General features: G+C 32.7%; 411 protein-coding genes, 8 tRNA genes and 1 other RNA gene (2 of these 420 only partly in view). 194 read left to right on the top strand and 226 right to left on the bottom strand.

What is annotated here, in order from left to right; genetic code table 11:
- On the bottom strand, positions 1–913 hold the 5' portion of the coding sequence (locus tag ABD011_RS06355) for an amidase family protein (RefSeq protein ID WP_343796707.1). It extends 743 nt beyond the left edge of the window; the window shows 913 of its 1,656 coding nt (coding positions 1–913); its start codon is at positions 911–913; its stop codon lies off the left edge, out of view.
- A 140-nt stretch (positions 914–1,053) separates the two neighbouring features.
- Here ABD011_RS06355 and ABD011_RS06350 point away from each other — a divergent pair, with 140 nt between their 5' ends.
- Positions 1,054–3,237: a T9SS type B sorting domain-containing protein gene (locus ABD011_RS06350; protein ID WP_343796706.1), complete on the top strand. Its 2,184-nt coding sequence runs from the start codon at positions 1,054–1,056 to the stop codon at positions 3,235–3,237.
- Between the two features lie 11 nt (positions 3,238–3,248).
- On the opposite strand, the gene ftsY is transcribed toward ABD011_RS06350, so the two are convergent.
- From ftsY to ABD011_RS06305, 9 genes are all read right to left on the bottom strand, one after another.
- Positions 3,249–4,202 carry a signal recognition particle-docking protein FtsY gene (gene ftsY, locus ABD011_RS06345; RefSeq protein ID WP_129759010.1) on the bottom strand — a complete coding sequence of 318 codons (954 nt, stop codon included), beginning with the start codon at positions 4,200–4,202 and terminating at the stop codon, positions 3,249–3,251.
- A gap of 139 nt (positions 4,203–4,341) precedes the next feature.
- On the bottom strand, positions 4,342–4,494 hold the full coding sequence (locus ABD011_RS06340) for a DUF4295 domain-containing protein (RefSeq protein WP_129759011.1): 153 nt from the start codon (positions 4,492–4,494) through the stop codon (positions 4,342–4,344).
- A gap of 7 nt (positions 4,495–4,501) precedes the next feature.
- The gene (rpmG, locus tag ABD011_RS06335; protein ID WP_091426518.1) at positions 4,502–4,684 is read right to left on the bottom strand and encodes a 50S ribosomal protein L33; all 183 of its coding nucleotides are present in this window, start codon (positions 4,682–4,684) and stop codon (positions 4,502–4,504) included.
- 27 nt (positions 4,685–4,711) lie between these two features.
- Entirely contained in the window at positions 4,712–4,948 is a 237-nt protein-coding gene (rpmB, locus tag ABD011_RS06330; protein WP_129759012.1) for a 50S ribosomal protein L28, read from the bottom strand.
- Positions 4,949–5,037: 89 nt separating this feature from the next.
- Positions 5,038–6,276, bottom strand: a complete 1,239-nt coding sequence (locus ABD011_RS06325) for a competence/damage-inducible protein A (protein ID WP_343796699.1) — start codon at positions 6,274–6,276, stop codon at positions 5,038–5,040.
- Positions 6,276–6,617: an Hpt domain-containing protein gene (locus ABD011_RS06320; RefSeq protein ID WP_131505737.1), complete on the bottom strand. Its 342-nt coding sequence runs from the start codon at positions 6,615–6,617 to the stop codon at positions 6,276–6,278. The genes ABD011_RS06325 and ABD011_RS06320 overlap by 1 nt, the downstream gene beginning before the upstream one ends.
- A complete protein-coding gene (locus ABD011_RS06315) occupies positions 6,618–7,229 on the bottom strand; it encodes a fumarylacetoacetate hydrolase family protein (protein ID WP_129759015.1) in 612 nt (203 codons plus the stop codon).
- 44 nt (positions 7,230–7,273) lie between these two features.
- Positions 7,274–8,176 (bottom strand): carboxypeptidase-like regulatory domain-containing protein, encoded by a 903-nt coding sequence (locus tag ABD011_RS06310; RefSeq protein ID WP_343796696.1) that lies wholly within the window; start codon positions 8,174–8,176, stop codon positions 7,274–7,276.
- A 35-nt stretch (positions 8,177–8,211) separates the two neighbouring features.
- Positions 8,212–8,988, bottom strand: a complete 777-nt coding sequence (locus ABD011_RS06305) for an exonuclease domain-containing protein (RefSeq protein ID WP_343796695.1) — start codon at positions 8,986–8,988, stop codon at positions 8,212–8,214.
- A 132-nt stretch (positions 8,989–9,120) separates the two neighbouring features.
- Between ABD011_RS06305 and ABD011_RS06300 the strand changes: the two genes are divergently transcribed.
- Positions 9,121–10,431: a cryptochrome/photolyase family protein gene (locus ABD011_RS06300; RefSeq protein ID WP_425545552.1), complete on the top strand. Its 1,311-nt coding sequence runs from the start codon at positions 9,121–9,123 to the stop codon at positions 10,429–10,431.
- Between the two features lie 55 nt (positions 10,432–10,486).
- Here ABD011_RS06300 and ABD011_RS06295 read toward each other — a convergent pair whose 3' ends face one another.
- From ABD011_RS06295 to ABD011_RS06280, 4 genes are all read right to left on the bottom strand, one after another.
- Positions 10,487–11,809 carry a dihydrolipoamide acetyltransferase family protein gene (locus ABD011_RS06295; RefSeq protein WP_343796693.1) on the bottom strand — a complete coding sequence of 441 codons (1,323 nt, stop codon included), beginning with the start codon at positions 11,807–11,809 and terminating at the stop codon, positions 10,487–10,489.
- A gap of 57 nt (positions 11,810–11,866) precedes the next feature.
- Entirely contained in the window at positions 11,867–12,997 is a 1,131-nt protein-coding gene (locus ABD011_RS06290) for a glycosyltransferase family 2 protein (protein WP_343796690.1), read from the bottom strand.
- 7 nt (positions 12,998–13,004) lie between these two features.
- On the bottom strand, positions 13,005–13,622 hold the full coding sequence (recR, locus tag ABD011_RS06285) for a recombination mediator RecR (protein WP_343796689.1): 618 nt from the start codon (positions 13,620–13,622) through the stop codon (positions 13,005–13,007).
- Between the two features lie 94 nt (positions 13,623–13,716).
- Positions 13,717–16,239: a T9SS type A sorting domain-containing protein gene (locus ABD011_RS06280; protein WP_343796688.1), complete on the bottom strand. Its 2,523-nt coding sequence runs from the start codon at positions 16,237–16,239 to the stop codon at positions 13,717–13,719.
- A gap of 83 nt (positions 16,240–16,322) precedes the next feature.
- Between ABD011_RS06280 and ABD011_RS06275 the strand changes: the two genes are divergently transcribed.
- Positions 16,323–17,771 carry a sodium:solute symporter gene (locus tag ABD011_RS06275; RefSeq protein ID WP_343796686.1) on the top strand — a complete coding sequence of 483 codons (1,449 nt, stop codon included), beginning with the start codon at positions 16,323–16,325 and terminating at the stop codon, positions 17,769–17,771.
- Here the strand turns inward: ABD011_RS06275 and ABD011_RS06270 are convergent.
- Complete coding sequence (locus ABD011_RS06270; RefSeq protein WP_343796684.1) at positions 17,742–18,104, bottom strand: CoA-binding protein; 363 nt, start codon at positions 18,102–18,104, stop codon at positions 17,742–17,744. The two genes, ABD011_RS06275 and ABD011_RS06270, sit on opposite strands and share 30 nt — an antisense overlap.
- 105 nt (positions 18,105–18,209) lie before the next feature.
- On the opposite strand from ABD011_RS06270, the gene ABD011_RS06265 reads away from it, so the two are divergent.
- Positions 18,210–20,591 (top strand): TonB-dependent receptor, encoded by a 2,382-nt coding sequence (locus ABD011_RS06265; protein WP_343796682.1) that lies wholly within the window; start codon positions 18,210–18,212, stop codon positions 20,589–20,591.
- A gap of 670 nt (positions 20,592–21,261) precedes the next feature.
- On the opposite strand, the gene ABD011_RS06260 is transcribed toward ABD011_RS06265, so the two are convergent.
- On the bottom strand, positions 21,262–22,272 hold the full coding sequence (locus tag ABD011_RS06260) for a 3-oxoacyl-ACP synthase III family protein (protein WP_129759025.1): 1,011 nt from the start codon (positions 22,270–22,272) through the stop codon (positions 21,262–21,264).
- 179 nt (positions 22,273–22,451) lie between these two features.
- Between ABD011_RS06260 and htpG the strand changes: the two genes are divergently transcribed.
- From htpG to ABD011_RS06230, 6 genes are all read left to right on the top strand, one after another.
- The gene (gene htpG / locus ABD011_RS06255) at positions 22,452–24,338 is read left to right on the top strand and encodes a molecular chaperone HtpG (protein WP_343796679.1); all 1,887 of its coding nucleotides are present in this window, start codon (positions 22,452–22,454) and stop codon (positions 24,336–24,338) included.
- Positions 24,339–24,530: 192 nt separating this feature from the next.
- Complete coding sequence (locus ABD011_RS06250; protein WP_343796677.1) at positions 24,531–25,208, top strand: carboxypeptidase-like regulatory domain-containing protein; 678 nt, start codon at positions 24,531–24,533, stop codon at positions 25,206–25,208.
- An 8-nt stretch (positions 25,209–25,216) separates the two neighbouring features.
- On the top strand, positions 25,217–26,218 hold the full coding sequence (locus ABD011_RS06245; RefSeq protein WP_343796675.1) for a transglutaminase domain-containing protein: 1,002 nt from the start codon (positions 25,217–25,219) through the stop codon (positions 26,216–26,218).
- 69 nt (positions 26,219–26,287) lie between these two features.
- Positions 26,288–27,952, top strand: coding sequence for a serine hydrolase (locus tag ABD011_RS06240; RefSeq protein ID WP_343796673.1), 1,665 nt, complete (start codon positions 26,288–26,290; stop codon positions 27,950–27,952).
- 69 nt (positions 27,953–28,021) lie between these two features.
- The gene (locus ABD011_RS06235; protein WP_131505750.1) at positions 28,022–28,936 is read left to right on the top strand and encodes a bestrophin family protein; all 915 of its coding nucleotides are present in this window, start codon (positions 28,022–28,024) and stop codon (positions 28,934–28,936) included.
- 2 nt (positions 28,937–28,938) lie between these two features.
- Positions 28,939–29,415 carry a nucleoside deaminase gene (locus ABD011_RS06230; protein ID WP_343796671.1) on the top strand — a complete coding sequence of 159 codons (477 nt, stop codon included), beginning with the start codon at positions 28,939–28,941 and terminating at the stop codon, positions 29,413–29,415.
- On the opposite strand, the gene ABD011_RS06225 is transcribed toward ABD011_RS06230, so the two are convergent.
- Positions 29,412–29,828, bottom strand: coding sequence for a hypothetical protein (locus ABD011_RS06225; RefSeq protein ID WP_343796669.1), 417 nt, complete (start codon positions 29,826–29,828; stop codon positions 29,412–29,414). The two genes, ABD011_RS06230 and ABD011_RS06225, sit on opposite strands and share 4 nt — an antisense overlap.
- The gene (locus ABD011_RS06220; protein WP_343796667.1) at positions 29,809–30,474 is read right to left on the bottom strand and encodes an RNA polymerase sigma factor; all 666 of its coding nucleotides are present in this window, start codon (positions 30,472–30,474) and stop codon (positions 29,809–29,811) included. Before ABD011_RS06220 ends, ABD011_RS06225 begins: the two co-directional genes overlap by 20 nt.
- A 63-nt stretch (positions 30,475–30,537) precedes the next feature.
- Between ABD011_RS06220 and ABD011_RS06215 the strand changes: the two genes are divergently transcribed.
- The 7 genes from ABD011_RS06215 to ABD011_RS06185 all read left to right on the top strand — a co-directional run bounded on the left by ABD011_RS06215 (position 30,538) and on the right by ABD011_RS06185 (position 35,752).
- Entirely contained in the window at positions 30,538–30,885 is a 348-nt protein-coding gene (locus tag ABD011_RS06215) for a DUF6249 domain-containing protein (RefSeq protein ID WP_131505753.1), read from the top strand.
- Between the two features lie 116 nt (positions 30,886–31,001).
- Positions 31,002–32,795, top strand: coding sequence for a DUF885 domain-containing protein (locus tag ABD011_RS06210; RefSeq protein ID WP_343796664.1), 1,794 nt, complete (start codon positions 31,002–31,004; stop codon positions 32,793–32,795).
- Between the two features lies 1 nt (position 32,796).
- The gene (locus ABD011_RS06205) at positions 32,797–33,783 is read left to right on the top strand and encodes a peptidase associated/transthyretin-like domain-containing protein (RefSeq protein ID WP_343796662.1); all 987 of its coding nucleotides are present in this window, start codon (positions 32,797–32,799) and stop codon (positions 33,781–33,783) included.
- Positions 33,776–34,129 (top strand): DoxX family protein, encoded by a 354-nt coding sequence (locus tag ABD011_RS06200; RefSeq protein ID WP_343796660.1) that lies wholly within the window; start codon positions 33,776–33,778, stop codon positions 34,127–34,129. Before ABD011_RS06205 ends, ABD011_RS06200 begins: the two co-directional genes overlap by 8 nt.
- A 70-nt stretch (positions 34,130–34,199) precedes the next feature.
- Positions 34,200–34,538 (top strand): hypothetical protein, encoded by a 339-nt coding sequence (locus ABD011_RS06195; protein ID WP_343796658.1) that lies wholly within the window; start codon positions 34,200–34,202, stop codon positions 34,536–34,538.
- 81 nt (positions 34,539–34,619) lie between these two features.
- Positions 34,620–35,147, top strand: coding sequence for an OmpA family protein (locus ABD011_RS06190; RefSeq protein WP_335974327.1), 528 nt, complete (start codon positions 34,620–34,622; stop codon positions 35,145–35,147).
- 56 nt (positions 35,148–35,203) lie between these two features.
- Entirely contained in the window at positions 35,204–35,752 is a 549-nt protein-coding gene (locus ABD011_RS06185; RefSeq protein WP_343796655.1) for a DUF7010 family protein, read from the top strand.
- Positions 35,753–35,764: 12 nt separating this feature from the next.
- On the opposite strand, the gene ABD011_RS06180 is transcribed toward ABD011_RS06185, so the two are convergent.
- Positions 35,765–36,445: a M15 family metallopeptidase gene (locus ABD011_RS06180; RefSeq protein WP_343796653.1), complete on the bottom strand. Its 681-nt coding sequence runs from the start codon at positions 36,443–36,445 to the stop codon at positions 35,765–35,767.
- A gap of 33 nt (positions 36,446–36,478) precedes the next feature.
- Between ABD011_RS06180 and ABD011_RS06175 the strand changes: the two genes are divergently transcribed.
- The 8 genes from ABD011_RS06175 (at position 36,479) to ABD011_RS06140 (ending at position 42,472) form a co-directional block, all read left to right on the top strand.
- Complete coding sequence (locus ABD011_RS06175) at positions 36,479–37,078, top strand: alpha-ketoglutarate-dependent dioxygenase AlkB family protein (RefSeq protein ID WP_343796651.1); 600 nt, start codon at positions 36,479–36,481, stop codon at positions 37,076–37,078.
- A 374-nt stretch (positions 37,079–37,452) separates the two neighbouring features.
- Entirely contained in the window at positions 37,453–38,379 is a 927-nt protein-coding gene (locus ABD011_RS06170; protein ID WP_343796649.1) for an alpha/beta hydrolase, read from the top strand.
- Between the two features lie 243 nt (positions 38,380–38,622).
- Complete coding sequence (locus tag ABD011_RS06165) at positions 38,623–39,483, top strand: SPFH domain-containing protein (RefSeq protein ID WP_131505761.1); 861 nt, start codon at positions 38,623–38,625, stop codon at positions 39,481–39,483.
- A gap of 4 nt (positions 39,484–39,487) precedes the next feature.
- A complete protein-coding gene (locus tag ABD011_RS06160; protein ID WP_129759039.1) occupies positions 39,488–39,655 on the top strand; it encodes a DUF4177 domain-containing protein in 168 nt (55 codons plus the stop codon).
- Complete coding sequence (locus ABD011_RS06155; RefSeq protein ID WP_343796646.1) at positions 39,655–40,164, top strand: hypothetical protein; 510 nt, start codon at positions 39,655–39,657, stop codon at positions 40,162–40,164. The genes ABD011_RS06160 and ABD011_RS06155 overlap by 1 nt, the downstream gene beginning before the upstream one ends.
- On the top strand, positions 40,157–40,336 hold the full coding sequence (locus ABD011_RS06150; protein WP_129759040.1) for a type II toxin-antitoxin system antitoxin: 180 nt from the start codon (positions 40,157–40,159) through the stop codon (positions 40,334–40,336). The genes ABD011_RS06155 and ABD011_RS06150 overlap by 8 nt, the downstream gene beginning before the upstream one ends.
- 58 nt (positions 40,337–40,394) lie before the next feature.
- Positions 40,395–41,726, top strand: coding sequence for a DUF819 family protein (locus tag ABD011_RS06145; protein ID WP_343796644.1), 1,332 nt, complete (start codon positions 40,395–40,397; stop codon positions 41,724–41,726).
- A 23-nt stretch (positions 41,727–41,749) separates the two neighbouring features.
- The gene (locus ABD011_RS06140) at positions 41,750–42,472 is read left to right on the top strand and encodes a DUF4369 domain-containing protein (protein ID WP_129759042.1); all 723 of its coding nucleotides are present in this window, start codon (positions 41,750–41,752) and stop codon (positions 42,470–42,472) included.
- 147 nt (positions 42,473–42,619) lie between these two features.
- Here ABD011_RS06140 and ABD011_RS06135 read toward each other — a convergent pair.
- The 5 genes from ABD011_RS06135 to idi form a co-directional block, all read right to left on the bottom strand.
- A tRNA-Thr gene (locus ABD011_RS06135) sits at positions 42,620–42,693 on the bottom strand.
- 56 nt (positions 42,694–42,749) lie between these two features.
- Positions 42,750–43,019 carry a hypothetical protein gene (locus ABD011_RS06130; protein WP_129759043.1) on the bottom strand — a complete coding sequence of 90 codons (270 nt, stop codon included), beginning with the start codon at positions 43,017–43,019 and terminating at the stop codon, positions 42,750–42,752.
- Positions 43,020–43,045: 26 nt separating this feature from the next.
- A complete protein-coding gene (locus ABD011_RS06125) occupies positions 43,046–44,017 on the bottom strand; it encodes a type I phosphomannose isomerase catalytic subunit (protein ID WP_129759044.1) in 972 nt (323 codons plus the stop codon).
- Between the two features lie 3 nt (positions 44,018–44,020).
- A complete protein-coding gene (locus ABD011_RS06120) occupies positions 44,021–44,431 on the bottom strand; it encodes a 6-pyruvoyl trahydropterin synthase family protein (RefSeq protein WP_131505764.1) in 411 nt (136 codons plus the stop codon).
- Positions 44,428–44,952 (bottom strand): isopentenyl-diphosphate Delta-isomerase, encoded by a 525-nt coding sequence (idi, locus tag ABD011_RS06115; protein WP_134198794.1) that lies wholly within the window; start codon positions 44,950–44,952, stop codon positions 44,428–44,430. Before idi ends, ABD011_RS06120 begins: the two co-directional genes overlap by 4 nt.
- A gap of 111 nt (positions 44,953–45,063) precedes the next feature.
- Here idi and ABD011_RS06110 point away from each other — a divergent pair, with 111 nt between their 5' ends.
- Entirely contained in the window at positions 45,064–46,650 is a 1,587-nt protein-coding gene (locus ABD011_RS06110; RefSeq protein ID WP_262731967.1) for a peptide chain release factor 3, read from the top strand.
- Positions 46,651–46,792: 142 nt separating this feature from the next.
- On the top strand, positions 46,793–47,020 hold the full coding sequence (locus ABD011_RS06105; protein WP_129759048.1) for a (4Fe-4S)-binding protein: 228 nt from the start codon (positions 46,793–46,795) through the stop codon (positions 47,018–47,020).
- Between the two features lie 41 nt (positions 47,021–47,061).
- On the opposite strand, the gene ABD011_RS06100 is transcribed toward ABD011_RS06105, so the two are convergent.
- The 26 genes from ABD011_RS06100 to ABD011_RS05975 form a co-directional block, all read right to left on the bottom strand.
- Positions 47,062–47,379: a DUF3467 domain-containing protein gene (locus ABD011_RS06100; RefSeq protein WP_131505768.1), complete on the bottom strand. Its 318-nt coding sequence runs from the start codon at positions 47,377–47,379 to the stop codon at positions 47,062–47,064.
- A gap of 200 nt (positions 47,380–47,579) precedes the next feature.
- Positions 47,580–51,881, bottom strand: coding sequence for a DNA-directed RNA polymerase subunit beta' (gene rpoC / locus ABD011_RS06095; protein WP_129759050.1), 4,302 nt, complete (start codon positions 51,879–51,881; stop codon positions 47,580–47,582).
- A gap of 72 nt (positions 51,882–51,953) precedes the next feature.
- A complete protein-coding gene (gene rpoB / locus ABD011_RS06090) occupies positions 51,954–55,766 on the bottom strand; it encodes a DNA-directed RNA polymerase subunit beta (protein ID WP_343796637.1) in 3,813 nt (1,270 codons plus the stop codon).
- A 124-nt stretch (positions 55,767–55,890) separates the two neighbouring features.
- Positions 55,891–56,268, bottom strand: a complete 378-nt coding sequence (rplL, locus tag ABD011_RS06085) for a 50S ribosomal protein L7/L12 (protein ID WP_129759052.1) — start codon at positions 56,266–56,268, stop codon at positions 55,891–55,893.
- A gap of 63 nt (positions 56,269–56,331) precedes the next feature.
- Positions 56,332–56,853 (bottom strand): 50S ribosomal protein L10, encoded by a 522-nt coding sequence (rplJ, locus tag ABD011_RS06080; RefSeq protein ID WP_129759053.1) that lies wholly within the window; start codon positions 56,851–56,853, stop codon positions 56,332–56,334.
- A gap of 18 nt (positions 56,854–56,871) precedes the next feature.
- The gene (gene rplA / locus ABD011_RS06075; RefSeq protein ID WP_129759054.1) at positions 56,872–57,561 is read right to left on the bottom strand and encodes a 50S ribosomal protein L1; all 690 of its coding nucleotides are present in this window, start codon (positions 57,559–57,561) and stop codon (positions 56,872–56,874) included.
- 12 nt (positions 57,562–57,573) lie between these two features.
- Entirely contained in the window at positions 57,574–58,014 is a 441-nt protein-coding gene (gene rplK / locus ABD011_RS06070; protein ID WP_129759055.1) for a 50S ribosomal protein L11, read from the bottom strand.
- Between the two features lie 70 nt (positions 58,015–58,084).
- A complete protein-coding gene (nusG, locus tag ABD011_RS06065) occupies positions 58,085–58,642 on the bottom strand; it encodes a transcription termination/antitermination protein NusG (protein ID WP_129759056.1) in 558 nt (185 codons plus the stop codon).
- Between the two features lie 10 nt (positions 58,643–58,652).
- A complete protein-coding gene (gene secE, locus ABD011_RS06060; RefSeq protein WP_129759057.1) occupies positions 58,653–58,847 on the bottom strand; it encodes a preprotein translocase subunit SecE in 195 nt (64 codons plus the stop codon).
- Positions 58,848–58,863: 16 nt separating this feature from the next.
- Positions 58,864–58,936: transfer RNA gene (locus tag ABD011_RS06055), tRNA-Trp, on the bottom strand.
- A gap of 64 nt (positions 58,937–59,000) precedes the next feature.
- Positions 59,001–60,188, bottom strand: a complete 1,188-nt coding sequence (gene tuf, locus ABD011_RS06050; RefSeq protein ID WP_129759058.1) for an elongation factor Tu — start codon at positions 60,186–60,188, stop codon at positions 59,001–59,003.
- A 60-nt stretch (positions 60,189–60,248) separates the two neighbouring features.
- Positions 60,249–60,320: transfer RNA gene (locus ABD011_RS06045), tRNA-Thr, on the bottom strand.
- Positions 60,321–60,329: 9 nt separating this feature from the next.
- Positions 60,330–60,402: transfer RNA gene (locus ABD011_RS06040), tRNA-Gly, on the bottom strand.
- Between the two features lie 31 nt (positions 60,403–60,433).
- A tRNA-Tyr gene (locus ABD011_RS06035) sits at positions 60,434–60,516 on the bottom strand.
- 34 nt (positions 60,517–60,550) lie between these two features.
- Positions 60,551–60,624 (bottom strand) — tRNA-Thr (locus tag ABD011_RS06030).
- A 101-nt stretch (positions 60,625–60,725) separates the two neighbouring features.
- Complete coding sequence (gene hpf, locus ABD011_RS06025) at positions 60,726–61,028, bottom strand: ribosome hibernation-promoting factor, HPF/YfiA family (RefSeq protein WP_129759059.1); 303 nt, start codon at positions 61,026–61,028, stop codon at positions 60,726–60,728.
- Between the two features lie 39 nt (positions 61,029–61,067).
- Entirely contained in the window at positions 61,068–61,958 is an 891-nt protein-coding gene (locus ABD011_RS06020; RefSeq protein WP_343796631.1) for a tyrosine-type recombinase/integrase, read from the bottom strand.
- 99 nt (positions 61,959–62,057) lie between these two features.
- On the bottom strand, positions 62,058–62,252 hold the full coding sequence (gene rpsU / locus ABD011_RS06015) for a 30S ribosomal protein S21 (RefSeq protein WP_129759061.1): 195 nt from the start codon (positions 62,250–62,252) through the stop codon (positions 62,058–62,060).
- 107 nt (positions 62,253–62,359) lie between these two features.
- Positions 62,360–63,787: a carboxypeptidase-like regulatory domain-containing protein gene (locus ABD011_RS06010; protein WP_343796629.1), complete on the bottom strand. Its 1,428-nt coding sequence runs from the start codon at positions 63,785–63,787 to the stop codon at positions 62,360–62,362.
- Positions 63,788–63,799: 12 nt separating this feature from the next.
- Positions 63,800–64,966, bottom strand: coding sequence for an acyl-CoA dehydrogenase family protein (locus ABD011_RS06005; RefSeq protein WP_131505772.1), 1,167 nt, complete (start codon positions 64,964–64,966; stop codon positions 63,800–63,802).
- Between the two features lie 18 nt (positions 64,967–64,984).
- A complete protein-coding gene (locus ABD011_RS06000) occupies positions 64,985–65,863 on the bottom strand; it encodes a ComEA family DNA-binding protein (protein WP_343796626.1) in 879 nt (292 codons plus the stop codon).
- A 9-nt stretch (positions 65,864–65,872) separates the two neighbouring features.
- Entirely contained in the window at positions 65,873–67,543 is a 1,671-nt protein-coding gene (locus tag ABD011_RS05995) for an alanine/glycine:cation symporter family protein (protein ID WP_131505774.1), read from the bottom strand.
- 109 nt (positions 67,544–67,652) lie between these two features.
- Positions 67,653–68,672 (bottom strand): potassium channel family protein, encoded by a 1,020-nt coding sequence (locus ABD011_RS05990; protein ID WP_343796623.1) that lies wholly within the window; start codon positions 68,670–68,672, stop codon positions 67,653–67,655.
- A gap of 6 nt (positions 68,673–68,678) precedes the next feature.
- Positions 68,679–68,906 carry a PspC domain-containing protein gene (locus ABD011_RS05985; RefSeq protein WP_129759067.1) on the bottom strand — a complete coding sequence of 76 codons (228 nt, stop codon included), beginning with the start codon at positions 68,904–68,906 and terminating at the stop codon, positions 68,679–68,681.
- 17 nt (positions 68,907–68,923) lie between these two features.
- Positions 68,924–70,195 (bottom strand): DUF2851 family protein, encoded by a 1,272-nt coding sequence (locus ABD011_RS05980; protein WP_343796621.1) that lies wholly within the window; start codon positions 70,193–70,195, stop codon positions 68,924–68,926.
- Between the two features lie 52 nt (positions 70,196–70,247).
- Complete coding sequence (locus tag ABD011_RS05975; protein ID WP_131505776.1) at positions 70,248–71,228, bottom strand: PLP-dependent cysteine synthase family protein; 981 nt, start codon at positions 71,226–71,228, stop codon at positions 70,248–70,250.
- A gap of 221 nt (positions 71,229–71,449) precedes the next feature.
- On the opposite strand from ABD011_RS05975, the gene ABD011_RS05970 reads away from it, so the two are divergent.
- Entirely contained in the window at positions 71,450–71,668 is a 219-nt protein-coding gene (locus tag ABD011_RS05970; protein ID WP_131505777.1) for a hypothetical protein, read from the top strand.
- A gap of 50 nt (positions 71,669–71,718) precedes the next feature.
- On the opposite strand, the gene ABD011_RS05965 is transcribed toward ABD011_RS05970, so the two are convergent.
- The gene (locus tag ABD011_RS05965; RefSeq protein ID WP_129759072.1) at positions 71,719–72,957 is read right to left on the bottom strand and encodes an ABC transporter permease; all 1,239 of its coding nucleotides are present in this window, start codon (positions 72,955–72,957) and stop codon (positions 71,719–71,721) included.
- A 9-nt stretch (positions 72,958–72,966) separates the two neighbouring features.
- Here ABD011_RS05965 and ABD011_RS05960 point away from each other — a divergent pair, with 9 nt between their 5' ends.
- The gene (locus tag ABD011_RS05960; RefSeq protein ID WP_343796617.1) at positions 72,967–74,214 is read left to right on the top strand and encodes an exo-beta-N-acetylmuramidase NamZ family protein; all 1,248 of its coding nucleotides are present in this window, start codon (positions 72,967–72,969) and stop codon (positions 74,212–74,214) included.
- Here the strand turns inward: ABD011_RS05960 and ABD011_RS05955 are convergent.
- The 5 genes from ABD011_RS05955 to ABD011_RS05935 form a co-directional block, all read right to left on the bottom strand.
- Entirely contained in the window at positions 74,211–74,615 is a 405-nt protein-coding gene (locus tag ABD011_RS05955) for a hypothetical protein (protein ID WP_262731977.1), read from the bottom strand. The two genes, ABD011_RS05960 and ABD011_RS05955, sit on opposite strands and share 4 nt — an antisense overlap.
- Positions 74,616–74,789: 174 nt before the next feature.
- The gene (locus tag ABD011_RS05950; protein ID WP_343796614.1) at positions 74,790–75,617 is read right to left on the bottom strand and encodes a glycerophosphodiester phosphodiesterase; all 828 of its coding nucleotides are present in this window, start codon (positions 75,615–75,617) and stop codon (positions 74,790–74,792) included.
- Positions 75,618–75,651: 34 nt separating this feature from the next.
- Positions 75,652–76,497, bottom strand: a complete 846-nt coding sequence (locus ABD011_RS05945) for a sterol desaturase family protein (protein ID WP_131505781.1) — start codon at positions 76,495–76,497, stop codon at positions 75,652–75,654.
- A 17-nt stretch (positions 76,498–76,514) separates the two neighbouring features.
- Positions 76,515–77,342 carry a thioredoxin family protein gene (locus ABD011_RS05940; RefSeq protein WP_335974283.1) on the bottom strand — a complete coding sequence of 276 codons (828 nt, stop codon included), beginning with the start codon at positions 77,340–77,342 and terminating at the stop codon, positions 76,515–76,517.
- Between the two features lie 67 nt (positions 77,343–77,409).
- Positions 77,410–77,904 (bottom strand): YkgJ family cysteine cluster protein, encoded by a 495-nt coding sequence (locus ABD011_RS05935; RefSeq protein WP_131505782.1) that lies wholly within the window; start codon positions 77,902–77,904, stop codon positions 77,410–77,412.
- 100 nt (positions 77,905–78,004) lie between these two features.
- Between ABD011_RS05935 and ABD011_RS05930 the strand changes: the two genes are divergently transcribed.
- Positions 78,005–78,700 (top strand): class I SAM-dependent methyltransferase, encoded by a 696-nt coding sequence (locus ABD011_RS05930; RefSeq protein ID WP_343796609.1) that lies wholly within the window; start codon positions 78,005–78,007, stop codon positions 78,698–78,700.
- Positions 78,701–78,712: 12 nt separating this feature from the next.
- Here ABD011_RS05930 and ABD011_RS05925 read toward each other — a convergent pair whose 3' ends face one another.
- From ABD011_RS05925 to ABD011_RS05900, 6 genes are all read right to left on the bottom strand, one after another.
- Entirely contained in the window at positions 78,713–79,225 is a 513-nt protein-coding gene (locus ABD011_RS05925; RefSeq protein WP_343796598.1) for a DUF695 domain-containing protein, read from the bottom strand.
- A 3-nt stretch (positions 79,226–79,228) separates the two neighbouring features.
- The gene (locus ABD011_RS05920) at positions 79,229–79,612 is read right to left on the bottom strand and encodes a hypothetical protein (protein ID WP_343796596.1); all 384 of its coding nucleotides are present in this window, start codon (positions 79,610–79,612) and stop codon (positions 79,229–79,231) included.
- Between the two features lie 268 nt (positions 79,613–79,880).
- On the bottom strand, positions 79,881–80,480 hold the full coding sequence (locus tag ABD011_RS05915) for a hypothetical protein (RefSeq protein ID WP_343796594.1): 600 nt from the start codon (positions 80,478–80,480) through the stop codon (positions 79,881–79,883).
- A gap of 49 nt (positions 80,481–80,529) precedes the next feature.
- Positions 80,530–82,146 carry an amidohydrolase gene (locus tag ABD011_RS05910; RefSeq protein WP_343796592.1) on the bottom strand — a complete coding sequence of 539 codons (1,617 nt, stop codon included), beginning with the start codon at positions 82,144–82,146 and terminating at the stop codon, positions 80,530–80,532.
- Positions 82,147–82,225: 79 nt separating this feature from the next.
- Complete coding sequence (locus ABD011_RS05905; protein ID WP_343796589.1) at positions 82,226–83,956, bottom strand: TonB-dependent receptor; 1,731 nt, start codon at positions 83,954–83,956, stop codon at positions 82,226–82,228.
- A 32-nt stretch (positions 83,957–83,988) separates the two neighbouring features.
- Positions 83,989–87,009 (bottom strand): tetratricopeptide repeat protein, encoded by a 3,021-nt coding sequence (locus ABD011_RS05900; protein WP_343796587.1) that lies wholly within the window; start codon positions 87,007–87,009, stop codon positions 83,989–83,991.
- 185 nt (positions 87,010–87,194) lie between these two features.
- Between ABD011_RS05900 and ABD011_RS05895 the strand changes: the two genes are divergently transcribed.
- Together ABD011_RS05895 and ABD011_RS05890 are read left to right on the top strand one after the other, a co-directional pair.
- Positions 87,195–87,878 carry a cell division ATP-binding protein FtsE gene (locus ABD011_RS05895; protein ID WP_129759087.1) on the top strand — a complete coding sequence of 228 codons (684 nt, stop codon included), beginning with the start codon at positions 87,195–87,197 and terminating at the stop codon, positions 87,876–87,878.
- A 43-nt stretch (positions 87,879–87,921) separates the two neighbouring features.
- Positions 87,922–88,608 (top strand): class I SAM-dependent methyltransferase, encoded by a 687-nt coding sequence (locus ABD011_RS05890; protein WP_343796584.1) that lies wholly within the window; start codon positions 87,922–87,924, stop codon positions 88,606–88,608.
- Here the strand turns inward: ABD011_RS05890 and ABD011_RS05885 are convergent.
- Positions 88,605–90,200: a right-handed parallel beta-helix repeat-containing protein gene (locus tag ABD011_RS05885; RefSeq protein ID WP_343796582.1), complete on the bottom strand. Its 1,596-nt coding sequence runs from the start codon at positions 90,198–90,200 to the stop codon at positions 88,605–88,607. The genes ABD011_RS05890 and ABD011_RS05885 overlap by 4 nt on opposite strands.
- 79 nt (positions 90,201–90,279) lie before the next feature.
- On the opposite strand from ABD011_RS05885, the gene ABD011_RS05880 reads away from it, so the two are divergent.
- Together ABD011_RS05880 and ABD011_RS05875 are read left to right on the top strand one after the other, a co-directional pair.
- A complete protein-coding gene (locus tag ABD011_RS05880) occupies positions 90,280–91,170 on the top strand; it encodes a glycosyltransferase family 2 protein (RefSeq protein ID WP_343796580.1) in 891 nt (296 codons plus the stop codon).
- On the top strand, positions 91,167–92,105 hold the full coding sequence (locus ABD011_RS05875) for a glycosyltransferase family 2 protein (RefSeq protein WP_343796578.1): 939 nt from the start codon (positions 91,167–91,169) through the stop codon (positions 92,103–92,105). Before ABD011_RS05880 ends, ABD011_RS05875 begins: the two co-directional genes overlap by 4 nt.
- Here the strand turns inward: ABD011_RS05875 and ABD011_RS05870 are convergent.
- Together ABD011_RS05870 and ABD011_RS05865 are read right to left on the bottom strand one after the other, a co-directional pair.
- A complete protein-coding gene (locus ABD011_RS05870; protein ID WP_129759092.1) occupies positions 92,088–92,483 on the bottom strand; it encodes a sugar 3,4-ketoisomerase in 396 nt (131 codons plus the stop codon). The two genes, ABD011_RS05875 and ABD011_RS05870, sit on opposite strands and share 18 nt — an antisense overlap.
- On the bottom strand, positions 92,473–93,300 hold the full coding sequence (locus ABD011_RS05865; RefSeq protein WP_343796576.1) for a glycosyltransferase family A protein: 828 nt from the start codon (positions 93,298–93,300) through the stop codon (positions 92,473–92,475). The genes ABD011_RS05870 and ABD011_RS05865 overlap by 11 nt, the downstream gene beginning before the upstream one ends.
- Positions 93,301–93,366: 66 nt before the next feature.
- Between ABD011_RS05865 and ABD011_RS05860 the strand changes: the two genes are divergently transcribed.
- Positions 93,367–94,503, top strand: coding sequence for a glycosyltransferase (locus tag ABD011_RS05860; RefSeq protein ID WP_343796574.1), 1,137 nt, complete (start codon positions 93,367–93,369; stop codon positions 94,501–94,503).
- Here the strand turns inward: ABD011_RS05860 and ABD011_RS05855 are convergent.
- The 5 genes from ABD011_RS05855 to ABD011_RS05835 all read right to left on the bottom strand — a co-directional run bounded on the left by ABD011_RS05855 (position 94,500) and on the right by ABD011_RS05835 (position 99,992).
- On the bottom strand, positions 94,500–95,159 hold the full coding sequence (locus ABD011_RS05855; protein ID WP_343796572.1) for an acyltransferase: 660 nt from the start codon (positions 95,157–95,159) through the stop codon (positions 94,500–94,502). The two genes, ABD011_RS05860 and ABD011_RS05855, sit on opposite strands and share 4 nt — an antisense overlap.
- A gap of 104 nt (positions 95,160–95,263) precedes the next feature.
- Positions 95,264–96,736, bottom strand: coding sequence for an oligosaccharide flippase family protein (locus ABD011_RS05850; protein ID WP_343796570.1), 1,473 nt, complete (start codon positions 96,734–96,736; stop codon positions 95,264–95,266).
- Between the two features lie 9 nt (positions 96,737–96,745).
- On the bottom strand, positions 96,746–98,050 hold the full coding sequence (locus ABD011_RS05845; RefSeq protein WP_131505800.1) for an O-antigen translocase: 1,305 nt from the start codon (positions 98,048–98,050) through the stop codon (positions 96,746–96,748).
- Positions 98,051–99,151: a DegT/DnrJ/EryC1/StrS family aminotransferase gene (locus ABD011_RS05840; protein WP_343796568.1), complete on the bottom strand. Its 1,101-nt coding sequence runs from the start codon at positions 99,149–99,151 to the stop codon at positions 98,051–98,053. It abuts the gene before it with no gap.
- On the bottom strand, positions 99,144–99,992 hold the full coding sequence (locus tag ABD011_RS05835) for a FemAB family protein (RefSeq protein WP_343796565.1): 849 nt from the start codon (positions 99,990–99,992) through the stop codon (positions 99,144–99,146). Before ABD011_RS05835 ends, ABD011_RS05840 begins: the two co-directional genes overlap by 8 nt.
- 224 nt (positions 99,993–100,216) lie before the next feature.
- Between ABD011_RS05835 and ABD011_RS05830 the strand changes: the two genes are divergently transcribed.
- On the top strand, positions 100,217–101,515 hold the full coding sequence (locus tag ABD011_RS05830; protein ID WP_343796563.1) for a hypothetical protein: 1,299 nt from the start codon (positions 100,217–100,219) through the stop codon (positions 101,513–101,515).
- Positions 101,499–102,674, top strand: a complete 1,176-nt coding sequence (locus ABD011_RS05825; protein ID WP_131505803.1) for a glycosyltransferase family 2 protein — start codon at positions 101,499–101,501, stop codon at positions 102,672–102,674. Before ABD011_RS05830 ends, ABD011_RS05825 begins: the two co-directional genes overlap by 17 nt.
- On the opposite strand, the gene ABD011_RS05820 is transcribed toward ABD011_RS05825, so the two are convergent.
- Both ABD011_RS05820 and typA read right to left on the bottom strand, forming a co-directional pair.
- Complete coding sequence (locus tag ABD011_RS05820; RefSeq protein WP_343796560.1) at positions 102,666–103,220, bottom strand: class I SAM-dependent methyltransferase; 555 nt, start codon at positions 103,218–103,220, stop codon at positions 102,666–102,668. The two genes, ABD011_RS05825 and ABD011_RS05820, sit on opposite strands and share 9 nt — an antisense overlap.
- Positions 103,221–103,345: 125 nt before the next feature.
- Positions 103,346–105,145: a translational GTPase TypA gene (gene typA, locus ABD011_RS05815; RefSeq protein ID WP_208325353.1), complete on the bottom strand. Its 1,800-nt coding sequence runs from the start codon at positions 105,143–105,145 to the stop codon at positions 103,346–103,348.
- 333 nt (positions 105,146–105,478) lie between these two features.
- Between typA and ABD011_RS05810 the strand changes: the two genes are divergently transcribed.
- The 3 genes from ABD011_RS05810 to ABD011_RS05800 are packed head-to-tail and all read left to right on the top strand — an operon-like array spanning position 105,479 to position 107,167.
- Positions 105,479–105,838 (top strand): hypothetical protein, encoded by a 360-nt coding sequence (locus ABD011_RS05810; protein ID WP_129759105.1) that lies wholly within the window; start codon positions 105,479–105,481, stop codon positions 105,836–105,838.
- Positions 105,839–105,878: 40 nt separating this feature from the next.
- Positions 105,879–106,697 carry a 3-deoxy-8-phosphooctulonate synthase gene (kdsA, locus tag ABD011_RS05805; protein WP_343796555.1) on the top strand — a complete coding sequence of 273 codons (819 nt, stop codon included), beginning with the start codon at positions 105,879–105,881 and terminating at the stop codon, positions 106,695–106,697.
- Positions 106,698–106,699: 2 nt separating this feature from the next.
- Positions 106,700–107,167, top strand: a complete 468-nt coding sequence (locus ABD011_RS05800; protein ID WP_343796553.1) for a GNAT family N-acetyltransferase — start codon at positions 106,700–106,702, stop codon at positions 107,165–107,167.
- Here the strand turns inward: ABD011_RS05800 and ABD011_RS05795 are convergent, their stop codons facing one another.
- Positions 107,168–107,527, bottom strand: a complete 360-nt coding sequence (locus ABD011_RS05795; protein ID WP_343796551.1) for a DUF1801 domain-containing protein — start codon at positions 107,525–107,527, stop codon at positions 107,168–107,170.
- 89 nt (positions 107,528–107,616) lie between these two features.
- Between ABD011_RS05795 and ABD011_RS05790 the strand changes: the two genes are divergently transcribed.
- The 6 genes from ABD011_RS05790 (at position 107,617) to ABD011_RS05765 (ending at position 111,639) form a co-directional block, all read left to right on the top strand.
- Positions 107,617–108,225 carry a hypothetical protein gene (locus ABD011_RS05790; RefSeq protein ID WP_131505809.1) on the top strand — a complete coding sequence of 203 codons (609 nt, stop codon included), beginning with the start codon at positions 107,617–107,619 and terminating at the stop codon, positions 108,223–108,225.
- 265 nt (positions 108,226–108,490) lie between these two features.
- The gene (locus ABD011_RS05785) at positions 108,491–108,784 is read left to right on the top strand and encodes a winged helix-turn-helix domain-containing protein (RefSeq protein WP_129759110.1); all 294 of its coding nucleotides are present in this window, start codon (positions 108,491–108,493) and stop codon (positions 108,782–108,784) included.
- A 54-nt stretch (positions 108,785–108,838) separates the two neighbouring features.
- Positions 108,839–110,212 (top strand): cell envelope integrity protein CreD, encoded by a 1,374-nt coding sequence (creD, locus tag ABD011_RS05780; protein WP_343796548.1) that lies wholly within the window; start codon positions 108,839–108,841, stop codon positions 110,210–110,212.
- Positions 110,213–110,294: 82 nt separating this feature from the next.
- A complete protein-coding gene (locus ABD011_RS05775; protein WP_262732008.1) occupies positions 110,295–110,606 on the top strand; it encodes a hypothetical protein in 312 nt (103 codons plus the stop codon).
- Complete coding sequence (locus ABD011_RS05770) at positions 110,603–110,980, top strand: ribosomal maturation YjgA family protein (protein WP_343796544.1); 378 nt, start codon at positions 110,603–110,605, stop codon at positions 110,978–110,980. Before ABD011_RS05775 ends, ABD011_RS05770 begins: the two co-directional genes overlap by 4 nt.
- Positions 110,977–111,639 carry a DUF1361 domain-containing protein gene (locus ABD011_RS05765; protein ID WP_343796542.1) on the top strand — a complete coding sequence of 221 codons (663 nt, stop codon included), beginning with the start codon at positions 110,977–110,979 and terminating at the stop codon, positions 111,637–111,639. Before ABD011_RS05770 ends, ABD011_RS05765 begins: the two co-directional genes overlap by 4 nt.
- Here ABD011_RS05765 and ABD011_RS05760 read toward each other — a convergent pair whose 3' ends face one another.
- On the bottom strand, positions 111,640–112,845 hold the full coding sequence (locus ABD011_RS05760) for an NAD(P)-dependent oxidoreductase (protein ID WP_343796539.1): 1,206 nt from the start codon (positions 112,843–112,845) through the stop codon (positions 111,640–111,642). It abuts the gene before it with no gap.
- 139 nt (positions 112,846–112,984) lie between these two features.
- Here ABD011_RS05760 and ssrA point away from each other — a divergent pair.
- Positions 112,985–113,380: a transfer-messenger RNA gene (gene ssrA / locus ABD011_RS05755) on the top strand.
- Positions 113,381–113,507: 127 nt separating this feature from the next.
- Positions 113,508–114,347: an SDR family oxidoreductase gene (locus ABD011_RS05750; RefSeq protein ID WP_343796537.1), complete on the top strand. Its 840-nt coding sequence runs from the start codon at positions 113,508–113,510 to the stop codon at positions 114,345–114,347.
- Positions 114,348–114,376: 29 nt separating this feature from the next.
- On the opposite strand, the gene ABD011_RS05745 is transcribed toward ABD011_RS05750, so the two are convergent.
- Genes ABD011_RS05745 through ABD011_RS05715 form a run of 7 tightly spaced genes read right to left on the bottom strand, consistent with a single transcriptional unit; the run spans position 114,377 to position 121,792 of the window.
- Positions 114,377–115,222 carry a DMT family transporter gene (locus tag ABD011_RS05745; RefSeq protein WP_343796535.1) on the bottom strand — a complete coding sequence of 282 codons (846 nt, stop codon included), beginning with the start codon at positions 115,220–115,222 and terminating at the stop codon, positions 114,377–114,379.
- Positions 115,223–115,231: 9 nt separating this feature from the next.
- Positions 115,232–116,152 (bottom strand): alpha/beta hydrolase, encoded by a 921-nt coding sequence (locus ABD011_RS05740; RefSeq protein WP_343796533.1) that lies wholly within the window; start codon positions 116,150–116,152, stop codon positions 115,232–115,234.
- A gap of 7 nt (positions 116,153–116,159) precedes the next feature.
- Entirely contained in the window at positions 116,160–117,512 is a 1,353-nt protein-coding gene (locus ABD011_RS05735; protein WP_343796531.1) for a glycoside hydrolase family 28 protein, read from the bottom strand.
- Positions 117,513–117,515: 3 nt separating this feature from the next.
- Complete coding sequence (locus ABD011_RS05730; protein WP_343796529.1) at positions 117,516–118,292, bottom strand: rhamnogalacturonan acetylesterase; 777 nt, start codon at positions 118,290–118,292, stop codon at positions 117,516–117,518.
- A complete protein-coding gene (pelA, locus tag ABD011_RS05725) occupies positions 118,279–120,279 on the bottom strand; it encodes a pectate lyase (RefSeq protein ID WP_343796527.1) in 2,001 nt (666 codons plus the stop codon). The genes ABD011_RS05730 and pelA overlap by 14 nt, the downstream gene beginning before the upstream one ends.
- A 44-nt stretch (positions 120,280–120,323) precedes the next feature.
- Entirely contained in the window at positions 120,324–121,367 is a 1,044-nt protein-coding gene (locus ABD011_RS05720) for a Gfo/Idh/MocA family oxidoreductase (protein ID WP_343796524.1), read from the bottom strand.
- Entirely contained in the window at positions 121,364–121,792 is a 429-nt protein-coding gene (locus ABD011_RS05715; protein ID WP_343796522.1) for a cupin domain-containing protein, read from the bottom strand. Before ABD011_RS05715 ends, ABD011_RS05720 begins: the two co-directional genes overlap by 4 nt.
- Before the next feature lie 607 nt (positions 121,793–122,399).
- Here ABD011_RS05715 and ABD011_RS05710 point away from each other — a divergent pair.
- From ABD011_RS05710 to ABD011_RS05665, 10 genes are all read left to right on the top strand, one after another.
- Complete coding sequence (locus ABD011_RS05710) at positions 122,400–125,570, top strand: SusC/RagA family TonB-linked outer membrane protein (protein ID WP_343796520.1); 3,171 nt, start codon at positions 122,400–122,402, stop codon at positions 125,568–125,570.
- A gap of 19 nt (positions 125,571–125,589) precedes the next feature.
- Positions 125,590–127,380 carry a RagB/SusD family nutrient uptake outer membrane protein gene (locus ABD011_RS05705; protein WP_343796518.1) on the top strand — a complete coding sequence of 597 codons (1,791 nt, stop codon included), beginning with the start codon at positions 125,590–125,592 and terminating at the stop codon, positions 127,378–127,380.
- 31 nt (positions 127,381–127,411) lie between these two features.
- The gene (locus tag ABD011_RS05700) at positions 127,412–128,965 is read left to right on the top strand and encodes a DUF5123 domain-containing protein (RefSeq protein WP_343796516.1); all 1,554 of its coding nucleotides are present in this window, start codon (positions 127,412–127,414) and stop codon (positions 128,963–128,965) included.
- 105 nt (positions 128,966–129,070) lie between these two features.
- Positions 129,071–130,387, top strand: a complete 1,317-nt coding sequence (locus ABD011_RS05695; protein WP_343796514.1) for a pectate lyase family protein — start codon at positions 129,071–129,073, stop codon at positions 130,385–130,387.
- A gap of 10 nt (positions 130,388–130,397) precedes the next feature.
- Positions 130,398–131,834: a glycoside hydrolase family 28 protein gene (locus tag ABD011_RS05690; protein WP_425545549.1), complete on the top strand. Its 1,437-nt coding sequence runs from the start codon at positions 130,398–130,400 to the stop codon at positions 131,832–131,834.
- A 10-nt stretch (positions 131,835–131,844) separates the two neighbouring features.
- Positions 131,845–132,855, top strand: coding sequence for a DUF4861 family protein (locus ABD011_RS05685; RefSeq protein WP_343796510.1), 1,011 nt, complete (start codon positions 131,845–131,847; stop codon positions 132,853–132,855).
- Between the two features lie 11 nt (positions 132,856–132,866).
- On the top strand, positions 132,867–134,111 hold the full coding sequence (locus ABD011_RS05680; RefSeq protein WP_343796508.1) for a glycoside hydrolase family 88/105 protein: 1,245 nt from the start codon (positions 132,867–132,869) through the stop codon (positions 134,109–134,111).
- Positions 134,112–134,116: 5 nt separating this feature from the next.
- Positions 134,117–135,733: a glycoside hydrolase family 43 protein gene (locus tag ABD011_RS05675; protein WP_343796506.1), complete on the top strand. Its 1,617-nt coding sequence runs from the start codon at positions 134,117–134,119 to the stop codon at positions 135,731–135,733.
- A 47-nt stretch (positions 135,734–135,780) separates the two neighbouring features.
- A complete protein-coding gene (locus ABD011_RS05670) occupies positions 135,781–136,689 on the top strand; it encodes an alpha/beta hydrolase (protein ID WP_343796504.1) in 909 nt (302 codons plus the stop codon).
- Positions 136,690–136,750: 61 nt separating this feature from the next.
- Positions 136,751–137,773: a LacI family DNA-binding transcriptional regulator gene (locus ABD011_RS05665; RefSeq protein ID WP_343796502.1), complete on the top strand. Its 1,023-nt coding sequence runs from the start codon at positions 136,751–136,753 to the stop codon at positions 137,771–137,773.
- A gap of 7 nt (positions 137,774–137,780) precedes the next feature.
- On the opposite strand, the gene ABD011_RS05660 is transcribed toward ABD011_RS05665, so the two are convergent.
- The 16 genes from ABD011_RS05660 to ABD011_RS05585 all read right to left on the bottom strand — a co-directional run bounded on the left by ABD011_RS05660 (position 137,781) and on the right by ABD011_RS05585 (position 153,223).
- A complete protein-coding gene (locus ABD011_RS05660) occupies positions 137,781–139,394 on the bottom strand; it encodes a UxaA family hydrolase (protein WP_343796500.1) in 1,614 nt (537 codons plus the stop codon).
- A gap of 20 nt (positions 139,395–139,414) precedes the next feature.
- Entirely contained in the window at positions 139,415–140,878 is a 1,464-nt protein-coding gene (locus ABD011_RS05655; RefSeq protein ID WP_343796498.1) for a tagaturonate reductase, read from the bottom strand.
- An 11-nt stretch (positions 140,879–140,889) separates the two neighbouring features.
- On the bottom strand, positions 140,890–142,185 hold the full coding sequence (locus ABD011_RS05650) for a TRAP transporter large permease (RefSeq protein WP_131505833.1): 1,296 nt from the start codon (positions 142,183–142,185) through the stop codon (positions 140,890–140,892).
- 2 nt (positions 142,186–142,187) lie between these two features.
- Positions 142,188–142,649 carry a TRAP transporter small permease gene (locus tag ABD011_RS05645; RefSeq protein WP_131505834.1) on the bottom strand — a complete coding sequence of 154 codons (462 nt, stop codon included), beginning with the start codon at positions 142,647–142,649 and terminating at the stop codon, positions 142,188–142,190.
- 1 nt (position 142,650) lies between these two features.
- Positions 142,651–143,631 (bottom strand): TRAP transporter substrate-binding protein, encoded by a 981-nt coding sequence (locus ABD011_RS05640; RefSeq protein ID WP_343796494.1) that lies wholly within the window; start codon positions 143,629–143,631, stop codon positions 142,651–142,653.
- 2 nt (positions 143,632–143,633) lie between these two features.
- On the bottom strand, positions 143,634–144,305 hold the full coding sequence (locus tag ABD011_RS05635; protein WP_131505836.1) for a bifunctional 4-hydroxy-2-oxoglutarate aldolase/2-dehydro-3-deoxy-phosphogluconate aldolase: 672 nt from the start codon (positions 144,303–144,305) through the stop codon (positions 143,634–143,636).
- 2 nt (positions 144,306–144,307) lie between these two features.
- Entirely contained in the window at positions 144,308–144,811 is a 504-nt protein-coding gene (locus ABD011_RS05630) for a LacI family DNA-binding transcriptional regulator (RefSeq protein WP_343796492.1), read from the bottom strand.
- A gap of 3 nt (positions 144,812–144,814) precedes the next feature.
- Positions 144,815–145,837: a PfkB family carbohydrate kinase gene (locus ABD011_RS05625; protein ID WP_343796490.1), complete on the bottom strand. Its 1,023-nt coding sequence runs from the start codon at positions 145,835–145,837 to the stop codon at positions 144,815–144,817.
- Between the two features lie 3 nt (positions 145,838–145,840).
- Entirely contained in the window at positions 145,841–147,241 is a 1,401-nt protein-coding gene (uxaC, locus tag ABD011_RS05620) for a glucuronate isomerase (RefSeq protein WP_343796488.1), read from the bottom strand.
- Positions 147,242–147,252: 11 nt separating this feature from the next.
- Positions 147,253–148,008 (bottom strand): SDR family NAD(P)-dependent oxidoreductase, encoded by a 756-nt coding sequence (locus ABD011_RS05615; RefSeq protein WP_343796486.1) that lies wholly within the window; start codon positions 148,006–148,008, stop codon positions 147,253–147,255.
- 10 nt (positions 148,009–148,018) lie between these two features.
- Complete coding sequence (kduI, locus tag ABD011_RS05610) at positions 148,019–148,858, bottom strand: 5-dehydro-4-deoxy-D-glucuronate isomerase (protein ID WP_343796484.1); 840 nt, start codon at positions 148,856–148,858, stop codon at positions 148,019–148,021.
- Positions 148,859–149,030: 172 nt separating this feature from the next.
- Positions 149,031–151,049 carry a protein-disulfide reductase DsbD family protein gene (locus ABD011_RS05605; protein ID WP_343796482.1) on the bottom strand — a complete coding sequence of 673 codons (2,019 nt, stop codon included), beginning with the start codon at positions 151,047–151,049 and terminating at the stop codon, positions 149,031–149,033.
- A 195-nt stretch (positions 151,050–151,244) separates the two neighbouring features.
- Positions 151,245–151,643: a rhodanese-like domain-containing protein gene (locus ABD011_RS05600; protein WP_343796480.1), complete on the bottom strand. Its 399-nt coding sequence runs from the start codon at positions 151,641–151,643 to the stop codon at positions 151,245–151,247.
- Between the two features lie 18 nt (positions 151,644–151,661).
- Positions 151,662–151,970 carry a rhodanese-like domain-containing protein gene (locus tag ABD011_RS05595; protein ID WP_134198752.1) on the bottom strand — a complete coding sequence of 103 codons (309 nt, stop codon included), beginning with the start codon at positions 151,968–151,970 and terminating at the stop codon, positions 151,662–151,664.
- A gap of 108 nt (positions 151,971–152,078) precedes the next feature.
- Positions 152,079–152,690, bottom strand: coding sequence for a thioredoxin family protein (locus ABD011_RS05590; RefSeq protein WP_131505844.1), 612 nt, complete (start codon positions 152,688–152,690; stop codon positions 152,079–152,081).
- 11 nt (positions 152,691–152,701) lie between these two features.
- Entirely contained in the window at positions 152,702–153,223 is a 522-nt protein-coding gene (locus ABD011_RS05585; RefSeq protein ID WP_343796476.1) for a TlpA family protein disulfide reductase, read from the bottom strand.
- Positions 153,224–153,515: 292 nt separating this feature from the next.
- Between ABD011_RS05585 and ABD011_RS05580 the strand changes: the two genes are divergently transcribed.
- The 21 genes from ABD011_RS05580 (at position 153,516) to ABD011_RS05480 (ending at position 169,585) form a co-directional block, all read left to right on the top strand.
- Positions 153,516–154,919: an anthranilate synthase component I family protein gene (locus tag ABD011_RS05580; protein WP_131505846.1), complete on the top strand. Its 1,404-nt coding sequence runs from the start codon at positions 153,516–153,518 to the stop codon at positions 154,917–154,919.
- A gap of 2 nt (positions 154,920–154,921) precedes the next feature.
- Positions 154,922–155,488 carry an anthranilate synthase component II gene (locus ABD011_RS05575; RefSeq protein WP_343796474.1) on the top strand — a complete coding sequence of 189 codons (567 nt, stop codon included), beginning with the start codon at positions 154,922–154,924 and terminating at the stop codon, positions 155,486–155,488.
- Between the two features lie 91 nt (positions 155,489–155,579).
- Positions 155,580–156,572: an anthranilate phosphoribosyltransferase gene (trpD, locus tag ABD011_RS05570; RefSeq protein WP_343796472.1), complete on the top strand. Its 993-nt coding sequence runs from the start codon at positions 155,580–155,582 to the stop codon at positions 156,570–156,572.
- Positions 156,572–157,357: an indole-3-glycerol phosphate synthase TrpC gene (trpC, locus tag ABD011_RS05565; protein ID WP_343796470.1), complete on the top strand. Its 786-nt coding sequence runs from the start codon at positions 156,572–156,574 to the stop codon at positions 157,355–157,357. Before trpD ends, trpC begins: the two co-directional genes overlap by 1 nt.
- The gene (locus ABD011_RS05560; protein ID WP_343796468.1) at positions 157,354–158,004 is read left to right on the top strand and encodes a phosphoribosylanthranilate isomerase; all 651 of its coding nucleotides are present in this window, start codon (positions 157,354–157,356) and stop codon (positions 158,002–158,004) included. The genes trpC and ABD011_RS05560 overlap by 4 nt, the downstream gene beginning before the upstream one ends.
- Before the next feature lie 32 nt (positions 158,005–158,036).
- Positions 158,037–159,218: a tryptophan synthase subunit beta gene (trpB, locus tag ABD011_RS05555; protein ID WP_343796466.1), complete on the top strand. Its 1,182-nt coding sequence runs from the start codon at positions 158,037–158,039 to the stop codon at positions 159,216–159,218.
- Between the two features lie 2 nt (positions 159,219–159,220).
- Entirely contained in the window at positions 159,221–159,985 is a 765-nt protein-coding gene (trpA, locus tag ABD011_RS05550) for a tryptophan synthase subunit alpha (RefSeq protein ID WP_343796464.1), read from the top strand.
- A gap of 75 nt (positions 159,986–160,060) precedes the next feature.
- Positions 160,061–160,204: a hypothetical protein gene (locus tag ABD011_RS05545; protein WP_165353649.1), complete on the top strand. Its 144-nt coding sequence runs from the start codon at positions 160,061–160,063 to the stop codon at positions 160,202–160,204.
- A 91-nt stretch (positions 160,205–160,295) separates the two neighbouring features.
- Positions 160,296–160,751: a tRNA (cytidine(34)-2'-O)-methyltransferase gene (locus tag ABD011_RS05540; RefSeq protein ID WP_343796460.1), complete on the top strand. Its 456-nt coding sequence runs from the start codon at positions 160,296–160,298 to the stop codon at positions 160,749–160,751.
- 193 nt (positions 160,752–160,944) lie between these two features.
- Positions 160,945–161,319: a hypothetical protein gene (locus tag ABD011_RS05535; protein ID WP_343796458.1), complete on the top strand. Its 375-nt coding sequence runs from the start codon at positions 160,945–160,947 to the stop codon at positions 161,317–161,319.
- A gap of 4 nt (positions 161,320–161,323) precedes the next feature.
- Positions 161,324–161,686 (top strand): hypothetical protein, encoded by a 363-nt coding sequence (locus ABD011_RS05530; RefSeq protein WP_343796456.1) that lies wholly within the window; start codon positions 161,324–161,326, stop codon positions 161,684–161,686.
- Between the two features lie 240 nt (positions 161,687–161,926).
- Entirely contained in the window at positions 161,927–163,183 is a 1,257-nt protein-coding gene (locus ABD011_RS05525) for an alpha/beta hydrolase-fold protein (RefSeq protein ID WP_343796454.1), read from the top strand.
- 220 nt (positions 163,184–163,403) lie between these two features.
- The gene (locus ABD011_RS05520; RefSeq protein ID WP_343796452.1) at positions 163,404–163,961 is read left to right on the top strand and encodes a hypothetical protein; all 558 of its coding nucleotides are present in this window, start codon (positions 163,404–163,406) and stop codon (positions 163,959–163,961) included.
- A 172-nt stretch (positions 163,962–164,133) separates the two neighbouring features.
- Positions 164,134–164,571, top strand: a complete 438-nt coding sequence (locus tag ABD011_RS05515) for a hypothetical protein (RefSeq protein WP_129759146.1) — start codon at positions 164,134–164,136, stop codon at positions 164,569–164,571.
- Between the two features lie 40 nt (positions 164,572–164,611).
- Positions 164,612–165,001 (top strand): VOC family protein, encoded by a 390-nt coding sequence (locus ABD011_RS05510; protein ID WP_131505854.1) that lies wholly within the window; start codon positions 164,612–164,614, stop codon positions 164,999–165,001.
- Between the two features lie 207 nt (positions 165,002–165,208).
- Positions 165,209–167,038 (top strand): hypothetical protein, encoded by a 1,830-nt coding sequence (locus ABD011_RS05505; RefSeq protein WP_343796449.1) that lies wholly within the window; start codon positions 165,209–165,211, stop codon positions 167,036–167,038.
- A gap of 147 nt (positions 167,039–167,185) precedes the next feature.
- Positions 167,186–167,656 carry a hypothetical protein gene (locus tag ABD011_RS05500; RefSeq protein WP_343796447.1) on the top strand — a complete coding sequence of 157 codons (471 nt, stop codon included), beginning with the start codon at positions 167,186–167,188 and terminating at the stop codon, positions 167,654–167,656.
- A gap of 129 nt (positions 167,657–167,785) precedes the next feature.
- Entirely contained in the window at positions 167,786–168,265 is a 480-nt protein-coding gene (locus ABD011_RS05495) for a hypothetical protein (protein WP_343796444.1), read from the top strand.
- Positions 168,266–168,397: 132 nt separating this feature from the next.
- Positions 168,398–168,649 carry a hypothetical protein gene (locus tag ABD011_RS05490; RefSeq protein ID WP_343796442.1) on the top strand — a complete coding sequence of 84 codons (252 nt, stop codon included), beginning with the start codon at positions 168,398–168,400 and terminating at the stop codon, positions 168,647–168,649.
- A 71-nt stretch (positions 168,650–168,720) separates the two neighbouring features.
- A complete protein-coding gene (locus tag ABD011_RS05485; RefSeq protein WP_343796439.1) occupies positions 168,721–169,137 on the top strand; it encodes a c-type cytochrome in 417 nt (138 codons plus the stop codon).
- 10 nt (positions 169,138–169,147) lie between these two features.
- On the top strand, positions 169,148–169,585 hold the full coding sequence (locus ABD011_RS05480; RefSeq protein WP_343796437.1) for a c-type cytochrome: 438 nt from the start codon (positions 169,148–169,150) through the stop codon (positions 169,583–169,585).
- Between the two features lie 28 nt (positions 169,586–169,613).
- Here ABD011_RS05480 and ABD011_RS05475 read toward each other — a convergent pair whose 3' ends face one another.
- The gene (locus ABD011_RS05475) at positions 169,614–170,294 is read right to left on the bottom strand and encodes a uracil-DNA glycosylase family protein (protein WP_343796435.1); all 681 of its coding nucleotides are present in this window, start codon (positions 170,292–170,294) and stop codon (positions 169,614–169,616) included.
- Positions 170,295–170,978, bottom strand: a complete 684-nt coding sequence (locus ABD011_RS05470; RefSeq protein ID WP_343796433.1) for a hypothetical protein — start codon at positions 170,976–170,978, stop codon at positions 170,295–170,297.
- 119 nt (positions 170,979–171,097) lie between these two features.
- On the opposite strand from ABD011_RS05470, the gene ABD011_RS05465 reads away from it, so the two are divergent.
- Positions 171,098–171,229: a 30S ribosomal protein THX gene (locus tag ABD011_RS05465; protein WP_129759151.1), complete on the top strand. Its 132-nt coding sequence runs from the start codon at positions 171,098–171,100 to the stop codon at positions 171,227–171,229.
- On the opposite strand, the gene yaaA is transcribed toward ABD011_RS05465, so the two are convergent.
- The 3 genes from yaaA to ABD011_RS05450 all read right to left on the bottom strand — a co-directional run bounded on the left by yaaA (position 171,230) and on the right by ABD011_RS05450 (position 173,715).
- Positions 171,230–171,988, bottom strand: a complete 759-nt coding sequence (yaaA, locus tag ABD011_RS05460; RefSeq protein WP_343796431.1) for a peroxide stress protein YaaA — start codon at positions 171,986–171,988, stop codon at positions 171,230–171,232.
- Positions 171,989–172,117: 129 nt separating this feature from the next.
- Complete coding sequence (locus ABD011_RS05455) at positions 172,118–173,155, bottom strand: RluA family pseudouridine synthase (protein WP_343796429.1); 1,038 nt, start codon at positions 173,153–173,155, stop codon at positions 172,118–172,120.
- A gap of 2 nt (positions 173,156–173,157) precedes the next feature.
- Positions 173,158–173,715 carry a PASTA domain-containing protein gene (locus ABD011_RS05450; RefSeq protein WP_129759155.1) on the bottom strand — a complete coding sequence of 186 codons (558 nt, stop codon included), beginning with the start codon at positions 173,713–173,715 and terminating at the stop codon, positions 173,158–173,160.
- 163 nt (positions 173,716–173,878) lie between these two features.
- Between ABD011_RS05450 and ABD011_RS05445 the strand changes: the two genes are divergently transcribed.
- Positions 173,879–174,853 carry a D-alanine--D-alanine ligase gene (locus ABD011_RS05445; protein WP_343796426.1) on the top strand — a complete coding sequence of 325 codons (975 nt, stop codon included), beginning with the start codon at positions 173,879–173,881 and terminating at the stop codon, positions 174,851–174,853.
- Between the two features lie 18 nt (positions 174,854–174,871).
- Complete coding sequence (gene coaD / locus ABD011_RS05440) at positions 174,872–175,327, top strand: pantetheine-phosphate adenylyltransferase (protein WP_129759157.1); 456 nt, start codon at positions 174,872–174,874, stop codon at positions 175,325–175,327.
- Here the strand turns inward: coaD and ABD011_RS05435 are convergent.
- The 7 genes from ABD011_RS05435 to alaS all read right to left on the bottom strand — a co-directional run bounded on the left by ABD011_RS05435 (position 175,320) and on the right by alaS (position 186,224).
- Positions 175,320–175,970 (bottom strand): response regulator, encoded by a 651-nt coding sequence (locus tag ABD011_RS05435; protein ID WP_134198732.1) that lies wholly within the window; start codon positions 175,968–175,970, stop codon positions 175,320–175,322. The two genes, coaD and ABD011_RS05435, sit on opposite strands and share 8 nt — an antisense overlap.
- A gap of 64 nt (positions 175,971–176,034) precedes the next feature.
- Entirely contained in the window at positions 176,035–177,909 is a 1,875-nt protein-coding gene (locus tag ABD011_RS05430) for a tetratricopeptide repeat-containing sensor histidine kinase (protein ID WP_343796422.1), read from the bottom strand.
- Between the two features lie 38 nt (positions 177,910–177,947).
- Entirely contained in the window at positions 177,948–179,891 is a 1,944-nt protein-coding gene (locus ABD011_RS05425; protein WP_343796420.1) for a tetratricopeptide repeat-containing sensor histidine kinase, read from the bottom strand.
- A gap of 203 nt (positions 179,892–180,094) precedes the next feature.
- Entirely contained in the window at positions 180,095–182,005 is a 1,911-nt protein-coding gene (locus tag ABD011_RS05420; RefSeq protein ID WP_343796418.1) for an outer membrane protein assembly factor BamB family protein, read from the bottom strand.
- An 11-nt stretch (positions 182,006–182,016) separates the two neighbouring features.
- On the bottom strand, positions 182,017–182,550 hold the full coding sequence (locus ABD011_RS05415; protein ID WP_131505868.1) for a DUF6252 domain-containing protein: 534 nt from the start codon (positions 182,548–182,550) through the stop codon (positions 182,017–182,019).
- Positions 182,551–182,629: 79 nt separating this feature from the next.
- Positions 182,630–183,580 (bottom strand): GSCFA domain-containing protein, encoded by a 951-nt coding sequence (locus tag ABD011_RS05410; RefSeq protein ID WP_343796416.1) that lies wholly within the window; start codon positions 183,578–183,580, stop codon positions 182,630–182,632.
- 31 nt (positions 183,581–183,611) lie between these two features.
- Positions 183,612–186,224: an alanine--tRNA ligase gene (alaS, locus tag ABD011_RS05405; protein ID WP_343796414.1), complete on the bottom strand. Its 2,613-nt coding sequence runs from the start codon at positions 186,222–186,224 to the stop codon at positions 183,612–183,614.
- A gap of 129 nt (positions 186,225–186,353) precedes the next feature.
- Here alaS and ABD011_RS05400 point away from each other — a divergent pair, with 129 nt between their 5' ends.
- The 6 genes from ABD011_RS05400 to ABD011_RS05375 are packed head-to-tail and all read left to right on the top strand — an operon-like array spanning position 186,354 to position 190,047.
- Positions 186,354–187,325 (top strand): M23 family metallopeptidase, encoded by a 972-nt coding sequence (locus tag ABD011_RS05400; RefSeq protein ID WP_129759165.1) that lies wholly within the window; start codon positions 186,354–186,356, stop codon positions 187,323–187,325.
- 4 nt (positions 187,326–187,329) lie between these two features.
- Positions 187,330–187,659 carry a MerR family transcriptional regulator gene (locus tag ABD011_RS05395; RefSeq protein WP_131505871.1) on the top strand — a complete coding sequence of 110 codons (330 nt, stop codon included), beginning with the start codon at positions 187,330–187,332 and terminating at the stop codon, positions 187,657–187,659.
- Positions 187,660–187,671: 12 nt separating this feature from the next.
- A complete protein-coding gene (locus ABD011_RS05390; RefSeq protein WP_343796411.1) occupies positions 187,672–188,274 on the top strand; it encodes a LemA family protein in 603 nt (200 codons plus the stop codon).
- Positions 188,274–188,711 carry a TPM domain-containing protein gene (locus tag ABD011_RS05385; protein ID WP_134198726.1) on the top strand — a complete coding sequence of 146 codons (438 nt, stop codon included), beginning with the start codon at positions 188,274–188,276 and terminating at the stop codon, positions 188,709–188,711. Before ABD011_RS05390 ends, ABD011_RS05385 begins: the two co-directional genes overlap by 1 nt.
- A complete protein-coding gene (locus tag ABD011_RS05380) occupies positions 188,711–189,544 on the top strand; it encodes a TPM domain-containing protein (RefSeq protein ID WP_343796409.1) in 834 nt (277 codons plus the stop codon). Before ABD011_RS05385 ends, ABD011_RS05380 begins: the two co-directional genes overlap by 1 nt.
- A 2-nt stretch (positions 189,545–189,546) precedes the next feature.
- Positions 189,547–190,047, top strand: coding sequence for a TPM domain-containing protein (locus ABD011_RS05375; RefSeq protein ID WP_343796407.1), 501 nt, complete (start codon positions 189,547–189,549; stop codon positions 190,045–190,047).
- An 11-nt stretch (positions 190,048–190,058) separates the two neighbouring features.
- On the opposite strand, the gene der is transcribed toward ABD011_RS05375, so the two are convergent.
- The 3 genes from der to ABD011_RS05360 form a co-directional block, all read right to left on the bottom strand.
- Positions 190,059–191,363, bottom strand: coding sequence for a ribosome biogenesis GTPase Der (gene der / locus ABD011_RS05370; protein ID WP_131505876.1), 1,305 nt, complete (start codon positions 191,361–191,363; stop codon positions 190,059–190,061).
- A 66-nt stretch (positions 191,364–191,429) separates the two neighbouring features.
- On the bottom strand, positions 191,430–192,311 hold the full coding sequence (gene era / locus ABD011_RS05365) for a GTPase Era (protein ID WP_343796790.1): 882 nt from the start codon (positions 192,309–192,311) through the stop codon (positions 191,430–191,432).
- Positions 192,312–192,405: 94 nt separating this feature from the next.
- Positions 192,406–194,058, bottom strand: coding sequence for a solute:sodium symporter family transporter (locus ABD011_RS05360; RefSeq protein WP_343796405.1), 1,653 nt, complete (start codon positions 194,056–194,058; stop codon positions 192,406–192,408).
- A 345-nt stretch (positions 194,059–194,403) separates the two neighbouring features.
- Between ABD011_RS05360 and ABD011_RS05355 the strand changes: the two genes are divergently transcribed.
- From ABD011_RS05355 to ABD011_RS05340, 4 genes are all read left to right on the top strand, one after another.
- Positions 194,404–195,705 (top strand): tyrosine-type recombinase/integrase, encoded by a 1,302-nt coding sequence (locus tag ABD011_RS05355; RefSeq protein WP_343796403.1) that lies wholly within the window; start codon positions 194,404–194,406, stop codon positions 195,703–195,705.
- A gap of 161 nt (positions 195,706–195,866) precedes the next feature.
- The gene (locus tag ABD011_RS05350; RefSeq protein ID WP_343796401.1) at positions 195,867–196,157 is read left to right on the top strand and encodes a helix-turn-helix transcriptional regulator; all 291 of its coding nucleotides are present in this window, start codon (positions 195,867–195,869) and stop codon (positions 196,155–196,157) included.
- Positions 196,158–196,453: 296 nt separating this feature from the next.
- A complete protein-coding gene (locus tag ABD011_RS05345; protein ID WP_343796399.1) occupies positions 196,454–196,954 on the top strand; it encodes a hypothetical protein in 501 nt (166 codons plus the stop codon).
- Positions 196,955–197,173: 219 nt separating this feature from the next.
- Positions 197,174–197,602: a hypothetical protein gene (locus ABD011_RS05340; RefSeq protein ID WP_343796397.1), complete on the top strand. Its 429-nt coding sequence runs from the start codon at positions 197,174–197,176 to the stop codon at positions 197,600–197,602.
- A 539-nt stretch (positions 197,603–198,141) separates the two neighbouring features.
- Here the strand turns inward: ABD011_RS05340 and ABD011_RS05335 are convergent.
- Together ABD011_RS05335 and ABD011_RS05330 are read right to left on the bottom strand one after the other, a co-directional pair.
- On the bottom strand, positions 198,142–198,621 hold the full coding sequence (locus ABD011_RS05335; protein ID WP_343796395.1) for a hypothetical protein: 480 nt from the start codon (positions 198,619–198,621) through the stop codon (positions 198,142–198,144).
- 15 nt (positions 198,622–198,636) lie between these two features.
- Entirely contained in the window at positions 198,637–199,572 is a 936-nt protein-coding gene (locus ABD011_RS05330; protein WP_343796393.1) for a hypothetical protein, read from the bottom strand.
- Between the two features lie 508 nt (positions 199,573–200,080).
- Between ABD011_RS05330 and ABD011_RS05325 the strand changes: the two genes are divergently transcribed.
- From ABD011_RS05325 to ABD011_RS05295, 7 genes are all read left to right on the top strand, one after another.
- Complete coding sequence (locus tag ABD011_RS05325) at positions 200,081–201,208, top strand: putative phage abortive infection protein (RefSeq protein WP_343796391.1); 1,128 nt, start codon at positions 200,081–200,083, stop codon at positions 201,206–201,208.
- A 3-nt stretch (positions 201,209–201,211) separates the two neighbouring features.
- Entirely contained in the window at positions 201,212–203,755 is a 2,544-nt protein-coding gene (locus ABD011_RS05320) for a sacsin N-terminal ATP-binding-like domain-containing protein (protein ID WP_343796389.1), read from the top strand.
- 2 nt (positions 203,756–203,757) lie between these two features.
- Positions 203,758–204,834, top strand: coding sequence for an AlbA family DNA-binding domain-containing protein (locus ABD011_RS05315; RefSeq protein WP_343796386.1), 1,077 nt, complete (start codon positions 203,758–203,760; stop codon positions 204,832–204,834).
- Between the two features lie 112 nt (positions 204,835–204,946).
- On the top strand, positions 204,947–206,005 hold the full coding sequence (locus ABD011_RS05310) for a helix-turn-helix domain-containing protein (protein ID WP_343796384.1): 1,059 nt from the start codon (positions 204,947–204,949) through the stop codon (positions 206,003–206,005).
- A 37-nt stretch (positions 206,006–206,042) separates the two neighbouring features.
- A complete protein-coding gene (locus ABD011_RS05305) occupies positions 206,043–206,417 on the top strand; it encodes a hypothetical protein (protein WP_343796382.1) in 375 nt (124 codons plus the stop codon).
- Between the two features lie 514 nt (positions 206,418–206,931).
- The gene (locus ABD011_RS05300) at positions 206,932–207,060 is read left to right on the top strand and encodes a hypothetical protein (RefSeq protein WP_343796380.1); all 129 of its coding nucleotides are present in this window, start codon (positions 206,932–206,934) and stop codon (positions 207,058–207,060) included.
- Between the two features lie 145 nt (positions 207,061–207,205).
- Positions 207,206–208,465, top strand: a complete 1,260-nt coding sequence (locus ABD011_RS05295) for a hypothetical protein (protein WP_343796378.1) — start codon at positions 207,206–207,208, stop codon at positions 208,463–208,465.
- A gap of 249 nt (positions 208,466–208,714) precedes the next feature.
- Here ABD011_RS05295 and ABD011_RS05290 read toward each other — a convergent pair whose 3' ends face one another.
- The 27 genes from ABD011_RS05290 to ABD011_RS05160 all read right to left on the bottom strand — a co-directional run bounded on the left by ABD011_RS05290 (position 208,715) and on the right by ABD011_RS05160 (position 258,797).
- Complete coding sequence (locus ABD011_RS05290; protein ID WP_343796375.1) at positions 208,715–209,353, bottom strand: 4'-phosphopantetheinyl transferase family protein; 639 nt, start codon at positions 209,351–209,353, stop codon at positions 208,715–208,717.
- 144 nt (positions 209,354–209,497) lie between these two features.
- Positions 209,498–210,208: a thioesterase II family protein gene (locus ABD011_RS05285; protein ID WP_343796373.1), complete on the bottom strand. Its 711-nt coding sequence runs from the start codon at positions 210,206–210,208 to the stop codon at positions 209,498–209,500.
- A gap of 9 nt (positions 210,209–210,217) precedes the next feature.
- Positions 210,218–210,787, bottom strand: a complete 570-nt coding sequence (locus tag ABD011_RS05280) for a hypothetical protein (RefSeq protein WP_343796371.1) — start codon at positions 210,785–210,787, stop codon at positions 210,218–210,220.
- Positions 210,788–210,808: 21 nt separating this feature from the next.
- Entirely contained in the window at positions 210,809–211,090 is a 282-nt protein-coding gene (locus ABD011_RS05275) for a hypothetical protein (RefSeq protein ID WP_343796369.1), read from the bottom strand.
- 146 nt (positions 211,091–211,236) lie between these two features.
- A complete protein-coding gene (locus ABD011_RS05270; RefSeq protein WP_343796367.1) occupies positions 211,237–212,487 on the bottom strand; it encodes an efflux RND transporter periplasmic adaptor subunit in 1,251 nt (416 codons plus the stop codon).
- Between the two features lie 16 nt (positions 212,488–212,503).
- Positions 212,504–213,850, bottom strand: coding sequence for a TolC family protein (locus ABD011_RS05265; protein ID WP_343796365.1), 1,347 nt, complete (start codon positions 213,848–213,850; stop codon positions 212,504–212,506).
- Positions 213,851–214,095: 245 nt separating this feature from the next.
- On the bottom strand, positions 214,096–215,607 hold the full coding sequence (locus ABD011_RS05260; protein WP_343796363.1) for a trehalose-6-phosphate synthase: 1,512 nt from the start codon (positions 215,605–215,607) through the stop codon (positions 214,096–214,098).
- Between the two features lie 66 nt (positions 215,608–215,673).
- The gene (locus ABD011_RS05255) at positions 215,674–216,441 is read right to left on the bottom strand and encodes a histidine phosphatase family protein (RefSeq protein ID WP_343796361.1); all 768 of its coding nucleotides are present in this window, start codon (positions 216,439–216,441) and stop codon (positions 215,674–215,676) included.
- 772 nt (positions 216,442–217,213) lie between these two features.
- A complete protein-coding gene (locus ABD011_RS05250) occupies positions 217,214–218,929 on the bottom strand; it encodes an ATP-binding cassette domain-containing protein (RefSeq protein ID WP_343796359.1) in 1,716 nt (571 codons plus the stop codon).
- Between the two features lie 132 nt (positions 218,930–219,061).
- Positions 219,062–219,739 (bottom strand): ABC transporter ATP-binding protein, encoded by a 678-nt coding sequence (locus ABD011_RS05245; RefSeq protein ID WP_343796357.1) that lies wholly within the window; start codon positions 219,737–219,739, stop codon positions 219,062–219,064.
- 11 nt (positions 219,740–219,750) lie between these two features.
- Complete coding sequence (locus tag ABD011_RS05240) at positions 219,751–221,442, bottom strand: carbamoyltransferase N-terminal domain-containing protein (RefSeq protein ID WP_343796355.1); 1,692 nt, start codon at positions 221,440–221,442, stop codon at positions 219,751–219,753.
- Between the two features lie 88 nt (positions 221,443–221,530).
- Positions 221,531–223,972: an ABC transporter permease gene (locus ABD011_RS05235; RefSeq protein WP_343796353.1), complete on the bottom strand. Its 2,442-nt coding sequence runs from the start codon at positions 223,970–223,972 to the stop codon at positions 221,531–221,533.
- A 77-nt stretch (positions 223,973–224,049) separates the two neighbouring features.
- Positions 224,050–224,769 carry a glycosyltransferase family protein gene (locus ABD011_RS05230; protein WP_343796351.1) on the bottom strand — a complete coding sequence of 240 codons (720 nt, stop codon included), beginning with the start codon at positions 224,767–224,769 and terminating at the stop codon, positions 224,050–224,052.
- A 1-nt stretch (position 224,770) separates the two neighbouring features.
- On the bottom strand, positions 224,771–225,160 hold the full coding sequence (locus ABD011_RS05225; protein WP_343796349.1) for an HAD family hydrolase: 390 nt from the start codon (positions 225,158–225,160) through the stop codon (positions 224,771–224,773).
- Positions 225,153–226,859 (bottom strand): hypothetical protein, encoded by a 1,707-nt coding sequence (locus ABD011_RS05220; RefSeq protein WP_343796347.1) that lies wholly within the window; start codon positions 226,857–226,859, stop codon positions 225,153–225,155. Before ABD011_RS05220 ends, ABD011_RS05225 begins: the two co-directional genes overlap by 8 nt.
- Before the next feature lie 284 nt (positions 226,860–227,143).
- Positions 227,144–234,865 carry an amino acid adenylation domain-containing protein gene (locus tag ABD011_RS05215; protein WP_343796345.1) on the bottom strand — a complete coding sequence of 2,574 codons (7,722 nt, stop codon included), beginning with the start codon at positions 234,863–234,865 and terminating at the stop codon, positions 227,144–227,146.
- Positions 234,866–235,166: 301 nt separating this feature from the next.
- A complete protein-coding gene (locus ABD011_RS05210; RefSeq protein ID WP_343796343.1) occupies positions 235,167–241,856 on the bottom strand; it encodes an amino acid adenylation domain-containing protein in 6,690 nt (2,229 codons plus the stop codon).
- Positions 241,853–249,127: an amino acid adenylation domain-containing protein gene (locus ABD011_RS05205; protein WP_343796341.1), complete on the bottom strand. Its 7,275-nt coding sequence runs from the start codon at positions 249,125–249,127 to the stop codon at positions 241,853–241,855. The genes ABD011_RS05210 and ABD011_RS05205 overlap by 4 nt, the downstream gene beginning before the upstream one ends.
- Before the next feature lie 318 nt (positions 249,128–249,445).
- The gene (locus tag ABD011_RS05200; RefSeq protein ID WP_343796339.1) at positions 249,446–250,645 is read right to left on the bottom strand and encodes a glycosyltransferase; all 1,200 of its coding nucleotides are present in this window, start codon (positions 250,643–250,645) and stop codon (positions 249,446–249,448) included.
- A 180-nt stretch (positions 250,646–250,825) separates the two neighbouring features.
- Positions 250,826–251,617, bottom strand: a complete 792-nt coding sequence (locus tag ABD011_RS05195) for a Stf0 family sulfotransferase (protein ID WP_343796337.1) — start codon at positions 251,615–251,617, stop codon at positions 250,826–250,828.
- 103 nt (positions 251,618–251,720) lie between these two features.
- Positions 251,721–251,972: an acyl carrier protein gene (locus tag ABD011_RS05190; protein WP_343796335.1), complete on the bottom strand. Its 252-nt coding sequence runs from the start codon at positions 251,970–251,972 to the stop codon at positions 251,721–251,723.
- Positions 251,973–252,014: 42 nt separating this feature from the next.
- A complete protein-coding gene (gene hemW, locus ABD011_RS05185; RefSeq protein ID WP_343796333.1) occupies positions 252,015–253,319 on the bottom strand; it encodes a radical SAM family heme chaperone HemW in 1,305 nt (434 codons plus the stop codon).
- Positions 253,320–253,329: 10 nt separating this feature from the next.
- The gene (locus ABD011_RS05180; protein WP_343796331.1) at positions 253,330–254,769 is read right to left on the bottom strand and encodes an AMP-binding protein; all 1,440 of its coding nucleotides are present in this window, start codon (positions 254,767–254,769) and stop codon (positions 253,330–253,332) included.
- 101 nt (positions 254,770–254,870) lie between these two features.
- Positions 254,871–256,472, bottom strand: a complete 1,602-nt coding sequence (locus ABD011_RS05175) for a condensation domain-containing protein (RefSeq protein ID WP_343796329.1) — start codon at positions 256,470–256,472, stop codon at positions 254,871–254,873.
- 137 nt (positions 256,473–256,609) lie between these two features.
- Positions 256,610–257,518: a DUF6734 family protein gene (locus ABD011_RS05170; protein WP_343796327.1), complete on the bottom strand. Its 909-nt coding sequence runs from the start codon at positions 257,516–257,518 to the stop codon at positions 256,610–256,612.
- 164 nt (positions 257,519–257,682) lie between these two features.
- Positions 257,683–258,174 carry a chorismate pyruvate-lyase family protein gene (locus ABD011_RS05165; RefSeq protein ID WP_343796325.1) on the bottom strand — a complete coding sequence of 164 codons (492 nt, stop codon included), beginning with the start codon at positions 258,172–258,174 and terminating at the stop codon, positions 257,683–257,685.
- Positions 258,175–258,284: 110 nt separating this feature from the next.
- The gene (locus tag ABD011_RS05160) at positions 258,285–258,797 is read right to left on the bottom strand and encodes a UpxY family transcription antiterminator (protein WP_343796323.1); all 513 of its coding nucleotides are present in this window, start codon (positions 258,795–258,797) and stop codon (positions 258,285–258,287) included.
- Between the two features lie 1,311 nt (positions 258,798–260,108).
- On the opposite strand from ABD011_RS05160, the gene ABD011_RS05155 reads away from it, so the two are divergent.
- The 4 genes from ABD011_RS05155 to ABD011_RS05140 are packed head-to-tail and all read left to right on the top strand — an operon-like array spanning position 260,109 to position 263,951.
- The gene (locus ABD011_RS05155; protein WP_343796321.1) at positions 260,109–261,023 is read left to right on the top strand and encodes a nucleotidyltransferase; all 915 of its coding nucleotides are present in this window, start codon (positions 260,109–260,111) and stop codon (positions 261,021–261,023) included.
- A 9-nt stretch (positions 261,024–261,032) separates the two neighbouring features.
- Positions 261,033–262,673: a ThiF family adenylyltransferase gene (locus ABD011_RS05150; protein ID WP_343796319.1), complete on the top strand. Its 1,641-nt coding sequence runs from the start codon at positions 261,033–261,035 to the stop codon at positions 262,671–262,673.
- The gene (locus ABD011_RS05145) at positions 262,670–263,134 is read left to right on the top strand and encodes a Mov34/MPN/PAD-1 family protein (RefSeq protein ID WP_343796317.1); all 465 of its coding nucleotides are present in this window, start codon (positions 262,670–262,672) and stop codon (positions 263,132–263,134) included. Before ABD011_RS05150 ends, ABD011_RS05145 begins: the two co-directional genes overlap by 4 nt.
- The gene (locus ABD011_RS05140) at positions 263,127–263,951 is read left to right on the top strand and encodes a DUF6602 domain-containing protein (RefSeq protein ID WP_343796315.1); all 825 of its coding nucleotides are present in this window, start codon (positions 263,127–263,129) and stop codon (positions 263,949–263,951) included. Before ABD011_RS05145 ends, ABD011_RS05140 begins: the two co-directional genes overlap by 8 nt.
- 40 nt (positions 263,952–263,991) lie before the next feature.
- Here ABD011_RS05140 and ABD011_RS05135 read toward each other — a convergent pair whose 3' ends face one another.
- Entirely contained in the window at positions 263,992–264,213 is a 222-nt protein-coding gene (locus ABD011_RS05135; protein ID WP_343796313.1) for a hypothetical protein, read from the bottom strand.
- Positions 264,206–264,577, bottom strand: a complete 372-nt coding sequence (locus ABD011_RS05130; RefSeq protein WP_343796311.1) for a hypothetical protein — start codon at positions 264,575–264,577, stop codon at positions 264,206–264,208. Before ABD011_RS05130 ends, ABD011_RS05135 begins: the two co-directional genes overlap by 8 nt.
- A 78-nt stretch (positions 264,578–264,655) precedes the next feature.
- On the opposite strand from ABD011_RS05130, the gene ABD011_RS05125 reads away from it, so the two are divergent.
- From ABD011_RS05125 to ABD011_RS15755, 3 genes are all read left to right on the top strand, one after another.
- Positions 264,656–265,516, top strand: a complete 861-nt coding sequence (locus ABD011_RS05125; RefSeq protein ID WP_343796309.1) for a hypothetical protein — start codon at positions 264,656–264,658, stop codon at positions 265,514–265,516.
- A gap of 65 nt (positions 265,517–265,581) precedes the next feature.
- Positions 265,582–265,749: a hypothetical protein gene (locus tag ABD011_RS05120; RefSeq protein ID WP_343796307.1), complete on the top strand. Its 168-nt coding sequence runs from the start codon at positions 265,582–265,584 to the stop codon at positions 265,747–265,749.
- Positions 265,750–265,755: 6 nt separating this feature from the next.
- Positions 265,756–267,396: a recombinase family protein gene (locus ABD011_RS15755; RefSeq protein WP_425545551.1), complete on the top strand. Its 1,641-nt coding sequence runs from the start codon at positions 265,756–265,758 to the stop codon at positions 267,394–267,396.
- Here ABD011_RS15755 and ABD011_RS05115 read toward each other — a convergent pair.
- From ABD011_RS05115 to ABD011_RS05085, 7 genes are all read right to left on the bottom strand, one after another.
- Positions 267,356–267,428 (bottom strand) — tRNA-Met (locus ABD011_RS05115). The genes ABD011_RS15755 and ABD011_RS05115 overlap by 41 nt on opposite strands.
- Positions 267,429–267,541: 113 nt before the next feature.
- Positions 267,542–268,447 (bottom strand): leucine-rich repeat domain-containing protein, encoded by a 906-nt coding sequence (locus tag ABD011_RS05110; protein WP_134198710.1) that lies wholly within the window; start codon positions 268,445–268,447, stop codon positions 267,542–267,544.
- A 143-nt stretch (positions 268,448–268,590) separates the two neighbouring features.
- Complete coding sequence (locus tag ABD011_RS05105; protein ID WP_129759174.1) at positions 268,591–268,773, bottom strand: CPXCG motif-containing cysteine-rich protein; 183 nt, start codon at positions 268,771–268,773, stop codon at positions 268,591–268,593.
- 9 nt (positions 268,774–268,782) lie between these two features.
- Positions 268,783–270,099 (bottom strand): TolC family protein, encoded by a 1,317-nt coding sequence (locus tag ABD011_RS05100; RefSeq protein WP_343796302.1) that lies wholly within the window; start codon positions 270,097–270,099, stop codon positions 268,783–268,785.
- Positions 270,089–273,283 carry an efflux RND transporter permease subunit gene (locus tag ABD011_RS05095; protein WP_343796300.1) on the bottom strand — a complete coding sequence of 1,065 codons (3,195 nt, stop codon included), beginning with the start codon at positions 273,281–273,283 and terminating at the stop codon, positions 270,089–270,091. Before ABD011_RS05095 ends, ABD011_RS05100 begins: the two co-directional genes overlap by 11 nt.
- 2 nt (positions 273,284–273,285) lie before the next feature.
- A complete protein-coding gene (locus ABD011_RS05090) occupies positions 273,286–274,419 on the bottom strand; it encodes an efflux RND transporter periplasmic adaptor subunit (protein ID WP_343796298.1) in 1,134 nt (377 codons plus the stop codon).
- Between the two features lie 84 nt (positions 274,420–274,503).
- Positions 274,504–276,417 (bottom strand): ABC-F family ATP-binding cassette domain-containing protein, encoded by a 1,914-nt coding sequence (locus ABD011_RS05085; RefSeq protein WP_343796296.1) that lies wholly within the window; start codon positions 276,415–276,417, stop codon positions 274,504–274,506.
- 81 nt (positions 276,418–276,498) lie between these two features.
- Between ABD011_RS05085 and ABD011_RS05080 the strand changes: the two genes are divergently transcribed.
- Positions 276,499–276,882, top strand: a complete 384-nt coding sequence (locus tag ABD011_RS05080; RefSeq protein ID WP_129759179.1) for a DUF983 domain-containing protein — start codon at positions 276,499–276,501, stop codon at positions 276,880–276,882.
- A gap of 30 nt (positions 276,883–276,912) precedes the next feature.
- Here the strand turns inward: ABD011_RS05080 and ABD011_RS05075 are convergent, their stop codons facing one another.
- The 10 genes from ABD011_RS05075 to ABD011_RS05030 all read right to left on the bottom strand — a co-directional run bounded on the left by ABD011_RS05075 (position 276,913) and on the right by ABD011_RS05030 (position 289,162).
- A complete protein-coding gene (locus tag ABD011_RS05075; protein WP_343796292.1) occupies positions 276,913–277,953 on the bottom strand; it encodes an NAD(P)/FAD-dependent oxidoreductase in 1,041 nt (346 codons plus the stop codon).
- Positions 277,954–278,053: 100 nt separating this feature from the next.
- Complete coding sequence (porN, locus tag ABD011_RS05070; protein WP_131505886.1) at positions 278,054–278,953, bottom strand: type IX secretion system ring subunit PorN/GldN; 900 nt, start codon at positions 278,951–278,953, stop codon at positions 278,054–278,056.
- A 53-nt stretch (positions 278,954–279,006) separates the two neighbouring features.
- On the bottom strand, positions 279,007–280,548 hold the full coding sequence (gene porM / locus ABD011_RS05065) for a type IX secretion system motor protein PorM/GldM (RefSeq protein WP_343796290.1): 1,542 nt from the start codon (positions 280,546–280,548) through the stop codon (positions 279,007–279,009).
- Between the two features lie 58 nt (positions 280,549–280,606).
- A complete protein-coding gene (gene porL / locus ABD011_RS05060) occupies positions 280,607–281,257 on the bottom strand; it encodes a type IX secretion system motor protein PorL/GldL (RefSeq protein WP_129759183.1) in 651 nt (216 codons plus the stop codon).
- A gap of 78 nt (positions 281,258–281,335) precedes the next feature.
- Positions 281,336–282,697 (bottom strand): T9SS ring complex lipoprotein PorK/GldK, encoded by a 1,362-nt coding sequence (porK, locus tag ABD011_RS05055; RefSeq protein WP_165353652.1) that lies wholly within the window; start codon positions 282,695–282,697, stop codon positions 281,336–281,338.
- Positions 282,698–282,909: 212 nt separating this feature from the next.
- A complete protein-coding gene (locus ABD011_RS05050; RefSeq protein ID WP_343796287.1) occupies positions 282,910–284,076 on the bottom strand; it encodes a formimidoylglutamase in 1,167 nt (388 codons plus the stop codon).
- A gap of 3 nt (positions 284,077–284,079) precedes the next feature.
- Positions 284,080–286,569: a type I DNA topoisomerase gene (topA, locus tag ABD011_RS05045; protein WP_131505888.1), complete on the bottom strand. Its 2,490-nt coding sequence runs from the start codon at positions 286,567–286,569 to the stop codon at positions 284,080–284,082.
- A 116-nt stretch (positions 286,570–286,685) separates the two neighbouring features.
- Positions 286,686–287,093 (bottom strand): hypothetical protein, encoded by a 408-nt coding sequence (locus ABD011_RS05040; protein ID WP_343796284.1) that lies wholly within the window; start codon positions 287,091–287,093, stop codon positions 286,686–286,688.
- A 31-nt stretch (positions 287,094–287,124) separates the two neighbouring features.
- Entirely contained in the window at positions 287,125–288,342 is a 1,218-nt protein-coding gene (locus ABD011_RS05035) for an LVIVD repeat-containing protein (RefSeq protein WP_262732056.1), read from the bottom strand.
- 58 nt (positions 288,343–288,400) lie between these two features.
- The gene (locus tag ABD011_RS05030; RefSeq protein WP_343796279.1) at positions 288,401–289,162 is read right to left on the bottom strand and encodes a hypothetical protein; all 762 of its coding nucleotides are present in this window, start codon (positions 289,160–289,162) and stop codon (positions 288,401–288,403) included.
- A 144-nt stretch (positions 289,163–289,306) separates the two neighbouring features.
- On the opposite strand from ABD011_RS05030, the gene miaB reads away from it, so the two are divergent.
- The 10 genes from miaB (at position 289,307) to ABD011_RS04980 (ending at position 301,933) form a co-directional block, all read left to right on the top strand.
- Positions 289,307–290,755 carry a tRNA (N6-isopentenyl adenosine(37)-C2)-methylthiotransferase MiaB gene (gene miaB / locus ABD011_RS05025; protein ID WP_343796277.1) on the top strand — a complete coding sequence of 483 codons (1,449 nt, stop codon included), beginning with the start codon at positions 289,307–289,309 and terminating at the stop codon, positions 290,753–290,755.
- 78 nt (positions 290,756–290,833) lie between these two features.
- Positions 290,834–292,105: a sigma-54 interaction domain-containing protein gene (locus ABD011_RS05020; protein WP_343796275.1), complete on the top strand. Its 1,272-nt coding sequence runs from the start codon at positions 290,834–290,836 to the stop codon at positions 292,103–292,105.
- Entirely contained in the window at positions 292,106–292,612 is a 507-nt protein-coding gene (locus tag ABD011_RS05015) for an LptE family protein (RefSeq protein WP_335973963.1), read from the top strand.
- 7 nt (positions 292,613–292,619) lie between these two features.
- Positions 292,620–293,570, top strand: a complete 951-nt coding sequence (locus ABD011_RS05010; protein WP_343796273.1) for a hypothetical protein — start codon at positions 292,620–292,622, stop codon at positions 293,568–293,570.
- A gap of 3 nt (positions 293,571–293,573) precedes the next feature.
- A complete protein-coding gene (gene secG / locus ABD011_RS05005; RefSeq protein WP_134198695.1) occupies positions 293,574–293,930 on the top strand; it encodes a preprotein translocase subunit SecG in 357 nt (118 codons plus the stop codon).
- Positions 293,931–294,081: 151 nt separating this feature from the next.
- Positions 294,082–294,357, top strand: coding sequence for a co-chaperone GroES (gene groES, locus ABD011_RS05000; protein WP_129759194.1), 276 nt, complete (start codon positions 294,082–294,084; stop codon positions 294,355–294,357).
- Positions 294,358–294,380: 23 nt separating this feature from the next.
- Positions 294,381–296,012, top strand: coding sequence for a chaperonin GroEL (gene groL / locus ABD011_RS04995; protein WP_131505895.1), 1,632 nt, complete (start codon positions 294,381–294,383; stop codon positions 296,010–296,012).
- 112 nt (positions 296,013–296,124) lie between these two features.
- Positions 296,125–298,572, top strand: a complete 2,448-nt coding sequence (locus ABD011_RS04990) for a hypothetical protein (protein WP_343796270.1) — start codon at positions 296,125–296,127, stop codon at positions 298,570–298,572.
- Positions 298,573–298,586: 14 nt separating this feature from the next.
- The gene (locus ABD011_RS04985) at positions 298,587–301,001 is read left to right on the top strand and encodes a hypothetical protein (protein ID WP_343796268.1); all 2,415 of its coding nucleotides are present in this window, start codon (positions 298,587–298,589) and stop codon (positions 300,999–301,001) included.
- A gap of 293 nt (positions 301,002–301,294) precedes the next feature.
- The gene (locus ABD011_RS04980) at positions 301,295–301,933 is read left to right on the top strand and encodes a DUF6090 family protein (protein WP_343796266.1); all 639 of its coding nucleotides are present in this window, start codon (positions 301,295–301,297) and stop codon (positions 301,931–301,933) included.
- Between the two features lie 65 nt (positions 301,934–301,998).
- Here the strand turns inward: ABD011_RS04980 and ABD011_RS04975 are convergent, their stop codons facing one another.
- The 6 genes from ABD011_RS04975 to xrtF form a co-directional block, all read right to left on the bottom strand.
- Complete coding sequence (locus ABD011_RS04975) at positions 301,999–302,379, bottom strand: heavy-metal-associated domain-containing protein (RefSeq protein WP_343796264.1); 381 nt, start codon at positions 302,377–302,379, stop codon at positions 301,999–302,001.
- Between the two features lie 20 nt (positions 302,380–302,399).
- Positions 302,400–304,640, bottom strand: a complete 2,241-nt coding sequence (locus ABD011_RS04970; protein ID WP_343796262.1) for a TonB-dependent receptor — start codon at positions 304,638–304,640, stop codon at positions 302,400–302,402.
- 14 nt (positions 304,641–304,654) lie between these two features.
- Positions 304,655–305,383 (bottom strand): heavy metal translocating P-type ATPase, encoded by a 729-nt coding sequence (locus tag ABD011_RS04965; protein ID WP_343796260.1) that lies wholly within the window; start codon positions 305,381–305,383, stop codon positions 304,655–304,657.
- A gap of 67 nt (positions 305,384–305,450) precedes the next feature.
- Entirely contained in the window at positions 305,451–305,864 is a 414-nt protein-coding gene (locus ABD011_RS04960) for an HYC_CC_PP family protein (RefSeq protein WP_343796258.1), read from the bottom strand.
- Between the two features lie 59 nt (positions 305,865–305,923).
- Positions 305,924–306,352 (bottom strand): exosortase F system-associated membrane protein, encoded by a 429-nt coding sequence (locus tag ABD011_RS04955; protein WP_343796256.1) that lies wholly within the window; start codon positions 306,350–306,352, stop codon positions 305,924–305,926.
- On the bottom strand, positions 306,345–306,896 hold the full coding sequence (xrtF, locus tag ABD011_RS04950) for an exosortase family protein XrtF (protein ID WP_343796254.1): 552 nt from the start codon (positions 306,894–306,896) through the stop codon (positions 306,345–306,347). Before xrtF ends, ABD011_RS04955 begins: the two co-directional genes overlap by 8 nt.
- A 92-nt stretch (positions 306,897–306,988) precedes the next feature.
- Here xrtF and ABD011_RS04945 point away from each other — a divergent pair, with 92 nt between their 5' ends.
- The gene (locus tag ABD011_RS04945; RefSeq protein WP_343796252.1) at positions 306,989–307,444 is read left to right on the top strand and encodes a GAF domain-containing protein; all 456 of its coding nucleotides are present in this window, start codon (positions 306,989–306,991) and stop codon (positions 307,442–307,444) included.
- Between the two features lie 228 nt (positions 307,445–307,672).
- Here ABD011_RS04945 and ABD011_RS04940 read toward each other — a convergent pair whose 3' ends face one another.
- On the bottom strand, positions 307,673–308,926 hold the full coding sequence (locus tag ABD011_RS04940; RefSeq protein ID WP_335973945.1) for an ABC transporter permease: 1,254 nt from the start codon (positions 308,924–308,926) through the stop codon (positions 307,673–307,675).
- A gap of 216 nt (positions 308,927–309,142) precedes the next feature.
- Between ABD011_RS04940 and purH the strand changes: the two genes are divergently transcribed.
- From purH to rodA, 6 genes are all read left to right on the top strand, one after another.
- Positions 309,143–310,675, top strand: a complete 1,533-nt coding sequence (purH, locus tag ABD011_RS04935; protein ID WP_134198686.1) for a bifunctional phosphoribosylaminoimidazolecarboxamide formyltransferase/IMP cyclohydrolase — start codon at positions 309,143–309,145, stop codon at positions 310,673–310,675.
- A 139-nt stretch (positions 310,676–310,814) separates the two neighbouring features.
- Positions 310,815–311,843, top strand: coding sequence for a rod shape-determining protein (locus tag ABD011_RS04930; RefSeq protein WP_129759209.1), 1,029 nt, complete (start codon positions 310,815–310,817; stop codon positions 311,841–311,843).
- A 10-nt stretch (positions 311,844–311,853) separates the two neighbouring features.
- The gene (gene mreC, locus ABD011_RS04925; protein ID WP_343796248.1) at positions 311,854–312,678 is read left to right on the top strand and encodes a rod shape-determining protein MreC; all 825 of its coding nucleotides are present in this window, start codon (positions 311,854–311,856) and stop codon (positions 312,676–312,678) included.
- Complete coding sequence (gene mreD, locus ABD011_RS04920) at positions 312,671–313,177, top strand: rod shape-determining protein MreD (RefSeq protein ID WP_129759211.1); 507 nt, start codon at positions 312,671–312,673, stop codon at positions 313,175–313,177. The genes mreC and mreD overlap by 8 nt, the downstream gene beginning before the upstream one ends.
- Positions 313,174–315,108: a penicillin-binding protein 2 gene (gene mrdA, locus ABD011_RS04915; protein ID WP_134198685.1), complete on the top strand. Its 1,935-nt coding sequence runs from the start codon at positions 313,174–313,176 to the stop codon at positions 315,106–315,108. Before mreD ends, mrdA begins: the two co-directional genes overlap by 4 nt.
- Positions 315,109–315,117: 9 nt before the next feature.
- Positions 315,118–316,395 (top strand): rod shape-determining protein RodA, encoded by a 1,278-nt coding sequence (gene rodA, locus ABD011_RS04910; RefSeq protein ID WP_343796244.1) that lies wholly within the window; start codon positions 315,118–315,120, stop codon positions 316,393–316,395.
- 81 nt (positions 316,396–316,476) lie between these two features.
- On the opposite strand, the gene ABD011_RS04905 is transcribed toward rodA, so the two are convergent.
- Positions 316,477–319,110, bottom strand: a complete 2,634-nt coding sequence (locus ABD011_RS04905; RefSeq protein ID WP_343796242.1) for a valine--tRNA ligase — start codon at positions 319,108–319,110, stop codon at positions 316,477–316,479.
- A 184-nt stretch (positions 319,111–319,294) separates the two neighbouring features.
- On the opposite strand from ABD011_RS04905, the gene ABD011_RS04900 reads away from it, so the two are divergent.
- On the top strand, positions 319,295–319,720 hold the full coding sequence (locus ABD011_RS04900) for a DUF1573 domain-containing protein (RefSeq protein WP_129759215.1): 426 nt from the start codon (positions 319,295–319,297) through the stop codon (positions 319,718–319,720).
- A 48-nt stretch (positions 319,721–319,768) separates the two neighbouring features.
- Here the strand turns inward: ABD011_RS04900 and ABD011_RS04895 are convergent, their stop codons facing one another.
- A complete protein-coding gene (locus tag ABD011_RS04895; protein WP_343796239.1) occupies positions 319,769–321,100 on the bottom strand; it encodes an aspartyl protease family protein in 1,332 nt (443 codons plus the stop codon).
- Positions 321,101–321,216: 116 nt separating this feature from the next.
- Between ABD011_RS04895 and ABD011_RS04890 the strand changes: the two genes are divergently transcribed.
- The 4 genes from ABD011_RS04890 (at position 321,217) to ABD011_RS04875 (ending at position 325,001) form a co-directional block, all read left to right on the top strand.
- Entirely contained in the window at positions 321,217–322,407 is a 1,191-nt protein-coding gene (locus ABD011_RS04890) for a pyridoxal phosphate-dependent aminotransferase (RefSeq protein ID WP_343796237.1), read from the top strand.
- A complete protein-coding gene (murB, locus tag ABD011_RS04885) occupies positions 322,408–323,421 on the top strand; it encodes a UDP-N-acetylmuramate dehydrogenase (protein ID WP_343796788.1) in 1,014 nt (337 codons plus the stop codon).
- A 237-nt stretch (positions 323,422–323,658) separates the two neighbouring features.
- Positions 323,659–324,189 carry an RNA polymerase sigma factor gene (locus ABD011_RS04880; RefSeq protein ID WP_129759218.1) on the top strand — a complete coding sequence of 177 codons (531 nt, stop codon included), beginning with the start codon at positions 323,659–323,661 and terminating at the stop codon, positions 324,187–324,189.
- Between the two features lie 11 nt (positions 324,190–324,200).
- A complete protein-coding gene (locus tag ABD011_RS04875) occupies positions 324,201–325,001 on the top strand; it encodes an anti-sigma factor domain-containing protein (protein ID WP_343796235.1) in 801 nt (266 codons plus the stop codon).
- Positions 325,002–325,074: 73 nt separating this feature from the next.
- Here the strand turns inward: ABD011_RS04875 and aqpZ are convergent, their stop codons facing one another.
- Positions 325,075–325,761, bottom strand: a complete 687-nt coding sequence (gene aqpZ / locus ABD011_RS04870) for an aquaporin Z (protein WP_343796233.1) — start codon at positions 325,759–325,761, stop codon at positions 325,075–325,077.
- Between the two features lie 166 nt (positions 325,762–325,927).
- On the opposite strand from aqpZ, the gene ABD011_RS04865 reads away from it, so the two are divergent.
- The 7 genes from ABD011_RS04865 to ABD011_RS04835 are packed head-to-tail and all read left to right on the top strand — an operon-like array spanning position 325,928 to position 333,206.
- Positions 325,928–326,131 carry a membrane or secreted protein gene (locus tag ABD011_RS04865; protein WP_131505914.1) on the top strand — a complete coding sequence of 68 codons (204 nt, stop codon included), beginning with the start codon at positions 325,928–325,930 and terminating at the stop codon, positions 326,129–326,131.
- A gap of 6 nt (positions 326,132–326,137) precedes the next feature.
- Positions 326,138–327,250, top strand: a complete 1,113-nt coding sequence (locus tag ABD011_RS04860; RefSeq protein WP_343796231.1) for a glycosyltransferase — start codon at positions 326,138–326,140, stop codon at positions 327,248–327,250.
- Complete coding sequence (locus tag ABD011_RS04855) at positions 327,241–327,789, top strand: RNA polymerase sigma factor (protein ID WP_131505915.1); 549 nt, start codon at positions 327,241–327,243, stop codon at positions 327,787–327,789. Before ABD011_RS04860 ends, ABD011_RS04855 begins: the two co-directional genes overlap by 10 nt.
- A complete protein-coding gene (locus tag ABD011_RS04850) occupies positions 327,789–329,003 on the top strand; it encodes an Nramp family divalent metal transporter (RefSeq protein ID WP_343796228.1) in 1,215 nt (404 codons plus the stop codon). The genes ABD011_RS04855 and ABD011_RS04850 overlap by 1 nt, the downstream gene beginning before the upstream one ends.
- 50 nt (positions 329,004–329,053) lie before the next feature.
- Entirely contained in the window at positions 329,054–329,932 is an 879-nt protein-coding gene (gene lipA, locus ABD011_RS04845; RefSeq protein ID WP_129759223.1) for a lipoyl synthase, read from the top strand.
- A 1-nt stretch (position 329,933) separates the two neighbouring features.
- Positions 329,934–330,932: a type I glyceraldehyde-3-phosphate dehydrogenase gene (gene gap / locus ABD011_RS04840; RefSeq protein ID WP_343796226.1), complete on the top strand. Its 999-nt coding sequence runs from the start codon at positions 329,934–329,936 to the stop codon at positions 330,930–330,932.
- A 48-nt stretch (positions 330,933–330,980) separates the two neighbouring features.
- A complete protein-coding gene (locus tag ABD011_RS04835; protein WP_131505918.1) occupies positions 330,981–333,206 on the top strand; it encodes an ATP-binding response regulator in 2,226 nt (741 codons plus the stop codon).
- Here the strand turns inward: ABD011_RS04835 and lpxK are convergent.
- Entirely contained in the window at positions 333,203–334,213 is a 1,011-nt protein-coding gene (gene lpxK, locus ABD011_RS04830; RefSeq protein ID WP_343796223.1) for a tetraacyldisaccharide 4'-kinase, read from the bottom strand. The genes ABD011_RS04835 and lpxK overlap by 4 nt on opposite strands.
- Positions 334,214–334,262: 49 nt before the next feature.
- On the opposite strand from lpxK, the gene ABD011_RS04825 reads away from it, so the two are divergent.
- The 3 genes from ABD011_RS04825 (at position 334,263) to msrA (ending at position 336,942) form a co-directional block, all read left to right on the top strand.
- The gene (locus ABD011_RS04825; RefSeq protein ID WP_343796221.1) at positions 334,263–335,357 is read left to right on the top strand and encodes a Nif3-like dinuclear metal center hexameric protein; all 1,095 of its coding nucleotides are present in this window, start codon (positions 334,263–334,265) and stop codon (positions 335,355–335,357) included.
- Between the two features lie 2 nt (positions 335,358–335,359).
- Positions 335,360–336,139 (top strand): zinc ribbon domain-containing protein, encoded by a 780-nt coding sequence (locus tag ABD011_RS04820; protein ID WP_129759228.1) that lies wholly within the window; start codon positions 335,360–335,362, stop codon positions 336,137–336,139.
- A gap of 122 nt (positions 336,140–336,261) precedes the next feature.
- Positions 336,262–336,942 (top strand): peptide-methionine (S)-S-oxide reductase MsrA, encoded by a 681-nt coding sequence (gene msrA, locus ABD011_RS04815; RefSeq protein ID WP_343796218.1) that lies wholly within the window; start codon positions 336,262–336,264, stop codon positions 336,940–336,942.
- Here the strand turns inward: msrA and ABD011_RS04810 are convergent.
- Together ABD011_RS04810 and ABD011_RS04805 are read right to left on the bottom strand one after the other, a co-directional pair.
- The gene (locus tag ABD011_RS04810) at positions 336,939–337,739 is read right to left on the bottom strand and encodes a class I SAM-dependent methyltransferase (protein ID WP_343796216.1); all 801 of its coding nucleotides are present in this window, start codon (positions 337,737–337,739) and stop codon (positions 336,939–336,941) included. The genes msrA and ABD011_RS04810 overlap by 4 nt on opposite strands.
- Before the next feature lie 103 nt (positions 337,740–337,842).
- A complete protein-coding gene (locus tag ABD011_RS04805; protein ID WP_343796214.1) occupies positions 337,843–339,231 on the bottom strand; it encodes a sensor histidine kinase in 1,389 nt (462 codons plus the stop codon).
- A gap of 138 nt (positions 339,232–339,369) precedes the next feature.
- Between ABD011_RS04805 and kynU the strand changes: the two genes are divergently transcribed.
- From kynU to ABD011_RS04755, 10 genes are all read left to right on the top strand, one after another.
- The gene (gene kynU / locus ABD011_RS04800; RefSeq protein WP_343796211.1) at positions 339,370–340,638 is read left to right on the top strand and encodes a kynureninase; all 1,269 of its coding nucleotides are present in this window, start codon (positions 339,370–339,372) and stop codon (positions 340,636–340,638) included.
- Positions 340,639–340,711: 73 nt separating this feature from the next.
- Positions 340,712–342,109 (top strand): FAD-dependent oxidoreductase, encoded by a 1,398-nt coding sequence (locus tag ABD011_RS04795; protein ID WP_343796209.1) that lies wholly within the window; start codon positions 340,712–340,714, stop codon positions 342,107–342,109.
- 76 nt (positions 342,110–342,185) lie between these two features.
- Positions 342,186–342,614, top strand: coding sequence for a RidA family protein (locus ABD011_RS04790; protein ID WP_343796206.1), 429 nt, complete (start codon positions 342,186–342,188; stop codon positions 342,612–342,614).
- Positions 342,615–342,693: 79 nt separating this feature from the next.
- Complete coding sequence (locus ABD011_RS04785) at positions 342,694–344,133, top strand: aldehyde dehydrogenase (RefSeq protein WP_343796204.1); 1,440 nt, start codon at positions 342,694–342,696, stop codon at positions 344,131–344,133.
- A 75-nt stretch (positions 344,134–344,208) separates the two neighbouring features.
- Positions 344,209–344,991 carry an SDR family oxidoreductase gene (locus ABD011_RS04780; RefSeq protein WP_343796202.1) on the top strand — a complete coding sequence of 261 codons (783 nt, stop codon included), beginning with the start codon at positions 344,209–344,211 and terminating at the stop codon, positions 344,989–344,991.
- 24 nt (positions 344,992–345,015) lie between these two features.
- On the top strand, positions 345,016–345,552 hold the full coding sequence (locus ABD011_RS04775; RefSeq protein ID WP_134198666.1) for a 3-hydroxyanthranilate 3,4-dioxygenase: 537 nt from the start codon (positions 345,016–345,018) through the stop codon (positions 345,550–345,552).
- Positions 345,553–345,555: 3 nt separating this feature from the next.
- A complete protein-coding gene (locus tag ABD011_RS04770; RefSeq protein WP_343796199.1) occupies positions 345,556–346,638 on the top strand; it encodes an amidohydrolase family protein in 1,083 nt (360 codons plus the stop codon).
- Between the two features lie 80 nt (positions 346,639–346,718).
- Complete coding sequence (locus ABD011_RS04765; RefSeq protein ID WP_343796197.1) at positions 346,719–347,366, top strand: O-methyltransferase; 648 nt, start codon at positions 346,719–346,721, stop codon at positions 347,364–347,366.
- 5 nt (positions 347,367–347,371) lie between these two features.
- A complete protein-coding gene (locus ABD011_RS04760; protein ID WP_343796195.1) occupies positions 347,372–348,151 on the top strand; it encodes a HipA family kinase in 780 nt (259 codons plus the stop codon).
- Positions 348,141–348,524 (top strand): DUF3037 domain-containing protein, encoded by a 384-nt coding sequence (locus ABD011_RS04755; RefSeq protein ID WP_129759244.1) that lies wholly within the window; start codon positions 348,141–348,143, stop codon positions 348,522–348,524. Before ABD011_RS04760 ends, ABD011_RS04755 begins: the two co-directional genes overlap by 11 nt.
- Positions 348,525–348,587: 63 nt before the next feature.
- On the opposite strand, the gene ABD011_RS04750 is transcribed toward ABD011_RS04755, so the two are convergent.
- From ABD011_RS04750 to ABD011_RS04735, 4 genes are all read right to left on the bottom strand, one after another.
- Positions 348,588–350,093 carry a S8 family peptidase gene (locus ABD011_RS04750; RefSeq protein WP_131505936.1) on the bottom strand — a complete coding sequence of 502 codons (1,506 nt, stop codon included), beginning with the start codon at positions 350,091–350,093 and terminating at the stop codon, positions 348,588–348,590.
- A 117-nt stretch (positions 350,094–350,210) separates the two neighbouring features.
- A complete protein-coding gene (locus tag ABD011_RS04745; protein WP_129759246.1) occupies positions 350,211–350,498 on the bottom strand; it encodes a twin-arginine translocase TatA/TatE family subunit in 288 nt (95 codons plus the stop codon).
- 52 nt (positions 350,499–350,550) lie between these two features.
- Positions 350,551–351,423: a carboxypeptidase-like regulatory domain-containing protein gene (locus ABD011_RS04740; protein ID WP_343796192.1), complete on the bottom strand. Its 873-nt coding sequence runs from the start codon at positions 351,421–351,423 to the stop codon at positions 350,551–350,553.
- Positions 351,401–352,216, bottom strand: a complete 816-nt coding sequence (locus ABD011_RS04735; RefSeq protein WP_335973873.1) for a carboxypeptidase-like regulatory domain-containing protein — start codon at positions 352,214–352,216, stop codon at positions 351,401–351,403. The genes ABD011_RS04740 and ABD011_RS04735 overlap by 23 nt, the downstream gene beginning before the upstream one ends.
- A 150-nt stretch (positions 352,217–352,366) precedes the next feature.
- Between ABD011_RS04735 and pepE the strand changes: the two genes are divergently transcribed.
- Positions 352,367–353,074 carry a dipeptidase PepE gene (gene pepE, locus ABD011_RS04730; protein ID WP_343796189.1) on the top strand — a complete coding sequence of 236 codons (708 nt, stop codon included), beginning with the start codon at positions 352,367–352,369 and terminating at the stop codon, positions 353,072–353,074.
- Positions 353,075–353,104: 30 nt separating this feature from the next.
- Here pepE and ABD011_RS04725 read toward each other — a convergent pair.
- Together ABD011_RS04725 and ABD011_RS04720 are read right to left on the bottom strand one after the other, a co-directional pair.
- Positions 353,105–353,177 (bottom strand) — tRNA-Gly (locus ABD011_RS04725).
- A 49-nt stretch (positions 353,178–353,226) separates the two neighbouring features.
- The gene (locus ABD011_RS04720) at positions 353,227–353,652 is read right to left on the bottom strand and encodes a GNAT family N-acetyltransferase (RefSeq protein ID WP_343796187.1); all 426 of its coding nucleotides are present in this window, start codon (positions 353,650–353,652) and stop codon (positions 353,227–353,229) included.
- A gap of 57 nt (positions 353,653–353,709) precedes the next feature.
- Here ABD011_RS04720 and ABD011_RS04715 point away from each other — a divergent pair, with 57 nt between their 5' ends.
- Together ABD011_RS04715 and ABD011_RS04710 are read left to right on the top strand one after the other, a co-directional pair.
- Entirely contained in the window at positions 353,710–354,165 is a 456-nt protein-coding gene (locus ABD011_RS04715; RefSeq protein WP_343796185.1) for a GNAT family N-acetyltransferase, read from the top strand.
- 96 nt (positions 354,166–354,261) lie between these two features.
- Positions 354,262–355,032, top strand: coding sequence for a M48 family metalloprotease (locus ABD011_RS04710; protein WP_129759252.1), 771 nt, complete (start codon positions 354,262–354,264; stop codon positions 355,030–355,032).
- Between the two features lie 51 nt (positions 355,033–355,083).
- Here ABD011_RS04710 and ABD011_RS04705 read toward each other — a convergent pair whose 3' ends face one another.
- Complete coding sequence (locus tag ABD011_RS04705; protein ID WP_131505942.1) at positions 355,084–355,479, bottom strand: ankyrin repeat domain-containing protein; 396 nt, start codon at positions 355,477–355,479, stop codon at positions 355,084–355,086.
- Between the two features lie 261 nt (positions 355,480–355,740).
- Between ABD011_RS04705 and gpmI the strand changes: the two genes are divergently transcribed.
- From gpmI to ABD011_RS04675, 6 genes are read left to right on the top strand one after another with little or no spacing between them, the layout of a single operon-like run.
- Positions 355,741–357,258 carry a 2,3-bisphosphoglycerate-independent phosphoglycerate mutase gene (gpmI, locus tag ABD011_RS04700; protein WP_343796184.1) on the top strand — a complete coding sequence of 506 codons (1,518 nt, stop codon included), beginning with the start codon at positions 355,741–355,743 and terminating at the stop codon, positions 357,256–357,258.
- A gap of 51 nt (positions 357,259–357,309) precedes the next feature.
- Positions 357,310–357,723, top strand: a complete 414-nt coding sequence (locus ABD011_RS04695) for a BT0820 family HAD-type phosphatase (RefSeq protein ID WP_131505944.1) — start codon at positions 357,310–357,312, stop codon at positions 357,721–357,723.
- A 1-nt stretch (position 357,724) separates the two neighbouring features.
- On the top strand, positions 357,725–358,543 hold the full coding sequence (gene map, locus ABD011_RS04690; RefSeq protein ID WP_343796183.1) for a type I methionyl aminopeptidase: 819 nt from the start codon (positions 357,725–357,727) through the stop codon (positions 358,541–358,543).
- 9 nt (positions 358,544–358,552) lie between these two features.
- Positions 358,553–359,335 (top strand): DUF3050 domain-containing protein, encoded by a 783-nt coding sequence (locus ABD011_RS04685; RefSeq protein ID WP_343796181.1) that lies wholly within the window; start codon positions 358,553–358,555, stop codon positions 359,333–359,335.
- A gap of 5 nt (positions 359,336–359,340) precedes the next feature.
- Positions 359,341–360,108 carry a class I SAM-dependent methyltransferase gene (locus tag ABD011_RS04680; protein ID WP_343796179.1) on the top strand — a complete coding sequence of 256 codons (768 nt, stop codon included), beginning with the start codon at positions 359,341–359,343 and terminating at the stop codon, positions 360,106–360,108.
- 6 nt (positions 360,109–360,114) lie between these two features.
- Complete coding sequence (locus ABD011_RS04675) at positions 360,115–360,483, top strand: DUF423 domain-containing protein (protein WP_343796177.1); 369 nt, start codon at positions 360,115–360,117, stop codon at positions 360,481–360,483.
- Positions 360,484–360,539: 56 nt separating this feature from the next.
- Here ABD011_RS04675 and ABD011_RS04670 read toward each other — a convergent pair whose 3' ends face one another.
- The 3 genes from ABD011_RS04670 to ABD011_RS04660 are packed head-to-tail and all read right to left on the bottom strand — an operon-like array spanning position 360,540 to position 362,784.
- The gene (locus ABD011_RS04670; protein WP_343796175.1) at positions 360,540–361,517 is read right to left on the bottom strand and encodes an FAD:protein FMN transferase; all 978 of its coding nucleotides are present in this window, start codon (positions 361,515–361,517) and stop codon (positions 360,540–360,542) included.
- A complete protein-coding gene (locus tag ABD011_RS04665; RefSeq protein WP_131505950.1) occupies positions 361,517–361,894 on the bottom strand; it encodes a Na(+)-translocating NADH-quinone reductase subunit F in 378 nt (125 codons plus the stop codon). The genes ABD011_RS04670 and ABD011_RS04665 overlap by 1 nt, the downstream gene beginning before the upstream one ends.
- 20 nt (positions 361,895–361,914) lie before the next feature.
- A complete protein-coding gene (locus ABD011_RS04660) occupies positions 361,915–362,784 on the bottom strand; it encodes a DUF4846 domain-containing protein (RefSeq protein ID WP_343796173.1) in 870 nt (289 codons plus the stop codon).
- 67 nt (positions 362,785–362,851) lie between these two features.
- On the opposite strand from ABD011_RS04660, the gene ABD011_RS04655 reads away from it, so the two are divergent.
- Positions 362,852–363,226, top strand: coding sequence for a cupin domain-containing protein (locus tag ABD011_RS04655; protein WP_343796171.1), 375 nt, complete (start codon positions 362,852–362,854; stop codon positions 363,224–363,226).
- A 48-nt stretch (positions 363,227–363,274) separates the two neighbouring features.
- Here the strand turns inward: ABD011_RS04655 and nqrF are convergent, their stop codons facing one another.
- The 6 genes from nqrF to ABD011_RS04625 are packed head-to-tail and all read right to left on the bottom strand — an operon-like array spanning position 363,275 to position 369,324.
- Positions 363,275–364,582: an NADH:ubiquinone reductase (Na(+)-transporting) subunit F gene (gene nqrF / locus ABD011_RS04650; RefSeq protein WP_131505953.1), complete on the bottom strand. Its 1,308-nt coding sequence runs from the start codon at positions 364,580–364,582 to the stop codon at positions 363,275–363,277.
- Between the two features lies 1 nt (position 364,583).
- Positions 364,584–365,300: an NADH:ubiquinone reductase (Na(+)-transporting) subunit E gene (gene nqrE / locus ABD011_RS04645; RefSeq protein WP_262732113.1), complete on the bottom strand. Its 717-nt coding sequence runs from the start codon at positions 365,298–365,300 to the stop codon at positions 364,584–364,586.
- 51 nt (positions 365,301–365,351) lie between these two features.
- A complete protein-coding gene (locus ABD011_RS04640; protein WP_129759267.1) occupies positions 365,352–365,996 on the bottom strand; it encodes an NADH:ubiquinone reductase (Na(+)-transporting) subunit D in 645 nt (214 codons plus the stop codon).
- Between the two features lie 4 nt (positions 365,997–366,000).
- Positions 366,001–366,744: a Na(+)-translocating NADH-quinone reductase subunit C gene (locus ABD011_RS04635; RefSeq protein ID WP_129759268.1), complete on the bottom strand. Its 744-nt coding sequence runs from the start codon at positions 366,742–366,744 to the stop codon at positions 366,001–366,003.
- A 1-nt stretch (position 366,745) separates the two neighbouring features.
- Positions 366,746–367,969: an NADH:ubiquinone reductase (Na(+)-transporting) subunit B gene (locus tag ABD011_RS04630; RefSeq protein ID WP_343796167.1), complete on the bottom strand. Its 1,224-nt coding sequence runs from the start codon at positions 367,967–367,969 to the stop codon at positions 366,746–366,748.
- Positions 367,969–369,324, bottom strand: coding sequence for a Na(+)-translocating NADH-quinone reductase subunit A (locus ABD011_RS04625; RefSeq protein WP_129759270.1), 1,356 nt, complete (start codon positions 369,322–369,324; stop codon positions 367,969–367,971). Before ABD011_RS04625 ends, ABD011_RS04630 begins: the two co-directional genes overlap by 1 nt.
- Before the next feature lie 169 nt (positions 369,325–369,493).
- Here ABD011_RS04625 and ABD011_RS04620 point away from each other — a divergent pair, with 169 nt between their 5' ends.
- Positions 369,494–370,744, top strand: a complete 1,251-nt coding sequence (locus tag ABD011_RS04620; protein WP_129759271.1) for a type IX secretion system plug protein — start codon at positions 369,494–369,496, stop codon at positions 370,742–370,744.
- On the opposite strand, the gene ABD011_RS04615 is transcribed toward ABD011_RS04620, so the two are convergent.
- Positions 370,741–371,289 carry a cysteine dioxygenase gene (locus ABD011_RS04615; protein ID WP_343796164.1) on the bottom strand — a complete coding sequence of 183 codons (549 nt, stop codon included), beginning with the start codon at positions 371,287–371,289 and terminating at the stop codon, positions 370,741–370,743. The genes ABD011_RS04620 and ABD011_RS04615 overlap by 4 nt on opposite strands.
- A gap of 68 nt (positions 371,290–371,357) precedes the next feature.
- On the opposite strand from ABD011_RS04615, the gene ABD011_RS04610 reads away from it, so the two are divergent.
- Positions 371,358–372,722: a pyridoxal phosphate-dependent decarboxylase family protein gene (locus tag ABD011_RS04610; protein ID WP_343796162.1), complete on the top strand. Its 1,365-nt coding sequence runs from the start codon at positions 371,358–371,360 to the stop codon at positions 372,720–372,722.
- Positions 372,723–372,833: 111 nt separating this feature from the next.
- Positions 372,834–373,220: a Co2+/Mg2+ efflux protein ApaG gene (gene apaG, locus ABD011_RS04605; RefSeq protein WP_129759274.1), complete on the top strand. Its 387-nt coding sequence runs from the start codon at positions 372,834–372,836 to the stop codon at positions 373,218–373,220.
- On the opposite strand, the gene ABD011_RS04600 is transcribed toward apaG, so the two are convergent.
- Entirely contained in the window at positions 373,213–374,214 is a 1,002-nt protein-coding gene (locus ABD011_RS04600) for a DUF6695 family protein (RefSeq protein ID WP_343796160.1), read from the bottom strand. The genes apaG and ABD011_RS04600 overlap by 8 nt on opposite strands.
- Positions 374,215–374,388: 174 nt before the next feature.
- Between ABD011_RS04600 and pruA the strand changes: the two genes are divergently transcribed.
- Complete coding sequence (gene pruA, locus ABD011_RS04595) at positions 374,389–376,014, top strand: L-glutamate gamma-semialdehyde dehydrogenase (protein WP_343796157.1); 1,626 nt, start codon at positions 374,389–374,391, stop codon at positions 376,012–376,014.
- A gap of 143 nt (positions 376,015–376,157) precedes the next feature.
- Positions 376,158–377,951 carry a T9SS type A sorting domain-containing protein gene (locus ABD011_RS04590; protein WP_343796155.1) on the top strand — a complete coding sequence of 598 codons (1,794 nt, stop codon included), beginning with the start codon at positions 376,158–376,160 and terminating at the stop codon, positions 377,949–377,951.
- A gap of 52 nt (positions 377,952–378,003) precedes the next feature.
- On the opposite strand, the gene rsmG is transcribed toward ABD011_RS04590, so the two are convergent.
- Entirely contained in the window at positions 378,004–378,633 is a 630-nt protein-coding gene (gene rsmG / locus ABD011_RS04585; protein ID WP_131505960.1) for a 16S rRNA (guanine(527)-N(7))-methyltransferase RsmG, read from the bottom strand.
- A 143-nt stretch (positions 378,634–378,776) separates the two neighbouring features.
- On the opposite strand from rsmG, the gene ABD011_RS04580 reads away from it, so the two are divergent.
- Positions 378,777–379,883 carry a fatty acid desaturase family protein gene (locus ABD011_RS04580; RefSeq protein WP_129759279.1) on the top strand — a complete coding sequence of 369 codons (1,107 nt, stop codon included), beginning with the start codon at positions 378,777–378,779 and terminating at the stop codon, positions 379,881–379,883.
- A gap of 13 nt (positions 379,884–379,896) precedes the next feature.
- Complete coding sequence (locus tag ABD011_RS04575) at positions 379,897–381,084, top strand: pyridoxal phosphate-dependent aminotransferase (protein ID WP_262732123.1); 1,188 nt, start codon at positions 379,897–379,899, stop codon at positions 381,082–381,084.
- Between the two features lie 56 nt (positions 381,085–381,140).
- On the opposite strand, the gene ABD011_RS04570 is transcribed toward ABD011_RS04575, so the two are convergent.
- From ABD011_RS04570 to trkA, 4 genes are all read right to left on the bottom strand, one after another.
- A complete protein-coding gene (locus tag ABD011_RS04570; protein WP_134198637.1) occupies positions 381,141–381,404 on the bottom strand; it encodes a hypothetical protein in 264 nt (87 codons plus the stop codon).
- A gap of 139 nt (positions 381,405–381,543) precedes the next feature.
- A complete protein-coding gene (locus ABD011_RS04565) occupies positions 381,544–381,786 on the bottom strand; it encodes a hypothetical protein (RefSeq protein ID WP_262732124.1) in 243 nt (80 codons plus the stop codon).
- A 151-nt stretch (positions 381,787–381,937) separates the two neighbouring features.
- On the bottom strand, positions 381,938–383,431 hold the full coding sequence (locus ABD011_RS04560) for a TrkH family potassium uptake protein (protein WP_343796150.1): 1,494 nt from the start codon (positions 383,429–383,431) through the stop codon (positions 381,938–381,940).
- A gap of 20 nt (positions 383,432–383,451) precedes the next feature.
- Positions 383,452–384,801, bottom strand: coding sequence for a Trk system potassium transporter TrkA (gene trkA / locus ABD011_RS04555; RefSeq protein WP_131505964.1), 1,350 nt, complete (start codon positions 384,799–384,801; stop codon positions 383,452–383,454).
- A 177-nt stretch (positions 384,802–384,978) separates the two neighbouring features.
- Between trkA and ubiE the strand changes: the two genes are divergently transcribed.
- Positions 384,979–385,710 (top strand): bifunctional demethylmenaquinone methyltransferase/2-methoxy-6-polyprenyl-1,4-benzoquinol methylase UbiE, encoded by a 732-nt coding sequence (ubiE, locus tag ABD011_RS04550; protein ID WP_131505965.1) that lies wholly within the window; start codon positions 384,979–384,981, stop codon positions 385,708–385,710.
- A gap of 1 nt (position 385,711) precedes the next feature.
- Positions 385,712–386,425: a type IX secretion/gliding motility protein PorT/SprT gene (gene porT, locus ABD011_RS04545; RefSeq protein ID WP_131505966.1), complete on the top strand. Its 714-nt coding sequence runs from the start codon at positions 385,712–385,714 to the stop codon at positions 386,423–386,425.
- 1 nt (position 386,426) lies between these two features.
- On the opposite strand, the gene ABD011_RS04540 is transcribed toward porT, so the two are convergent.
- Complete coding sequence (locus ABD011_RS04540) at positions 386,427–387,146, bottom strand: TrmH family RNA methyltransferase (protein ID WP_343796146.1); 720 nt, start codon at positions 387,144–387,146, stop codon at positions 386,427–386,429.
- Positions 387,147–387,277: 131 nt separating this feature from the next.
- On the opposite strand from ABD011_RS04540, the gene tamL reads away from it, so the two are divergent.
- The 5 genes from tamL to ABD011_RS04515 all read left to right on the top strand — a co-directional run bounded on the left by tamL (position 387,278) and on the right by ABD011_RS04515 (position 394,778).
- Entirely contained in the window at positions 387,278–389,827 is a 2,550-nt protein-coding gene (gene tamL, locus ABD011_RS04535; RefSeq protein ID WP_486323396.1) for a translocation and assembly module lipoprotein TamL, read from the top strand.
- 127 nt (positions 389,828–389,954) lie between these two features.
- Complete coding sequence (gene fbaA, locus ABD011_RS04530) at positions 389,955–391,022, top strand: class II fructose-bisphosphate aldolase (RefSeq protein WP_131505969.1); 1,068 nt, start codon at positions 389,955–389,957, stop codon at positions 391,020–391,022.
- A gap of 39 nt (positions 391,023–391,061) precedes the next feature.
- The gene (gene accD, locus ABD011_RS04525) at positions 391,062–391,919 is read left to right on the top strand and encodes an acetyl-CoA carboxylase, carboxyltransferase subunit beta (RefSeq protein ID WP_129759289.1); all 858 of its coding nucleotides are present in this window, start codon (positions 391,062–391,064) and stop codon (positions 391,917–391,919) included.
- A 124-nt stretch (positions 391,920–392,043) separates the two neighbouring features.
- Entirely contained in the window at positions 392,044–392,313 is a 270-nt protein-coding gene (gene rpsO / locus ABD011_RS04520; RefSeq protein WP_129759290.1) for a 30S ribosomal protein S15, read from the top strand.
- Between the two features lie 212 nt (positions 392,314–392,525).
- Positions 392,526–394,778 carry a polyribonucleotide nucleotidyltransferase gene (locus ABD011_RS04515; protein WP_129759291.1) on the top strand — a complete coding sequence of 751 codons (2,253 nt, stop codon included), beginning with the start codon at positions 392,526–392,528 and terminating at the stop codon, positions 394,776–394,778.
- A gap of 59 nt (positions 394,779–394,837) precedes the next feature.
- On the opposite strand, the gene ABD011_RS04510 is transcribed toward ABD011_RS04515, so the two are convergent.
- Positions 394,838–395,545 carry an LA_2272 family surface repeat-containing protein gene (locus ABD011_RS04510; protein ID WP_343796140.1) on the bottom strand — a complete coding sequence of 236 codons (708 nt, stop codon included), beginning with the start codon at positions 395,543–395,545 and terminating at the stop codon, positions 394,838–394,840.
- A gap of 117 nt (positions 395,546–395,662) precedes the next feature.
- Between ABD011_RS04510 and ABD011_RS04505 the strand changes: the two genes are divergently transcribed.
- The 10 genes from ABD011_RS04505 (at position 395,663) to rpe (ending at position 404,717) form a co-directional block, all read left to right on the top strand.
- Positions 395,663–396,631 carry a hypothetical protein gene (locus tag ABD011_RS04505; RefSeq protein WP_343796137.1) on the top strand — a complete coding sequence of 323 codons (969 nt, stop codon included), beginning with the start codon at positions 395,663–395,665 and terminating at the stop codon, positions 396,629–396,631.
- Between the two features lie 114 nt (positions 396,632–396,745).
- On the top strand, positions 396,746–397,462 hold the full coding sequence (locus tag ABD011_RS04500; protein ID WP_343796135.1) for a hypothetical protein: 717 nt from the start codon (positions 396,746–396,748) through the stop codon (positions 397,460–397,462).
- Positions 397,463–397,507: 45 nt separating this feature from the next.
- Complete coding sequence (locus tag ABD011_RS04495) at positions 397,508–398,065, top strand: RNA polymerase sigma factor (protein ID WP_343796133.1); 558 nt, start codon at positions 397,508–397,510, stop codon at positions 398,063–398,065.
- Positions 398,055–399,275 carry an outer membrane beta-barrel protein gene (locus ABD011_RS04490; protein WP_343796131.1) on the top strand — a complete coding sequence of 407 codons (1,221 nt, stop codon included), beginning with the start codon at positions 398,055–398,057 and terminating at the stop codon, positions 399,273–399,275. The genes ABD011_RS04495 and ABD011_RS04490 overlap by 11 nt, the downstream gene beginning before the upstream one ends.
- A gap of 379 nt (positions 399,276–399,654) precedes the next feature.
- Entirely contained in the window at positions 399,655–400,461 is an 807-nt protein-coding gene (gene proC / locus ABD011_RS04485) for a pyrroline-5-carboxylate reductase (protein WP_343796129.1), read from the top strand.
- Position 400,462: 1 nt separating this feature from the next.
- Complete coding sequence (gene proB, locus ABD011_RS04480) at positions 400,463–401,242, top strand: glutamate 5-kinase (protein WP_129759295.1); 780 nt, start codon at positions 400,463–400,465, stop codon at positions 401,240–401,242.
- A 12-nt stretch (positions 401,243–401,254) separates the two neighbouring features.
- Positions 401,255–402,454, top strand: coding sequence for a glutamate-5-semialdehyde dehydrogenase (locus tag ABD011_RS04475; protein ID WP_343796127.1), 1,200 nt, complete (start codon positions 401,255–401,257; stop codon positions 402,452–402,454).
- Positions 402,455–402,535: 81 nt separating this feature from the next.
- A complete protein-coding gene (locus ABD011_RS04470; RefSeq protein ID WP_129759297.1) occupies positions 402,536–402,910 on the top strand; it encodes a hypothetical protein in 375 nt (124 codons plus the stop codon).
- An 83-nt stretch (positions 402,911–402,993) separates the two neighbouring features.
- A complete protein-coding gene (locus ABD011_RS04465; RefSeq protein ID WP_053976055.1) occupies positions 402,994–403,857 on the top strand; it encodes a sigma-70 family RNA polymerase sigma factor in 864 nt (287 codons plus the stop codon).
- A gap of 197 nt (positions 403,858–404,054) precedes the next feature.
- On the top strand, positions 404,055–404,717 hold the full coding sequence (gene rpe, locus ABD011_RS04460; RefSeq protein ID WP_129759298.1) for a ribulose-phosphate 3-epimerase: 663 nt from the start codon (positions 404,055–404,057) through the stop codon (positions 404,715–404,717).
- On the opposite strand, the gene ABD011_RS04455 is transcribed toward rpe, so the two are convergent.
- On the bottom strand, positions 404,718–405,569 hold the full coding sequence (locus ABD011_RS04455; RefSeq protein ID WP_343796119.1) for a zinc-dependent peptidase: 852 nt from the start codon (positions 405,567–405,569) through the stop codon (positions 404,718–404,720).
- Between the two features lie 207 nt (positions 405,570–405,776).
- Between ABD011_RS04455 and ABD011_RS04450 the strand changes: the two genes are divergently transcribed.
- The 4 genes from ABD011_RS04450 (at position 405,777) to ABD011_RS04435 (ending at position 412,065) form a co-directional block, all read left to right on the top strand.
- The gene (locus ABD011_RS04450; RefSeq protein WP_262732134.1) at positions 405,777–406,004 is read left to right on the top strand and encodes a hypothetical protein; all 228 of its coding nucleotides are present in this window, start codon (positions 405,777–405,779) and stop codon (positions 406,002–406,004) included.
- 48 nt (positions 406,005–406,052) lie between these two features.
- Complete coding sequence (locus tag ABD011_RS04445) at positions 406,053–408,116, top strand: glycosyltransferase family 9 protein (RefSeq protein ID WP_343796117.1); 2,064 nt, start codon at positions 406,053–406,055, stop codon at positions 408,114–408,116.
- Between the two features lie 95 nt (positions 408,117–408,211).
- Positions 408,212–410,995 carry a sugar-binding domain-containing protein gene (locus ABD011_RS04440; RefSeq protein ID WP_343796115.1) on the top strand — a complete coding sequence of 928 codons (2,784 nt, stop codon included), beginning with the start codon at positions 408,212–408,214 and terminating at the stop codon, positions 410,993–410,995.
- Between the two features lie 74 nt (positions 410,996–411,069).
- Positions 411,070–412,065, top strand: a complete 996-nt coding sequence (locus ABD011_RS04435) for a glycoside hydrolase family 5 protein (RefSeq protein WP_343796113.1) — start codon at positions 411,070–411,072, stop codon at positions 412,063–412,065.
- Here the strand turns inward: ABD011_RS04435 and ABD011_RS04430 are convergent.
- The 6 genes from ABD011_RS04430 to ABD011_RS04405 all read right to left on the bottom strand — a co-directional run bounded on the left by ABD011_RS04430 (position 412,062) and on the right by ABD011_RS04405 (position 422,873).
- Complete coding sequence (locus ABD011_RS04430) at positions 412,062–413,273, bottom strand: glycoside hydrolase family 27 protein (protein WP_343796111.1); 1,212 nt, start codon at positions 413,271–413,273, stop codon at positions 412,062–412,064. The genes ABD011_RS04435 and ABD011_RS04430 overlap by 4 nt on opposite strands.
- 96 nt (positions 413,274–413,369) lie before the next feature.
- A complete protein-coding gene (locus ABD011_RS04425) occupies positions 413,370–415,838 on the bottom strand; it encodes a glycan-binding surface protein (RefSeq protein ID WP_343796109.1) in 2,469 nt (822 codons plus the stop codon).
- 28 nt (positions 415,839–415,866) lie between these two features.
- Complete coding sequence (locus tag ABD011_RS04420; protein WP_129759306.1) at positions 415,867–416,952, bottom strand: hypothetical protein; 1,086 nt, start codon at positions 416,950–416,952, stop codon at positions 415,867–415,869.
- Between the two features lie 8 nt (positions 416,953–416,960).
- Entirely contained in the window at positions 416,961–418,496 is a 1,536-nt protein-coding gene (locus ABD011_RS04415) for a RagB/SusD family nutrient uptake outer membrane protein (protein ID WP_343796107.1), read from the bottom strand.
- 56 nt (positions 418,497–418,552) lie between these two features.
- Entirely contained in the window at positions 418,553–421,708 is a 3,156-nt protein-coding gene (locus ABD011_RS04410; RefSeq protein WP_343796105.1) for a SusC/RagA family TonB-linked outer membrane protein, read from the bottom strand.
- 286 nt (positions 421,709–421,994) lie between these two features.
- Positions 421,995–422,873, bottom strand: coding sequence for an AraC family transcriptional regulator (locus ABD011_RS04405; protein ID WP_129759309.1), 879 nt, complete (start codon positions 422,871–422,873; stop codon positions 421,995–421,997).
- A gap of 203 nt (positions 422,874–423,076) precedes the next feature.
- On the opposite strand from ABD011_RS04405, the gene ABD011_RS04400 reads away from it, so the two are divergent.
- Genes ABD011_RS04400 through ABD011_RS04370 form a run of 7 tightly spaced genes read left to right on the top strand, consistent with a single transcriptional unit; the run spans position 423,077 to position 433,471 of the window.
- Positions 423,077–424,183 (top strand): glycoside hydrolase family 26 protein, encoded by a 1,107-nt coding sequence (locus ABD011_RS04400; protein ID WP_343796102.1) that lies wholly within the window; start codon positions 423,077–423,079, stop codon positions 424,181–424,183.
- Positions 424,184–424,186: 3 nt separating this feature from the next.
- Positions 424,187–426,025: a sodium:solute symporter family protein gene (locus ABD011_RS04395; RefSeq protein WP_343796100.1), complete on the top strand. Its 1,839-nt coding sequence runs from the start codon at positions 424,187–424,189 to the stop codon at positions 426,023–426,025.
- A 2-nt stretch (positions 426,026–426,027) separates the two neighbouring features.
- The gene (locus ABD011_RS04390) at positions 426,028–427,215 is read left to right on the top strand and encodes a glycoside hydrolase family 130 protein (protein ID WP_343796098.1); all 1,188 of its coding nucleotides are present in this window, start codon (positions 426,028–426,030) and stop codon (positions 427,213–427,215) included.
- A gap of 3 nt (positions 427,216–427,218) precedes the next feature.
- Positions 427,219–428,400, top strand: coding sequence for an AGE family epimerase/isomerase (locus ABD011_RS04385; RefSeq protein WP_343796096.1), 1,182 nt, complete (start codon positions 427,219–427,221; stop codon positions 428,398–428,400).
- A gap of 11 nt (positions 428,401–428,411) precedes the next feature.
- Positions 428,412–429,950 (top strand): glycosyl hydrolase, encoded by a 1,539-nt coding sequence (locus ABD011_RS04380; protein ID WP_343796094.1) that lies wholly within the window; start codon positions 428,412–428,414, stop codon positions 429,948–429,950.
- A gap of 2 nt (positions 429,951–429,952) precedes the next feature.
- Positions 429,953–431,305 carry a glycoside hydrolase 5 family protein gene (locus ABD011_RS04375; RefSeq protein ID WP_343796092.1) on the top strand — a complete coding sequence of 451 codons (1,353 nt, stop codon included), beginning with the start codon at positions 429,953–429,955 and terminating at the stop codon, positions 431,303–431,305.
- A 6-nt stretch (positions 431,306–431,311) separates the two neighbouring features.
- Positions 431,312–433,471, top strand: a complete 2,160-nt coding sequence (locus ABD011_RS04370; protein WP_343796090.1) for a glycoside hydrolase family 9 protein — start codon at positions 431,312–431,314, stop codon at positions 433,469–433,471.
- Positions 433,472–433,578: 107 nt separating this feature from the next.
- Here the strand turns inward: ABD011_RS04370 and bglX are convergent, their stop codons facing one another.
- From bglX to ABD011_RS04265, 21 genes are all read right to left on the bottom strand, one after another.
- Positions 433,579–435,864, bottom strand: coding sequence for a beta-glucosidase BglX (gene bglX, locus ABD011_RS04365; RefSeq protein WP_343796088.1), 2,286 nt, complete (start codon positions 435,862–435,864; stop codon positions 433,579–433,581).
- A gap of 5 nt (positions 435,865–435,869) precedes the next feature.
- Complete coding sequence (locus tag ABD011_RS04360) at positions 435,870–437,255, bottom strand: sialate O-acetylesterase (RefSeq protein ID WP_343796086.1); 1,386 nt, start codon at positions 437,253–437,255, stop codon at positions 435,870–435,872.
- Between the two features lie 12 nt (positions 437,256–437,267).
- Positions 437,268–438,329, bottom strand: coding sequence for an SGNH/GDSL hydrolase family protein (locus tag ABD011_RS04355; protein ID WP_343796084.1), 1,062 nt, complete (start codon positions 438,327–438,329; stop codon positions 437,268–437,270).
- Positions 438,330–438,578: 249 nt separating this feature from the next.
- Entirely contained in the window at positions 438,579–439,100 is a 522-nt protein-coding gene (locus ABD011_RS04350) for a LacI family DNA-binding transcriptional regulator (protein ID WP_131505996.1), read from the bottom strand.
- A 6-nt stretch (positions 439,101–439,106) separates the two neighbouring features.
- Positions 439,107–439,775, bottom strand: coding sequence for a bifunctional 4-hydroxy-2-oxoglutarate aldolase/2-dehydro-3-deoxy-phosphogluconate aldolase (locus ABD011_RS04345; RefSeq protein ID WP_131505997.1), 669 nt, complete (start codon positions 439,773–439,775; stop codon positions 439,107–439,109).
- 9 nt (positions 439,776–439,784) lie between these two features.
- Positions 439,785–440,807 carry a sugar kinase gene (locus tag ABD011_RS04340; protein ID WP_131505998.1) on the bottom strand — a complete coding sequence of 341 codons (1,023 nt, stop codon included), beginning with the start codon at positions 440,805–440,807 and terminating at the stop codon, positions 439,785–439,787.
- A gap of 93 nt (positions 440,808–440,900) precedes the next feature.
- Positions 440,901–441,665 (bottom strand): SDR family NAD(P)-dependent oxidoreductase, encoded by a 765-nt coding sequence (locus tag ABD011_RS04335; RefSeq protein WP_343796079.1) that lies wholly within the window; start codon positions 441,663–441,665, stop codon positions 440,901–440,903.
- Positions 441,666–441,712: 47 nt separating this feature from the next.
- Complete coding sequence (locus ABD011_RS04330) at positions 441,713–442,984, bottom strand: MFS transporter (RefSeq protein WP_335973756.1); 1,272 nt, start codon at positions 442,982–442,984, stop codon at positions 441,713–441,715.
- Positions 442,985–443,175: 191 nt separating this feature from the next.
- The gene (locus tag ABD011_RS04325) at positions 443,176–443,877 is read right to left on the bottom strand and encodes a FadR/GntR family transcriptional regulator (protein WP_131506001.1); all 702 of its coding nucleotides are present in this window, start codon (positions 443,875–443,877) and stop codon (positions 443,176–443,178) included.
- Positions 443,878–444,009: 132 nt separating this feature from the next.
- Positions 444,010–444,924: a polysaccharide lyase family 7 protein gene (locus ABD011_RS04320; RefSeq protein ID WP_425545548.1), complete on the bottom strand. Its 915-nt coding sequence runs from the start codon at positions 444,922–444,924 to the stop codon at positions 444,010–444,012.
- 13 nt (positions 444,925–444,937) lie between these two features.
- The gene (locus ABD011_RS04315; protein WP_131506002.1) at positions 444,938–445,798 is read right to left on the bottom strand and encodes a PKD domain-containing protein; all 861 of its coding nucleotides are present in this window, start codon (positions 445,796–445,798) and stop codon (positions 444,938–444,940) included.
- A gap of 18 nt (positions 445,799–445,816) precedes the next feature.
- Positions 445,817–447,265 (bottom strand): RagB/SusD family nutrient uptake outer membrane protein, encoded by a 1,449-nt coding sequence (locus ABD011_RS04310; protein ID WP_343796075.1) that lies wholly within the window; start codon positions 447,263–447,265, stop codon positions 445,817–445,819.
- A gap of 16 nt (positions 447,266–447,281) precedes the next feature.
- Positions 447,282–450,362, bottom strand: a complete 3,081-nt coding sequence (locus ABD011_RS04305) for a SusC/RagA family TonB-linked outer membrane protein (RefSeq protein WP_335973749.1) — start codon at positions 450,360–450,362, stop codon at positions 447,282–447,284.
- A gap of 424 nt (positions 450,363–450,786) precedes the next feature.
- A complete protein-coding gene (locus ABD011_RS04300; protein WP_343796072.1) occupies positions 450,787–451,164 on the bottom strand; it encodes a cupin domain-containing protein in 378 nt (125 codons plus the stop codon).
- A 25-nt stretch (positions 451,165–451,189) separates the two neighbouring features.
- Positions 451,190–453,469, bottom strand: a complete 2,280-nt coding sequence (locus ABD011_RS04295) for an alginate lyase family protein (RefSeq protein WP_343796070.1) — start codon at positions 453,467–453,469, stop codon at positions 451,190–451,192.
- A gap of 28 nt (positions 453,470–453,497) precedes the next feature.
- Complete coding sequence (locus ABD011_RS04290) at positions 453,498–454,265, bottom strand: SDR family NAD(P)-dependent oxidoreductase (protein ID WP_131506006.1); 768 nt, start codon at positions 454,263–454,265, stop codon at positions 453,498–453,500.
- A gap of 18 nt (positions 454,266–454,283) precedes the next feature.
- Positions 454,284–455,390 (bottom strand): polysaccharide lyase family 7 protein, encoded by a 1,107-nt coding sequence (locus ABD011_RS04285; RefSeq protein WP_343796068.1) that lies wholly within the window; start codon positions 455,388–455,390, stop codon positions 454,284–454,286.
- Between the two features lie 17 nt (positions 455,391–455,407).
- Positions 455,408–456,682, bottom strand: a complete 1,275-nt coding sequence (locus tag ABD011_RS04280; RefSeq protein ID WP_343796066.1) for an Nramp family divalent metal transporter — start codon at positions 456,680–456,682, stop codon at positions 455,408–455,410.
- A gap of 24 nt (positions 456,683–456,706) precedes the next feature.
- Positions 456,707–458,599, bottom strand: coding sequence for an NADP-dependent phosphogluconate dehydrogenase (gene gndA, locus ABD011_RS04275; RefSeq protein ID WP_343796064.1), 1,893 nt, complete (start codon positions 458,597–458,599; stop codon positions 456,707–456,709).
- A 6-nt stretch (positions 458,600–458,605) separates the two neighbouring features.
- Positions 458,606–459,631 carry a polysaccharide lyase family 7 protein gene (locus tag ABD011_RS04270; RefSeq protein WP_343796062.1) on the bottom strand — a complete coding sequence of 342 codons (1,026 nt, stop codon included), beginning with the start codon at positions 459,629–459,631 and terminating at the stop codon, positions 458,606–458,608.
- 19 nt (positions 459,632–459,650) lie between these two features.
- A protein-coding gene (locus tag ABD011_RS04265) for a chondroitinase-B domain-containing protein (RefSeq protein ID WP_343796059.1) crosses the window boundary here: on the bottom strand, positions 459,651–461,373 show its 3' portion. It continues 599 nt past the right edge of the window; 1,723 of the gene's 2,322 nt are visible here — the last part of the coding sequence; its start codon lies beyond the right edge, outside the window — the gene reads right to left on this strand; its stop codon occupies positions 459,651–459,653.

Genomic DNA, 461,373 nt, shown 5'->3' with positions numbered 1-461,373 from the left:
TTGGTCCTGGAGTATCCAATGTTGAAGAAATTGGAACAATACCACTACGACTCAATAAACCAATAGTCGGTTTTAAGCCTACAATAGAGTTTTGACTTGAAGGTGATAAAATTGATCCTGAAGTTTCACTACCAACTGCAGCTACACAAAAATTAGCTGCTACAGCTACTCCACTTCCTGAGCTTGAACCTCCAGTGTCAATAATTTTTCGTCCATAAGGGTTTAAGGTTTGACCTCCAATAGCACTATAACCACTTGGACAATCACCACAGAAAAAATAAGCCCATTCACTAAGGTTAGCCTTCCCTAAAATAAGCGCACCTTCATGCTTTAATTGCGAAACAATAAAAGCATCTTCAGTAGTATTGTTTTGAAGTGCAACTGCTCCTGCTGTAGTAGGCATTCCTGATGCATTAATATTGTCTTTTAAAAGAATTGGCATACCATAAACTGTGAAATTAAATTGCTCTGTAATGTCCATGTTTTTTAGTTGCTCGTCTTTAGCTTTAGCCTCAGCAATTACATTAGGATTTAATGCTATTACTGAGTTGAGAGATAATTTGTTTTCTCTATCAAATGCTCTAATGCGATATAAATAAAACTTAGTTAAAAGCTCATAAGTTAACTTTCCTTCTTGCACATTATTATGCAATGTTGGAATATCCTGTTCAAGAACAAAAGGTTTTAGACTATTGTAAGTAGCTTCAGTAAAATCTTCTAACTCTGTATTGAAAACCTCCCAAAGTTCAGTAGTGTTAATGTGTTTTGAATCTAAGACCTTAAATTCTCTAAACTCTTTTGTGGAAATGTCACTAATATCAGTTGATGGCTTTTTATCTGTTTCAACATTAGACTTTGACTCTTTACACGATAAAATCATACAAAGCGCAATAAGGGAAAGTATTATTCTCATGACTTCTATTTTTTAATAAAAATACAAAAACACTTTAATCTTAAATTATCTTAAAAAAATAAATGATTGCACAAGTTTTTATTCTAACTATCATCTAAAAGTTATATCACATAATTTAATCTGTTAATTACTATTATATTTTGTTTAAAAACTATTTATTTTCAATTTTAATTGTTCTCTCTGTAAATCAGCTTATCAATGCTCAATTATGTGAAGGCAACCTTGGAGATCCTGTTGTTTCAATTGATTTTGGTTCTGGTCAAGGACGAGGAGATGCCTTAGGAAATTCGGTTACTGCGTTTACTTATGTTGCTTCTGGAGAGCTCGACGAAGGAGAGTATACTATACACAATACAACAAGTGGATTAAAGGGTAATGCATGGCATGTGACTACAGATCATACAGGTAACACAAATGGTTATATGATGATTATTAATAGTGCTGTTTTGGCTAGCGAAGGTGTTTTTTACACTAAAACAGTTAGCGGACTTTGCGCTGATACTACTTATGAATTCTCTGCTTGGTTAATGAATATTATGAATCCGTCTATTGGCACAGATCAATACCATCCAGATGTCACCTTTAGAATTAGTGATACTTCTGGTAATGTTTTAGGAACTTACAACACAGGAGATATCGCTCAATCTTCTTCAGGCGTATGGATTCAATATGGATTTTTCTTTACATTAGAAGCAGATACCGAAGTTGTTATTACAATATTAAACTCAGCTCCAAGCGCACATCCTGGTAATGATATTGCATTGGACGACATAAGCTTTAGACCTTGTGGGCCTGATATCATTACCTCTATTGACGGAAGCTTAAGTAACTCATTAAGTGTATGTCAGGATGAAATTGTAAGTTATAACTTAGAAGCTAATGTTTCTTCTGGTTACGATAACCCACAATATCAATGGCAGTTCTCTAATGACTTTGGTATTAATTGGACTGATATTAGTGGAGAAACTTATACTAACTATACATATACAGACACAAGCACACCTGGCATTTTTTTGTATAGATTAACAGCTGCTAATGGCTCCAATATTAATACAGAAAATTGCCGAATTGTATCTGATGAATTTTATATAGAAATTATAGAAACACCTGAGGCTCTTAATGGTGAAACAGAACAAGTTTTTTGCATAACTCAAAATGCAACTATTAATGATATTGAAGTGAGTGATTCTGCAATATGGTACAGCGAAGCATCAGGAGGAAATCCTTTACCTGAAACAACTTTGCTAATAAATGGCTCAACATACTATGCCAGTAAATTATCATATACTGGATGCGAGAGTGATGAACGCTTTTCTGTTACAATAGAAATTGTATTCCCAACATTAATGCTTAATAATGTTACTGATATTGTATGCGATACAAATAATGACAATATTGAAGAAATAGACTTGACACTATATGAGTCTGAAATTACTAATTGTAACGATTGTATTTTTAGCTACTTTCTTACGCATTCCGATGCCGAAAACTTTGATGAAGATGGATACATAGCAAATCCTGATATTTATGAATATACTTTAGATCAACATATAATTTACGTAAGAGTAGATTCTTCTGACAATTGCTATCAAATTGCTGAAATCTCCTTAGAATTTGGAGAAACACCCATTATACCAATTGAAGATATCTTAAGCATTTGTGAAAACGAAGCATATATCACTATAAATGCTGGAGAAGGGTTTAACAGCTATTTATGGTCTAATGGAGAAACAACTCAATCTATTTCTTTAACCTATGACGACATTGGCAGTTATTGGGTAACAGTAGAAAAAGACTATGGCTCATACATCTGTAATTCTACAAAAGAATTTGAAGTATTGCCATCTAACGCTGCAATTATAACCTCTATTGAAATACAAGATTGGACAAGTAATAACAACACAATAACTGTTATTCTATCTGATACCAGCATTGGTGATTATGAGTACTCTTTAGACAATATCAATTTCCAAGACAATAATGTGTTTACGAACTTAACTCCAGGTGAATATATTGTTTATGTAAGGGATAAGTATGGTTGTGGACTCACTATGGAAGAAGCATATATAATAAACTATCCAAAGTTTTTTACACCAAATAATGATGGCATAAATGATTATTGGTACATAAATAATTATTACATAGAACCATCAATGACCATAAAAATTTTTGACAGATACGGAAAATTTTTAAAACACCTAAACGCGACGTCTCGTTGGGATGGTACATACAATGGCAAATTAATGCCAACTAATGACTATTGGTTTGTCGTTACAAGAGAGAATGGTAAAACATATAAAGGACATTTTACTTTAAAAAGATAAAAAGTCTATAATTATTTAAAGAACGAATCGACAAACTCATATTTATTAAATACTTGTAAGTCTTCAATACCTTCTCCTACTCCAATATATTTTACTGGGATTTGAAATTGGTCAGAAATACCAATTACCACACCACCTTTAGCTGTACCATCTAACTTAGTTACTGCCAATGATGTTACTTCGGTTGCTGCTGTAAATTGTTTAGCTTGCTCAAAAGCATTTTGACCTGTAGAACCATCTAAAACCAAAAGCACATCGTGTGGTGCATCACCAACTACTTTTTGCATTACACGTTTTACTTTAGTCAGCTCATTCATTAAATTGACTTTATTATGCAAACGTCCTGCAGTATCAATAATGATAACATCAGCATTTTGGTTAACACCAGACTGCAATGCATCAAAAGCTACAGAAGCAGGATCACTTCCCATGTCTTGTCTTACCATAGGCACATCTACACGATCTGCCCAAACCTGAAGTTGATCAATTGCAGCAGCTCTAAAGGTGTCAGCAGCACCAAGTACTACTTTTAATCCTTGCTTTTTAAACTGATAGGCTAACTTACCAATGGTTGTTGTTTTACCAACACCATTAACTCCTACTACCATTAACACATAAGGTTTTTTATCGCTTGGTATTACAAAATCAGTTTCTTCACCTGAGTTGGTTTCACTTAGCAAACCAGCAATTTCCTCGCGAAGAATTTTATTTAACTCATCAGTACCTAAGTATTTATCTTTAGCTACACGAGCTTCAATACGTTCAATAACCTTAAGTGTGGTATTAACACCAACATCACTTGATACTAAAACCTCTTCTAGATTATCTAAAACTTCATCATCAACTTTAGATTTTCCGGCAACTGCTTTACTTAGCTTACCAAAAAAACTAGTGTTGGATTTTTCGAGACCTTTGTTTAAGGTTTCTTTTTTTTCAGAAGAAAATATTTTTTTAAAAAAACTCATGACCTAAAATTTGTAATGTCTATGCAAAAATCTAGCCTAAAATAAATACTGCTATTCTGTCATAATAGGCTGTCAAATATAGACATAAAAAAACTGCTTTCAAATGAAAGCAGTTATAGAATTAAATATGATTATTTAATTATTTTGTCTTTAAAAAATCATCAACAAATTCTGGTGCCATAACTGACTCAACGAACATATAAGCTCCAGTTTTTGGTGATTTTACCATCTTTATGGCTTTAGTTAATCTTTTAGATCCTGTTTGTAACGATGCTACTGCTTTCTTTGCCATGATTCAATTATTTTATCTCTTTATGAATAGTCATACGCTTAAGGATAGGATTAAATTTTTTAATCTCCATTCTATCTGGCGTATTCTTTTTGTTCTTAGTTGTAATGTAACGAGAAGTTCCTGGTTGTCCAGACTCTTTGTGCTCAGTACATTCTAATATCACTTGTATTCTATTACCTTTCTTTGCCATTGTAACGTATCTTTATGCGTTATGCTTTTATTTTAAAAATCCTTTAGCTTTAGCTTCTTTTAATGCTGCTGTGATACCAATTTTATTGATAGTTTTTAACGCAGATGTAGAAACTCTTAAAGTTACCCATTTATCTTCTTCAGGAATATAAAAACGCTTTTTGATTAAATTCGCATCAAATTTACGTTTAGTTTTATTCATAGCGTGAGAAACATTGTTTCCAACCATCGCTTTCTTTCCAGTAAGTTCACAAACTCTTGACATTCTTTCTAACTTTAAATGTTGTTATTTTAAAACAGGCTGCAAATTTAGTAAATCTTTATAATATCAACAAACTAATATCGTTACTTTTTTTAAATTTCTTTTTGAATCATTTCAAAAGCTTTGTTTACCGCCTTTTTTATGACTTTTGTTCTATGGTTTCCAAAGTTAAATTCTTGAGAATATACTTTGTCTTTTGTAGCTATTGCAATAAATACTGTTCCAACTTCTGCATCAGCATCTCCTTTTGATGGTCCTGCATTTCCTGTTGTAGCAATAGCATAATCGGTATTAAACAATTGTAAAACTGAAGTTGCCATAGCTTCAGCAACCTGTGCACTAACCACAGAGTACTTCTTAATTAAAGCTTCATCAATCTTTAATACATTTATTTTAGCTTCAGTAGCATAACTTACCACGCTTCCTTTAAAATATTGTGATGCTCCTGCATTTGCAGTAAACGATTCTGCAATTTTTCCTCCTGTACAACTTTCAGCAGTTGCAATGGTTTTATTTAATTTTACTAAATGCTTACCTATAATTTCTTCTAGCAAGCCTTCATCTTCAAAGCCAACAAAAATATCTTCTATTTGTGGTAATAACTTATTAATTTCTTCTTGTATAGTGGTTTCCACCAACTCTTTATTTTGATGTTTGGCAGACAATCTTAAACGTACTCGACCTAAACTAGGTAAATAAGCCAGTTTTAAAAATTGAGGTAAGTTATCTTCCCATTCTTCAATTCTTTCTGCAAGAGTACTTTCTCCCAACCCATTAGTTAAAACCGTTTTGTGCTTTATATAAGGAAATTGAAACTGCTCTCTCAGTCTTGGCATCACTTCGTCTTTAATTAATGCCTTCATTTCAAAAGGCACACCAGGAAGCGAAACAAATACTTTTCCGTTTTTTTCCAACCACATTCCTGGAGCGCTACCATACTTATTCATTAGCACTTTAGATTTGGTAGGCACTAAGGCTTGGTCAATATTAACCTGAGATAGTGGTTTTTTTATATAATGCTCCCAAAGAAACTCGATATTTTTTCTAACTGAAAGGTCTTCGACCAATTCGTCATCAAAATATTCAGCAATAGTTTTTTTTGTAATATCGTCTTTGGTTGGTCCTAAACCACCAGTAATAATAATGATGTCTGCATTTTCTTCAGCTTCGGCTAAAGATTTTAAAATGTGTGCTCTATCATCTTGAACCGAAGTAATTTGATAGACAGACACTCCTATTTTATTTAATTGTTCAGCAATAAACGCTGAATTGGTATCAATAACCTGACCGATGAGAATCTCATCACCAATAGTAATTATTTCTGCTTGCATTATAAGTTGAAGTCCGTTTTTAACTCGGCAGTTGCATTTTCAACAGCGTTTAAAACAAGCTCTAGTTCTTTTGAAATATCGTCTCCAGTTTTTTCAAACTTTCCCCAATCTTGCACAGTTATTAAATCTTGTAAAACACCAAGTTCAAAAAGATCTACTGTTGGTTTCATTTTATGAGCTGCTTGGTAAGTAGTATAATAGTCATTATCTGCTACAGCGTTCTTTAAACGCTCAGCATCTTCTGGTACTTCTTCGAGAAAAGCTTCGGCTAATGACTTTACAAAATCTTCGTCACCACCTGCTAATTCTCTTACTCTAAATAGTTTATAATGTTGTTCCATTTATTTAACAGTTATTGAAAACATTTGTTTGTTTTCCAAAAATCCATCAAGCTTATCGTTTGCAATTACCTTGCCAACACCTGATGGAGTTCCCGTAAAGATAATATCTCCAATCTTTAAAGTAAAATATTTTGACACATATTCGATAATTTCATCAATTTTCCACAGCATCAGGTTTGTGTTGCCTTTTTGTACTACTTCGCCATTTTTTTCTAAAGTGAAGGACAAATTATTAACATCTTTAAACTGCTGTTTATCAACCCAATTACCTACTACTGCTGCTCCATCAAAGGCTTTGGCTTTCTCCCAAGGTAATCCTTTGGCTTTTAATTGCGCTTGTAAATCGCGAGCAGTAAAGTCTATTCCCAAACCTATTTGGTCATAATATTTATGTGCAAATTTTTTATCAATATACTTACCAACTTTATTAATTTTTACCAAAACTTCTACTTCATGATGCACATCGTTGGAAAAATCTGGAATAAAAAAAGGCTGTTTCTTTAAAAGAATTGCTGTATCAGGTTTTAAAAACACAACAGGATCTGTTGGTTTTTCATTTTCTAGTTCTTTTATATGGTCGGTATAATTTCGACCTATGCAAATGAGTTTCATAACATCTACCAAACCCTCTCTACAAGAGAAGGGATTTTTATTAATTAGTTTGACAAAGTTAATGTTATAGCTGGAACAGTTTTTAAATCACTTTGAAATTTATTTGAAGAATGGACTTTCCACTCTCCAGAAATATATGCTGCCATTTTGTATTTGCCTTCTTCTGCACAAATACCAGAAATTATAGGATTATGCCTTATACGTTTTTCCTTTTTTTTATTGTTTTTACCAAAATGAAATGTAACCTCCTCTTCATTAAAAGGTATGTATAACCATTCAAAAGCCACATATAATCCTTCTCTTGGAAAAATTATAGCGTAATCAGAAACATCTATATCTACAGTTTTTTGCTTCTTTTTTAAGGTAACCATTACATTTTCTTTTAGTAAATCTTTCTGCGGAAGACCATCATTTCCTATAGTGTACAAACGAAGTCTAAACTTTGCTTTATTGTTTTTAAAATTTCCAAAATGAAATCTAACAGACTTTAAGTACTCAGTATTTTCATAATGCTCTTCAAAAGGAAAATATAAGGCTAATATCCAAGGGCTTCTAAAAGATGAACTAAAGCCTTGGCACAAATCGTCTTCAGTAATTTTATTAATTTCTAAAGTTTTTTCTTCAAACTTTTTTGAAATTACAACTTCGTCTAGCTGCTCGTTTAAAGGCTGTAAAACTAGCTTTGAAACCTTTAAAAATGAAGATACTAAAAGTGTAGTGTCTTTATAACCCAACGATGACAACTTAACATTTTTACGCAAGTTATTATTCTCTATGGTAAGTGTATAATTTCCTTCTTCATCGCTTGAAGTTCCTATTTCAGACTCAAGAACACTTATATTAACATAAGGAATTGGTAAATTCGTATCACTATCAACTACTACTCCTTTTGCTAATTGCTCTTGAGATAAAACAAAAAATGGAAAAAGAAATATTAAAAACTTCATCTTATAAAAATGGGATTTCTGTCTTTCCTTAAAAGTTAGCTCAACTTATTATTAAACGCTCTTAACTTAATAGCTGTAAGCACCTTTTTGGTATACAAAGGAAAATCGGCATTTAACAACCAACCAAAATAACCTGGTTCATCATTAAGAACAGCCTCAACAGTTTTACCTTTATGTTTTCCAAAAGAAAAGCATTCTTCTCCTTTTTTATTGTAAGCAATAAAACCTGCAAAATCTGCAAACTTTTTACGAGAACTAAACTCTGCTAAAAACTTTGTATCGTTTTCTAAGTCGTCATATTTTGCAACTTGAGCTTTTAAAACTTCGTATGTAGCTAAAGTATCAGCTTCGGCACTATGCGCATCCTCTAAATTTTTATCACAGTAAAACTTATATGCAGCACTTAAAGTACGTTGTTCCATTTTATGAAAAATAGTTTGCACATCAATGGCAACCCTTCCTTTCATATCAAAATCAACATCAGCACGAAGCATTTCTTCAGCTAATAATGGAATATCAAACCTATTGGAGTTAAAACCTCCTAAATCGGCATCTTTAATAAGGTTATGTACTTCTTTAGAAATTTCTTTAAACGTTGGTGCATTGGCTACATCAGCATCTGAAATTCCATGAACTTTAGTAACTTCTGGCGGAATTGGAATTGTTGGATTGACACGCTTGGTGTAGGTTTCCTCTTTACCATCAGGATATACTTTAAGAATAGAAATTTCAACAATCCTATCGCTAGAAATATTTATTCCAGTAGTTTCTAAGTCAAAAAAACAGATAGGTTTTGTAAGATTAAGCTGCATGTTATTAATTTTTAGGCAAAGATAATGAGATAAAACAAACCTTGAGTACGGTATTTGATTTTATCAAATAATTAACCGAAATTCGTTTTAATACTCAACAAACAGTTTTGAAACGATATTTTATGATTCAAAATTGCATTTAACACATTAATTATCAAAGAAAAAGTTACACTATTTTGGTTTAGAAGAGATTTACGCTTTGAAGACAATCATGCCTTATGGAAAGCTCAACAAAGCGAATATCCTGTACTTCCTGTTTTTATTTTTGACACCAATATTATTGAAGAATTGGATGAAGCTGACTCTAGAGTTACATTTATTCATAATTTACTTACCCAACTATCCAACAGCTTAAAATCGCACTCAAAAAGTTTGTATTGCAAAGTTGGAGATCCAATTAAAGTATGGGAAGAGATTGTAAATACGTTTGATGTACAAACCGTTTTTGCTAATGAAGATTACGAACCTTATGCTATTACTAGAGATAAGAACGTTAAACAATTGCTAGCAAAACATGATGTTAACTTTACCTTATTAAAAGACCAGGTTATTTTTGAAAAAAATGAAGTATTAAAAGCCGACAATACACCTTACACTGTTTACACACCTTACAAAAACAAGTGGCTTGAAAATTTTAATACTAAACATTTAAATTCTTACGCTTCAAACTCTGAAACTAATTTTTTAGATTCTGATTTTAAACTACCATCGCTATCTGAATTAGGTTTTAAACGTTCTTCTATTACAGTTAAAGACTACGATTTAGAATCTCTAGAAGATTATAAAAAAGTAAGAGATTTTCCAGCTTTAGACCAAACGAGCCATTTATCACCTCATTTAAGATTTGGCACTATTAGTATTAGAAAGGTTATTAAAAAAACATTAAAACATCAAGCCTTTTTAAACGAACTCATATGGCGTGAATTTTTCATGCAAATTCTTTTTCACTTTCCTAAAGTTGTGGACTCAAACTTTAAAAGCAAGTATGATAACATAAAATGGAGAAACAATACTGAAGAATTTGAAAAGTGGAAAAAAGGACAAACAGGTTACCCAATGGTTGATGCTGGCATGAGAGAATTGAACGCTACAGGCTACATGCACAATCGAGTTAGAATGGTTGTTGCCGGTTTTTTATGTAAACATTTATTAATTGACTGGAAATGGGGAGAAGCCTATTTTGCTGAAAAGCTATTAGATTATGAACTGTCTTCAAACAATGGCAATTGGCAATGGGCTGCAGGAACTGGTTGTGATGCTGCTCCATACTTTAGAGTATTTAATCCCACAACACAAATAAAGAAATTTGACCCTAAATTAACTTATATCAATTCGTGGATTCCAGAACTAAACTCTTTAGAATATCCTCCACCAATGGTAGAACATAAAGACGCTAGAGAACGTGCTATTGAAACCTACAAAGTAGGACTAAATAACACTTAAGACATAAAAAAAGCACAATCTAGGATTGTGCTTTTTTTATATGATTTATAGAATTTTAAATTTCTCTGTTAGAATCCCAAGCTTCAAGATAATCTTTTACAGCCTTAACAAATTGTCCTCCTAACGCTCCATTTACAACTCTATGGTCATAAGAGTGCGATAGGAACATTTTATAACGAATTCCAATAAAATCACCTTCAGGAGTTTCAACAACTGCAGGTACTTTTCGGATAGCTCCTAGTGCTAAAATACCTACTTGAGGTTGATTAATTATTGGTGTTCCCATAATACTACCAAAGGTTCCTACATTAGTTACAGTATAGGTTCCTCCTTGTATATCGTCTGGTTTTAATTTATTATCTCTTGCTCTAGTTGCTAAGTCATTTACTTTTTTGGTCATACCAACCAAGTTAAGTTGGTCTGCATCTTTTATAACTGGCACAATAAGGTTTCCATCTGGTAATGCAGCTGCCATACCTAAATTGATATGTTTTTTCTTAATGATGCTATCGCCTTGAACTGAAATATTCATCATAGGAAAATCTCTTAATGCTTTAGCCACAGCTTCCATAAAAATTGGTGTAAAGGTTAGATTTTCACCTTCTCTCTTTAGGAAAGCATCTTTCACCTTTTTTCTCCAGTTCCATATTTTAGTAACATCAGCTTCAATAAAACTTTGCACGTGAGCAGAAGTTTGTACTGACTCCACCATATGATGTGCAATTAATTTGCCCATTCTAGTCATTTCAATAATCTCATCGTCTCCACTACTTACTACTGGAGCAGCTTTTGGTTGTGCAACTCCATTGTTTTGCGTTGGAGCTACTTTAGCTACTTCTTGAACAGGTTTAGGTTGTGAGTCTCTATTTTCAATATAAGATAACATATCACTTTTGGTGACACGTCCTTCTTTTCCTGTACCAGGAATAGCATCTAATTCTGCTTGACTAATACCTTCTTGTTTTGCCATATTTTTTACTAATGGCGAATAAAAACGGTCTCCAGAAGATACTACAGGAGCTACAGTTTCTTTAGCAACCTCAACGGTTTTTGCAACTTCAGCAACTGCTACTTGTTCAGCTGCCTCTTCTTTAACAGGCTCAGTAGTTACAGCAGGAGCCTCAGCTGAAACTTCTCCTTCAGTTTCAATAATAGCAATAGTTTGACCAACTTGCACAACATCATCAGCATTGAAAAGTTTTTCTACTAAAACACCATCTACTTCACTTGGAACTTCACTATCCACTTTATCTGTAGCAATTTCAAGAACAGCCTCATCAGCCTCAATAGTATCACCAACTTCTTTTAACCAAGATGTTATTGTTGCTTCTGCTACGCTTTCTCCCATCTTAGGGAGTTTTAATTCAAATTTTGCCATATTAATAATGAAAAAGTGTTTTTGGGTTTTTCGTTTGCAAAATTAATAAAAAAACATCTAATCTATTGTTGTTTCTTCAATTAATCTTTTTTTAAAATGGATAACCTCACCTCTGTTTTTAGAGCTATTGCTTCCGATGATAAAATTAGCATTTTTTGGTAAAATCTTAAAAAATGCCTTATTATTAATTTCAGGATTTGAAATATGCTCAATTATAGATTTATAGGTTACAAATTCAGCATCAAAAATTATTTCGGTATACTCTTCAACCGTATCAATTGATATCACCTGTGTAATAGGTTTGTTTAAAGCTTCTTTTAAACCTCTAGGAATATCTTTAGAAACTAATGTATAACTATCTATTCTGTTCTTAGCAACTATAGGTTCAGATCGCATTAAATAAGCACCTCTAATTCCTAACCAAACCAATGAATTGAATATAAAATTGCTTTTAAAATGCTTTTTGTAAAAAATTTGCATTGCACCATAAAAACGCTTGGCATAGTTAAGGTCTTTTAATGTGCTCTCACCTTTATAATGAATAATAGTAGTGTTACCATTATAATAGTTGTCATAACCAGCTTTTAGGACTTTGTATGATAAATCCACATCTTCTCCATACATAAAATAGTCCTCATCAAACCCACCTACTTCTTTATACACCTCTTTTTTCAATATCATAAAAGCACCAACAAAAATAGGAACTTCACCTATCGCTTCTTCTCCAATTTGTGTTGCATAATACGATTGAGGTTTACCAAGCAGCTTTTTAAGCGCTACATTGGGTTTTGGGATGTTTCGCTTGCTTTCTGGTAAAAAGTGACCTGTACCATCTACTAACCTGCAACCTAAAACACCTAAGTTTTCAATGCCATTAGCAAACTCTAAAAGTATCTTAAATGTGTCTTCAGCAACAATCGTATCTGGATTTAAAATACATAAGTACTCTCCTTTGGCTTGTGATACACCAATATTATTTCCTTTGGAAAATCCTGAATTTTCTTTATTCTCTATTAAAACAACATCAGGAAAATGCGTTTTTACCATATCACAACTTCTATCACTAGAGTTGTTATCTACTACAATTATTTCAGCTTCAATACCATCAATAGCTTTTTGAACACTTTTTAAACAGGATTCTAAAAAGTATTGCACATTATAGTTTAATATGACAACTGATAATTTCAATATAACTTTACGATTTTAAAGAGGTTTCAAAAGGAATTCTGTTAATGATACTTCTACCTAAGGTGATTTCGTCAGTATATTCTAACTCATTACCTACCGAAATACCTCTAGCAATAGTAGATGTAGTGATATTAAACTCCTGTATTTGCTTATAAATATAGAAATTAGTGGTATCGCCTTCCATAGTTGAACCTAAGGCAAAAATAAGCTCTTTGATTTTTCCTTCTCTAGCTTTTTGAACCAATGGTTCAATGTTTAAATCGTTAGGACCAACACCATCCATAGGAGAAATTTTGCCTCCAAGCACATGATACAATCCTTTAAAAGAACTTGTGTTTTCAATTGCCATTACATCCCTAATATCTTCAACTACACAAATAACATCTTCTACTCTATTAGGGTTTGAGCAAATTTCGCACAAATCGGTATCGCTAATATTATTACAGTTTTTACAAAACTTAATATCATTACGCATAGTGCTTAATGCTTCGGCTAACTGTAATGTATTTTCTTTTGGCTGTCCCAATAAATGCAGTACTAAACGTAACGCAGTACGCTTACCAACACCTGGTAATTGAGACATTTCATCAACAGCTTTTTCTAATAATTTTGAAGAAAATTCCATACAAGCAAAGGTACTACAATTTATGAGTTTATTACTTACAAAAAACCCAATACTCTTTTTACAGTATTGGGTTTTTATAATGTTTTATAAAGCTTTATTCTATAATAAGCTTTTTAGTTACCACTCCATTTAAGGTGTTTACTTTAACAAAATAAAGACCAGAAGCGTATTGAGCAACATCTATTGTGTAAGTATCTAAAAGATTTTCATCCTTAGCATAGTACATTAATTTACCAATAGAGTTATAGATTCTTATTGACACGTCATCTCCTTTATCCCAACTTAGATTAATTTGAGTTTTTGCTGGGTTAGGGTACATATTTAACGATTGTAAATCAAACTCACTAACACTTAAGCTAGCATCATACAAATTAGATCTCCACACACCTCTACCGTAAGTAGCTGCATAAATTTTGTTTTCAACTGTATTTATTTCAAGCTCGCTAATAATTACATTAGGTAAGTTATTGCTAAATGGCTGCCAGCTATTTCCTGTAGTATTATCAATATAATATACACCATAGTTCATCCCTAAGTATAAACCATCCTCACCATTGTCATGCCAGGTTAAAGCCTGAGCGCTAAAGTTAGGTAAATCAAATCCATAAGGTGTCCAAGTTATTCCTCCATTTGAAGACACATATACTTTTTGAGTAGATGTTGTAGCTATTGCTACTTTATTTGGATCTGTTGGATGAATTGCTATCGAATTTACAGAACCCGAAAACCCAGAGAGCTGCGACCAACTATTAACAATACCTACAAAAGTATTTTTATATAAGTTTCCATTTATTGACAAGTACATGTAGCTACTATTTGAAGGCGCTACTTTTAAATTGTCTATGTTGGCACCAAAATTTTGCGACACTGAAGTCCAACTTGTACCTCCATTAGTAGACATATAAACCTCGTCAAAAGCAATATAAATAGTATTTTGAACAAGTGGATCTTGCTCAAAAGGCACAACCCAATTGTAAAAGTTTTGACCTCCTTTTCCGTCAGGCTTAACTAAATTAGATATGTTTGATCCTCCATTAATAGTTTTGTATGTAGTACCATATTGAGAAGTACCATACATTATATTGCTATTATTCTTATCAACAAACGACTCCATTCCATCTGCGCCTAACCAATCAATCCAATCTCCATTAGCCAAATACGCTGATGTTCCATTATCTTGAGACCCTCCACTAATAATTACAGGATCAGACTGCGTAATACCAAACTTATAAAACTGCTTGATACTCATTCCAGCAGATAAATCAGTATAAAAATTTGCTGTTAATGCTGAAGAAGGGTTATTAGCAACATAAATACCTCCATCAGTTCCTGCATATAACTTATCACCTACAAACTCCAAAATATCTACATCAGCATGACAATACCCAATCCCCTGTGCTGCAGCATTCTGTGGAACCCATTGAGAAGAAATATTGAATGAAACACCTCCATCTAAAGATCGCCACGTATTAATACCAGCAATATGCACTTCATTTACATCTGCTGGATTAACTGTTATATCCATATCTCTAGGTGCTTGACCAGCACCAACATCGCTTGGATCTTCAGGGTCAGAGCTATATCCAAAATAATTTTTACCATCGTGGTCTAACTCACTAAAAGTAACAGCACTATCTGTCGATTTGTACAAGCTTCCGAATGCACTTCCACTGGCTTCAATAACATATACTGTTGAAGGACTATTAGCTGAAACACCTATCATCTTAGGTCCATTTGAAAATACACCTGTAATTTCAGAAAAGTTAGTTCCTCCATCTGTTGACACAAATACACCTTGCCCTGAAGCATAAATGGTATTAGAATCTCCTGGTTTAAACTCAACATCATAACCATTTGTTGCAGACTCGTTTATTAATGTCCAGTTAGCTCCAGCATTTGAAGATTTAAAAATACCTCCACTTTGCACACTGCAATACATTTTGTTAGAATTTGCAGGATCAATAATGATTTTATTTACACTTCCATTTCCAGTATCAGACCAGAAATTCCATGTAGCTCCTGCATCAGTAGACTTAAATATATTTCCGCTTGTGGTTCCCCAATAATATGTTGATGAATCATTAGGATCTATTGCTAATGCATATACATATAAATTCGACATATTGTCTGTTAATACCTCCCAAGTAGCGCCTCCATCAAGAGTTTTCCATACACCTCCAGAGTTTGCTCCTGCAATAATATGACTAGAGTTTGAAGCATCTACAGCAATAGATGTTACTCTTCCTACTCCTGGATTCCATCCACTTGTTTGGTTCCAATTTGTTGGTCCTAATTGCTCCCAAGTACCAACAGTAGTTCTTGCTAATCCTGAATTTTGATTAATATAATTATTGTAGTTTTCAAGTTCTTCAAAATAAAACTCAGGCGTTTTAAGCATTCCGTTTTCATCCATATTTCTCAAGGCTTGGTATTCCCATCTTTTGTAAGGTTTGTAACCTTTGCCTTGTCCAGTTCCTTCAATTGCAAAATAAGCTTCAGCCTCAGCTATGATTTCTTCTACAGTGTAGGTACCTGCATCCATCATTCTTTTATATTCTTGAGACCAAGATGTCATCATGAATAATGAGAAAACTAAAGAAATGTAAATTTTTTTCATTTTAATTTAGTTAATATTGTGTTTTATTAAATTTTTCAAAAATAGTATTTTAAAAACAATAGTATTGTTAATATTTCATTTTTATGTCTCCTAGTTCAATAGCGCTACTTATCATTGGTTACTTTGTCGTATTAATTTTAATTTCTTACTTCACAAGTAAAGAAGATTCTAACGAAGCGTTCTTTAAAGCCAATAAATCTGCTCCTTGGTACCTTGTTGCTTTTGGAATGATTGGAGCTTCGCTTTCGGGAGTTACTTTTATTTCGGTTCCTGGAGCTGTAGAGAGTAAGCAGTTTGGATATTTACAAGTTGTTTTTGGGTATTTGTTTGGCTACCTAGTAATTGCCTATGTACTACTACCTATTTACTACAGGCTAAACCTAACTTCAATTTACACCTATTTAAGAGATAGATTTGGAAACACGAGTTATAAAACTGGTTCTGTTGCTTTTTTAATTTCAAGAACTGTTGGTGCTGCATTTCGTTTATTTTTAGTGGCAAAAGTGCTACAACTACTAATTTTTAATCAGTTTGAAATTCCTTTTTTTATAACGGTTATCATCACTATTGCGCTTATTTGGCTCTATACTTTTAAAGGCGGAATTAAAACCATCATATTTACTGATACGCTTCAAACACTTTTTATGTTGGTTTCAGTAATTGTTACTATTGTGTTTTTAGCATCTGCACTAGACTTAAATAATGTTTCTGATATTTATAGCAATGTAAAGGAAAGTTCAATGAGTAAAGTATTCTTTTTTGAAGATGCAAATGATGCTCAATATTTCGTTAAAAGCTTTTTGGCAGGTATGTTCATAACTATTACCATGACTGGACTTGACCAAGATATGATGCAAAAAAACCTAACCTGTAAAAACCTAAAAGAAGCTCAAAAAAACATGGTAAGCTTTAGTGTGGTTTTAATTTTTGTAAACATTCTCTTTTTAGTACTAGGTCTTTTACTTACCCAATATGCACAACAAAATGGTATTACTGCAAACAAAGACGACCTTTTTCCAACCATAGCTATGCTACCTGAAATAGGAGTCATAACTTCAGCATTTTTTATTCTTGGTTTAATCGCTGCTGCTTACTCTAGTGCAGACTCAGCGCTTACTTCACTAACGACTTCGTTTTGCATTGATATTATTGAGCTAGACAAAAAGCCAAAAGAACAACAAAAGAAAATTAGAAAAACAGTACATATTTTCACAAGTATAGTTTTAGTACTTGTAATTATACTTTTTGATTTAATTTTTAAAGATGTTTCTGTTATCTGGGAATTATTTAAAGCTGCTGGTTACACTTATGGACCATTACTTGGGTTGTTTGCTTTTGGTATTCTAACCAAATCTCAAATAAAAGACAAATATGTATGGATTATTGCTATAATTGCTCCTATTGTATCTTATCTTTTAAACGCCTATTCCGAAACTTTATTCAACGGTTATCAAATTGGCTTTGAAATCCTTATTATAAATGGGTTACTAACCTATTTAGGATTAATATTGATTCGTAGACAAAAGCACTAAAGTACAAGACGCTTCATGAGGAATATTGTTTTTATCTAATAATTTATAAAACTCATCGTTTTCTGTTCCTGGGTTAAAAATAACTCGCTCAGGTTTAAGCCCAATAATATAATCATAATATTCTTTTTGAACCGTTGGGTTAAGATAAAGTGTAACAGTATTTAAATCTTTATAAGGTAATAATTCAGTATCAATTTCAACTCCTGAAATCGTCCCGCTTTTGCTTCCATAAGCTACTACTTCATGTTTATTATTCACTAATCGTTCTACAGCATAGTTTGAATATCTATTAGGCTTAATAGAGGCTCCAAATACTAAGGTTTTTTTGCTCATATGTTAAAATGTTGTTAAGTAGTGTTAAAAAGAGTAACACAAAATTCATAAAGGCGTCTATCAAATACAATCGTAAAAAAACAAAACTAATCAATCAATCAAAAAATGAAAAAGTTATTATTGCTTTGTCTATTTGCTTTTACCCTATCTCTAAGTGCAAATGCTACATTAGCTAACACTGAAAAAGATGGAACCGTGACCGGAAAAGTATTAGACGTAAACCTCAACCAACCCTTACCTTACGTAAACATTATTATTAAAAATGCTGCTGGTACAACTATTACCGGTGGGATTACTGATGATCAAGGTAATTTTGAAATTAAAAACATACCTGAAGGTAAAAGTTTTTTAAGCGCTCAATACATTGGTTACAAAACAGTAACCAAAGAAATAATTGTCAATAAAGGCAGTTACAGAATTGACCTTGGTAATATTATGCTTGAAGAAGATATTGCAAGCCTTGACGAAGTAACTGTTGTAGCAGAAGTATCTTCAATTCAACAAAAAGTTGACAGAAAAGTCATTACCATTGGTAAAGACCTTACTACCACTGGAGCGACTGCTTCAGAAATCATGAACAATCTTCCTGCAGTAAGTGTTGACAGCCAAAACGGAAACATTAGTTTGCGTGGTAATGAAAATGTACGTGTACTTGTAGACGGTAAACCAACCAATGTACCTGCAGCTCAATTATTAAAACAAATTCCTTCTACATCAATTAAAAGTGTTGAGTTAATTACAAACCCATCAGCTAAATACAATCCTGAAGGAATGAGTGGTATTATCAACATCATTCTTCATAAAAACACAAACATTGGTTTTAATGGTAATGTAAACATAGGTTTCGCTAAAGAAATCAGTCCTAACTTCAACAGTTCAATTGATATGAACTACAGAAATGGAAAGCTTAACTTTTACGGAAACTACGGTAACAATATTGGGAAAAGTACTAACTACGGAATGATAGAGCGATTTGACAACAATACTGAGCAATTGTTCGATTTTGGTAACAACAACAAATCACACCTTTATAAAATTGGAGTAGATTACTATATTAACGATCGCAATACACTTTCATTTTACACCAATCAAAACATATATGATGGAAAAGGTAATGGAACTACTGATGTGTTATATTTAAATAATGATTTTCCTGATTTCCGTCAGGTGTTCAATAACTCAAATGAAAATAACACTTCAACCTACAATGGAGCTTATAAACACGACTTCAAAAAAGAAGGTCATAATATAAGTTTAGAAGCTGACTATAGTACGTTTGACAGTGATGAGTTTGCTAACTTCGCGTTTAATGACAACACTGGTTATATTGATGTTGTTGATAACAAAAGAGACAATACTGTTATAAATTTAGACTATGTTAATCCTTTATCTGAAAAGGCTAAACTAGAAATTGGTGCAGAATACAGATCTAATAACTCTGATAATATTTACGATACTACAAATGCTAATTTATTCGATTCTAATTATGAATACAATAGAAGCATATATTCGTTTTACACCACTTATGGTAAAACGTTCGAAAAATGGTCTTACCAAGTTGGAGCGCGTTTAGAGCAGTATGAAGTTGAAGCTAACTTTGCTCAAGACACTCAAGACAATGCCAAATTTACTGATGAGCAATTCAGTATTTACCCATCGGTATTTGCGACCTATAATCTTTCAGAAAAAAACACATTACAATTTAGTTATAGTAGACGTGTTGATCGTCCTGGTTTAGGACAAATCAACCCAATTAGAGAATGGAGTACACCTCGAGTAACTTCAATTGGTAATCCTGAATTAAGACAACAGTTCACCAATTCATTTGAAATCAACTACACTAAAATCATAAAAGGTGGTAGCATAACTGCTGGTACATTTTACAGAAATATTGAAGATGAAATTAACAGAGCTGTTTATATAGATCCAGAAGATCCAACAGGAGAAAGCGTAATATTAACTTACGATAACTTTGACAACAATTCAGCTTATGGTGTTGAAGCCTCTACAAACTACAGACCAACAAAATGGTGGAGTTTAAATGCAAGTGCTGAGTTTTATTACAGAACTGTAAGAGGTGTTGTAGAACAAGAAAACGTTGATGTAGACAACTCTACTTTTAACTTTAGAATGAATAACAACTTTAAAGTTACTAAAAGTTTGAATTTATCTCTTTTCGGAATGTATAGAGGGCAAGAAAAAGGGCTTCAAAACACAAGAAAACCAATGACATTAGTTAACACAGGTTTACGCTACACGTTCCTTGAGGACAAGGCAACTTTTAGTTTTAGCTACAGTGATATTTTCAACTCAATGAAATTTGCTTTTGATGGTACAAGACCTTTTCCTACTGAAGGCGAATTTAACTGGGAAAGTAACCAATGGCGCATAGGATTATCTTACCGATTTGGTGGTGGAAAATACAGAGCGTTAAGCAGAAAACAAAGAGATGATAATGAAACCCAAGGAAGTGGTGGTTTCATGTAAAAATATTTGATAGCCAGCGTAATAGTTGATGGTTAGTGTTAATGCTTGGTTATTGAATAAGAAAACCCGGAACATTTTTGTTTCGGGTTTTTACTTTTTATAAAGTTAATAAAATGTTATTCTTCATTATTTATGAAGGATAAATCACCAAAAAGTCATTTTTTTGCAGTCATAATGTAATCGACAAGTTTAAGTTAATTTGAATTAGCCTTCATAAATTATAAAAAGCTTGAAAACAACACATTATACACAAAAGCTCAAAGTGAAAACTTTGGGCTTTTTTTCTTTAAAAATTTATTAAAAACTGTAATACATACGCAATTAACTCGTCTATTATATAACTAGCTACTTTCTTAAAGAATTTAGATTAATTTGAATTAGCCTTCATCAATCAAAATTCAAAAAATAGTAGTAAGTGTTAAACTTAAAACCCAAGGTTATTGCTTTGGGTTTTTTAATTTTTGTTAATTGATAGTTAAAAGTGTTAACGAATGAAATAAATTTTAATTTTCTACGTCTAAGATGTAGTGATAAGTTTTAAAGTTAATCAATTAAAATATCACTGTTTTATAGTTTAGTGTTAGTAAGTTGGTTAATAGCGAAAAAACCCGAAACGTTTTAAAGTTTCGGGTTTTTTTATGGTTATAACTTTTACTTTTTTATTGAGCCTTTACCACTTTATAATAGCGCTTCCCCAAGTAAATCCACTTCCAAAGGCAGCAAGAACCACAGTATCGCCTTCTTTTATTTTTCCTTGTTCCCAAGCTTCAGTTAAAGCAATAGGAATAGAAGCTGCTGTTGTGTTTCCGTATTTTTGAATATTATTAAAAACCTGGTCGTCTTCCAATTGAAACTTCTTTTGAATAAACTGCGCAATACGTAAGTTGGCTTGATGCGGAATTAACATATCAATGTCATTTACCTGCAACTTGTTTTTCATTAAGCCTTCCATAATTACTTCACTAAAACGAACTACGGCATTTTTAAATACAAACTGTCCGTTCATGTAAGGATAGTAGCTCTCATCATCAGGATTATTATCTGCTATAATATCATTTACCCAGCGTTTTCCCATTCCTGGAGCTATCAAGCTTAACTCTTCGGCATGTTCTCCTTGAGAATGCAAGTGCGTTGATAAAATACCTTTACTATTATCTTCTTCACGTGTTAAAACTGCTGCTCCTGCTCCATCTCCAAAAATTACCGAAACACCTCTTCCTCGAGTAGTTTTATCTAATCCGTGAGAATGTAATTCACTACCAATAACAAGCACGTTTTTATACATTCCTGTTTTTATGAAATTATCAGCAACCGATAACCCATAAACAAAACCAGAACATTGATTACGTACATCTAATGCGCCAACTGTTTTTATGTCTAATTCTTTTTGAACGGTAACTCCTGGTCCAGGAAAGTAATAATCTGGACTTAAAGTTGCAAAAATGATAAAATCAATGTCATCTTTATCAATTCCTGCGCGTTCTATAGCAACTTTAGCTGCTTTTACACCCATTGCAGATGTGGTATCACCACTTCCTGGTTTTACCCAACGACGCTCTTTAATTCCAGTTCGCTCTTGAATCCATTCATCACTGGTATCCATTAACTTGGTTAAATCATCATTGGTAACCACATTATCAGGCACATAATAGCCTAAACCTATTATTTTTGAATTATACATATCATAAAAATTAGCTCTGCAATTTAAATATTTCCCAATAAAACCCCTTTAAAAAAGGCATTCTATCGTTATGCGCGCATAGCATTTTCATATAGTGTCACTTTGTCACTTTTTCGTGCTTGGTATTTTTTTTGTCTTTGGAATGAACATAATTACAAATACAATAAAACACATATATTATGGCAAAAGGAAACATTAATGTATCGGTAGAAAACATCTTCCCGCTCATTAAAAAATTCTTATACAGTGACCACGAAATCTTTTTACGTGAGTTAATTAGTAATGCAACTGATGCAACTTTAAAGCTAAAGCACTTAACCAGTATTGGTGAAGCTAGCGTTGAATACGGCAATCCGCAAATTGAAGTAAAAGTTGATAAAGACGGTAAAAAACTTCACATTATTGACCAAGGATTAGGTATGACTGCTGACGAAGTTGAAAAATATATCAACCAAGTTGCTTTTTCTGGTGCCGAAGAATTTCTTGACAAGTACAAAGATTCTGCAAAAGATTCAGGAATTATAGGACATTTTGGTCTTGGGTTTTATTCAGCATTTATGGTTGCTGAAAAAGTAGAAATCATTACAAAATCTTACAAAGATGAACCAGCTGCACATTGGACTTGCGATGGTTCACCAGAATTTACACTAGAAGCTCACGATAAAACCGAAAGAGGTACTGAAATTATTCTTCATATTGCTGAAGATTCTACCGAGTTTTTAGAAGACAACCGCATAAGCGAATTACTTACAAAGTATAACAAGTTTATGCCTGTGCCAATTAAATTTGGAACAAAAACAGAGACCTTACCAAAACCTGAAGATGCAAAAGAAGATGATCCTGCACCAACAAAAGAGGTTGACAATATTATAAACAATCCAAATCCTGCTTGGACAAAGCAACCAACAGATTTAGAAGACAATGATTACAAGAGCTTCTACCGTGAGTTGTACCCAATGCAATTTGAGGAACCTTTATTTCACATTCATTTAAATGTTGACTATCCGTTTAATTTAACTGGGATTTTATATTTCCCAAAAATGACTAACGACCTCAACATCCAAAAAGATAAAATTCAACTGTATCAAAACCAAGTGTTTGTAACAGATAACGTAGAAGGTATTGTTCCAGAATTCTTAACCATGCTTCGTGGTGTTATTGATTCTCCTGATATTCCGTTAAACGTTTCTCGTAGTTACTTACAAGCCGATGGTGCTGTAAAGAAAATTTCATCTTACATTACACGTAAGGTAGCTGATAAATTAAAATCGTTATTCAATAACAACCGTGAAGATTTTGAAGCAAAATGGGACGACATTAAAATTGTGATTGAATACGGAATGCTTTCTGAAGAAAAATTCTTTGAAAAAGCTGATGCCTTTGCATTGTACCCAACCGTAGATGGTAAACACTACACGTATGACGAACTTTACAATGCTATAAAAGCAAAACAAACTGATAAAGACGACAAACTTGTTATTCTTTATGCATCAAACAAAGATGCACAACACAGCTACATTGAAGCTGCAAAAGCAAAAGGTTACGAAGTGTTATTTTTAGATTCTCCTATTGTTTCTCACTTAATGCAAAAATTAGAAACGACAAAAGAGAATATTTCGTTTGCACGTGTTGATGCTGATCATGTAGACAACTTAATTAAGAAAGATGACAACAAGATTTCAAAATTAAGTGATGATGAAAAGAAAACGCTAGACGAACTTCTTAAAGAAGTAATTCCTGCTGAAAAATTCACAGTGCAATTAGAACCTATGGATAGCGATGCTGCTCCATTTATGATTACACAACCAGAATTTATGCGTCGTATGAAGGAGATGCAACAAACTGGTGGTGGCGGTATGTTTGGTATGGGCAACATGCCAGACATGTACAACTTGGTTGTAAACACAAATCATGAATTAGTTGGTGAAATTTTAAACACCAAAACCAAGAAAAAACAAGAGCGTTTAATAAACCAAAGTTTAGATTTAGCACGTTTAAGTCAAGGGTTACTTAAAGGTGAAGAACTTACAAACTTTATTAAGCGTAGCTACGACATGATAAAGTAAACAATTTATCAAGCTGAAGTTCATTCAGTAGTTCTTATACTAAAAAAACCACTTCCTAACACGAAGTGGTTTTTTTTCATCCTAAACAAAAAGTGATGTTCCCTCACTAAAACATATCTTTTACCAATTCCTCATTTTACAACATCTTAGTCTTTGCTAGGTTTGACAGGTATAACATTAACACTTTGTATTATGAAAAACCCATTCAACTTAAGTATTAAATCACCTTGTCAAGAAAACTTTCAAAAATTTACGCCAACTGCAAAAGGTGGTTTTTGTGGTTCATGCGAAAAAGAGGTTGTTGATTTCACTAAAATGACTTCAAATGAAATTATTGCATTTTTTAAGGCAAAAGAAACTCAAAATGTATGTGGCAGATTTAACAACAATCAGTTAAAAACCTACTCACCTACTCCAAAACGAAAAAAATTAAGCTTTATAAGCGCTTTTGGTTTAGCATGTTTGTCATTATTCTCATTTGGAACTGCTCAAGCACAAAACACATCAAAAACGTCTGACAGTTCAGATAAAAACAATTCAAAAGTGCTTCAAGAATCTCAAGAAAGTAATATAACCGTTGAAGGCACAGTTACTGATGGCGAGTTGCCACTTCCTGGAGTAAACATTGTGTTGCAAGGTACCACAGTTGGAACTTCTAGCGACTTTGATGGCAACTTCACTTTTCCGCAGAAACTAAAAAAAGGAGATATTTTGGTTTTTAGCTATTTAGGAATGAAATCTCAAAAATTGGTTATTAATGATAAAAATTCTGCTTCTAGTGTAGCATTACAAGTTATGATGGAAGGTGACACTTGTATCATTATGGGAAAAGTAGCAACAAAAGAAGTTTACAAGTCTAAAAGGAATTAAACTACAACATGAGAAAAACACTCGTTATAATAACCTTTAGTATTGTAAGCTTTTCAGTAGCGCAAGTATCGGATTTTAACACTGTCGATTTTACACGTGCAGATAATATTGTGAAATTAAATGAAGGAGAAGATCTTGACAACCTTCCTGTACTTGCGCATAAGCTTACCGCTAATCTTAAAACTGATGTTGAAAAATTTAGGGCTATTTACCTTTGGGTATGCCAAAATATTACAGCAGATCCTGGTCAAGACAATAAGGTTTTTAAACATAAAAGAAAGCTAGCACATGACTCTGTAGCTTATTTAAAATGGAATAATGAGTTTAAGGTTAAAGCCTTTAAAAAACTACTTAAACGCAAAAAAACCATGTGTACAGGTTATGCTTATTTAGTAAAAGAACTTTGCTTTTTAGCTGACATTGAATGCGTGATTGTTGATGGTTACGGAAGATCAGTTTCTGCCAATGTTGAAGCTTTAGACTTTGCTAACCATTCTTGGAATGCCGTAAAACTAAATAATAAATGGTACTTGTGCGATGCCACTTGGTCTAGCGGATTTACTTTAAACACGAGTTTTATTAAAGATTATAATGATGGCTATTTTTTAACAGACCCTATTCTTTTTGCCAAAAATCATTTTCCGTTGGATAAAAAATGGTTTTTAAATGATTCGTTAGCAAATACCAAATTTACACCTCAAGCTATCGTGTATGGTGAAACGTTTGAGCACAAAATTATTCCTACGTATCCAAAAACACTTAATGTGACCACTAAAAAAGACGAAGCATTACATTTTAGTTTTAAGACATTAGTATCCAATCCTCAAAACCGAGTAGAGCTTGTGCAATTTGTTGGCTCAAAGGAACACTCATTTAAAATCGAAGACTTACAAAAAACCAATACTAGCATTTCATTCAACAATACCTTTAAACACAAAGGTTATCATGATGTGCATATAAAAGTTAATAATGATATTGTTGCAACATACACAGTAAAGGTTATTAAGTAAAACTGTAACTAAAAAACTATTTGGTCGTCTTATAATAAACTGTAAATTATCACTTTAAAAAACCGACCAATGATTTCACAACGTTTCGCCTTAGCAATATGTTTTTTAGTTAGCATGTTGCTTCCTGTACCACATTTATTTTCTCAAGAGAATATTGAACCTAAAATTGATGTCTTAGCATCTGAGGCATACAAAACTGATGAACCTGGAGTTTCAATTTTAGTCACCAAAAATGGTAAAGTCATTTATCAAAAAGCTTTTGGTAAGGCAAGTCTTGAATTAGATGTGCCAATGACGCCAAATCATGTTTTTGAAATTGGTTCAATTACCAAACAGTTTACAGCAATTGCTATTTTAATGCTACAAGAGCAAGGTAAACTAAAGGTTAATGACAACATTACTAAATACATACCTGATTACCCAACTAAAGGCAAAACAATAACCATTCATAATTTATTAAACCATACTAGTGGCATTAAAAGTTATACAAACATTCCTAGTTTTAGGCAATTTGCAGCTAAAGACATGAGTCCTAAAGAACTTATAGATGTTTTTAAGGATGAGCCTATGGATTTTAATCCTGGAGAGCAATACAGCTATAACAATTCAGGATATATTCTTTTAGGATACATCATCGAAGTTGTTTCAGGAATGACTTACGAAGACTTTGTTGAAAAGAATATTTTTGAAAAAATAGGTATGACAAATTCCTATTACGGAAGTAAAAAAGAGTTAATTAAAAACAGAGCTTTAGGATATCAAGAAGGTGAAAATGGTTATGAAAACGCAGATTATCTAAGTATGACATTACCTTATGCTGCTGGATCATTAATGTCTACAACCAATGATTTACTTAAATGGCAAAATGCCCTAAACAATTATACATTTATTACTAAAGATAGTTATGAAACAGCCATTCATGGTTCTACACTCAACAATGGCGAGCATATTCCTTATGGTTATGGCTTAGGTGAAAACACTATTAGTGGTTCTCCAAGCATTCAACATGGAGGAGGAATTTTTGGATATACCACTATGGGTATTTACTTACCTGAAGAAGATATTTTCGTTTCTGCATTAAGCAACTGCAACTGTAAAAATGTAACCGATTTAGCGACTAGAATTGCAGCTATTGCCATTGGAAAACCTATACCATCAAAAGCTGATGCAATTACCTTGTCTGAAAATGAATTAAACACTTGGGTTGGTGCTTATGAATTTGATGGTAACATCATAAGACACATTACTGTTGAAAACGGAAAGATTTATAGTTTACGAGAAGGCAGTGTTAAACTTGAAATTTTCCCGTTATCAAAAACACATTTCTTTTTTGAATCTGGTACAACTGCTTACAAGTTTTCCAAAGATGATAATGGTAAGAAACAAGTTATTATGATTAATGGTAACAACGAAACTTTAGGTCATGAAACTGATAAAGCTCCACCAGCCGAAAAAGAAAGCATCACTGTTTCACAAGACATCCTAAATACGTACGTTGGTAAATATGAATTACAACCAGAATTTATAATAACCATAACAACCAATAACGAAGGACAATTATTTGCAGAGGCAACAGGTCAACCAAAGTTTGAAGTTTTTGCTGAAGCTAAAGATCGCTTCTTCCTAAAAGTTGTTGCTGCTAGTATTAGTTTTAATGTTGATGATAAAGGAGTAGTTACAGGTTTAACATTGCATCAAAATGGTGCAAATATGCCAGCTAAAAAAGTGGAGTAATTAAGCGTTGTCTTTCATTTTGGCATTTTATAAAAAAGCACGACCTTCGTCCGGTAGAAAAAACTACTTATGCTTATTTCAAAAACTGTAAGAATTACTAGAATTATTTCTGGTACTTGGAAGCACTTTGTGTTTAATATTATCATTTGTGTTGCCACTTATTTAGTGTACCATTTTTTATTTCATGATCGTATTGAAGTACCTATGCTTTTACCTAGCATTTTAGGTACAGCACTTTCATTTTTTATTGGTTTTAAAAACAATCAGGCTTATGATAGATGGTGGGAAGCCAGAAAAATTTGGGGTGAATTGGTAAACGATTCTAGAACTTGGACAAGAAACATTTTAAGCTACGTAAACCCTAACGAATCCATCAACGGAAACGAGTTAAACAAAATAAAGCGACAAGCTGTTCATAATCATATTGCATTTGTATATGCACTTAAAAAAGGACTTCGCTCATCTGCTGACATGGAATATCGCAACTATCTTACCAGTAAAGATGTTGAAGCAGTAGAGTTGGAAAGTAATGTACCCAATGCTATTTTAAACCTTCAAACCAACCTATTAGAATCTCTTTATAAAAATGGTCTGGTAGATGGTTTTAAATTTATGCAACTTAACCAAACACTTACTAAGTTTTGTGACGAAATGGGAAAATCTGAACGTATTTCAAACACAGTATTTCCTACAAGCTATAACTATTACACAAAACTTTTCATTTGGATTTTTATAGTTTGTGCTACTCTTGTTGCGGCTTCAAGTATTGGACCTTGGTCAATTGTTTTAGGAATATCAATTGGATATGTATTCTTAACTACTTATAAAATTGGATATTCACTCCTAAACCCTTTTGAAGACATTACTTCAGGAATTCCTTTAAATCAAATTTCAAGAACTATAGAAATCAATTTACTACAGGCTTTAGGAGAAAAAGACATACCAGAACCTGTACAAGCTGTTGATAACGAATACATAATGTAACTATGACAGAACAAGATAAACTTTTTATGAAACGTGCCATTGCTATGGCAGATAAAGGCATGAGCTCAAACGCAGGAGGTCCTTTTGGTTGTGTTATTGTAAAAGACGGAACCATCATTGCCGAAGGTCATAACTGTGTTACGTCAACCAACGACCCAACAGCACATGCCGAAGTTGTTGCCATTCGTAAAGCTTGTGAAGCTCTAGGCAGTTTTCAATTAGACGATTGTATTGTTTACACCTCTTGCGAACCTTGTCCTATGTGTTTAGGTGCCATTTATTGGGCTAGACCTAAAAAAGTATATTATGCTTGTAACAAAGTAGATGCTGCTAATATAGGTTTTGACGACCAATTTATATACGAAGAAATTGACAAACCTATAACAGTTAGAAGTATTCCTTTTGAGCAAATGCTACAAGACGAAGGTGTTACCGTTTTTAATAAATGGGCTGGTAAAGGTGATAAAACCGAATACTAAACGCTTAGTCGTTTATCAAAATAGTTTTTCAACCAAGATATTTGAACACATAGCATAATTGCAAACAGTAACATGGCGTAAACAAAAATATTTGAAAACTGTAAGTTAGAAAACAGTTTTGTAAGCGCATTGTCAAAAACTAACGAGAAGTCAATATTAGTTAACCATTCGCTAGTAGTTGTAGTATTGTTTTGAAAGAGCAAATACGCAACAAACGATAGAAACCCAATAGATATAACAACCCAAACAGGTTTTGAAATCAAAGGTTTATATCTTGTCGCTTTTGAATACTGAATAGCCTCTACTTGCGACATTACAGCATCTGTAAAATCAAATGAAGGCGACTCTAGTTTTGTATCTTTTAAAACCTTGTCAGTAAACGCTTCAACATATTTATTTTCGTTCTCTTTCATAAGATTCAATTAATTCGGGTTCTAATTTCTGTTTTAAAATTGTCATTAGTTTTTTTCTACTTCTAAACAATTTTACTTTTACATTATTTACTGTTAAACCAACTACTTTCGAAATATCTTCGATAGATTGTTCTTCAAAGTAATACAATGTCAATAAAAACGCATCATCATTTGGCAACATTTGTATACACTCTTGTATGGTTTGCCTTCGTTCTGCTTCAACTAAGTTTTCAAAAGCATTATCAATGGTTTTTACCTCATGCTCAGTAAACTCATTAATAGCAACAATATTATATTGTACTTTTTGCTTTTTCAACCTATCTAAGCAATTGTTGTAAGCAACTCTATAAATCCAAGTAGACAGCTTTGAGTCTCCTTTAAATTTATGTAAGGACTTAAATACTTTTATAAAAGTATCTTGAGAAACCTCTTCGGCCTCTTCCCTATGCTTTAACATTCGCAACGCCAACGTAAATACCAAGTCCTTGTACTGATTTACCAAAACAGCAAAAGCTTTGGTATCTCCAGCAAGTATTTGATTGATGATGTGTTGGTCGTTGTTGGTTGTCATTTTTGCATTGGACGACAAATCCGAACCAAAGGTTACAGTATAAATTGAAAAATATTTTGGAAAAGTTGTAACCATAATTCAATTCATATCGTCATAAGCTATGAACACTTAAAAATAATCAATTAAAAACAAACCGTTATGGGATCAGAATTTGTAATTATGCCGTTAATGATTGCGGCCGTTTTTGGAATCTTTTATCTTTATTTTTCAACAAGAAACAAAGAGCGTTTAGCGCTTATTGAAAAAGGAGCAGATGCAAGCATTTTTGTAAAAGGAAGACAACAAGCAGCACCAATTTGGAAAGTTTTAATTTTAAACTTAGCCTTATTATTAATGGGCATTGGTCTTGGTTCTTTTATTGCTTTACTTTTAGAAACCTACACAAGCATTAATGATGGAGGTATTTATCCTGCTTGTATTTTTACAATGGCTGGTTTAGGGCTTTTTGCAGGGTTTAATATGACTAAAAAATTAGACAAAGAATAAAACATTAAAATTACCAACCAAAAACTTAAAACTACTGTTCAATATTGAGCAGTAGTTTTTTTTATGATTGAATATTAGATTATGTATCTTTAAGGTTTAATTCAAAAATTCAATCAATGAAAAAAATTCTAGCACTTAGCTGTTTAATTCTAAGTTTTATTGCCTGTAAAGAGGATACTAAAAGTAACCAAACCAATAAAGACGTTGATATTGTAAACAATGAAGCTTTTGATAAAGTTTTAAAACTTTATCATGAAGATGGACTTAAACTTTACCCTTTAAATGCAACCTCAGCTGGTGACAATAGATATAATGATAAGCTACCAAATACCTTATCAAATCAGTTTGAATCTGATGAAAAAGCCTATTACAGTAATTACAAATCTCAAGTTAGTGCTTTTAATAATGATAGTTTATCTGAGAGTCAGCGATTAAGTAAAGCCATTTTAATTTGGGAATGTGACACCAATTTAGAGCGTTTTGAATTTAATGAAGATTTAATGCCTATCAATCAGTTTTGGGCACAACACCTAATTATTGGTCAGTTGGCTAGCGGTTCATCTTCGCAACCATTTAAAACAGTTGAAGATTATAACAACTGGTTAAGTCGTTTAGACGGTTACTTACAATGGATGAATTCTGCTGAAGAAAAAATGAAAGAAGGTGTTAAAGCAGGTTATGTGTTGCCAAAATCTTTAATCAAAAAGGTATTACCTCAACTTGAGGCTTCAACCACAACCAATCTTGATGAGCATTTATTTTACGCTCCTGTAAAGAATTTACCTGATACGTTTTCTGATGACGATAAGTCTAAAATAACCGAAGCTTACAAAGACATGGTTTTAAACAAAGTTGTGCCTGCCTATAAAAAACTTCACGCTTACATGAGTACAGATTACTTAGCGGCTGGTAAAACTGAAAGTGGCATTTCTGCTACACCTAATGGTAATGAGTATTATCAGCATTTAATAAAACGCTACACTACTACAAACATGACTGCTGATGAAATCCACCAACTAGGTCTTAGTGAGGTAAAGCGTATACTTTCTGAAATGGAAAAAGTAAAGGAACAAGTAGGTTTTGAAGGTGATATTATTGCATTTTTTGACTATGTAAGAACCAATAAAGAGCTTATGCCTTACAAAACTGCTGAAGAAGTTATTGCGCACTTCAACAGAATACATGAGACTATGCAACCTCAATTGGATAAACTCTTTAATGTAAAACCAAGAACACCTTTTGAAGTAAGACGCACTGAAGCTTTCAGGGAAGCATCAGCAAGTGCTGAGTACAACCCAGGATCGTTAGATGGTACTCGACCAGGTATTTTTTATGTTCCTGTGCCAAATGCCGAAAATTATAATAACTTCTCTGACGAGTCTTTATTTTTACACGAAGCTATTCCAGGGCATCATTATCAAATTTCATTACAGCAAGAAAACAAAGAATTACCAGACTTTAGAAAAACATTGTATTACAGTGCTTATGGAGAAGGTTGGGCTTTATATACTGAATCATTAGGAAAAGAACTTGGATTATACACAAATCCTTATCAATATTTTGGAATGTTAAGTGCTGAAATGCACAGAGCCATTAGACTGGTTGTTGATACAGGAATTCATACCAAAGGATGGACAAGAGAGCAAGCCATAAAATATTCATTAAAAAATGAAGCTGAAACTGAAGCAAGTATCACTGCCGAAATTGAGCGTTATATGGCTATTCCTGGTCAAGCTTTATCTTATAAAATTGGTCAGTTAAAAATTAAAGAATTACGTGCTAAAGCTGAAAAAGAACTTGGTGATGCTTTTAATATTGCTGAGTTTCATAATCAAATTTTAGAATCAGGAAACATGCCTTTAGCATTGTTAGAAGACAAAATAAACGCTTGGATAGCCAATAAAAAATAAGGTGTTTAAAACACAGCAACTCATACTATATTTAGGTATTCTTTATTCTGGTTTTGCAGTATCGCAAACCAGAATAAAGGATGCACAAAGCAAAATACCTGTTGCATATGCAACCGTATCTTTTGGCAATGGACATGGTATTTTTGCCGATGATGAAGGTATGTTTGTTTTTAGTAAAAAATTATATCCAGATGTTGACTCGCTGTTTATTTCGGCATTAGGTTACAAAGATGTTTCAATTGCAGCAAGCAACCTCTCGGAGACTATTAATTTAGAACCATACATTGACCAATTGGATGAAGTAGTCATTAATGTAACCATCAACAGAAAGTTTAAGGAAGAAACGCTTAAACCGTATTTGGATGACGATTATTACAAGTGCTGGTTACCAACAATAGAATCGGAAATTGCTGTGTTTTTTAACAATACCGATTCGCAACTCAAACAAATAAGCACTGTTCATTTTCCTATTACTTTAGAGTCTAAAGATTGGAAAAAACGCAAACGTTCCAATTCCAACAAACGTGAATTCTCAACACTTTTTAAAGTAAAGTTTTACAAGAACAATAATGGTTTTCCTGGAGAGGTTCTAACTTATGACAACATTGTTTTTGTAGCTACAGAAAAACATGGTGATGCATACGAACTGGATGTTTCCAAACACAATTTGTTCATTCCTAAAAATGGTTTTTTTGTTTCTATACAGGTTTTAGGTTACACTGATAAAACAGGAAAATTACTTCCTAATAAAAAATACAAGGAAATAAAAACAGCAAGAGGCATTGTAAAAATCCCAACTAATTTTAGACCACTTTTCCCATTTACTGATGAAATTGAAGCACACAACACCTATATAAAACGTGTGTTTTTAGATAATAATAAGTGGGTACAATTCAAAAAAGGAAGTGGTATTGAATCTAGTTTATTAAAGTCAGACCTTACCAATTATGGTGTAGGACTCACTTATAAAGTATTTAAAGATGAATAACCCTTGGCACCTACACCTTATGGCTGCAATTTATGTTTTTGCAGGCATTATGCATTTTATAAAACCTAAAATGTATATGCGTATTATGCCTAGATATTTACCAAACCATAAATTACTGGTGCTTTTAAGTGGTATTGCAGAAATTGCTCTAGGTATTGCCTTATGTATTCCTGTTTTAAAAACTAGTGCTATATATGGTATTATAGCAATGTTAGTAGTGTTTTTACTAGTACATTTTTATATGTTATCTGGTGAAAAAGCAAGTGCTGGCATCCCGAAATGGATTTTAATACTACGTATTCCTTTACAATTTGTATTAATGTATTGGGCTTGGTCATATTTGTAATTGATTATTACTATTTTAGAGTTGTAGTATACTACTTAGTACTATCTACCAGAAAAATTGAATGCAAAAAATGATTGATTTAAAAAAACTTTCAATTTATTATAAATACAATGGAAATCCTACCAATCCTAAACTTTATAATGAGCGGACCGAAAAGTGGCTAAATAAAGAAATCTCTTCGGATGAGTTTATGACCATAGATAAAATAGACCAAAATTTTGTATGTATAAAGAGTGGTGGCTTTTCTGCGAAAATGGTGGAAGAAATGGAGTTGGAATTATCGCAACTAAAGAAACTTGTTTCGGACGAAGCATATGAATATTTACGTCTTGGTAAAAAGCCAAAAAAATTGGAAAAGCCAAAATCATCTTGGATAAATAGGTTAGTAGATAAAATAGTTAATAAATAGAAACCTGTAATGTAATCTACTGACTAAAAAATAACCTAAACCACTAAAACTGACAACTACACAAAACCTTAGTACGTAATTATGAAAAATGGCTTGTATTTTGTTATTTCACTTCTATTACTTACTTCTTGCGGAGCAATAAAATACAATTGTGCAGATTTAGAATCTATAGAAAAAATACCAACTGAAACTCTTATTAAAACTTCTGACTCAATTTCTAAACTGTGGAATCTCGCCTGGAAAGAAAAAGAAGAAATGGAAAAGATTGGGTTAACAGTTGATTACAGTTTTGTGAATCCTGTCTACTTTGAGCAAAACTGTAATTCGACAACTGAATTAAAAGAAGCTTATCATATTATTAGTACAATGATTAAATATCGTATGATTAAAGTGCGAATAGTTGGAAATTCCGATTCTGTTGAGATTGAAAACAAACCAAAATTATCGCTCGAACGTGCTGAATTTATAAAAGCAATTTTTATGAAAAATGGAGTTGAAAAAAATCGAATAGAAATACTCGATGCTAAATTTGATAGACCCAATGGTCCAAAACTAAAAAATGGGAATAAAGAAAATAGACGTGTAGATTTTGAAATTATTGCAGATTAAAAATAAAACTCATCTTGATAGCTTTTAAAAATAAAACGACCTACTAAACTAAAAAAATGGAACCAACCAAAAGAACACTTGAAGCGCAACGTACTGAATTTAAAAACGGTAAGTTTATAGCAACTCCACTTGCAGGATTGATAGCTTGGTTACTAGTTGGAATTTCAGGTCTTACATTATCAGCGCAAACCACTGTTTGGGTATTATTTATTGCAACAGGTAGCATTGTATATTTAGGCATATTTATTTCAAAGTTTACAGGTGAAAACTTTCTGGATAAACAAAAACAGAAAAATGAGTTTGATAAACTGTTCTTTTTTACTGTTGCTCAAGCAGTGTTAGTTTATGCTATTGCTATTCCCTTTTTTCTTATTGATTATACTTCTTTACCACTTACTGTTGGTATTTTAACAGGATTAATGTGGCTTCCTTTTTCATGGATTATCAATCATTGGGTTGGTGTTTTTCATTCGACAACAAGAACTGTTGTAGTTTTAGCATTATGGTATTTATTACCAGAACATAGGTTTGTTGCTATTCCTTTTGCAATTGTAATAATCTATATTATTACGCTAATAATTTTAAAAAACAGGAAGAGAGCATGAAGCCATTAACCGCTACTCCACCTCAAAATCGAAATAAGTATCAGGAAATGGCTCCCAACGCAGTGTAAAGTGCCACCATTCTTTTGAGTAATTTCTAAAATTATGTTTTAGCATAACCTGTTGTAGCAGCTGTCGGTTGGCTTTCTGTTCTTCGGTTATACCTTCATAACTCACCCAAGACTGTTGTCCAAAAAAATCAAATGGACTTCCCATATCCAATGGCTCATTGGTATTACCATCAATAATAGTTAAATCAACAGTGCTTCCTCTACTATGACCTGATCGTGTGGCAATATATTCTTCTCTAAACAAAAAGCGTTTTTCAACTTCAGGATAAAACTCTTGCTTGTTTATAGTATCATTTAAGTCTTTTGCCCAACGCATAAAATGGTTTACTGCGCGTTGTGGCCTATAACCGTCATATACTCTCAAACAAAGGTTTTGCTGTTGTAATTCATCTTGTACTTTTTTCAAAGCTTCGGCAGACTGCTTGGTTAAAATAAGTGTATTGGCTTTGTAACCTACTATGGTATCTCCAACAAAATTATGCGTACTATAGTAACGAAGTTCAACATCAATATCTGGTATAATTGTTTTTACATACACAAAACCTTCAGGCAAATTGGTAGTATCTTGTTCGGTAAAACCAAAAGATATGAGCAATAGAAGGCAAATGATAATTTTGTTTTTCATAATGTATAAGCTAATTTAGAAAAAATTTAGGCTATGACTTTGTTTTTAAACGAAAAAACAACCTTTCAGCTTCCAAATGCTGAACTTATTTATATTCCTAATTTTTATAACAACTCTCAAGCCGACCAGTATTTTAGCAGACTAAGAAAAACCATATCATGGCAGCAAGATGATATTAAGGTTTTTGGCAAAACCTACAAACAACCAAGGCTAACAGCATTGTATGCCAACAATAACAAACCCTATGCTTACTCTAACATAACAATGACTCCTCTACCTTTTACTGATGAGTTAAAACGGATTAAAACTGATGTAGAGAAAACTGCTGAACATCAATTTACATCTGTACTTTTAAACTTATACCGAAATGGTAACGACAGTAATGGTTGGCATGCTGATAATGAAAAAGAATTAGGTAAAAACCCAGTAATTGCTTCATTGAGTTTTGGAGCTCCAAGAGCTTTTCATTTTAAACACAGACAGCTAAAAGACGAAAAACACAAGCTTATTTTAGAACATGGTAGTTTGCTAATAATGAAAGGAGAAATGCAACACTATTGGCTACACCAAATTCCGAAGACCAAAAAAATTATTGGAGAACGCATCAACTTAACATTTAGAACTATAGTATAGCTATAAAAAGAAAAAACCGAGATCCCTCAATCTCGGTTTTCCTAATTTGCTTTTTATTACGGTTGTAGATTTAGGGTCTCTAAGCCAACAACATAATGCAAATATTAATTAATTAATCCATTGAACTAAAAACTAAATTTTAGTACACTTCAAATGTAGAATTATATTTTAAAAAATCTGTTTAAATACATATTAAATCGATGAAATGCATTAAATTTTAACATTTAACGATAAAATAATACGTTTTACCGATAAAATACACTTTAAAAACTTCTGTTTAAGTTCTAATATTTTAAATAATTTGTCGTTATACAATCAAACAAATATTGATTTTCTATACTTTTGAAACAGACTTGACAAGATTGGAAAACACAATGAAACACTATATAAATTTTGCAATTGTATTGCTTTTGTTTTCATCAAAAGGATTTTCACAAAATTTTACTGCAAGAGAGATTGCAGTAAATACTCTTATTGAAGGGACTTTACTAGTTCCAAACGCTGTTGAGCAACCTGCATTGGCGATTATTATAGCAGGATCTGGACCTGTTGACCGAAATGGTAATCAAAACTTTGCAAGAAATAACAGTCTTAAAAAACTTGCTGAAGGCTTAACCAATAATGGTATTGCAACCTTTAGGTATGACAAGCGTACTATAAAATTGATAGCAACAGGAAAGTTGGATAACACTATAATGTTTGACGATTTTATAACTGATGCCATTGAGGTAGTAAACTATTTTAAATCTCAAAACACCTATTCAAAAATTTATATAATTGGTCATAGTCAAGGCAGTTTAATAGGAATGATTGCTGCAGAAAAAGATGTTGATGGGTTTATTTCCATAGCTGGAGCGAGTCAAACCATCGATAAAGTCATCATTAAACAAGTAGAGCAAACTGCTCCAGCTTATTTAGAAGACACCAAGAAAATATTTTCGGTATTGCAAGAAGGTAAAACAACCAGCAACTATCCTCCTGTTTTGTCTTCTTTTTTGGGTAAAGACATACAACCATTTATGATAAACTGGATGCAATACAATCCGCAAGACATTTTAAAATCCCTACAAATACCTATACTCATTGTAAATGGTACTAACGACTTGCAAGTTGGTGTTGAAGATGCTAACCGACTAAAAGACTCAAACCCTAGTGCTGAGTTGAAGCTAATAGATAAAATGAACCATGTTCTTTTTAGTATTGAAGGTGATGACTTGGTCAATTTTAAATCGTATAACGAATCACATCATAAAGTAACACCAGAGCTTATTGATACCATTTCTAGTTTTATAACAAAGTAATTTCAACATTTTACTACAAACAAAAAAGCACCTGAAACCAGGTGCTTTTCTTATTAACTAACCAACCAAATGTAATATTTAACTCGCTTCTAAAGCTATTAATCAATTACACTTATTTAAATACAATAGTCGTGCCAAAAATTATTTTTTTTGGCTTCTGTAACAAAAATTAATTTTTGCATACTAATGAGATAAGTTATATCTTTATAATATCATTTTAATATCATTTTAAATTAATCAATCATGAAAGAAGAGAAAATTATCGTTCCAGCTAATGGCTATTTAATGTTATTCCTTTTTTTAGTACTATTCTTTGGAAGCATTGCTCTAATATTTATTACAGAAACAGGATGGTCAGCTTTTGGTATTGTTGCTGCATTAATCTTAGCTTTTGGGTTTCTTATGGTACAACCTAATGGCTCTAGAGTTTTATTACTTTTTGGTAAATATGTAGGAACCGTAAAAAAGAATGGCTTCTATTGGGTAAACCCTTTTTACTCCAAAAAGAAGATTTCTTTAAGAGCAAGTAACTTTGATAGCGAACGTTTAAAAGTGAACGACAAGCTAGGAAACCCTGTTATGATCAGTACAATTTTAGTTTGGAGAGTACAAAACACTTACAAAGCGGCCTTTGATGTAGATAATTATGAAAATTTTGTACGTGTACAAACTGATGCTGCTGTTCGTAAACTAGCAAGTATGTACCCTTACGACAATTTTGCCGATGAAGGTCACGACGAAGACATCACACTTCGCTCTAGTGTAAATGAAGTAAGCAACGCTCTTGAAAAAGAAATTGACGAGCGACTATCCATTGCAGGAATTGAAGTATTGGAAGCTAGAATTGGTTACCTAGCGTATGCACAAGAAATTGCAAACGCAATGCTTAAGCGTCAACAAGCCACTGCTATTGTTGCTGCACGACATAAAATTGTTGAAGGCGCAGTTAGTATGGTTGAAATGGCTCTGGATGAATTAAACAAAAAAGAAATTGTTGAGTTAGACGACGAGCGCAAAGCAGCAATGGTAAGTAACCTTATGGTTATATTATGTGGAGACAAAGAAGCTTCGCCAGTTGTAAATGCAGGAACTTTAAGTCATTAAGATTATGAAAGAATACAAAGTCATAAAACCAAAATTAGGATGGAGAAATCCAACCGAAAAACTTGAGGAAATCTTAAACAAGTATGCAAAAGAAGGTTGGCGTGTCACAACTATTACACCCAATCAACACATTATTTCATTTATAGTTTTTGAACGCGATAAAAATAGATAATGAGAGTTTTTAAAGAAGAACAACGATTTAATCAATTATGGTTAATTGCACTTATAGCAATAAGTGCAATTATTCCTATTATATTGGTATGCGTTGAATATTTTAAAAATCAAAACTCCATTTCAACTCTAGAACTTATTTTAATAATTCTACTTCTGATATTTTTCTCAGGACTCATATTTATATTTAAACTCTCCACTAAAATTGACGAATTAGGAATTCATTATAAATTCTTTCCGTTGCATTTAAAATACAATACCATTTCTTGGAAATCTATAAACAACGCCTATATTAGAACTTACGAACCCATTTCAGAATATGGTGGTTGGGGAATAAAAGGTGGTTGGAATAAATCTAAAGGAAAAGCTATTAATGTTTCAGGAACTATTGGTATTCAACTAGAGTTAGCCAATGGAAAAAAACTACTCATAGGTACAAAAAAGCAAATAGAAGCTGAAAACACCATAACATATTACAAAACACAGTTAAACCATAGTAACAATGTCTAAAAAGAAAGCCTTTGCTCTAAGAATAAATGAAGATATGCTCAAAGCAATTGAAAAATGGGCTTCAGACGAATTTAGAAGTACCAATGGTCAAATTGAGTGGATGCTCATGCAGTACCTTAAAGAAAAAAACAGACAACCAAAACCTAAAAAAAATAACGAGAGCGACACTTAACAATGTCGCTTTTTTATGCGCTTTTATTTTGGTATTTTGCGCCTTTAAATTTTAGTTTATGGACACAACGCAATTAACCGAAGTAAAACCTTTATTTACCCAAGATACTATAGTATTTGGGTTGTTAATGCTAGCATTAGGTTTTGTTTTTTATACTTCTACAAGCGAAAATAGTTTTTGGAAAAAATTCTACAAATACATACCTGCATTATTAATGGCATATATGCTGCCTGCAGCTTTAACTACTTTTGGGATAATTGCTCCAGAATGGGGATTTGAAAACGCCGAAGGCTCATTAGTAGAAGTAACAGGTAAATCTCAAGCCTATTACATTGCAAGTAGATTTATGCTTCCTGCTGCTTTGGTACTTATGACTATTAGTATCGACCTAAAAGCTGTATTTAACCTTGGTTGGAAAGCACTAGCTATGTTTGGAACAGGTACGTTAGGAATCATAATTGGCGGACCTATTGCTGTATTTTTAATTGCATTAGTATCTCCTGAAACTGTTGGTGGAGCTGGTCCTGACGCTGTTTGGAGAGGTCTTTCTACTTTAGCAGGAAGTTGGATTGGTGGAGGTGCTAATCAAGCTGCTATGTTAGAAATTTATGAATACAATACAGCAAATTATGCAGGAATGGTAATTGTTGATATTGTTGTTGCTAATATATGGATGGCTATCCTTTTATTAGGAATTGGTAAACAAGAAAAAATTGATAAATGGCTGAAAGCTGATAACAGTTCTATTGAAACCCTTAAAGAAAAAGTATCTAGTTATGCTGCTAGTATTTCTAGAAACCCAACATTAGCCGATTTTATGGTGATTTTAGGCATTGCTTTTACTGTTGTAGGAATTGCTCATTTTGGCGCTAATGAAATTTCTGATTTTTTAGTAGCTAACTTCGATGCAGTAAGCGACAAGAAATCTGCTTGGTCTTCGTTTGGATCTCAATTTTTCTGGATGATTACAATAGCTACTATTTTAGGAATCATCTTATCCTTTACCAAGTTGAAAAAATATGAAGGTGCAGGAGCTAGTAAAATTGGTAGTGTATTTATTTATATTCTTGTTGCCTCTATTGGTATGAAAATGGACCTTACTAAAATAGTTGACAATCCAGGGCTAATTGTGGTTGGTTTAGTTTGGATGGCAATACACGTTGCTTTACTATTTTTAGTAGCAAAACTAATTAGAGCACCATATTTCTTCTTAGCTGTGGGTAGTAAAGCAAATATTGGTGGTGCTGCCTCTGCTCCTGTGGTTGCTGCAGCCTTTCATCCATCGCTTGCAACTGTAGGTGTTATTCTAGCAGTATTTGGATATGTTGTTGGAACCTATGGTGCTATGCTTACTGCTGAACTTATGAGAATAGTTGCTCCTATAACTTAATTAATGATTTTTTAAATTTTAATATGACAAAACACTTTAAACTTTTTAGCCTTTTAGTAATAGCTTTACTAATTATTTCTTGTGGAGAAGATAAAAAAGACACAAACTTCACTTTAAAAGGCCATGTAACAGGATTAAAAAAAGGTACTGTTTATTTACAAAAGCAACAAGATAGCTTAATGGTAACACTAGATTCCTTAGCTATTAATGGCAATTCTGAGTTTGAATTACACAGCGACTTAGAAGAACCTGAAGTTTTGTTTTTAACCTTAGACAAAAACGACAATGACGAAGGCGTTATTGCTTTCTTTGCAGATAAAGGTGTTACTGAAATAAGTTCTACACTTAAAAACTTTAATTATGATGCTCAAATAAAAGGTTCTGAACAACAAAAACGATTAGACGAATACATAATGATGATGTCTCGTTTTAATGACAAAAATCTTGACCTTATAAAAGAAAACTTTGAAGCTAAAAAAGAAAACGATACCACTAGTTTCGATTTTGACAAAGAATACAATAGCCTTTTAAAACGTAAATACCTTTACACAATAAATTTTGCTGTAAACAATAAAAACAGTGAAGTTGCTCCTTATTTAGCGTTAAGCGAAATACCAAATACTACGGTAAAGTATTTAGAAACCATATACGATTCGCTTGATGAAAATATCAAAAACTCTAAGTACGGTAAGCAATTAAAAGAAACTATTGAGCAACGGAAATCTGACGAAGAAAACATTGAATAAAATAAATCCCAAACATTACGTTTGGGATTTTTTTTGAGCCGATAGAGGGACTCCCTTCGACTTCGCTCAGGATAAACTTCTCATCCCTATTTAATAGTTTTAAATAAAAAAACTCTAACTGTTTTACAGTTAGAGTTTAATATTAAGAGCCGATAGAGGGACTCGAACCCACGACCTGCTGATTACAAATCAGCTGCTCTAGCCAGCTGAGCTATATCGGCGAAACAGGATGCAAATATAATCGCGAAAATTATATTTGCAAACATTTTTTTCTGTTTTAGCTTAGTTTATTAATTTTTTCGATTAAAGCTCTTCCTTTATCTTCCAACTCTTGGTTGATAGATTTAAAATGTGCTTTCTTATCTTCTACTTTTTTATCGTTCACCTTTGCTATTAAAGAATCAAAAGTTTCTATAGCTTCATCAATAATTGCTTCGCTTTTTTTAGTGTCTTTATCAGTGTTGTTGTATTCCCATACATAAACAGCTTCAATAATATCACCTAAAACGTAATTAATGTCTTTTTTAAGGTTTCTAACGTTTGCCATAATTATAAATTTTTATTGTCGCAAAATTAAACATAAACTTCCAATAGCTTCGCATTTTCCGAAGTTATTTCATAATTCTTTACTGCTGCAGGAAGTAGTATTGTTTCTCCTTTTTTAATAGTTTCAGTTCCACTATCTGTAGTTATTTGTGCTTCTCCTTCAACACACATGTAAATCAAAAATGAATCGTGATTATTTTCTTTTTTAAGTGTACTATCAACATCTAAATAACTTGTAGTAAAATATGGGCAACTAACCATTTTATTAGACTGATTTTTAGCTTTTTCATAACTAACTCTAAAATTATCTTCCATTTCAAAGTCAATAGCATCAATGGCTAAATCGTTGTGAAGTTCTCTTTCGTTTCCTTCATCATCTACTCTATCCCAATCGTAAACTCTATAAGTAATATCGCTGGTTTGTTGTATTTCAGCAACCACTACTCCTGCTCCAATAGCGTGCACACGACCAACTTCTATAAAATAAGTATCACCTACTTTAACTTTATCAAAATTTAAAATTTCTGTAAGTGTTTTATTTTCTAAATGTGATAAATAGGTTTCAGCATCCATTTTTTGGTTAAACCCAACTATTAAATTCGAACCTTCATCGGCTTGCATTACATACCACATTTCGGTTTTCCCAAATGAATTGTGTCGCTTTGCAGCCAATTCATCATTAGGGTGTAATTGAATAGATAAATCTTGTTTTGCATCGATAAACTTGATAAGTAACGGAAACTTATTGCCAAAAACTCTATAGTTTTGAAGTCCTATTAAATCTTCTTTATAGGTTTCTTGTATTTGCTTTAAGGTTTGACCTTTTAATGCTCCATTTGCAACTACAGATGTATCACCTTCTACATCACTAATTTCCCAGCTTTCTCCAATATTTGGTAAATCTGAAGTCTTATTTAATAGCGTTTTTAGTTTTTGTCCACCCCAAATTTTATCTTTTAAAATAGGTGTGAATTTTATAGGATAAAGAATATTTTTCATTTGTTATAATCCAGAATAGGTTACAAAATTTCTAGGTGTCTCAAAAAGTTTAATTTCTAAGTCTAGTGTTGAATTTAGTCTAGGTTTTACCTTATTATAAATAACTACTGCTATGTTTTCGGCTGTAGGGTTTAAGTCTTTAAACTCTTCAACTTCTACATTTAGGTTTTTATGGTCAAAGGCATCTTCAACTTCTTCTTTTATAATGTCTTTTAAGTCTTGAATGTCTATAACATAACCTGTTTCTTTATTGATAGGTCCTGTTACACTTACTATCAACTCGTAATTATGTCCATGAAAATTTGGATTGCTACATTTTCCAAAAACATCGGCATTCTTTTCATCGCTCCAATCTTTTCTGTACAATCTATGAGCTGCGTTAAAATGAGCTTTTCTACTTACGGTAACAATCATTTTACAATGTTTATGTGTTGGTAGAATTTATCAAAAATAATTTTAAACCAAGCTGTGTAAATTTCTGGTTGTTGCTTGATGTCTTCTTTTACAGCATCAAGAGTCATCCACTTCCAATCTGCAACTTCATCAGGATTTATGTTTGGTGTATCATTATAGTATCCTATCATGATGTGGTCATATTCATGTTCTGTCAAGCCATTATCAAAAGGTGCTTTATAAATAAAAGATGTTGTCTCTTCAAGTTCAGTAACAAACCCCATTTCTTCAAATAAACGTCGCTTACCAGCTTCTATATTTGCTTCGCCTTCTCTTTGGTGACTACAGCAAGTATTTGTCCATAATAAAGGCGAATGGTACTTATCAGCTGCACGTTGCTGTAACATTAGTTCGTTGTTATTGTTAAAAACAAATACAGAAAAAGCTCTATGCAGTAATGCTTTTTCGTGCGCTTCCATTTTAGGCATTAAGCCTATTTGCTTATCGTTTTCATCAACAAGTATAACGTGTTCTTCAATCATATCACAAAAATACCACTAAAAAATTAATAATAACATTCTCTATACAAAATCTGAAATCGTAATTCTGAAATCTTAATATAAACAGTATCTTTGCAGCCTATTTGCAAGATTATGAGTTTTATCAACGAAATAAAGAAACGTAGAACCTTTGGTATCGTTTCGCATCCAGATGCTGGAAAAACAACACTTACTGAAAAACTATTACTTTTTGGTGGTGCAATACAAGAAGCAGGAGCTGTAAAAAGTAACAAAATAAAAAAAGGAGCTACTAGTGACTTTATGGAAATTGAGCGTCAGCGTGGAATTTCTGTTGCTACTTCTGTTTTGGCATTTGAATATGATGGTATAAAAATTAATATTCTTGATACTCCTGGACACAAGGATTTTGCTGAAGATACTTTTAGAACACTAACAGCTGTTGATAGTGTAATTGTTGTTATTGATGTGGCTAAAGGTGTTGAGGAGCAAACCGAAAAGCTAGTTCAAGTTTGCCGAATGCGTAATATTCCAATGATTGTATTTATCAATAAATTGGATAGAGAAGGTAAAGATGCTTTTGATCTTTTAGATGAAGTTGAACAAAAACTAGGTTTGAGCGTTGTACCTATGAGTTTCCCAATTGGTATGGGTTACGACTTTAAAGGTATTTATAACCTTTGGGAGAAAAACATTAATCTTTTTAGTGGCGACAGTAGAAAGAATATTGAAGAAACCATAGAAATTAACGATTTAAGCTCTTCAGAATTAGATAAACTCATAGGAGAAAAATCGGCAAATACACTAAGAGAAGAAATAGAATTAGTTGAAGGCATCTATCCTGCTTTTGAAAAAGAAGACTACTTAAACGGTACACAGCAACCTGTGTTTTTTGGTTCTGCTTTAAACAATTTTGGTGTAAGAGAGTTATTAGATTGCTTTATAGAAATTGCTCCTAAACCTAGACCAAAACAAAGTGAAGAGCGCTTAGTTAACCCAGAAGAAAAAGATTTTACTGGTTTTGTGTTTAAAATTCATGCTAATATGGACCCTAACCATAGAGACCGTTTAGCGTTTATAAAAATTGTATCAGGAACTTTTAAAAGGAATACACCTTATTTACATGTACGTCATGGTAAAAAGCTTAAGTTCTCTAGTCCTAATGCCTTTTTTGCTGAAAAGAAAGAAATTGTTGATGTTTCTTATCCTGGAGATATTGTAGGATTACACGATACTGGAAACTTTAAAATTGGTGATACCTTAACTGAAGGTGAAACTATAAACTACAAAGGTATACCTAGTTTCTCTCCTGAACATTTCAGGTATATTAATAATGCTGATCCTTTAAAATCCAAACAGCTTTACAAAGGTATTGACCAGTTAATGGATGAAGGTGTTGCCCAATTATTTACTTTGGAATTAAATGGTAGAAAAGTTATAGGTACAGTTGGTGCTTTACAGTACGAGGTTATTCAATATCGATTGGAACACGAATATGGAGCTAAGTGTACATATGAAAACCTTAATGTACATAAAGCATGTTGGGTTGACCCTGAAGATGAAAAAAACGAAGAGTACAAAGAATTTTTAAGGGTAAAACAACGCTTTTTGGCAAAAGACAAACAAGGGCAACTTGTATTTTTAGCAGATTCGGCATTTTCATTACAAATGACACAGCAAAAATACCCAAGTATTAAATTTCATTTTACATCAGAATTTTAATTAAAAACCCTGTTTTTCAGTAAGAAATTTTATACGAAAAGGCATTTTTAGTGTTAAAAATGTGTCAGTTATCGAAAATTTCATTGAAATTCGGTTTTGAATTTTTACATTGATTTACAGATAACCCCAAATTGATCTACTTATGGAAACTTTTTCTAATAGTTTCAGTAATAAAGATATTACTGTAACATTCAAACCATGTAAGTGTGTCCATGCTGAGCGTTGTGCTAACGAATTATCTAATGTTTTTAGGCAATCGGTTATACCATGGATAGATCTTGATGGTGCATCCACTAAAAAAATTATCAAACAAGTTAAAAAATGTCCTTCGGGAGCTTTAAGCTATTCATATAATAAAGAAGTTGCTTAATAAAAAAGCCTTTTGAATTTTTCAAAAGGCTTTTTTATTATTTATGCTTGACCTGTTGGTCCGAAATTTAACGGAATTGGTGGTTGCTCGTAATCTTTAATTTCACCATGGGCTTTTTCAAATCGATGTACATTATCACCTAATGCCTTAAGTAATCGTTTAGCATGCTGTGGTGTTAATATAATTCTTGATTTTACCTTACTCTTTGGAGTCCCAGGCATAATACTTACAAAGTCAACAACAAATTCTGAAACCGAATGGTTAATAATTGCCAAATTAGAATAGGTTCCTTCAGCTACTTTCTCGTCTAGTTCAATATTAATTTGTCCTTGCTTCTTTTTATTTTGTTCGTCTGCCATTGAAATTTTATTTTTTATTTCCACATAAGTGGAAAACTTATTATTACGTTTTACAATTTAAAAAAAGAATCCCGAGATATAGTCACGGGATTCTTAAATTTTATATAATTTACTCTTTTAAAGAATTCCCAATTTATATTGGGATAAAATCAACCTAAAGACTTCAATTTGTTTTACAACACTTAAAGTCTTGGTATCATTTAATTGTAGTTCATTTCTTCTTTTGCTTTCATCATCTCATCAAACTCCTCTTTAGAACCAACGATAATACTATCATATCGTCTTACACCTGTTCCTGCAGGAATTCTATGACCAACAATTACATTTTCTTTTAGACCTTCTAAATCGTCTACTTTAGCATTTACAGCAGCTTCATTCAGTACTTTAGTAGTTTCCTGGAACGATGCAGCAGATATAAATGACTTAGTTTGTAACGAAGCTCTTGTAATACCTTGTAAGATTGGAGTTGCAGTTGCTGGTTGTGCTTCTCTAGCAGTTACCAATTGCTTATCTTCTCTTCTTAATATTGAGTTTTCGTCTCTTAACTGTCTTAAAGTAATGATTTGTCCTGGTTTTAAAGTTGCAGAATCTCCTGCATCTTCTACCACTTTCATTCCAAATATCTTATCGTTTTCTTCGATAAAATCAGATTTGTGAACTAATTGGTCTTCTAAGAAAATTGTATCACCAGAATCAATAATACGTACTTTACGCATCATTTGTCTTACAACAACTTCAAAGTGCTTATCGTTAATTTTCACACCTTGTAAACGATATACTTCTTGTACTTCGTTAACTAAGTATTGTTGTACTGCAGATGGTCCTTTGATGTTTAAGATGTCATCTGGAGTAATTGATCCGTCAGATAAAGGCATACCTGCTTTTACATAATCGTTTTCTTGTACAAGAATTTGATTAGATAACTTCACTAAGTATTTCTTTACTTCACCAACTTTAGACTCGATAATGATTTCGCGGTTACCTCTCTTGATTTTTCCGAAAGACACAACACCATCAATCTCACTTACAACAGCAGGATTAGAAGGGTTACGTGCTTCGAACAACTCGGTTACACGAGGTAAACCTCCAGTAATATCACCTGCTTTTGCAGATTTACGTGGTATCTTAACTAAGATTTTACCAACCTTAATTTTTTCTCCATCATCAATCATAAGATGAGCTCCAACAGGTAAGTTATAAGAACGAATAACTTCTCCTTTAGAATCTTCGATATGAAGTGTTGGTATTAACTTCTTATTTCTAGATTCAGAAATTACTTTTTCTTGGAAACCTGTTTGTTCATCGATTTCTACTTGGTAAGTGATACCTTGCTCAATGTTTTCATATTTTACTTTACCAGCAAATTCTGAAATAATAACTCCGTTATATGGATCCCATTGACAAATTGTATCTCCTTTGCTTACTTTTTGTCCACTCTTAACATAAATGAACGAACCGTAAGGTATATTATTAGTACTTAAAGTAATACCAGTTTTAGCATCAACAAGCTTAAGTTCAGAAGTTCTTGATATCACTACATCCACTTCATTACCTTCACTATCAGTACTCTTAACTGTTTTAAGATCTTCAATTTCTGCAATACCATCAAACTTAACAATAAGTTTGTTTTCTTCTGAAATGTTACCAGCAATACCACCTACGTGGAATGTACGAAGTGTAAGCTGTGTACCAGGTTCTCCAATAGATTGTGCAGCAACTACACCTACAGCTTCACCACGTTGTACCATTTTACCAGTAGCTAGGTTACGTCCATAACACTTAGCACAGATACCTTTTTTAGCTTCACAAGTTAATGCTGAACGTACTTCGATAGACTCAATTGCAGAGTTACCAATAGCTTTAGCGATGCTATCATTAATATGCTCACCAGCACTTACTAATAACTCTTCAGTAATAGGATCATAAACATCATTTAATGAAGTACGACCTACGATTCTATCTTCTAGTTTTTCAACAATCTCTTCGTTTTTCTTAAGTGCAGAAACTTCAATACCTCTTAATGTTCCACAATCTTCACTATAGATAATTACATCTTGAGATACATCAACTAAACGACGTGTTAAGTATCCAGCATCTGCAGTTTTAAGTGCTGTATCGGCAAGACCCTTACGAGCACCATGCGTTGAGATAAAGTATTCAAGAATTGAAAGACCTTCTTTAAAGTTAGAAAGAATTGGGTTTTCAATAATTTCTCCACCTCCTGCATTAGATTTTTTCGGTTTTGCCATCAAACCACGCATACCTGTAAGCTGACGAATCTGTTCTTTAGATCCACGAGCTCCAGAATCAAGCATCATATATACCGAGTTAAATCCTTGTTGGTCTTCACGAATACGCTTCATAGACAACTCTGTCAATTCAGCATTTGTAGAAGTCCAAATATCAATAACCTGATTGTAACGTTCGTTATTAGTAATTAATCCCATGTTATAGTTAGCCATAATACCATCAACTAAACCATTGGCTTTGTCAATCATAGTATGCTTTTCAGCTGGAATAATAATATCACCTAAACTAAACGATAATCCTCCTTGGAATGCAAACTTATATCCTAAAGTTTTGATTTCATCTAAAAACTCAGCTGTTTCAGGTACACTAGTAACTTTTAAAATGTTACCAATAATATCTCTAAGCGATTTTTTAGTTAAAACCTGGTTGATATAACCTGCTCTTTCAGGTACTTTTTCGTTAAATAATACACGACCTACTGTAGTTTCAATAATTTGGGTAGTTAACTCACCGTTTTCATTGAAATCTTTAGTTCTTACTTTAATTCCAGCATTTAAATCAACTTTCTTCTCATTGTAAGCAATAGTTACTTCTTCTGGAGAATAGAAAGTTAATCCTTCACCTTTTACAGTAAAAGTATCGTCAGTTTTACGAAGCTTAGTCATGTAGTAAAGACCAAGAACCATATCCTGAGATGGTACTGTTACTGGCGAACCGTTAGCTGGGTTTAAAATATTGTGAGAAGCTAACATTAATAATTGTGCTTCTAATATAGCTTCTGGTCCTAATGGTAAATGCACAGCCATTTGGTCACCATCAAAATCGGCATTAAATGCAGTACACACTAATGGGTGTAACTGGATTGCCTTACCTTCGATAAGTTTAGGCTGGAATGCTTGAATACCAAGTCTGTGTAATGTAGGAGCACGGTTTAGTAATACTGGATGTCCTTTAAGAACATTTTCTAAGATATCCCAAACTACAGGCTCTTTTCTATCTATAATTTTCTTTGCAGATTTTACTGTTTTTACAATACCTCTTTCAATCAGTTTTCTGATAATAAAAGGCTTGTAAAGTTCAGCTGCCATGTTTTTAGGCAATCCACATTCAAATAATTTTAATTCTGGTCCAACAACAATTACCGAACGTGCAGAATAATCAACACGTTTACCTAGTAAGTTTTGACGGAAACGTCCTTGCTTACCTTTTAATGAATCGGATAACGATTTTAATGGACGGTTAGAATCGGTTTTTACTGCTGATGACTTACGTGTGTTATCAAATAATGAATCAACAGACTCTTGTAACATACGTTTTTCGTTACGTAAGATTACTTCAGGAGCTTTGATTTCAACCAATCTCTTAAGACGGTTGTTACGGATAATTACACGACGATAAAGATCATTTAAGTCAGATGTAGCAAAACGACCACCATCTAAAGGCACTAAAGGTCTCAATTCTGGTGGAATGATTGGAATAGCTTTCATAATCATCCACTCAGGCTTATTCTCACGATTAGCATTTGAGTCTCTAAACGCTTCTACAACTTGTAAACGTTTTAAAGCTTCAGTTTTACGTTGTTTAGACGTTTCGTTGTTTGCTTTATGACGTAAATCGTATGATAATTCGTCTAAATCAATTCTTGCTAAAAGGTCAATTAAGCACTCGGCTCCCATTTTAGCAATAAACTTATTAGGATCGTTATCTTCTAAATATTGATTTTCTTGTGGAAGTGTTTCAAGAATATTTAAGTATTCTTCTTCCGTTAAGAAATCCATTTTTTGTAATGGTTCACCTTCGGCATTTTTAGCATTACCTGGTTGAATTACTACATAACGTTCGTAGTAAATAATCATATCCAATCTCTTAGATGGTAATCCAAGAAGGTAACCTATTTTGTTTGGAAGTGAACGGAAATACCATATATGAGCTACAGGAACCACTAAGTTAATGTGTCCTACTCTATCTCTACGTACTTTCTTTTCAGTTACTTCAACACCACATCGGTCACAAACAATTCCTTTGTAGCGTATTCTTTTATATTTACCACAAGCACACTCAAAATCCTTAACAGGACCAAAGATACGCTCACAGAATAAACCATCACGTTCAGGTTTATGTGTTCGATAATTAATAGTTTCTGGTTTTAAAACTTCACCACGTGAAGCTGCTAAAACAGATTCAGGAGATGCTAAACCAATTGAGATTTTATTAAATCTCTGTACTGTATTCTTATCTTGTTTTCTAGCCATAATAACTTTATAGTCTATAGTTAATCGCTTTGGTCTCCATTAAAAGAAGACCAAAACGAATTCACCTAAAATTTATTCTTCTAATCTAATATCTAATCCTAATCCTTTCAATTCGTGCATTAATACGTTGAAAGATTCAGGTAGTCCTGGTTCTGGCATTGGCTCTCCTTTTACGATAGCTTCGTAAGTTTTAGCTCTACCTATAACATCATCAGATTTTACTGTTAAGATTTCACGTAGAGTACTTGATGCTCCATAAGCTTCAAGTGCCCAAACTTCCATTTCTCCAAAACGCTGACCACCAAATTGTGCTTTACCACCTAGTGGTTGTTGCGTAATTAATGAGTATGGTCCAATAGAACGAGCGTGCATCTTATCGTCAATCATGTGACCTAATTTGATCATGTAAATTACACCTACTGTTGCTGGTTGATCAAAACGATCTCCTGTACCACCATCATATAAGTATGTATGTCCAAATCTTGGTACACCTGCTTCATCAGTAAACTCATTAATTTGATCTAATGTAGCTCCATCAAAAATTGGTGTTGCGTAAGTACGGTTTAATTTTTGACCTGCCCAACCAAGAACAGTTTCATAAATCTGACCAATGTTCATACGCGATGGTACACCAAGTGGATTTAATACAATATCAACTGGAGTTCCATCTTCAAGGAAAGGCATATCTTCTTGACGAACGATACGTGCTACAATACCTTTGTTACCGTGACGTCCTGCCATCTTATCACCTACTTTAAGTTTACGTTTTTTAGCAACATAAACCTTAGCTAATTTGATAATTCCTGCTGGTAACTCGTCACCAACAGAGATGGTAAACTTCTCACGACGTAATGAACCTTGAAGATCATTTTCCTTAATCTTATAGTTATGGATTAAGTCTGCAACAAGTGCATTGGTATAATCATCAGTAGTCCAAGTACCAGATGTTAAGTGCGTATAATCATCAACAGCATTTAACATTTTTAGCGTGTACTTTTTACCTTTAGGTATAATTTCCTCTCCAAGATCGTTAAAGATACCTTGAGCAGTTTTACCATTTACGATAGCAAATAGTTTTTCTACTAATACATCTTTTAAGTCGTCAAACTTCTTGAAGTAGATGTTCTCTAGAGCTTCGATATCTTCTTTATCTTTTGCTCTTTTACGCTTATCTTTAATTGCTCTTGAGAATAATTTTTTGTCGATTACAACTCCATGTAATGAAGGTGAAGCTTTAAGTGATGCATCTTTAACATCACCTGCTTTATCTCCAAAAATTGCTCTTAAAAGTTTTTCTTCAGGTGTTGGATCACTTTCTCCTTTTGGTGTAATCTTACCAATTAAGATATCACCTGGTTTAATCTCAGCACCAATTCTAATCATACCGTTTTCATCAAGGTCTTTAGTTGCCTCTTCTGAAACGTTAGGAATATCATTAGTAAGCTCTTCGTTACCTAATTTGGTATCTCTAACTTCTAATGAGTACTCATCAATATGAATAGAAGTAAATATATCATCACGAACTACTTTTTCAGAAATCACAATCGCATCCTCAAAGTTATACCCTTTCCAAGGCATAAAGGCTACTTTCATGTTTCTTCCTAAAGCAAGTTCTCCGTTTTCAGTTGCATAACCTTCACAAAGTACTTGTCCTTTTACAACTTTATCTCCTTTTGTTACAATTGGCTTTAAGTTGATTGAAGTACCTTGGTTAGTTTTTCTGAATTTTACAAGTGGATAAGTTTTAGTATCGCTATCAAAACTTACCATTGCTTCTTCTTCAGTACGCTCGTATTTAATTACAATTTCATTAGCATCAACATACTCTACAACTCCATTTCCTTCAGCATTTATTAATACTCTTGAATCTGAAGCTACTTGACGCTCAAGACCTGTTCCTACAATAGGAGCTTGCGGACGTAATAATGGTACTGCTTGACGCATCATGTTTGATCCCATCAATGCACGGTTTGCATCATCATGCTCCAAGAATGGAATTAACGATGCAGAAATAGATGCAATTTGGTTAGGAGCAACATCAGTATAATGAACGTTTACAGGGTCTATTACAGGGAAATCACCTTCTTGACGAGCAATAATCTTGTCTTCAAGGATTTTTCCTTTATCATCCACTTGAATATTTGCCTGAGCAATCAACATATCTTCTTCTTCTTCAGCACTTAAATATGTTGGCGCATTTTTGATATCAACAACTCCTTCTTCAGCTTTTCTATAAGGCGTTTCAATGAATCCCATTGAGTTTACTTTAGCATAAACTGAAAGTGAAGAAATTAATCCAATGTTTGGTCCTTCAGGAGTTTCAATTGGACATAATCTTCCGTAGTGTGTATAGTGAACGTCACGTACCTCGAAACCTGCTCTTTCTCTTGAAAGACCTCCAGGTCCTAAAGCTGATAAACGACGTTTGTGCGTGATCTCAGCTAATGGATTGGTTTGATCCATAAATTGAGATAACTGGTTCGTACCAAAAAACGAGTTAATTACTGAAGATAAAGTCTTCGCGTTAATTAAATCGATAGGTGTAAACACTTCGTTATCACGAACGTTCATACGCTCACGAATAGTACGAGCCATACGAGCTAAACCAACACCAAACTGAGATGACAATTGCTCTCCTACTGTACGTACACGACGGTTAGATAAGTGATCGATATCATCAATCTCTGCTTTAGAGTTAATAAGCTCTATTAAATATTTTATAATGGTAATGATATCCTCTTTGGTAAGTACTTGCTTATCCATTCCTATATCAAGACCTAATTTTTTGTTCATTCTGTAACGACCTACTTCACCTAATGAATAACGTTGGTCTGAGAAGAATAATTTGTCAATAATACCACGTGCTGTTTCCTCATCTGGCGGCTCAGCATTACGTAATTGACGGTAAATATGTTCAACAGCCTCTTTTTCAGAGTTTGTTGGATCTTTTTGTAATGTATTGTGAATAATAGCATAATCTCCTTGTTGTGCACTTTCTTTATGTAAAAGAATAGTTTTTACACCTGCTTCAAGGATTTCTTCTATATTATCTTTATCTATAATTGTATCACGGTCCAAAACAATTTCGTTACGCTCGATAGATACAACTTCTCCTGTATCCTCATCAACGAAATCTTCATGCCATGTGTTAAGTACACGAGCAGCTAGTTTACGACCAATTACTTTCTTTAATCCTGATTTTGATACTTTAACTTCTTCAGCTAAATCAAAAATTTCAAGAATATCTTTATCGCGCTCAAAACCGATAGCACGGAAAAGTGTTGTAACAGGTAATTTTTTCTTTCTATCAATATAAGCGTACATAACGCTATTGATATCTGTAGCAAATTCTATCCAAGAACCTTTAAAAGGAATTACTCTTGCCGAATATAGCTTGGTTCCGTTTGCATGGAACGACTGGCTAAAGAAAACACCAGGTGATCTATGCAATTGGGAAACAACCACACGCTCTGCTCCATTTATAACAAATGTACCACTAGGTGTCATGTAAGGTATTGTACCCAAATACACATCCTGAACAATAGTTTCGAAATCTTCATGCTCAGGGTCTGTACAGTATAATTTTAACCTTGCTTTAAGTGGAACACTATATGTTAGACCTCTTTCTATACATTCCTCAATGGTATATCTTGGTGGATCAATAAAATAATCCAAAAACTCTAATACAAATTGATTACGTGTGTCTGTGATTGGGAAATTTTCCATGAAGGTGTTGTAAAGACCTTCGTTCCCTCTTTCTTCTGATTTCGTCTCTAACTGGAAAAAATCCTGGAAGGATTTAATCTGAATATCTAAAAAATCTGGATATTCAGTTCTATTTACAATAGAAGAGAAATTTAATCTTTCAGCTTTTTTTGCTAACATCGATGAACGAGATTTTGATTAAAAAAATAATTTTGTTTGCGTATACATTTATATACACAAAAGGGTTTAGGTCTTAGAGGCAACCTCTAGACCTAAACCATAATTTGTAGGCTATGGGTTAAGCTTACTTAAGCTCAACTTCTGCTCCAGCTTCTTCTAAAGAAGTTTTTAAACCTTCAGCTTCGTCTTTAGAAACGCCTTCTTTGATAGCGCTTGGTGCACCATCTACTAATTCTTTAGCTTCTTTTAATCCTAAACCAGTTAATTCTTTAACTAATTTTACAACTGCTAATTTAGAAGCACCTGCTGCTTTAAGGATTACATCGAATTCTGATTTTTCTTCTGCAGCTTCACCACCTGCAGCAGCTCCACCTGCAGCAACTGCAACAGCAGCAGCAGCTGGTTCGATACCATATTCGTCTTTTAAAATTGTAGCTAATTCGTTTACTTCTTTTACTGTTAAATTAACTAATTGTTCTGCGAAATCTTTTAAATCTGCCATTTTCTATCGTTTTAATAATTTTTTAAATAATATAATTTGTTTAAGTGCGTACTTAATTGATTATTATCCTTCTTTTTCGGATAATGTTTTAATGATACCTGCTAGTTTACCACCTCCTGATTTAAGAGCTGAAACAACGTTCTTAGCTGGCGATTGTAACAATGTTACTATGTCACCAATTAACTCTTCTCTAGATTTGATATCAACTAAAGTATCTAATTGCTCATCACCAATGTAAATTGCTTCTTCAATAAAAGCTCCTTTAAGCAAAGGCTTATCAGATTTTTTACGGAATGCTTTAATTACTTTTGCTGGAGCATTACCAGTTTCAGAATACATTACTGAAGTGTTACCTTTAAGTACAGATGGTAAATCTCCAAAATCTTTTTCTGAAGCATCCATAGCTTTTGTTAGTAATGTATTTTTAACTACAGCTAGTTTTACGTTAGCTTTAAAGCAAGCTCTACGTAAATCTGAAGTGTTTCCTGCGTTTAATCCAGATATATCAGCAATATAAATATTGGTATTATCTGCTAGTTGAGCAGTTAACTCTTCAATTACTTGTGATTTTTCTTGTCTTGTCATAATATTAAAGTTTAACTACTATCCTATTTTTGTATCTATTGATATACTTGGACTCATTGTGCTAGACATGTAAATACTTTTTACGTAAGTACCTTTAGCTGCAGTTGGTTTTAATTTTATTAAAGTTGATAATAACTCGTTTGCGTTACCTACCAATTTATCAGCACTAAAAGATGCTTTTCCTATTGGTGCGTGTACAATACCTGTTTTGTCTACTTTAAAATCAATTTTACCTGCTTTTACTTCAGCTACAGCCTTAGCAACATCCATTGTTACAGTTCCAGTTTTAGGGTTTGGCATTAAACCTCTTGGTCCTAATACTCTACCTAATGGTCCTAACTTACCCATAATAGCTGGCATAGTGATGATAACATCAACATCTGTCCAACCATCTTTAATTTTTTGTAAGTACTCGTCTAAACCAACATAATCAGCTCCAGCTTCTTTAGCCTCTGCTTCTTTATCTGGTGTTACAAGTGCCAACACTTTCATGTCTTTACCTGTACCATGTGGAAGAGAAACTACACCTCTTACCATTTGGTTTGCTTTACGAGGGTCAACTCCTAATCTTACAGCTAAATCAACTGAAGCATCGAATTTTGTGTAAGTTATTTCTTTTAATAAAGCCGAAGCTTCTTCAAGAGAATATAATTTATTCTTCTCAACTTTAGCTCTTGCTTCTTTTTGCTTTCTTGTTATTCTTGCCATTTCAAAAATTTTTTAGTTAGGTGCTTCACCGCCTTTAACTGTGATACCCATTGATCTTGCAGTACCTGCAACCATTTTCATAGCTGATGAAATTTCGAATGCATTTAAATCTTGCATTTTATCTTCAGCTATCGCTTTAACTTGATCCCAAGTTACTTTAGCTACTTTTTTTCGGTTAGGTTCACCAGATCCTTTTTTTACTTTGGCCGCTTCCAATAATTGTACAGCTGCAGGTGGAGTTTTAATTACAAAATCAAAAGATTTGTCTTTGTAAACAGAAATTACAACAGGAAGAACTTTACCAGGTTTATCCTGAGTTCTAGCGTTGAATTGCTTACAAAATTCCATGATATTAACTCCAGCAGCTCCTAAAGCGGGTCCAACTGGTGGCGACGGATTCGCTGCACCTCCCCTAACTTGTAGCTTAACTACTTTACTTAATTCTTTTGCCATTTTAATAAATTTAGTTTTGTACGCCTTTTAATTTGGAAGCAAAAAGACATACTATATATGGTAACAATTATTAAACTTTTTCAACTTGCATATAACTTAACTCTAATGGTGTTTTTCTTCCGAAAATTTTAACCATTACTTCAAGTTTACGCTTTTCTTCATTTATTTTTTCGATAGTACCATCAAATCCATTGAATGGTCCATCTATAACTTTTACAGTTTCTCCTAAAGTAAAAGGAATAGCGATATTAGCATCAGCATCTACAGACAACTCGTCTACTTTACCTAACATTCTATTTACTTCAGACTGTCTTAAAGGCACAGGATCTCCTCCTTTTGTTTCGCCTAAAAACCCAATAACATTTGTTATTGACTTTATAATATGTGGTATTTCACCACTTAAATTAGCTTGAATCATAATGTAACCTGGAAAATACACACGCTCTTTATGTGTTTTTTTTCCGTTACGTATCTGAATCACTTTTTCAGTAGGAACCAAAACTTGATCAACAAAATCTTCTAAACCTAATCGAGAAATTTCATTCTCTATATAAGTTTTAATTTTGTTTTCCTGACCACTTACAGCTCTAACTACATACCACTTTTTATTTCCTTTTGTTTCAGACATCAAATTTGTTTTAGCCAATTAAATCAAAATACGCTTTAATAACTTTACTAAAAACAGTGTCAACACCCCAAATAGCGAGTGAGAAAATAATTGAAAACACTGCAACCAATACTGTTAGGTTTTGTGCTTCAGACCAAGTTGGCCATGATACATTATTCTTTAATTCCTCAAAGGATTCTTTTATATAATTAATAATTCCTGCCATCTGTTTTTCTTATTTGCACGGGTTGAGAGACTCGAACTCCCGACACCTGGTTTTGGAGACCAGTGCTCTACCAACTGAGCTAAACCCGTAAATATAAATCAAGGCGTCTTGCTAAAAACAAGACACCTTAATTTAATATTCTATATTAAAATTTTAATCTAAAATTTCAGTTACCTGACCAGCACCTACTGTTCTACCACCTTCACGGATTGCAAAACGTAAACCTACGTTCATTGCAATTGGTTGAATTAATTCAACAGTAATAGTAAGGTTATCTCCAGGCATTACCATTTCAACTCCATCAGGAAGCGCAATGTTTCCAGTTACGTCAGTTGTACGTACGTAGAACTGTGGACGGTAGTTGTTATGGAATGGAGTGTGACGTCCACCTTCTTCTTTCTTAAGGATATAAACCTCAGCTTTGAACTTTTGGTGTGGAGTTACAGAACCTGGTTTAGTAATTACCATACCTCTAGAAATTTGAGTTTTCTCAATACCTCTTAATAAGATACCAGCGTTATCTCCAGCCTCACCTCTATCAAGAATTTGACGGAACATTTCAATACCAGTAATTGTAGAAGTTAATTTCTCAGCTCCCATACCAATAATTTCTACTGGATCTCCAGTTTGAGCAACACCAGTCTCGATACGACCAGTTGCTACAGTACCACGACCAGTAATAGAGAATACATCTTCGATAGGCATTAAGAAAGGCTTATCCATATCACGTTGTGGCTCTTCAATCCAGTTATCAACAGCTTCCATAAGCTCCATTACTGTATCAACCCATTTTTGTTCTCCGTTTAATGCACCTAATGCAGAACCTGAAACTACAGGACCATTATCTCCATCATACTCATAGAAGTTTAATAAATCTCTAACTTCCATATCTACTAACTCTAATAACTCCTCATCGTCAACCATATCAACTTTATTCAAGAATACAACGATTCTTGGAATACCTACTTGACGACCTAAAAGGATGTGCTCACGAGTTTGTGGCATAGGACCATCAGTTGCAGCAACAACTAAAATAGCTCCATCCATTTGAGCAGCACCAGTTACCATGTTCTTTACGTAATCCGCGTGACCTGGACAGTCAACGTGAGCATAGTGACGATTAGCTGTTTGATATTCAACGTGAGAAGTATTAATAGTGATACCTCTTTCTTTCTCTTCTGGAGCGTTATCAATTTGATCAAATGATCTTGCTTCTGAAAAACCTGCATCAGCTAATACTTTAGTAATAGCAGCAGTTAAAGTTGTTTTACCGTGATCTACGTGTCCAATAGTACCAATGTTTAAGTGTGGTTTTGAACGATCGAAAGTTGCCTTTGCCATGTTTAATTTATTTAATCTTATTTAATATTAGTGTTCAATTTTAATTGTACGTTTCAAATGAGCCAATGACGGGATTTGAACCCGTGACCTCTTCCTTACCAAGGAAACGCTCTACCCCTGAGCTACACCGGCTAAAAAATGAGCGGGAGACCGGGTTCGAACCGGCGACATTCAGCTTGGAAGGCTGACGCTCTACCAACTGAGCTACTCCCGCATTTTTATAAGGTCTAGTCTTAGAATAATTGTGGGGAGAGCAGGATTCGAACCTGCGAAGTTAAAAAACAACAGATTTACAGTCTGTCCTCGTTGGCCGCTTGAGTATCTCCCCAAAATTTATCAATACTTTTTTTTTAAAGAACTTGAGCCGATGGAGGGACTCGAACCCACGACCTGCTGATTACAAATCAGCTGCTCTAGCCAGCTGAGCTACATCGGCTTTTCTTTACTTTTTTTGCAATAAAAAAAGCCCGCTATTTCTAACGGACTGCAAATGTAAAGATTTATTTATTTATTCAAAACATTTTTTGAAAATTTTTATCACATATGTGCTCTTAATTTTTCTTTGCGCTTTTTTAACTGTCTTTCTAACGATGAAACTGCAGTGTCTGCACCTTCTTCAAAAGTTTTACATTGTTTTTTTACAACAAAGCGATCTCCAGGAACGCTAAGTCTTGCTTCAAAGATTTTATTTTCTTTCTCACTTGTGTTTTCTACTTTAAGATATACATCTGCTTGTATAACTTTATCATAAAACAAATCTAACTTATCCATTCTTTTTTGGATGAAGTCTAGTAACTTTTTGTCAGCACTAAAGTTAACGGATTGCGTGTTTACTTTCATACTCTTCTTTTTTAGTGGTTAGACATTAATTTATCTTGTTCATTTTTTACTTCTTGGATGTGCATTTGAATACACTTTTTTTAATTCTTCTATACTATTATGAGTATAAACTTGAGTTGCTGCAAGACTTGAATGTCCAAGAAGTTCTTTTACAGCATTTAAATTTGCACCTTGATTAAGCAAATGAGTAGCAAATGAGTGCCTTAGTATATGCGGACTCCTTTTTACTTTAGTAGATGCTTTACTAAAATAATCATTTATAATTCTGTAAACAAGATTTTCGTAAATTTTTAACCCTTTTTTTGTTAAAAAAAGAAAATCTTTATCGACAATTTTTTCTAAATCATTTCTAGCCAGCAAATACACCTTTACCGAATCAATTACTGAATTAATTAACGGAATGAATCTTTCTTTATTTCTCTTACCAAGTACTTTTAACGTTTTATTAGATAAATCAATATCTGTGATTTTTATTTGTACTAATTCTATACGTCGAATTCCTGTAGCGTAAAAAAGTTCAATAATCAATTTATCTCTTAACCCTTCAAAACTTGTTTCGAAATGCAACTCTTTAATAACGGTTTCAATTTCTTGCTGCGAAAATGGAATTTGGACTTTTTTATCTGTTTTAAGCGCTTTATGTTTTGCTAATGGATTTACAGTGATTGTCTTGGTTTTGATAAGAAATTTATAATAGGAATTGAGCGATGAAATTTTTCGGTTGATACTCCTGTTGGATATACCACTCTCTACGAGTTGTACTATCCAACTTCTTATTTGTTGATAGTTTACAGTATCAATAGCGTCTTGTTCAAACTCATCAACAATAAACTGCAAGAACGTACTCAAATCATTTTTATATGACTTTATTGTAAGTGGTGAGTAGTTTTTCTCGTGGGTAAGATATTCTGTAAATGATTTGAAAGGCATTAGCATACGTATATATGCTAAATGTACAAAGTTTATATTTGTTATGAATAAAAAAAGTCCTGTATTTCTACAGGACTTTATTGTATCATTAAGTAAATATTAGATATTTTCTTGATCTCTTAATCTTTGGATGTATTGCGCTTTTTGAATCTGTGCTCTGCGCTCTACTGAAGGCTTTGTAAATTGCTTACGATTTTGCAATTGACGTTTAGCTCCTGTTTTGTCAAACTTACGCTTAAAACGCTTTAGCGCTCTATCTATATTTTCTCCTTCTTTAACTGGTATTATTAACATAGTGTCTTAACCTCCTCTCTTTTAAAATTTCGGTGCGCAAATATAAAAACAAATTTATTACTGGCAATTAAAAAAATATTTTTTTTAATCGCCTTAACGACACCTTGTTAATCCTTGAATAATTTTGAGCGTTTGGTAAGGTCTTGAATTAACTTTTCATCTTCTTCACTTTCTAATAAAGTGTTGTAGTTATCCCAAAATGATTTGTTATATGGTTTTACCATAAATATATCATTATTCCATGTACCTTCAAGAGTTTTGTGTACTTCTTCTCGATCTAAAATAATTTCAGTAAACAACACTTCTTGTACTGTATAATAGTAGCGTTCTTCTTTATTATAACGTTCTTTTTCTTCGTCGGTAATCTTTTCATCTGTATTAGAACCTACATTAACCAACTTAGGTGTTTCATAATAAATATAACTAGGAAACATTTTATCCTGATACTCCATATAATTAATCACAAGTTTATGATTTAACTGAGTTCCAAACAACGCCTTGCTTCGGCTTTTTTGAGCAGGTGAAGCTGCAATTAAATCGTACTCGATCTTTTTTACAGCATAGTTATCATAATAGATGTATATCCATCCATCAGCTTCATAACCTTCGTTGAAAATCCCTTCGGTATCTAAACCTATAAAATCTGTACCTTTTGAAATTTTTATTTTGTAGATTTTTCTTTCATTGTCTACCAAAATAGTATCTAAATCAAAATGATGCTTACTTAATATATCCTCACCAAAAAGCGATTTTGAAGTGTTAGAATTTCTCAACAAATTGAGTTTGCCTTGAAAAAGATTTTGCAGTCCGTTAACCCTTGTATCATTCCACTTAATTGCTTTTACTAAAGACGCTGTTTTAATAGTATCTCGCTTTAGGTTTTTAGCTTTAAGATTTCTCATCTTGTGATGATACTTTAAATAAGAGGTATAAATCAACAAGCTATCAACATCTCTAAGGTCGTAGCTTTTTCTAACTTCGTCAACATTAATTTTGAGATGGTCTTTTGAGCTAGCTTGGTATCCGGAATCGTAAACTGTTATTGCACTTTCAACAAGCCATTTAAACTCCTTAGTATTTCGCTCTTTATGTCTTAAGAATCCTTTTTGAAGATACGCCGAATCTGGTAAATTAACACTTAACTTCTCTAGTGCTTTCAACACAATGTCGTTACCTGTTTTGGGTCTTGTTTCGGCAACCAATAAGACTTCATCTAATGAGGCTATATCTTCTTCTAGATAGACTTCAAAATCATTATCAAATTCGTTAACAGGCGTTTTAAAGGTTTTGTATCCTATTGAAGAAATTACAAGTGTATCCTTTTCATATTCTTGTGGCACTAACAATACAAACTTTCCATCAGCATTACTCACAGTACCAATTGTTGTATTTTGAACATAAATACTAGCACTTTCTAATGGCATTAAAGTAGCAAAGTCCACTATTTTATTTTTTAATTCAGTTTGACCAAAACTAGTTAAACTGAATATTCCAAAAATTAAAACAACGCCTTTTTTTAAGTGAGTTAAGTTCATTTGTTTGGGATTTTATGTTGCTGGCTTATAGTCTTTATTATCTAAAATCATTTTTGCCAATATTTCTCTAAGAATTTCTGATGTTCCTCCACCAATTGGTCCTAATCTACTATCGCGAAGTAAACGTGCCATTGGATACTCTTCCATATAACCATATCCACCTAAAAACTGTAGGCAGTGGTATATAACATCATCGGCCATTTTAGTAGATTTAAGCTTACTCATAGTTGCTTCTTTAACTACATATTCGCCTTTATTTAACCTGTAAGCTACTGAGTAATTAAATTCTTTGCAAATAGTCATATCAGTATATAAATCGGAAAACTTATGTCTCAAGGCTTGAAATCTATCAATTGTTTTTCCAAAAGCGATACGCTCACTCATATACTGTTTAGCATAATCTAAAGCATATTCAGCTCTTGCATGTGCATTGATTCCCATAATTAATCGCTCTAAAGAAAAGTGCTGCATAATGTATGGAAAGCCCTTGTTTTCTTCTCCCATTAAGTTACTTGCAGGAATGGTAACATTATCAAAAGCTATCTCAGCAGTATCACTAGCTCTCCAACCTAATTTATCTAACTTGGTTGCTGAAATACCTGGAGTATCTCTATCCATAATAAAAATACTAATACCTTTATTTCCTGCTTCAGGATTTGTTTTAGCCGCTACTACCAAATAGTCGCTATACACACCATTAGTAATAAATGTTTTTGATCCGTTGATTACATAAGTATCCCCTTTTTTAACTGCTGTGGTGCGCATACCTGCAACATCACTTCCACCAAAAGGTTCAGTAATACAAAGGCAACCTATTTTTTCTCCTGTAATACTAGGTGCTAAATATTTTTCTTTTATGTCATGGCTTCCTTCTGCATTTACATGAGTCATTGCTAAATACGCATGTGCCCAAATGTTTGCCGCAAAACCACCAGAGTTAATTTTTTGAAGTTCTTCCAAAAGAATAACAGTATAAAACAAATCTAGATTTAAGCCTCCATACTCTTCAGGATATGCTAAACCAAAAAATCCCATCTCTCCAAACTTTTCCCAGATGAAACGCTCTACTGTTCCTGATTTTTCCCATTTTTCAATATGTGGAACAACCTCTTTCTTTAAAAAATCTTGTAAACTTTGTCTAAACAATTGATGTTCTTCGGTGAAGTACATGCTATTCATATATGCTTTTTTATGTCATTAATTGAGTGTCAAATATAACTTAATTATCTCAATTTTATTTAGTGGAAAGTCTTTAACTTTTGCTAAATCGTCCAAAGATTTGAATCCTTCTCGTAAAGTTCTTTGTTCAATTATGGCATGTGCAATCTCATAATCAATATGCTGAATGGTAACCAATTCGTCTCTTGTAGCTGTGTTTAGGTTTATCTTTTTAACTACTCTTGGAGTTTTAACAGTAAACTCATTTGTAAGACGTTCAATAACTTCTGGTGATAATCCATATACCTCTGTAAGTTGAACATCAGCTATAAAACCACCTTGAAACTTATTTCTATATTGAACAATTCGCTTAGAAAGTGTTTCTCCAATACCATTCACTTTTTGAAGTTGAGCAGCTGTAGCCTTGTTTAAATCTTGCTTTTGATTATAGGTCTTAGGTGTATTATTATTTTGATATTGAAAAGTAGTTTTAGGCTTAGGATTAGTAACCCAATCTGGAAACTTAAAATAAGGAGAAATTGCATTCAGTAAAGAATCTGAAACCTGAGTAACTTCTTGAAACTGCTGTACCGAATTAATCCACTTATCTTGTTTTCGGTAAGCTAACAATCTATCAATTTCTTCATTGGTCATTCCTAAAGTACAGCCTTTGTAATCGGTAATAAAATTTGGATTGAAAGGATATAGTTTTGGTTTTCGGTTTTCAATTTCAACTAATCGAAGCGAATCTATTTCAGCTTTAAAATCGCTTAATTCGTTTTCATCCACTTTTATTTCAGTTTCACTAAAATCAACAAAAAAGTAAACACACTGAAACGCAACGATAAGTAGTAACAATAAAAAAATCCCATTCCGTTGTTGCTTAGTGAACATGAAATGGGATTTAATATTTTTCATAATAGTATTTTACATGTGCTTAGTAATGTCTTCATGACCATCTTCTAAGGCTTCTTTTTTAATTGCAATAGCATCTAAGTAACGCTTCATTTCCTCTCTTACTTTAGGGAATAAGAGTAATAACCCAATCATGTTAGGGAATACCAACGCTAATATCATTGCATCAGAGAACTTAATTACTGCGTCTAAAGTAGCAGCAGCTCCAATAATTACAAATAATAAGAATAATATTTTATAAGTTAAATCAGCCGCTTTACCTCTTCCGAAAAGGTATTTCCAAGACTGTAAACCATAATAAGACCAAGAAATCATTGTTGAAAACGCAAACAATACAATAGCAATAGTTAACACATAAGAGAATCCTGGAATTACAGAGTCGAATGCTTCTGATGTTAAATCAACACCTCCTATTCGCTCTCCTGTAGCATTAATCATTACGTTACTACCTTCAACAGCTCCGTAAGTAAACACACTTTGCATGTTTGTACCATCAATATTAAAGAAAATGATAACTAGAGCTGTCATTGTACAAATAACTACAGTATCAATAAATGGTTCTAAAAGAGCAACAACACCTTCAGATGCTGGATATTTAGTACGTACTGCTGAATGCGCAATTGCTGCTGAACCTGCTCCAGCTTCATTAGAAAATGCTGCACGCTGGAACCCAACAATAAGCACTCCTATAAATCCACCTAGTCCTGCCATTGGTGTAAATGCACCTTCCATGATTAATCCGAAGGCATCATCAATATATTTAAAGTTTGCGAAAATGATAATTAAAGCTGCTAACACATAGATCCCAGCCATAAAAGGCACAATTTTTTCAGTGATTTTAGCAATACGTTTGATACCTCCAATAATTACAATACCAACTAAAACTGCTAATATTAAACCAATTATAGAACCCGTTGCTCCACCTGAAACACCAATTAATGAAGATATTTGAACTGTTGCTTGGTTAGATTGAAATGCATTTCCTCCTCCAAAAGAAGCACCAACACACAAAATCGCAAATAAAATTCCCAGTACTTTTCCTAGTCCTGCTTTGCCTGTTGCTTTTAATCCTTTTGACAAGTAGTACATTGGACCACCATAGATAGTTCCATCTTTTCCTACATCTCTATATTTTACACCAAGTGTACACTCTACAAACTTGGTTGACATCCCTAATAATCCACATACAATCATCCAAAATGTTGCTCCAGGACCACCTGTTGCAATAGCTACTGCAACACCTGCTATATTACCTAATCCTACAGTACCAGAAACTGCTGTTGCCAATGCCTGAAAGTGAGACACCTCACCATGAGCACTTTCGTCCCTAATAGTATCTTGGATATCTTCTTCAGCTAACGCTTCGTCATTATCATATAATTTATCAACACCATGCTTTTCAATATCCACATATCGTCCTCTAACTGTATTTATTGCAGTTGGAAATTTAGTAATACTAGGCACTTTAAAATAAAGCGTAAAAAAAGTGGCACCTACAACTAAGAGAATAACCACTATTGGTACATTTAAACCTGCAATTGGGACAGACGTTAAAATAAATCCTTCCCAACCTTCAGCAACTGGCATAAAAGCATCATTTACTATTTCATCCAAACCTTTTTCTTGGGCTGAAATGGCTAGTGGTAAAATTAATGTCATAAGTGTAAGAAGATAGTTCTTCATGGGTATATTAAAATTTAGTTAGTTTAAGTATAATTTAATGTTAATTGGGTAACAAGATGCTAAAAAAAAATGAGTTTTTAAAACATCTAAGGTTAAATTGAATGTCTTGTTATTGAATATTGTATAGGGAATTAAGCTTTTTTATTTGTTCTGGTCTACCTAACACAATGATTTTTGATTTTGGCACCAATTCAATATCAGCTTCAGGATTAACAATATAATCGCCTTGTCCATCTTTAAAACCTATAACATTACATCCTGTTTTTTTACGAAGGTCTAAATCGCGAAGTGTTTTTATTGTTGATGGATTATAAAGCTTTTCTACTGCAATTTCTTCAATATTTATATTGGCTTTGCCTACAATAGATAGGTTATCAATAAACTCAATCAAATCAGGAACCACAACCAAAGAAGCCATATGGTCTCCTCCTATCATATCAGGTAAAATAACATTATTTGCTCCTGCTAGCTTTAATTTATTGTAGGATGTTTGCTGAGAGGCTCTACTAATAATGGTCAAGTCTTTATTAATTTGTCTAGCTGAAAGCACTACAAATAAATTATCTGCATCATTAGGAAGTGCCGAAATTAACGTACTTGCTCTATCAATTCCTGCTTGTAATAAAACTTCATCTTCATTAGCATTACCTTGAATAAAGCTAACTAATTCACTTTGAAACTTGTCAATTATTTCTTTATCCTTTTCAATTACAACAAAGTCTTTTTCATAAGCTATTAACTTTTTTGCTGCTTGAGAACCGTTTCTTCCATAACCACAAATAATAATGTGGTTTTTAAGACTATCAATCTTTTTTTGCATCTTTTTTTGTTTTAGTTCTTCATAATTGCTTTTGCTTAAGATATATTCGGTAATAATGGATATAGCATAACCTACAATTACTATACTTGCCAAAATTAAAAATACCGTAAAAATTTTTGATTGCGTATCTAAAGGTTGTACTTCACCAAACCCTACTGTAGTAACGGTTATAACCGTCATGTATATTGCATCAATCCATGTGTAGCCTGATAACATTTTAAATCCGAATACACCTATAAGTATAACCAAAAGCAGCATTAATACTGCTGTGTAAATTCTGGATCTAAAGAGCTTTATTAATGGATTCATCTATAATTATAAATCGAAAACCGAAGTGCGTTTAGTATAGAGCAAGTCTTTAATTTTCATCCAAAAGGCAATAAACAGGTATAATGCAAAACCAAAACCTAATGTTACAAAAGTAAGATACATAAACGATGTTCTAACCACTTTTGCTCTAATACCAATACGGTCAGCAATACGTTGGCAAACATAGTAACCATGCTTTTGAAAATATAACAATGCCTTGTAAAAAATATTCATGCTGCAATGTAATAATTTTATTTAATGATTAACGAATTGCCTACTGCACATTGCAAACACTTTTTATTATTGCAATATTCGGTTTTAAGTTGAATGAGTGCTTGAGAATATAATGCTGAATTAGGTATTTGTTTTAATGCTTTAAACGCTGAAACTATTGTGTTTTTTTCAGCACTTATTTGCTGTGCAACATCAACTATTTCAGAATCAATAAATTTACCATTTGCTTTAGCGTAAGCAAATTTGATAGGGATAACGGTATTAATCAAAAGCAAATCTATAAAGGATTTTGACAACGCCTTTTTACTTGTTTTGGATGTTTTTGAAAACGTATAGTGTGTTTCCCAAAATGACGATACGCTAACTGAAAAAACAGCATACAACTCATCTATTGTTTTGGCTTCAATAATTTTTGAAAACAAATTTTGATGTTTATAATACAAACTTGCTAATTGTGACAACCTAATTGTTGGGAAGTTTGGTGGTCGTAACCTAAAAAAACGAATGGGTAAAACCTGCTCGTTACTCAATCCAAATTTATGTTTAAGGTAATTATATTCCTTTTCTAGATTTTGAAAGTAAGCGTTTTGCACATCATCATTGAGCAGTGCTGATTGACCAAATAACAAAGCTTCTAATTGAGTTTGGTTTGTAGTCAACTTTCGTACTATTGAAAAATCTACAGACTGAGCTAAACTCAAAAAAGCATCACCATTAACTTTTAAACCAAAATTTTTAGCCAACATTTTAAAAAGTACTGCTTCCCAATCATTTTTTGAAGTGTTAAGCAGTGTATCAATAGCATTTGACTTTCGTTGTAGTCGTTCAAAAAACAAGCGCTCTAACCATGCGCTTAATGTAAAATCATCAATAGTTCCAAAGTCATCTTCGCAGTAAATCCACTTGTTAGATTGTGTAAAAAGTGCTTTATAGTTTTGGATAAGGTTAGCGTTTACAAAATCTTTGAGTTGCAACGTTGGTATAATGGTATTGTCTTTTCGATACACATCTGTATCATGTTCCCAAACCACATGAAGTATTACATTATCGTAAGCTTTGTCTTGTTCGTGCGAATGCACAAACCAATCGCTTGACTTCACATGAATTTCAACATTACCAGCCCACAGTTGTTGGTTAATATACAGCTGAGCATTAAAGAAATCTGGACCAGAATTATGATTGTGTTGCCCTACTGATTTTATAGTAACAACTTCATTAGCAACAGTAGTTAACTGTTGAATATCAAACTTTTTGTGTTGCCATATATAATGAAGAAAATCCTCTTGCATATACTAAAAATAGAAAAATATTTAATACATGCTTCATGTAAAAACAGGCTATTTAATCAATATAGCCCATTTTTTTCATCCAATCGTTATTAAACATTTTACCAACATATCTGCTACCATGGTCATGAAACAACACCACAACAACATCGTCTTTAGTAAAATGGTCTTTAAGTTGCAACAACCCTTTTATAGCTGCTCCAGCAGAATTACCCAAAAACATCCCTTCTTCTTTTGCTAAAAGCTGAGTATAAACTGCAGCATCTTTATCGGTTACTTTTGTAAAACCATCAATTATTGAAAAATCTACATTTTCAGGTAAAATATCTTCACCAATACCTTCAGTTACGTAAGGATAAATCTCGTTTTCGTCAAAAATTCCTGTTTCATGGTATTTTTTAAAGACACTTCCATAGGTATCAATTCCCCAAACCTTTACTTCTGGGTTTTGCTCTTTTAAATACTTTCCAACACCTGAAATAGTTCCTCCTGTTCCAACTCCAACCACAAAATGAGTAACTTTTCCATCGGTTTGTTTCCATATTTCAGGACCAGTACTTTCATAATGTGCTTTTGCATTACTTGGATTATCATACTGATTAACATACCATGAGTTTGGTGTTTCTTGCGACAAACGTTTAGACACCGAATAATAACTTCTTGGGTCATCAGGAGCAACATCAGTAGGACAAACCACAACCTCAGCACCAACAGCTCTAAGAATATCCATTTTTTCTTTAGATTGTTTATCGCTAATTACAAAAATGCATTTGTAACCTTTTACAATTGCTGCTAATGCTAAACCCATTCCTGTATTTCCTGAGGTACCTTCAATAATAGTTCCTCCTGGTTTTAAACGACCATCAGCTTCAGCATCTTCAATCATTTTTAAAGCCATACGATCTTTTACAGAGTTACCAGGATTAAATGTTTCGTATTTAGCCAATACCAAACATGGCAATTCTTGAGTAAGTTTATTGAGTTTTACCAATGGTGTATTACCAATGGTTTCTAGTATATTTTTAGCGTAGTCCATATTCTTATTTTACTCTGCAAAAGTAGCAAAAAGCATGAGTATAGTTTTATAAAAAGGAAAAGATTCGTAATCGTTTAACGATGTTATACGTATTTCAACTTTAAGGTTTTTCAGTTAATCCCTTTTTTTATAAAAAACATCGAAAAAACTACAAATCAATTAGTTATAACAAAAATTTACAATTAATATTACTTTGTTATTAACCCAAAAATACAATGATTATGAAATCAAAAACTTTTCTTTTCACTACTCTATTAATTGGTATGCTTGCTGGCTTTTCAGCTATTAAAGTAGATGTTTGCCATAATGTAAACAACAACCCTCACACTATTAATATTGCGCTTCCGGCAGCAGTAGCTCACTTAATACAACATGAAGGTGACTCATTAGGAACTTGTGAAGATGCACAAAAAGACGATGAAGTACTAGAAAACAAATAGTTAACTCATTTTTTAAAAAAGGCTTTAAGTTTTTCACTTAAAGTCTTTTTTTATTCAAACCTAATTGCTTTTACAGGAGCTATTTTAGAGATAATTACAGATGGCACCAACAACATAAGTAAACACACTACAAACGTACCAATGTTTAATAACAAAATGTAATCTAAGCTTATATATACAGGAATGGTAGACACGTAATACTCTTCAGGATTTGGAAATTTAAGTAGCCCAAAATAGTGTTGCGCAAAAAGCAAAGACAATCCTATAAGATTTCCCCAAAACAAACCTAAACCAATTAAGTAGGTAGCATTGTATAAAAACACTTTTCTAATGCTCCAGTTACTACTTCCAAGCGCTTTTAAAACTCCTATCATTTGTGTACGTTCTAAAATAAGTACTAATAAAGCAGTAATCATATTAATTCCTGCAACCAAAATCATGATACCAATTATTCCGTAGGTGTTGTTATCAAAAATTTTAATCCACTCAAAAATGGACAAAAACTTTCGAGTTACTGTTTGTGTATCGAGATTTGAAGGCGTTATTTTAAAAATGGCCCTTCCTTTTTCATCTAATTGTGAATAATCATCTATAAAGACTTCAAAATTCCCAACCTCATCAGGTTTCCATTTATTGAGTCGTTGTACATGTTTTAAGTCACCAATAACAAAAGTTTTGTCAAACTCTTGAAATCCTGAATTGTAAATTCCAACTATTTTAAAGGCTCTTATATTTGGTATTTGATTAATGTCTTCTTTAGCAAAAACGGTTTGAAATGTATCGTTCAGTTTTAACTTCAACCTATTGGCTAAATACGAAGAAATCAACACTTCATTACTCATTGATTCACCAAAATTTGGCAACTCACCTTCAACTAAAAATTCTTTAAGGTAATTCCAATCGTACTCTCTTCCTACTCCTTTATAAACTACACCTTCAAAATCGGTTTCGGTTCTAATAACACCAAACTTTTTAGCCACTGCCTGAATGTGCTTTACGCCTTCAACCTGATTAAAATTTGGATAAAACTCTTGATTGGTAGAAATTGGAGTTTCAGACTCGTCAGACACATTGGTGTCATAATTGGTAATTATCACATGACCATTAAACGCTACAATTTTATCTCTAACCTTTTGTTGTAAGCCCAAACCAGTAGCAATAGCAATTAGCATCACAACAATACCAATAGCAATTGCTGTGATTCCTATTTTTATTATTGGAGCCGAAACACTACTTTTATACGTTTTACTACCAATAATACGTTTTGCTAAAAAAAACTCGTAATTCAAAATAAAAATATGCGATTAAAGGTCCTCAAAAATACGGTTTTATTATTTGTTTTAATAGGAATTTCATGTGGAAGTGGAGCTAAGTCTGAAGATAAAGAACAAAGCTCTAATGAGATGCTTGGGCAAGTTCAACATGACGATGCTACTATTATAGTTGGAGCTAATCAAACCGAAGCTTATCTAGACATACTTAAAAATAAAAGCGTAGGCATTGTGGCTAATCAAACTTCGGTGATTTTTAAAGACACCAAAACGCAAGACCAATACACGCATTTGGTAGATTCTTTATTAGCCAAAAACATCAACATTAAAGCTGTTTATGCTCCTGAACATGGTTTTAGAGGAACTGCAAGTGCTGGAGAACTCATAAAAGATGGTGTTGACACTAAAACCAATTTACCTATTATTTCATTGTATGGTAATAATAAAAAACCATCTGCAGAGCAACTTGAAGGCATAGACGTTATAATTTTTGACATACAAGATGTTGGTGCTCGCTTTTACACTTACATTTCAACATTACACTACGTTATGGAAGCTTGTGCTGAATTGAACATTCCTGTTTTAATTTTAGATAGACCAAACCCAAACGGACATTATACTGATGGTCCTATTTTAGAACCTGAGCACAAAAGTTTTGTTGGCATGCATCCTGTACCTGTTGTACACGGAATGACCATTGGTGAATACGCTAAAATGATTAATGGCGAACAATGGCTGAATAATGGTATTCAATGTGAGCTTACTATTATTCCTGTTAAAAATTACACTCACAAAACACCATACAGCTTACCTATAGCACCTTCGCCTAATTTACCAAGTGACAAAGCTATAAACCTGTATCCTAGTCTTTGCTTTTTTGAAGGCACAAATGTGAGTGCTGGTAGAGGAACTCCAAAACCTTTTGAAATTTACGGAAGTCCTTATCTTGACAAAGAGATGTATACTTTTAAATTTTTACCTCAACCAAATGCAGGTGCTAAATATCCAAAACACGAAGGCATGCTATGTTTTGGTGAAGACTTAAGCGGTAAAGATCATTTAAGCCGATTAGATTTAAACTACTTAATAGAAGCCTATAACAACACAATAGACAAGCCTATTTTCTTCAACGATTTCTTTACAAAACTTGCTGGTACTACTGAGTTACGCAAGCAAATTGAAAACAAACTCACTGCTTACGAGATTAAAAAAACTTGGGTTAGAGATTTAAAAGCCTATGATGAAATGCGTAAACCGTATATAATTTACAACTAGTCTTTTTTACTTTCAATAGCAGTTATTTTTATATCACCATCACTAATTGGTTTTGGTCTATCATGAAGTATTTTTATAACAAATATGATTTTTAATGGTGATTGATCAACCACAAACATATGTTTTCCTTTACTAAGATGTTTTAAGGATACTTTAAACTCGTTAGTGCCAGCATAAGTATCAATTTCGCGTTTGTACTCTTTATTTATAGAATACACATACGTAATTTTTTTATCGCCTTTAAGAATTAAAGTGTCTTTGGTTTTGTTAAGCTCGTGATATAAGCCGTTTGCTCTGTAGTTATTGTTCTTTTCGAGCAATGCAAAGTCTTTTTGACCGTAGTTTTTTTGTGCAGCAAGCCCAATAAATGAAGCTATTACAAACCTGCGATATTTTCCCATAAAAAAATACTATTAGTTACAACTAATATTGAATTAATAGCTTTTAAATTTTTGTAATACCCTCGTTATAAATCTATATGGATTATTTTTTATAACCCTAAAAAATCTATGAACGGTAAAAAAATAGGAATAATCAGTAAAAAATTTCGATAAAGCACTTCAAAATAAGAATTTTCAATCATTTAAAATTCCAATAAGCACATCTGGATAATCGGTAATAATACTATTTACACCATAAGAAATTACAGTATGCATATCTTCCTTTTCATTAACTGTCCAAGGAATAATACTATACCCTTCTTTTTGGTATTGAGCAACCACATCTTTGGTCAGTAATTGAAAATACGGACTAATAATTTCTGGTTTAAAACTCAACGCGTTTAGCTTATCAGCAATAACTTCGTTTTCATCAACCAATAAAGCTTGTGTCATACTTGGTGCTTGTCGTTTTATTTCTTCAAGTATTCTTACATCAAACGACTGTAAATTGCAACGCTCTCCAATATTATATTCATCAATCACTTTTAAGACTAAAGCAACATACTCTTTAGGCTCTGGTGTATAAATGTTGTCGTATTCTGGTTTTGCCTTTATTTCAATGTTATATCTAATTTCAGAATTTAAAGCATCGCTCAACTTAAACACTTCACTCAGCAATGGTTTATGGGTTTTCATGTTTTTTTGCTGAGGAAATCTTGGATGTTGCTTTGTACCACAATCAAACAGCTTAATGGAATCGTAATCCATTTCATAAAAATTAAACGCCAAATCCTGATTAATGGAAATCTCTTCTCCGTTAGGTTTTAAGCAATAAAATCGACTCATAAATGGCTCATGAGATACTACAACTTGCTTGTCTTTAGAAATGGCTAAATCCAACTCTAATGTGTTAACACCAAGCGCAACTGCTTTCTCAAAAGCTGGTAACGAATTTTCAGGAAGCAATCCTCTGCAGCCTCTGTGACCTTGCACTCCTATTGTTGTGTTTGTATTGCAACTCATTGTAAACAGTAAAACTAACATGCAGAATACGTTTTTAACGTTGTTCATTTGAAGGTTTGATTGTTGGTTTTTTATACTTCTGAAAAGGTTGCGTCAATAAATTTGAAATTCGGCTGTTTTCAGCTTCATCAGGAAATACATCAACTCCATACACAAGTTTATCTCTATCCAATTCCATATAAGTTCCTAAAAGTCTATCCCAAATTGAAAAGATATTTCCGTAGTTAGAATCAGTATATGGCAACACATAATGATGATGCACTTTATGCATATCAGGAGATACAAAAAAGTAGCTTATCGCTTTATCTACGCGTCTCGGTAATTTAATATTAGCATGTGTTAACTGTGTAAAAATAACTGAAAGCGATTGATACAAAAACACCAAAGCAATTGGTGTTCCAACAATAAAAACACCTAGCAAAGTAAAACTAAACCGAATAACACTCTCAATAGGATGATGTCTGTTACCTGTGGTAGTGTCTACTTTATGATCGGTATGATGCACTAAATGTACCATCCACAAAGGTTTTACTTTGTGCTCAACCAAATGTGCTAAGTAGGCTCCAAAAAAGTCTAACAGCATAACACCAAGTATTGCATATAACCATAAAGGCATTTCTGGTAGCCAATTGATAATACCAAAGTCGTTGTTTTTAACCCAATCGGCAGTTTTTAATAACAAAAATGCTAAACCGAAATTGATAACAATAGTGGTTAAAGTAAAAAAGAAATTAGGTAAGGCATGTTGCCATTTTTTATAATTAAATCGAAACAACGGAATTGCGCCTTCCAAAAGCCAAAACAAGGTAATACCTCCTACCAGCAATATACTTCTATGTAGAGAAGGTATGGTTTCAAAATAATTAATAATTTGTTCCATTAGCATGTATTACTCTTTTAATCTAAAAACAATAACGCTTTTTGCTTATCACTTTCTTCCATTTTCTCTTCCCAAATTGCTACTTCATCATCATTTAATTGTTTATGAATAGTGTAAGCAAGGAAATTATAAAGCGAAGCATTTGATTCATCCAAATCATTTAACTCTATCTTATTCAGTTCTTTTAAAGCCCTTTTAGTCTTATCAAGTATAAGTAAGCTTTGTATTTCGTATAAATCGATTTTCTGTAAAAATCCATCTTTATTTTTTAACGAACTTTCTTTTAATTGCTTTTTAGACTCATCAAAATAATCATCAGAAACATTTAAAAAATCACTTTTTATTTCTTTATCCAGGCGCAATGCAAGATCTTGATACTTATAACCTAACCTAAATGCCGAAGAAAAACTTTCTTGCTTATAATAATTAACTAAATCCTTACTCAAAAACGATGTGTTTATAGCATATTTTTTTAACAAAACCATAAGTTGAGATTTAGTTTTATAACTCATATTTTTATAAACAACCTTTCCGTTTCCATCTAAAATAAAAACATATGGAATACCTCTAACATCATATTTCTCAGCTATATCAGGGTATTTATCAATATCTATTTTAACCGACACATAATTATCCATTAAAAGCTGTACTTCTTCTTTGCTCCAAGATTCTGAATCCATACGTTTACAAGGCCCACACCATGATGCCCAAAAATCAACAAGAACAAGCCTATTGGTTGTAATAGCCATTTTTTTTGCATCATCTAAAGAGTACATCCAATTATTAGAGTACATTAAATTAAACGTAAAAAAGAAAATCAATAATGTTAAGGTTAATCGTTTCATATTCTAAATTTTATAACATTAAATATATATCAAAAAAGTCAAAATCAATAACTTACAAAAACTGGCATTACAATTTAATTCTTTTTTTCATTTCCTCCACAATATTATATGCTGCAGGACAAATCGCTACATTCTTCATAGTAAGATTAGCAATTTGCTGAAACTTTTTTCTGTCAGTATGCGGAAATTCTCTACACGCCTTTGGTCTTACATCATAAATAGCGCAATAATTATCAGCATCCAAAAACGTACAAGGTACACTCTGCAATACATAATCGTTATCTTCATCAATACGCAAATATTGGTCAATAAATTGAGAGGGTTTTAACCTAAAATGCTTTGCAATTCTATCAATATCTTTATCGGTAAACAAAGGACCTGTCGTTTTACAGCAATTAGCACATTGCAAGCAATCGGTTTTTTCAAACTCATCTTCGTGTAGCTCCTGCATGATGTAGTCCAATTGTTTTGGTGGCTTTTTTTTAAGCTTGGTAAAGAAGGTTTTGTTTTCCTTATGCTTATCTTTGGCGAGCTTTGGGAGATTATTTATAACATCTTGCATAGTGTAAAAATATAAATTTTAATGAGATGCTGAATCAAGTTCAGCATGACAAAATAATTTTACATAAAGTTATTGAAACCAACTCAATAGATAGTAACCAATGAAAGATGTCTTTGGAAAAGCTTTACTGGATTATCGGAATAACAACTATTCTGAAGATATTATAACCTGGACCAATATTTCAGATGAAGATGAGCTTCCGCTTCCTTATCTGTTTAGGACTTATAAAGATATGCCTAAACTAGAGCAACACGCTTTACAGCTTGCTAAAGGACACATTTTAGATGTAGGTTGTGGTGCAGGAAGCCATAGCTTGTATCTTCAAGAGAAAGGGTTTAGCGTAAAAGCTATAGACATCTCCCAAGGTGCTGTAAAAGTGGCTCAAGAACGTGGTGTAAACAATGTATCGCAAACTGCTATTTTAGATGTTACCGAAACGTTTGACACCATTTTATTACTTATGAATGGTACAGGAATTTTCCAACAGCTTTCTCAGGTTGCCATCTATTTAAAGCATTTAAAATCATTGTTAAATCCTAACGGACAAATCTTAATTGACTCCTCAGATATTTCATATATGTATGAAGACGACGATGGTGGTTTATGGATTGATACCAATGCCAACTACTTTGGTGAGTTGGACTATTTTTTAAGTTATAAAGGTGAAAAAGAACAGCCTATGAAATGGTTGTATCTAGATTTTGACACACTAAAAACCGCTTGCGACACTTTGGGTTTACAGTGCGAACTCGTTATGGAAGGTGAGCATTTTGATTATTTGGCGAGGATATATTAAAGAGATTAAAAGTTATTTAGGAACTAGCTTATAGTTTTTTAAAATCCCTCTATACAAGTCCCAATCAACATCTTTTTCATTCATTATTTCGATGGGTAGTTTTTTAAATTGAGATAATGCTTTATTAATTCGCTTTAGAAATTCAGGAACAGACTTAGTGTAAAAAACAGACGTGCGAACTCCATCATGAGTATAAACAATTGTAAGAACAGATTGTAGATCAATCTCTAAATTCTCAATTAAAGCATCTTCCACCTTTTGCATAAAGATATTCTCTTCAGGAGTAGGAATTCCGTTTTCAGTTAAGGCCTCAAAAGTCCAAATAAACTCAACATAATCTGTATACTGTTTTGATTCAATCAAATTTTTCAAATGCTGTCTTCCTCGTACAATTACTGGCTTTTGATTTTTATCTGTTTCAACAGTAAACCAAGTATCATTTAATTTCAGTTTATTCTCTTTTGATTGAGAAAACAAAGAGGCAAAATTCAAAACCAATAACAATGGTATAACTTTTTTAATCATCTTTTATGTTCTTGTATTTCCGCTTTCAACAATCCATTGTTCAATAACACCATAAGCCTGATACAAGGTTTTAGTTAGATGCGAAATTTCACTTTTTTTATTCCAGATTCTTTTTTTTTGACCAATAGCATTATCTATTGCACTGACTTTTACTCTTTTCCATTTTAATTCTTCAATCTGAATTTGATATTTATTACCAGAATCGTCTATTACATTTAAAGAGCGAACTTTTTCGTCCTTATATTCATATTGTGGATGAAGTCCTACTTTATTACACCAATCTTTAACCATTTGGTCTATTTTGAAATCTCTTTTCTTTTTGGAAGGAGAACCTATTAGAAATAAATCCAAAACGACTAGTAAAAAATCAGCTATTCCTTCTAACATCTAGTTTCTTAAATTAAATAAAAACGGTTTTATTTATAATTAACTATGGAAAGATAGCGAATAAGATTGGATTTCAATTATGAACTCAACTGAAATGAATGATAGTAGTTGTTGTAACACTTCTTTACTCCAATTAATAGCTTTCTGTTAATGGTTGATAGCGTTCTTGTACAACCGTAAATTATGATTTTAAAGATACTGTTTTCAATTTGAAACTCATACTAGGTAGTTTTTGTAATTGAGGTTATGGATTGTTAGTAATAGTTTTTTATTCCGCAATATCTATTATCAGACCTTTGCGTGTTAATCTATAGTTTGAGCCTGATTTCATCAGACTTTTGTCTTTAATCAATGTTTTCAATTCAGTTTCTTGAATTCCATTAACGCTTACTATTCCACTTGTCTTGAATTTGGCTCTGATTTTCATTAAAGTCTCTAACATAGTATCACTGAAATAAGCATTTCCGCACACATAAACTTTTTTATTTTTTTCAATTACGGATTCCATTTTTTTTAGAAATCTTACTAAATTCAAAATCATTAAATGCAATTTTGAAGCCTTGTAGTATAATTTCATAAGTTTCCCATTGTATTCTACATCAACCGAATTCAGTCCATTTACAATTGGTTTATTTTCATATTCTCTGATTAGAAAATTCAAATCGTTTTTAATACCATCTACCAACATTTTTATTCCGTCCATTGGGATTTCGTTATTAGAGAAAGAATTGAATTTAGTGTCAAATTTATGTTCAATTTTCAGCGTGTGATTTCGTAAAAAAGTATAAACATCAGAGGATTCATTCCAAAATATTCTGTCTTGAAATTCTTCATTTTCTATTATCTGTATGTAAATGCCTCTGTTCATTTCTTAAATTACACCCAACTAGTTGTCAATATTACTTTCTACTTAACTCTTACCGCTTCACACCATCAACAAAGGTTTGCTCTACTTTTATGTTAGGAATATCATAAACATCAACTGTCATAATATCTTTATCCAAAACTATAAAATCGGCGAACTTTCCTATTTCAATACTACCTTTTTCGTGCTCTTCAAAATTAGAATAGGCTGCCCAAATAGTCATTCCTTTTAAGGCTTCTTCTCTGGTTAAGGCATCTTCTTTTTGAAAACCGTCTTTAGGAAATTGCTTTGCATCTTGTCGTGCTACTGCTGCATAAAAAGTTAAAAACGGACTTACATGCTCCACAGGAAAATCGGTTCCTAATGCTATTTTACCATGCGCATTCAATAGTTGTTTGTAGGCATAAGCAACTTTTACACGTTCATTACCTAAACGTTGTTCTGCCCAATACATATCGCTAGTAGCATGTGTAGGTTGTACTGAAGGTACAATGGTTTTATACATTTCAAAATCTTGCTGTGAAACTACCTGAGCATGTTCTACTCGCCAACGTTTGTCTGGTTTGTTTTGTAATACTTTATTGTAAATAGTCAATACTGCATGATTAGCCGAATCGCCAATAGCATGCGTGTTCATTTGATATTCAGAATTTGAAATACGTTGTGCCAACGCATCCAAATCGTTAATTGAAGTGGTTAACAGTCCGTATTTTTGAGGTTGGTCAGTATAAGGTTGACGCAATAATGCACCATGCGATCCTAAAGCGCCATCAGCATAGACCTTAAATGATCTTACGTTTAATTTATTGGTTTTATAAATACCTTTTTTCAAGTAGTAATCTACCGCTAATGTATCTTTAGCAGACACCATAGCATACACTCGCATATTGAGTTCTCCTAACTGTTGTAAGCTATCAATAATTTCAATGCTTTCTCTGCTTAAACCTGCATCATCAACTGTGGTCAATCCGTAATCAAAACAAATGTCTTGAGCAGCTAAAAGTGCTTTAGTGATTTCAGTTTTGGTAGGTTGTGGCCAATGTTTTAACACCAAAGCTTGTGCGTTATCGAGTAAAACTCCTGATGGTTTTCCGTTGTTTAATGCAACTTCTCCACCATCAACTTTAGTATTTGCTGTAATGTTACCCAATTTTAAAGCCGCTTCATTACATAATGCTGAATGACCATCTACTCGTCTTAGCAGTATTGGTGTATCAGGAAATAGCTTAGACAATAGTACATTATCTGGTACTGCTTTGTCGTCCCAATCGGTTTCGTCCCAACCTCTTCCTAAAATATAATCGACGTTATTTTTGTTACTGAAGTCCAAAACACGTTTCATCATGTCTTCAAAACTCGTCGTCCCAACAAGGTCAACTTGTTGCTCGTTGAGTCCCAAACCTAAAAAGTGACAATGCGCATCAATAAATCCTGGTACAATTGTCTTTCCATTAGCATCAACAGTATTTTTAGAAGTATATTTAGAATTTACCTCAGTGTTGGTTCCTACAGCAATAAACTTTCCATCTTTAATTGCAAATGCTTGTGCTTTAGTAAAGTTATCATCAACAGTATAGACGTTTGCATTGGTAACAATTGTATCTACTTGCTCTTTATTTTGACAAGACAAACAAATAGCAAGTATTAAAAGAAGGTATAAATTTTTCATTTGGTAATAGTTAGTTTACTGTAAAAATAAAAAAAGCGCTCTAAAAAGAACGCTTTTACTATAATTTGTAATGTCTTGATTAAAAATCAAATTGATAGGTAGCTCCACCTAACACTTGAATACCTTGTACTGGGAAATTCATCCAGCGTTGGTAATCGTTATTTGCAATATTATTTGCCTTAACAAATACCGACAATCTATCAGTAACTCTATAACCTACGTGTGCGTTTGCATCAAAATAGCTATCCAAAGTTACAGTTACAGGACTTGTTGGCACAAGTGTTCCTTCTTCATAAAACAGGTCTTTTCTTTCTCCAACAAAAAACAATCCTGCTCCAGCAAACCAGTTGTCGTCTATTTGATAATCTAAAAACAACGATCCTTTAATGTCTGGTAAGTTCCACGCTTCAGATTGTGTATCAGTACTGTAATTAAAATATTCAGCTTTTATACCAAGGTTAAAGTTTCTATTTATATCAACATTTAATTCTCCTGCAACCGATAATGTGTTAACATCGTCATACACGATACCATACGAATTACCATATTGATAATCTTCGGTAGCTCCACCCAACACACTGTTTGACATAAACATTGTTTTGTTTCTATCAGCAAAATAACGTCCACTAATATTATAACTCATGCTATTGGATAATTTTCCTTTTAAACCTACTGAAGCATTGTATTGCTGGTCAGTTGGCGCGATAAACAGTGTTGGCGACACAAAAGGATTTTCGTTAGCAAAATCATAGTACGAGTTTTGTATCAAACCGCCTTCAATTCCACCATAAGCAATAAGTATTTCATCAACCAATCGGTAGCTTGCTGTAATATTTGGGTAAATGTAAAACTTGTTATCACTAAACTCTATATCATTAAGATATACCAAATTAACACCTAAGTTTACGGTTAGGTCATCTTGTTTTAACTGATAGCTTGGAGCAATTCCAAAATTGATATTTCCATATTTTATAGCATCTTCGGTGTAGAAATTTCTATCAAACTCGCCACCAATATAATCGATAGTTACTTCGGTTTTTATTTCTTCTCCTCTAATTGGAACTGTAAATTCAGAAGACGCAACAAACCTGTTTTCACCAGAATCCTGATCGTCACCAAAACGTCTAAACCTTACTTTTAGATTATCGATAATAGCATCTTCAAAGTTTAATTTTCCTCCAAAATGAACATTGTAAAACGAATGTCCTTCGTTAATCATATCAGCTGTAGTTTCATCAAACAACGGTTGTGGCAATCCATACCAATTGTAAGTTTGAAGTCCAAAACCTGCATCAACAGTCCATGACATATCACGCAATTGCTTACTGAAATTTGCATTAAGATTGGTGTTTGAAAAATTGTCGTCCAATAACAAACCGTCAATACCACCTTGTGATGAATGATGGCTTAAGTAACCACCTACTCGCTCTGTTCTATTTAGTGCATGGTTTAAATACACTTCACCTAAAATAGTGGTGTAAGTTCCAAAACCTAAAGACGCATAATTATCATACAATTTTATAGGTTTAGCTTTATCAACAGTTGCTGCTTTTCCTTTTGCAGGTGTAAATGTTGAAGCCACAGGAATAGAGAAAATATTGTATTTAACGTCCTTTTTTTGTGCTGTAGTTGAATCGTTTAAAGTTGGTGTTTCCTTGATTTTAAACGCGTCAGAAATTGTTGGCGTATAAGGTTTCACAACATTTACCACATCTGTATCGATAGTATCCGTTTCTCTTTCTTGCGAAAATCCATTACTTGCAACTACTAGAAATACTAAAGTGATTATATATTTTATTTGATTTTGCATAGGAATTGTTTTAATTGAAATCAACAAAGATTTTAATTTTCAGATTGAATTGATGAATTGGTTTTAGCTTCTTCAGCTTTGATTCTATTAAGCTCGTCTTGCGCTTCACTAACTACATCATCAAACTCAGCAAAGTTTTTAATAACACTTTCTAAAATGTATGTAGCTTGAAATGCATCTTTAAGTGCATAAAAGTTTTTTGCCATTATAACCAAACCTTTTGCACTGTAATATTTGTAGCTAGAATAGTCTTTTGCTAGTTTTTGAACCGTTGTATTAGACGACTGATAGTTGCCTTCTTTGTGTTTAAAGTAGGCGTTGTAATACAATGCTTCGGCAGCTAATGCTCCTGTAGCTATGCTTTCAACTTTTGCATAAGCCAATTTTGCTTTAGCCTCATCTCCTGTTTTAATTGCAGAACGCGCAATGATAATTTGAGCGTCACTTTTTACTTTATTATCAATTTTAGAATTTTCTAAAACTCTTTCAGCATAAGCAACCGCTTCCTGATAGTTTTCTAATTGATAGTACGCGTTCATAAGGTTTGATTGCGCATAGGTAATGTTTTGAGGATAATCGGCTTCGGTTTCTAAACGCTTTAATAACGGAACTGCTTTATCCCAGTTAGAAGTGTTTAAATAGGTTTCAGATAACTTCACAATGGCTTGTTCAGTATACTCTCCTCTTGGTTTAGCAACTACATACTCATAATGTGGACGCGCATTTTCAGGCAAATCCTGTTTAGTATATAATTCAGCTAAATAAAAATGAGATTTAAGCGCATGCATTCCGTTAGGGAATTCATTCAAATAATTATTGAACTGTTTTACCGCTTTTTGCACGTTGTTGTCAAGGTATTGCTTTTCAGCAGCCAAATAGGTAGTGTTATCTAATTCGGCATCAGTAACATCAATATAATCAAGTGTTTTTACCCAAGACGCATACTCATCTACGCGACCTAAATCGATATAAATTAAACGTGCTGTAGACACTGCTTGTACTGCTTCTTCAGAATTTGGATAGTCTCTTGCTACTTGTTTAAACTTAGCCAAAGCACGCTCGTTGTCATTTTCATTGTAATACGACAACCCTTGACGCAACAAGGATTTTGAGATAAATACCGAATTTTTATACTCAGCATTTAACCTATCATACATTTGCATTGCTTTGCTAGTGTTGTTTGCTTTTACGTATGAATTTGCAAGCTCATACATAGCGTCATCTCTTAAAGACGATTTTGGGTACCCATTGATAAAGGCTTCTAACTCTTCAATTTTCTTTGAAGCTTGACCAACATAACCATAACTCATTGCTTTTTGAAAATATGGGTAGTCCGATTCGATCTCGTTAATTTCGATAGCCTTATTGTAAGAACTAATTGCATTGTTGTAATCGGTTGATACAAAATAGCCATCACCAAGCCTTAAGTAAGCATCGTTCACTCTTAGTTTATCATCGCTATTGGTATTGATGAATTTTTGAAAATGCTCACTAGCTTTACTGTAGTTTTTAAGTTTGAAATAGGTATAAGCGAGATTATAGTCGATGTTTTCAATTTCAGGTGTTGTAGCAGATTCTGCATCTTGCTGAAACTGTTTTAAGCCAACTAAAGCATCATTATAGTTGGTTAAATGATAATCTGTTTCTGCTTTCCAAAATGTAGCTCGCGCAGTAAATTTTGGGTCTTTAGCCTCGTCAATCGACTTTTCAAAAAGTGCTCGAGCTTCGTTATAATTTATAGTGTTATACACTTCAATTCCTCTGTAAAACGCTACTTTTTGATAAGCAACTCTGTTTTCAAAACTTCGCTTACCTTCTAATAGTTTTAGAGCTTCTTCGTAATTTTTTGAAGTAATGTATGAGTCAATCAACAGGGTTTCAATTTCCTCTTTGTAACCTGTATCAGGATATTTATCGAGATAACCTGTTAAAACTTGAGGAACCGACTGATATGGGTTTCCTATTTCATAACTTATTTTGGCATAGTTTAACCAAGCATCTTCCTGAATTTTTAAATCAAAATCCATTTGAGAGGCATTTCTAAACGCATTTAAAGCTTCTTGTTTTTTATCTAAGTTAATATAGCTTTCTCCTAAATGGTAATAGGCGTTTTGAGCAACACTATTATTTCCTCCTATGATTTTATTGAATTCTGAAATGGCTTTTTCAAAATCGTTTTGCTTGTAATAAGCATATCCTAGTTGGTAGTAATCTGTATTATTCCATTTTCCGCGTTTGCCTTTATAGGCTTGTAAATAAGGAATTGCTTCAGTGTACTGTTCTAAATTAAAATAACTTTCACCTATAATTTTTGAAAGTTCAGACACTTCATTGTCATCACTATTTGGTAGTTGTTCTTTAGCAAGTGAAATGGCTTTTTCAAAATTTCCTAGTTTGAAATTTAAATCGGCTTGGTAATACGATAGTTTCTCTTTGTATTTTTCTTCATCACTTACTTGGTCAAAATACTCATTAGCAGTATCATAATCGTCACCTTCGTAAGCCATAAACCCAATATAATACTTAGCTTGTGAGCCATATTCTTCTGAATTTACAACTCTATTTAAATATTTTTGGGCTGAAGTTTCGTTGTCTGTAGAGTATAAAGCGTAACCGTAGTTAAAGTTAAATCGGTCTCTTTCAGAACGCGCTATACTGTTTTCATCTACTTTTTCGTACCACTTTCTTGCATACGCATATTTTGCATTATCGAAATAATAATCTGCTACATCCAAGAATGCTGTATTTCGTTTTGTACTCGTTGGGTAAGTGTCAACAAAATCTTGAATTAAATCGTCGGCATTTTGCTGATTTAAACGTACTGCACAATTTGCTATATAATAGGCACAATTAGACTCTACCTGCTCGTCTTGGGTTTCATCTTTAATTTTGTCAAACGCTGATTGTGCTGCTTGGTACTGCTTGTTATTATACAGCGTTAGGGCTTTTTGATACGCTACTAAATCGTTAGTATAGGATGCCGATTGTTGCGCTTGTATGTATACGTTTAGCATTAGAAAACTTACTAACACTACTAATTTACTATTAGTCATTAAGTTCGTTGTTTTGTTGATGTTCAAAGATAAATCAATATCAAATTTATAACGCCAGAAATTATTTATAATTATAAAGAAGTTATTAAATACTAAAAAAAATATTTGGGAGTTTATAATTGCAGCCTTTTAAAAGTGTTATTAAAATAATACATTTACAGCACTTAAATAAAAACTACTCATAAATGTCTGAAACTATTTTACAATTAAAAGATGTCTCTATATACCAAGGAGACAGTATGGTGTTGAGCGATGTGAATTTTGAAATGGTTAAAGGTGATTTTGTTTATCTTATTGGTAAAACCGGAAGCGGAAAAAGTAGTTTTATGAAAACGCTTTATGGCGACTTACACCTCACAAAAGGTGAAGGTTCTATTGTAGATTTTGACTTAAGAACACTTAAAGAGAAAGACATTCCTTTTTTAAGAAGAAAACTAGGTATTGTTTTTCAAGATTTTAAATTGTTACCTGACAGAACCGTAAACGGAAACCTAGAGTTTGTTTTAAAAGCTACAGGTTGGAAAGACAAAACCGAAATTAAAGAACGTATAGAAAAAGTGTTGGATAAAGTAGGTATGAAAACCAAAGGATTTAAGTTCCCTCATGAGCTTTCTGGTGGTGAACAACAACGTATCGCTATTGCTAGAGCACTTCTAAACGACCCTGAACTTATACTTGCCGACGAGCCTACAGGAAATCTTGACCCTCAAACCAGTATTGAGGTTATGGAAGTTTTGCAGGAAATTAACAAAAACGGAAATACTATTTTAATGGCTACTCACGATTACGCTTTATTGCTAAAATACCCTAGCAAAACTTTAAAGTGTGATGAGAATAAAGTATTTGAAGTAGTGCAAAGACGTGTATAACAGCCTAAAAAAAATCCTAAAACGTATTGTACCCAAAAGGTTCTTGTTTAAAAACGAGCTCGTTTTTAGACGCTTTTATGGTTTGTTTTATCGCGGAAAACAATTTCAATGTAATGTATGTTCCAACAACCTAAGCGCTTTTGTTAACTATAATGGCAGAGATTTAATCTGTCCATTTTGTGGTAGTTTGTCAAGAAACAGAAGGCTATGGCACTTACTGGAAGCAAACAAAGCCATTAAAGGTAATGTGTTACATTTTTCGCCTTCAAGAAACATATACCGAAAATTAAAATCTAATCCTTCAATACATTATTACAGCTCTGATTTTGAGAACCAGTTTATTGCTGACTATAATTTTGACATTACCAATATTTCTTGTGAAGACCAAAAGTTTGACACTATAATTTGCTACCATATACTTGAGCATATTATTGATGACAAAAAGGCGATGTCAGAAATTTATAGAGTTTTAAAACCTAACGGAAAAGCTTTCATACAAACTCCTTTTAAGGAAGGTGCTATTTATGAAGATTATTCAATCACTACTGAAGAGGCAAGAAAAGAGCATTTTGGACAAGAAGATCATGTTAGAGTATACTCAGTAAATGGATTAGTAAAAAGACTGGAAGATGTAGGTTTTAAAGTTGACATACTAACTTTTGAAAACTCCAGTGAATCAACAAGAAATGGTTTTAAACCTGAAACGGTTTTAATTGTTTCAAAATCCTAAAAACCAAGCCACTTAAACAATCGACCAAACCATCCAGATTTTTCTGCTTGAGTGCTTTCTGGCTGAAATTCAATTTCAAAAACACCAAAATTAGAAAGTGTTTTTTTAGCATATTCGTTATGCAACGGTTTTTCAAATTCAGTTAATTGCATTATAAATTCTACTTTAGAATTTAAAGGTAATGTTCCTTCAGATAGTACTTTGTTTGGGTTTTCAACATCAACTATTTTATATTTTGTTCCTGTAGGAAAATTATAATCAGAAAAGTCAACAGTTACAATTTCTCCTTTTACATCCATTAGAGCTATGCGGAATGAATTCTCATTGTATTCATTTTGAGTCACATTTAAAACAGTATCACTACTGAACTGTTTTATAGTATTCCATTGACTATTATTATCTTGTTTAAAGCTAGACTTCCAATCATCAAAGGTGTAATCTTTATGATTAATAATTCTAAAATTTCTACTGTTCTTTGAAAAGTATTTATTGTTATTAAATGTCCAACCAGAAATATTAGACAATATTGATTTGCTTAAGTGCACATAGCCAGCATAAACTAAATTGTTTTCAAAAACTGTGTTTTCTGCATTATCAAATCGCAAGGAATTGTTTCCTCCAATAATAACATTTCCTTTTACCTCAACATTTTTTAATAGCGCTTTTGAATTAACTCCTAACGTAAGTGAAGCCGCATCTCCTTTAGCTGTATTGGAGATATCTGCATTGTGATAGAACACATTATCCAATACTTTAATATTAGTAGCTCTATTGATTCCGTTTTTATCATCAGTAGCTACAATAAGGTTGTTTTTATAATGATTTCCTGGACTACCATTATTAAAAACCACATTATCTTTTATGAGTATATTTTTCACATAAACTGCATCAGCATTTGTGGATGCTGACCAAGCTTCAATACCCATATAGTAGTTATTGAAAATGATGTTATTTTCTATCTTTCTTGTTTTCTCACTTATATTTTGAACATAAATACCTGCTCCACTTCCTCTTGCATTGGAGAAAAAACCGTTATTATAAATTTTACACCCATATACAACTGAACCACCTGTAAACTTCCATGAACCAAAACCAGAACCTGGATTATTATAAATCTTTAGGTTAATAAACTTATTATCATGTCCTGAGGTATGATTAATACCATCAACTTTTAAAAAACCTGATTCTTTAACATGTCTGGGAAAATTGCCTAAAAACGTTACTTCAAAGTCTTTAAAAGTAACATTTGCTCCTCTTACTTCTAAAACCTGCTTTTTATTTGATGAGACGTTTCCGTTTAAGACAACCTTTTCATTTTTGTATGGCACTACAGTTATATACTTGCCCTCTACCGTACTTGAAATATTGCTAATAAAACGACCGTTATACACTCCTTTATGTAACCAAATAGTATCACCTCCATTAACCACGTTAGAACTTTGGTTTAAAGCTGTTTGTAAATCCCATGGATTTTGAATACTTCCATCACCATTTCCGGTTATTGAAACATTTGGAAACACATGAAACTCTTGTTGTGCCATAGTTGTTTGACACAACAGCAATGCATATAAAGTTAGTAAAAGCTGTTTCATACACACTAAATTACAATTACTATACCAATTAATAATTAACTAACTTTAAATAATGTATTTTTGAAACATAATTTCTAGTATGCTTTCAGTATTAATTCCTGTTTACAATTGCTCCATCACAACTCTCATAAAAGATTTGCACCAGCAACTCATGAGCAGTAATATTGAATTTGAGATTATTTGTTTGGACGATGCTTCAAACAATACTATTACTAAAAAAAACTCGACTGTAAACAACTATAAAAACGTTTCATACAACCTATCAAAAGTAAACAATGGTCGAGTTAAAACAAGACAATTACTTTCAGAAAAAGCATTACACAATTGGCTTTTGTTTTTAGATGCAGATGTTTTGCCTAAAAGCAAAAATTTTATTTCTAATTATTTAAAGCACATTAATGATAACTATGATGTTATCTATGGAGGGTTTACTTATCACACCTCTAAACCAGATAGAACTTACATGCTACGCTGGAAATATGGTAAATCCAAAGAAGAGATAGATGCTGTAAAAAGAAACGCCAAACCATACAAAGTTGTTATTTCAGGAAATTTTTTGATTAAAAAAGAGACCTACCAACATATTGTTTCAAAAATAAATTATAAAGGTTATGGCTATGACAATTATTTTGGAGCTCTAATGAAAGAAAACAACATTAATGTATTACACATTAATAACGAAGTCTATCATTTAGGAATTGAAAAAAGCTCAACCTACTTAAACAAAGTTGAGCAATCTGTTGACAACTTACTTAACCTTCAGAACACTCAAAAAATAGTAGTTTCTGATAATGATTTACTAAGGTTATTTAACTTCACAAAATCTTTAAAACTTAATTATTTTCTTTCTTTTTTACACTCAACACTCAACTCACGCATTAAGAAAAACCTTTTGGGAAGCAACCCTTTAGTCTTTTTACTCCAGTTATATAAATTAACATACTTTTGTTATAAAGACTTGAAAAAATGACACCTTATTTTTCAATAGTAATACCACTTTACAATAAGGAAAAGCACATTGCGAAAACCTTAAAAAGTGTAATTAATCAATCGTATAACAACTTTGAAGTTGTTGTAGTGAATGATGGCTCTACTGATAAAAGTTTAGAAGAGGCAATCAAAATAAATGATGATAGAATTACGGTTTATAGTATTGAAAACAGAGGTGTTTCGTATGCTAGAAATTATGGAATTAAGCATGCAAAATCTAACCTTATCGTTTTACTTGATGCCGACGACCACTGGAAGAGTCATCATTTAGAGGATTTAAAATTACTCTATGAAAAATTCCCTGATTGTGGCCTTTACGCTAAAGCATACACAAAACGTAAAAACGGAATTAATCTAAAATCAATATATAAAAACATACCTCAAGAAAACAACTGGAAAGGTGTAGTTGACAATTATTTTAAAAGCAGTTTAGCCAATAGTATTGCTTGGACCTCAGCAGTTATGATCCCTAAAACAACTTTTGAAAAAGTGGGATATTTTAATGAGTCTCTTAATTCAGGTGAAGATACTGATTTATGGATAAGAATTGCTCTTAAGCTACCTGTTGCTTTTTACAACAAAGTGAGTGCAATACATTTATTAAATGCTCAAAATAAAATCACAAAAACTAAACTAAGCTCCAGAAAACACATTGATTTTTCCACCTATGACGAAGCTACTAAAAACAATATTGATTTAAAAAACTACATTAACCTGAATTGGGTTTCAATGGCTTTACAGTACAAAATTGAAGGCGAAAAAGCCCTTGAAAAAGATATAAAGTCACACATTGACTATAACAGTATTAGTAATCTCCAAAAACTCCTATTGACATTACCTAAATGGGTTATTATTTTAATTTTAAAATGCAGAAATTTGATACAGCGATTTATTGACCTAAGGATTTTTAGATAGTTTAAATGTATCGTAATCTCTTATATAATCTGCCTCATCAAACTCACCAGAAGACAGGACCAAACATACTGCTCCAGATGAAAAATTTTCAAGTTCTCTCCAAACTCCACTAGAAATCAAAAGTCCTTGATTAGGTTTATTAAGCATAACTCTGTGTTTATCTGTTCCATTATCTAAAATAACCTCAAAACTTCCACTCAAGGCCACTAAAAACTCTAATTGCTCTTTGTGAGAGTGTCCTCCTCTATATGCTCCACTTGGCACATCATATAAATAATACACACGTTTTATCTCAAAAGGCACACAGTTTTTTTCAATAACTGAAAGGTTTCCTCTTGGGTCTTCTATTTTTGGAATGTCTATAAGCTTAATTATCATAAATTCTATCTATATCACCAGATGCTTTTAGCTTTTTATATTGTTGTATGGCTTGCAGTCCTATTTTAAATTTATGTGGAATTTCTTTGAATTTAATATACTTATCTATCCACATATACAAAGTATATTTCAACAACCAAAGGTAACTTAAATTACCTAGATAGCGTTGTCGCAATGCAGTTTTGGCAGCAAACGCATTATCACTTCCCATTAAAACTCCTGAACTTATGTTTGGATGCATTACAATAGTAACACCTTTATGTTGCATTTGTAAGCCTTTGTCAAAAGCATTTCTTAAAAACACATACTCTGTTTCGCCTTTAAATGTTGAACCAACTCCAAAATGGTGATTAAACAACACTTTATGCTCTTTAAATGCATCTCTTTTAAACGTAATAACCCAAGTAAATATCTTTTTTAAGGATTTTTTATTATGAATACCCTCAGGAAAATAATTGGTGTACTGATTTCCGTTTTCGTTAATAGCCTCAAACGAAATCATATCAGCATTAGGACACTCTTTATAAGCATTAATAATGGTTTGCTTTAAATTGGGCTCGTAAACAATATCATCATCTGCCATCAAACAAACGTCTGCAATAGCATTCTTTATTGCTAAATTTCGACTTGCAGGAGAGCCTCTTTCCAAAGAATTAATGACTTTGACATTAGAAAACGGCGACGATAACATTTTATCTTCGGTAGTTTGATTAACTATAATTATGTCAAAATCTTTGAGGTTATTTTTAGAAAACATTGGCTTTAGGAAATCGAGATTTTCCCTAAACATCGTTGAGATTAAAATTTGTAAAGTCATCGATTATGTTTAAATAGCCTCTATGTAAAGGTATTTCTTATTTTTGCCTTAAAAGTAGTGTTTTTTATGCGAATATTGTTGATTGGTGAATACAGTAGACTTCACAATTCTTTAAAAGAAGGTTTAACTGCTTTGGGGCATGAAGTATTACTAGTTGGTAATGGTGACGGATTTAAAAACTACCCTGTTGACATTAGGTTAGACCACTCGTTTCATAGTAAATTCCTTAAAAAATTTAAAGTTGCTTTCTATAAGCTCACCTCTATTGATATTGGTTCTTGGGAAATTTACTTTAAAACACTTTTAATCAATAAAAAACTAAAGGGTTTTGATGTGGTTCAACTTATTAATGAATCGTCTATTAAAGCTACACCTAAACTAGAAATCAAATTTTTAAAGCGCATTTTAAAGCAAAATAAAAAACTCTTCTTATTGTCTTGCGGTATTGACTATCAATGTATGAAATACATGATGGAAGGAAAATTTGAGTACAGTATTATGAGTCCTTATTTAGAAGACAAATCGCTTTTTGAGCTTTATAAATTTCAGTTACAATATCTAAACGAAGACTACACAAAACTTCACAATTTTATTTACAACAACAGCAACGGAGTAATTGCAACTGATATGGATTACCACATTCCATTATTGGGCAACAAACATTATTTAGGGTTAATACCAAACCCTATTAATATTGAAAAAATAAAATATACTCCTTTAAAGGTTGATGATAAGATTAAAATATTTCATGGTGTAAACACAAAAGCTGTTGTTAAAAAAGGGAATCAATATTTTTCTGACGCCTTAAAAATCATTGAGAAAAAATATGGTGATAAGGTTGAAATAAAAACCACTTATAGTATTCCTTACAATGAATATATTAAGCTTTATGACGAATGCCATATACTACTAGATCAAGTTTATGGTTATGACCAAGGCTACAATGCCCTTGAAGCCATGGCAAAAGGAAAGGTTGTGCTTACTGGAGCCGAAAAAGAGTTTGAGAAGTTTTATGACCTAAAACACCAAGTAGCTGTTAATGTTAAACCTGATGTTAATCAAATTTTTAACGCTTTATCTGACCTTATTGAAAACCCTGAAAAAATTCTTAACATAAGTAAGAGTGCAAGAACTTTTATTGAAGACTGCCATGACTATAAAAAAATAGCAAAGAAGTATTCTAATGTATGGAGTAATAATTAAAAAATATACTTAGAAATTAAGTGTCTTTCCATTCGTTCCATTTCTCCTTCCCAATCACGTGAAATGTTTTCTTTAAGAAGTTTAGCTGGAATACCTCCTATAAGAACATTAGTTCCAAGGTGAGTATAATCCTTATTACACAATGTGTTTGAAGCAATTGTACAATGCTCTGCTGTAGAAGTTCCTTTCATTATAGAAGTTCGTCTACCTATATAATTAAATTCTCCAATCACTATTGGCTTAGTTTTTTCATATTTCTCACCAGTATTTAAATTAATCATTTGATGAAAATCGGTATCAATTATTTGACACTCTGAACCAAGTCTAGCATAGTCTTTTAGCATGATTTTATTAGCACATATTATCTTGCCTTTTGAAGCTAAACTAGACATGTTTCCTAAATCCAATACTGCATTTTCTCCTACAAAAACAAAATAATCTTTTCCAAACTGAACATATCCTCTAAATATTATTCGACCCTTTAAGACTAACTCAGCAGTTCTTGATGAGCGACTAGCCAACTCATATGCTTGCCCAAACCCAATCATTCCTCTACTAACTGGATTTTCAATTGAAACCTCACCTTTTAAGTTTGAAAATTTAACACTACCATAGAAAAAAATAGGTAGTTTTTTTGCTTGATAAAACGGTAGCATTTTAAAATTAAAATACAAAGTCTTTAACCAATTAACTGTCAAGTAAAACTTAAACCTTAAATATCTTAGTTTAATAAAAAAATATATGCGTTTGAGGATTTTAATCATTGATCTTTATTAAACAATTGTCTAAAATTTACTTTTTTATCTAGCTTATAGATAGTAAATATAATAGAAACTAAAATCATTACAGACATAGTTACATATTTTAGCACAGTTGAGTGAATATTTGATAATAAAAAAGTAACTAAGCACATCAAAAGGCAAATTACTGCTACTTTAGAAAATCCATAGTTTATGTTTAGCTCATACATATTTTTAACAACAATAATCATCCCAATACAATGTATTATATAATATAGCAAATAAGATATTCCTAACCCCATTAATCCCCCAAAATAATAACCCAATATACCAACGAACAAAAAAATAGAATTAAACAACACAGCTGTTTTTATAAAAAGCTTCGAGTCTCCTTTAGCTAAAATCACATATCCTAAAGACCATGATATAGCTTGAAAAAAAGTTGCCATCATTCCCCAAGCTACCATATCTTCAATAACCAAAAACTCCTTTGAATATAAAACCTTTATAATAAATGGTGCTAAGGTTAAAAAGACAATTATAATAGGAGTTAAAATTAAAACTGCTACTGTGGCTTGTTGAAAAACAGTAATTTCCATTTTTTCCTGATTATTAACGGTAGCTGATAATCTAGGAAAATAATCTGTTCGCATTGCATTAAAAATAAGACCAACATAAGAATTGATAATAACAAAACCTGCTGTATAAAATCCAACTTCGTCCACACCTCCAAAATGACTTATAAAAACTTGTAAAGCATAAAGTGTTACTAATGTTATTAATCCTCTTAGGCTTAACATAAAACCTAAGTTTAGCATTTGCTTACCTTCCTTAAACGCTTGCGAATTAGTAATTTTCTTCTTCTCTATTTTTATTTTATTTGAAAAAAACCAACTAAACAACAATCCACAAACTGAGGTTACAATAATTGTGGGTACTATTGCATCAACCCTAAAAAAGTAATAAAGTGGCAATGCTATTAATAATCCTAAAAAGTTGCCATATACATTAGCCTTTGCTAAATACTTGAGCTTCCTCAAACCTTGTAGTATGGCTAACTGACCACTTGACAATTGTTTAAAAAGCAAAGAGACTGAAATCCAAACAAATGCTATAGTATACTCAAAATTCCCAAAGGCAATTTTACTTAACAAAGGAGACAAAATTATCGTTACCAGCATTCCAAACAAACCTGTAACCCAAACAATTTTTTTTAATGAAGTAACTATTGTCGGTATCCTATCAGTATCTTCATGCTCATTAGCAATTGAAATTTCCCTTACCGCAGTAACATCAATACCTAGTTTGGTAAACTCTCCAATAACTTTTAATGAGTTTGTCAACAACCCAATAATACCAACACCTAAGGGACCCAACCAAACTGCAATGGCTTTAGACCTAATAACTGAAATAATTATACTAAAAACCTGAACACCTCCAAAGAGCGAAGTAGCCTTTAAAATTTGTCTGTATGACTGGTCTTTGTTAGCCATTTGTGTTCTTTAATCCAAAGACTTATCAGAATCCAACCCAAAGAGCGAACTTCCAAATATTAATAAAATAACACCATAATGCATTAAATAACTCACAAAATGCCCAATTACAGCTCCTTTAACACCAAAACTATCAATTAAGTATACACTAGATAGGTAAAGTACTATCGCCAAAAACACCTCAATAATTATAAAGTGAGTGAACATTTTTTTAGCAATAAACTGATATGCTATAACTATAGATAACACCTTTACAAAATCACCTAACAATTGCCATAAAAACAAGTCTTCTACTGGTTCAAAATCTTTAGAAAAAACGATTTGCACAATAAATGGTCTTAATAGATAAATAAGTATGAGACCAATACCAAAAATTGGGATTACGGATTTGTACAAACTAAACACTTCATTTCTAAACTCTTTTTTGTTATCTATCTCATTAAATCTTGGAAGGATATATAACGACATCAACGAGGTCACAAACATTAAATAATAATCTGATATTCTATTAATTGCCTCCCAATAACCTGCTTCTTTTATTCCTATAGAATCACTAATATAATTTCTAATCATAATAGAAATTAATGGTAATGCTACTGCTGAAACTAATGCCATAAGAGCAAAAGGACCTAGTTTTTTTAATATATCGATACTAACATTTGATATTTTAACCGAAGACACCAAACTACGTTGATTTATAAACCCAACAACAGTAATTAAAAAAATTAAAGAAGGTGCAATAACTGCAGAGACCAATGCTCCATCAATATTGTTTTGATAAATTAGTAGCAAGGTTACAAGTAACCCAAGAACTTGCCCAATTATATTTATAATCAACAGGATTTTATATTTGGCAAACCCATTCATTATTGAAAAGCTAAACATATTCAATGAATAAAATGGTAATGCTAGTGCCAATATTTTTATTACATAGGCATAATTATAATTGTCTGAAAATAAAAAGTTATTTACGGTTTCTGCATTGTAGTAGCACAAGAAACACAATAGTATGGTGACTGTAAATCCAAGATAAAATGAAGTTGATAACACTTTACTCAGTTTTACTGCATCTTGTTTAAACTCTGCTATTGATTTTACCACTCCATTATAAAACCCTAAAATTGCGAGTGACTGAATTGCACTTAAGAAATTTCTTAAATTGCCTATTAAAGCCATCCCTTCAACTCCAATAAAAACAGCAATAGCTTTGGATGTAAATAATCCGGCTAAAATTTTTGTGATTATAGTTGCTGAATTTAGATGAGCAACTTTAACCAACACATTGGTGTTTATATAATCGAATAACTTTTTCAATCAATAGGCATTTAATGTTTCAATAACTTTTTTAACTTCTGCATCTGTTATCACTGGACTCATTGGAATACTTACAACAGAATTATGAATGCTTTCAGTAATTGGTAAATTTAACTCGCTGTACTTCGTAAACGCATTTTGCTTATGAGGCGCAATAGGATAATGAATAAGCCAACCTACACCATTATTAGTTAAATATTCAGTAAACTTTTTGCGTTCATTTACCTGAACTACAAACGCATGAAATATATGGTTTTTAGTAGTATCATAAAAAGGCAAGATAATTTTCTCATTTATAATTCCATTAAGATATTGTGTAGCTACCTCTTGTCTTCTTTTATTTTCATTATCTAACCCTTTTAATTTAATACTTAAAAAGGCTGCTTGTAATTCATCTAGCCTACTATTACAACCTATAATTTCGTTTTTGTATTTTTCTTTACTACCGTAATTTCTTAAAAGTCTGATGCAATTAGCGATGTCTTCATTATTGGTTGTTACTGCACCAGCATCGCCCAAAGCTCCTAAATTTTTACTTGGATAGAAGCTAAAAGCAGCAGCATCTGAAAGATTTCCTGCTTTAATTCCTAAATTGTTTTCAGCTCCATGAGCTTGGGCTGCATCTTCCACTACAAGTAAACCATGTGTTTTAGCAATAGCATTTATCTTTTCCATATCAGCCAATTGTCCATACAAATGTACTGGCATAATGGCTTTAGTATTAACTGATATGTGTTTTTCTATTTCTGAAGGAGAAATATTAAAAGTTTTAGCATCTGGCTCAACAAAAACAGGCTTTAGCCCTGCTTCAATTACTGAGAGTATTGATGCGATATAAGTGTTTGCAGGCACAAGAACTTCATCTCCTAATTTCAATTTGCCTAAATGAATAAAAGACTTAAAGATAAGTACTAAAGCATCTAATCCATTTCCTGTCCCTATACAATGGTTTGTACCACAGTATGCTGCATAGTTTTGTTCAAATAAGTCAACTTCTTTTCCTAGTATATAATATCCAGACTCCAAAAAAGCAGTAAACTTGGTTGAAAACTCTTTTTCATATCTAGAATTGATTTTATGTAGATCTAAAAACTTAATCATCTACCGTTATCTTTATTACATCTTGCATGTAAACCCTACAACCAAACTCTTGTTTTTGTTTAAGCATTCCTTTACTGTAACCTAACTCAGAACTGTTATTAACAGTACCCATAGAAAAATATTGCTTACCTTCATTTCTAAACTTTTCAATTAAATATACAAACAATATATCCAACGCATAATTTTTTTCGCCTTCTACTGAAGCAATTCCATATTGAGATTTAACTGTTTTACCTTTTATAAAAATTGTTATTCCTGCTAATAGACTCTCATCCTTATAAATATTGTACTGAACAATTTCATTTTTAAATTTACTCTGCAAATATTCAATTTCCGACAGACTGTGAACTGGTTTTGATTGGTACTTTTCCTTTAATCTTGGAACTAATAAAGCATTCCAAAAATTAACAAGTTCACTCCTACCTTCTTTAATCCTAAAACTTGAATCTAATTTTTTAAATCTTTTTAATTTGGTTTTATGAATTTTAAAATCAGAATTGTAATCTATGGCAAGTACCATATTTTGATTTTCAACAACATGGTTGTTGTTCTTAGAATAAATTTTTAGACAATGTTTAGCTTCAGAACTATAAATTTCTGGGAGCACTTTAACAACTAAATATTTAACCCTATCATTTTTTAAATAACTAAAAATTTCATTTTGAATATTCTCCAATAAACTTTCTTCAATACCATCAGCTAAAATCAACCCTCCATAAGTCAGTCCTTGGTGTGAATATACAATATGTTCTGTTACATTAGCAGGCAGTAATGCAACAACATTATTTTCCTTAAAAACCAATAAAGAATAATCCTCAAACCTATCTTGATGATACTCCATAAAATCTCTATGAAATAAAAAAGTAGCATTCTTTGAATGCTTAACAAAAGCATCCCAAACAAGTTTATATCCTGGTTGGTATTTAACTACTTTGTAAGTGCTCAATGTGTAAGATTAATCTCTAATAATGTCATTATCATCTGGCTACCAAAATACAATAATTTTTAGTCTTCAAGTTACATTTATACTCAATTATTCTATATTTATACTCTAAAATCAAGACCTTGATAGTAAAAATCAAAAAAAGTGAAAACAAGCTACTTCTAATAGTTTATTTAGCTGTTTTCTTATATCTGATTTTTCAACCTGCTATATATTCTCCTGATACTCGCAGCTACCTAGAAGCAATGCCATACAGACATCTTGGATATGTAATTTTTATCAAATGTTTTGATTTATTTTTTAGCGGTAAAGTTTTCGATGTTTTAGTTATTACTTTTCAAGCTATTTTTGGGCTTTTAGCAACATTTGTTTTTTACACCAAGATTTCAAAACTGATTACGTTTAACTTAATCACTAAAATAGGATTATTCGCTTTTCTATTATTTCCTTTTCTTCCTCCATTAGAAGTTGCTAACAATATTTGTTCCGAAGGTTTGAGCTACCCTTTATACTTACTTTTTGTAGCTTTTGGGATAGATTTTTTCTTTACAAACACAAAGTCCTTTAAGTATTTCATTGTAGTATTTTTATTATTGGCGTTAACCAGAGGGCAATTTATTATTGCTATAGTCCCTATTGCTTTTATGTATATTTTGAAACATAAAAAAACACTGTTTAAAAAACCACATTTAAATAGATTTATAGTTTTACTACTATTACCTGTAGTAGTCCTTTTAGCTGATAAAAGCTACCACAAATTAAAAGATGGTATTTTTATGTCCACTCCTTTTAGTTTTGTAAATATATCTACAGCTGCATTTTATGTATCTGAAAAAAGTGACTCCAACCAACTTACTGGAAATGACAAAAAGGTATTTGATATTTGCTACAACAAACTAGATAAGCAAAAGCTTTTATTAACTAACCAAAAAGAAGGTTCTTACAAAGATTACTACAGTTTTTTTCATAATCATATTCCTAATATTTGTAATAGAACAGTACATTATTATGGTAGAGCTTTTTTTTTGGAAGACGAACTATCTAACTCAACCCATTTAGAAATAGCTCAAGCACATTTATCTATAGAAAATACATTACGAAATATTTCATTTTCACTAATTAATCAAAATTTCAATAAATGGCTTAACTTGTTTTTTGCCAATTTAATTCATGCGTTCAATGGCATAGTCATACTTATTATTATTGTTACCGTATTTTCATTAAGCCTAATAAAATTATTTACAAGCAATAACAACAATTATTATTTGTTATTCATGTTGTCTGCATTAATACTATCAAACACACTTTTAGTTTGCTTAGCAAGCCATTCAATTATTAGGTATTTATTCTATAATTACGCTTTGTATTTTTTAATATTCATTATTCTATTTAAACAAATTAAACATGGAATCAAACATTGAATTATCTATAGTAATGCCATGTTTAAATGAAGCAGAAACTTTAGAGGTTTGCATCACTAAAGCACAATCATTCATAAAAAAACATAATATTAACGGAGAAATTATAATTGCCGATAATGGCAGTACTGATGGTTCTATTGCTATTGCTCAAAATCTTAATGCTAATGTTGTTCATGTAACAAACAAAGGTTATGGAAGCGCTTTAAAAGGAGGTATTGATGCCGCTAAAGGAAAATATATTATTATGGCTGATGCTGATGACAGCTATGACTTTGAAGCTTTAGATCTTTTTATACTAAAACTTAGAGAAGGTTATGATTTAGTTATGGGTAACCGATTTAAAGGTGGTATTAAAAAAAACGCGATGCCTTTTCTTCATAAATACTTAGGCAATCCTGTACTGTCGTTTATAGGTCGTTTATTCTTTAATATTAAAATTGGTGATTTTCACTGTGGGTTAAGAGGTTTTTCAAAAGAAGCTTATTTGAAAATGAATTTAAAAACAACAGGAATGGAGTTTGCCTCTGAAATGATTGTAAAATCAAAGCTTAATAACTTATCGATTACAGAAGTCCCAACAATTTTACATAAAGACGGTAGATCTAGACCTCCTCACTTAAACACTTGGAGAGACGGTTGGAGGCATCTTAGGTTTTTAATGCTTTATGCTCCTAACTGGCTTTTCTTATACCCAAGTATTTTATTAATGCTCTTAGGGTTTACAACATCTACATTGCTCGTTATAAAACCTGTTCACATCTACAATATTAGTTTTGACGTACACACACTACTATACACTGCAAGTATCTTTTTAATTGGATTTCAATTTTTTGTGTTTTATGCTCTCACCAAGATTTTTGCTGTTGAAAATGGGCTTTTACCTAAAAGTAATCGTTATAACAAACTTTTTAAATATCTTAATTTAGAATCTGGTTTAATCGTTGGAAGCCTGTTGTTACTATTAGGGTTTGGTTTAAGTGTCTACGGAACTACAGTTTGGAAGAATTTGAACTTTGGAAATCTAAATCCGTCTGACACATTGCGTATTGTAATTCCTGCTGCATTTACAATATTACTAGGCATACAAATTATTTTATTTAGTCTGTTTTTTAGTATTTTAAGTCTAAAAAGTCAAACTCAAAAAAACGAGTCAGTTTAATTTTTCAAAAACAAATAAGTTGTTTAAGCCTAACTGAAATTTTTTATATTTCACCAACTTAAACCTTTGTTTATCAAGTAAAGTAAACACTTCTTTAGTTTCAAAACCATAATGTTCGTCTAGAGACATACCATCAATTAATCTTAGCTTAGATAACACAACAAGTATATGATCAACCAATGGAGATGGAACTGTAATTATTACTCGTCCTTTAGATTTTAAAAACTTATCAAATTGACTATTAAATTGCTTTTGTTCTTCTCTTGGAATATGCTCTAACACTGCTAACATCACAATACAGTCAAATGTTTCATTATCAGAAATAGCTTCAGGGAATTTTCCTGACAAAAGTGTATGAATTCCTTTTTTAGAATCGTTTTTCAACAAAGGATCCAAACCTACACTAGCTTGAATATTTTTCTTCGCTAGTTTCTCAAACAAATACCCATCAAAACATCCAATATCCAATATCTTGTCGTTAACTCTAACATATCGACTAGCTACATTTATTCTATAATCTCTTAAAAACCTATCAAGAAATTTCATTTATAATCTTTAAAAGTAATTGCTCAATTTAATTGTAATAATTTGAACAAACTATTATTTACTACTATTAAATAAAAAAGGAACTCTTTTTATAGAATTCCTTTTTTAAAATATATCAGTAATTATTAAATACTCTTGCTTCTCTTACGCTCAACTTCAGTCAATAAAATTTTACGTAAACGTAAGTGATTTGGTGTTACTTCTACGTATTCGTCTTTTTGGATATATTCCAAAGCTTCTTCTAACGAAAACTTAATAGCTGGAACAATTTTAGCTTTATCATCAGCTCCAGAACTACGTACGTTACTTAGCTTTTTAGTTTTTGTAACGTTAACTACCATATCGTCTCCTCTAGAGTTTTCGCCAATAACTTGACCTTCGTAGATATCTTCTCCTGGATCAATAAAAAACTTACCTCTTTCTTGTAATTTATCAATAGAATAAGGAATTGCTGTACCTTTTTCCATAGACACTAAACTTCCATTTTGACGCTCAGGAATACCTCCTTTTATCGGTTGATATTCTTTAAAACGATGTGCCATTATAGCTTCTCCTGCAGTAGCAGTTAATAATTGGTTACGTAAACCAATAATACCACGAGAAGGTACAATAAACTCACACACCATACGCTCACCTTTAGCTTCCATGCTTAGCATTTCACCTTTTCGCATGGTCACCATTTCTATAGCTTTCCCTGAAACTTCTTCTGGTAAATCAATAGTCATTTCTTCAACTGGCTCACATTTTACACCATCAATTTCTTTGATGATTACTTGTGGCTGACCAATTTGAAGCTCATAACCTTCACGACGCATCGTTTCGATTAATACTGAAAGATGCAATACACCTCTACCAAAAACCATAAATTTATCTGCACTATCAGTTTCTTGAACTCTCAATGCAAGGTTTTTTTCAAGCTCTTTGGTTAAACGTTCTTTAATATGACGAGAGGTTACAAACTTTCCGTCTTTACCAAAAAATGGTGAGTCGTTAATTGTAAACAACATGCTCATTGTTGGCTCATCAATAGCTATGGTTTTTAAACCTTCTGGGTTTTCAAAATCGGCAACAGTATCTCCAATATCAAATCCTTCTAAACCAACTAATGCACAAATATCTCCTGCCTCTACAGCATCTACCTTTTTACGTCCTAATCCTTCAAAAACATGAAGTTCTTTTACTTTAGACTTTACAACTGAACCATCTCTTTTTACTAGTGAGATATTTTGTCCAGCTTTAAGCTCTCCTCTTGTTAAACGACCAATAGCTATTCTTCCAGTAAACGATGAAAAGTCTAGAGATGTAATTAGCATTTGAGTAGTTCCTTCTTCAATTTTAGGAGAAGGTATATGCTCAATTACCATGTCTAACAATGGTTCGATATTTTCGGTTTGTTTTTTCCAGTCTTCACTCATCCAGTTGTTCTTAGCAGAACCATAAACTGTTGGGAAATCTAACTGCCACTCTTCAGCACCTAATTCAAACATTAAATCAAATACTTTTTCATGAACCTCATCTGGTGTACAGTTTTCTTTATCAACTTTGTTTACAACCACACATGGTTTTAAACCTAAGTCAATAGCTTTTTGAAGTACAAAACGTGTTTGTGGCATAGGACCTTCAAAAGCATCTACAAGCAATAACACTCCATCAGCCATATTAAGCACACGCTCTACTTCTCCACCAAAATCGGCGTGACCAGGAGTATCAATAATATTTATTTTGGTATCCTTATAAGTTACCGAAACGTTTTTTGAAGTAATTGTAATACCTCTTTCACGTTCTAAATCATTGTTATCAAGAATTAAATCTCCTGTATTTTCGTTTTCACGAAATAACTGACAATGGTACATAATTTTGTCAACCAAAGTAGTTTTTCCGTGGTCAACGTGAGCAATGATTGCAATGTTTTTAATACTAGCCATAATGACGTCTTATTTTAAGCGTGCAAATGTACGCTAAAATCTTTTGTAAAATACATCTATACAGATAATTCTTTAATGTTAAAGAAAAAATAACCTTGAGTTGTAAAAACAGTCTCCTATGAAATTCAAAAAACTAATTTTCAGCAATTTAAAAACAAAACACACATTTTAACACTTAAGGAGTCGTTAGTTAATTAAATGTTATAGTCCATCTTAGCCATAATTTCTGTTCGTATATTACGTTAAAGATTATGATTAATAGTAAATAGCCAATTTAACCAACTGTGCTATACATATTGGTGATTTTACATCTGAACCCTTAAATTAATACAGATGAAAATAATTAGCAAATATTCAAAATTTGTCCCTTACCTATACTTTCTAGCAATAATTGCCTACTGGTTTACTGTTGTAAACCGTAGTGAAGGTATAAGCGCATATCCTATTTTACTGTTTGGTATTCCATTTTTATGGCAAGTACTAAAACCAAACCGCAAACTCAATTTTACATTAGGAATTACCTTTGTATGCTTGTCATCGTACATGATTTTAGCATACCTGTCTGATGTGCTTAACATTGTGTCGTTATCATACACTACCAAAAAGTTTATTTTGTATGGTGGCTTTTTAGCAATTGCTAATTTTATAATGGCATTATGGATTATAAGAAATAGTTTAAAAAGAAGCTTTTAAATGATTATCTTTGCTGCTGAAATTTTCAAACAAAAAGCAGATGAATCTTAACGAAGTTCCTAAACTAAAACACACTAATTCTGATAACTTTTTCTTGCTTTGTGGCCCATGTGCCATTGAAGGTGAAGATATTGCTTTACGTATTGCAGAAAAAGTGATTTCTATTACAGATAAGCTTGAAATCCCTTATGTATTTAAAGGTAGTTTTAAAAAAGCTAACAGAAGTAGAATAGACAGTTTTACAGGAATTGGTGATGAAAAAGCACTTAAGATTTTAAAGAAAGTATCTGAAACGTTTGATATTCCTACAATAACAGATATACATGAGGTTTCTGATGCTGTTATGGCTGCCGAATATGTTGATGTACTTCAAATTCCTGCTTTTTTGGTTCGTCAAACCGATTTAGTGGTTGCTGCAGCACAAACTGGCAAAGTGGTAAACTTAAAGAAAGGACAGTTTATGAGTCCTGAAGCCATGAAACACGCTGTACAAAAAGTTAAAGATTCTGGTAGCGACAAAGCTTGGATAACGGATAGAGGAACTATGTTTGGCTATCAAGATATGATTGTAGATTTTAGAGGTATTCCTACAATGAAGCAGTATGCTCCTGTTGTTTTAGATGTTACGCACTCCCTTCAGCAACCTAACCAAAGTGCAGGTGTAACTGGTGGACGACCAGATATGATTGAAACCATTGCTAGAGCTGGAGTTGTAAACAATGTAGACGGTTTGTTTATTGAAACGCATTTTGATCCTGCAAATGCAAAAAGTGATGGTGCTAACATGCTACATTTAGATAATCTAGAAAAATTGCTTACCAACTTAACTGCAATTAGAAAAACTGTAAACAGTCTTTAATTTTGGAACTTAAAATACGTCAAGCTACACTAGAAGACATACCTGAAATTACTTCTGTTTTCAGAGATACCATAAGAGCTATAAACTCTAAAGACTATTCTGAAAAACAAATACAAGTTTGGGCTTCTGGAGCAAATGATCTTGATAAGTGGGAAGACAGGATAAAAAACAACTACTTTATTGTTGCTGAAAATGAAAACCGCATTGTAGGCTTTGCTTATTTAAAAAACGGCAACTATTTTGACGGTTTGTTTGTTCATAAAGATTACCAACGTCAAGGTATAGCTATAAAGCTTATGCGAATTATTGAGTCTAAAGTCATCACCAATGGCTATGAGATAATTAAGTCTGATGTTAGTATTACTGCATTACCTTTTTTTGAAGACCAATATTATAGTGTTGAGAAAAAACAAAAAAAGTCTTTTAAAGGACTCGTGTTTGAAAACTATATAGTTTATAAAGAGCTATAGTTATTTCATAAATGACGAATTCTTAAAGGCTTCTACTTCTCTAAGGATACTAATAAAAATGCTGTCATCGATATCGTCAAGTTGTTTATAACGTAACGATTTAATCTTCTTTCGTTTTTCCGAAACTAAGCAATCTGCATGTTTTGTAATGTGGTTAGCATGCCAAAACCCAACATCAATATAATCTTTACTTTTATTGAGATAACAAATTGGTCTTGTGCCAATATAATAGCATGGAATTTTCCATTTATACTCCAAATGCGCCTCAGGAAATGTATGCTCTATTAATATTTGAACGTGCATTAATATAGACTTAAAAGGCTCTTGTTGGTTATAAATATAAGCTTCTGCTGGTTTCACTTGGTTCTAGTTTCATTTCAAAATTAACAAAAATTTATATCCAAAAACTAAAATAAATTTACTTACTTTGTAATTCAAAGTACTTTTATATGGAGTCAAAAGATTATTTAAAAGACATAAGCGAGATTAAAAACTTGATGAACAAGTCGTCTCGTTTTATTTCACTTAGCGGTCTCTCAGGGATTCTCGCTGGTGTTTACGCGCTTGTTGGAGCTGCAATAGCATATTATATTGTATCAAATTCGGTAAGAGGTTATCTTATTCTTGATGGTACTATCTTTAATATCTGTTTTGCAATTCTGTTAGGCGTTGCATTTTTAAGTATTGTTACTGGTATTTATTTAACCACAAAAAAAGCCAAAAAAAACAATGAGAAAATATGGGATAGTTCATCAAAACGCTTATTGCTAAACTTTTTGGTTCCGTTAATTACAGGAGGTATTTATATACTCATTATTTTAAAACAAGAACGTTATGGTCATACTGCTGCCTTAATGCTTATTTTTTATGGATTAGCATTAATAAGTGCTTCAAAATACAGTATTGGAGATATTAGATATTTAGGATTTACCGAAATAATTTTAGGTTTAATTTGTGCATTAATGCCTAGTTACGGATTTTGGTTTTGGGTTTTAGGTTTTGGTGTAATGCATATTATTTATGGTACACTAATGCATTTTAAGTATGATAGAAAATGAAATTGAAACCGAAATACAAACTAAACCAAAAACATGATTGATGATTAAAAAACATCTAGGTTATCTATTAATTTTTGCGTCTATATTTTTTGCATTTTATAGAGGAAAAAGGCAAGGCGAATTAGATTGTATTGATTTTAATATATTACCAATAATTGCTAATTCAATAACAATTATAGTTTGCGTTTTGCTCGTAGTAATAGGTGCATATTTAACAAAACATAACACAATTAAAAATTAAGATTCTTGCCTTAGCAAGAAAGTGATGAGCATAATTAACAACATAAATAAAGTTTTTGATCACCGAATTAGATTAGGCATCATGTCTATTTTAATGGTAAATGAATATGCCGATTTTAATACGCTTAAAGAGCTTTTAGGCGCAACCGATGGTAATCTTGCTAGCCATACAAAAGCATTGGAAGCTGCTGAGTATATTAAGGTTGAAAAGCAATTTATTGGACGAAAACCCAACACACGTTACTCTACCACAACACTTGGTAAAGCAGAATTTAAAAAGCATATTGAAGCCCTCGAAAAATTAATTAACAAACAATAAATATATTTTTTATCAATCTACTTTGAAATTCAAAGTACTTTAAATACAAACAACATGGAACATCAACAAAAACAACAGAACAAATTTGGACATTGGATTAAAACTTCAATCACTGCTAGAATGCTAATGGTTGGCTTCTTGGTAATTATATTACTTATTCCGTTAGCATACATCAATAGTTTAATTACTGAACGCTCCATGCGACAACAAGATGTAGTTAATGAAATCAATGAAAAATGGGGAAATGAAGTACTCGTTTATGGGCCTATTTTAAAACTCCCATACAAGACCTATTCTGAAACAAAAACCTACAACGATAAGACTAAAACCTATCTTACCGAAACCACTACGCATATTAACTATGCTTACATTTTTCCTGAGAGTTTAGATGTCACTTCCAATGTAAATTCAAAAACCTTAAAAAGAGGCAACTTTGAATCTGCAGTTTACACAACTGGCATGGATTTTAAAGGATTTTACACCAAACCGCAACTTCAACTTAAAGACATAAAAGACGAAGATATTATTTGGGACAAAGCCACAGTACTTATTAAAACTTCAAACTTAAAAGGTATTAAAAATGAAATGAACATTAAGCTTAATGATAGTAGTTACACGTTTGAAACCAACTTTAGTGATAATCCCAAAAACTATAGCGGTTATTTAGATGAGTTAGAATCTGGTTTCTTAAAAGAAAGCGACGTACCAAAATATGCCAACATCAATTTCAATTTTAGTATTTCATATAATGGTAGTAAAAGCATAAAAGTTGTGCCTATAGGAAAAACCACTACAATGCACATGAGTTCCAATTGGGCAGATCCAAGTTTTACAGGCAACTATCTACCTGATGATGAAACAAAAGAAATTACAAAAGACGGTTTTAAAGCCAACTGGAAAGTGCTTCATATCAATAGAGCCTTTTCGCAACAGTACCTTAACAAAATACCAAACCTCAACAAGTTTGCGTTTGGAACCAAGTTTGTTGTAATGGTTGATGAATATCAAAAAAGTGAACGTTCAGCTAAATATGGCTTTTTGGTTATTGGTCTTACATTTTTAGTGTTTTTCCTGATACAAACTATGAGTAAAATAAATATTCATCCGTTTCAATATTTAATGATTGGTTTAGCACTAACTATGTTTTACACCTTATTGGTTTCCATTTCAGAACATAGCGACTTTTTAAAAGCCTATTTAGTGGCAGGAATTTCGGTAGTTGCACTCATTACACTATACTCTAAATCAATATTGAAAACGTTTAAATTCCCACTGTTTATTGGCTTGTCCTTAACTGCATTATACACGTTTATATATGTGATAATTCAGTTAGAAAACTATGCATTATTGGTTGGTAGCGTTGGCTTGTTTATAATACTTGCTATTGTAATGTTTGTATCTAGAAAAATTGATTGGAATAACGGTTAGTTTTATTAGTTGGTGAGTGAATCCTCGCTCCTCTTTCAGTTTTTATTTTGAAATGAGCGAGGTTTCATTAAAAATCATAAAGATGAAAAACAACATTAATTTCACAGGAAAAATAGTTGCATTAGTAAGCTTTGTCATTGGAACTTGTTTACTATCCTTTTACTTATATTTTGGTAATTCATTTATTGACATTTTTACTGCTGCTGCAATAGTTTTTATTGAAGTTATTGTAAACATTGTAATACTAACCGCTATTATTGGTCAAACTTTACTGAATAAAACTGACAAAACAGATGCCCTAAAAACATGTGGGTTAATGCTGCTAAACATCCCTATTGCTATACTTTACTTTTATATGATGATAACTTTTCCTATACATAAAGTACTTCTATGACACTAAAATTTAACAAAACATACTTTGCGTTTTTCACCTTACTTCTAGTAGTTGAAATTGCTATTGCTATCTTTTTAAAAGAAGGTTTTATTCGTCACACTTTTGGCGATTATTTGGTAGTTATTTTAATGTATACATGTATTAAAAGTTTTAGTAACATAAAGCCACTTGCTGCTGCAGTTGATGTATTACTTTTTGCTTTTAGTATTGAATTTTTGCAGCTCTTCAATTTGTTGGATGTCTTAAACTTAAGAGACAGTCACCTTGCAAAACTCATACTTGGTAGTACGTTTCACATTAGTGATTTAATAGCCTACACTCTTGGAGTTTTAACCATATTATGTATTGAACATTTAAAAACATCAAAATCATGAACACCATAAAAAGCTTACTATTCAACCGTTTCAAACTTATTTTAATACTTACAGCTTCGTTAGCCTTAAGCATTGTTTTGTTGATGATTCGAGCTAAAATAACGCATTCCTTCTTCTTTCTATTTTTGGTATGGAATCTTTTTTTAGCTATCATTCCGTATGGTATCACAACCTATTTAAGCAGTATTTCAAAACCTAAAAAATTTGTGTTCGCATTTTGGTTTTTAGTTTGGTTGCTCTTTTTACCAAACGCACCTTATATTGTTACCGATTTATTACACCTAAAAATAAGCTCAAACCCAATGTTGTGGCTAGACGTGTTACTAGTTACCTCATTTGCCTACAACGGTTTAATGCTTTTCTTTTTGTCTTTATCTGACATGGAAAAATTATTGCATCAGTATATCAACAAAAAGTACATTTCATCAATACTGTTATTACTTTTCGGTCTTACTGCATTTGGCATTTATCTCGGTAGATTTTTACGCTATAATTCCTGGGAAATCATAAATCAACCTTCTGCAATATTTACAGATATTTTTGAAATCATTTTTAAACCCAATATTGAAGCTTGGGTATTTACAATAACTTTTGGTAGTTTTTTAGCGATTTCTTATTGGATGCTGAAAGTTTTAAAAGAAAAAGCAACCGTTATTTAACTATTCCAAACCATCAACATAATCCTGAAGGTATTTAAAACGCTCAGTCAATTGACCATTTTCAGTAATTTTTGCACGTTGCAATACACCATCAGCATCGTTGTTGTAAAATGCAGGTATCACATGTTCTAAAAACATATCACCAAAACCTTCACTTGCATCTTTTGGCAACTCACAAGGTAAGTTATCAACTGCCATTACTGTTATTGCTCCTTCAGCGTTATACGCTTCTTCTTTTTCGGTTTGCGGATTATAACCATAAAACGGATCTGCAATAGTGGAAGGTCGTATGGTTGAAGCCACTGGTCCATCAATATCACAAGACACATCGGCAACTAGGTTAATTCTAAACGCTTTATCTTTAGCATCTTCTCTAGTGAATAAAAATGGTGCATTGTTACCATAAAAATGTCCAGCAATAAAGTAATCGGTTTGCTTAGCATAAGGCATAAAATTACTTTCATATCCTGATGGATCGTTGTAAAACTCATATTTATCACCAACCTTACCATCTTTACGTTTATTATACTCCATAACATCAACCATACAATACACTGGCTCAGTAAACTCTGAAGTTAAATACAATGCATCACTAACTTGTTTAACACCCAAATGGTCTAAAATTTCTTTAGCACCATAAGCTACTTTACCTGTACCAGACAGCAATATTTTTATATTAGGAATTGTAATTTTATTCAACTCTGCTTTGACTTCATCTAAATCGGCAAGGGTTTCAACTTTTGGTAAATCAAATAAATTGTCTCTTAAACCCAAAGCTCTAAAACCGTTGTAAGCACCTACCAAACCTGCATAACGTCCAAAACCAATTAAACGCGCATTATCTTCTCTAACAATAGTTTCATGGTCATAGAGCTCTATATTTTTCTCTAAAATAGCTTTAAGCAATTTTCTATTATAAGGTTGCTTTTTTATGGTATGCGAAAAGAAAAAGTATTTTTTATTCGGAATTAAAGCCTCAATAGGCACTTCTTTTACACCTATCATCACATCACAATCAGACACGTCTTGAGACACATCAAATCCTTTTGAAGCATAATCCTCATCAGGAAAAACTCTAATATCTGAAGACTCTACCTCAAATTCTGATTTTGAAAACAAAGACTTTGCCTCAGCTAGTTTTTCTGGTGAAAATACAACACGTCTATCAGGTGGATTTTTACGTTCTTTAATGATTGCGAATTTCATATAAATAAGTATGTTATGATGATAACTGACAGTTTTGGTCAATTAAATATTGGTATAAAATTTGTACGAAAATAAGAGTTAAAGTAGGGTTATACAAACTTTTTAATAACTTTGCAAACTGTCTTTTTAAGACAATAAAGGGGTCGACTGGTTTTGACAGCGAGACTCATTAAACGGTAAGCACGTCGTGTAACGACCATGATACACGTAAAAGGCTAGGTCAACTTTTTAAACGGCGAGAATAACTACGCTTTAGCTGCTTAATCTGAATCATAGTAAGATCAGGCCTCGTCCTACAAGGTAGGAAAGCTAAATGTCTCCTGAAAGCCTTGGTTAATGGCGTTCTAATTAGAGGCATCGTAAAGATTAACTAAGATAGTGTAGCGCTTTGATGCACTTTCGAGATACAAAAGCTAAGTTGTAAGTAGGCTGTCTTTTGCCAGCTTACAATCGAAAAAACAATAACAGACTAAACGTGTAGAAAGCCCTTTGATAGCTTGTTTGGACGAGGGTTCGAGTCCCTCCGACTCCACAAAAGAGGACAATTTCATAGTGTTTTGAAATTGTCCTTTTCTATTTTTTACTTTCAGCTCTTTATATTTTAACAAAACACTAAGTTCATTCAGTTTTCTTATCAGTAAAATCATTGTAATTTTACAAAGATGTTATTTATTAAACCATCAATTAACTATCCTATGGAAATTTTTGATATTAAAGACAAAGTTATTGTAATCACTGGTGGCTATGGTGTTCTTGGATCTAGTATTGCTAAACACATGATAAATTCTGGAGCCAAAGTTGTTATTTTAGGTCGCAACGAATCTAAAGCCAAGGACTTTGCTAAAGCACTATCCTCAACACACGCTATTGGTTTAAAAGCCGATGTTTTAGACAAAGAAAATCTTATTAGTGTAAAAGATTCCATTATAAAGACGTGGAAACAAATTGATGTTCTTATCAATGCTGCTGGCGGAAACATGCCTGGAGCCACATTAGCTCCAAACGAGTCGCTTTTTGATATTTCCGTTGAAGATTTCAGCAAAGTCACAGATCTTAATCTTATGGGAACCGTAATCCCTTCGTTAGTTTTTGGAGAACACATGTCTACTCAAGATAGTGGCTCAATTATTAATGTTTCATCTGTAGCTGTTGCACAAGCTTTAACTCGAGTTGTTGGTTATTCGGCATCAAAAGCTGCTATGGAAAACTTTACGCGCTGGATGGCCGTTGACATGGCTTTAAAATTTGGTGACAAATTAAGAGTCAATGCCATTATTCCAGGATTTTTTATTGCAGATCAAAACAGACGTTTATTAACCAATGACGATGGTTCTTTAACACAACGAGGTGAGACTATCATTAAAAACACACCTATGAAACGTTTTGGTGAAGCTAAGGAACTTAATGGAGCTGTACATTTACTAGCAAGTGAAGCTTCACGATTTATGACAGGATCAACTATTACAGTGGATGGTGGGTTTAACGCTTTTAGTGGTGTTTAAATAAAGTGTGTATTTTAAAAAATTCTAACTCATTTGAGGTTTTTCTTCTGATTAACCACATAAACATTCATCACCAAGCTTACAAGAATCAACAATATTCCTGAAACGCTCATAAAAGTATAACCTTCTTGAAACCAAATTACACCTACTAGCATTGTAAAAATAACCTCAATGTATTTTAAAGGTGCTACCAATCGTGTTTCAGACTGTTGCATTGCTTTGGTCATATAGACTTGTCCGTAGTAGCCCGTAACTCCTAGACTAAGCAAGACCAACCACTCCCAACCTTGAGGCGTTATCCAATAATTAATACAAAGAATTCCGCTAACCACAAAAGACATAGTCATAAAATAATTGACAACCACAATAGGATGATCTTTATTTCCAATTTGTCTTATAACAACAAACACTAAACCAGTAAAAACCGCAGAAATAATAGCCATCAAAAATCCCAATCCAATCATGCTTAAGTCAAATCCCTTTAGCATTAAAACACCTACAAATGCAGATATAAAAAACAACCACTGCAAAGGTTTTATACGCTCTTTTAAAATGAATAAGGCAAAAATTGCAGCAAATATTGGAGCTACATATCGAATGGAAACCGCAGTTCCTGCTGGTAATAATTTTAAGGATGAAAAAAACAAGGTCATTGCAATTAATCCGCAAGCACTTCTTAACAATAAAAGTTTCACTTTATTGCCAACAATTGAAATGTTATGTTTAATCAGAAATGGATATGTAAAAAAAAGCGATCCTAAAGCCCTAAAACACACAATTTGATACACGTTGAATTTCCCAAGATACTTCACACCAACATTTAGCAATGTAAATGCCAATGCACTAATAATCATAAATTGGATAGCTTTTCTCAAAAAAGTATTTTAATTATGCTTTGAAGATGTAAAAGTATGGGATAACAACCACTTTTCACAAGTAAAAGCCCAAAATTGACTTGTATATTTACGTCCCAAGCCAAAACCATGTCCTCCTTTTTCATAAATATGAAGTTCAGCAGGTACTTGATGTTTTTTTAAAGCCATATAATATCTTAAGCTATTCTCTATAGGAACCGATTTGTCATCCGTTGCATGAACTATAAATGTCATTGGTGTATGCTCATCAACTTGTAACTCGTTTGAGAATTGCTGCACACGTTCAAAAGAAGGGTTTTCACCTAACAGGCTCGTTTTGGAACCTTGATGCGTAATGCTATTATCCATTGAAATGACTGGATAAATTAAGATTGAAAAATCAGGTTTAGCACTTGTATTATCGTGCTTATAGACACCTAAATCATATTGTGTTGACAAAGTAGCAGCTAAATGACCACCAGCAGAGAACCCTAAAACACCTACTTTACTAGGATCAATATTCAATGCTGCAGCATGACGTCTTACATAACGCATAGCTTCTTGCGCATCTTGTAAAGGTCCAACAGATTTATTTTTCATAATACTATCTGAAGGCAATCTGTACTTCAACACAATAGCAGTAACACCAAGCGTACTTAACCATTCAGCAACTTTAAAACCTTCTTTATTCATAGCCAAATGACGATAACCACCTCCTGGACAAATCACAATTGCTGTACCATTAGGTTTTTTAGGTTTATAAATTGTAAGCGTTGGTTTTACAACTTTTTGGATTTTTACTAAAACACCATTATCTAAAACGGGTTTCTCTTGGTAATTTGAGTTATTAATAGCATCAGGAATATCGTTTTCCCACAATGCTACCGTTGTTTGAGAATGCATCGTAACAGTTACCAACATCAACAGTACTGTACTTATTATTTTTTTCATAGTCTTCTTAATTAACAGCACTTGGAACGGTTTGTTTTTCTCCAATCACAACTTCATTAAACTGAACATTTTTAGTGTTAGTCAAGGTCATTCCGTTTTTTGCCGATTTGATTGTGATATGATCCAACCAAACATCTTCAACTTTAAGTTTGGGATAGCCTTCAATGACGATTGCAGTATTTGAAATTTCACCAAAGCTTACATTGGAAATATGAATATTTGATATTTTAGACGGAAAGAATCCTCTACCTTCTCCATGGTAATTTGACGTGACATAAATAGCGTCTTCAGCATCTAAAAACTGAGTGTTTTCTACGTAAATATTTCGGATAAAACCACCTCTATCTGAATTGGTTTTAAGATAAATACCACGTTTCACATAATCGACAGCCTTATTATCGTAAGCGTATACATTTTCTACACCAGCAGACATTTCACTACCAATTACAATGGCATGCAAACCTTTAAAATTATTGTTTCTGATAATGATATTTTTTGAAGGCATTTCTGAAGTATTCCGACCATCATTATCCCTTCCTGCTTTAATAGCAATATTATCATCTGCATTGTTGAAGGTTACATTTTCGATAAGCACGTTTTTAGACTGCTCAATATCCAATCCGTCGTTATTTTTATTATGCGCATCATATCGAATTCCGCGAAGTGTAATGCTTTCACTTTTCAGCAAATGCACACACCAAAATGGTGCATCTTCAACCTTGATATCTTCAATTAAAATGTGTTTGGAATTCACAAACTGAACCAGTTGTGGTCTAAGGTAAAATTCGTCACCAAAAACACGGTCTTCAATAGGCAATTCCTTATGATTCATCTCACGACTCAATTGCTTTCCTTTTGCTTCTTTAGGCTTCCATATACTCCACAATGAGTGACCTTCGCCATCAATAATGCCTTTTCCAGTTATCGCCACGTTATTGACGTTGTAGCCATAAATCATCGGACTGTAATTATACAGTGTAGTACCTTCCCAACTTGTTAAAACCATTGGGTAATCTTTAGGATTTGTTCCAAAAACTAAGGTAGCACCTTCCTCCAAATGTAATCTTACATGACTTACAAAGTGAATTGGACCATTAATTTTATAAATACCTTCAGGAACGACAATCGTACCTCCATTCTGTTTTGAACATACTTTCATTGCCTTGTCAAAAGCGCTTTTACAATCTTTGACACCATCACCTTTAGCGCCAAAATCAGTAATTTGAACTGTATATTCAGGAATTGTTGGCAGAAGAATTTGACGTTCAATACTTGCAACTATTGAATCTCTGTTGTATTGCTCCTGAGCCTTGATGTGAACAGTAATCAAAAACAGAATAAGACATACGAAACGTTTCATAAATTACTGTTTGAAAAAAGTTGTGCTTTCTGGAAGGTTATCCTGAAGTGCTTTAACTGCTAATTTTGCCACTTCAGTTGCTCCTAAAACTGATAAATGTGTGTTGTCTTCTTTACCTTCGGGATAATATGGAATCTCACTAGGCGCATAATGCAGGTGCAATTTCTTAGAGTCTTCAACACCATACGACTCTTCCAACTGTTCGGTTAAATACTGTAAATCAACAAGTGACACATTATATTCTTGAGCTACCATTCGAACCACCAAGGGATACACACCATGTGTATCTACCAAGGTTGAATCTTCGTTGAAATTTCGTCGAACAATAGACGTAAACAGTACTGGGTTTGCGTCTTTAGCTCTAGTGTCTTCAACAAACTTTATAAGGTTATTTCGGTAGGCTGTAAACGGATTGGTAAAGCGTTTAGGCGCATTCTTTTTTTGGTCGTTATGCCCAAACTGAATAAACACATAGTCCCCTTTTTTCAATTTTCCATACACCGAATCCCAACGTTTTTCATCAATAAAGCTTCGTGTACTGCGACCATTGACAGCGTGATTTTCTAAGTTTATATCATCGTTTAAAAATTGTGGCAACATCTGGCACCAACCACGTTCGGGATTCTCTTCAGGATTAGGTTTATCTGACATCGTGGAATCACCAATACTATAGATTGTAATAGGGTTTTGTGTAACCTCAACCTTTTCCTTTTCAACCTGTTCATTACATGATTGAAAGAGTATAATTATTACAATAAGTGCAAATTTATAATGCTTCATACCATTCTTTTTCTGAACTGTCTTTATGATTTCCTAATACATTTTTCAATGTATATTTTTTTGCTTCCTTCTTAGATAATTGATGTGACCAATCCACACGTTCCTTAGGTTGAAAGCCTTTTCCTTTATTACTATATTCTGCATAGAAAGCTGTTTTTTCAGCTTCAGGTTTTGACCAATTATGCCAACCTATTGGCAAGATATGCTCTCCTAATTCGCAATCTATAAAAACAGTTTGCGCATACAATCGCCATGGTCTTCCAAGATAGACTTCATCAACGTCTTCACTTGCAGTAAGTTTACAGTTTTTAAACACATAACCAAACGCAGCATCTTGTGGTGTAGAGGCAGCAGTAACATAGGAATTCTTTTTACTGTGAATATGGCAATTTTCGAAGAATGCTGTTGCACTTCCGAAGATAAAATCGGTTGTCCCTTCAATATAACAATCCTTGAAATACTGCTTTCCTTTTCCTGATGCATACAAAGTATCTTGGTTACCCAAAAGATTACAATTAGCAACAACAACTTCATCAGAAAATACAGACAAAGCCACAGCTTGCCCAACTTCACCTGAAGAATTTTCAATGGTGAGATTTTTCAAAATTACATTATTAGCTTCAACTAAAAGTGTGTAGGTGTGAAAAGTGCTGTTTCGTCCCAAACCTATCTTATTAAAATAATCATCATAAGTAATGATAGTTTGTTCTTTGCTCTCTCCAACTAAAGCTAGGTTTTCATTCCACTCATAAATTTTTATTTTCTCTTTGTAAACTCCGTTTTTGATAAAAATTGTAATACGCTCATAAGGAAAAGCCTTAGTGTTATTGATAGCTTCAACAATACTTGTATAATCTCCACTTCCATCTTGTGCCACAACAATTTTCATTGGGTTTTTGGGAGACTTTTGTGATTGTAAATCATATTTTTTCTTCCACTCAGGATATTGGTCCAATACAGCTTGTGGTTTATTAGTGTACCATGCATAACCATTTCTACGTTCTTCTCCTATTTCGGCAAGTGTACTTTTTTTAATTCCATCTCTATCGCAAAAAAATGGAGTGTTATCATCAAGTTCCATAAAACGTGCCCAAATAGCAGGTGCTTTTTCATCAGGAACCATCCTTTTATCAACTATTTTACCAACATCATCATAAACCCTGTCTTTTCTTAAACCTGTAATTTTTGTTTTTTCAAACCAATTCACAGCACTATTCACTGCATTGATAATTTCATTGGAAGGGTTTTCAACTGACATAAGAAGCAGAACCACATTGGCAGATTCGGCTCCACTTAACGAAGGTAGTTCATAAGCTCTTGCCTTAGCAGGTTGCAATGTATTTTCATCATGTTGTGCACACCAAGACGTTAAAACTCCGTTTTGTTTGTACTGGGTTTTTAAAATACAATCAATGCCTTTATGATAAGCAAGATTTACTTTTTCGAGTTGAGATTTTTCAGGAGTGATTGAATAAAATCCTGTGTTTAACTTTAATTCGCTTAAAAGCTTCATCACATTATACATTGCATCATCATTGTACGTAATATGTGTATAGTATCCTTTTTTTAATGGATAAAATTGTGGCCAACCTCCATTATCATACTGTGCTTCCAAAATATAACCTAAACCTTTTAAAAAAGCTGCTTTATAGGTTTCATCTTGGGTTTGCCGAAACATTTTTGATAAAAAAAGCATTTCTTGTATAGTAGCTCCATTATCTATTGTAGCATTATCACCTACCGATTTTAAGTTTAACAGCTCTTGTTTTTCTTTTTCTGAAAGTGGTTTGTGCATTTGTATGTTTTTTGGCCAACCTCCAATATCTCTTTGATACAGTAATACATTTTCAGCTATTTCCTTGGCTTCATCTGTAGCAAACCAAGAAGCCTCTTTACCGTAGATAATATGCCTCCAAGATTTATCGTGTACCTGAGACTGTACATTAAAAGTGATTAATGCTATTAAAATTACTAAGTATGTTTTCATTTATAAGTGCTTGTATTTTTTACTATTATTTCTGAATTAATTATCTATAAATCTATAATTCGCCTTTCAGTATTACTCTTTAAAGCAGCTTCAATAATTTCAATGACTGCTTTACCTTCTTCTGCAGAAACTGGTAAAGGTTTATCATTTCTTATGGATTCATAAATTTTATCGTAAAAGACCATGTAATTACCAGCTTCTGAAGTAATATATTCCTTAACAGAAACATTTTCTTTTTGAGTGTTTAGCAAACCCTGTCCCGAAGCAGGCTCAATTCCCCAGTTTTTTACATCTGGTGAAATGCCTCTTTGAAGTTCAGCTTCCTGAACATCTGCTTTTGATTTTAAAAACGAACCTTTTTTACCATGAATAATATAAGATGGAATAGGCTGCTTAACAAAATAACTTGATTTTAAAGTCACCTTATGATTACTATAAAAAAGTTTTACGTCAAAATAATCTGCTACTTTAGATTGTTCTCTAAAACTATCTATGTTAGCAAAAATAGCTTTGGGCTTTCCAAACAACACTAAAGTTTGATCAATGATATGTGAACCCAAATCATAAAGGCTTCCTACGCCTTCGGTTGGTGTTTCTTTGTGAACTTTATAACTCAACTCAGGATCAAATCTATCATAATGAAATTCTGCTTCAACAATATCTCCAAGTGTATTATTGTCTACAATTTTTTTCACTGTTAAAAAGTCGCTATCCCATCTTCTATTATGAAATACGGCCATTTTAACATTATTAACCTTTGCTAATTGTATCAATTCATCTGCTTCTTCAACACTAGTTGTAAAAGGCTTTTCAACCACAAGGTGCTTGCCTGATTGAATAATCTGTTTTGCAAAATTATAGTGAGTAATATTTGGCGTATTTAAAATAACCAATTCAATATTATCATCTTTTAAAAGAGACTCGAGAGTTCTAAATGTTTTTATTTTAGAGTACTTTTCTTGCGCAAGGTTTTTAGTCCGCTCCAAAACTCCATAAAGATTAAACCCCTTGTTCGTGTTCACAAAAGGCGCATGAAATAAAAGCCCACTCATCCCAAATGAACAAAGGGCTGTATTGATTGGTTTCATTTATCGCTTAAATTATATTTTTTAATTACCAGGTATTTTAATTCAGTGTCTCCAACATTTCTAATACCATGCAATGAGTTAGGTGGACAATAAAAGCTAGTATAAGGGCCAGCAACTACAGTTTCTCCATTTAGAAAAAATTCAGCTGTACCTTCCAAGACAAAAAAGAACTCATCTTCTTCATGTTTATGTGGCTCATGTGTTGCCTTGTGTGGTTCTACAACACTTAATTTTAATGTTCTACCATCAAGAAATTCTTTATCAGCAAACCAATATTGATAACCAACTTTTGTACTCTGTGAATTCTCTACATTTAAAGTATTAACACATTGCTCCATGGTCAACTCTTTATTCGAGTTATTTTGAGCAAAAAACGCAGTGTTTAAAGCTAAAGCAACAACTAAAAAAGCACTTATTCTTTTCATATTTTCTTGATAGAATTAAGATAGTAAAATGAAGTTTTGAACCACCAATATAATATTCATAAAAACTGTAATCGATTGCATAAATATATTTATTAATTTATCAAATGCAAAGTTGTGATCATTAATTAACATTTTACAGAAGAAAGATAATGTACTAAACTACAGTAAACATAAAACATTTAAAACCTCAGATGAAGCCAAATAAAACGACTGATTTATAACAACGTACAAATGATGAAATAAAAAATCACAACTATAAATTACCTATACAAAAACAGCATGAAAACCAAACTGACAATCGATTACATAATTATTGTCTTTTAATAAAAAATAAACCTAAATCAAGCATTAATTTAATTCGTTAACGAAGAAAACAGAACATACTAGTTAATAATCCGCAATTTTTAGTGCAAAAAATTAGCATATTAAAAAAATAGGAGTGAATTATTTGCGTATTTAAAAAATAATGATAAATTTGTGCAATCGATTACATTTAATACTAACTAAACTAACAGTTTTCATGTGTAACATTTTAATAGATTTTTTGTTTTTCAAATCTAAGAAAGGAAAAACATCAAGGTTTTATTCTATAAAACCTTTTTCGTTAATGCTATTCGCATTTTTTGTATTTAGTAGCACATTTACTTATGCTCAAAGTAGCACAGTAAATGGAACAGTAACTGCAGAGGATATGGGAGGTCCTCTTCCTGGTGTAACAGTTCAAGTAAAAGGAACCTCAACAGGAGCAGTAACCGATTTTGATGGAAATTATTCAATAAGTGTTAGTGGTTCTAATGCTATTTTGGTATTTTCTTATGTTGGCTACGTAACTCAAGAAGTCAGTGTATCAGGAAAAAGCACTGTTAACGTAGTCCTTAAACCAAGCCTTGAAGCTTTGGATGAAGTAATTGTTGTTGGTTATGGTACTGCAAGAAAATCTGATTTAACAGGCTCAGTAGTATCTATAGGTGGTGATGATTTAAAAGAGCAAGGTATATCTAACGTAGCTGAAACACTTACTGGTCGTTTAGCTGGTGTTCAGGTTTTATCTACCGAAGGTTCGCCTGATGCAGAAATAAACATTAGAGTACGAGGAGCTGGATCGCTAACACAAGATAGTTCTCCATTAGTAATTGTTGATGGTTTCCCTATCAATAGTTTAAGTGATATTTCTCCTACTGATATTGAAACTATAAGTGTACTTAAAGATGCTTCTTCTACAGCTATATATGGTTCTAGAGGTGCTAATGGAGTTGTTATCATAACAACAAAAAGTGGTAAGGAAGGAAAAATATCTGTAAATTATAATATGTTCTATGGTATTAAAAAACTAGCTAATACTATTGATGTTTTATCGCCTGAAGATTATGTTAAATGGCAATATGAATATGCATTATTAGATGAGCAACCAGAATCTTACGAAACCTATTTCGGTTTATATGATGACTATGATCAATATATAGGAATGAGAGGAAACAACTGGCAAAAGCAGATATACGGAGAAACTGGTGAGGTTCAAAGTCGTGATTTATCAATTAGAGGTGGATCAGAAAAAATTAACTATAACTTCAATTACGCTTTATATGATGAAAAAACAATTATGGTTGGTTCAGACTTTAAGAGAACTAACCTTTCATTAGCATTAAAAAGTGAAGTAAGTGAAAAAGTAGATTTATCTTTTACTTTTAGATATTCGGACACAGAAATTAATGGTGGTGGAGCAAACGAGCAAAATGAAATATCATCTGCTGACGCAAGACTTAGGCACAGTGTTGGGTACTCACCTATTCCTCTTCCTGGGTTAACTACTACAAATACTGATGAAGCACTATCTAGTTATTTAGTAAATCCTTATGTTGCTGTAGATGACAACCAACGTTTACAATTGCGAAAAAACTTTAATATGTTAGGTAGCTTCTCTTGGAAAATCTTAGACAATCTTAAATTTCAATCAGATTTAGGTTTAAACACTAGAGATGATTTAGACTACCGTTTTTACGGAAGATCAACATATTACGCAAACAACAGACCTGCAGCAGAAAACCAAGGCTTACCTGCAATACTCTCTAGAGACAGAAAAAGAGAAAGCTTTAGAAATGCAAATACTTTAAACTATGATTTCAAAAACATACTAGGTGATGACCATGGTTTAAAACTATTAGTAGGACAAGAAATGATTGTCTCTAAAGACAATAGAGTAACTAGCGAAATACAAGGGTTTCCTGCTGATTTCAATTTTCAAACAGCTCTTAATCTAACAACTCAAGGTACACCTTTATCTGTAGATAACTTTTACAGTCCTGATGACAAGTTGTTATCATTCTTTGGTCGTTTAAATTACGATTACAAAAACCGTTACCTTTTAACCGCTACTTATCGTATTGATGGTTCAAGTAAATTCTTAGGAAACAACAAATGGGGTTACTTCCCTTCTGCTGCTGTAGCATGGAAAATATCGGAAGAAGATTTTCTTAAAGATGTTGATTGGTTAAGCACTCTTAAACTTAGACTAAGTTACGGACAAGCTGGTAACAATAACATTCCTGCAGGACAAACAGTACAAAACTTTGAATCATCAACTACTTCATATTTAAATGATATTGATAACTATTGGTCTGCTTCAAATATTTTAGCAAACCCTAGTTTAAAATGGGAAACTACTATATCTCAAAATATTGGTGTAGACTTTAGCTTATTTAGAGGAAGAGTAACTGGTGCTTTTGAAGCTTATAAAAACATTACTGAAGACCTTTTAATTAGATTCCCAACTCCTGGAACTGGTTATGATAGCCAATATAGAAATATGGGAGAAATCCAAAATACTGGTATTGAAGCTTCTTTAAGTGTAATTGCTATAGACAAAGAAGACTATGGCTTAGACTTTTCATTCAATATTGGGATGAACAAAAACCGTATCAACTCTTTAGGTATTATGGAAGATTTTGGTGATAACACTAATTGGGCTTCTACACAAATAGGTAATGACTATGTTGTACAAGTTGGACAACCTGTTGGTATAATGTATGGTTACCAAAGTGATGGTCGCTATGAAGTTTCTGACTTCAGTTATGACTCAAGTACTGGTACTTACACTTTATTAGATGGTGTTGCTGATAATAGCGCTGTAATAGGCAACGTAATGCCTGGAAGCATGAAATTAAAAGATATTGATGGTGATGGAATTGTTGATGTAAATGACCAGACTATTATAGGTAATGCCAACCCTAAACATACAGGTGGTATGTCATTAAATGCTCGTGCTTATGGTTTTGACCTTACTGCTGCATTTAACTGGAGCGTTGGAAATGATATTTATAATGCAAATAAAATTGAGTTTAATACCTCTAACCAAAATGGTCAATATAGAAACCTAAGCACTATAATGGCTGATGGGAACAGATGGACTAACCTTGACCCTTCAACAGGACAACTAGTAACGGACCCTGCTCAATTAGAAGCTTTAAATGCTAATACTACAATGTGGTCTCCATTTATGCAAAACTTTGTATTTAGTGACTGGGCTGTTGAAGATGGTTCATTTTTAAGACTAAACACATTAACATTAGGTTATACTTTACCAGAATCTATAGTATCACAAATAGGTGTTACCAAATTAAGATTTTACGCTACTGCTAATAATGTTTTCGTTATTACAAACTATTCTGGTCTTGATCCTGAGGTGTCTACAAGAAGAAGAACGCCTCTTACACCTGGAGTAGATTATTCTCCATACCCTAGAAGTAGACAATTACTTTTTGGATTAAACCTTAATTTCTAAATTAAACATTTTTTAAAAGATGAAAAAAATAATAATTGCTGGAATAATAGTAATAGCTGGAGTTTTCACTTCTTGCCAAGAATTTGAAGATGATTTCTTAGATGCACCAGCTCAATCAACTTTAGATGAATCTATAATTTTCTCAACACCTGGACTTGCAAGAGGTGCTGTTGATGGAATTATGGAACCAATGGGACAAACTAACTCCTATAGAGGTAGATTCATACCTTTTTATGGATTTAATACTGATGCTGAATGGAACTACAGTTCTGATGATGTAGGTAGCTCTCAAGGAGACCTTTGCATTTATGATGCAAAACCAAACAACTCGCAAATGAACTCCTCAAACAATGCTTGGGCTATGATGTATTTAGGTATTGAAAGAGCCAATATTTGCATTAGAGGTTTAAGAGAATTTGGTAATCCTGAACCAGGTACTGAATTAGGACAATTACTAGGTGAAGCATTAACATTAAGAGCCGTTTACTATGCCGACTTAATGAAAGCTTGGGGAGATGTACCTGCACGCTTTGAACCTATAAACTCCGAAACTATATACTTAGCAAAATCTAATCGCGATATTATTTACAAACAAATCATTGCTGATTTAGGTGAAGCTTCTGACTTAGTTGCATGGCCTAACGAAACATCATCAACAACAAGTGTAGAAAGAGTTAACAAAGCATTTGTTAAATCATTTAGAGCTCGTTTAGCAATGATTGCTAGTGGATACCAACAATACCCTGATGGAGTAAGAAGAAGTAACGATCCTGCGCTTTCTGTTCAAAACATGTACACTTTAGCTTTAGATGAAGCTACTGATGTTATTGAAAGTGGTACTGCTCATTTAGAGCCATCATTTGAAGATTTTTGGAGAAGCTACAACGAAGAAAACGTTAGTGCTGGTGGAGAATCACTATGGGAAATACCATTCTCAGCTGGTCGTGGTAGAGTATTATTCTCTTTCGCTGTAAGACATCGTGGTGTTGACCAACACACAGGTCAAGCTAGAGGTGGTATTGCGGGTCCATTACCAACCGTTTTCTATGATTTTGATGAAGATGATACTCGTAGAGACGTTACTTGTGTACCTTACCAATGGGGAAACCCTGATGCTGATGGATTTTCAGTACAAGAGCTTGTAGGTTTAGATACTTGGTATTTTGGAAAATACCGTTATGAGTGGATGAATAGGTATGTTACTTCCACTAACGATGATGGTGTAAATAAAATTTATATGCGTTTTGCAGAAGTATTACTAATTGCCGCTGAAGCTGCAAATGAATTACAAGGACCTGGTGCTGCTGCTCCTTATTTAAAAGAAGTACGTATGAGAGCATTCCCTTCTGAACTTCATGCTGAAAAAGTAGACAGTTATGTTGACGGATTATCAAGCCCTCAAGATATGTTTAACGCAATAGTTAAAGAACATATGTATGAATTTACTGGTGAAATGGAACGTAAACAAAACTTAATTCGTTGGAATTTATTAGGAGCTAATCTAGAAGAAGCTAAAATAAAAATGTTCAACCTAAAGAATCGTACTGGCGAATATGCTGATGTCCCTTCTACATTATATTACAAATATGAAGAAGATGCTGAAACACTCGAGATTTATGGATTAAACAGAAATGAAGATGTAAACCCTGGACCAGAATATTCTGCTTTCGAATGGACAACAATTGAAGATGACATGATAAACTCTCTATTTAAACTAGGAGTAAATCCAGATGATAGACAGTTCTGGCCTATTTGGCAAGTATTTCTTGACTCAAGTAATGGCTTGTTAGTAAATGACTATGGATACTAGAAAAAACTATAAAAAGAAGCATAAAGTTATTATGAAAACAAAACATACACTAAAAGCAATTGCAATAGTACTGGGCTTATTATTTTCCTTTTCTAGTTGCGATAAAAAAGATGAACTAATAGAAGAACTACAAATTGACAGAGAGTTTGCTACAGTTGACCTTACTTCTATAATTAGAACGCAAACAACAGTTGAGCTTAATTGGAATGTAGATAAAAATGTAGAAATGTACTTAGCTGAGTTTAGTGAAGATGAACAATTCTCTACACTAGTAGCTTCAGTTGATGTCGCATCCAATGAAGTACCTGTTCAAGTAGAGCTAAATGGAGAAACTCTTTACTACATAAGAGTTAAAGCAATAAGCTCAAGAGGTCTTCAAGATTCTAACTATGCTTATGTTACTGCTCAAACTTTAACTGAACAATTATTTTTACCTGAAGAACCAGGAGATATATTAGCAACCGAAGCAACTCTTAGATGGGTAGCAAATAGTACAGTTACTGAAATTGCACTAAATCCAGGAAACATTGTGCATACTATAACTCCTGAAGAAAGAGCAGCTGGAATTGCTGTTGTAGCAGGTTTAACCGGAGAAACAGAATACACTGCACAATTATTGAACAACACAACTATAAGAGGTGTTACAACTTTTACTACTGGAATTGATATTGGAGATGGTGTTTTAGTAACACCTGAAGACGACTTATTTCAAATGATTGCCGATGCAGAAGCTGGCGCTGTGTTAGTATTAGACGCAGGAGATTACACTGATCAAACTGGAACAATAACCTTAGACAAGTCTATCACCATTAGAGGCCTATACAACTTTGACAAACCTTTATTAAAAGTTAGTTTTGCTATCGTTGGAGGCGCTACAGATGTTGGTTTAGTTGATTTAGACCTAACAGGAGATGTTGCATTAGAATTAACTGATGCTGTACGCTACACAGGTGCGGGTAATTTTGACTCTTTACTTGTAAGTGGTTGTAACATCCATGACTATAATAGATCATTCATTGCTGGAAATGAAACAGACGCTATTCTTCAATCATTAACAGTTGAAAACTGTATAGTAACTGATATTCTTACTAGCGGTGGAGATTTTATAGATTTTAGAAACTCTGACGTTTTAAATATAAATGTAAACACAAGCACCTTTGATAACTGTGCTCCTGGTAGAGACTTTTTTAGAATTGACAATTCAGGGTCATCAGCTGGAACAGGGTTAACTTGTAATATAACTTTAGAAAGCTGTACACTTTATGCTTGTTCAAATTCATCAAGCAGAAGATTATTCTATGTAAGATTTGATGCTAACGACATTACAAGTCAAAACAATTTAATTACTGATACTGAAATTGAAGGTTATTCTGACAATAACGCTACCGATGAGACTATTACTTTTCAGAATAACAACTATTTTAATGCACCAACTTTATATGATTCGTCAGTAACTCGTTATGACGATAGTACAACATACAACACATTGGATCCTGGATTTGTTGATGCCGAAAATGGCGATTTCACAGTTACAACGCAAACTGTTGTAGACAACAATGTAGGTGATCCACGATGGTTACAATAAAAAGCATACATTTGAATTAGTCATCAAGAGGAGGCGTGTTTAGATAGCATTCCTCCTTTTTACATTAAAAACAAACTTTGAGCTAATAATTCAGTAATTAAACTAATGTCTAAAGAAAAATACATCCTATTTATCATTATAACACTACTAGGCAGTTTTGTTTTTTGCCAACCTTTAGCTTTTCCTTCAGCTGAAGGTTTTGGTAAATTTACTACTGGTGGTAGAGGCGGATTTGTATATAAAGTTACCAATCTAAATGATGATGGCGAAGGCAGTTTAAGAAAAGGGATTTTAAAAAGTGGTGCTCGAATAATCGTTTTTGATGTATCGGGAACCATAGAACTCAAATCAAAATTAGACATAAACAAAGGAGATTTAACCATTTTAGGACAAACAGCTCCTGGTGATGGCATTACACTAAAAGGTTTTCCGGTAACCATCAAATCAAACAATGTCATTTTACGATATTTAAGATTTAGAATGGGAGACACAAATAAAATTGAAGGTGATGCATTGGGTTGTAGAAATACCGAAAACGTTATTATAGACCACTGCTCTATCAGCTGGGGAACAGATGAAAACGCTTCTTTTTACAATAACAAGAATTTCACACTGCAATGGTGTATCATTTCTGAAGCGCTCAACCAATCGGTTCATCATAAAGGTAAACATGGTTATGGAGGCATTTGGGGAGGAGTCAATGTGTCGTTTCATCACAATTTAATTGCAAGCAACAATAGCAGAAATCCGCGGTTTAGCGGTTCTTCTACCACAGAAAATTCTGAAAACGAATTTGTAGATTTTAGAAACAACGTCATTTACAATTGGGGAGATAACAGTATTTATGGAGGTGAAAAAGGCACTTATAATATTATCAATAATTATTACAAATCTGGACCTGCTACTAAAGAATCTAAAAAAAATCGCATCGTAAATCCTTCTGAACCTTATGGTAAATTTTATGTTAGTGGCAATTATGTTGAAGGTTTCGATACTATTTCCAAAAACAACTGGAAAGGTGGCATACAATGTGACAACCCTTTAGAAACAGTATTATACAGCCCAATCGACATTAAAGACAATATCATTACAACTAATGCTCAAACTGCTTACCAAACAGTTTTAGATCATGCTGGAGCAAGCAAAAACAGAGATGCTGTTGATATTCGTATTGTAAACAATGTCATTAAAGGTAAAACGGATTATAAAAAAGGAATTATCGACTCGCAAGACGATGTTGGCGGATGGCCAACTTTAAAAACTGAACATCCTGAAAAAGACTCAGATAATGATGGTATTCCTAACAAATGGGAAAGACAGCACAAATTAGATTGCATGAAAGCTGATGCTTCTCTATTTACACTAGATAAAAATTATTCAAATATTGAACTATATAGCTTTTCAATATTAAACAACAACTAATATAAATTACATGAAAAAGACACCTACAAACTTTGTAAAACTCACCCTCTTGAGTCTATGCTTAACTTTACTTGCGTTTAGCTGCAAAGAAAAAGCAGAAGAAAAAAAAGAAGATGCAACACCTGATCATTTTGAAGCAGCAGATGCTATCATAAAAAGTATCATTGTGCCTCAATTTCCTGATAAAACTTTTAACATTACTGATTTTGGTGCAGTTTCAGATGGAACAACAAACAATAGTGAAGCCATTAAAAAAGCTATCGATAGCTGTCACAATTCTGGCGGTGGAAAAGTGATTATTCCATCTGGAAAATTTCTTACTGGACCAATTTATATTAAAAGCAATGTGAATTTACATTTAGAAGAAGGTGCTGAAGTGCTGTTTTCAACCAACACAAAAGAGTATTTACCAGTGGTTCATACTTCATACGAAGGTCAAGAATTGATGAACTACTCACCTCTTATTTATGCTTACAAAGAAAAAAATATTGCTGTAACCGGAAAAGGCACATTCAACGGTCAAGCTAGTAATGACAATTGGTGGGCTTGGTGTGGTAAAGATGTTTATGGTTATACCGAAGGTGAACCACGTCAACAAGACGAACACAACTTACCACGTTTATGGGAAATGTCAGACAACAACATTCCTGTTTCTGAACGTGTATTTGGAGAAGGCTACCAATTGCGTCCACAATTCATGCAGCCTTTTGAATGCGAAAACATTTTAATTCAAGGTGTCACATTTACCAATGCACCTTTTTGGGTGGTTCACCCAATCAAATCCAATCACGTTACTGTGGATGGTATCACTGTAAAAAGTCATGGACCAAACAACGATGGTTGCGATCCTGAATATGCAAAAAATGTACTTATCAAAAATTGTGTGTTTGACACAGGAGACGATTGTATTGCTATAAAATCTGGTAGAAATAATGATGGTCGACAAGTAAATATTCCAAGTGAAAACATCGTGGTTGAAAATTGCGATATGAAAGATGGCCATGGTGGTGTTGTTATGGGAAGTGAAATTTCAGCTGGAGTAAGAAATGTGTATGTTAGAAACTGTAAAATGGATAGTCCCGAACTTGATAGAGCCATCAGAATAAAGACCAATACGCTTCGTGGTGGTTTTGTGGAAAATGTTTACGTTAAAAACGTTCAGGTTGGTCAGGTTAAGGAAGCGGTTCTAAAAATAAACACGTACTACGGCACATATGCTAACCAAGAAGGTGTTTACATGCCTACCATTAAAAACATTCACCTTGAAAACATTACTGTTGAAAACGGTGGAAAATATGGTGTACTCATAAAAGGTCGTCCTGAAAGTTTTGTAAAGAATGTCACACTTACAAATGTTCACATTAAAGGTGCTAAAACGGATTTGTCTGTAGAAAATTCTGAACCTATAACATTTGAAAACACAACCATTAACGGTAAAACGTATTAAAACCTACACAATGAAAAAATCGATATTAGCACTAGGCATCGCATTAAGCTTGATGGCATGTAAGGACAAAACTGAAAGTAAGGAAACTCCTAGTTACGATGGTGTTGAAACTCAAGAAACAGCACAACAAACTTATGCCGAAATCTCCGTAGCGGAAGGTGGCGAATGGATTGATGGTCCTAGAGGTCATGAAGAATATGCTAATGGCACATCCTTTAAAAATGTCAATTCATTACAACTACCAAAACAACATACCGATCACACGTGGTTTATTCGCTATGAAGGACCAGGTTGGGAAAACAGTCAGGTTGGTTACCGTTTGTATCTCGACTGGAGGAATGCGATTGATATCTTCGGAAAGAAGGTAGATTCAATGGTGCTGCCTCAAGTTGGTCAAGACGGATTTGATTCATATCATGAGCCTTCAGCTTGGGGACAAGATATTCTGAAAGCAGGAAAATCTATGGGAATTGGAGGTTATGGACGCGTGGTTTCAGATACCATTGTGCATTTTCAAGAGGTGGAGAACACAGTAGCCAAAATTGAAAATACTTCCGAAAGTTCTTCAGTCAACATTACATACACAGGTTGGAAATCTAGTTCTGATGTAATTGATTTGAATTCTAAATTAACCATTTATCCTCACGACAGATTCACCAAAGCTGAGTTAAGTCCGTCAAAAGCTATTGAAGGTCTTTGTACAGGAATTGTAAACCATGATGTAGAATTTTTCAAAAAGGAAGGACAACAATGGGCTTATATTGCTACCTACGGAACGCAAACACTTGCAAGTCCTCCAGACAATTTAGGGATGGCTTTATTCTACAAAAAAGATAAAGTCGCTAATCAAACTACTGGTAAAGATGATCATTTGGTCGTTTTCAAACCAACAACCGAAACCCTTACCTACTACTTCTTGGCAGCTTGGGAACAAGAACTTAATGGCATCACCAATCAAGAAGATTTCATAAAAGACATGGACCAAAAACTTGAACAGTTAGACCGTTCAAACGCCTTATAAAACATAACATCATGACTCTAAAAAAAACCTTTTTTTCATTAACCATTGCAACTTGTTTGGTAAGCTTCAGCTGTAAAGACAAAAGCAATACAACTGAAACAACTTCAGAAAACACAACAACAGAACTTATAATTTCTGAAGACTTAAAGTGGTCTGAGCGCATGATGCTTTCAGAAATTGAACGTTTTCCAGATCCAACACTTCTAGATTTCAGGGAAAAACCTAAATGGAGCTACACACCAGGACTAGTCTTGAGCGCGTGCGCCAAACTTTATGAGCAAACCGAAAACCAAACATATTACGATTATGTTTATGCCTATGCAGATGCTATGATTGACAGCACAGGAACTATAAAAACCTATAAGTTGTCAAATCAAAATCTTGATATGATTAAATCTGGTGATGTGTTGCTATACCTCTATCCTAAAACAAAAGAAGAACGTTTCCTTACAGCAATGGAAACCTTAAACAGCCAAATGGAATCACAACCAAAAACATCTGATGGTGGTTATTGGCACAAGAAAATTTATCCGTATCAAATGTGGTTAGATGGTTTGTATATGGCTGAACCATTTCATACTGAATACGCAAGAGATTATGTTGAAGATGAAGCCACAAAACAAAAAATATATGACGATGTTGTCTTGCAATTTGATTTGATTCAAAAGCATAGTCGTGATGAAAAGAGTGGATTACTTTATCATGGTTGGGACGAAAGCAAAGAGCAACGTTGGGCTAATAAAGACACAGGTAACTCGCAACATTTTTGGTCTCGTGGCATGGGTTGGTATGGAATGGCAATGGTAGATGTTTTAGATGTTTTACCTGAAAATCATCCAGGAAGAGCACGAATTATTGAATACCTTAACCAATATGCTGAAGCTATAACCAAAGTGCAACACGACTCTGGATTATGGTATCAAGTATTAGATCAAGGCGACAGAAAAGGCAATTATCTTGAAGCTACAGGTACAGCGATGTTTACCTATACGTTTGCCAAAGGTGCCAACAAAGGCTATTTACCGAAAAGCTATCTTAATGTGGCCAAAAAAGGCTATAAAGGCTTAATCGACAATCTTATTTCTGTGGATGAAAAAGGTATTGTTAGTCTTAACAAATGTTGTGGTGTTGCTGGTTTAGGTGGTAATCCTTACAGAGATGGTTCTTTTGACTATTATGTAAACGAAATCATTCGTTCCAACGATCCAAAAGGTACTGGTCCATTTATTTTAGCGAGTTTGGAATTAAATCAATAATACCTATGAAATTTAGCCCTTTAGTACTTTTAATTTTTAGCATTCAACTATCTATTTCTCAAAACAATTCTGAGGTTTGGATTTCTGATAATGGTGATGGCACTTACACCAATCCTATTATTTATGCAGACTATTCAGATCCTGATGTTGTGAGAGTTGGTGATGATTATTACATGACAGCATCTAGCTTTAATGCTGTCCCAGGATTACCTATTTTACATTCAAAAGACATGGTAAATTGGAAAATAATTAATCATGCTCTACAAGAAATAGTTCCTGTTGATGTTTTTAATGTTCCTCAGCATGGAAATGGTGTTTGGGCTCCAAGTATAAGGTATCACAATAATGAATTTTATATTTATTGGGGAGATCCAGATTTTGGAATCTATATGGTAAAAACCAAAGACCCAAGTAAAGCTTGGGATAAACCAATATTGGTTATGGAAGGAAAAGGTTTAATCGATCCTTGTCCGCTTTGGGATGATAATGGTGACGCTTATCTTGTTCATGCTTACGCAGGAAGTAGAGCAGGTGTTAAAAGCTTGCTTTCAGTTAATAAAATGAATAGAGAAGGAACTCAAGTTATAGACAAAGGTGTTCATGTATTTGATGGTCACGAAAACCATGACACTGTTGAAGGCCCAAAATTTTATAAACGAAATGGTTATTATTACATTTTTGCTCCTGCTGGTGGAGTAGCTACTGGTTGGCAACTTATTTTACGTTCAAAAAGCATTTATGGTCCATACGAAGAAAAAGTAGTTTTAGAGCAAGGAAGCACAATCATAAACGGACCTCATCAAGGTGCTTGGGTAGATACACCTAATGGAGAATCTTGGTTTTATCATTTTCAGGATGTGGAAGCCTATGGTAGAATTGTGCATTTACAGCCAATGAGTTGGAAAGACAACTGGCCTATTATGGGAAAAGATATTGATGGTAACGGAATTGGAGAACCTATTACTAAAAATAAAAAACCAAATATTGAACAATCCTATCCAATTGTAACACCTCAAGAAACTGATAATTTTGAAGGTGATAAGATTGGTTTACAGTGGCAATGGAATGCAAATCCTAATGTTTTATGGCACGCAAAATTGAGAAGTAAAAATCACTTAAGATTGTTTTCAATAAAACCTCCTGAGAACCTTCCTAATTTGTGGTTAGTTCCTAATTTATTATTACAAAAATTTCCTGCTCCAAGTTTTTCAGTAAGTACCAAAATCTCTCTCTTTCCTGAAGAAGCTAAAAAAGGTAAAATCGCTGGTTTAATTGTTATGGGAACCGATTATGCAACTTTAAGCATTTCGCATGATGAAAACGGATTCTATTTGAATCAAACTGAAGCGTTAAAAGCCATTGATGGTAGTCCTGAAGTTGTTAACGAATCAGTAAAACTTAAATCAAATTCAGCTTACTTTAAAGTTGAAGTGTCGTCTCCAAACGCTATGTGTCAGTTTTTATATTCCGAAAATGGAAAAAAATTCAAAAAAATTGGAAACCCATTTAAAGCCAAAGAAGGAAAATGGATTGGTGCTAAAGTAGGTTTATTTTCAATAAGTACTCAAGAAGCAAAACGTGGTGGTTATGCTGATGTGGAATTTTTTAGAATAACAAAATGATAGTTCCTAAAAGACACATACTTAGTTTCACTTTTCTTTTGTTACTAATGTTTAGTTCTTATTCTCAAGACAACAAACAAGAGTTTAAGCCCTATACCATTGAAACCACTTATAAAAAATTAAAAAAATATTATCCTGATGTTTCTCCAATTGAACCAATAGTTTCAGATAAAATAAAAGCTGAAACAAATGTAGTTTACAAAACTATTAATGGTTCTCAACTAAAAGTCGACATCTACTCACCTAATACTGATGAAACTCAAACTTATCCGGCTGTCTTACTTATTCATGGTGGTGGTTGGTTAACCGGAAGCAAAGAAAACCAGCAAGTGATGGCTCAACATTTAGCTTTAAAAAATTATGTAGCCATTACAGTATCCTATAGATTAGGATTGGAAGCACCTTATCCTGCAGCAGTTTTAGATTTGAAAGATGCTATATTATGGATACGCAAAAACGCAAAAACCTACAATATAGAACCAAACAATATAGCTGTTTTAGGAACTTCGGCAGGAGCGCAATTAGCGACTTTAATTGGAGTAGCTCCAAAGAATGATACTTTTGGAGATACTTCAGAGATTTCAAAAAGTGTAAAAGCCATTATAAATATTGATGGTATTGTGTCTTTCATTCATCCAGAGGCTTCCGCAGAAGGCAAAATGGCAAGTATATGGTTAAATGGCACTAAATCAGAAAACTTTAAAAACTGGAAAGAAGCATCTCCACTAGAGTATGTTAATGCTTCCACTCCACCTACTCTATTTATAAACAGTTCACAAGAACGATTTCACGCTGGACGTGATGATATGATTTTATTACTAGACAAATACAAAATTTATAGCGAAACCCACACTTTAGAAGATAGTCCTCACTCATTCTGGTTACTACATCCATGGTTTGAAACCACATTGAATCATACTGTTAATTTTTTAAATGAAATAATGCTATCCAATTAAAATAGAATGAAATTTTACAAATAGTGTATTTTTGCCATAATTCTGACTTTAATTATTTTCAATGAAGAAAAAGACAACCATATATGACATTGCAAAAAAGCTAAACCTAACAGCTGCAACCGTTTCAAGAGCTCTAAACAACAATGAGAAGATAAGCGAAAACACACGTAAGCTAGTACAGGAAACTGCCTTAGAAATGAACTACGAGCAAAACACGCTCGCTAGAGCTTTAAAAAGTGGTAAAAGTTACAATGTTGGCGTTATCGTACCACGTATGGATAGTAACTTTTTTGCTTCAGTAATTAGAGGTATTGAAGAAGAGCTTTATCCTAAAGGATACCATGTTATTATTTGTCAAACCCATGATCAAGAAAATTTAGAAACTGGTAACATAAACTCATTGTTAAATGCTCAGGTTGATGGTATATTAATGTCAATTTCAAACTCTAAAACCAAAAATCAAATATTTAATAGTTTATCACGTAAGCGCGTTCCTTTAATTTTCTTTGATAGAAAAAAAGACATAAGCGGAGTAAGCTCTGTAACTATTGATGACTTTAATGGTGCTTATGAAGCTACCAAACATTTAATTGAACAAGGCTGCAAGCGAATAGCTCACTTATCTAATGATAGGTCTTTAGAAATCTTTAAAAATCGTTATTTAGGCTATAAACAAGCTATTTTAGACCATGGTCTTGAGCTTGACGAAAGTTTAGTTATTGAAACCCATAGTAAAGTTGAAGAAGGAAGAAAAACAGCAAAAGCTTTACTTAGCATGGAAAGACCTCCTGATGCTATTTTTTCTTCCAGTGATTTTACCGCTTTAGGTGCCATTCAAGAAATAAAAGCTCAAGGCCTAAAAATACCAGAAGATATTTGTGTAGTAGGATTTAGTAACGAACCGTTTACACGTTTTATGGAATTGTCAATTACTTCTGTTGATCAGTCGCCAATTGAAATGGGTAGAATGACCGCTCAAGTGTTTCTTGAGGAAGTTAATAACGGAAAAAACGTTAAAATGGAGAAACAAATCGTACTTACTCCTGAACTCATCGTGAGAAAATCATCCTTAAAAAAGCAGTAATACCTTTTTACAATGACACGCCTCGTTTCCAAGGAATAAAATCATCTTGATTTAAAATACTTGCTTTAGACTTTATGGTACCACTTGCGACATCAACTATGTATTGAAGCATTGTTTCTGCCATTTCTTCTATGGTCTTTTCGCCTTTAATAACGTCTCCTGTATCTACATCAATGATATCGCTCATTTTTGCTGCTAACTCCGAGTTTGAAGATACTTTTATCACTGGTGTAATTGGGTTTCCGGTTGGTGTTCCCAAACCTGTAGTAAACAACACAATGTTTGCTCCAGAACCTACCATAGCTGTTGTACTTTCTACATCATTTCCTGGCGTACACAATAAGTTAAGACCTGGATTTGTTACATATTCGCCATAATCCAATACATCTACAACTGGTGATGTACCACCTTTTTTGGCTGCTCCAGCAGATTTCATTGCATCTGTAATCAATCCGTCTTTGATGTTTCCTGGTGATGGGTTCATATCAAAACCAGAACCAGCATCTACAACAGATTTTTCAAAGGCTTGCATCAAGCTTAAAAACTTATTCGCCTTGTCTTCTTCTACACATCTATTTACCAACTCCTGCTCTACACCACAAAGCTCTGGGAATTCAGCTAAAATTGCCGTTCCTCCAAGTGCAACTAACATATCCGAAGTATAACCCAAAGTTGGGTTTGCTGAAATCCCTGAAAATCCATCAGAACCACCACATTCTAAACCTACTTTAAGCTTCGACAAAGGTGCTGGTTGACGTTGAATATTATTCGCTTCCTTAATGGCTTCAAACGAATTTTTTATAATCGCTGTTAGCATTTCATCAACAGTTCCCATTTGTTGTTGCTCGTACATCAACACTGGTTTTTTGTTGTTTGGACTAATCGCTTCTAATGCTTTATTGAAAATATCAATTTGAAGATTTTGACAACCCAAACTCAACACGGTTGCTCCTGCTACATTAGGGTTTTTCACATAACCAGCCAATAAACGTGCTAGACTTTCAGAATCTTGACGAATACCACCACAACCTCCAGGATGTGTAATGAACTTTACTTCAATATTATCAAAAACATTCGTGGTTTGCTCTGGTTCAACTGCTGTAGTTCCGTTATCTTCATTTACCAACGAACGCAATAACATTCTGTGGCTATTAGATTTTTGAGTCAGAAGTTCTTTTTCAAAAATATCTTTTAGTAGTTCAATATTTCTGTTTTCGCAGAATACCAAAGGAAAAAACAACCAAACATTGGCTGTACCAACTTGTCCATCTTCTCTATGGTAACCCATAAATGTTTTGTCTTTCCACTTGTCTACATTAGGAACAGACCAACCAATGGTATCGGTTTTTTGAGTGACTTTTGCACTTTGATGTTTTACATTTTCAGTGGTAAGCACATCCCCTTTTGCTATAGCTTCACTCGCTTTTCCTACTAGAACTCCGTACATCATAATGCGATCTCCAGCTCCAAAATCATTCATCGCGATTTTATGCTTCGCCTTAACATCTGAAATCACTTTGATATCTTGACCTTCAAATGCTATAACGTCTCCAGCTTTTAGATTGACCAAAGCCACTGCTACATTATCTGTTGGATGTACTTTTATTAACTTCTTCTGCATCACCTCTCGGTTTATTAATCTTATAATTTATTCTTGAAATTTTTCAAACCTTGCTCAACGCCATTAGCTTCAATTTCTTCTAATGCCAATGCAATGGCATCTACAAGGTTGTTTACTTTTGTAAGGTCTTCGTCCCAAAACGTCGTGTTTTGTAATGCTGCTGTAGCAACAGCTTTGTAATCATCAGTTGACCAAATTGATTTGAAAGCGTTTACAATATCTTCGCTATCCTTTATAGGCAATGCTTCGCCATTCCATTCGCCTTTATAAAAACGAATTAAACACGCAAAAGCAAAAGTTAAATGCGCTGGTAACTTTTGAAATTTCTCGTTGTATTCCAATAAACTTGGTAATACTCTTACTTTAAATTTTGAAATAGAATTTAAAGCGATATCAGCTAACTTATGCTTGATGAATGGGTTTCTGAAACGGTCTAGGATTTCTTCAGCAAAACTGTCTAATTCTGCTTTATCCATTGGTAACACGTGATTGATTTCATCAAAAATGGCACTGTTTACAAAAGCTCCTGTAAATTCATTATCAACAGTTTCTTTTACCGTTTCATTTCCGTAAAGCAATGAAAATGGTACCATTGAGGTATGCGCACCATTTAAAATACGTACTTTTCTGGTACGATATGGTTGCATATCTGCAACAATTTTTACGTCTAAATTGGTTTTATCGAAAGGTAATTTAGCTTTTAAATCATCGCCTCCTTCAATAACCCAAAGTAAAAATGCTTCAGCTGAAACAATTAAATTGTCTTTATAATCTAACTGCGCATTGTACTCTTCAATTTGGTCTTTTGGATAACCAGGAACAATGCGATCTACCAAAGTATTATGAAATGAACAGTCTTGCGTTAACCAGGTTTTGAACTCGTCTTCAAGCTTCCAATCTGAACAATATTTTAAAATTATTTCTTTTAAAGTATCAGAATTATAATTGATTAACTCGCACGGAATAATCGTCAATGCTTTGTCTGAAGCACCATTGAAATGCTTGAAACGCTCATACAATAACACGGTAAGTTTCGCCGGAAATGAACTTGGTGGTTGCATTTCTAAAGTATCACTTTCTACATAAGCGATACCAGCTTCGGTTGTGTTAGATATAATAAATTGTAACTCTTCTTCTTTCGCAAGGTCTAAATACTGTTGAAAATCGGCATACGGATTTACACCTTTCACAATATTTGTGATGAGTTCTTTCGTCTGAATTTCTTCACCTTTTTGAATCCCTTTTAAGAACAATGTATATAATCCGTCTTGGTCATTCAACATATCAACCATACCTCTATCAATAGGTTGCACCACAGCAACACCAGCATTGAAATTAGCGTTTTGATTTAATTTTTGAAATGCATACTCAACAAAGGCTCTTAAAAAATTACCTTCTCCAAATTGCACAACCTTGATTGGATTCTTTTTTGATAAACCAAGGTGCTCTCTATTTAATACGTTTAGTTCTTTTAGTTCTGACATAACTTATTTAATTAAAGTCCAAATATTTTAGGTAACCAAAGGGTTAACTGTGGGAAATATGTAACCAAAAACAAGGCTACAATCATTGCTAAAAACAATGGTAGTAATGGTTTCATTACTTTTTGAATTGTTGTTTGCGCTACTCCAACACCAACAAAGAGGACGGATCCAACTGGTGGCGTACAGAGTCCGATACATAAATTAAGTACCATGATGATACCAAACTGCACAGGATCCATACCTAAACCTGTTACTACAGGTAAAAATATTGGAGTAAAAATCAATACAGCTGGCGTCATATCCATGAAAATTCCAACGAATAATAAAATTAAATTGATGATTAAAAGTATTACTACTGGGTTGTCACTTATCGCTAATAACGTTGAGCTTATATTCTGTGGAATATTTTCATAAGACATCACCCAAGACATACTCATAGACGCTCCAATAAGTAACATTACAACTGCTGTTGTTGCTGAAGAGTCTAATAAAATTTCTGGTAATGATTTTATATTGATTTCTTTGTAAGCAAACCCTAAAATAAGCGTATAAAGCACTGCAATTGCCGACGCTTCTGTTGCTGTAAAAATTCCTGTGACAATACCACCAATAACAATAACTAGTAAAAACAAGCTTGGTAAAGCATCAACAAACGTTTTAAAAACCTCTTTTAATGAACTACGTTTTCCTAGTTTATACTTTTTCTTTTTAGCCCAAAATGAAGCAACAAGCATTAAGAATAAACCTGTTAAAATTCCAGGAATATAACCTGCTAAAAACAGAGCTGCAATAGAAACGCCACCACTTGCTAATGAATATACAATCAACACATTACTCGGCGGAATAATTAATCCTGTTGTGGCAGATGTAATATTTACAGCAGCGCCAAATTCTTTAGAATAACCTTCTTTTTCCATTTCTGGACCAAGAATACTTCCCATTGCAGAAGCTGATGCCATTGCAGAACCAGCAATTGCTCCCATCAACATAGCGCCAATAACGTTAATTAATGCTAAACCTCCTGGTAATGCTCCTACTAGTGTTTTTGCAAATGCAATGAGCCTATGCGCAATACCTCCTTTATTCATGAGCTGTCCGGAAAGAATAAAAAACGGAATTGCTAAAAGCGCAAAACTGTCTAATCCTGTTCCCATACGTTGAGAAACCGTTGTAAACGCAGGCATTGCAGGAATACTAACTAACATGGTTAATACAGATGAAATAGAAATACTCCAAGCCACAGGTGTTCCTATTGACAATAAGCCAATAAAACTAATTACTAAAACTAAAATAGGTATATAATCCATGGCTATTTAATATTTTTAATATCTGAAATTTTGTAAAAAATGATTAGTAATCCGCTTAATGGAATAGCTAAATACACCAATGCTAATGGTATTTGTAATGCAGGTGAATGCTGATCTAATACATAAGTGATATACACTAATCGTAATCCTCCAACAACCATTGCAAATAAGGCAAATGAAATAATTAAAATGTAAACGATTAGCTTAAGTTTTTTTTGTGTTTTATTGCTTGAACGAAGCGGAAGCACATCTATAGCAACATGCATATTTCTTCCTGAAACATAAGCTGCTCCAAGTATTCCTAACCAAATCATTAAATAACGTGCTAACTCATCAGTAAATGAACTTGGCGTACCCACAACAAACCTTGTAAATACTTGCCAAATTACATTTACCACCATAACTCCCATAATGACAATGAGAATATTTCCTAAAACTTTATCTATTTTTTCTCTCAAAGTCATATTACTGGGTGTTTTTTATTCTGTCTATTAAACTTTTCATGTCGGCATCTTGACCATAATGTTCGTACACTTCCTCAACCTCTTTAGAAAACAATGTTTTATCAGGTCTTATCACAGTAACTCCAGCAGCTTCTACGGCATCTAAAGCTTCTTTTTCTGCATCTGCCCATAAAGTACGTTGATAGGTTACCGATTTATCTACAGCTTCTTGTAACCACGTTCTTTCTTGTTCAGATAAATCATTCCAAATATGTGTTCCTATAATCAATACATCAGGTAAGGATGTATGCTCATCTAAAGAATAGTATTTACAAACCTCATAGTGTCTTGACAGATAAAAACTAGGCGGATTATTTTCAGCTCCATCAACTACACCTTGTTGTAAAGATGTATAAAGTTCTCCCCAAGAAATTGGTGTTGCCGAACCTCCAAGACTTTTTACCATATCCATAGCAGTAACACTTTCCATTACTCTAATTTTAAGCCCTTTTAAGTCTTCTGGAGAATTCACAGGCTTGTCTTTTGTATAAAAACTTCTACTACCTGCATCGTAATAACCCATACCTTTTATCCAATACTTGGTGCCTTCATCTAGCAATTCTTTTCCAACAGGACCATCTAAAACATTAAATAAATGCTGTTTATCTCTAAACAAAAATGGCAATCCGAAAACTTTAGTTCTTGGCGCAAAATTTTCCATCACACCAACAGATACTTTAGTCATATCTAAACTTCCTATTTGAAGTAATTCTATACATTCACGTTCAGTACCTAATTGCTGACTTGGGTATATTTCCAACTGCATTTTCCCGTCAGAAATTTTGGCTAAATCTTCACCCATCTTAACCATAGCTTTATGCACAGAATGATTAACATCTAAACTATGTGCTAACTTTATAGTGCGTGTATCGCTAATGGTATTACAGCTTGAGTAAAGCGCAAAAACCATAACATAAGTAAGTACTGTAAAAAGTCGTTTCATAGTTATTGTGTTTTTATAGTCTTAATTATATCCAATGCATTTTTAACATTGGTTTCAAGCGCTTTAAAATCGTTATTTGCGATAATTTCTTTTGAAATTAGCTTTGATCCCATACCTACGCAAGTTACACCTGCTTCAAACCAAGCTTTTAAATTTTCTTCGGTTGGTGCTACGCCTCCAGTTGGCATAATAGATGTCCATGGTTGTGGTCCTTTGATTCCTTTTACAAACTTTGGCCCATAAACATCACCAGGAAATAATTTTACAACCTCACAACCTAACTCTTCTGCTTTAGCTATTTCAGTAAGCGAGCCACATCCAGGAGACCATAATACTTTACGTCTATTACAAACAACAGCAATATCTTCTCGAAGTACAGGCGTTACAATAAAGTTAGCGCCTAATTGCATGTATAATGACGCTGAAGCAGCGTCTGTAACAGATCCTACACCTAAAATCATTCCTGGTAGTTCTGCAATAGCGTATTTATTTAGTTCGCCAAAAACTTCGTGAGCAAAATCTCCTCTTGAAACAAACTCCATTAACCTTGCTCCACCATCATAACAGGCTTTTAACACCTGCTTACAAACAGCAATATCAGCATTGTAAAACAAGGGAACTAACCCTGTTTCTTTCATAGTTTTTGCAACGTCTATTCTTGTATATTGTGCCATAATTATATGCGCTCTAATAATGTTTTAAAACTGTTTACTGAAAGTTGAATTAACTCTTGTGCAGATTGCTCTTTTGTAATTTGAACAAAGGCAATAGGCATTACAGTAAACTTATTCTTTTTTATATTGTTATTTGCTGAAAGTACAATGGCTGCATCAATACTACCATCGTTTATTTCATCTAGATATGTATCTTCTTTTGAAGTATCATCAAACGACTGAAAAAGCATAACGCGATAACCAGCCTTTGATACCGTTTTTTGAATTTCGTATAACGTATCGCTATACCATTTATCATTTACTTGCGGCAATATTACAGCCACAATATTTGATTTGCTTTTTCTTAAAGCAATGGCATTTTTATTAGGAACATAGTTGTTTTTTAAAGCAATATCTTGAATCAGTTTTTTGGTTTCAACATTGATATCAAACCTATCGTTTAAGGCTTTTGAAACCGTAGAGGTTGAAAACCCTGTAATGTGCGATATTTGCTTTAAAGTCATCATATACTATCTTGAAACTTTTCCGGTAGCGTTTCCGTTTACCATATTTTCTACTTCTTGTACAGACACTAAATTATAATCGCCAGAAATGGTATGCTTTAAGCAGCAAGCTGCCACAGCAAAATCTAATGCTTTTTGTGTATCAGACTTATATTTTAATAGTCCGTAAATTAATCCACCCATAAAGGCATCGCCACTTCCTACTCTATCAACCACAGGCGTTACTTCTTTTACTGCGGCATGATACAAGCCTTTTCCGTCAAACAAAACACCACCAATACGTTGATGAGAAGCACTCACAGAATAACGCAAAGTTGTTGCTACGGTTTTTAGGTTTGGACAGATTTCAAATATTTTTTCATACAATACAGGAAGCGAAGCTTCGTCTTGATAGTTTGGAGACACCTTATCTTTGCCTAACATAAAGTAAGCAGTATCTATATCTCCCAAAATGATATGACTGTATTTTAAAAGCTCTGGCATAACGTCTTTAGGTTGCTTACCATATTGCCAAAGTTTTGCTCTGTAGTTTAAATCACACGAAATGGTTAATCCCATTTTATGAGCTGTTTTTACAGCATCTAAACATGCCTCTGCAGCACTTTCTGAAATTGCTGGTGTAATACCGCTCCAATGAAACCAAGTTGCATCTTTAAGTATCTCTTCCCAATTAAAATCGTCTTTACTTGCGGTTGCAATAGCACTATTAGCTCTATCATAAACCACATTACTACCACGAGTTCCTGCACCTGTTTCTAGGAAATAAATACCTAAACGATCGCCTCCTAAAACAACATTATCGGAACCTACATTAAGCTTTCGCATTTCTTTAAGTGTGCAAGCTCCTATTTCGTTATCAGGAATTCGTGAAACAAATTCTGAAGAAATTCCATAGTTCGCTAAAGACACTGCTACATTAAACTCGCCACCACCATAAGAAGCCGCAAAGAATTTCGCTTGCGAAAACCTCAAATGTCTTTCGGTAGACAATCGTAACATTATTTCTCCAAATGCAACTACTTTATTCATCTACTAAAAATTAAAATATGCTTTAGCGTTGAAATAACTGATGTCTGAAACGATTTTACCAATCCATTCCAGCTCTTCTTTTGGCAACTCACCACGTTGAATTTCGTCTCCTAAAAGATTACAAAGCAAACGTCTGAAATATTCGTGTCTTGGGAATGATAAAAAGCTACGCGAATCGGTAAGCATACCAATAAAACAGCTAATTAACCCCATATTAGACAAGGCATTCATTTGCTTGGTCATACCATCTTTTTGGTCTAAAAACCACCAACCAGAACCAAACTGAACTTTTCCTTTTACACTACCATCGTTAAAGTTACCAATCATGGTCGCCATAACTTCGTTGTCAGCAGGATTTAAGTTATAAATTATGGTTTTTGTAAGTTTATCTTTTCCGTCTAACGCGTTTAAAAATGCAGATAATTTTTCAGCTTGCGGATAATCTCCAATAGAATCCCAACCTGTATCTGGCCCAAGAATACTATGCATACGCGCATTGTTATTTCTTAATGCACCTAAATGAAATTGTTGTACCCAACCAAATTCATGATACGTTTCCGACAGGTATAAAAGAATAGCTGTTTCAAACTTAAGCACCTCATCTTTTGTTAATGTATCTCCTGCTCTTTTCTTCTTGAAAATCGTTTCAACTTCATTATCTGTATAACCAACAAAAGAAATTTGATTTAAACCATGATCACACAATCTACATCCATTATTATGGAAGTATTCAATTCTACTGCGTAGTGCGTCTTTTAAATCTTGATAATTAGAAATCTCTTTATCGGCTGCTTTTCCAAGCGCATCCATATAATCGTTATAACCATCATTTGCTATTAAAATAGCTTTGTCTGGTCTAAACGCTGTGCTTACTTTAATTTCGAAATCGCTTTTAGCAAGTGCTTGGTGATGTTCAAGTGTATCAATTGGGTCTTCGGTGGTACAAACCAATTCGGCATTAACCTTACGAAGTAAATTTCTACAACTGTAATCTGAAGAACTTAACTGCTCTGAAGTAGATTCAAAAATGCGTTCTGCAGATTTTTCATTTAATAAATCCTGAACATTAAAATAGCGTGCTAATTCTAAATGCGTCCAATGATACAAAGGGTTACGCATTGTGTAAGGAACTGTTTTTGCCCATTGCATAAACTTTTCCTTCTCTGATGCGTCACCTGTTATAAATTGCTCATTGATTCCTAAAGTTCGCATAGCACGCCATTTGTAATGATCGCCATTAATCCATACGTTAGTTAGATTATTGTAAACTTTATCTTCTAAAATCTCCTGCGGAGGCAAGTGATTATGGTAATCTATTATAGGTTGATTTTTTGCATAATTATGATATAACTCTTCAGCATATTTGTTTTCCAGCAAAAAATTATCGTGTATAAACTGTTTCATTCTTTCTTAATTTATCTTCCCATCCAACCGCCATCTACGGTTAAAATAGAACCACTCATGTAGTCACTTGCTTCTGAAGCCAGAAAAACTATAGGTCCTTTAAAATCTTTTGGTGTTCCCCATCTACCTGCAGGGATTCTTGCTAATATTGATTGACTTCTGTCTTCATCATTGCGCAATGCTTCGGTATTATCTGTTGCGATATAACCTGGCGCAATAGCATTAACCTGTACATTTTTTGAAGCCCATTCGTTAGAAAGCGCCATCGTTAACTGACCAATAGCACCTTTTGAAGCTGCATAACCCGGAACTGTAATTCCGCCTTGGAAAGTCAGTAATGATGCTGTAAAAATGATTTTACCAGAACCATTAGCAACCATGTCTTTTCCAATTTCTCGGCTTAATACAAATTGCGCGTTTAGGTTTACTTCTATCACTTTATCCCAATATTCATCAGGATGTTCGGCTGCCGGCTTTCTTAAAATAGTACCTGCGTTGTTAACTAAAATATCTATTTTAGAGTGGTCTGTTTTAACAGCCTTTATAAAGCTATATAATGAATCTCTACTTGAAAAATCGCATTGATATGCTGTGAACTTTCTACCTAACTCTTCAACACGTTGTCCTATTGCAGAGCCTTCTTTTTCCAGAGATGCTGACACACCAATAATATCTGCTCCAGCTTCTGCTAATGCTTCTGCCATAGCAAAGCCAATACCTCTTTTACAGCCAGTAACGAGTGCTGTTTTTCCGGTTAAATCGAACATAATTTTATGCTTATCTTAATTCGTTGATTTTACAAACATCCATATCTCCATAGTCTAGATTTTCACCTGCCATTCCCCAAATAAAAGAATAGCTAGCTGTACCAGAACCAGAGTGAATAGACCAAGGTGGTGAGATTACAGCTTCTTCATTACCCATCCAGATATGTCTTGTTTCTTGAGGCTCACCCATAAAATGACTTACCGCCTGATCTTCTGGAACTTCAAAATAGAAATACACTTCCATTCTACGATCGTGCACGTGAGCAGGCATAGTATTCCAACTACTACCTGTTTTTATGGTTGTCATTCCCATTTGCAATTGGCATACATCAACAACACTATTTACGATGTATTTTCTAAGTGTTCTGGCATTAGCTGTTTCTGCAGAACCTAATTCTATAACCTCAACATCGTTAGTTCCAATTTTTTTATTTGGAAATTTTTTGTGAGCAGGTGTAGAGTTTAAATAAAATTTTGCTGGATTACTTCCATCTTTACTAGAAAACTGAACTTCCTTGTTACCTTGACCAAGATATAAAGCTTCTTTATGGTCTATATCGTATGTAGTACCATCAACAACTATTACTCCTGAACCTCCAACATTAATAATTCCCAATTCTCTTCTTTCTAGGAAATAAGATGACTTTAAAGGATCGATAGTTTCTAATTGTACTTTTTCGTTAACAGGAACAACTCCTGCTACCATATACCTATCGTAATGAGAATACACCCATTCCAATTTATCAGTTTTCATTACATTTTCAATCAAGAATTCATCACGCAATTCTTGAGTGTCATATTTTTTTACAGCTTGTGGGCTTGAAGCGTATCTTGTATCGTATTTTGACATAATTAATTTTTAATTGTAATCGATTACACAAATATAGAATAATTTATTTTAAAAACTAAAATTATCTTAGATTCTAATAAAAAATCATCAAAAAAGAATACTGATTTTTAATGAAATCGTAAACCTTTATAGTAAAAACCAAAAAAACCGCTTAAATAAGCGGTTTTTATTATTATTTAAAATTATCTAATCCTGCTTTTAACCAATTGTAATATTCATCAACATTGGGAGTGTAACCCACAGGGTCAATAAGGTTTTCTTCATCATGACCCATCAACACATAAAAAGGCTGTGTATTGGTTTTATACTTTATGGTTTGGAACTCGCTCCATTTTTGCCCAATATATTTGAGTTTTTTACCAGGTCTTAATTGTGATTCTACGACTTCATCTTCAGGTAAAGGACGTTTATCATCAACATACAAGGATATAAGAACAATGTCATTTTTTAAAACATTTAGCACTTTATCTTTTACCCATACATTTTGTTCCATTTTTCGACAATTTACACAAGCCCAACCTGTAAAGTCAATCATTACTGGTTTCCCTACTTTTTTTGCATAGGCTAAGCCTTTGTCATAATCATTGAATGCTAATATTTGATGTGGAGCCAATAAATGTGCACCTTCAGGCAAGTCGTTATGATCACTTGATATTGCTGCTCCTCCAGTTTTAGAGTTACCAACTCCATAAGGTGACTCGCTATAATCTAATGGAGGCGGAAACGCACTTATTAAATTAAGTGGTGCTCCCCAAAGTCCTGGTATCATATAAATTGTAAACGACAATGTTACTAAACCTAGACAAAGTCTACCAACTGAAATATATTTTAAAGGTGAGTCATGTGGCAATTGAATTTTTCCGAACAGGTACAGTGAAAGCGTCCCAAAGACAGCTATCCAAATAGCTATAAATACTTCGCGTTCTAACAAATGTAGTTGTAATACCAAATCGGCTTGTGATAAGAATTTAAATGCTAAGGCTAGCTCTAAGAATCCTAATACTACTTTTACAGTATTTAACCATCCTCCTGATTTTGGCAGAGAATTTAACCATCCTGGGAATGCAGCAAACAAAGCAAATGGTAATGCAATAGCTAATGAAAACCCTAACATCCCAATCACTGGAGCTAAACCTCCTTTAGAAGCTGCTTCAACCAATAATGTTCCTACAATTGGTCCTGTGCAAGAAAAAGACACAATTGCTAATGCTAAAGCCATAAAAAAGATACCTATTATACCTCCTTTATCTGCTTGTCTATCTACTTTATTTGCCCAAGAATTCGGTAACACAATTTCAAAAGCTCCTAAAAATGACAGTGCAAATACTATTAGTAATAAAAAGAAAATAACGTTAAACCATACATTAGTTGCTAGCGCATTTAAAGCATCAGCTCCAAAAATAGCTGTGATAATAGTTCCTAAAAGCACATAGATTACAACTATAGACAATCCATAAATTACTGCATTTCTAATTCCTTTAGACTTTGATTTGCTTTGTTTAATAAAGAAACTTACCGTCATTGGTATCATAGGGAACACACAAGGTGTTAATAATGCAAGGAAACCTGATAAAAACGCAACAATAAAAATTGTAAAAAGTCCTTTTTGCTCTTCATTTTCAGGTTTAGATGAAGTTTTAGAAATAGTGTTTTCTTGCTTTACTTCTTCTTTGTCTTTAGGTATTTCAAAAATATTTTGAACCGTCTCTTCTTTTCCACTATTACTAGAAACACTTTCTGAATTTGACAAGTTAAACTCTAAATCGACATAACTTGGTGGTAAACATCTAGCATCATCACACACCATAAACTCTACTTCTCCTTTTACGATAGAGAGTTCGTTATTTAAGACTTTAATACGTTGTTTAAACTCTGCTTTGTTTTCAAAAAATTTAATTTTCATTTCAAACACAGGATCATCAACAGTATGTCCTTCTTCTTCCTTAGTGTTTTCTAACAACTGAAAACCATCTTCTGTATAAGTAAATGTTGTTGGTATAGGACCATCATCTGGCACATTTTGGGAATATAAATGCCAACCTTTATCTATGGTGGCAATCGATACTAAATTATATTCGGTATCAGAAATTTTTTCAACTGAGGTTGACCATTTTACTGGTTCTAAAATTTGTGCTTGGGATGCAACAATAGGCATAATGAGCATCAAACAACTTAAAACGATGTTCTTCATTCTTTAAAAATTAGTCTAGTAGTTAGAATTAACAAATGTAACACTTGTGTTAGAATTATATTATAAAGCTTTCTTAAATCTGCTTAGTCGACGCTTCAATTTGATACTAACAAACCACTAACTGATAAAGACGTTAAAGTTTTACTAATAAAATTTAGATATAAAAAAACCGAACGTAATGTTCGGTTTGGTGAGTTAAGATTTGATTTCTACTTCGTAGCCTTCATGCTGCCATTTAGAAATGCCTCCATCGAGATCATATACTTTAACAAAGCCAGCTTCCTCCATTTTTTTTGCGCATTTTGCGCTTCTTCCTCCAGACTTACAATACAATATTACTGGTTTTGTTTTGTCTAGCTTTGTGATATCCTCATCAAAAGTTGGTGAGTTGTAATCTATATTTTGAGCAGTAGGTATGTTACCTTCTTTAAATTCTTCAGGTGTTCTAACATCTATTAATTGCACATCTTCTAATTCTAAAAGTGTTTGCATTTCTTCTGGTGACACCAGTTTAACATCGCTTTGCGAATCGTCTTTACAGCTTATTACTGTAAATGTTAACATTAAAGTCAACACAATTAATACCTGTTTCATTTTTAATACAATTTAAAGTTATACTATATCACCTTCCCACTCGGTAATACCTCCAACAAGATTATAAGCATTATCAAAACCTAATTGATTCATTATAGCACAAGCTTGACCACTTCTGTTTCCAGATCGACAATACACATAATAGTTCTTGGTTTTGTCAAGTTCTTCTACTTTTGAAATAAATTCTTGACCTCCATAAATATCAATATGCACTGCATTAGGTATTATACCTTCATCAACTTCGTCTTGTGTTCTAACGTCCAAAACCACAGCATTAGTATCTGCTGATAGTTGTTTTGCCCATTCTTCTTGTGTTAAATCTGCCATTTTTTAGTTTTTGATTATAACAAATTTAACTTTTCTTTATGATATAGACGAAAAAAAATCCAATCTGTTACAATTGGATTTTTAATTTAAGCTTTAAAATGTATTTATTTACACTTTAATTGAGCATCCTATGGCTCTTGTTTGTGTTTCTTTAATTTCTTTTCCTTTTAATAATGCATCAACAGCATTTTCAACGTAGGTAGTATTTACTTGACTTGCGTCTTTATAATTATCGTCAATAGCTCCAATGTACTTTACCTGATTCCCTTTTGCAGTTTTTTGTAGCACATATACATGTGGTGTTTTTGTTGCTCCATATTGAGGATAGATTTTTTGTCCTTCGTCAATTAAATAAGGAAATGTAAACCCTTTTGATTTTGCTCTGGCTTGCATAGCTTCCATATTATCTCCAGGTTTAACATCGGTATTATTTGGCATAATAGCTATAACAGGATAGCCTTTATCAGCATATTTTTTGTCTAATTCAATAATTCTGTCCTCGTAAGCAACAGCATAAGGGCAAGTATTGCATGTAAATATTACAATGAATCCTTTAGCATCTTTATAATCTGCTAAAGACACCATTTTACCATCAATATTTTCAAGTTTAAAATCTGTTGCAATGTCACCAACATGATAACCATGACCATCACCTACAGTTGTGAATGCTGAAAGTGATAACATAGCTACAAAAGCAAATACTAGTTTTAATGTTTTCATAGTGTTTTGTTTTAGTTTAAAAATTGTTTTAATTCGGTTTCTAGCTCGTCATAAGTAAACGATTTTTCGTAGAACTTACGTTTATTTTTATTAAAAATTACTGTAGCAGGAATTGCTCCTGACCAGCTTTCATCTACCTTAGGAATCCAAGAGTTAGCATCAGCATCGTCAAGCGCCACAACTTTAGATTGTAATTTCTTATCAACTATAAAAGGTTTAAGTTTTGATTCATATTTAGAAGGAAAATCTAAACTTATCAATATCACCTCAACATCTTTAGTTTTATATTCAGAATTTAATGTTTCAAAATAAGGCAACTCCTTAACGCAAGGTGCACACCATGTTGCCCAAAAGTTAACTACATAGGTTTTATCATCAGTAGCTGTTAGATATTTTTTTATACCATTAAAATCATGAACTTCTAACTCTAAGGTATTAGGAGTTTCAATTTGTGTTTCGGCAATAGCATCTTTTTTTTCCTCTTTACAGGAAAAACACAAGATCATTGTTAGTATTAACAGAGTATATTTCATATTATAAAAGTAAGCATAACACTGAAAAACCTTTAATCTTTAACAAAACTTTATAGGCCTTAATTTAAATTAAAATGCTCCCACACAAATATTTCTACAAATAATTTGAAAAAATAATTTTCATTTCTATATTTGACCCAACAAACAAAAACATGAATACAATTTTAAATAATACTTGGTGGTGGATGTCTCGAAACTCAATTTTCGTGAACTAACCCTATTAGTATATTTAAAACTAAAAATATCAAAAAGGCTTGTCATTCACGACAAGCCTTTTTTAATTTATTTACCAATGAAAACCTTTAGCCTTTACACACATTATAAAAAAATTCTTGCCGATACAATTACTCCTGTTAGCATCTACCTTAAAGTACGCGACAAGTTCCCCAACAGTATTTTACTTGAAAGTAGCGACTACCATGCAAACGATAATAGTTTTTCATACATCTGCTGTAACCCAATTGCTTCTATTGAAGTAAAAAATGAAACCATTACCGAACAGTTTCCTGATGGCAGCAGCATTATCAACAAGATAAAAGATGATGTTAATGTCACTGAAAAAATTCACAAATTCACACAGCGTTTTAAAGTAGATTCTGATAAGGAATTTAAGTTTATCAACAATGGCATTTTTGGATATATGGCTTATGATGCTGTACGCTACTTTGAAGATATTAAAATTTCAAAAAAAGAAGACCATCTGGACATTCCAGATATTTACTATGCTGTGTATCAAAATATCATTGCTATTAACCACCATAAAAACGTAGCCTATATTTTTGCACATTGTTTTGATACCGAAAACAATATTGACGATATTCATCAGCTTATAAAATCTAAAAACTTTGCCGTTTTTAATTTTTCAACTGATGGTGAAACTAAATCAAACCTTACTGACAATGAGTACAAAGAGCATGTAGAACTTGCAAAAAAACATTGTGCTAGAGGTGATGTGTTTCAATTAGTACTTTCAAAAAAATTCTCTCAAAATTTTAAAGGTGACGAGTTTAATGTATACAGAGCCTTACGTAGCATCAATCCTTCTCCTTACCTATTTTACTTTGATTATGGTGATTTTAAAATCTTCGGAAGTTCGCCAGAAGCACAATTGATTGTAAACAATGGAAAAGCTGAAATTCACCCAATAGCAGGCACTTTTAAACGCACAGGAAGCGATGAAAAAGATGCTGAACTAGCTAAGCAACTTTCTGAAGACATCAAAGAAAACTCAGAACATGTTATGCTCGTAGATTTAGCGCGTAACGATTTGAGTAGACACGGAAACAATGTAAAGGTTGACACCTACAGAGAGGTTCAGTTTTTCTCTCATGTTATTCATTTGGTAAGTAAAGTTTCTGGTAACAAACACGACAAAACCACAACTATGCAAGTGGTAGCTGACACTTTTCCTGCAGGAACTTTAAGTGGAGCTCCAAAACATAAAGCAATGCAACTTATTGAAACATACGAAAAAACAAGTCGCGACTTTTATGGTGGAGCCATTGGGTTTATGGATTTTGAAGGCAACTTTAATCATGCCATTATGATTAGGACTTTTTTAAGTAAAAACCATACACTGCATTGGCAAGCAGGAGCAGGATTGGTCTCAAAATCAAATCCTGAAAATGAATTACAAGAAGTATATAACAAATTAGGCGCACTTACAAGAGCCATTGAACTTGCTGAAAATTTATAGCCATGAAAAGAATATTAGTTATTGATAATTACGACAGTTTTACTTACAACCTTGTGCATTATCTTGAGGATTTAGATTGTGAAGTGACTGTAAAACGTAACGACCAACTAGAGTTGGATTTCGTAAAAGCGTTTGACAAAATTGTATTATCTCCAGGTCCTGGAATTCCTGATGAAGCTGGTTTATTAAAACCTATTATTGAAACCTATTCTGCATCAAAAAGCATTCTAGGTGTTTGCTTGGGTCAACAAGCCATAGGTGAAGTTTTTGGAGGCAAACTCATCAATCTTAAAAGTGTATACCATGGCGTTTCTACTCAGGTAAATATTACTGCAGATGATGAAATTCTTTTTAAAAATATGGACAAAACCATTGCTGTTGGTCGCTACCACTCTTGGGTTGTAGATGAAAAGCTTCCTGATGTTTTAGAAGCCACATCTTTTGATGACAACGGACAAGTGATGTCTTTAAGACACAAAGTGTATGATGTAAGAGGTGTTCAGTTTCATCCAGAATCTGTTTTAACACCTAACGGAAAACAAATGCTAGAAAACTGGGTTAAAAGTTAATATTGCCGTTTTTCTATTAATTCATCATCTATTAAAAATTAAAACTATAAAATCCTGAACGCATTGACATTTCAGGACAGAATATCCAAATATGAAAACCATTTTAAACCGATTAATAAACCAAGAAAGCATTTCTACCGAAGAAGCTAAAAATGTTTTGGTTAACATTTCTAAAGGAGAGTACAACCAAAGTCAGATTGCCTCTTTTTTAACTGTATATATGATGCGAAGTATTACAACCCAAGAGTTAATGGGCTTTAGAGATGCGCTTTTAGACCTTTGTATTCCTGTAGATTTAAATGACTTTAACGCTATTGATTTATGCGGAACAGGTGGTGACGGAAAAGACACATTTAACATTTCCACTCTAGCATCGTTTGTTACTGCAGGAGCTGGAGTTCACGTTTCAAAACATGGTAACTATGGTGTATCTTCGGCTTGCGGCTCTTCAAATGTACTTGAGTTTTTAGGTGTAAAATTTAGTAACGATATCGACTTTTTAAAAACCTGTTTAGATAAAGCTGGTATTTGTGTGCTTCATGCACCATTATTTCATCCTGCAATGAAACACGTTGCTCCAATACGACGCGAACTTGGTGTAAAAACATTTTTTAATATGCTTGGACCAATGGTAAATCCGTCGTTTCCAAAAAACCAAATGGTTGGTGTATTTAGTTTGGAGCTTTTGAGACAATACAGTTATTTGTACCAAAACACTGATAAAAATTATAGCATTGTACATGCTTTAGATGGTTATGACGAAATTTCTTTAACAGGAGCATCAAAACTGTCAAGCAACAAAGGAGATGTTGTTGTTAACCCAAAAGATTTTGGAGTTGAAAAATTGCATCAAGATGCAATACATGGTGGTGATTCTGTAAAAACATCGGCAAAAATATTCACCCATGTACTTCTTGGTCAAGGTACTGAAGCCCAAAACAATGTGGTTTGCGCCAATGCAGCTATTGCTATTTCAACAGTAAAAAACAACACCATTCAAGAGGCGTTTAGCGAAGCTAAAGAGTCACTTATGAGTGGTAAAGCAAAGAAAAGTTTTGACAAATTAGTAGAACTGAGCAAGTAATGAATATACTCGATAAAATAGTATTTGACAAACGTAAAGAGGTTGATTTAAAAAAAGCCTTGATAAGTACACAACAACTGGAAAGCTCACAACTGTTTAACAAAGCAACGGTTTCGTTATCCGAAAAACTAAAAAACAGCTCTTCAGGTATTATTGCTGAACACAAACGTCGCTCACCTTCAAAATCAATTATCAACAATGGTTTAAATGTTCAAGACGTCGCAACTGGTTATGAAAATGCTGGTGTTTGCGGAATGTCTGTACTAACCGATGGAAAATATTTTGGTGGTTCTCTTGACGATTTAATAGTGGCTAGAGCTAGCTGCAACCTGCCACTTTTAAGAAAAGAGTTTATTATTGACGAATATCAAATTATTGAAGCTAAATCTTATGGTGCAGATGTAATTTTACTTATTGCTGCCATTTTAACCCAAGAAGAGATTAAACAATTTTCTCAATTAGCAAAAAACCTAAACTTAGATGTACTGTTAGAAGTTCATAATGAAGATGAATTGCAAAAATCTATAATGCCTAGTCTTGATATGATAGGTGTAAATAACCGCAACCTTAAGACTTTTGAAGTTAGTTTAGACACTAGTAAAACTCTTAGCACTAAAATCCCTGACGAATTTGTAAAAGTTTCAGAAAGTGGTATAAGCGACATCCAGTCTATACAAACACTTAAAACGTATGGTTATCAAGGGTTTTTAATTGGCGAAAACTTTATGAAAACTAATAACCCTGGAGCAAACGCTAAAGAATTTATTAAAACATTGGAAGCATGAAACTCAAAATATGCGGAATGAAATATCAAGATAACATTACTCAAGTTGCCAACTTACAACCTGACTATCTTGGTTTTATTTTCTATAAACAATCCAAAAGATATTTTGATGGTAACATCCCAGAACTTCCAAAAGCAATAAAAAAAGTAGGTGTTTTTGTAGATGCTGAAATAGATTATATTTTATCAAAAGTAAAAACACATAAGCTTAATGCTATACAGCTTCATGGAAATGAATCTTCTGATTTTTGCAATGAAATTAAATATCAGTTCGAGCGCAGTAGAGAACCAAATGACAATCCTATTGAAATCATTAAAGTATTTTCAATAAAAGACGAATTTAATTTTGACGTTTTAAAACCCTACGAAGCAGTTTGCAATTACTTTCTTTTTGATACTAAAGGGCAATTACCAGGAGGTAATGGTTACACCTTTAACTGGGAAGTATTAAGCAATTATCCATCGCAGAAACCGTATTTTTTAAGTGGTGGTATTGGTTTAAACGAAACCGAAGATATTAAATCCTTCCTGCGAAGTCCAAAATCTAAATACTGCTATGCGCTTGATGTTAATAGCAAGTTCGAGATAGAAGCAGGCTTAAAAAATTTAGAAGAACTAGCAACATTTAAAACTGATTTGTCATTCTGAGCTCGACACAGCATGACCAAAAAAAAACAACTATGAGTTATAATGTAAACGAAAAAGGCTATTACGGAGAATTTGGAGGCGCATTCATACCTGAGATGCTATATCCAAATGTAGAAGAGTTACGACAAAACTATCTTAAAGTAATGAACGAACCCGATTTTAAAGCAGAGTTCAATCAGCTTTTAAAAGACTACGTTGGTCGTCCTTCTCCACTCTATTTTGCTAAGCGACTTTCAGAAAAATACAATACTAAAATTTACCTCAAACGCGAAGACCTTAACCATACAGGAGCACATAAAATCAATAATACTATTGGTCAAATTCTTATGGCAAAACGCCTTGGCAAAACCCGAATTATTGCCGAAACTGGAGCAGGACAACATGGTGTTGCAACAGCAACGGTTTGCGCATTAATGGGATTAGAATGTATTGTTTACATGGGAGAAATTGATATTGCTCGACAAGCGCCTAATGTTGCCAGAATGAAAATGCTTGGTGCTACAGTTGTTCCTGCAACTTCAGGAAGCAAAACCTTAAAAGACGCTACAAATGAAGCCATAAGAGACTGGATTAGCAATCCTGTAAATACGCACTATATTATTGGTAGTGTGGTTGGTCCGCATCCTTATCCTGATATGGTAGCAAGATTTCAAAGTGTGGTTTCAGAGGAAATAAAATCGCAACTAAAAACACACGAAGGAACTGAAACACCTGACCATGTTATTGCTTGTGTTGGTGGTGGCAGTAATGCTGCTGGTGCTTATTATCATTTTTTAGATGATGAAAATGTGAATCTTATAGCAGTTGAAGCTGCTGGTCATGGTGTAAATTCTGGCGAAAGTGCAGCAACTTCAGTATTAGGAAAGATGGGAATTATACATGGAAGCAAAACCCTACTTATGCAAACTAACGATGGTCAAATTACTGAGCCTTATTCTATTTCGGCAGGACTAGATTATCCTGGAGTTGGACCAATGCATGCACATTTGTATGCTTCAGGTCGTGCTGAGTTTATTGCCATAACAGACGATCAAGCAATGAATGCAGGTTTAGAACTTTGTAAGCTGGAAGGCATTATTCCTGCTATTGAAAGCTCTCACGCTTTGGCTGTTTTTGAACAAAAAACCTTTAAACCTGATGCTATTGTTGTTGTGAGTTTGTCTGGTCGTGGTGACAAAGATTTAGAAACCTATATTAAGCATTTTAATTTATAATGATGAATAGAATTCAACATAAACTAAACGAAGACAAAAAGTTACTATCCATATATTTTACAGCAGGATATCCAAGCCTTAACGATACAGTTTCTATTATTGAATCGCTTGAAAACAGTGGTGTAGATATGATTGAAATTGGTTTACCGTTTAGCGATCCTTTAGCTGATGGACCAACCATACAAGCAAGTTCTACCCAAGCGTTAAAAAACGGAATGACTACCGAAATACTTTTTAATCAGTTAAAAGATATTAGAAAAACGGTTTCTATTCCACTAATTATTATGGGTTATTTCAATCCAATGCTTCAATATGGCGTGGAAAACTTCTGTAAGAAATGTCATGAAATTGGCATTGATGGATTAATTATTCCAGATCTTCCTGTGGATGTTTATCATGAAGAATATCAAGCTACTTTTGAAAAATACGGACTAACAAACGTGTTTTTAATCACACCTCAAACTAGTGATGAACGCATTCATTATATCGATTCGGTTTCTAATGGATTTATTTATATGGTTAGTAGCGCAAGTACAACAGGAGCAAAAACAGGATTTGGCGAGGAGCAATTAAACTATTTTAAACGCATAAATGATATGACTCTAAATAACCCTCAAATTGTTGGGTTTGGAATAAGTAATAGTGAAACATTTACGCAAGCAACCACTTATGCTAAAGGTGCTATTATTGGTAGTGCGTTTATAAAGCATTTAAACCAAAACAGCATTAGTACAATTCCAAACTTTACAAAATCTATAATTATCTGATTTTAAGATAATTTTAATAGAATTTTGGCTTCAATTTCTTATATTAATGATGAACGATAAAACATCAAATGAATAATGGGAATTATTGAAGACAAAAGAAAATTTAAACCAAAGAAAAAACAAAGCAATCCGTTAAATCCAACTGGCGATGTTAACCAAAACACCAACCAGTTTGATATTGATGAAAGCACTATAAAGAAACAACAAAACAAAAACTAATTGTTGTAGTTTTTTATAAAAAGTACAAATAGCCTATTCGATTAAGAATAGGTTATTTTATATTTATACAGTTCAAAAAAAAATCATTTTAATGTCTTTAAATATTGTTCTTATAGAACCTGAAATTCCAAACAACACAGGTAATATTGGTAGGTTAGCATTAGCTACTGGCTCTACATTGCACTTGGTAAAACCTTTTGGTTTTGAAATAGATGACAGTCGATTAAAACGTGCAGGATTAGACTACTGGCAACACTTGGATATTGTTTATTATGACGATATTGACGATTTTTTCACTAAAAACAAAACTGCAAATATGGTGTATTTGTCTAGTCATGGCAAGCAACAGCATTGGGACATTCCTTTTAAAGACGACTTGTTTTTGGTTTTTGGAAAAGAGTCGGTTGGACTCCCTAAACACATCACCCAAAACAATGAAGACTCACTATTTAAAATTCCATTGTATAGCAAGCACATACGTAGTTTAAACCTAGCCAATGCGGTAAGCGTAGTGGTTTACGAAGGCTTAAGACAATTAGGCTCTTAAAAAATACACTTGCTGTTTTTATCCTAAATTGATATAAAAATAATAATACGATTTTTGCACCAAATTAGGAAACAACTCAACTAAAACTAGTAACATTAGTACTATTTAGGATATAAATAATAGGTTTTTATATATTTAGCTATTATAAACTAGTTGTGTGTAATTTGAGAAAACCGAACTGAATGGACATTTAATGGGACTATTTGACTTTCTAAAAAAGAAAAAAATACCGATTGACTTCTCGGATATAAATGTTTCGGAACTGACTTTGAAATCGGATTTACTCGGACAAATTCTAATTGATAACGGACTTGGATTTTATGTGGACCATTTATCTCAAATTCGACTCGCTGCTGACAATAAAGATGAATCGGAATTTAAAAGACTTGTGATTAGCCGAGAATTATTTGGTGGAGCTGGAGCACTTTGGGAAATTCACATTGAAAATCCGACTGAATATAAAAAATTTAACAAGCAATTTACTGAATATGTTGATTTACTTACTCAAATGGGAATCAAAAACGGACGAGTAAAACAAATTCGGAAAACAATGCCAAAACTGAACTGAATTAATGACTGAAATTATTTTAACTCGTGACAGTGTTCACATTAGCGACGATATTGATGCACCTCACACAAAATCAATCACTTTAAAAGAATTAACTGTTGAGCAACTTTACAGAGAAATAAAGAGAAAAGAATATTTACCCAGATTTAGTGGTATTCAAACTTGGGGAATTATAGGATATAGTCCAATTTCAGTTATTGCTCATCAATGGAGTGAATTGAGACCTATAATGAATTGTGATATGATTTTGGAAATGGAATTAAAAAGAACGAATAACAAATTACATTTATCTTGTTTTGGAGGAATCGAACCAGAAAAAGTTTTAAAAGTATTAGAAAATTATAATAATGTTCGCTCTGAATTTTAAAAATAAAAACTACACACAACAAAGATGGCTATAAATAATTGCTGGTTCTCGTCTACTTCTGAATCCTAAAGCGTCGGAACCTGTAGGTTTCCTATTCGGTTTTTATTTGCTAAATTACATCCTAAATCAAGTAACTAATCTTACACAAACACGTTAGCCTTTATTACTAACAACAAATAATCAAAGTAAACATTTAGTTTAGCGTATGTATTTATTAGCATTTAAATTCAAACCAAAATAATGAAGTATTACCTCTACTTATTAGTATTTATTGCATCTCCTTTAATAGTAAATCAAGGTGCAATTGCACAAACAGCTGAGTCCCAAACAGCGCAATTTCAAAACCGAATAGTAGATTCCATATTTTCTAAAACTTTAGGAGAATGCCGTGACTTTTGGGTAAGATTACCAGATAATTTTCAGCCAGATAGTGATGAAAAATATGCTGTTATTTATTTAATGGACGGATTTTCACTAGAAAGCACTTTAGAAACTGTTTATGGTAATTATTGGGGACATTACCTCCCACACATGATACTTGTTGGGATTTCTAATCGCAAAAACCGAACAAGAGATTTAACTACTTCACAAATAAAAATGAGACGTGGTAGCGCATTTGATCGTGAAACTGGAGGCGCAGAAACCTTTACTAAATTTATTGAAAAGGAACTCATACCATATATTGATAGTAAGTATCCAACCATTCCTTATCGTACCTTAATTGGGCATTCTTATGCTGGTTTGTTTACCATAAATATGTTGGTTAATCATAAGCATCTCTTTCAAAATTATATAGCTATAGATCCAAGTTTGGATTGGGACGACCAAAAATTATTGAAGGAAGCAAAAGCAAAATTGAGTACCGAAAGTTATGAAGGCAAATCTCTCTTTGTGTCTTTAGCAGCAGAGCAGCTACATATGTGGAATGAAGACATAACAATGGAGAATATTATGGATGACTCTTCAGAGTTTACTTTGTTTGCGCGTTCAATCATTGAGTTTTCAAATTATGCTAAATCTCAAAAACAGAATGGATTAAATTTTTCATGGAAGTTTTATAATGAAGATTTACATGGTACAGTTCCGTTACCATCTATAAGAGATGGGTTGATTTTTCTTTTTGAATGGTATCAGTTTAAATCTCCTCAAAAATATAATAATCCGGAAACACCAATAGAAGAATTGGTTTCGCTATTGAAGGAGCAGGAACAAATCTACACTGAACATTTTGGTGTTCCTACTGCACCTATGATAGACGAAATGCTAAATGGCTATGGCTACATGAATATGCAAATGGGTCAACCTAAGAAGGCATTAATGTTTTTTGAAATGAATATTAAATACAATCCAACAAGTGCAAATGCTTATGATTCGATGGCTGAGTATTATGAATCTCAAAATGACAAAGAGAATGCATTAAAATACTTAAAAAAGGCTTATGAAATAAGTGGTGACGATTACTATAAAGAAAGAATTGAAGCTCTAAATAAAAAATAACCAAAGACTAACAATATATATAAGCTATACAAATCAGGAAACGGTTTAGACACCAACCGCTTACATAATTTAATGCTAGTCTTCAGCCTGCTATTTCTAAATTTCGAAAAGACTAGACTCACAGATTTTCTATTCAGCTTGTATTTCTAAATTAGTTGCTTAAACATGCAACTACTCATAGTCACTAAATTTGACCGCTAATTAAAAAACCGAACGATAAATGGAACAAATAAAAATATTATTCTTTGCATTGGCTTCTTTTTTTGGAATTGAAGATGGTAGAATAGCTTCTGAAAAAACCACCATAACTATATACCCTCAAAATAAAGAAATTGAAATTATCCAAGAAGGATTATTTACAGTTATACAGACAAAAAAGGATAGTACACTAGTACTGGAACAGTGGAATAAAATTCTTGATGTGAAAAGAAAAAACACAGCTTGGTCAAAAGAATTAAATAATTTTCCTGTTAAAAGCTTTAATTTAAAAACTATCAACAATGTAATCCAACCACATTTAACACTCAATTATATTAAAGAAAAAGATTTAGAAGCATTAGGAATTTGGTATAGTGAAGAAAAAAATGAATTTTCAATTAACAATATTCCTCGGGATAATATTAAGACTGGTGACGGAAAATTAAAAGGAAACTATTGGGTTTTCAATGCAAAAAATACAATTACTTTTACCATTGAGCCATTTCTTCAAATGCCAGAGGACTATAAAAAACTAAGAAGACCTTTAAAAGAGTTATTGCAAACTGAAAACAAACACTAAAGCAGTAGCTCACAATGACCTTTAATAACTACTTGCTTGCCTATCCGCAAATAGATTCTCGTCTACCCTAAATTTCGAAACGACTAGACTCACAGATTTTCTATTCGGTTTATATTTACTAAATTACATAACTCTCATAGCCAAACCATTGTAAAACATTTAGAAAGACCTTATGAAAAAAAGAAAAATTATTGCATTATCACTTTTGATTGTTGGGATTTCTTTAAGTGTTGCTTTTATATCAAAAATTGAATTTCCTCAAGGATTAGAAGCGTATTTTAAAAGAGAATACTATAACCAATTTGGTCCTTTGGCTATTAGTGTTGAGCTTTTAGCTGCGAGTTATTACCTTTTTATAGGACATAAAAAGACAAACTTTACTTTAGCCCTTTTTGGGTTTACTGCTTTGCTAGACCCTATTTTTAATCTAATAGGTCTTTTCAATAGCATAGTACCTTTATACGGAACAATAATTTTATCAATTTGTGCGCTGCTGTGTTTATGGCTTGCATTTGCAAACACATTTAAATTAAAACCTTTATCTAATTTAACTGCAATATTAAGTGTTGTTCTTGGTGTTTTTGTTGAATTATTCTTTAATTACCTATAATAAACATTTACTAACAACTTAATGAAGAATTAATAAGATAATGACACACACCTTTTCATTTAATCATATAGCGCTTTCAGTAAAAGATGTAGACGAGTCTGTTCAGTTTTACCAAAACGTGCTTCAACTTAAAGAAATTGAAAATACGGCTTCTAATTCTGAAACGAGATGGCTATCATTAAATGAAGGCAAACAGCTTCATCTTATTCCTCGTCCAAATTCAGAAATAAAAATAAATAAAGCTGTACATTTTGCTTTATCTACATCTAATTTAGACGCCTTAATTGATAATCTAAAGAACTTAAAAATTGAATTTTTTGATTGGAAAGACAATCCGAATACAATTTATGTACGAAAAGATGGAATCAAACAGATTTACTTTAAAGACCCAAATGGATATTGGATAGAAATTAATAATGATGTTAAATAACAAATACAATATTTTTTGCTCATAAAATTTCCATCAAAATTCGACGTGTTTTTGCTATCTTTTTACCGATAATGAAAAACCCTTCGAATTTTTCCGCAACGAAATCATAGCCAAAACCGTTGTAGGTAATAAAAATAAAATACGTCAACTGTCGTATTTTTTTATAGTTCATTTTGAAATAACATTGTAGCTGTAACTTACAGCTAGATGAAAAATTTCAACACCAAACTATCTTTACTACTTATAGTCATTACATTAACTACCTATTCAGGTTTTGCCCAACATGTTGACTGGATTCATGCGCCTAAAAACCCTATACCTAGAGGAAGCAGTTTGCAATATCAAAATTTAAAAGGTACTGTTTTTCAAGAAAGCATATCAGAATACTATACCAAAGATGGGCAATGGTTTCCTTATAATGTTGAATTTGAAATACGTCGTGATGACCAAGGGAGGGTTGTTTACTTTAAAGATAGATATAGCACCTATCAATATGTATATGATAACAAAGGCAAACTACTTGAAGAAAAAGAAGATAACAACCCAAGCAGAGCCTTTGAATACGATTCAAAAAATAGAGTGATAAAAACCACGTATACCAATCCTAAACATAGTATTAGTACTATAACATACTCTTATACACAAGATGGCACCAAGTGTACCGTAAACGAAATAAGTACAAACAAGGATGGAGAAATTATAGTACGAGAAATACGCTACGAAAATGGCCTCGTAGTATATGCACACACCCAAGGATTTCCTGCCACTATATACACGTATGAGTTTGATGCGCAAGGTAATTGGATAGTTCGCACAATACTAGATGCCGAAACCAAACAACCGCTTCGAAATAAATTTGATGGTAAAGTAGCACCTCCATCTACCAGAAGCATTATTTACCATAACGAATATGAAAAGGGTTTACAAGCTCTAACGGTACAAATGACAGACCTTACCAACGGAGTTGTTGCCAATGCACGCCTTGTTCCGATAGTTTTTATTAATGGAAAAGAGTTTAAGAAAATGCTGTTTTCAAGATTTATAAATGATTTTGTGTTTTACGATCCACTTTCAAAAACCTATTACATTGCTCGCAATGCCTATCTTGGCACATACAAAAAAGACCAGAAAATTCCGGTAGAAATACTAAGTACAGGTGCCGAAAATGTACTCTTGTTTAACGGTCTTAAAGTAAAAGCTCTAGAACGAGGTGACGAAGGCGAATTAAAAGACTGGAACTTTATAAACTACACCAAAGGTCTTGGCGCTTTTGTAGGCACAAATAAAACCGCAAATAAGGCCTATGCTTTTTTAAATATGCCTACGGTTACCAACGAAAAAGTAGTCGCTGTTCCTGGTACAGCGATTAACGATTTGTGGTATATTCCAGCAGAAGATAAAAAGAACGTATACCTTTTTGAAAATGGCGAGTATGTACGTGGTAAATACGCTATGGTTGGCACTTTAGGTAACACCACATCGCTTAACTTAGTGGTTTCGATAGATGGTGCTACAACCTATGTATTTCCAGAGTATGATAAGGCTCTAGAAAAGCATGTTTACAAAGCGCGTTTGTTTAACCCTTCTACCGATGTACTAAAAAGCACTACTACTACCAATAGCACACCAACCACCTCCAATACAACAAGTACTACAACTGCTAGCAACACTACTAACGACACCAGTAAAACCAATACTACAAAAATAACTTACCCTAAAAAAGACTATAGCAACTATGGGTTAACCTCTTTTGCTCAAGGTTATCTTGAAGCCTACAGTGTTGACCCTACTGCTGCCGCACAACACATTACCGATTTGGGTGTAGTGTTAAAAAATCACTATCCTGAAGACACTAAACTATTTCCTAAATTTTTAGCTGTTTTAGAAGAAATCTACTATGTAGATAATTTTATTGCTTATGAAACTTTAATAAATACCAACAAAAGTCTTTTTGACTATTGTATGGCTAATATGAAAAACCCTATTAAACAGCATTTGGTTAGAATTGCTAAAATGAAATTAAAACAAAATAATTAGCAATAAGATATACTATTTAAAACTCCATTGTAAAGTAACTTGGTTATATACCCACAAAAAACAACTAGATAAAACCCTATTATTTAAAATATAACTAATAGGTTTTTATATATTTAGCTATTATAAACTAGTTGTAAAACATTTACAATGAGAACTAAAATACTTTGTTTACTAATCATTTTTCCTTTTATAGCTTATTCTCAAAAACTTGAAAGAACTGATTTGATTGGAAATTGGAAATTTATCTACGGAGAAAAAAACACTAAAATTAAAAATGATTCTTTAAGTAAAAAAATGACTGCAAAATATGGAATTGAAATAATTGTTTCTGACGAAAAAATTAATCGTTCTGATATTGAAATAACAAGTGGGTGGTACAAGGATGGAGATTTAATATCCGACTATTGGAAAGTTTCTGAAAATGGTATTTTAGTTTATAGACCTGTTCCAAAAGACAAACTTGATTATTATAAAAAATATACTGTTGGAGTGATTGAACAGTTAGATAATGATAAATATTATTTTGCAGGACCGATTCTAATAAATATTATTTCTTTAAAAGACAAAGAACTAGTTATCGTGGACAATATTTATAATTTACATTACGAGCTAAATTAATTAATTCAAAAGAAATTTGAACTAAAAAAATCGCAAATAAAAGCCAGTCAACAACAATGCTTAACCGAAAACTAACACATATTAACCCATAACTGACGGTTATACGAGATTGTTATAATACATTTAGAAATGAAAACTATTGACTTTTCAAATATTGGACTAAAAAACTCACTTGATGTTTATAAAAAACTTGAAAGAGATAGAGAAAACTTGAAAGAGGCTTTGATTCAACAAAAGCAGAATTTATTATATGATTATATAATAAATCTATATACTTACGGATATCACATAAAAGATTGGTTAAAAAAAGAGGATTATATTGGTGTTGAAGAATTTATTAATAATAATCCTGAATTAAGAGTTTGTGCCGATTTATGTAATGGTTCTAAACACAAGATATTAACTTCCATTCGATCGAGTGAAGACCCAGTCCAAAGTGTTGATGCCTCTACAATAACTTCAGATAGCGTATCTTATACTGCTGACTCTACTGTACCAGTCAATAGTCAAACTTTCAACATTAGGCTTGAATCAGGTAAAAATTATGAAATAATGTATTTTGCGAATAAAATTGTTGAGCTATGGAATAAATTTATTTTTCAGAATTAAGAATAAAAATCAAGAAAAAGGAAAAATATTAAAACAACGTGCATAACTCATTACAGCTGTCTCTAAACTTCTATATTAATCTTAATTACAACCTTTAATTAACACAAGACAGTATTTATATTCTACAAACTAATGAACAAGAGAAACTTTAAAATAGTAAGGCATTACATAATTGGTATAATATGTATGATTTGCTATTTCTTATTAGAGAACTCTGACCTAATACCTGAACTTGTTGAGTATTCTAAAAGAGGTCGCTACAAAGGGTTTGCAACCTTTTTTATTACAGGGTTATTCAAGTATGGCTTATTAGTTATTGGAGTAAGTATTATTTTAATTATGACTTTTTTACTGATTAGAAAAAGAATCTCTAAAGACAATTAAATCACAGTAAATTCAAGCTAAAACAAATAGTTTTTCGTAACTTTAAACAACTATAATTTAAATCAAATTCCATGAAAGATTTGATCAATCAAATTTTGAAAATTTCAAGTGGACTTTTGATGTTAACAATTGTAATTTCTTTTTTCTTATACAGTTTTAGCATACCAAAAACTGCTGGTTGCGGAACTAAAACCCCTCAATTAATTTGTGGAACTGTTTCACTAAAATTAACTGAAAATGCGCAAATTGGAAAACAAATTTTTAATGCAAATTGTGCAGCTTGCCATACACTAAACAGAAATATGACTGGACCTGCATTAGCAAAAACAGACTCTACTTTACTCTGGAATTGGATGACCTTAAACAAACAAAAAATTGATAGTTCTAAAATAAGAGAATTAGGAGTTGATTATCACAGAAGCTTTTGGGCCAACTCAATAACTCAAACAGAATTAATTGGACTTTATGAATATATAAATGCTGATTGAATTATAATAAATGAACAATCCCAGAAAACTAATACTTAAAATTATAACTGCATCATGTGTCGTTTTAGCTTTATCTATTGGTGTTTTCATTTTTGTAATTAAAAAGAATGGAATTACTGAATTTGATTCCATAATTAATGATGATAAACAAGCAGTGGTTAAAATAAAACAAACTTCACCTGAGTTTAAACTAGGCGAATCTATATTCATGCAGGATTGCAAAAAATGTCACGTCTCAAAAGAAATGAATCACAACTATATTGAGGGAGTCGTTGAAAATGTTGGAATTAGTTATTTAAAATTATATTTAACCAAGCAAGACTCTTTGCTAAAAGCAAAAGACAAGTATGCTTTAGAATTAAAAGAAATGTGGGGAAACAATGGAACAATACATAAATTTAATTATACTGAAGACGAACTAGATGTACTGATAGAATATTTAAAATAATGCTCTTTTAGACTGGTAAAAAGACTCCCTAAAAAAACTCACTATACTGCATAACCCTAAAATCAAAAGTATTAAAATCAGGATTTTTAGCTTTTAACTGTTTATACAATGGCAATCTACTTATCGAAATATTTGCTGCTCCTGACCCAGAAGTCAAGGACACGGTTTTTATTTTTCGAGTAGCTTCAGTAGGTTTCTTCCCTTCTATCGGAATAACAAACTCGTGTATTCTTGGAACTTCGTTAGTCACCACTTTCAACTTAATATTATAGTCTTTAATGTGTTTTCTAAAAAAATATTCTGGTCCATTTTTACTGTTTCCGCCTGTAAACAGTAAGGTATCAATAGTTGGGTATTGCTTAATGTAGCCAATAAGATCTCGCAACACAATGTTAGTCATTCCCAAATCGGAAGCATCAACCTTCTTTCGTTCTGCACTTTCAACAATATCACAAACACCTATTTTATGCTGTATTAAAAAGCGTTTACGTTCTTCAATAGCCTCTTGCGAATTATCGTATCGTAAATTCAAATTATGAATTTTATCAATAAACAACCACAAGCTATTGTAATAGCTGCCGTAACAAAAGTCTACATCTTTTTCTAGCAACTCACCTGTTGAAAATCTTGGTGGTGGTAATGTGCCTACAATTAACTTTGTAGTGTCATTTTGAATAAAAGGTTGGTATGGATGTTTATGAAAAAACAACTATGCTTTGCTTAAATAGTCCTTAACTTTATTTATGGTTGCCCTGTAAATTCTTCGGTTAGGTTTGGTCATATGTTGTGACTCTGCGTTAATATCATTTAAAATATCGTAAGCAGCATCATTTTTTTGTTGACTCAATAAAAATTCAGCCAATACCAAGCGCTCGTTGTAATGGGAATAACGCTGGTTTATTACTTTCATATTGGTTTCAGCTTCATCAATTCTGTTAAGCTTTTCAAGGCATAATCCGTAAGTAAATTGCGAAATGGTATTAACAAACTCTTGGTGGTCTTTTATTGTTTCAGCAATCTCAATTGCTTTTTCATACTCTTGTGCGTAGTAATAACTTTCTAACAGCTTCTTTTTTACAAATATGTTGCTTTGCGATTTATCTTCAAGCAACTGTTCATAATGTAGACTAGCATTTGAGTAATCAGATATTTCAAAATAAGCATCAGCTAAATTTAATCTATTTTGATAAGTATCAGAAAATTGAAGTTTGCTTTCTAAATCCCTAACTTTTTTTGTTGGGTTGATAATAGACGTAATATCACTAGCTACTTTTTCGGCATCTCTTTTATTATAAACATTACTAATTAAATAAACTGCACAACCTATTACTGGAACAAAAATGATAAGAAACACCCAGTAATATTCATTTTTATGTTTGAAAACGTGATACACACAAAAAAATTGAATAGCCAATATTAAATAGTAAACCATATAGAATTGAGAGGATTATCGATTGCTTGACTAAAGTATAAAAAATTTGTATTTTACTGTAGTAACCAATAATAATAAACATGGGAAAAGGTGATAAAAAAACACGACGCGGAAAAATACACAGAGGGTCTTCAGGTGTTAGACGCCAAAAAATAAAAAAACGTCCAACTACTGAGCAAAAAATAAATATTGACAAAAAAGCTAAGGCCTGATTATCTTATAAATACCAAGTCGTTTTTAGTAGACATGCTTTCGCTAAAGCCATAACCTTCGTAGTTAAACCCTTTAAGGTCGTCAATGGTTTTGGAATTGGTATCTACAATATATCGTGTCATATAACCTCTGGCAAGTTTAGCAAAAGTCATAATGGTTTTGTATTCGCCATTTTTTAAATCCTTAAAACTGGCAGTAATTACAGTAACTTTTAATGCTTTGGTATCAATAGCTTTAAAATACTCGTTACTCGCTAAATTTAAGAACACCTCATCGTCTTGCAGCTCGTCATTGAGTGCTTGAGTAACTTTCTTTTTCCAGAACTCGTATAAGTTTTTGTTTTTTCCTACTGGAAATTTAGTTCCCATTTCTAAACGGTAAGGTTGAATTAAATCCAATGGTTTTAAAACACCATAGAGTCCTGAAATAATGCGAACTGTGTCTTCTAAAGTATCTAACTTACTACTTTCAATAGTGTAAGCGTCTAAGCCTCTATACACATCACCACTAAAAGCATAAACAGCTTGTCTTGCATTGTCTTTTGTAAATGGCAAGCTCCAGTCTTGATTACGCTCGTAGTTTAATTGCCCAAGATTATCAGAGATATTCATAAGCTTTGACAAACTTTTAGCCGACTTCTTTTTAAGCAACTTATTAAGGCGTTCAGCTTCGTTTAAAAAACAAGCTTCAGTAGTTTTTGTTGTGGGAAGTTTACTTTCGTAATCTAAAGATTTTGCTGGTGATAAAACGAGTTTCATAATCATTTCCTGCGAAAGCAGGAATCTCTTTAAAAGTTAAACAATAGTTCTTTTTCAAAGTTACAATTACCTAGTTATAAAATCAACTTTAGGTTTTATTCTTTTCAATAAAACTATTGAGAAAACTTATTACAATTCTTGATGCTTGGAGTAGTTACGCCATTTTTCAACACACAGCTGCATGTCTTCAGGAATTTCGGTATTAAAACGTAAAAACTCTCCAGTTTTAGGATGCTCAAACCCAAGTGTTTTAGCATGTAGTGCTTGTCGTGGCAATACTTTAAAACAGTTTTCCACAAACTGCTTGTATTTATTGAAGGTTGTTCCTTTTAGTATTTTTTCGCCACCATAACGTTCGTCATTAAACAGTGTATGTCCAATGTGTTTCATGTGCACTCGAATTTGGTGTGTACGTCCAGTTTCTAACTTACAAGACACTAAAGTTACATAACCTAAACGCTCAATTACTTTGTAATGAGTTACTGCTGGCTTGCCTTTATCGGCATCATCACCTTCAAAAACGGTGTTTTGCAGTCTGTTTTTTGGATGACGACCAATATTACCTTCTACAGTACCTGAATCCTCATCAACATTTCCCCAAACCAAAGCCACATATTCGCGCTCACTGGTTTTATCAAAAAACTGCTTAGACAAATGCGTCATAGCCTCTTCAGTTTTTGCAACCACTAGAAGTCCGCTAGTATCTTTATCGATACGATGCACTAATCCAGGACGATTACTAGAATTGTTTGGTAAGTTATCAAAATGATAGGTTAAAGCGTTTATTAAAGTCCCTGAATAGTTACCATGACCAGGATGCACAACCATTCCTGCAGGTTTATTAACTACCAATAGCTCGTCATCTTCATAAACAATATCCAACGGAATATTCTCAGGCGTTAACAAATACTCATAAGGAGGATGCTCAAAAAGCACTCTGATTTTATCAAATGGTTTTACCTTGTAATTTTGCTTTACAGGAGTATCATTAACGTAAATACTTCCGTTTTTTGCAGCAGTTTGAATTTTATTGCGTGTTGCGTTTTCAATAAAATTCATTAAATATTTATCTATACGAAGTGGTTGCTGACCTTTTTCAGCGGTAAACGAATAATGTTCGTACAACTCATCATCATTGTCGTCTATTGAAGTATCGTGATCTGCCATGTTTAGTTTGATCGGTTACCATTACCTAAAACCAAATCAATTTTTGTGGTTAGTGGTAATAAATCTCCAGCTTTAAGAGTTTCTCCTTCATATTTTACAGCAATCACCTCATCTTTACCAAGGTCATCAACATAAGTGATTTTTCCTACTTCAAACCCTAATGCTTCTAGAGTTGGTTTGGCTTGTCTAAAAGTACGTCTTACAATATTTGGGACTGCAACCTTACGATAACCTGATGGATTTAAAATAAGATAGATTTTTCGGTTTTCTTTAACCTGAGTACCTGCTAAAGGATATTGCTCAATAACTGAATATTTAGGATAATTAGGATTGTAGTTAGCCGAATCCTGAATTTCCATTTGCAAGTCATTATCACCTAATTCTATTTGAACGGTTTCTAAAGTCTTACCTTTTAAATCTGGCACTTCTACAAACTCACCATGGTTGGTGTAACTTTTCAGCCATTGTAATATTAAAAACGATAATACTACAAGAGCAACGATAGCCAGTGCAATTTGTTTTAAAAATGCTTTACTGGTAAGAAACTTTACTAAACTCATAAATGGAAATTAGATTATGACAAATATATAAAAACTCAAAGGTTTTTTCTTTTGCTTTAATGTGCTATTTTAGCTTAACTATTATTAGTTACGTTTTATTGTTTGTTTCGGATTATCGAGTGATTATTAATTAACAGCAATTCCTGTGAACACAGGACTTTATATGAAAAAAAATATTGCCATTATAATGGGAGGATATTCTAGCGAGTATGAAATATCCTTAAAAAGCGGTCAAGTGGTTTATGAAACTCTAGACACTTCAAAATACAACGCTTACAGAATACATATTTTTAAGCACAAATGGGTTTATGTTAATGACAATGATGTAGAATTTCCTATTGACAGAAATGACTTTTCGATTACTCTTGAAGACAAGAAAATAACTTTTGATTGTGTGTTTAATGCTATTCATGGCACTCCTGGTGAAGATGGCTACATGCAAGGATATCTTGAGTTGTTAAACATTCCGCATACTAGTTGTGGCATGTATCAAGCCGCATTAACATTTAACAAACGTGACTGTTTAAGCACCTTAAAACCTTACGGAATTAAAACCGCAACGTCCTATTACCTCAACCAAGGAGATGCAGTTAATGAAAACGACATTGTCAACAAAGTTGGCTTACCTTGTTTTGTAAAAGCAAATAAAGCTGGTAGTAGTTTTGGGATTACTAAAGTCTATAAAAAAGAAGATATAAAAAACGCTCTTGATGTCGCTTTTAAAGAAGATGACGAAGTAATTATTGAATCGTTTTTAGATGGCACTGAAGTTTCGGTTGGTGTGATTACTTACAAAGGAGAAGTAACCGTTTTACCGATTACTGAAATTGTGAGCAACAATGATTTTTTTGATTACAAAGCAAAATATTTGGGTGAATCGCAAGAAATAACTCCTGCCAGATTAAGCAAAACACAAGAAGAAAAGGTTAATACAGTTGCTAAACAGGTGTATACCATTTTGAAGCTAAAAGGGTTTAGCCGAAGCGAATATATTTTTAAAGATGGAGAACCTCATCTTTTAGAAGTTAACACAGTACCTGGTTTAACTAAAGCCAGCATATTACCTCAGCAAGCTGCAACAGCAGGAATAAGCTTAAGCGCTCTTTTTGAAAATGCTATTGAAGAGGCTTTGAAATAAAATCTGTAATTTTACATTATGAAACGCGCAATCTTTCCAGGGTCTTTTGATCCAATTACTTTAGGACATTACGATATTATTAAACGTGGTGTAAAGCTTTTTGATGAAGTAGTTGTAGCTATTGGTATTAATGCTGATAAAAACTATATGTTTTCTCTTGAAGAACGTAAAGCCTTTATTGAAAATGCGTTTAAAGATGAACCTAAAGTGTCTGTAGTAACTTATGAAGGTTTAACTATAGAATTCTGTAAAAAGATTGATGCTCAATTTATTTTACGTGGTTTACGTAATCCTGCTGATTTTGAGTTTGAAAAAGCAATAGCACATACCAACCGTAAACTTTCTAAAATTGAAACCGTTTTCTTGCTTACTGCTGCAAAAACATCGTTTATTTCGTCTTCAATTGTTAGAGATGTTATTCGCAATAATGGTGATTACACTGTTTTAGTACCTGATAGTGTAAACATTAAATAAGGTTATTTTTCTTTGCTTTTTGTACCGCTTCAAGTTTATTATGCACTTGTAGCTTTTTGTAAATATTTTCAATATGCTTTCTTACAGTACCTGTTGAAAGAATTAAGTTTTCAGCAATTTGCACGTAATTCAATCCTTTGCTCAAGTGCTCTAACACTTCAGTCTCTCTTGCAGTAAGTTTAATATCTTCTTTATCCTTTTCGTTTTCAATACTCATAGGATTTCGAAGTAATTTCAAGGTTTTTAGTGCTATTGAAGGATTCATAGCTGCGCCTCCATTTAATGTTTCAAGAATACCACTATGTAAATCTTTAGCATTAATTTCTTTTAGCAAATAGCCATCAGCTCCTGCTTTTATGGCATTGAAAATGTTTTCATCATTATCAAAAACAGTAAGCATAATGATTTTTATATGAGGATATTTTTGCTTGACTATTTCAGTAGTTTCAATACCATTAAGCACTGGCATTTCAATATCCATAAGGATTAAATCAAGATTGTGATTGCTTTCCAATTTAGATAATAAATCAGAACCATTCATTGCTGAAAATTTAAAATTCAAGTCCTCAAAAAAAGACAGCTTCTCTTTTACTGCATTTATTAAAAATGTGTTGTCGTCAACTATGGCTATTTTAATGTTCATTGGCTGGTATTTTTATAAAAATAGTAAACGTATTGAATTTCACCTATACGATACATGACGTATATTACATCTGTAACCTAATTACCGTTCCGTTACCTTCTGCAGAGGTTACAGTTAACTCTCCATCAATTTCATGAGCGCGTTTTTTCATATTATTGAGTCCATTACCAAGTTCAACTTTTTGAGCATCAAACCCTTTTCCGTTATCAGAAACTTGAACTAAAAGTTTATCATCTACCTGATTTACCTCAACCGTTATTTTAGTCGCTTCAGCATATTTTATAGCATTATTAACTGACTCTTGAATGATACGATAAATATTCATCCCTTCAACTGAAGTAAACTGTAAGTCATCATTAATGTGTTCTCCTTTATTAAAATTAAATTCAATACCTTCTGAAGCGATATGTGCTTTATCAATAAAATTTGAAATTCTAGATTGTAAATCTTCAATAGATATTTCATTTTTATTCATTGCCCAAATAGTATCGCGTAACTCATAAATGGTTGATGAGGTAAATGTGCTTATACTTTTAAGCTTATCGCCTAATTTTTCTGGTAGTTTAAATCCGTATTTTAAATTGTCTAAAGATGAAATGATAAACGTTAATTGCGCTCCAATGTTATCGTGTAAATCTCTTGAAATTCGTAGTCTTTGGTCTTGAAGCTTACTTTGAGTTTCAATTTTTGCCAAAGCATCTTTAAGCTGGTTTTCGCGAAGCAACTGTCGGTTTTTTATTTTTTGCTGACTGTACACTAAGTAACCCAAAAGCGAGAGTACAATTGCTAATGCCACTAAACCTAAAATGTAGTTGTTCTTTTTACTTAAATCGAGTTCTTTTTCGGCTAAATCAGCACGTTGCGACAAGATTTCTTTTTCCTTCTTTTCAGTTTGATATTGAATTTCCAATTCGGCAACCTTACCATTGGTTTCAATATTTAAAATACTGTCTCTAAACAAAGTGAAACTTTTGTAATACTCTAAGGCTTTTTGAGGTTGTTTTTTAGCTTCGTAATATTGAGAGTAATTGTGTAACGCTGTTTCTATATCTGTTGCCGATTTTGCTTTTCTTGTATAATAGTAACCACTATCTAGATACACTTTAGCTTCTTCCAAACGATTGTTTTCAATAAGCACATCAGCAATATTATTGTAAGTGGCACCAATTCCTGTTTGGTTGCCTATAGCACGCTCTGCCTTTACTGATTTATTAAAATACAATAGAGCAGAGTCTATTTCTTCTAAATAATAATACACTGCTCCAACATTGTTGGTGGATTCCGCAATTCCTTTTTGACTGTTCAGGTCTTCTTCAAGCTTCAAGGAGGCTTTAAAATAATCAAGTGATTTTAGCAAGTCACCATCATTAGCATAAATAATAGCAATACTATTGTAGACCTCAGACATTCCTTTTTTATTGTCTTCAGCCTCAAAAATATCTTTGGCTTTAAGATGATTTTCAATAGCTTGTTGGTTCATTCCAAGGTAGCTATATACTGTTCCTATATTGTTTGTTACAGTTGCTCTATGCGAATCCATGCTTTTAGCATCGTAGATTTTAAGCGCTTCTACATAAGCTGCTAAAGCATCTTCATACAATCCTAAATTACGATTACACGCACCAACATTGTTATAGGCTGAAGCAATGATTATAGAATCTGTTGAAGTTTCCAAAGCAGCAGTTGACAGTAATTTAGCTTCAGTGAATAGTCCTAAATCTCGTTTTACAATTCCTAAGTTATTTTTGCTTAATGCAATGTTGTTAACTACTTTATTTTTTTCAGAAATTGTCAATGCCTTTTCCAATAACTCAATTGACTTTTGAGGATTGGTTTTATACATATCCATTGCTGAGTCATTAAGTACTGCTACATTGTTTTGAGAAAAACCAATAGAGAAATAAAGAATACCAAAAACTGTCAGCCAAAATGTTTTCATATTATAAAGTAGTTGGTTGATTTGTTTAAAGTTAGAAATTAATTTGGGAACGTAAGTGATATTGTTGTGCCTTCATTTAATTTAGAATCAATTGAAAACTCACCTCCTAAATCATTAACACGTTTTTTCATGTTTGTTAAACCGTTTCCTTTTTCGATAGTGTTGAGATCAAAACCTTTTCCGTTATCAATTATTGATAGTTTGTGGTTCTTAGGTTTGTCTATACTAATTTCAATTTTAGTTGCCTTAGCATGTTTTATGGCATTATGTACAGCTTCTTGAACGACTCTATGAATTCCTATTCCTGTTACCGAAGAAAACGACTTTTCAATATCAACTTTATTAGAAACATTAATATTGAACTCTATTTCCTGCGACGCAAATCTTGCTTTATCCTTGTAATTTGTAATTCGTAAAATAAGGTCTTCAATTGTTATCTCTTCCTTATTCATTGCCCAAATAGTATCGCGCAACTCATAGATGGTTTCTGAGGTGAAATTGCTAATGCTTTCTAGTCGTTTGTTTAGGGTTTCATCTTTAATATCAAAACCATACTTAAGATTGTCAATAGAAGAAATTATAAAGGTAAGCTGCGCACCAATATTATCATGTAAATCTCTTGAAATTCTCAAACGTTGTTCTTGAAGCTTATTTTGAGTTTCAATTTTTATCAACGCATCTTTGAGTTCATTTTCTTTTTTTAGCTGCTTGTTTTTAAGTTTTTGCTGATTGAAAAATAAGTATCCTATCAACCCTAAAACTACTGCTAAGCAAACCACTCCATAAAGTTGATAGTTTTGTTTTTGAATAGTTAATTTATGCTCTGCAAGTTCAGCACGTTGTATCAGTATTTCTTTTTCCTTTTTTTCGGTGTCATATTTCACTTCTAAATCAGCAATAGCTTGAGCATTCTTTTCAGAAAAAATAGAGTCTTTTAAAATTCTAAATTTATGAGTGTGCTCTCGTGCTTTTTTAAAATTTCGAAGCATGTAATAACTCTCAGCTGTATTTAAGTTAAGATCTCCTGAATTGGCTTTTATTTGAGGATATTTCTGAATCAGTTTAAATCCTTTTTCAGCATAACCCAAAGCGGTTTGTGGTTCATTAATTTCGTTATACAACGCTGTTAAATTGGAGTATGTTGATAATTCAGACGCTTCATCAGACTCAAAACCTTCAGGCTTATCCAAAGCTTGTAAATAGGTTTTGATAGCCAAATCATAGTTATTATTTTCATTATAGGCATTTGCAAGGTTATCTAACAACCTGTAATACTCTATAAGGTTATTAGTGCGTTTTGCTATTACTAATCCTTTTTTATATGTCATTATAGCTTCATCAATGCGTCCTAAATCTTTTAGGTTGATGCCAATGTTATTTAATGACGTAATCTGGTCATTTTCTAAGTTATGCTCTTCTCGAATTTTTAATGCCTTTTCATGATAACTCAATGCCTTTTCATTAAGATTCATTTCTTGATATATAAGACCTATATTGTTAAGGTATGTATGACTTTGTTTTTCATCGCCAATGACATCATTCATTCTTAAAGCATCAAAAAAGAACCTCAATGCGTCATCATATTCGCTTCTGTTCCAATGAAACATTCCTAAATTATTAATGCACATGACTTCAATATTTTTGAAGTTGTGTTCATGACTTAAATCTAACGCTTTAGTGAAGTAGTATTTAGCTGAATCGGACTTACCAGTGACATCCATATAGATACCATGTGTATTTGTTAATTCGGCTAAACCAAAATTAAACCCACTCTCTTTGGCTTGCGTTTTCCCTTCGGTAATGACTTGAAGTGCTTTATCAGAATCGTTGAATATATAACTAAATCCAATCTTATTAAACGTCCTGATTCTTACTGAATCATTCTTTATTTCTTTAGCAGCTGTAAGTAAGCTATCTAAGTTTTGCGAATAGGTATAAGATGACTGAAATATGAATAGAAGTGCGACTAAAAGTATCCTCATTTTTGACAATAAAAAAAGCATCAGAAAATACCTGTCCTTACCAGATAATATAACTGACGCCTTTTTAAAAAATTGATTAATAGCATTACGAATATATAACATATTGAAGTTCATCATCTTTTTTTTCGATAAGAAGCAATTAAAAAAGATTAAGCGTAATCCTACAAAAATTACGCTCAATCAGGAAATCTCAACAACAAGATTTAATTATTAAGATTGTAAGCATAAATCGTTTTATCATTGGCTTTATAGAAAAGAAACCCTCCAAATTCATCTACTTCATACTCAGGCTTTTTGTCGTTTAAAACAATTTCTTTATCTGTATTACCAGTGTCTTTATTTACTTTAACTAACCCAACACCATTATCTAATTTAGTTAAAATAAACTGTGCATTTTCGGTGGCTGCAGTTGATTTAAATCTAGTAGATAAATAGTCAAAAGAAGCTCCTGCTATTCCAGCAAACATATCGGCAGCTCTTTTAGCTTCTTTACCATAATCGTTATAGCTATCAAGGTCATTTACACTACCAAAAGCACTTCTATTAGCACCAGCTTTCATACTCATAGAAACTGTCATTGCTGTAGATGCCACTGCTGTAATACCTCCTACAATTTTACCAAAGGTGCTTCTTCCAGGTGATTTATGGTAAGTGTGATAATTTTCATTTCCGTCAAATGCTAAAGAGGTCATATTTTGACTTGATGACAAAAAGACACCAGTATCTCTTATTTCCATATGATTAGGATCTTCTTTTTCTTCAAAATCGCATTTAGCAAGATCACTAACTTCACCTGAATTTGCATCAACAGCCATGATTTTTCCATCAGCAGCAATTAAATATCTGTCATTTTTAGCATCAAAGGTTGATGCTACTGAAGCTGCTCTTTTATATTTTAACGGCTTACCCCAAACCTCTTCTCCTGTTTCTAAATTCACAATATTGGCGTCTTCACCTGTAATATATAGTAACCCTTGTGGTGTGTGTGCCATTACCATAATATTTTCTCCTGTTTTAAGAGGCTTTTTGAAAAGGGGTTTGCCGTCAAATGAAATTTTATTGATACCTCCTGATTCTATTCCGAATAAAATACCATCTTCCATTATGTAAAAATGTTGAACGTATCCTTTTGTTTTTGGTGCTTTATCCCATAAATCTTCTCCAGTAGCAGCACTAAACATGGTTATTTTTGATTCTGATTTTGCACCTAAAGCTCCTGTGCCTCCTGCTACATCACTAACTACAGCTAGACCTTGAGGTAGAATTTCAAAGTTGGTAACAATACCTTTTACTTTTCTATCGTCTTCCCAAAGTTCAGCTCCATTACTTCCAATTTTATGGATTCTGGTGTTTTTTCCATTTGTAGTAGTTTCAAAACCATAAATTTCTTTTTCAGTTTCATCGGCAACCATCCAATTAACACCTTTTATTTTAGTTTGCCATAAATCTTCACCTGAATGCGATTTAGCAATAAGTCCTTGAGCTGTTGGTATAATTAAAGAGTTCTTTAAAAGTAAAGGCGTTCCTGTAACACTAAAGTCTTTTGCAATTCCTACTCTACCTGGTTTATCTAAAAAGAAACTATAGTCTAGCTTAGAAGTGTTAAGATCGTATACTGCTACTTTAGGAGTCATTTTTTCAAACTTATCGCCTATTTTCTGAATACCACTAACTACTAGTTTGTTTTGTGGCAACATAACATTACAAGTATAAATTTGATTCCAGCTATCATCATCAGAATTGAAAATCACTTTACCTTGAACATAATCTATCACTGCTCTTTTGGTTTTAGACAATCCTGCAAAACCCGAAGTCGCTCCTTGAGATACGACTATATATGGTGAACCTGGAATAAAATCAGTCTCTTCTGGTTTTAGCTTTCCAAAATTATTAAAGGTAAAAACTGGTTGGCTTTCTGTTGGTTTTATCCCTACTAAACCATCATTTGTTGCCACTACCAATACACCTCCAATAGTCAATGTCATTTCATTAATCTTAGCTCCTAAGTCATAACTTTGACTTGGTGCTTCTGCTTTTTGCGCATTAGCAAAGGTTACACTAACTAATAGTGCAACCAATACTAAGCTCTTAAATTGAATTAATAGCGTTTTCATAACTAAAACAATTACTGTACTTGCTTATTTAAATTAAAAGCACCATCTGAAATCATTTTTACAGATTGATCTCCATTAACATTCTTACCTGAAAATTCGAATGTTCCAATTATTTTAGTTTCAGTTTCTTCAGAAACAGACAGTGTTCCTGCAAGCGTATCATCATAAGGTGCTTGCCAAAGCTCTGTTGTTGAGTTCTGAGGATTGTTTAAGTCTACATCAGTTTCAGAATATGAAGCAGTATTAAAAACTGTAGTAGCACCTGTAAATTCATAAGTTCCTACACCTTCATATCCCCAAATTGAAAATGAAAATGCTTTACCATCACTATTAGTTGCTATAATAATAAGGTTATTACCATTATTTGCAACAGTTGCAGAAGAAGAAATTTCTAAAGACTGCCAAGAACTACCATCTATTTTTGCTGATAAAGTTCCTGATGCAGCTCCACCACCACTTCCGCCATCGTCATCACTTGAACATGAAGTTAATCCTACCATGGCTGTTACCATGATTAATAACATAAATTTTCTTAAATCTTTCATTGTTGAATATTTTTAATTAATAACTGATTCAAAAATGCAACTTTAAGAAACTGAAAGAAATACGTAATATGTCGTATATTTAAAATACGATATGCGAAAAAGACTGCTGTAACTGGTTTTGCTTGTCTTTTAATGATTGAAGAAATGCCTTATGGCTATTAGAGTTTGGATTAAACGGTCTGTGCTGAAGGCCTTTTTGTATCACATCAACCTCGTTTAATGTTTTATGAGCCTTTTCTGAAATCCAAACCTGTTTGAATTTTTCCCAAATGTAATTTACTGCTACATCATTTGGATGTAACATATCGGCTTTATAAAAACGATAGTCGCGAAGTTCGTCCAGCATAATTTCATACGAAGGGAAATAATACTGCTGCTTTCTTGGTTCAACAACTTGATGAATAGCTGCAACTAAATGCGCTTTGCTTTGCGTGTTCTCAACAAAACCATCTTTAATATGTCGCACAGGAGACACCGTAAAAATTACTGACGCTTTAGGATTAACGCTTTTTATTAAAGCCACTATAGCTTGTAATGATTCTGAAATTTCATCAACCGTTAGCAGCTCTTTTGTAAATTGTTTTTGTGGTACTTTATGGCAATTGGCAACAACAACATCTGATGCTGTATGTCTATAAACCCAAGCAGTTCCTAATGTTATAATAACATGTGTTGCTTGGTGTATTTGTTGATTTGTTGACTGAACAGCATTGTTCAATGCATGTAACAAATCATCTTTATTATCACTACTTAACTTGGAATGCGCTTCATAACAATGCCATTGTTCGTTATGAAAAAAGATATCTTCTTCGGTGTACGTTTTAGAATTAATTGCATTAGCTACCAAACGTTCAATGGCTAGCGGATGAAATAAAATACCAAATGGATTTTGAAAATTCTGAAGCTTAAAATAGTTAAACTTCTCTCCTATATTCTCAACAAAACAAGACCCAAACAGCGCTATTTTAGAATGATAATCTATTTGATTATGCGGCTCTGATTGTAACGGTATTTGGGTTTGTAGTTTCATAATGAATTCTGCTTAAAAACAGAATGATAATTTATGCGATATAACTTTTCACTGCTTCCAAAGCGTCTTTTATACCACTAGGATTTTTTCCTCCTGCAGTTGCAAAAAACGGTTGTCCGCCTCCACCACCTTGGATGTGTTTTCCTAATTCTCTAACAATTTGTCCCGCATTCAAGCTTTTTTCAGCAACCAATTCTTTTGAGATATAACAAGACAATAATGCCTTACCATCGTTTTCAGCACCAAAAAGTAGGAATAGGTTATCATATTGACTTCCTAACTCAAAGCATAAATCTTTTATTCCTGCTGCATCTAAATCAACTTGTTTTGCCAGAAATGTGATACCATTAACTTCGGTCAATTCATTTTTAAGCTCACCTTTTAAGTTTTTAGCTTTATCTTTTAAAAGCTGCTCTATTTGCTTTTTTAGGTTTGTATTTTCCTCTTGAAGATTCTGTAATGCTTTTACTGGCTCTTTAGCATTGTTAAGTAAATCTTTCATTTCAAAATACGCACGATTGTTTTCAAAATAGAAATCTTTTACAGCATCGTTTGTGATAGCTTCAATACGACGAATTCCAGCAGCAACTGCACCTTCAGATACAATTTTAAAATGCCAAATATCTGCAGTGTTTTTTACGTGAGTTCCACCACAAAGTTCTATAGATTTACCGAATTTTATAGTACGTACAGTATCGCCATATTTTTCTCCAAACAACGCCATTGCACCTTCGTCAATAGCTTGTTGCATTGGAATATTACGTTGTTCTTGCAATGGTAATTTACCTTCAATTCTAGCATTTACAAAGTTTTCTACATCACGCAATTCATCAACAGTTAGTTTAGAGAAATGCGAAAAGTCAAAACGTAAATACTTACTATGTACCGCACTACCTTTTTGCTCAACATGCGTTCCTAAAATCTCGCGCAATGCCTGATGCAATAAGTGTGTTGCAGTATGGTTACATTCCGTTCTGTAACGTTGTTTTGCATCTACAGTTGCTTTAAAAGTGCCTTGTACATTTTTAGGAAGACTCTTTGCAAAGTGAATAATAACATTGTTTTCCTTTTTGGTATCAACAATATATACAACATCACCAGAAGCATCTTCTAGATAGCCTTTATCGCCAACTTGTCCACCACCTTCAGCATAAAACGGTGTTAAATTAAACACCAGCTGGTACATTTCACCATCCTTTTTTGAGGTTACTTTTCGGTATTTAGTAAGCTTAACATTAGCTTCAGTAACATCATAACCAATAAACTCTTGCTCATCATCTTCAAGAACAATTGTCCAATCGTCTGATTTTAATTGAGAAGCTTGCTTACCACGTTCTTGTTGTTCTTTTAGTTTTTTATCAAACTCTTCGTGGTTATAGGTAAATCCGTTTTCACGAAGAATTAAATCGGTTAAATCTTCTGGAAAACCATAAGTATCTTTAAGTTCGAAAACTTTATTTCCTGAAATTTCTTTGGTGTTAGAATGTGTTATAATTCTATCAAGCAATAATAATCCTTGATCTAATGTTCTTAAGAAAGAAGCTTCTTCTTCTTTTATAACATTTTCTATTAGTTGTCTTTGTTCTTTTAATTCAGGGAAAGCTTCTCCCATTTTTTTGATAAGCACATCCACCAAACGGTAAATAAACGGCTCTTTTTGGTCTAAAAACGTAAATCCGTAACGAATAGCACGACGCAAAATTCTACGAATTACATAACCAGCGCCTGTATTACTTGGCAATTGTCCGTCTGCAATAGAAAACGCAACCGCACGAACGTGATCAGAGATAACTCTAATAGCAACATCTATCTTATCGTTTTTACCGTAATCTTTATCTGCGATGGTTTCAATTTCACGAATTATCGGTGTAAAAACATCAGTATCATAGTTACTTTGCACATTTTGTAACACCATACACAAACGCTCAAAGCCCATTCCGGTATCTATATGTTTGTTTGGTAAGTTTTCTAGAGAACCATTAGCTTTACGATTGTATTGCATAAAAACCAGGTTCCATATCTCCACCACTTGCGGATGATCCATATTCACTAATTCCTTACCAGAAACCTTTGCTTTTTCTTCAGCAGAACGAATATCAACATGAATCTCACTACAAGGACCACAAGGACCTTGATCTCCCATTTCCCAGAAATTATCTTTTTTATTACCTTTTAAAATTCGGTCTTCAGCAATGTACTGCTTCCAAATATCGTAGGCTTCGGTATCTAATGGCGTACCATCTTCTTCGTCACCTTCAAAAACGGTTACATATAAAATGTCTTTGTCTATTTTATAAACCTCTGTCAATAATTCCCAAGCCCAAGCAATCGCTTCTTTTTTAAAGTAATCACCAAAACTCCAGTTACCCAACATTTCAAACAATGTATGATGATAAGTATCATAACCAACTTCTTCTAAATCGTTGTGCTTTCCAGAAACACGCAAGCATTTTTGAGTATCAGCAATTCTATTGCTTTTTGGTGTGGCATTCCCTAAAAAATATTCTTTAAAAGGTGCCATTCCAGAGTTGACAAACATTAAAGTTGGATCATCTTTTAACACCATTGGTGCAGATGGTACAATAGTATGTTTTTTATCTTCAAAAAACTTTAGAAATTTTGAGCGTATCTCTTGAGACTTCATGTATGTTTAATTCTCGTTCTTGTTAAAATTATATTAATTGCGAAACAATTTTTATCTTTGGTCGTTTGCAAATAAAATTCATTTGATTGAAATGATTTTATCAATTGCAAAAATAGTATAAATAAAGAAATGAGTAAGGTAAAATATTATTATGATTCTGAAACACTTTCGTATAGAAAAATAGAACGAAAGAAGAGACGAACATTTAAGTACATTTCACTGTTTTTATTAGCTTCTGCCTTGTTTGGTTTTTTATTTGTGTTTATCGCAAGTCAGTATATTGAATCTCCAAAAGAAAAGGCTTTAAAACGTGAGCTTTCTAATATGCAGCTACAATTTCAGTTGCTCAATAAAAAAATGGATGAAACGCAAGATGTACTTGCCAATATTGAAGAGCGTGACAATGCTATTTATCGACTGTATTTTGAAGCAAACCCTATTCCTGAAGAACAACGAAAAGCTGGTTTTGGTGGTATTAACCGTTACAAAGACTTAGAAGGATTTGACAACTCTAAATTGATTATTGAAAGCCACCGAAGAATGGACATTCTTCAAAAGCAAATTGTTGTGCAATCACGCTCATTAGACGAAATAGCAACTTTAGCAAAAGACAAAGAAAAGTTTTTAGCCTCAATACCTGCCATTCAGCCTGTTAACAATGCCGAATTAACTCGTATGGCATCAGGTTATGGTTATAGAACTGACCCTTTTACTAAAGTGAGAAAATTTCATTTTGGTATGGATTTTACAGCTCCTCGCGGAACTCCTGTTTACGCTTCAGGAGATGGTGTTGTTACCAGAGCAGACAACAGAGCTACTGGTTATGGTAAACATATTAGAATAGACCATGGTTACGGATATGTTAGCCTTTATGCGCACTTATACAACTACAATGTACGTGCTAACCAAAAGGTTAAACGTGGTGATTTAATAGGTTTTGTTGGTAGTACAGGACGTTCTGAAGCTCCACATTTACACTATGAGATTTTTAAAGATGGTGAACGCATCAACCCTATTAACTTTTATTACGGAAATTTATCTGCTGAAGAATTCTCTGACTTACTAGAAAAAGCTTCTTTAGAAAACCAATCTTTAGATTAATTTTATGCATATAGAACTCCCAGAAAAACGATACTATGGCATTGGCGAAGTTGCAAAAGCTTTTGATGTCAATGCATCATTGATTCGTTTTTGGGAAAAAGAGTTTGATATTCTAAAGCCTAAAAAAAATGCAAAAGGCAACCGTAAATTCACACCAGAAGACATTAAAAACCTAAAGTTTATTTACCACTTGGTAAAAGAACGAGGATTTACTCTTGAAGGTGCAAAAACTCATCTTAAAGAAGAAAAGAAAAAATCGCTAAGTAATTTTGAAATAATTAGTAAATTAGAAGCTATAAAGGCGCAACTAATCAAAATTAAATCACAACTTTAAAACTCTCTTATCATGAAAAAATGGTTACCATGGATTATTGTTGCAATAATCGCAATAGGTTTGTACACTAAAGGAAAAGGTTTTTACAACGAAGCTATAAGCCTTGACGAAAACATTGGTGAGCAATGGTCCAAAGTAGAAAGTGCTTACCAATTAAGAAGTGACCTTATACCTAACTTAATGAAAGTTGCTGAACGCTATGCCGAATATGAGCAAGAAACTTTTAAAATAGTTACTGATGCGCGTTCTAAAGCCACAAGCATACAAATTGACCCATCAAATATTACTCCTGAGCAACTCACTCAGTTTAAAGAAGTGCAAAGCACTATGACCTCAGCTTTATCTAGGTTATTAGCTGTTTTTGAGCGCTATCCAGACTTAAAAGCTAATGAAAACTACAAAGAATTGATGAACAGTCTTGATCGTGTTGAAAAACGAATTAAAGTAGAACGCGACCGTTTTAATGAAACCATTACACCTTACAATAACTTAGTAAGGCAGTTTCCTAACAACCTATACGCTGGCTTTTTTGGATTTGAGAAAAAAGAACGTTTTGAATCTAACGAAGGCGCTGAAAAAGGTATTGACATAAACGATTACAAATCTGACAATTAATGTCTACCGTTGAAAATTTTCTTTCACAAACCGAAGAACAAGAGGTTATTAAAGCCATACGAGACGCTGAACGTTTAACTTCGGGTGAAATTCGTGTTCATTTAGAAAAATCCGATAATGGAAATGCCGAAGCACGTGCTATGGAAGTGTTTCATTATTTAAAAATGGACAATACCAAATTGCAAAATGGTGTTTTAATTTATGTAGCTGTAGAAGATAAGTCGTTTGCTATTTATGGAGATAAAGGCATTAATAATGTTGTGGCTAATGACTTTTGGGAAAGTACAAAAAACACTATTCAATCTCATTTTAAATCTGGTCGTTATAAGGACGGATTAATCTATGGCATTTTAACCGCTGGTGAGCAGTTACAGCATCACTTCCCTTGGAATCATTTTGATACTGATGAACTCCCAAATGAAATCTCAAAAATTTAATGCGCAATAGAGTTTACATATTAAGTTGTGTGATTGTATGCTTTTTTGCTACTCAGTTTTCATTTGCTCAATTTAAGATTCCTGAAAAACCTACAGGTAGCGATCAAACTAGTGTTTATGACTATATTGGACTGTTATCTAACTCTCAAAAAAACCATTTAGAGCAAAAACTGATAAAATATGCCGATTCTACTTCATCTCAAATAGTAGTTGCCATTATTAGTACATTAAATGGAGATGACATTACGCTAGTTGGTGCAAATTGGGGACACAAATGGGGAATTGGACAAGCTAAAGAGGATAACGGAATTTTAATCTTACTCGCTAAAGACGACCGTCAAATAGATATTAATACAGGTTACGGTATGGAATATCGACTCACTGATATTTTAGCCGAACGTATTATAAACAGAGTCATGATTCCTGAATTTAAAAAAGGGGATTTTTACAGTGGACTAGACAAAGGAACAGATGCAATTTTTGAAGTATTAAACGGTGAATTTAAAGCTGAATCTACCAAAGAAGATTATAGTTTCCCTATTGGTGTTTTTGTGGTCTTGCTTGTGATGTTTATTGTACTCTTAATTGCGATTTCTAGTAATCGTCGTGGTAAAGGTGGCGGAAACAGTGGTGGCAAAGGTAAAGACTTAGATAGTAGAGATATTTTAGAAGCCATTATATTGAGTAATATGGGACGAGGAAGCTACGGAAGAAGTTCAGGTGGAGGTATTTTTGGCGGAAGCTCAGGTGGTGGAAGCTTTGGTGGAGGTGGTTTTAGTGGTGGCTTCGGTGGAGGCGGATTTGGAGGTGGTGGAGCCTCAGGAAGTTGGTAGTTATGAAAAAGACGATTGTATTATTATTTATCATATTTATTTCGTGCAAAGGACATCAACCAGAAAGGAAGAATCCTTTTTCACATTTGCCCAAGAATGAACAACAGAATATTATTTCTGACTTTTCAAACCTTTTTTCTTTTGAAGAAGAAAACGCTTTATCTCATAAAATAGCCGATTATGAATCTACAACTACCAATCAAATAGTAGTTATCACTATAGACTCAATAGTTCCGAATCATTTAAGTATACAGGAATACGCTATTGAAATTGGAAATTATTGGGGAGTTGGACAATACAAAAAGGACAACGGATTAATTATTGCTATTTGCAAACCACAAAAACAAGTAGCGATTGCAACAGGTTATGAAACTGAAAAAACACTTACAGATTCCATCTGTCAAGATATCATTGATACTTCAATGCTTCCCTTTTTTAAAAAAGAGAATTACTACCAAGGCATTAATAATGCTCTAGATTCAATTATAAAAAAATGGAATTAATAAAATAGCAGCTATTTCTTACGCATATAAACGCTTACAGGAACTCCATGAAAATCAAAATGTTCCCTAAGTTTATTTTCTAAAAAGCGCTTATAAGGTTCTTTTACATATTGAGGTAAATTACAGAAAAATGCAAATTGCGGTTGTGGTGTTGGCAATTGCATAATGTATTTGATTTTTACATACTTACCTTTATATGCTGGTGGTGGATTATGGTCTATAATTGGTAATAACACTTCATTAAGCACACTAGTTTTTATACGCTTTGTTCTGTTTTTATAAACTTCAACAGCTGTTTCAATAGCTTTAAAAATACGTTGCTTGTTCAATACCGAAATAAACACAATTGGCACATCAACAAAAGGTTCAGTTTCTCGTCTTATCATTTTTTCAAACTCTCTGGTTGTTTTATTGTCCTTTTCAACCAAATCCCATTTGTTTACCAAAATAACAATGCCTTTACGGTTACGTTCGGCTAGCCAAAAAATGTTTTGTACTTGACCATCAAACCCTCTTGTTGCATCTAAAACCAATAAGCACACATCGCAATGTTCAATAGCTCTAACGCTTCGCATTACTGAATAAAACTCGAGGTTTTCTTTTACTTTAGATTTTTTACGTATTCCTGCGGTGTCTACTAAATTGAACTCAAAACCAAAACGATTATATTTTGTATCAATGGAGTCTCTTGTAGTACCAGCAATATCAGTAACTATATATCTATCTTCACCTATCAAAGCATTGATAAAAGAAGATTTCCCTGCATTGGGACGACCTACAACTGCAAATCGTGGCAACTCTTCTTCTTCTACTTCTTCTTTTTCAGGTAAGGCTTCAACTAGAGCATCTAACAAATCTCCTGTTCCACTACCATTAATACTTGCAATAGTATAATACTCTCCAAGACCTAATGCATAAAACTCTACTGCATCTTCAGCACGCTTAGCATTGTCAACTTTATTAACAGCTAAAAACACTGGTTTTTCAACTTTACGAAGAAGTTTAGCAACGTCCTCGTCCATTCCTGTTACACCAGTTTCTACATCAACCATAAAAATAATGGCATCGGCTTCATCTATAGCAAGTTCTACTTGTTTATCAATTTCGGCTTCAAAAACATCATCACTACCAATAACATAACCACCTGTGTCGATAAGAGAAAACTCTTTACCGTTCCAATCACTTTTTCCATAATGACGGTCTCTGGTAACTCCACTAACAGCATCAACAATGGCTTCTCTACGTTGTATTAAACGATTAAAGAAGGTTGATTTTCCTACATTTGGTCTTCCTACAATAGCTACTATGTTGCTCATTATGATTATTTTTTTGCGCCTGCAAAGATAATATTAGTTTGCAGTATTTTTAGATAAAAAAGTGTTTTACTTTTGGTTATACCCAAAACGCTTTAATTGATTTGTATTTGTACGCCAATTTTTATTGACTTTTACATATAATTCTAAATGAATTTGTTTGCCAAAGAATTTTTCTAAATCTTTTCTAGCCTCAATACCTACGCGTTTTAAAGCAGCTCCTTTATGTCCAATGATAATACCTTTTTGAGTATCGCGCTCTACCATAATTACCGAACGCATTCTAATAATATTTTCTTCTTCAAAAAACTCTTCGGTATCAATTTCTACAGCATAAGGAATTTCTTTCTTATAGTATAAAAGTATTTTTTCGCGAATGGTTTCATTAACAAAAAAGCGTTCAGGTTTATCGGTAAGCTGATCTTTTGGATAAAAAGGTGGTGACTCAGGAAGCAACTCTATAATTCTGTTAAACACTTCTTTTACTTGAAACCCTTCTAATGCAGAAATAGGAAAAATTTCAGCATTTGGCACTTTTATTGCCCAAGATTGAACTTGCTCTTCTAGCTGTTGCTGGTCAGAAGTATCTATTTTATTCAATAATAATAAAACAGGGATTTTAGAATTGGTGATTTTATTGAAAAAGGCTTCATCTTTCAACTCCTTTTCTCCAATTTCAACCATGTAAATTAATACATCGGCATCATCAAAAGCAGATTTCACAAAATCCATCATGGATTCTTGAAGTTCATATGCTGGCTTTATAATTCCTGGTGTATCACTTAAAACCACCTGAAAGTCGTCTCCATTTACAATACCTAATATTCTATGACGAGTAGTTTGCGCCTTAGAAGTTATTATTGATAATTTTTCACCTATAAACGCATTCATAAGTGTTGACTTACCAACGTTAGGGTTTCCTATAATATTTACAAATCCAGCTTTATGCATTTTCATTATTTCTTGTTGGCAAAGATACAGCTTAATATTATAAAAAAACCTTTCAAGCTATTTGAAAGGTTTTTTAAGTTAATTGAGGTTTATTTTACTTTGAAAAATAGACGTAAATAGCAACTACTATAAGTGTAATTAATCCGCCTACAAGCTTTACATGTTTCCATGGTGTAATATCAACTTGCTCAGTATACTCTTGCACATAAGCTTCTTTTCTTGGGAAGAAATATCCAATCACAAGCATTATTATAATGTTAGCTACAAACAAGATAGCCATAATGTGCAAAAAGTGCGGATATGCTTCGGCTTCTACCAGCTTTAATACAGCAGGATCTGTAACTCCTGAAGCTTTTGCAGCTTCTAATGCTTTTTCTACTTTATTTGGACCAATTATGAACTGACTAACAATATACATTATTGATCCTGATATAATACCAATTTTAGCAGCAATGGCTGGTACTCTTTTGGTTAAATATCCAACAACAATAATTGTAAGTATTGGAATGCTGTAAATACCATTAATTTCTTGTAAATACTTAAATAAGCTTCCTGCATTTTCTATCATAGGAGCAATAAACATTGCTGCCAATGCTAAGCATATACCAAAGATTTTACCATATTTTACAACTGTAGATTCATCGGCATTTTTATTGATATGTTGTTTGTAAATATCAATACCAAACAATGTTACCGAACTATTCAATACACTATTAAAAGAACTTAAAATAGCACCAAACAACACTGCTGCGAAAAATCCAACAAGATATTTAGGTAATACAGCTCGTACTAATTCAGGATACGCTAAATCACTAGAAGCAAGTCCGCCTTCAAAATAGTAATAGGCAATCATACCTGGAAGCACTAAAATTAATGGTCCTAAAATTTTTATAAATGAAGCAAGCACTAATCCTTTTTGTCCTTCAGCTAAGTTTTTAGCCCCAAGTGCTCTTTGTATGATTTGTTGGTTGGTTCCCCAATAAAATAACTGAACCAACATCATTCCTGTAAAAATGGTTGAAAAAGGAACCTCTTGTCCTGGGTTACCTGTAGAATCAAAACGTTCTGGGTTTGCAGACATAAGTGTTTCTAAACCTCCAAAAACCGAACCATCACCAATTGCCATTAATCCAAAAACTGGTATCAATATTCCTCCTATCAACAAACCTATTGCGTTAATTGAATCTGATACTACAACAGCTTTTAAGCCACCAAAAACTGCATAAATAGATCCAATTATTCCAATTCCCCAAATACAAATTACCAAAGCTGAAGAATCTGAAACGTTTAATAGTGTTGGCACATCAAACATTCCGCTAATTGCTACAGAACCAGAGTACAAAATTACAGGTAGCAATACCACAACATAACCCGTCAAAAACAAAGCTGATGTTATGGTTTTAGTAGAGACGTCAAATCTATTAGCTAAAAACTGAGGAATTGTTGTTAGTCCACTTTTAAGGTATCTTGGCAACAAGAAAATAGCAGTTACAATCATAGCAATAGCTGCTAAGGTTTCCCATGCCATTACTGATAAACCATCAGTATATGCGCTACCATTAAGACCAACAATTTGTTCGGTTGATAAATTAGTCAATAATAAAGATCCTGCAATAACTCCTGCAGTTAGACTTCGTCCTCCTAAAAAGTATCCATCGGAAGATTTTTCATCAGTTTTACGCGTTGCATAATAGGAAATTATAGCCACAAGCGCAGTAAACCCAACAAAGGATAGAATTCCAATCATAATAATGTTACGTTAAATATTAGTTAGTTATAAAGGGCAAAAAACTATGCTCAATGCCTCTAATTTATAAAAGTAACTAAAATATAGTTTATAATTGGTATTCTCAGACTTTTCATAAAATTAAAAAGCCAAACACTTTCGTATTTGGCTTGTTGTAGCGGGAACTGGACTATATTTTCATTATGCCACTTAATTTCACTTTTAAACAAACAAAACAAAGTCCTTATATACAAAAGGATTAGAAAGATATTTTAGAATTTTAGATTAAGTAAAATTAACTAATCTAAATCAAAATATTGGGAATATATCGGGAATTAGTATATTAGCAATAGAATAAATAAGGCTATGGCAAGTATAAAATTCAATATTATTTCAAAAAACAACCCCTCCAACCTCAACATACGTTTTTATCATGGTAGAAATATTGACTGCAACGCTCCTTCCAACATCCTAATTGACCCAAAACTTTGGAGCAATAAAATGCAAAACTTAAAGCCTTTAGTTGACAAAGAGACTAAAGACGACTATCAGACCAAAATAAATACCCTTAAAAACAATATTGTAAGAAGCTTTAATGAAGATTATGCCAATGGCAAGATAATTAATTCAAAGTGGTTAAAAAGTGTTATCAATGATTTTTACAATAGACCTACTGGAGAAGATGATTACAGAATTTTCCTTATCCCTTTTATTGAAGAATACATAAAAGAAACTGAACATAGAATCAACCCTAAAACTGGGAAAAAGATTTCGTTTAGAACTATTCAGAAATACAAAACCACACTTAAACAGATACAAGATTTTGAGAACCATCAAAAGGCAAAATTTAAAATAACAGATGTTAACCTTTCATTTCACAAAACTTTCACAGCCTATCTAAAACTAGAATTGAAATACTCCAACACAATGATTGAAAAAATCATAAGTCAACTAAAAGCCTTTGTAAAAGGCGCAAAAGAAAAAGGCTATGATTATAGTATTGAAATCGAAAGTAATAAATTTACCTTCAGAAGAGACGAAACAATAGAAACTTACTTAAATGAAAGTGAAATAACAACTATTTTTAATTTAGACTTTTCGGACAATGAAAGGTTAGATAATACTAGAGACTTGTTTATAATTGGTCTCCGAACTGGTTTAAGAATTAGCGACCTAAAACGTATAAATCAATTTTTATTTTCTAACAATGTAGTAGTTATTTCAGCTACTGAAAAAACTGGCGCAACTGTAAAAATCCCATTACACCCACAAGTAAAGGAAATCCTTAAAAAGAGAAACAGCAAACTGCCAAAAATAATTTCCGAACAGAAGTTTAATGACTACATAAAAGAAATTTGTTTAGAAGCTGGATTTACTCAAAAGATATTAGGAAATAAAAGAAACCCAGAAACCAACAGAAAAGAAAAAGGTTATTATCCAAAATATAAATTGGTAAGCAGTCATATTTGCAGAAGGTCGTTTGCAACTAACCTTTACGGCAAGATAGATGATAGAACCATTATGAAAGTAACTTCGCACAAAAGCGTCAAGCAGTTCCACAAGTACATTCGCATTTCAGACACAGAATATGTAAACAGGTTGGCTGAATATTGGGAAAATGAAAATGAATTATCTAATTCTAAACCTCAACTAAAGGTGTCAAATTAATTTTTTTCATTTTTTTTTAATGTGTCAATATTTCAAAAACCCTTGAAAAATTTACCCTTTAGCATTAAATTTGAGTGAAATGTAATAATTCAGCAAAGAAAAATACTTGTTTATACGAATTAATTTACGTTAACTTTGCTTAAATTATTATACATTTTTAAATGAGTTCCTTATATCTCGAAGGGATTAAGCTTGATAAGTTTACCCTTCATTTAAAACAGATTATAAGGGAATGTTTAGAAGAAGCAGACCAGTCGGAGTACAAAAAAACTATCCCTTTAGAAGACAATAATTCTAAGCTACTTTCTCGTAAAGAAGTCAGTCAGTATTTAAAAGTTTCACTCGTAACTTTATATGAGTGGGAGAAAAAAGAAACCTTAGTACCAATAAGAATAGGCACTAGGGTAAGATACCACCTATCTGACATTATAGACTTCACAGAAAATCAATAGCAAATTTTATTAACTAAAAGGCACTTCTAGCTTAAATTGGAAAAAGAAGTGCCTAAAAACATTTTATTATGAGCAAATTTAGACCTAAAAGGACAAGAAGACAAATTTTTGTTTTTAGAGAGTTGAGAAAACAATTTATTAGTGAACACTCCCATTTCTGTTTAACAAAATATTGTATTTATGATATTATAAGAAGATTATCGTATTACGATACTTATAATTATGAGGCAAATCAAAAAAGAGTATCTGAATGGATTGGAGTGAGCGAAGCTACAATTTCGTATCATATAAAAACAATGTTAAAACTAGGAATAATAGAAAAAACTGATTTAGGGTTTAAAATTTCAGACAATAAGGCTGTTGAAGAATTTAACAACAAAGACAAAAGAGGCAGCTTTGTAATCATTGACTTTTATGTTAGAGACAAAATAAATTCAAAATTTGGTTATTTAACATTGGAACAATTCTTAATATTGACTTTTCTTTTTACTACTCAATTAACAAAATATAGAGCTAAAAAAGTTTCAAATATTTCAAGATTAACTCTTACAAATAAAAGCACTGTTCAAAGCGCATTAAAAAAATTTCAAGAACTAAACATTATCGATTCTAATTGGAGAATTGTTGAAGAAGTTGAATATGATTGCTTTGAAGGTTTAGATGAACAAATATTAAGTAGGGCAAATATAAACGATGACCCAATTTATGAACCATTTGGGAGTGGACTCTTTGAAAAAACAAGAGAAGTTATACGTAAAGAAAAAAGACAAAAGCAACTTAGAAAAGGATTCAGATAATTAGAAGATTTTTGCATTAAATTCAAAGTTCACTCATTCCAATTAGAAGTATTCTATTTCAATTAGAAGATTGATAATATTAGTTTAAATTTTGACCATAGTATTAAATCTAGTATTAAATAATATTAAAGAATATTACACTTTATTATCGCACAGCGAAAATATTGTAAGTAGTTTACATGTGTGCAAAAATTATGTTTCCACTATTTTTATTAAATTATGAATGATTCAATTTCAAATTCAGCAAACAAGAACCAAAGCAATTTGGGCATGAAAAATTCTGGCAGAAATGCTGGAAGTAAGAATCGACTAAACAGTAATGCTAAAGAAGTATTGTACGAGGTACTAAAGGATGACCTAAAGAGGTTAGACAAATTGATGAACACACAGCATTATGACGAAAGAATGATGCACCTAAAACATTTCAGTAAGATACTCACTACTGGAAATGATGAGGTAGCAACAAAGAGCAGGGAATTAATCTTTGAGGGTTTACAGGAACACTATAAAAAGATGAAGTTCTATTTTCCACACGTTCCCCAAGAAAAAAAGATTGGGGAGTTAAGACAGTTTTTAAAACTATTACCTATTGATAATATAGAAGATGTTATTCAAGACATGAAGAAACAGAATATTAACTTTAGATAATAGCATTAAAACAGCAATAAAAGCCTTTGTAAATGGAAATCCTATAACTCCATACATACAGAGGCTTTTATATTTAACAACATAAAAAGACCCCCACCATTAAAATACAATCTATTATTTTAAGTGTAACTAGACAAGAACTACTCCTGACGATGTTTTTTCAAATTGTAGAAAAAGTGATATTTCATGTAAATTTTTATACCAAAATTGTAAATTTTGACCTCAAAATTGTAAAAAAACTCCATTTTTTGAAATTTTCTCTTTTTAACCACTTTTTGATTCAAATTACTGAATACCAACACTCTAACTTCAATAAGGGTGGGATAGTTTTGAAAAAACGGTTTTTTTGAAGATGCAAAAATTTATAAAAAACCGATAAAGTTAAAATATAAAGAAAACCCTTATAAACAAAGGTTTTTCTGCTTTTAAGGGTATGACAGTTTATACCCAAAACATAAAGAAAGGCACACTCTTGTAAGTCCAACTAGGTAAAAACTACACCTGACGATGATTTTTTTTAGCTTTTTAAAAAGTAATATTTAGAGGTTAATCCTAAACCTACCGTTTGTAATCACAGCTTCTGAAGGTGTTGAGGTGTTGGGAACTACTTCCGTGTTTACAACCTCTGCGTTACTTCCCTGAAACTCTCCATAGATATAAGCTTCTGTTACCTCAACAAATTCAACAGTAATGGACTTAAACCTTAAATCCTCATCATTACCCAAGTAATAACCCAAATAGCCCTCTTCTGTTTCTGTATTAATTGTAACAACATCTCCTTGCTCAATTGTGTTTGTCAAAAAATGAAGGTTAAAGTAAGGGAGTTCTTCTCCAGTAACTTCAAAACTATCATTGTCGATACCTCTCCAAAATTGAGCCGTATGGTAATCCCCTCCTAAACTGCTCCAAGTAATATACTCGTCATTGTTTACTGGAGGTTGGTCATTGGAATCATCACTACTGCAAGAAATGAATAAAAAAACGGTTAAAATGATTAATGTGTAAATAAAATGTTTCATGGTTTATTTGAATTATTATAATTGTTCAACTGATAGTATATTTCCTTGTAAATCAACTTTTGCCCTAACTTCATTTAGCACTTTGGCACCAAAAGCATTTGTTCCCCTAAATTTCATAAACACATAAATAAAACTTCCTTTATCCGCATAGGTTGATTCTACATGCTCAAAACTTTTGGGGTCGTTCATGTTGTTCTTCACATACCTTTTCAGTTTTGTATGGCTGCCATCCCAAACAGAAAATTGTTTTAGTATATCCTTTTCTCTTTGGGCTTCTTTTAAGTTTATAGAATGCTGCAGGGAATCGGGGATAAAAATGATTTGAGGTATTTCTGGAGAAGTTTCTAAAGCACTATTTAAGAGAGTATCTAAACTCTTTTGATAATTGGACTGTAATAAATCCGTAGAGGCTCTCCAATTGCCTTTAGAGGCGTTTTTGGTCAATTGAAAGTAAATAGTATCAGAATTAGCAGATGCTCCCCATGATTTAATGAAAGACCCTTTCCAATCTTTTACAATACTATCCGCCCAATTAGTTTTTACAGCTCTCAATTTGTCTAATCTTGCTTTCTTTTGTTGCTGCTCCTTTTCTTCTTTTTCAATTATTGCTGTTTTGATACTATCAATTTTCTGTTCTGCTGTTTGTATTCCTTTTAAAGCATCTTTATACTGCTTGTTATCCTTGCCTACTCTTTCAAATCTATTTATTGCCTCTTTGTATTCTCCCCTATTTAAAAGAGAGTTTCCTTCCTCATAGTAGTTTACTGGAAACAAAATAGCGATGACTATCCCAAAAAGAATTAGGGACATGAATAAGGCGCAAAATAAGTAAACAAGCTTTTTCCAAAGTTTAGAATCTCTCTGAAAGATTCCATAAATACCTACTGGAGGAAATATAAAGAGGAGTATTATTAGGAGTGCCTTATTGTTATACCATTTACCTTTTTCCATATCTAAAACTATTATCTGTTACAAAACTCTTCTGTACTTATTGAAAACCTTACGGCTTTCCTTAACAGTCTTTAGATATGGGCAAAAAAAAGAGCGTACCCATATCACATTGAAAGTAGTGGCTCGGCAAAGCCAAACAGAACAACGGAACAGGCACGCCTTATTGGCGTACTGCTTAAACCGTCTTGCTCTGTTAATGAAATTTTGCCGATTTCTACTTTCAAGACTATTTTAGTACTAATATGTATAACCCTTTAAGGGTTTATTTTCTAAAAACAAATCTATCAAATTTGTATGAAAGTTTAGGTAAAAGTTACTTTAAAGAAAAAATGCTGCCGAAAAACTTACATTTTTAAGCAGTACCAAAAACGACCTCAATTTTCCGCAGCCCAATTTTGAAAAAAAACAGTTACATTTTCCTTTAGAAAATTCAAAGAGGCTTATTCTACTTTTCTCTATTATAAATAGTTAAATTAGACACAAATTAACAAATCACAACTCTTTAATTATGGAAAACGAAAATAAAGAAAGCAAAAAACTATGGAGTAAAGGGGTTATTGCTCTTATTGTCTTTGCTTTTTTATTAATTATTTTCTCTTTTATTGCTCCTGTTATATTTACGCAGCCTTCTGGAAAAGTTGCATTTGGAAATGACACGGGGGTTATTGGAGACACCATTGGAGGAATTATGAATCCTTTCATTGCACTAGCAGGAGTTATAGTTACTGGACTAGCTTTCTATATGCAATTAAGAGCAAACCAAATTCAGATTTCCAACTTCAAAAAAGAGTTAGATGCCCAAAAAGACCAAAATAAACTATCTCAATTCGAGTCTCAATTTTATGAAATGCTGAGGTTGCACAAAGAGAATGTAAATGAAATTGAGGTTGAGGTTTTTGAGTTTAGTGAAACTGAAATAAAAAATGCCCCAACCAGAAACAATGACCTTTTAAGTAGTCGTTCTCCTGTGGTTGAGTTATCTAAAGTTTCCAAAACTATAAAAGGTAGGGACGTATTTTTGTATTTCTCTAATGAACTTGAAATTACTTATAATTTTTTAGAGGAAAATGAAGAGTTAAAAGAAAATGAAAGATTCTCTTTGGCTTATAGGTCTTTCTTTAATGGTGCGTTACATCAAATTGAATATGATGAATTGGAAGTGCTAATAAAAGAACACAAAACAAAGTTTTTATCTGGCAGTAATTATATATCTAATTCTAGTGAAAGTATGGATGTGTTTTACTCAACATCTGTAATATCCAAATATCCCTTATTAAAAGGTTACGAAAATAGTTTAGGTCATTATTATAGACATTTATTTCATACTGTAAAATTTATAGCTCTTCAAGATGAAAAATTTATATCATATCAGGAAAAGCGAAAATACCTAAGAATATTAAGAGCCCAACTTTCAAATTACGAACAAGCTATGCTGTTTTACAACTATATTGTTTATGCCCCTGAATGGGAAAAAGGAAACAAGTTTTTTACTGATTATAGAATGATACACAACCTCAATCCAAATATTTTAATAGATTCAAAAACAGTAAAAGAAAAACATGAAGAATTAAAAAAAGTAAACGCTAGAGCTTACAAAGAAGAAGACTATGTTTTTGAGTCACAAAAAGGAAAATAACAAATGATACTATCACTAGAAGAGGGCAGAAAAGAAGACGGAAATCGTTCCATAGCAGACAAAATTATAAAACGATTACATGATTTAGATAAAACCGTAGAATACAATCAAGGTAGATGGGCATGGGAATTATTACAGAATGCTAAAGATAGCACCGCAGATGATGAAACCCACAAAATATCTGTGCAAATAATATTGGATGAAGACCAAGTAGAATTTAAACACAATGGTATTCATTTCACAGAACATGATATTCGAGGACTGATAAACCAAATATCATCAAAAGAAGCTGAGGAGGGGGAACAAACTAGGAAAACAGGTCGATTTGGCACAGGATTCTTGACCACTCATTTACTATCTCGTACAGTTCAAATTAAAGGGGTTCTAGAAGCAGAGAGTGGTCAGTTTTATAATTTCCAATTTACCTTAGATAGGGAGGGAGAAAAAATAAAAGACCTTTCTCCAAAAATTGAAATGGCTTGGAATGGATTTCAGGAGTCCGCAACAGAGATAGAAGACTTTAGTCTGCACAACAAAAATGATTTTAATACGTCTTTTGTTTACCCACTAAAGAGTGAAGAACAAAAGCAAATTGCACAAATTGGGATAAATGAGTTTGTTAAATTATTACCTTATGTATTAGCATTCATTCCCAAAATCGAGAGTGTAAAGATTATTGATAATCGAGAAATAACAGATGTCATTTTTCAAAATAGCACATCAAAAATTGATGATTTTATTACGCCCATTACTCGAATAGAAGACGGAAAAGAATCTACAATTTATATTTTAGAATATTCAGGAGAGAGAACATCAATTGCTTGTCAAGTAGAAAAAGAAGAAGACATTTATTCCTTTACAAATGTTGAAACTCTACCGAAACTCTTTTGTGATTTCCCTCTAATCGGAACTGAAAATTTTAATTTTCCTATGGTTGTTAATAGCTTTGATTTTAACCCCTTAACTGAGAGAAATGGTATTTGGCTCAAAAAAGAAAATGATGATGAGGTTGCTGAAAATCAAAGTTTATTGCTTAAAGCCTACCAACTTTATAAGGATTTAATGGAGAAATTATCAGAGAGTAACTATTCCCAATTTTACAATGTGATAGAAACTAAAATCCCAAATGTGGAATATCTTAACAAGGAATGGTTTCAGAAAGAAATACAAACTCCTATGAGAGAGTTTTTGATGGATTTAAGTATTGTAGAATTAGAGAGTGGCAATAAAAAAGCAATAAAAGATATTTGGTTTCCTTTGAAGGAGTATTCCAAAGATGTAAAAAGAAAACTATGGAAATATAATTATGATTTGTTTCCAGAGTGTGTGCCTAAAGAGAAACATCTTATTGGCTGGAGTGATAAGTCATGGAATGGGTGGGAAAGTTTAAGTTATGAAGAACTGGCAAAGGATTTAGCAACAAAGGAGAAAATTGAAGAATTAAAGAAATCATTTGAAGAAGATGAAGAAAAGACTTTTGAATGGTTAAATGAAGTTCGAGAATTTCTGTTTTTAGAAGAATCGAACAAACTCCTTTTTGATAAATACGCTATAACTCCAAGTCGGAACGGAGAGTTTAAAACAACTTCTGAATTATTCATAGACAAAATTAAGGATGAAGAGTTAATTGAAATCTTGAGACTGTTGGGCGATGACTGGAATGATATTTTAATAAATAAAAATATAGCACATGGAAGTTACTATACTAAAGAAAAGAAAGATATTGCTAGTCAGATTACGCTAAAAGTTAATAATCCATCACAAAAGGGTGAAGATTATAATAAAGCAATTATTCTTCTTTCAGAATGGTTTGAGAGCAATAACCCTGATGAAATTAAACATTTATTTTCTGAGTTATACCGAAAAAAAGCCGAGTTGTTTATGAATACAATTCTTGATAAGGAAAGCCTCTATCGTATAATGAAAAGTGATACAGACTTATCCAAAGTAGCAAAAGTCATTGATGATAATCCGCATTTGTTGGATAATATAGAAAGTTCTGAACAATTAAAATCCTTACTTACAGAATATGATTTAAAAGATATATCCGAATTGAGAGATATTATTGAAGCATCTAAAAATGGGGTTTTTATTCAAAAATCAGAACTGACCCAAGAGGATTTGGCAGGATTAGGGATAACATCATTAGAAGACTTAGAAGAGGCGTTAAAGGATAAAGACCTTTCTAGTATGTTCCATGAATCCAGCAGCAATGTAAATGCTTTTTTATATGCCGAAAAATTAATTTTAAGAGCAAAGCAAAGAATCATTGGGCATTTGGAGACGTTGGATGAATATGATTGTAATGAAATAGATACTGATATTTCAAAGACTTCAATCGGTGGAATAAAGAAGAATGGACAAGAAATATTTATTGTAACTCGTCCTTCTGATAATAACTTCATCATTGTATACTACGGCTCTGAAAAAGATATTCTCGATTATGAAAATGCCGAATTATGGGTGGATAATGGAATTGATACGCCTAAAAGAATAACACTAGGCAGAATCTTAAAAAATACAGGAATCAACAAAATCCCAGTTTAAAAATGAATATTGAAAATGACATAAAAGAAATTCTTGATAACAGAACTCCTGAAAACAATAAGGTTGAATATAAAGCAGTCTTACCACCTGCAAAAAATATCGCAATGTTAATAAGTTCTTTTGCCAATGCTGAAGGAGGCTACATTATTCTTGGTGTTTCTGATAGCTTAGGATTAAATGGTTTAAGTCAAGATTTTCACGCAAACAGTATAACTCATAAAGCTTTAGATTTACTTTCTCCTAGTCCAAAAGTGGAGTATCAATATGTTAATTATAATGACAGAAGTCTCTATGTTATTGGAATTGAAAAATCAGATTCTGTAATTAAATTAGAAGGAAAGATTTATAAGCGTATTGGGGATTCTTCTGTTCTAACAAATCCACAGCAACTGGACTTTAAGGATAATGGCTTTGAACGGATAAAAACCATTAGCAAACAACTGGATGGTTATAAAATTAATGCTACTAATTCTAAGATAAAACTTATTGAGCATTACCAGAGTATTTTGAAAGTGATGGATGATTTACAAGGTATTCTATACCCTGAGACTCCTGACGAACCAACAACAAATCAAGAAGGTGAAATTTTATCTCGTATTTTATATTCTTCATTTGCTGATAATTTTGAAACATATTTATCAGACTTATTATACGAGATTTTCTTAGCAGACCCGATTACGCTAAAATCTAAACAAACAGTTACTGTTGAAGAAGTTTTAAATTGTTCAGACCTTCAAGAGTTTGTTAAATATTGGGCTGTTCAAAAGATAGCAAAACTTCAAAAAGGAAGTGTAAAAGGGTTTGTAAAGGATAATAAACAAATTAGTAGTTTAAATGTATTTGATGACACGAAAATTGAGGAAATTGAATTATTGCTACAAATAAGACATTTATACACCCATAGGAACGGAATAATAGATGAAAAGTTTCTAAAGTATTATAAAGGAGATTTTAAACTCAATGAAGAACACAGAATGTCTATTAGTGAGATATGTGATAAACTAGATTATTTCTCCGAAATAGTTAATGCTCTAGATGGCTCGGCAATCATAAAATACAAACTAGCCACATACAAATAGAATCTCTATAAATCAAGTTATACATTAAGTCAAAATACACACAAAATTAAATATTATTTTATATATTTGGTTAATTTGTGTGTTTTATATATCTTTGTAAAAAACATTCAAAATGAATATTGGTGATAAAATAAGAAAGCTCAGAATAGCTAAAAATCTTACACAAGATGATTTGGCTATATTGACTAGTTTTTCTAAATCTTATATTCAAAAGTTCGAAGAAAACAAGAGAGAGCCTAATTCATTTCAATTAGTTAAACTAGCGTCTGCGCTTAATTCTTCAATTTCAGAAATTTTATCCTCAACAAATTTTAGCGCAAGGGATTATACATTCCAAAACATTGAATTTCGTGAAAAACATAATATTGTTGACCCTGAAAGTTTAAAGAAAACTGTTATTGAAGACTTATATATAGAGTATTCAGCTTATGAAACATTGGAGAATATTCTTGGAGAAAAAGTAAATTTTAAAAACCCTGTTAAAGATGATGAGGTTATAAAAAGCAGCAATGACATAGAGTCACTGGCAATTAAATTAAGAAAAAAATGGAAGTTTGGAAACAACCCTATTTACGATTTAATTGGCTTTTTAGAGGATTTGGGCTTTAAGATTTTTGAAGTGGATAAAGATGAAGACTTTGTTGGATTTTCATGTTGGATGAAAAATACTCCCGTAATAGTCGTTAACACTAGAAATAAAGATATTCCCAGAAGACGATTTACAGTTTTACACGAATTGAGCCATCTTTTATTAAAATTTGACCCTAACATTAGCAAAACAGAGTTAGAAAGGTACTGTGACCAATTTGCAGGAGCGATGCTACTTCCCCAAGAAACACTAAAACAATATTTAGTTTCAAGTAGCAGTATTTCCTTAGAAGAATTAAAAAGAATTAAAGAAAAATTTGGCATATCAATCAGAGCTATTTTGGTTCGTATGGTTAGTGTAAATTTTATAAGCTGGGAAAAATATCACGAATGGAAAGAGTTATACTATTCGTGGAAAAACAAAGATAATACGTATTACGGCACAGAATCAGTAAGTAGATTTGATTATTTATTGGCTAGAGCTTTAAGGGAAAAAAAGATTACAGAAGCTAAAGCCAGTGAGCTAACCAGAATACCTATTAGCACATTAAAAAATGATTACCTAAATAAAGAGTTTATATAAATTGTTAGTTTTAAATGACATAGATATTATCAAGTATTTGAGACCTCTTGACCTATTAAAAGAGAAAGAGTTTCAGATTTCCGATTTGTTTTTGGGTGATTTTTACCTAACACCACAAGAAAAACAAATAATACACATACTTGAAAAAGATGAAAAAATTGAATTATTTACAACTGATTTAGGTTTTAACAATTTAATAGATTTATATTCTGTTTGCCCTCCCGAAGCTGCAAGTCTTTATTACGCAAAGCTGAAACGACTTCCTCTGGTGACTCAAAGCGATATAACAAAAGAGGTTTGCGACAAAATGGGCATAACGGTATATAAGCCTTGTGAGGCATTAAAGTTTTTAAATAAAAGTGATGAAAAAATTGATTATGTAGAAAGAATGTTAAATAGAATAGAAGTGTAAAAACCATCTATATAAAAGAAAAGCCCAAGAGTCTGTACTCCTAGACTTTTTATAAGGAAGATTAATCTTCTCTTTTTGTTTGAGACCACAAAGATAAGATTTTTAATACTTCCCTACAAGATTTCTTGTGTAAAACAATACTCTTCTTTTATGCTATAAAGGCACAACAAAATGTGTCTAACAATGAAATCAACACTTCCATAAGCTTAATACAGCTTTAACAGTATTCGTCTAAACCTTTCGGTCGAGAAGTGAGAGGCATATTGTTTTATCTAAAATTCACATGATGACAAACATTTCATTAAGTGAGAATAATGCTAGCTTATGTTACAAAGATATTTGCTTTAAAGCCAAAGGAAAGACAGCAAGGACTGTCACAATAGGCATAGCTACTATAATCGTTGTAACTAGCATAGTCTCATTACTAAAAACATCAAGGTAGTTTGGTGTATTTATCGTCAACCCCTTTTTGTCGAGAAGTTAAAGGGATATGTCTAATTAAAAAGTCATAAAAATGGCACAAGACTCTGAAGGTAGAAAGTTTAATAGGATTCCAGGTTATACAAAAAAAGTAGGTGGAAAAACTATTAAAGTTAAGCCTCATGTTAGAAGTAATAGAAGTGATAGCAAAGGTAAAAAATAGTACCCTTTCTATCCTAAAGCAAAGCTTCACTGCTTACTGTGTGAAGAGAAAAAATATTGCCTATGTAGCACCTTTACCCCAGTTTATAGAAGGGGTTAACTCCCCTTCTTTTTAAAATATTGTTTAATAGCATAAAAAGAATATAATGGAAAAAAATAAATTTATCCAGAAAAAATTAGAATTAAGCCAGAATAACAGTTCTGGAAAATTAAAAATTGAAACTCTTTGTGAGTTAGTTGAAAACCATCCTTACAAGGAGCAAATTTATAATAGTTTCGATATCGAAAACACAAAAAATGAGTTTATAAATATCGATAACATTGATACGGTATTTCAAAGAATTATTAATATCAATAATAACTATAATAGATTTAATATTATTGCACAAACCAAAGACGTAAATGTGTTTGAAGAAGAAATTTTAAAAGATGACAAATCTGAAAAGTCTGTATGCTTTGAGTTTGACGAATATGTAGAAGTTGACGAAGTTAAAAACCATCTTAAATCAACAGCTATTTATAATTCAAAAAACACATTTTTTGATGAGTACGATATGGCTAAATTCGCTAATAGTTTATTAAAAAAGCAAAAGCCCGTTTTATCTTCTTTGGTAAATCATAATATCAACTACTTTAAAGAGTTAGCTAAAACTCAAAAAGAATTTAATAAGCACAAAAGTTATAGACTAGTTAAATATAATGGGGATATATTTTTAAGAGGTATTACTTCTGAAATGTACAATGAATATGGAGTGGATTTTACTTTTGTGGTTTCAATGCTAATCTTTCATAAATCCATGAAAGAGAATAAGGGTATTAACTACAAAATAAAAGATTGTTCATTAAATGAATCTAAACTTGACATGATTGTTGCTGAAAAACACTCAAAAGATGCAGGTTCATTTGGAAGGGTATCGACAGCTATTAAGGTCTCTACAAATGATTTAGGGCAAGGTTCTTTAAACTTTTCTAATGTTATTAATGTAAATATGACTTTAAGTGATGGTATTTATTTATACCCAAAAACAACAAGAATCGATAAGAGTAAGCTAATAATATCTCACACCACAAGTCCAGAAAAGGTTTTTAAAGCCTTTAATGAAATGGATGATGTTTTACATACTAGTGATGAGTTTATAAATGACCTTAACGATATTAAAGGTCTCAAAACTCCAGATGAATTAAGATTGAAAATACTTTCAAAGATAGAAAGCCCTAGAAGTTCATTTAAACAAATTCAAAAGCTGTCCGATATCTTTAAAAGAAAAATTAATAATGAGATTGATAGTTTCAAAAAGCTGTTGGAAATGTGCAACAAGGCAGAGGAACTCGAAATTGAGTTTGATTTAAAGGATAAGTTAAGGTATATTATATCTGATATTATTCTTTATGGAAAAACAGCCTAATGCTGGATTTACAAATATATTTATTACTTGCTAATTCTTGTAACAAAAATTTCTTTAGAGACTTAACAAAGAATAAAATCGGGAATAAGTCGGGAATTTAAAAAAACGAAAAAGTCGCAACAATTTGATTATTAATTTGTTACGACTTTTTTCTAGTAGAGCGTAAAGATAAAATATCTAACCAAATTACAAAAAATATAGAACAATTTGGATTGCTTAATCCGACATGTTAACTAGAATTTTAGCCTTTCAAGGTTTAAAAAACATCTGCTTTATATGTAACTTATTTTTGTCAAAATTTAGTTTATTAATATCCTGATATTTGTTACTCATTAACGCTAAACTACATTTATAGTCTTTATGTAAAACAATTTCTTCGACTAAAAATGAAGAATTTTTGATGGATACTTTACCATTTATTATTTCAAAACTTTTTAGAGGCAGTGACAATCCTTTACCATATGCTTTAACAACAGCCTCTTTATTGGTCCAATATTTATAAAAGGCACAAATTTCGTCTTCTTCATCATTAATTTTTTTCCATTCATAAGATGTCATATGTGTTTTAAAACTTTTGACTACTATTTCATTCATCAATTCAACATCAATACCTATCTCAAATTCATCTGATATAGCGCAAACAGCCATATTTCCTGAATGAGAAATATTGAATTTCAAATCAGACTCTATAAAAAAAGGTTTATGATATTTCGTATAATGCAATTGATAATCATTGAATTTTTTACCTATATCATTCATACCTTGAATGAGTAGTATTCTTCCTAATAATGACAATTGAGCATCTTCCCATCTAAGAAAACGTAGTACTTTATTTTGATAGACAGGAGAGAATTTATTTAAATACTTTTCGAGTAATTTACTGTGCAATACCTCGCTTATATAAGAATAATAAATATAAACCATTAATAAGATAAAAATTTCGAAAAACAGTGGAAAGTAAACCGTAGTTGCAACTATCCATGAAGAACATTTTAATTACTCCTAATTGGCTTTTTTAACACACAGCGTTTGTCAAGTTTTCGATTGAAGCGATTGCTTTATAATTTGAGTTATTTGATCTAAATTATTATTTATAAAAAAATGCCCTCCATTAAAGACATGAATATTACACCTTCTCAAAGTCTGTTCTTCCCAACCAATTACTTGTTCTGATAAAATATCATCTTCTCTTCCTACAAATATGGTTATATCTTTATCTATTGGCTTAGCCGAGGCATCAAATAAATTCTCCTCGCAAATGCGAAAATCGTTCTTTAAAATAGGAAGAAATAAATTGTGAAGATCTTTGTTTTCAAAAAGAACTTTAGATGTCCCTCCTAACTCAATAATTTCTTTCTTGAATGTTTCATCGTCGAGTTTATGATAAATCTTAACATCCTCTCTAAATATTTGTGGAGCGGCCTTACCAGATAAAAATAAATGATTAGGTAAAGGAAGCTCATTTTCTACAATTTTATGATACAGTCTAAAAGAAATAAGGGCACCCATACTGTGTCCAAAAAGCGCATAATCGGAAGCCCCTATTTTCAGTCTAATTCGTTCAAAGACATCTTCTACGAGATCATCAAAATCAGTATAATGTGTTTCATTTACTCGTCTTCCTCTTCCCTTAAGCTCTATTGAATGAACCTCTATTGAATCATCAAATAATTTCTGCCAAGAGGAGAAGTATGAAGCAGAACCACCTGCAAATGGAAAACAAAATAGCTTTAATTTAGACATTATAAATATTTATTTATCTTTTTTATATAAATCAATAACTTTTAAATAGCGCTCACCATAGGCCTTATTTTGAAACTTCTCAAAATCTGAAAGCTCAGGATAATTTGTCTTAACAAATTCAATTAACATACTTTTATTCTCATTCCAAAAAACAAAATCCGTAATAGTATCTTCTACTTCGAATATTTCATGAATTAGATTATCCTTAAAAACAAAGCCTTGTTTCGTTATTAAGGGTTTTTTGTATAATACTGCAATACGTTTACAATATTTTTCCGTTTTTACATAAACTGTATCTGATTTTACTTCTGTTTTAAGAACCTTATATTCGGGAGAAAACACCGAATCCCATTGAAAAATTTCTTTGTATTTTTCTTTAGTATCTGAGATTAAAAAATCATGTGTTGCATAATTTCTCAGATCATCAGAAATTAGAGTCTCGATACTAGTGTAATCCCCATTATTTAAGGCATCATAAAAATCGTTCACCTTATTAATGTTTTTGTCCTTTTGGCAAGATACCAAACATAAAAATAGAGATAGCGCAGCAATAAAATGCTTACTTGTAATTGCTTTCATGTCCATTATAATTTTTGACGATTAAATTTCAAAACCATCGTTAAACTCAACGCGCCATTTTAGATCTGACATTTTACGCTCTTCGTTTTCTCTATATTTTAACATTTTATGAACAGACAATTCATCCCATATCAGATTAAGATTTTCATCTTCAGTAGGAGTTAAAAAGAATATTGCCGCAGTTAACCTAGTTAAAATATTCTCATAGGGTAACTCCCATGCTTCAATAAGTCCTATTTCCTGTAATTTCGATAAATGCTCTTTCACAGAATTAATCTCTGGTACATTTCCAATTTGTGTCATTTTAATTTTTAATTTATTAATTATACGTCCTTCTAAATTTGTATAACAACAGCTCAAAGTTAAGTGATTTTAATTATTAAGTAGTCAATAAACAACTTCTTTTTATACTGTTTATGCTATACAGATGTTGATAATAATTATCGTTTTTACTCCATTATCACACGTTCGGCATCACCGAAACTGTCATAATTACTAGTAATAACTTTTTCACCCTCATCCAGACCTTCTAATACTTCGTAATATCTTGAGTTCTGTTTTCCTATGCGTATTGGTCTTTTTAATGCTTCTTTACCGTCTGCACCAATTACAAAAATCCATTGTCCTCCTGTACTTTGAAAGAAACTTCCCTTTGGTATAAGAAGTGCATCTGAAGATTCACCTAACTGCAATTTGATATTATAGCTTTGCCCTGTTCTTATAGTTTCAGGCTTTTTATCCACAAAAACCAAATCTATTTTAAATCTACCATTTCTAACTTCAGGATATACTTTTCTCAATCGCAATGTATATTCGGTATTATTTCTCACTAAAACTGCCTTCAAGTCTCTCTTAATACGATCAATATAATGTTCGTCAATATCAGCTTCTATCTTATAATCTGTCAAAACATTAATCTGCCCTATTCGCTGACCTTGCGTAATATTTTGTCCTATTTCAGCATCTAAAAAACCTAACTGCCCGTCTGCGGGTGCACGCACATTTAAATGATCCAAACGTTGATAGACCATGCCTAAGGTTTTCTGCATTCGAGCCAAATCGGCATCAAGACCTTTTAGGGATGTCCTGCGTAATTCATTATCACTTTCAGTCTGTTCTTTAACGATATCGAACATTTTTTTAGATAGCTGATAGTTTTCGTAAGACAACTGGTACTCTTCTCTTGAAATCAACTCTTCATCGAACAAAGCTTGATTTTGTTCAAAATTTCGCTTTAGCCGCTGTAGATCTGTACTGGCCGTCGCTAAAGAACGACGACCTTCAACCTGACGTGAATCGAAAGCAAGTTTGGTAGATCGAAGATCATTCTGCTTTAAAGCCAAATTACTTTCACTGACCATTATTTGTTCGTACAAATTCACGTTTTCAAGTTTCAAGATAATGTCTCCTTTCTTTACCATAGTCCCTTCTTCAATGAGCTTTTCTTTAACTCGCCCACCTTCATAAGCATCCATATAAATTGTAGAAATCGGGGCTACATTACCATTAATCGTGATGTAATCATCAAATTTACTTTGGGTAACTTCAGCAATAGAAAGTTTATCTATCTCGGTTCTAAAAGTGGGAATCGAAGAAGTGAAAAATATTTGGTATATTAAAAAAAGTAATAATAAAGCAATAAAAAAGTAGCCATAATATTTTGGCTTTATTCTTTTTTTATTTTCAATTTTTTTATCCATAGTATTCTAATTCTTTTTAGTTCATATTAAATATTGGTAAACCTCGGTAGAAATCCAAAGTACTTTTATTAATTTGAGATCTTAATTGTATCTGAAGGTTTTCATTTTGTGCACTTGTTAAAAGGTTTTTTGCTGTAAAAAGTTCTATAGTAGATATTAATCCTTTTTCGTAACGTTTTTGTGCAATGGTAAAAGCCAGACTCTGCGATTTTATTTTTTGTTTACTTTGCTCTACCTCAACAAGTAGGGAATTATAATCCTGAACTAAAGCCTGAATGGTTCTATATAATTCTTGCTCTTGAACATCTAAATCATTCTGAGCACGTTGATATTCTATTTTCTGTTGCTGCACTTGCGAACGATTTGCCCAACCATTACTAATGGGAATGCTTAAGCTAACTCCAATAAATTGAAACGTGTTGTCTCTAAACTGATCTCTAAACGAAATCGTTTCACCTATATCATTACTTGTTGTTTCGAAATAACCTGTACCTATACCAGCAAAAAAAGACAATGAAGGATATAGTGAACCTCTAGCAACATCCAACTGCTTTTTTGCAGCTTTCTCACGATATTGTTGTGACTTGATTAAAGGTAGAAAATCTTTTGCTTTGTTAAAGATCGTATCTATCTCTATATTACCACCTTCTGAAACCGAATCTTCCAAGATTATTTCAGTTTGGATAGCGATATCATTGGCATTCTTCAGATTCATCTCCTGAATGAGCCGTAATTTAGAAGCCTCTAACTGATTCTCAGCCTGAGTAACATTGAGTTTATCGGTAAGAAGCTGTGACTCGGCCTCATAAAGATCGGCACCAGCTTTTAAGCCCAATTCTAATTGCTTTTGCACCAGATTATAGTTGCTTTGAGAAACAGCTAATTGCTCTTTACTAATCCTAGTCAGACCTTCAAAAAACTGAATATCGTAAAAAGCCTGCATTATTCTAAATGCTAAAAGGTATTTCTGCTGTTGATTATCTTCCTTTAAAGCACTATACAAAAATTTAGAGGCTTTAATATTATTAATTTTTTGAAACCCTTGAAAGACATCAATCGACAAATTAATATTATAAGTATTAGAGAAAAAATCTGTAGTAACAATATCATTCGTAAACGGATCGGTACTTCTCCCATAATTTATAAAATACGTAGTTGCAGCATCTATATTTGGCAATAAACTACGAATCGATTGACGATAACTTTCTCGACCAGATTGCTCGTTAAATTCAAAATCATTGACTTGTAGATTGTGTTCCAAAGCATACGCTATACATTCTTTTAATTGCCATGTTTTTTCTTGGGCTGATAAAGAAAATCTTATCAAAATAACAATGATGATTATTTTCCAATTTTTGTTCATAAGTATTTACATATTATAGAGACCTCAATTTAACCAATATATGATTGTATACTTCAATTTAGAATTATACTGTTTTTTGAGGTTGGGTTAAATAATTGTTACTGACAGTTAGACTTTTTTTTAATACATCTAAGAAGATTAAGCTTCGAAATTAAAAAAAACCTTCATTACTTTTTACTATCTTAAAAACATATTATTTTTCAATAAAAGCCAAACGTATTTTAGTAATTCATCAATTAAACTACTTAATGAAAAGGGAGAAAATGTAAACTCCACTTATCAGAATCAGATTTCATTTTCTGTTTCATCTTATCTATAGAATGACAAAAAGATTTTGGGTTATCAATAATTGCCAATAGGATACCTCTTAGTAAATCATCTGTATAAAAAGGATCCACTAATATAGCTTCATTCAACTCAACAGAAGCTCCTGCATATCGCGATAAAATAAGCCTCCCAGTACTACTATTGCGTACTGAAATAAATTCTTTCGCTAACATATTTAGCCCATCGTAAATGGAGGGAACACAGCAAATATCAGTTTCTTGTAGCAACTGATAAAGTTCTTTTTGAGGCAAACAATAATCTATAAGATGTATTACCTTTCTTTTTGCACTGACATTTATAGCGTTACATATAGCATCTATCTGTTCTGCCACTTCATTATATACGGGATTGGATACTACGCTAGGCACAGAAATAAAATCTACATGCAACCAAGGTACTATTTCCGGGAGAATACTAACTAGTTTTTTCAAAGCTTTCAAAAGCTCAACAGCTCCTTTGGTGTAATCACATCGCGCTGAAAAAATAATCCTGATATCATCATCATAATCAATTTGTGAGGCCTTTTGTACAAACCATGCTAAGTCTTTATTTTCATAGATTTTTAAATCATTACATGTGAATATAGGATTTTCACCTTCTATGCTTTCAATAGCATTTACATATTTGACTGGTAAGGGTTTTGCTACGAATTTAGTCGAACTATTAGGTGTTTTTAATTCTGATACCACTTCATAGTCTGTTAATGCCGAGAATGGATTTAATAATTCAGTATCTGATGGCGTGTAAGTAATACTTATGTCTGTCTTATCGATTTGCTTTACTAAATATTCCTGTAACCAATCTGCACAAAGATTGACAAACCTGGGAATATGAAAACCTATAAGATCACAATCCAATAGGGATTCTACAAAAAAACTTTTATTCTGAAGAGATTCTAAGTATTTTTTTTGCGGAAACGTAGTATGAAAGAAGAATGATACTTTTATATCGGGTCTGATTTTCTTAATAAAATGGGGGGTTAACCAAAGATTATAATCGTGCACCCAAACGGTGCCACCTTGAGACGTTTTATCACAAGCAGCCTGAGCAAATAATTTATTCACTTTTATAAAAGATGTAGTGGCATTCGGTGGCAACTCAATAACATACTCAGGATACTGATGCAAAATTGGCCAAAGATATTGTTTGGAATATATGTCGTAAAACAATGTATAATCTTCGGGTATAATATACAAACGTGATGAGCAAAATCCACCGTCTTTAATAGTATACAAGGTACTTGTTGCCTCTGTTGGCTCTAAAGTTGCCGAAATCCAACAGCTATCTTTAGAAAGATTGGTCATCACTTCCAATAAGTAAGGAATAATTCCATTTGGGCTTTGGTCTTTTCTCCAATTCACCTGAGTTCCTTCTCTTTCGTTTAAATCAGGTGGAGAACGATGATACAATACTACGATTGGGTACGACATATATTAAGTGACAATAAAGGTTAAAAAAATATAATTTTAGGTTTTTATAATTAAGAGACTATGATTTTAATCCATTTCATTTGAATCTTTAAAAGCAAGTTGATTTGATTCTAGAGTTAATATTCCACCAGACAATGATAACATATAACCTTTACAGTTTTTGGGCTTTCGAATCTGTCCAAATTCTTCAATACTCCATTCAAAAAGTTCTTTTAGTAAAACACGCATAAAATATGAGTGAGTCACTACTATAATAAGATCTGAAGAATCTAATAAATACCTAGTCTGAAACTCTTCAATAAATAGTTGAGCACGTTTTGAGACATCTTGACCATTTTCGCCACCTCTTGGAAACTTATAGTGATAAATACCTTTTTTATGTCGTAATTTAAGACAGTTGTGTAAATAATCTTTTACTTTATCAAAATGTAACGTCTGACATTCCGGCCATAGCTGCTCATGTATGTGCTCAACTTCTTCACTTCTCACATCTCGAACATTATCCTTCAACGCTGAAGCAATAATATCTGCAGTATTTTTGGCACGTAAATAATGAGAGTGCAAAACCAACACCGAATTAACTTCTTTCTCCTTACAATAGCATGCCCAATAAGATCCGCATTGTACTGCTTCCTTTTTACCATATTCAGATAATGGCACCTCATGGTCTTTGAAATGACCATACGCTGACAAGTCTAAATTTGTCAATGATTCGCCATGCCTAAGAAGTATAAGGCTCTTAAAACTATCATAAGATGGGTGGGAAGCCGACATTTTTAATTCTTTTGTAAAATTTAATTTGTCTTTGTTCTCGAACATTCTATCGATTTTCATAGCGGTTCTGTAGGATTGACTACGAACTGTAATATTCTATTATTAATAGTCATACATCAATTTGTTTTTGAATCAGACTCGTAATTTCGTAAATCAACATTTGCTACCTTTTAAAATATCCAGTATTAACTTTAGCGTTTACAGATCCCACAAATTATTTGATATTGTTGACAGAAATATTAAAGCTAGTAACTTTAAAATAAAGTGTTTAGTTTATCTATAAAATCCATTTTTCTCATCCAAACCAAAATATGTTCAATACAGTCTTCAAATATTTATCACAAGCAATTAATGAAAAATCTCAGATATTATTTTGCTTTAATAAACCTCTGGTAATCAAATACGCTCTAAGATCTAGTGCTCTTTTGCCATTGCTTTTTGTGTAAGTTTTCCAATGAAAAACTAAATATTTAATTAATCATACTGTTTAATTTTTGAGCATCAGAAAACACCAAATGAACAACTAAAGGTATCATCTTTACATTTACAATTCCATCTACTTCTTCTGGGTTAGCAAACTCTTTTTATTTATCAATGATAATTTTTAATGTATAAAATCAGTAGAGATAGTTTTGGGATCAGAATCCTTTAATCGTGTTGCTATAATATAGATAAAATCATTGAAAAGAGACTCTTATTGCAAGCAGACTCTATTTAATGTCTCTTTTGGATTTTTTGTTTTCTTTTTAATAGCGACTAATTAATTTTTCTGAATTTCCATTTATGTATTTAATCATTCTTAGGACATAAAACTTACAATTAATATCTTTTTTTAACTAAAAGAAGTTGGTATATCTTCGTTGAGAATTTGTTTATTTTCAATTTTCAATTTAATTTTAAAAAGATTTTGAATTTCTGTATTGTGAGTTGTACATATTAACACCTTATCACTCCAATGTTCAAAGAGGTTTTTAAATATTTTAATTTCAGTTTGAGGATCTATATTACTAGTAGGCTCATCAAGTAATACTATGCTATTATTTTTAGCTGCTAAAACGCCTCTAGCTAAGGCTAATCGCTGCTTTTGCCCTCCGGAAAGATTATTTCCATTTTCAACAATTTTTGTATTTATCCCTTCAGAAAGACTTTCAATAAATTCATCAATACATGCTATTCGGCATGCTTCATCAATTTCTGCAGTTTCAAATGGGATGCCCATAGTGAGGTTAAACAATATTGTATTTTCAAAAATCTCAGGATCCTGAGGAAACAGGGTTGTCAATTCCGTGAGTGTATTCCAATTGCTATATGCTACACTATCAATCAACAACTTGGGCTGCGAATCAAGTCTGTACATTCCCTTAATTATCGACAGTAGCGTACTTTTACCTATACCACTGTTGCCAACTAAGACCATATTTCTGTTACGTTCAATGTCTAAAGTTGCATTTTCAAATATTATTTTACATTCTTTCTTGTTTACGTGACTATAATTGATTCCTTGAATTTCAATGGATTCCCAATTAGATGGTGCCGATTTATAATTATTAAACGTTTTTTTGTAGGCGTCAAATTCATCGTTAACCATATTCACTGTACTTACATCGGCATAATATTGCACAATATTTGTATAGTTTAAAACCACGTTATTAAATGCCACCGTAAACTGTGTTATAAATGCAATTAGGGCAACTAACGGACCTATTTTAAAGTCAGTTCCAGAATTATAGTTTGAATATAAGTAACCAACTATGATGAAGGCATACGTAAAGGATGACAATAAGTTTGCGGTAAGCCATTTTTTAATTGCTATTATTGTGTTTTGCCTAAAACTGGGCGACATTTGCTTTAACATAATGTCTAATTCCTGCATTATTTTTTTATTTAATCTAAGCGTAATAACAGTCATTATATTACTCAGACTATCAGTAAGCATGGCAAGCGTTTTGTGTTCCTCTTCATTAAATTCGTTGAGCGATTTTATAAAAGGTTTATCATATTTGAAATTCACCCAAATTGCAAAAACCCCAAGTCCTATGGCAATTGATCCAAATAAAGGCGAGAAATAAATCATTGCCACTGATGAAATGAGCAATTGCATGATTGTTTGAAAATAGACAAATCCATTTTCAAAGAAACCTCTCAATCCTAAAAAACCTTTTCTAAGTCTATTGATTAAAGATGCCGAATGATTTTTTTTATGCCACAATATATCCAGATTAGTAAGTTTTTCAACCAGATTCTCGAGAAAGCTAGAACTTATTTCAAAAGCCAATTTTCGTTCAATCATTCTCGCTGGTGCATGAAATAGCCAAAAACCTATTACCAAAGAAAAGTAACCTATTATATAAATCCATACGTTTTTGATTGCATCCTGGGTGTTATACTGCAACGAATCTACGAACCAACCATATACTAAAGGAAAACTTGCTAAAATAGAATTTGTTATGATGTACATTACATAGACTAAAACAAACAAAGACTTATTTTTTTTATTAGCATATTTCCAGGAAATGGAAAGTAAAGATATATATGGATTGTCTTTCATTATTTTTTAACTAAAACAAGAAACGTGAACTATTAAGGCATTAATTATTTAAGGTGTATTCGATATGAATTATCTTCTCCCTTTTTGAAAATGAATTTAAAATGTACTAACGTCCGGTCTCTGTTTTTAAAACTAAACCTTAATAGGCTCATCAACGATTTTACCATCAAATAAATTAATGATCCTGTGTGCCTTTTGTGCATCAGTTGGCGAGTGTGTTACCATAATTATGGTGGCACCTTCTTTGTTAAGTTGTTCTAACATTTGCATAACATCATCACCGTTTTTAGAATCCAAATTCCCAGTTGGCTCATCTGCAAGTATAAGTTTTGGATTTGTTACTAAGGCTCTTGCAACTGCAACACGCTGTTGTTGACCACCAGATAACTGAGAGACATTATGTTTTTTTCTGTGTGCAATACCCATTCGTTCAAGTACGTTGTTTACAGCCTGATCTCTAAACTGCTTATCCCTTTTCTGGTATCTAAGCGGTAACTCAATATTCTCAAATACATTCAGTTCATCAATCAAATTGAAATTTTGGAAGATAAACCCAATATTATCTCTTCTGAACTCTGTTTTCTTTGATGTACTTAACTTTTGTAGGTCTTGTCCTTCAAAATAATACTGTCCTTCTGCTGAATTATCTACTAATCCAAGAACATTTAGCAATGTTGACTTACCACAGCCAGATGGCCCCATAATAGCAACAAATTCCTTTTCATTAATCTGTAAATTTACCTTGTTCAAAGCTGTTGTTTCTAGCTCTTCTGTATAAAATGTACGAGAAAGGTTTTCTATTTTTATCATAATCTTAAACTTTAATTAAATTTTATTTTTTCTGATTTTTCATAAATTGTGTTATTACACCAAACATAATTCACTTTATTCCATTTAGTAGCAGAATGTATGTCTGGAAAAAAGCCAGTTCCCTTATAGTTTGCACTTGTATTACATAAAAGGGGTATTGAACTTAATTTTTCAAACTCGTTCAATAATTCGTAAACTAGCTTATTATCTTTCTTATTTACTGTTTGTAATCTTGCTGTATTATCAATGTGAATAACAGCAGGAATTTTTTCAATCCATTCCTTTTTTACTATATGATCAAAAAGCATGTATGGATCTGTAGTTCCTGGTTCAAAAATTTCTGGTGCTGACTCTTCTTTACAAATAGGAGAAACAGGCCTGTAAGCTTCACGGTCTTTAACATTATTCAATATATCTTTCAATTTAGTTGATACAGGACTGGCAATTATACTACGATTACCCAATGCTCGCGGACCAATTTCAGCTCTAGAGTTTAAGAGAACTACTGGCTCATTACTTGTATGTAATAGTTTTGCAAGCTCTACAACAGTACATTCTCTTTTTTGCCAACCTTCACCAGGATCATTTACAATAATATCAGGACCAGCATAAACACTCCAATCAATATAGTTATAACCTTGATCCACAAAAATTGATGAGCATGCTGTTCCAATGGCACTTCCAGAGTCGTTTGGAAAAGGGGGCACATATACATTATCAAATAGTCCGGAACGTCTGATATCTGAATTCCATTTAATGTTTAATGCGCAACCACCACTAAAACATAAGTTCCTGTTTTTTATACCTGACTTTTTAATTGCCAACTCGAGATGCTCTAATAATTTCTCTCTTAAAAAGACATGAAAACTATATAAAACGTCAGGAGCTTTAAATTCTTCACCAACGATAGATTCAAAATGATCTGCAAATGCATTTGATAAACCAATAGATTTGTTATTACATTTTTCTAATGATTCTTCAAACAATGGGAATAGTTTTTTTTGAGGCTCTCCAAAGGCAATATAGGCCATTACTTTTCCTGCGAGGGCTAGGTCTCTTCTAGTGTTTTTTCCCTTTTTAAAAGGCTCGAAATATTGGGCAAACTGCGAATAAATTGATCCCAATAAATTAAAGAAAACACCTAAATTAGTTATCTTTCTTGTTGCTGCATCCAAATAATAAAAATGCGGATACATGCCTCCATCCCATACTAAAAAGAATGAACTTTCATTATTTACAGCAAATGGACTAGTCATATAAGATCCCATAATGTGTCCGGTGGTATGCAAATAACTATCATAGGACATGGTTTGCCCACTAATCTTCAAACCATCAAAAGATAATGGAGTCAATGTATTATTAACAACTTTGTCTTCCAAGTAACTTGCCACTGGCAATTGATAACTTTCACCGTTCTGAGATACTTTTAAATGACTGACACCATCCTTAATGCTTAATCCTGGATAAAAATCCAAAATGTCTTGTTCGTTATTGCCCCATCCGTCAATAACAAATTTATCAACGTCTTTTAGGTTATATCCAAAAGTCTTTAGGATGTCTTCGATAGATTTTAAATCAGTAATATTAGAAAATCGTGCATTATTATTAATTTTTTCCATTTCAACAGAAAAAATCAGCTTATTATCTTCAAATAATGCTACAGCCCCGTCATGGGTTAATTTTATTCCACAAGTTGTTATCATAATATTTTATATTGCTTTATTTTTTTCGTAGAAAGCCCCCAAATGCATTACTTTTTTTTCAAGAGGCTATGTTTATTGATTATGTAGTTTATTCTTCCTTAAGAACAACAGCAGGATTTTTTCTTACAATTTTGACTAAGAAATAAGATATTGAAATTGCAACGATGACTATCAACAATAGAATAGTTCCCACAATTGCCTGCCAAGGGAAAGGAATTCTGTATGGATAACTATTTAGGAATTCTTTTATTAACATGATTAATAAAGGTATTGCAATTACAACTGAAATAATAATTAGAGGATAGAAGTCTTTTAAAAGATTTAAAATAACGTGATGAGTTTTTGCTCCCAATACCTTTCTAATAGAAATTGATTTAGTTTTTCTATTCATTATAAATGATGAAAGACTAAACATATTTAGACACATATTGCAAATAAATATGATTGTAAACAATAGCATTAATGTATAAATTCTTCTTTCGTTTGCATACTTATTATAAAACACATCATCCAGAAAATTGTATTTAAATAGACTTGGAGGAAAATAATTTTCCCACTTCTGTTGAATTCGGGATATGGTTTCATTAGTGTTCTTGTCATTAAGTTTTATATAAATATACTTTATGGGCTGCTTATAGTTATTTATATTAAAAAACATTTGCGGATTAACATCAAAACTCATTGGTTCTTGATGATAATCTTTTACGACACCCACAACAACCCATTCCTTTTCATAGGTTACAGTTTGTCCTCTCTGAACAAGAGATCCTATAGCTTCTTTAGCATCATTATATTTTAGTTTTTTAAGAGCTGTTTCATTAAGAATAATGGCATTATTCGGTTGACCTTCTTTTAAATAATCACCTTCTATAAGTGGAATTTCAAATGTTTCGAAAAAGGCATTGTCAACCTTACTAAATGAACACTGAACATACTCATTATCGTTACTTAAATTAGATTTAACTCTCCTAATATTAAATATGCGGTCAGAAATAAGATATCTGTTTCCTGTAACTTTCTCAACGTCGTAATCTTCAAGTAGCTCAATTTTAAACTTATTGTACTTCTCATAGGAATTATCTAAAGTTGGAAGATTTAAAACAATAATATCTTCTGAATTGACCCCAGTACTTTTATTAAAAAGATACTTGAACTGCATTCTAACTGTGAGTGTAAATGCAATTATCAATATGGCAATTACAAGCTGACTTATGGTTGTTATATTAAAAAAGAATTTCGATCTAGCAATTGTTCCTTTAGAACCTCTACTCTTTCTGTTTTTAATGCCAATGGCTATATACGCCATTATCGAAGGTAAAACCGTTACTAATACAAACAATATACCTAACAATAATAAAATCTTATTATCATAGACGAATTCATCAAAAATCTGTATTTCAAAAATGGTATTTAATAAATCACGCATTAAATACAGAATTAGAAATGCAATTACTGCGCAGAAAAAGCTAATTAGAAAGTTTTCAAAAAGAAACTGCACGAACATATATTTCCTTTTCTCACCTATCCAATTCCTGAACAGAATCTTATCTTTTCTCTCGTTTATTTCTGAAACATATAAATTTGAAAAGTTTATAATTATTAGGGAAATAACTAAAAGGGTTAATATTAAATAGAATTTTATATACTTCCCATTACTGGTTTCATCAATAAATGTTTCGCCATCTGCATAGCTTGAGTATAGATGTACATCGTCAATTTTTGAAAATTTGAATGCCCATTCTCTATCATTATATTCTTGACTTTTATATTTAGCGATGAAATTATCTATCTTGCTTTCTACATCTTCAATATTAGCCGATTCTTCGAGCTGTATATAGGTTTTCATCATTGGTGCACCAAAATACTCATCCATCGAAGAGGGAAGAAACGAAAATACAGGACTCTTAAAGAAATATTGATTGGATAATACGAGATCAAATTCTATTGTTGAATTAATAGGATTGTCTTCGATTACACCAGTCACCATCATATTCAATTGCTCTCCATATGCATTTCTAATTATTAAACTTTGTCCTATCGGATTTCCCTGTCCAAAATATTTGAAAGCACAGCTTTCCGTTAAAACAACAGAATTGATTTCTTTAAGGGCATTCTTTTTTTGTCCTTTCAAAAACTTATATGAAAAAACATCAAAGAAGGTTGAATCTACATGCTTGATTACATCATTTTGATGATATACATTATCATGAAAAATGGTCACAACATCATCACTTGCAAGGCGTGTAAAATTCTTAACCTCAGGAAACTCTTTTTTAAGAGCTGGACCAAAACCTGGTGCGCAAATTGCCCAATAGTATTTGTTCCCTTCAACATCCTCGGAATATCTAACCTCATAAATATCTTCGTATTGATCAAAAAATTTATCAAATGATTTCTCATAAAAATAATAGTGAATCATTATGCTGAACGTCATAAAGCCGATTATTATTCCTATTGAATTTGAAATAGTGAGAAATAAATTTCTTTTTCTATTTACAAGTGCTATTTTAAAAAGTTTACTTAATATCATGTTTTAAAATTTATTTATTTACAAATATGCTTTTTTAGTATCCAATCCAGACACCTAATAATATGCCAATGGAACGTTTAAAAAATGTGTATGTTTTTATACCGGTCTATATCCTCAGGTGTTCCTAGAACAATAACTCTATTGGATTCGATGACATAAGTTTTGACAGTTAATCCCTCATCAATTAGGTATTGATACATAGGAGCAATGTAAACTTCATTATATTTTTCAATAATGCTTTGATTATATCTTTCGTAAAAAGTTGTAAATATTCTCCATGAAGAAAAATAATAGAATCCTATAGTAGCCATATCAGAAATTCTAATTTTCTCGGTAACCTGTTTAACATAACCGTTTTTATCGGCCTCTACAAAACTCCACTTATCCCCTTCTGCTCTAAAGACAGGTATTATGCCCGAAACTCCTGACTCCCTGTTAATTTGAATGTTGCCAGGCTTTACATAGGTATCTATATTATAGATGGCAACTTCATCAGATGGGTCAATAAGGTGAGAAGCTTTTATAGCTGTAGTTGCCTGACCGTTTGTTGTCTGTTGTATTAATACATGTTCAAATTTTGTAATATTATATTTACTACAAATTTCATGTACGAATTCACCATCCCAAATTTCTTCTCTACTAATAAAAATAAATTCATCTGAAAAGAAATTACTTAAAGAAAGTATTGACCATTCAAATAAACTTCGATCATTAACCTCAATTTTGTATTTGGGTATTTTTATACCTTTATCAAGGAATCTTCGACCGTCACCAGCCATTGCTATAATAATTTTCACCTTACGCTTTATTGTTTAATAGTTCCATAATTTCTGAATGATTTTTATTTACAAATTCACTTGGCCTTACAGTCTTGTCATCCACATAAAAGCCGTTCCTTCCGCACCATGGTTTACCAAAATGGACTTCATCATAAGGAATCTCATTCGTGTCGAGCCAGTTAAAAACCACCTTTGCCGTATTGGCATTTATTTTCCCTATATTACCTTGGTATGTTCTCATTTGCCGACTCGTAAACAAGATGATATGAAAACCATTGCTTCTATATTCTTTTAGGCGTTTTACAACATCATATTTGGGCTTGACATTGGCATAAGAACCATGTTTGTCTTTTATTTCACATATTGTTCCGTCAATATCCAGAACAATTACATTCTCTTCTTTAATCATAGGTTAATTGATTTAGTGTAAAATTGTTAGTTAATTTCTCGAATGAAAAAATAGAATCCATTAATTTCAAAGCAGTACATAGCATTGCTACTTGCCGATTTGGCTTATCATTATGAAGTGGTATCATACTGATAAATAAGACGGCCTCTATAAATATTATTTGTTCAACGGATTCTACTTTGTCCTTTATTTTATGGATAAACAAATCTCTAATTACTGAATGCTTCTCAGTCTTTTTTATTTGATATTCAATTTCGCCATTAACTATTTTAAGATCAAAAAGATCTTTTATTATTAAATCATATCCACCGTTTATACAGTGAAACATTTTCGCATATTCGTAACGTGAATCTCCATAAATTTTAAAATCTCCAAACGACCCTCGCGGATCAATAACACGTATAATATTTGTTAAGGGGTCATATAAAAGGTTTGAAAAACAGAAATCGCCATGAATAGGGTTAAAATAAGTTGTTTCATACAAACCCATTGCCTTTGTTAATTCACTTAAATTCTCGACAAAATATTTTAAAGATTGATACGCTTTGCCATTTATTGTAATTGTATCTGATTCAAAAAATAATTTTAAATGTTTTTTTGTTTTATACTCCTCTATGCGGTTTAACGTTTTATCAACGTACATTTTAGTTATTGCACTCTTAATATCGTCCTCCGAAAATGCTTTTGCATAGCGAGAAAATTCTTCCTGTATAAAAAATATGGACTCAAAAATTAGTTTCCATTTATCTATAGAATAGTTGCCAAATACATAAATTTCCTGAAGTGTTGGATAGTTATAGTATTCCAGGCTTACATTAGTTTTTAATGTATTTAACTCATAGTCCAGTATTTGCGGGCTTAAGTATTTTAAATCCTTAGGAATATTTAAATACCATTCTATTTCTTGAGTTAGCTTTAACCAATTACTACTGCTTTTTTTTATTATACCTCTTTTTTTATCAATTTCAATTGAATTAAAAAACCGGGTTTCATCACTTGTTTTAAACATATAGTTATCGGAATGACCTAGGTCAATCCACATTCCTGAATGAAAAAAATTGAACGTATATGATTCATTATACTGTTTGATAGTGTTGTAAAAACTATCAGCACTTACGCCTGTTTTAGAGTCCTTAATTGAATGTTTAAGTAAACTATTGAATTTCAAAACATCGCTGATAGAAAAAAGTCCGATGAACGTATGATAGAATTCTTTTCCAACATCGTTTTCTGATTTATCAAGAATTTCTAAAATTCTACCATCATCAAATTCAAATGTTGTCCATCTCTCAAAATCAATCACATCTGCATAAGCTATTAAATTTTCATTTGTAAAGAAGTCATAATCTTCAACCAATGTATCGCCAAAATTTATAGTTAAATTTTCAACAGTGTTTAATCCGTACAGTGATTCTAAGTAATTCAACCCATAGCTAATAGTATATCCAATATCTTTTAACTTATCAATATTTAATATTTGAACATTATCAAATTTCATTTGTGAAACATAGTCACTTATAAATTGGGAATTGTCATAAGTTAGTATAAGAATTAAATCGAATACTTCATTTGCTGAAGCATGTATTTTCTTTAATACTGGCTCTTTGTTTATCGGCACCATTATACTAGGAATATCTCCGAATCTAATTTCCATATCTGATGGAATCTTTTTTGCGCAAGGAATAAATAGTACCTTCATTTTTAAAAAAATTAATCTAAAATATTATTGCTGGTTCAAAAAAATAAGTCGTCTTCGATGCGTATTGAGATGCTTCACCAGAAATATGGGAACTAATTTTAATCGTTTTAAATCATTATCAAACTTTAGGGTATTTCTAAGTTCTACATAAAAAATCCACCTTTAAGATTGAAATGATAAATAGTCTCATCAGTTAGCTTTAATTTAGATTTAGAAATATTTAACTTAAGCTTGATTGTATATTCTAACTTTAGACTGGGTTTGATCGGTTTCCAGTTGAAAATTTAGACGTGATATCTATCCGTATTTTCAAATTCATCTTTACTGATTAACTGGATTGACTGAATAAATAAGCCTAATTCCTTAATTGTTGGGCGACTAAAGAAATCACTCAAGTCTATGTTTACATTAAAATTCTTATTTATTCGGGCTATTAATGCCATAGCTTTTAATGAGTCTCCACCAAGTTCGAAAAAGTCATCAGTTGCGCCAATTTCAGTAGTATTGAGTAGTGGGCTCATCAATTCACAGAGTTCTATTTCTGTGGTTCCTTTAGGCATTACAAATTCATTATTAGATCCAAAATCCGGTAGTGGCAAGAGCTTTCGGTTGATCTTTTTATTTTGCGTAAGCGGAAACTTTTCAATAGGTAATATATAATTAGGAATCATATACTCAGGAAGGTTTTTCTCAAGACTCCTTCTAACATCTTCTAGGAGGGATGAAGATCTTTTAGGAGTTTGATCACTATCTCGATACTGTGTTTGCTCTGCTGAAATCTTGCCACCAAGAAAACTATAAATAACCTCATCATCTGGTTTTAAATTCATAGCATCACGAATCAAATCTGTATTTACATACCCTATAGCACATACTCCTAAATTACTTAATGGGAAAAATGTATTTATACTTTGACCAATTCTTCCTGCTTCATCAAAAACATCTTCTTTATCGAAATCTAAACTGGAGGATTTATCTTTATTATCAATAATTCTTTTAGCTACAAGAAATATTGCAAATCCAGCACCTTTATATATGTCTCTATTTTGTCCGTCATATAAACGCTCTATTAATTTTTTATCACTCGTTTTTTGCAACTCCAACACTTCTCTGTCATAGGCGTAGAATCCTTCCTCAATTCCATTAATAATGCCTTCTTTTAAGTAAACATAAACTGCAATATTATGGCAATCTGAATTAAATTTTATACACTTCTCTAAACAAGCTGCAAATTCTTCTAGCTGAATTTCAGAAGCAATAAAATTACGATAGGATTGCCTGCTAAAAATCGAAATCTCATTAATCGCTTTACTTTTTCCTTGAGTTTGATCATTTGCATATCCCAAACTATAATGACTTGCAAGAAAATAGCCTTGATACAAATCAAGCTGACCAAGCACGTCCTTATCACAATGAACTTTAGATAAACTTATGTTATTAATACGAGATACATCTTTAAGTAAGCCTGCAATATGACCTGCTTCCAATAAGCAAAAACTCTTGGCTGCCGAACCATAAATTGGTTGAATAGCATCAATTTTACCTACTAATAGTATTTGATCCGTTTCAGTATTTGATTTGCTGGTATCAGAGTTGATAGATACAACACTATGTGCCTTAGGATTATAATAGTAATAACCGGAATCCAAATCTGTTAAACTATTTTCAGATATGTATAAATAAACCTGAACGGGATATAAACTTCCCGCTGATGGATAAAGATATTTTGGAAACTGAAAACTGTCTTTAACATCAAACTGTCGCAAGGATTCCAACAGTAATTCAAGATGGTCAAATTTTATTGAATTTGTTAATCTAACCTTACCTGATCTTGGTTGAGAAAAATCTAATACCACCTTATAGGTGAGGTTTTTGGTTAGATTTATTTCTCTAATATGACCTGAAAACTGTCTTATGCCATGTTGAGCCAATTTAAATTCTAAACGCTGAACAGAGTTGGTTAATACACCTTTTTCATAACTTTTTTCGGCCATTTGCTCAATAATATAAGCAATTATAGCATCACGCTTGTCGTCTCTGTAAATAGTCACTAAACTATCTTTAACTTGAGCTATAGAGTTTAGGTTTTTTTCTATCTCACCAAGCTCAATTCGATGTCCTTTAATCTTCACCTGATCGTCTTCCCTGCCCAGAAATTCGATATATCCCTCAGGGTGCATAACACCATAATCTCCTGTTTTATATAGTAAACCATAGGTTGTGTGATTCAATAGACTTTTATGGGTTTGATCCTGATCATTTAAGTAGCCCTTGGTAACTCCCACACCACCAATATATAGCATACCCTTTACACCAACAGGACAGATTTCATTTTCAAAATTCAGAATGTAAAATTGTTGATTTCGCAGTGGGTAACCATAAGGAATTGATTTCCAATCTGGATTGATTTTTTCTACTGGATAATAAATTGACCAGATAGAACCTTCTGTTGCTCCACCAAGACTTGTAAGTAAAAGATTTGGAAATTGTTCGATTGTTTGACGCGCTAAATTTATAGGAATCCAATCACCACTTAGCAGAACATGTCGTAAATGACTTAAGATCTGTCCCATTGGAAGATTTTCAACCACTAATTTCCAAAATGAAGGCACAGCATTAAAAATGGTAATTTTATCCTCTATTAAAGTTTGAACAATTTCTTCAACACTCTTATTTGTGTTTAACATAACCAACTGAGCTCCACTAATCAAACTCCCAAAAATATCATAAATTGAAAGGTCGAAGCTAAAGGAAGATATTTGTAAAATTCGATCGTTAACCCCTACATTAAATCGTTCATTGATATCCAGAATCGTGTTTACTGCTGACGTATGACTAATTACAACTCCTTTAGGGGTGCCAGTACTTCCAGATGTAAAAATAATATATGCGGTGTCATCTGGATTAACTTTTACCAATTCAAACTCATTAGAATAAAACTCATCTATTTTACTTTGGAACGTTTGAGGATCGAGTAAAAATTGTGCATTACAATTACGTTGTATTTTATTATTTCTGTTAACTGGATTTTCAGGATTTAAGGGAACATACACTGCCCCTAACTTCAGCACTCCCAAGATATTTATAATGGTTTCGATTTTTCTCTCTCCAAGTATACATACAGAGTCAGCTTTTTGCACGCCTTTTTCAGCTAAGTAATTAGCTACTTTATTAGATTGCTCATCCAATTCTGCATAAGTTAGTTTTTGAGAATGTAACGAAACGGCAATTAAATCTGGAGTAAGTTTGCACTGTTTTGAAATCAACTCATGAATAGTTGTTTCTCTTTGAAGATCTTCTGTATTTGTGTCGTTATATGATTCATATAATTTATGCACTGGTTGATTAAGCTCTTCGGTGTATTTAGTTGTTTCTGCAATAAGATCATATATTTTTGCGACATACATATCAAACATATTATTGATATCTTCAACAGAAAATAATTCTTCAATATAGTTCCATATTAAAAAGATTCTACCGTTTTGTTCTCCTACTACATTATCCAAATACACTTGAGAGGTAGGTGTGCCTCTATCAATATGTATTCTATCACGTTCAAATGAAAATGTATTATTTTCAATCTCGGCAAAGTTAAGAGAGGCATCAAAAAGTGCGCTGGTAAAAACAACAGGCATTACTGCCTTTTTGGCTAAGTTTCGCTGCTTTGAAATTTCCCTTATAAATTCTACTCCGTCATACAACCTGTGATCCAAAGCTTCAAGTAAAGTCTCTTGAACTGAAGTAATACGTTCATTAAATAACTGACCCTGCTTGAGTCTTACATCGAGAAGAATTAGAGAGGTAAAATCACCAACAATATCGTTTATAGATTCATGAAAAGGTAAGCGATTAAAGAAGGTCAAATTCAATCCTAGATCGGCTTGATTGCTCCAATAGCTCAAAACTTCAGCATAAACCGTCAACAAAAGAGTTGATAAAGATACATTCCCTCTCTTGCTAAAATCTTTGATCAAATTTGATTCATATACTGAAAATGTTTTCCTAATGGCTTTGAAGTTGGGCTTTTCGACTTCCGAAAGATTTCGTTCCAGAGGTAAAGATGGTGCGCTTGGAAAATCACTTAATTTGTTCAACCAAAAATCTCTGTCCTTAGCATAAAACGGTGATTCTTTCAACTCATTTAAAGCGACAATATAATCTCTGAAAGTGATGGTTAATCTGTCAAAACTAGCATTTGCGTTTTTGTATAGGGTTTTAAACTCATCTTTGATCAATTCAATACTATAGGCATCTGCAACAATAGTATCAAGGCTTATAAAAAATATGTAATTTGAATGACCAACTTGAATTGCTGAAATCTCAAATAATGGCCATTTTGAAGCATCAAAAATTTGATGAGACATACGTTTCGCTATCTCAGTAGAAATTTTATCCTGTTCACTTTTTGAAAATGTCCTTACATCCTGAATACTGATTTTATAAGTTTTCTTGCCTAATATGACCTGTTCTCCTTGTTCGGTTACAATCGTGCGTAAGGCATGATGCCTATCAATTAATAGATTAAGGCAGGTGTTTACTTTATCAAGGTCTGCTTCTGCATCTAGTCTCCAGAAAGAATGTGTTGAAACATTTCCTAATTCTAAATAACTGTTACGTCCTACTAAGTAGGAAAACTGAATATTTGAAAGTGGAAAGGGTTTGTGTAAGTCTTCAGAAACATGACTTATTTGCGGATAACGATTTTCTGTATGTTGATCAGAAGCACTTATAAGATCACTTAAGCTTTTTATATTTTTATTTATATATAGGTCTTTTAGATTGACATCGGTATTAAACTCTTTATTAATTTTAGACAATAAACTAATGAGTTTTATTGAATTACCACCCATTTCAAAATAGCTGCTGTTGGTACTGATGCTTTCTTCGTTAATCCCAAGATTTTCTGACCAAATCTTGACTAATTCTTTTTCGGTTGAATTAGATGGAGCCCGGTAATCTATATCTAGTTGTTGAGATTTTACCGAAGGGTCTGGGAGTGCTTTTTTATCAATTTTACCATTGATCAATAATGGAATAATATCTATTTGAATTAAAAAATCTGGCAACATGTAACTAGGTAGTATGCCAGCAACAGAGGTCTTTATTTTTAGAACATCGATCTCATGTTTTAATACCAGATAGGCACAAATATATTTATCCCCTTTTATCTCGTTAACAACTACAACAGATTCACTTACAGCATCCTGAGAGTTGAAAGCGTTCTCAATTTCACCCAGATCTATTCTATATCCACGTACTTTAACCTGACTATCTATCCTGCCAAAATATTCAATATTACCACAAGGTAACCATCTCACCAAATCACCCGTCTTGTATAGAAGCTGATTAGGACTATATGGATTACTAATAAACTTCTCTGCAGATAATTCCTGACAGTTAATATATCCTCGTGCTAAGGCTGCACCACCAATGTATAGTTCACCCAAAATACCAACGGTTTGAAGTTTCAAATTGTCATCCAAAACGTAAAGCTGAGTATTATCTATAGGTTTTCCAATTGGTATTCTGGTTTTTGGATTCCAGTTTTTTAAAGAATAGTAGCTCGCGTAAATAGTTGCTTCAGTTGGACCATATATATTTTCCAGATTAGCCGCTAAACCTAAAGCATTAAACTTTTCAGCCAATTCGGGTGTAAAAGCTTCACCAGCGATCATGAAATATTTAACCGAATCATACTTTCCAATGTCATTTTTATCTATTGAATCAAGTATGGCATTAAACATTGATGGAACAAAATTGATATGCGTTACCTTATGCTTGGCAATTGTTTTTTCAATTTCAGCTGGTATTGCCTCACTTCCATTTTCCAGAATAACTAGTTTACCTCCATTAAACAGCCATCCGAATATTTCAGAAAGCGATACATCAAAGCAGAACGATGTTTTAAACAGAAAGCTATCGTCTTCAAGACAAGGATATAATCTGTTTAAAGCAAATAGAACATTTGTAAGCGAATAATGATTAACCATTACACCCTTAGGGTTTCCTGTTGATCCCGAAGTATAAATAATGTAAGCTAAATCAGATGGTTTAGGTAAGTCATTACTAACTTGATGCACATTTATCGTTGAACTAAGTACTTCATTGAAAGACGCCTTTTTTGTATGCATACTACCTTTCATTTCAAAGGTGGTATCGAATAAAATATACTTTACATTACTATCCCTAAGGACATATTCAATACGATCCTGAGGATAAGATGGATCTACAGGCAAGTATGAAGCTGAAACTTTCAGTATTCCAAATATTGCAGCAATAAGTTCGGATGATCTGGAGGCAACGAGACCAACTATATCACCTTTTTGAATGCCTTCTGATAAAAGAAATGATGCAAAATGGTCAACGTTTTGGATTAACTCAGAATAAGTTAGGCTATTATTCTCAAAGACCACGGCAACATGATGTGGTGTTTTCTCAGCCTGCTCCTCCAATAAATGAACAACTGTTTTATCTTGAGGATAAGAATAGGTGTTTTTATTGAATAGTTTAATTTGATCTAATCGTGTTTCTTGAGGCGTTAGATCAATGTCCTTAATTAATAAGTCAATATTTTTAGATAAGGTTTTTAGGATATAACAAAACTGGCTTCCCATACGCTGAATGGTCTCGCGACTAAACAGGTTGGTACTATATTCAAAGTGGAAAGTGATTTTATTATCTCTCTCTTGAGCACTAAGGCTAATATCAAATTTTGAATATTTTTGATCCATTGGAAAGAAATCCACCTCAAGGTTTCCTACTGCAAATTTTTCGACCTCCATGTTCTGTAGAACAAATAAAACATCAAATAGGGGGTTTCTTCCCAAATCTCTTTCAACATTGAGTTCACCTACTAATTCTTCGAATGGAAAATGTTGATGTGCAAATGCATCAAAACATATATCCTTTAGCTCGTTTGCAAAATCAATAAAGCGTTTAGAATCTAACGGATTGCTTCTAATTGCCAGCGTATTGGCAAACATTCCTACAATTCCTTTTAATTCATCACGATCACGTCCAGCATTGATTGTACCTACGACAATATCTTCCTGACGACTATATTTAGATAGTAACACCTTAAATGCACTAAAAAGGAATGAATACAAGGTTATTCTATTCTCCTTACATATTCGATGAATATCAATTGTGGTATCATGATCTAATGCAAATTCCTCGGTGTCTCCTTTATAATCAATTATAGCAGGTCTTTGGTAATCAGTTGGGAGATTTAGGATTGGAATTTCCCCTTCTAATTGATTCAACCAGAATTCTTTGTCATCTTTTAAAATATCTTCAGAGGTTTTTTTCTGCTTCCATACGGCGTAATCTTTATAGTGAATCGTCTGAATTGGCAACTCTAACTCGTCATATAACATGCGGAAATCTTTCATTACAATTGCCATAGACACACCATCTGAAATGCAATGATGCATATCAATTAACATAATATGTTCTAATTCAGTTTTCATGTAAAGACCAACTCTTAACAAGGGAGCTTTACTTAAGTCGAAGGGTCTGGAAAAATGATTTAAAAATTGCTCAAAACTTTGTTCGTTATTTCTACAATAGTCAATATTAAACTCAACTTCATCATTTACTTTTTGAAATAGTACCCCATTATCTAAAACTAATTCTGTTCTAAAACTCTCATGGCGTTCTATGAGTTGTCTGAACGTCTTTTTAATTTGTTCAATGTTCAATTTACCCTTGAGCATATAGGATAACAACAAATTATATACAGTACTCTGTTTATCTAATTCCTGAAGTGCAAACAACCTTTTTTGTTCTGATGAAGCAGGGTAATATTCAGATTTCTCCACAGGAAGAATCTCAATGATATTTTGCTTCTTTAGAAAGCTTATCAATTCAGCTTTATGTTGTCTTATTTTTGTTAATAACTCGTCAGAAGGCTTATTTTCTAAAACATCTAGTTTTAACTGATCACCAATCACTTCGATATAAAGTTTTGCAGAACGTATTTCGTTAAGTAAATCAGTAATTTTCATAAAATAATAATTGATTTTAAAGTGTAAAAACTGAGCGTACTTATCCAAAATTATATCTGGGTGATACTATTGAATAAGTGCAACTAAATAGAGATTAAAAAATATAACCGGAGTCTAAAATTATATTTAAATAGTTTGATCGTTTGTAGTTCTAGAACTACGTTATTATAAGATGGATGGACGCAATAAAATAACTGATATAATTTTCACCATTAAAATTTTTTCCGTCTTCATTGGGCATTATCAAAAATTAAATTGATGTCTAATTGTATGTTACTACTTGTCAGCTTCAAATGACATTCTATATATAGATGGTAGAATCATTTGTATTAGTAGGCCTTTGGGAAAAATACATTTTATTTTCAATTTGAAGTGCCAATTCTTTTATGGTAGGTGCTTCAAAAAAGTCCTTAAGTTCAATTTTTATTTTAAGCTCTTTTTGTATGATTGATAGAATATTGATTGCCTTGAGTGAATCTCCTCCAATATCATAGAAATCATCGATTATGCTAATTCTTTCTAAATTAAAAAAATCTTCATAAACTTTACACAAATGCTTTTCAACTTCAGATTCTGGAGCAATATATTGCTTTTTTTGTAAGGCTTCTATACCTGGTTTTGGTAGTTTTTTTCGGTCTAGCTTGCCATTTGATGTCATTTGGAAAGCATCGACTTTAATATAATACAAAGGAACCATATAATCGGGCAACTTTTCTTTGAGACAATTTTTAATTAACTCAATATCAATGATAGTGTCTGAAATGTAATAAGCACATAAGTTTTGTTCACCATTTTCTTTATACATGGTAACAACACAGTGCCTAATGTCTTCAATACCGATTAACTGATTTTCAATTTCGCCCAATTCAATTCTATAGCCTCTTATTTTAACCTGGCTATCATTCCTACCAAGAAATTCAATATTACCATCATTGAACCAACGTGCAAGATCTCCAGTTTTATAAATAATCTCTCCTTCAGCATATGGATTCTGAATAAATTTTTGGTTGGTTAATTCTGGCGCATTCAAATATCCGACAGCAAGGCAATCTCCTCCAATATATAAATCTCCTACAGTTCCAATAGGACAAAGTTTCAAGTTGTTATCCAGGATATAATATTTAGAATTTTGGATTGGTTTTCCATACGGAATACTTTTCCATTGACTATCTATCTCATTAATATTGAAATAATTGGACCAAATTGAAGCTTCTGTCGCTCCTCCTAACGACACAATTTTAGCTCCTGAAAATTTATGTTGTATAACAGGCGCTAAACTTAAAGGAATCCAATCTCCACTAAGCATAACTAACCGTAAATCAGAATGTTCAAATCCACTATCAATATTTTCAATACCTGAAACTAATCGTTGCAAAGATGCAGGTGCTGAGTTCCAAATAGTGATACCGCTATGTAACAAAATATCAATCAATTTATCTGGATCACTATTTTCTTTTTTTTCAGCTAAACGAATGCACCCTCCAGCCCATAAAATTCCGAAAATATCATAAACAGATAAATCAAAAGCCAATGAGTTGACAAACAACACTTTATCTGAAGAATTTACTTCATATGTTTTATTAACCCAATCTAAGGTATTAATAACAGTACCATGATTAACAACGACCCCTTTAGGAATACCTGTGGTGCCAGAGGTATAAATGACATAAGCTGTTTTAAAATGTTTATTCTTGAGCTTATGATTTTCTGTTGGTGCAGACCTTATATCTTCATAAAAAATGAGGTGTTTATCCTCTATGTCAATTTTATTGATTTCTGGTAATTTATCATCTACACATATGATATTACATATTGTTGACACCTCATTAAATATATCCTTAAATTTTAACAACAATGTTGAGCTGATAATAAGGTTTCGAATTCCTGAATTATTGATAATTTTTGATATACGCTCCGCTGGTTGATTAGCTTCAATAGGCACGTAGGCGTACCCAGCTTTAATGACCGAAATAACACTAATAATCATTTCAGGAGAACGTTCAGTCATTACTCCAAAGAGCGAATCTTCCTCCTCACCTAATGTCTTTAGAACATGTGCCAATTGGTTAGCACTAGTATTTAATTCTTTATAGCTTATCTTATGATTTTCTAATGCTATAGCGCAATTATCAGGATATTGTTCAGTTGATTTTTCAAATGGGGTTAATATGTTGGTAAACTCAGGTACAGATCGCTCAATACCCACGAATTGACTTTGAACCAGATGTCGCTCATCACTTGGTATAACTTTATTTGTATTTATAAGGTCGTTGGCGTTTCTTACGAGTTCATTCAGTATCTGAACAAAATAAGTACATACTTTAGCAACTTTATCTTTACTAAAATACTGACGATTATATTTTGGTATTAACACCAGTTCGTTGTTTGTCACATTTACTTCAAAGTCCAGAAAAGTATTAGTGTTTGTGTATTTATCTACCTGTACTTCCTGATGATCGAATAGATCATTATAATCTGTTTCAAGATTATCGTTAATGTGAAAGTCAAGGTAGTTGAATAATACATCGAAAAATGGATTTTTATCACTGGCATTTTCAGTGACTTGCTTTGATATCTCAAATAACGAAATCCTCTCAAATTGTTTAATTCGATTAAGGTTATCATTGAGATCTAAAACGTAATCATTCCAACTTTGTTCACAATCATTCAGGTTAACTTTAACTGGTACTGTGTTTAAAAAACAACCAAGAATTGCATCCCCATCTTCTACAGGTGGTCTAAAATTGGTTACAACCCCCAATGTAAATTCTTTTTGATTATGTAGAACACCCATAGCATATGCAAATGCTGAAAACAAAATATTCTTTAATGATATGCTGTTGGTCTGACTGTACTTTTTGAGTTCAACTAAAAGTGCTTTATCACATTCATATTTATAAATGGGCATATACTCATTAGACTTATCTACATCATTCTTTTCCAGAATTAATCTTTGATGATCTTTTAAGTAGTCTTTCCAAAAAATTTGATTTGACTCTTTGTTCTTTTCAATAATTTCGTGAAGTACCGCATCTTTATAGTTACTCTTAATAGGTTTTGGCACTTCGTTTACATCTTTACAAAGTTTGTTATAAAGATTGAATAACTCAACCAAAAAGGAATTCACACTCCAACCATCTAATATGCCATGGTGTACAGAAAAAAACAAATAAATACTTTTTTCATTTAATTTATAAGTAAGAAATCGGATTAATGGATAATCTTGTATTTGGAAAGGATTATCTAAATCAACTTTAATTGCTGATGAAATAACTTCTTGCTGTTCATCAAGGTTATGGGCTGAAATATCTTGATGTACATAATCCAGTTTAACCTTATTATAAACGATTTTTAGCGGTATATGAAACTTGTCCAGATGAAATACAGATCTGAAAATATCATGTTTCTCAAATAACATACGACATGCTTTTTGAAACAATGTGCTCTTGAAGTTTGAAAATTTCATCGAAAACCCAAAACAGTCATGATAAACGTTTTGATCATTATATCTCAAATAATGGTAGCTCATTCCTGCTTCAATATCGCTCATTGGATATATGTCCTGTACATCTGTTGTATCAATTTCCAGTGAAATTTCATTTTTCAACTTAGACATATAATCTTGAGCAGCTTTGAAATACTCTTCATTGTGATGCTCATCAGAACTCGAAATAAATTGCGAAATTCTATTTACCGTATCATTGACATAAAGATCTGAAATTGAAAATTTTATATTGAACTCTTTTTCTAACATGGCGGAGAGCCTTATCACCTTTATTGAATCTCCACCTATACTGAAAAAGCTATGATCCAGATCAAAATTATTAGTATGTATGAGCTTATTAAATAATTCAACGATTTTCAATTTTACTTTATCATTTGTATCGCTGATATTATTACTACGTGAATCGCCTGGTAATGGAAGATTCCTGAAGTCTGTTTTACCGTTAGCAGTTACCGGTATCTCTTCCATCTGAATAAAATATGAGGGTATATAATAACTTGGAAGTTTCAGCTTTAAATAGTTATAGAGACTATGACTGGAAATGTCTTTCTTTGCAGTAAAATAGGCACACAATGATTGTTCATCTGAGTGCTCTTCCTTTACATCTGATAACGTGTTTTGCAAACAAACAATCACATTTGTCACACCATCAAAATTAAGCAAGCTTTCTTCTATTTCTTTAGGCTCCACACGGTAACCCCTGATTTTTAACTGTTTATCGTTACGTCCAACATAAATCAGATCCCCAGAAGAATTCAGTTTAACTAAATCACCTGAATGGTAAAGTTTTTCACCAAACGGTTGTGTTGAAAATTTCTCGGCTGTTAATTCAGGATTATTCAAATATCCTCTGGCAATACCTTTACCTGCAACCAATAGCTCTCCAACTACACCTTGAGGCACTAGGTTATTATCTTTATTCACAATATACCCTTTAAGTGTAGGAAGCATTCTTCCAATATTACTCTCATTACTATCTATATCTAGCGGAGTAATCTCCTTAAAAGTGACATGGACGGTTGTTTCGGTTATCCCGTACATGTTTATCAGTTTTGTTTTACCGTATTTATCTTTAAAAGCTTTGAGTTTTTTCGGCATTAATCGTTCTCCACCAAAAATGATATAGCGTATACTTAAATCATTATTTTTAAACTCAATTTCTTTTTCAGCTAGGCTATAAAATGCCCGAGGTGTTTGATTTAAAACTGTAACTTTTTTGTCTTTTAATAGTCTTAAAAAAGCATCTGTATCTTTTACAGTATTCTCTGCTACTAATATTAGTGTTCCTCCTGTCAAGAGTGCGCCATACATCTCCCAAACTGAAAAATCGAAATTGAAGGCATGAAAAAGGGTCCAAACATCGGTGTTATTAAAGTCGAATAGAACTTTATCGTTGAACAAAAGTCTTACTACATTTTCATGTTCAATTAATGTCCCTTTTGGTTTACCTGTTGTCCCTGATGTATAAATGATATAAGCAAGATCTGTAGGAAGAACTTCAACTCCTGTAGGAGAGTCTGATTTCATTTGAATGTCTCTTTCATACTCATCCAGATCAACAATCGTTTGTACTTTAGTATTTAATAAGGCTGTTTTCTGTTCGCCGAAAATAGAATTATAGTTTTTTGTATCTGAAACAATTATGTTTGCAGATGAATCATTCAAAATATAATTTATTCGTTCTGGTGAACTGTTAATATCAATTGGAAGGTATACTCCTCCAGCTTTTATGATAGCAAGAATAGTTGTTATCGCTTTTATATCACGTCCTAGAATTAATGCTATAATTGTTCCGCGCTGTACACCCTTTGAAATTAAAAAATTGGATAATTTATTTGATGCTTTGTCTAAATCGTTATATGAAATTTGACCAGTCTCGAAATCAACAGCAATTTTGTCTAGCGTTCTACGCACCTGACTTTCGAACAGGTCGCAAATAGTTTTATGGTCTGGATAAGAAACATCTAATTTATCTAAAATAGAATTCACGCCTCTTTGCTCCTCAAAGGACAACAAATTTATATCGGCAATTTTAAGATCAGATTCTTGAATAGCCGTTTTAATAATGTTTAGAAAATAGTTTCCAAATCTTTCGATAGTCTGATGCGTGAAGAGCTTTGTTTTGTATTCAAGTCTAAATCCTATTTGATCATTTTTTTCGAAAGCTGCTACAGTGATATCATTTTTGGCGGTATTAACAGAAAATGAAATATTATCAAAAGTAACAGTGTCACTTTCAATTTTATCAGAATCTGTTATCTGATAAAGAAAAACTGTACTGAAAAGTTGATGTTTGTAATGGTTACTTTGGGAGTTGAGTTCAGGCATTAATGTATTCACCGGAAATGAATCATGCTCTAAAACTTGTAAGAAAGTATCTCTGGTTTCTTCAAAAAATTGTCGTAATGGCTTATCTCCTTTCGGAAAACTCCTAAAAGGTAATATGTTAACAAATAAGCCAACAATTTGTGAAAGCAATGGATTATTTCTACCACTAGTAACTGTTCCAATAATTAGATCATCTGCATCTCCTACTTTTGACAATAGTATATTATAGCAGGCCATTAAAAACATGTTTTGAGACAACCTGCTTTCTTCGCAATATTTGTTTACCCTTTTACTGAGTTCATAATCTAAATGAAACGTATAAACGTTACCTTCAAAATTATCTGTTTGTATGTCATTAAAATCATAAGGCAACTCCAATTCGGGTAATTCACCTGCTAACTGTTCTCTCCAAAAATTCTTTTCCTTGTAGAAAGAGTCTACCTCGATCTTTTTTTGCTGCCAATTGCAAAAATCCTTATATAAAATTTGTGTTCCCTCTAGTTTTTTTCCAGACACTAATTTTATAAGATCATCCTTGATAATAGACATTGATACACCATCTGATATTATATGGTGCATATCAATTAATATTACACTTTCGTTTTCGGATACATGAAAAAGGAATAATCTAAAAAGAGGACCCATTTTAAGATCAAACTCAATAATTGAATTTAAAAGTCTGAATTCCAGCTCATCTTTCTGAATGTTTTCCTCAAGAATCTCAAAATTAATATTGGTGTGGATCTTTTGCATCAATACCTCATCCACAATATGAAAAGTGGTTCTTAAAGCTTCGTGCTTATTAACAATCTCTTGAAAATACAGCTCTAATTCATTCCGAGAAATCTTGCCAGTATATCGTATCGCTTGATAAAGATTATATGTTGTTCCAATCGATGAGAATTGATTAATAGCATACATTTGCTTTTGTGCAAATGAGGTTGGATAAAATTCAGACTCCTCGACTTTATCATCGATACCTAAAGGCTTATTGCTCTTAAGGTATTGAATAATGTCTTCCTTTCGTAATTTTATGTCTTCAATAAGAGCTTCGGTTAGTACACCATCTTTTGCCTTAATATTCAGCTTGTCGTTGTTTAGTACTAAGAATATATCTTCTTTCTCTAAATTGAAAATAAAGTCACCTATACCGCTCATAATTCAATAGTTTTGAATTCAGAATCTTCCAAATTTTTGTTGTTGATTTTTGATGCAATAAAATCGGATAACGATTCAAGACTTGGAGATTTATAAAATTCAATTAAAGAAACTGACACTTCAAACTCCTGGGCAACAACCAACAACATTAAAGTTGCACTTAAAGAATTACCTCCTATTTTAAAATAATCTAGCTTTATACTTAAATCTCTTTCTTTTACACCTAGTGAATCTTTCCATATGTGTACAAGTTTAGTGTCTGTTTCATTTCTTGGTGGGAAAAATTCTGTTTTCTCCATTACTGGATCAGGTAAATTCTTCCGGTCTATTTTCCCATTTGACAGAATAGGTAGTTCATCTAGAATAACAAAATGCTGAGGATGCATATATTCTGGTAAACTTAGATTTAAGTGCTTCAATGCTGATTCTTTCACATCAGCTATATCTTGTATTTTGCTTGTAGGCTTGTATTCAACCTTATCTTTGACGTAGTCTAAGCCTACTTTAGTTGCGTACATATTGTACAAATTAGTTCCTTCTAATTCCTTTACTTGTTCTACAACTATACTGAAATTTTTATCTTTTAATAATTTAGTAATTTTATTCAAACGATTTTCAACATCGTGAATTTCAATGATTAATTGATCTATTTTACTCCAATGGTCTTCATCAATCCCATTTATAACTTCAAATTCACCTTTTTCCACATCAATTTTAACAAGGTGAATGTGATCTATATTATTGTCTTTTATAATATGAGATAGCGTTTTGATATTGCAATCTAGCTGCTCACTAACTAATTCGTTTTGCACTAAATTTTTTATTTGTTCTTCAGATAATCCGTGGGTATCACTATTAGTTATAAAAGTTTGTACAACATGTGTTTCCTCTTCGATATTACCAAAACTTGACGACAAGATGGTGTTTTTTGGATAATAGGTGAAAGACACTACTTTTTCTTCATCTCCAATCCCTACATTAAAGGGTTTAATCTTATTATTATTTGTCAATCTCGCATTATACTCCAAAACCTCAAAAACAGGCTTGATCGGTTCAAATGAATAAATTTCTGCGCTAGGATAGAGATGATTTATATAGCGAGTAAACATTCCTATGTTCGCTCCAATATCTATTACGCAAGCTTGAGGAGGTAACGTGATATTATGCTTTAAATACTCGTTGTTCTCAACAATTTCCTGATACATAAAATCAGTTTCGGTTTTATTGACATAGAAAAGTCTCATTCCATTTGGATATTTTTTTAATTGAATACCCAGTTTTTGAGCTTCTTGAATAATCTTGTCATCAGATTTTAACTCGGCCAAAATTTTCTGATCTAAAACCAGGTATGCAACTAGTTGTTTAGAAAGACCGTCAGTGCCCACTGATGCAACTACAGTATTACTAATAAAATCTAAATCTAGAAGATGACTTTCTACTTCACCAAGTTCAATACGAAAACCACGAATTTTCACTTGGGAATCATTATTCAGCCTACCTAAAAATTCTATATTTCCATCTGGTAGCCAACGAGCAAGATCACCTGTTTTGTAGATTCTCTCTCCTTCTTTATAAGGGTTTTCAACAAATTTCTCTTGTGTAAGATATTCATCATTGATATACCCACGTGCTAATCCAATACCCGAAATTCCTAATTCACCTGGCACACCTACAGGCAGTATTTCACAATCATCATCCATGATATACAACTCGATATTGTCAATTGGCTTACCTATAGGGACTTTCTTAAGTTGCTTTTGTTGAGGACAATCAAAATATGAAACATCAACTGTGGCTTCTGTTGGACCATATAGATTGATCAAGTTTGTATTGCTATTACCCTTAAAGAGATTTTGAATACTATGCACGTGGTTTATTTTCAATTCTTCACCACTGGCAAAAATATACTTAAGACTTTTTAGCTCGTGTATGCTAATGTAATCTTCGAGATATTTTAAAAACACCTGAAGCATTGACGGAACAAAATGCAATACACTTATGGAATACTTATCAATCGTTTTTGCTATAACAGCAGGATTTTTTTCTTCTCCCATATTCAATAGTGCCAATGAACTTCCACTTAACATCCACCAAAATAACTCCCATACGGAAACATCAAACGTGTATGTTGTCTTCTGAAGAATCACATCATTGTGATCTATTGGATATTTACGTTGCATCCAATGAATTCTGTTGATAACAGAGGTGTGTTCTACCATAACACCTTTTGGGGTACCCGTTGAACCAGATGTAAAAATAGTATAAGCCAAATTATTGGGAGAAATAGGTAAATCTAAATTTTCTCCTGAATATGTATTGAATTTGATGTCATTAAAGGTAATACATGCAATCTGGGTATCGGTTAGCTGCTTATCGTAAGTTATTAATAGCTTTGTCTGACTTTTTTCTATTACTGCCCTGATACGTTTCAAAGGATAGTCCACTCCAATCGGTAAATATGCATAACCTGCTTTTAAAATACCCAAAATAGTGACAATCATATCTATAGAACGATCCATTTTTAGAGCAATGATTGACTCGTTTGGCAATTGAAAAGTTAAGAGATACCTAGCTAATTGATTTGATTTTTTGTTGAGTTCCTCATAAGAAATATTGCCGGTGTTAGAATATATCGCTATTTGATCAGGATTTTTTATAACTGTTTCTTCAAAGACTGTATGAATTAGACTTTGATGAGGGTATTCTACCTTTGGACTATTTAAGCTATTTATTAAGCTCTTTTTCTCCTTATTATCTAAAAGTTCAATGTTCCCAATGGATGAGTTAGATATTTTGGCACACTGATCTAATACTTTTATATACAGATCACTCATTTGCTGTATAGTTGTTAAACTAAATAAGTTGGTATTGTATTCAAAATAGAATTTTAACCTATTTTCATCCTCCTGTTCCTCTGATACAAGCGTAATATCATACCTAGAATATTGTCCTTCAAAATTCAATTTTGTAGCTTGCTTGTCTAGAAAATCCTCATCGAGCGATTCTGTATTTTGAAGCACGAACAAAACATCAAAAAGTGCATTGCGACTCATATCATGTTGAATGTTGAGATGATTAATGATGTCCTCCAAATTGTAATCTTGATTTTCAAAAGCTTGTAGAATATCTTTCTTTAATTCGGTGAAAAAATCGCTGATTTTTTTATCATGTTCAGGAAAAATTCGGAGCGGTAATATGTTCATAAACAAACCGAGTGAATTCATAATATCTTTATGATTCCTGTTGGCATTTACCGTTCCAATAATAATATCTGATGATCTACTATATTTTGAAAGTAAAATTCCAAAAGCTCCTAAAAGAAAAGTAAATAGTGTTACGCTATTTTTTGCAGTATATTCTTTGATACGATCGTATAATTCGCCCTCAAGCTCGAATGAAAAACTGGTGCCTTCAAAATTATAAATTGCTGGTCGTGGATGATCAAGAGGTAAATTGAGAGTTTCTATAGTATCTGAAAATCTTTCTTGCCAGTATTGCCTTTGATTTATACCCCTATTCTGCCCAACTTGATCGTGCTTCCATTCACTGAAATCTTTACTTTGAATCTCAAAATCATCTAAGTTATGCCCTGTATATAATGCGTTCAGTTCTTTATAAAAAATAACTAAAGAAACACCATCCATTATGATATGATGAAAATCGAAAAACAATACAGTTTTATGTTCATTCAGCTTAAATACTTTTATCCTAAACAGACCCGGTTTTGAAAGGTCAAATTTCTTTATAGATGCGTTAATATGTTCTTCCAGTTCACTATCATCAATTTTTTCATATTCAATTTCAAATTCGATGCGATCATAAATCTTCTGAACTGGAGTATTATCTACAATTCTAAACGATGTGCGAAGTGGTTCATGCCTTTCAACTAACTTTCTTACCGATGTTTCAAGACGATCTAAATTGAGGTCGCCTTGTATTAGAATTGTTTGTGGAATATTATATGTTAAACCAATATTATCAAATTGACAAAGCATGTAAAGTCTTTTCTGAGAAGGCGTTACATGATAAAAAGGTTTTTGTTGCGCCTTTGGGATCTTACTTATCTTACTTTTAGAAGCCTGATCCACAAGACTGCTTAAACCACGAATCGTAGGGGTACTGAAAATATCTCTTATTTTCAGCCCTACCTGAAAGGTATCATTGATTTTTACTAAAAGATCGGCCGCTTTTAATGAATGACCTCCGAACGCAAAAAAGTCGCTATTGACTGAAAGATCTTTCTTTCCTAAAACATCGTTAAATAATGTTGAAATTTGCTGCTCTAATGGGCTGATAGGCTTACCAGTTTTTACATCATTCTCATTGGGTTCGGGAAGAGATTTATAATCAATTTTACCATTAACAGTTAGCGGTATTGAAGTTATTGGAATTAGATAACTAGGTATCATATAAGAAGGTAAACGAGAGGCCAAATATTGAATGAGTTCTTCCTGACCAACTTGCTCTTCAGCAATATAATATCCGTTAATATATTTATCTAGTCTTTCACCAAAATCTTTAATAACGACATCTTTTATTTTTGGGTGACTAATTAGTTGATTTTTAATTTCTCCTAACTCTATCCTATGTCCGCGTATTTTTACTTGGTTATCATTTCTACCTAAGAACTCTAAATTTCCATCATTAAACCATCTTGCTTGATCGCCAGTATTATATATTATTTCGTTTGGAATAAAAGGATTTGGAATAAATCTTTGAGAAGTAATCACTGGATCGTTAAAATAACCTAACGCCAAACAATTTCCTCCTATATACAAATCACCTTGAACTCCTATTGGACATACTTTTAAATTCTTATCCAAAACATAACATTTTACATTTTGTAGAGGCTTTCCGTACGGAATGCTTTTCCAGCTTTCATCAATGCTATCAATTACATAATAATGTGACCAAATGGTATTTTCGGTAGCTCCACCTAAAGAAACCACTTCTATTCCTGGTGATTCCATTTTTAATATTTTAGGCATCTGCAATGGTATCCAATCACCGCTGAGCATTACAAGCCTTAGATTAGAGTCGGATAGTTCGTATTTATTTGATTTGATAAACGGAATTAAACGCTGTAATACAGGAGGAGCAGAGTTCCATATTGTAATTCCTTCATTAATGATTATATCACATAACATTTCGGGCTCTATATTTTCATCATCTGAAGCTATTCTTATTTCGCTACCAGAACAAAGTGTGCCAAAAATATCGTAAACAGATAGATCAAAGCCTAATGAGGTAACAAAAAGTAGTTTTTCATTTGCACTTACGTTAAATCTATTATTAACACCTTGAAGTACATTTATAACAGTTTCCTGATTAATAACAACGCCTTTTGGTACCCCTGTGGAACCTGAAGTGTACATCACGTATGCAATTGAGTCAAGTGAAATGTCTACATTAAGATTATCTACTGATTGCTCGTTAAAAATACCTCTATATATAATATGCTGTTTTTGGCTTAATTCTACTTGACTATCATCGTCATTGATGCAATAAATATGAGTTATATGTCTATTACGCTTTATGAGTTCATAATACGTATTGAGCTGACGAATACTTACTATTAAATGGTTTACTCCTGAAAGTTGTAATAATTTCTCTATGCGCGCTTCAGGTTGATTTATTTCAATAGGTGTGTAAGCACCTCCAGATTTTAATACCCCTAGAACACTATAAATCATTTCTGGTATTCTCTCCATAAAAATTCCAACAAGAGAATTTAGGCCAACTTCATTTTTTCTTAATACATGAGCAATTTTATTAGAAAAATTATTTAATGTTAGATATGAAATTTGTTGTGTTGCAGTTGAAAGCGCAATCTTATTTGGATACTTCAGTGCAACATGTTCTATTTGAACAGAAATGGGAGCAATCGGATCTAACTTCTTTTCAGTTTGATTAAACTGCTCTAGGATCCTGTTTTGCTCTTTCTCTAGTAAAAGACTAATGCCAGAAATATGTTGTTCTGAATCGTTTAAAATGATATCTATTAACTGAATAAAGCTTTTCTGCAACTGAATGGCTTGCGCTTTTGTAAATATGCTCTTTTTATAGAGTGCACGGATCTGGGTTTTATCCTTTTTCTCATGAAAATTAAACGAAAGATCAAATTGAGAAAAATGATTAAGGCTACTTTCTATTTCTTCCCAATATTCTGAATTTAAGCCCTCTAGGCCAAGATCAGTATTCGGCTCTTTAAACATATTCAGAGAAAATCTCACCACTGGTCCGGTTAAATGAAGTTCTCTTTGAATATCTTCATTGTTTATAGAACCATGTGAGTACACATCTAAAAGGTTTGAATTTATCTTTACTAATTCATCTGATAAAAGTTGTTTTTCATCAAGACGATTTCTAAATAAAAGAATATTAGCATAGAGCCCAAGTGATTTAGAAAAGTCTTTTCCATTAATACGTCTATTTCCAAAAACATTCCCAATTACAATGTCATCTATTCCAAAATATTTATTGAGTAAAACATTGAAAGCTAAATTATATATGGCACTTTTAAGCACTCTCTTTTTCAGAGCATAGGTAGAAATTTTATGAGTGATTTTTTCAGGCAGATCCATATGCACTGATTCAATCTCAAAATCACCTTCACTAACATTATAGGATATACTTTGAGTAATTTGATCCTGATAACCCTTAAGATTTTCTTTCCAAAAATTAAATGATGTATAAAATTCATAAGACTTCCTATAAATTTCTTGTTCTTTTGCGTATGATTTATATTGGTTTAATGGTGTGAGGTTCTTAGTGATCTTTTGAATACTATTATTATAGATAAAAACAAATCTTTCAAGAAAAATCACAAATGACTGAACATCAAAAATGATATGATTTCTTTGAAATATTATTACAAATTCGTTTTCCTTTAATAACAATATTTTAACCTTTAACAGCCTATCATTTTCTAGATCAAATGAGTATTTTGATGTTTCGAGTTCAATTTCCTTGGCTTTATTTACTCTTTCACTATAAGGTTCTAAAACCTTTAAATCAACAACTTCAATGTATGTTGATATATCAAAATCAGCATGTATCAATTGATTTAATTCATTCCCTTCTAAAACAAAATTTGTTCTCAGAATTTCATTGTTTTCAACTATACTTTTCAGAGTATCTTCAAAAACTTGAAGATTTAAATTACCTGAAAATTTGTATGAAGTAATTTGGTTATAGAAAACAGACGATGATAGTTTATTGCTCTGAAACCAAACGCCTTGTTGTTGTATTGTTGCTTTAACTTTTTTCATTACAAATTATTAACATTCTATAATGCACTCCATTAATTGCACTTGCAGTTAATTCCAACGGTGTAACTTTGATATTGGTAATAATTGAGTTTGCTCATTACTGTGATTTAATCTTGATGGCAATTGCCACTTCAGTCGATGAAATTAAATGATAGTACAACACATTCTTACTAATAGTAGTGCTTTTTAGAGAGATCCTAAATAAATAAAATCAAGCATCAAATGACCAAGATTAAACTGCAATAGTGGATAGGGATTATAACAAATTTTATACTACTCAAATATACACGCATATATCCCTAGATTAGCTAACTTCTGTTAAACAGAGGATTGTTGTTCTATTAAATTAGAAACGAATTTTAAAAATGACGTTTTATTATTTATCAAATCGTATCTGGAATTATATTCTTGAAGAGCATTGGTTATGTCTTTTGAATCGTAAATTTTAGACACATACTGCGTCAATATTGATTCGTCCAATTCATTCATAAGTATTTGTAGTCCAAAATTATTTTGAACAACATTGTTTCCATTAATTTCATGTTCAATAGTTTGCGGAATAACAATCATAGGAGTTTTATAAAATAGAGATTCCTGAATACTGCATGCTCCACCATGAGTAATGAAAAGCTTGGCCTTTTGTAGATACTCTTCTTGCTTTCCTAATTTTGCTAGCTTAAAACCTTCTGGCAAATCAGCTTCATTGATGTTAGCATATATAATAACCTTAGAATCAAATTTTTCCAATGTTTTAATTAAATTCTCAAAAAGTTTCAAATCTTTATTGAATACAGTTCCTAAAGAAACATATATAAGGTCTTCTTTGCTATCTTCCATATACCTATCAAAACTCATCCCTAAAAATTTATAATTAGTTTCTAGCGATTCTAAATCAGGTTGAAACTCAGGCGTATTCATAACAATATGCAATGATTCCTCATTTATATATAAATCATTTCTATTAGAAGAGAACAAATTGTATTCCTTTAATATCTTTTCATACTTTGAGGAAAGTGTTTTTCCATCAAATATATTTCCTATGGAAACACTATTTTTTCTATCAATTCCCTTGTGGAAGTTAAAAACTATATCGGGATCAAACACAAAACCTGATGTCATATTTATGGCCGGTATTTGATATTTAGAAGCCAATAGTTTTGCCACAAAGCCAAACTTTGGATGAATAATAAAATCAGGGCGCTCTCCAATGATGTGATTCTCTATTTGAGCTTCAGTTTTTTCATAAGATTCTAAAATTGATAAGCCTAATTTAAATATTGAAAAATCTTTATTCAATGTATCTGTCCCTAATCCAGAATAGTTTTCGTAGCCAATAAAATTGAAGTTCTCATTCGATATAAAATTGGCATAATCTTCTGTATTAAAATAATCAATACAAAAGCCTTTATTCAAAAGAACTTCGATGTAAGGTTTCATGGCGAGATTATGACTAAAAAGCGGATAGCTAATTAATAAAATTTTTTTGCTTTTTTTATCATTTGAGCTAGACATGTTCATAAATAAGCTGAGTTTTCTTTTTAAACAAAGTGCTTTTTAGCCATAATATTGTAACTCCAAGCAACCGTCTTGTGATGCGAACATCTGGTCAATACCTGGATAATCAACTTTGTCTTTATTGATGAATAGTTTTTTGTAAAATCTAATTAAGCTTTTTAAAATAAGGCATTGCAGAATAACTTAATCTTCAAAAAATCCACTCCATTGCGTGCTGGAAAAATGCATCTTCAATTCTTCATAATTTTTAATATTGTCTCGCAATCTGGCCTTATTCTGCTTTTTAAGGACAGATGTCAATTTAACTGGCTCCAATCCTAAAAAATTGAGAACGTTTTCCATGGTTCCCTCTATGTCAGACACCATATCCTCGTACTCTAATTTGAATATCTGGTGCTCAGAAAAGAATTCGTTATAATAGTTATTGAATCCGACTATTCTATTGAAGTAGGTTTCTAATTCTTCTTTTGAAATTTCAATTTCTAAATTGTCAACTTTTCTATCTTTAATACTAATCCATTCATCTGTTATAAAAGCCCTTTTCAACGATACAAATGTTTTTAATAAGTTTCGTCTTGTAAGATGAATAATCCTTAAATCTTTATCATTCTGATAATAATCCCATAGTTTATCAAATTGATGCTCTAATTGAGCATTTGAGTATTTACTAAAAACAAAATCTATGAGCTTTAAATTTCTTTTTTCTACGTCTTGATTAGAGGTTTCTAGCTTTACTTCTTTATTGAAATAATCTAATTTGAAATTGTCGTATAACATTTTGAATCCAACCCCATGAATCAAGTCTGATTTTGGATCTAATTTCTTATTTAAATATTCAATTGGAAAGTCTATAATAGATTCCACTTCATCTAAAGCTATTCTATCTAAACTAAATATTTCGCCAAGGATTCTTAGTCTTTGGTGTGAACTTAACAAGTTAACCAATAAGTTGGATCCAGACCGCGTAGGACACAAAATCATAAATTTCATAAACCTCTAATTACTTAAAATGTATATTGTAACAAACCTCCCAATAATTGCAATGCTAAGCTATAATTATTTAAAATAATCTGTTTGCTTAATTTTGTTTTGCATCTATAGCATCACAAATTTTAGTTAAGTTGGAGAACATGTCCATATTTAAATCTTCTTCACTAAAAGAAATATCAAATTCCTTTTCAACCATTACAATAAAGTTTACTATTGAAATAGAATCCAACCCAATTCCATCCTCTAGTAAAGAGGTTTCGGGAGTTACTTCATCCATGTTACAGTTAACATCTAGTTTTTCTGAAATGATTTTTTTAATTCTTAAAATTGTCGTTTCCATTGCATAAAAAATTTAAAATTAATGATCTGTTTAAAAAGTTAATTAATAGATTAATTGATATTGATCGTCACCAATTTTAGCTTTGAAGCCATCAACGAGTACTTTTCCAATATAATCCGCAAAGAGTATTCCTTTATTTGTAAGTCTTAATTCATCGGTACCTTCCTTGATAAATCCATTAGTGTATAGAAAGTCTATTTCTTTTGGTAAAAACTCAAAATAATCGAAACCAAATTTTTCGACGAATTCAGCTTTTTTATATGAATTAAGTCGGGCCACACAGAGTAAGAGTTCTTTAACAATCTCATCCTTCAATGACAATTTATATTGCCTGTATAAAGGTAAAGTACCTTCCTCTATAGATGCTTTGTAGTGGAGTAAGTTATTTGTATTTTGATAACTCACATTTCCTATTTTTCCAAAGGCTGAAACTCCATAAGACACACAGTCTTTTCCGCGCCATGTTTTCTCAATGTAGGTGTGTTTGTAATTATTTTTTGTAAAGGCAAATGTAGTCCACATACTATAATCACTGGATTGAAGGATGTCCAAAGCCGATTCCATAAATTCGATTTCCTGCTCAGCGGAAGGTAATTCTATATCATCATTACGTAAAGATTTCTGATAGAATGCGGTGTTGGCGTAGGTCTTAAACTTATAAAACGTTATTGCATCAACATTACTATTAATTGCCTCTCGAACCGTATGACTAAACGACTCGTGTGTATCGCCAACCAAACCACTTAAAATATCAATGTTAACCACCAATCCTTCATAACCTCTAAGGAGTTCTAACGAGTTGAAAACCAGTTTCTGAACATGTTTTCTGTTACTCATCCTTAAAATTTCATCATCAAATGACTGTACTCCCATACTCATTCGGGTGACTCCATTTTTAACATAACACTCAACCTTTTCTTTATTAAAGGTTCCCGCTGCACTCTCTAATGTAAATTCTGCCGAACTAATATCATGATATTTTTTTAAGACATCAACGATTCTAGTGAATTGTTTTGGCTTCAATAAAGTAGGTGTTCCTCCTCCTATATATATTGAATCAACTGGAGTTTTGGAATATTCTCTCTTGCTGGCAACCAATGCAATCTCCTTGCATAATGATTCGACATAATTTTCTATGTCGTATTGCGATTTTATTTTCTCAGTTTTATAATAACAAAAATTGCATATCTGAACACAAAATGGAATATGTATATAAATATTAATCGGTTCAGGAGAAAATAAGTCACTTGACTTATTAACGTTCCAATATTTAAAGGAAGGGTAATTTGTATAAAATTCCTCTCTTGTTTCAATATTAGGTTGAATTGCGGTTTCTTTTTTGGACATGATTTAAAGTTTAGTTGCGACTTATTTTATATGTTGTTCTTATGTTTTGTCTGTCCGGCTTTCCGGATTGGAGATAGGGCATAAAATCCATTTCAATAAATGAATCAGGAATTTTGTAGCTTTCTAAAAATGTTTTACACTTCTCTTTTAACTCATCCGTAGTTAATTTCTGTCTTTTTCTAAACACCACATAGGCGCTAATTGTACTACCTTTATATATATTGATTTCGTCTGTTTGTAAAATAACTATTTCCTCAATTTCAATGATGTGCTGTTTTATTTCTTCTTCAATTTGGGTCAATGAAATAAGTACGCCGTTTCTGTTGATGCAAAGATTTTTTCTACCGTTAAGCTCAAATTTATTATTAGTGTATTCTATGATTAAATCGTATGTATTATAGGTTTCGTATGCATCTGCTATTGCCTCAAAAGTTTGCTCCTTAATATTGAAATACCCTTTGAACGGATTTGGGTGGTTACATAATAGCTCCTTAAAGTTGTCATCAAGTGACTTTGAAGAAATTTTGACACCCTGCAATGGCATCAGCAAATTAGAATCGTTTTTTTTACTATTTTTAGAGGTAGCGATTACGCCAAGTTCGGTCGAGCCATATAAGTTAATTACCTTACCATATCTGATATTTAATTCTTTAGCCGTCTTACAATTTAATTTATCGCCACCTGATATTAGATATTTATAGTGATACGGATTTCTTTTAAATTTTATATACATTTCCAAAATTCCGGGAGTCATAAATACCACATTGGGGTTGAATAAACGTTCTGCATCTAAATACACCGGAATATTGACATTATTCACTAGCATTACTGAAACACCCTGTAACAGGGAAGGTATTAAAGCCGCTCCAAAACCATACATATGACTTATTGGAACTGGAATTGCTACTTTATCGGTGGCATTTATTTCAAGGTGATCTAAACAGCCTAAAGAATTATTCATTAAAGTATCATTATCATGCACTACTATTTTACTATTTCCTGTACTTCCTGAAGACTTAAATAAAATTGCCCCTTTAATAATGACATTTGCATTCAATAATTTATGATACTCATTGGAAAGTAAATAAATATTTTCTTTTAAATCTGAAGGTTTAAAATCTTGTTTATAGATATCTGTTGATAAAAAATGTGTGCAAAACCGAAGCTCCAAAAGTTCAGGTTCTCGTGTTGTTTTATTATTACCATTTAACAGAATAAACTGTTGCTTTTCTGACATAAAAACTGCCAATATTAGTACATCAAAGACTTGATTTCGGCAGAAAAAAGCGACACACTTTTCTGTGTCTAATTTATAATCATTGTAGATAATGGATTTTATAGTATCAAGTACTCTAAGTGCCTTTGAATATGTAATACTTACATTTAAATCTCTTAAGACATGGTGATTGTCTTTTCTAAATCCAAGTTTTTGTAGTATCTCGCTATCCATTAATTAATTTTATAATCCTTAAAACGTATGTTAGATTAGTTTTTGACCAACAATATTCTCAAGAATACAGCAAAAAATAGCCATACTTATTTTAGATGAGCTCAGTCGTTATTCTCAATCATTCTGGTTAATATGTCTATATAAAGCAGAGTAAACCTTTCTATATCTTTTTTTGAATAAGTATTCAAATTATAGCGTATTTCCATAAGTGTTACATTTTTATACTCGCTTATGGTCATACCTAAATTAAAGTGGCAAGATGGATCTTCCTTATGCCCTTCAATAAATTCACTACTCAAAGGATTGGGATACTTAATATAATTTATAAACATCGGAGCCAACATATCTAAACTAAGATCTAACTCATCAAGTATTTCTTCTGAAGGGTATAATCTATATTCTGAAAATTTGAAAAACTCACTTGCTACATACCTTATAAATTTTTCTAAAGTATATTCTGAAGACACCTTTAAACATAAAACTACAATGTTGTTCAAATAACCAACTATAGGCTCAAACTCTTCAACAACCCTTGTAGAGAAAGGTATATACACTCTGGCATTTTTTTTATTACTAAACTTAGAAGAAGCAAGCACAAATGATGATAGCAGTAGAATAAAAGAACTAACCTTATATATAATAGCAGCCTTTTCTATCTGTTTAATCAAATAATCATCTAGCGTTACTGCATATATTGCTCCTTTTTGTGGTATAATATTCACAAGCTTGCCAAAAGCTCTATTTTCAATTTCCTGTCTATTTTCAATTTTGAATTGATTCAATTCAGTTTGTAGATGTCTTTTATATGTATTATTATGATTGTTTAAAAATTCTATTAAGCCTTCATATAAACTTCCAGAAACACTTGCCTTGATTTTGTTTAGATATTCGTTTTTAATTTTAATTCCTTCTTCACTATTCAATGTAGAGTTCAACCACTGTCCGTAGTGTCTATACTGCGTTTTTAAATCACGGAGAGGATTATCCTTATAATGCTTATAAGCCTCAATAATTGTTAGAATTTCTCGTTTCAATATTCCTATTGAGCTATAATCTGCATTTGCATGGTGTATTGTAAAAATCAAGGTAGTCCTTTCATCTGAATTCCTTATTAAGGTCATAAAAGAACAAAGCTCTTTTTCCAAATCGAAAGCTCTATACATAGCTTCATGTCTAAGTCTTGGCAGCAAGATATCTTTATCGCTTACATTCTTTAAATCATGATATGCAATTGGAAGCTCATAGTCCTCCACAATGTACTGCTTTGGCAATTTATTAATGAATTTATATTGTGTTCTTAAACTTTCATGACGGCTTAAAATTGTTGCTAACGTTTTTTCGATAATTGGTATTTCAATGTTTTCAAAATCCATTGTAAATACTATGTTAAAATCAAACTTTCCTATTATTTTATAACGAATGTATTCTTTTTCCTGTTGGTAAAATAACTCATAGTATTTGTGTTCGCCGTCGCTTACGTAATTTTCAAAGTTTCTTTTTTCAAACTGAATGGAAGGGGTGTTTCCCTTAGAAACTGCTTTCTTCAACGTTTTAAAATGCAAAATCAACTGTTCCTTATTCAATTTTATTTCCTCTAAAATTGGAGCGATATTAACGTCTTTAGGAACATCTAGTTGAATCTGATTATCTATAACTTTTACACCTATATTATACTTGATAAGTTTATTAAGAATATCGTTCATAGTAAAATTCAAACAAATGGAACCGTATTAAATTTGTGATAGCTGTAACTTTTAATCTGTGATAGGTATTAGTCTTCCTCTTTGAAATGGTTCAACTATAATTAAAAAAATGTGATACATATCATTGCTTAACGACTCTATACAGAATTTAGGCATAATGATTCAATTCTTTTATGAAGTTTGGGGTGAATCGATTTCAGTTTATCAGATAATACATTACAATAGCTTTCGCTCCTTTTACAAGGCACACCATACAGATGTATGTATTTTGCGGCATCGGGGAATTGCTTGAAATTGGTAAAGCCCTGAACTGTGTCTACGAGTTCGCCATTATTTTCAGTTTCGAAGAGGCATGTAACGTTTATTTGACTTTCCGTTGCTAAACAATAAAACAAGGTTTGTTCATAAATGGTGTTAAATCCACCAACATCAATCTTCCCAATTTTATCAATATTAGTCATTACAAAATCGATAGCTGCTTTTGAATAAGACTGAAAAAAGGATATGTCATTTCCTCCTAAGATTCCAGCATTATATGCATTAATTTCTCCTTCTCGCTCCGTCACTTTTTGAATGACTTTAGGGAATAGCACCTCTTGTTTTTTCAAACTAGCGAAAAGTGGCTCATACCACCAAAAATGCGCTTTTTCAATATTTTGAGATATTAACGTCGCATTTTCAATGCGATCAGAAAATCGCGAGCCTATATACACGTCACTATCAACATGGATAAAAGGATCTTTCTGAAGACCGTAAACAAAAACTTTTCCTAAGGCCCATAAATCTGGATGAAACTCTTCGAAGTCATCAAACACTAGGTGAACTTTAGTATAAGGTAGTTGCAATTGATCTATTAAGATATCTCGCCCAAATTCATCAGTAAACAATTCAACTTCATCATAAAATTCAAGTAACTGTAAGCAACTCAAAGCCCAGCTCATTAAATGATATTTTCTATCTAACCAACCTCCAGAAAATCGTCCATGTTCTTTCTGATTATCAGTATTCAACATTGGTTTAGTCCATAAGCTTTGGATTATTCTCATAATTTTATCTAAAGTAGATTTAACTGTGATTATAAAAAAACTAAATACTCAAACTTCCTTTACATAACGAGTTAAGTCCTCTTAGCATATTGCTTTTAAGGTTTGTATCGTCTCCATATCAGTCCAAAAAAGCTGATTGTCTCTGAAACTCGAGTTGTTTGGTTCTAAGGATTTACACGTTGAATTGTTTCGTTGCAAAAAAATTCTTTGATTACACCAATTGGCTCATCATCGATAAACATATCATACTGTTTAAAATAGAATTCCGACGAATTGCAGCAGAGCTTATCTTTCACAAAATTTGAAGATATTTTCTCTATGGTTATGTTTCGTTTATCAATTACCTGATTACGAAATACTCTACCAATGGCAATGGTTCCCTTACTAAGCATATCTTTTTGTCTTACTTTTATCCTATATAGGTTTATAATGCTCTCACTATAAATGACAGGTTTTTGAATCGAATAAAAAAACAATAAGGTTTGACGCTTAAGAAAACTTCCCTTTTTAATGGAGAACGGAAACTGTTCTAACAACTCAACATTTAGAACCATGTTAGTAAATTCTTCAAGCAATTTCGTTGTGGATTTGTTTGTATTTACAAGTGTATCAAAAAGACTATCAATAGTCAAACCTTTGTTCTTCGATTCATGCATAATTACTATATTAGTTAATCTTAAAAGAGATAAAGAGAACTTCACATTAACTCAAATGTCTCAAATGAAGAGGTTATCTACCTGACGCTAAACCTTCAGATCCCTTTAATTTATAGAGCAGGCTCAAATACGTGTAAAGGTACTGTAGCCATAATATTTTGTTGTAACGAATCTATCCTTACAATAATTTTATTCAGATTGTTTATCTTTATAATTTCACACTCCAAACCATTAAGTGGTCCGTAGCTAATTTTTTTCGTTTGCCCTATTTTAGGTAGGTCTACAATAGTTGTTATATCGGTTATATTGTCATCACCAACTAACAGTTTGATTTGATCAATTTCCTGTTCGTTAACACAAGCATATTCATTACCAAAACTAATATAAGTACAAGCCCCGTTTACCGTTAAAGCTTTATGAAATTCTAAAGAAGAATTAATATTTACAAAAACATATGATGGAAATAATGGCTTAAGTATTATCTTCCTTCTATCACTCCACTGCTGCGTTGTTTTTACTAATGGTAAGAAAGACTCCAAAGAGATATTATTCAAAGATTCATGTACTTTTTTTTCCCAACGAGATTTTACGTACAGAACGTACCAGCCAATTTTAAAGCTCATAAATAAAGTTAGATTAGAATATAGCTTCGCTTCCCTCACTCACATGAAGCCTTGCATAAAAAGAATTTTTTTAAGGAAATTTTTGTTAAGTAATGGCATAAATCTTCAGCAATTTGACTATTCTATTCATTACTTTAGAATAAATATTGTATTTTTTTTCTTACTGACAAAATTTTATAATTAAAAAATTTTGTGCTACTAAATAATTACGGAAAAACCGTAATTCTCTTGTGGAAAAACCGTAATTCTCTTGAAAAAAACTTGTGATTTTTAATGTCGATAAATTTTCTGTCCTTATTTCCGAATATTCCTTTACAATATTTCTCATTTCTATTCTGGACAATTCTGGTTTTAATGATTATTACTTTTTAGTAATATTTATAGAAAATCATTTTTTTTAAATAATAACCGTCAACACTTTAAATAATGCTACTCAAAAACTTAAGCACGGGCAATTATATAATAATCAATATAAAACCTACAAATACGCTGATGAAAATAATGATAAAAGGCTCTAAAAGTGTTGAGAGCATCTTTGAACTGTTCTGAATCCTAGTAACTTAAAGTTCATTGAGCATATTGAAAAATATATTATGCTTTTTCAGCTTCTTCAGCAACCTTGACCAAAATGGCCATCCTATCATTGAATAGTTCATACTCTTGCAAAGCTATATTTTAGGACTTATCTTAGATAATCTTAATGTTATTTAATTCTCGAGTTCTTTATTTCCGAAAGTATCAATAAGATGGAAAAGCGACGTAAAACCTGTTAAAATAATCAGCTCCATACAAGATTCTATATCTCCTTGAAGTGTTTCTTGAACAGTTCTGTTATAAGTTTTTAAGTTGAAAGGGAAATGTTCCTGCTTAGGCCATGACTCGAGTGGTACAATTTTCTCATTACCAAAGTCTAGAATGTATTGTCCTTTTTGTTGATTATCAACAAGTCTAATTTACAATAAACTAACAAGAAAACTAGCGTATGTAAGCTATTTGAAACATCTTTAATTCACTTCAATTTGTTTTAACACATATTAAAAGCGAATTAACGCGTTTTTAAAATAGATAAAGTTGTTTAACCAATATTAAATTTGCAAATGTTTAATGTGCTTAAAATTAGTGTACGTAATTACTTTTTCTGTTTTTAGTTTATAACATATCTGCCAAGTTGGCATTATTTACCATCATTATTTTGACATAAATAGCTGATATTGAATTTGGCAGCATTATTGATGCTCAAATTCTTAAAATATTAGGAATATGGCAACAAACAAACAAGAACACCTGCAAAACGTACTAGAGACACATCGAATGACACACGTTCAGAATCTAGTGGACAAATTCAAGACCAAAAGAAATGAAGTAAAAGAAGCTTTAGAATCTCACTACGGTTCTAATATATACAACCCTTTTGATTCGGGTTCATTCAAAAAGCATACTGCAATAAATACAAAATTTGATTTAGACGTAGTTGTACCTTTTAAAAGAGATTCATTCGAGACTCTTGATAAAATGTTTGATAGCCTTTATGATTTCCTCTATGATGAATACGGTGAAGTTGCCCAAATAAGAAAACAAAAAGTATCGATCGGGATAATTTTTGATGAAGATGACGATGGAGATGTAATTAGCTTAGATATTGTTCCGGGGAGAGAACTTAATCAAGACCAATATTCCGAAGACAATAAGTTAAATCTTTTCGTTTACAGCAGATATGGGATTTTCTCAAGCAGCACTTATATACAAACTAACATCCAAGCGCAAATTGACCATATAAAAGCTAAAGAAAACGAAAGAAAAATTATTCGTTTATTAAAAATATGGAATAACAACAATGGTAAAGAATACAAATCCTTTTTATTAGAACTTATTACGATAAAAGCCTTTGATAAGGAAAGTATTTCGGGCAATCTTTGGGAAAAATTGGAGAAAGTGATGGAGTATATTAAGGATAAAGTTGTAGAAGATGGGTTTAAGTTAATTGACCCAGGAAACAGCAACAATGATTTAATGAACACCTTGGAGAGTTGGGAAAAGACCAATTTATCAAACAGAATGGAAACGATACTTGAAAGGATTAATAATAATAGTGATAATATCAAAAGTTATTTTCCAACAAATAAAGATTTTGAAGATGATGACAAATCATCAAGTAGCAGCGGTTACGGAATAAAAACTAAGGGAACAGCCTATTCTACACCACCAAAAAATGAACGATTCGGATAAATGGGGTTTTTGGATGATGTTACAAAACTCATTAGCGATATTCCATTTGTTGAAAAAGTCTATGATTTTGTAGAGGAAAATCTACTAATAAAGGGAAAGGTTAAAATATCTTTCAAAGAGCTATCAACCCCTTTAGAATTTACTGTAGAGGTATTCAAATGCTATCCTTTAAAAAATTATGATTCAGATTCTATAAAGTTTAAAAATTTGAATCTATTAGAGTATAGGCACGTAATGGGAGATGGTGCTATATGTATTCACACATCGCATCACACAAATTTAAAATCAAAGCTAAATTATGATTTCCATTCTTTGAAGAATTGGATAGTTAAATACTTCATCAATAAAGACCAAGATGACCATTACGAACATATTATAGTTGATGAAAAATTAATAAACAATCAGTATCGCTCATTTCTGTTTACAGATACTGGGCATAGCTTTGAAAAAGGAGATTTTGGAGATGTAACTATTACCGCACTTCAAACTGGAGGGTTTAGAGGCGATTCAATTTCAAACCATATAGTTCAAAGATTTATTAGAAGAAGTGGCGAACAATTAGATTGCCAATGGAGCAATCTTTATAAGAATATGGGCATTTCATATACTGGCGCTTATTTATATATTGAAACGCCCCCCGCTACCTATGGCAAATTCATTTTTACTAAATGGTTAGATTTACAAGACCACCTTCCCGAAGCATTTTTAAATTTTCTACTCGAATTTCAAAAAAAATCCATCAAAGAAAGAGGGAAGTTGTTCCCTGTTTTTTTTGGGTATAAAATTGATGAAGTCAATATACATTGGCAAGTTGCTTTATTGGAAATAGGTGATTTTCCGATTATAGGGTATCAATTACCAAACAAAGAATGGATAACAACTCCAAGAAACGAATTAGATATAAATTGGGGTATCACTAGAAATTCTTCATACAAGTATTTTTTCGGAAGAGGTTCTTTTTCACAAAACTTTATTGAAGAGAAAATACTGATTATAGGAGTTGGTGCATTAGGAAGTATGGTTGCTAAAACACTAACAAGATGCGGTTGTAAGTTCATTGATATTGCAGATTATGACATTAAGGAACCAGAAAATGTATGTCGGTCAGAATATCAATTTAATACTGGATTGATGGATAAAACCGAAGAACTTAAAATTATTCTAGGTACGATTTCTCCATTTGTTGAAACCAGCATTGTTGAGAAGGACTATTTTCAAGGTATCATAAAGTTATACCACAAAGAAAAAGGAGCAAAAAGCAGTTTTGAAAAAGGCCTAAATCAATACGACTTAGTTTTTGATTGCACAACAGACAATGACCTTATGTACATTCTTGATTCGCTCGATATAAAATGTGATTTGATAAACCTTTCTATTACAAACTTTGCAAAAGAATTGGTTTGCGCCTTTAACCCCAATATCTACAACTTTGTAATGAATCAGTTTATGAATGTTTTAGAAAATGATACATCTGATTTATATAACCCAACTGGTTGTTGGAGTCCAACTTTCAAAGCATCCTATAATGACATATCATTATTAGTTCAAATGGCGATAAAACATATTCATCATTTGTATGAAACTGGTTTGAGAAAAAACAACTTTATTATTGAAAGTGATTCTTCCAACTTAAAAATAGTAGAGTATTGAAGCTGTACAATAAGCATAGAAAAGTAGAACTAATAATAGACCAAGAGTTACTAGAAAAAATTGGTAACACGGGAATAGTCCATTTTCCGAATGAGTTTGGCGGATTTTTAATTGGTAAATATTCAGATGATTACAGAACATTATTTATAACCGATTATATTCTCCCAAAAAGCTATAAAGGAAGCAGGTATTTATTTGAAAGAAGTTCTAAAGGGATGAAGTCTTTTTTTTCTAAATTATTCAAAAAGAAAAAAGAATATTATGTTGGTGAATGGCACACTCACCCGAATGGAAGTACTGGCTTTAGTGAAACCGATTTAAACGCAATGATTAACATTGAAGCATCCCCAAGTGTTAATATTAAGAACCCTGTTTTACTCATTTTGGGTATTTCAGAAAAGCAGCTTAACCAAGCAACCTTTTACATTTACGATAACAAAAAATTAATTCCTTATGAGTAAAATAGATATAAAATTACTGTTCGCTGGGCTTCAAAAACAAATGATTGCCCAACTAAATACAAATAGAGAGTTTATTACCCACCCTGGCTCCAAAGGAGACTCATTAGAAAATGCTTGGATTGAATGGCTTAGAACTTATTTACCAAATAGATATAATGTGGATAAGGCGATTGTAATAGATTCGGAAGGCAACACTAGCCATCAAATGGATATAGTAATTTATGATAACTGGTACACTCCCTTCATTTTTACTCAAAATGGGTTTCATTACATACCTGCGGAAGGAGTTTATGCAGTTTTTGAAGTAAAGCCTGATATTAAGGGAAATGTTGATGACAAAAATTATATTGAGTACTCGGCTGAAAAAATTGAAAGTGTAAGAGTTCTTAAAAGAAAAGCAGCAGGGTTTATTAATGGTGGAATTGCTAGACCAGCGAGACCATTAACCAAAATTATCGGGGGTATTCTTTGCAGTACGAATACTTATACTAGGAATAATAACAGTACGATTAAAGGGCATATTCAAAATCAAACAAAGCTAAAAACGATAGATTTGGGATGTATTGCAGATTACGGAAGTTTTTATGTCGATTACGACCCGAACGATGAAATAATTGATGCTGGACATAAAGCTTACTTAGAATTTTATAACAATAGAACATTCAAAAGCATAAAGTTTAGTAAGGCTGATAATTCAATGGTTACATTCTTTTTTCAATTAACAAGGTATTTACAACAAGCAATAGGTACTATACCAGCAATCAACCTGAAAGAATACCTAGACAATATTGGGGAAAAATTAGATGAAGAAATTTAAATAATATTTAAACTCCATTTTTATTTTATTTAATTACCGATTACGAAAAATAATTTTCATCTAATGTCCCAGTGTTTCTTCTAAGGTTATTCTTTTTGTGCATGTTATAAGCCAAAAAACCAACAAAAATAAAACCGCTTATAATTAATCCATATTTTAAATATGTATTCTGAGACTTTATCTGTTTAACATTGGTCAGTTCTACCGTATCAATATCTTTGGGAGTTAGCATTTGAATATTCTCTAAATCTATATCAACCATTGTTTACAATTTTATAATAATTCTCATCAACCTTAAAATAATAAAAATGATAAACCGAATAACAGTATTTGTTAATGTTTTCTTCTTTAAATAGGTGCGTAAAAACAGAAAAGTTGAATCCAGCTCCTCTTAAAAACTCTTTATGTGCGATTTTATATGGTTCATCACCAACAATCTCACTAAATACATCAAAGTTCTTTAACAATGGTTTATTAATTGAAGCTAATAGCTTTCGTTTATCATTATTCTTTTTATTATTATGGGCTATTCTGTATTTGTCATTCGCAAAAACCTGGTTTGATCTTTTTGGAACAAACTCTTCTCCACTATAGGGACAAGTGCGCTTTTCAATTTTATTTTTCATAGTAATTCGTTTAAATAATATTTACAAATATAGTTATATTTAATATTTAATATTTACATTTGTGTAAATTTAATAATTATGACTGACCAATTCCATATAGAATTCGGAGAATCTTTCTACGAAAAATATATACTCCCTAAAGATTTAAGGCTAAAATCAAGACAGGTTTCCTATTGGAGAGATAACAAGGTAATCCCCTATTTCTTTGAGACACATCAAAAACATGGACGTATGAATATTCCAGAAGCTATTTGGATAATGATAATTAAGGAACTCAATGACATTGGAGTCAGCACTGAAAAGCTAAAGATACTATCATATAAAGTTTGGGATGTCCCAAAAGAAAACAAATATGCAGATCAGGTAATACTGAAGAACATTAATTCAAAAAAGTCTGGTCTTTCAGAAATTGGAAAAATGAATCTTAAAAGCCTACTATCAAACGAAATGGTTATGGACACCTTGAGGGAAGAGATAAATCATTTTACAGATACGCTTAAGTCGTGTATAGCCAACATTAGCCAACCACATTACATCATATACAGTCCTCTTACAGATGAACATGTTTTTCTAAGTAATAATAACTATCAATTTTTAAAACTAAGTAGTCTGACATTTAAGTATCCGATAATTTCAATTCCGATATTGGACAAATTATCAAAAATTATTAGTATCGATCTAAACATCAAAAACAAGAACTTGAAATATCTCAGCAGTATAGAAAATCAAATAAGAGAAATTGTATTGTTCAAAAAACCTAAAGTGGTTGAAATCGCATTTGATAATGGACGGATAAAGCCCAAGACGATAACAGAAAAACATGTTAGGCAAGAAGAGCTGTCAGATTTCTTTATAAGGAATAAAATACCAAAAGGGAGTAAGCTTTTAATTGACCCAAGAAGTCAAGACAACTACAAGTTAACTTTAATTACTAAATAAAATGAAGATCAAAGTAGAACATATTCGGTTCCTGAATATACAGCCCGATTTAATCCTATCTCGTTATGGGCCGAAAATCGCTACAGGAATTACAACGACAACATTTATTAGATAATACCGAACTTGAAGAGCACCTGTCAGTAAAGTTCAATGAATTAAATGAAGAACAAAAAAACGAATTGGCTTTGAGTTTATATCAAATTACTAAACTCATCTATGATTCGGTAAAATAAACCTCTATGAGTAGAAATAAACAAATTACTATTTCAGATTTTAAAGGAGCCATTGTATGGTCCTATACAAGAGTATCTTCAAAAGAGCAATTTTTAAAAAATGGAAGTATCGAAACTCAAGTTAAACGACTCAAAGCTTGCGCTCATGATAACAGTTTAATAATCACTAGAGAGTTTGATGCAGAATACGAAAGTTCAAAAAGAATCAATACACAGAAAACCTTAAATGAACTTTTAAATGCAATTAAAACCACTTCAAAAGGGCAAAGACCGAAAATAATTTTGATTTGGTCACCCAGCAGGTTTGGTCGTGCTGGCTCTGAGCATATTGAACTTTTTGTGAGTTTAAGACGAAATTATAATGTGTATTTGTACTCCGTTAGCACTGGTCACAATACATTTACCGAACGAAATGAAAATGAATTTTCAACTCAACTGCTTTACGCTCAAAAAGAAAATTTTAACAGACAAGATGTGATTATCCCAGGAATGATTAATGTTCTGGAAAAAGGAACTTTCTTAGGCAGAGCACCAAGAGGTTATGATCACTTTGGTCCCAGAGTAACTGATCCATTAAAAGTACAGGCAAAACAAGAGATAAAGCTTAATGCGGACGGAAAACTAATTAAAGAAGCATTTAGGTTAAAACTCTATAAAAATTATGGTGACAAGGAAATTCAAGATTATTTAAAGTTGGAAGGACTATATATTCCAAAGCAAAGCCTCAACAAAATATGGTCTAATCTGTTTTATGCTGGCTACTTTAATAATAGTTTAGTTCCTGATACTGATATCAAAGGACATTGGAAGCCAATTATTTCTAAAAAGGAGTTTGATTTATTACAACAAAAGCTTAAAAACTCTGTTCAGATTGGCATACCCAAAATCAACGGGAAATTAGAAACTCCATTAGTACCAAAGTTTTTGATTTGTGACGACTGCAACACCAATATGACCTCTTATAAGAACAAAAGAAAGCAAATTTTGTATTACAAATGTTCATCCTGTAACAAAACAGTTAATGCTAATACAAGAACTAAATCCCTTTCGGAAGGTATGCATCAGCAATTTTCTGATGTACTAGAATCTCTAAAGTTATCTAAAGCTTTTCAAGGTTTGTTCTCAAAGCAACTTGAGAAAATTATTGAGAATGAAATATCAACAAGTGCAGATGAAAAGCGGCAGCTTAACTCTGAGATCAACAAGCTTCAAGAACAATTTGACAAAATAGAATTTAGATATGCTACAGATGAAATTTCGAAAGACATTTTTGAAAAACATGGATCAAAGCTTAAAGAGCGGATTGAAAAGAAAAAACAACTACTACTGAATCTGCCATCAAAAATATCGAACCACAAAAAGGTAATGAATTATTTCTTTAAAATAGCTGATAACCCGCGTCACTTCTACGAATCACTGGATTACCACAACAAAAGACTTTTCCAAAACATCTTATTTCCTGAAGGATTCCGTTTTTCCATGAAAAATAAGGAATGTCGAACCAGTAAATTGAACATTCTATTTGAATTAACTAATTCATTTTTAAAACATTACGACCCTAAAAAAGAAAAGACCCAAACAGAAAAACTGTTTGAGTCTCATTTAGTAGCGGGAACTGGACTCGAACCAGTGACCTTCGGGTTATGAGCCCGACGAGCTACCTACTGCTCTATCCCGCGATATTGGACTGCAAATATAATACGTTTTTTTTGATTACAAAACTTTATTCAAAATAAAACTCCCAACAGAAAAATCTGTTGGGAGAAATAACTAATTAAAATACTTTAAAAATTTAATCTTCAGTATCTAAAGTCGCAATGCTTCCTTTAGAGTTATTATTTTGAGCATCAAAGTTTCTAATATTTGGAAACTTATCTTGTAAAGATGCTAAGTCTCCTTTAAATGCATTATTTCCTAATAATAAAACTTTTAGATTTGTTAAGCTTGCTAATTCAGATGGTAAATCACCATAAAAGGCATTATCAGCAAGTACTAACTCTTCTAAATTAGTTAAGTCACCAATTGAAGAAGGCACTATTCCAAATAAGTTATTATCAAAAACGCTTAGTACTTTAAGTTTTTTAAGATTAGAAATGCTTGAAGGAAGCTTTCCTGTTAAGTTATTACTACTAACTAAAAATTCTCTTAGGTTAGTCAACTTTTCAATAGAAGCAGGAATTGAACCTTTTAAATTGTTGTTATATAATTCTAATGTTCTTAACCTTGTTAAGTTACCAATTTGAGAAGGTATTGTTCCTTCAATACTATTCATGTATAACTGCAATGAAACTAATGATGTTAAATCAGTAATTGTATGTGGCAACTCTCCATTAAGCTTATTGAAAGCTATGTTTAAATATCTTAAGGATTTTAATTTTCCTATTGAAGAAGGAATGCTACCTGTGATGTTATTTCTGAAAAAGTTAATTTTTTCAAGATTAACTAAATCACCAAATTCAAATGGTAAATTTCCTGTTAAGTTATTGAATTCTAAATTCAATTCAACAACTTTATCATTTCTAATAACAACTCCATGCCAATTAGATACAGGCGCATTTAAATCCCAAGTTTTAGTCCAAGATTGACCTCCTGTAGAGTTATATAGTGCTTTTAAAGCATCTTTTTCTTTGGTGGAAATACTAGCAAATGAAAAAACTGTTACTAGACAGAATAACAATGTAGTTTTTATGGTTTTCATAATAGTAGATTTTGTTGAGGGAGCACATTTACATAACGAATATAGATATAAGCCGTTGAATCACCAATTATTTTCGATGAAATGCACAAATCAGCAACACCCAAAAACCACAAATAATTGATTTTCAGAAAACTAACAAAAAACTACTGTTCTATATTATTTGCTTCAAAACCAGAAATTTGATTATTTTTTACACTGATATTCAACCTAATAGGATTGCAACAAACCTCACAATCTTCGATGTAGTTTTGATTACTTTGTGAAGTATCAACAAGCATGGAAATTTCTTCCCAACAGTAAGGACATTGAAAAAAATGCTCTTCCATTTACCACGCTTAAAATTGAACATTCAACAACTCACCACTGATTTGAAGAAGGGTAAGTTCAGCTAATTTAGCATCATATTTTGCTTGGTTTTTACTAAGCTCAGCATTAAGCAAGTTTAATTGAGCTTGTCTAAACTCTATTGAAGTTACTTGACCAAGTTTAAATTTTTCTTGAGTACGGTCGAAATTATTTTTAGAGGTGATTATATTTTCTTCCTGAACCCTATATATCGTTAACTTGTTTTGGTAATCGTCCCAAGCATTATTGAAGTTTCGTTCGATATCAATTATAATTTGATCTTTTTGTAACTGCTGAGTTTCTAAATTTATTTTAGCGTTTTTAACTCTGGTTATAGCGCTTCCACCATCAAATAAATTCCAGCTTAAATTTAATCCACCAGACAAACCTGTATTAGTTGATACAGCTAAGAATGATGCAGCGTTGTTATTATTTTTATTCCATCCATAAGAACCTGTTAATCCTAAGGTTGGTAAATATGCAGCCTTATTAAATTTTATATCGTATTCGCTTATTAAAATGTTTTTTTCTAATTGTAATAATGTAACGTTGTTAGATTTCATTTGTTCTAACAATTGGTCTTTATTAAGCTGAAGTTTAAACGTTACCAAAGTATCTGCGTCAAACTGAGAATTCATAACATTACCCATCACAACATTTAAATCGCGTTTAGAATTTTTTAATTGCTGATTAGCGTTAATGTAATTAATGCTGTCGTTATTAATATCAACTTGAGCGTTCAATACACCAAGTTTTGTGCTTTGACCATAATCAAACTGGTATTGCGCTCTTGTTAACCTATCTTTTGAGATGTTTAAGGTTTGTTCTAAAGCCAAAGTATTTTCAGACAATTGAGCTACATTGTAATATACTGAGAGTAATTGTAATATTGTATTTTCAATTGTTTCTCTTGCTTGTAGTTCTGATAATTGCTCTTCTTCCTTTAATCTTTTGTAGTTATATCGTCTTCCTAATCCATCAAATAATGTATAGTTTAGGTTAATTGACGTATTGTAACGCGAACTTTCGGCACCTTCTAAAGTTGTAACACTTCCATCAGAAAACTCAGCTTCTGTATTATCAATATTATATGTTGCTCCTCCACTTGCTGTTACTGTTGGCAAGTATCCAGTATTTAAAACATTGGTATTATTTTCGGCAATTTCAACATTTTTATTCGCTATTTTAATACCATAGTTATTCTCTAAAGCAATTTCAATTGCTTCTTGTGTAGTGAGTACATCTTGAGCTTTGACTAAACTCGCTATTAAAATAAAAATTACAGATATAGAATACTTAATGTTCATCTTCAATATTTTGTTCTTTTATAGCACGTTCTACTTCTTCTTTAGTAACATTTTTACCTGTTGCCAACCATTTAGAATTCTTTTTTGCGCTATTAGTCACTGAAATTAAAAGTGGTAAAATTAACAATGTTAAAACTGTAGCGATACCAATACCATAGGCTATTGAAATTGCCATTGGCTTTAAAAATTGCGCTTGCCTACTCTTTTCTAAAAGTAAAGGTGCAATACCAGCAATTGTAGTTAATGAGGTTAAGAATATAGCTCTAAATCGGGCTTTACCTGCCTCAAAAAGCGCATCGTCAAATTTCATTCCTTCTTTTAAAAAGGAATTGAATTTACCTATGAGTACCAATCCATCATTTACCATAATTCCAACAAGTGCAATAATTCCTAAAGCTGACAAAATATTAATTGGAAAATCATGAAACCAATGTCCCCAAGCTACTGCTATGAAACTAAACGGAATCATAAGTATCAATAATAATGGTTGACTATAACTTCTGAATGTAAACGCAATAACTACATATATTAAGAATATAACAACTGGCACTACTATTCTTGCTGAATTGGTGAGTTTGTTTTTCTCTCTGTTTTGTCCTTCGTAAGATGCACTAATGGTAGGATATTTAGACATCAGCTCTGGCATAACATTGGTTCTTATGTCTTGTAAAATCTCGGTTGGACTTCCTTTAATATCTTTCAAGTCTGCATTAACCTGAATTTCTCTTCTTCCGTCAAGGTGACTAATACTCTCGTCGCCTCTTTTAATTTCATAAGTTGCTATTTCTCCAAATGGAACTCGTTGACCTAAAGGTGTAACGATACGCATTTCATCAAGGTCGTTAATTGATTCTCTATTAACTCTATCATATCGTACCCAAACACGAATTTCATCTTGTCCACGTTGAAAACGTTGTGCTTGCAAACCAAAAAAACCTGCTCTTACTTGACTCATCACTTCTCTTAAATTTAAACCAAGTGCATAAGCCGATTCTTTAAGTTCAATATTAATTTCTTTTATTCCTTCTGGGTCAGTATCAGAAATATCAGTTAAAAGTGGATTATTTTCTAAGGCAAGCCTCAATTCATCTTTAGCCAATTTAAGCTCTTCGGTATTATTTCCTAATAAAGAAATAGACACAGGATTACCTCCAAAGTTTCCTCCCGAACCAAAAGTTAAACGCTCCACTCCATACACTTCTCCAACAGCTTCTCTAATAGAATTTGTAATTTCAGGTGAACCAAAATCACGTTCTTCTCCTGGTAACAAGTTAACACTCAAACTTGCTTTGTTGTTTCCTGGACCAACACGTTTAATAATATTTTGAACCACTTGCTTATTACCAGATTGCCTTTGTGTGTAATCCTCGTTAACTTCCCAAGCAGCAGTTTCAACCATGGTTATTATTGAGTCTGTGATTTTTGGGTTTGTTCCTTCAGGCATTAATAAGTCTATACTCACTCTATCACTCGCAATACTTGGGAAAAACGCACTTCTAATAACACCTGCCTGAAAAGATCCTATGGTAAGAATCATCATAGCTAAGAGTATTGCAAATGTTATAAAGCGTTGGTTTAAAGCAAATCGTAATGCTGGAGTGTATAACGTATCTCTAAGATACACCATGAATTTATCTCCTAGCTCATTAAACTTCCTAAGTTTTAAAAACAGTTTTGCTATTCCTTTTTTCTTTGCCTTTTCTTCTTCGGAAAGATGTGTAAGCGCTTTAGAATGTGCAATATGAGCAGGAAGAATAATTAATGCTTCAACCAACGACACAACTAAGGTCAACATTACAATAACCGAAACTTCGCTAAAAAACGCACCTATACGACCATCTAAAAACAGAAACGTTGAAAAGGCTAAAACGGTTGTGAGAATCGCTGATAAAATAGGAGGTACAACTTCCATAGTACCATCTATTGCAGCTTGTATTCTTGGTTTTCCTTTTTCAAAATGCTGGTAGATATTTTCAGAAATTACAATACCATCATCTACCAGAATACCAATAACTATTATCATTCCAAACAAAGACAATACATTAATGGTTACATTAAACAAAGGTGCAAAAATGAACATTCCTAGAAAGGCTACAGGCAAACCTAACGCCACCCAAAAAGCTAAACGCGTATTAAGAAATAGTGATAAAAAGAATAGCACTAACAAGATACCTACTGCACCATTTTCTAAAAGTAATTGTGTTCTTTGGTTTAACCGTATTGAAGAGTCGCTAACCACATCTATTTTAACTCCTGAATGCTTTTGATTAAATTCCTCAATGTACGCGTTTACTTTTTCTGCAGCAGAAAGAAGGTCTTCGCTATTTGTATTAGTAATTTCAACATTTACTGCAACATTACCATTAAAATAAGATGCATTTGGTGTTTCAGAAAAACGGTCTTTTATAGTTGCCACATCTTGCAATCGTACTACAGTACCATCTTCTCTTGCTCTAACAGGCAAGTGGTTTAACTCATTACCATAATAAGACCTATTGTTTGCTCTAATTAAGTAATCTTCACTATCGGTTTTTATATTTCCACCAGTGGATAAAATATTAGCTTGAGCGACTGCATTTGCTACCTCAGAAAAGGTTAAGTTATACGCTAAAAGGTCATTTTCTCGTACTGCAATTTCTATTTCTTCTTCAGGATAACCAGAAATACTGATTTGAGAAATCCCATCCATAGCTCTCAAATCGTTTTCTATTTGTCGTCCTATTTGTTTTAATGAAGCGAGTTCAATATTATCTCCACTAATGGCAAAATCAATGGTTTGTCTAATACGTTCTTGTTTTGCAACCACTAAAGGTTCCATTCCTGTTGGGAAATTCGGCACTCTATCAACTGCATTTTTTACTTCGGCGAGCATATCGTCTATATCCTCATCACTTTCAATTTCAACGGTAATGCTTCCTCCATTTTCTCTTGAGGTGGAAGTTACTCGCTCAACACCTACTAATCCTTTAAGGTTGTCTTCAACTTTTAAAACAATACCTTCTTCGATCTCTTGAGGTGCTGCTCCAGGGTAGGTAATATTTATGGAAATGGTTTCAGATTCTTGTAACGGAAAAAAGGATGATTTTAATTGAAAAACGCCTAAAACCCCAAAGATGAGAAACGCAATGATAATTATATTTACTGCAACTTCATACTTTATGAAATAGCTAATTATTTTTCTCATAATCAGTTATTGGTTTGTTGTGAAGTCGATTCTTGGTTAACTTTTACTAGCATACCAGCATAAGCTCCAGGGACTGATTTAGACAAAATTTTTGTTCCGTCAGGAACACCTTTTATCACAACTTCTTTTGGTGAAAAATAAACTGGCTTAACTTGTATTAAATCTAAAATACTGTCTTTAATAATGAATATTTCAGATTCATCAACTAGTAGCTTTCTTGAAATTTTAATCGCATTTGGTTCGTCTTTAGCCTCTAAATTGGCTTCAAGAAACATCCCTTCTTTTAAGTTGTCGCCTTTTACTTCTACAAACACTTTTATGGTTTGAGTAGCTTGGTCAATTCTACCGTTAACTCTTGTTACATTGCCTGTATAAGTTTGGTTACCTTCTAGTGTATTTAGCTCTACTTTTTCTCCTATTTGAAGTAGATCACTAAAGGTTTTACTAATTGCCAATTCTAACTCATAAACCGAAGTATCGATATATTCTCCTAATTTTTGACCAGAACGTACCAAAGTACCTTTAGTTACTAAAGCTTCGGTTAAAATTCCATTAAAAGGTGCATAAATACTATACTTTGAAAGTCGTTGTTCTAGGTTCTTAATATTGTAGTAAGACGACACAATACCTCTTCCTGTGATAAAATAATTGGCTTTTTCATTAGTTGACTCAGGTAAAGGTGCAACACTTTTACTAATGTCGAAATTATTAAGATATGCTTCCCAGGCTGGGAAAACTTCAGGGTAATCCAGTCTTAAATCTGGCATTATAGAAGTTATCAAGTTATACAAATCACTTTTTGCTGATTGCACTGAAGCATAATACTCGCTACTATTTATTCTAATTAAAGATTCGCCTTTTCGGTATGGTTGTCCTGCTTTAAAATCGTGAGCACTACTTTGAAATACACCTTGTACTTCGGAATATAGTTCTAATTTATGTTTTGCCACCAAAGTTCCATTTGCAGGTATGGTTATTGGAACTGTTGTATTTGTTACTGTTTCAGCAAAAACAGTCTTTACTACTTTTTCTATTCTAGGTTTTGGCTTATTGCTATTTTCAATGATTAAATAGGCTCCGAAAACAGCTAACAAAATAATAACTAGCCCAATAGCTGAGAGTATTAGTTTTCTCATTAAATGATTTTTGATGGTAATACCTACAAAAATATTTATTTGCTTGTGGTAAGCCGTTAAAAAAAACTTAAAAAAGAATACTCTTTATGAGGTCATACCATCAATTTCTTCCTGAATAGTCTCCCATTCTAACATCAATGTTTCTAATTGGTCTTTTTTAGCTTGATAGGTATCAAAAAATTTAGGGTCTGAAACGACTTCATCATAATTGGTAGCGAGCTCAACATCAATGTTTTTTATTTCTTTTTCAAGTGAGTTGATTTTAGACTCTGTATTACTTAGTTTATTATTTAAAGATTTTAGTTTCTTTTGATCTTGGTAGGATTGTTTGTTATTTGCTTCTTTAGGAGCTTCTTTAACAACGTCTCTTTTTTCTATTTCCCTAAGACTTTCAACATTTCGTTGCTCTAAGTAATAGTCTATGTCACCTAAATATTCTTTAATTTTCTGGTCTTTGAACTCATAAACTTTATCTACTAAACCTTGAAGAAAATCTCTATCGTGAGATACCAAAATTAAAGTCCCTTCAAAACGTTTTAGCGCTTCCTTCAACACGTTTTTGGATTTAATATCGAGATGGTTTGTAGGCTCATCCATTACCAAAACGTTAAACGGCTGAAGCATTAATTTTGCCATTGCCAATCGGTTACGTTCACCTCCTGAAAGCACACGCACATACTTATCAACTTCTTCTCCTCTAAATAAAAAGGCACCTAAAATATCTCTTACTTTAGTTCGGTTAGTTTCGTTAGCAGCATCAATCATGGTGTCATGCACAGTTTTGTTACCATCTAAATATTCTGCTTGGTTTTGGGCAAAATATCCTATTTGCACATTGTGTCCAAGTTTTAGATGTCCTTGATGCTTTATTTCATTAACAATAATTTTTGCTAAGGTAGATTTTCCTTGGCCATTTTGACCAACGAATGCAGTTTTAGAATCGCGCTCAATAGTAAGGTCAATATTATTCAATACTTGTAAGTCTCCATAATGTTTTGAAACGCCTTCGGCTTCAACAACTACTTTTCCTGGAGTAATGGAAACCGGAAAATTAAGTGTCATTACGCTGTTATCATCTTCATCGACCTCAATTCTATCAATTCTATCCAGCTTTTTTATAAGCGATTGTGCCATAGAAGCTTTTGATGCTTTGGCTCTAAATTTTTCAATTAACTTCTCAGTTTGTTGAATTTGCTTTTCTTGATTTTTCTGAGCTGCTAGCTGCTGGTCTTTGATTTCTTTACGTAATACCAAAAACTTTGAATATGGTTTAGGATAATCGTAAATTCTTCCTAATGAAATTTCAATAGTTCTGTTGGTTACATTGTCTAAAAACATTTTGTCGTGAGACACAATAACCACTGCTCCATTATAACTTTTCAAAAATCCTTCTAACCAAATAATTGATTCGATATCCAAATGGTTAGTAGGCTCATCTAGTAATAATATATCGTTGTTTTGAAGTAATAGTTTAGCGAGTTCAATACGCATTCTCCATCCTCCAGAAAATGTATCGGTTAGTTTACCAAAGTCTTCGCGTTTAAACCCTAAACCTTGCAGTATTTTTTCGGTTTCACCTTGATAATTATAACCTCCAATAATCTCATATTGATGTTGCACATCGTTAAGATCAATCATTAGCTGGTTATACCCTTCACTTTCATAGTCTGTACGTTCAGCTAATTGCGTATTGATGTCTTCCATTTTAGCTTCGAGCGATTTAATCTCTTCAAAAGCTTGGTAAGACTCTTCTAAAACTGTTCTTCCAAAAACAAAGTCGATATCTTGTTTTAAAAACCCAATACTTAAGTTTTTATCTGCTGCCATTTGACCTGAATCGGCTTCCATTTCTCCAGAAAGAATTTTAAGCATTGTGGATTTTCCTGCTCCGTTTTTTCCAATCAATCCTACTCTGTCTCCAGAGCCTAATTTAAAGGTGATTTCTTCGAATAGATATTCGCCTTGAAAAGAAATGGATAGATTATGAATATTGAGCATTTGCTACTATTGTTACAAAGAATTAATGATTAAAGAGTATTTTTGTATAGAGATACAAAACGCAAAAATAAACTTTTAATCATGATAAAAAAAGGAAGCAAATTATATAGCATTTTCACTGGCGCATGCCCTAAATGTCATGAAGAATCTATGTATACTACAAAAAACCCTTATGTTTTAGGTGATACTCTAAAGATAAATGAGAGATGTTCTAATTGTAACACAAAATACAGAATTGAGCCTTCGTTTTTTTATGGTTCAATGTATGTGAGTTATGGTGTAGGTATTGCATTTGCTGTTGCTGCTTTTGTTATTAGTTACTTATTTTTAAATACTAGCTTAAAAGTTGCTTTTATAGCTATAATTGGAACTTTGGTTGCTTTTGGACCAATAATAATGCGATTATCCAGAAATATATGGATTAATCTTTTTATGCATTATGATAAGACTTTAGCTAAGAAGTAAAAGCCTAACCTTTCGAAAGGAAAAGAATTATTAATTGAAGCGCGAAATATTAATTTCAGGCTCTAAAGACTCATCTTTTTCAATATGATTAAAGAGTTGCTGTGCAACATAAGGAGCAATCATAACACCTCTAGTTCCTAGTCCATTTAATACAAAAACGTTGTTGTAATTATTATGCGAACCTACTAAAGGTCTTCTATCTTTTACCGTTGGTCTTATTCCTGCTACTTGATTAACAACTTCAAAACTGCAAGTCATAAACTTTTTCAGCTTACTAACTAGTTCTTCTTTTGCTTCAATAGTTGTTGAGTTTGTTTTATCATCCCAATTATAAGTCGCTCCAACAGAATATAAATCGTCTCCCAAAGGCACTAAAAAAGCTGATGACTTTAAGATGTAGTCTAGTTTTAAGTCTGGTGCTTTAATGGTTAGTATTTCACCTTTAGTTCCACTAAGCGGAAGGTTTTTAAAATAGGGATTTTTTAAAATCCCAAAGCCTTCAGAAAACACAATATGTGATGCACTAATAGTATTGTACTTTATCTCTTGCCCATCTAATATTAGATCTTCATATTTAAACAACTCTTTGTGTAGTCTATTATTGTCTTCAAGAAATAACCTATACGAATCAATAAGCACATTAGTATCAATTCTACCTGTATGTAAGACTTCTCCAAAACCAAAAGGAGCATCAATCGATACATTGGTATTCTTCACAATCTTTGTAGATAAATAAGGCTCTAAGGCTGGTTTATCAGCAGCTGAGAACCATTCGTTTTGCTCTTCTATTGATGAAAACCTTCTGTAAATAGACGATTTATAATCCAGTTTCTTGCTTAACAAACTTTCAAGGCTTTTATAATAAGGCAAAGCAATATCTAATTGTTCTTGAGCTCTCCAAACTTCAGTAAATCGTTTTAAAATAACTGGGTTATATAATCCTGCTGCAACAGTTGATGAGTGCTGAGATGAATTATCAAATACCACAAAAGATTTGTTGTTCTGTCGTAACTGCTCGCAAAAGGCAATTCCTGCTAATCCACAACCTACTATTATATAATCTACTTCCATGTACAATTAAAGAGTGACAAAGGTAAGGCGAAGGGTAATTATTAAAAAACAAAAAGCTCACTTAATAAGCGAGCTTTTTGTTTTATGTAGAAGTCTATACTTAGTAAGACCACATATCTTGTTCAAAGTTTCTAATCTTTTCTTTAATACGATCAGATTCTAATAACTGCATTAATGCGTTATCTGCAACATATTCTTTAACCTCTCTATCTCCATATACATTTTCCTCTTTGTACATGTAACCGTTAAAACGTCTTGAGTTTAACAAGTGGTCAAAAGATATTGGCATTGCACTATTTTTGTTATTGAATGATTTTGCTTCATGCAGAACCTCTCTTGCTTCAGGATAAAATACCCAAAACAAAGCATTAGGCACTTTATTAGCTTCGTCATTTGAGTTAATAAAGTTTACGTCTGGTGCTGCTGGAGCAATACCAAGTAATCTGTACTTTAACTCTCCTTGTCTCTTGTCAAAATACCACAGACCTTTAATTAAATACGCTTTAATATCGTAAGCTTCAATTCTAGTTGTAGTAATATATTCAGGATCCACGAATCCTTCAGCGTTGAATTGGTCGTATCCAATACCTAAAGTATCTACTTTTGTTGTAATATCAGCTAAATCTTTAAGTGTTCTTTTAGCAGTGAAATAAGAATCATCATAGATATTCTTGATTTTTCCGTCTCTAACCGCTTTAATTAACACATGATATAAAGAACGTCTTTCACTTCCAATATTATTAGTATCTACTGGATAGTACAGTGGAAAGTTAGCTCTTTCATCAAGAACAATTTTTTCCCAAGTCATTTTAGAAAATAGTATGTCTCTGTCATCAACATATCCATATTCCAATGGCTTATCGTTATCCAATGCTAACTGAGCCTCTGTCTTCACTCCAATTTCTTCAGGCTTCTTAGCATTTAAGATGTTTGCCTGAGAAAATGTATTAAGAGTAAAACCTACTATTAGTACAATTGACAATAAGAATTTATTATTCATTTTTTTTATTTTTAATTTAACCATTATTACATAAGTAGTCTGTATACAACAGATTAGTTAGATAACTCAATCATTATAGGAGCTGCTGGTTTGATTTTAGGACCAGAACTTGTTGATCTAATCTCAAAAATTTGAACAGTGTCACCACGCTTAGCTTTACGTAATGCGTTTTTAGCAGCACCATTTAATCTATTACCTTGCACTGTGATTGATGGTTGACCTGGAACTTTAAATTTAAATCCTGTTACGTTAAGTGGTAAGTCAAAATCAAAGTCTAATAATTTAGCTTCAACTCTACCTATTTCAACGTTGTTTCTTGGTAAACTAAATGATCCGTCTTGACCAGCCATAACACCTACAGGCTTAGGGATATCTTTAATTCTAAAGGTTGCTTTATCGCTTACTTTAGTTCCATCTGGCAATGTACCAGATACGTTGATAGTTACTTCTCTACCAGTTGTAGGGTTCATGTTATACTTACCAACTCCAGAACCTTTTGATAAACCTGGTGCACTTGCAGATACATTGTTATCTGAAATACCAGCAAAAGAAATAGTCATAGGGTTATTAACACCTCTATATACTACATTCATCTTATCAGCAGATATTGTAGCAGAGTTTGGTTTAGGCACTACAGCGTATGTACTCTTTACAGGAATGCTAATGATAGAATCTCCTTCTTTAAACTGGAACTCACCTTCTATTTCACGCTCTCCAACTGCACCTGCAGGGAAATCTAAAATAGTTTGACCAGCTTGCATAGACTCAGCTGAAAGCTCTTGTCCATTAATAATTACTTTATCAGCTCTTAATGTTTTGTCATTTTTACCTAAGATGATACGTCCAGTAAAGTTTTCTCCTGAGAAGAAAGCTGTTTTGTCTGGAACAACAATTGCATCAAAGTTAGTTAAAGATGCTTCAATTTTTAATTGCTCTCCAAGCATTGATTGTAATACTTCTGTCTCAGTAGTTTTAACATCAGCTTGTAATTGAGTCATTTTAGTTAAAGAAGCAACTAAAGGAAATCCTTTATAGTGGTAATCTAACCAATCAATAGTGTTTCCATCTCTATTTTTCACAGGCTCTGTAGCAAATTTCTTCTTTACATCATCAGCCATACTTGCTAACTCTGGGTTATCTGCTAAAATATCAGACACTCCATCTCTAAACTTAGCTATTTGATTTAAAAATTCTTCTCCTTCAGGCTTTAGTTTATCTCCTTTAAAGAAATGGTTATCTAGGAAATCTCCTTTATCCATTACTTCGTAGTCTTTAGGATCTTCAACCTTAGCAGTCATTTGAGCTTTTAAATCATCTAAATAACTATTAAAATCGGTCGCTAATTTGTCTATTTGATCAGCGTCAGCCTTTAAAGGTCTATACTTAGCTGGTTGCTCGTCTACTTTAGCAGCTAAACCTTCCATAAATGCAGCGTTACGTTCAGTAGCAGCTTCATTAGACTCGGTTAGCTTTTCGTTCATTAATCCAAATGCCGATAGCACTTCTTTTGACATATTCAATGCTAGCATCGCAATGAAGATCAAATACATCAAGTTAATCATTTTCTGCCTTGCAGATAATTTTCCTCCTGCCATTTTAAATTAGTTTTTTGTTGTTAATTGTTTTAATTAATTGCGGAAATTAAAAACTAATTTAGTTTTTGTTCATAGCAGATAGCATTCCACCATATACTCCATTTAATGAAGAAAGGTTAGATGCTAAAGATTGCATTTGCTCTTTAAGTTTAGTTGCGTTTTCAACAGCTTCTTCGTTAATAGCAGCTTGACGGTTAACGCTTTCTAATTGTACTTTATAAAGGCTGTTTAATGATTCCATTTGTGCAGCAGCAAGAGATAATTCTTCTCCATACTTTTTAGTAGCAGCAATTGAATCTACAGTTGGGCTAATGCTTTTAGCAGCACCTTCGAAGTTTTTGATGCTTTCACCTAAGCTAGTCATAAGCTCACCATCAATTTTAGCTTCTTTTAATAAGTTATCTAATTTCTTAGACAATAAACCTTCAGCGTCTTTTGGCTCTTCAGCTTTTTTCTTTTTGTTAGAAGAAGCTCCTCCAGCCAATTCTGGGTATACTAAAGACCAGTCTAATTCATCGTCTACTGGTTCGAATGCAGATAATGCGAATATAATTGCCTCAGTAATAAGACCGATTGCTAACATTACGTTACCAGTTAAAAATCCAATTTCGAAGTGAATAATTTTGAATAGCGCTCCAATGATTACTACTGATGCTCCTAGTCCGTAAGCCATGTTCATGAACCTCTTACTTGCTTTTGATTGTGCCATAATTTTTGTGTTTTTAGTTTAAGTTAAATATTACCTAAGTAGGTTAGTATTAATTGTTAATTTAAGTTGTTGTTGTTTTTAATTTCTTGCGTTGTTTGTTACTTCAGTACCCATGTAATCTTGTACTGTTCTAAATCCTATGTAACTTCTTGCAGAATCAGCATATTCATAATCTCTTGAGCTTACTTGTAAGAAATATGCAACATCTTTCCATGATCCACCACGTACTACTTTACGCTCATTATCAGGATCGTTTACATTAGGGTTAATTGTTGAAGAGTATTCATAAGAACCTGGATCGTAAGAACCGTACACCCATTCTGACACATTACCTGCCATGTTGTATAAGTTGTAGTCGTTTGGCTCATATGCATCAGCTTCTACAGTATATAAAGCTTGGTCAGCAGCATAATCTCCTCTTAAAGGCTTAAAGTTTGCCATAAAACAACCTCTGTCATTTTTAGTATATGGTCCACCCCAAGGGAAAGTTGCTCCTTGCAATCCACCTCTTGCAGCATATTCCCATTCTGCTTCTGAAGGTAGTCTGAATGAATTTACAAAAGCTTTACCTTTACTCTTTTGGTAACCATTTTTATTTAATGTTCTCCACTGGCAGAAAGCATTTGCTTGTTTCCATGACACTCCTACTACAGGATAATCTCCATAAGCATCATGCCAAAAATAATCGTTATGCATTGGCTCATTATAAGAGTAAGCGAAATCTCTAATCCAAGCAGTAGTATCAGGATACACCTCAACCTCTTCAGTAATTAATACATCTTTACGTCTTAGGTTTTTATTTTTAGCTGCTTTTTTAATGTCCATATAAGTATACTGGAACTTGAATTTTTTCACATCCCAAGTTCGTTGTCCATTGTAAGATTCCTCAATTGGCAAATACATTGTGTCCATAACCTCAGCATAGTACTCATCTGGATATTCAGAAGTATCAAAAATCAAATCAACATCATGATTTAATTTTCTTCCTTCATAACCAGTTGGTCCAAGTCCACTATAATTATCAATCATGTATTTTTCATAAACACTCATGTTTGTAGTATCGGCATCTTTAAAAGCAAATTCGCCAGTACCTCCATCGTCAGGTGTTAATCCAAAATCATCTGCAATAATTGCAAGGTTAGTTCTAATAATTGAGTCTCTTACCCAATTAACAAACTGACGATACTCACTATTAGTGATTTCAGTTTCGTCCATGTAGAACGCTCTAACTGTAGCAGTTCTTGTTGGTGCATCTTGTACACCAGCTAGGTCATCATCTGATTTACCCATAATAAATGCTCCACCAGGAACAAGCGTCATTCCATAGGGCTTTTCAGGATGCCATTTCTTTCCTTTAACTCCAACTAGTTCTCCTCTGTCTCCAGAGCCACAACTAACTAATAGAGCTAACACAGCGGTTAATAAAGCAAACTTCTTCATATTCATAGAAACTCGAGGTTAAATTAGTTTAAAATTGTTCGGTTATTAAATGTTAAATTTTTAAAAAAAATTTGTTTTCCCAATTTTGAGGCAGTAAACATATCCATATATTTTCAAAAAAACAATTTTTTTTTATTTTTTTTTGCACTTCATCCCAAAAAGCATGCATTTCATCGATGAAATCAGCTTTTAGGATTAAAAAAGTAAATATACTAAAAACTATTCTTTTTATACGCCTTATACCATCTTTCAGGTATTTTTCCATGGCTTGCCTCTACATAATCTTCATGCGTGCATGGTAATAACGTATGCTTTTTTAATTTATTATTAACATTTGGCAAAAAAGGTATTTCTATCCACCAACGTCCAGTTTTTATACTCCTATAAAAAATAAGATCTTCATCTTCTACTAACACATTGAATTTTTGATAGTTATTGTCATCTTTAAAATCGTCGTCTTTTACTCGACAATTTACACCCTCGACGAAATACCAAATTATTTGTGCAACTAACATTGCAGTGACTTCATCTTCTCTTGAAAGTTTATATTCATAAATCCCAAATGAAGATACTTTATTACTTATACCAGCATACCTTGAAATAGCACAAACTTCCTTTCCGTCAAGTCCATTAGGAGAGTATTTTTGCTTTTCACCAACTTCAGATGCTTTTACAGATTTTAAATCGACGCTTACTAAATGAGCATCTCTCATTACTGGTTCTACTAAACTTATATTATTAGACACCTCTCCTAAACGATACGCTTCAAAATAAAGCTTATCCATTAAATCAATTTCTTCTTGCGGATTGAAATAGGTTTGATATCCTATTGTAGAATAATTAAAGAGGTTAAATGGTTGCTCTAATATAATCTTACCTAAATAACTATTATTCTTTATTGGCTGTGTTGAATCGCCTAAATCAAAATTACTATCTACATTTACAATATTAACCATTGGTATAACATTATCGTAAGCGCGATAATTAGCATAGGTTAAATCTTGACTTCCTCCTAATATTACAGGTATTATCTTTTTTTCAAGTAAAACAGTGATTATTGTTTTAAGAGCAAAGTAGGTATCTTCTACTGAATCTCCTTGATGAATATCGCCTAAATCGGCAAGTTTGGTATTCCAGTTTCCTGGGAAAAGTGCATAGAGTGCTTTTCTTACATTGGTAAAATCAACCATGTCACCAATGTAATTGACATCATTACGATTTTCTAATACACCAATGATAGCAATTTTGACATCCTCTAAATCTGGAATTCCTTTTTGAGCAGAGTGAACTTTTATTTTTCTTCCTAGTGCTTGTTGAGACAGCAACTCGTTATGAGCTAAAACAGTATCGGAAACAGGAGAAAGAAAATTAAAGTTCATGTATTATTTCTTTTTTGTGGTTGTCTTTTTCTTTGTTGCTTTTTTCTTAGGAGCAGCTTTTTCTAAAATTTCTTTAGCTTCTTCTAAAGTCATATCAGTTACGTCAACAGTTTTTTGAAGCTCAACTTTAGTTTTACCTTTTATAACATTGTGTCTTCCCCAACGTGCTTTTTCAACTCGTATACCTTCACTTTCCCAAGAGTGCACTAATTTATCCTTTTCTTTTTGAATTTTGTCCTCTATTAACTCAATAATATCAGAATCGGAAAGATTATCCCAATCATACTTCTTGTTTACGTTGATAAACATGTTGTTCCATTTTATAAATGGTCCAAAACGTCCTTTACCTTTTTGAACTGGCAACTCCTTATACATATATATAGGAGCATCGGCTTTTTGTTTTTCTTTTATTAAAACAATAGCGTCATCCATTTCTACACTTAGAGGATCAACACCTGCAGGTAATGACACAAACTTTTTACCAAACTTAACATAAGGTCCAAAGCGTCCGTTGTTAACTTCAACCTCTTCTCCTTCATAAGTTCCTAAACTTTTTGGAAGCTTGAATAAATCCATAGCTTCTTCATAAGTTATTGTATTTAATTGTTGGTCTGGTGTTAAACTCGCAAACTGAGGTTTCTCTTCATCATCAACTGTTCCTATTTGTACCATAGGCCCAAACTTACCTAAACGCACACTCACTTGCTTACCTGTTTTTGGATCGGTTCCTAAAACACGTTCACCAGATTCTCTATCGGCATTTTCTTGAACGTCCTCAACTTGCGGATGAAAATCTTTATAAAAGTCTTTCATCATTTTAGACCAATCTACTTTACCCTCAGCAATATCATCAAAATCTTCTTCAACTTTTGCTGTAAAGTTATAGTCTAAGATATATTCGAAATGATTCACCAAGAAATCCGTTACAATCATTCCTATATCAGTAGGCACTAGTTTACCTTTATCTGAACCTACTTTTTCAGTAAGTTTTTTATCTTTTATTGCACCTTGTTGCATGGTTAATTGAGAATAGTCTCTTGCAACACCATCCACAGTTCCTTTTTCAACATAATTTCTGTTTTGAATTGTTGAAATTGTTGGTGCATATGTAGATGGACGACCAATACCTAACTCTTCTAATTTCTTTACCAAAGATGCTTCAGTATATCTAGCAGGTGGTCTTGTATAACGTTCAGTAGCTGTAATGTAATTATTAAGCAAGGTTTCGTTTACTTTCATTGCTGGCAACATTCCGTCTTGCTCTGCATCTTCATCATCAGTACCTTCAAGGTAAACCTTTAAGAACCCATCAAAAGTGATTACCTCTCCATTAGCTGTAAAGGTTTCGTTGTGCGTTGAAGCACTTATTTTTACATTGGTACGTTCTAATTGTGCTTCACTCATTTGAGAAGCAATGGCACGTTTCCAAATTAAATCGTATAGTCTTGCTTGGTCTCTATCCGCATTAACAGAATGTGCAGAAAAATCGGTTGGTCTAATAGCCTCATGCGCTTCTTGAGCTCCTTTAGCTTTACCTTTATAATTTCTAGGCTTACTATAGCTAGAGCCATAAGCATTTTTAATTTCGGCCTCGGCACCTTTTCTCGCCTCGTCTGATAAGTTAACACTATCAGTTCTCATATAGGTTATCAATCCAGCTTCATACAAACGTTGTGCATTTGACATGGTTCTACTTACTGAAAACCCTAATTTTCTAGCAGCTTCTTGTTGTAAGGTTGATGTTGTAAATGGTGCTGCTGGCGATTTTTTAGCAGGCTTTTTTTCGAGGTTAGCAACTTTAAAGTCTGCTGAAATATTCTGCTCTAAAAACTTATACGCTTCTTCTTTGCTAGAAAAGTTCTTAGGTAATTTTGCTTTAAAAGCTTGACCGTCTTCGTTAGTGAATTCAGCGTCGATTCTATAAGATGCTTCAGGTGAAAACTCTTGAATTTCGCGTTCGCGCTCTACAATAAGTCTTACTGAAACTGACTGCACACGACCAGCAGATAAACCACCTTTAACTTTTCGCCATAGTACTGGAGATAATTCGTAACCTACAATTCTATCTAATACACGACGTGCTTGTTGTGCATCAACCAAATCGTAATCAATACCTCTTGGGTTTTCTATTGCACGTTGAATTGCTGTCTTGGTAATTTCATGAAAAACGATTCGTTTGGTCTTTGATTTGTCTAGTTTTAACGTTTCAGCTAAATGCCACGCAATAGCTTCTCCTTCGCGATCCTCATCACTTGCCAACCAAACCGTTTCGGCTTTTGCTGCTAGCTCCTTTAGTTTTTTTACGACATCTCTTTTATCTCTAGACACCTGATATTTAGGCTTAAAATCTCCATCTACATCTACTCCAAGTTCTTTTGAAGGCAAGTCGGCAATGTGACCAAAGCTAGATTCAACTTTAAAATCCTTACCTAAAAATTTCTCGATAGTTTTAGCCTTTGCAGGTGACTCAACAATTACTAGATTCTTCGCCATAAATCATTTTTTAAGGCTACAAATGTATGTCAAAAAAATTTTATGCACCTAATTTTTCATTCTTTCAATAAAAAAAGCCTGAAAACATTCAGGCTTAAATTATATCTTTTTTAATGCTATTCGTTATGAATCAGAGCACCTCCATCCCAATCTTCAAGCCAATATATTGCAGTCTCATTATTGTTGCTTCCTAAATAAAACTGAAATGTTCTAGTGATAACAGCTGTACAGACTTCAATATTGGTAAAATCAACACGTATCGACCTACTAGGAGGAACAGATGTTGTTTCCAAACCATCAGTAACTAAGTTTGCTTCCCAAGAAGTTCCACTACATCCACTAGCTGATAAGGTAACCATCAAACAATCACCATCTATTTCGGCATTTTGAATAGAAAAACTAGATGGCGACTCTTGATTAAATAATTCTTCATCAAAAATCATTTGGTCTCCACATTCATTATTTGAACCATTGTCATCATCGGAATTACACCCTAAAAGCAACAGTAAAAAAACAAACGACATGTACTTTTTTAAAATCATAACTACACTGTATTTAGTTTAAGTCTAGCGCACTAATTTGCTGTAAAGTTCCTTCACCATACTCATATTGATACACAATATTATCACCTATCATAATGAGTACATCATCCATAGGCACTACGTCTTTTGCTTGCAGGTCAATAAATGTTTGTGATAATTGTAGCTGTATTGGATCAGTTTTGTCATATACTTTCAAGCCCGAAGTACCATCGCACACGTAAAGACTATTTCCTTTAAAACCTAACCCATAAGGATTATCTAAAAAATATGTAGCCACTAAAGTTGGATAAGTTTTATCACTTATATCGATAACTTCCAGAACACTTTCTTGTTGACCACACTCATTACCTCCTCTAAGTGTTAAATAAGCATAGTCTCCATCAACCACAACAGGATCACACCCTTCCCAATGTATAAACTCTGACACATAACTTGGGTTAGCTGCATTTTCTAAACTATAAATATACATTCCGTTACTTCCTCCTAAATACAAATAGCCATCAGCATGAAACATAGTTTCAATATTCCAACCAGAATATTGTGTAGTCACTAGGTTAGGTTGTGCGAGGTTTTCAATATTAAAAATAGACATTTCAGATACTCCTACCGTGTACAAATAATTATCTACAATTTGAAAACGCGCTAACGAACCTCCTGTACCAACATCACCAGACGCTCCTCCATTAAAAGTCTCTAACACTGCATCATCATTTACTACTTCGCGTTGCTGCTGAACAAGTTCCCAACCAACAATAACATCGTTTTCTGGATTGTAATCTCCAAACTCAGCAACATCGGTTCCTACAGGAATTTGGTAATTATAATATGAAAACACATCTTCTAAACGTTCAACCATTTGGATGTTGTTAATATTTGAAATATCAAACACTAACAAATCAATAGAACTATCGGCAAACAAATAATTATCTTTAATTGAAATATCTACATTTCCTGGTATCTTAATTGAAGATATTTGTTGTGGAAAAGCAGGATTACTATTATCTATAATATGCACTCCTTTAAACTCATCATTAACAAAAATATAATCTTGGTACACATAAATTTTACCAGCTTCATCAATGGTTTGAGAAGGTAATATTTCAACTGAGTTTCTAAACTCTGCTTTACTCATTACTTGCGGAATAGCAACGTTTACTGTTTCGTACTGAATGTCGTCATCATTGCACGACCAAAGCACAAACACCAACAAGAGGCATAAAAGATTTTTCATAGATTGATTAGTTTTACAAGTAGATGCAAAATCTATAAAAAGGTTGCGTGAGTTTTTGTTAAAACTGCTGACCCTCACCTATTCTATCTATCTCTTTTTCATCTAGTCCCACTGAATCTTTATAAATGTAATACAATGGCAACACTGTAAATGACGCTGTAACTAATACACCAATAAAGCACATTAGAATACCCACTACTTGAGCCAACATACCTGAAACTAAAATAAGTCCAAAAGTAATGAGCCATTTTTTGTTTCCTAAATTAAATGCAGCTTTAGTAATTTCGGAAGGTGAAAGATGCGGATTAAATGCAAATATTACGTTCATTAATGTAATAGGAACCATAACATAAAATAACGGTAAAACGCATAAAAGTGTAGCCGCAAGCGAAATTCCAAAAGAGATGAGAGACAATGAAAACACTTTACCTAAATATGGTTTTTTCAAAAAGTAGAAATAATCCTCTTTACCAACCTCATCAAGGTCTTTCATTTTACAAATTCTTAAGAACGCTGCTTTTAACGCAAACCCAATTACCATTGCAAAAAACGAAAAAACTAGCATCATTAAATAAAATGGAATCATAAGAGCAAAATTAGGTTCTCCAGACTCTAGCGCTTGAGGGTCAAACAAGCCCATAGCTATTAAAGGCAAATACATTATAATGTAAAACGGAATCATTAAAGCCATAGTAAGAATGGTCATGACAAGTCCTTGCACCCAAACCTTTTTAAAAAGCTCAATGCTTCTGTTGAAAATATCACCAAAGTCTAAATCTTTAGCGTTTTGGATTTTTAATTGTAGTTCTGTGAATGTCATAATTTTTTATAGTTGATTTATTGTAAAAGTACACTAAAATTCATCTTTAGCAAAAACAGAATACACACTGTCACTTTGTCATAAATTGCAAATTAATTGTATCTTTGCACACTTATTGACTGATAGAAATTCTCAGTATAGAATATGGAAAAGATTATAGACGAAAACAAACAAGGTGAACGCCTTATTTTAGAAACTAAAGACGGAAACACACGTAAGCTTTTTATTGAAAGTTATGGTTGTGCCATGAACTTTAGCGATAGTGAAATTGTTGCTTCAATTTTACAAAATGAAGGATTTAACACTACTCAAAGCCTTGAAGATGCCGATTTGGTTTTGGTAAACACTTGCTCCATTAGAGACAAAGCTGAGCAAACTGTAAGAAAACGTCTTGAAAAATATAATGCTGTAAAACGAAGTGTAAACCCTAAAATGAAAGTTGGTGTTTTAGGTTGTATGGCAGAACGTTTAAAGAGCAAATTCCTTGAGGAAGAAAAAATAGTTGACCTTGTTGTAGGCCCTGATGCTTACAAAGACTTACCCAATCTACTTGCTGAAGTAGATGAAGGCAGAGATGCTATAAATGTTATTCTTTCAAAAGAAGAAACTTATGGAGACATTTCTCCTGTGCGTTTAAATACAAATGGTGTTACCGCTTTTGTATCCATTACGCGTGGTTGCGATAATATGTGTACATTTTGTGTAGTACCTTTTACTCGTGGTCGTGAGCGCAGTAGAGACCCTCAAAGTATTATTGAAGAAGTTAACGATCTTTGGAACAGAGGATTTAAAGAAATTACACTTCTAGGTCAAAACGTTGATAGTTATTTATGGTATGGTGGCGGACTCAAAAAAGATTTTGAAAAAGCTACTGATATGCAAAAAGCAACTGCTGTAAATTTTGCTAAACTGTTAGAGCTTTGTGCCCAAGCACAACCTAAAATGCGTATTCGTTTTTCCACTTCAAATCCGCAGGATATGACTTTAGATGTGGTTGAGTCTATGGCAAAGTATGACAACATATGCAACTACATACATTTACCTGTACAAAGTGGAAGCGACAGGATATTAAAGGAAATGAATCGTCAACATACTCGCGAAGAGTACATAGAACTTATTGACAACATCAAGCGCATTATTCCTGATTGCACAATAAGTCACGATATGATTGTTGGTTTCCCAACTGAAACTGAAGAAGATCATCAAGACACGCTAACTTTAATGGAACATGTAAAATATTCTTTTGGATACATGTTTGCCTATTCTGAACGACCAGGAACACTAGCTGAACGAAAAATGGAAGATGACGTTCCTGAACCAGTTAAAAAAAGAAGATTAGCCGAAATTGTAGCCTTACAACAAAGACACAGTTTATATAGAACACAACAAGAAACCAATAAAATTGTTGAAGTTCTTATTGAAAAAGACTCTAAAAAGTCTTCTAACCATTGGTCTGGAAGAACACAACACAACACTGTTGCTGTGTTCCCAAAAGAAAATTATAAAATTGGTGATTTTGTAAATGTAAAAATCACTGATTGTACAACTGCTACACTTATTGGTGAAGCTGTTGGATATTCAGATAATAATTAAACACATGTCGCCTCGAGCGCAGTCGAGAGGTCTTTATTAGGTCTCGACTATGCTCGACCTGACAAACTATAATATAACATGGAATCAGTTCAAGCTATAAAACAACGTTTTGGCATTATTGGCAACGACCCAAAACTCAATCGTGCCATAGAAAAAGCCATACAGGTTTCTCCTACTGATATTTCGGTATTAGTTACAGGAGAAAGTGGTGTTGGTAAGGAAAGTATTCCAAAAATTATACATCAATTATCACATCGCAAACACGGAAAATACATTGCAGTAAACTGTGGTGCAATTCCCGAAGGCACCATTGACAGTGAACTATTTGGTCATGAAAAAGGAGCTTTTACAGGAGCAACACAAACACGCTCTGGGTATTTTGAAGTTGCCGATGGTGGTACTATTTTTCTTGATGAAGTTGGAGAACTTCCTTTAACCACTCAAGTAAGGTTACTTCGTGTACTTGAAAATGGCGAATTTATTAAAGTAGGAAGCAGTAAAGTACAAAAAACCAATGTACGCATTGTAGCTGCAACAAACGTTAATATGTTTGAAGCCATCAAAAAAGAAAAATTTAGAGAAGACCTTTACTATCGTTTAAGCACAATAGAAATCAATATTCCACCGCTTCGCGAACGCAAAGAAGATATACATTTATTGTTTAGAAAATTTGCAAGCGATTTTGCACTTAAATACAAGATGCCAACGGTAAAGTTAACAGATGACGCTGTTAATCTTTTACTAAAATACAGATGGAATGGTAATATTAGGCAACTTCGTAACGTTGCTGAACAAACATCAGTTTTAGAACAAAATAGAACTATCAATGCAGAAGCGTTACGCCATTATCTTCCAGATGCTGGTAGTAACCTTCCTGCTGTGATTAACAATACAAAATCAGAAAGTGATTTTAGTAACGAACGAGAAATTTTGTACAAGGTATTGTTTGACATGAAGAGCGATTTAAACGATTTAAAAAAGCTCACTATGGAATTGATGAAACATGGTAATGGCTCTGACGTTCAAAAAGACAATCAAGGTTTGATACAAAAAATCTATGGCAACAACGATGAAGATGATGATTCAACAATTGAAGATTTAGAAGTATTATCAATTCCTGAAAAAACTATTGATTCAATTGAAGAGATAAGCAATATCGAAGACGTGCAAGACAAATACCACTTTGCTGAAGAAATTGAAGAAGAAGAAACCTTATCGCTTCATGACAAAGAATTGGAATTAATTAAAAAATCGCTTGAACGTCACAACGGAAAACGTAAATTAGCAGCTGCCGAACTTGGAATAAGTGAACGCACGCTTTATAGAAAAATTAAGCAATACGATTTGTAAATGAAAGCATTAAAATATAGTCTATTAATATGTATTTCTGTTTTAATCACAGGATGTAAGGTTAAGTATTCATTTACTGGTGTGCAGGATTTAAAAGCCGAAACCTTTCAAGTTAATTACTTTCAAAATAACTCAGCACTAATTGAACCTGGTTTAGATAGAGATTTTACGCAAGCGTTACAAGACCTTATTCAAAACCAAACGAGTCTTAGCTTGGTAAACTCTGGTGGAGATTTAATTTATGAAGGTGAAATTACTGAATATAGAATTTCTCCAACTACAGCTACTGCCAACAATACTGCAGCTCAAAACAGACTTACTATAAGTGTTAATGTTCGTTTTTTTGATAAAGATGCTCCTGAAGAAGATTTTGAGCAGCGTTTTTCATTTTTCTATGATTATGATGGTGATGAGCAACTTATAGGCAGTCAAAAAGACACTGCACATGAAGAGATTTTTGAACGTCTTACACAAGATATTTTTAATGCTACTTTAGCAAAATGGTAAATTACTAATGCAGTTGCAAGATTTTACATATTTACTTCAAAACCCTCAAAATATCACTACAGATCAAATTAGCGGTATTACTTCGGTTATTGAAGAGTATCCTTATTTTCAACCAGCAAGAGCATTATACCTTAAAGCCTTAAAAAACAAACAAAGTTTTAAATACAATCTTGAATTAAAAACTACTGCGGCCTACACTACTGACAGAAGTATTCTGTTCGATTATATTACCAGTGATGCGTTTAACCAAAATGAAATATCTCAGATTATAAAGCAAAACTATGAGCATTTAAAAACTATTGAAGTTAAAGATGCCGACGATATTTCAGTAAATAAAAGTGTAACTATTGACGACGCACTTAAACAACATATAAAAGATACCGAAGGTGTTTTAGACCCGAATTTATTTGAGGAAAAATTCATTGCAAAAAATGTTGAACAATTTATTTCCGACATTAACGATGCTCCAAAAATTCCAATCATCGATATTGATACTGACAATATTGAACCTTCTCCAAAAGAGCAACTAAACATTGGGAAACCATTAGAGTTTAACAAGGCTGAAACACACTCGTTTACTGAGTGGTTAAAGATTACTAGTTTCAAACCTATTGAGCGAGAATCCTCAATAGAAGTAGACGAAACAAACGACACTCAAGAGGCAGCACAAGAATCTACCATTGATAAAAAGTTTGAACTTATAGATAAGTTTTTAAGTAAAAACCCTAAGATTGTACCTGTAAAAGATACCAAACCTCAACAAAATTTAGCGCAACCTAAACCAGAGCAAAATGATGGTTTAATGACCGAGACTTTAGCTAGAATTTATCTAGAACAAAAAAACTATGATAAGGCAATTCAATCTTATAAAATATTAAGTTTGAAATATCCAGAAAAAAGTGGTTTCTTTGCAGACCAAATTAAAGCAGTAAAAAAATTACAAGAAAATAATCAATAAATAATGACACAGTTTACAATATTTTTAGTTCTTATAGTTATTGTAGCATTTTTATTAATAGTAGTAATCATGGTGCAAAATCCAAAGGGTGGTGGTTTATCATCTTCATTTGGTGGTGGAGGTACTCAACAATTAGGAGGTGTTAAAAAGACAACCGACTTTTTGGACAAAAGTACCTGGACATTAGCAACAGTATTATTGTTATTAATCCTTTTGTCAAACTTTGCAATTGGAGGAGCTAATGGTTCTGAATCTAAAGCATTAGACCAAGACGAAGCTACAACTACAACTCAAGACGCATTACCAACCAGTACAGAAACTGCTGATGATACTGCAACAGTAGGAGATTCAGTTCAGTAATTTCTGATTATACAATTTAAGAATGCCAACTTTATGTTGGCATTTTTTTTACCCTAAAATGAAAAAATGTCAGTTACAATGTATTGGCACATTTTTAGCATAACGCTTAAGCGTTAAACACATTTTAATAACCAAAAAAAGAAATATAAAAATGGCATTAAACATTAAACCTTTAGCAGACAGAGTTCTAGTAGAACCTGTAGAGGCTGAAACCAAAACAGCTTCAGGAATCATTATTCCAGACAACGCCAAAGAAAAACCTCAAAAAGGTAAAGTTGTCGCTGTTGGTAAAGGCACAAAAGACGAAGCAATGACAGTAAAAGTTGGTGACACAGTACTTTATGGAAAGTACTCTGGCACTGAACTAAAACTTGAAGGCAAAGACTATTTAATTATGCGCGAGAGTGACATTTTCGCAATTGTTTAATCATCATTTAAAAACCAAATAAAATGGCAAAAGATATAAAATTTGATATTGAAGCACGCGACGGATTAAAACGTGGTGTGGATGCATTGGCAAATGCAGTAAAAGTAACTTTAGGACCAAAAGGTAGAAACGTAATTATTGGTAGAAGCTTTGGCGCTCCTCAAGTCACTAAAGATGGTGTTTCTGTAGCTAAAGAAGTAGAGCTTGAAGACGAGCTTGAAAACATGGGAGCACAAATGGTAAAAGAAGTAGCTAGTAAAACCAACGATTTAGCTGGAGATGGTACAACTACTGCAACAGTTTTAGCTCAAGCTATTGTAAAAGAAGGCTTAAAAAACGTTGCTGCTGGGGCTAATCCAATGGATTTAAAACGTGGTATTGACAAAGCTGTTGAAGCCATTACTGCTAACTTAGAAAAGCAAGCTAAAAAAGTAGGAAACTCATCTGAAATGATTAAGCAAGTAGCGTCTATCTCTGCAAATAACGATGACACTATTGGTGAGTTAATTTCTCAAGCGTTTTCTAAAGTTGGAAAAGAAGGTGTAATTACTGTTGAAGAAGCTAAAGGAACTGATACTTATGTTGACGTTGTTGAAGGTATGCAGTTTGACAGAGGTTACCTATCGCCTTACTTTGTAACTGATAGCGATAAAATGATTGCTGATTTAGAAAACCCTTACATTTTATTATTTGACAAAAAGATTTCTAACTTACAGGAAATCCTTCCAATATTAGAACCAGTTGCTCAATCTGGTCGTCCATTATTAATCGTTGCTGAAGATGTTGAAGGACAAGCTTTAGCTACTTTGGTTGTAAACAAACTACGTGGTGGACTTAAAATTGCTGCTGTAAAAGCTCCTGGTTTTGGTGACAGACGTAAAGCAATGCTAGAAGATATTGCGATCTTAACTGGTGGTGTTGTGATTTCTGAAGAAAGAGGATTCTCTTTAGAAAATGCCGATTTAAGCATGTTAGGTACTGCTGAGTCAGTTATGATTGACAAAGACAATACAACAATTGTTAACGGTTCTGGTAAATCTGCTGATATTAAAGCTAGAGTAAATCAAATTAAAGCACAAATTGAAACTACAACTAGCGATTATGACAAAGAAAAACTTCAAGAGCGTTTAGCTAAACTTGCTGGTGGTGTTGCTGTATTATACGTTGGTGCTGCAAGTGAGGTTGAAATGAAAGAAAAGAAAGACAGAGTTGACGATGCTTTACATGCTACAAGAGCTGCTGTTGAAGAAGGTATTGTTGCTGGTGGTGGAGTTGCTTTAGTAAGAGCTAAATCGGTTTTAGAAAAACTTACTACTGAAAACCTTGATGAAACTACAGGTGTACAAATTGTAAACAAAGCTATTGAAGCACCTTTAAGAACCATAGTAGAAAATGCTGGTGGTGAAGGTAGTGTTGTAATCTCTAAAGTAATGGAAGGTAAAAAAGATTTTGGTTTTGATGCTAAAACTGAAACTTACGTAGATATGCTTAAAGCTGGAATCATTGACCCTAAAAAAGTAACACGTATTGCTTTAGAAAATGCAGCTTCAGTTTCTGGTATGATTTTAACTACTGAATGCGCTTTAGTTGATATTAAAGAAGATGCTCCTGCAATGCCTCCAATGGGAGGTGGCGGAATGCCAGGGATGATGTAAAACAAAGTTTTTTAAAAAACTAAAAAAGCCTCAAGACAATCTTGAGGCTTTTTTTTGGCATAAATATTGTGACTGAATCTCTTAATCGCTATTCACTCTAAAACTTATAATTATGAAAAACAATTATTCTCATCGCTTAAATCTTACCACCAAACATTTAACTTCTTTACTAATTTTAATCATTTTTATTTTAAACACAACCAAAGCATTAAGCCAAAAACCCAATCTAAAAGAAACTATCGAAAATGCCTACGCTAAATATTTTAATGCAGAACGAGAAACTATTTACTTACACTTTAACAAGCATACTTTTTTAACAAACGAACCGATATGGTTCAAAGGTTATGTGTACGACAAAAAAAATGGTATTCCTTATATTACAACTTCAAATGTATATGTAACGCTTTACGATAAAAACGGTAAAGAAATAGAAACCAAACTATTTTATTGTGAAAATGGAATGTTTACTGGCAGTTTTGATGTAGGTCCAAGTTTAGCAACAGGTTATTATTTTTTTAAGGCATATACTAACTGGATGAAAAACTTTAAAGAGGATGAATCTTTCACCTCTAGTCCTATTCAAATTTTAAATGAACATTCCAATCAAGAAACAACTAATAATAAAATATTAGATTATGATTTACAGTTCTTGCCTGAAGGTGGACATTGCATAGCAGATGTTACCAATTCAATAGGTTTTAAAATTATTAATTGTAGTGGAGAAAGCGTTGAAATTGAAGGTATAATAACTGATTCAAACGACAAGACCATAATGCCTTTTAAAAGTAACACATTTGGAATGGGTAAGTTTGATTTATTGATGAAAAAAGGCGAAACCTACAACGCTATTTATAACATTAATGGCAAGAATTATAAAACCCCTTTACCTCAAAGTGAAGCTTTAGGATATTCTTTTTCTGTTAACAACCATATCAATACTAATATGGTTTACATAACACTTAAAACAAATAAAGCAACACAAGCATTAGAAGCTAATAAAACGTATTATTTAGCTATACACCAAAACAACAAAAGTTCAATTACTGAATTAAACACTTCAGTTTTAAAAACTGAATACACTATACCTATTTCATCAAAAACTCTTCCTTATGGAGTAAACACTATTACTTTATTTGATGATGAATTAAATCCACTTTTGGAACGCATGATATTTAATCCTAAAAACAAGGATTTTATGAGAGCTACAGTTGAAAAGACATCAAGCTCTTCAGATTCAATTGGAATAAAAATCAACCTAAAAGACAACAAGAAAATTGCTACTTCTACTAGCCTAAGTGTTTCTGTTTTACCGCTTGAAACCAAAGCAATAAACACTAATAAAAGTATAATAAGCAACTTATTAATTGACCCTTACATAAATGGTTCTTTTGAAAACTCAGAATATTACTTCAATAATTTTGATCGAATAAAAGCTTTGCACCTAGATTTAGTATTATTAACCCAAGGCTGGAGTAAATATAGTTGGGAAGATATTAAAAACGGTGAACAAGAATTAATTATTCCTTTTGATAAAGGAGTTTCAATTACAGGAACACTTAATGAACCAATAGACGAAGACTCTAATTACCAAGTTCATATGTTTTCTCTAGTTAACAACATTAACGAAACTAAATATATAGACAATAATAAACAATTTAACTTTGAGAATTATTTCATAGCAGATTCTTCTAAAGTACATTTCAATGTGCTTAAAAACGGAAAAAAAATAACCGACCCAAAGTTGTATGCAAGAGTAATAAGCTCAGGAAAAACTTCACTAAATCAATTATTTTCTATTCCTAATACTTGTGTTTTTGAAACTTTATCAATAGATACTGTTAACAGCTACAATGACATGGAGTTTGAAGGCGAATTACTAGATACTATAAACTTACACACGAAAATAGTTGATAAAAAAGCGCCTCTTAAGAACAAAAAAGCCTATATTGGAGATGCTTATAGTATAGGTGTAAAAATTGATTCTATCCAAGAAAGAATGTATTCTTTCGTATCTGATATTATAGACGCAAATGGTTTTATGTCTTACCAAGCATTAGGAAGAGTTATTATTATAAATAAGCGTCCTATTTCTATTAAAGCTGGTTCTAGCCCTTTATTAATAATTGATGGTGCTAACATGGGAACAGATTATGACATACTGTATAACATGCCTTTAAATCAAGTTGATGAAATATATTTTAATAAATCTGGTCTTGGATATGGAGTAAGAGGAGGTGCAGGAGTAATAAGTATATTTTTAAAGAAAAGTTATGGAGTTGGAGCTAAAGGAGATTTTAAAAGGTATGCCAACACACTAATAACAACTGGAGGGTTTTCTCCTCAAAAAGAATTTTATATACCACTTTTTTATTTGAACTCGCCTAGTAACTTTATGTCATATGGAGCTATTGATTGGAAACCAAAACTTACAACAAACGAAAAAGGTTCAGTTGAATTTAACATAAAAAATACGTCAATAAAAAAGCTACTTTTAATCATCGAAGGTTTTTCAATTAATGGAAATTTGATTTCTGAAACTAAAGAATTACTATTAGACTAAGCCCAACCTAAAATATGAAAAACACACTTGTTTTAACTATAATGATTGCTCTATTTTTCTCAAAAAACATAGCATCACAAACTAATGAAAAGTCAAAAATAGAGCAAGCATATACTTCATATTTTAATACCGAAAGAGAAACTATTCATTTACATGTTAACAAAAACATCTTTATAAGTAACGAACCTATTTGGTTCAAAGGTTATGTCTACGATAAAAAAAATGGAGTTTCTTTTATAAACACAACAAATGTTTACTTATCGTTATTAGACTCAAACGGTAAGGAGATAACAAACAAATTATTTTTTGCCCAAAACGGTTATTTCACAGGAAGCCTAGACACCAACACTTTAATTGCAGGTGACACCTATTATATAGTTGCTTATACAAACTGGATGAATAATTTTAAAGAAGACGAAGCTTACGTCTCTATGCCTATACATATCCTCAACCCAAATCCTGATTTAAACACAAGTGTAACTAAAGATTCTACAACCGAAAAACTTAAACATGATTTACAATTTTTACCTGAAGGTGGTTATAGTATTATAGGCGTTACAAACACTTTTGGATTCAAAATCACTGATTGTAACGCTAGAGGATTAGAAATAGATGGCTCAATAGTCAATTCTAAAAATGAACCGATAACCAACTTTAAAAGTAACATTTTTGGTTTAGGTAAGTTTGATTTGTTACCTGAGAAAAACGAAAAATACACTGCTAAATATACAGTTAATGGTATAGACTATTCTAAGGAAATAGTAATTGATAGTGAAGAGGGGTTTGCTATTTCGGTTAATAATTATACAAATCAAGAGTTAACCTATATAACCCTAAAAACAAACGACGTAACACTTAAAAACAATACAGGACTAACTTACTACTTAGTGATAAATCAAAACAACAAAGTAGTGGTTATTGATTTAAAAGTTGACGATTTAAAAACAAGCAATGTTATTCCTGTAAACAAAAAAAATCTAGTATCAGGAATAAATACAATTACATTATTTAACGAAAAATCTGAGCCATTAATTGAACGCTTAATTTTTAACTACGACGACTCATTAATTTTAAACTCAGATATTATTGTAAATACTAAAACTAATGACTCTATCCCTTTATCAATCAAAACATTTACCCATACTAAAACACCAATAGCTTCTAATTTAAGTATTGCTATTTTACCAGACGATACTCTAACCCAAACCAATAACCAGAATTTAATAAGCTCTTTTTTATTAAAGCCTTATGTGAAAGGTTATATTCAAAATCCTAATTATTATTTTACTGATATTAACAGGTTAAAAACATATGAGCTAGACTTGCTTTTATTAACTCAAGGCTGGAGCAAGTATAAATGGGAAAATATAAAAACCGGAACCCCAAAAATAACTCACAATTTTGATGCTGGACTTTCAATAAAAGGTTCATTAAATCCTCCAAAATCCAGTGTGCCTTACACCATTCAAATGTTTTCAATCACTAATCAAATTAATGAATCAACAACGCTAGTCAACAACAGTTTTTCTTTTAACAACTTTTACTTAAAAGACTCTGCATCTATAAACTTTACTGTTTTAAAAGGAGACAAAGTAATTAATAATTTAAAGCCTTACATTGATATTATTGACAACAATCGTAAGCTGCTAAAACAACCTACACTTCCTTTAATAAATAAATGCAAGACAACCATAACAAATAGTTTTTCTCTAGAACACGCAAACAGTCTAGGACAAGAATTAGACACTATCAACCTTACTTATGTACACAAAAAAAATAGTGATACAATCTTACAAAACCGCAAAGAATATATAGCTAATAGGTATAGTAAAGGAATTAAAGTAGACGATGAATTAAGAAGAATGTACTCATATGTAACTGATATAATTAATTCTCATGGCTTTGTCGTTGATCAACTGCAAGGTGCAGGAGTTGTAAAAATAAAAAATCGTAACCCTGTAACTTTTATGGCGAGTAATGAACCTTTACTTATCATTGACGGATCAAGCTACGATAGAAATTATGATATATTATATAACATGACACTAGAGCATGTAGACGAAATATTTATTGATCCTGACGGAAATGGATATGGTTCTAGAGGTGGTGCAGGTATTATTAGAATATATTTAAAACAGAGTTACAAGTTAGATTACACTAAAAAAGCCATTGCAAATGAATTTACTGTAAACAATGGTTTTTCTACAGAAAAAAAGTTTTATGTTCCTGAGTTTTATGCGTTATCAAAAAATGACTTTATAAACTACAGTAATATTGATTGGAAATCAAACATTGAAACTGACCAATCAGGAAATGCTGATTTTAAAATTTTTAACACTAATATTAAAAAAGCTATTTTCGTGATACAAGGTTTTAGCTCAGACGGCAAGCTACTTTCTGAAATCAAAGAAATAAACTTAATTGATTAAAATATAAAAGCCACCTCAAAAAGGTGGCTATTTGCTTTAATCATCTTTAAATTGAAGGGCTATCAGTTTGTAGCCCAAAAACAGACTACTTCTTTTTAGCAGGAGCCTGTGGAGTCTTTTTTACTGCTTGTTTAGGCAGTGTAGACTTTCCTTTTGACTTGTCTTGTCCCATAACTTTATTGTTTTAAAAAGAACATATTAAAGGTATGCAGAAAATTGATTCGTGATATTTTTATTGGCAAAAATTTAACTAAAAAATATTTCTTAGTTTTAAGAAGATAATCCATTAAAAAATGAAAAAGAAATTCACTTATGCCTTAGGAGAAATACTTATAGTTATCGTAGGTATTTCAATAGCTTTTACAATGAATAAATGTTCTGAAAACTCAAAAAGCGAAACATTAAAACAACAGTATTTAGAAAACATAAAAAGTGATATTGAGATTGACAAAAAAACTCTTGAATCTATTTCACTTTCTATTGATAAAAAAACTGAAATCCTAAACACGGTTTTACCGTTAATAAATACTGACAATCCGGAAAAACACTCAAAATTAAGTACAATATATACTGTGTTTACCTCAACAGATTTTTTCCCTAAAGATGTTACCTACCAAACAATGATTAACTCTGGAGACTTTAAACTCATTGATGACTTCAACTTAAAAACAGCTATTGAAAACCATTATTCAAACTACAAAATAATGCTCAAGGATTACGAACGTCTAGATATTATCCATAAAGAATATTTAGGCAAATACATGATTGAAAATGTAGATTTTGATATTATGAAAAAAGGTCAGTTTGGTTATAACAATGAAAAGCTTTTTAAAAATATTTTACAAAGTGTTAATGGTGCTTTAATGATTAAAAAACGGGCAACTGAACAAGGTATTAAAAGCTGTGATAGCTTATTGAAAATTTTACCTTAACTATGAGTGAATAAAAAAAGCCTAAACAAGAGTTTAGGCTTTTTCTAAATTAGAGAATATGTTTTTTAATGCTTTTTATGATTAGGATCCTTTTCATCTTTATGATCACCCCTAACCTCTTCATCACGATATTTACAACAAGGATGCACTGAGTTATAAGCCTCATCAGTAGCTTTCATGTCTTTTAAATCATGACCTACTGCAACAATATTCTTTTTAATATCATCTAAACTTGTTTTTCCTTCGTTGTAAATCAATCTTAACTCATGTGTTTCTACATTCCAAATCGCACTTTTTACACCTTTGGTTTTTATACATGCTTTTTCAATTCGATCTTTACACATCATACACACACCATCAACTTCTAGTGAAACTTTGGCGTTTTTATTTTGTGCAAATGTTACTGTTGCCATTAAAAATGTTGCTAATACTACTATTTTCTTCATTTTATTTTTGTTTTAAAGTTTTATTTAATTCTAAATCGTAATCCTGCATAATACATACTTCCAAAAATTGGACCATACACAAATGTGCTATCAAAGTTTGAACCAAAAGGGTCGTTTGCACCTAAAATAGGATTGTCTTGACGCACATTGGTAATATTCTCACCTCCTAAATATACTTCAAATTTTGGAGAAAACACCTTAGTAACTTGTGCATTAAGTGTTGCTACAGTTGGAGAGTTTTCAGGTAATTGGTATTCTACAGGGTTACTAGTTGTTGACGCAAAACGTTGTTCGCCTAACCAATTAAAGGTTGCATCAAATTTCCACAACCCTCCTGCATCATTAGGATGTGTTTCATATCCAGCATTTGCAAAAAACCTGTGTTGAGGTGTTAGAGGCCTTATAGCTTTACCTGTTTGATATTTAGTCTTCACGTCATAATATTTATAAGCTAATCGTACATCAAAATGCTCAAAAGCATTATAGTTTAATTCCGTTTGAAAACTATTAGCATAACTATCATTTTCTAAATTATAGAAACTTATTTCTTGTGGATTTTCCCAATCTACAACCACTTGGTTTTGAAAATCTGTTCTGTAAAAATCTACTGTAACATCGGCTTTTCTTCCAAAGAGATTAAATCCTTGCAAGTAAGACAGACCATAATTCCATGCAATTTCTGGGTCTAAACCATAAATTTCTCCACCATTAGCTCCAATAATATTAATGGCTCTTGAGGTTGCAAATAAGCTTTGATTTTCAGCAAAAATATTCGCTGATCGTTTGCCTCTACCAAAAGACGCTCTAAACGCAGATTTTTCCCAAGGCGTGTATCGTGCATGAAAACGTGGTGTCACAAAAAAGCCTAGTTTATTATGATTATCAACACGTAATCCAGCTGTAAGATTAAACTTATCTAAATTGTCAAAATTATATTCAAAAAAGGCTCCCAATGAGTTGTCTGTACGCTCATAAACTGTATCCTCAACAAACTCATCATAATGGTCGTAAGTAAAACTAAGTCCTGTTTTAATTTTATGACGCGAATCGCTAATAATTGAATTATAAATAATATTAGAATAAATACTATTGTGTTCAATATCGTACTGTCGTAATCCAAAATAAGAATCTTGCTGATGGTTGCTAACCGCAAATTGCACACCAACACTTTGCCATGGAATTTCAGGGTTTACATAACCTAATTTCCCTGAGAAATCAAATCGTTTGGTATCAATTTCACTTCCCCAAGCGTTGGTAGTCAACTTATCAGTGTCTGGGTTAAAATCTAGCTCACCTGTTTGTTTTTCATCGGTTAAAAACCTGAAATTAAAAAACCCAACAAACCCTTTTTCAGTGTCAGTATATTGCCATCTATTCATCACATTTATTTGATGATACTTTGGCATATCTAAAAAGTTGTCATTATTTACATCATGTTCTTTTTGATGCGTGTTACCATGTAAATACAAACCTGTACTCCACTTATCACTTACTTTAGTATTAAAGTGTGTATTCAATTCCATACGTTCGCTACTTGCTCCGTAAAAATTCACAAACAGCTTATCGTCTTTTGTTGGTTTTTGAAGTTCAGCATTTATTTGTCCTGCAATACTTTCATATCCATTAACCACACTTCCCATTCCTTTAGTAATTTGAATACTCTCAACCCAAGTTCCTGGTGTAAAGGTTAATCCGTAAGCTTGCGAAGCTCCACGAACTGTTGGTATGTTTTCTGTTGCTATTAAAATATACGGACTAGTAAGACCTAACATTTTAATTTGACGCGTACCTGAAACTGCATCAGCAAAATTAACATCAATAGATGGGTTGGTTTCAAAACTCTCTGAGAGATTACAGCAAGCAGCTTTTAACAATTCATCGCTACTAACAGTAAATGTATTGGTAGCTTTCAAATATGATTTTGAAGTCGCTTGCTTTCTTGAGGTTACTGTTATTTCATCCAACTCACTTGTTGGTTTCAACCAATGTGTTATAGCCTTAGCTGAACTAACGGTTATAGTATCGGTTTTATAGCCCACATAACTCACAACCAGCTTTGTGTATTCACTTTTATAAGGTATCGAAAATTTCCCATCGATATCAGTAACAGCTCCTATAGTTGTATCTAACCAATATACATTGGCTCCAACAACTGGTATTGGTTCGTTTTCTTTATTCTCTTCTAGAATAGTTCCGTTAAGGGTATCTTGAGAAAGCCCAATAAGCGGAAACAAGAGGATTATATATAATAGTTTTTTCATTTTTAAAATTTTATTTAACTGTAGATTTGAACAAGCATAATCACTGCCATAACAATCATTATACTGTTTTCAATAAAGGTTGCTTTGGTCATAGGTAGTTTTAATGCTGTACCCAAACATGCACATTGTATTGCTTTTTTATCCAGCAATGTTTTGGTTACTCCTATGGTAGTAATTCCTAAAATAATTAAGGTAATCACTAATGCCAACGGAATTTGAATACGCATTAAAAACATGATTCCCAAAGCTGTTTCTATAAAAGGATACACCCAACCATAAGCAGGAATTGCTTTAGCTAATGGGTCGTACATTTTAAAACTTTCAGGAAATCCTTTTAAATCTAATAGTTTGAAAAAACTAAAAACGATATAGAATAAGCCCATGAAATCGAGCATAAAATCGCTCCAATTCCACGACTTGAAATTGATTAATACTGATGCAGAAATGATGTATCCAAATATTAAAAACAACGGAAACAATTGCTGTAAATCAGATTTTTGTTCTTCTTGCTGTACTGTTGAAGCAAACACATTTCGTTCTTGCTTTTCAGACAGCTTATATTTTTCTGGTAGTGCATTTTGCAATACACTTGTAGCGATATGCTGAGACATGGTTACTGCAACTTCACCTAATTCTAAATTTACTTTAGCATCATCAACATAGTCTAAATCTTGTAAGACATTTTCAACTTTTGCCTTACAACCATTACAGGTCATTCCTGTAACGCTGTATGTATGTGTCATTTTTTTTGATTTTTTGATTGAACAATAGAGATTTACTATCCGTTTTCACGGAAATTGTTCAAAAAAATCAAATTAGGAAAACTTGATCGCGCACTTGTATGTCGGCAACCAAGTTTGGTGGAGAATAATATTTATGAGGGATAACCTGTTGCGGCAACCCTTCAAAAAGATTAATGTATGAATACGCAAATGTTGATAAAAACAGTTGCTGATCAAAATCTAAATCTTCAAACTTTTTAATGGTTAAATGGTCTTGACCTTTAACTAAATCGACTGTATCTTTACAACAATGCACTTGTGTTTTTTCAGCCATTTCAATTTCAAAGGCTTCCATAGCGCATTTTTGTAATTCAGAAAACACAGAAACATCTACCAACACATCACCACAAAAATGTTTCTCTACAGTAAAAGAAACTGTAGAAAAAAACACTAATAGCGCTAATGCAACTGAAAAAGTTTTATGTAAAACATTTTGTATCACAACACAAATTTATAAAAATTAATGAAGTTGTATTGCATTTTAAAAAAGCATTAACATTTCTACCTATTAAGTTTATAGTAATAAAATGCTGGTATTAAGAGCAAAAGAATGACTGGTTGAATTAAAAATCGTCTAAAATTAAAAAACAGATAATAATCTTCTTGTCTAGGGTTAATGACAAAATACAAGAAAATTAAAATCAAAATTAAGTATGCTAAAGTATAAACTATAACCGAAAACTTAACGATAGACTTATCTTTAAAAAAGAGATATATAATAGCTAAGGACACGACTCCATTTAGCACATACCTTAAGGTAGTAAACAGCGTTAACTTTAATATTTCGCGTCTTGGGTAATCCATATACAAATAGTCGTTTTTAAAAAACAACAAGTATGGATCATAAAACAACTCATTTTCGAACACTCTTATCAATACAAGAAGCCCAAACAAAGCCATGAGCAAAACAATTTTAAAAATGTTATTCATGCTTTTTGTTTATTGATGAAAACCTATTAACCCAAAACATCCAAAGGATGAATACCATTCCGTAAATAATCAAAGGAAAAATAGCAGTGTGCAAAATTTCTCTTCGCCATGGATAATTATACAAGCCAATTGACAAAATTGCAATTCGAATAATATTAACAGCATAAATAAGAACACCTCCTGCTAAAGTGTAAAAAAATGTTGGTTTTAATCTTCCTGCAAAAGCTACCATAAAAGCCACAAACAATATAATCACACTTACCGAATTACAACCCTCTACTACTCTAGCAACGTACTTACCATTAAGTATAAGTTTAAGTGAAGGTTCATTTTCATGCGCTAAATAGTGTACATCATAACCCATAGCTCCAACAAGTTCACTACTTTGTTTAGCTACTAAATTGGTTATAATATCAGGATAGTATTTTGAACCACTAGACATATCTAAATACAATTTATAGCATAAAGACAAGACCAAGTACACTATTAAAAATGTGAGAATGAACTTTATGACAGACTTGTATTTTTTTAGTAAGTTTTTCAAAAGTAAACGACTGATATATTCTGTTAAATTTATATAAATTCAGTTTTTGAATTTACACCTTTTAAATACTTTTGCAAAAACTTTTTGAACAAATGACATTTGAACAATTACAACTTAAAGTAAGCGAAATTACTTCTAATTCGAGTACAACTGTAGATGAAAAACTTTATGCAATTTGCGAATTGCTAGAAGCTAATATCACATATTACAACTGGGTAGGATTCTATTTTAAAAATGGAGATAAAAACGAATTAAAATTAGGTCCTTATGTAGGCGAACCTACTGACCATACTATTATTCCTTTTGGAAAAGGCATTTGCGGACAAGTTGCTGTGAGCAACCAAAATTTTGTTGTACCAGACGTATCTGCTCAAGATAATTACATTGCTTGCAGTATTACTGTTAAAGCAGAAATTGTAATCCCAATTTTTGTTAATGGTGAAAATATTGGTCAAATAGATATCGACTCTAATACTCCAGATTCTTTTACTGAAGCGGACGAGCGCTTTTTAGAATTTGTTTGTAAACAGGTTGCTGAGATTCTATGATTAGATTATTTTTTTCTTCGGAAGAAAAGTCTAAATAACAAATAGAGCACAAAGACATAAGCCAAAATTGAAAGCCACAAATTTAGGTTTGTTAAATCCCAAGCCCAACCAACAGTTTTATTTACACCCCAGGTAAATCCAGAATCTGAAAAGAAAAAAATATAAATGCAAACCAATAGAACTATTGACAAAAGTGTTTTAAAAATGCTTTTCAGACTCATTTTCCTGTTACATTCCAGTTCTAATCGCTTCCACAGGATCAAGTTTTGAAGCTGAAATTGCTGGTACAATACCAGAAATCAACCCTATTGCAGTTGACAACGCAAATCCTAACATCATGTTTCCTGCTGAAAGCACAAATTCAAAATCGCCTGTAAAGTTTGACAACACTGTTGTTGTTATCCATACTAATATCAATCCTACAATTCCACCAATAAAGGCTAATACTATAGCTTCAAACAAAAACTGGAATAAGATAAACCTGTTTTTGGCACCCAATGATTTTTGAATTCCAATAAGGTTGGTGCGTTCCTTAACACTCACAAACATAATATTAGCAATACCAAAACCACCTACTAATAATGAAAACGCACTAATGGTCCAACCTACACCATTCATAAACCCAATAATACTATCTACAGCATCTGTTAAACCTGACAATTTATTGATAAAGAAATTATCTGGCTCATCAGCTTTCAAACCTCTGTAAACCCTATATTTTTGTTTTAAAACCGATTCAAAGGCATCAAAATCGACATCTTTTTTAGGCTTAATTACAACAGCTCCTGGTAAACCATTTGCTCCTCCATTATTAAAACGTCTTACAAAATTTGCAGGCACATAGGCACGTTCATCTGGAGAATCACCTCCAATACCTCCACCTACTTTCTTTAAAACGCCAATAACTTTGAGTTTTCGTCCATAAGCCCTAATCGTTTTACCTATAGGGTTATCATTATCAAATAAATTTGTAGCAGTTGAGCTTCCTAACACAATAACAGGAGCTCCAGAATTTGATTCAGATTCGTTATAAAAACGACCTGATTCAATTTTTAAATTTTCAATATCATAAATACCGTTAGAGACAGGTGTAACGTTAACTCCTGAAACTGTTTTTCCTTCGTACTTTAAATTTTCTGAGCCTCCAAAAATCACATAGGCAATAGCCTCAATATCATCTACACTTCCTTCAATAAACTCATAATCATCATGCTCTACCTGAGGGAAATTATCACGTTGCCATCTTGGGACACTTGTAGGTCCAAACGAATACTTAGTAAGATACATGGTGTTTTTATCCAATCCGCTCAACTGCTCTTTGATATTCCTATCAAGCGAATCAACAGCTGCAAGTACAGCTATAATAGAAAATATACCAATTGTTACTCCTAATAGCGATAAAAAAGTACGTAGTTTATTGTTTCGCAATGCGTTAATAGCAAACGTAAAACTCTCCTTAAATAATCGTAAATAAACAAGCATGAATTGGTCGAAATTTTATCAAAGTTAAAGATAGGACGTTTTTAACAATCTATTGTTACAAAAAACTTAAATAATCTGCGTTATCAAGCCTTAAAATCTCTTTAAGAATATGTACTTTTGCACTCGCAAACAACACTTTTTAATACTTGGTATTGAAAAAACATTAAAATTGTTATTTCCATAAAAATGGAAATCAAAAAAACACACAACTATACAATGAATAACAACAAAACCATTAAATCTGCTTTAATCTCTGTTTTTAGCAAAGAAGGATTAGAACCAATCGTTAAAGAACTTAACGCACAAAATGTAACCATTTACTCAACAGGAGGTACCGAAAAGTTTATAAAAGACTTAGGAATTAATGTTGTACCTGTTGAAGATGTAACCTCTTATCCTTCAATTTTAGGAGGTCGTGTTAAAACATTACACCCAAAAGTATTTGGAGGTATTCTTAACAGACAAAATAATGAAAGTGATGTTGCCGAATTAAAAGATTTTGACATCCCTCAAATAGATTTGGTTATTGTTGACCTTTACCCTTTTGAAAAAACTGTAGCTTCAGGTGCTGCACATCAAGATATTATTGAAAAAATTGACATTGGAGGTATTTCATTAATTAGAGCTGCAGCCAAAAACTATGCTGATGTAGTTTGCGTGTCTTCGGTTGAAGATTACAGTGAATTTTTAGAACTTTTAAAAGCTAAAAGTGGTGAAACATCTGAAGAAGACAGAAAACGTTTTGCTGCAAAAGCCTTTAATGTATCGTCACATTACGACTCGGCTATTTTTAATTATTTCAATAGCAACCATGATCTTGCTGCTTTAAAAGTAAGTGAAACCAAAGGACAAGTGTTACGCTATGGCGAAAACCCTCACCAAAAAGGATTTTTCTTTGGAGATTTTGAAGCAATGTTCACCAAATTACACGGTAAAGAACTAAGCTACAACAACCTTTTAGATGTTGATGCTGCTGTTACTTTAATGAACGAGTTTAAAGGAGAAGCTCCTACTTTTGCTATTCTAAAACACAATAATGCTTGTGGTTTAGCACAAAGAGAAACATTGCACAAAGCTTACGTTGATGCTTTAGCAGGAGATCCTGTTTCAGCTTTTGGTGGTATTTTAATTGCAAACTCTGAAATTGACAAAGCTACAGCTGAAGAAATTCATAGCTTATTTTGTGAGGTTGTTATTGCACCATCATTTTCTGCAGAAGCATTAGAAATTTTAAAAGGAAAAAAGAATAGGATTCTTTTAATTTTAAATGATATTGAACTACCAAAAACTACTGTAAGAAGTTGTTTAAATGGTGTTTTGGTTCAAGAGAGAGATAACGTTACTGATGCTGTTTCGCATTTATCTGAAGCAACAAACAATAAACCAACTCAAAACGAGTTAGAAGATTTAATATTTGCCTCAAAAATTTGTAAGCATACCAAATCTAACACAATCGTTTTAGCAAAAAACAAACAACTATGTGCAAGTGGAACAGGACAAACCAGTCGTGTTGACGCTTTAAACCAAGCTATACATAAAGCACAATCTTTCAATTTTGATTTGCAAGGTGCTGTAATGGCTAGTGATGCATTTTTTCCGTTTCCAGATTGTGTAGAAATTGCTGATAAAGCTGGAATTACTGCTGTAATACAACCAGGAGGCTCTATAAAAGATCAACTAAGTGTTGACTATTGTAATGAAAACAATGTTGCTATGGTATTTACAGGAACACGTCATTTTAAACATTAACATTTTTTCTAAAAAAATTGAAATCTGTTAATTCATTTTAAACGTATCTTGTAATACTGTAATTAATGTATATTTTATTACATTTACAACAACGTCTAAAAGACTAAATAATATCAACCCACATAACTAACAACAGCGTATGGGATTTTTTGATTTCTTAACAGAAGAAATAGCCATAGATTTAGGAACAGCAAATACACTTATTATCCATAATGACAAAGTAGTTGTGGATAGTCCATCAATAGTAGCAAGAGATAGAATTTCTGGAAAAATAATTGCAGTTGGTAAAGAAGCCAACATGATGCAAGGAAAAACTCACGAAAACATTAAAACCATTAGACCATTGAAAGATGGTGTAATTGCCGATTTTGATGCTTCTGAGCAAATGATAAGCATGTTCATTAAAAACATTCCTGCATTAAAAAAGAAATTGTTTTCTCCTGCTTTGCGTATGGTTGTTTGTATTCCTTCTGGTATTACTGAAGTGGAAATGCGAGCTGTAAAAGAGTCTTGTGAGCGTGTAAATGGTAAAGAAGTTTACTTAATACACGAGCCAATGGCTGCTGCAATAGGTATTGGTATTGATATTATGCAACCTAAAGGAAACATGATTGTGGATATAGGTGGAGGAACAACAGAAATTGCTGTTATTGCTCTTGGTGGAATTGTTTGCGACAAATCAGTTAAAGTTGCTGGTGATGTATTTACAAATGATATTATTTACTACATGCGTACTCAACACAACCTTTATGTTGGAGAGCGTACTGCTGAAAAGATAAAAATTCAAATTGGTGCAGCAACTGAAGATTTAGAATTACCTCCAGAAGACATGAGTGTTCAAGGTAGAGACCTCTTAACAGGTAAACCTAAGCAAGTGAATATTTCGTATCGTGAAATTGCTAAAGCTTTAGATAAATCTATTTTAAGAATTGAAGACTCTGTAATGGAAACCTTATCTCAAACGCCTCCTGAGCTTGCTGCAGATATTTACAATACAGGAATTTACTTAGCAGGTGGTGGCTCTATGCTTAGAGGTTTAGACAAGCGTTTATCTCAAAAAACCGACTTACCTGTTTATATTGCTGAAGATCCATTAAGAGCTGTAGTAAGAGGAACAGGAATTACACTCAAAAACCTTTCTAAATTCAAAAGTGTATTGATAAAATAAGTAATTAATAATGCAACAAATCATCAACTTTGTTATTAGAAACAAAACATTTCTTTTGTTTTTGTTGTTGTTTGGTGTATCGTTGGCTTTAACAATTCAATCACACTCATACCATAAAAGTAAGTTTATAAATTCTGCTAATTTTTTCACTGGTGGAGTTTACAAACAAGTAAACAACGTTGGTCAGTATTTTGATTTAAAAAACGAGAACCAAAAACTTCTTGAAGAAAACAACAGGCTAAAGTCTATCTTATTCAATAGAGAAACTGATACTTTAAAATCGTTTTATGCTGACAGTACGATGTACAGCAAACGCTTTAAGCTTACTCCTGCAGTTGTTTATAAAAACAGTTATTCAGCAACCAACAACTACCTTACTATAAACAAAGGAAAAAAAGATGGTATTCAGCAAGATTTTGGAGTTATCACTTCCAAAGGCATTATTGGTATTATTGACAACACATCTAATAGTTACGCAAGAGTACAATCTATTTTAAACACAAATAGTAGAATAAATGCTCAACTTAAAAAAACGAGCCATATTGGGTCTTTAAGATGGGATACAAAGTCACCTGAATTAGCGCAATTGAAAGACGTTTCAAAATTTGCACCTGTTGCCGAAGGCGACACTATTGTTACTGGTGGGCAATCAACTATTTTCCCTAAAGGAATTCCCATTGGAACTGTTAATGATTTTGTTTTAGACATTGGTGGAGACACATATACCATTAATGTAAAACTATTTAACGACATGACTAACGTTGGGCATGTTTACATTATTGAACATCTTGATAGAGAAGAAATAGAGACACTTCAAAACCCAGTAAATGAATAATTCTGCAGTAAATACTACATTACTTTTTATTACTGTATTACTAGTACAGGTTTTGGTATGTAATCACATCAATTTTTTAGGCTATATAAATCCGTATGTTTACATACTTTTTATTATGCTTTTTCCGATAAGAACCAATAGAACCGTTATTATTATTCTTGGTTTTTTATTAGGTTTATGTGTAGATTTTTTCTCTGACTCTGGTGGTGTTCATGCTGCTGCAGCAGTTACTATTGCTTACATTAGACCTGTATTGCTTAAGTTTTCCTTCGGAATGATTTACGAACACCAAAGCATTAAATTTAGCAATACTGAGTTAGGAAACCGATTGATATATATTTCACTCTTTACTGTTATTCATCATTTCGTGCTATTTTCACTTGAAGTTTTTAACATTTCTAAAATAATTTTAATACTTCAAAAGACGTTATTCTCTAGTATTTTTACTATAATACTATGTTTTATGTCAACAATTCTATTTAGCAAAAAACGTCGATGAGAAAACTTTTACTTCTTTCAACTGTTGTTATTGTTGGACTTATTTTTATTGCAAGATTATTTTATTTACAGGTTTACAACCAAAGTACTTATAATCTTTATGAAGATAATGCCATTAGAAAAGTATATGATTACCCAAAACGTGGTTATGTTTACGATAGAAACGGTAAACTCTTAGTTGCCAATCAACCCTCTTATGATGTAATGATTATTCCTAGAGAAGTTGAGCCTTTAGACACTTTGGAATTTTGTAATCTTTTAAAAATCACAAAAGAAGACTTCAAAAAAAAGTATGATAAAGCTTACCACTATTCTCCTAGATTACCTTCGCCTTTTGTAGCACAATTATCTAAAGAAGATTATGCCTTGTTACAGGAAAAAATGAGAAAATTTGAAGGCTTTTACATTCAAAAACGTTCACTTAGAGATTACCAAACCAGTATTGGGGCAAATGTTTTAGGAGACATTGGAGAAGTAAACAATGCCATTATACAAAGGCAACCATATTATAAAATGGGAGACTTAATTGGTAAACAAGGTATAGAGATTTCTTACGAAGAAACTTTACGAGGCGTTAAAGGCATTAAATTTATTCAAAAAGACCGTTTTAATAGAGATATAGGACCTTATAAAGAGGGTATTTATGACACTTTGCCTGAACCAGGAAAAGATATTACTATTACAATTGATGCAGAATTACAGGCCTATGGCGAGCTTTTAATGCAAAACAAAAGAGGTGGTATTATTGCCATTGAACCTAGCTCAGGAGAAATACTAACTATGATTTCATCACCTACCTACAACCCTAATTTGTTAGTAGGTAGAAACCGCTCTAAAAATTTCACTAAACTTTATAACGATTCGCTTTCACAACCACTTTACGATAGAGGTTTACAAGCTATGTATCCTCCAGGTTCTCCTTTCAAAGTAATTAATGCTTTAATAGGTTTACAAGAAAATGTAGTTACAACCAACGATAAGTTTACGTGTGCGCATGGTTATAGATATGGAAACCGAAAAATGGGTTGCCATGGTCATAAAAGTCCTGCTGACATGAACTTGGGAATTTACGAGTCTTGTAATGCCTATTTTGCCAATGTATATCGTCGTATTATGGACAAGTATGATACTCCTGCTGAAGGAATGGACATTTGGAGTAATCATGTTAAGAGTTTTGGACTAGGGAATTATTTGGGTTATGACCTAAGGGTTGGACAACCAGGAAAAATCCCAGATGCTGAAACCTATAATAGAGCCTACGGAAAAAACAGATGGTATACCACATTTACACTTTCAAATGCTATTGGGCAAGGTGAAGTGCTTGCTACTCCAATTCAGTTAGCTAACATGGCTGCTGCTATTGGAAACAGAGGTTATTATTACACACCTCATATTATTAAAAAAATTGAAAACGACACCATAGACAGCAAGTATACAACTCCTAATCACACCACTATCGACAAACAAAATTTTGAACCTGTTATTCAAGGTATGTATGATGTTTACAATAAAGGAACAGCAAAATACCTACAAGTTCCTGGTATTGAAATTTGTGGAAAAACAGGAACTGCTGAAAACTTCACAAGAATAGATGGCGTAAAAACTCAACTTACTGACCACTCTATTTTTGTCGCTTTTGCTCCCAAAGACGACCCTAAAATAGCCATTGCTGTTTTTGTTGAAAATGGGTATTGGGGAAGTCGTTTTGCTGGTAGAATTGCTAGTTTAATGATTGAAAAATACATTAAAGGAGAAATCACCAGAACAGATATGGAAAACTGGATACTTCAACACACTTTAGAGCATGAATATGAAAAACCTCATTCTGGAAAACCATTTAAAATTAATGGCGAATCAAGAATTATGACGGTTAATGAGTATGAGTTGGAGAAACAAAGAAAAATTAATATCAATACGCAAACTGTTAACTAACCAAGATAAATGCAGAGAGAACACAGAGGCTTTAAATTTGATTGGATAACAATAGCATTGTTTTTAATTCTTGTTGGGTTTGGGTGGCTTAACATAGTTTCGGCTTCACACACAGGAGAAATCACCAGTTATTTTGACATGAGTCAACCTTATGGTAAACAGCTTATGTTTATAATGCTTACTCTTGCGTTAATAGTCATCATTCTTTCTATAGAAGCAAAATTCTATGAACGGTTTGCTAGCATCATCTATTTCATTTCATTACTCTCCCTAATTGGTTTATTCATTTTTGGAAAAAACGTTAATGGTGCTACCTCATGGTATGCCATTGGAGGCATGACATTACAACCAAGTGAGTTTGCAAAATTTGCAACATCACTAGCAGTTGCTAAATACATTAGCGATTTGCAAACCAACATGAAAACCCTTCAAGACCAATTAAAAACTGTAGCTATAATAGTTGTTCCTGCAATTCTTATTTTATTACAAAATGATGCAGGAAGCACCATAGTGTATGCTTCTTTTTTCTTTGTATTTTATAGAGAAGGCTTACAACAAATTTACTTACTTATTGCTGTTGCAATACTATTATTATCTGTACTATCCTTAAAGTTTGGTGTTTTGTTTACAGCTATTCTCTCAGCTATTTTAATATTTACCATTTACTTTTTAAAACGAAAAAAGCGTGCTTCGTTTTTGCAACCCATTGTTGTTTTAGTCTTATGCATTGGATTCGCTTTTGGAGTTCGTACGTTTTATGACAGCATCTTAAAACCTCACCAAAAAGACCGTATTAGCCTTTGGTTACGCTTAGAAAAAGATCCTGAAAAGCTACAACAGATGAAGCAAACCATCTTGTACAACCTCAACGAATCTGAAAAAGCAATTAGCTCTGGTGGTTTAACAGGAAAAGGATATTTACAAGGCACTAGAACTACAGGAAAGTTTGTACCAGAACAGCATACCGACTATATTTTTAGCACAGTTGGAGAAGAATGGGGTTTTGCTGGTAGCGCATTGGTTGTTATTTTATTTGTAGCATTAATTATTAGAGTTCTGTACTTAGCCGAATCTCAAAAGAACCAATTTAGCCGAGTGTATGGCTATTGTGTCGCATCCATCCTTTTTGTGCATTTCACAATTAATACAGGAATGGTAATGGGCTTAATACCAACAGTTGGTATTCCTCTACCCTTTTTTAGTTACGGAGGCTCAGGACTTTGGGGCTTTACCATACTACTTTTTATTTTTGTAAAGCTAGACAGTAACAAGATTAATGAGTGGTAAATAAGTGAAAAAACCTCTTTAAAAAAACAAAAAAGGAACTGAATTTCAGCTCCTTTTCTTTTATCTATAGTTTTCACTTTTTTATTTCAAACTCGCTAAACTTGCTTTTAAGGTTTCAATTTTTGCTAAAGCATCAGCTTCTTTTTTCTTTTCAGAAGCTACAACCTGTTCTGGTGCATTGTTTACAAAGCGCTCATTTGATAGTTTTTTCTGTACTGATTTTAAAAACCCTTCAGTATAGTTTAACTCTTCGGTTAGCTTATTAATTTCAGCTTCAACATCAATAGCTCCTGACATAGGTATAAAATACTCGTTAGATTTTACTCTAAAAGTCAAAGCTCCTTCAACAGCTTCAGTAACATAAGCGACTTCTTCTAAGTTTCCTAACTTTTTAATTACCTCATCAAATGTTGGTTGAATTTGCTCATTGTTTAAAACCGAAAATGCAATAGCATCTTTAAACGCAATATTTTTATCTTTTCTTACAGAACGAATTCCTGAAACTACTTGTGAAGCAAAATCAAACTCGGTAATTAAAGCTTCGTTTACTGATTTTTGCTCAGGCCATTTTGCTACGATTAAAGCTTCTTCTGGTGAACGCTCTCCCATAGCTTGCCAAATTTCTTCAGTTATAAATGGCATAAATGGATGCATAATTTTTAAGTTCTCTTCAAAAATGGAGATTAACTTGTTATAGGTTACAGCATCTATTGGTTGACCATAAGCAGGTTTTACAATCTCTAATAACCAACCACAGAAATCATCAAAAATAAGTTTGTAAATACTCATTAAAGCATCGCTCAAACGGTATTTACTAAAATGATCTTCTATCTCAATTAACGCCTTTTGAAACTTGGCTTCATACCATTCTAATGCTACTTTACTTGAATTTGGCTGCTCAATATCTTGAGATACTTCCCAAAGTGTTGTTAAGTAAAATGCACTCCATACTTTGTTACCAAACCCTTTACCTTGTTGACATAAGGCTTCGTCAAACAACAAGTCATTTCCTGCAGCAGAACTTAACAGCAACCCTACACGAACACCATCTGCTCCAAACTCTTCAATTAGCTTTAAAGCATCAGGAGAATTCCCTAGAGATTTACTCATTTTACGGCGTTGCTTGTCGCGTACCAATCCTGTTAAGTATACGTTTTCAAATGGTCTTTCATCAGTATATTCATAACCTGCAATAACCATACGAGCTACCCAAAAGAATAAAATATCAGGACCTGTTACCAAGTCGTTTGTTGGATAATAGTATTTAAACTCTTCGTTATCTGGGTTTCTAACACCATCAAACACACTCATTGGCCATAACCAGGATGAAAACCAAGTATCTAGAGCATCTTGGTCTTGAGTTAAGTCTGAAACTTGAAGTTCGGAGTTTGAAGTTTTAGTCTTAGCTAACTCTAGTGCATCTTCTATGGTTTCAGCAACCACAAAGTCTTCTTTACCATCTCCATAAAAATAGGCAGGAATTTGATGTCCCCAATATAACTGTCTAGAAATATTCCAATCACGAATATTCTCCATCCAATGACGATAGGTATTTTCAAATTTCTTTGGAAACAACTTAACATCTCTTGTTTCTAAAACAGCTTTTATTGCTGGTTTTACCAGTTCTTCCATTTTTAAAAACCATTGATCGCTTAATCGAGGTTCGATAACAGCTTTGGTTCTTTCGGAAGTTCCTACTTTATTAATGTGAGTTTCGGTTTTAATTAAAAACCCTTTTTCTTCTAGTTCTTTAGTGATTTCTTTTCTTACTACAAAACGATCTTTTCCTTCGTAATGCAACCCAAAACTATTAAGTGAAGCATCCTCATTAAAAATATCAACAACTTCTAAATTATGCTTATCACCAAGCATTTTATCATTCTCATCATGAGCTGGCGTAACTTTTAAACAACCTGTACCAAACTCAACATCAACATAATCATCTTCAATAATAGGAATCACACGATTACATAAAGGCACAATTGCCTTTTTACCTTTTAAATGCGTAAAACGTTCGTCATTAGGATTAATACAAATTGCTGTGTCTCCAAAAATGGTTTCAGGACGCGTAGTAGCAATAGTTAACGTATCATCACTTCCTTCAATTTTATAATTTAAGTAGTAAAGATTTCCTTGTTTTTCTTCATAGATTACCTCTTCGTCTGAAAGTGTTGTTTTTGCTTCAGGATCCCAATTCACCATTCGGTAACCACGATAAATAAGTCCTTTGTTATACAAATCAACAAATACTTTTATCACAGCTTCACTCATGTCTTCGTCCATAGTGAATTTTGTTCGTTCCCAATCACAAGAACACCCTAATTTTTTAAGCTGATCTAGTATTACACCTCCATATTCGTGAGTCCAATCCCAAGCGTGTTTTAAAAACTCGTCGCGAGTTAAATCGTTTTTATCTATACCTTGGTCTTTAAGTTTTGCTACAACTTTTGCTTCGGTAGCAATAGATGCATGGTCTGTTCCAGGAACCCAACATGCATTTTTACCTTGTAAACGTGCACGACGAATTAAAACATCTTGAATGGTATTATTCAACATATGTCCCATATGTAGTACTCCAGTGACATTAGGTGGTGGAATGACAATAGTATATGGTTCTCTACTGTCTGGTTTTGAATGAAAATAATTATGTTTCATCCAGTAATCATACCACTTGCTCTCTACATTTCGTGCATCATATTTTGATGGAATACTCATCTTTGGAATAGTTTTTGAATAATGATGTGCAAAAGTACTTATATTTCTTTTTTTTAGAAATTATTGAGCGAAATAATAGTGTTATTTGCTTTTAACTATGTTAATATTGCTGTAATACGTCTAATAAATTTTGCTTAACAATAAAAAGTAAGTAGCTTTGAAGTATCAATTTAAAATTAAAATGATGAAAAATTTAGTAGTAATTTTATTTGTAGGGCTTTTAAGCCTAGGAACTTTCGCTCAAGAGAAAGTTGCAAAAATTGAATTTAAAACAGATGTCATTGATTACGGAACCATTGAAAAAGGTTCAAATGGTGTTCGTGTGTTTGAATTTACAAACACTGGTAATGCGCCTTTAATAATTTCTAATGTAAAGTCTACTTGTGGTTGTACTGTACCAAAAAAACCTGAAGGTCCAATTATGCCTGGTGAAACTGGTGAAATTGAAGTAAAGTATGACACTAACAGAGTAAACCCAATTAGAAAAACTATTACAGTAACATCTAATGCTGAAACACCTACTGTAGCTCTTAAAATTAAAGGTCTAGTTGTTGACCCAAGTAAGACAAGTGTTTTAGAAAAGAAAGACAAGAGTGTTATGGAACAATAATACTTTGTTAAATAAAAAATTGAAGCCCTCTTTTGAGGGCTTTTTTAGTTATAATAGGCTTTCTAACCTAAAAGAGAATGTCTTTATAATTCCTTTTCGTTCAACCTCTAATTTAATCAGTTTTTTATCTTCTTCACAAAAATATAAAGTAGCTTCTTGCAATGTCATTTTATGAGTCCCTTTGTTGTTGATTGATAAAATAACATCTCCTATTTCAAGTCCTGCTCTCTCAGCAGGAGATCCTTCTCTTAACTCAACAATTGTATACGATGGTTTTAAACTGTAATGAAATGTTTGAGAAAAATCAACAATAATGTTATCTCTATTTTCTCTTCCATAACTATCTATATACTTTTTTTCACCTAATTCTTTTATAACCCTTACTCCATATTGCTCTAATACTATTCCGCTTTTATTATAAAAAAAAGGCTTTCTAAAATTGCTGTTCTTTTTTAAAGTTACTTTTAAGTTTTTATAATCTACAACTATATTAAAGCGTTTCAATAAATCTCCTGAAATACTTCCATTTCGTTCCTCAAATTTTCGCGCATGACTTATAGAAGCAGAATCAGGATATGCAACGTTTACATTTTCTAGATGGAAATCACCTAAAGAAAATGAATTAACTCTTGAGCGTTTTCCATGTATATTTCCACTCAAACCTTTACCTAAAAAATCATGAAAATATTTTTCATTAGGAGGTAATATTTGCTTTTCGTGATCTTCAAATAACCATAAAGCATCACTACTCCCTGTATCAATTAATAATTTAACTGGAGTTTTAATTGTATCTATTTCAGCATATGCATCTATATAAGGTTTGTTCCTATTTAATATCATATCGAAAGATTCGCATTTCCTACAGTTTTTATACTTATACTCACTATGTTTAAATAGTTTTATAAATTTTGACCTATAGTTTATTTCTACAACAAAATCTTTAAAAATATCATACCCAATAATTCCATGAACATCAACACCTAATCTAGGTGTAAAATTAATTGAGTTATCAAAAACCACATAAATGTCTTGATTTATATTAATAGCATCACCTACTTTTAAAAAGTTCTCTCTAGATCGTAACGCTTCAATTTCACCATCAGCACCTAATCCACGTAAGTAAATACGCTCTACATTATTAACCAGCAATGAGTCTGTTAAATTAATAATGTTAAACAAGATAGGTTTACTAACTCCAGAATCTAGCAAAAACGAGAGTTCAACACCATTAACCTCTACTGGAAAAACTATTAGGTTATTAATAAGTTTAAAGTTAATTTTTGTGTAATCTTTATTGTTTGGCAGATTAAAATCATCTTGCGCACAAACCAAAGTACACATCAAAAAAAGCCCAATATTGACAAGTATCCTTTTAAGCATTTTAAATGATTGACTATATACAATTTACAAATCTTTGAAGTAAGATTTTTTTTTAGGTGTGTTTTTTAAAAAAACTTTAAGATAATTTTCAGAACTTTGCGTTTTAAATCAAAAAAATGCCGACAATTTCTAAAAAAGGGCAATTAATGCCTGAATCTCCAATAAGAAAATTAGTGCCTTACGCTGAACAAGCTTATAAAGATGGTAAAACTGTTTATCATTTAAACATAGGGCAACCAGATATTAAAACTCCTGAAGTGGCTCTAGATGCTGTAAAAGTGCATTCTTTAGACATACTTGCTTACACAAGATCTGAAGGATCTGAAGCCTACAGAAAAAAAATTGCTGAATATTACCATAAAAACAATATTCAAGTTGAACATGATGATATCATAGTTACTACTGGAGGAAGCGAAGCGTTGTTATTTGCTTTTGGTAGCATAATGGACTCTGACGATGAAATTATTATTCCTGAGCCTTTTTATGCAAATTACAATGGGTTTTCAACTGCTTCTGACATTAAGGTTGTTCCTGTAATTTCCAAAATTGAAGACAACTTTGCATTACCTGCTATTGAAGAGTTTGAGAAACTAATTACGCCTAAAACAAAAGCAATTCTTATTTGTAATCCAGGAAACCCAACAGGTTATTTGTATTCTAAAGAGGAAATAAAAAAACTAGCTCAAATAGTAAAAAAGCACGATTTGTTTTTAATTGCAGATGAAGTTTACCGTGAGTTTGTTTACGATGGTAACGAGTTTTACTCCATCATGCAAGAAGAAAGTATTGCAGAAAACGCGATAATGATTGATTCTGTTTCAAAACGTTACAGCATGTGTGGCGCAAGAATTGGGTACTTGGTATCAAAAAACAAATCGTTTATTAAAACTGCTCTTAAATTTGCTCAGGCTAGACTTAGTCCGCCAACTTTAGCACAAATTGCTAGTGAAGCAGCTTTATCCACTCCTCAAAGCTATTTTGATGGTGTTATAAATGATTATGTATCTAGAAGAAATACGCTTATCTCTGAATTAGAAAAGATTGATGGTGTAAAAGTAGCTAAACCAAAAGGAGCATTTTATTGTATTGCTGAATTACCAGTAAAAAGTGCTGATAATTTTGCTAAGTGGTTGTTAGAAAAATTTGATATTGACAAAGAAACTGTAATGGTTGCTCCTGCTGCTGGATTTTATTCTACTCCTGGAGTTGGTTTAAACCAAATTAGAATAGCTTACGTACTTAATGAAAATAGCCTTATAAAAGCTGTTAATATTTTAAACGAAGCACTAAAAGTTTACAAAGACTAAATCTTGATAGAGCAACAAAAATCTTTAAAAACCTATAACACATTTGGTATTGATGCTAAAGCAAAATACTTTACATCAGTAAACTCATTAGCTGAACTTACAAGTATTTTGGCTTCAAATGAGTATCCAGAAAAATTCATATTAGGTGGTGGTAGTAACATGCTACTTACTAAAGATATTGATGCGCTAGTAATTCATGTGAATCTTAAAGGAATTGAAATAATTTCTGAAGATGAGAACTATGCTATTGTTAAAGCTTATGCTGGCGAAAATTGGCACAAATTTGTATTGTGGTGTCTTGAGCATAGTTTAGGTGGAGTTGAAAACCTATCTTTAATTCCTGGTAATATTGGAACTGCTCCAATTCAAAATATTGGTGCTTATGGTGTTGAGTTAAAAGATGTTTTTGAAAGCTGTGAGGTAATGGAAATTGCTACACAACACACAAAAACATTCAACAAACAAGATTGTAAGTTTGGGTATAGAGAGTCAATCTTCAAGCAAGACGCTAAAGGAAAATACATTATTACAAGTGTTAACTTAAAACTTACCAAAAAAGAGCATAAGTTAAATACTGGTTATGGAGCTATTATTAGTCAACTCGAAGACATGAAAGTAAGCCATCCTACTATTCAAGATATTTCAAAAGCAGTTATTGCTATTCGCCAAAGCAAATTGCCTGATCCAAAAGAAATAGGTAATAGCGGAAGCTTCTTTAAAAATCCTGTAATTTCCTCTGATCATTTTAATGAATTACAAGCTAATTTTCCTGAAATACCAAGTTATACAGTTTCTGATAAATTAGTTAAAGTACCTGCTGGTTGGTTAATAGAAAAAGTTGGATTTAAAGGAAAAACCTTTGGAGATTATGGAGTTCATAAAAAACAAGCTTTAGTTTTGGTTAATTACGGCAACGCTAAAGGAAGCGACATTTTAAAACTCGCTAAATTAATTCAGCATACCATAAAACGAATATTTAATATTGATATCGAAACCGAAGTCAATATCATCTAATAAAAAAAGCCTCTAAATCAGAGGCTTTAACGTGCTATAGAATATTTTTTGAAAAAAGCTATTAATCAATTTCTTACTAAGAAAATAGTACTCTATAGTATTTAATTTGTAATCAATCTATCAACTATGTAGTAATTTTAGTAATTTTACTACCTTTATTTATATACGTTTAAAAAGGTACTTTGGATTTTTTTAAGGTACATTTTTTTTAAATTAACACTAAAATTTTAAAAAATTTTGAGCACGTCGATTGAGCAAACCATTGTTAATCTCCTTGAGAAAGGAGACAAAGCGGCAATTAATTTACTGTATGAAAATTATGCTGACAGTCTTTATGGTGTTATTTTAAAAGTAACAATAAACGAAGAAATAGCTCAAGATGCACTACAAGAAACCTTTGTAAAAGTTTGGAAAAACGCTAAAAAATACGACTCTAAAAAGGCTAAATTATTTACTTGGTTATACCGAATTGCAAGAAACACTGCAATAGATAAATTAAGAAGTTTTAATAATAGATTTGAAAAAGAAGTCCAAATCGACAAATCAAACGTATATATTCTACCAACAGCAACTTTAAATCAAGATGTTATCGATTTAAAAGAGCATGTTGCAAGACTAGACGAAAAGTATCAAATTATCTTGAAAGCCCTGTTTTTTGAGGGCATGACGCAACAAGAAGCCAGTGATGAATTAGATATTCCGTTAGGTACTGTAAAGTCTAGATTAAAAATTGGATTACGAGAATTAAAAAAGCTCTATGTCCATTAAAAAGTATTGAAATGGAAACAAAACTACATTCTTTTTTACAATCTGGTCTAATAGATAAGTACATATTAGGCACAGCAACTCCTTCTGAAATAACGGAAGTAGAACACTACATTTCTACTTATCCTGAAGCAGAAGAAGAGTACATGAAACTGCAAGACAACCTAGAAATTCTTGCTAAGGCTAATGCTGTTGAAGCTCCTATGTTTATTTTAGATTCAATTCATGAAGCCATTGACGAAAAACCTGTAATTTCTTTAGAACCAAAAAAGGTAAAGTCTAAAACGCCTTGGTACAAATACAGTATTGCTGCAAGTATTGCTGCATTTATTTTTGCTGGAGCAGCTACAATGTTATACCTTCAAAATCAATCTTTATTAAAAGAAAACCAAGTAGTTGTAGACGAGATTTTTGATTTAAGAAGCGACATAGAAAAAAACAACAGTAAGTTAGATGATGTTATGCGCCAGTTTATGGAACTTAACAATCCTGATACTGAAAAATATGTATTAAGAGGTAATGAAAGAGCTAAAGACCTTAAAACCGTTGCCTACATTAATGCAAAAGAAAAAACATCAATGATTGACGTAGTGTCTTTACCAAAATTACCTGAAAACCAAACCTATCAAATTTGGGCTGAGTTACAAGACAAGATGGTAAACCTTGGTATTTTGGACGTTGCTAATAGAAAATTAAAACAAATACCTTATATGGAAGATGCTTTAGGCTTAAGTATAACTATAGAGCCTAAAGGAAACCAAAACAGTGCTAGTGCAGAAAATGCTGTAGCAGAAATTGCTTTAAAAAACAACTAGTTAATTTCACATTAATAAAACTAAAAACCACCTGAATTCAGGTGGTTTTTTTATTCAATCATCTCTATAAAACTTATTCTTTTGAGAATAATGCCTTATGAATTAACCCAGCAATAATAGCACCAGCAATTGGAGCTAACCAAAACAACCATAACTGAGAGGTAAATTCTCCTCCAGCAAATAATGCTTGACTTGTAGACCTAGCAGGATTTACTGATGTATTAGAAATTGGAATACTTATTAAATGAATTAAAGTTAAAGCTAAACCAATAGCAATTCCTGCAAAACCTTCAGGTGCTTTCACGTAGGTACTTCCTAAAATAATCAGTAAAAAGAACATTGTTAACACAAACTCGGTAATTAAAACAGAAGTCATACTAAACCCTCCAGGAGACAACTCTCCATAACCATTAGCAGCAAAACCTCCAATGTCCACAAAATCTGATTTTCCTGTTACAATAAGACACAACACTCCTGCAGCTGCAATTGCACCAATTAATTGAGCTATAATGTAACCCAACACATCTTTAGCCGGAAACTTTCCTCCTGCCCATAACCCTAACGAAACTGCAGGATTAAAATGCGCTCCTGAAATATGACCAACAGCATAAGCCATTGTTAGCACTGTTAAACCAAAAGCCAATGCTACTCCAACAAACCCAATACCTAAATCAGGATAAGCAGCTGCAAAAATTGCACTTCCGCAACCACCAAATACAAGCCAAAAAGTTCCGAAGAACTCTGCGAATAATTTTTTCATGATTAAAAAATTTTATTAGTTAGATAAATAAATGTAATTCTATTTATGCTTACGACACTAATTTTGTTAATAAGTCACAAAATGAGCACTTTACAATCCGTTAAAAGCTTATTAAAACCCTTTCATCATTCTATATTAAAATAGTATCTTTGTAAAAATTTTTACAATGAAACTCTTACTTATTACATTAATTCTTTTAGGCTTAGGAATTGCTGGAATTGCTATAAAACTTTGGGCAAAAAAAGATGGGGAATTTGCTGGTACATGTGCTAGTCAAAACCCTATGCTAAACAAAAGTGGAGAAGCTTGTGGTTTTTGCGGAAAAACGCCTGATCAGTTCAAGAATTGTAATGAACCTCAACACTCATAAACCTTAATGCTTATACTAGAAATACTGTTCTATATATTTATATTAGTTACAGCTATTCAAGCATTTTTTTATATTATTTTATTTGGAAGGTTTTCGTTCTCAAAACCTCAAGAACAGAAACCAAAGAATAGTCCTATTTCAGTCATTATTTGTGCCAAAAATGAGGCTGAAAACCTAAAGGAATTCCTTCCATCTATTCTAAATCAAGACTATCCAAACTTTGAAGTTGTACTCATAAACGACAGCTCAAAAGACGATACTTTAGAAGTAATGGAACACTTCAAAAGTCAATTTAACACTATTAAAATTGTAAACGTAAAAAACATTGAAGCCTTTTGGGGAAACAAAAAATATGCGCTTACATTAGGTATTAAAGCTGCAAAAAATAACTTTTTGTTATTTACTGATGCTGATTGCAAGCCTACATCAAAGCATTGGATTAGTGAAATGAGCAGTCATTTTTCTAATACAAAATCTATTGTAATTGGTTATGGTGCTTACCAGAAAATTAAAGGTTCGTTTTTAAATAAGTTAATACGGTTTGAAACTCTTTTAACCGCAACTCAATACCTTTCTTACACAAAAATAGGGTTGCCTTACATGGCTGTTGGCAGAAACTTAGCTTACAGAAGCGAAACGTTTTATGAAGCCAGAGGTTTTATGAATCATATTGATTTAAACTCTGGTGACGACGATTTATTTGTAAACGAAATTGGAAATTCAAAAAACACTACAATTTGTGTATCAAAAAACAGTTTTACTATTTCCAAACCTAAAACAACCTTTAAAGATTGGATTCTTCAAAAAAGAAGACATATAAGTACTGCTAATCGTTATAAAACAAAACATAAAGTTTTATTGACACTGTTTTACTGTTCACAATTCTTGTTTTGGATTTTAGCAATTGCACTCTTAAGCTTTATGTTTAAATGGCAAATAGTAGTATCATTGATTACTTTTAGGCTTATCTTTTTTTACGCTATAATGGGTAGTAACGCCAAAAAGCTAGACGAAAAAGATTTACTCCCTCTACTCCCTATTCTAGAATTGTTTTTAATTGTTGTACAATTCTTTATATTTATAAAAAATCTGAAATCAAAACCTAACCATTGGAAGTAAAAGAAGCCATTGAAAAAGCTAAGCTAAATGACCAAATGGCGTTTAACTTTTTATTGGATAAATTTTGGAATGACGTTTATGGTTTTCAATTAAAAAGAACCGAAAACGAAAATGATGCTGAGGACATTAGCATTCAAACATTCTCAAAAGCTTTTGATAAAATTCACACTTATGATGATAAGTATGTTTTTAAAACTTGGTTAATTACCATTTCAAAAAACATTCATATAGATTTAATTCGAAAACGAAAATCATCAATTTCAAACACTGTAAATAGCGATGTTGAAAACGAATATTATGGTATTATTGATGAGTCTCCTTCTCCTGAAGATAAATTAATTACCGAACAAAATTTAGCAAAGCTACTTCGCGACATAAAAAAACTAAAGCCTCATTACCAAGAAGTTATTAACCTTAGGTATTTTCAAGAATTGAGTTACAAAGAAATTTCTGAACAACTTGAGGAACCAATTAATAATGTTAAAGTAAAACTCTTAAGAGCAAAAAAGTTATTAGCTGAAATTATTACTAAAAAGTAATGCGATTTAATTTAAAAACCCTAGGTCCTGGCTTATTGTTTGCTGGAGCAGCAATAGGTGTTTCTCATTTAGTACAATCTACAAGAGCTGGAGCCGATTTTGGCTTTGGGTTAGTTTGGGCTTTATTAATTGTACATCTATTTAAATATCCTTTTTTTCAGTTTGGTCCTCGTTATGCAATGGCTACAGGTGAAAGCCTTTTAGACGGTTACAAAAAACTAGGCAAAGGTGTTCTCATCATCTATTTCTTACTCACATTTGCAACAATGTTTACCATTCAAGCTGCTGTAACTATTGTAACTGCTGGTTTAGCTTCTACGCTTTTTGGAGATTTTATTACTGTTGAAGTATGGAGTATTATCATTTTAGTTATTTGCTTAGGCATTTTAATAAAAGGTCGTTATAACTTCCTTGACAAATTAATGAAAGTTATTGTTGTTACACTTACTATAAGCACTATTGTAGCTGTTGTAATTGCATTAATTAACAATGAACATAGTGTTTCATTCTCGCAGATTTTACCAAAAGGCAGCATTGAAGTTGGTTTTTTAATTGCATTTATGGGTTGGATGCCTGCACCTTTAGACATTTCAATATGGCATTCGCTTTGGGCAATAGAAAAACAAAAAGAAACTAAAGACCTTACTGTAAAATCATCACTTACCGATTTTAATGTTGGTTACGCTGCTGCCATTATTATTGGTTTAGGTTTTATAGCATTAGGAGCTTTGGTAATGTTTCAATCTGGTGAAACCTTTAGCAGTAAATCCTATATTTTTTGTAATCAATTGGTAAAATTATACACACAAAACCTTGGCAATTGGTCTTATATTATTATTGCAATTGCAGCTTTTACCACCATGTTCAGTACAACTTTAACTACATTAGATGCTTCACCAAGAGCAATGGATAGGGCGTCTCAGCTATTGTTTAAAAACTCATTAAAGAAAGGTTATTTGTTTTGGATTTTACTATTAACTACAGGAACTATTTGCATCTTTTTTCTGCTAGCTTCAGAAATGGTTTTACTTGTTAAAGTAGCAACAATATTATCTTTTTTAACAGCTCCTTTTTACGCTATAATAAACTACAAACTCATTAGTAGCAAAAACACACCAAAAGAGTGGAGACCATCTATTACAATGCATATTTTAAGCTGGTTAGGAATTCTATTTTTATTTGCATTCAGCATTTGGTATCTCACTACATTATAACATCATTTTAAGATTATACTTTGTATCTTTGCATCTGCAATTGACAACAAATGAATACAGAAACTGCTACAAATACTTCAACTGAAAGACAACCAAAACCAAAATGGCTTCGTGTAAAATTACCTACAGGTAAAAAATATACTGAACTAAGAGGTCTTGTTGACAAGTACAAATTAAACACAATTTGTACCTCAGGAAGTTGCCCTAACATGGGTGAATGTTGGGGAGAAGGAACTGCAACTTTTATGATTCTTGGTAATATTTGCACACGTTCATGTGGATTTTGCGGTGTTAAAACTGGACGACCAGAAACACTTGATTGGGACGAACCTGAAAAAGTAGCACGTTCAATAAAAATAATGAATATTAAACATGCTGTATTGACTAGTGTTGATAGAGATGATATAAAAGATATGGGAAGCATTATGTGGGCTGAAACTGTAAAAGCAGTCCGTAGAATGAACCCTAATACCACAATGGAAACACTTATTCCAGATTTTCAAGGTATTGAACAACATATTGACAGAATTATAGATGTAGCACCTGAAGTTGTTTCGCACAATATTGAAACTGTGAGACGCTTAACAAGAGAAGTTCGTATTCAAGCAAAATACGATAGAAGCTTAGGTGTTTTAAAATATTTAAAAGCTCAAGGACAACGCAGAACAAAGTCTGGTATTATGCTAGGACTTGGTGAAACCAGAGAAGAAGTTATTGAAACGCTTCATGACCTAAAGGAAAATGATGTTGATGTAGTAACAATAGGTCAATACTTACAACCAAGCAAAAAACATTTACCTGTTAAGCAATTTATTACTCCTGACCAATTTAAAGAATACGAAGAAATAGGACTTGGTTTAGGTTTCCGTCATGTAGAAAGTAGCGCATTAGTTAGATCGTCTTACAAAGCGCAAAAACACATCAACTAAAATGACAAGGGTTGCTATTAATGGCTTTGGAAGAATAGGCAGACGTGTTTTTAGGCTTATTCAAAACTACAAAAACATTGAAGTTGTCGCTATCAATGATCTTGCTGATACTAAAACGCTAAGCCACTTACTTAAGTACGATAGTATTCATGGTATTTTCAACAAAGAAATTTCTCATGATGAAAATAACATTATAGTTGATGGCAAAACCATTCCTTTACTAAATAAAAACAACCCTAAAGATATTAATTGGAGTCCTTACAATGTCAATTTTGTAATTGAAGCTACAGGAAAATTTAAGGATAAAAACACACTTGAATATCATATTAAAAATGGAGCAGAACGTGTAATTCTTTCAGTTCCACCAAATGAAGATGACATAAAAACTGTAGTTTTAGGTGTTAATGACAGCATTGTTGATCAACAAGAAGTTATACTTTCCAACGCCTCATGTACCACAAACAATGCAGCTCCAATGATTCAAATTATTAATGAACTTTGTGGTATCAATCAAGCTTACATTACTACAGTACATTCTTACACAACCGATCAAAGTTTACACGACCAACCTCATAGAGACCTACGAAGAGCAAGAGCTGCAGGACAGTCAATAGTACCAACAACTACAGGTGCTGCAAAAGCTTTAACCAAAATTTTCCCTGATTTGGCTGATGTTATTGGAGGTTGTGGTATTAGAGTTCCTGTTGCAAATGGCTCTTTAACCGATATTACCTTCAATGTTAAAAAAAGCACTTCAATAGAAGCCGTAAACGCTGCTTTCAAATCTGCTTCTGAAACCTACTTAAAAGGCATTTTGGAGTACACTGAAGATCCTATTGTATCCATTGATATTGTAGGAAATACGCATTCATGCATCTTCGATTCTCAAATGACTTCAGTAATTGGAAATATGGTTAAAATTATTGGTTGGTACGACAATGAAACTGGTTATTCTTCAAGAATTTTAGATTTAATTTGCAATTTATCGGATAAATCATAACTTTTATCGAATAAATAATTATATTTGTTCAATTAAAGTGGTCTAAATATGTCCCAAATTAAGTACTACATAGTTATTTTTTTAGTTTGCTTTTCTACTCAATTATCATCGCAAAACGCTGTAGATGATGCTGATATTTTAGAATTGCGTTTAGAAAATCATATTACCCAAGCATCTTTTGATAGCGAAAGAGGTAACTACTATAGCGCCAAAGATAACCTCGAAAAAGCGCTAGAAATCTCAGTAAAATTAGGTGATAAAAAAAGTGAAGGTATTATTCATACCAAAATTGCCAGATTACAATTTACTGTTGACGAACCTGAAAACGCACTATTATCATTATCAAAGTCGGCAGAAATTCAACGAAGCATTGATGACTACGCCAATTTAGCAACCACCTATAATGTTTGGGGAATTATTAACTATAACTTAAAAGATTATACTACTGCTTTAGGTTATTTTAATTCAGCTAAAACTAAGTTTGAAGAAGAGGATATGGAAGAATACATTTCTGAAGTATGCCTGAATGAAGCTAAAGTTTACATAAAACTAGAAGATTATAAAACCGCAAAATCATTACTTGAAAAGTCTATAATACTTTCAAAAAAGTATAAGCAAAATAGTATTTTAAGTAGTGCTTTAATAAACAGCGGAAAAGTACTACAAGAGCTTGGAAACAACAACTTAGCGCTTTCAATGACCAAAGAAGGTTTGGACATTGCAAAAGACAACAATATTGTTGAAAGCATTAACGAAAGCTATTTAACACTAAGCGATATTTACCAAAAAAGCAGTAATTATAAGCTTGCTAATGAATTCCTTAAAAAACATATTAGGCTATCTGACTCTATTTTAGATATTAAAAGAGAAAATCTTTCTCCTGAAAAAAGAGCACAATTTATAAATGAATACAAAGACGCTGAAAACCAACAGCTAAAAGCTCAAGTAAAAGAAAAAGATCAAGAAAGTAATCTTACAAAAATCACAACTATATTGAGTATTGCTTTAATTACTATCCTTTCTTTACTTACTCTATCTTTATACAAAAACAACAACATAAGGCTAAAAACCAACAATATGCTGCATAAGAAGAATGATGAGTTGGTAATCGCAAAAGAAAAAGCTGAGTTAGCCTCAAAAACCAAAGCAAACTTTTTATCAACCGTAACTCATGAGTTGAGAACACCTTTATATGCTGTAACTGGTCTTACAAACATGTTATTGGATGAAAACCCAAAACCAGACCAGATACCACATTTAAAATCGCTTAAATTTTCGGGAGACTATTTATTAACCTTCATTAATGATATTCTTCAAATTAATAAAATTGAAGCTAACAAAGTTGAGTTAGATCCTGAGGTTTTCAATCTTAAAAGCAAAGTTGAAAATGTAATTTCTGCATTAAATAATTCGGCATTGGATAATAATATTCAAATGCATTATGAATATGATAAAGACCTTCCAACAACGTTTGAAGCTGATCAATTAAAGATTTCTCAAATCCTTATCAACCTAATTGGTAACTCTATAAAGTTTACTAAAGATGGAGACATTTGGGTAAGAGTTAACAAGATCAACGAAAAAAATGGTGTCTTTAATGTACGATTTGAAATTGAAGATAACGGAATTGGAATTACTAAAGAAAAGCAAGAAAATATGTTTGAGAGCTTTTCACAAGGCTCTATTCAAATCAACAGAAAATATGGTGGTACAGGTCTAGGGCTTTCCATTGTAAAAGGACTTATTGAGATATTAAAAGGTAAAATTTATTTAAAAAGTGAATTAGGAAAAGGATCAACATTCTTTTTTGAAATACCACTTGCCTACACTGAAGAAACTGTAAAAGTTAAAAAAGAGAATTTTTCTAAAAACATCAACGAATTGGACTTAAGTAACATTAAAATTTTAGTGGTTGAGGATAACAAAATCAACCAAATGATTACAAAGAAAATTCTGAATAAAATGAATCTTTATTGTGATGTTGTTGATAATGGCGAAGAAGCTGTTGAAAAGGTAAAAGAAGAAAGCTACAATGTAGTTTTAATGGACATCCACATGCCTGGAATTAGTGGTTTAGAAGCCACTAAAATAATAAGAACCTTTGATAAGGAACTTACTATTTTTGCCTTAACAGCTGTGACCTTAGAAGACAAAATGCACGAGTTTGATGAAGCTGGTTTTGATGATATTATTTCAAAACCATTCAAACAAGAAGATTTTGAAAGAAAACTGTTTAATGCCTTGGTACAAAACCAAAGTCCAACGGCTATTTAACAGCTTTCAATGTAATTATTAATTAATCTATCAAACCTCAATTTATCATCTATACTTACCTGTATTGGTAAGTAGTAGAGATTCCCTTCTCCTTTAAAATGAGGCGAAAGTCTCATATAATCTTTTTCGGTGGTTAATATAATGTGTTCTTCTTTCAATGCATTAATCTCATTTTCCGAAAACAAATGATGATCTTTAAAGTTCAAATGCTTAAAGTCTAATGCTTTTGATTTTAAATACTCAACCAGAGGGTTCGCATTAGCAATACCTGTTACCAAAGTAATTTTTTTATCTTTAAAAAACTCAAGAGGTTGCTCTTCTGCTAGACTATAAACAGTATTAGAATACTCAATAGAACTAAAAAACACATCTTGATTAGCATTTGGCTTCAACCGTTTTATAATCTCATTTTTTTCTTGTTCAGATAAACTCGATGGACATTTGGTAACTACTATTGCATTAGCTCGTTTTGCTCCTTGTTTTGACTCTCTTAAATTTCCTGTTGGTAATAAAAAGTCATCTACATACAACGCATTGTAAGATGTTAGCAATACATAAAAACCAGCTTTTATTTTTCGATGTTGAAAAGCATCATCCAATAAAATCACATCTGGCTTAGGGGTTAAAGCCCTTAAGTTGACAATACCTTCTCTCCTATTAGCATCAACTGCAACTTTAATAGTTTCAAACTTTGAATAAAACTGAAAAGGCTCATCTCCAATACGCATTGTATCAGTATTTTTATCAGCTAGCACAAAGCCTTTAGTGGTTCTTCCGTAACCTCTACTCAAGGTTGCCACTTCATAATTAGACTTTAGCAATCTAATTAAGTATTCTATCATTGGTGTTTTTCCTGTACCTCCAACACTCAAGTTACCAACTGCTATTAAAGGAAAATCATAAGATGTGGATTTAAAAATCCCAGCATCGTAAAACTTATTTCGCAACCAGGTTACCAAATAATAAATTGGTACAACAGGCAACAATATGTTTCGTATTAACTTCATCGCAACTAAAGTATAATATTTTATCTTTGATACAAACTTTACTGCCATTATGCTTATAAAAGATGTAATTAATTATTTAGAAGAACTAGCCCCTTTAAACTATGCCGAAGATTTTGACAATGTTGGACTTTTGGTTGGTGATAAAAACGAACCATTGACTGGTGTTTTAGTCACTTTAGACACTCTAGAATCTGTTGTTGATGAAGCCATTGAAAAAAACTGCAACCTTATTGTTAGTTTTCATCCTATAATATTTAAAGGCTTAAAAAAACTAAATGGCAACACTTATGTTGAACGTGTAGTAATTAAAGCCATTAAGCACAATATTGCTATTTTCTCTATCCACACTGCATTAGACAATGCTCTACAAGGTGTTAATGACATTATTTGTAACCTGTTAAACCTTGAATCGAAAAAAATTCTTATCCCTCAAAAAGGCACAATTAAAAAACTTACAACCTACGTTCCTAAAAACAATGCTGAAGCGCTAAGAACTGCTTTATTTAATTCTGGTGCAGGAGCTATTGGTAATTATGATCATTGTAGCTTTAACAGCGAAGGCATTGGCACTTATAAAGGTAATGCATCTTCAAACCCTACTATAGGAGAAAAAGGCGTGCTGCATTTTGAAGAAGAAACTCAAATTTCGGTAACGTTTAGTAAACATTTAGAATCAAAAATTGTTACTGCTTTGTTTAAAAATCATCCTTACGAAGAAGTAGCATATGAAATAACAACTCTTGATAATTATAACCAAAACATAGGAATAGGTATGGTTGGAGAGCTTGAAAAAGAAATGCCAACTGCTAATTTTTTCAACTATGTGAAAGAAAAAATGAATGTTACCGCAATTCGTCATTCAAAAATCGTAAAAGATGGCATTAAAAGAGTTGCTGTGCTTGGAGGCTCAGGTAGTTTTGCGATATCTGCTGCAAAGTCAGTAAATGCTGATGTTTTAATAACTGCAGATCTAAAATATCATGATTTTTTTGCTGCAGAAGACCAAATAATCTTAATGGATATTGGTCATTATGAGAGCGAACAACACACAAAAACATTTTTAGCTGACTATCTATCAAAAAAAATTACTAATTTTGCAGTCGTTTTATCAATGACAAATACAAATCCGGTAAAGTATTTATAATTATGGCAAAAAAAGTTGAAGTTTCTGTTGAAGATCGATTGAGAGCCCTTTACGACTTACAATTAATCGACTCGAGAGTAGACGAAATAAGAAATGTGCGTGGAGAACTCCCTTTAGAAGTTAGAGATCTTGAAGATGAAGTGGAAGGTTTAAATACAAGACTAGAAAAATTAGGTTCTAATCTTGAAATGATTGATGAGGACATCAAAGCTAAAAAGAATTTAATCGAAGAAGCTAAAGCCTTAATCAAAAAATACAGCGAGCAGCAAAAAAATGTAAGAAACAACAGAGAGTACAACTCACTTACAAAAGAAATAGAATATCAAGAACTTGAAATTCAATTGGCTGAAAAGCACATTAAAGAATTTAAGGTTCAAATAGAACAGAAAAAAGAAATTATTTCTGAAACTAAAAGCAAACTTAAAGACCGTCAAACACACTTAAAGCACAAAAAAGGTGAACTAGACGCTATTTTAGCTGAAACTGAAAAAGAAGAAGAAGCTCTAATTAAAAAGTCTGAAGAGTACCAAAAGCAAATTGACGAAAGATTAGTAAAAGCGTATTTAAGAATACGTAATAACGTAAAAAACGGACTAGCTGTTGTACCAATTGAAAGAGGTGCATCTGGTGGTTCTTTCTTTACTATTCCACCTCAAGTGCAAGTAGAAATTGCTTCACGTAAAAAAGTAATTACTGATGAGCACAGTGGTCGTATCTTAGTTGATGCAGCTTTAGCTGAAGAACAAAAAGAAAAAATGGAAAAGCTTTTTGCTAAGTTATAATCCATTTTAAAAATGCATATTTAAACCCAGACCTCAACGTCTGGGTTTTTTATTTAATAAAATTTTCACACTTCATTTTTAAGGTTAATTATCTTTATACGACTATAAAAAGAAAATTACCTATGAAAAATTACATTTCAATATTAGTTATTACCCTTTTATTTAGTTGCCAAAACACTGCTCAAACCAATAAAAAACAACAAGCTTTAATGACTCTAGAACCTGTTGAAGTTCCTTTAAAAGACGGAAAAGCTAAAGCTTATTTTGCAAGTGGTTGCTTTTGGTGTGCTGAAGCTATTTACCAAAGTGTTATTGGTGTAGACGAAGTAATCTCAGGATATTCAGGAGGTCATACTAATAACCCAACATACCAATCTAGCAATACTGGTAGAACAGGTCATGCTGAAAGTATTGAGGTAATTTATGACCCTAAGGTTGTAAGTTTTTCTGATTTGGTTGAAGTCTATTTTAGCTCTCAAGACCCAACACAAGTTAATGGTCAAGGTCCTGATAGAGGTTCGCAATATCGCTCTATTATTTTTTATCAAAACAACGAGCAAAAACAAATAGCTGAAACCCAAAAAGCTAAATGGGCAACCAAATTAAATGCTGTTATAGCTGCCGAAATAATGCCGTTTCAAAAATTTTGGGAAGCTGAAGATTATCATCAAGATTTTGAAGAACGCAATCCAAATAATGCTTACATACAAAATGTATCTAGAAAACGTTTGGAGCAGTTTAAAAGATCATGTCCTTACTTAGTAAAAAAAGAAGCTAAAGACATTATAAACAAAGACAACTAAACCTTAGTTGCTTTTATCTCAAATATTAAAGGATAAAGTTTATCCTTAGTAGCATACATACCAGATTTGGTTTGTTCTAAATCTGGTAGTACGTTATACGGACTTTCGTCATACTCATTAAGATAATCTATTCGTAATCCTGCTTTAGTTAATGCATTGATTACTTCACTCAACCCATGATTCCAACCATATTCCTTACTAATCATTTTTGAGTCAGTGTTAGCGTAAGTACCTTCATACTCTTCATAGATTACTTCGTCTTGCATGTAACCATATTTCATAATAGGTTTACCTTCTAGATAATCAAACATCCAAACTATAGGATGAAACTCAGCCATATAAAAAACACCTCCTTTATTTAAACGGTCAGCAATCATTTGTCCCCAAGGCTCTAAATTTGGCAACCAACCAATAACACCATAGCTTGTAAAAACAATATCAAAGGTATCAGTAACATACTTAGAGGTTTCTAAAACATTACAACACACAAAATCGGCATCTAACTCTAGTTCTTCATTTAGCTTTTGAGCAAAACCAATGCCTTCATCACTTATATCGACACCTACACAATTAGCTCCTAGCCTGCTCCAACTTAAAGTATCTTGACCAAAATGACATTGTAAATGCAACAAAGACTTTCCATTAACATCACCTAAAGCCTTTAACTCATATGGCATAAGTGAAGATGCTCCATTTTTAAAAGCTTCAAGATCATACATTCCACTTTCAACATGAATCTTGGTCTTTTCATTCCAAGTTGCCTTATTGGTTTCAAAATATTTTGTTAAGTTTTCCATATTTCAGCTTTTAAAACATCCAAAATACAATTTAGACACGTATATATTGTATAAAATATCCCGCTTTAAGCGTCTATATATATTCAGCAAGCGCCTTGTTTCTTCAAGGCGCTTTTTTATTATAATCCATTAACTGAAAAGACACTTCAGTTCCTTCACCTAATTCACTTTTAACATGTAGTTGACCTCCAAGATTTTCTATATAAGCTTTTGCTATAGCTAACCCCAACCCTGTACCATGTATACCTGCTTTATTATCTAAATCAGTGATAAAAAAAGGCAAATGCACTTGATTTAATTGATCTTTAGATATGCCTATACCATTATCTTTTATTACAAATTCAATTGCATTAGGATTTAAATAATTACAATATATAATCACTTTACTCTTATGCCCTGAAAACTTTATTGCATTGTCGATAATATGGCTTAATGTTTTCTTTAGCTTTTCTTCATCGCTCATTAGGCTATAGTTAGTGTCACAATTAAAATTTACAGATAATTGGATATCTTTTTCCATAGCTTTCTTAGCAAACTCACTTCTAAGGTCATCTATCAATTTGTAAATATTAATGCTCGAAATATTGATAGCCACATTACCACTTTCTAATTTTGAAATCTCTAAAACATCATTAAACATGTTTAGTAACAAATTGCTATTATCTTCAATAATACTGAAATACTGATCATTCTCTTCATTAGAATACGTATTAGATTTCAATAAATTTGCACTACCAACAATACCATACATTGGTGTTTTAATTTCATGACTCATGTTGCTTAAAAAGGCTGTTTTAAGCTTATTTGAGCGTTCAGCTTCATTTTTTGCATTAATAGTAATCTCATGCTCTTTTTTAAGCATTTCTTGAAGTTGATTTTCCTTAACAAATGCTTTATGTAGTTGCTTAATTAAAAAAGAAACAGAATACACTGTAAGCAAACTAAAAATAACATTATTGGTAAAAACAATAACTAGACCTTCAAAAGGTCCTTCTAGAAAAAAAGTAATTTCAACAATATTAAAATACTTAACCAGCAAGACAACAGAATAAAACAGAGCTGTTAACAAAACCGAATTAACTCCAGACTTAGTACTACTATACAATGTAACCAAAACACTAAGCATAAACAGTAAAATTGGGCCATTACCTCCCAGACCTAAATCTAAAACCAGTCCAAAAGAAAGCAAGAAAAAAGTTACAGTAAATACTTGTTTTCTGACACTTAAACTAAAACTTTTATAAAAAAAAGCAAACAATAAAACAGCAAATGCAATAGTATCTGCATAAAACACAAACCATTTATCTAAAATAATCGCAGCAGTAATACTTGGGATGTAAGAAATAGCTCCAAGTACAATGGTTAGTGTAAATATAGATATGAAAAGGTTATCTCTATAATAAGACAATCTATCGGTTTCAAGCTTGTGATTTTGTAACCCAAGGTAGTTTATGTACCACTTTCTATATGAAAACCAAAGATTTTTTAGCATTGTAATGAGGTGTTAGTCTGGGGCGAACAAATCTATTTAATACAAATCTACTCAATTCTAAAGCTATATACTGTATTTTATAACCATAAGTGCATAAAATAATTCTTATTTTTGTTAACAACACAAAATTTTATTCAATTGACCAATTATAAATTAGGGCTTGATTTTGCAAGAGTACAGGACCAAAATGACGCAATATCACACTACAGAAACCAATTCCACATCCCAAAAGACAAACATGGAAACGATTGGTTATATTTTACAGGAAACTCATTAGGATTACAACCAAAAAACACAAAAAAGTATATTCAACAAGAGTTAGATGATTGGGCTGATTTTGGTGTTGAAGGTCATTTTGAAGCCAAAAACCCTTGGATGCCTTATCATGAGTTTTTAACTGATTCTATGGCAAAAATTGTAGGCGCAAAACCTATTGAGGTGGTTGTAATGAACACACTTACCACCAACCTTCACTTGTTAATGGTTAGTTTTTATCAACCTACAAAAACTAAATATAAAATAGTTATTGAAAGTGATGCTTTTCCTAGCGATAGATATGCTGTACAAACACAATTAGAATTTCATGGATTTGATGCTAATGAAGGACTTATTGAGTGGAAACCTCGAAAAGGAGAAGAACTTTTAAACATTGAAGATTTAGAGGCTATACTAAACGAACAAGGTGATGAAATTGCATTACTACTTATTGGTGGTGTAAATTACTACACAGGACAATATTTGGACATAAAAAAAATTGCTGAGTTAGGTCACACCAAAAACTGTATGGTAGGTATAGACTTAGCACATGGCGCAGGAAACATAAATCCAGATTTACACAACTCTGGAGTAGATTTTGCTGCTTGGTGTACTTATAAATATTTAAACTCAGGACCAGGTAGTTTAGCTGGATTATTTGTACACGAAAAACATGCACACAATACAAAACTAAAACGTTTTGCTGGTTGGTGGAGCCACAATAAAGACACACGATTCAACATGCGCCAACCGTTAGATGTTATTCCAGGTGCTGAGGGTTGGCAACTCAGTAATCCTCCAATTTTATCAATGGCTGCTATAAAAGCATCGTTAGATATGTTTAACGAAGTTGGTATGGATGCACTTCGTAAAAAATCAGAACAACTAACAGGGTATTTTGAATTTTTATTGAATGAATTAAATAATGACCAAATAAAAATCATTACACCATCCAACCCAAACGAAAGAGGTTGTCAACTTTCTATTCAAGTAAAAAATGCTGATAAAAGTTTACATAAAAAATTAACCGAAGCTCATATTATAACCGACTGGAGAGAACCTGACGTTATTCGTTGTGCTCCTGTACCATTGTACAACACGTTTGAAGATGTGTATAGAATGGTTGAGAAATTAAAAGAAATATTAAATTAAACTTGTCATTCCGCACCTGATGCGGAATCCAAATAAATAGATTCTGCGTCGTAGCGTAGAATGACAATTAAACATGACTAAACAACAAAACATACTCATTATTGGCGCAGGACTTTGCGGTTCACTATTAGCATTACGCTTAGGACAACGAGGTTTTAACGTCACTGTTATGGAAATGCGTCCTGATTTACGTAAAGTAGATATTTCTGCAGGTCGTTCCATAAACCTAGCTTTTTCTGATCGTGGCAACAAAGCCATGAAACTAGTTGGTATTGAAGACAAAGTAAAAGATCTTTGTATTCCCATGAATGGTCGTATGCTTCATGACATAGAAGGCAATACTGTTTTAGCTCCTTATAGTGGTCGTGAACATGAGTTTATAAATTCTATTTCAAGAGGTGAACTCAATGCACTTTTACTTGACGAAGCTGAAAAACATAAAAATGTTTCCATCTACTTCAACAGAAAATGTAAATCGGTAGATTTCGAAAAAACGACAGCTCTATTTAAAGATTACACAAACAACACTGAATTTGTTGAAGACGCAGATGTAATTATTGCTACTGATGGAGCAGGTTCTGCAATGCGAAAAAGCTATTATTTGGGAAAAAAGTTTCTATTTAGTTTTTCGCAAGATTGGTTAACACATGGTTATAAAGAATTAAGTATTCTTCCTGGTGAAAACGGAAGCTATAAAACCTATAAAAATGCGTTGCATATTTGGGGACGCGAATCTTTTATGCTTATAGCATTACCAAATCTTGATGGTAGTTTTACGGTAACTCTATTTTTAAGCTATGATGAAGGCGAATACAATTTCAACAATCTAACCTCAAAAGAACGTGTTCTAGAGTTCTTCGGAAAATATTTTAAAGACGCTCTAGAGCTCATGCCTAATCTTGTTGACGATTTCTTTGAAAACCCAACAGCACCTCTCGGCACAGTAAAATGTTCGCCTTGGCATTACAAAGGCAATACGCTTTTAATGGGAGATGCTGCACATGCTATTGTTCCGTTTTATGGTCAAGGTATGAATGCTTCCTTTGAAGATGTTGTAGAATTTGATAAAGTCCTAGATGAAGGTCATGACGATTGGGAAACCATTTTCAAGATTTATGAAAAATCTCGCAAAAAAGACACTGATGCCATTGCTGACTTAGCTATCGATAATTTCCACGAAATGAAAGGTCATGTTAATCATGCAAACTTTAGAGAAAAACGCACTTTAGAAATGGCTTTAGAAAAGCATTTTCCTAATGACTATTCTTCAAAGTATTCTCTAGTAACTTTTAACGAAGACATTGGTTATAGAGAAGCCATGTTAAGAGGTCGCGCACAAGACAAAGCGATACTCAATATGCTAGCAGATGGCAAATTGAATATTCAAGACGATTTAAAATTGAACTTAGAAAAGGTCAAAACCGAAACCGAAAACATTCTAGAAGACGATAGAATTGCTGGATTGAAGTAGGTTGTCATTCCGCACTACGATGCGGAATCCATTTTAACCACAAAAGAACATGAATAGATTCTGAATCAAGTTCAGAATGACAAAAGATAAACACATTATGAACGAAGGAACAAACGTAACACCAAGAGGCGCTTATCCACATGTAAAAGTAGTAGGCGATTTTATTTTCGTTTCAGGAACTAGTTCAAGACGCGCTGATAATACTATTGCTGGCGTAGAACTTATTGACGAAATGAACACCAAAAAATTAGATGTCGAAGTTCAAACCAGAGAAGTTTTAAAAAATATCGATAAAAATTTACAAACCGTTGGTGCCAGCCTTAAAGATGTAGTTGATGTGACTACCTTTTTAGTAAATATGAACGATTTTGCAGGTTATAACAAAGCATACGCTGAGTTTTTTGAAAAAGAAACTGGACCAACCAGAACAACAGTTGCTGTACACCAATTACCGCATCCTGATTTGTTGGTTGAGATTAAGGTGATGGCGTATAAGAAGCAATAAAAAAAATGTCATGTCGAGCGCAGTCGAGACATCTCATCATGTGATTTCTCACATTCGTTCGAAATGACAAATCAGAAGAATGAACATACAAAATTACATTAACGGTCAATTTGAAAACCCATCATCTAAGAGTTGGATTGACAACTACAACCCTTCGAATGGTGAAGTCTATGGGCAAATTCCAAACTCATCAAAAGAAGACGTAGAACAAGCTTATCAAAGTGCAAGATCTGCTTTCCCTAGTTGGAGTCAAACTACATTAGAAGAGCGTAGCAGAATCCTCATTAAAATTTCAGAATTATTAGAAGCCAATTTAGACCGTTTTGCTGAAGCCGAAAGTAAGGACAACGGAAAACCAGTAAGTCTCGCCAAAATGGTCGATATACCTAGAGCAGCAAGTAATTTCAGATTTTTTGGAAATGCCATTACACAATTTGCAAGCGAAAGTCACGAAAGCGTTGGTCAAAACGCGGTGAATTATACACTACGCCAACCTATTGGTGTTGTTGGTTGTATAAGTCCGTGGAACTTACCTTTGTATCTGTTCACTTGGAAAATCGCACCAGCAATCGCAGCAGGTAATTGCGTTGTTGCCAAACCAAGCGAAGTCACACCAATGACAGCTTATTTATTAGGCGAAATTTGTAACGAAGCTGGTTTACCTAAAGGCGTTTTAAATATTGTTCACGGTTTAGGCACTACGACTGGTCAAGCTATTGTAGAGCACCCAAATATCAAAGCCATTAGCTTTACTGGTGGAACTGCAACTGGTGCACATATTGCCAAAGTTGCTGCACCAATGTTTAAAAAACTGTCGTTAGAATTAGGCGGAAAAAACCCAAATATCATTTTTGCCGATTGTGATTATGACGACATGTTGAACACAACCCTACGTTCATCGTTTGCTAATCAAGGTCAGATTTGTTTATGTGGAAGCCGAATTTTTGTAGAAGAAACTATTTATAACAAATTCAAAACTGACTTTGTAAACAAAGTAAAAGATTTGAAAGTTGGTCATCCTTCTGAAAAAGACACAAATATTGGCGCTTTAGTTTCAAAACCGCATCTTGAAAAGGTGAAAAGCTACATCGAAATTGCTAAAGAAGAAGGTGCAACTGTTTTATTTGGTGGAAACGAAGTTTCTGTTGAAGGTTACGAAAATGGTTACTATTTACAACCAACAGTTATCGAAGTAAAAACAGACGATTGTCGCGTAAACCAAGAAGAAATTTTTGGTCCAGTAGTTACCATTATGCCATTTAAAACTGAAGACGACGTTTTAGAGATGGCTAACAAAGTAAAATACGGATTATCAGCAACACTTTGGACTAACAATCTAAAACGCACGATGCGAATGAGTAACCAACTACAAGCAGGTATTGTTTGGGTAAACACTTGGATGATGCGCGATTTACGAACTCCTTTTGGAGGTGTAAAAGCAAGTGGTGTTGGTCGCGAAGGTGGTTTTGAAGCTTTACGCTTTTTTACTGAGCCTAAAAATGTATGTATAAAGTATTAATGTCATTCCTGCGAAAGCAGGAATCTCATTTAACAATATAAACTAAAAAGATTCCTGCCTACGCAGGAAGTTATTATGGACTTAAAACTAAACAACAAATACGCTCTAGTTTGTGGTAGCACAGCAGGAATAGGTAAAGCAACTGCTTTAGCTTTAGCTGAAGAAGGTGCTAATATTACACTCGTTGCTAGAAATGAAGATAAATTAAAGGCAGTTTTAGCCGAATTACCTCAACATAGAAATCACGATTATATCGTTGCCGACTTTTCTAATCCGATGGAATTAAGAGAAAAAGTAGAGAACTACATCAAAAACAATCACGGATTTCATGTGTTAGTAAATAATACTGGTGGACCAGCTGGTGGACCAGTTTTTGATGCTAAATTAGAAGAATTTGAAAATGCCTTTACGCAGCATTTAAAATGCAATCACGTTTTAGCACAAGCGGTTGTTCCGTTTATGAAAGCTGAAGAATTTGGACGTATTATCAATGTGATTTCAACATCTGTAAAACAGCCATTAGACGGACTTGGAGTGAGCAATACCATTCGTGGTGCTGTAGCTAATTGGAGTAAAACTTTAGCAAATGAGCTTGGACAATTTGGTATTACCGTAAACAATGTGCTACCTGGCGCAACTGGAACAGAACGCTTAACCGAAATTATTAAAAACAAAAGTGCTAAAACTGGTAAAACAGAAGAAGATGCTGCTAACGCAATGAAAAGCGCTGTACCAGCAAAGCGTTTTGCAAAACCTGAAGAACTAGCTGCAGCCATCACTTTTTTAGCTAGTGAATGTGCCAGTTACATTAACGGAATTAACCTTCCTGTTGATGGTGGACGAACAAAATCTTTGTAACTTTATAACATAAAATCAAACGTCATGAGTAAATTATATCCTCCCATAAATTTTAAAGAATGGATTGAAGAAAACCGTCACTTATTAAAACCTCCTGTTGGCAATAAAGTAGTTTGGAAAGATGGTGATTTTATTGTTATGGTTGTTGGTGGACCAAACAGTAGAAAGGATTATCATTATAATGAAACTCCTGAGTTTTTCTATCAAGTTGAAGGTGATATTACCTTAAAAGTTATTGATGAAGGCGAGCCTAAAGATATTCATATACGTGAAGGAGAAATGTTTTTATTACCACCTAAAGTACCACACTCACCTCAACGTGGCGCTAACACAGTTGGATTGGTTATAGAATACCCTCGAGAAGAAGGTGTACAAGATGCTTTGCTGTGGTTTTGTGAAAACTGTACAACAAAACTGTATGAAGAAGATTTTACTCTAGACAATATTGAAACTGATATGCCTAAAATTTTTGATAAATATTATGGTGATTCTGGCAAACGCAGTTGTCCTAACTGTGGACATGTAATGCAGCCACCAAAAAAAGTTCAGATAGAAGAATAACTTATGAAACGTAAACTTCGTATAAACGGTCACTCACACTTACTTCCTTATCCTGAAGAAATCCCTAAGTTCATGAAAGACAAAGGTATTTTTTGGGTGGATAAAGACCGAAAATTCATGCTTCAAAAAGATTGGAGTCGACCAGTAACTGATTCTAGTTTCTTCCTCAATGAAAAATTAGCGTGGATGGAGCGTTTTAAAATAGACCATGCAGTCGTTTTAAACCTTTCTCAACTCTACGGAAACGGATTACGTGTTGAAGAAATGAAGCAAGCCTTACGTTTTCAAAATGATTTCAATGCTAAAATTCAACATGACAACCCAAGCAAGTTTACTTGTGGCTTTGTAGTGCATCCTGGATTTGTACGTGGTGCTTGTTGGGAAATTGAACGTTGTGTGGAAGAATTAGGCATGCGTTTACTTTGTTTACCAACACATTACATGGATACAATTGGGACTTGGCGTTGTATTTTTGATGAAGAAAACGAGCCTATTTTTGAATTAGCGAACAAGTATAATTTAGCTGTTGAAATTCATCCTTATGATGGTGAAAAATTTATCAAATTAGAAAACACGTCGTGGCGATTTCATCTTATTTGGATGTTAGCACAATGTGCAGATGCGTATCACTTTTTAACCTTAAACGGTTATCAAGACAAGTATCCAAACATGCGAACTTGTTTTGCTCATGGTGGGCAGTTGGCACAGATAAACTTAGGAAGACGTATACAAGGATTTGATGGACGACCAGATTTATTTGAAGGTAAACACCACCCAAGAAAAGCAGTTGGACACAAAAACATCTTTTTTGACACCTTAGTTCATGATACAGGAAGTTTATCATTACTTATAAAAAACCAAACTTCTAAACAGGTTTTAATGGGATTAGACGACCCTTATCCTTTAGGAGAAATGGAAAGCGCTAAACAGTCTTCTTATCCTGGTAAAATTTTGGATTTAGCTATAGAACGAAATATAATTACAGAAGAAGAACGTGATGCGATGTGGGAAGATAACGTTATACAATGGTTATGTGGTGATGATGAAGATGCTAAGAAAAAATTGGTTAATAGAATTTTAGGATAACTCTTCTATTTAGAATTAAAAAATATAAACATCCAAAAGATGCTTAGACAAGCTCAGCATGACATAAAATTACATTATCGATGCACTTTTTACCTCAACAATTAGATGATTACGTAGTAGCACATTCTGAAAACGAACCAGATTTACTACAACAACTTACTAGAGAAACCTATCAAAAAATATTACAACCACGTATGCTCAGTGGTCATTATCAAGGTAGAGTGTTGAGCATGATTTCAAAATTGGTTAACCCAAAAAACATCCTTGAAATAGGCACATACACTGGTTATTCGGCTTTATGCTTAGCTGAAGGAATACAAAGTAATGGTGAATTAGATACTATAGATATTAATGAAGAGCTGGTAGATTTTCAAAGAAAATATTTTGACAAATCAGAGTACGGAAATCAAATTCATCAACATTTAGGTAATGCACTGGAAATTATCCCAAAACTAAATAAGACTTTTGATTTAGTTTTTATAGATGCTGATAAACCAAATTATGTAAACTATTTTCACACCATTATTGACAAACTCAACGTTGGTGGCATCATTTTATCTGACAACGTATTGTGGAGCGGAAAAGTTATTGAAGCACTAAAACCTGATGATGCATCAACTAAAACATTGCTAGAGTACAATGCGCTTTTAAAAAATGACCCTAGAGTAGAAACCGTTTTATTACCAATAAGAGACGGATTAACAATAAGTAGAAAACTACCATCATAAATAGTATGAACACATTAGACATAAGAACTGTTGATGTTGTAAAATATATTACACCTTTAAGAGAAGGTGGTTCTTTACCTGCTATTGTTGAAGCTAGCGACGGTTTTCTCTATGTACTAAAATTCAGAGGTTCTGGTCAAGGAAAAAAAACACTAATTTCCGAATTAATTGGAGGTGAAATAGCACGTGCTATTGGTTTAAAAGTTCCTGAATTAGTTTTTATGAATTTAGACGATTCGTTTAGCAAAACAGAACCTGACGAAGAGATACAAGACTTACTTAAATTTAGTGTAGGCTTAAATCTAGGATTACATTATTTAAGTAGTTCTATTACTTACGACCCTTTAGTGTTTGACGTTGATAGTTTAACAGCTTCAAAAATTGTATTATTAGATAGTATTATTAGCAATATAGACAGAACAGCCAAAAACACAAATCTGCTTAACTGGAATAAAGAATTATGGGTTATTGATAATGGAGCTAGCTTCTATTTTCATCATAATTGGGCTACTTGGGAAAGTCATTTAACAAGAACATTTCCTCTTATAAAAGACCATGTATTAGTTAAACATGCTACTCGTCTTGATGAAGCCTCAAAAACAATTATTGAAGCCTTAAATAAAAACACGTTAGAAACCATTATTAACACAATACCCGAAAATTGGCTACTAAATGAATCTGATGCGTTAAACCCAAGTCAAATAAGAACAGCCTATTTGAGCTATTTAATTTCTAGACTATCAAACATTGATGCTCTAATAAACGAAATCGAAAATGCAAGATAAAGTCACTTTTGAATATGCCATAATTAGACTCGTTCCAAAGGTTGAACGTGAAGAGTTTTTTAATGTTGGAGTCATTTTATACTCTAAACGAAAAAAATTTCTTAATGTTAAATATCATGTCGACAATGAGAAGTTAAAGGCTTTTTCTTGCGAACTTGACATAGAAGACATCAATAATCATTTAAAATCTTGGGAACTAATTTGTAAAGGTTCACCTTCATCTGGAGCAATTGGACAATTTGAACTTTCTGATAGATTTCGCTGGTTAGCAGCCTCAAGAAGCACAGTAATACAAAGTTCTAAAACACATTCTGGTTTAACCGATAATCCAGAAGAAGAATTAAATAAAATTTTTGAAAAGCACGTATTATAGCTAACGATACAAACAAAAAACCCTCTCAATATTGAGAGGGTTTTTAATTTATAAAGTGTTTTATTATTGTACAGCTTGTAAAGCATCAATATTACCATAACCAAAACTTCCGTTTTTATTTGGATAAAAATCTGATGAAGTCTTTAAACGGTTTAGTACCTGTGTTCTGCTCCAGTTAGGATATCTTGACCATACTAAAGCAGCAATACCTGCAGTTGTAGCAGTAGCAACCGATGAACCTCCTGTATAACGACGCTCACCATTGTAAAACCCTAAAACTGGTGGTGCTTTACTAGTATTGTTATCACCTTCCATAATAATGGTAAAATCTATTTTGCTTCCGCTATGGCAAGTGTCGCAACGCTCATAATTACTCCCATCATCAACTCCTGTTACTGCAACCGTTTCGCTCATTGTTGCTGGAAAAATTACACCAAAGCCATTAGTAAAACTGGTTGACGTTCCTCCTGCTGCAAAAATAAGTTTGCCTTTACTGTAAGCATATTTTACAGCATCTTTAATATTTCCTATTGACCATACATAACCAATAGACATTGAAATGATTTTAACATCACTTCTATTTCCCAATTGGGTTAACGCAGCTGAAACACCTTTACGTTCATGGTAATCATTTAAAAGCACATCTTCAGTAGCTCTGTAAGCTACCAAATTTGAGTTATAAGCAACACCTACTGGCATTCCGTTATCGTTTCTTGGTGCAGCCATAGTAGATGCCATTGCTGTTCCATGACCACACTTGTCATGTGGTCCATCATAATTACTACTCCACCACCAAGCTGAATCTATAAACGTACCATACTTTTGAACAAAACGTCCATTGGAAACTCCATCGTTAAACCCACTAGAATTCAACAGCGATTGTGATTGTGATACTCCAGTATCAATCAATCCAATAGTTACTCCTGAGCCAGTACTTAAATTCCATGCTTGCGGAATGTTATGCTCACTAAAATGCCATGACACTTGTGCATTGTTAGGACTAACTGTAGTGTAATGCGAGGTGTTTATTGACTCTCCGTTTTTGCTACATCCTGAACTTGATCTTGCAGTTGCACTCATTCCGAATTGATTGTAACCATTTGGTTCTAAATAGCGAACATATGGACTCTTTTTAAGAGCTACTATTGTATTAATATTGTCAACATACACATCAATAACATTAATAATTTCGTGTTCTACAAGTTTTAAATCTTCTTTAGCAACACCTTCTTGCTCCAAAACAATATTTAATACTGCTTCCTTTTTATTTTCAATGTCTCGTGTTCTAATTTCTGAAAAATATTCTCCTTCACTTCCATAACCAATAGTAAGTAAATTTTGCCCATGCTTTACTGCACTCCATAAAAAATGGGTGTCAGCAGCATTCCAATCAAAATCACCAGTATTGGTAATAGTTGCATTGATGGTTGCATTAATTTCTTCAATGGTTAAAGGATTTTCAGGAAATACTTGTTGAATGTCTTCTTCTTGAAATGTGGCATCTTCCTTAGAACAGGAAACCACAGTAATAGCCAAAAGTAAAATGACTTTAACGTAGAGTCTTCTCATGTAAATATATATTTAGATGGTTATTGATTTTCTAAATATATTAAATAATCTTAAAAAAATTAATTGAAAAATTCAGTTTTCGATAAAAAACCAAATACAATTTTACGAATATAATATTTACAATTTACGTCTTACCGAACCTGTGAAATCTTCTAAATCGTCTTTCACCTTGTTTATTTCGTCTTGAACATCTTTAGTAATACTGGTATCAATACCATTTTGTTCAGCGCTTTTAGTAATTTCAGATTTAATATCGTTTGACGCATCGCGAAGTACTCGCATACCTTTTCCTAAGCCTTTGGCAATCTCAGGAATTTTGTCGGCTCCAAAAACCAAAACCACTACAACAAGTATAAACATAACTTCTGTAGTACCAATGAATAAAAATGTAGCTGCTTGTATCACTTTGCAAATATAATGAGTTGTTAGATTAGAACGTACTATTTAACATTGAATTTTAATCTTGGGAAGAATTAACGTTTGCTTTGTAAGCTTTAAGCTTAATTTGTAAAAACTCTAGTAGTTTTATATCATTTTTTTCTTTTGCAATTTGCATAAACTCTGGATCTTCTGAACTAAAATAGAAAAACTCCATTCTTTGAGCTTCATCCAAATCATCTATTTCAAAAAGCATTTCAGAAAACTCTGATATAGCTCTATTCATTTGAACATCTTGTCTTTCCAATTCAATTAAGTGTTTTAATCGTTTTGTTCTACCAGAAATCCAGTTCAAAATTGGATTTAAAGGAATTAAACCACTACCTGTTTGGGCTTCGTAAAGTCTTCGTTCACTTTGCGTTTTTGGCTTTCCTGTGTAACCAGGAATTCCAACATCATAAAAGTTTATATCTCGTTCAACACCTGAGTTTTTTATATCAGAAGTTAAATCACCAGACAAGATTTTACCAACCACAACTTCGTTTAACTCATTAACGTTTTCAGTAAGATTCACTTCAAGCAACTTGGAATTAATATGGTTTTGGGAAATGACAATTTCTTCTCTTAAATATTTAACACCCGAAACAATAATGGTGTCATTGAGCGTTGCAGGAATTTCAAACTCGCCTTTTTCACCTGTAGTAGTATATTTACTTGCTGTTTTATTTATTATATGAATACCTTCAACGTCATCATTTGCTATCACTTTACCTGAAAGTGTAACAGTTTGCGACTGTATTACAAAAGTGGTTAAAAGAGAAAAAACGAGTAAGCTTCTTTTGAATACATCTATAGATGCTCTAGCAGAAAACAAGGTTGATTTCGCAGCAAAATTTGGAGCATATAAATAGTTTTCAAACAGACTAATTTTAATCTTTTTGAGGTGTTTCATTTAAAAACTGCTTACTTTTTTGGCTTATAAATTCTAAAAACTCAAGTTCATTACCTTTATCTAACAAACTATAGTCTAAACCATGGTCTTCAACATAAATTATAAATTCATTGATTCTATCCTTTGGAATCTTGAAATTTTGATATAAGAATTCTTCGGTGTAATGGTCTTTAAACGTACTTGTTGGAATGTCAGGAACATTGGAGCGAGTCGATGCTCTCTCTCCTTTAGATTTAAAAAGTGGTTTTAATAAAAACCCTACCACATTTATAACGTTAAGTCCGTTTTGCATCGTTTGAGACTGCGAATGCATTGCTATATTATCTGATTGTGATCTTATATCATCAGAAAACTCATATTCGTGTACATTGTCAATACCAAAATAAATTGGATCCATATTTGGGTTAAAAGTTCTTACACTTTCAACATCTAAAGTTAAATTTCCAGTAAGGTCATAAGGCAGAATAACAACTTCGTCTAGTTTGTTTACTTCTTCAACCAAAAAAACTGTTAGCTTTTTTGATGCTATAACATATTCGTCAATTACAATTTCAAAATCTTTAAACTGTAGTGCTCCAAATTCAACTCTATCGTTTAAAGCCACAGCAATGGTAAACTCTCCATTTTCGTCAGTAGTCGTTCCTCTGTTAGAAGATGAATTAAAAACCGTAATTCCTATGACATCATCACTATCTACCACAACTTTACCTTTAACCTCAACACGTTTGAGATCTTGGGCGTTCATCTGAAATACAGACACTAACATGAATATAACAAATAGGTACTTTTGCATAAGGGTTGGTTTTATGTTATAAAGAAAAGTTTTCATATCTTAATTTAATTCCAAAACACACATAAACTTTTGTTAAAAGCTATGTTTACTTAAATTTACAACAAAATAATCAATACCAAAAAAAATAAAATTGGTATAAACACAATATTAATGAAAAACATAATTATAGCCAGCACATCTACTGTACATGGTAGTGGCACTTTAGAATATATTTTACCCGAATTGAAACTTTTTTTTGAGGATGCTAATGAAATACTCTTTATTCCTTATGCAAGACCTGGAGGCATAACGCATGATGAATATACAGCTAAAGTAAATGATGCTTTTTCAAAGATTGGAAAATCTGTTAAAGGTATTCATGAATTTGAAAACCCTAAAGAAGCATTGCAAAATGCTAAAGGGATTTTTACAGGAGGCGGAAACACTTTTGTTTTGGTTAATCAGCTTTATAAAAATGATTTAATTGAAACCGTAAAAGCTGCTGTAAATAATGGTACGCCTTATTTAGGAACAAGTGCAGGAAGTAATATCTGCGGTCTTACAGTTAATACTACCAACGATATGCCTATTGTATATCCACCAAGTTTTAAAACCTTTGGTTTTGTACCTTTTAATATCAATCCGCATTATTTAGATCCTGATCCAAATAGTACTCACATGGGAGAAACCAGAGAGACACGAATAAAAGAATTTCATAAATTCAACACACAACCTGTTGTAGGACTAAGAGAAGGTAGCTGGCTTGAAGTAAAAGGCGATTCTATTATTTTAAAAGGGGAATTGAATGCTCGTGTTTTTGAATATGACAAAGCTCCTTTTGAAGTAGAAACTGGCACAGAACTAAACACCTTAAAATAAAAAAGACTTTACTTTAAGTAAAGTCTTTTGAGCGGGAGACCGGGTTCGAACCGGCGACATTCAGCTTGGAAGGCTGACGCTCTACCAACTGAGCTACTCCCGCAATGCGGATGCAAATATATGTAAACTCTTTTTCTTAATAAAGAAAAAAATTAAAGCTTTTTAAAAAAATGATATCCTAGTATTTCAAACCCTTCGTTGTAGTAAAACTTATGCGAAGGATAATTTTGAACATAAGTATTGAGTTCCACAGCTTTACAACCTTTACTTTCGGCATATTTGTATATCCAACTTAAAAATTGTTTTCCCAAACCTTTGCCTCTATAGTCATCATCAATATAAACATGGTCAATTTCCACACTTCTACCAGCATAATGTCGTGTACAAAACCACATTCCGGACATTCCTATTAGCTTTCCACCATCATAAATTACAGCACACTCATAGTTTTGCGTTATCATTTCAGCAAATCGTTCTTTTAAAACAGCATCTGAAACGGTGTTATTATTCAACTTTTTAACTAAAGGAATAATCGTGTTTATTTCAGATTTTTTAATAATTTTAAATACTGGAGACATCTTCTTGAAATATTTCGTGAAGATAATTAATTTGCGGCTACACTTTACCAATAATTTATGTCTAAAAACACAACTAATTACTCCATAAAGCTTATCGCATCTAAAGACACTTATAATGTAAGACACCCTGTTTTAAGAGAAGGACGACCTATTGAAGATTGTATTTTTGAAAATGACGATTTAGAAACCACTTACCACGTAGGGTTATATTCTCAAAACAAGCTTGTAGGCGTAGTGACCTATATGAAAAACAACACACCTTTACTTGAAACTAAAAAACAATATCAATTAAGAGGAATGGCTGTATTAAAAGAATGTCAAGGTTTAAAATATGGCAATGCTTTAATACATTATGGAGAAAACCTACTTAAAGAAAAAGGCATTACTACTATTTGGTGTAACGCAAGAGAAATTGCTGTTCCATTTTATGAAAAAAATGGATTTTCAATTATTGGTAAACCTTTTAATATTGAAAAAATAGGGTTACACTTTACAATGCAAAAAGATATTTAATGAATTTCATGCACTTATCTTTAAAACACATTAAAAATCACCTAGAATTATTAAGCTATTTTTTTGTAAATTTATTACAACTAATACCTAACTAACATGAGAAGCAACAAATTTAAAATAAGACTTTTAATAGGCATAGCTATAGTTGCTTTTGCATTTATTAAAAGATGTAGTAGTAAAGAAACCAATCCATTTACAGGAAGGGTTCAAACTATAAATATGACTTCTGACCAAGAAATCGCAATTGGTTTACAGAGTGCTCCACAAATGGCACAGCAACATGGAGGTTTACACCCTAATGAAAGTTATCAAGCCTTAGTTGATAATGTTGGAAATAAATTGGTAAGTAATAGTATTGCCAACCAAACACCTTACCAGTATGAATTTCATTTATTGGCAGACCCAAATACTATAAATGCATTTGCATTACCAGGAGGTCAAATTTTTATCACCTATGCTTTATTTTCAAAATTAGAAAATGAAGACCAGTTGGCTGGTGTATTAGGTCATGAAATTGGTCATGTTTTAGGTAGACATTCAGCAGAGCGTATTGCAGAATCAGAATTTTGGAGCACTGTTACAACAGGAGCTTCGGTTGGTGCTGATATGGGTGGATTAGTAAGTGGAATTGGTCAACAAACTTTACTAACCAACGGTCGTGGAGACGAACTAGAAAGTGATGATCTAGGCGTAAAATTTATGATTAAAGCAGGATACAACCCTGAAGAAATGATAGGTGTAATGGAAATATTAAAAGCTGCTGCTGGACCTAACAGAGTCCCTGAGTTTCAAAGCACACATCCTGACCCAGACAATAGAATAGAAAAAATTAGAGAAGCTATCACTAAATATAAAAAGACTCCCTAAACAAGGAGTCTTTTTACAACTAACTAACCAACCAACTTATTAATACATAAGTTAAGCTTTTCTTTTCTTTTGAGATTCGAAATGATTGATAGCTTTTATTGCGTCTTGAGCATTAGATAATTCAGCATACTTTTCAGCAGTATACCCTTTATCAGATTTCTTTTTTAAATCTGCTCCATTTTCAACTAAAAGCTTTAAAATTTCAACTCTATTAAATTTTGCCGCATACATAAGCGGTGTCATTCCATTAGATTTTTGATTTACATCAGCACCTAATTCAATAAGTTTTTTTACGGTTTCAAAATCTCCTTTAGCAATTGATGCACAAAATGGGCTAACTGAGTTTTCTGCTTTTACAATTTTAAAATTGTTAGATGTCGTAGTTGTTGCAAAAGTGCTAAACGAAAAGCCTAATGCAATTGCTAAAATAATTACTGTTTTTTTCATGATGAAAGATTTAAATTAATTGATTGTTTTTTGATTATACTAAAGAGACGACATATTTCTCGTTCTGTTACACATAAAAATTATAAATAACATTTATTTAACGCTTTACAAACAAATATGTTAAGGCTTTATTAAATTGAAAAAAATGGTTAACAATAAGTCGTTAATCATATAATAAATCTTTAAATTCATTTTTTTGGTACTTAAAATTTAAGGTTACTACTTTAAACTTTTATCTTTGAAGCTTAAAGCCATACCACTATGAACAAAAAAGTTATTCTTATGATTCTTGATGGTTGGGGAACATCTCCTGACCCTAAAGTTTCAGCAATTGACAATGCAAAAACGCCTTATATAGATTCACTATACCACAATTACTCTCATGCTAGCCTTAGAACTGACGGTTTACATGTAGGTTTACCAGAAGGTCAAATGGGAAATAGCGAAGTTGGACACATGAATCTTGGTGCAGGACGAATTGTTTACCAAGACTTGGTTAAAATAAACCTTGCTGTTAAAGATAAAACATTAGGTAAAGAAGCTGCTTTGGTTAATGCCTTTAATTATGCTAAAAGCAATAACAAGCCTGTTCATTTTTTAGGCTTGGTAAGCGATGGTGGTGTTCACTCACACATTAATCACTTGTTTGGGTTAATTGATGCAGCCCAAGAATTTGGTGTTCAGCAATCTTATGTCCATGCATTTACTGATGGTAGAGACGTTGATCCAAAATCTGGTTACGGATTTATCACATCGTTACTGTCACATATAAAAAACACAAACACCCAACTTGCAACAGTTACTGGTCGTTACTATGCTATGGATAGAGACAAACGCTGGGAACGTGTTAAACTAGCTTATGATGCTTTAGTGAATGGTGTTGGTGAAACATCAACAAATATTTTAAAATCTATCGATAACAGTTATGACAATAATGTTACTGACGAATTCATAAAACCAATTATTAATCTTGATACTAATAATGAGCCAGTAGCAAAAATTAAAGAAGGTGATGTGGTTGTCTTCTTCAATTTTAGAACAGATAGAGGACGTCAACTTACTGAAGCCTTATCTCAAAAGGATTTTCATGAACAAAACATGCATAAATTGGATTTACATTATGTAACAATGACCAATTATGACGATTCATTTAAAGGAATTAATGTTGTTTTTGACAAAGACAACCTTACTGAAACCTTGGGAGAAATTCTTGAAAAGAACCATAAAACCCAAATTAGAATGGCTGAAACCGAAAAGTATCCTCATGTAACATTCTTCTTTTCAGGCGGAAGAGAAACTCCTTTTGAAGGTGAAACTAGAATACTTCGCAACTCTCCTAAGGTAGCGACTTACGACTTAAAACCTGAAATGAGTGCCTACGAACTAAGAGATGCTTTAATACCAGAACTTGATAAAGGCGAAGTAGATTTTGTATGTCTCAATTTTGCAAATGGTGATATGGTAGGACATACTGGAGTTATGGAAGCTGCAATACAAGCCTGTGAAGCTGTAGATAAATGCGTGGAAGATGTGATTACATCTGCATTAAAAAACAATTATACTACATTATTAATTGCAGACCATGGTAATTGTGAAACCATGATAAACCCTGATGGTTCACCAAACACGTCACATACTACAAACCCTGTTCCAGTAATTTTAATTGACAACGATAAAACAAAAATTAAAGATGGTATTTTAGGAGATATTGCTCCAACAATATTAAAATTAATGGGTGTTGAGCAGCCAAAAGCCATGACACAACATCCATTGGTATAATTAAGTCAATGCCATTATTTTATGTATTTTTGCAACGTTAAAAAATGAAAGATGAATTTTCAGGATAAGTTAATTATAGCTGTCGATTTTGATGGTACAATCGTTGAAGACGGTTATCCTAAAATAGGAAAACCTAGAATTTTTGCGTTTGAAACCTTAAAACGACTTCAAGATGATGGTCATCGCTTAATATTATGGACCTATAGAAGTGGATCAAAATTAGACGAAGCAGTAAAATTTTGTGAAGATAAAGGCATACAGTTTTATGCTGTAAACAAGAGTTTTCCTGAAGAAAAATTTGACTATTCAAAGAGTCGAAAAATATATGCTGACATTTTTATTGACGACAGAAACATTGGAGGTGTTTTAGGTTGGGGAGAAGTATATCAGTTGATAACCAACGAAACTCCAAACATGAAATCAAACCAAAAGAAAAAAGGTTTGTTTTCATTTTTAAGAAAATAAGATGATTATAGTAAAAACAAAAGAAGAAATAGAATTGATGCGCCTAAGTGCTTTGGTGGTATCAAAAACACTTGGTATGCTTGCTAAAGAAGTAAAAGCAGGCGTTACCACAAATCAATTAGATAAACTTGCAGAAGATTTTATAAGAGCTCAAGGTGCATTACCTGGCTTTAAAGGTCTTTACGACTGTCCTTCTACATTACTTTGCAGTGTAAATGAAGCTGTTGTTCATGGTTTACCTACAGACAGACCTCTAGAAGATGGTGATATAGTTTCTATAGACTGTGGTGCATTAATGAACGAGTTTTATGGTGACCATGCTTACACTTTTGAAGTTGGCGAAGTTGACCCTGAAACTAAAAAACTTATAGAAGTTACTAAAGAATCGCTTTACGTTGGTATTAGAGAATTTAAATCTGGAAACCGTGTTGGCGATGTAGGTTATGCCATTCAAAACCATTGCGAAACCCAAGGTTATGGTGTAGTGCGTGAATTAGTAGGACATGGACTTGGACGTAAAATGCACGAAGATCCTGAAATGCCAAATTACGGTAGACGTGGTAGAGGAAAAAAGTTTATAGAAGGTATGGTTGTAGCCATTGAACCAATGATTAATGGTGGCACACATCGTGTAAAACAACTTAAAGATGGTTGGACAATTGTAACGCTTGACGGAAAACCTAGTGTACATTTTGAACACGACGTAGCTTTGGTTGATGGCAAACCAGAAATACTATCAACCTTTGCTTATGTTTATGAAGCATTAGGCATTACGTCTGATGAAGAAAATGAGTTTAGACAACAAGCTTTAATTCTTTAATTTCTCATTATGAACACCATTGAGTTTATTGAAAAGGAACTTAAATCATTAAGAGATTCCTTAAATAATCACGACCTATATAAAGCACTTTCAACACCTGATGATATTAAAATTTTCATGGAACAGCACGTATTTGCTGTTTGGGATTTTATGTCACTTTTAAAAGCGCTGCAAAACCAGTTAACAACAACATCGTTACCTTGGTTACCTGCAAAAAATCCTGCGACTGCACGTTTTATCAATGAAATTGTTTTAGGTGAAGAAAGTGATGTTAACGAACTAGGAGCTCCTAAAAGTCATTACGAAATGTATCTAGACGCCATGAATCAAATAGGTGCTAGCACATCTCAAATGCATCAATTAGTACAGTTTTTAAATAATGGTGATTCTCTTGAAAATGCTATTAAAAACTGTAATTTAGATACTGCTACCGAAAATTTCATCAACTATACGTTTGAAATTATCAGCACAAATGAAGCTCACAAAATAGCATCGGCATTTACATTTGGTCGTGAAGATGTGATTCCTGATATGTTTTTTCAAATTATCAATCAGTCACAAACCAATGATAATTCTTACAGCAAGTTAACCTACTATCTTAACAGACATATAGAGCTTGATGGAGACGAGCACGGACCTTTATCGTTAAAAATGATTGAAGAACTTTGTGGTAATGACGACCAAAAATGGCAAGATGTATTACAAGTGGCTAAAGATGCATTAAAACAACGTATTGTGCTTTGGGATGGCATTTATGAAAACATACTTTCTAACAAAACTATATTAGCTTAAACTGTTTGAAAAAGCTTTTTAAAATACTACTAAACCTCATACCTAGACCGTTATTAATCAGGTTTAGTTATTTAGTACGTCCTGTTATAGCAACATTTTTAAAAGGAGAAAACCACACTGATCCTATTGATGGTAAAAGCTTTAAAACCTTTTTACCTTATGGTTATGGCACACAACGCAACAATGTATTGTCACCTTCAACCTTAAGTTTAGAGCGTCACAGGTTGCTGTGGTTGTATTTAAAGAATGAAACTGATTTCTTTTCAGCAAAAAACAAAGTGCTCCATTTTGCTCCAGAACAGTGTTTTTTAAAACGTTTTAAAGCACTAAAAAATATAGATTATACAACTACAGATTTACTATCACCTATTGCTGATGTAAAAGCTGATATTTGTAACCTTCCATTTGCTGATAACAGCTATGATGTTATTTTTTGCAATCATGTTTTAGAGCATATTCCTGATGATACTAAAGCCATGCAGGAATTGTATCGCGTTATGAAACCTGGTGGTTTTGGTGTTTTTCAAATTCCGCAAGATTTAAACCGTGAAACTACGTTTGAAGACGATAGTATAACTGATAAAAAAGAACGTGCTAAAATTTTTGGTCAATATGATCATGTGCGTATTTATGGTCGTGATTATTTTGACAAATTAAGACGTATTGGTTTTAAGGTTGAAGAAGTAGATTACACCGCATCGTTATCTGATGCTGACATACATAAATACTGTTTAGCAAAAGGTGAAATTATTCCTTTAGTTAGAAAAAATTAAACCAACATGACACAACAAGCATTTATAATTACAGGCGCTTTATTCGGAATGTTAGCCATAATATTTGGTGCATTTGGTGCACATGCTTTAAAGAAAACACTATCGGAAGACCAGCTAAAAAGTTTTGAAACAGGTGTAAAATATCAAATGTATCACGCTATCGTTTTGTTAATACTTGGCTTTAATCAAGAGTTCTCTACATCAGCAATGTATTGGTGTTTTACTTTAGGTATTGTCCTTTTTTCTTTTAGTATCTATGGCTTAATTTTAAGTGATGCCAAAGGAAAGAAATTACGTTTTCTAGGACCAATTACGCCTATTGGTGGTTTACTTTTTGTAATTGGTTGGTTGTTGATTTGTATTCAGGCGCTATAAATTAAATAGTATGATGTGATTTCTCCTTTCAGTTGAAATAACAAAAAGCAAACTATTTACTCCTCAGGAAAACCATTTAGATTTAAAGTTTCAAACTCATTTTTATCGTTCTCAAAAACCAAAAATGCTTTTAATTCAGGATGTGATTGAAGATACTCTTTTACACTCTCAACTCCCATAGCTTGAAAAGCTGTAGCATAAGCATCAGCTGTCATACAATCTTTTGCAATAACTGACACACTTAACACGTTAGTTTTAGATGGATAACCAGTTTTTGTATCAATAATATGAGCATATCTGTTACCATTTTCATCAACTTTAAATTTTCTATAGGTACCAGAAGTTGCCATAGCTTCATCTTTAATACTTATCGCCTTTAGAATAGACTGTTCACCATCAAATCTAGGTTGATCTAAGCCAACTTTCCAATTACTATCCTTTTCAACATTTATACCCTTACTTCTTATCTCACCTCCTATTTCAACTAGATAATTATCAACTTTTTTCTGTTCTAAAAAATTAGCAATAACATCTACTCCATAACCTTTTGCTATAGCATTAAAATCTATAAATGCACCTTTCAGTTTCAAAATCTTATTATCAACTCTATTCACTTTATCAAAACCAACATACTGCATAAGGCTATCAATTTTTAAGCTATCTAGAGCAACTATTTTTCCTTGTGGACCAAAATCCCATGCGTTTACAACAACTCCTATGGTTGGGTCAAAAGCGCCTTGAGTATTGTTATAAATAACTTTAGATGCATTAAAAACGGTTATAAAATGGTCGTCAATAGAATTGCTCTCGTTTCGGTTTATTTTAGAAATATCAGAATCTGGAATATAGGTGGATAATGAGGTATTAATTACCGCAAAAAGACTATCAAATGACTTGGTATAGTCAACGTCTTTATCATAAATAACTGAGTAACTAGTACCAAATACATCACCTGATAGTTTAGTGTTTGAAGGTCCTTTTTTACATGTAAAAAAAACTGATGCAATCAGTAAAAAAACTAAAACTTGTTTCATTAGTTAAGATGTGTTTCAATCACCTGAATACCATTATACTCTATAAGATATTCTTCGTTAAAATATATTGGTAAATCTTCACCATTTGGATTTCCTAAACCAACTCCAGCATAAAGTACTTTGGCATCCTTATCTGCTGCGTGTTTTTTAAAAGTTTCCATCCAAACAATGTCATAGTTATTTGGGTTTTCTGGCAACATTACAGCTCTTACAATCACAAAATAGTATTGACTGTTTTTATCAATACACACAAACTGTGGATGCTTTTTTAATTTGCTATTTATAGCAACAAACTCAAAGCCACGTTGCTCTAAATCTTTGCCAACATGGTTCATTGCTAAATTATGAAGTTCTTGTTTGGTAAGTGGTTTACTCATAACACAAAGATACGAACTTGCTATTTAAACCTCACAAATTTTGAATCGTAAAATGTATAGTTAGAGACAGGAATCACTGCGTCTTTTTCCAGTTTATACCAAGGTGAAATAGTACTATCTTCTAAGTTTTTTACCAAATGAACGCTTTGCGCTGGTGTATTTCCTTGAAAAAGCAAAAACAACTTGTCTCCTGTTTCGTTTACTATTTCATCACATATAATAGCTATATGTCCTGGTATACCTCCTTTAATGAGCATATCTCCAATTTGAAGCTTACTTACGTCATTAATCTTAGGAAGTTCATTGTAAAGCGATAAAGTTCCTGAATAGGTATAAATAAGATTTAAGTACTTATAAAAATTTGTTTTAGAATGGTCTTTAGCTGCTGTTTTATGAAAACTTACTTTGTTACCATCTATTTTTGGTCTATAGCCTTCAGCGTATTTTAACCATGAGCAATAATGTCCAGAAGTAAAGTTAAACCCAATTTCAACTTTTCGGTTATTGTCCCAAAGATATTCACTTCTTACTCTAATTAAAGCATCAGCACATTGCTGCAATCCGTTATTTGGAACAGGTATTTCTAGCACTCCAACATGTCCACTTTGCCAAAAATATTGAGAATCGTCATAATTAATAATCTTACTACCAAAAGGTTTCAATTCATAATTTCTTAAATACTCTTGAAAACTGCCTGTATTATACTCAACACGCTTAAAACCTAAAGGTATATTAACTCTAGATTTAATTGTTAAACTATCCTTATTGACTAAATCTGGAGTTTTAATAGCTGATGAAATAATCTCTACTGATTTTTTCACTGACTTAAACTGATACGCAAAAGCTCCAACAACCACTAAAGCTAAAATGACAAGTAGTATTTTTTTCATATTGAAATAACGCTGTTTATCTTTATTTTGGTATGTAAAACTTTAAATTGTGTATCTTTCTTAACGGATGAAACGATTAACTCAAATTATATTACTATCTCAAGCATTGATTCTTTCTTGTAAAGAAAAACAACAAAACTTACCAGATCCTTTGGAAGCTGGTTGGAAAGGAAAAGCTGTTTGTGAAGTTATTGAAAACAACCCAAAGCTAAGAGTATTAAAATGTACTTTTGCTCCAGGAGTTGGACATGAAAAACATTATCATAATCCGCATTTTGGTTATACCTTAAAAGGCAGTAAATTTAGAATTACCGATTACAAAGGTACTCGCGAAGTGAATGTACCCTCAGGATATAGCTTTAAAAAAGACAGCATAACTACTCACGAAGTTTTAAATATTGGTGACAGTACAGCTGTATTTTTAATAATGGAATACAAATAAAAAAACCAGCAATTGATGCTGGTTTTTTTATTTAATTCAGAAGGTTTATTAACCTCCAAAGTCATCAAATCTAATGTGCTCATCTGGGATACCAAAATCTTCTCCCATTTTTTGAACTGCTTTGTTCATTAATGGAGGTCCACAGAAATATAACTCTATATCTTCTGGTGCATCGTGATGACTTAAGTAGTTATCAATAACACAGTTGTGAATGAATCCTACAAATCCGTCTCCTGGTGCATCAATATTTTCTTTTACTTTCCAGTTATCTTCTTCTAATGGTTCAGATAAAGCTAAGTAAAACTTAAAGTTAGGGAAATCTCTTTCTAAAGCTCTAAAGTGCTCTAAGTAGAACAACTCACGTTTAGAACGTCCACCATACCAATACGTAACTTTACGTCCTGTCTTTAAGGTTTTAAATAAGTGATATAAGTGTGAACGCATTGGTGCCATACCTGCTCCACCACCAACATATAACATTTCAGATTCTGACTCATTGATGAAGAATTCTCCATAAGGTCCTGAAATAGTTACTTTATCTCCTGGTTTTTGATTAAAGATATAAGACGAAGCAACTCCAGGGTTTACATCCATCCAACCGTTTTTGTTACGGTCCCATGGTGGAGTAGCAATACGAACGTTAAGCATAATATCTCGTCCCTCAGCTGGGTAAGAAGCCATAGAATAAGCTCTTTCAACTGTTTCGTCATTTTTCATTACTAATGGCCAAAGACCAAACTTATCCCATTCTGCTTGAAACTTATCTGGTGTTTCGTGCTCTTCAGGATGTGCAGTAATATCAATATCAGCATATTTTACTTCACATGGTGGAATTTCAATTTGAATATATCCACCTGCTTTATAATTCATATCTTCTGGAATACGAACTACAAACTCTTTAATAAAAGATGCTACGTTATAGTTACGTACAACTTCTGCTTCCCATTTCTTGATACCAAATACTTCTTCTGGAATTGTAATTTCCATGTCTTGTTTCACCTTTACCTGACAAGATAAACGTGCTCCATGCTGTAACTCTTTACGCGTAAAGTGAGGCGTTTCAGTTGGAAGCGCTTCACCTCCACCTGATAATACATGACACTCACATTGAATACATGTACCACCTCCACCACAAGCTGATGGTAAAAATATTTTTTGGCTTCCTAAAGTTGTAAGTAAGCTTCCTCCTGAGGCAACCTCTATTTCTTTTTCACCATTAATTTTAATGGTCACTGGACCTGATGGTGATAATTTTTGTTTTACGAATAATAACAAACCTACCAATAGTAGTGTTACTATTAAAAAGGCCGCTACGGTTGCTAAAATTGTTCCTAATGTACCTGCTGCTAATATCATATTACTCGTTTATTGTAGTCGTGTTTTCAGCTAATTTTTGTTCTTTTTCTTCTACCTGTTCAACTTGTGCTGTTTCAGGCTCTTTTGTTGCTTCATCATCTCCACCAGTTAACATTCCTCCAAAACTCATAAACCCAATTGCCATTAAACCAGTAATAATGAATGTAATTCCTAATCCTCTTAAAGGAGCAGGAACATTTGAATAACGTATTTTTTCACGAATAGCTGCAATAGCAAGAATTGCTAAAAACCAACCAATTCCTGAAGAAATTCCATAGTTAAACGCTAATCCAATACTTTCAATTTCTCTTGATTGCATAAATAATGATCCACCAAGAATTGCACAGTTTACAGCAATAAGTGGTAAGAAAATACCAAGAGAGTTATATAATGATGGAGAAAACTTCTCTACCACAATTTCTACTAATTGTACCATAGTTGCAATGGTAGCGATGAACATGATAAATGACAGGAAGCTTAAATCGTAATCAGCATACTCTGCTCCTAACCACGTTAATGCTCCTGGTTGTAAAATGTATTGGTCCAATAACCAGTTTACAGGTACAGTTACTGCTAATACGAATATTACAGCTGCTCCAAGACCAACTGCAGTACTTACCTTTTTAGATACTGCTAGGTAAGAACACATTCCTAAGAACGTGGCAAATACCATGTTATCTATAAAAATTGATTTGAAAAATAATTCTAAATGTTCCATATTCTATATTTTGATGAGATTCTGAATCAAGTTCAGAATGACAAGTCAATTTTAGTCTTCTATTAAATCTTTGTTTCTACTACGTTGTACCCAAATAATGATACCTACAACTATCAATGCCATTGGTGATAATAGCATAAAACCGTTGTTTTCGTAACCAATAGCGTATAATCCTGTTTTTTCAATTGGGTCTCCTAATACTTTAAATCCTAATAAAGTACCAGAACCTAACAGCTCTCTAAAGAAACCTACAATAACAAGAATTACTGCATATCCTAAAGCGTTACCAATACCATCTAAAAACGATTTCCATGGTCCATTACCTAAAGCGAAAGCCTCAAAACGTCCCATAATGATACAGTTGGTAATGATTAATCCAATAAATACTGAAAGCTCTTTACTTAAAGAATATGCATATGCTTTCAACACTTGGTCAACAATAATTACCAATGCAGCTACAACTGTAAGCTGAACAATAATTCTAATCTTTGATGGAATAATATTACGGATTAATGAAATAACCACGTTACCTACTCCCATTACAAATAATACAGACAATGACATTACTATAGATGCCTTTAATTGTGCTGTAATAGCCAGAGCAGAACAAATACCTAATACTTGAATAGTAATTGGGTTGTTATCTGCTAATGGATCTGTTATTAATTTTGCGTCTTTTTTTGAAAGTAATCCCATAAGATTATTTGTTTAAGTTTTTAAAATAAGGTACATACAACGACAAGTCTCCTTTAATCATTGCTGCTACACCATCACCAGTTATTGTTGCTCCAGCAATAGCATCTACTTCATTATCTGTCTTATCTTGGTTAGTTGGGTCAGCATTACTTTTTGACACTGCAACACCTTTAAAGTTTCCTTGGCTATCTAATAAATGCTCACCAATAAAGTCGTCCATAAAATAACGTTCTTTAATGTTTGCACCTAAACCTGGAGTTTCTCCTTTATGGTCAAAATAAGCACCTTGTATCACCATGTTTTCATCCATAGCTATATATGCCCAAACAGCATCCCAAAGTCCTTTACCTCTTATTGGAGCGATGTAGTACGTTTTACCGTCTTTTTCTCCTACAAATAATGGCAATCTTCTTTTAGAAGCATCTCCTTTAGCTTTTTCTTTTTTGATATCAATTAAGTAAGCTTCATCATTTTCGGTTACATCACCATTTAAAATAACATATTGTTTTGTGATGTATTTGTTAAATAATTCTGGTGCTACATCAGTAGATACAAAGTTTGCACTACTCTCGTCGTTTTCATTTACACCCATTGCATATAGGATGTTTTGCTGCATTTCCAACTCAACATTTTTTGTAATTGTAGGTTTAAGTGATGCTGCTGTAAAAGCTAACAAAGCACCTACTACTACTACCATTCCTATGGCAAACAATACTGTATATACGTTGCTATCTGTTTTATTACTCATTTTAAGCTGTTTTTGCTTTTAAACGTTTCATTCTTCTTTTCACATTTCCTTGAACCACGTAGTGATCAATTGTTGGTGCAAACACATTCATTAATAGAATTGCAAGCATTACACCTTCTGGATATGCTGGGTTGAATACTCTAATTAATATTGAAATAAATCCGATTAAGAATCCGTAAATCCACTTTCCTTTGTTGGTTTGTGAAGCCGTTACAGGATCGGTTGCCATAAACACAGTACCAAAGGCAAATCCACCAATTAGTAAATGATGCCAAAACTCAGTACTCATTAATCCATAAAACTTGCTTCCTTCTCCTATCCATCCTGCATCTACAACACCATTGAAAATTAATCCCATTACCAATGCACCAAGTACAGATGACAACATAATTCTCCAGCTTCCTATTTTAGTAAAGATTAAGAATAAACCTCCTAAAAGAATTAATACTGCTGAAGTTTCACCTACTGAACCAGGAATTAATCCTGTAAACATATCCCAAACAGAATAGGTTATTTCTTTTCCTTGTGCTAAACTTCCTAAAATAGTTTCACCCGAAATAGCATCAAGATTCTCACCTGCAGCAATAGCTTTATCTCTTGCTACAGCACCATGAACCCATACTTTATCTCCAGACATCCAAGTAGGATATGCAAAGAATAAAAAGGCACGAATAGTTAATGCAGGGTTAAGAATATTCATTCCTGTTCCTCCAAACACTTCTTTACCAATTACAACACCAAAAGCTACAGCAACTGCTAACATCCATAATGGTGTATCTACTGGTACTATTAGTGGCACAAGCATACCTGTAACTAAGTAACCTTCTTCTACTTCGTGACCTTTAATTACTGCAAAAACAAACTCAATTGCTAGACCAACTCCGTAAGACACAATTACCAGTGGTAATACTTTCCAAAGTCCTATTACTAAGTTATCCCAACTCCAAAATACAGAATCAAAAAAACCTGTAGCTTGACTAATTTCTCCTAAAGCTAAATAGTGCTGGTAACCAGCATTGAACATACCAAAAATTAAACATGGAATCAATGACATGATAACCGTGTTCATGGTACGCTTTAAATCGTCAGCTACTTTTATATGAGTACCACCATGAGTAGTCTCGTTAGGTAAGTATAAAAACGTATGTAATGCGTTAAACGCAGGCGCCATTTTGGTGCCTTTATACTTTTCTTTTAAGTTATGTAAATTACTTTTTAAGCTCATTATCCTATCTCTTTAAGCATTAAGTCTAAACCTTGTCTAATTATTTTTTGGTGTGGTTGTTTAGACACACAAATAAACTCTGTTAAGGCAAAATCTTCAGGTGCAACTTCATACATTCCTAAAGCTTCCATTTCGTCTAAATCTTGATACATACATGCTTTAAGAATTTGCATTGGATATATATCTAAAGGAAAAACCTCTTCGTAACTTCCTGTTACTACAAACGCACGATGTTCACCATTTGTATTGGTATTTAAATCGTACTTTTTCTTAGGGTTTAACCAAGAAAACGTCATCGCTCTTGAAGTAGAAATCTTATTAAATACAGGTTTATTCCATCCAAAAAACTCGTAGTCATCACCTTCAGGAATAACTGTTACTGTATTACTGTAATAGTCTAGAGCACCATCTGGTTTAATTTGTTTTCCTGACAACACGTTTCCTGATATAATACGGTCGTTACCATCTTTATCAACACCATTGTCATAAACCATAGTTGCTATTTCGCTTCCTATTTTTGTTTTAAAATATCTTGGTTTTTTAACCGATGATCCAACTAAAGCAACAATACGCTCTGCATTGAATTTACCAGTTAATAACAATTCACCAATAACAACTAAATCTTGTGGATTAATCGTCCAAACTACTTCACCTTTGTTTATTGGGTCAATTTTATTGATTTGAGTACCAACATTTCCTGAAGGATGAGGACCTGACACTTTATGTAGTGTAATACCTGATAATCCTGCAAGTGGTGAATTGGAATTTTTACCAACCGATACATGTACTTGTCCTTCAGTTAATTTCCCTAAAGCTGTTATTGCTGCTTGCATTTCAGCTTCTTTACCTTGAAGCACATAATCGTAGTCTGCTGCTAAAGGAGCTGATGCGTAACCTGATACAAATATCGCTTTAGGCGACTTGTTTGGGTTTGCAATAACATCGTAAGGACGTTGTTTAATAAATGGCCAACAACCAGAAGCTAACAAGTGTGCTTTCACTTTATCAGCATCGGCAGCATCTAAATTAAACTTACCAAAGTCAACATACGTTTGCTCTTTGTCTGCTTGAATTTTAATTGCCATAATTCGTCTTCTCTCTCCACGAGCAACCTCAACAACTTCACCAGAAACAGGAGACACAAACTTCATGTCTTCGGCATCTTTGTTGTAAAATACAGTTTCACCTGCTTTTACTTTAGTGCCTTCTTTTGCTACAAGTTTAGGAATTATGCTATGGAAATCTTCTGGCCTGATAGTGCAGTAATTGCTGATAATGGCATTTTCTGTCGTTTTCTCAGCGTCACCTTTAAGGTTTATGTTCAGACCTTTTTTAATCTTAATGTCGTTTGACATATGTTTGATATTGAAATTAATTGTCTAAAAAATCGCTGCAAATTTACGAATTAATAGCTAAAAATAATTTGAAAACACCTCAAGTTATTTATTTATATCAATTCTAAATAACAAAAATTAATTAGGCATAAAATTTGTGTATCTTTACAGAGACAACCGTATAATTTTGATGACAAAGACCATACAGCTTTTAATATTTTTAATTTGCCTACCACTTTTAACTTTTGGGCAAATTGAAGAAACCAATCCTCCTGAGTATATTAGCACTATAACTTTTAAAGGAAACACCTCTGAAAGTCAACTGCCTATACTCCGTTTAGGCGAGCCTTTAATACTAGAGTTTGATGCTTTAAATGGTGATGAAGCCGATTTTTACTACGAAATAGTGCACTATAATTTTGATTGGACGCCTTCTCAACTTGTAAAGTCTGAATACCTAAGTGGTTTTGACAACCAGCGTATTCGCGATTATGAAAACTCTTTTAATACGTATCAAATTTATTCGCATTACAAGCTTCAAATACCAAACGCGCAAACTCGTGGTATTTTAAAAAGTGGTAACTACATGATTTTTATATATGATGATTATGATGAGTTGATGTTTTCAAGAAAATTTATGGTTTATGAAGATATTGTAAACGTTGGTGTTACTATAAAACGCTCAAGAGATGTAAAGTTCATTAACGAAAAACAATCGGTTGATTTTGTAATTGCAACTAACAATGTCAATTTCAACAACCCAATGGAAACCATAAAAACGCTAGTTATTCAAAATAATAATTTAAATACAGCTATCTCAAACCTAAAACCACAATATGTTTTAGGAAATGAACTTATGTATAGATACAATACAGAATCAAGTTTTTGGGCTGGAAATGAATATTTGTTTTTTGAAAACAAAGATGTTAGGGTTGCCAACGTAGGCGTACAGTTTATTGACCTCAAGGAGATTTACCACAACTACTTATTTACAAATGAAGAGAGAGCAAGCAGACCATACACTTACAATCCTGATATTAACGGTAATTTTCTTATAACAGCTGTAAATACTGACAATGTTACCATTGAAGCCGATTACACTATGATGCATTTTTCATTGCTTTACCCTGAGCTTTTAGACGGAAAATCTATATACGTCTATGGTAATTTCAACAACTACGCGTTAGATAACATGAATAAAATGGTTTACAATCCTGAAGCTGAAGTTTACCAAACTTCATTTAAGCTTAAACAAGGATTCTACAACTATAAATATGTTGTAGTTGACGACAAAGGAACTCTAGATGAAGGTGCAATAAGTGGAAACTTTTACCAAACCGAAAACAACTACAAAGTACTAGTGTATTATAGAGATTTGGGTGCGCGTTTTGATAGATTGATCGGTTTAGGAGAAGGTACTTCGGTGAATATTTCCAATTAAATCGAAGACACTGTTTTGCTAGAAAGGATTTCTCCTTTGTAAGTATCGTAGCTTAGATTTTTTTTGATAAAGGTCTTTGACTGTTCATCAAAATAACTGCAAGATTCTATAGGTTTTGCATAGAGATGCAAGCTAATTGTTCTTCCTTTTGAATTGTTTTTTAACTTATGTAAACCAATTGCATCATTAATATAAGCTTGTTGTTGATTAGCTATTTTTCGAATTCCTTTAGCTTCAACGTCGCCATTTTCATGCTTATGGTATTGCACTTCTTCTATTTCGCCTTCTATCAAATACATCCAACACTCTTCACCACTATGACAGTGTATTGGGGTTTCTTGACCAGCTTCCCAACACAATAAAATCAGTTCAAAATTGTCGCTTTTATAAATACCATTTCTAACATACTTTTTAGTTGACCAGTTTAGGTATTCGTCCAACACATTTTTATCTAAAACTAAATTTTTAAAAATGGTTTTGTAATTATCCTTTGAAGATTGAGACAAAGCATTTATTAATTCATTTAAAGTAAATATAGGTTTCAATAGCTATAAATTTAAATTTTAATATTTTTAATGTTTCTTGAAGTCCTTAAAGCCAATTAGCCCAATTTATGAATAAAGATTTAAAATTGTTTAATGAGTTAGCAGAAATCCTTCTTAAAGAAGAAAAACAACAACCTGTAGCAAAACCTATAGACACTGATAAGCTCTATAAAACTTTAGACCTTTCGCTCAATGAACACCCAAGTTTAGACGAAGACTTAAAAAAAACATTACTAGAAATTATAAAAAGTACTCCTAAAACTGCTTCAACATCGTTTTTCAATCAGCTTTTTGGCGGCCGAATGAGTAAAGCTACATTAGGTGATTTGTTAGCTGTCATGCTAAACAATAGTATGTATACTTATAAAGTTGCAGGACCTCAAGTTGGTATTGAAAAAACCATATTACATAACATTTGCGATATAATTGGATATGACAAGTACAGCGATGGCACTTTTGCTCCTGGTGGCTCTATGAGTAATTTTATGGCTATGGTAATGGCTAGAGACAAACATAACAGTACTGTAAGAACTGCTGGCGTAAACAGTAAAATGATTGTTTATACTTCAGAAGTTTCACATTACTCCATTAATAAAAATGCTGCATTAATGGGAATTGGAAGAGACCAAGTAAGACAAGTTAAGGTTAATGCCGAAGGACAAATGCTTGCTAGCGACCTTGAACTTAAAATCAAAGAAGATTTAGCAAACAACAACCAACCCTTTTTTGTCAATGCTACAGCAGGCACAACGGTTTTAGGTGCTTTTGATAACGTTGAGGAAATAAGCCCTATTTGTAACACATATAATTTATGGTTACACCTTGATGGTGCTTATGGAGGATCGGTTATTTTTAGTAAAAAGTACAAACACTTAGTGAGTGGTATTGAAAAAACAGATTCGTTTAGCATCAATGCTCATAAAATGCTAGGGACACCTCTAAGCTGTTCGATAATTGTTGTTCAGGATAAAAAATATTTAAATCAGTCATTTTCTAACGATGCAGAATATTTATACCAAACTGATGGTGATGATTTCAATTTAGGAAAAACATCATTGCAATGCGGAAGGAGAAATGATGCTTTAAAATTTTGGACACTATGGAAATCGGTTGGCACTACTGGTTTAGAAAAAATAGTTGATAAGCAATTTGAAATAGCCGATTATGCTAGAGATTATATAAAAGCGCATCCTGACTATACACTTTATAGTTTTGAAGACTCCATATCAGTTTGTTTCAACTACAAAGCTATTGATGCCAAAACACTTTGCACCAAACTTTATGAAAGTGCAGAATTAATGGTAGGCTATGGTTCTTTTAACGACACTGACTTTATTAGGCTCGTTACCATAAACAGTTCTATTGATAAAAACGATATCTCAAACTTTTTCAAATCCTTAGAAACGTTCGTTAAAACTAAAAATTTAGCATAACAAAGAAAAAATAGTGTTAAGTTGTTAAAAATTAGTCTATTTGTTGTGAAATAATAGCGACTAAAAGAAAATATTATTATATTTAACAACTATCATTGTTCTAATCCCCACATGGTACAACAAGTTACAAGCGGAATAAAAATTTCAGTAGAGACAACCTTTGAGGGCACTTTTTATAAAAATTATAAAGTGCACTTTGCTTTTGGGTACAAAGTAACTATTGAAAATCAAAGTAAAGATTCGGTTCAGCTCAATTCCAGATACTGGAAAATAATGGACGCATTAAACAATACCGAAATTATAGAAGGTGAAGGTGTTATTGGCAAGAAACCTGTTTTAAAACCAGGAGAATCGCACACATACAATTCTGGATGTTTACTAACCTCTCCTTTTGGTGCAATGCAAGGGTACTACAACATGGTAAACTTTACCAACACTAATAAGTTTAAAGTTATTATTCCTTCTTTTAAGCTAAGCGCTCCTTTTGCTCTTAATTAGTGCTTTTCAAGAAATCAAATTTATAAACGACTTGGTTTTGCTCAACATGAAAAAACTTACAGTTTGAGTAATGTATAAATTCATATTCTAAGGTGTAATCGAATCCTTTTTGGTTAATAGTATAAATACCATCAACATCAATAGTTCCGTAAGGCGAAATTCTTCTAAAACGATATTCCATCTCGTTAGTAAAATCATGTAATTCAAACCAAGCTCCAGCTGCAATACCACTTAACCATTGTGCATGATTTTCTTTTTCAGCATTGTGTTTAGGTTCTAAAGTTCCTATTACACTAGGATTATAACCTTTCAGTCTATCTAAAAACAAACGTCTATTTTCTTTACCTACTGAAGAATTAAACTTTGAAATCGCTCCAGTTTCTGAAACCAAAAACACATCTCCAACAGTTTTAGCAAGTACAACATTACCTATTGTACTTGGTGTAAACCATTTAGAAATTATCAATTTCTTTTTAATTGACTTATTAGTGACACTCGCAATTAGTGCATCGGTCACAAAACGCGCACAATTACAAGCTTCTTTTATAAAAGCAGCATAACGTATAAAATGTTTGTTTTGCATCTTAGTAATATGTGTTCGCGCCAAATCATAATTCACTTCATCACAAACCGAAGCATATAATGTTCCATCACCATGAGTTAGCCTAGGATGTGTTCCTAAAAATTGAAGAATCTCATCCAGGTTAACTATTGTACCATTTTCTATTACAGCTTTTAAAGGAAATCTTAGTTCGTGATCGGTATCCATCCCTCTAACCCTACCATTAGGTTCAGAAGTAATATATCTACCAAAATCATGATACTCCAATACTCCAGTTACTCTATCAATAAGCACCAAGGCTGCATGACCAGCACGCACATGTGTTTTACTTCCTATTCCTATATATTTTAAAAGAGGTGAATACCACTCTTCTGCATGAGATACAATGGTTTCAGGATAAGCAAGAGTTAAAATTATTCCGCTATTAATCATTCATTAGGGATTTCTGTTGAAACATGAACACATTTGTCAAAAATAAAGCAAACAACTTACAAAAAAATAACCAATACTTTAACTTCGATTTAAAAAAGCATCTTCATTTAAGTCCTTAAAAAATTGTAACTTTGCACATCAAAAATTTATACCATAAATCATTAAAATAAAATCATGGGAAAAGGATTCTTTAACGTACCAATAGCTGTAAACGAACCTGTAAAATCGTATGCTCCAGGATCTCCTGAAAGGGAAGCTGTTTTAAAAGCATACAAAGAAATGTTCAATAGCAAAGTGGATGTACCTTTATATATCAACGGAAAAGATGTTGAAACAGGTAACACCAGAACCATGTCGCCTCCTCATGATCATCAACATATTGTGGGAACGTATCATTTAGCTGAAAAATCTCACGTAGAAGAAGCTATAGCAACTGCACTTGAAGCAAGAAAAACGTGGTCTCAATTACCTTGGGAACATCGTGCTGGTATCTTTTTAAAAGCTGCCGAATTAATCGCAGGTCCTTACAGAGCTAAAATAAACGCTGCTACAATGATAGCGCAATCTAAAACAATTCATCAAGCAGAAATTGATTCGGCTTGTGAGCTGATAGATTTCTTACGTTTTAATGTTCAGTTTATGACTGACATTTACATGGACCAACCAGAAAGCACAAGCGATGCTTGGAACCGTATTGAATATCGTCCGCTAGAAGGATTCACTTACGCAGTTACTCCATTTAACTTTACAGCTATTGCTGGAAACTTACCAGCTTGTATGGCTTTAATGGGGAATGTTGTTGTTTGGAAACCAAGTGATAGCCAAATTTACTCTGCAAAAGTTATCATGGATGTATTTAGAGAAGCTGGTGTTCCTGATGGTGTTATCAACGTTGTGTTTGGAGATCCTGTTATGATTACTGATACAGTAATGGCTAGTCCTGATTTTTCTGGATTACACTTTACAGGTTCTACACACGTTTTTAAAGACCTTTGGAAACAAATAGGAAACAACATTCACAACTACAAAACCTACCCAAGAATTGTAGGTGAAACTGGAGGAAAAGATTTCATCGTTGCTCACAAATCTGCAAATGCTAAACAAGTAGCAACTGCTATTGTTCGTGGTGCTTTTGAATTTCAAGGACAAAAATGTAGTGCAGCATCTAGAGCTTATATTCCTTCAAACCTTTGGGAAGATGTTAAAAACTTTGTAATAGAAGATGTTAAATCATTTAAAATGGGTTCTCCAGAAGATATGAGCAACTTTATTACAGCTGTTATTCACGAAGGCTCGTTTGATAAATTAGCAAAATATATTGATGGTGCAAAAGCTGATGCAGACGCTGAAATTATCGTAGGTGGAAACTATGATAAGTCTAAAGGGTATTTTATTGAACCAACAGTTATTGTGACTACAAACCCAAAATACACAACCATGTGTACAGAATTATTTGGCCCTGTAATCACTATTTATGTGTATGATGAAAACCAATATTCTGAAACTCTAAAATTAGTTGACGAAACTAGCGAATACGCATTAACAGGTGCTATTTTAGCAACAGACAGATATGCTATTGATGAGGCTACAAAAGCATTACAAAATAGTGCAGGTAACTTCTATATCAATGACAAACCTACAGGAGCTGTTGTTGGTCAACAACCTTTTGGTGGTGCAAGAGCATCAGGAACCAATGACAAAGCTGGTTCTGCTCAAAACTTATTACGTTGGGTATCACCAAGAATGGTAAAAGAAACTTTTGTAACTCCTACAGATTACAGGTATCCATTTTTAGGATAAGAAATACTATTTTTCAAGACCATAAATCCTCAAACCTTACCGTTTGAGGATTTTTTTTGCACTTCATCCTAAAACATTAAATAACACCTCTTTAACCAAATGTAACTTTGTATCTTGAAAGCATTAATTCAAATTAATTATCCATGATGAAAAATTACTTTTTGCTATTATTAGTATTTCCTCTCTTTGTTCAAGCTCAAACTGTAGAGTTTGAATCTTCAATTACTGCCGATTTATCAGCCTATTCAGGAACTGCAAGTTTTGCTGGATTAGGTGAATATGAAATATTTCCTGATTTTGTTGACGGAATACTAGATAAACCTATTATTCTTGTAGATGGATTTGATCCAGGAGACACAAGAGATATTAATGGTCTTTACAGCTTATTAGATTTCACAGGAACAAGTGGTGCTCAAAATCTTGCTGATCTTGTTAGAGCTGAAGGTTTTGATGTTGTAGTTTTAAACTTTCCACAATATTTAAGATTATCTGATAATACATTGCTAAATGTTGATGATGCTACGGACACCAATGCTGATATGGTTATTGATGAGTTAGATTACCCTGGAAGCACATTAATTGATGGTGGAGCTGATTTTATGGAACGCAACGCTATGCTTCTAGTGGAATTAATCAATACACTTAACGCTAATAAAGTAGGTGAAGAAGAACTGGTTATTATTGGCCCAAGCATGGGAGGATTAATTTCAAGATACGCATTAAACTACATGGAAAATCAAACTCTTGACCACGAAACAAGACTTTGGATTTCTTTTGACGCTCCACACCATGGAGCTAATGTTCCTTTAGGGTTTCAACACCAATTTAACTTTTTAGCTTTTGGTCTTGGAGAAGATTTAAACGTTGCTGAATTACAACCAGTAGTAAATGGTCTATTAAAATCATCAGCCGCAAGACAATTATTGGTTGATCATTTAGAACCGCATTTAGCATCAGGTAGCGATGTGGAGTTTGACCCAACAAAACTTCTTCCAGAGCCACATCCTTTTAAAATAATATTTGATGCCAATATAAACAGCTTAACTCCAACAGGATTTCCTCAAAACACTAGAAATGTATCTATTATAAACGGTAGCGGAATAGGATCTCCTTACAAAGCAAAAGATGGTGTTACCAATGTTACTCCTGGGTTTACGGTAATTGACGATACTTTTAATGTTCCTGACACACCTCTTCCTACGACAGCACAAATTGGAGTTAACTTAACTCCAGCAACAGCTGATGGAAGTCAATTAATTAGTAAAATATTAGTTGAAGCTAATTTCTTTGGAACCATAACAATTTTTGATATCGAAGTGAATGCACAAGCTCCTAGCTTTTCTGATGGTGTTGATGCTGCTTCTGGTGGGCTTTTTGACTTAGGTGGCTTTACTGATGGTTTAGGCTCCGAAGGTTTAGTTGGCGATTTTATTGCTGCCTTACAAATTGATAAATTCAATTTTATACCATCTGTAAGTGCGATGGCTTTAGAGTCAACCAACAACGAAATTAACTGGTATCACAACATTAATCTAAGCAACGATAGTACAGAAGACACTACAAACAGCACACCATTTGTTAACTGGTACATGCCAACAGATAATGAAAATCATGTTCAATTAACTGAAGCTAATGTACTTTTTGCATTAGATGAAATTATGCCTGAAACATTATCAAACTCTGAATTTGATAATGTAGCTACACTAAAAATTGGTAAAAACCCAATTAACCACGAGTTATTAATTTTAAGCAATTCAACCGTTAATGACGCTACAATATCTTTAATTGATATTACTGGGAAATTAGTTTACAATACCACAAACACAACCTTAAGTAGCAGAACTACTATTCCTTTAAATTTAGACTCTGGAGTGTATGTTTTAAATATTGAAAATAAAGAAGGTATCAGTTACAAAACAAAAATAGCAGTTAAATAACTTCAAAACTTATAGAAATAAAAAAGCCGAACGTTACGTTCGGCTTTTTTAATTATCCTTTAAACTTCATTGGCAAATGCACCACTTTTTTGGTTTCAAAAAAGGGTTCAGAATAAAATTCGGTTAAATCATACAAGGTTGCCGTTCGGTAATCTTTTAACTCTTCTGATAAATCTCCTCCTTTAAGATATAAGATTCCATTCTTCAAATTGTGATTCTGTGTTTTAGCAATTTTACCTTTTACCCAATGTACAAAAGTAGGCATAGCAGCTACAGCTCTACTTACAATAAAATCATAGGTATCATTAATTTCTTCAACGCGAGTATGAGTGGTTTTTACATTAGTTAATCCCAATCCTTCCACAACTTCATCAACCACTTTAAGTTTTTTAGCAATACTGTCCACTAAATGAAATTGAGTTTCAGGAAACATAATTGCCAAAGGAATTCCAGGAAATCCACCTCCTGTTCCAACATCCATAACTTTTGATCCTGCTTTAAACTCTATCACCTTTGCAATAGCTAAAGAATGAAGCACATGCCTTAAATACAGCTCATCAATATCTTTTCTTGAAACTACATTTATTTTAAGGTTCCAATCTTGATACAATGATTCTAGTTTTTGGAATTGCTGAATCTGATCTTCAGATAGATCTGGAAAATATTTCAGTATTAACTGCATTTTATTCAATTTTCAACAAAAGTATACATTTTTGTGTGGATATTTTTAGCATTTATATAACTATGTCGCAGCTTTTATTATTTATATTTGCTCCTTGATATGCGTTGGCCCTAAACTTTGCATATTCAAAAAAAACTAATAGCATGACAAATCAAACATTATCATTTTCAAGAAAAGATCCCGCAAAATTTTTTAGAACCCTAAACAAGCGCGTAAACGACTACTTTAAAGAGAACGATATAAAACGTACTGGTAACTGGAAAATTTGGGTTAAAACTGTGGTGATGTTCACTCTATTTTTACTACCTTATTTTTTAATTCTCACAATAAGCAGCATTCCTGGTTGGGCTCAATTATTATTAACTGTAGTTATGGGAATTGGTATGGCAGGAGTTGGAATGAACGTAATGCACGACGGTAACCATGGTTCATTCTCAAACAAAGAGTGGGTAAACCGCTTAATGGGAAGTAGTATTTACATTTTAGCAGGTAATGTGTATAACTGGAAAGTTCAACACAACGTATTACACCACACATATACTAATATTCATGGGCATGACGAAGACTTAGAAGCTGGACGTATTTTAAGATTTTCTAAACATGCAAAGTGGTACAAGCACCATAAATTTCAGCATTATTATTCTATTTTACTATATGGATTACTTACTATAAATTGGGCAATTACAACCGATTGGCAACAGATGAAACGCTATATGAAACGTAAACTGTCTTATGGTAAATTTCCAAATCCTGTAGTAAACTGGAGCAAACTGGTAATTTCAAAAATCATTTATGTTAGCATTTGGATTGTATTACCTATGTTGATTTTGGATATTGCTTGGTGGAAAATACTTATCGGATTTTTTGTAATGCACTATGTTGCAGGATTAATTTTAAGTGTAGTATTTCAATTAGCTCATGTTATGGATGAAGCTGAAATGCCTCTTCCTGAAGAAAACGGAACCATGAAAAATACTTGGGCAATCCATCAACTTAAAACCACAGTTAATTTTGGAACAAAAAACAGAATTGTAAACTGGTTTACAGGTGGATTAAACCATCAAGTTGAGCATCATATTTTTCCTCACATTAGCCATGTGCATTACACCAAAATCTCTAAGATTGTAAAGGAAACAGCAAAAGAATTCAATTTACCATACAAAGAATATAAGACAACAAGAAAAGCGATCATTGCTCATTTTAAATTTTTAAAAGAAATGGGAATGAAGCCTTCATTACAGCAAGCTTAATTAAAAAACGTAAATGAACAACCAACTATCCGACAGAATTAACAGCCTACCAACTTCTGCAACGTTGGCAATGGCTGCAAAAGCAAGAGAATTAAAAACCAAAGGTATTGATGTTATTGGACTAAGTCTAGGAGAACCAGATTTTAATACTCCAGATTTTATCAAAGAAGCAGCAATACAAGCCATAAACGACAACTACAATTCCTACACTCCTGTAGACGGTTATGTAGAGTTAAAAGAGGCTATTTGCTTAAAATTCAAAAGAGATAATAACTTAAACTACTCACCTAACCAAGTGGTAGTTTCTACTGGTGCAAAACAATCAATTGCCAATGTAGCTCAAGTACTTTTAAATCCTGGTGACGAAATACTTTTACCAGCTCCTTATTGGGTAAGCTACTCTGCAATTGCAACACTTTGCGAAGCAACTTATAAAGAGATTCCTTCTACTATTGAAAACGATTTTAAAATCACTCCTCAACAGTTAGAAGACGCAATTACACCAAAAACCAAAATGGTGTTTTTCAACTCTCCTAATAACCCAAGTGGTAGCATTTATTCTGAAGAAGAATATAGAGCTTTAGCTGAAGTTCTTGAAAAATACCCAGATATTTTCATCCTTTCAGATGAGATTTATGAGCATATAAGCTATGGCGCAAAAAACTTTAGTTTTGCTGCTATACCAAGCATGTACGATAGAACAATTACCGTAAATGGTGTTGCTAAGGCATTTGCAATGACAGGTTGGAGAATAGGATATATTGGAGCTCCTGAATGGATTGCTAAAGCTTGTAACAAAATGCAAGGTCAAATTACATCAGGTGCTAACTGTATAGCTCAACGTGCTGTAATTACTGCACTTACAGAGTCTCCTGAAAGAGTACAGTATATGGTTGATGAATTTAAAACCAGAAGAGGCCTAATACTAGATTTATTAAATGACATTGAAGGCTTTAAAACTAATGTCCCAGAAGGCGCTTTTTACGTATTTCCTAATGTATCTTACTACTTCGGGAAGACTTTAAAAGGAAAGACAATTAACAATGCAACAGATTTTTCTTTATTCCTATTAGAAGAAGCTCACGTTGCAACCGTTACTGGAGAAGCCTTTGGAAATTCTGATTGTATTAGAATATCTTATGCTGCTTCACAAGAACAAATAAAAGAAGCTATAAAACGCATTAAAACTGCATTGAGCTAATTATAGTAGACAAAATATACAACTAATAAAAAATCCGCTTGTTAAGCGGATTTTTTTCATCTTACTATAAAGTATATAAACAAACTCAACAGTATAGTAAAAAGTATTGCTATCTTAATAAAACGCTGTTTACGCTCTTTAATTAACCGTTCTTTTATCTCTTTTAAAACTTCTGGTGTAGCTTCAGGGAAATCGTACTCGGTTTTGCGTTTATTATCATAACCTCCTAAGGTTTTCTTAAACTTGTCACGCTTGTTGCGCATTTTCTCATTATTCTTGAGAATAGTAATCATAGATTGCGCAGATCCTCCAAAGCCCATAATTTCTAGGTTTTAAAATGTTAATATAAAAGTATATAATGCCTCCTCAATAGCTTTATACTATTGAATATGTAAAGGGTAAAAAGTCAGTTTTGTGTTTAGCTTACAAAAGCTGTAAAGTTCATATTCTGCGTTAAGCCTACAGAATCGCTGTTAGAAGAACAACAAAAACAGAAAGTTTTAATAGTGTTGCTACGCTAGAAGTTTTAACAAACTGTCGTGTTTTGATACGATGTTTGTTTCCGAAAATAGTATTAGAGTTTAGCGCTTTTAAATTTCTCTTTACTATTTGTTTGTAGTTAGAATTTAATAATCCTTCTTGTTTCTCAAAACCCTGTTTGGGATGAGGTTCTAAATCTTGTAATGATAAAACTAATTCCATAATTTTTTGGTTTAATTGGTTACACATATATGACGCATGACAAAATATTTTGTTACACTACAAAACCTTAAAACCTTAAAATTCAATACATAAAACTCATTAAAAGCCTTGTAAAATCTTATGTTTTGAGAATTTTATTTTTTTATGAAATTTATCTGTTTCTCCAGAAAAAAGGTGTTAGTAATATTAAAACTGTAAACAGTTCTAAACGTCCAATAAGCATTAAAAAGGACGCCCACCATTGTGCTAAAAGCGGTAAAGCTGCATAATTATTTACTGGACCAAAATTCCCTAAAGCTGGTCCAACATTACCTAAACTAGAAGCTGCCAAACCAATGGAAGATTCAAAATCTATTTGAAACATTGAAAAGACCAAAGCACCAACAATAAAAGACAACATATACAAAATGAAAAAACCAAGTATGTTGAATACAATCTCACCTTGTATTGATCTTTTATTATATCTAACAGGAAGAATCGCATTAGGATGCAAAGCGCGTTTAAACTCTAAAAAACCATTTTTAATCAAGATAAGATGCCTAACCACTTTAACACCACCAGATGTACTACCTGCTGAACCACCTAAAAACATTAACCCAAAAAAGAAGACTACCAAAAATGGCGACCAAAGTGTATAATCGGCTGTAATAAAACCTGTAGTAGTCACAACACTCAACACCTGAAACAACGCATGCCTAAAACTGCTTTCAGCTTTTCCCCAAACCATTGGATGCTCGATAGAAGACAATGATGCATCAGCATTAAAATAGATGATTACTGCTGCGATAATTGTAAAAATAGCAATGAATTTAAAGTACAATTTAAACTCTTCATCTTGAATTGCCTTTTGTACTTTACCTTTAAATGCAAAGTAGCTCAACACAAAATTTGTTCCTGCCAAAAACATAAACACAATAATAATGTATTGAATAATAGGTTGTCCATTCCAGTAAGCAACACTAGCATTTTTAGTAGAAAATCCACCTGTTGACAACGTACACATAGAATGATTTAACGCATCAAAAAACGACATTCCAGCTACATTAAGTAAAATAGTTTCAGCAGCTGTATATCCAAAATAAATTAACCATAAACGCTTAGCTGTATCAGTAATTCTTGGGTGCAGTTTATCAGCACTTGGTCCTGGAGCTTCAGCAGCAAACATTTGCATACCTCCTATTCCTAATAAAGGTAAAATAGCAATTGCCAAAACTATAATTCCCATACCTCCAATCCAGTGCGTTGTACTTCTCCAGAACAACACACCTTTAGGCACAACTTCAATATCATTTAAAATTGTGGCTCCTGTAGTGGTATAACCAGACATGGTTTCAAAAAAAGCACTTGTAAACTGTGGAATGGTACTGGTTAACAAATAAGGTAACGACCCTGAAAGTGCCATTACTATCCAACCAAAAGCTACAACAATGTAACCCTCTCGTTTGTTCATTTCCTTTCGGTGATTCTTGGTGCCAACCATTAAAAACACACCTACTAAAAGCACTAAAGCACCAGATAACAATAGCTTTACTGTAACGCCATCTTTACAAATTAAACTTACCAATGCAGCCAACAGCATAAAACCACCATTACATAACAGTAATAATCCAAAAAAGTGAAAAATGATTTTATAGTTAAGTTTCATCAGTAGTTTTTTGTTTTGGCTTAATAAAAGAATTTTTCAACCTCAGCAATTACTCTTGGCAAAAAGCACACTACAACTCTATCTCCTTCTGAAATTTTAAAACTACCAAGAGGTATCAGTCCTTCACCATGCCTTATAACTCCACCAATAATTGCAGCTCTAGGAAAATCTAAATCCTTAATTAACTTATTGCAAATTTTAGAATTAGAGTTTACAACAAACTCCAACATTTCAGCATTCATATTGTTGAGCTTAGTCATAGCAACAACCTCGCCTTTACGTATGTATCTAAAAATATTGTTTGCAGCAAGAAGCTTTTTATTAATAAGTGTATCAATACCTATAGATTGCGAAAGCTGAAAATAATCCATGTTCTCAACCAAAGCTATAGTTTTTTTCACACCTCTAGATTTTGCAACCAAACACGACATGATGTTGGTTTCAGAATTACCTGTTACAGAAATAAATGCATCCATACTATCAATGTTTTCTTCTTCAAGAAGCTCAACATTTCTACCATCTCCATTTATAATTAATGCATTAGGAAGCTCATCGGCTAAGTCAAAAGCATTTTTCTTATCCTTTTCAATAAGTTTTACTTTAAACTTACCTACGCATAAACTTTTTGTAGTTTGAAAACCAATTTTTCCACCACCAAGTATCATTACATTTTTCACTTCGGTTTTCACCTTACCAGAAAGTTCAAAAAGTTCTTGATCTCCTCCTTTTGAAGTAATAAACACTACTTTATCACCTTCTTTAAACTGAGTATCTCCTCTTGGAATAATTGTGTATTGTGTTCCAAAACGTTGAATTGCTATTGGTACAAAGTGTAATTCTGAAAACGCTTCGGCAGCTTCTTTTACTGTTTTATCAACAAAAGCTGCAGTTCTTGAAAGTCTTAAACTTAGCATTGTTAGCGCTCCATCTTCAAACTCATAACTGTCATTAAACGCATACTGATTAAGCAAAAGCTCAATTTCAGAAGCCGCTAACGACTCTGGAGAAATCAACTCGTCAATACCAAATTTAGAGAACCCAACTTCTTCTTTTTGGTCTATAAATTCAGCATTAGAAATTCTTGCAATAGTACGTTTTGCACCTAATTGTTTAGCGAGTACGCTCGCAGTAATATTTGTAGTTTCAGAAGATGTTACAGCTATAAAAAGCTCTGCAGTATTGATTCTAGCATCTTTTAAAACAGCAATTGAAGTGGCATCTCCTTTTATTACTCTTATGTCTAAGTGATTATTGGCGTAGGTTAAACTCTCCTTATCAGAATCTATAAGTGTAATTTCTTGCGACTCATAGGATAATAATTTTGCCAAATGAAACCCTACCTCACCTGCTCCAGCAATAATTATTTTCATTGGTTTGAATATTCAAAAAAACAAGCAAATATAGTATAAATTTGCATTAGCAATGTTTGTTTGTAGTTTATAATTGTGTTACCCTTTAAAGGTACGGATATTTGAGGCATAATTAAAATCTCAAATAATGATATTATTTAATACTAATGTATTGTCATATATTTGCCAAAAAAAATAATGACTGTAAAAATTAAGCCATATAAAGATAGTGACCTGAACAAAAAGCAACAGGTTACTAAAATGTTTGATACTATCTCTAAAGATTATGATGGACTTAATAGAGTTATTTCTTTTGGTATTGATATAAAATGGCGAAATAAAGTAGTTGATATTGTATCAAAATCTAAACCTAACACTATTCTTGATATTGCAACAGGCACTGGAGATTTGGCTATTAGCCTAACCAAAACTAATGCTAAAGAAATTATAGGATTAGACATTAGCGAAGGCATGCTTGAAGTTGGAAAGCAAAAAATAGCTAACAAGCAACTTGATGACACTATTAAAATGATTATTGGTGACTCTGAAAACTTACCATTTGACGATAATACTTTTGATGCCATTACAGTTGCCTTTGGTGTGAGAAACTTTGAAAACCTTGATAAAGGACTTTCTGAGATTTTACGAGTTTTAAAACCTAACGGAACATTTGTAATTCTTGAAACATCAGTTCCTACTAAAACGCCTTTTAAACAAGGCTATAAATTTTATACTAAATATATTTTACCTACTATTGGAAAAATATTTTCAAAAGACCGTTCAGCTTATTCATATTTGAGCGAATCGGCTTCTATTTTTCCACATGGTGAAGCTTTAAACAATATTTTACGTAAAAATGGGTTTATAGATGTCAGTAATAAACCTCAAACACTTGGTGTTGCTTCAATTTATATAGCATCTAAATCTTAATATGAAAAAAACGCTTTTAATTTTAGTACTATTAATAGTAAGCCAAACGGCTTCTGCGCAGCTTTTTTCAAAAGAAAAAATAAAAAACAACGAGAACTTTGATAAGCAACGGTTAAGTTGGGGATTTTTTCTTGGGTTGAACAGTTATGATTTTCAGTTCAACTATGAGCAGGATATGGATGATATTCTTGTAGAATCTACTACTGGGTTTAATGTTGGTTTAATTTCTGACTTAAGATTAAATGAACACTTAAACCTTAGGTTTGAACCAGGTTTATTTATTACGCAACGTAATTTGCAATATAGCCCAAGTGCTTTTCAAGGGTTAGAGTACAATTCTTCTGATTTATTAAGAGAAGTTAAATCTACCTACGTTCATTTTCCTTTACTCCTTAAAGTATCCACAAAACGTATTAATAATTTTAAGCCTTTTGTTTTAGCTGGAGTATCCACTGCAATAAACCTATCTAGTAACGAAGAAAATCCTGACGATAATAGTGTAGGACAGTTTAGAACCAAAAAAAACATGGCTTTTTATGAGCTTGGTTTTGGGATTGATTTTTACTTATTCTGGTTTAAATTCACACCTTCAATTCGTGGTGTTTTTGCTTTTAATGATGAAATTGTAAGAGACACTGACCCAAATAGTCCTTGGACAAGTAATGTACACACCATGAAAACAAGAGGTGTGTTTATTAACTTTACATTTCAATAAATTACCTTTTAAATTCGCTTAAAAAAATTGAAGTTGCTGTAGCAACATTTAAGCTTTCGGTTGCTTGTAGATTTCCAAACCTTGGAATGCTTATTTTTTGATCGATAAGTTGTTCAATCGCTTTTGAAATTCCGTTAGCCTCATTTCCCATTACAATAATGCCTTGTCTTGGCAACTCCATTTCATAAACATTTTTTCCGTCCATAAAGGTTCCAAATTTTGGCATTTTAGAATTTGCTAAAAACGTTTCCAAATCAAGATAACTCACATTAACACGCGTTAACGATCCCATAGTTGCCTGTACTACTTTAGTATTAAAACAATCTACTGTAGTTGTACTACACACAAGATCTTTAACTCCAAACCAATCGCAAAGCCTAATGATAGTTCCTAAATTACCAGGATCTCTAACATCATCTAAAGCCACTATTAAAGCATTTTCATTTACAGGGTTAGGTTTAGGAATTTTAAAAACAGCCAATGCAGTATTAGGTGTTTTTAAAGCACTTAGTTTTTTCAATTCAGCATCAGTTACTAAAACTGTTTGTTGCGTTGGTGCTTCAAAAATGGTTTCGGTAGTGAATAGCGTATGAAGTTCTATACTAGAATTAAGAAACTCTTTTATGCCTTTTACACCTTCTACAATAAAAAGTTGATGCTGTATTCTAAACTTTTTTTGACCTAAACTCGTAATTAATTTTATTTGGCTCTTTGTTAACATTAAAATGTATTTACTTTTGTTTTATTGTTAAAGCATTACAAAGTAATACTTTTTTGGACTAATTTTTGTTATGCTATCACAACATTAAAAACTGTAAATTTGGTTAAGTAATAAATCTTAATTGTTTCTGATTGAATAAAACACTTAAAAATATATTTATTTATATAGGTTTATCCTGCTTGGTAACGTCATGTAATGTTATGAAACGGGTTAAAAAAAGTGATTATCTTTTAACAGAAAACACTACAATTGTTAATGGCAAAAAAAACAACACCGAAGACATTAGCAACCTTTACTACCAAAAACCTAACGGAAAACTACCTTTACTAGGAACTCCTTTAAGACTTCATATTTACAACCTAGCAAGACCTAATATTGATTCTATTTTACAGGAAAAAATTTACAACAACCCAAGAAAAGTAGCTTGGAAAACTAAATTACTATCCAGAAAGCAACTTGAAAAAGACATCGAGTCGCGCAAAAACTTAAACCGATGGCTTAAAGAAACTGGTGAAGCTCCTGTGATAGTTGATGAAGTTAAAACTCAAAAAACTGCTACAAACCTAAAAAACTACTACTTTAGAAATGGTTGGTTTGATGTAAAAACATCTTATGAAATTGCAAAAGGCGAAGACCAACGCGCTAAAGTAACGTATAATGTAGAAACTGGAGACCCTTACATTATCGACTCTTTAAATGCTAAAATTAGCACTCCAATTATAGATTCTCTTTATCAACAAAAACTAAAAAAAGGATCTTTAATCAAAAAAGGTGAGCGTTACATTGAAGACAACTTTAGTGGTGAACGAGAACGATTGACAACTGCTTTAAGAAACTCAGGCTTTTATCATTTTGGACAAGACTACATTTCTTATGACATTGACACAATTGGTACAAATAAAAAAGTAAACACCGATTTAGTTATAAAAAACAGATCTATAAGAAATGAAGACTCTACCAGCAGAGTTCCTTTTAAAGTTTACAAGATAAAAGAAGTTAATGTATTTACTGACTACAAATTTGAAAACAAAGATTTAACTTTAAAAGATTCTACAGACTACAACGGGTTTAACCTTTACAGTTTTGACAAGTTAAAATACAGACCCAAAACACTAACTGACGCTATTTTTATAACAAAAGGCGATGTTTTTAAAGATATTGACAGAACAAGAACCTATAGGTACTTAAGCAACCTTAACACATTTAGGTACCCAACCATTGACTACATTGAAAACGCTAATGACACAACATTAACGGTAAACATAATGTTGTCACCTGAAAAAAAATACAAACTTGGGTTTAGGTTTGATGTTACACAAAGTAATATTCAAACCATTGGGTTTTCTTTCAGTACAGGACTTAATATTAAAAATGTATTTAGAGGCGCCGAAACTCTAGAAATTTCTGCTCTTGGTTCAATAGGAGCTTCAAAAGATGCAGGAAATTCAAAAGACCAGTTTTTTGACATTAATGAGGTTGGAGCAAATTTAAGACTCACCATACCAAGATTATTTTTCCCAACAAATACCGAAAAAATAATCCCTAAATACATGACTCCAAGTACACGTATCAGTTTTGGAGCAACCAGTCAGCGTAATATAGGTTTAGACAAACAAACACTAAATGGAATATTTAACTACAATTGGTATCCTTCAACTAAAGTTACCAATAATCTAGACCTTTTTAATATTCAGTTTGTAAAAAACCTAAACACTGCCAACTACTTTGGTGTATATCAAAACTCGTACAATAGATTAAATACAATTGCTCAAACTTACAACTCAAATGCTTCTTATTTAGATGAAAATGGAAATTTAACCTATCCTGAAGGAACAGATGGTTTTATTTCAGACGTATTAAACAACAACACAGCATTAACTCCTGATGATGATAACTATATTGATGTAAGCAACATTTCACAACGAGAGCAACGTTTAACTGAGGACAACCTTATTTTTTCTTCAAGCTTTAACTATACTAAAGACCGAAGAGAAAACATTTTTGACAATGATTTTTCAATTTTAAGATTCAAGTTAGAATTTGCAGGAAATCTACTGTCAAACCTATCTAAACTTACAGGAGCAGATAAAAATGAAAATGACCAATATGAGATTTTTGGAGTTGCCTTTTCTCAATACATCAAAGGAGAGTTTGACTATGTAAAACATTGGGATTTAGGCAAAAAAAACATATTTGCTGTGAGAAGTTACTTTGGTATTGCTGTTCCTTACGGAAACTCAAACAGTATACCTTTTTCAAAGAGTTTCTTTGCTGGTGGACCTAATGACAATAGAGCTTGGACAGCCTACAACTTAGGACCTGGAAGTTCAAAAACCACCAATGAATTCAATGAAGCTAACTTTAAAATAAACCTAAGTATGGAGCAACGCTTCAATATTTTAGGAAATTTAAATGGTGCTTTATTTGTTGATGCTGGTAATATTTGGAATGTATTTGATAATGTTGAGGACAAAGATGCTATTTTTAGTGGGTTTAGCTCTTTAAAAGACATAGCTATTGGTTCTGGTTTTGGATTAAGATATGATTTCAAATTCTTTATCCTTAGAGGAGATATTGGCTTTAAAACTTACGATCCTTCATACAGTTTAGGCAATCGTTGGTTTAACGATTACAACTTTGGAAACGCAGTATACAACATAGGAATTAACTATCCTTTCTAAAAAAACACAAGCCCTAAAATCTACAACGTTTTAGTTGATTTCTTTGAATAACTAATTATAAATTAGCCTCTGTTTATTCAAAAATTGATTACTTTTGAAATAACAATTTCAATTTAAAAACTAAAAAATGAGTCACAATATCAAACCTGGAGTAGCAACAGGAAAAGAAGTTCAAGAAATTTTTAAACTAGCCAAAGAAAAAGGTTTTGCACTACCAGCAGTAAACGTTATTGGCTCTAATACTATAAATGGAGTATTGGAAACTGCTGCTGCATTAAACGCACCAGTAATCATTCAGTTTTCAAATGGAGGCGCACAATTTAACGCAGGAAAAGGGTTAAGCAACGAAGACCAAAAAGCTGCAATTGCTGGATCTATAGCAGGAGCTAAACACGTTCATCAAATGGCAGAAGCCTATGGTGTTCCTGTAATTTTACATACTGACCACTGTGCAAAAAAACTATTGCCTTGGATTGATGGTCTTCTAGATGCTAGTGAAAAACATTTTGCTGAAACAGGAAAACCGCTTTACAGTTCTCACATGATTGATTTAAGTGAAGAACCTCTAGAAGAAAACATAGAAATATGTAAGCAATACCTTGCTAGAATGAGCAAAATGGGAATGACCTTAGAAATTGAGCTTGGTATTACAGGTGGTGAAGAAGATGGTGTTGACAATACTGATGTTGACGATTCAAAATTATACACACAACCAGAAGAAGTTGCTTATGCTTATGAAGAGTTAAGCAAAGTAAGTAGCCAATTTACAGTAGCTGCAGCTTTTGGTAACGTTCATGGTGTTTACAAACCTGGAAACGTAAAATTAACTCCAAAAATCTTAAAAAACTCTCAAGAATATATTTCTGAAAAATATGGTGTTGAACACAATCACATTGATTTTGTATTCCATGGTGGTTCAGGTTCTACAGTAGAAGAAATTAGAGAAGCTATTGGTTATGGAGTAATTAAAATGAACATTGATACTGATATGCAGTATGCATTTATGAGTGGAGTGAGAGATTACATGGATGAAAAATCGGAGTATTTAAAATCTCAAATTGGAAATCCTGAAGGTGATGATGTACCTAATAAAAAGTACTATGACCCAAGGGTTTGGTTAAGAAAAGGAGAAAACACTTTTGTTGAACGTCTAAAAAAAGCGTTTGAAGACCTAAATAATGTAAATACTTTATAACTTTGCACTCTAACTAACTTCTAATTAAAATTAATTTTAATGTCTTGGTTTAAGAGAAAAACAAAAGGTATAACAACAACTACCGAAGAGAAAAAAGACACTCCCAGAGGGTTGTGGTACAAGTCTCCTACTGGAAAAATTGTTGATACCGAAGAATTAGAAAGGAATTTCTACGTAAGTCCTGAAGATGATTACCACGTAAGAATTGGTAGTAAAGAATATTTTGAAATTCTTTTTGACGATAACAAATTCAAAGAATTAGATACTAAATTAGAGTCTAAAGACCCTTTAAAATTTGAGGATACCAAAAAATACCCTGACCGTTTAAAAGCTGCTCAGGAAAAAACAAAACTAAAAGATGCAGTACGTACAGCTGTAGGAAAATCTAAAGGAAAAGATTTGGTTATAGCGTGTATGGATTTTAGTTTTATTGGTGGTTCAATGGGAAGTGTTGTGGGTGAAAAAATAGCACGTGCTGCTGATTATGCTTTAAAAAACAACATACCATTCATGATTATTTCAAAATCTGGTGGTGCTCGTATGATGGAAGCAGCATTATCTTTAATGCAATTAGCTAAAACATCAGTAAAATTAGCACAATTAGCCGATGCTGGAATTCCTTATATCTCATTATGTACCGATCCAACCACAGGAGGAACAACAGCGTCTTTTGCAATGTTGGGAGATATTAATATTAGCGAACCAGGAGCTTTAATTGGTTTTGCAGGACCTAGAGTAGTGAGAGATACCACAGGACAAGAACTTCCTGAAGGCTTTCAAACCTCAGAGTTTTTATTAGAACATGGTTTCTTAGATTTTATATCGCATAGAAAAGATTTAAAGAATAAAATAAATCTCTACATAGATTTGATTACAAATCAACCTCTAAGAGCATAAAAAAAAGCGAGCCAAATGGCTCGCTTTTTTAATTAATTCTCTTGCAAATCACAAAAAAACACTATATTTGCCGCTTGAAAGAAAATCTTTCATATACATAACAATCATTTATAATAATATTAGCATGTATTTATCAAAAGAAGCAAAAGAAGAAATCTTCGCAAAACACGGTAAAGGAAAGAACGATACTGGTTCTGCTGAAGGACAAATTGCGTTATTTACGTACAGAATTAATCACTTAACAGAGCACTTAAAACAAAATCGTAAAGATTTTAATACTGAGCGATCGTTAGTAAAATTAGTAGGAAAGCGTCGTGCTTTACTAGACTACTTAACTAAAAAGGATATCATGAGATATCGTGCTATTGTAAAGGAATTAGGATTAAGAAAATAATCACAATTAAGAGGCTTCGCGCCTCTTTTTTGTTTTATAAACAACTCTTACGAAAGAGTATAACATTCGTAAAATAAGAAGCTAAATCCCAAAATAAAGTTTGGGGCAAAAGGTTTTTCATTGGTCACACAACAACTACAACAACACAACGACCATTGTTTAACATTGTACTAATATGCGCAAGTATTATTAGTATTAGAATTAAAAATTTTATGATTCCAAAAACTTACAAAGAGGTCATAGACCTAGGTGATGGTAGAGAAATCTCTATCGAAACCGGAAAATTAGCAAAACAAGCTCATGGTAGTGTTGTGGTGCAATCTGGAAAATGTATGTTATTATGTACAGTTGTTTCCAACTACAAGTCTGCCGATGTTGATTTTTTACCACTTACGGTAGATTATCGTGAAAAATTTGCAGCTGCTGGTCGTTATCCTGGTGGATTCTTTAAAAGAGAAGCAAGACCAAGTGATGGCGAAGTATTAACAATGCGTTTAGTTGACCGTGTGTTACGTCCATTGTTCCCAAAAGATTACCACAGCGAAACTCAGGTAATGATACAGTTAATGTCTCACGACCCAGAGGTAATGCCAGATGCAATGGCAGGTTTAGCTGCTTCTGCTGCTATTCAATTATCTGACATTCCTTTTGAAGCACCAATTTCTGAAGTTCGTGTAGGACGTATCAATGGTGAATTCATTATCAACCCTTCTTTATCACAATTAGCCGAGTCTGATATCGATATGGTAATTGGAGCCTCTGCAGATTCTGTAATGATGGTTGAAGGTGAGATGGAAGAAATTTCTGAAGAAGAAATGACTGAAGCTATAAAAGCTGCACACGAAGCTATTAAAGTTCAATGTGATGCTCAAATTAGATTAGCTGAAGCTTTTGGTAAAAAAGAAACTCGCGAATATGAGCCTGAAAGAGAAGATGAAGATTTAGCTAAGAAAATCCATGATATGGCATACGACAAAGTATATGCTGTAGCAAAAGGAGGATCTTCAAAACATGAAAGAGGCGCTGCATTTGCTGAAATTAAAGAAGAAATTGTAGCTACGTTTACTGAAGAAGAACTTGAAGACTTTGGTGACTTAGTTTCTAAATATTACAGCAAAGCTGAAAAAGCAGCTGTGAGAGACTTAACTTTAAACGAAGGTTTACGTTTAGATGGTCGTAAAACTACTGACATCAGACCAATTTGGTGTGAAGTAGATTACTTACCATCAACACATGGTTCTTCAATATTTACTCGTGGAGAAACTCAAGCATTAGCAACCGTTACTTTAGGAACATCTAGAGAAGCAAACATGATAGATATGCCATCTTTTGAAGGCGAAGAGCGTTTTTACCTACACTACAACTTCCCTCCTTTTTCAACAGGAGAAGCAAGACCAATTAGAGGTACATCGCGTCGTGAAGTAGGACATGGTAACTTAGCACAACGTGCACTTAAGAAAATGGTACCAGAAGATTGCCCATACACAGTGCGTGTAGTTTCTGAAGTATTAGAATCTAACGGTTCGTCTTCTATGGCAACTGTTTGTGCTGGTACAATGGCACTTATGGATGCTGGAGTTCAAATGAAAAAACCAGTTTCTGGTATTGCAATGGGATTAATTTCTGATGCTGAAACAGGAAACTATGCAGTTTTATCTGATATTTTAGGTGATGAAGATCACTTAGGTGATATGGACTTTAAAGTTACAGGAACTGCTGATGGAATCACTGCTTGCCAAATGGACATTAAAGTAAAAGGATTATCATACGAGATTTTAGTAAAAGCACTAAAGCAAGCTCGTGATGGTCGTTTACATATCTTAGAAAAACTTACTGACACCATCGCAACTCCAAATGCAGATGTTAAAGGTCATGCACCAAAAATGGTAACAAGACGTATTCCAAATGAATTTATTGGAGCACTTATTGGACCTGGTGGAAAAAACATTCAAGAACTTCAAAAGGAAACTGAAACTACTATCGTTATCAATGAAGATCCTGTTACTGAAGAAGGTATTGTTGAAATTTTAGGTGTAGGTTCAGAAGGTATTGATGCTGTTTTAGCTCGTATCGATGCAATGTTATTCAAGCCAGAAGTTGGTAGTATTTACGAAGTAAAAGTAATTAAAATGCTAGACTTTGGTGCTGTTGTAGAATACACTGAAGCTCCTGGAAACGAAGTATTATTACACGTAAGCGAGTTGGCTTGGGAACGCACAGAAAATGTTAGCGATGTTGTTAACATGGGAGACGTTTTTGATGTGAAGTACTTTGGTATAGATCCTAGAACTCGTAAAGAAAAAGTATCTCGTAAAGCTATTTTACCAAAACCTGAAGGTTATAAGGAAAGAGCTCCAAGAGACAACAACAAAGGTGGAAACAGAGATAATCGCGGACGCGATAATCGTAATCGTGACAACCGTCGTGATGACAGAAAACCTAGAAATGATAAGAAAGAAGATTAATTCTTCAATCTGTTAATAAAGCAAAAGCCTATCAATCATGATAGGCTTTTTTTATTTTTCTATGATTTGAACTGCCAATTAATAATAGGAAAAGAGCGTTTATCATTTTTATTCCATAAACCAAGTTGTATTCCTCTAAAGTTTTTTGCTCTATTGAAAAAACCTATTTGAACACCTCTACCTTTTTCAAAAATTACATTTTCAACACTAATTTGCACACCATTGAATCGCATTGCTCCATTTCCCCATACACTAGCTAGCATAATCCCATTACCTTGAAAAACTTCATTTCCACCAAATCCTATAATTATGCCATTTGCCCTCTCAATAGAATTACTCATTCCTGCAATAGAGATTCCGTTATTTTTTCTACTATAATGCATAAAACCAGTTACTGAGACTCCATAAGCATCAATACCTTCAAATGTACCTGTAGAAAGGTTTAACCCATAAATTTGCTGAGTTGTATGTCCATTCATAAAAGATTGATATGTCTCTTCATTATTTGAAATGGGTGTTTTTGGCGCTAAAAAATAAAAAAAGGATAATGGAAAAACCTCCAAACGCACTCCAAAAGTTCTTGTTAATCTGTTATCATTTCCATAATCAGTAGGAAACGCTCCTAAAGACAATCCTATAATATCTGTATTCTTAGTATGTGTTATCCAAACAGGAAAGCGCAAGTTTCGTTTTTCTTCTATTCCATTTTGACAAAAACCTTGAAATGAAACCAAAAAAGTAAAAGCAATTAAAATGTAATTTTTCATAATTATCGTTTTAAAATTCAAGTCAAAATTATTGCTATAATCACATTTACAATTAATGAAATCACGAAGTATTAAATTTATTTTTGCGATAATCACAAAATATAATTAGCTTTGAGTATGTTTCAAACTACTTTTTTAGAGCATTTAAAAAACGAATTACCAAAAAACACTTCAACTATTGAAGCTGTTGCTACTGCATTAGATATTAGTTATGATGCGGCTCATAGGCGAGTAAGTTTAAAAAGCAAACTATCGTTAGATGAAAGTGTTGCGCTAGCTAGATATTATAATTTGTCTTTAGATAGATTGTTTGAAACTACTTCTTCAGAATTTGTAAGTATTGAAAAAACAAAGCATATTGAAAGTGAACTAGACCTTGAAAACTACTTTAAAGATTCCTACAATTCGCTTTTACCGTTACTCACTCAAAAAGAGAACAGTATTTTATATTCCGCTAAAGACATTCCGCTATTTTATAATTTAAATGGTGATACGTTAAGCTGTTTTAAATACTATGTGTGGTTAAAATTATTAAACCCTAAATTTGCCACTAAAAGCTTTAATAACTTTGCGCCTAAACCCAACTTAATCGAAGCTGGTAAAAAACTAGGAAATCTTTACAACAATTTAAACACGCATGAAATTTGGGATATCACCTCAATAAATAGCACTTTAAAACAAATTCATTTTTACCATCAAGCAGGACAAGTCAATACTAAAACTGCTATACTATTATGCGATTTATTAAAAGATGTGATACAGCGTATACTAGATAAATTAATTGCAAACCCAAACCAATTTAAATTGTACTACAACGAGCTGCATTTAATGAATAACCATGTTTTAGTCAACACACCTAATACCCAAATGCTCTACGTACCATTTACCTTACTTTCTTATTATAAAACCAGTGATAAGCATACTTGTACTGAAGCTGAAATTTTTCTAAACAAGCAATTACAGAATTCTAAATTATTAAACACTGCTGGAGAAAAAGAGAGAAACACATTTTTTAATAAGCTGTTTGCTAAAATTGACGCATTAAAACAACTTATTGTGGCTACAGAATTATTAGGTTTTGAATAAATTATACTTTTTTTAGAGACTTACCATTCTCAAAGCTTAATAAATAAATTGTGTTTCTGACGCAACCTTTGTATTAATATCAAGACTATAGGTAAAACAACAAAAACATTAATCATGAAAAATAATTTAATTTCATTACTATTAGTCACTGTCATTTTTTCTTGCTCTAATAGCGAAAGCAATGAAAATGATAACCAACCAAAGTTGATAATGGTAACAGAATTAATTACACAAAATGGTGAATTAACCGATTTTGGTCCTGAAGGTAATGTTACATATCAATATAATTCTAACAACTTTGTTTCTGTGCTAACAGCTTCAGGAGGTTACATAAAAGAATTCGCGTATAACTCAAACAATCAAGTTATTAGTGAAACTTATAATAATGAAAATGGTTTTTCTTATACAATTAACTATATGTATGAAAATGGATTAATTACTATGGAAACCTATGAAGATGATAGTTATATAGAATTTGTTTACACAAACAATTTAGTGTCTCAAATGCTCTTCAACTATCCTAACAACCCTCAAAACAACAGCTCAATATCATTAACTTATGATGCTAATGGTAATATTAAAACTTTAATAGATGATGCTACATCTGAAATATTTGAAAGCTACGACTATGACAATATGATAAATCCTTTTAGCTTGTTATTTCCTTCTTCCTATAACAAAATTAAAAGGATATCAAATAATAATATGACTTATAGAGAAGATTGTAACCGAATCACAGTTTATGATTATAATAACCAAAACTTACCTTTGAGCTCCACTTACAATGACTGCGGAGGATTTACCAAAGAAAGAGTTTATTTTTATGAATAGAAATACCTACGTTAGGTATTTAAATAAAATCTATTTAAGTCTAAATTGAATCAACTAGATAAACTTATAAAGTCCTGTAAAAAAAATGACATTAAAGCTCAAAGTAAACTCTATGAGCTTTACAAGGATGATCTATACATTTTAAGTTTAAAGTACTGTAGAAATAAAGAAGAAGCACAAGACAATCTTCAAGATTCATTTTTAGAAATTTTCAAAAACATAAAAAAGTTTAATAATAAAGGTTCTTTTGAAGGATGGATGAAACGTATAACCATAAACAAAGCAATTGACAAGTACAAAAAGGAGACCGCTATAAATATTGTTATTAAAGAAGAAATTTTACCTGACACACATATAGATACTGACGAATTAAACATCTCTTTACATTTTATTTTAAGCCTAATTCAAGAGCTTCCTAGTAGATATAGGTTAGTTTTTAACCTTTATGAATTAGATAATTATTCACATAAAGAGATCGCAAAATTATTGTCTATAACTGAAAGCACATCGAAGTCGAATTTACATAGAGCAAAACTGATTTTGAAAGAAAAACTAAAAAATATTAACAGCTCTCAAAATAAAATAAAGCATCATGGGAATTAAAAAAGATATAGGTCAAGCTTTTAAAGAACGCTTATCAGAATTCAATGATTCACCTAACAATGCTGTTTGGGAGCAAATTGAAGTAGAGTTAAAAAAAGACAAAGAAAAAGATAAGCCTATTGTAATTTGGTTAAGGTATGGAACTATTATGCTTGCTCTTTTTCTTCTTTTATTTTTAAACAGAGATTACATATCAGGTTTTGAAAACAATAGTGAAATTAATAATAAAACTATTGAAAAAAACGAACAAAACTCCAACTTTTCTAGTACACCAAATACAAACCAATCCAATGTAAGTAATAGCAATCAAGCAAGTGAAGAAATCATTTTAAGTAACTATAAAGATTCTACTCATTCTGCTTCAACTACTCAATCTAAATTAAATAAAACTCAAAACAACAAACCAGCTAAGACTATAAACCCACACTTTAAACAAAATCAAAATTACACAACAATAAACTCTTCAAACAATAAAAAAAGTGAGTTTTTTAATAATCATAAAAACGAAGTTTATAATTTCAATACAAATGATTCAATAAAAATTCAAAAAGACAAGACTTTAGCTATTAGTTTGAAAGATTCAACTAACACTAAAAAAGAACTAGAAAAAAATCACAAAAAAGAAAATACTGATAAAACAACTAATAAAGACTCTATCACAGACGAGCCTAAAGAATCTAAATGGAGTATTTACCCTAATGTTTCAATAGTTTATTATGATGCATTTAAACAATCATTTCAAGACCAAACTCAATTAAGTTATGGTATTTACTTTAATTACTTACCTTCAAATAAAATAAGTCTCAGGCTAGGAATAAACAAACTATCATTGCAACAAACTTTCACCGAAAACAATACTTTAACAAAACAAGCTGTTGAGTATTTAGAAATTCCTTTTGAAGTAAAATATTCATTCACTCAAAACAACATATCTCCCTATTTTATTGGAGGCGCTAGTTATTTAGCTATTAGCGATGCTGAACTATCTATAACCGAAAATAATATAACCTCAAGCACCTCAAACAAGAATGATTTTTCTAATTTAACAATATCTATAAATGCAGGCCTTGGAGTTCAAACCAGACTATACAAGAACTTTTATTTTAATGCAGAAGGTTTATTTAAATATCATTTAAAACCATATTCAGAATCTGTTGATTTTTATCCATATACAATTTCTATACTTGGAGGAATAGAATATAAGTTTTAATAAAAATCAAATCTCAATTAAGACAATGGCTGAAATGTATCTCCTAATAAATATTTCAGCCATTTATATTGCTCTTGTTCTTTGCTTGATAATTCCTATTTCTTCTTAAAAAGAAAACAATTTCAAGCCTTACTAAATTATTCTCTTCCTGTAAATACACTATTTGTCACCGACAAGGTGTCAGTTTTTATAGTTTTTTCTGTTTATTGAAATTCACATATTCTCAAGCATCTTTCTAATACATTATACATCTGTTAATAAAACCCAGAAATCTTTTTAAACTTCAAAATTCTCAAAATCAAGTTTTTAGTTTGGCACTATCGCATAGTGTTTGTGGCTTAATAAGCACTGACAAGTAAAGTTTAACTAAAACAAAATTATGAAAGTATTAGTAATAGGTGCCGGAAACATGGGCTTAACCTATTCAGAAGGAATGGCAGATTCTTCTTTATTAGGAAAACAAAAATTAAGAATCTACGATACCGACCCGAACAAAATTGAAACACTAAGACAAAACCCAAGCTTTGACGTATACACTTCTTTAGAAGATGGTTTACCAAAATCGGACATTGTGTTTTTAGCAGTAAAACCTTATCACTGCGAAGATCTCTTTAAAGACATGAAACCCTTAATTAATAGTGAACAAATATTTGTATCACTAATGGCAGGTGTAAGCATTGAAACCATCCAAAATGGTTTAGGTGTAAAAAAAGTAATACGTACTATGCCTAACCTACCTGCAAAAGTTGGTAAAGGTGTAACCTCATATACAGGTTCTAAAGCTATATCGCGAGTGGAACTTTTAATGGTAAGACACTTATTAGATACTACAGGAACATCCATACATGTAGATACTGAAAAATTCATTGATGCCTCAACAGGTATTTCTGGTAGTGGACCAGCTTACGTATTTTATTTTATGCAATCAATGTTAGAAGCTGCTCAAAAAATGGGCTTTTCAGACTATGATTCAAAAATTCTAGTAAGCAACACTTTTGAAGGTGCTATTGAATTGTTTAATCAATCTGATATTTCACCAGAACGCTGGATTGATAAAGTAGCCTCTAAAGGAGGAACAACACAAGCAGCAATAGACTCTATGGAAGATAATAATGTAAAACAGCTTATTCAAGATGCAGCATATGCAGCCTTTGACAGAGCAGTTGAATTAGGAAAAAACAAATAAAATGAACGACGATATTAAACGAGTGGTTGTAAAAGTAGGAACCAACGTTTTAACAAATAAAGACAATAGAATTTTAGGACCAGTACTAAGAGAATTAGTACGTCAAATTTCAGTACTATATGAAGAAAATATCATGGTAATCCTTGTGTCTTCAGGTTCTGCGATTGCAGGAATGGAGGTTTTAGGAGACACTAATATTAAAGACAAATCAATAAGACGACAAGTGTATTCTGCTGTTGGACAACCAAGGATGATGCGTCATTACTACAGTATTTTTCATGATTACGGAATGCGTTGCGCTCAAATATTGGCTACAAAACGAGACTTTGACCCAGGAAAACACAGGCAAAACATGATTAATTGTTACGAAGGTTTATTGGCAGAAGGCGTTATTCCTATTGCTAATGAAGATGATGCAGTATCCTTAACCATGTCAATGTTCTCAGACAATGATGAGTTAGCTAGTTTAGTTGCTGAATTGTTAGATGCAGACCGATTAATCATTTTATCTGATACTGATGGTTTATATACTGGTCATCCAGATGACGATGAATCTCGAAAATTAAACCTGGTAACAACAAACCAAAACGTAGAAAAATACGTCTGCGCTTCAAACAAAAAAGAAGGTGAAGGTCGTGGTGGTATGGCTTCAAAATTAAAAATAGCCAAAGGCACAGCAAAAAAAGACATACCAACTTACATAGCTAATGGTAAGCGCGAAAATGTAATTGTAGATATAATTAATAACAAACAAGTAGGAACTAAATTTATTAGTGCCTAAAAAAACAAAAAAATGAAACTTTTAAACACAAATATTAAAAACAACGTATTAAAATCGATGGCAAAAATTCTGGATCGTAAACGCGATGCTATTATTAAAGCCAACAAAAAAGACTTAGACGCTTTTCAAAAAGAAGATCAAGCACTTTTTGAACGTCTAATTGTAAATAACAAAAAAGTTGATGAAATGATTGAAGCAGTAAATTCAGTAAGGCTTCAAGATGATCCTGTTGGACAAGAAATTTCAAATAGAACCTTAAAGAATGGACTTAATATAGTGAATACCACTGCTCCATTCGGAACTATTCTTATTATATATGAATCTCGACCTGATGTTACTATTGAAGCTGCAGTATTAGCCTTTAAAGCCAATAATAAAATTTTATTAAAAGGCGGTAAAGAAGCCTATAATAGTAATATTATTTTAGAAGAGTGTTGGCACGAAGCATTAACTGAAAACGGTTTATCTAAAGATTGGATTAAGCTACTACACTTAAAACGTGAAGAAACACAAGAGTTTTTAAGAAACCCAACAGAACCTTTAGACTTAATTGTTCCAAGAGGTGGAGAGCGACTTATTGAATTTGTAAAAACTCATGCCACTTGCGCAGTTTTGGTTAGCGGTAGAGGAAATAATTTCTTGTATGTTTCTGAAAAAGCAGATTGGAGCAAAGCGGTAAATGTAATTATCAATGCCAAAACCAATAAAATTTCAGGGTGCAATGCTTTAGATAAAGTACTTATTAATAAAAACCTTCCTGAGTATGAAACTAAATTAATGATGCTAAAACAAAAATTAGAGCAACATAAGGTTGAAATCATTGCAGATAAAAGCGTTTCTAATATTCTAAAAAATGTAGATGAAGTTTCACAAGACACTATATGGTATGAAGAATTTTTGGCATTAAAACTTTTAATTGCTTCAGTTGATACTATTGATGAAGCTACAAGAATGATTAATAAATATTCAGGAAAACATTCAGCTGCTATTATTACCGAAGATAAAACTGAAGCATTAAATTTTATGAATACTATTGATAGTGCTGCAGTTTACCATAATGCCTCTACTCGATTTACAGATGGTGCACAAATGGGAGTTGGTGCTGAATTAGCAATTAGCACAGATAAGCTACACCATAGAGGACCACTAGGCTTAAAGCAGTTAGTAACTAATAAATATTATGTGTTTGGAGATGGGCAAGTAAGAGTATAAATCGTGCACTCCAAGCGTTTCTTAAAAGTTAAAATGGTTTGAAATTTTGCATTTGTCGCAAAAAAAATTATAATATTAGTTATGATTTACACAGATAAAGATAAATATTCAGACTTTTTAAACGACTCAGTTACTTATCTCAAACAACACGGTTTTGAAAACATAAAAGCCGATATTGATGGTTATGAGACGCCAAAATCTTATGCAAAAAAAGGAAGTGACATTGTTGTAACTCCTGATATTGTTGCTGAAAAAGAAGGCAGAAAGCACATTTTTGATATTGGTTTAAAATCTTCTAAACCAAACTTACTTAAATCAAAATGGTTATTTCTAAATACTTTAAGCAATCTTAAATCGCATAGATTTAGACTTATAACTACTAGAGGTCACTACAAGTTTACTAATGAAATGTTGGACGATATTAACTTAAATGATAAAAAATTAATTAAAATTTAATTTTTTGTAACATTTTAAGCACTTCGTACGTATAACTATATGCAACATTAAAATTCACCCTTAAAAATAAAGGAGATCATTAGATGAGACAACTTAAAATTACGAAGCAGGTTACTAATAGAGAAACGGCTTCGCTAGACAAATATTTGCAAGAAATTGGAAAAGTTGACTTAATTACCGCAGACGAAGAAGTAGAATTAGCACAACGTATTAAAGCAGGAGATCAAGTGGCTTTAGAAAAGTTAACTAAAGCTAATTTACGTTTCGTTGTATCGGTAGCAAAGCAATATCAAAACCAAGGATTAACATTACCAGATTTAATTAATGAAGGTAATTTAGGTCTTATAAAAGCTGCACAACGTTTTGATGAAACTCGTGGTTTCAAATTCATTTCGTATGCGGTTTGGTGGATTCGTCAATCTATTCTTCAAGCATTAGCTGAGCAATCTCGTATTGTTCGTTTACCGTTGAACAAGATTGGATCTATCAATAAAATCAATAAAACATTTGCATTTTTAGAGCAAAGTCATGAACGTCCACCAAGTGCTGAGGAAATCGCAAAGGAATTGGATATGACTATTAACGACGTAAAAGAGTCTATGAAAAACTCTGGTCGTCATGTAAGTATGGATGCACCTTTAGTTGAAGGTGAAGATTCTAACCTTTATGATGTATTACGAAGTGGAGAGTCTCCAAATCCTGATAAAGATTTATTACACGAGTCTTTACGCACTGAGATTGAAAGAGCGCTTGAAACCTTAACACCTCGTGAGGCTGACGTTATTCGTTTATACTTTGGTTTAGGTGATCAACACCCAATGACCTTAGAAGAAATAGGTGAAACTTTTGATCTTACTCGTGAGCGTGTACGTCAAATTAAAGAAAAAGCTATTAGAAGACTTAAACATACTTCTAGAAGTAAAATATTAAAAACATATTTAGGTTAGTAATTCTCGATAATTACGACTAAATTACCGTAACAAACAGTTACACATAACTGTTCGTTTTTTGATTGATGAAAGAACCCAGAGCTGATTACTCTGGGTTCATTTTTTTTAAGTCCATCCCTAAATCCCTTCCCAAAGGGAAGAGACTATGAAAAGACTTTTCTATCTTTGCAAAAACTTTCAACAACACAACAATAATGAATTCTAAATTAATTGCTCCTTCTGTTTTAGCAGCAGATTTTGCCAACCTTCAACGAGATATAGAAATGGTTAATACTAGTGATGCCGATTGGTTTCACATTGATATAATGGATGGTGTTTTTGTACCAAACATATCTTTTGGAATGCCAGTTTTAGACGCTATTTCAAAACATGCTAAAAAAACCATTGATGTACATTTAATGATTGTTGACCCAGATCGCTACATAAAAACCTTTGCTGATTTAGGAAGCAATATTCTAACGGTTCATTATGAAGCTTGCACACATCTACACAGAACTTTACAAGCTATAAAAGCACATGGTATGAAAGCTGGAGTAGCGTTAAATCCGCATACTAATATTAACGTACTTGAAGACACTATAAACGATATTGACCTAGTATGCTTAATGAGTGTAAACCCAGGTTTTGGTGGTCAAAGTTTTATTGAAAACACATATAATAAAGTAAAACAGCTTAAAGAACTAATTACCAAAAAAGGAGCTTCAACAAAAATTGAAATTGATGGAGGCGTTACCAATAAAAATGCAAAGCAATTGGTTGATGCTGGAGCTGACGTATTAGTCGCAGGTAGTTATGTATTTAAAAGCGAAAATCAAATTGAAACTATTAAAGATTTGAAAGCGTTGGCTAACTCTTAATTAGTAGCCTGCAAAGTTAAAATTAAGCATCTGTTTGGTTTTGTCGTAGATCTCAGGAAATAGCGATTTAAACTCATCAGGAGTTTCAATAAAGGTTTCAATAATAACCGCTATAAACTCAAACTGGTTGGTATAAGCATAGTCCCTAAAGTATTTAGACGCTATTAAATCTTTTCTAAGTGTTTCTTCATTGGACAATAACGTGGTAAGCTCTTTAAACGAGTCAGAAAAAATAGTAGAGCTAACATCACGTTCTTTTATACTATTTAAATGAATAGCGTGGGCAAACTCATGTATACCAAGGTTTAAGTTATCATTATCAATAGCAAAGCCTTTTTTAAAATCTTTCCAAGAGAGCACCAAAGTTTGCAATTTAGGATTAAACTCCCCTTTATGATAATCGTCATTAATAGTTGAGTAAAACTCTTCTGGATAAATAAAAATATTATTTATCAAAGCTATATAAAAGTCTCTAAAACCAAAAGTAAGCATTACTGCTGTTGCTGAAATAAGGACTTTCATTTCTTCAGTAATTTGCAACCCGCTTCTTCCAACAAACTCTTTATCTGCTATAAACGAAGCAACACGATGCTCAAAATACTTTTTGTACTTAGAATTTAATTTATTGTAAAACTTAAATTGATTTTGCAGTATTAACTTTTGAGGTTCATTAAGTTGTTTTAAAAAGAAAGGAGAATGAACATAAAAAGGTTTTTTACGCTTCATCACATAACTTAATTCTGCCATTTTTAAAGCAAAGTAAAAAAGCATTCCCAATAAAATAGCAAAGAAAATACCAATGACTATTTTGCCACCTGTTGTTAGTTGTTCGATAAGTAATAGTAAATTCACTTCAAAAATAACGTTGTTAATAAGAATAGATTGTGAGGGAGTCTATAATTTTAGGTTTTATAAATATAAAAAAATGACAGATATTTTAGTACCCTTAAAATCAAATTACTTTTTTTAAAGGATTATTGAATTATGAGTTGTTATATATATAACTAACAAGCATTTTAATTTTTTTTGTTAAATTTAGAAATGTAAACTCCATTTACTATGAAAAGAAGACATTTTATTAAAAAATCTGGTAAAGCAATTTTAGCTCTTTCTGCTATTTCTATAACAGCCTCTGTAGCATCATCGTGTAGCGAGTCTGATGATGATAGTTTTGATGATGGATATTATGGTGACGGTTATTATGATGATGGGTATTACGACGATGGATACTATGATGACGGTTACTATGATGATGGATATTATGACGATGGGTACTATGATGACTAATATTTCCATAGACATCTTTTAAGTGTTTCTTATTTATTTTCCTCTAATTTGAATTCAGTACTGTTTTTACATGATACTTCTTTAGCTACGCCTAGAGGAGCAGAATTGACTATTAAACAATTAATCCGTTTAGGTGAGCAACGACAATATTCTGTAACGTTAGACTACCTTAGGAGTTTTGATACAACCAAAAGAAATATTCAAAATTCAGATTTAATTATTGTTTGTAGCATTACACGTTGTCAGTATGAACTAGAATTAATCAATTATTTAATTTCTTCAAAAGCACTGTATATAAAAATTGAATACGATTATAATTTCTGCGTGAGAAGGAACATTTTATGTACAGTTGACAGAAAAGTAACCAACTGCTGCAACCCTGATAAATTTCATCATTACAGAAATTTATATGCAAATGCAAAGTTTAATGCATTTCAATCACCTAGCCACTACAAAGCACATGTTGATTTTTTTGGAGATGCAGTTTCAAACCACATGATCAAACCTCCTACTGTACATGTTGAAGATTTACAAATTAGTGAAGAAAAAATTGAAGACACGATTCCGTTTTTTGGAGACCTCAATTATTTAAAAGGCGGATACGCCTATGTAGAATATGCTAAAGAACATCCCAACATTAATTTTACAGTTTACGGAGAAAACAAGTTGCGTACTGAGCTACCCAGCAATATAAGCTTCCATGAGCCAATACCCAACAAAGAGGTTTTAAAAATACTGGGGAAAACCAAAACGTTTATCTGCCAACCTATATGGCCAGAACCTTCTGGTCGTTTGGCTGCAGAAGCCTTTTTATCAGGATGTAATATTATTTCAAATGACAGAATAGGCACATTTTCATTTGATTTTTATCCAAATAACAAAGATAAAGCCATTCATGAAATGAAAACTATTTTGGATGAATTTTGGGATAGAGCAGAACAAAATATCAAGAAAAAACCCAAAACAAAAACCAACTCCTTAGGAAAGGTATTAGTTTACAAAAGCTATGGAGGCTTAGGCGATATCTTTTTTTCAATTCCTGCAATTAAAAAACTAGCTAAAGTATCTGACAGTTTACATTTTGCAGTAGCTCCTCGTTTGGTTGATTTTTTCACAAACCACCTTGAAGGCATTACAGTTGTTAATGAAGAAGACGCAAGACAACAAGAAGACAACTATGATAATATTTACGAATTAGGTAATTATCCTGCTTTTAGAGGATACGATTTACCTCATGCGCTTAAATATCCAACACATAAAAAAGTAAAACAGCATTCAATTGCACATTATATTGATACAGTTTCAAAGCTTCACAAAAACATAAACAATAGCTATGATGGGTTTCCTTATTTTAAAACTTCTAAAGAAAATCCAAAATATTATGTTCTACATCATGGAGCTGGTTTTTTGTTAAAAATATGGCCTACAGAAAAGTATGCTCAACTTATCGAAACCCTTTCTGAGCTTTTTCCAACACTAAATTGCAAGATTATAAAAGGCCCAAATGACCCTGACATTGAAGCTTATTTCTCCAAACCAATGCCACATATAGAATATATAACAGGCGGAATGACTGATGTTGGAAATGCAATGGCTGGAGCTCTTTTTCATATAGGAAATGATGCAGGAATCACTCATGTTGCTGGTGCTTACAATGTACCTACCGTTGGCATTTATGGACCTACTGGACCTGGAAGCTGGGGAAGTTTTTCTGAGAACAATGAAATTATTTGGGGTAAAAAAGGCGTTTGTAATATTCGTTGTAACTATGATGTGATTTTAAATTGCGACCATAAAGTTTGTTTAAACTCAATAACAGTCAACAGAGTTGTGGAAGCTATTTATAAACTTCTTCAAAAAACATATCCCAAACTTCCTAATACTCTAAAAGTTAATCCTCAAACAGTTATTGATTTTAGTGATAAAGATTGCTTGATTAAGTTATACGACAATGAATTTTTATTGGAATATCATAACGATTCAATGAAAAACCAAATTGAGGATTTATTACAAAAAGAATCTGTTGCCACTAAAAATGACATGTCTTTTAATATGGTTTTAGAAGTTTTGAAACAACAACATATCATCTTCAATATACCCAGTTTTTCTTAATTCAAAAAGGGTTCCATTTCGTTTCAAAACGCAGTATTATTTAGTAATTTAGGACTTTACTATCATTTTCTGAATTACTAACCATTACGCATTTAATGAAAAACCTTTACTTACTTTTAGTAGCAATACTTTTTATAAGCTGTAGCGAAAAAAAGACTCCTAGAACTCTAATGGACCTTCAAGGTCAATGGCAATTCGCAACCGACTCATCTAATCTAGGTGTTAATGAAAAATGGTTTTTAAAAACCCTTAACGATTCCATCAATTTACCTGGAACAACAGATACTAACCAAAAAGGATTTATTAATACTGATAGTACAACCTTACACTTGAGCAGACCTTACAAATATGAAGGTATTGCTTGGTATAGAAAAAAAATAATCGTTCCTGAGCACTTCAAAAACAAACATATAGAGTTAGTATTAGAACGCTCAAAATTTTCAAAAGTATGGATTGACTCAACATTAATTGGTTCTTCTAAACTATTACAATCTCCTCAACAGTTCAATGTATCTAAAGTCCTAACTCCTGGTGAGCATTTTATTACAATACAAGTAGACAACAGTTTAAAATTAACACCTTACGGAAATGTACATATCTATTCTGACGATACCCAAACAAACTGGAATGGCATTATTGGAAAAATGTATTTAGAGGCTTCTCCAAAAACTTTTATTAGCAATTTGCAAGTACATCCTAATATAGACAAAAAGAAAATTAATGTCTCTATTGAAATTGAAAATGCTCTTAACCTTTCCAACTTAAATATCCAATTTGACATTAAGAAATCACACGATGGAAAAACAACTCAATTAACACCTAAAACATTCAAAATTAAAGACAACAAAGCTATTTTAGAATACGTCTTTAAAGATTCTATTGGTTTATGGAATGAGTTTGAACAACCTTTATATGAATTAACTGCAACTATTCTAAACCCTGAAAGCAACGATGCAAAAACCGTTAGCTTTGGTATGCGAAATTTCTCAGTTAATGGTACGCAATTTACCATAAACAACACTAAAACATTTTTAAGAGGTAAACATGAAGCTGCTGTTTTTCCTCTTACTGGTTATACACCTACTAGTGTTGAGGATTGGGAACGTATTTATAAAATCGCAAAACAATATGGCATCAACCACTATAGATTTCACACCTATTGCCCTCCTAAAGCTGCATTTATAGCTGCCGACAAAACAGGAATATACCTTCAAGTTGAATTGCCTTTTTGGGGTGGACTAGAATCTGATACTATAGCTAACAATTTAAAAGAAGAAGGCATAGCAATGTTAAAAGCTTATGCAAATCATCCTTCGTTTGTAATGTTTTCTCCTGGCAACGAAATTTGGGGAGGTCATGACAAGGTTGAAAATGTAATGCTTGCTTTAAAAAATTACGACAGCAGGCCTCTTTATGCTATGGGCTCTAACAACAATATTGGATATCTTGAACCCAGAGCTTATTCGCAGTTTTTTGTTGGAGCTAGAATTCCTACAAATGGTCATTCTACTAAAGGACACACAAGATTAACACACGCTTTTGCTGATGCTGAACAAGGCGGAATATTAAATACCTCAACACCATCAACACTGGTAAATTTTGATTATGCTGTAAACAACATGCCAATTCCTTTAGTAAGTCATGAGATTGGTCAGTATCAAATTTATCCCAATTATGATGAAATTGACAAATACACTGGTGTTTTAAAACCTCGAAATTTACAAGTGTTTCAAAAACGCTTAGAAAAAGCTGGAATGGAGCATTTAGATAGTAGTTTTCAAAAAGCATCTGGTGCGTGGTCTGCTATTTGCTATAAAGCTGAGATGGAAGCTGCATTACACACTAAAGGAATGGCTGGATTTCAGTTATTGGACTTACAAGATTTTCCTGGTCAAGGTACTGCTCTTGTAGGTGTTTTAGATGCATTTATGGAAAGTAAAAATGTTATAACTCCTGAAGCTTGGAAACAATCTTGTAACGATATTACTTTGCTGGCTGAGTTTTCAAAATACTGTTGGACAAATACTGAAAGGTTTCAGGCACAAATTAAGATTGCAAACTATTCTGATGCTATAGTTGATACAGTTATTGACTGGATAATCAAAGATGAAAACGGAAACACTTTTAAACAAGGGAGTTTTGACAAACAATCTTTTATTAATGGAGAATTATTAGATGTTGACACATTAACCTTAAAATTAGATGGTATTGATACTGCAAAAAAATTAACGCTTAATATTACTATTCCAAATACATCATATAGCAACTCGTATCCTATTTGGGTTTACCCTTCAAACCAAAAAAATATTATTCCTGAAACTGTTTTAGTAACCAACACATTTAATTCAACAACTCTTTCTAGTTTAAAAAACGGAAAAAACGTATTGCTTTTTCCAGACTTCAGTACTTTAGAAAATAAAAGTGTCGCTGGACATTTCCCTCCAGATTTCTGGAATTATGGAATGTTTAAAAGTATAAGTGAATCTGTTAAAAAACCCATTTCTCCAGGAACTTTGGGTATTCTCACAAACCCAAAACATCCAATCTTTAATAATTTCCCAACAGATTATCATACCAACTGGCAATGGTTTTCAATACTAAAAGAAAGCAGGCCACTAATTTTAGACGAACTCAACAAAGCATTTTTACCGACAGTTCAGGTTATTGACAATTTAGAACGAAACCATAAACTAGGTTTAATTTTTGAGTTCGATGTTGGAAAAGGCAATTTACTTGTATGTATGTCTCCTTTGAATACCATTAAAACTCCTGAGGCAGTTCAGCTTTATCAATCTATTTTAAATTATATGAGTTCTGATAATTTTCATCCTAAACAAGCTTTAAAGTATTCTGATCTTGAAACCTTATTCAACAATTAAAAGTTGTACATTTTTTTGACAAAATAATACTACTAAAAGCCTTGTAAATTGAGTACTTTAAACAAAAAAATAAAATGACTAGAAACATCTTTATAATTGCATTTTTAATCACTTCTACTCTATTTGCTCAAAACACTTTAAGTAGAATAAACGTTAAAGGCAACAATTTTGTGGACGACAAAGCAAATACTGTTGTTTTTAGAGGACTCAACACAAGTGACCCTCATAAACTAGATAACCAAGGTTATTGGACCTTAGAGTATTTTAAAGAAATAAAAAATTGGGGAGCAAACTTAGTGAGGTTTCCTATACATCCTCCAAATTGGAGAGAAAGAGGACACGATGCTTATTTTGAGCTTTTAGACAAAGGAATTAAATGGGCTGAAGAACTAGGAATGCATGTCATTATAGATTGGCACAGTATAGGTAATTTAAGAACAGAGATGTATCAATCTGATATTTATGATACTACCCAGAAAGAAACTTTTGACTTCTGGAGAAAAATTGCTGTTAGGTATGGTAACAACACAACTGTTGCCTTTTATGAAATTTTTAATGAGCCTACAACTTATAACCATACACTTGGGACAATTAATTGGGAACAATGGGTTAATATCAATAAAGAAATAATCACTATTATTAGAGCTAATGGCGGAAAAGGAGTTCCGTTGGTAGCTGGATTTAATTGGGCTTATGATTTAACACCATTAAAAACTAACCCACTTACTATTGAAGGTATTGCTTTTGTGAGTCATCCATATCCTCAAAAGAGAGAAAAACCTTGGGAAGCCAAATGGGACAATGATTGGGGTTTTATTAAAGAAACCCATCCTTTAATTTTAACTGAAATAGGGTTTTGTGGTCCTGAAGATCCAGGAGCACACTCTCCAGTAATTAGCGATGAATCTTATGGAGATGCCATCACAAATTATTGCGACCAAAAAGGTATTTCTTATATGATATGGGTATTTGATAAAGAATGGGCTCCTCGTCTTTTTATTGATGATGATTACACTCCATCTAGACATGGTAAATACTTTAAAAAGAAACTAAAAAGCTATAAATATTAGTTCTTTTTATCAAGTTTAACCATTAGCACATCGTGAGATTCTATAACAGATTGTAAATGCTTAGAAGTATCTCCTAAATCTTTATGATTGAATAAGTCTCTTATTGTAAACTTGGTCTTTTTCATATCAACGTATTTACCATTTAAATCGTCACCAATGTTATGTTTTTCCCAATCATAATCTAATTGAATTGGTTTATCACTCATATTTACAAAGGTTAAAGCCCAAGCATCGTTATCTAGTGGTTTTATCCAAATTTCAATATTGTTTTCGTTTGAAAACCTAAATCCTTGAATACCCAACTTATCTTGATTAACAGCTATAACTTCTTTATTCGTTAGTGTTTTTATAGTTTCTTTAGAAGCTGTTCTTAAATCATTACCCATAATAAGTGGAGAAGCCAACATGCTCCACATTGCAAAATGGGTTCTATCCTCTGCATCAGTCATTCCATTACCAACTTCCATCATATCTAAATCATTCCAGTGACCAGGACCTGCAGCTTTTCTAATATTCTTTCTCATATTGATAATTTTCCAAACTCCAGAAGACGACCATGAACCATGACCAACTTCGCAATCCCAACAATTAATAATATCACCTGTTACTCTCCATAAATGCCCAACATCTTCTGCCCATTCCCATGGCTTATTGTCTCCCCATTCGCATATACTAAACACAATTGGTCTACCAGCTGTTTTAAGTGCATCTCGCATTGTCATATAAGCACCTTCAGCATTTAGTTTAGGTGTGTTACACCAATCATATTTTAGATAATCCACATCCCAAGACGCATAACTCCTTGCATCTTGATATTCATATCCTCTACTCCCAGGATAACCAGCACATGTAGTATAACCTGCACAATTATAAAGTCCAAACTTTAATCCTTTTGAATGTATATAATCTGCAAGGGCTTTCATTCCGCTTGGGAATTTTACTGGGTCAGCAACAAGATTACCATTAGCATCACGCTCTTTAGCCATCCAACCATCGTCTAAAACAATGTATTCATATCCTGCATCTTTAAAACCTAATTCTTCAAACTTATCAGCAATTTCCATAACCAGTTTCTCATTGATATCTGTCCCAAAAGTATTCCAGCTATTCCAACCTAGAGGAGGTGTTTCTGCTAATCCTTCAAATTTTTGCGCATTGCTTGTTATTGAGATTAAAAATAAAAGTGCAAGTAAAGTGTTCTTTATCATTGGTTTTGTTTTTTAAAAAATTCCCTGTAAAAACTTTACAGGGAATTTAGACTAATTGGCATAATTAAGTTTATTACTAATAATCAAATATGAAATCTATAATTCTTCAAATCGTACGTTATCTATAGCAAAGTTCAGTAACACATCTGCGCCTTCGAAAGCCATTCCAAATTCAGCATCAACTAAGCTAAAATCAGGAACTCCAAGCACAGAGCAAGGAATGGATATTGTTGTCCAGCCTCCTTCAGTATCTAATGGTTCACCTGTATCATTCCAAGGTGCCCAATCGTAAAAAGCATCTACTCCATCAGAATCATTAAATCTAATTCTAAATTGACCTGCAGATAAAGGTTCAATTGTATAAATGTCAAACTTAAGCACATAAGCTCCAAGGTTAGAACCAACAGTACTAGCTCCATTAAAGGTACTTGGATCATTTCTCCAGAATAAATCTTGCCATCCAGTTCCTCCTGTTTGAAAGTTTGCTCTACCATAATTAGTTCCGTCTAAGCTTATAGCTGCATCGTTTTCAGCATTTACATTTCCCCACCAAGGACCATTAGCGTCCCAATCAAAGAATACTAAAGATGGATCATCAACAGGATCTGGACCTCCACATCCTGGAGAATCAAATCGAACATTATCAATAGCAAAGTTCAACAATACATCAGCGCCTTCGAATGCCATACCAAACTCTTGGTTTACTAAGCTGAAATCAGGTACTCCTAATACAGATAGTGGAATTTCAACAGTTTCCCATCCATCAGTTGTAAAAGGTTCTCCTGTATCGTTCCAAGGTGCCCAATCGTAAAATGCGTCAACTGCATCACTGTGGAATCTTATTCTAAATTGACCAGCAGTAAGTGGTTCAATAACATTAATATCGAATTTTAAAGAATACTCGCTTAAGTTAGAACCAACTGTAGCAGCTCCATTAAACGTGCTTGCATCATTCCTCCAGAATAAATCTTGCCATCCAGTTCCACCTGTTTGGAAGTTTGCTCTACCATAACTAGAACCATCTATAGACAAAGATGCATCATTTTCAGCATTTACATTTCCCCACCAAGGACCATTTGCATCCCAATCAAAGAATACCAATGAAGGGTCACTCACAGGACACAATCCACTTTCTCCTGTTTCTATACCAAGTGCACTTACTAATGCATCTGGCACTAAAACTCTATTTATTTCGTGGATGACTCCATTTGTAGCTCCAATATTTGATGTAATAATTTGAGAAGGGATTGCTTCAGAAAATGTTGGTAATAACTTAGGGTTATCACCACTTAAATCAACGGTAATATCGTCACCATATAAGGTTGAGATTGTTCCGCCATCAGTTAAATTACTAGATAGTAATGTTCCTGAATGAAGGTGATAGTTTACCAAATCGGTTAATACAGCTAATTCTTCTGGAGTATCAAACTCGTCTAAACTTTCAAAATTATTTACAGTAGCAAATAACGCAACAAAAGCATCGTTGTTTGGTGCAAGCGCTGTTAATTCATCACTAGATAAACTACTTGTTAAACCAACCATATCAACAGCTTGTAAAAACGTAGTAAACCCTCTGTCGTTACATCTTTCTACTATGTTAAGTGTTGCACTTAAAACATCTTGAAAAACACCTTCTGGCAACAATACTTTATCAACACCATGGATAATACCATTTACAGCTTGCACATCAGTAAGTACAATATTTGCATTGGTATAACTAGCGTCATCTATAACAGTACCTGTAATTGAAAACGATTCTCCTTGAACAGATGTTTGAACAGTACCATCTACTTCTTCGGCAACAACATTTTCTCCAGCTACTACGTGGTAAGTTAATACTTGCTGAAGCACATCAGTAGGAATATCATCTAAAGTAGCCCAACCAAAAGCACCATTTACTTCTGTCATAAACATTTCAAAAGCACTATTATTTGGTGCAAAAACTGTATAAACGTCTGCTCCTGCTAAAGTTGCATCTAAACCAGAAGCTTCTAGAGCTGCAGCAAACATTGAATAATCAGGGTTTGCCATTGCATGATCCGTAACTGTTGGTGGTAATAAAGCATTATCAACAGTATGCAATACTCCATTTGTTGCTCCCCAATCGTAAGCGTTATCTACTAAAGAAGCAACTCCATTAAGTGTTAAATCAGCATTTGTATTTACATACAAGCTTAAGTTATTACCATCTGGACCTGTTGCTAAAGTTGTTAAATATCCTGTTGTAAAAGTCGATGCAAAATCGGCAGTCACAGTACTAAGAACATGGTTTAACAATGCGTTTTGCAATTCTTCATCAGTTAAAGAACCTGCTCCAGCATCAGACATTGCTGCATTATTAGGCGCAAATACTGTATATGTTGTGGTGGTTCTTAAAGTTTCATCTAATCCTGCTTGAACTAAAAGACCTGATAAAGTTGAAAGATCAGATGTTTCGGAAATTATTTCGGTAAGGTTTCTAGGGTCGTTGCCTAATTGTGGGTATAAATCATCATCTTCTTTACATGATGTTATACTCGCCAAAACAGCAATCATAACCAAGTAATATATTTTAAAAACTCTCATTACGGTAAATTTTAATTTTGTTTAGTTATTATAGGAATCCAAAATCATCTACATAAAATATGTATTGAGACAATCCTGTATTTGATGATTCTTGAAAATCCAATCTAAAAATTGTACTTGGCTCACCTCCATTTGGATAAAAATCTGATAATGGAATTACAACTTTGTTCCACTCTCCTGGAATTAGTTCTATTGGTTGATGAGACGCAGCTCCATCAAAATCATTAATTGCAAGGGTTACTGAATCTCCAGCAGCTCCTGTTCCATAAACTGAAACTGTTATAGCATCATATTCATCAAAAGGAATATTAGGTGCTAAAAACGTTAAACCAGACCAACCTTCTCTAATACTCTTAATTGAATATTGACCAAGAGCAACTTCGGTAGAGGCTAAATCATGTGTTCCTCCCCATTCACTTGTTGTCCATTCTGGATGTAATTCATCTATATAAATTGAATACGAAAATCCATAAGAATCAGATTGCGCTATAGCTCCTCTACTTGTTGCTAAGTAAATAAAGGCTTGCTCTACACCATCAGGAACTTCAACTGTTACCATAGTTTCAGAAACAAAAACTATTTCAGCAGGTAACTCTACTAAGTTTCCGTTTTCTTCTGATCCACTTACAAAAGTTACTGTAGACGTATCAGTAAAATCTCCACCAAAAAGATGTACTAATTTTACACCATCAACAGTTTCTTCTGTAAATTCTTCTATTGTTAAAAGAGAGAAATCGTACTCTACTGCTCCTCCCAAGGTTTCTAGTCTTAAAATATTTGCTTGACCAACATAAGGTGCATTGACTGGAACCGTCACAAAAGCAATATTATCAGTAACGAATGCAGGATTAAAACCTGCTTGGTACCCATTAAAATATACTTTTGAAAGTGTTCCTAAATATTCTCCTCTTATAATATAAGTGCCTTGAAGCACACCTTGAGTAACCGCAACATCTTCAGTAGCTTCGCTTACACTGTGTATTACAGGAGGCTTCGACGCATCTGGAGAAGAAGGATCTCTAAAATCGTTTTCACAAGATGTCAATTGAACTAATGAGAAAATCAGTAAAATGAACCATCCTGTTTGCTGTATTTTAAAATTTATTTTTTTCATAATCTTTTTTATTCAAATTCATAAGGAACTGGTGCTTCCAATAGCGCTGGATTGTTTTGAATCTCATTACTAGGATAAGGGAACAATAAATCGTCCATTGATGCTGGAAAGGTTTCAGAATTGATTGTTGGAGGAGATGTATCGTCATTAAAAGTTCCTCTTTCGGTATTGCTTAAGAAATTTAATGCGAAGTCTGGTCCTTGTCTTACAACATCATACCAAAACTCCATTTCAAAAGCCAATTCTATACGTCTTTCTTTAAATACATCTTCAAGGGTTGGGTTAGCAATTTCATCTAAGCCTGCTCTTCTTCTAATTTTATTGAAAGAGTTAATACCTTCAGTAGTAGAACCGCCTCCATTAAGCGCAGCTTCTGCATGAATTAAAAGCAACTCTCCATATCTTAATACATAAGTGTTATTTGGATAACTTTGAGAAGCTCCACCACCATTACTAGCTGCAGAACCGATTACATATTTTTTAACACCTACATTACACCCTTGATGGTCGATAGTCTCAGATACTGTGTAACCTCCATTAAGGTCTGGATAAAAAGCTCCAGGAGCCATAATTGTTGCGTAGTATCTTAAATCTTGCTCAGTATCTTCATAAGCTTCTTGTAAATCTATTGAAGGCCCAATTGCTGACCAACCATCAGAAAAACCTGTAACTCCTGCAGGAGCAAAAAGCGACTGCACTCCATTACCTTCTGCATAAATACCTGTATTAGTCCATTGTAAAGCGAAAATAGATTCAGGGTTGTTATCGTTTGCTGTTAAAAACAAATCGTAATAACTACCTGATGGGTCTCCATCTTCAGCATCACCTCCATAAAGCTTAAACTCTCCAGAATTGATAACTTCGCTAGCTAGCTGATAAGCCATAGGATAATTTTGCTCATATAAATATACTTTTGCCAACATCGCTTTAGCTGAACCACTAGATACCTTAGCATTGGCATCATAATTAGCTCCTCTAATTTTTTCGTAGCAATTATCTACGGCAAATTGTAAATCTCTTTTTATAAATTCATACACATCAGACTCTGGGTTACGAGGTACAACAGGTTCTAATACGTATTCGTTATTATCAGCAATAATTGGAATTGGTCCAAAAATTCTAACTAAATAGAAGTACGCTGATGCTCTAATAAACCTTGCTTCACCAACAGCATTATCAACAACATCTTGAGGCACACTTGGTCCTGCTGCATCTGGTAGCGTATTAATAACTGCATTGGCTTGCGCAACAACTGCGTACAGAGATTCCCAAGCTTGAGTTAATGTTCCATGTTCACCAGTAATGGCAAAATTCACAAAATCGGCATTTCTTGGATCCCAAGTTCTTCCGTTACCTGAGCTTAATTCACCAATACACCATGACACGTTAGTCACAAAATTGTACCAAGGTCTAACATAAAGTGCATTTGTTGCAGCATTTACCTGCTCAGTAGTTTCGTAAAACTCGGCAACGTTATACGAATCTTCTGGTGGTCTGTCTAAAAAGTCGTCACTACAAGATGGCATGCATAACACAACTGCCATTATCACAATGAGTTTAGTTTTAAATAAATTGTTCATATTATTCATAGCTAATGTTTTTAAAATTCTACATTTAATCCAAGAGTGAAAATCCTTGGCGTAGGGTAACGACCATTATCAACTCCCATTAATAGTGCATTTTGATTATACACTCCAATCTCTGGATCGTATCCTGAATATTTAGTAAATGTGTAAAGATTTTGAATCATACCATACACTCTAAGTCTATTGATACCGAAAGTCCTAGTTGCATCAGATGGTAATGTATATCCTAATGTTACATTTTGAATTCTTAAATAAGAACCATCTTCAATATATCTGTCTGAAATATTAATATTTGGCGTATCGTTTCTTGCTAATCTTGGGTTGCTAGCATTTGGATTATCAACCGACCAGTAATCTAACACTGATGGTAATTGATTGGTGTAAGTTTGATTTCCTGCAGTAAGACTTCTGTTTACAGCATTAAACACATCGTTTCCATAAGATCCTTGCATAAAAATCGATAAATCAAAATTCTTATAGTTAAAAGAGTTTTGGAAACCAAATGTAAAATCTGGATGAGGGTTTCCAATAACTGTTCTATCATCTGTGTTTACTACTCCATCACCATTGATATCTTTAAACTTAATATCACCTAACCAAGTAGTGGAGAACAATGCATCTTCAAAAGGTCTTCCAAACTGAACTGGAGCACCATTAATATCGTCTAGTGTTCTAAAAATACCTTCTACCTTGTAACCGTAGAATAAACCTATAGGCTGACCTACTTGAGTAATGGTTACGTTTTGGTTAGAAGTATTCATTGTCATTTCACCAAAAATGGTTAAATCCCCTAACAATTCTTTCACTTCATTTTTATAATGTGAGAATGTTAACGACGAATTCCATGAGAAATCTTGTGAACCTTTTGTTTTATAATTAAGTGTAACATCAATTCCTTTGTTTACCATTTCACCAAGGTTTACCCAAGGTGCTGCAATTGCTCCTGGAGAATTCCCTCCTGTAATAAAATCAGTAACTGCTAATTGATACAAGAAGTCTTTAGATACTTTATTGTACACTTCTACAGTAGCGTTAAGCCTAGAATCGAACACCGAGAAGTCAAGTCCTAAATTGGTTTGTGTTGACGATTCCCACTTTAAGTCTTCGTTTGCAAAGTTTGCAAACTCAAAACCAGTTCCTAAACCAGTTGACACTGTATTTAATCTTGCTCCATAAGCAAAGTTTGGTATAGCTTGGTTACCTACTTCACCATAACCACCATAAATTTTTATGTTTTGAATCGCATCAAAATCGTCCATAAAATTTTCGTTAGACAGTCTCCATGAAGCTGAAACTGATGGGAAGTATCCCCATTTATTGCCTTCTGCAAATTTTGAAGAACCATCAGCTCTAATTGAAGCTGTGATGTTATACTTGTTGTCGAACGAGTAAATAGCTCTACCAAAGTATGAAGACAATGCTGTACTACCTTTGTACTGATCTGTATTGTCAATTGCATTTCCTGTCCCTAAAATTGGCACATCGTTACTAACAAACTCACCATCTGAAGCAATTACTCCTTGCCATTTAGACTCCTGAGCTTCTTGACCTAACATAACAGTTACATCGTGTTTATTATTAAATTTCTTTTGAAAGGTTAATATGTTTTTCAGAATCCAGAAATCGTTGTTCTCTCTTCTTACACTCAATGCACTTTCGCCTCCTGTGATTTCTCCATAAGAGAATGTAGGTTGAAATCTATCACTTACATTATTTCCAAAGTCTCCACCAAACTCAGTTCTGTAAGTCAGGTTTTTACCTAGTTTAAGTTCAGCAAAAATATTTCCAAAAAACCTATTACGTTCTAACCTATTGCTTAAGCTAAGTGCTCTTGCTATTGGGTTTTCAAATTTAAAATCATCATCCAAGTCTGGTCCTGCAAAAGACCCATCAGGATTATAAACTGCTGTGGCTGGGTTATTTAATAATGACAAATAAATGATACCGTTTGTAGCATTATTCAATGTTAATTTATCATTTGTTCTACTTGCAGTTAGATTAGCACCTACTTTAATTTTATCGGTAATATTTGCACCAACATTAGCTCGTACATTAATACGATCAAAACCAGAACCAATTACAGTTCCATCTTGGTCTAAATATCCTGCAGACAAAAAGTAATTTACATCTTCACTTCCACCTGAAAATGAAACTTCATGACTTTGCATTACTGCATCATCAAAAATCTCTTGTTGCCAGTTAGTACCTGGTCCTAAGAGACTAGGATTTAAAAATTCAATTTGCGGATTCAACCCATAAATTTCAGCCATTTCATTTTGAAGTCTCGCATATTGACTCAAATCCATTACCTCATAGAAATTAGTTGGTCTTTGAATTGCTAGGTAAGTGTTATATCTAAGTGTCCCTTTTTTATTCTTACCACTTTTAGTTGTGATAATTACAACTCCATTTGCTCCTCTAGATCCATAAATTGCAGTTGCTGATGCATCTTTAAGAATATTAATAGATTCAATATCACTTGGGTTTAACGCAGCCAATGGACTAACACCAGTTGCTCCATCTCCTTGACCTAAGTCGTTATCAGCTATAGATCTACCACTTGTAGAAATATTATTAGAATCTCCCGAAATAGGAACTCCATCAATAATATAAAGCGGTTCAGCTGAACCAGAAATAGTATTTACACCACGAATTCTCACAGAAACAGCACTACCTGGTTGCCCAGAGTTTTGAGTAATACTAACTCCCGATGCTCTACCTTGCATTAATTGATCCACACTTACTTGTGGCAAATTATTTAACGCTTCAGTATCAATAGTTGATACCGAACCACTCAAATCTTCTTTTAATTGCGATCCGTAACCAATCACAACTACTTCATCTAAGCTTTCTAAACTTTCCACAAGAGTCACGTTAATAGACACTCTACCTGAAACAGCAGTTTCTTGAGTTACAAAACCTAAATAGCTAAAAACTAGAGTGGCATTATCCTTAACGGTTATCACATAGTTTCCGTCAAAATCTGTGTACACTCCATTACTTGTTCCTTTTTCAAGAATGTTTACACCTGGAAGTGCCATACCATTTTCATCAGTAACCACACCTTTTACCTGGGTTTGGGCAAAAGCTAGTTGACCAACTAAACAAAACAGTAAAAAAGTATAGTAGTACCTACTACCATAAATGTTTTTTAAATTGATTTTTTGCATGTTTTTTTAGTGTTAGTACAGTAAATTGTACATTTTGAATATTTATACCTCAATAATTATAATATGCGTAATTATAAAGGGTGTTTTTTGTCAATATCAAAATTAAAGGAAATGTTAAGTTAGTGTTAATATTATTTTGTCAATTATTTATATAATTTTTTATAAAAACTTTCAAACAATCAACAAACAACACTAAATAGAGCTAAAAAAACAAATATAGACACCAATATCATCTATATATGTGCGCAGAATAACAAAATAGTATAGTCTTTTGTAGCTAATACTATTAGAGTATACGTTTTATACCCGAAAACTCCGTTTTATACTGGCTTGGAGTGCAGTTTTTCAATTTTTTGAAAACTCTATTAAAATTAGCAATATTATTAAACCCACAATTAAAGGCTATCTCAGAAATACTATTATCTCTTTCTAACAACCACATAGAAGCATACCCTATTCTAACGTCATTTACATAGTCAACAAATGTTTTTCCAGTACGTTTTTTCATAAATCTATTAAAAGACACATTGCTCATATTTACCAACTCAGAGACTTCAGACAGGGTTATTTTTTTATCAAAATTCTCCTGAACATACTCATAAACCGTTTTAATTTTATCACTGTTCTCAAAGTTTTCCCTATTCACTGTATAGGTCGATAAAAGCCTTTGATTTCTTGAGTTAGCTAAATCATGAAGTATAGATATAATTTCGAGAAAATAGTCAATCCCATCAATTCTAGAAAGCCTAGAAATACGCTCCTTTAAATCTAAAGCCACTTTTTTTGAAAACAAAATACCATGAACCGACCTGTCAAACATCTCTTTTATAGGCTTCATGATTTTTCTTGACAAAAACTCGTCTGCAAACAAATGCTGATGAAACTGAATTGTAATCTCATGTATATCGTCATTCTTACAATTATGCGTCAACCATCCATGATGAAGATTAGGACCAACCAAAACAAGCTCAACCTCTTCAATCTCTTCAATACTATCACCTACAACCCTTTTTACTCCTTTACCATTACTAATAAAATTCAGCTCATATTCTGGATGAAAATGAATAGGAAAATCAAAATCATCTTTTACCCTATCAAAAACCAAAAAACTATCTTCTGGAGACAAAGGAGTGATCTCCCTATGCACTTTTTTTAAAATATCCATATATAATGATGTAATAATATTTTAACAATTTGATAAAATAATATCATCAAATTGAATTTTGTATAGTTAATTTTGAACAATAAATAATTGTCAGCGTGCTAAATTATAAAATCTTCATTTTATATTGCATAAAATTATTAATAAAATAAAAAATGATAAAAAACTATCCATTTTATTTAAATAAAACAATTTGCATTAAAGTAATGATACTATTTTTTCTTTTTTTGCCACTTTCTTGTAAAAATGACAAAAAAGAAAATTTAAAAAAGGACACTTCTGTTGAAAAAGATGACATCAAAACAAAACGTTCAATTGATACTGAAGATCTAATTTCTAAACTTTATACAATTTCAAAAAAAGGATTTGCAATTGGTCATCAAGATGCCACTTCTTATGGATTAAATTGGAAACACGAAGATTCTCCTGAAGTTATAAAAAGTGATGTCAAAGAAGTTTCAGGTAAACTTCCTGCAGTTTATGGTTTTGACATTGGACATATTGAGCTCAACAACACTCACAACTTAGACTCAGTTTCTTTTACAACTATGCGTCAATTAATGATTGACGCTTACAAAAAAGGCGGAATCATTACCGTAAGTTGGCATGCTGACAACCCTACATCTAATGGAGATTCTTGGGATAAAACCTCAACTGTTTCAGACATTATTAAAGGCGGAAAACATCATGACAAATACCAACTATGGGTAAAACGAGTAGCGGACTTTTTAAAATCTGTAGAAATTAATAATCAACCAATCCCTATTGTATTTAGGCCATTTCACGAAATGAACGGAAGCTGGTTTTGGTGGGGAGAAGGCAACTGTTCTGTTGAAGATTATAAAACTTTATGGATAGAAACAGTTGACTTATTAAGAGACACGCATCAACTCAACAATTTATTATATGCTTATTCTCCTAATAAATTAAACCCAACAGACGACTACATGAAATACTATCCTGGTGATGAGTATGTAGATATTTTTGGGATTGATATTTATGATTTTAAAGACTCTGAAGGTTTTATAAATTCTCTACAACACGATTTAGCTATCGTAAAAGAAATTGCTGACCAAAAACAAAAACCATATGCATTTACCGAAACTGGCTTAGAAACACTTTCAACACCAAACTGGTTTACCGAAGTGCTTTATCCTAACCTAGAAAACACTGGTATTTCTTGGGTTTTATTTTGGAGAAACGCAAGACCAGATCATCATTATATGCCATACAAAGGACATCCAATTGTTGATGACTTTAAAGCTTTTGAAGCATTACCAAAAACCTTATTTTTAGAAGACCTAACTAACTAAAAAATGAATTTAATACACCCTATTGATATTGCCATAATCTTACTATATCTAGTAATTATAGTTGCAATTGGTTTGGTTCTAAGAAAAAGAGCTCAACGCAGCAAAGACGATTATTTACTTGGTGGAAAATCTATACCATGGTATATGCTTGGGCTTTCCAACGCATCAGGTATGTTTGATATTTCAGGAACCATCTGGTTGGTGACACTCATGTTTGTTTATGGTATTAAAAGCGCATGGATACCTTGGCTATGGCCAGTATTTAACCAAATATTCCTTATGGTTTACCTATCTAAATGGTTAAGGCGCTCTAATGCAACAACTGGTGCTGAATGGATAGGAACACGTTTTGGTTTTGAAAAAGGGGCTAAACTTTCCCACATCATTGTTGTTGTATTTGCACTCATTATGTGTTTAGGTTATCTAGCATACGGATTTATTGGGTTAGGAAAATTTATTGAAATTTTTATTCCTTGGGAATTAGTAAGCAACTATGTGCCTTTCACTATTCCTTTAGAATATGTACCACATTTTTATGGTGTTATCTTTACACTGTTTGCAGTTTTCTACTCACTTCTTGGTGGAATGTCTGGTATTGTTTGGGCAGACGTTGTTCAATTTGCAATCATGACTATTGCAGCTTTAGTAATAGGCTACCTTGGTTTTCAAGCAGTCGGTGAACATGTACTTAATGTTCCTGAAGGTTGGAAAACCCCATTCTTTGGTTGGGAACTCAATATGGATTGGAGCGAAATAATCCCAGAAGTCAATCAAAAAATAAAAGAAGACGGTTTTGGTTTATTCACCATTTTCTTTATGATGATGGTTTTTAAAGGTGTTTTAGTTAGTGTTGCTGGTCCTGCACCAACATACGACATGCAAAAAATACTATCTACAAAAAACTCAGCTGAAGCCTCAAAAATGAGTGGTTTTGTTTCAGTTATTTTAATGCCAATTCGTTATTTAATGATAGCTGGTTTTGCTGCGTTAGCTCTCATTTACTATGAAAAATTAAACCTAATGGATGCCACAGGAACTATAGATTTTGAGCTTATACTTCCTACTGCCATAAAAGAGTTTGTCCCTATTGGACTTTTAGGACTTTTACTAGCAGGTTTAATAGCAGCATTCATGTCTACATTTGCAGGCACATTAAATGCGGCTCAAGCATATCTTGTAAATGACATTTACCTTAAATATGTAAAACCTAACGCCAATGCAAATCAAACCAGAAACATGAATTACCTCACAGGTATCATAGTAGTTATTATTAGCATTGTCTTAGGGTTTTTCGCAAAAGATGTAAACTCTGTATTACAATGGATCGTCTCAGTACTTTATGGTAGTTACGTTGGTGCTAATATTTTAAAATGGCACTGGTGGCGATTTAATGGAGAAGGGTTTTTCTGGGGAATGGTTGCAGGTTTATTATCAGCAGCAATAGTTCCTGAATTATTCCCTAATATTCTTAGCTTATATCTATTCCCAATACTTCTGGTTGTCTCAATACTAGGAAGCATAATTGGCACCTACTCTGCTCCACCAACTGACGATGAAGTGCTAAAATCATTTTACAAAAACGTACGTCCTTGGGGTTTTTGGAAACCAGTACACGACAAACTCTTAGCCGAAGACCCAAGCCTTAAAAGAAACAAAGATTTTGGACGAGATATGTTCAACATAGTTATTGGAATTATTGCTCAAACTACCCTTGTAATACTTCCAATGTATATAATATTTAGACAACAAACACCAATATACATTTCAGTAGTTATACTTGTGATTTGTGTATTCTTATTGAAAAAATTCTGGTGGAATAAATTAGATGAAAAATTAGATTAGTTATGATGCGAAAAGATCTATATGTAAGAAGCTATAAACTTGAAAAGGTTTTTCAGGATTACGAAGCAGTGATAAACAAAAAAAACGAACCTTTACATAGCAAAAATGGAGTTTATAATCGTTATAAAAACCCAATAATAACAGCCGACCATATTCCTGTACATTGGAGATACGATTTAAACGAAGAAACCAATCCTAATGTTTTAGAACGCATAGGTTTTAATGCCACTTTTAATGCAGGAGCTATAAAATGGAATGACAAATACGTGCTTTGTGTTCGCGTTGAAGGTAATGACCGAAAATCATTTTTTGCAATGGCTGAAAGTCCTAACGGAATAGATCAGTTTGAATTTTGGGACAAACCTTGTGTTATCCCTCAAATAGAAGGAAATCCAGACACAAATGTTTATGACATGCGTTTGACTAAACATGAAGACGGTTGGATTTATGGTATTTTTTGTACTGAGCGCAAAGACCCAAATGCAAAAGCTGGAGACACTAGCTCTGCTATTGCTAATGCTGGCATTGTTAGAACCAAAGACCTTATCAATTGGGAACGCTTACCTGATTTAATTTCTAACACTGGCCAACAACGTAATGTTGTTTTACACCCTGAATTTGTAGATGGAAAATATGCGCTTTATACCAGACCTCAAGATGGGTTTATAGATATTGGTAATGGTGGAGGAATAGGATTAGGTTATGTTGTAGATATGCTAAATCCTGTTGTTGAAAACGAAAAAATTATAAACAATAAAGTTTACCACACCATTTTTGAACTTAAAAATGGGCAAGGTCCAGCTCCTATAAAAACCGAGAAAGGTTGGTTACATATTGCTCATGGTGTAAGAAACACTGCTGCAGGATTGAGATACACACTGTATATGTTTATGACCGATTTAAATGATATTTCAAAAGTGATTCATCAACCAGCTGGTCATTTTATGGGTCCTCAAGATGAAGAACGTGTTGGTGATGTTTCTAATGTTTTATTTGTAAATGGTTGGATTGAAGACAGTGATGGCACAGTTTACATTTATTATGCATCTTCTGATACACGCATGCATGTAGCAACAACAACTATTGAGAAGTTAATTGACTATTGTATTAACACACCTAAAGACACCTATACATCAGCAGGTTCAGTACAAACCATTATAGATTTAATAGAAAAAAACAAAAGGCCATAATAGATGAATGATGCCTATAAAACGATGCAATCTGAACTCCATTCAGAATTGCTCAACATATTAACCTATTGGACCAACAACACCATAGACCAAAGCTATGGTGGTTTTGTTGGTAAAATAACCAACGACAATAAAATTGTTGATAAAGCTAATAAAGGCATTATCCTTAACACTAGAGTTCTTTGGTCGTTTTCTGCTGCATCAAATTATTTAAACTCAAAATCTTATCAGTCTATTTGCGAACGTTCTTTTCAGTATTTAAAAGATTATTTCAAAGACAATGAATATGGAGGCTTTTACTGGGAACTCGACTACAAAGGACAACCAATTAATAAGCGTAAACAAGTATACGCACAAGCTTTCGGTATTTATGCATTGTCAGAATACTACAAGTTTTCAAAAGATGAAGAAGCAAAATCTCTAGCCATTCAACTTTTTGAATTATTAGAAAAACACGCTAAAGACACTAAAAAACTAGGATATATTGAAGCGCTTAATCAAGATTGGTCATCTATTGATGATATGCGTTTAAGCGAAAAGGATATGAACGCTGCAAAAACCATGAATACCCATCTTCATGTTTTAGAAGCCTACACAACACTCCTAGAAATCTATCCTAATGAGTCGCTTAAAAAATCTCTAACAATGTTGGTTGAATTATTCTTAACCAAATTTTTAAATAGTAATAATCATTACCATTTGTTTTTTGACGAAGACTGGAAATTACTCAGCAATTCCGTATCTTATGGTCATGACATAGAAACGATATGGCTTGTTATTGAAGCTGCAAAAACACTAAAGGACAACGACTTATCACAACAAGCTTACACAATAGCAACTAGAGTTGCAAACACATTTATTAACGAAGCGATTGATACTGATGGTGCAGTTATAAATGAAAAAAACCTAACCTCCAACCACATAGACACTGATAGACATTGGTGGCCACAAGTTGAAGCCTTAGTTGGCTTAAAATATGCTTACCAAATAAAAAATGATTCAACTTACATAGACACTGCATTAAAAATTTGGGAATTCACTAAAACTCATCTTATAGACACTGTTAATGGAGAATGGTTTTTTAGAGTTGATAAGAATGGAAATGTCTATCATAAAGAAGATAAAGTGAGCATGTGGAAAGCTCCTTATCATACTTCAAGAGCATGTATAATGATGAATATTTAAAAAATTGAACAATGAAAAAGTTACTTTTAATAACACTAAGCTTTTTAGCCTTTAGTTGCTCAAAAGACGATAACAATTCCAATAACGGAGGAGAAACCGTAAATCCTAAAGTATCCATTTCAGTTGGTAGTTCAGCTTCTGAACCAACTACTAATGGTGCTTTTAATATATCCTTAACAGGATCTTCAACCACTGCCACAACTGTTAACCTTAACATAAGCGGAACAGCAACCAATGGTGAGGATTTTCAAACGATAAATAGTCAAGTAACTATTCCTGCAAATAGCACATCACATTCAATTCCAGTAATAGTAATTGACGACAGTGATACCGAAGGAGATGAAACTATTATTATTGAGATAGTGTCAGTAAGTAACAATGCAGAAATAGGAACTCCAAACAGTGCAACCATGACACTTTCGGAAGAACCAGAAGCATTTGTATTACAACCCGAAGATACAGCTAACTATATGGTTAACCCTAATTCAACAGACGAAACCATAGCTTTATTTTACAACCTAAAAACAATGTCTCCAGACAGTTTTATTATAGGCCAACAAGACGCGTTTAATTCATTCTACAATAATGCAGTTGGTGATTCTGATATTAAAAAACTTACAGGAAGCGACCCAGGACTTTTAGGTTCAGATTTTATGTTTATTACTGATGATAATAATGACGGCACAGCTTCAAACTGGTTTTACCAACAAGAGCAAATTATTATGGCTGATGCTGTTGAAGCATACAACAAAGGCATGGTAAATATGTTCACTTGGCATTTAAGAGAACCTTATGATGGCAATCATTTCTACGTAAGTGAAATGACACAGTTTCAAGCTGAAAATGCTTTTGCTAGTATTTTACCTGGAGGTGCAAACCATGAGTATTACAAACAAAAACTACAAAAAGTAGCAGATGTTGCCAATAACCTAATAGGAAGTGATGGTAAAAAAGTTCCTATTATTTTCAGACCATTTCATGAGTTTGACGGAAACTGGTTTTGGTGGGGAGACGATTACTGTTCTCCACAACAATTCATAGAGTGCTGGCAATTTACGGTTACTTACCTAAGAGATACTCTTGGTGTAAATAATATGCTTTATGCTTATGCTCCTGACAATAGCTATACAACCGAAGCTTTATACTTACAGCGTTATCCTGGTGATGCCTATGTAGATATTTTAGCCATGGACAACTATGGTGACTTCAACAACCAAGGACAAAGTGGAGTTACTGCCGCAAACAACAAGCTTAAAATAGTATCAGATTTAGCAAAGCAAAAAGTTAAAATTGCAGCTTTATCTGAAACAGGTTACTTTGTTACTCCTGGTGATAACAACCCTATTTCAAACTTCTACTCAAGCAACCTTTATAACGCAATTACCAATAACAACAACCATATTGCTTTTATGATGTTTTGGTCAAACAATGAAAACACATATTGCACTCCAATACCAGGAATGACAGATGCTAACGACTTTATTGAGTTTACAAACAAACCAAAGTCTTTATTAGAAAACGAATTACCTAACATGTACCAACTCCCTTAATTATGATAAAACTAAAAACAATAACGCTTGCGTTTGCTGCTTTACTAGCACTATCTTCTTGTAAAGACGATAAAAAAGCAACAACTCAAGAAGAAACCACAACCGCAAAAGACACTTTAAATCCTGTTGAATTAGTGAGTGTGAAAGACGGAAAATTCTATAAAGGAGATCAGCCTTATTATTTCATTGGAGCCAACTATTGGTATGGTCCTTTAATTGGAGCTAAAAACATTGGAGATAGAGAGCGACTCATTAAAGAATTGGATTTAATGAAATCTGTCGGTATCGACAACTTACGTATTCTAGCTGGAGCTGAAGGAGATGGCAGCGACTCTACTGTTCATCCTGCTTTGCAACCCGAACAGGGAAAATACAACGAAGACCTCCTTGATGGATTGGATTTTTTATTGGCTGAAATGCGCAAGAGAAATATGTATGCTATTTTATACATGAATAACAACTGGATTTGGTCTGGTGGTATGAGCGAATATTTAGAGTGGAATGGTTATGGTGAAGTTCCTAATCCGTTTTTTACTGACAAATACACTTGGGATGATTATATGAAATATACTATGCAATTCCATTCATGCGAACCTTGTAAAGAAGCATTTTATAATCATGTTCGTTTTTTAATGGGACGCACCAATGCTTATACTGGTTTAAAATACACTGAAGATAACACCATAATGTCATGGCAAGTAGCTAATGAACCACGAGTGATGGTCGGAACAGAATATGAGAAGCCTTTTACCGAATGGTTAAATACAACTGTTGATTTAATTGAATCGTTAGACTCTAGACATCTAATTTCAACAGGTGCTGAAGGTAAAGCAAGTTATTTACAGGACATAGACATGTATGATCGTTTACACGACAATCCGAATATCGATTATTTAACTATGCACATGTGGCCAAAAAATTGGGGTTGGTATGATATTAATAATGAAGTTGAAACCACTCAACTCTCCATTGAAAATGCTAATGCTTATATGAACGAGCATTTAGAAATTGCAAAAAAACAAAACAAACCAATCGTCATGAGTGAGTTTGGTTTCCCTAGGGAAAAAGAAAGTTTATCCTTAGATGCGAATATCGACAATCGTAACACGTTTTATCAAGCTGTTTGCGAAAAAGTAACTGAAAGCAAAGCAAAAGGAGGCTATTTAGCAGGATTGAATTTTTGGGGATTTGCAGGTTACGGAAAAGCTAATATCGATGGTGATGGTAAGTGGCAACATGGAGACGATTTCACTGCTGACCCTCCTCAAGAACCTCAAGGTTTAAATTCGGTTTTTGCTAGTGATACCTCAACTTTAGAAATCATAAAAAATCATAACGATGCCTTAAAAAACTAATATATTATGAAAGTTCTAACGACACTTACTTTTTTATTGATGACAGTCATTACCAATGGTCAAACAGTATCAAAATATATTATTGTTGACCAATTTGGATATCGTACAAATTCAGAAAAAATAGCTGTAGTTAGAGATCCTTTAACTGGTTTTGATGCTTCTGAATCCTTTGCTCCTGGTTTTAATTACGCTTTAGTAAATGCAACAACAGATACTCAAGTATTCACTGGAAATGTTGTTCCTTGGAACTCAGGTAACGAAGATGATTCTTCTGGAGACAGAGCTTGGTGGTTTGATTTTTCGAGTTATCAAACTCCTGGAACCTATTATGTATTAGACATCAATCAAAATTTAAGATCATACGAATTCAGTATAGCTGATGATGTTTATGAAGAAGTTTTAAAACATGCAGTCAGAACATTTTTCTATCAGCGTGCAGGTTATGAAAAAAATGTGACTTACGCAGGAAGTGATTGGGCTGATAGCGCAAGTCATTTAGGAAATCTGCAAGATACTGAGTGTAGGAAATGGGATTCACCAAATGATGCTTCAACTGAAAAAGATTTGAGTGGTGGATGGTATGATGCAGGCGATTACAACAAATACACACATTGGACTGCAAACTATGTGTTTGATTTACTAAAAGCTTATATCGAAAATCCAAATGCTTGGAGCGATGATTATGATTTACCATATTCCAACAACGGAACTCCTGATATTATCGATGAAATTATTTGGGGAATGGATCACTTGCTAAGACTACAAGAAACCAATGGTTCCATGATTAGTATAGTGGATTTGGACCATGCGTCTCCACCTTCATCAGCAACAGGACAAAGTCTTTATGGAGGCGTCAACACAACTGCTACACTATCTTCTGCAGGAGCATTTGCATTAGGATCTAAAGTTTTTGAAGGATTAGGCATGTCAGATTATGCAAATACGCTAAGACAAAGTGCTTTAAACGCTTGGAATTGGGCAGATACTAATCCAAATGTTATTTGGGAAAACAACAGTTCTTCTTATAGTTCAGTTGGTATTGGAGCAGGACAGCAAGAAACGGATGATTATGGCAGATTTGCCTTAAAAATGAGAGCAGCTATTCATCTTTATGATTTAACTAATACAAGTTTACCTGAAGACGCTAGCATCAATTCTACAATGAAAACTTTTGTAGAAAACAACTATCAAGATATTCATCTCATTCTTTGGAATTATGCTTTCCCTTTTGAACAAGGCAATCAGGATAACTTGTTATACTATTCCAGTCTTGAAAATGTAGACGCTACAGTAGCAAATGAAATAAAAACAGTGTATCAAAACAGCATGAATTCTGCTAGTAATTTTGAAGCATTAACTAACGAAACCGATCCTTATTTAGCACATCTTGAAGATTATGTTTGGGGAAGTAATGGCATCAAATCCAGAAAAGGATTAATGTTTACTAACTATGCATTACACGACGTTAACAGCTCTAATAATGCAGATGCTATGCGAGCTGCTGAACGTTACATTCATTACTTACACGGTGTAAATCCATTAAACTTTTGTTACTTATCTAACATGTACGATTATGGTGCTGACCATGGCGTTAATGAATTTTACCATACATGGTTTGGAGATGGAACTGATTGGGATAACGTACTAAACGACCCTTATGGACCTGCTCCTGGATTTTTAACAGGTGGACCAAACCCTTCCTATAATTGGGATGGATGCTGTCCTTCTGGTTGTTCTGGTTTAACATGTGATGCAACTCAAGTTGCAAGAATTCAAGATCAACCTAAACAGAAAGCCTATGACGATTTTAATACAAGTTGGCCCATGAACTCTTGGGAAGTCACCGAAAACAGTAATGGCTATCAAGTGGCTTACATTAGATTGCTATCACACTTTGTGAATGGATCAAGTTCGCTTTCTGTAAAAGATAATGTTTTTAACGACGTTTCGTTTTCACCAAACCCTTTTACAGATAGTTTGACAGTTCAAGTTTCAAAACCATTCAACTATATCATTTATGATTTAAAAGGTGTAGCAATTGAAAAAGGGCATTGCAACCAAAATTGTAGTATTGGTAAAACGATTAAAACATCAGGTATTTATTTGGCTAAACTATTTAACAATCAAAGTAGTAAAACTATCAAACTGATTAAAAAAATAGAGTAGTTTAACGCGAAATTTTCCTTCAAAAATGCACTTCTCGATACAAAATTCTTGCAGAATTTTACTCGAAGTGACGTATACGCACACACTTAAACATTATTCATGTTAGTTTACTCCAAAGTAAAGCCTTGCTCTAATTCAGCATTAGAATTACCACCAACAAACACCTTAAAATCACCTGATTCTACCACAAATTCTCCTTGGTTCGTATAAAAACCAAGTTCCTTTTTGGTAAGCACAAATTCAACCGTTTTAGATGTACCTGCTTCTAACTCAATTAACTCAAATCCTTTTAGTTCTTTAAGCGGTCGTATAACACTCCCAACCAAATCCCTTATATATAATTGCGCTACTTCCTTACCTTTTAAACTTCCCGTATTTTTAAGCGTAAAAGACACTTTTACTTCCTGATTTTCTTTGTAAGTATTGGTTACTTTTAAATTTGAATATTCAAAAGTGGTGTAACTTAAACCATGACCAAATGGATACAAAGGCGTTTTTTCAACATCAGTATAATGCGACCAAAATACGTTTCCATCTTTATCGGTTGGTCTTCCTGTTGGGTAATTATTGTAATAAATTGGTGCTTGACCTACATTTCTAGGAAAAGACATTGGCAATTTACCACTTGGATTATAGTCTCCATATAATACGTTAGCAATCGCATTTCCAGATTCAGTTCCTAAATGCCATGCTTCAACAATGACAGGAATATGCTCGCTTGCCCATTCAATAGCTAGTGGTCTTCCGTTGTTTAAAACTAACACCACATTAGGGTTTACTTTATAAACTTCCTCTAAAAGTTCTTGCTGAAGACCTGGTAAATCTAAATTGGTACGACTTCTACCTTCTCCGCTTTGAAAACCATGTTCACCTAACACCATAACCACAACATCAGCTGCCTTAGCTGTTGCAATAGCTTCATCAAAACCAGAGGTATCAGTAGTGTTAATCTTTACTTCTTGTAAAAAGGTTGAAGTGCCTTCAAAAACTTCAGGACCTCTAGAGAAGTTTAATGTGTTGCCTTTGTAAGACGACATACCTTCCAATACAGAAACCGCAGTATCATCATCTGAAGCGATTCTCCAGCTACCTAGAGGGCTTGACTTATCATCAGCCAAATCACCAATTAAGGCAATCGTTTGACCATTCTTTTTAAGTGGAAGCAAATTGTTATCGTTCTTTAAAAGCACGATAGATTTTTTTGCCATATCCAAAACAGCCTCTCTATAACTTTCATGGTAAGTCCATTCTTTTTCTCTATCGTCATCACAATACCTGTAAGGGTCTTCAAAAAGCCCTAATTCAAACTTCACCTTTAAAATACGTCTAACAGCATCATCTAAAATCGATTCTTTTACCACACCATCTTTAACCAATTGCGCTAATTCCTGAATATAAACATAACCTTCCATATCCATATCTGAACCAGCATTTGCAGCAATTTGAGCCGCTTGACGTTTATCTTTTGCGTGTCCCCAAGGAATCATTTCATTTATAGAAGCCCAATCTGAAACCACGAAACCATCAAAATTCCAATCTCTTTTAAGAATGTCTCTTTGCAAAAACGAACTTCCAGTAACAGGAACACCATTTAAGGTATTAAAGGAGTTCATGAATGTTTTTACACCAGCCTCTGAAGCTGCTTTAAAAGGAGGCAGTACTGTGTTGTAGAGTGTACCATTTCCTATATCAGCAACGTTATAGTCTCTACCAGCTTCAGCAAAACCATAAGCGGCAAAATGTTTAGCACAAGCGGCAATAGTATTATGAGCAGAAAGATCATCACCTTGAAATCCGTTTACTCGTGCTTTGGCTATTAAACTTCCCAAATAAGGATCCTCACCAGCACCTTCCATAACACGTCCCCAACGCGCATCTCTTGAGATATCAACCATTGGAGCAAAAGTCCAGTTAATTCCAGAAGCTGAAGCCTCAGTAGCTGCAACTCGTGCTGATTTTTCAATAGCTTGCAAATCCCAACTAGCCGATTCAGCCAACGGAATTGGACTTAAAGTTTTATAACCATGAATCACATCAAACCCAATTAGCAACGGAATACCTAGTCTAGATTCTTCAACTGCAATTCTTTGAACATTTCTTACCTCCTCAGCTCCTCTTACGGTTAACATCGCTCCAACCCATCCTTTTTTAAGATGATTGTATTTTAAGGCAGCATTTCCTTCTTCAGGTGCTGGTCCTGTAACGTCCCAAAACCCATTATAAAGATTCATTTGTCCTACTTTCTCTTCAATGGTCATTTGTGATAATAACGACTCTACTTTCTGATTTATATCAACCTTTGTTTCTTCCATTTGAGCATGTGTTTTTGTGTTCACAAGACAAAGCAAAATAACTGCTACTGCACAAACTCTTGTGATTTTTATTGTTTTCATGATTGTTATTTAATTAGTTGTGTGGTAAAGCTAGACATTGGCAATCCTACTTTATTGAATATATTGGCTTCTATAGTATTTCCCCAAGCATACCTCACATACATAGGTTCCTTTACTTGTTTTGAAAACACTTCTATTTGATTTCCTTTTATTTTGAATTTCGCCGAATGAAATACCTCATCAGCTCCTGCTACTTCAAACTGACTGGTCTTTGACGTTGCATATAATCCGTCAGCATGATGAAACGTTACTAAAAGCTTGTTGTTTTTTACTTCAGCAGATGCATACAACGGACTTTCAACAACAGCATCTATTGTATTATAATGCTTCTTAAGTGCCAATTGAGCAAACCTGAGTCCTACATCCTTTTTATTACGTGGATGAATATCTTTAAGATCTCCTATATCTGAAGTGACAACCATTGCAGTATTTGGCAATTCCAATGTGCGTCTTTGCGCATCTCTAACTTCTACTCCAGAAGATTTATGGTAAGAATAAGGCGCTATTTGAGCAAAATAAAAAGGTATTTCTTTATTAAATGCTTGTCTCCAAGATTTAATCAATTCAGAAAAAATTAAATGATAAGACTTTGAATTTGCTGTATTATTTTCACCTTGATACCAAATCACTCCTGAAACATTAAGCTTAGTTAGTGGATGAATCATAGCATTATATATACGACCAGGTTCATAAGGAGCCCATTCAACAGGATTAATTTTTTCAGAGGCTTTTTTCAATTCATCATTTGTTTTAAAAACTGATTCTGGCATCCAAGTTTCGGCATAGCTTCCTCCCCAACTAGAATTAATCAATCCTATTGGAATGTCGAGTTCTTGATGTAGTTTTTTTCCGAAGAAATAAGCAACTGCACTAAAGTACTGCATGGTTTCTGGTGAACACGTTTGCCACTGACCATCCAGATTATCTTGAGGTGTTTCGGAAGAATGTTTTGACACTGTAAACAATCTAATATTAGGGAAATTTGCACTAGCTATTGCTGTTTCAGCATCATCAATTCCTGCAGAGGCAGTCCACTCCATATTGGACTGACCAGAACACACCCAAACCTCACCAATTAAAACATTATTCAGTTTAATTTCATTATAACCTTTAATTGTTATTGTATATGGACCACCTGCTTTTGGTGTTTTTAAAACTGCTTCCCATTTTGCGTAATTAGTGCCTTTGGTTGTAATAGTATCATTACTCCAACTTGTAGTAATGGTTATGGGTTCATGAGGGTTACTCCATCCCCAAATTTTAACATTATCTTGCTGTTGCAACACCATATAATCACTAAAAAAAGATGGGATAGTGACATTAGCAAAGGAGCTCATTATAAAAGACAAACTACCTATACAACACAAAATATATTTATTGTAAATCTTCATTAAATTAAATGTTTAGTTGGCCAATATCTTTTTGAAGAACGGAATTAGTTTTTCGGCCATTACTTTATTATCTGCTATACTTGGATGGTAACTGCAACCATTAGCATACACATCATTGAATTGAAATATAGGAATTGTTCTATTAGAGTCCTTTTCAAAATGTGCTTTTACTTGGGTTAAGCAATCTATAAGCACGTCGTTTTTGTCTCCCTGAATCATTGGACTATTTAAAAGCACAACTTGAGTATTTGGGTAGTGCTTATATACTTTACCAACTAATTCTATATAACGTGCTACATAAGTTTTAGGATTGAAAGGTAAACGGTCTTTGATGCCATCGCCTTGAGACATATCATTGGTTCCTAAACAGATGCTCACTAACTTTGGCTTCACCTTAAAATCGTATAATACACCATCATTAGTATTTAGGAATAAATTTTCATAAACCTCAGGCATAATAGGCTCGTCTTTATGCTCGTCGTTCCAATTACGATAGATTCCCATACCAGAAACCGAACTCAAAATATAATCAGCGTTTAAAGCTCTTGCTACTATTGGTCCATATGCTAAATAGGCATTATGCTGGTCTATGTATTCTCCTTTGGCATCACAAGGAACATCAGTAGGATCCATTAAAGCACCACAGGTTATAGAATCGCCAATAAACTCAATAGTAAATACTTGATTGTTTTCAACTATAGAAATAGCTTCAGCTTCTACACCATGAAAAAGCACCATACCACTTGCCGCTTCTGTTGCCTTAAAAATTCCAACCTTATTTTGCGTTTCTGTTTTAGGTAAAGCTATTTTAATGGAATTGATGGTGTCTCCAGAAATTGTATATCGTTTTTGATACTCATCATTTATTGTAAGTACAAAGTAGTTTCTTGGTTTGTATTCTGACTGGATATTGATTGTTAACGAATCTCCTGTCACATTGAATTCAACCGATGAAGCAGAACTTATCAACCCAACTGAATGCTCTTTTGTTATAGTTCTTCCTGAATATTTAAAAACCTCATTATTAGACTGAAAAACATCTAATTGTTTACTTTCGGGATTCTTACAACACATAAAAGCAAGCGTTAATAAGAGGTATGTAGTTTTAATGCGCACGCTAAAGTTTATTACAGAATAAAACTAGCAAAAAGTGTTTGATTTTAATTATTAAAAAATTTCAAAAACTTATACTATTTCTAAAACAAGAAAACAAATGAAATAAGTTTTCAACTGTATAATTAGTCCAATCTAAAGGGCAGAGTAATGTATTTTAAACAAGGTAAACGTGATAATTGACATTATCACCAAATCTAATAAAGCTTGTTAGTAATTTAGATTTAAAAACATATCAAAACTTGAAGAAGACAATTCCTTTATTTCATTGTCTGTATTAAGTTGGCTTACGGGAAGTTGTATAATAGGCACTTTTTCATCCTCAGAACCTTTACGTTCTTTGGATTTATCTGAAATTAAAAAAACACCATCAATTGAGCCATCATTTAAACTATTTAAATAATAACCTTCCTTTACTTTAGAATTAAATGTTTGATATAATAAAACTTTATAACCGTAGTCTTCAGCTGTTTTTTGCAGATAACATAATGCTTGACTGTACCTTTTCTTTGTGACTTCTGGTAAAACTACAGCAACCGCATTAGCCTTTTTTGCTCTTAGTGCAACAGCATAGTTATTAGGAACATAATTGAATTGCTTTGCAATATTTTTTATTAGTTCTCTAGTTTTTAAACTAATATCCTCTTTATTATTAAGCGCTTTAGAAACTGTAGAGACAGAGTAACCAGATAAAGAAGAAATCTCTTTTATTGTTGTTGCTGACGACTTCAATTTTTCTTAAGTTTTTAAAGATTTAATTATTTTCAAAACATTTTTAGTATCTGATTCAATTTTGCCCAAATCATAATTACCTTTATTATCTTTTGTTATAAGTTTTGATCCCATACCAACACACAACACACCTGCTTTAAACCAGCCTTCAAGATTTTCTCTTGTTGGCAAAACACCTCCAGTAGGCATCACACTTGTCCATGGCTGAGGTCCTTTTATACCTTTAACAAAATCAGGTCCATATACTTGACCGGGAAATAACTTTACTATTTCGCATCCTAGCTCTTCTGCCTTAGCAATTTCAGTTAACGACCCACAACCAGGAGACCACAATATTTTTCTACGGTTACAAACTATAGCAATATCTTCTCTAAAAACAGGAGTTACAATAAAGTTAGCTCCCAATGCCATATATGTTGAAGCTGAGGCTGCATCTGTCACAGATCCAACACCTAATATCATATCAGGTAATTCAGCCATCACATATTTATTAAGTTCTGTAAAAACTTCAGGAGCAAAATCTCCTCTAGCTGTAAACTCTAACAGTCTAGCTCCTCCATTATAACAAGCTTTTAAAATTTGCTTACAGATATCAATATCACTATCATAAAACAATGGTACTAGACCTGTTTCACTCATTACATTAAATACTTCTATTCTCGAATATTTTGCCATTTTTATTATTTATCTTGATACTTTACCATCAGCATTACCTGTTAATAATTTTTCAATTTCGCCTAATGTTATTAAATTATAGTCACCAGAGATAGTATGTTTTAAGCAACACGCAGCTACAGCTATATTTAAAGCCCTTTGTTTTGTACTGTTTTCTTCTAAAAGACCATAAATTAATCCTCCCATAAAAGCATCTCCACTCCCTACTCTATCCACAACTGGTGTAACCTCTTTTATATCTGCATTGTAAATAGTTTTACCATCATAAAGCACTCCTCCAATTCGTTGGTGAGATGCACTTACTGAATATCTCAATGTCGTGGCAACTGTTTGCAAATTAGGACAAATCTTAAATAACTGATCATAAAGAACAGGTAGTGATTTTTCATCTTGATAATTAGGATTCACCTTGTCTTTCCCAAGCATAAAAAATGCTGTATCAATATCACCTAATATAATATTGCTGTATTTTAAAAGTTCAGGCATTACTTGTTTTGGTTCTTTACCGTATTGCCACAACTTTGATCTATAGTTTAAATCAGATGAAATTGTAACTCCTAATTTATGAGCAACTTTTAAAGCTTCTAAACATTCTTTGGCAGCAGTTTCGGAAATGGCAGGAGTAATACCACTCCAATGAAACCAAGTGGCATCTTTAAGTACCTCTTCCCAATCTATTTCTCCATTTTTTATAGTAGCCATAGCACTATTAGCTCTGTCATAAATAACATTACTACCACGTGTTCCTGCTCCTGTTTCAAGATAATAAATCCCTAAACGATCGCCTCCATAAAGAACATGATTTGAGCCTATATTAAACTTTCGCATTTCTTTTAATGCACAACCTCCAATCTCGTTGTTGGGAAGTCTAGTAACAAATTCAACTGGAAAACCATAGTTAGCCATAGAAACAGCTACGTTAAATTCTCCTCCGCCATAAGTAGCAGAAAACGTTTTTGCTTGAGAAAAACGCAAGTGCCTCTCAGTTGAAAGTCTTAACATTATTTCTCCAAATGTTACAATTTTACTCATCTTTGGTATTTAATCTCTCTTTATTATTCATTTAAAAAAGCCAAACAACAAGTTTTAAATTATTGTTTGGCTTAAAATTACAGCTCAATCAACTTAAATACCTAATCCTTGACCACCTGTTACCTGTATAGTTTCAGCTGTTAAAAAAGAAGCATTTTCACTTGCTAAGAATGAAACAACAGAAGCTACTTGTTCAGGCTGTCCTAATTTTCCTAGTAGGATATTATTTTTCCAAGAAGCAAAAACCTCAGGTTTTGTGGATTTTATTTGTTTGTGGAAATCGGTGTCAATTGTTCCTGGAGAAACTGCATTTACTCTAATACCATACTCTGCTAAATCTTTTGCTAATGCTCTAGTTATAGCATGTACTGCAGCTTTAGAAGTTCCATAAATTCCTGCTCCAGGTCCACCTGCATTCCATCCTGCTATAGACGTATAATTTATTATTGAAGGGTTTTCACTTTTCTTAAGATAAGGTATAGCTGCTCTTGAAACAAAAAAAGTAGAATCAAGATTTAACGCCATTACAAACCTGTAAAATTCAGTAGTCATTTCTTCAAATCTAGATCGACCACCTAAGCCACCTGCATTATTAACAACCACATCTATTTTACCATATTTATCTCCTATAGTCTTTATATTATTTGACACTTGCTCTTCATTTGTTACATCAAAACCATAATATTCTGCTGTAATGCCTAAATCTTGAAGCTCTTTAAGCCTTTGGGCTCCAGCCTCATCATCAATACCATTAAGAACAACCGTATAACCATCCTTACCTAATCGTTTTGCAACTTCAAAGCCAATACCTCCAGTTGCTCCTGTTACTACTGCTACATTTCCTTTAAATTCACTCATGTTTTTTATCTTAATTTTATTTATATGTGTTATAATTTATCGTTCTATTATTGTACTAGTTTTACTTTTTTAATTAGTAAGAAAATAGAAACTACAGCTAGTACAACTGACACTGTAATTGCTATAAATGCTGGAGTATAAGAACCACTTTGGGTAATTGTCCCAATAAACCAATTCATAATTATTGGAGATACAGCTGCAATAGTTCCTGCTAAACCTGCTAATGTTCCTACTGATGGGCCTTTAAATAAATCACTCGACAAAGTTTGTATGTTACCTATAGCAAATTGAAACCCAAAGAGAGCAATACCTGCGAGGTAAATAAATGTCATATAATTAGAATCGTTTACAAAGAGTATAATTGAAACAAACCCAATGATGATTAATAAACTTCCTAATACTATACTTGCCTTTCTTCCTACATCAACACTAGTTCGTTTTATTATTGCTTCAGTAAACATACCTCCTAGTATTCCTCCTGCTGCAGCCATTAGGTATGAAATCCACATAGTTTTACCAATTTCTTCTATACTTAAACCAAACTTTGAATTTAAATATATTGGCATCCATCCTGCAAAAAACCACCAAATAGGCTCAATAAAAAATCTACAAAGCAAAACTCCCCATGGTTGTTTATAACTCAATATTTTAACCACACTTAAGCTTTTTGCTTTTGTTTTTTTATCATCAGCATCATCAGTTCTATCATTAAGTATTAAAGCTTTTTCTTTATCGGTAATCCAAGGATGATCTTCTGGTTTGGATTTATTGAGTATAAACCAAGGAATCACCCATAACAATCCTAAACCTCCTAATATTAAGTAAGTTGATTTCCAACCGAATTGAGCATACAAAAAAACAATAACAATTGGAGCAACTACATTACCTATTGATGCTCCAGAATTAAAAATACCTTGCGCCAAAGCTCTTTGCTTAATAGGAAACCACTCGCCATTACTCTTTACAGCTCCAGGCCATAAACCTGCTTCTCCTAAACCTAGTAACCCTCTAACTATAGATAATGAAATAACACCTCTTGCTAATGCATGAAATGCTGCTGCTGCTGACCAAACCACTATGGAAACTATAAACCCAATTCTAGTTCCTATTTGGTCATACAGTCTTCCTGATAGAAATTTACTGGCAGCATAGGTGACCATAAAAATATTGAGCATTAAAGCATAGTCTGAATTATCCATGCCAAGGTCTTTACCCATTTGTGGCCAAAGTAATGCAAATGCGGTTCTATCAATGTAGTTTATTACTGTAGCTACAAAGATTAAACCAATGATCCACCATCTTAATCCTTTTACCTTCATAAGTTTTTAATATTCTTCAACGTTAGCCCCATACTCACATAAGTAAGAGCTTATTTTTTTTTATTAAAAAAAGTGGAGTAGGTGAATTAAGACGCCTTAATTAGGTAATGCTTAATTAACATACTTCCCTCCAATATTGTATTTAGAAATGAAAACATAAACCGTGCAATTTTGTTTTCATTTAGAACAATTTAACTACTATAGCAGTATTGATATAATACCTTAAAATGTTCTTTCATTTTTAATTTAGCTTCTTGAGGGTCTTGATTTTTTATTGCCTCATAAATTGCCTCATGTTCTTTGATTCCAATTTCAGGTTGGTTTTTATCGCAAACATGATACTTTTCAAAGTTTGTAATGATTTCTGGAGTAATCATTAACATAAATGTATTAATAGTACTATTTCCACAAGCTTTAGCTATTGCTAAGTGAAATAATAAATCTTCTTGTACTGCATCTTCTCCATTTAACACCTTTTCTGAATAAGCATCTAAGGTTGCCCTCATACTCACCAGGTCTTCTTCTGTTCTTCTTAGAGCTGCTAACCTAACCGTTTTAAGTTCTAATAAAATTCTTGTTTCGACTAAAGATTTAAAATCAGGGTCTTCTAATCTCAAAATATCTTCAATCATACCGTTTAAAGCAATGATACCTATATTTGCAACAAAAGTTCCACTTTGTGGTCTAGACTTTAAAAGTCCATAAAATTCTAACTTTTGTATTGCTTCTCTAATATTACTTCTAGAAACTTCAAATTTTTCAGACAACATTCTTTCGGAAGGTAACTTATCTCCAGGTTCAAGATTTTTATGATTAATTAAATCTCGTATTTTAGATATAATATCCTTTTGAGTATACTCTATTTCGGTTTTCGACAATGTTTCTAACTTCATAATAAAATTGGTTAACCAGATTTAAAGGTATTAAAATAATAAATAAACTCCAATTCTTAAATGAAGAGCTCTATCATTAAAAACTTTAAACGACAAAACTCTTCATATAAGACTAACTCAAACTAATTGTTTTTAATGTGTTACTTCTAAGCTGTAAAAATTTACTTTGGCAAAAGACCCTTCATCTCTTGATTGAAAATAGTTTCCTGCCTTAAAGTAGTTTTCAAAAATTCCCCATTTTTTCATGTGTATATTTTCATACACTTTATATTCACTATTGTTTAATACAACAACCATCTTTCCATCTGAAACATTTACTTCTAAAGTAAATTTTCTAAAACCTACTTCTTGCTTAAAATTGAAACCTTCGTCATCATCCCAAGCCTCTTCATAAAGCAAGGCATCTCCTAATGCATTAATGTTTTTAAGTACTTTTGTTTTTACTCTAATTTTACCATTTTGCCAATATATTTTTAATATTGGTGGTGCATTATTATCATCTTGACCAATTAAGTCTCTTTGCTCATTTGTTAACCTACCATGAATTTGCATGATTATAACTTTATGATACTTACCATCAGAGTCTCTAGAGACATCTTCCATTGAGATTTTACCCTTCATTTTTGCTCCTTGCTCAAATGTCCAATTTGTGTTATTATCTCCAGGTATCATTTGTTCTCTTAGCTCAGACCTAGTATACTTTGTATTTCTAGTTTTTGAGTTTGTAGGCATCGCGTGAAAAACTATTGCTCCTTTTGTTGAGTCAATGTACATGTAAGGTTTTGCTGCTTCTATATTTGCAAAATCTAATATTTCAGGAGGGCTTATCTCTAGAGGTTTTCCTTCATTGTTTGTTACAGGCAAAGTTACTTTCCAATGACTTAAGTCTATTTCTGGTAACTTAACTTTCTTTTTCTTTCTTTTCTTCTTCTTTTTTGTTGTCTCTACTTCTTTCGTAGCAACTTCTTCTTTGATTAACTTTTCTTGAGAAAAAGAAAAGTTAATCAAAAAGAAAGAAAATAAAAATAATGAATACCTAAACTTCACTTACCTTCTATTTTTAGTTTACATCTATTTCAAACGAATCAATTCTTGCTTCTACACCTTCGTTGTGAACTAAAATAGATACCATTGTATTGCTTCCTGTATTAAAATTAACACTAGCAGAAACATAAATATCAGGATCTGTTTGATCGGTTCCTTCAAATGAAGCTATTGCTGCAGCTTTTGCTGTTGCTAAATCTGTATAACCTCCACCAGGTAATATATACACAGTAATTGATCCTGGAGAATCATCTTTTAAAGTGTAGTAGTATGACAAACTGTAATCTGTATCACTAGACACTACAAGTTCTTGATAAGCAACTCTATCTCCAGCCGATGGATACTTAGAAGCTTGACTACCTTCATAAACTGGTGAACCAGTAATTTGAATTACACCTCCAAGATCACTATTTCTCCACGAGTCACGACCATCACCTGATCCGTCTGGCAAAGTGTTATCTTCAAAGCCTGCTTCTAAAATAACAGGGATAATAGCTTCTGGCTCTACCACTTCTATATCATAAGTTACAGTATCTGACACACCATTAGAATCGCTTGCTGTTAGTGAAACTGTATAAGTTCCCTCACCATCTGCAAAGGTATAGACAGGGTCTTGCTCATTAGATGTATCTCCAGTTCCAAAATCCCAGAAAAAGGTATTTGATTCTGTTGATAAATCTGTAAAATGTATTGTAGTAAAATCTCCAACATCAGGCATATAAGAAAAATCTGCCGTAGGGAATATTGTATCTTCTATTGAATTTGACTCAGGTAAATCAAACTCAAAGTAATCATCGCAACTAACTGAAAAGACAGTAATACCAATTACACAAGCTATTTTTATTAGCCCATTAGTTTTATTTAATATATTTTTCATGTCTAAAATATTTTTTAATTAGTACCCAGGGTTTTGGGTCATTAATCCTCCACTTAAATTAATTTCTCTATTAGGAATAGGTAATAGTAATGCTCTTGAGGTATAATCTGGATAACCCATTTCAGAAGCATGCGCGCTCAAAACAGCATCAGCTATACCAAATCTTACTAAGTCAAAAAAGCGGTGGTTTTCAAATGCTAATTCAACTCTTCGCTCCATAATAAGGTCGTCTCTAGTAATTGAGGTAACAGGAGTAGTTAAACCTGCTCTATCTCTAACCTGCTGAAAAGATGTAATAGCTGCTTGATTTCCGGTAACTTCAGCACCAGCTAAAATAGATTCAACATGCATTAATAATACATCAGCATATCTTAACACAATCCAGTCATTACCAGCTAATCTTGGTGGATTTGGTCCATAATTACCATCTTCATCTCTCATATATCCATCAGGTAGATACTTACCAACTTCGGTTAAATCTGAAGATGTTGGAGATTGAAAATAAGAAACACTTGTTCTATTTCCTCCATAAGCTTCAAAGTCAGCTATTAAATTATTGTTTACAATATTTAAACCATCTTGTCTTCCTGCGTCTGCTGTAAACTCAGATGAAAATCCTTGAGCATCTTCAGAGAAACCAGAAGAATATCCTACAGAAAAAATGATTTCATCGTTAAGTTCTTGATAAAATACATCATAAAAATCTGGAAGTAATGTAAACTGAGGCGTTCCAATGATAGCTTCACACATTTGCTGTGCTCCTATGTAATTAGGGTTAGGTAATGTTAAATATACTTTAGCTAAAAGTGCTTGAGCTGCAGCCTTACTTGCTCTGTTTTTAGAACCGCTATTGTTTAAGTCATCAACAGCAATTAGCAAATCATCAATTATTAAATCATAAATTTGAGATGTTTCAACTCGTGTATACAATGCTTCACTTTGAGTTGGATTTACAACAGATGTTACCATAGGCACATCACCAAACAATCTAACAAGATTAAAATAAGCGTAAGCTCTTAAAAATTTTGATTCAGCTGTGTAAGCTGCTCTATTACCTTCCTCAGCAACCTCAATAAAGTCTAAAATATTATTTGCTCTAAAAATAATCTCATACATACTAGCATAATAATCTTCAACTTCAACATTATTAGCATCTACTAAATACCTATGAAAATCTGCTTTAGAACCTTCAGTAGTTGCAGATCTTGTATTATCTGAACGCATTTCAGTAACTAAATATTCAAACTGAACACCTCTATTAACTAAACTTGAGTTTGATGTAGTTTCTTCTGGAATACCTTGAATAGCGTCATACACACCAAGGATACCTGCCAATACTTCCTCATCACTATTAAAGTATGATGTTACTACTACTCGTGAATCTGGAATTGGATTTAAGAAGTCATCTTCATTACAAGAAAACATAACTCCTATTAAAACGAAAGCTAAATATTTTATATGTTTCATAACTATGATTTTTTTATTAAAAGTTTACATTTAAACCAAACGACATTGTTCTAAACAAAGGCGTTCCCGCTCTTTGAGCTCCATAAGCAGTTGGTCTATCATCGTCAACATACTCTGGATTGAAACCTTTGTAATCGTCATCGGTTATGTATAGTAAGTTTTGACCTGTAGCGTATAGTCTTACCGATTCTATTCCTAATTTAGATGTAAGAGTTTTAGGTAAGTTATAGCCAATATTTACATTACGAAGTGAAAAGTAACCTGCGCTTTGTATTATATCATTTGTATGTACACGTTCTTGTAAAAACGATGCGTCAGGAATTATACCTGCATCAACCACAGCTTGAGGACTGTTTGTTGCTCCTTGCCAATGAGTAAAGAAATATTGGTCTCCTACGTTTCTCACTTCAGCTCCATGGCTACCTTGTATCATGAAAGAAAAGTCAAAATTGCCAATATTAAATTCATTTGTTAAACTCCAAATTAAATCTGGATATGGATCTCCTAAAATAGTTTTATCAGCACTAGTAATTAAACCATCTCCATTTAAATCTTTTACAATAACATCTTCAGAAAGACTATTAATTGGGAAGTATGGCGTATCCCAATACTCGTTTGACAACTCTCTATCTACAACGTAACCATAAAAAGATGATATTGGGTTACCTACAAGATTAATCCATTCTGAATTTCTACCATAAGTATCAACTAATATCTGACCATTTGAGTCTCCAAAATTTGTAAGTTCGTTTTTATTGGTTGAAGCTATTAAGGTTGAATTCCACTTAAAGTTTTCATTTGTAATGTTTTTGGATCTTAACTCAAATTCAAATCCACTATTAACAACTTCTCCTAGGTTTACGATACCATTATTAAATCCAGTAACATAAGATACAGGGTTATCTAACAATAACTTATCACTAGTTCTTTTATAGTAATCTAAAGATCCTTGAATTCTATTGTTTAGGAACCCAAAGTCAATACCTGGGTTAATCTCTACTGAAGCTTCCCATTGTAATAATGCATTAGCAATGTTTAGTGCACTTGGTGCATTTACAATAGTTCCATCAATAACAGCAGTTGTATTATCTAATAAAGCTAAGTAAGGGTACCAACTAGTAATATCATCTCCTAAACTAAAGTTTTCATTTCCTGTAAGACCGTAACTTGCTCTTAGTTTTAATTTACTAACAACATCGCTCTCTACCAAGAAACCTTCATTGTGCATATTCCAACCAACAGAAACTGCTGGGAAATTTCCCCATTTAGAGTCTACACCAAATACTGAACTTCCATCTCGTCTAAACGAAGCATTAAGTAAATATTTGTCTTTATATGCATAATTTACTCTCGCAAAATATCCTATTTTTCTACGTTCTATATTATACTCTTCAAATTCTGTAATTTGTGTAGCTCCCTGCAAATTCTTTAATAAATCATTAGAGTATCCAGTACCTAATACTTCGCTATTTTCTGTTCTTCGTTTTTGAATAGTTGCTCCTAACAACACATTTAAATCGTGATCTCCAAATTGCTTAGTATAGTTTAAAGTATTATCAGAAATAATTCTGGTTCTAAATCTATTATGCAACTCATATGATGCGTTTGCAGCTCCATTTTGGTGAAACTTAGTTCCGTTCCAACGTGTTCTTTTTCTTTGTTCTAGGGTAATACCTAGTGATGTTTTAGCTGTAAGACCATCAGTGATTTCATAGCTTAAATATGTTGAACCTAAAAGATTGGTTTTAAACTCATAGTGTTCTCTCTCTACATATTGAGCGTATGGGTTTGCATCTCCTGAAGTTCTTGGTCTGTTATCACTACCATCACCATCTAAATCTAGTTCAATTAGGTGGTCTTCCATAAAATAATCACCTACTGTTACATTAGGATATGCATTAAAATCAACAAATTGAAGCGATTCTTCTGTATGGTATATTGGTAACCATGGTGATTGCCTGATTGGATTATGAATAGATGTTGGTAAAGCTCTACGTTTAGAATATGATGGAGTAGCACTAAAACCAAACTTTAATTTGTCAGTTAGTTTACTATCTATTTTTGCCTTAGCACTATATAGATTATAATCATCAGTTAAAACAACTCCTTCATCTCCTAAATATCTTAATGATATACTAAACTTAGTATCCTGAGTTCCTCCTCTTGCTGAAAATGAATGACTTTGAATAAGTCCATCTTCAAAAAACACATCTTGCCAATCTCTATCAACACCTAAAGTGGCAACCAATAATTGCATGTATTGAGTTCTCTCTGAAAGTTCCCCTGTCTCAGCAAGCTCTTTTGCTGCCCAATCAGAAACACTTTTTCTATAATCATCGCTACCAAAAGCACTTTTAATACCAGCATAAGTTTGGTAACTAAATTTTGTTTTACCTGATTTTCCGCTTTTAGTGGTAATTAAAATTACTCCGTTTGAACCTTCACTACCATAAATTGCAGCTGATGCAGCATCTTTTAAAATTTCAAAAGACTCTATATCGTTCATATCCATATTTCCAAGGAAATCTGAACTTACAACTAATCCGTCTACAACTACAGCAGGTCCTGACTCAGCATTTATTGAACCAACACCTCTTACTCTAATTGTTGGAGCATCACCAGCTTCTGCAGATGTTGCTTGAATATTAACTCCTGAAACCTGACCAATTAAAGCATCATCAACCCTAGCTACAGCTATTTGATCTAAACTTTCGTTAACTACTTTAGAAATAGAACCTGTTACAGTAGATTTCTTTTGGGTTCCATATCCAACAACCACGACTTCATCTAGTTTGTTAGTGTCTTCAACCAGAGAAACATTAATTGTCTTTTGATTTTCAACAACAATAATTTGTGTAACATACCCAATGTATGAAAACTGGAGTACATCTCCTGTTTTAACATCAATTTGATAATTACCATCAAAATCTGTCGATGTGCCTTTTGTTGTTTTAAGTATAACAACATTAACACCTGGAATCGGCAAATTATCAACTGCAGAAACAACAGTACCTTTCACCGTAAAGCTTTCTTGCGCAAAAACCGCAACACTAACTAATAGCATCGCAATAATGGTTAGCTTAGTTTTTAAGTTCATAATTAATCATTTAAATTTTTAAAAAGTTAGTTTTTTAACTACTTAAAAACATTTTAAAGCTTTAATACAATCTAGTTTTTTTATTACTTTTGTATTAATCTTATGTGCTCTTAGTAGCTACATATTTACTTCCCTCCAAAGAAGTAATTTCTAAAAAGGATAGGCGTGCACCTGTCCTTTTTTTTATTTAAATACCTATCTGAAAAAAATTGGTTTACCAGATTGGTTTACCAAATATATATAAAATTTTGTTAAATACAACGTTTTCGTAAAATTTTATATGTTAAAAAAAGAATTTATCAAAAAATGAGGTCAAAAATTATAGTTTTCAAATACTATTCTCATAATTGACAATTATAGAGGTCTCTAGTTTACTCAATTTTACAACTAAGAAAACTTAAGACCTCTAAAAAAAAATCTAGCTTTACGATTCTTTATCACCAAAATATGATACTGCGCCTCCACTTAAGAAATCTTCTCTTACTGGGCTAAATGTATCTATAAGCTCACCTTCCTCTAAACAAACTGCACTGTGCATTAAATTTGGTTCTATATACACACCATCACCTGCTTCAACAATTTGTTTTACACCATCTATTTCAAATTCAAATTTACCTGAAACACAAAAAGTAGCTTGTGTATGAAAATGTTGATGTGGAGAACCCAAAGCTCCTTTTTCAAACTTTACTCTTACCATCATAATTTGGTTATCATAGCCTAAGAATTTCCTTGATACTCCGCCACCAAGCTCTTCCCATTCCATGTCTTTTGTAATAATGTATTTATCACTAAATCGTTTCATAATTTTTAAGTTTTATGTTTGTGTTTTATTTAAAATAATATGTTCCTGTCCAATTGTAAGACGTTCCATTAATCTCTAAAGCATGTTTTGCTTCTTTTGAAGCATTTGTGTTTGCTGTTATAAAAATCTTGGTTTTATCATTTACAGTGGTTATTGCAATAGCAGTATAATCTTCAGTATCCAACAACACTTTAAGTTCCTTTATTTCACTTCTTGAATTTGTTGCCAATTCTGTAACTGGACTATAATTACCATGAGCTTCAATTACTGACACAAAAAGAGTATTATCTGTGTTTTTTCGTCGTAATTGGATGGCTGGATCGCGTCTTAAATTAAAATCTGGATCGTTAGCACCAATTCTAGTAAACAGTATTTCGTCGTTCGGATTAGTAACAGTAGTTAAACTGTAAAACTTGTTTTGATGCATCCAAGAGAACTGACTATTGTTTGATATTTTTTTAGATTTTGCTTCTAAGTATAAATGTTGAAATCCGTTTTTGCTTTCTAATACATTCAATGTTTTTGATGTTTCGTATTCAAAATTTGTACTTAATACTTGACCGAAATAATAAAATGGCAAATCGTACTGATTTTTGGTATTTGAATTCACTTTCAGTATATCTAAAATGAAAGGTTTGCCTAATTCTTCATCAGAAATCAATGCCATTGTGCGTAGTAATTCTGAACCTGGATACGCGTTGTCTTCTTTAGCACTTACAACTTGTATAGTTTCATCTTCTGAAGAAAAATAATGTAGTACGGAATGATGCTGACTTCCAACATCATATTTACCATTAAAGTGCGAAGTTTCGTTTATCGTCAAGGTATTGTGTGCTATTGTTTGTTTTGCCCAAGTTTTGTTTTCCTTTAGATAATTTCCGCCACCTTTTTGCTCAATATTTACATAACGTGCTAATCCATAATCTTGCAAAACCTCATCGGTTTTATCATATAATGAAAAGGACAGTTTATCGTAATGACCGTGACTTAATCCTTGTGCTGCGTACTTAAACACTAAGGTTAAATCTTCGTTTTGAGTTCTTAAAATGGCGACACCACCTTCGTCTCCGTCAGACCCATCGCTTAAATTAATAGATGTTTTGTTGAATGGTGCTTCCTTATTTTCCTTTAAACCTAAAGCTACAGACAATCCTGTATCATCTAACATTACTTTATCTTGTGCTTTTGCAACACTTAGTAAACCAGCGTCTTGATTACCGAAATGATAGGTGATATCTACTGCAGAAACTAATGCATTGGTTTTGGTAGACATTCCCTTTTGCCCATCATTAAGCGGGAAGAAATCACCTTTAGCATCAGACAGTTGCAATAAGGCATTTACAGATTTTAATAATACTGAATCTTTGTATTTAAAAATTTCAAGTTCAGGTTTTGCATTTTGCAGAGCTTCGCCAAAAATCAAAAAAGGATACATTGCATAACGCTGATAATATGGCCCTTCGGTATAATACCCATCTGGGGAAAACGGTTCTTCAAGATTAGCTAAAAAACCAGCTTTTCCGTCTTTATTTATAAATCCGCCATCATTATCTTTTGCATTAGCATCTAGATTAGCATCCTTAATTCCGTAAAGGGCACGTTGCACCAATTCGTCATCATCCATTACCAAACCAATCATTCCAACAGCTGCATTTCCCCAAGTACTATGATTGTGTACGCGATTGTAAAACTGTGGGTTTTCGACAGAAATATAATCGGCAAATGGTCTGAATAAATTGGTTTCTAATTGTTGTCGCTCGTCTTCCGATAGGTAATTGTAGATACAATCATAAGCTTGACTAACGTAGACCAACCAATTTGAATCGTTTAAGCATTGCCAAAACAATTTACCTCTTGCATATGATCTTGTTTTTGGATGCACTGGCAAGGTTTTGTACATAGCTTCGTATTGCATCAACATATCTTTAACATACTTAGCATATTTTTCATCATCAAGAATTTGATATAACACACCTGCTTTTTGTAGTACTACAAAATTGCGTTTATGACGATCGTGCGAATAACCACCAGAATAGTCCTTTGGTATTGGCATATGGATGCCAGAAGCTATTTCAGCATCAATCTCTTCTTTTACTGCAGCCAATGTTTTGTCAAAAATTGGAATAGTACCAAGCTGCGCTCTTATGTCCTTAACACCTTGTGCTGTTAGGATTAGTTTTGGGTGCGCATTAGAATTATTAGTCTGTTCTGTTTTATCTAAAGTATTTTGCGAATCGTTATTACAAGAATAAAACCCAACAGCTATCACAAAAACAAATATTGTTAATGCAGATTTACTATTCATTTTTAATCGATTTACTATAAGCATAGTTTTACATCGTATATACACCACCATTAATATCTAACGTGGCTCCTGTGATAAATCCATCATACTCAGAAGCCAAATACACAACAGCTCTAGCAACATCATTAGCATTTCCAGCTCGTTCAATTGGGATTCCTGCTATAGTAGCCTTAGCAGATTCTTCAGTTGTGTGAGTATTATGAAACGCAGTTCCTAAAATTAAACCTGGCGCTACAGCATTAACACGAATTCCTTTTGGACCATACTCTGTAGATAATGCTCTTGTAAATGTTAAAATTGCGCCTTTACTGGTAGCATAAGCAATAGATCCTGGATGACCACCTTTTCTTCCAGCTAATGATGCTAAATTAACAATACTACTTGCCTTATGTTTTGCCAAATAAGGTTCTGCAGCACGAGTTACAAACATCATTGATGTGAGGTTAATATCCATTACTTTGTGCCAAAAATCGGCTTCCATATCGATCATTAAACGACGTGCAACAAGACTACCAGCATTATTGATTAAGATATCTAAACCTCCAAGTGCTTCAACCGTTGACTTTACCAAAGCATTTGCATCTTCTTCTTTGGTTAAATCACCACTAATTGCAACGGCTTTTACATTTTTACTTTCAGCATATGATTTTAATTCGTTTGCAGTATCAGCACTGGAAAAATAATGTATTGCCACATTTGCACCATTATCTATAAAATGCTTAGTAATTGCCTCACCAATACCTTGTGCACCAGCTGTTATTAGTACGTTTTTATCTTTTAATTTATCGTTTATCATTGTTTATGTTTTCTAAAGTTAATCGTTTTTAGTAAAATAGCCTTGGTTTGAAACTGCTTGATCACTAACCAAGATTTTTGCTTCCTTAAACCAAACTTCTGCATAGTTACCTGTTTCGTATTGCTTTTGAATGTCACCTCCAAAAGTATCAGCCCCAGAACACCAATTTTTGTTTACCTCTGGTGATTTACCATTAGTTTGATTATATGAACCCAATTTGAAAAACAACCCTTCACCTTCATAAGCATTTTTACGCTCTAAACCATCTTGACCTATTGGAACAAATAATTTTTGTGTTTGCTCAGGAATATCTGCAACCGTAGTATATTCAGATTCAACAAGGTTTTTGGTAAACGTCTTTGTTTCATGACCTTCACTGGTGAATTTTAAATTCATAATACCATCCTTTACTGTTATCTCGTAACTAAATTCTTCACCTAATTCTATACCATCTTTAGGTTCTTCAGGAAGTTCATCTAATGTTGTTGGGACAACTGAAAAATCGTGTCCCCAAACGGCTGATGAAAAATCCCATCGACCTGAATTATCATCTCCTTCTGTGTTAATTTCATAATGCCAGAATACAGAACCTTTAGTATGACCAGGATATTTTTTATAGAATATTTTAAGTGGCTCGTTTTCATGACCATCTGCACTATGAATTTGCCCCACAACTACTGCATACGAAGCTGCTACACGTGGATCACCTGTTGCCGAAACGTTCATCACTTTTAATGTTGCAGACAATTTATCGTCAGCAGTTTTTGCATACCATTTTTTTAGTTGCGCTAACTCAGTTCTTGTATTATTTGATGTACCATGTGTATCACCACCATTTGGCGCCTTGTAAACCACCCAATCTCCAGTCGAATCAGTTGCTGTGTAAAAGAAATCTTCATGTTGATAGCTATTTGCTTGACCAACATTAGAACCATCTCCCAAAATAAGGTTCCACTTATCAAAAAACGGAATAACTTCGCTTGCATACAACGTATCTTTTGTTGCTGTATCTTCAAGATTTGGACTAGTTGCAGATTTATCATTTTTACAACTTGTATTCAATAACAAAGCAAGACAAAGTCCTGAAACTATTACTGTTAGTGATTTTACTGTTTTTACTATCATGATTGCTTTTTTAGTTTTTAAAAATATTCTGTTAGTGCAACTATTCCGTTATAAGAAATTACTAACGAAAAGAACAATGCAGTGAACAGCCCTACATTTACACCCAAACTTGTTTTATATCCTTTCATTACTTTTTTATTATTCACTATAAGTATTATACCTAGTATTACAGCTGGCAACACAAATACATTAAATACTTGTGATAAGATTTGGACTTCAATTGGGTTAGCACCAAATGCAGGACCAATAAGCGCTACCAAACAAGCGACAAAGGTTACGATTCTAAATTGTTTAGAATTGGTATCGAGCTCACCAGATTGGTAATCTGCTAATAATAATGGCGCAATTAATAAACAAGGAAAAATTGAAGATAACCCTGCACTTAAAGCTCCGAAAAAGAAAATAGTAACAGCCCATTTTCCTGCAACAGGCTCTAAAGTATTTGCCATATCAAGCACGTGTGTTACTTCTTTACCTTCGTAGAATAATGCACCTGCAGAAACAGCCATAATTGTTCCACTAATGATAAAGATTAAAATAGCTGCTGTAATAGAATCTCTTTTTTGTTGCCCTAAGTTTTTTATAGTCCATCCTTTTCCCTTTACAAACAAAGGTCTAGATAAAAATGTTGCTGCTGCCATAGTTGTTCCTACAAAAGCTGCGACCAGCATTTTGCCACCTGGCACATCTGGTATAGATGGTACAAATCCTTTGATAACATCAACAGGAAGTGGCTGCACAAAAAATAAAGACAATAGAAACGAAAAACCCATTAAGGTTACAAAAATGACCAATATCTTTTCAAAAAATGTATACTTACCAACCAGCATTAATAAGTAGAAAGTTATAATGATAACTATAGCTATGGTAAGCACAATTTGATATTCATAATCGTGCAGTCCTTCAAAATTTAAAGCTAGAATTTCAAAAATAATGTTTGATGAAATTCCCAAAATTCCCATTAGAGAATTCCACTGACCAAATGTTATACCAACAATAATGAGAATAGCTAAAGCCTTTCCATATTTAAGATGCTTTTTAAATCCATATAGCGCAGTTTCACCAGTAATCAACCCATAATTTCCGTATGCAAACATCAATACACCAGAAAACAGACAACTTAAAAACAACACCCAAAGTAATTGCATATTAAATTTGCTACCTGCTACAATCATTGAGGTAACACTACCTGTACCGATGGTATAACCGATTGCAAAAATTCCTGGGCCAAAACCTAGAATTATAGCAATAATTTTTTTGAGTAATGATTTTTTTTGTGTTGTCTCATCCATAATAGATGTAATGTTTTTAGTTAGTTAGTTAGACTGCTCCCAATTTGTATGATAGCTTTTATCTGAATTATCATCTAAGCGTTTATAAGTATGTGCCCCAAAAAAATCGCGTTGTGCTTGTATCACATTTGCCGAAGCATAAGCTGTAGTAATACCATTAAAAAACTGAAGCGCTTCGCTTAAAGCTGGTGTTGATAAATCATTTTGAAGTGCTTGTGACACAACCTGTTTTATTGATGGTTTGTATTGCTTTAAATGTGTTGCAATTTTTGAATCTGTCATTAGGTTTGAAGTCGTTTTAAACACAGCAACTAACTCCTGCATAAGTGCTGATTTAATGATACAACCACTTGTCCAAATACGAGCAATTTCACTTAGGTTTAAATCCCAATGGTACGCTTTTGAGGCTTCATTTATTAATTTAAAACCTTGATAATGATTTATGATTCTTGCGAATTGATAAGCTTCTAAAATGTCTTTTGAAGACAAATTTAATTCTGAAACTTTAGACGATTTGAATATGCCATTTAATTCAACGCGTTCGTCTTTAAAAAAAGAGATATATCTTGAAAATAAAGCCGAAGCTATCAACGTACTTGGCAAGCCTAATTCTGCCGAAGCTATTGTGGTCCAATTACCTGTCCCTTTGTTTCCGGCTTTATCTAATATTTTTTTCACCAACCAATCGCCACCTTCTTTTCTTTTAAAAATTGTAGTTGTAATATCTAATAAGTAACTGCTTGCAGTAGATTTCCAACTATCTAAAGTCTCAGCAACTTCATCTGGATTAAGTCCTTGCGCTTCTAAAATTGTGGTGACTTCTGCCAATAACTGCATTTCTACATACTCAATGCCATTATGTACCATTTTAATAAATTGCCCACTTCCTTCTGGACCAACGTATGTACAACAAGGTAATCCATTTGCATCTTTAGCGGCAATCGTTTCTAAATAAGGCTTTACGAGATTGTAAGCCGCTTTATCTCCACTTGGCATAATAGATGGCCCAATTAAAGCACCTTTTTCGCCACCAGAAACACCAGTACCAATAAAATGAATTTGCTTAGATTTTAAATATTCGTAGCGTTCTTTGGTTTTTTTATAGTTTGAATTTCCACCATCAATCAAAACATCATTTTCTGATAAATGTGGTAATAAATCTTCAATCACATCATCTATAGTTTTACCTGCATTTACCATTAACATTATGCGTCTTGGTTGTTGTAAAGAATTTACAAATGCAGCAATATCGTCATAAGCTTCGGCGTCTTTTAATTCAGGATATTCTGTTTTAAAGTCTTTTGCCACATCAACCTCAACGCCATCAACGTGCCTGTTGTACATCGAAATTTTGAATCCATTATTGGCTAAATTTCGACAAAGGCTTTTACCCATTACACCTAAACCAAATAATCCAAATTCTGAGGTTTTCATTAAATCATTTTTAATGTGTTTTACTATATCTTGAGGTGATGAACTAATATCTACTTGTATTGCATTTCTTGGTGTCTCTAGCGTATCAAACTGTGACTGCAATAATTGCGATGTCATAAAATGACCTTGTCTGTTATTTAAACGTTCAGAGATTAAATCGAAATCACCTGTTAAGTGAATCCATTTTACTTGGTTTTCAATAGTATTGCTTAATGTATTTCTATACTTTTCTTTTAATGCCGAACATACAATAATGCAACTATTGGTTTTAAGTTGGTTTTTAGCCAATCTATTCAATGCCTCTAACCAACCTTGTCGGTCTTCATCATTTAAAGGCTGACCATTAGTCATTTTAGCTACATTCTGTTCTGGATGAAAATCATCGCCATCAAAATATGGGATATTCATTTCATCAGATAGCAATTTAGCAATAGTGCTTTTACCACATCCAGAAACACCCATTATGAAGATTACTCTTTTCAAAATGCGCTATTCTTTTGGTTCTTCAGATGCACCAACACTACCTTTTTTAAACCAAACTTCAGCATACGATCCGTTTTCATATTGTTTAGCGATATCACCATTATAAGTTTCAGAATTTGTGCTTTTTCTATTGGCTTGATTATACGCACCTTGTTTGAAAAATTGCTTTTCGCCAGCATAAGCAGTATCACGCTCTACGCCAACAGTACGCGTTGAAGAATATCTATCAATTACCTGCTGTGGAATATCTGTTTTGTTAGCGAAATCTGATTTCAACAAGTTTTTTGTAAACGTTTTAGTTTCGTGTCCTTCACTTGTAAAAGTTAAGTACATGATGCCTTTATGCACGTTTACTTCGTAACTAAATTCTTCACCTAAAGCAATACCATCTTTTGGTTCTTCAGGATAGTTTATAGCACTATCTCCAACCACTGAAAAATCATAGCCCCAAACTGCTGTAGAATAATCCCATCGTCCAGCATTATCGCCTGCTGTATTAATCTCGTAGTTCCAGAATACCGAACCTTTGGTGTGTCCTGGGAATTTTTTGTAATAGATTTTTAAAGGTTCGTTTTCGTGACCTTCGTCACTATGTATTTGCCCAACAACTACTGAATATGATGATGATTTTGTAGCATCACCAGTTGTAGATACGTGTTGCACTTTTAATGTTCCTGTTAATTTACCTCCTTCTTCAGGAATCCAACGACGCTTCTCACCTAACTCAGATCTCGTATTACTAGAGTTAGGTGAAGTGATACCAGCATTTGGTGTTTTATAAACCACCCAATTGATACCAGCTTCATTTTCTACATAGAAAAAATCGTCTTTTTGAAAGTTAACCAAATCGTTAGACGTTGTGCCATCACCAAGTAATATTTTCCATTTATCCATAAACGGAATAACATCACTAGGATATGCAATTGAAGTTTCTACAGGTGTTTCTTGTGCTGCTTTTTCAGTCTTTTCTGATGTGTTTTTACAGCTTAATAGTGCCGAAAAAAGTGATAGAGTAAATAGTATTTTTTTCATTGTATTTATTAATATTCGCTTAGTACATTAAGGTTTGCTTTAGGTTTTCTTCCACTCTAATTTCACCAGAATTTTCAATCTCGTTGTTAGCATGTGTGTTATTTTTTGCGCCCCAAAGCAGTGCGACTAACTTCACCTTATTATCTATAAATGTATTGTTAGAAATAGCGACGTTTATGATTCCTCTGTGATTAATTAAAATGCCATTGTCTTCTTTAGCTCCACAATTTTTAAAGGTTGAATTTGAAACTTCTAAATTTCCACCAATGGTAGACTCATCATAACCACCACGATAATAATCAATCACGTTTTTATCTACATTAAGGAAGTTACAGTTGGATATAGTTAAATATTCGGTGTTATAATCACCTTTGTCATTGGTTTCTTCAGATAACTCTAAACCATTTTTACAGTTTGATATTGTACTGTTTTGAAACGTAATACGTTCTGCAAAGGATTCTTTATAAACTTTTAATACGTAGTTGAAGTTTTCCATTTTACAATCTGTAACCGTTAACAGAAAATGGTTGGACATATTTTCCTTTAAACTAGCAAATGCATAGTTAGTTACATTACCATGTAGTGTAACGCCTTTAATCCATAAAAAGCCTTTTGGGTGTAACTCAAATAATGGCGTGTTTTCTTCACTTGTATAATTGATGATGGTAGTTTCACGATCGTCTGAATTGATATTAAGCTTCTTATTAATTACTAAAGAAGCCTGAACATTATATGTGCCTGATTTTAGCTTAATGATATCGAAATCTTGTGCTTCTTTAATCTTAGCAATTAATTCTTCGGTATTAGAAACTTCAAAAGTTGTTGGCTCTTTAGCTTCAACTTCGTTAGAAAACCAAGATGCGCCATATTTTGATTTATCTAAAATATTTGGGTTGTTTACATCTACACCTACTACAGCACCAATACTATTATTGTTGTTTCTTGAGTTACCAAACAAGTCTTTTGTAATAGTATTAAAATCGAATCCGTTGTAAGGTTCTACACTAGATGGAATACCTGTTGGTAACCAAATGTTATCAGATATTTTTTTAAGTTCTAATGATGCTTCGGTTAATCCGCCATTATAATTGTTAAATGGTTTGCCTTGATTATCAATCACGTTATTTTTAAACAACACACCATCGGCTTTGTCATTTTCAATAACGATTTGCTCTAAACCTTCTTCGTTATAAACAATGTTATTGGCAACGGTAGTTCTAATTGCTCTTGCTGATCGAATTTCAGACTTTGGTAAAACATCAGCTTGTGCTAAATTTTGACCAACACCAAATTGCCAAGGCGAACTACAGTTGACATAAGTGTTATATGCCACAACAACATCTGTAACTTGGTTATAACGGTTTAAAGGCGACTTTGGAATACCATTCATAACTGCCAATGGACTTCTAAAACTCTTCCCTTTTAAGTTGAAAAAATAGTTGTTAGTTACCCAGTGACCTGTGTTTATAATTCTGATACCACCATAATTTTCGTTTACACCATCACCTATAAAATAATTTCCATCGATAATAGAATAGTTTCCGTGACGAGTTACTAATGAGCCTTCACTTTTGTAAAACACATTGTTTCTGAACTCGTTAAAATTGGTTTTACTTGAAATGACTTCAACCTCGCCATTACATTCTTCAAATAAATTATTAGCCACCAATGTATGACTTGGCGACATTGATGTATAGCTATCACCTAATTGAATAGTCTCACCACTTGGGCCACCTTTTACT

This window comes from Gaetbulibacter jejuensis (assembly GCF_039524015.1).
GTDB lineage: Bacteria > Bacteroidota > Bacteroidia > Flavobacteriales > Flavobacteriaceae > Gaetbulibacter_B > Gaetbulibacter_B jejuensis.
The sequence above is the reverse complement of the archived record's forward strand: the minus strand, read 5'-3'. Positions and strand labels throughout refer to the sequence as shown.

Bases quoted from the DNA above. Each gene is read 5' to 3' on its own strand.
- ftsY (WP_129759010.1), bottom strand. From the start codon at position 4,202: ATGAGTTTTTTTAAAAAAATATTTTCTTCTGAAAAAAAAGAAACCTTA.
- ABD011_RS06340 (WP_129759011.1), bottom strand. From the start codon at position 4,494: ATGGCAAAGAAAGCAGTAGCATCGTTACAAACAGGATCTAAAAGATTA.
- rpmG (WP_091426518.1), bottom strand. From the start codon at position 4,684: ATGGCAAAGAAAGGTAATAGAATACAAGTGATATTAGAATGTACTGAG.
- rpmB (WP_129759012.1), bottom strand. From the start codon at position 4,948: ATGTCAAGAGTTTGTGAACTTACTGGAAAGAAAGCGATGGTTGGAAAC.
- ABD011_RS06325 (WP_343796699.1), bottom strand. From the start codon at position 6,276: ATGCAAGCAGAAATAATTACTATTGGTGATGAGATTCTCATCGGTCAG.
- ABD011_RS06320 (WP_131505737.1), bottom strand. From the start codon at position 6,617: ATGGAACAACATTATAAACTATTTAGAGTAAGAGAATTAGCAGGTGGT.
- ABD011_RS06315 (WP_129759015.1), bottom strand. From the start codon at position 7,229: ATGAAACTCATTTGCATAGGTCGAAATTATACCGACCATATAAAAGAA.
- ABD011_RS06310 (WP_343796696.1), bottom strand. From the start codon at position 8,176: ATGAAGTTTTTAATATTTCTTTTTCCATTTTTTGTTTTATCTCAAGAG.
- ABD011_RS06305 (WP_343796695.1), bottom strand. From the start codon at position 8,988: ATGCAGCTTAATCTTACAAAACCTATCTGTTTTTTTGACTTAGAAACT.
- ABD011_RS06295 (WP_343796693.1), bottom strand. From the start codon at position 11,809: ATGGCAAAATTTGAATTAAAACTCCCTAAGATGGGAGAAAGCGTAGCA.
- recR (WP_343796689.1), bottom strand. From the start codon at position 13,622: ATGGAATTTTCTTCAAAATTATTAGAAAAAGCTGTTGATGAAATGTCT.
- ABD011_RS06280 (WP_343796688.1), bottom strand. From the start codon at position 16,239: ATGAAAAAAATTTACATTTCTTTAGTTTTCTCATTATTCATGATGACA.
- ABD011_RS06275 (WP_343796686.1), top strand. From the start codon at position 16,323: ATGTCTCCTAGTTCAATAGCGCTACTTATCATTGGTTACTTTGTCGTA.
- ABD011_RS06270 (WP_343796684.1), bottom strand. From the start codon at position 18,104: ATGAGCAAAAAAACCTTAGTATTTGGAGCCTCTATTAAGCCTAATAGA.
- ABD011_RS06265 (WP_343796682.1), top strand. From the start codon at position 18,210: ATGAAAAAGTTATTATTGCTTTGTCTATTTGCTTTTACCCTATCTCTA.
- ABD011_RS06260 (WP_129759025.1), bottom strand. From the start codon at position 22,272: ATGTATAATTCAAAAATAATAGGTTTAGGCTATTATGTGCCTGATAAT.
- htpG (WP_343796679.1), top strand. From the start codon at position 22,452: ATGGCAAAAGGAAACATTAATGTATCGGTAGAAAACATCTTCCCGCTC.
- ABD011_RS06250 (WP_343796677.1), top strand. From the start codon at position 24,531: ATGAAAAACCCATTCAACTTAAGTATTAAATCACCTTGTCAAGAAAAC.
- ABD011_RS06245 (WP_343796675.1), top strand. From the start codon at position 25,217: ATGAGAAAAACACTCGTTATAATAACCTTTAGTATTGTAAGCTTTTCA.
- ABD011_RS06240 (WP_343796673.1), top strand. From the start codon at position 26,288: ATGATTTCACAACGTTTCGCCTTAGCAATATGTTTTTTAGTTAGCATG.
- ABD011_RS06235 (WP_131505750.1), top strand. From the start codon at position 28,022: ATGCTTATTTCAAAAACTGTAAGAATTACTAGAATTATTTCTGGTACT.
- ABD011_RS06230 (WP_343796671.1), top strand. From the start codon at position 28,939: ATGACAGAACAAGATAAACTTTTTATGAAACGTGCCATTGCTATGGCA.
- ABD011_RS06225 (WP_343796669.1), bottom strand. From the start codon at position 29,828: ATGAAAGAGAACGAAAATAAATATGTTGAAGCGTTTACTGACAAGGTT.
- ABD011_RS06220 (WP_343796667.1), bottom strand. From the start codon at position 30,474: ATGGTTACAACTTTTCCAAAATATTTTTCAATTTATACTGTAACCTTT.
- ABD011_RS06215 (WP_131505753.1), top strand. From the start codon at position 30,538: ATGGGATCAGAATTTGTAATTATGCCGTTAATGATTGCGGCCGTTTTT.
- ABD011_RS06210 (WP_343796664.1), top strand. From the start codon at position 31,002: ATGAAAAAAATTCTAGCACTTAGCTGTTTAATTCTAAGTTTTATTGCC.
- ABD011_RS06200 (WP_343796660.1), top strand. From the start codon at position 33,776: ATGAATAACCCTTGGCACCTACACCTTATGGCTGCAATTTATGTTTTT.
- ABD011_RS06195 (WP_343796658.1), top strand. From the start codon at position 34,200: ATGATTGATTTAAAAAAACTTTCAATTTATTATAAATACAATGGAAAT.
- ABD011_RS06190 (WP_335974327.1), top strand. From the start codon at position 34,620: ATGAAAAATGGCTTGTATTTTGTTATTTCACTTCTATTACTTACTTCT.
- ABD011_RS06185 (WP_343796655.1), top strand. From the start codon at position 35,204: ATGGAACCAACCAAAAGAACACTTGAAGCGCAACGTACTGAATTTAAA.
- ABD011_RS06180 (WP_343796653.1), bottom strand. From the start codon at position 36,445: ATGAAAAACAAAATTATCATTTGCCTTCTATTGCTCATATCTTTTGGT.
- ABD011_RS06175 (WP_343796651.1), top strand. From the start codon at position 36,479: ATGACTTTGTTTTTAAACGAAAAAACAACCTTTCAGCTTCCAAATGCT.
- ABD011_RS06170 (WP_343796649.1), top strand. From the start codon at position 37,453: ATGAAACACTATATAAATTTTGCAATTGTATTGCTTTTGTTTTCATCA.
- ABD011_RS06165 (WP_131505761.1), top strand. From the start codon at position 38,623: ATGAAAGAAGAGAAAATTATCGTTCCAGCTAATGGCTATTTAATGTTA.
- ABD011_RS06160 (WP_129759039.1), top strand. From the start codon at position 39,488: ATGAAAGAATACAAAGTCATAAAACCAAAATTAGGATGGAGAAATCCA.
- ABD011_RS06155 (WP_343796646.1), top strand. From the start codon at position 39,655: ATGAGAGTTTTTAAAGAAGAACAACGATTTAATCAATTATGGTTAATT.
- ABD011_RS06150 (WP_129759040.1), top strand. From the start codon at position 40,157: ATGTCTAAAAAGAAAGCCTTTGCTCTAAGAATAAATGAAGATATGCTC.
- ABD011_RS06145 (WP_343796644.1), top strand. From the start codon at position 40,395: ATGGACACAACGCAATTAACCGAAGTAAAACCTTTATTTACCCAAGAT.
- ABD011_RS06140 (WP_129759042.1), top strand. From the start codon at position 41,750: ATGACAAAACACTTTAAACTTTTTAGCCTTTTAGTAATAGCTTTACTA.
- ABD011_RS06130 (WP_129759043.1), bottom strand. From the start codon at position 43,019: ATGGCAAACGTTAGAAACCTTAAAAAAGACATTAATTACGTTTTAGGT.
- ABD011_RS06125 (WP_129759044.1), bottom strand. From the start codon at position 44,017: ATGAAAAATATTCTTTATCCTATAAAATTCACACCTATTTTAAAAGAT.
- ABD011_RS06120 (WP_131505764.1), bottom strand. From the start codon at position 44,431: ATGATTGTTACCGTAAGTAGAAAAGCTCATTTTAACGCAGCTCATAGA.
- idi (WP_134198794.1), bottom strand. From the start codon at position 44,952: ATGATTGAAGAACACGTTATACTTGTTGATGAAAACGATAAGCAAATA.
- ABD011_RS06110 (WP_262731967.1), top strand. From the start codon at position 45,064: ATGAGTTTTATCAACGAAATAAAGAAACGTAGAACCTTTGGTATCGTT.
- ABD011_RS06105 (WP_129759048.1), top strand. From the start codon at position 46,793: ATGGAAACTTTTTCTAATAGTTTCAGTAATAAAGATATTACTGTAACA.
- ABD011_RS06100 (WP_131505768.1), bottom strand. From the start codon at position 47,379: ATGGCAGACGAACAAAATAAAAAGAAGCAAGGACAAATTAATATTGAA.
- rpoC (WP_129759050.1), bottom strand. From the start codon at position 51,881: ATGGCTAGAAAACAAGATAAGAATACAGTACAGAGATTTAATAAAATC.
- rpoB (WP_343796637.1), bottom strand. From the start codon at position 55,766: ATGTTAGCAAAAAAAGCTGAAAGATTAAATTTCTCTTCTATTGTAAAT.
- rplL (WP_129759052.1), bottom strand. From the start codon at position 56,268: ATGGCAGATTTAAAAGATTTCGCAGAACAATTAGTTAATTTAACAGTA.
- rplJ (WP_129759053.1), bottom strand. From the start codon at position 56,853: ATGACAAGACAAGAAAAATCACAAGTAATTGAAGAGTTAACTGCTCAA.
- rplA (WP_129759054.1), bottom strand. From the start codon at position 57,561: ATGGCAAGAATAACAAGAAAGCAAAAAGAAGCAAGAGCTAAAGTTGAG.
- rplK (WP_129759055.1), bottom strand. From the start codon at position 58,014: ATGGCAAAAGAATTAAGTAAAGTAGTTAAGCTACAAGTTAGGGGAGGT.
- nusG (WP_129759056.1), bottom strand. From the start codon at position 58,642: ATGTCTGAAACAAAAGGAAATAAAAAGTGGTATGTAGTTAGAGCTGTA.
- secE (WP_129759057.1), bottom strand. From the start codon at position 58,847: ATGGCAGGAATTATTAATTATATAAAAGAATCCTTTGAGGAATTAAAG.
- tuf (WP_129759058.1), bottom strand. From the start codon at position 60,188: ATGGCAAAGGCAACTTTCGATCGTTCAAAACCACACTTAAACATTGGT.
- hpf (WP_129759059.1), bottom strand. From the start codon at position 61,028: ATGAAAGTAAACACGCAATCCGTTAACTTTAGTGCTGACAAAAAGTTA.
- ABD011_RS06020 (WP_343796631.1), bottom strand. From the start codon at position 61,958: ATGCCTTTCAAATCATTTACAGAATATCTTACCCACGAGAAAAACTAC.
- rpsU (WP_129759061.1), bottom strand. From the start codon at position 62,252: ATGTTAATAATACCAGTTAAAGAAGGAGAAAATATAGATAGAGCGCTA.
- ABD011_RS06010 (WP_343796629.1), bottom strand. From the start codon at position 63,787: ATGAACTTAACTCACTTAAAAAAAGGCGTTGTTTTAATTTTTGGAATA.
- ABD011_RS06005 (WP_131505772.1), bottom strand. From the start codon at position 64,966: ATGAATAGCATGTACTTCACCGAAGAACATCAATTGTTTAGACAAAGT.
- ABD011_RS06000 (WP_343796626.1), bottom strand. From the start codon at position 65,863: ATGAAAAATATTAAATCCCATTTCATGTTCACTAAGCAACAACGGAAT.
- ABD011_RS05995 (WP_131505774.1), bottom strand. From the start codon at position 67,543: ATGAAGAACTATCTTCTTACACTTATGACATTAATTTTACCACTAGCC.
- ABD011_RS05990 (WP_343796623.1), bottom strand. From the start codon at position 68,672: ATGAATCCATTAATAAAGCTCTTTAGATCCAGAATTTACACAGCAGTA.
- ABD011_RS05985 (WP_129759067.1), bottom strand. From the start codon at position 68,906: ATGAATATTTTTTACAAGGCATTGTTATATTTTCAAAAGCATGGTTAC.
- ABD011_RS05980 (WP_343796621.1), bottom strand. From the start codon at position 70,195: ATGCAAGAGGATTTTCTTCATTATATATGGCAACACAAAAAGTTTGAT.
- ABD011_RS05975 (WP_131505776.1), bottom strand. From the start codon at position 71,228: ATGGACTACGCTAAAAATATACTAGAAACCATTGGTAATACACCATTG.
- ABD011_RS05970 (WP_131505777.1), top strand. From the start codon at position 71,450: ATGAAATCAAAAACTTTTCTTTTCACTACTCTATTAATTGGTATGCTT.
- ABD011_RS05960 (WP_343796617.1), top strand. From the start codon at position 72,967: ATGCGATTAAAGGTCCTCAAAAATACGGTTTTATTATTTGTTTTAATA.
- ABD011_RS05955 (WP_262731977.1), bottom strand. From the start codon at position 74,615: ATGGGAAAATATCGCAGGTTTGTAATAGCTTCATTTATTGGGCTTGCT.
- ABD011_RS05950 (WP_343796614.1), bottom strand. From the start codon at position 75,617: ATGAGTTGCAATACAAACACAACAATAGGAGTGCAAGGTCACAGAGGC.
- ABD011_RS05945 (WP_131505781.1), bottom strand. From the start codon at position 76,497: ATGGAACAAATTATTAATTATTTTGAAACCATACCTTCTCTACATAGA.
- ABD011_RS05940 (WP_335974283.1), bottom strand. From the start codon at position 77,342: ATGAAACGATTAACCTTAACATTATTGATTTTCTTTTTTACGTTTAAT.
- ABD011_RS05935 (WP_131505782.1), bottom strand. From the start codon at position 77,904: ATGCAAGATGTTATAAATAATCTCCCAAAGCTCGCCAAAGATAAGCAT.
- ABD011_RS05930 (WP_343796609.1), top strand. From the start codon at position 78,005: ATGAAAGATGTCTTTGGAAAAGCTTTACTGGATTATCGGAATAACAAC.
- ABD011_RS05925 (WP_343796598.1), bottom strand. From the start codon at position 79,225: ATGATTAAAAAAGTTATACCATTGTTATTGGTTTTGAATTTTGCCTCT.
- ABD011_RS05920 (WP_343796596.1), bottom strand. From the start codon at position 79,612: ATGTTAGAAGGAATAGCTGATTTTTTACTAGTCGTTTTGGATTTATTT.
- ABD011_RS05915 (WP_343796594.1), bottom strand. From the start codon at position 80,480: ATGAACAGAGGCATTTACATACAGATAATAGAAAATGAAGAATTTCAA.
- ABD011_RS05910 (WP_343796592.1), bottom strand. From the start codon at position 82,146: ATGAAAAATTTATACCTTCTTTTAATACTTGCTATTTGTTTGTCTTGT.
- ABD011_RS05905 (WP_343796589.1), bottom strand. From the start codon at position 83,956: ATGCAAAATCAAATAAAATATATAATCACTTTAGTATTTCTAGTAGTT.
- ABD011_RS05900 (WP_343796587.1), bottom strand. From the start codon at position 87,009: ATGACTAATAGTAAATTAGTAGTGTTAGTAAGTTTTCTAATGCTAAAC.
- ABD011_RS05895 (WP_129759087.1), top strand. From the start codon at position 87,195: ATGTCTGAAACTATTTTACAATTAAAAGATGTCTCTATATACCAAGGA.
- ABD011_RS05885 (WP_343796582.1), bottom strand. From the start codon at position 90,200: ATGAAACAGCTTTTACTAACTTTATATGCATTGCTGTTGTGTCAAACA.
- ABD011_RS05880 (WP_343796580.1), top strand. From the start codon at position 90,280: ATGCTTTCAGTATTAATTCCTGTTTACAATTGCTCCATCACAACTCTC.
- ABD011_RS05875 (WP_343796578.1), top strand. From the start codon at position 91,167: ATGACACCTTATTTTTCAATAGTAATACCACTTTACAATAAGGAAAAG.
- ABD011_RS05870 (WP_129759092.1), bottom strand. From the start codon at position 92,483: ATGATAATTAAGCTTATAGACATTCCAAAAATAGAAGACCCAAGAGGA.
- ABD011_RS05865 (WP_343796576.1), bottom strand. From the start codon at position 93,300: ATGACTTTACAAATTTTAATCTCAACGATGTTTAGGGAAAATCTCGAT.
- ABD011_RS05860 (WP_343796574.1), top strand. From the start codon at position 93,367: ATGCGAATATTGTTGATTGGTGAATACAGTAGACTTCACAATTCTTTA.
- ABD011_RS05855 (WP_343796572.1), bottom strand. From the start codon at position 95,159: ATGCTACCGTTTTATCAAGCAAAAAAACTACCTATTTTTTTCTATGGT.
- ABD011_RS05850 (WP_343796570.1), bottom strand. From the start codon at position 96,736: ATGGCTAACAAAGACCAGTCATACAGACAAATTTTAAAGGCTACTTCG.
- ABD011_RS05840 (WP_343796568.1), bottom strand. From the start codon at position 99,151: ATGATTAAGTTTTTAGATCTACATAAAATCAATTCTAGATATGAAAAA.
- ABD011_RS05835 (WP_343796565.1), bottom strand. From the start codon at position 99,992: ATGGAGTATCATCAAGATAGGTTTGAGGATTATTCTTTATTGGTTTTT.
- ABD011_RS05825 (WP_131505803.1), top strand. From the start codon at position 101,499: ATGGAATCAAACATTGAATTATCTATAGTAATGCCATGTTTAAATGAA.
- ABD011_RS05820 (WP_343796560.1), bottom strand. From the start codon at position 103,220: ATGAAATTTCTTGATAGGTTTTTAAGAGATTATAGAATAAATGTAGCT.
- typA (WP_208325353.1), bottom strand. From the start codon at position 105,145: ATGGCTAGTATTAAAAACATTGCAATCATTGCTCACGTTGACCACGGA.
- ABD011_RS05810 (WP_129759105.1), top strand. From the start codon at position 105,479: ATGAAAATAATTAGCAAATATTCAAAATTTGTCCCTTACCTATACTTT.
- kdsA (WP_343796555.1), top strand. From the start codon at position 105,879: ATGAATCTTAACGAAGTTCCTAAACTAAAACACACTAATTCTGATAAC.
- ABD011_RS05790 (WP_131505809.1), top strand. From the start codon at position 107,617: ATGGAGTCAAAAGATTATTTAAAAGACATAAGCGAGATTAAAAACTTG.
- ABD011_RS05785 (WP_129759110.1), top strand. From the start codon at position 108,491: ATGAGCATAATTAACAACATAAATAAAGTTTTTGATCACCGAATTAGA.
- creD (WP_343796548.1), top strand. From the start codon at position 108,839: ATGGAACATCAACAAAAACAACAGAACAAATTTGGACATTGGATTAAA.
- ABD011_RS05775 (WP_262732008.1), top strand. From the start codon at position 110,295: ATGAAAAACAACATTAATTTCACAGGAAAAATAGTTGCATTAGTAAGC.
- ABD011_RS05770 (WP_343796544.1), top strand. From the start codon at position 110,603: ATGACACTAAAATTTAACAAAACATACTTTGCGTTTTTCACCTTACTT.
- ABD011_RS05765 (WP_343796542.1), top strand. From the start codon at position 110,977: ATGAACACCATAAAAAGCTTACTATTCAACCGTTTCAAACTTATTTTA.
- ABD011_RS05760 (WP_343796539.1), bottom strand. From the start codon at position 112,845: ATGAAATTCGCAATCATTAAAGAACGTAAAAATCCACCTGATAGACGT.
- ABD011_RS05750 (WP_343796537.1), top strand. From the start codon at position 113,508: ATGTTATTTATTAAACCATCAATTAACTATCCTATGGAAATTTTTGAT.
- ABD011_RS05740 (WP_343796533.1), bottom strand. From the start codon at position 116,152: ATGAAAAAAATAATAAGTACAGTACTGTTGATGTTGGTAACTGTTACG.
- ABD011_RS05735 (WP_343796531.1), bottom strand. From the start codon at position 117,512: ATGAAACGTTTCGTATGTCTTATTCTGTTTTTGATTACTGTTCACATC.
- ABD011_RS05730 (WP_343796529.1), bottom strand. From the start codon at position 118,292: ATGAAGCATTATAAATTTGCACTTATTGTAATAATTATACTCTTTCAA.
- pelA (WP_343796527.1), bottom strand. From the start codon at position 120,279: ATGAAAACATACTTAGTAATTTTAATAGCATTAATCACTTTTAATGTA.
- ABD011_RS05720 (WP_343796524.1), bottom strand. From the start codon at position 121,367: ATGAAACCAATCAATACAGCCCTTTGTTCATTTGGGATGAGTGGGCTT.
- ABD011_RS05715 (WP_343796522.1), bottom strand. From the start codon at position 121,792: ATGAAAAGAATAAGTGCTTTTTTAGTTGTTGCTTTAGCTTTAAACACT.
- ABD011_RS05710 (WP_343796520.1), top strand. From the start codon at position 122,400: ATGCTATTCGCATTTTTTGTATTTAGTAGCACATTTACTTATGCTCAA.
- ABD011_RS05705 (WP_343796518.1), top strand. From the start codon at position 125,590: ATGAAAAAAATAATAATTGCTGGAATAATAGTAATAGCTGGAGTTTTC.
- ABD011_RS05700 (WP_343796516.1), top strand. From the start codon at position 127,412: ATGAAAACAAAACATACACTAAAAGCAATTGCAATAGTACTGGGCTTA.
- ABD011_RS05695 (WP_343796514.1), top strand. From the start codon at position 129,071: ATGTCTAAAGAAAAATACATCCTATTTATCATTATAACACTACTAGGC.
- ABD011_RS05690 (WP_425545549.1), top strand. From the start codon at position 130,398: ATGAAAAAGACACCTACAAACTTTGTAAAACTCACCCTCTTGAGTCTA.
- ABD011_RS05685 (WP_343796510.1), top strand. From the start codon at position 131,845: ATGAAAAAATCGATATTAGCACTAGGCATCGCATTAAGCTTGATGGCA.
- ABD011_RS05680 (WP_343796508.1), top strand. From the start codon at position 132,867: ATGACTCTAAAAAAAACCTTTTTTTCATTAACCATTGCAACTTGTTTG.
- ABD011_RS05675 (WP_343796506.1), top strand. From the start codon at position 134,117: ATGAAATTTAGCCCTTTAGTACTTTTAATTTTTAGCATTCAACTATCT.
- ABD011_RS05670 (WP_343796504.1), top strand. From the start codon at position 135,781: ATGTTTAGTTCTTATTCTCAAGACAACAAACAAGAGTTTAAGCCCTAT.
- ABD011_RS05665 (WP_343796502.1), top strand. From the start codon at position 136,751: ATGAAGAAAAAGACAACCATATATGACATTGCAAAAAAGCTAAACCTA.
- ABD011_RS05660 (WP_343796500.1), bottom strand. From the start codon at position 139,394: ATGCAGAAGAAGTTAATAAAAGTACATCCAACAGATAATGTAGCAGTG.
- ABD011_RS05655 (WP_343796498.1), bottom strand. From the start codon at position 140,878: ATGTCAGAACTAAAAGAACTAAACGTATTAAATAGAGAGCACCTTGGT.
- ABD011_RS05650 (WP_131505833.1), bottom strand. From the start codon at position 142,185: ATGGATTATATACCTATTTTAGTTTTAGTAATTAGTTTTATTGGCTTA.
- ABD011_RS05645 (WP_131505834.1), bottom strand. From the start codon at position 142,649: ATGACTTTGAGAGAAAAAATAGATAAAGTTTTAGGAAATATTCTCATT.
- ABD011_RS05640 (WP_343796494.1), bottom strand. From the start codon at position 143,631: ATGAAACGACTTTTTACAGTACTTACTTATGTTATGGTTTTTGCGCTT.
- ABD011_RS05635 (WP_131505836.1), bottom strand. From the start codon at position 144,305: ATGGCACAATATACAAGAATAGACGTTGCAAAAACTATGAAAGAAACA.
- ABD011_RS05630 (WP_343796492.1), bottom strand. From the start codon at position 144,811: ATGATGACTTTAAAGCAAATATCGCACATTACAGGGTTTTCAACCTCT.
- ABD011_RS05625 (WP_343796490.1), bottom strand. From the start codon at position 145,837: ATGAATAAAGTAGTTGCATTTGGAGAAATAATGTTACGATTGTCTACC.
- uxaC (WP_343796488.1), bottom strand. From the start codon at position 147,241: ATGAAACAGTTTATACACGATAATTTTTTGCTGGAAAACAAATATGCT.
- ABD011_RS05615 (WP_343796486.1), bottom strand. From the start codon at position 148,008: ATGTTCGATTTAACCGGAAAAACAGCACTCGTTACTGGCTGTAAAAGA.
- kduI (WP_343796484.1), bottom strand. From the start codon at position 148,858: ATGTCAAAATACGATACAAGATACGCTTCAAGCCCACAAGCTGTAAAA.
- ABD011_RS05605 (WP_343796482.1), bottom strand. From the start codon at position 151,049: ATGAAGAACATCGTTTTAAGTTGTTTGATGCTCATTATGCCTATTGTT.
- ABD011_RS05600 (WP_343796480.1), bottom strand. From the start codon at position 151,643: ATGAAACAGGTATTAATTGTGTTGACTTTAATGTTAACATTTACAGTA.
- ABD011_RS05595 (WP_134198752.1), bottom strand. From the start codon at position 151,970: ATGGCAGATTTAACACAAGAAGAATGGGCAAAACAACTATCAGCAGAT.
- ABD011_RS05590 (WP_131505844.1), bottom strand. From the start codon at position 152,690: ATGAAAACATTAAAACTAGTATTTGCTTTTGTAGCTATGTTATCACTT.
- ABD011_RS05585 (WP_343796476.1), bottom strand. From the start codon at position 153,223: ATGAAATATACTCTGTTAATACTAACAATGATCTTGTGTTTTTCCTGT.
- ABD011_RS05580 (WP_131505846.1), top strand. From the start codon at position 153,516: ATGAAAACCTTTAGCCTTTACACACATTATAAAAAAATTCTTGCCGAT.
- ABD011_RS05575 (WP_343796474.1), top strand. From the start codon at position 154,922: ATGAAAAGAATATTAGTTATTGATAATTACGACAGTTTTACTTACAAC.
- trpD (WP_343796472.1), top strand. From the start codon at position 155,580: ATGAAAACCATTTTAAACCGATTAATAAACCAAGAAAGCATTTCTACC.
- trpC (WP_343796470.1), top strand. From the start codon at position 156,572: ATGAATATACTCGATAAAATAGTATTTGACAAACGTAAAGAGGTTGAT.
- ABD011_RS05560 (WP_343796468.1), top strand. From the start codon at position 157,354: ATGAAACTCAAAATATGCGGAATGAAATATCAAGATAACATTACTCAA.
- trpB (WP_343796466.1), top strand. From the start codon at position 158,037: ATGAGTTATAATGTAAACGAAAAAGGCTATTACGGAGAATTTGGAGGC.
- trpA (WP_343796464.1), top strand. From the start codon at position 159,221: ATGAATAGAATTCAACATAAACTAAACGAAGACAAAAAGTTACTATCC.
- ABD011_RS05545 (WP_165353649.1), top strand. From the start codon at position 160,061: ATGGGAATTATTGAAGACAAAAGAAAATTTAAACCAAAGAAAAAACAA.
- ABD011_RS05540 (WP_343796460.1), top strand. From the start codon at position 160,296: ATGTCTTTAAATATTGTTCTTATAGAACCTGAAATTCCAAACAACACA.
- ABD011_RS05535 (WP_343796458.1), top strand. From the start codon at position 160,945: ATGGGACTATTTGACTTTCTAAAAAAGAAAAAAATACCGATTGACTTC.
- ABD011_RS05530 (WP_343796456.1), top strand. From the start codon at position 161,324: ATGACTGAAATTATTTTAACTCGTGACAGTGTTCACATTAGCGACGAT.
- ABD011_RS05525 (WP_343796454.1), top strand. From the start codon at position 161,927: ATGAAGTATTACCTCTACTTATTAGTATTTATTGCATCTCCTTTAATA.
- ABD011_RS05520 (WP_343796452.1), top strand. From the start codon at position 163,404: ATGGAACAAATAAAAATATTATTCTTTGCATTGGCTTCTTTTTTTGGA.
- ABD011_RS05515 (WP_129759146.1), top strand. From the start codon at position 164,134: ATGAAAAAAAGAAAAATTATTGCATTATCACTTTTGATTGTTGGGATT.
- ABD011_RS05510 (WP_131505854.1), top strand. From the start codon at position 164,612: ATGACACACACCTTTTCATTTAATCATATAGCGCTTTCAGTAAAAGAT.
- ABD011_RS05505 (WP_343796449.1), top strand. From the start codon at position 165,209: ATGAAAAATTTCAACACCAAACTATCTTTACTACTTATAGTCATTACA.
- ABD011_RS05500 (WP_343796447.1), top strand. From the start codon at position 167,186: ATGAGAACTAAAATACTTTGTTTACTAATCATTTTTCCTTTTATAGCT.
- ABD011_RS05495 (WP_343796444.1), top strand. From the start codon at position 167,786: ATGAAAACTATTGACTTTTCAAATATTGGACTAAAAAACTCACTTGAT.
- ABD011_RS05490 (WP_343796442.1), top strand. From the start codon at position 168,398: ATGAACAAGAGAAACTTTAAAATAGTAAGGCATTACATAATTGGTATA.
- ABD011_RS05485 (WP_343796439.1), top strand. From the start codon at position 168,721: ATGAAAGATTTGATCAATCAAATTTTGAAAATTTCAAGTGGACTTTTG.
- ABD011_RS05480 (WP_343796437.1), top strand. From the start codon at position 169,148: ATGAACAATCCCAGAAAACTAATACTTAAAATTATAACTGCATCATGT.
- ABD011_RS05465 (WP_129759151.1), top strand. From the start codon at position 171,098: ATGGGAAAAGGTGATAAAAAAACACGACGCGGAAAAATACACAGAGGG.
- yaaA (WP_343796431.1), bottom strand. From the start codon at position 171,988: ATGAAACTCGTTTTATCACCAGCAAAATCTTTAGATTACGAAAGTAAA.
- ABD011_RS05455 (WP_343796429.1), bottom strand. From the start codon at position 173,155: ATGGCAGATCACGATACTTCAATAGACGACAATGATGATGAGTTGTAC.
- ABD011_RS05450 (WP_129759155.1), bottom strand. From the start codon at position 173,715: ATGAGTTTAGTAAAGTTTCTTACCAGTAAAGCATTTTTAAAACAAATT.
- ABD011_RS05445 (WP_343796426.1), top strand. From the start codon at position 173,879: ATGAAAAAAAATATTGCCATTATAATGGGAGGATATTCTAGCGAGTAT.
- coaD (WP_129759157.1), top strand. From the start codon at position 174,872: ATGAAACGCGCAATCTTTCCAGGGTCTTTTGATCCAATTACTTTAGGA.
- ABD011_RS05435 (WP_134198732.1), bottom strand. From the start codon at position 175,970: ATGAACATTAAAATAGCCATAGTTGACGACAACACATTTTTAATAAAT.
- ABD011_RS05430 (WP_343796422.1), bottom strand. From the start codon at position 177,909: ATGAAAACATTTTGGCTGACAGTTTTTGGTATTCTTTATTTCTCTATT.
- ABD011_RS05425 (WP_343796420.1), bottom strand. From the start codon at position 179,891: ATGAGGATACTTTTAGTCGCACTTCTATTCATATTTCAGTCATCTTAT.
- ABD011_RS05420 (WP_343796418.1), bottom strand. From the start codon at position 182,005: ATGAAAACGCTATTAATTCAATTTAAGAGCTTAGTATTGGTTGCACTA.
- ABD011_RS05415 (WP_131505868.1), bottom strand. From the start codon at position 182,550: ATGAAAGATTTAAGAAAATTTATGTTATTAATCATGGTAACAGCCATG.
- ABD011_RS05410 (WP_343796416.1), bottom strand. From the start codon at position 183,580: ATGAAACTACAAACCCAAATACCGTTACAATCAGAGCCGCATAATCAA.
- alaS (WP_343796414.1), bottom strand. From the start codon at position 186,224: ATGAAGTCTCAAGAGATACGCTCAAAATTTCTAAAGTTTTTTGAAGAT.
- ABD011_RS05400 (WP_129759165.1), top strand. From the start codon at position 186,354: ATGAGTAAGGTAAAATATTATTATGATTCTGAAACACTTTCGTATAGA.
- ABD011_RS05395 (WP_131505871.1), top strand. From the start codon at position 187,330: ATGCATATAGAACTCCCAGAAAAACGATACTATGGCATTGGCGAAGTT.
- ABD011_RS05390 (WP_343796411.1), top strand. From the start codon at position 187,672: ATGAAAAAATGGTTACCATGGATTATTGTTGCAATAATCGCAATAGGT.
- ABD011_RS05385 (WP_134198726.1), top strand. From the start codon at position 188,274: ATGTCTACCGTTGAAAATTTTCTTTCACAAACCGAAGAACAAGAGGTT.
- ABD011_RS05380 (WP_343796409.1), top strand. From the start codon at position 188,711: ATGCGCAATAGAGTTTACATATTAAGTTGTGTGATTGTATGCTTTTTT.
- ABD011_RS05375 (WP_343796407.1), top strand. From the start codon at position 189,547: ATGAAAAAGACGATTGTATTATTATTTATCATATTTATTTCGTGCAAA.
- der (WP_131505876.1), bottom strand. From the start codon at position 191,363: ATGAGCAACATAGTAGCTATTGTAGGAAGACCAAATGTAGGAAAATCA.
- era (WP_343796790.1), bottom strand. From the start codon at position 192,311: ATGCATAAAGCTGGATTTGTAAATATTATAGGAAACCCTAACGTTGGT.
- ABD011_RS05360 (WP_343796405.1), bottom strand. From the start codon at position 194,058: ATGATTGGAATTCTATCCTTTGTTGGGTTTACTGCGCTTGTGGCTATA.
- ABD011_RS05355 (WP_343796403.1), top strand. From the start codon at position 194,404: ATGGCAAGTATAAAATTCAATATTATTTCAAAAAACAACCCCTCCAAC.
- ABD011_RS05350 (WP_343796401.1), top strand. From the start codon at position 195,867: ATGAGTTCCTTATATCTCGAAGGGATTAAGCTTGATAAGTTTACCCTT.
- ABD011_RS05345 (WP_343796399.1), top strand. From the start codon at position 196,454: ATGTTAAAACTAGGAATAATAGAAAAAACTGATTTAGGGTTTAAAATT.
- ABD011_RS05340 (WP_343796397.1), top strand. From the start codon at position 197,174: ATGAATGATTCAATTTCAAATTCAGCAAACAAGAACCAAAGCAATTTG.
- ABD011_RS05335 (WP_343796395.1), bottom strand. From the start codon at position 198,621: ATGAAACATTTTATTTACACATTAATCATTTTAACCGTTTTTTTATTC.
- ABD011_RS05330 (WP_343796393.1), bottom strand. From the start codon at position 199,572: ATGGAAAAAGGTAAATGGTATAACAATAAGGCACTCCTAATAATACTC.
- ABD011_RS05325 (WP_343796391.1), top strand. From the start codon at position 200,081: ATGGAAAACGAAAATAAAGAAAGCAAAAAACTATGGAGTAAAGGGGTT.
- ABD011_RS05320 (WP_343796389.1), top strand. From the start codon at position 201,212: ATGATACTATCACTAGAAGAGGGCAGAAAAGAAGACGGAAATCGTTCC.
- ABD011_RS05315 (WP_343796386.1), top strand. From the start codon at position 203,758: ATGAATATTGAAAATGACATAAAAGAAATTCTTGATAACAGAACTCCT.
- ABD011_RS05310 (WP_343796384.1), top strand. From the start codon at position 204,947: ATGAATATTGGTGATAAAATAAGAAAGCTCAGAATAGCTAAAAATCTT.
- ABD011_RS05300 (WP_343796380.1), top strand. From the start codon at position 206,932: ATGGCACAAGACTCTGAAGGTAGAAAGTTTAATAGGATTCCAGGTTAT.
- ABD011_RS05295 (WP_343796378.1), top strand. From the start codon at position 207,206: ATGGAAAAAAATAAATTTATCCAGAAAAAATTAGAATTAAGCCAGAAT.
- ABD011_RS05285 (WP_343796373.1), bottom strand. From the start codon at position 210,208: ATGTCTAAATTAAAGCTATTTTGTTTTCCATTTGCAGGTGGTTCTGCT.
- ABD011_RS05280 (WP_343796371.1), bottom strand. From the start codon at position 210,787: ATGAAAGCAATTACAAGTAAGCATTTTATTGCTGCGCTATCTCTATTT.
- ABD011_RS05275 (WP_343796369.1), bottom strand. From the start codon at position 211,090: ATGACACAAATTGGAAATGTACCAGAGATTAATTCTGTGAAAGAGCAT.
- ABD011_RS05270 (WP_343796367.1), bottom strand. From the start codon at position 212,487: ATGGATAAAAAAATTGAAAATAAAAAAAGAATAAAGCCAAAATATTAT.
- ABD011_RS05265 (WP_343796365.1), bottom strand. From the start codon at position 213,850: ATGAACAAAAATTGGAAAATAATCATCATTGTTATTTTGATAAGATTT.
- ABD011_RS05260 (WP_343796363.1), bottom strand. From the start codon at position 215,607: ATGTCGTACCCAATCGTAGTATTGTATCATCGTTCTCCACCTGATTTA.
- ABD011_RS05255 (WP_343796361.1), bottom strand. From the start codon at position 216,441: ATGAAAATCGATAGAATGTTCGAGAACAAAGACAAATTAAATTTTACA.
- ABD011_RS05250 (WP_343796359.1), bottom strand. From the start codon at position 218,929: ATGAAAGACAATCCATATATATCTTTACTTTCCATTTCCTGGAAATAT.
- ABD011_RS05245 (WP_343796357.1), bottom strand. From the start codon at position 219,739: ATGATAAAAATAGAAAACCTTTCTCGTACATTTTATACAGAAGAGCTA.
- ABD011_RS05240 (WP_343796355.1), bottom strand. From the start codon at position 221,442: ATGATAACAACTTGTGGAATAAAATTAACCCATGACGGGGCTGTAGCA.
- ABD011_RS05235 (WP_343796353.1), bottom strand. From the start codon at position 223,972: ATGATATTAAGTAAACTTTTTAAAATAGCACTTGTAAATAGAAAAAGA.
- ABD011_RS05225 (WP_343796349.1), bottom strand. From the start codon at position 225,160: ATGATTAAAGAAGAGAATGTAATTGTTCTGGATATTGACGGAACAATA.
- ABD011_RS05220 (WP_343796347.1), bottom strand. From the start codon at position 226,859: ATGAAGGTACTATTTATTCCTTGCGCAAAAAAGATTCCATCAGATATG.
- ABD011_RS05215 (WP_343796345.1), bottom strand. From the start codon at position 234,865: ATGAAAATTACTGATTTACTTAACGAAATACGTTCTGCAAAACTTTAT.
- ABD011_RS05210 (WP_343796343.1), bottom strand. From the start codon at position 241,856: ATGAGCGGTATAGGTGACTTTATTTTCAATTTAGAGAAAGAAGATATA.
- ABD011_RS05205 (WP_343796341.1), bottom strand. From the start codon at position 249,127: ATGAAAAAAGTTAAAGCAACAATACAACAACAAGGCGTTTGGTTTCAG.
- ABD011_RS05200 (WP_343796339.1), bottom strand. From the start codon at position 250,645: ATGAACATGTCTAGCTCAAATGATAAAAAAAGCAAAAAAATTTTATTA.
- ABD011_RS05190 (WP_343796335.1), bottom strand. From the start codon at position 251,972: ATGGAAACGACAATTTTAAGAATTAAAAAAATCATTTCAGAAAAACTA.
- hemW (WP_343796333.1), bottom strand. From the start codon at position 253,319: ATGTCCAAAAAAGAAACCGCAATTCAACCTAATATTGAAACAAGAGAG.
- ABD011_RS05180 (WP_343796331.1), bottom strand. From the start codon at position 254,769: ATGGATAGCGAGATACTACAAAAACTTGGATTTAGAAAAGACAATCAC.
- ABD011_RS05175 (WP_343796329.1), bottom strand. From the start codon at position 256,472: ATGAACGATATTCTTAATAAACTTATCAAGTATAATATAGGTGTAAAA.
- ABD011_RS05170 (WP_343796327.1), bottom strand. From the start codon at position 257,518: ATGAGAATAATCCAAAGCTTATGGACTAAACCAATGTTGAATACTGAT.
- ABD011_RS05165 (WP_343796325.1), bottom strand. From the start codon at position 258,174: ATGCATGAATCGAAGAACAAAGGTTTGACTATTGATAGTCTTTTTGAT.
- ABD011_RS05160 (WP_343796323.1), bottom strand. From the start codon at position 258,797: ATGAGCTTTAAAATTGGCTGGTACGTTCTGTACGTAAAATCTCGTTGG.
- ABD011_RS05155 (WP_343796321.1), top strand. From the start codon at position 260,109: ATGACACACGTTCAGAATCTAGTGGACAAATTCAAGACCAAAAGAAAT.
- ABD011_RS05140 (WP_343796315.1), top strand. From the start codon at position 263,127: ATGAGTAAAATAGATATAAAATTACTGTTCGCTGGGCTTCAAAAACAA.
- ABD011_RS05135 (WP_343796313.1), bottom strand. From the start codon at position 264,213: ATGGTTGATATAGATTTAGAGAATATTCAAATGCTAACTCCCAAAGAT.
- ABD011_RS05130 (WP_343796311.1), bottom strand. From the start codon at position 264,577: ATGAAAAATAAAATTGAAAAGCGCACTTGTCCCTATAGTGGAGAAGAG.
- ABD011_RS05125 (WP_343796309.1), top strand. From the start codon at position 264,656: ATGACTGACCAATTCCATATAGAATTCGGAGAATCTTTCTACGAAAAA.
- ABD011_RS05120 (WP_343796307.1), top strand. From the start codon at position 265,582: ATGGGCCGAAAATCGCTACAGGAATTACAACGACAACATTTATTAGAT.
- ABD011_RS15755 (WP_425545551.1), top strand. From the start codon at position 265,756: ATGAGTAGAAATAAACAAATTACTATTTCAGATTTTAAAGGAGCCATT.
- ABD011_RS05110 (WP_134198710.1), bottom strand. From the start codon at position 268,447: ATGAAAACCATAAAAACTACATTGTTATTCTGTCTAGTAACAGTTTTT.
- ABD011_RS05105 (WP_129759174.1), bottom strand. From the start codon at position 268,773: ATGGAAGAGCATTTTTTTCAATGTCCTTACTGTTGGGAAGAAATTTCC.
- ABD011_RS05100 (WP_343796302.1), bottom strand. From the start codon at position 270,099: ATGAACATTAAGTATTCTATATCTGTAATTTTTATTTTAATAGCGAGT.
- ABD011_RS05095 (WP_343796300.1), bottom strand. From the start codon at position 273,283: ATGAGAAAAATAATTAGCTATTTCATAAAGTATGAAGTTGCAGTAAAT.
- ABD011_RS05090 (WP_343796298.1), bottom strand. From the start codon at position 274,419: ATGAGAAAACTAATACTCTCAGCTATTGGGCTAGTTATTATTTTGTTA.
- ABD011_RS05085 (WP_343796296.1), bottom strand. From the start codon at position 276,417: ATGCTCAATATTCATAATCTATCCATTTCTTTTCAAGGCGAATATCTA.
- ABD011_RS05080 (WP_129759179.1), top strand. From the start codon at position 276,499: ATGATAAAAAAAGGAAGCAAATTATATAGCATTTTCACTGGCGCATGC.
- ABD011_RS05075 (WP_343796292.1), bottom strand. From the start codon at position 277,953: ATGGAAGTAGATTATATAATAGTAGGTTGTGGATTAGCAGGAATTGCC.
- porN (WP_131505886.1), bottom strand. From the start codon at position 278,953: ATGAATAATAAATTCTTATTGTCAATTGTACTAATAGTAGGTTTTACT.
- porM (WP_343796290.1), bottom strand. From the start codon at position 280,548: ATGGCAGGAGGAAAATTATCTGCAAGGCAGAAAATGATTAACTTGATG.
- porL (WP_129759183.1), bottom strand. From the start codon at position 281,257: ATGGCACAATCAAAAGCAAGTAAGAGGTTCATGAACATGGCTTACGGA.
- porK (WP_165353652.1), bottom strand. From the start codon at position 282,697: ATGAAGAAGTTTGCTTTATTAACCGCTGTGTTAGCTCTATTAGTTAGT.
- ABD011_RS05050 (WP_343796287.1), bottom strand. From the start codon at position 284,076: ATGAACTTTAATTTTCTTTCTCCTGTTTCCGATACTGTTTTAGCTCAT.
- topA (WP_131505888.1), bottom strand. From the start codon at position 286,569: ATGGCGAAGAATCTAGTAATTGTTGAGTCACCTGCAAAGGCTAAAACT.
- ABD011_RS05040 (WP_343796284.1), bottom strand. From the start codon at position 287,093: ATGTCGTTTGTTTTTTTACTGTTGCTTTTAGGGTGTAATTCCGATGAT.
- ABD011_RS05035 (WP_262732056.1), bottom strand. From the start codon at position 288,342: ATGAAAAATCTTTTATGCCTCTTGTTGGTGTTTGTGCTTTGGTCGTGC.
- ABD011_RS05030 (WP_343796279.1), bottom strand. From the start codon at position 289,162: ATGACATTCACAGAACTACAATTAAAAATCCAAAACGCTAAAGATTTA.
- miaB (WP_343796277.1), top strand. From the start codon at position 289,307: ATGGAAAAGATTATAGACGAAAACAAACAAGGTGAACGCCTTATTTTA.
- ABD011_RS05020 (WP_343796275.1), top strand. From the start codon at position 290,834: ATGGAATCAGTTCAAGCTATAAAACAACGTTTTGGCATTATTGGCAAC.
- ABD011_RS05015 (WP_335973963.1), top strand. From the start codon at position 292,106: ATGAAAGCATTAAAATATAGTCTATTAATATGTATTTCTGTTTTAATC.
- ABD011_RS05010 (WP_343796273.1), top strand. From the start codon at position 292,620: ATGCAGTTGCAAGATTTTACATATTTACTTCAAAACCCTCAAAATATC.
- secG (WP_134198695.1), top strand. From the start codon at position 293,574: ATGACACAGTTTACAATATTTTTAGTTCTTATAGTTATTGTAGCATTT.
- groES (WP_129759194.1), top strand. From the start codon at position 294,082: ATGGCATTAAACATTAAACCTTTAGCAGACAGAGTTCTAGTAGAACCT.
- groL (WP_131505895.1), top strand. From the start codon at position 294,381: ATGGCAAAAGATATAAAATTTGATATTGAAGCACGCGACGGATTAAAA.
- ABD011_RS04990 (WP_343796270.1), top strand. From the start codon at position 296,125: ATGAAAAACAATTATTCTCATCGCTTAAATCTTACCACCAAACATTTA.
- ABD011_RS04985 (WP_343796268.1), top strand. From the start codon at position 298,587: ATGAAAAACACACTTGTTTTAACTATAATGATTGCTCTATTTTTCTCA.
- ABD011_RS04980 (WP_343796266.1), top strand. From the start codon at position 301,295: ATGAAAAAGAAATTCACTTATGCCTTAGGAGAAATACTTATAGTTATC.
- ABD011_RS04975 (WP_343796264.1), bottom strand. From the start codon at position 302,379: ATGAAGAAAATAGTAGTATTAGCAACATTTTTAATGGCAACAGTAACA.
- ABD011_RS04970 (WP_343796262.1), bottom strand. From the start codon at position 304,640: ATGAAAAAACTATTATATATAATCCTCTTGTTTCCGCTTATTGGGCTT.
- ABD011_RS04965 (WP_343796260.1), bottom strand. From the start codon at position 305,383: ATGACACATACATACAGCGTTACAGGAATGACCTGTAATGGTTGTAAG.
- ABD011_RS04955 (WP_343796256.1), bottom strand. From the start codon at position 306,352: ATGAATAACATTTTTAAAATTGTTTTGCTCATGGCTTTGTTTGGGCTT.
- ABD011_RS04945 (WP_343796252.1), top strand. From the start codon at position 306,989: ATGACATTTGAACAATTACAACTTAAAGTAAGCGAAATTACTTCTAAT.
- ABD011_RS04940 (WP_335973945.1), bottom strand. From the start codon at position 308,926: ATGCTTGTTTATTTACGATTATTTAAGGAGAGTTTTACGTTTGCTATT.
- purH (WP_134198686.1), top strand. From the start codon at position 309,143: ATGAATAACAACAAAACCATTAAATCTGCTTTAATCTCTGTTTTTAGC.
- ABD011_RS04930 (WP_129759209.1), top strand. From the start codon at position 310,815: ATGGGATTTTTTGATTTCTTAACAGAAGAAATAGCCATAGATTTAGGA.
- mreC (WP_343796248.1), top strand. From the start codon at position 311,854: ATGCAACAAATCATCAACTTTGTTATTAGAAACAAAACATTTCTTTTG.
- mreD (WP_129759211.1), top strand. From the start codon at position 312,671: ATGAATAATTCTGCAGTAAATACTACATTACTTTTTATTACTGTATTA.
- mrdA (WP_134198685.1), top strand. From the start codon at position 313,174: ATGAGAAAACTTTTACTTCTTTCAACTGTTGTTATTGTTGGACTTATT.
- rodA (WP_343796244.1), top strand. From the start codon at position 315,118: ATGCAGAGAGAACACAGAGGCTTTAAATTTGATTGGATAACAATAGCA.
- ABD011_RS04905 (WP_343796242.1), bottom strand. From the start codon at position 319,110: ATGAGTATTCCATCAAAATATGATGCACGAAATGTAGAGAGCAAGTGG.
- ABD011_RS04900 (WP_129759215.1), top strand. From the start codon at position 319,295: ATGAAAAATTTAGTAGTAATTTTATTTGTAGGGCTTTTAAGCCTAGGA.
- ABD011_RS04895 (WP_343796239.1), bottom strand. From the start codon at position 321,100: ATGCTTAAAAGGATACTTGTCAATATTGGGCTTTTTTTGATGTGTACT.
- ABD011_RS04890 (WP_343796237.1), top strand. From the start codon at position 321,217: ATGCCGACAATTTCTAAAAAAGGGCAATTAATGCCTGAATCTCCAATA.
- ABD011_RS04875 (WP_343796235.1), top strand. From the start codon at position 324,201: ATGGAAACAAAACTACATTCTTTTTTACAATCTGGTCTAATAGATAAG.
- aqpZ (WP_343796233.1), bottom strand. From the start codon at position 325,761: ATGAAAAAATTATTCGCAGAGTTCTTCGGAACTTTTTGGCTTGTATTT.
- ABD011_RS04865 (WP_131505914.1), top strand. From the start codon at position 325,928: ATGAAACTCTTACTTATTACATTAATTCTTTTAGGCTTAGGAATTGCT.
- ABD011_RS04860 (WP_343796231.1), top strand. From the start codon at position 326,138: ATGCTTATACTAGAAATACTGTTCTATATATTTATATTAGTTACAGCT.
- ABD011_RS04850 (WP_343796228.1), top strand. From the start codon at position 327,789: ATGCGATTTAATTTAAAAACCCTAGGTCCTGGCTTATTGTTTGCTGGA.
- lipA (WP_129759223.1), top strand. From the start codon at position 329,054: ATGAATACAGAAACTGCTACAAATACTTCAACTGAAAGACAACCAAAA.
- gap (WP_343796226.1), top strand. From the start codon at position 329,934: ATGACAAGGGTTGCTATTAATGGCTTTGGAAGAATAGGCAGACGTGTT.
- ABD011_RS04835 (WP_131505918.1), top strand. From the start codon at position 330,981: ATGTCCCAAATTAAGTACTACATAGTTATTTTTTTAGTTTGCTTTTCT.
- lpxK (WP_343796223.1), bottom strand. From the start codon at position 334,213: ATGAAGTTAATACGAAACATATTGTTGCCTGTTGTACCAATTTATTAT.
- ABD011_RS04825 (WP_343796221.1), top strand. From the start codon at position 334,263: ATGCTTATAAAAGATGTAATTAATTATTTAGAAGAACTAGCCCCTTTA.
- ABD011_RS04820 (WP_129759228.1), top strand. From the start codon at position 335,360: ATGGCAAAAAAAGTTGAAGTTTCTGTTGAAGATCGATTGAGAGCCCTT.
- msrA (WP_343796218.1), top strand. From the start codon at position 336,262: ATGAAAAATTACATTTCAATATTAGTTATTACCCTTTTATTTAGTTGC.
- ABD011_RS04810 (WP_343796216.1), bottom strand. From the start codon at position 337,739: ATGGAAAACTTAACAAAATATTTTGAAACCAATAAGGCAACTTGGAAT.
- ABD011_RS04805 (WP_343796214.1), bottom strand. From the start codon at position 339,231: ATGCTAAAAAATCTTTGGTTTTCATATAGAAAGTGGTACATAAACTAC.
- ABD011_RS04795 (WP_343796209.1), top strand. From the start codon at position 340,712: ATGACTAAACAACAAAACATACTCATTATTGGCGCAGGACTTTGCGGT.
- ABD011_RS04790 (WP_343796206.1), top strand. From the start codon at position 342,186: ATGACAAAAGATAAACACATTATGAACGAAGGAACAAACGTAACACCA.
- ABD011_RS04785 (WP_343796204.1), top strand. From the start codon at position 342,694: ATGAACATACAAAATTACATTAACGGTCAATTTGAAAACCCATCATCT.
- ABD011_RS04780 (WP_343796202.1), top strand. From the start codon at position 344,209: ATGGACTTAAAACTAAACAACAAATACGCTCTAGTTTGTGGTAGCACA.
- ABD011_RS04775 (WP_134198666.1), top strand. From the start codon at position 345,016: ATGAGTAAATTATATCCTCCCATAAATTTTAAAGAATGGATTGAAGAA.
- ABD011_RS04770 (WP_343796199.1), top strand. From the start codon at position 345,556: ATGAAACGTAAACTTCGTATAAACGGTCACTCACACTTACTTCCTTAT.
- ABD011_RS04765 (WP_343796197.1), top strand. From the start codon at position 346,719: ATGCACTTTTTACCTCAACAATTAGATGATTACGTAGTAGCACATTCT.
- ABD011_RS04760 (WP_343796195.1), top strand. From the start codon at position 347,372: ATGAACACATTAGACATAAGAACTGTTGATGTTGTAAAATATATTACA.
- ABD011_RS04755 (WP_129759244.1), top strand. From the start codon at position 348,141: ATGCAAGATAAAGTCACTTTTGAATATGCCATAATTAGACTCGTTCCA.
- ABD011_RS04750 (WP_131505936.1), bottom strand. From the start codon at position 350,093: ATGAGAAGACTCTACGTTAAAGTCATTTTACTTTTGGCTATTACTGTG.
- ABD011_RS04740 (WP_343796192.1), bottom strand. From the start codon at position 351,423: ATGAAACACCTCAAAAAGATTAAAATTAGTCTGTTTGAAAACTATTTA.
- ABD011_RS04735 (WP_335973873.1), bottom strand. From the start codon at position 352,216: ATGCAAAAGTACCTATTTGTTATATTCATGTTAGTGTCTGTATTTCAG.
- pepE (WP_343796189.1), top strand. From the start codon at position 352,367: ATGAAAAACATAATTATAGCCAGCACATCTACTGTACATGGTAGTGGC.
- ABD011_RS04720 (WP_343796187.1), bottom strand. From the start codon at position 353,652: ATGTCTCCAGTATTTAAAATTATTAAAAAATCTGAAATAAACACGATT.
- ABD011_RS04715 (WP_343796185.1), top strand. From the start codon at position 353,710: ATGTCTAAAAACACAACTAATTACTCCATAAAGCTTATCGCATCTAAA.
- ABD011_RS04710 (WP_129759252.1), top strand. From the start codon at position 354,262: ATGAGAAGCAACAAATTTAAAATAAGACTTTTAATAGGCATAGCTATA.
- ABD011_RS04705 (WP_131505942.1), bottom strand. From the start codon at position 355,479: ATGAAAAAAACAGTAATTATTTTAGCAATTGCATTAGGCTTTTCGTTT.
- gpmI (WP_343796184.1), top strand. From the start codon at position 355,741: ATGAACAAAAAAGTTATTCTTATGATTCTTGATGGTTGGGGAACATCT.
- ABD011_RS04695 (WP_131505944.1), top strand. From the start codon at position 357,310: ATGAATTTTCAGGATAAGTTAATTATAGCTGTCGATTTTGATGGTACA.
- map (WP_343796183.1), top strand. From the start codon at position 357,725: ATGATTATAGTAAAAACAAAAGAAGAAATAGAATTGATGCGCCTAAGT.
- ABD011_RS04685 (WP_343796181.1), top strand. From the start codon at position 358,553: ATGAACACCATTGAGTTTATTGAAAAGGAACTTAAATCATTAAGAGAT.
- ABD011_RS04675 (WP_343796177.1), top strand. From the start codon at position 360,115: ATGACACAACAAGCATTTATAATTACAGGCGCTTTATTCGGAATGTTA.
- ABD011_RS04670 (WP_343796175.1), bottom strand. From the start codon at position 361,517: ATGAAACAAGTTTTAGTTTTTTTACTGATTGCATCAGTTTTTTTTACA.
- ABD011_RS04665 (WP_131505950.1), bottom strand. From the start codon at position 361,894: ATGAGTAAACCACTTACCAAACAAGAACTTCATAATTTAGCAATGAAC.
- ABD011_RS04660 (WP_343796173.1), bottom strand. From the start codon at position 362,784: ATGAAAAAAATACTACTTGTCATTTTAGCTTTAGTGGTTGTTGGAGCT.
- ABD011_RS04655 (WP_343796171.1), top strand. From the start codon at position 362,852: ATGAAACGATTAACTCAAATTATATTACTATCTCAAGCATTGATTCTT.
- nqrF (WP_131505953.1), bottom strand. From the start codon at position 364,582: ATGATATTAGCAGCAGGTACATTAGGAACAATTTTAGCAACCGTAGCG.
- nqrE (WP_262732113.1), bottom strand. From the start codon at position 365,300: ATGGAACATTTAGAATTATTTTTCAAATCAATTTTTATAGATAACATG.
- ABD011_RS04640 (WP_129759267.1), bottom strand. From the start codon at position 365,996: ATGGGATTACTTTCAAAAAAAGACGCAAAATTAATAACAGATCCATTA.
- ABD011_RS04635 (WP_129759268.1), bottom strand. From the start codon at position 366,744: ATGAGTAATAAAACAGATAGCAACGTATATACAGTATTGTTTGCCATA.
- ABD011_RS04630 (WP_343796167.1), bottom strand. From the start codon at position 367,969: ATGAGCTTAAAAAGTAATTTACATAACTTAAAAGAAAAGTATAAAGGC.
- ABD011_RS04625 (WP_129759270.1), bottom strand. From the start codon at position 369,324: ATGTCAAACGACATTAAGATTAAAAAAGGTCTGAACATAAACCTTAAA.
- ABD011_RS04620 (WP_129759271.1), top strand. From the start codon at position 369,494: ATGACAAAGACCATACAGCTTTTAATATTTTTAATTTGCCTACCACTT.
- ABD011_RS04610 (WP_343796162.1), top strand. From the start codon at position 371,358: ATGAATAAAGATTTAAAATTGTTTAATGAGTTAGCAGAAATCCTTCTT.
- apaG (WP_129759274.1), top strand. From the start codon at position 372,834: ATGGTACAACAAGTTACAAGCGGAATAAAAATTTCAGTAGAGACAACC.
- ABD011_RS04600 (WP_343796160.1), bottom strand. From the start codon at position 374,214: ATGATTAATAGCGGAATAATTTTAACTCTTGCTTATCCTGAAACCATT.
- pruA (WP_343796157.1), top strand. From the start codon at position 374,389: ATGGGAAAAGGATTCTTTAACGTACCAATAGCTGTAAACGAACCTGTA.
- ABD011_RS04590 (WP_343796155.1), top strand. From the start codon at position 376,158: ATGATGAAAAATTACTTTTTGCTATTATTAGTATTTCCTCTCTTTGTT.
- rsmG (WP_131505960.1), bottom strand. From the start codon at position 378,633: ATGCAGTTAATACTGAAATATTTTCCAGATCTATCTGAAGATCAGATT.
- ABD011_RS04580 (WP_129759279.1), top strand. From the start codon at position 378,777: ATGACAAATCAAACATTATCATTTTCAAGAAAAGATCCCGCAAAATTT.
- ABD011_RS04575 (WP_262732123.1), top strand. From the start codon at position 379,897: ATGAACAACCAACTATCCGACAGAATTAACAGCCTACCAACTTCTGCA.
- ABD011_RS04570 (WP_134198637.1), bottom strand. From the start codon at position 381,404: ATGGGCTTTGGAGGATCTGCGCAATCTATGATTACTATTCTCAAGAAT.
- ABD011_RS04565 (WP_262732124.1), bottom strand. From the start codon at position 381,786: ATGGAATTAGTTTTATCATTACAAGATTTAGAACCTCATCCCAAACAG.
- ABD011_RS04560 (WP_343796150.1), bottom strand. From the start codon at position 383,431: ATGAAACTTAACTATAAAATCATTTTTCACTTTTTTGGATTATTACTG.
- trkA (WP_131505964.1), bottom strand. From the start codon at position 384,801: ATGAAAATAATTATTGCTGGAGCAGGTGAGGTAGGGTTTCATTTGGCA.
- ubiE (WP_131505965.1), top strand. From the start codon at position 384,979: ATGACTGTAAAAATTAAGCCATATAAAGATAGTGACCTGAACAAAAAG.
- porT (WP_131505966.1), top strand. From the start codon at position 385,712: ATGAAAAAAACGCTTTTAATTTTAGTACTATTAATAGTAAGCCAAACG.
- ABD011_RS04540 (WP_343796146.1), bottom strand. From the start codon at position 387,146: ATGTTAACAAAGAGCCAAATAAAATTAATTACGAGTTTAGGTCAAAAA.
- fbaA (WP_131505969.1), top strand. From the start codon at position 389,955: ATGAGTCACAATATCAAACCTGGAGTAGCAACAGGAAAAGAAGTTCAA.
- accD (WP_129759289.1), top strand. From the start codon at position 391,062: ATGTCTTGGTTTAAGAGAAAAACAAAAGGTATAACAACAACTACCGAA.
- rpsO (WP_129759290.1), top strand. From the start codon at position 392,044: ATGTATTTATCAAAAGAAGCAAAAGAAGAAATCTTCGCAAAACACGGT.
- ABD011_RS04515 (WP_129759291.1), top strand. From the start codon at position 392,526: ATGATTCCAAAAACTTACAAAGAGGTCATAGACCTAGGTGATGGTAGA.
- ABD011_RS04510 (WP_343796140.1), bottom strand. From the start codon at position 395,545: ATGAAAAATTACATTTTAATTGCTTTTACTTTTTTGGTTTCATTTCAA.
- ABD011_RS04505 (WP_343796137.1), top strand. From the start codon at position 395,663: ATGTTTCAAACTACTTTTTTAGAGCATTTAAAAAACGAATTACCAAAA.
- ABD011_RS04500 (WP_343796135.1), top strand. From the start codon at position 396,746: ATGAAAAATAATTTAATTTCATTACTATTAGTCACTGTCATTTTTTCT.
- ABD011_RS04490 (WP_343796131.1), top strand. From the start codon at position 398,055: ATGGGAATTAAAAAAGATATAGGTCAAGCTTTTAAAGAACGCTTATCA.
- proC (WP_343796129.1), top strand. From the start codon at position 399,655: ATGAAAGTATTAGTAATAGGTGCCGGAAACATGGGCTTAACCTATTCA.
- proB (WP_129759295.1), top strand. From the start codon at position 400,463: ATGAACGACGATATTAAACGAGTGGTTGTAAAAGTAGGAACCAACGTT.
- ABD011_RS04475 (WP_343796127.1), top strand. From the start codon at position 401,255: ATGAAACTTTTAAACACAAATATTAAAAACAACGTATTAAAATCGATG.
- ABD011_RS04470 (WP_129759297.1), top strand. From the start codon at position 402,536: ATGATTTACACAGATAAAGATAAATATTCAGACTTTTTAAACGACTCA.
- ABD011_RS04465 (WP_053976055.1), top strand. From the start codon at position 402,994: ATGAGACAACTTAAAATTACGAAGCAGGTTACTAATAGAGAAACGGCT.
- rpe (WP_129759298.1), top strand. From the start codon at position 404,055: ATGAATTCTAAATTAATTGCTCCTTCTGTTTTAGCAGCAGATTTTGCC.
- ABD011_RS04450 (WP_262732134.1), top strand. From the start codon at position 405,777: ATGAAAAGAAGACATTTTATTAAAAAATCTGGTAAAGCAATTTTAGCT.
- ABD011_RS04440 (WP_343796115.1), top strand. From the start codon at position 408,212: ATGAAAAACCTTTACTTACTTTTAGTAGCAATACTTTTTATAAGCTGT.
- ABD011_RS04435 (WP_343796113.1), top strand. From the start codon at position 411,070: ATGACTAGAAACATCTTTATAATTGCATTTTTAATCACTTCTACTCTA.
- ABD011_RS04430 (WP_343796111.1), bottom strand. From the start codon at position 413,273: ATGATAAAGAACACTTTACTTGCACTTTTATTTTTAATCTCAATAACA.
- ABD011_RS04425 (WP_343796109.1), bottom strand. From the start codon at position 415,838: ATGAGAGTTTTTAAAATATATTACTTGGTTATGATTGCTGTTTTGGCG.
- ABD011_RS04420 (WP_129759306.1), bottom strand. From the start codon at position 416,952: ATGAAAAAAATAAATTTTAAAATACAGCAAACAGGATGGTTCATTTTA.
- ABD011_RS04415 (WP_343796107.1), bottom strand. From the start codon at position 418,496: ATGGCAGTTGTGTTATGCATGCCATCTTGTAGTGACGACTTTTTAGAC.
- ABD011_RS04410 (WP_343796105.1), bottom strand. From the start codon at position 421,708: ATGCAAAAAATCAATTTAAAAAACATTTATGGTAGTAGGTACTACTAT.
- ABD011_RS04405 (WP_129759309.1), bottom strand. From the start codon at position 422,873: ATGGATATTTTAAAAAAAGTGCATAGGGAGATCACTCCTTTGTCTCCA.
- ABD011_RS04400 (WP_343796102.1), top strand. From the start codon at position 423,077: ATGATACTATTTTTTCTTTTTTTGCCACTTTCTTGTAAAAATGACAAA.
- ABD011_RS04395 (WP_343796100.1), top strand. From the start codon at position 424,187: ATGAATTTAATACACCCTATTGATATTGCCATAATCTTACTATATCTA.
- ABD011_RS04390 (WP_343796098.1), top strand. From the start codon at position 426,028: ATGATGCGAAAAGATCTATATGTAAGAAGCTATAAACTTGAAAAGGTT.
- ABD011_RS04385 (WP_343796096.1), top strand. From the start codon at position 427,219: ATGAATGATGCCTATAAAACGATGCAATCTGAACTCCATTCAGAATTG.
- ABD011_RS04380 (WP_343796094.1), top strand. From the start codon at position 428,412: ATGAAAAAGTTACTTTTAATAACACTAAGCTTTTTAGCCTTTAGTTGC.
- ABD011_RS04375 (WP_343796092.1), top strand. From the start codon at position 429,953: ATGATAAAACTAAAAACAATAACGCTTGCGTTTGCTGCTTTACTAGCA.
- ABD011_RS04370 (WP_343796090.1), top strand. From the start codon at position 431,312: ATGAAAGTTCTAACGACACTTACTTTTTTATTGATGACAGTCATTACC.
- bglX (WP_343796088.1), bottom strand. From the start codon at position 435,864: ATGAAAACAATAAAAATCACAAGAGTTTGTGCAGTAGCAGTTATTTTG.
- ABD011_RS04360 (WP_343796086.1), bottom strand. From the start codon at position 437,255: ATGAAGATTTACAATAAATATATTTTGTGTTGTATAGGTAGTTTGTCT.
- ABD011_RS04355 (WP_343796084.1), bottom strand. From the start codon at position 438,329: ATGTGTTGTAAGAATCCCGAAAGTAAACAATTAGATGTTTTTCAGTCT.
- ABD011_RS04345 (WP_131505997.1), bottom strand. From the start codon at position 439,775: ATGGCAAAATATTCGAGAATAGAAGTATTTAATGTAATGAGTGAAACA.
- ABD011_RS04340 (WP_131505998.1), bottom strand. From the start codon at position 440,807: ATGAGTAAAATTGTAACATTTGGAGAAATAATGTTAAGACTTTCAACT.
- ABD011_RS04335 (WP_343796079.1), bottom strand. From the start codon at position 441,665: ATGAGTGAATTTAAAGGAAATGTAGCAGTAGTAACAGGAGCAACTGGA.
- ABD011_RS04330 (WP_335973756.1), bottom strand. From the start codon at position 442,984: ATGAAGGTAAAAGGATTAAGATGGTGGATCATTGGTTTAATCTTTGTA.
- ABD011_RS04325 (WP_131506001.1), bottom strand. From the start codon at position 443,877: ATGAAGTTAGAAACATTGTCGAAAACCGAAATAGAGTATACTCAAAAG.
- ABD011_RS04315 (WP_131506002.1), bottom strand. From the start codon at position 445,798: ATGAAAAATATATTAAATAAAACTAATGGGCTAATAAAAATAGCTTGT.
- ABD011_RS04310 (WP_343796075.1), bottom strand. From the start codon at position 447,265: ATGAAACATATAAAATATTTAGCTTTCGTTTTAATAGGAGTTATGTTT.
- ABD011_RS04305 (WP_335973749.1), bottom strand. From the start codon at position 450,362: ATGAACTTAAAAACTAAGCTAACCATTATTGCGATGCTATTAGTTAGT.
- ABD011_RS04300 (WP_343796072.1), bottom strand. From the start codon at position 451,164: ATGAAACGATTTAGTGATAAATACATTATTACAAAAGACATGGAATGG.
- ABD011_RS04295 (WP_343796070.1), bottom strand. From the start codon at position 453,469: ATGAATAGTAAATCTGCATTAACAATATTTGTTTTTGTGATAGCTGTT.
- ABD011_RS04290 (WP_131506006.1), bottom strand. From the start codon at position 454,265: ATGATAAACGATAAATTAAAAGATAAAAACGTACTAATAACAGCTGGT.
- ABD011_RS04285 (WP_343796068.1), bottom strand. From the start codon at position 455,390: ATGATAGTAAAAACAGTAAAATCACTAACAGTAATAGTTTCAGGACTT.
- ABD011_RS04280 (WP_343796066.1), bottom strand. From the start codon at position 456,682: ATGGATGAGACAACACAAAAAAAATCATTACTCAAAAAAATTATTGCT.
- ABD011_RS04270 (WP_343796062.1), bottom strand. From the start codon at position 459,631: ATGAAAAAAATACTATTTACTCTATCACTTTTTTCGGCACTATTAAGC.